Raw genomic sequence first — 448,686 nt, forward strand, 5'->3', positions numbered from 1 at the left:
CAACCCACCGGCGCCGATATCCTTGCCCGCCTCGATGCGCTCTACAACAGCGTCGGTGCATGTGCCAACAATCGTGCGGCGTTCTACTGCAATGGCGTAATAGTACGTTCAGTGGATAACGGCAATTTCGATCCGTGGGATCCGAGCAGCAGCCAGATCGAAATTGGCGGCACGTCATTCTCCTATATGCGCAAGGATGCCGTGGTTCGCGATACCTATCGTGCAGCGGGCTTCATTTTTGCCCCCCTGGACGAGGCCGAAAAGCTGGGCAAGTCGGTGCAGCCGCTGTGCATCTATCCTTTTGATGCCGGAACGGGCAGGGATCAGGCCCTCACCAAAGGTTGCGGCTCGCGCGGCATTCCCAGCACAAGCCCTACCGACTTGAGTACCTGCGCCATGACGGCGCCTCCAGCGACCACGCTCGCGACGTGGCAGGCGTTTACCCTCAACATCCCCAATCAGTCCCGCCAGTGCTCCTTGAGCGTGCAGGTCCCACAGCAGTTCGAACTCACCCAGGAGGCCAGGCGCAATCCTACGACCAATCTCAACAATGCCTGGAACGAACTGATGATCCAGACGTGGTCAGCCGGCTCAGGATTAAAGCTCCCTATCGTGGCGTTCTTCTACAAGGCTGGTCAGGCGGCCAGCCTGGCTGATGCCAAGGTCTTCCAGCAGAAGTTCCGAAACCAAACCCAACGTTGGGTTCCGCTGATCTCAGTCAACTTCCAGGATCAGGCCGCCCCGTTCACCTATAACCCAGCGGATCAAGGCGTGATGCCATGAAAGTCACTCTGTGGATAGCCATGCTCAGCTCAGTACTGCTCATGGCAGCGGGATGCACGGATAAGGGGCAGGACGTAGGCGTGCGCGAGAACGCGGACCTCGCGCGTTTCGAGGTGCCGGCGCCGATCCTGGTCGAAAGTCGCGATCGGGTGATCGGTCTTGACAGTTTCGGTGATCAGGTCAGCGTGCATGTGAACTATGCGTCGATGGTTGCAGGCCATACCGTTGGCTTGCGCTGGCGCGGTCAGCAGTCCCATGACCTGCCGGTGCAGAAGGTCGAAGAGGTCGGTACGCTGGTGTTCAAGGTGCCCAGAAGTGTGGTCCAGAGCGATGTCGGCACCACCGTACGAGTGACCGCCAGCGTCGGTGTAACGGGCTTGCCGTTGATCATCTCTAAACCGCTCGACGTACAAGTCGTGCAGTCGTTGCCTTTCGACATTCCTGCACCGAAGTTGGTCGGGATTGGCCCGGGGGGCGACTATCTTCCAGGTAACGGTGACGCGACGGTCGAAGTCGACTATCCCGCCATGAAACTGGGGGATACCGTCGGCCTTAAATGGATGGGCCGCGTGACCAGTACGCTGCCCGTGCAGAAGATTGGGACCATCGGACCTGTACTGTTCAAAGTACCGCCGAGCATCGTCGACCAGAATGTCGGTAGCGCAGTGATGATCACGGCGAGCGTGGGAGGCGATGGTAATCCACTGCGTATTTCCCAGGCGGTCAGTGCACGGATACTGGCGCCGTCGCCGATAGCCGCGCCCATCGCCGAGCAGGGGGTGCAGGGCGAGCTTGATCTCAATCGGATCGGTGTCAGCACTCCGATCAAGGTAGACGGTTCAGCGCTGCGCCGCGATGACATCGTCGGACTGCGTTGGCAGGGGGTAGACCGCCTGGAGCCGCCCACGCAACGCTATGACGGCACCGGGGATATCCGCTTCCAGATCAACAAGGACGACGTCGCCAAAAACGTGGACAAGACCGTGCGCATCACCGCGAGCCTAGGGCGAGAGGGTAAACCTTTGGTGATATCCGCACCTTTGGATCTGAAGATCGTCAAATCCGCCTTGCCCCCTGGTGAGCTCGTCGCTGCGCGGTTGAACGAACGTTATCGGGCGCTACCTGCGGCTTGCGCCGGCAATACCCCGGCCTATTACTGCAGTGGCGTGATAACGCGGGGCACGAACAACGACGCCTTCGATCCCTGGAATCCAAGTCCGGGTTCGCAAAGGCTGGGATCGGTGTCGTTCTCATTCAGCCGCATGGATTCCCATACCCCCGGTCTGTTCGGACGCAGCGGTTTCATCTTCACGGACCAGGAAACCGCCATCGCTCAAGGAAAGGCCCAGACCTTGCGCTGTATCTACCCTTACAACGCAAGTACTGCGAGCAACGCGATCAATAACGGCTGTGGGTTGCGCACCTTCAGCGTCGTCGACCAGAGCTCCTGCGCCGCAATCAACGTCACCACCGCCGCGCAGTGGGTCAGTCACGCGCGTAGCGTGCGTGACTCAGGCTACCAATGTTCGCTCAGCACCCAGGTGCCCTCTCAGTTCCTGGCCGCCTTGCAAGCCAGGGCCACCTCGTTGCCCAACATGCATTCTGGCTGGAACGAGATACTCATCCAGACCTGGCCTCAGAACATCGGCGAGAAACTGCCTATCGAAGCCTTCTATTACATTGCCGGCAAGGCCGGAGGCGGGGCGGACGCCAAGGTGTACCAGACAAAGTACAAGGCCCGTACCCATCTCTGGGTGCCAGTGATTCGGTTGGATGAGAGCCAGTATGGCAAGGGCGATCCGTTCACCTATCACGCTGCAGACCAGGCTGAGCAACCGTAAAGGGCGTTGCAGACCCATGGATTCATTAAAAGGCCAGGAAAATTCCTACATAAATGATCTCAAAGGATCTGGATAATCCGCGGCCATCCAATTTTCGCCATGATGTTTCCGGGGCCGGCAGTAAGTAGGCCAGAAGTTGGGGACATGATCTGCCGCCATTCGAATGCGCTGAGCAGAATCAGGAAGGCGATTCAACGCAGGAGACTCAGCATGGCCCTTTCTACGCACACCTCACGCCTCACCTTTGTCGCCACCCTGGTAGCGATGACTGTCAACGGCTTCGCCCAAGCCAAGACCCTGGACGGGGAGAGCGCACGTGTCGATGCGCCTGAATCCGATTTCTACACCTTGCTCAACGGCTCCAGCCTCGAGGTGGTTTCGGGCGGCAGTGTCCTGGATGTGGAGGCGCGCAGTGGCTCCAGTGTGGTCGTCGATGGCGGTACGATTCAAGCGCGAGGCTTGGCTTCCGGCTTGTCTCTGACCGATGGCAGCTCGGCGCGCCTGAGCAATGCGACGGTAACCGGCGGCAGCTTTGGCGCCACCGGCGCCTTGGCTTCGACCATGAGTGCCACTGGCGGCAGCATCACTGGCCAAAGCGGCGTGAGCTTTGCGAGTGGGAGTACGCTGGATCTGGCGGGTACCTCCGTCACTGGGACCAGCGGCGTGGGGGCGTTCATATTGGGTTCGACACTCAATGCCTCGCAAGGTACAACCATCACTGGCGCAACTTCGGGTATCGAAATGCGCCAGGATCGAAACACTGCGGCGCCCGAGGCGCGTGTCAACCTCGATGGTTCCACTGTGGTGGGCCAGAACGGCGCTGCCATCGTTGTCAGGGACAGTGGTAACGGCAACAAGGGCACAGCGCATATTCTGGTGGGAAACAAGAGCCAGCTCTCTGGGAGCAACGGCAACATTCTGGAAGTCAATCGGGGCATGACGGCAGACTTTGTTGTCGACGACAGCGCGCTTCAAGGCGATATCGTGGTCGATGCCAGCAGTAATGCAGATGTTACCTTGCGCAATCAGGCGACCCTGACCGGCAATATGAGCAATGTGCGAAGCCTGGGAATCGACAACGCCACCTGGGTGCTGAGTCAATTGCAGAGCGATGGAGTGAAGGACCTTTCGCTCAATGGCGGCAGGGTAGTGCTCAATACCGATGGCACGGTATCCGGAGGGTTCAAGACCCTGACCGTCGATAGCTTGTCGGGCAATGGCGTATTCGTGATGAAGGTCGATCTGGCCGAATCCGAAGGCGACAAATTGGTGGTCAGGAATGAGGCCAATGGCAATCACCAGTTGAGCGTCAGCAGCACCGGCAGCGAACCCAAGGACGGTGCCAAGCCGCAACTGCTCGTGCAGACCGGGGGCGGTAGTGCTCAGTTCGGTCTGCAGAACGATGTCGATCGGGGAGCGTTCGTCTATACCCTGGAAAAGGGCGAGAACGACGACAACTGGTATCTGGTGCAAAAGGTCGATGACGGGGGCGGCCCGATCGTCACCCCTGGCGCTCGCGTAGTCCTCGGATTGTTCAGTGCAGCGCCCACCGTCTGGTATGGCGAGCTGTCGTCGCTGCGGACCCGCATGGGCGAGTTGCGCCTGGGGCAGGGGCAGGGCGTCTGGATGCGCAGCTATGGCAATCGGTTCAATACGTCCGCCGGTAGCGGTGTCGCCTACCAGCAGAGTCAGAGCGGACTGAGCGTCGGTGCCGACGGCGCTGTGCCTGGCTACGATGGGCGCTGGCTGGTTGGGGTCATGGGCGGCTACAGCGAATCTGACCTGAGCTTCAGCCTGGGGTCGTCCGGCGAGGTCAAGAGCTACTATGTGGGTGCCTATACCACGTGGATGTCCGACGCCGGCTATTACGTTGACGGCGTGATCAAGTACAGCCGCTTCGACAATCGCGGCGATGTGATCATGAGTGATGGCGTGCGCAGCAAAGGCAGCTATGACAACAGCGGCCTGGGCGCCTCGATCGAAGTCGGCAAACACATCAAACTCGACGGTGGCTGGTACGTGGAACCCTTCACTCAACTGTCGACTCTGTGGGTCGGCTCTGACAGCTACTCGCTGGACAACGGTTTGCGAGCGCGCAGTGACGGTGCCGATTCGGTGCTGGGCAAGATGGGGGCTCAGTTCGGGCGCAATGTTCAGCTCGAGGGGGGCGCAACTGTGCAGTCCTATGTCAAGGCGGCTGCGGCTCATGAGTTCATAAAGGGCAACAAGGTCAGGGTCAATGACAACCGCTTCAGCAACGACCTGTCCGGCACCCGCGGAGAATTCGCCGTCGGCCTGGCGGCTCAGGTGTCCGAGGTATTGCAGTTGCATGGCGAGTTCCAATACAGCAACGGCGAAAACATCGAGCAGCCCTATGGTGTGAATCTCGGCTTGCGTTACAACTTCTGAAAACGCTCGAGCCCGCTCACTCACCTTGGTGATTGCGCGGGCTCGAGTCTTTGCCTGCGCAGTTAGAGGCGGATCGTGACCTTCGAGGCCGGGAAGGCCAATGCGCGTGACTTTCGGTCGTTGCCTTCGAAATTCACCCAGGTTTCGAAGTGAAGTTCGCTGCCCGATTCGAGCGATGCCAGATCGCTTCTCTCCAACGTATAGACCAAGGCCAGCCCCGCCTGTTGGGCGGTGATGAGCTGTGCTTCGGCAAGCTTGCGACTGAAAGGCCTGCCGCTGGCGAGCGTGCCGCTGACGGTGAGCCATAGCCGTTGCCCAGCGGCCATCCAGAACCAATCTTCTAGCACCAGTGCTGCATCCGTGGCGAAGCGTTTAAGATCCAGTACGCCGTTGACGGCTTGCTCAGGCATGGGCGCGCGCAGCAGCTCTGGCGAAAAAGGCTGGATGTCCAGCGTGAGCTCCTCGCTGCTGGCGTCGGGAAGATTGACGTCGGCCCGAGTCAATCGGTATTGCATGACCAGAGAGCGTCCGATGTGCAATGCCACTATTGCGTGTGGGACGTTCATGTATTGGGTCTGGGTGACACTGCCTGACACATAGCCGTCTACGGGGACGTATGTGCCAGAATCGTTTCGGTAATAGAGCACCAGTGTGTCGCTCGGGAGCATATCGGGATAACGGATCCTGGCGATGGCCGAGCCAAGGGCATTCAGAGGGTCAAGTTTGCCCCCCACTGCCTGGATGATGACCGGAGCAGGTAGCGCTGCTGCAGGTTGCACCACCACCCGCAGGTTCGTCGGAGTAAATGGCTGAGCCGAGGCAGCATCATTGGCCCCGTCGAAAGTGACCCGTAACGAAAGTGTCAGCGTGCTGTTGTTGCGCAAGCCTTCCAGATCTCTGCGCGCCAGTGGCAAGCGCAGTCCGTCGTTGAGATGTGAGGATGTAACGAGTTGGGCGGTGGCAACAGCCTTGGAGTAACGCGAGCCGTCGCTGTTCTCACCTTCAGCCTGCATCCAAAAACGTTGTCCGATGGCAATCAGCGGCCAGGGTACGGTCGTGAGGTGGGCATCCGATGCGAAGGTGCTGAGGTCCAGCGTTGCATTGCGGCTTTCCTCAGCGTCTGGGCTGGGTAGGTCGGTCGCGGCGAAGGGCGATACCGTAAGTATCGTGCGCTCTGACGCTATCGGCTCAGCATTTTGCGAGGTCACGCGGTAGTAAAGCGTCACGCTTTTACCGACATTGGCGCCGACGACTGCGGCAGGAATGTCGAAAGACTGGCTTCCCGACGCACTGCCCCGTTTGGATTGTGGATCGGGGGTCCCTGCACCCGGCGTGCCCTGCCAGTGCAGCGTGATGTTCTGGCTTGTGCTCATGGTGGGATAGGTGACCACGACCTCGACTCCGTTGCGCGCCGTCATGGGATCAAGCGTGTCGGCAGGGGCTTGTACCACTTTAGGCCGGGGGTATTGGCCTTGCGCACCGCCGATTGTCAGGCGCAGTACCTCTGAGGGGAGTCGTTGTCGTTCACGTTCGATTTGGTAACCGACTGTAATTTGTTGCCCCTCGTTGGCAGACACCAATCGTTTGGCGACAGGAAAAGGAATCTCGCGCCCCGCATTTTGTGCGTTGATCGGCATGTAGTCGGTAAGCGAGTCGTTCTCGTCGTTTTCCGGCCCTGTCCAGTAGACATGGAGAATGTCACCGACCTGAGTGTTGGCGGTTGTCAGTACCCGGATGCGGGTACCACTGGCAGGTACCTTGTCGGGGTCCAATGCCCCTCTTTCGGCATAGTCCACCGTGGGACTGGGCAGTAGCTCCCTTGGCGCATGGAGGTGCGGTGTTGTCGACATCATCGGCTCCCGGTGAAGCGGCGGGGGGTGTGATGTTCTATTGAGCGGTGTGGGCCTTTGTTTGGAAACTGACAAAAATATCAGGTCGGTCACGAACCAGGCTTGCGCGCGATAGCCAACGTCAAGCGGCCTGCCTAACGCGTCAGGTGATCGACTGAAGGCAGAGAATGAGCCGGGCCGGCTCATTCTCTGCTGCGCGATCACAAACGCGGATAGTCGATATAGCCCACCGGGCCTTTGCCGTAGAAGGTTTCAGGGTGCGGCTCGTTCAGCGCAGCATCGGCCGCCAGACGTGCTGGCAGATCCGGGTTGGCGATGAAGGGTACGCCGAACGCCACGGCATCGGCCTTGCCGCTGGCCAGGGCGGCATTGGCGCTGGCTTTGGTGAAGCGCTCGTTGACGATGTAAGGACCGCCGAACGCTGCCTTGATCTGCGGGCCGAGGCTGTCGTCGGCTTCCTTCTCGCGCGAGCAGATGAAGGCGATGCCGCGCTTGCCCAACTCCCGCGCAACGTAGGTGAAGGTCTCGCTGCGGTTGGCATCGCCCATGTCATGGGCATCGGCCCGTGGCGCCAGGTGCATGCCGACGCGCGCAGCGCCCCACACCTCGATCACCGCATCGGTGACTTCCAGCATCAACCGCGCACGGTTTTCCAGCGAGCCGCCGTACTGGTCGGTGCGCTGGTTGGTGCTGCTCTGCAGGAACTGGTCGAGCAGGTAGCCGTTGGCGCCGTGGATCTCCACGCCGTCGAAGCCGGCGGCCTTGGCGTTCTCTGCACCCACCCGGTAGGCCTCGACGATGTCGGCGATTTCTTCGGTGTCCAGCGCGCGCGGCGTGGGGTAGTCGCTCAGCGGACGCACCAGGCTCACATGGCCTTCAGGCTTGATCGCGCTGGGCGCCACCGGCAGTTCGCCGTTGAGGTAGGACGGGTGGGAGATGCGCCCGACATGCCACAGTTGCAGGAAGATTCGCCCGCCGGCAGCGTGCACCGCCTGGGTCACATTGAGCCAGCCGCGCACCTGCTCAGTGGACCAGATGCCGGGGGTGTCCGGGTAGCCGACGCCCATCGGCGTCACCGAGGTGGCTTCGCTGAGAATCAGCCCAGCGCTGGCACGCTGCACGTAGTACTCGGCCATCAGCGCATTGGGCACGCGGCCTTCGTCGGCGCGGCAGCGGGTCAGCGGGGCCATGATGATGCGGTTGGGCAGGGTCAGGTCGCCCAGGGTGATCGGATCGAAAAGCGTGGTCATGTCAGAAGCCTCGCAAGGGTAGGGTGGACGGTGAAGGCAGCGCCCGAGGGCGCCGCACAAGTGGGGTAACGGTCAAAGCTCCTGGCTCATCTGCTCGAGGAAGGCCTGGATGGTCGACTCGTTGCGTTTGAAGAAATGCCATTGCCCGACCTTCTGGCTGCTGATCAGGCCAGCGCGCTGCAAGGTGGCCAGATGCGCCGACACGGTCGATTGGGACAGGCCGCAGCGCTGGTCGATCTGACCGGCGCACACGCCGAACTCGGTGCTGTGATGCTGTTCGGGGAAATGCGCGGCGGGGTCCTTGAGCCAATTGAGAATGTCTCGGCGGACCGGATGGGCCAGGGCTTTGATGATGTCGTCGAGGTCGAGGGGCATGGCTGGGCTCGTGGTCTGTAGCGGTATATCGCGATAGAGCGAAATATAGATCGTCTGCTCACGATATACAAAGACCGAGCCGTTCTGAGTTGGTTCGAAATCGTTATATCGCGTTATAACGATATGTGCGGCGGCGGTGCTAGACTGCCGCCATGAATTATCTGGCACACCTCCACTTGGGCGGCCCTGCGCCCCAGCAACTGCTCGGCAGCCTGTATGGCGATTTCGTCAAAGGCTCGCTGCAAGGCCGCTTCGCTCCCGAACTCGAAGCGGCGATCAGGCTGCACCGTCACATCGATACCTATACCGACAGCCATCCCTTGGTGCTGGCTGCGCTGGCGCGCTTTCCCAAAGAGCGGCGGCGCTTTGCCGGCATCGTGCTCGACGTGTTCTTCGACCATTGCCTGGCCCTGCATTGGCAGGATTACGCCCAGCAGCCGCTGGCGCTGTTCACCGAGCGCTTCTACCAGGTGCTGCTAGCCGAGCCCGAGTTGCCAGGACGCCTGGCGCGGATTGCGCCGTTAATGGCCGCAGATGACTGGTTGGGGGCCTATGCCGATTTCGCGACGCTGGAGGCGGTGTTTCGAGGCATTGGGCGACGGCTGTCGCGGCCCGAAGCGCTGCTCGGCGTGATGGCTGAACTGGAAGCGTTGTACGAGCCACTGACGGCTGATTTCCGCGCCTTCTACCCACAGTTGCAGGCATTCGCGGCAACGCGACGCTGAGCGCGCCGCGCCCGCGATGCCTCACGCCGCCTTGGCCTGGCGTTGCGGCAGCGGCTCGCTGTCATGCTCGGCATACAGCGCCAGGTGGATCGCCTGCTGAGCCTGCAATGCCAGCACCGCGCGTTCCTTGCCTTGGCTGTGCAAGGGCGGCAGCAGGTGGATCAGCACCTGACCAGGCGCCTGGCCGAACAGCCGCAGCAGGTGCGACAGCAAGTCGTCGTCGCCGACGAACGGCGCAATCGGGTCCGGCTCGCCCTCACGCAGGTATTGAATAGCCACCGGCTGGACCGGTGTGCCGTGATCGATGGCGCCCGCCAGCAGGCGCCCGTGGAAGGTACGCAGGGCGCGGCCATCGGTGGTGGTGCCTTCGGGGAAGATCAGCAGCGGGCAGGCCTGGCCCAGGCGCGCGCCGATCTGCTCGCGCAGGCGCTGGCTGTCGCCGCCGCCGCGACGGATGAACAGGGTGTCGGCCTTCTCCGCCAACCAGCCGGCCAGCGGCCATTGGCGCACTTCGGCCTTGGACAGGAACGACAGCGGCGTGAGCATGCCCAGCAATGGGATGTCGGTCCACGAAATGTGATTGCTGACCCACAGCATCGGCTGCTGCGGCAAGGTGCCGACCACCCGCACTTCGAAGGGCAGGGCGCCGACCAGGTGTTTCATGAAGCGGCAGCTCCAGCGCTGGCGGCGTTCGCTGCCGGCGCGCAGGCCAAGACGTTCGCCGACGGCGATGAGCGTGGCCATGGCCACGCCCAGCAGCAGCACCAGCATCAGGCGCACCAGGCGGGCACTGGCCCGCACGCTCGGCATCAGACCGCCGCCTTGAAGTGACGGGCGTAGCGCGGGCAGAGGTCGTCGCGCTTGAGCAGGATGAACACGTCGGCCACCTGGAAGTCTTCGTCCCAGCACGGTTCGCCGCAGATCTTCGCCCCCAGGCGCATGTAGGCCTTGAGCAGCGGCGGCATCTCGGTGATGACGTTGTTCGGCAAAGCCAGCGACGGCAGCGGCTTCTTCGGTTCGGCGCGCAGGTGTTCGTTACACAGGTAGCGTTCGCGCAGGCGCTGCATGATCGCATGGGCCTGAACGCCGCCATCCTGCATGGGGATGCTGGCGCAGCCCATCAGGTAGCTGTAGCCGCCTTCGTTGAGCACCTCGGCCAACTCGCCCCAGAGCACGGCGATGGTGCCGCCATTGCGGTAACCCGGATCGACGCAGGTGCGGCCCAGCTCGAGGATCGGGCCTTGCAGTTGCAGCAGCCCGTGCAGGCTGAATTCTTCTTCGCTGTAGAAACGCCCCAAGCTGCTGGCGGCCTGGTGGTCGAGCAGGCGGGTGGTGGCGACCAACCGTCCGGTGGCCAGGTCGCGCACGCCGATGTGGCGGCAATGGATGTCGTAGTCGTCCATGTCCAGGCCGTGTTCGGCGCCCTTGAGCTTGGCCTTGAATTCGGCGCTGAACACCTTGTAGCGCAGGGCCTGGGCTTCCTGCAGGGCCGCGGCGCCGACCAGGCGTTCGGCTTGCAGACGGCGTTCAGTGCTGTTGTCGCCAGAGCGAGCGATCCGAGTCATTGCGAGTCTCCATAAGCCAGCCAAGGGCGGCCGGTCGGCTTTGTTGTGCAACGTCAGCCTAGGTAGAGGCAGTGTCACCTCCATGACTCTTTGGTGATGCTTGCGTGACAGGCTGGGCGGTGCGCCGCCGCCGGATTGTCATGCGCAGATGGGAGGCTGCACGCAGTGCCTGCGGCGGGAGATGCTGATGTTCTGGAACAGAGGGTTGTGGTGCTGTTTGCAGCTGTTCGCCTTGCCGGCGCTGGCCACGGCGTGGCCCGACAGCCAATGGCTGGAAGATCCCGCACACTATGATTGGCAAGCGGTGGATCGTTACGCCTTCGCCCCGCGCGATGACGTCGAGCGCCGTGGCGTGCGCAGCGACGCCCTGTTGATCGTGCGCGATGGCCGCATCCTGCATGAACGCTACGCAGCGCCCACCACCGCCGACACGCCACACCTGACCTGGTCGATCAGCAAGAGTGTGCTGGCCACGCTGCTGGGCATCGCCCAGGGGGAAGGACGCTTCCAGCTTGGTGATCCGGCTGCGCGCTACTACCCGGCACTCGCGGCGCACCCGCAGGTGCGTCTGCAGGATCTGCTGCACTGGGCCAGTGGTCTTGCCTGGCAGGAAGACTACGAGTACGCGCCGCTCAACTCTTCGGTGGTGGCCATGCTCTATACCCGCGGCCGCCACGACATGGCCGCCTATGCGGCTGGCAAGGCGCAGGCCGAGACGCCCGGGCGGCGCTTCGTCTATTCCAGCGGCGACAGCAACCTGCTGGCCGCCGCGCTGCGCGGCATGCTGGCGCCGGAGCGCTACGCCGACTATCCCTGGCAGGCACTGTTCGAGCCCCTCGGCATTGCCCATGCGGTGTGGGAACGTGACGGCGCTGGCACCTACGTGGGCTCCTCCTACCTCTACCTCAGCGCCCGCGACCTGGCGCGCATCGGCCTGCTGATGCTGCGCGAGGGGCGGTGGCGCGACCGGCAGTTGCTGCCCGCCGACTGGGTGACGTTCAACCGTACGCTGTTCCCCCAGGCCGAGCCGGTGCCAGGCGAGGCCAACCCGGGTGGTCACTGGTGGCTGAATCAGCCGCTGCCCGCCAAGCCGCCTCCTTGGCCTCACGCCCCCACCGACACCTTCGCCGCGCTCGGCCACTGGGGGCAGGCGTTGTATATCCTGCCGACGCAGAAACTGGTGATCGTTCGCTACGCGGACGACCGCGATGGCAGCTACCGCCATGACGAGTTGCTCAAGCGGGTGCTGGCCGCACTGGGGGAGGAGGTTCGATGAAGCGTCGGTACGGGGTGCTGTCGATAGCCCTGCTGGGCATGGCGATCTGGGCCTGGTTCGAGCGCCAGGCACTGACGGATTTCCCCGGCATTCTGTCGGCCTATTCGGCCAAGGAGTACTGTTCATGCCGCTTCGTCATGGGCCTGGACGAGGGCTATTGCCGGGGCTATGTGAAGCAGTACCTGCCGCTCACGCGCCTGGAGGAGCACACCGACACCCGCCGCGTGCTCGCCCAAGGGCTGGGCCGTCAGAGCCAGGCGGCGTGGCAGGGGCCGCGCGAGGGTTGTCGCTTGCTGCCGTGAATGGCCACGCGGTAAGGTTGGCGGTCTCGCTTTCCGAGGTATCTCCATGCTGCTGCGTCTGCTGCCCGCGCTGTTCCTGGCCCTGTGCCTGCCTGCCCACGCCAACTGGCACCTGGACGGTGAGTCCTCGCGCCTGTCGTTCATCACCGGTAACAACGGCGACACCGCCGACGTGCACCGCTTTCTGGTGTTGCACGGCACCATCGACCGAAAGGGCGCGGCGGGGCTGAGCATCGAGATGGATTCGGTCAGCAGCGGCATCCCGCTGCGCGACGAACGCATGCGTGACGGTCTGTTCGAGGTGGCGCGCTTTCCCGAGGCGACGGTGAGCGCCCAGTTGGACCTGCGCCCGGTCAGCGACTTGGCCAATGGCGCCCAATTGGAGCTGCGCCTGCCGGTGACAGTGACGTTGCGCGGCCAATCCCACACCTACAATGCCCTGCTGCTGGTCACGCGTCTGGACGAGCGCCGCTTTCAGGTGGTGACCCTGGAACCGCTGGTGGTGCAGGCCCAGGATTTCGACCTGCTGCCGAGTCTGGAAACGCTGCGCAGTTTCGCCGGGCTCAAGTCGATCAACCCGTCGGTACCGGTCAATGCGGTGCTGATCTTCACCGCCCGCTGACATGCCAGGGCCGGTCTTCCCCTGGCGGGATGGCAACCAGTTCGAACTGCTGGTCGACGGCCCCGAGTTCTTTCCTGTCATGCTCGCGGCGATCGAGCACGCCGAGCGTCAGGTCGACCTTGAACTCTACCTGGTCGAAGCGGGCGCCTGCGCCCAGGCGGTGGTGGAGGCACTGGAGCATGCAGCCTCACGCGGCGTGCGCGTGCGCTGCCTGTTCGACGCCTACGGTGCCCTGGCCTTTGCGACGGCCCTGCGCCAGCGGTTGCACGCCGCGGGCGTCGAACTGCGGCTGTATAACCCTCTGCACTGGCGCCGCGGCCTGCGCAACCTGTACCGCGATCACCGCAAGTTGCTGTTGGTGGACGAGCAGTGGGCGGCTGTCGGGGGAACTGGGGTCACCGATGAATTCTGGACGCCGGGTCATGCCACCAGCGAGTGGCACGAGGTGATGGTGCGCATGCAAGGTCCGGTGGTGCTCGACTGGCAACTGCTGTTCGACCGCCAGTGGCATGCCAACCACCGCCGCACAGCCTGGCGTCCGCCCCAAGGCTTCGGTCTGTCGCGCCTGCCGAGGATGCCTGCGCAGGGTCAGGGCCTGGGCCGGGTGGCCTACGCCGATGCCCGCCAGCACCGCGACATCCTGCGCGCGCTGGTGCGCGCCGTGAGTGGTGGCCAGCAGCGCATCTGGCTGGCCACACCGTACTTCCTGCCGACCTGGAGCGTGCGTCGCTCGTTGCGCCGCGCCGCACAACGCGGCGTCGACGTGCGCCTGCTGCTCACCGGCCCGCGCACCGATCACCCGTCGGTACGCTATGCCGGCCATCGTTACTATCCACGCCTGCTGCGCGCCGGCGTGCGCATCTTCGAGTACCAGCCGTGCTTCCTGCACCTGAAGATGGCGGTGGTGGACGACTGGGTCAGCATCGGCTCATGCAACTTCGATCACTGGAACTTGCGCTTCAACCTGGAAGCCAACCTGGAAGCACTGGATCGGCCGTTCACCGAAACGGTGGTGGCCAGCTTCCAGCGCGACTTCGCGCTGAGCGAAGAGGTCGACCTGGATCACTGGAAAGCCCGGCCACTGTGGCGGCGGGTGCAGCAGCGGCTCTGGGGCTGGCTCGATCGACTGGTGGTGATTCTGCTCGACCGGCGCAGCTGACGCGGCGCGCAGTATCGGTCATCGACGAAGCCGACTATGGTGCAGGGAATGTTCCCTGCACACGAAGGAGTGGATGCGATGACGGCCAAGAAGATTCTCATGCTGGTGGGTGATTACGTCGAGGACTACGAGGCGATGGTGCCGTTCCAGGCCCTGCAGATGGTGGGCCACACCGTGCATGCGGTCTGCCCGGAAAAGATCGCCGGGCAGACGGTGCGCACGGCCATCCACGACTTCGAAGGCGACCAGACCTACAGCGAGAAGCCGGGTCACCAGTTCGCCCTGAACTTCGATTTCGTCCAGGTGCGTGCCGAACGCTATGACGCCCTGGTGATCCCTGGCGGACGCGCCCCGGAATATCTGCGCCTGGACGAACGCGTGCTGGCCTTGGTACGGGCGTTCGACCAGGCCGGCAAACCCATTGCCGCGGTGTGCCATGGCGCGCAACTGCTGGCCGCTGCCGGCGTGCTGCAGGGACGGCACTGCAGTGCTTACCCGGCCTGTGCGCCGGACGTGAAGCTGGCCGGTGGACAGTTCGTGGATATTGCCGTGGACCAGGCCCATGTCGATGGCAACCTCATCACCGCGCCCGCCTGGCCCGCCCATCCGGCCTGGCTGGCAGCGTTTCTCAAGGTGCTGGGTACGCGCATTTCGTGAGTGAGGGTGACCGGCTTCAGTTCACCTGCTCGAGCCAATCGTTGAGGTTGTAGTAGTTGCTCACCCGAGCGATCTTGCCGCAGTGAATATAGAAGAACGCCCCGGCCGGCAACACGTAGGTCTGACCGTTGGCGGCGGGCAGGCCTTCGTCGTCGGCCAGGTACTCGCCGTGCACGGTGAACTCGGCGGCGGCGCGGCTGCCGTCGGCGTTCTGCATCACCACGATGTCGGCCAGGCGCTCGCGGTAGCAGCGGTTCATCTTGTCCATGAAGGCGGCGAAGCGGGCTTTGCCCATCTGCCGCTCGCCCTGGTTGATGTCGTGGATCACGTCTTCGCTGAGCAGGGCGAGGAAGGCCGGCATGTCACCGGCGTTGAAGGCAGCGTAATAGGCGGTGACGAGTTCGGTAGCGGTCATGGAGAAATACCTGTCGCGGAGGGGAAAGGGCCGAGCGTGCCGCCGATGATAGGGTTTCCCTTCAGGCCCGGCTTAGCCGAGCGCGTCATCCCTATCGACAAAACGACCGTCCCGCATGGAAATACGCCTGCTGCACGGCGCTGCCATCGCGCCTTACCTCGATGACCTCGCTCGCCTGCGCCTGACGGTGTTTCGCGAGTTTCCCTACCTCTATGACGGCACGCCGGAGTACGAATCCGACTACCTCGCCACCTACATGGCCTCCGAGCGCAGCCTGGTGGTGCTGGCGGTGGACGACGGCCAGGTGGTGGGCGCCTCCACCGGCCTGCCCCTGGGCGACGAAACCGATGCCTTTCGCCAGCCTTTTCTGGATCAAGGCCGCGACCCGGATACCGTCTACTACTTCGGTGAGTCCGTGCTGTTGCCGGCCTATCGGGGGCGCGGGCTGGGCGTGCGCTTCTTCATCGAGCGCGAATCCTATGCGCACAAGCTCGGCGGTTTTCACTACTGCACGTTCTGCACCGTGGAGCGTCCCAACGGACACCCGCTGCGGCCCGATGACTACAAGCCATTGCATGGTTTCTGGCGCAACCGCGGCTTTCTTCATCAGCCATCGTTGCGCACCACTTATGCCTGGCGCGACCTGGATCAGGACGATGCATCGGACAAGACCCTGTCGTTCTGGCTCAAGGACCTGTTGCCATGATTCGGCTCGCAGCATGCCAGTACGCCATCGAACTGCATGAAACCTGGGATGCCTACGCCGATCATCTGCGCGACCTGTGCGTCGAAGCGGCGCGCAGCGGTGCCCAACTGTTGCTGCTGCCCGAGTACGCAGGGCTGGTGCTCAGTGGCCATTTACCGCCCGACCAGCGCAGTGACCTGCACGGTTCGATCGCCGGTATCCAGCCTTTGGTCGCGCCTTGGTGGGCGTTGTGCGAGGGCCTCGCCAAAGACTTGGGTGTGTATCTGCAACCTGGCACGCTGCCGGTGCTCGACGCCGATGGCCGCTATCGCAACCGTGCCTGGCTGTTCGGTCCAAGCGGTGCGCTGGGTTTTCAGGACAAGCTGATGATGACCCGCTTCGAGCGCGAGCACTGGAACATTGCCGCCGGGCAGGGCCTGAAGGTGTTCGATACGGCGCTGGGGCGCCTGGGCATCTTGATCTGCTACGACACTGAATTTCCCCTGTTGGCACGGCGTCTGGCCGAGCAGGGTGCCGACTTGCTCCTGGCGCCGAGTTGCACCGACACCGAGGCCGGTTATCACCGCGTGCGCATCGGCGCCCAGGCGCGGGCGCTGGAGAACCAGGTGGCGGTGTTGCAGAGCCCGACGGTGGGGCTGGCGCCCTGGTCGCCAGCGTTGGACGAGAACATCGGCCGCGCCGGTTTGTATGTGCCGCCGGACCATGGCATGCCCAGCGATGGGGTGTTGGCCCAGAGCGTCATGCTGTGTCCTGAGCAGAGCCAGTGGTTGGTGTGCGATGTGGATGTGGACGAGGTGAGGCGGGTGCGGCGAGAGGGGCAGGTCTTTACCAGGCGGGATTGGCCGGAGCAGGTCGAGCGGCTGGGGTGAGCGTGAAGCGATAGCCACTGCGGATTGATCCGCAATGGCTACGCCGCTGTTACCGCTGTATCACTTCACTTCCACCGCCAGGCTCTGGGCGATCTTGCTCTGCCACAAGGCGGGACCGGTGATGTGCACCGACTCGCCGTTGCTGTCCACCGCCACGGTGACCGGCATGTCCTTGACCTCGAACTCGTAGATCGCTTCCATGCCCAGTTCGGCGAATGCCAGGACCTTCGACTTGCGGATCGCCTGGGCCACCAGGTAGGCCGCGCCGCCGACGGCCATCAGGTACACGGCCTTGTTGTCCTTGATCGCCTCGATGGCGGTCGGGCCACGCTCGGACTTGCCGATCATGCCCAGCAGACCGGTCTGTTCGAGGATCTGGCGGGTGAACTTGTCCATGCGCGTGGCAGTGGTCGGGCCGGCTGGGCCGACCACTTCGTCACCGACCGGATCGACCGGACCCACGTAGTAGATGAAGCGGCCTTTCAGGTCCACCGGCAGTTCTTCGCCACGGTTGAGCATCTCGACCATGCGCTTGTGCGCGGCGTCGCGGCCGGTGAGCATCTTGCCGTTGAGCAGGACGGTCTCGCCTGGCTTCCAGCTGGCGACTTCTTCCGGGGTGATGTCGTCGAGGTTGACCCGGCGCGCGCTCGGACCCGCTTCCCAGACGATTTCCGGGTAGGCGTCCAGCGACGGCGCTTCGAGTTCCGCAGGGCCGGAGCCATCGAGCACGAAGTGGGCGTGACGGGTGGCCGCGCAGTTGGGGATCATGCACACCGGCAGGGAGGCGGCGTGGGTCGGGTAGTCCATGATCTTGACGTCGAGCACGGTGGTCAGACCGCCCAGGCCCTGGGCGCCGATGCCCAGTTGGTTGACCTTCTCGAACAGCTCCAGGCGGATCTCTTCGATGCGGTTCTGCGGGCCACGGGCTTTCAATTCGTGGATGTCGATGGATTCCATCAACACTTCCTTGGCCATCACCGCGGCCTTCTCGGCGGTGCCGCCGATGCCGATGCCGAGCATGCCGGGCGGGCACCAGCCAGCGCCCATGGTCGGCACGGTCTTGAGCACCCAGTCGACGATCGAGTCGGACGGGTTGAGCATGGCCATCTTCGACTTGTTCTCCGAGCCGCCGCCTTTGGCGGCCACGTCCACTTCGACTTTGTCGCCGGGCACGATGGAGTAGTGGATCACTGCCGGGGTGTTGTCCTTGGTGTTCTTGCGCGCGCCGGCCGGGTCGGCCAGGATCGAGGCGCGCAGGACGTTCTCCGGCAGGTTGTAGGCGCGGCGCACGCCTTCGTTGATCATGTCGTCCAGGCTCAGGGTCGCGCCGTCCCAGCGTACGTCCATGCCCACGCGCACGAACACGGTGACGATGCCGGTGTCCTGGCAGATCGGCCGGTGGCCGGTGGCGCACATGCGCGAGTTGATCAGAATCTGGGCGATCGAGTCGCGGGCTGCTGGCGACTCTTCGCGCAGGTAGGCCTCGTGCATCGCCTGGATGAAATCGACGGGGTGGTAGTACGAGATGAATTGCAGGGCGTCGGCCACGCTCTGAATCAGGTCGTCTTGCTTGATCACGGTCATGCTGCGCGCTCCTCTTGAAGACGGGAACATTCGTAAAGGCCTCGACACCGCCGACCAGCGCGTCGAATCACCTTGCAAGGCGCGCCGGCAGGTCAGGCCGGCGCAAAAAGGGCGCGGCAGTATAGCGCGCATCCTGGCGCGGTACACCTGCACGCGCGCTGGACCAAGGTCGGTCGGATGCTGGCCGCAGTTTTGCAGCGCCAAGCAGGCGAGGGGCTTAGAATCGTTGCCGCGGTGTCGCGATACCAGGCCGCTCTTACACGAACAGCGTCATCCGGGCGCTCCTATGGCGCGACGATGACCACTCAATCGGCGGAGAAACCCCGAATGCCCGAACTCTGCGTGGGCCACCGCTGCTGGGCGGTGCCCTCCGGCAGCAACCTGCTCGACGCCCTCAACGGCGCCGGCTTGAACGTGCCCTATAGCTGCCGCGCCGGCAGTTGCCAGGCGTGCCTGGTGCGCTGCCTGGACGGGCTGCCCGACGATGCGCGGCCCGAGGCGCTGAGCACGGACGCCCGTGAACAGGGCTGGCGCCTGGCCTGTCAGTGTCAGGTGACGGGCGACCTTCGAGTGGCGGTGTTCGACCCGCAGACCGATGGCGTGCCGGCTGAGGTGAGCGCGGTGCACTGGCTGGGTGATGTGCTGCGCCTGCACCTGCGTCCGGCGCGGGCGCTGCGTTACCGCGCCGGCCAGCATCTGCTGCTGTGGTTGGGCCCGGTGGCGCGGCCCTATTCGCTGGCGAGCCTGCCAGGCGAAGACGCCTTGCTCGAGTTCCACATCGACTGCCGCCGACCCGGTGCGTTCTGCGATCAGGCGCGGGGCCTGAAGGTGGGGGATGCATTGGCATTGGGCGCATTGAGCGGTGGCGCGCTGCAGTACGATCCAGACTGGCAGACGCGACCGTTGTGGCTGCTGGCGGCGGGAACGGGACTGGCGCCGTTGTGGAGCATCCTGCGCGAAGCGCTGCGTCAGGGGCATGAGGGGCCGATCAGGATCCTGCATGTGGCGTGCACACCTTACCTGGCCGAGGCATTGCAGGCATTGGCTGGGGAGCGGGTGCACGTCGAGCAGGTGAGCCGAGAAGGCGCGGAGCAGGCGCTGGCGGGGTTTCAGGTGTCGTCGCGCCAGACGGTGGCGCTGGTGTGTGGTTCGCCGCAGTGGGTGGAGCAGGTGGCGCGTCGGCTGTTCCTGGCCGGGGTGCCGAGGAACCAGGTGCTGGCCGAAGTGTTCAGCGAGAGGGCTTGAGGGGACGGGGTGCCTTACGGCCCATCGCGGCGTTACTCGCGATGGGCCGTAAGAGCGCCTCGGGCTGAGGGTCAGCCGACCAGCGGATCACCGACATGCAGGATCTTCATGCCATTGGTGCCACCGATGGTGTGGTAGCTGTCGCCTTTGGTCAGGATCACCCAGTCACCTTGCTCGACCAGCCCACGCTTGAGCAACTCGTCGACCGCTGCCTGGCTGACCTTGTCGGCCGGCTGCGAAGCCGGATCGAAGGCGATCGGGTAGACGCCGCGGAACATCGAGACGCGAGCCTGGGTGGCGCGGTGCGGCGACATGGCGAACACCGGCACGTGCGAGCGCAGGCGCGACATGATCAGCGGGGTGTAGCCGCTTTCGGTGAGGGCGATGATCGCCTTCACGCCCGGGAAGTGGTTGGCGGTGTACATGGCCGCCAGGGCGATGCTCTCGTCACAGCGCTCGAACGTGGTGTGCAGGCGATGGCTGGAGCGCTGGTTGGTCGGGTGCTTTTCGGCGCCCAGGCAAATGCGCGCCATGGCTTGCACGGCTTCGATCGGGTAGGCACCGGCGGCGCTCTCGGCCGACAGCATCACCGCATCGGTGTTGTCCAGCACGGCGTTGGCCACGTCGGACACTTCGGCACGGGTCGGCATCGGGTTCTGGATCATCGACTCCATCATCTGGGTCGCGACGATCACCGCTTTGTTGTTGCGGCGGGCGTGCTGGATGATCTTTTTCTGGATACCGATCAGCTCGGCGTCGCCGATTTCCACGCCCAGGTCGCCACGGGCGACCATCACCGCGTCGGAGGCGGCGATCAGGCCGTCGAGGGTTTCGTCGTTGGCCACGGCTTCGGCGCGTTCGATCTTGGCCACCAGCCAAGCGCTGCCGCCGGATTCATCACGCAGCTTGCGGGCGTATTCCATGTCCTTGGCATCGCGCGGGAAGGACACGGCCAGATAGTCCAGGTCCATTTCGGCGGCCAGCTTGATGTCGGCCTTGTCTTTCTCGGTCAGCGCCGGAGCGGTCAGGCCGCCACCTTTGCGGTTGATGCCTTTGTGGTCGGACAGCGGACCGCCGACGATCACCACGCAATGCAGGGCATCGGCAGTGGCGGTTTCGACGCGCATGACCACACGGCCGTCGTCGAGCAGCAGCTCGTCACCCACGCCGCAGTCCTTGACCAGGTCAGGGTAGTCGATGCCGACGATATCCTGGTTGCCTTCGGTGAGCGGGTGAGCGGTGGAGAAGGTGAAGGTGTCACCGATCTTCAGTTCGATGCGCTTGTTGCTGAACTTGGCGATACGGATCTTCGGGCCTTGCAGGTCACCGAGCAGCGCGACATGGCGGCCATTCTTGGCGGCGATGTCACGGATCAGCCGGGCGCGGGCCTTGTGCTCGTCCGGAGTGCCATGGGAAAAGTTCAGACGTGCCACGTCCAGGCCAGCGAGGATCAGTTGTTCGATCACTTCGGGCGAGTTGCTGGCGGGGCCCAGGGTGGCGACGATTTTGGTACGGCGGATGGTCATGCACAGACTCCTATAGTGAAGCGCAGCGAAAGGCTACTCCTGAATTTGGCTGTAGTCACTCAGGAGGCGGGGGGAAAAGCTGCAAGCTACAAGTGGCAAGCTTCAAGAAAAAGCGCGGGTGGCGGCGGGGGCTGGTTTTGTTTGCAGCTTGCAGCTTGCAGCTTGTCGCTTGCGGCTGAAGAATCCTTGGACGCGGCCGATAGGCTGTGCAGCAAAGGAGATTCCCATGCGAGCCCTGATCGTTTTAGTCATGGCGGCCAGTGTCGTTGGCTGCACCCGTTGGTCCATGGACCACCATCTGAACAATGCCTACCGGGCCTATGACCGCGGCGACTGCCAACGTGTGATGCTGGAGCTGTCGCAGGTCGACCGCACCAGCCGGGCGCGGCCGTTCATTCACCCCGAAGTGGCGATGCTGCGTGGGCAGTGTCTGGAGCGGCAGAAACTCTACGTCGATGCGGCGCAGACCTATCAGTTCCTGATCCAGCGCTACCCGCAGAACGAGTACGCCTATCGCGCCCAGGCGCGTCTGCAGACGTTGCAGCAGCTTGGCCATCTGCGTGGCGAAGCGGCTGTCACACAGGCAGCACCCGCCGCGCCCTGGCGCTGATTGCCTCGACCGATGATTTCAACGTGCCTGCGCCGCAGGCTGAGCTAGGCTCTACAGTACCTTCAACGCGCCGACGGTACCTGCTCATTTGGCAAAGGTACGGAGAATCATGTTCACCGAACGACAGATCGATCGACACCAACTGCCTTACGTGCTCAGAGTGTTCAACCGGTTCACCGATCAGGAGATCGGTTTTCTGGGTAATGCCTCCGAGCATGGCGTCATGGTGATCAGCCAACTGCCCATCATGGTCGGCCCGGATTTCGAGCTGCAATTGCGCGTGCCGCTTGCAGGGGGCGGTCACCAGTTCATCAACCTGACCGCCAGTTGCCTGTGGAGCCGCGAGGATCAGACCCCCGGCTATTACGATGCAGGCTTCATGCTGCTGCAGGCACCGCGCGAGTACGACGAGTTCGTGCGCTCGCTGCGCGAGTTCTTCAGCTTCAGGCCGCTCAACGAGTCGGCCTGAGGTTGTTCGTCCGGTAGACTCGTCCGCGAACTTTGTACAGGACGACACCGTGAGCTCCAGCATCTTCTGGCACGATTACGAAACCACCGGCATCAACCCGCGCTGCGATCGACCGCTGCAGGTCGCCGGCGTGCGCACCGACTTCGACCTGAACGAGATCGAGGAACCGGTCAACCTGTATTGCCGTCCCTCCGACGACATCCTGCCGCATCCGGCGGCCTGCCTGGTCACGGGCATCACTCCGCGACAGTTGGCCGACAAAGGCCTGTGCGAAGCGGATTTCATGACCCGCGTGCACGCCCAGTTGGCGCGCCCGGGCACCTGTGGCGCCGGTTACAACACCTTGCGCTTCGACGACGAAGTGACGCGTTACAGCCTGTACCGCAATTTCTTCGATCCTTATGCGCGCGAGTGGCAGGGCGGCAACAGCCGCTGGGACCTGATCGACGTGCTGCGCACCGCGTATGCCTTGCGCCCGGAGGGCATCGTCTGGCCACAGCAGGACGGCCGCACCAGCTTGCGCCTGGAGTTGCTCAGCCAGGCCAATGGCATCGAACATGGTCACGCCCATGAGGCGCTGTCCGATGTGCGGGCTACCATCGCCTTGGCGCGAAGAGTACGTGAACGACAGCCCAGGCTTTACGACTGGCTGTTCCAGTTGCGTAGCAAGCACAAGGTGATGGAGCAGATTCAACTGCTGCAACCCTTGGTGCATATTTCGGGTCGCTTCTCCAGCGAGCGCAGTTATTTGGGCGTGGTATTACCGTTGGCTTGGCATCCGCGCAACCGTAATGCCCTGATAGTGTGCGACCTGCACATGGAAACCCTGCCTTTGATAGGGGAAAGTGCCGAAGCATTGCGTCGCCGTTTGTACCGGCGTCGCGACGAAATGGCTGACGGAGAACTACCCGTTCCGCTGAAGTTGGTGCACATCAATAAATGCCCAGTGGTGGCACCTTTGAGTGTGTTACGCCCGGTCGATCAACAACGATTAGGCCTGGATATGTCGCACGTGAACGAGCGCGCCGAACGATTGATTCAGCAGCAGGGGGCGTGGCAAGACAAGCTTGTGGAGATCTACGGCGCCGAGGAATTTGCCCCGAGCGAAGATCCCGAACAACAACTGTATGACGGATTTATTGGCGACCGTGATCGACGCCTGTGCGAGCAAGTTCGACTCAGTGATCCGCGACACTTGGCCGACGGGCAGTGGATGTTCGACGATCAGCGCCTGCCTGAATTGCTGTTCCGTTATCGGGCGCGCAACTTCAACGAGACACTGAATGCGCAGGAGCAGCAGCGCTGGCAACATTTCTGTCAGCAACGCCTGATGGATCCCGGATTGGGTGCACCCAACACGTTGAAGGCTTTCGAGCAGGCGGCAGGTGCGCACATGGAGGGGGCTGGCGAGGGTGGACGCGCGGTGCTCGAGGCGTGGCTGGTGCATGCGCGGCAATTGCGTTCGGACTACAGCCTGACAGAGTGATAGACAATAAAAAACGCCAGCACTGCGCTGGCGTTTTTTGTACGGGATCAGCAACTGCAGGATCAGTCCAGCAACGTGGACCAACCTTCGACCACATCACCGCCCCATTTGGCTTTCCACTCTTTCAGGGTCTTGTGGTTGCCACCTTTGGTTTCGATGACTTCGCCATTGTGCGGGTTCTTGTACTGCTTGACCTTGCGTGCACGCTTGGTGCCGGTGGTCTTGACCGCGCCGCGTGGGGCTTTGCTCAGTTTGGACTCTGGGTCGAGCAGGGCAATGACGTCACGCAGCGACTTGGAGTATTCGCCCATCAGCGTGCGCAGTTTGCCTTCGAATTCCAGCTCTTTTTTCAGCTTGTCATCTTGCGACAGGTTGGCCAGACGAGCTTGAAGTTCCTTGATGGCTTCTTCAGTGGCGCGGTATTCGTTGATCAGGGACATGGGGTGTTCCTTGGTAAATGTACAGGGAGACAGTGCGCCAATAATAGACAGGCGATACTCGCAAGTAAACAAGTAATAATCAGTGGGCATGTTGAAATGTGTTGAAGCAACAATTAACACGGTGAAGATTAAGAAAATTTAACCGGGTAATGCTGCGCCTTTTTCTATGCGCAGGGTCGCGCGTCGACACTGCATCAAGCGCTACCCAGCGGCGACCGCCCCGTCGATGACTACTGCGTTTTTCTCGGCAGGTGGCTAGAATATGCGCCTTTGCGAAGTATTCGGAGTTTTCATTGATGCGCACCTATCGCCTGACGATTGCCTGCCCCGACCGTGTCGGCATCGTGGCAAAGGTCAGTAACTTCCTGGCCCTGTACAACGGCTGGATCACCGAAGCCAGCCACCATTCCGACGAGCAGAGCGGCTGGTTCTTCATGCGCCATGAAATCCGCGCCGAATCCTTGCCGTTCGGCCTGGAAGCCTTCCGCGAAGCCTTCGCGCCGATTGCCGACGAATTCTCCATGGCGTGGCACATCACCGATTCGGCGCAGAAGAAGCGCGTGGTGCTGATGGCCAGCCGCGAGTCCCACTGCCTGGCTGATTTGCTGCACCGCTGGCACACCGATGAGCTGGACTGCGACATTCCCTGCGTGATTTCCAACCACGACGACCTGCGTAGCATGGTCGAGTGGCATGGCATTCCATTCCATCACGTGCCGGTCGATCCGAAGGACAAGGCACCGGCCTTCGCCGAAGTGTCGCGTCTGGTCGCCGAGTACGGTGCCGACGTGGTGGTGCTGGCGCGCTACATGCAGATCCTGCCGCCGCAACTTTGCCAGGACTACGCGCAGCGGGTCATCAACATCCACCACAGCTTCCTGCCATCGTTCGTCGGCGCCAAGCCTTACCATCAGGCGGCCTTGCGCGGGGTCAAGCTGATCGGCGCCACGTGCCATTACGTGACCGAAGAGCTGGACGCCGGTCCCATCATCGAGCAGGACGTGGTGCGGGTGAATCACGCCGACAGCATCGAGGACATGGTTCGCTTCGGCCGTGACGTGGAGAAAATGGTGCTGGCCCGTGGCCTGCGCTACCACCTGGAAGACCGCGTGTTGGTCCATGGCAACAAGACCGTGGTGTTCGACTGACTTAGGCGCAGGGGCGTCGATGGCCGATCCGCGTGACAAAGCCGCTGCCCAGCCCCCGCCAACCCTTGGCGAAGGCTGTCTGGCCCGCTATGACCCCGATGCGCTGAGCCATGAGCTCGGCACGGCGTTCGAGGGCGCCGCCCAGCTCTGGGCGCAGCTCAACCGGCCTGACGACGCCAGCGCTCCAGCAGCGGACGCGCCAGCAGGCAGACGAACACCGGCCCCCCGGCCAGCAGGTAGAAGTAGTAGGTGATGGCGCGCCAGATCAGGATCGCCGCCGCCGCAGTCGAGCTGCCCACCAGCGGTGACAGCAGGGTGGCCGAGGTCAGCTCGGCGGCCCCCGCACCGCCTGGCAGCAGGCTGAATTGACCGGCGCTGAGCGAGAGCATCTGCACCAGAAAGCTCGGAATCCACGCCAGGTCCACCCCCAGCCCCTTGAGCACCAGATACAGCACGCTGTAGCGCAGGCTCCAGTGCACGCAGGTGAGCGCGAAGACCAGCACCAGGATGCGCTTGGGCAGGCGCCAGGTGTCGATCAGCGCGTGGACGAAATGCAACAGTTTGCGCGCCCAGCGCCGCCGCCGCGCTGCCGAAACGCCCAGACGCCGCAGCAGACGCCCGTTAACGCGCATCATCGCGCGGCGGTAGCGCGACAGCAGCACGATCGCCGCCAACGCCACGCACAGCAAGGCTGCACTGCCCAGCAACATGCCTTCCTGGCTACGCCCAAGGCTGTGGAACAGGGCATAGCCGGCGATGGCCAGCATGGCGCAGAAGAAGAACAGCAGGTCATTCAATTGGTCCATGGCGAACACCGCGCCACTGCGCGCCGCACCGATGCGCTCGCGCGCCAGTAGGGTCATCAAGGTCAGCGGGCCACCGCTGCCGCCGGGGGTGGTGCAGATGGCAAATTCCGTGGCCATCACCACGCCCAGGCTGCGCAGTCGGCCCAGTTGCGCGCCTTGCTGGCCGAGCAGCAGGCGCAGGCGCGCCGCGTTGATGATCCAGCACAGCACGATCATGCCCAGCAGGGTCATCATCAGTCCAGGATCGAATCGCTGCAGACGCGGCAACAGCTCGCCGCCGCCAAGCCAGGCGGGCACCAGCACAGCCACCAGCAACGCCAGGCCTAGCCAAAGCAGGCGGTTCATGCAGACAACCTGCGCTCCAGCCAGGCGGACTTGGTCAAAGGTTGGCGCCCTTGCTCGACCAGCTCGCGCACGGTGCGCAGCCAGTAGTCGCGCGAACTGGCGTGGCGCATGTCCACTGGATGCAGGCCCAGGCGCAGTGTCTCGGCCTTGTGCCAACGCCGCACCTGCCAGTCGCAAAGCACTCGCGACAGACCCCGGCGCCAGGCACTGCGCGCACTCCAGACCAGGCCCGGTGCTTCGATCGCGGTGAAATCCGGCAGGCTGTACAGATGCTGCGGGGTACTGGTGTAGCGCAGGGGCAACTGGCGCAGGGCCTGGCGCGTGCCTTCGCTCATCAGCCAGGCCGGGGCGACGAAGCCGGACACCGGCCAGCCCAAGGCCGTGAACAACTCCAGGCCTGCCTCCAGGCGCTGCATCGCCTCTTGCTGCTCCAGCGCATAGAACTCACCTTCATGGGTGTAGATCCTGCGCATGAAGAATTCGCCTGGCCCGCGCGGTGCGGGGCCGTCATCGGCGTGGTAGAAACCGTGCAGCGCCAGCTCGTCACCGCGTGCCAAGCGACGGTCGAGCAAGCGACAGAAGGTCGGTGAGCGGTGCAGGGCATTGCGGTGATGGAAGTCCGGCACCACCAACCAGGTCATGGGCACCTCGCCCAGGGCGTCGATGGTCTCGACGAAGGGCTGGTAGTCCGGCCAGGTTTCCGGGGCGACGTCGTGCAGTACCAGCATGAGGCTGCGCGCAGAGGTGTGGGCGTCACGCATGGGCACGCACCTGAGGTTGGTGACCGAGCACCGCCTGGTAGTGCTGCAACAGGCCATCGACCACGCAGTCCCACGCATAATGCTGCTCCACATGGCGCCGGGCCTGCGCGCCCAGGGCGCGCACGTCCCCCTCGAAGATTTCACGCACGGCATCGGCCATGGCGCGGGCATCGTTTGGGCGGCATAGGCGGCCGCACTGGTCGGTGACGATTTCGCCGAACGCACCTGCGCGCACCGCGACCACGGGTATGGCGCTGGCCATGGCCTCGAGAATCACCAGGCCGAAGGTTTCCTGATCGCCGGCATGCACCAGCACGTCGGCGCTGGCGAGCAGGCGCGCGACTTCATCGGCCGGGCAGAAGTGGTCGATCACACTGACATTCTCCGGCACGCTGGCCGGCATGCCCGAGCCCACCAGTAACAGATGATAGGGGCTGCCGAGTTGGCGCATGCACTCGAGCAGCACCGGCAGGTTTTTTTCCCGCGAACCGCGACCCGCGAACACCAGCAAGCGCGTGGTATCGGGTAAGCCCAATTCGGCGCGAACCTGATCGTCGCGTTTGCTCGGATGGAACATCTGCAGATCGACACCCAGTGGCTGCACATGCACTTCGCGTACGCCAAGACGGCGCAGCTTGTCGGCCATCACCTGACTGGGCGCCAACACCCGATCAAAGTTGCCATACAGCTTGCTGACATAGGCCTCGACGTTGGGGGTGAACCAGTTGCCCATGCGATTGCTGACCAACAGTGGCAGGTCGGAATGGTAGAAGCCGATCACCGGCACATCCAACTGCCGCCGCGCCTCCAGCGCCGCCCAGGCGGTGAGGTAGGGATCGCCGACTTCGATCAGGTCTGGCTGCAAGCGCCGCAGCACATTGCACCAGGGCGCCAGGCGCACGGGGAAACGGTAGCCCTTGCCGAACGGCAGCGGCGGCGCCGGCACGTGATAGATGCCGTCGGCATGGCGGGCGTGGGCCCCGGGAATGAGGAGGCTGTGACGCACGCCGGCCATGGCATCGAGACGGTGGTGTTTGGCATCAAGATAGGTCCGTACGCCGCCGCTGGCGGGGGCATAGAACATGGTGATGTCAGCGATGTGCACGATCAGCATCCCTCCGGGATCGTCTTCGGGTCTGTCATCCGGCGGTAACAGGCCGGGGGTGACGCGCCTAACGATTGACCTTGGCTGGGACGGGTTCGTTCGATCGGGGTGGGGCACGCTGCGCTGCCTGCGACGGGTGTCGCAGACAGCGCGGCGAGTGGCGGATCAGATGCGGAAGCTGCCGACCAGCTGCTTGAGGCGGACGGTCTGCTGCTCAAGGTCGGAGCACGCACGCAAGGTAGCCTGCAGGTTTTCCACGCCTTCCTGATTGAGCATGTTGATTTCGCTGATATCCATGTTGATCGACTCCACCACGGAAGTTTGTTCCTCGGTGGCGGTGGCGACCGACTGGTTCATGCCGTCGATCTCGCCGATGCGCTGGGTCACGCTGCCCAGGCGCTCACCGGCCTGGTTGGCGATCTGCATGCTGTCCTGGCTGTGGCGCTGGCTCTGGTCCATGGTCTCCACTGAAGTGCGGGCGCCGACTTGCAGCTCTTCGATCATCGACTGCACCTGCTGCGCCGACTCCTGGGTGCGGTGGGCGAGGTTGCGCACTTCGTCGGCGACCACGGCGAACCCTCGTCCCGCTTCGCCCGCACGTGCCGCTTCGATCGCGGCGTTCAGTGCCAGGAGGTTGGTCTGCTGGGAGATGCTGGTGATGACTTCGAGGATCTGACCGATGTTCACGGTCTTGTCGTTGAGGGTTTCGATGTTGGCGCTGGAACTGACGATCAGGTCCGACAGGCGATTCATCGCCTGGATGTTGCGCTCCACCACCTGCTGACCTTCTTCGGCCAGCAGCCGTGCCGAGCTGGCATGCTGCGAGGCCTGGGCGGCGTTGCCGGCGATTTCCTGGGCCGCGGCGCCCAGTTCATTGATGGCGGCGGCCACGCTGTTGGTGCGGTTGGCCTGCTCGTCGCTGTTGTGCATCGACGAGTTGGAGGCGCTGATCACCCGCATGGCCACCTCGTTGACCTGCTCTGTGGCCGACGACACTTCGCGGATCGAGCCATGCACGCGTTCGACGAAGCGGTTGAAGGCACTGCCCAGCACGCCGAATTCGTCGTGATTATGGATCGTCAGGCGTTTGGTCAGATCGCCCTCACCCTCGGCGATGTCTTCCATGGCGCGGGTCATGGTCATCAGCGGCTGCATGAGGACGCGGATCAGCAGGCCGAGCAGGGCGATGATGATCACCACCGCCACCACGGTGGCGATCACCGCAGAAGTGCGGAAGGTGCTGAGCATGCTGAAGGCTTTGTCTTTATCCACCGACAGGCCGATGTACCAGTTGGCCGACGGCAGACCCTGGATCGGGGTGAAGGTAATGAGGCGCTGGTGGCCGTCGACCTCGACTTGCGTGAGTTTGCCGGTCAGTTTCGGGGTGTTTTGCGGGAACGCTTCGGTCAGCGGCTTCATCACCAGGGCGTTGTCAGGGTGCACCAGGATCTTGCCCTGGTCGTTGACCAGGAAGGCATAGCCCAGGCCGCCGAAGTTCAGCGAGTTGATGATCTGCACCAGACCATCGAGCGCCAGGTCGCCGCCGACCACGCCGACGCTGGTGGAGACTTTGTCGATCACGCCGATCACCATCTTGCCGGTGGTGGCGTCGATGTAGGGTTCGGTGAGGATCGGGCCGCCGGCATTCATGCCGTCCTTGTACCAGCCGCGCACGCGCGGATCGTATCCGTCCGGCATCTTGCTGTCTGGGCGCACGCTGAAACCGCCGTCGACCTTGCCCAGGTAGACCGTGAGGAAGCTGGAGATCAGGGCTTTTTGACCCATCAGGGTTTCGGCGTCGCTGGGGCTCTGGGCAATGTTCTGCGCCAGGTTCTCTACCAGGCGGATACGCCCTTCGAACAGGCTGCGGATGTTGGTCGAGGTGGACTGACCCATTTCCACCAGGTAGTTCTCCAGGTCTTCGCGAATGGCATTACGCTGGAGGTAATCGTTGTACAGAGTGAACAGCGCGAAGGCCAGTATCACGATAAGGGACGCCGCCAAGAGAATCTTGTGGCTGAAACGAAGGCTTTTGTTCATGACGTAATCCGGTCCGCTAAGGTTTATCGGGTCGCTCGCACAACGCACAGCAGCAGAAAGAACAGCGCAACAATTTTGCGGGCCTGGTGGGTTGCTTCCTGCAGTTGGGCCATTAACGCCTCTGGCTATCGGCCGCCTTGGGGCAAAGCTTGAGAAGAGGAAGAAAGAAGATGTCAGATTCTTCGCAAATCGTTGTAGGTGCTGGTCTTGACGGCCTGCCCATTGGCCAGGCCATGCGTCTGGCCAACCGTCACGGCCTGGTCGCCGGGGCCACCGGCACGGGCAAGACGGTCACGCTGCAGCGCCTGGCCGAGGTGTTCAGCGATGCCGGGGTGGCGGTGTTCGCCGCCGACATCAAAGGTGATCTGTGCGGGCTGGGCGCTGCCGGGGCGCCTGTGGGCAAGGTGGCCGAGCGTATCGCCGACATGCCATGGCTGCAGCACCAACCGCGGGCTTATCCGGTGACGCTGTGGGACATCGCCGGGCAAAGCGGTCATCCACTGCGCACTACCTTGAGCGAAATGGGGCCGTTGCTGCTGGGTAACCTGCTGGAGCTCACCGACAGCCAGCAAGCGGCGCTGTATGCCGCGTTCAAGGTCGCCGATCGAGAAGGCTTGCTGCTGCTCGACCTCAAGGACCTCAAGGCGCTGCTCGCGCACCTGAGGGACAACCCGCAACTGCTTGGCGATGACCGGGCGTTGATGACCACAGGCTCCACCCAGGCGTTGCTGCGGCGCCTGGCAACCCTGGAGCAGCAGGGCGCCGAGGCCTTGTTCGGCGAACCGGCTCTGCAGTTGGAGGACCTGTTGCGGGTCGATGCCGACGGTCGCGGGCGCATTCACCTGCTCGACGCCAGTCGCCTGGTGCACGAAGCGCCCAAGGTCTATGCGACGTTTCTTCTCTGGTTGCTGGCGGAACTGTTCGAGCAACTGCCAGAGCGCGGCGACGCGGACAAGCCGGTGCTGGCGCTGTTCTTCGACGAAGCGCACCTGCTGTTCAACGGCACGCCCAAGGCCTTGCAGGACCGGCTTGAGCAAGTGGTGCGGCTGATCCGCTCGAAAGGCGTCGGGGTGTACTTCGTTACCCAGTCACCGAGCGATCTGCCGGATGCGGTGCTCGCCCAGCTGGGCTTGCGTATCCAGCACGGGCTGCGGGCCTTCACCGTTCGCGAGCAGAAGGCGCTGCGCGCCGTGGCCGAGGGTTTTCGCCCGAACCCGGCGTTCGACACCTTGGGGGTGTTGACCGAGTTGGGCATTGGCGAGGCCTTGGTGGGCACGCTGCAGGACAAGGGCACGCCCGAGGTGGTGCAGCGTGTGCGGGTGGCCCCGCCGCAATCGCGCATCGGGCCGCTGACGGCGGCCGAACGCAGCGCGCTGATCGCCGCTTCGCCCTTGGCCGGGCGCTATGACCAGCCGATCGATCGCGAGTCGGCCTATGAACGGCTCACCCAGCGCAAGGGTGAGCCGGTCGAGCCGGCACCACAGCCCCAGGCCGAGCAGGAGAGCTTCGCCGACAAGGCCGGGGAGTTTCTGCAGGGCGCAGCGGGGCAGGCGATCAAATCGGCGGTACGCCAAGCCGCCAACCAGTTGGGTCGGCAGTTGGTGCGGGGGTTGATGGGGTCGTTGCTGGGCGGCAAGAAGCGTTGAGCAGACGATAGGAACGGCCGAGCGCCGTTCCTATCGCAATACGCTTCAGCCGATGGCCTTGGACGCCAGCCAGAACAGGCCGGCGGCCAGTCCCATGGAGGCGGGCAGAGTGAGCACCCAGGCCATCAGGATGGTCTTCACCGTGCTGCTCTGCAGGCCGCTCTTGTTGGCGACCATGGTGCCGGCGACACCCGAGGACAACACATGGGTGGTCGACACCGGCAGGCTGAACACGTTGGCCATGCCGATGGCGCAGGCCGCCGTGATCTGCGCCGACATGCCCTGGGCATAGGTCATGCCTTGCTTGCCGATCTTCTCGCCGACGGTGAGCACCACGCGGCGCCAGCCGACCATGGTGCCCAGGCCCAGCGCCAGTGCCACTGCGACGATCACCCAGAACGGCGCGTACTCGGTGGTGGCGGTGAGGTCCTTGCGCAGCTTGTCCAGATCGGACTTCTCGCGGCTGTCCAGGCCCGGCAGCTTGCCGACCTTCTTCGCGGTGTCGTCCAGGCACAGCAGGTAACGGCGCACCTCGACCCGGCGCTCGGCGCTCAGGTCGCGGTAGTCGGTCACGCCTTGCAGCGAAGTCTGCAGCGCCGCGATGGTCGGCTCGGTCTGCTGCGGGTTGCAACTGAATTGCTCCGGCAGATCGGTCGACTTGGCCTTGCCCAACGCCAGGAACTCACCGAGGGTGGCGGCATTGCGCTGGTAGAACTGGCTCATGTGCAGGGTCGCGTCGCGGGTGCGTTCGATCTGGTAGGTGGTGCTGTTGAGGTCGAGGACGAACTTGGCCGGCACGATGCCGATCAGTACCAGCATGATCAGGCCGATGCCTTTCTGGCCATCATTCGAGCCGTGCACGAAGCTCACGCCCATGGCCGAGATCACCAGCACCAGGCGATTCCAGAAAGGCGGGTGCTTCTTGTCGTCGAGCTTGCGGCGCTGGTCCGGGGTCTTGTGCATCTTCGACAGCGGGCGCCACCACTTCAGGCCGATCAGCACCAGGGCGGCGATGGCGAAGCCAGCGATCGGCGAAACCACCAGCGACAGGCCGATGTCGATCGCCTTCTGCCAATTGACGCCATCGCCCAGCGCGATGTCGTTGAGCAGCGCGTTGGCCAGGCCCACACCGAGGATTGAGCCGATCAAGGTATGGGAACTGGAAGCCGGGATACCGAAGTACCAGGTGCCCAGGTTCCAGGTGATGGCGGCTGCGAGCAACGAGAACACCATCGCCAGCCCGTGCCCGGTATTGACGTTGATCAGCAGTTCGACCGGCAGCAGGTGGACGATGGCATAGGCCACCCCGACACCGCCGAGCAAAACGCCGAGAAAGTTGAAGACACCCGAGAAGAACACGGCCAGGTGCGGCGGCATGGCTTTGGTGTAGATGACGGTGGCCACCGCGTTGGCGGTGTCATGAAAGCCATTGATGAACTCGAAGGCAAGCACGAAGGTAAGGGCGAGCACCAGGCTCACGGCTACCCAGGCATCCAGTCCGCTGAATAAATCGATCATGAAGGTTGTCTGGCGGTCGTAGGGGGGGCGGATTATGCCAGAAAACCATGGCAATCGATGCACCCCTGACGCGTTGGCGGAACGATTTCACCCTGGAATCCAGAAAAGCGTTGATGCGTATCAATCCCTGCCGACTGCGCTAAAAAGCGCAAAATCCAGCGAATCGGAGGGTAACGCTCAATCACCGGAGGGTAACTATCGTTTAAAACGGTCGTATGAAATTTATGTGCTCGTATTTCTGAGCCATTTGAATTGCCTCACCGGACGTCAGTTTCCGTAAAAAACAGACGTCCGGTGAGCGCAGGATCAACGCTCCGGTTCAACTGGACGCAGTTCCTTTTCCATCTTTTCCAGTTCTTCGGAAAATGCCTGGTCCAGCAAGCTGGCACGTTTGCGCCAAGGTTTGCGTTCCGGTTCCGGTTGGGCAGCATAGGTGGTGACTTCGCCACCATAAACATCCTTGTAACGTTCTGCCTGGCGCTCGAGTTCGGCGCGCAGTTCATCTTTCGTCACAGTATCGACCTGAATTAAGTTGAAATAGCCCGGGGCGAGCGCTGCGGCTGCGAAAGGCTTTGGGTTCCATGTTCAACACCGAGCAGGGCCGGGCGCCGCGGAGTATAACCAGTGCTCCACGCCCGCACACGCAGTTCCTGGTGAACTTGCCGGAGGCTGTGAAGTACGTCGAACTAACGCATCGGCCAAGGCACACGTGTGTTGGAAAGTTTGAGGAGGACGTCTTGGAAAAGTTCGGGCGCTGAGTCGTCCAAATAAAAACGGCCTCGCCGTGGGGCAAGGCCGCTGCCTCGAGTCTTCAACGGTGGGTACCTGACCAGTCTCTCCAAAGAAGCCACAAGGGCACTGGAAAGGTATAAGCAAACGTGTCGGCGGTCAATTGCGATTATCGGCCGTTTGTTCGATAATCGCACAAAGCGCCGTTTTTTTGAGGTCTGCCGATGAACGATGAAACCCCGTCTTTCCCGCCCAGCGATCCACTGCGGCCAGTGGCTCCCGCGCTGGCTCCGCCCATCGTGGCGTCCCCGGCCAAACGTATCCAGGCATTCACGGGCGATCCCGACTTCATGACCTCGCTGGCGCGCGGTCTGGCGGTCATCCAGGCGTTTCAGGAGCGCAAGCGCCACCTGACCATCGCGCAGATCAGCCACCGCACAGAAATTCCCCGCGCCGCCGTGCGCCGTTGCCTGCATACCCTGATGAAACTGGGCTACGCCACCTCCGACGGGCGCACGTATTCGCTGCTGCCCAAGGTGCTGACACTCGGCCACGCCTATTTGTCCTCCACGCCCCTGGCCGTTTCTGCCCAACCCTATCTGGACCGCATCAGCGAGCAGCTTCACGAAGCGGCGAACATGGCCACGCTGGAAGGCGACGATATTCTCTATATCGCCCGCTCGGCGACCGTGGAGCGTCTGATATCGGTCGACCTCTCGGTCGGTGGTCGTCTACCGGCCTACTGCACCTCGATGGGTCGTATCCTCCTCGCCGCGTTGGACGACACCAGCCTTCGCGAGTACTTCGAGCGCGCCGACCTCAAGGCCCGTACCACCCGTACGCTGAACGACCCGGAGTCGCTGTTCGCCTGCATCCAGCAGGTCCGCGCCCAAGGCTGGTGCGTGGTCGATCAGGAACTGGAGCAGGGCCTGCGTTCGATCGCCGTGCCCATCTACGACGCGTCCGGGCAGGTGCTGGCGGCGCTGAACGTCAGCACCCATGTCGGCCGGGTTACTCGTAACGAGCTGGAGCAGCGCTTTCTGCCGATCCTGCTGGCGGCCAGTCGCGACCTCTGCCATCAGTTGTTCGGTTGAATGACCAACGCAGCAGTTCCTGTTCGATAAACGCACAATGTCGCTGTGCAGCGATTGCGCCCCCGTCTGGCGCTGATTACTGTTTCTCGCAACGGTCGGCAGCGCCGACCGCACAATAACAACACGAGAGACCTCCATGACCATTGTCCCCTCGCTGCCTGGCGCAGTTGCCCGCCGACCCAGTTGATCGCAACGCCCGTACCCGGTCCCACCAGCCCTGTGCCTTGCCTGGCGCAGCGGTGTACTTGCGCCCCTCTTCTGGATAACCACTATGAACACACCGCAATCCGCCGTCGGCCAGTGCCTCGACGTCCAGTCCTTCATCAATGCCCAGCCGCTGTCGCGTTATCAATGGCGGGTGGTGATCCTGTGTTTCCTCATCGTCTTCCTCGACGGACTGGATACCGCTGCCATGGGCTTCATCGCCCCGGCGCTGTCCCAGGAGTGGGGTATCGACCGGGCCAGTCTGGGTCCGGTGATGAGCGCGGCACTGATCGGTATGGTCTTCGGTGCGCTGGGCTCGGGACCGCTGGCTGATCGTTTCGGCCGCAAGGGCGTGCTGGTAGGCGCTGTTTTGGTCTTTGGCGGCTTCAGCTTGGCCTCGGCCTATGCCACCAACGTCGACCAGTTGCTGGTGCTGCGCTTTCTCACCGGCTTGGGCCTGGGCGCCGGCATGCCCAATGCCACCACGCTGTTGTCCGAGTACACCCCTGAGCGCCTGAAGTCGTTGCTGGTCACCAGCATGTTCTGCGGCTTCAACCTGGGCATGGCTGGCGGTGGCTTCGTCTCTGCCAAGCTGATCCCGGCCTACGGCTGGCACAGCCTGCTGGTGCTCGGCGGCGTGCTGCCGCTGTTGCTTGCCGTGGTATTGCTAGTGTGGCTGCCAGAGTCGGCGCGCTTTCTGATGGTGCGCAATCGTGGCACCGACAAGGTACGCCGCACCCTGGCGCCGATTGCCCCGGCCGTGGTGGCCCAAGCGGCGAGCTTCAGCGTACCGGAGCAAAAGGCCGTGGCCACGCGCAACGTCTTCGCGGTGATTTTCTCCGGCACCTATGGGCTGGGCACGGTGCTGCTGTGGCTGACCTACTTCATGGGCCTGGTGATCGTCTACCTGCTGACCAGTTGGCTGCCGACGCTGATGCGCGACAGCGGCGCGAGCATGGAGCAGGCCGCGTTCATCGGCGCGTTATTCCAGTTCGGTGGTGTGCTCAGCGCGGTCGCCGTGGGCTGGGCGATGGACCGCTTCAATCCGCACAAGGTGATCGGCTTGTTCTACCTGCTGGCCGGGATCTTCGCCTACGCAGTCGGCCAGAGCCTGGGCAACATCACCCTGCTGGCCGTGCTGGTGCTGGTCGCGGGGATGTGCGTGAACGGTGCACAGTCGGCCATGCCGTCGCTGGCGGCGCGCTTCTATCCGACCCAGGGGCGCGCCACGGGCGTGTCGTGGATGCTGGGTATCGGTCGCTTCGGTGCGATTCTCGGGGCCTGGAGCGGCGCGACCTTGCTGGGGCTCGGCTGGACCTTCGAGCAGGTGCTCACCGCCTTGCTGGTGCCTGCTGCGTTGGCGGCCGTGGGCGTGATCGTGAAAGGACTGGTGAGTCACGCCGACGCGACGTGATCGAGGGCGCCGGTCGAGGGTGAGCGCGCCGTCTCACCCTCGACACGGGCCTGCATCGATAGCACGGACTCACCACTCAAAGCGTTCGATAACCGCCCAAAAGGTCGATTATCGGATTGTAGCGCTCCACCAGCCTCCTTACTCTGAACCCATCGCAGCCCCGCTGCACCCGTACTCGACTCAGCCTGACCAGGAGTCTGCAATGGCAGCAATCCTCTCGCTTCACGACGCCGTGAAGCAGTTCGTCAACGACGGCGACTGTGTTGCCCTCGAAGGTTTCACCCACCTGATTCCCACCGCCGCCGGCCACGAGATCATTCGCCAGGGCAAGCGTGACCTGACCCTGGTGCGCATGACCCCAGACCTGATCTACGACCAACTGATCGGCGCTGGCTGCGCCCGCAAGTTGATCTTCTCCTGGGGCGGTAACCCCGGTGTCGGCTCGCTCCACCGCCTGCGCGACGCGGTCGAGAAGCAATGGCCGCACGCCCTGGAAATCGAAGAGCACAGCCACGCTGACCTGGCCAATGCCTACGTCGCCGGGGCCTCCGGCCTGCCGTTCGCGGTGCTGCGCGCCTACGCCGGCTCCGACCTGCCGAAGGTCAACCCGCTGATCCAGTCAGTCACTTGCCCGTTCACCGGCGAAGTACTGGCGGCCGTGCCCTCGGTGCGCCCGGACGTCACTGTGATCCATGCGCAAAAAGCCGACCGCAAGGGCAACGTCTTGCTGTGGGGCATCCTCGGCGTGCAGAAGGAAGCCGCGCTGGCGGCCAAGCGCTGCATCGTCACCGTCGAGGAGATCGTCGACGACCTGCAGGCACCGATGAACGCCTGCGTGCTGCCGACCTGGGCCCTGAGCGCCGTGTGCCTGGTGCCGGGCGGTGCGCATCCCTCCTACGCCCACGGCTACTACGAGCGTGACAATCGCTTCTACCAGGCCTGGGATCCGATCGCGCGCGACCGCGAAGCCTTCACCGCCTGGATCGACACCTACATCCGCGGCACCGCCGATTTCACCGAATTCAAGCGCACGCTGGAGGCCGCACAATGAGCTACTCCACCTCGGAAATGATGACCGTGGCTGCCGCCCGACGCCTGCGCAACGGCGCGGTCTGCTTCGTCGGCATCGGCCTGCCGTCCAAGGCCGCCAACCTCGCACGGTTGACCTCTTCGCCCGACGTCGTGCTGATCTACGAGTCCGGCCCCATCGGCGCCAAGCCCAGCGTGTTGCCGCTGTCGATCGGCGACGGTGAGTTGGCCGAGACCGCCGACACCGTGGTGCCGACTGGCGAGATCTTCCGTTACTGGCTGCAGGGCGGACGCATCGACGTCGGCTTCCTCGGCGCCGCGCAGGTCGACCGCTTCGGCAACATCAACACCACCGTGGTCGGCGACTACCATGCGCCCAAGACCCGCCTGCCGGGCGCGGGCGGCGCGCCGGAGATCGCCGGCTCCGCCAAGCAGGTCCTGATCATCCTCAAGCAGTCGAAGCGCGCCTTCGTCGACAAGCTCGACTTCATGACGTCGGTCGGCCATGGCGAAGGCGGCGACTCGCGCAAGCGCCTGGGCCTGCCGGGCGAGGGCCCGGTAGGGATCATTACCGACCTGTGCATCATGGAGCCGGAAGCCGGCAGCCATGAGTTCGTGGTGACCTCGATTCATCCAGGCGTGACGCGTGAGCAGATCGTCGCCGCCACTGGCTGGGCCATCCGTTTTGCCGACAGCGTGCAGACCACGCAAGCGCCGAGTGATCACGAACTGACCGCGCTGCGCGACCTGGAAGCGCGTACCGCCGCCGCCCACGGCCAAACCGCAGGAGAAGCCTGATGCGTGAGGTATTCATCTGCGACGCCATCCGCACGCCCATCGGCCGCTTCGGCGGCGCCCTGGCCAGCGTTCGCGCCGACGACCTGGCGGCCGTCCCGCTCAAGGCGCTGATCGAGCGCAATCCACAGGTGCAGTGGGCGCAGCTCGACGAAGTGTTCCTCGGCTGTGCCAATCAGGCCGGCGAAGACAACCGCAACGTCGCACGCATGGCGCTGCTGCTGGCCGGGCTGCCGGAGAACGTTCCCGGGGTCACCCTCAACCGCCTGTGTGCCTCGGGCATGGACGCGGTCGGCACGGCGTTCCGTGCCATCGCCAGTGGTGAGATGGAGCTGGCCATTGCCGGTGGCGTGGAGTCGATGTCGCGCGCGCCGTTCGTCATGGGCAAGGCCGAAAGCGGCTATTCGCGTGCCATGAAGCTGGAAGACACGACCATCGGCTGGCGTTTCGTCAATCCTTTGATGAAAAGCCAGTACGGCGTCGATGCCATGCCCGAGACCGCCGATAACGTGGCCGACGACTATCAGGTGTCGCGCGCCGACCAGGATGCCTTCGCTGTGCGCAGCCAGCAGAAAGCGGCCGCCGCCCAAGCCGCCGGCTTCTTCGCTGAGGAGATCGTGCCAGTGCGCATCGCCCACAAGAAGGGTGAGACCTGGGTCGAGCAGGACGAGCACGTGCGTCCTGACACCACCCTGGAAGCGCTGGCCCGGCTCAAACCGGTCAACGGGCCCGACAAGACCGTCACGGCCGGCAATGCCTCGGGGGTCAACGATGGTGCAGCGGCATTGATTCTGGCCTCCGCCGAGGCGGTGAAAAAACATGGCCTCACCCCGCGCGCCCGGGTACTGGGCATGGCCAGTGCGGGTGTCGCGCCCCGTGTGATGGGCATCGGCCCGGTGCCGGCGGTGCGCAAGCTGTGCGAGCGCCTGGGCATCGCCGTGGCCGACTTCGATGTCATCGAGCTCAACGAAGCGTTCGCCAGCCAAGGACTGGCGGTGCTGCGCGAGCTTGGTGTGGCCGACGATGCGCCGCAGGTCAATCCCAACGGCGGCGCCATCGCCCTCGGTCATCCGCTGGGCATGAGCGGCGCGCGTCTGGTGCTGACGGCGCTGCATCAATTGGAGAAGAGCGACGGGCGCAAGGGCCTGGCGACCATGTGCGTAGGCGTGGGGCAAGGCCTGGCGTTGGCGATCGAGCGGGTCTGATGCGCGTCGGCCTCATCGCGGATTCAACCGTGATGGGGCCGGTCAATACGACGCATGGCCACTGGTCAGACCCGAGGCGGAACGAGACTGTTACCGGGTATGTCTAGACTTCACGGTATCCCTCCAGGAGCAAGCAACCCATGACCTCAGTTCATTACACGGGCGAAGAGCGCAAAAGCCGCATCTTCGCCATCGTCGGTGCCTCCTCGGGCAATCTGGTGGAATGGTTCGACTTCTACGTCTACGCCTTCTGCGCCATCTACTTCGCCCCCGCTTTCTTCCCCTCGGACGATCCCACCGTACAACTGCTCAACACCGCCGGCGTGTTCGCGGCGGGCTTTCTGATGCGACCGATCGGCGGCTGGATCTTCGGTCGCCTGGCCGACCGTCACGGACGCAAGCATTCGTTGATGATCTCGGTGCTGATGATGTGCGCCGGTTCCCTGCTGATCGCCTGTTTGCCGACCTACGCCAGCATCGGCGCCTGGGCCCCGGCGCTGCTGCTGTTCGCCCGCTTGGTACAGGGCCTGTCGGTGGGCGGCGAGTACGGCACCACCGCGACCTACATGAGCGAGGTGGCGCTGCGCGGCCAACGCGGCTTCTTCGCCTCGTTCCAGTACGTCACCCTGATCGGCGGCCAATTGCTGGCGGTGCTGGTGGTGGTGATCCTGCAGCAACTGCTCAGCGATGAAGAGCTGCGCGCCTGGGGCTGGCGCATTCCGTTCGTGGTCGGCGCCGTCGCTGCGCTGATTTCGCTGATGCTGCGCCGTTCGCTCAAGGAAACCAGCAGCGCCGAGACCCGTCAGGACAAGGACGCCGGCAGCATCGCCGGGCTGTTCCGCAACCATACCGCCGCGTTCATCACGGTGCTGGGCTACACCGCGGGTGGCTCGCTGATTTTCTACACCTTCACCACCTACATGCAGAAGTACCTGGTCAACACGGCCGGCATGAACGCCAAGAGCGCGAGCTTCGTGATGACCGGCGCGCTGTTTCTGTTCATGATCCTGCAGCCACTGTTCGGCATGCTCTCCGACCGCATCGGTCGACGTAACTCGATGCTCTGGTTCGGTGCGTTGGGTACGCTGTTCACCGTGCCGCTGCTGATGGCGCTCAAAACCGTAAGCAGTCCGTTCATGGCGTTCGTGCTGGTGACCTTGGCACTGTGCATCGTCAGTTTCTACACCTCCATCAGCGGCCTGGTGAAGGCCGAGATGTTCCCGCCGCAGGTGCGTGCCCTTGGCGTCGGCCTGGCCTACGCGGTGGCCAATGCGGTGTTCGGCGGTTCCGCCGAGTACGTGGCCTTGGGCTTGAAGAGCCTGGGCATGGAGAACACTTTCTACTGGTACGTGACGGCAATGATGGCCATCGCCTTCCTGTTCAGCCTGCGCCTGCCCAAGCAGGCGGCGTACCTGCACCACGATCACTGAGGCGTTTCGATGAGTCAGGCGGATAACCAGCTGTTCGATCTTTACTTCACCACCCCGGCGATGCGCGCGATTTTCTCCGACCGTGGCCGGCTACAGGGCATGCTCGATTTCGAGGCGGCCCTGGCCCGCGCCGAGGCGAGTGTCGGGCTGGTACCGCACACGGCGGTGCCGGCCATCGAAGCCGCGTGCAAGGCCGAGCGCTACGATGTCCAGGCCCTGGCCCAGGCCATCGCGGTGGCTGGCAATTCGGCCATTCCGTTGGTCAAGGCGCTGGGCAAAGTGGTCGCCAGCGGTGTGCCCGAGGCCGAGCGTTACGTCCACTTAGGCGCCACCAGCCAGGACGCCATGGACACTGGCCTGGTACTGCAATTGCGTGACGCGCTGGACCTGATCGAAGTCGAGCTGGCTGGGTTGGCCGAGGCCCTGGCCCGGCAGGCCCTGCAGCATGCCGATACGCCGCTGGTGGGGCGCACCTGGCTGCAGCATGCAACGCCTGTGACCCTGGGCATGAAACTGGCCGGTGTCCTGGGTGCGCTGACGCGTCATCGCCAGCGCCTGCGCGAACTGCGCCCGCGCCTGACCTGCCTGCAGTTTGGTGGCGCCTCGGGCAGCCTGGCCGCGCTGGGCAGCAAGGCGCTGCCGGTGGCCGAAGCGCTGGCCGCGCAACTTCGCCTGAATTTGCCCGAACAGCCTTGGCACACCCAGCGCGATCGGCTGGTGGAGTTCGCCTCGGTGCTGGGCCTGATCGCCGGCAGCCTGGGTAAGTTCGGCCGCGACGTCAGCCTGCTGATGCAGACCGAGGCCGGTGAACTGTTCGAGCCTTCGGCGCCCGGCAAAGGCGGCTCCTCGACCATGCCGCACAAGCGCAATCCAGTAGGCGCGGCGGTGTTGATCGGCGCCGCGACCCGCGTGCCCGGCCTGCTCTCGACGCTGTTCGCCGCCATGCCCCAGGAGCACGAGCGTAGCCTTGGCTTGTGGCATGCCGAGTGGGAAACCCTGCCGGAGATCTGCTGCCTGGTGTCTGGCGCGCTGCAGCAGGCACGGCTGATCGCCGAGGGTATGGAGGTGGACGCCGAGCGTATGGGCCGCAACCTGGAACTGACCCAAGGTCTGGTGCTGGCCGAGGCGGTGAGCATCGTGCTGGCGCAACGCCTGGGGCGCGATACCGCCCACCATCTGCTGGAACAGTGCTGCCAGCGCGCCGTGGCCGAGGGGCGCCACCTGCGCGCCGTGCTCGGCGATGAGCGCCAGGTGACCGAGCAGCTCAGCGACGAAGAACTCGATCGTTTGCTCGATCCCGCCCACTACCTCGGTCAGGCCCGCGTCTGGGTGGCGCGCGCGGTGGCTGAACATCAACGTTTGACTGTCTGAAGGAGACCGCTGTGGCGCATTTGCAACTGCCCGATGGCGTACTGAACTACCGACTCGACGGCCCCGAGCATGCCCCGGTGCTGGTGTTGTCCAACTCGCTGGGCACCGACCTGCACATGTGGGACACCCAGATGCCGTTGTGGACTCAGCATTTTCGCGTGCTGCGCTACGACACCCGCGGCCACGGCGACTCGCAGGTCACCGAAGGCCCGTACAGCATCGAACAACTGGGCCATGATGTGCTGGCCTTGCTCGATGGCCTGAACATCCAGCGCGCGCACTTTTGCGGCCTGTCGATGGGCGGGTTGATCGGCCAGTGGCTGGGCATTCATGCCGGTGAGCGCCTGCTGCGCCTGGTGGTGTGCAATACGGCGGCGAAGATCGGCTCGCCGGACACCTGGAACCCGCGCATCAAAACGGTGCTGCGAGACGGCGCGGCGGCCATGCGTGGCCTGCGCGATGCCTCCATCGAGCGGTGGTTCACGCCGGCGTGGTCGGCGGCCCATGCCGAGCAGGTTTCACGCATCACCGAGATGCTGGCCAGCACTTCGCCGCAAGGCTATGCGGCCAATTGCGCGGCTGTGCGCGATGCCGATTTCCGTGACCAGTTGGGCGCCATCGCGGTGCCGCTGCTGGTGATTTCCGGCGAAGCCGATGCGGTCACGCCACCGTCGGGCGGGCAGTTCATCCAGGCGCATGTCGCGGGGGCGCAGTACGCTGGCTTCCAGGCCGCGCACCTGTCCAACGTCGAGGTCGGCGAGCCGTTCAGCCGGCGCGTGCTCGACTTTCTGCTGGCCCGCTGAGGAGCGCCCCATGGACGAAAAACAACGCTACGACGCCGGCATGCACGTGCGCCGCGCGGTGCTGGGCGACGCCCACGTGGACCGCAGTCTGGAGAAGCTCAACGACTTCAACGGCGAGTTCCAGGAAATGATCACCCGGCACGCCTGGGGCGACATCTGGACCCGCCCAGGGCTGCCGCGCCACACCCGCAGCCTGATCACCATCGCCATGCTCATCGGCATGAACCGCAATGACGAACTCAAGCTGCACCTGCGCGCGGCCGCTAACAATGGCGTGACCCGTGAGGAAATCAAGGAAGTGCTGATGCAGAGCGCAATCTACTGCGGCATTCCGGCGGCCAATGCCACGTTCCACCTGGCCGAGTCGGTGTGGGACGAGCTGGGCGTCGAATCGCGCGAGTAGGGCGCAACGTCGGCCATGCGTGCTTGCCAGCCGACGCCAGTGAACGGTTACGCCGCTGCGGGTTTGCGGCGTATCGCCACCGGCCCGGCATTGGCCTCCACGGCGCGTTTCAGGTCGGGGCACAGGCCAAGCATGAAGGCCAATTCCGCCACCACGAACAGCGGCCCGATGATCAGGCCGCTCAGGTCGTCGACGAAGGCCGGTTTGCGTCCTTCGTAGGCGTGGCCGATGAACTGGATCATCCAGCCCACCACGAACAGGCCCAGGCCAATGCTCAGCCACAGGCCGGTTTGCTGTTGCGCCAGCCATTGCCCTGCCCACAGGCACAGCCCCAGCAACGCGCCCATGAGCAGCCCCCAGCGCAGGTCCAGGCGCAAGTAGAACCACACCGAAGCCGCCGCGACCAGCAATGCCGGAGACAACCAGAGGCCCGCCACGCTCCAGCCGGGCCTGGACAATAGGATGCTGACCGCCAGCACGATCAGCGGAATGCCGACGAAGTGGGTGGTGATGTTGCGCGGGTCACGGTGGTAGGCCGCGTACTGACTCAGGTGTTCGACGAGGGTCTTCATGGTTGTGCCTCCATCAGGGCAGGATCCCTTGTCGCCTTTCGGACAAGTGAGTGCTGCCCATCAGAATAGCCTGCTTGCGCCTCGCTGTAGCGATTTCACGCCTGTCAGAGCAAGCTCAACGGATAGTTGAGGATCAGACGGTTCTCGTCGAACGAGTTGGTGTTGAAGTCACGCCGCATGCTGGAGTTACGCCAGCGCAGCGAGAGGTCCTTGAAAGTGCCGGACTGGATGACGTAGGCCAACTCGGTTTCCCGCGCCCATTCCTTGCCATCGGTGACCGTGCCGGTCTGTACGTTGTCGCCTTTGATGTAGCGGTTCATCAGGGTCAGCCCAGGGATCCCGACGGTGGCGAAGTTGAAGTCGTGACGGACCTGCCAGGAGCGCTCCTTGGCATTGTCGAAGCTGGCGTTGTAACTGTCGTTGGCCAGGGTGCCCCCGCTGGTGCCGTTGACCCGCATCCACTCGGTGTCGCCGCTGACCTTCTGCAGGCCGACATAGAACGTATGGCCCTGGTAGCGCGCCGAGAGCATCGCCGACGCCGTGCGGTTGTCCAGACTGCCGGCGCGGGCGGCGCCGTCGTCCTTGCCGATGAAGTAGCCCAGGTTGGCGCCCAGGGTCCAGTCGCCCAGGGGTTGGCTGTGGATCAGGTTGAGGTACTGCTGCTGGTAGATGTCCTTGAGCTGGGCATGCCACAGCCCGACTTGGGTGCGCTTGTCGTTGAAGCTGTACTCGCCGCCGGCGAAGTTGAAGCGGTCGGAGGTGAAGCCTGGGCGGCTGAACAGCGCCATATCCTCCATGCTGGCATCATTGCGCGGGCTGTTGCCGCGGAACTGGCCGCCGTAGAGGGTCAGGCCGGCGATCTCCTTGGAGGTGATCTGACCGCCGCGGAACGTCTGCGGCAGCGAGCGGCCGTCGTCCGAACGCAGGATCGGCAATACCGGCATCCACTCACCGACTTTGAGTTCGGTTTGCGAAACCCGCGCCTTCAGCGCTACGCCCAGGCGACCGAAGTCATCCGCCGGGCGGCCATCGTCGTGCACCGGCAGCAACTGCGTGCCGGCCGTGCCCTTGCCGCCATCGAGTTTGAGCGAGTACAGCCCCAGCACATCGACACCGAAGCCCACGGTTCCTTGGGTGAAGCCCGAGCGGGCATCGAGGATGAAGCTTTGCGTCCATTCCTCGGCCTTGCCCTGAGCTCTGGCCGGATCGACGAAATTGCGGTTGATGTAGAAGTTGCGCAGGTTGAGAGTGGCCTTGGCATCCTCTGCGAAACCGCCGTCGTCAGCGAAGGCGGGCAGGGTGCAGGACAGGGCCAGAAGGCCCGGCAGCAACGGGCGTGCAGGTTGCAGAATGCTCATCTATCTTGGATCTCTTGTTTTTATTGGGCGAGCCGAGGCCCTACGGGAGTGCCCATAGGTCGACGCTTTTCTTGATGAACTTGTGCAACGTTGCGTAGCCGATGGTGCGTGATGGGCTTGGCGCCAGGCAATTCGTGTCGAGCGGAATGGGGCGGTAATCGAACGTATTGTTGCGCTCCAGCGCGTCAGGGCGTCGACGTGCAGACATCGCTGCGGCGAACTGCGGTCACAGGCGGCAGGCGGTCGCTGACAACCGGACAACAAAAAGCCCACCGCAAGGGTGGGCTCTGTGTCGAGGGCTGATCACTCAGCCCTTGGGCGCCTGCATCGAAGCCTGTTGATTGGCCTGACCGGTGCGCTCATACCAGCCACCGCCCAAGGCCTTGTACAGGTTGACCTCGCTGGTCAACTGCGACAGACGATCGCTGATCAGCGACTGCTGGGCACTGAACAGGTTGCGCTGGGCGTCGAGGAAGGTCAGGTTGCTGTCGATACCGATGCGGTAGCGGCGCTCGGCCAGGCGGTAGTAGTCCTGGTTGGCGGCCACCAGATCGCGCTGGGCCTGCAACTGTTCCTCGAAGGTCTTGCGTGCCGCCAGGCCATCGGAGACTTCCTGGAAGGCCGTCTGAATGGTCTTTTCGTACTTGGCGACGTTGATGTCCTTCTGGATCTTCGAGTAGTCCAGGCTGGCGCGCAGGCTGCCGGCGTTGAAGATTGGCAGGTTGATCTGCGGCTGGAACAGCCAGGTGCCCGAGCCGCCCTTGAATAGGCCGCCCATGTCTGGGCTCAGGGTGCCAGCATTGGCGGTCAGGCTGATGCTCGGGAAGAACGCCGCGCGCGCCGCGCCGATGTTGGCGTTGGCGGCCTTGAGCTGGTGCTCGGCTTCCTGGATGTCAGGCCGGCGTTGCAACAGGTCCGACGGCAGGCCGGCCGGGACTTGGGCGAGCTGGTCGGCATCGAGCTTGAGCGGAGCAGGCAGATCGCTCGGCACGCCGGTACCCAGCAGCACGGTCAGGCTGTTGAGGTCCTGCGCCACCAGGCGTTGGTACTGCGACAGCTTGACCCGTGCACCTTCGACGGCGGTGCGCGCCTGGCTCAGGTCGAGCGCTGACGCCACCCCCACCTCGTTGCTGCGACGGGTCAGGTTGAAGCTTTCTTCGTAGTTCTTCAGCGTGTCCTGGGTCAGCACCAGCAGCGCCTTATCGGCCTGCCAGGTGTAGTAGGCATTGGCCACGCTGGCCACCAGGCTGATTTGCGTGGAGCGCCGTGCCTGTTCGCTGGACAGGTAGATTTCCAGGGCCTGCTCGCTGAGGCTGCGTACGCGGCCGAACAGGTCCAGCTCGTAAGCGCTGACCCCGAGGGTCGCCGAGTACTGGCTGTTGATGTTCGAGCTGCCAGTCTGCGACATGTCCGCTGGCACCCGCTGGCGACTGCCGCTGCCGGTGGCCGACACCGCCGGGAACAGGTCGGCGCGCTGGATGCGGTACTGCGCACGGTAGGCGTCGATGTTCAACGCCGCCACGCGCAGGTCGCGGTTGTTGACCAGCGCGGTCTGGATCAGCTTCTGCAGCGCCGGGTCGTTGAAGAACTGGCGCCAGCCCTGCTCGGCGGCGGCCACGTCGGCCGACTCGGTCGGCGAGTAGGCCGGGCCTTGTGGCCACTGCGCGGGCACCGGAGCGTCCGGGGTCTTGTAATCGGGAATCAGCGAGCAGCCGCCGAGAATGAACGCGGTGACTGTCAGGGACAGCAAAGACTTGGTCATTGCCCAGCCTCATTACGTGGAGTTTCAGGGGTGAAGTCGTGTTCCGGCTCTTTGCTGCCGAACAGCGACGACACTGCGACGAAGAATAGCGGTACCCAGAAGATCGCCAGCACGGTTGCGCTGATCATGCCGCCGATCACGCCGGTACCGATGGCATGCTGGCTGCCCGCACCGGCGCCGCTGGCGATGGTCAACGGTACCACGCCGAGGATGAACGCCAGCGAGGTCATGATGATCGGGCGCAGACGCATGCGGCACGCCTCGATTGCCGCGTCGTACAGGCTCTTGCCCTGTTCGTGCAGCTCCTTGGCGAACTCGACGATCAGGATGGCGTTCTTTGCCGCCAGGCCGATCGTGGTCAGCAGTCCAACCAGGAAATAGACGTCGTTGGAGAGGCCGCGCAAGCTGGTGGCGATCAGCGCACCGATGATGCCCAGGGGCACGACCAGGACCACGGCGATCGGAATCGACCAGCTTTCGTACAGCGCTGCCAGGCAGAGGAACACGAACAGCAGCGACAGGGCGAACAGCGCGGGCATCTGCGAGCCAGAGAGTTTTTCCTCGTAGGACATGCCGGTCCAGGAGAAGCCCACACCGCTTGGCAACTCGCCAATGATGCGTTCGACCTCGGCCATCGCCTCACCGGTGCTGTAGCCGGGCGCCGGTGCACCGAGCACCTCGACCGCTTCCACACCGTTATAGCGCGAGAGTTTCGGCGAGCCGTAGGTCCATTCACCCTTGGCGAAGGAGGAGAACGGCACCATTTCGCCCTTGCCGTTGCGCACGTACCACTTCTGCAGGTCTTCCGGGCTCATGCGGGCATTGGCTTCACCCTGGATGTACACCTTCTTGACCCGACCGCGATCGATGAAGTCGTTGACGTAGCTGCCGCCGAGGGCGATCGACAGGGTGTTGTTGATGTCGGCGATGGTCACGCCCAAAGCGCTGGCGCGTTCGTCGTCGACGATCAGTTGGTACTGCGGTTCATCGTTCAGGCCATTCGGGCGTACCCCGGCCAGGATCTTGCTCTGCGAGGCCTTGGCGAGGAACTGGTTGCGCGCTTCCATGAGTTTCTCGTGGCCGACACCAGCACGGTCCTGAAGGAAGACGTCGAAGCCGGTTGCGTTACCCAGCTCCAGTACCGCAGGCGGGGCGAAGGCGAATACCATGGCATCGCGGAAGCCGAAGAAGTGCTGCTGCGCACGGGTCGACAGGTTGAAGACGCTGTTCTCCGACGAGCGCTCGCCCCAGGGCTTGAGCATGATGAAGGCCATGCCCGAGCTCTGGCCGCGGCCGGCGAAGTTGAAGCCGGTCACGGTGAACACCGATGACACGGTGTCGGCTTCGTCCTTGAGCAGGTACTCGCGCATCTGGTCGACCACCGCCTGGGTGCGCTCGGCACTGGAGCCGGCCGGCGTCTGCACCTGGGCGAACAGCACGCCCTGGTCTTCTTCGGGCAGGAATGCGGTGGGGATACGCATGAACAGCCAGATCATGCCCACCACGATCAGCACGTAGGCCAGCAGGAACGGGATCTTGTTGCGCAGGATGCCGCCGACGCTGCGTTCATAGCCTTGTACGCTGCGATCGAAGTTGCGGTTGAACCAACCGAAGAATCCACCCTTGGCGGTATGGTGCTCGCCTTTTTTCAGGGGCTTGAGCATGGTTGCGCACAGCGCCGGGGTGAAGACCAGTGCCACCAGCACCGACAGGCCCATGGCCGAGACGATGGTGATGGAGAACTGCCGGTAGATCACGCCAGTGGAACCGCCGAAGAAGGCCATGGGCAGCAATACCGCCGACAGCACCAGGGCGATACCCACCAAGGCGCCCTGGATCTGCTCCATCGACCGTTTGGTCGCCTCCTTGGGCGGCAACCCTTCCTCGGACATCACCCGCTCGACGTTTTCCACCACGACGATGGCGTCGTCCACCAGCAAGCCGATGGCCAGCACCATGGCGAACATGGTCAGGGTGTTGATGCTGAAACCCGCTGCGGCAAGGATGCCGAAGGTGCCCAGCAGGACCACCGGTACGGTCATCGTGGTGATGATGGTGGCGCGGAAGTTCTGCAGGAACAGGTACATCACCAGGAACACCAGCACCACCGCTTCGATCAGGGTGTGGATCACGCCGCTGATCGATTCGGTGACCACCGGGGTGGTGTCATACGGGAACACCGCCTTGACCCCTGGCGGGAAGAAAGGCTCCAGGTCCTGCACGGTCTTGCGCAGCGCTTTGGCGGTATCCAGGGCGTTTGCGCCAGTAGCCAGCTTGACTGCCAATCCGGAGGCCGGCTTGCCATTGAACTGGGCGCTGACGGCATAGTTTTCGCCGCCCAGGCCAACCTTGGCCACGTCACCCAGGCGCACCTGCGAACCGTCGTTGTTGACCTTCAGCAGGATCTTCTCGAACTGCTCGGCGGTCTGCAGGCGGGTCTTGCCGATGATGGTCGCGTTGAGCTGGGTGCCAGGCATGGCAGGCAGGCCGCCCAGTTGCCCTGAGGACACCTGGACGTTCTGCGCGGTCACGGCCGTGCGCACGTCCACCGGGGTCATCTGGTATTTGTTGAGCTTGGCGGGGTCGAGCCAGATACGCATGGCGTACTGTGCACCGAACACCTGGAAGTCACCGACACCGGCGGTACGCGAGATCGGGTCCTGCATGTTGGAGACGATGTAGTTGGCCAGGTCGTCCTTGGTCATGCTGCCGTCTTCGGACACCAGGCCGATCACCAGCAGGAAGTTCTTCACCGCCTTGGTGACGCGGATACCTTGCTGTTGTACTTCCTGTGGCAGCAGGGGCGTGGCCAGGTTGAGCTTGTTCTGCACCTGGACCTGCGCCGTGTCGGCGTTGGTGCCCTGCTCGAACGTCGCGGTGATGGTCATGCTGCCGTCGGAGTTGCTCTCCGAGGACACGTAACGCAGGTTGTCGATGCCGTTGAGCTGCTGCTCGATGACCTGCACCACGGTGTCCTGCACGGTCTGCGCGGAGGCGCCCGGGTAGGTCACGGCGATGGCGATGGCCGGCGGCGCGATGCTGGGATACTGGTTGATCGGCAGCTTGAGGATTGCCAGGGCCCCGACCAGCATGATCACCAAGGCGATCACCCAGGCGAAGATCGGGCGATCGATAAAGAACTTCGACATGGTTTACTCCGCTTTGGCGTCTGCTTTCGCCGAGTTGGGCTGGTCAGGGCTGCCCGGCTTCTTGACGTTGGTGGCCTCGCTGACCTTGACCTCGGCACCTGGACGCACGTACTGCAGACCTTCGGTGATCAGGCGGTCGCCTGCCTTCAGGCCGTCCTCGACCAACCACTCGTTGCCCAAGGTGCGGGTCGCCTTGAGCTGGCGCAGTTCGACCTTGTTGTCCTGGTTCACCACCAGCGCGGTGGCCGCGCCCTTGAGGTCGCGGGTCACCCCTTGCTGGGGCGCCAGGATCGCGTTGGCGTTGACCCCAGCCTGCAGGCGCGCATGCACGAACATGCCTGGCAGCAGCGTGTGGTCCGGGTTGGGGAAGACGGCGCGCAGGGTCACGGAACCGGTGGACTCGTCGACCGAGACCTCGGAAAACTCCAGGCGACCTTCGCGCGCGAACGTGCTGCCATCTTCGAGAATCAGCTGGACCTTGGCGGCGTTCTCGCCGGCTTTCTGCAACTGCCCGCTCTCCAGGTCGCGGCGCAGCTTGAGCAGTTCGGCGGTGGACTGGGTAACGTCGACGTAGATCGGGTCGAGTTGCTGGATAGTGGCCAGGGCGTTGCTCTGGCCATTGCTCACCAGCGCGCCTTCAGTGACCGCCGAGCGACCGATGCGGCCGCTGATCGGTGCCAGTACCTTGGTGTAGCGCAGGTCGATCTGCGCGCTCTTGAGTGTGGCCTCGGCCTGCAGACGCTTGGCATTGGCGTCGTCGTATTCCTGCTTGGACACCGCCTGCTCATCGATCAACTGCTTGTAGCGCCCGGCCAGCGAGCGTGTGGCCTGCAGGTTGGCCTGGGCATTGCCCAGGTTGGCTTCGTACACCGCAGGGTCGATCTGGTAGAGCTGCTGCCCTTCCTTGACGTCGCTGCCTTCCTTGAACAGGCGCTTGAGAATGATGCCGTTGACCTGTGGCCGAACTTCGGCCACGCGGTAGGCGCTGGTACGCCCCGGCAGTTCCGATGTCAGGGTGAAGGCTTGGGGCTGCAAGGTGACGACGCCGACCTGAGGCGTCTGCGCGGCAGGCGGGGCCTCTTCTTTCTTGCAGCCACTGAGCAGGGTGGCCAAGGCGACGGCGGATACCAGGGCGGTAACGGCTGGCTTGAAGTGCATGAGGATCCTCGGGTCGCAGGAGCAGGGGGAGCTCAAGAATAGTGGAAGAGTATTGTCAGAAAAAACGCTATTCGGTGGATAAGTAGCTTACTAACGAATATACTTACATTCATGGTTGTTTGTAAATAGCGCGGTGGTGGTATCAGGCTACTACCGCAATACGTGATCAATGCATTCGGGACCCGCCCTGCAGAGGCGCGCCCGGTACAACCCGCGCGCCCATCGCGTGGGGTTCTGATGAGGTTGAGCTGCCATGGTTCGTCGTACCAAAGAGGAAGCACAGGAGACTCGCGCGCAGATCATCGACGCGGCCGAGCGCGCCTTCTACAAGCGTGGCGTCGCTCGTACCACACTGGCCGATATCGCCGAGATCGCCGGCGTGACCCGCGGTGCGATCTACTGGCACTTCAGCAACAAAGCCGACCTGGTGCAGGCGCTGCTCGACAGCCTGCACGAAACCCATGACCACCTGGCACGCGCTGGCGAGAGCGAGGACGAACCCGACCCGCTCGGCTGCATGCGCAAACTGCTGGTGCAAGTGTTCAGCGAGCTGGTGCTCGACGCCCGGACCCGGCGCATCAATGAGATCTTGCATCACAAGTGCGAGTTCACCGATGAAATGTGTGAAATCCGCCAGCAACGGCAGCAGGCTGTCGCCGAATGCCACGATGGCATCAGCAGAACCTTGGCCAATGCCGCTCGGCGCGGCCAGTTACCCGTCGATCTGGATACCGAGCGGGCGGCCATCGCCATGTTTGCCTACATCGACGGTCTGATCGGGCGCTGGCTGCTACTGCCGGACAGCTTCGAGCTGTTGCGCGATGCGGACAAATGGGTCGATGCAGGGCTGGATATGCTGCGCTTGAGCCCCGCGCTGCGCAAATAAGACTTTGTGAAGGTTTGTGAGGAAGTCTTTCCCCGCAGGATTAACGGGGGATTATCGAGCCTGATGCGCTCTCAGTCATGACCGCGCAGCTGTCGATCCGGCAATACCAGCGCCGCGACCAGCCCCAGCACCGCGACCCCTGCACTGGCCAGCAGCAGATAGCTGAATGTCTGCGTCAGGTGCGCCTGATTCGACGCATCGGCCACGCTACCTTGGAGGCTGCCGAGCAAAGGATTACCGACGCTGTGCAATCCGCCGACCTCCAACAGCGCCAGCAACAGGCTGGACATGCAGGCTACGCCCATTGCACCGCCTAACGAGCGGAACAGATTGGTGGTGCTGGTGGCCACGCCGATGTCCTTGATGTCCACCGCGCTCTGCGTGCCCACCAGCGAAGTGGGAAACTGCAATCCGCAGGCGATGCCGGTCAGCAGCATGAACGCCCCGCTCAGCCAGACGGACTGCGGCGCGGTCAGGGCCATGCCGACGATGGCCAACGGCATCAGCACCGCACCAGCCAGAATCTGCGGTTTATAGCGCCCGGTGAGGCTGGTCAGGCGGCCGCCGGTGAACGCCCCCAGCGGCAGTCCCATGGCCAGAGGCAATAGATGCAGTGCTGCGCTGTCGGCCCCGGCCCCCGTAATGCTCTGCAAGCGCAGCGGCATGAGCATGGTTAAAGAAATCGACTGGAAGCTGGCGAAGAAAATCACGCACCAGCACAACACCGCCACCCGATTGCCGAACAGTTTCAAGGGCAACAGCGGCTCTGGGCAGCGCCGTTCATGGGCGATGAACAGTGACACGCCCAGCGCTGCGCAGCCGAACAGGACCAGCACCGCCGGCGCGGTCCAGGCTGCGCCCTGGCCGACCAGGGTAATGCCCAGCAGCAGGCTGCCCAGCCCGACGGTCAGCAACAGCGCGCCGAGATAGTCGACCTGCGCCTGCCGCCGTCTGACCGGCATTCCCTGCAACGCGCGGCGGATCACCCACCACGCGCACACGCCCAGCGGCAGGTTGATCCAGAACACCCAGCGCCACGACAGATACGCGGTGAGCCAGCCGCCCAGCACCGGGCCGGCAACGCTGGCCAGCGCATACATGCTGCTGAAGTAGCCTTGATAGCGCCCGCGTTCACGCGGCGGCACGAAGTCGCCAATGATCGCCTGGCTCACCGAGACCATGCCGCCTGCGCCGATGCCTTGCAGCACGCGCGCCAGCACCAGTTGCTCCATATTCTGCGCCAGGGCACAGCCGATCGAGGCCAGGGTGAACACGGCGGTACCGGTGAGGATCATCCGGCGCCGACCATACAGGTCGCCGAGCTTGCCGTAGATGGGCACCGCCACGGTCATGGCCACCATGTAGCCGGAAATCACCCAGGCCAGCAGGCCCACGTCGTTGAACTGCGCGGAAATGGCGGGCAGGGAAACAGCGACGATGGTCTGGTCCAGGGCGCCGAGAAGAATCGCCAGCATCAGCGCGCTGAGCACGCTGCGCAAGACGGCGGGGGGCAGGGCGGCGGTCACGGTTCACACCTTCTGGTCGGGTGATGAAGAAAAGCGCGTCGCCAGCCCTCATGAAAAGTGCGGGGCCGTGGCGAGCGTGTCGCAAAGTGTAACCTGAGTTAGGTAGCTTCCTATGTACTACCTGCATCGCCTATGCGCGATCGGCATACCTGCTTTCACCCGGAGTATCAGGGCAGCGTGATATCGTGGGCGATCAAAGCAGCCGAAATACACTGGATTGCACCCATTTGGTGCACATTGCTCCAGGTTTCCGCATCGCCGTATTCCCACGCCGTCTATTCCACTCTCTGCATGGTGCCTGTGATCATCACCACACCCGGCAACGTGTTTCCCGGCAGGAGTCGGTAGTCAGCCAGTTCGAATTCCATCTTCATGCGGAGTGACCATGCCCAAAGCGTCCCACCAAGATCTGCGTTTTGCCTTTCGCGAACTCCTCGCCTCAGGTTCGTGCTATCACACAGCGTCCGTGTTCGATCCCATGTCTGCGCGCATCGCCGCCGACCTGGGCTTCGAGGTCGGCATCCTCGGTGGTTCCGTCGCCTCGTTGCAGGTACTGGCCGCGCCTGACTTCGCCCTCATCACCCTCAGCGAATTCGTCGAGCAGGCCACCCGCATCGGCCGCGTCGCTCAACTGCCAGTACTGGCCGACGCCGACCACGGCTACGGCAATGCGTTGAATGTGATGCGCACGGTCACTGAGCTAGAGCGTGCCGGTGTCGCTGCGCTGACCATCGAAGACACCCTGCTGCCGGCCCAATTCGGCCGCAAGTCCACCGACCTGATTTCCGTGGAAGAGGGCGTTGGCAAAATTCGTGCGGCGCTCGAAGCGCGGGTCGACACCTCGCTGTCGATCATCGCCCGTACCAATGCCGGGGTACTGAGCACCGAAGAAATCATCTTCCGCACCCAGAGCTACCAGAAGGCGGGTGCCGATGGCATCTGCATGGTTGGCGTGAAGGATTTCGAGCAACTGGAGCAGATCAGCCAGCACCTGAGCGTGCCGCTGATGCTGGTCAGCTACGGCAACCCCAATCTGCGCGACGACGAGCGCCTGGCGCGCCTGGGCGTGCGCATCGTGGTGGACGGTCACGCGGCGTACTTCGCTGCCATCAAGGCGACCTACGACTGCCTGCGCCTGCAGCGCGGTCAGCAGAACAAGTCCGAGAACCTCAGCGCCACCGAGCTTTCGCACACCTATACGCAGCCCGAGGATTACATCCGCTGGGCCAAGGAGTACATGAGCGTCGAGGAGTGAGCGGCAACTGCCGCGCTACCTGAGAGCGCTCAAGGTCGCGGTGTGCGGTATGCAGTGTGCGTGGCTGCAACTGGCTGCGCTAGCGGGCTGGCTGCGCAGCAGTTCGACGCGCCAACAGGCCGAGGCGTAAAGCCCGGCCACGGCCACCAGGGCCAGGACGATGACGCAGCGTCTGGATTTGATGCCCATCTTGCCGACCTCCTGCAATGCTTACAGGGATATCTGCAAGCATAGGTCAGATGAGCCCTACCACTCCTGCTGAATGATCCTGTATTCGGCTCAGTCGCAGTCCCATTCCGAGTCGTCGCCGAAGCGTTGCGCAAGAAAGTCCAGCATGCTGCGCAAGGTCGCAGGCATGTGCTTGCGCGAGGTGTACACCGCATGCAGGTTCAGCTCACGTGGACGCGCCTGGGGCAGCACGTTGACCAGTTCGCCGCTGCGTAAGGCCGAGGCGGCCTGATAGGTCGGCAACATGGCGATGCCCGCACCCGCCTGCGCCGCCCGCTGCAAGGTCAGTGCCTCGTTGGCGCTGATATTGCCTTGCACGGGCACTGCCACCGACTCCCCGTTCACCTCGAAATGCCACACACCATGGCCGAAGTAGGCATGGGTCAGGCAATTGTGCGCGGCCAGATCCTCGACCTGCTGGGGTACGCCGTGGGCGCTGAGATAGGCAGGGCTGGCGCAGACCACCGAGCGGCAGACGGTCAGGCGTCGTGCGATCAGGTTGGGGTCCAGGTCATTGCTGGTGCGGATGGCCAGGTCGATGCGCTCTTCGATCAGATTGACCGTACGGTCGAGCATCTGCAGTTCCACCTTCACTCCGGGATAACGCTGCACATAGTCGGCGACTGCGTCGGCCAGTTGCGCGTAGCCGAACGAGGTACTGACGCTGATGCGAAGCTCGCCACGGGGGGCTTCGTCGGGCTGACGCACGGCACTTTGCAGATCCCCCGCCAACTCCAGCATTTGCCGACAGCGCGGCAGGGTTTCCTGGCCCGCCGCCGTCAGGCTCAGCTTGCGCGTGGTGCGTTGCATCAGGCGGGCGCCGACCCAGGTCTCCAGTTCGGCCAGGTAGCGCGAGACGACCGGCCTGGACAGTTGCAAATACTCCGCAGCCGCCGATTGGCTGCCGAGATCGACGACATTGACGAACACCCGCATGGCGGTAAGACGATCCATGATTCGCTCGATTTCAGAAACAAACTATGTCCAAGCATCGCATTTTTTGTAACGAATTGGGCAACTAAGCTGTGCGCAATCCTTCTCATTCACAGGATCTTCGCATGTCCGTTCTTTCCTCCCTCCGCGCCCTGCTGTTGGCCTGCGCCGCCTTGACTGGGTACGCCCAGGCCGGACCAGCCCTGCAACTGGACGTCTACAACCCCGGCCACGATGGACTGTTTCCGGTCAGCTCGGTGATCGTCAGCGGTGCACACGACGCGGTGCTGATCGACGCCCAATTCGGCAAGTCGCAGGCCGAGCAGGTGGTGCAGCGACTGCGCGCCAGCGGTAAGCGCCTGACCAGCATCTACATCAGCCATGGCGATCCGGACTACTACTTCGGTCTCGACACCCTGACGCGCGCCTTCCCCAAGGCCAAGGTGGTAGCCTCCGCCGCTACCGTTGCGCACATCCGCCAGACCCGAGAAGCCAAGCTCGCTTACTGGGGTCCGCAGATGGGCAACGACAAGCCTGCGAAGCTGATCGTGCCGCACGTGCTGCAGGGCGATCGCCTGGAACTGGAAGGTCAGACCTTGCAAGTGATGGGCCTGGATGGGCCGCAGCCGGACCGTAGTTTCGTGTGGATTCCTTCGATCAAAGCGGTGGTCGGCGGTGTGGTGGTGTCCGAGGGCATCCATGTATGGATGGCCGACACCCAGTCAGCCCAATCCCACACCGACTGGCTGGCGACCCTGGCGCACATCGAGCACCTGGCGCCGCGTACGGTGATTCCTGGCCATTACCTGGGACAGGGCAGTCGCTCGCTGGAGGCCGTGCGCTTCACGGCCGATTACATCCGCGCCTTCGACAGCGAAACCGCCAAGGCTGCCGATGCGGCGACGCTGATCACAGCCATGAAGCAGCGCTATCCGAACCTGGCCGATGAAAGCTCGCTCGAGCTCAGCGCGAAGGTCGCGAAAGGTGAAATGAAGTGGTAACCCCTTACAACCTTGATGGAGTGTTTCCCATGAGCAAGATCGCAATCATCGGTGCCACCGGCCGCGCCGGCAGCCAGTTGCTGGAAGAGGCCGTGCGCCGGGGCCATCAGGTGGTCGCCATCGCTCGCGACCCGTCGTCGCTGCAAGGACGTCCAGGCGTCACGGTCAAGGCGCTGGACGCCAAAGACGGTGACGCACTGCAAGCGGCCGTCAGCGGCGTCGATGCGGTGTTGAGTGCCGCGCATTTCTCCACCCTCGAACCCCAGGCAATCATCGGCCCGGTCAAGCGCGCCGGGGTCAAGCGCCTGCTGGTGGTCGGCGGTGCCGGTAGTTTGCTGCTGCCGTCCGGGCAACGGGTGATCGACAGCCCTGACTTTCCGGACGCCTACAAGGCCGAAGCGAGTGCCGGGGTACGCTTTCTCGACGCACTGCGCCAAGCGTCGGAGCTGGACTGGACCTTCCTCTCGCCCTCGGCCGAATTCGTCGAAGGCGAGCGCAGCGGGCGCTACACCTTGGGCCTGGACCATCTGCTGATCGGCGCCGACGGCAGGAGCTGGATCACCTTCGCCGACTATGCCATCGCCCTGATCGACGAGCTGGAGAAGCCGGCCCATTCGCGTCAGCGTTTCACCGTCGGTTACTGATTCGCCGCTAGCTGGCACCCGAGCGCAAGCGCGCCATGTCGCGGATCGGCGGTGCGCCGTAGAGCCGGCTGTACTCACGGCTGAACTGCGAAGGGCTTTCATAGCCCACTCGGTAACCTGCCACCGCGGCCTCCAGGCCATCGTTGATCATCAGCCGCCGCGCCTCCTGCAGGCGCAGTTGCTTTTGATACTGCAGCGGGCTCATGGAGGTCACGGCCTTGAACCGATGGTGCAAGGTCGAGGTACTCAGGTTCACTTCCCGGGCCAACTCCTCGATGCGCAGCGGTAAGTGAAAATGCTGGTTGAGCCAGGTGATCGCCTGGCTCACCCGGTGCGTCTGGCTGTTGGCCAGGGCGATTTCGTACAGCCGATGCCCCTGCGGGCCGCGTAGCAGACGATAAAGGATCTCGCGGCGAAACAACGGAGCAAGCATCGGGATATCACGCGGGGTGTCGAGCAGGCGTACCAAGCGCAGCAGGGCATCGAGCAGCGACGGGTCGGTGCGCTCCACGTACAGCCCGAGCCCGGACTGCACGTTGGGCACCAGCATCGGGCCGCTTTCGGCGATCAACTGGCTGATCTCGGCGGCGTCCAGGTCAATGCGCAGGCCCAGCACCGGCTGTTGCGGGCTGGCGTCCAGGCGCACCCGACTGATCGGCATGGCCACCGACACCACCATGTAGTGCAGGGGGTCGTAGGCATACTGCTGATCACCCAGGAACAGGCTCTTGCTGCCCTGGGCCATCACGCACAGCGCGGGCAGCGCCAGTCCGGGCTTGGAGCGGATGTTGTCGGTGTAGCGTGACAGGTACAACTGCTCGATGGCCGAGGGCGGTCCATGAGGATCGCCGGCGTGCCGCAGGATCAGGTCAGCGAGTTCCTGACGCTGGCGCTCCAGGGTCGGATCGAGGGCGGCGAGGGCTGTGGTCATGGTCGAATTCCTTCAGGGACGGGGCCAGCATAGGTTTGGGCAACGCCAAGCGCTAGCCGGATACTGCCGGTCGATTGCCTGATCCTGCACGCTGACAGGATCAGGCAATCGACCGGCAGTTTTGGCCTAACGCCCCGCATCGGGCGGATCCTAATCTTGGCAGCCTGGCTTTCCCGTCTCGCCGGCTTTCAAGGAGATCGATCATGACCCTGCAGCAACCGGTCACCCACTTGGCTTTCATCCGTGCCAGCCGCGGCCGCTCGGCAGAACTCGGCATGCGCCTGCGCGATCTGCTCGAGCCTTCGCAGCGCAGTCCCGGCTGCCTGGCCTTCAGCGTGCAGCGCTCGCAGGCCGATGCCGACCTCTGGCTGCTCACCGGCAGTTGGCAGGACCAGCAGGCCATGAGTCGCTACTTCGCCTCGCCCACACTCACGCTGTTCGGCGACCTGGTGCAGGAGCGGGTGGTGGCAAGCATGGACCTGCACACCTTCGACTGACCACATCGGTCTTCCGCTTGCAGTAGAATCGCGCCCTTCGATCGACTGCTGGAGGGCAGTAATGGCACGCAGAGAATTCCCAGGTTTCGAAGCCGTTTCGGCGATGGTTCCAGCCGAAGGCGGTGGCTATCACCCGGCAATCGCGGTGAAAGCCCTGAACGGCGGCGGTGCACCGCGTTTTCACAAGATCCTCGAGGGCCAGGTACTGGCCTCGGCAGTGGCGACCGATGCGGCCGCCAGCGCTGAACTGGAGCGCCTGCAGGGCGTCGATGACGCGGGTGAACTGATCTGGTGATCAGGCCTGTGGGCGACGCATCTGGAACAGGTTGCCCAGTTCGAAGTAGTCCGCCGGGCCGCCGCCACGCAGGATAGGCTCGGCGGCGGCGGTGTCATAGAGACCGTCCTTGAGCAGGTGCTCGGCGATGTGCACGGCGACCACTTCGCCCAGGATCAACCAACTAGGCACCAGCGCTTGGTCGGCGCGCTTGAGCTGCACGATCTGCGTGACCTTGCACTCGAAGTTCACCGGGCTTTCGCCCACACGCGGCACGCTCACCACCTTCGAGGCGGCGGGTGTCAGGCCGCTCAGGTCGAACTCATCGACGTCGGCCGCGACCGCTGCACAGCTCTGGTTCATCTGCTCGGCCAAAGGGCGGGTGGCCAGGTTCCAGACGAACTCGCCCGTCTGTTCGATGTTGTTCAGGCTGTCTTTGCGACCGACGCTGCAGAAGCCGATGATCGGTGGGATGTAGTTGAAGGCGTTGAAGAAACTGTAAGGCGCCAGGTTCAGGCGGCCGTCGCGGTCATGGGAGGAGATCCAGCCGATGGGGCGGGGACCGACGATGGCGTTGAAGGGGTCATGGGGTAGGCCGTGGCCTAGGGCGGGTTCGTAGTAGTACATCGGTACAGGGCCGCGGCCCTTCCTCTGGGATGAACGAAGCGCCTAGTGTGCCAAGCCTTGGCTGGGGTGGGAATGGTCTGAAACGCAGGCCGGAATCGCGAGTGCGACCCCGGCCCCGAGCACTGTCACTCAGTCAGTGGTGATGCGCGAGTGCTGCTTGGTGTCCTTCATGGTCGCGTAGACCAGCAGCGAGCACGCGATGCAGCCGGTGACGTACCAGTAGAAGCCGGTCTCCATGCCGATGCTCTTGAACCACAGCGCCACGTACTCGGCCGTGCCGCCGAAGATCGACACGGTCAATGCATATGGCAGGCCCACGCCCAGGGCGCGAATCTCGGTGGGGAACAGCTCGGCCTTGACCACCGCGTTGATCGAGGTATAGCCGCTGACGATGATCAGTGCCGCCATGATCAGAGAGAACGCGCCCCACCAGCTCTGGATGGTGTGCAGGGTGCTGAGGATCGGCACGGTGAACAGCGTACCGAGCACGCCGAAGGCGATCAGGATCGGACGTCGACCAATCTTGTCGGACAACCCGCCGATGATCGGTTGCAGGCACATGAACAGGAACAGCGTCGCGGCCGAGATCGTCGTCGAGTCGCTGATGCTCATGCCCACCGTGTTGACCAGGTACTTTTGCATGTAGGTGGTGTAGGTGTAGAAGGCCAGGGTGCCGCCCATGGTCAGGCCGACCACGGTCAGCAGTTCCTTGGGATGGCGCATCAGGGTGCGCATCAGGCTTTCCTTGGATTTCTCCTTCTTGGTGAAGGAGGCGGTCTCTTCCATGCCGCGGCGCAGGTACAGCGCCACCACTGCACACAGCGCGCCGATCACGAACGGTACGCGCCAGCCCCAGGCGTACAGCTGCTCGGTGGTCAGGGTGTTCTGCAGGATGATCAGCACCGCCAGGGCGATCAGCTGGCCGGAAATCAAGGTCACGTACTGGAAGCTGGAGAAGAAGCCGCGACGCTCCTTGCTGGCCATCTCGCTGAGGTAGGTGGCGGAAGTGCCGTATTCGCCGCCGACCGACAACCCCTGCATCAGGCGCGCGATGACCAGCAGCACGGGCGCTGCGACGCCGATGGTTTCATAGCCGGGAGTCAAGGCGATGACCAGCGAGCCGGCGCACATCAGCAGGACCGAGGCCATCAGCGCCGCCTTGCGGCCCTTGCGGTCGGCGTACAGGCCCATCAGCCAACCGCCGATCGGACGCATGAGGAAGCCCACGGCGAAGATGGCGGCGGTATTGAGCAATTGTGCGGTGGTGTCGCCAGCCGGGAAGAAGGCCTTGGCGAAGTACAGCGAGAAGGCGGCGTAGACGTACCAGTCGTACCATTCGACCATGTTGCCGATCGATCCGCTGAAGATCGATTTCAGTCGACTGGCGGTGGTCTTTTCGGCAGCGGGCGCAGTGGCCGCCCCAGTGGGCAGGGTGGTGGCGTTATCCATCAGGGGATACCTTTTTCGTTGTTTTTGTGAGACGCGCAGGGTCGCGCTTGAAAAAGGGATTGCAGAAGCTGTGCCAAATAGGAGCATGCTGCGCCGTTTCAGGGCGCTAGGCCTCGTGGCTGAGGCCTTGGCAGGATTTCCCGCTGCAATTTTACATGGCACGTATGGCCCGTCATGAGCGGATTTCCGCTTATCTAAGCGCGGTCGTGGGCAATAATCCGCTCATTGAGGATCGAGAAAATCCTCACGGGTCAGGCCATGACGCTGCATTTTCTCGTTGAGCGTGCGTCGCGGTAGCTGCAATGCCTCCATCACCGCCTTGATTTCCCCCCCATGCTGACGCAGCGCCGCGCGCAGGCACTGTGCCTCGAAGGCCTCCATTTGCTCGCTGAGCGAGTGCGCGCCCGGCGCAGGTTCGACCGGTGTCGAGTCCAGACCCAGGGCATGGCGTTCGGCGGCATTGGCCAGTTCCCGCACGTTGCCCGGCCATTCGCGCGCCAGCAACTGCGCCAGCATCGCGCCAGACAGCGGCGGGGCACTGCGGCCCAGACGCTCGGCGGCGGTGCGCACGAAGTGCTCGAACAGCAGGGGGATGTCCTCGCGCCGTTCGCGCAGGGGCGCCAGCCGCAGCTCGGCGACGTTCAGACGATAGGCCAGGTCTTCGCGAAAGCGCCCGGCGCGGGCCTCTTCGAGCAGATCGGGTTTGGTCGCGGCAATGATCCGCAGGTCGACGCGGATGCTCTGATTGCCACCCAGGCGTTCCAGTGTGTGCTCCTGAATCACTCGCAGCAGCTTGGCCTGCTGGGCCAGCGGCATGCTTTCGATTTCATCGAGAAACAGCGTGCCGCCATTGGCATATTCCAGCTTGCCGATGCGCTTGCCCTGGGCGCCGGTGAACGCACCGCTCTCGTGGCCGAACAGTTCGGCTTCGAACAGCGCTTCGGGGATGGCGGCGCAGTTCAGTGCCACGAAGGGTTTTTCTGACCGTGGACCGAAGTCATGCAGGCAGCGCGCCACGCGTTCCTTGCCGCTGCCGGTGTCGCCGCGAATCAGCACGTTGACCGGCAGTGCGGCCAACTCCAGCACCTGGCGGCGCAACTGCTGCAAGCCTTGCGACATGCCGAGCAAGGTGCCTTGCAGGCGTTCCTTCAAATCGGCCTGTTGGTGCAATGCGCGGTTGGCCAGCACCAATTGGCGTTTCTCCAGCGCCCGGCGCAAGCTGCCCAGCAGGTGCTGCGGTGTGAAGGGCTTTTCCAGGAAGTCGTAGGCGCCGTTGCGCATGGCGTCCACCGCCATGGGCACGTCGCCGTGGCCGGTGAGCAGGATCACCGGCAGTTCGGCGTCCAGTGTGTGCAAGCGTTCGAGCAACTGCAGGCCATCCATGCCCGGCATGCGCACATCGCTGATGACCACCCCGGGAAAGTGAGGGGGCAGTTGCGCCAGGCACTCTTCGGCTCGGGCGAACAGTTGCACGCTGAAGCCGGACAAGCTCAGCCACTGCTCGACCGCCGTGCGGATGCTCGCTTCGTCGTCGACGACGATCACTGAATTCAACATGCAGGCTCCAGGTCGCGGGGCAGGGTCAGGGTGAAGCGGGCGCCGCCAGGCAGATTGTCGACCTGCAACTGACCGCCCGCCTCATGGACGATGCCATAGGAAATCGCCAGGCCCAAGCCCAGGCCTTCGCCCACGGGCTTGGTGGTGAAGAACGGGTCGAAAACCTTGGCCAGATCGGCCTGGGCGATGCCGCCGCCGGAGTCGAGTACGCTCAGATGCCACTGCCCGTCGCCGGCTTCGATGCGGATTTCCAGACGCTTGTAAGGCTTGTCGAGCATGGCGTCGAGGGCGTTGCGCAGCAGGTTGATCAGCACCTGCTCCAGACGGATCGCATCGCCGCGCACCCAGGCCGGGCGCGCCAGATACAGCGCCACCTCGACCTGCTCACTGCGTAGACGTGTGTCCATGAGTTCCAGCGCCTGGTCGACCACACCGGCCAGGTCCAGCCGTTCGCGCAGCCCGCCGGGGCTGTTGCGGGCGAAGGTCTTCAAGTGGCCGGTGAGCGCGGCCATGCGCGTGAGCATGTGTTCCAGCGGCTCCAGTGCCTCGCGCGCCTGTTCGATACGACCGTGGTCGAGCAGCAGGCGCAGGGTCTCCAGTTGCATGCGCTGGGTGGTCAGTGGCTGGTTGATTTCATGGGCCAGGGCCGCCGACATCTGCCCCAGCGCGGCCAGTTTGGCCGACTGCACCAGACCTTCCTGGGCGGTGCGCAGCTCGCGGGTGCGGGCTTCCACCAGACGCGTCAGCTCCTCGCGACTGCGTTGGCGCAGGCGGGCGATGCGCAGGCGCTGGCTGACGAACAGCACGGCAAAGGCCAGGCTCAACCACACCGCCGCGCCGAGCAAGGCGGCGTTGCGGGCGTCCTCGCTCACCTGGGGTTTGCGCAGCAGGTGCAGGGTCCAGCCCTCGGTGGTCAGCGGCAGGCTTTCCCAGAGGTAGTCGGCGCTGCCCTCCGGCCCCTTCACCCGGCGCAGCGTGCTGCGCTCGTCGAAGCGGCTGAGCAACTGATGCTGCAGCGGTATCAGCGGTTGCTTGTCGTACTGGCGGGTCTGGGCCAGTTCGGCGCGGTCGTCGTCGCTCAACGGCAGCAGCTCACGGTAGCGCCAGCCATTCTGGTTGGCGATGAAAGTGATCCCGCGCGCGTCGCTGACCAGCAACACGTCGTCGTTGCCTTGCCGCCATTCCCGTTCGAGCTCGGGAAATTCGAGCTTGACCACCATCGCACCGAGGAAGCGTCCCTGTTCGTCGGTCACGGCGCTGGAGAGGAAGTAGCCGGGCACGCCACTGGTCACGCCGACGGCATAGAAGCTGCCGCGCCCCTGCACGCGGGTCTGCTTGAAGTAAGGGCGAAAGCCGTAGTTGGAGCCGACGTAGGTGGTCGGCAGGCGCCAGTTGCTGGCGGCCACCGCCAGTCCGGTATGGTCCAGCAGCTCCAGGGTGGAGGAATTGGCCGCGCCGTTGATGCGTTCGAGCTTGTGGTTGAGCACGCGCTGCAGGGGTTCGCCGACCGGGCCGCGCAGCGCGTCGATCAACTGCGGGTCGAGCGCCAGTACCGCGGGCAGGGCGCGGTAGCGTTCGATCAGCGTGTGCAGGCCATTGGCGTAGAGCGTCAATTGTTCGCTGGCCCGACGTGCATCGGCCTGCATCGCCTGGCGCTTGGCGTGCTGCATGGCCCAACTGGCGCTCAGGGCGGTGCCGATCAGGATCAGCAGGATGATCAGGCCCAGACGTAGGGCGCGCAGGGGTGAGGGCATGGGTGGATCCTGGGGGGGCTGTTGGCCGTGTCGAACCTAGGCCGCTCCTGCAGATCCCTTGCAGGAGCGGTACCTGCGCGCTACAGCAGCTCGAAGCTCTGCTGCTGCACCGCTTGCGAGTCCAGTCCGACCTGGACGTTGAACTGTCCCGGCTCGGCGACATGCTGCAACTGGCCGTTGTAGAACTTCAGGTCGTCCTCGCTGATGGCGAAGGTCAGGGTGCGCGCTTCGCCGGCCTTGAGCAGCACCTTCTGGAAGTGCTTCAACTCCTTGACTGGGCGGCTCATGGACGCGCTGACGTCCTGGACATAGAGCTGCACCACGGTCTCGCCGTCGAACTTGCCGGTGTTCTTCACCGTCACCTCCGCCTGCAGGGTGTCGCCGCGCTTGAGGGCCGTCTTGGACAGGGCCAGGTCCGACAGTTCGAACTGGCTGTAGCTCAAGCCGTAGCCGAACGGATACAGCGGCCCGTTGGGCTCCTCGAAATACTGCGAGGTGTAGTTGCCGGGTTTGCCTGGGGTGTAGGGGCGACCGATGCTCAGGTGGTTGTAGTACATCGGGATCTGCCCGACCGAGCGCGGGAAGGTGATCGCCAGCTTGCCCGACGGGTTGTAGTCGCCGAACAGCACATCGGCGATGGCATTGCCGCCCTCGGTGCCGCTGAACCAGGTCTCCAGGATGGCGTCGGCCTGCTCGCGCTCCCAGGCGATGGACAGCGGACGGCCGTTCATCAGCACCAGCACCAGCGGCTTGCCGGTGGCTTTCAGGGCCTTGATCAGCTCGCGCTGCACGGCTGGGATTTCCAGGGTGGTGCGGCTGGAGGACTCGTGGGACATGCCACGCGACTCGCCGACCACGGCCACCACCACATCGGACTGACGCGCGGCCTTGACCGCTTCGTCGATCAGCACGGCGGCCGGACGCGGATCGTCGACGATTTCCGGGGCGGCGAAGTTGAGGAAGTTCAGGTAGTCGACGATGGCCTTGTCGCCGCTGATGTTCGAACCGCGGGTATACACCAGCTTGGCCTTGCCCTCGGTGGCACGGCGCAGGCCTTCGCGCACGGTCACCGAGTGTTCGGGCCGGCCGTCGGCGGCCCAACTGCCCATCATGTCGATGGGGGCGTCGGCCAGCGGGCCGACCAGGGCGATGGTGCCCGCCTTCTTCAGCGGCAGGGTCTGATCGCGGTTCTCCAGCAGCACCAGGCTGCGTCGAGCCACGTCGCGGGCGGCCTCGCGGTGCAGACGGTCTTCGCCGTAGTAGTCCTTGAGGTCGGTGTCGGGTTTGCCGATACGCACGTAGGGATCCTTGAACAGACCCATGTCGTACTTGGCGCCGAGCACCTCGCGCACGGCCTGGTCGAGCTCGGCCTGGGTGACTTCGCCGGACTTCAACAGACCCGGCAATTCCTGGCCGTAGAGCGTGTCGTTCATGCTCATGTCGATGCCGGCCTTGATCGCCAGCTTGGCGGCCTCTCGGCCGTCACGGGCCACGCCGTGGCGGATCAATTCCTGGATCGCGCCATGGTCGCTGATGGTCACGCCCTTGAAGCCCCACTGCTTGCGCAGCAGGTCGTTCATCAGCCAAGTGTCGGCAGTGGCCGGCACGCCGTTGATCGAGTTCAGCGCCACCATCACCCCGCCTGCACCGGCGTCGAGGCTGGCGCGGTACGGCGGCAGGTAGTCGTTGTACATTTTCGGCAGGCTCATATCGACCGTGTTGTAGTCGCGCCCGCCTTCCACGGCGCCATACAGGGCGAAGTGCTTGACGATGGCCATGATGCTGTCCGGCTCGGCCGGGCTCTTGCCCTGCAGGGCGCGGACCAGGGTCTGACCGATCTTCGAGGTCAGGTAGGTGTCTTCACCGAAGCCTTCGCTGGTGCGGCCCCAGCGCGGATCGCGGGCAATGTCGACCATCGGCGCGAAGGTCATGTCCAAGGCGTCGGCCGACGCTTCGATGGCCGAGGTGCGGCCGACCTTGGCGATGGCGTCCATGTCCCAGGTCGCGGCCAGGCCCAGGCTGATCGGGAAGATCGTGCGTTCGCCGTGAATGGTGTCGTAGGCGAAGAACATCGGGATCTTCAGCCGGCTGCGCAGCGCCGCGTCCTGCATCGGGCGGTTTTCCGGGGCGGTGCGCGAATTGAAGGTGCCGCCGATGCGCCCGGCGGCGATTTCCTCGCGGATTTTCTCGCGCGGCATTTCCGGACTGATGCTGATCAGGCGCAACTGGCCGATTTTTTCTTCGACGCTCATCTGGCCGATCAGGTGGTCGATGAAGGCCGCCTTGTCTTCCAGGGGCGGGGCGGAGGGGGCGGCCAGGGCCACGTAACTGACCAGGCCCATGGCCAGGCCCAGCAACGGCAATTTGATCATCAATTCCATCATCCATCGATTCGCTCGCCGCTGTGGCTTCGCGGCGACTGTTGTTGTGGTGCGCTGGCCGTACTGCGCCCTGCGGCTGCGGCGGATTATGCCCTATAAGCGCGTGCCGATGAGATACACTGCCGGCGTCCCGTCGCCGGGACCACGACAATAAGAACGAGCGAGTACTTCCGGGCATGATTCCCATCGACGAATATCAACGCCGCCAGGTGGCCGAAGCCATCGCCCGCGCCGAACAGCGCACCGATGCCGAACTGGTGGCCGTGCTGGCCCGCCGCGCCGACGACTATCCTTACCTGCCCCTGCTGTGGGCCGCGCTGTTGGCCGTACTGCTACCGGCGCTGCTGCAGTGGCTGCTTGGCTGGCCGGGCCTGCGCGGCTTGCTGGTGACCCAAGTGCTGCTGTTCGTCGCCTTCTGCCTGTTGCTGCGCACGCCCTGGCTGGCCGCCCGCCTGGCACCGCGCTTGCTGCGCCGCCGCCGCGCCGCCGCTTTCGCCCAGCAGCAGTTTCACGAGCAGCACCTGCAGCGCACCGCCGGCACCAGTGGCGTGCTGATCTTCGTCTGCGAGGCCGAGCGCTTCGTCACCATCCTTACCGATCAAGGCACCGCCCGACACCTCGACGATGCCGTCCGTGCGGCACTGGTGGCGCGTTTGAGCGAGCGGGTGAACCAAGGCAGCACCCTGCAAGGTTTCGTCGAGTGCATCGATGCCTGTGGCGAACTGCTGGGGCGCACGCTGCCTTCGATTGGGCGGCGCAATCAACTGACTAATCAACTGGTGGTCCTGGACTGAGCCTCGGGCGCCGGCCGGTAAACCCTGTAGAATGCCGGCCATCACGCATTTTCGAGGCTGCTCCTTTCATGTCTTCCGCCACACCTGCGCCGGACGCCCGCGACCAATTTCTCAGCCTGCTGAGCGACGCCCTGCACCGCCAGCACCTGCTCAAACTGGTGCTGGCGCGCCCTGTCGGGGCCGACGGCAGCCTGCAGCGCATCATTGCCAAACCGGTGCAGCTCAAGGGCCAGGCCTGCCTGTCGCTGGTGTATCGCCACCAGACCCGCGACATCACCCGCAACCTGCCCGTGGACGCGGCGCTGACGCTGGTGGCCGAGCTGCTGCCCGAGCAGTTTCGCAATGCTCACCTGTTCACCGCTGAGGGCGAAGTGCAACTGGGCTTCAGCAAGAAAGGCAAGGCGCTGCTGCAGCGCCACGCTGCCCAGGCGCCGAGCCAGCAGGCCAGCAGCGGCCACGACCGGGAGAAGAAACGTTACCTGGAGCTGTCGCGGCCGTTCCTGCGCGACCTGGGCGTGACCGACGGGCAAGGCGCCCTGATTCCGTCGATGTCGCGCAAGTGGAAGCAGATCAACAAGTTCATCGAAGTCTTCGACCATGCCCTGACCAGTGCGCCGCTGACCCAGACGCAACCGCTGCGGGTGGCCGACTTCGGGTCGGGCAAGGGCTACCTGACCTTCGCCATGCACGACTACCTGTGCCACACCCTGGGCCGCGAAGCGCAGGTGACCGGCGTGGAGCTGCGTGCGGACATGGTCGAACTGTGCAACGCCGCCGCGGCGCGTCTGCAGCATCCGGGCCTGGTATTCGAGTGCGGCGACGTGCGCAGCGTGGTGCCCGAGGCCATCGAGGTGATGATCGCCCTGCATGCCTGCGACATCGCCACTGACTACGCCATCCACACCGGCATCCGCTGCGGCGCGTCGATCATCATGTGCTCACCGTGCTGCCACAAGCAGATCCGCCCGCAGTTGCACAGCCCGGGTTTGCTGCAACCGATGCTGCAGTACGGCCTGCACCTGGGCCAGCAAGCCGAAATGCTCACCGATAGCCTGCGTGCGCTGTACCTGGAGGCCTGCGGCTACGAGACCAAGGTGTTCGAGTTCATCTCCCTGGAGCACACCAACAAGAACAAGATGATCTTGGCGGTCAAGCGCCGCCAGGCCGGCGATAACGCAACGCTGCTGGAGAAGATCGCCCAGCTCAAGGCGTTCTACGGCGTGCAGGAGCACTGCCTGGAAACCCTGCTGCGAGCCGACGGCCTGATCCCCGGCTGAGCGTATCGTCACTCAGAAGAACCGCGTCACGCTGACCTTGGCATTGCGCCCCTGCATCAGCGCATTCTCCCCTGACAGCTCAGGCCGGGCCGACTCGTTGAACAGGTTGTCCACCGTGAGGTTCACCTCGGTGCCCTTGAGGTAGGCCTGCTGCGGTTTCCAGTTGGCGAACAGACCGTGGATCTGATAGCGGTCATTGGCGTACTGGTCGTAGTAGCGGTCGCCCAGCACACTGCCGGGTCCGCTGTAGTAGCGGTCGCTGGGCAGGCGGTCGGTCTTGCGCACGAACTGCGCGGTCCAGCCGACCCGCGCGTCCCAGGCCGGAATTTTCACGCCCAGGGTGGTGATCCACTTGGGCGCAGGGATGTCCTTGGCCCACACGTCCGGTCCCCAGGGGTTGGTGTAGGCGCCCTGGTGCCGACCCGTGATCCAGGAAAACGACGCCGAGCCGAACAGGTAGGTGGCGTCGTAGAAACTCTCGATCTCGAAGCCCTTGATTACCACATCGCCGATGTTGCGGTAGTTGGACATCAGGCCGCCGCCGCAGGTGTTGGCGATGGAGCCGCCCGTGAGCAACTGCTGCGGGCAGCCGATGCCGGTGGCTTTGAAGATTTCGTCCTCGATATGGTTGCGAAACAGGGTGGTGCGCACCTGGGCGCTGTCGTTGGCCGACAGCAGGTTGTCGAAGTCGAACACGCTGCCCACGCGCAATGCGGTGATGCGTTCAGGATCCAGGTTGCGGCTGGTGGCGGTCCGGCTGCCGCTGCCCTGCACTTCGTACTGCTCGTCGAGCACCGGCGCGCGCCAGGTCTTGCTGTAGTCGGCGAACAGTGCGGCATTGGGCGTCACCTTCCAGAACAGTGCCAGGCGCGGCGACCAGCCGCGGTAGGTCTTGGCGCTGTAGTCGTGGCCGGCGGCGGGGTTGTCGTACAGCGGCGCATCGTTGGGCTTGCCGTCGTTGGTCACCTGGTCGTAGCGCAGCGATGGGGTGAGGGTGACATCGCCCAGGGTGATGGCGTCTTGCAGGTAATAGCCCTGGCTGCGCACCGTGCCGCTGGGCATGAAGTAGGGCTGATAGTGGCCGTAGTTGTAGCGTGCAGTTTCGTAGAGGCTGCCAGGCATCCACATCTGCGTGTCGCGGTTGTGCCGGCGGATCTGCGCGCCAACCGTCAGCGCGTGCTCCAGCGCTGCCGTCTCGAACAGGCTGGTGTTGGTGACCGCAAGCATGCGGTCGCGGTACTCGGTATCCATCTTGCGCCCGCCGGTGGCCGGCTGGAAGAACGCGGTCGCAGGTCGCTCGTCGGTCTGCTGAGTGTCGGAGTCGGAGTATTTGACCTCCAGATCGACCCAACGGTTATCCAACGGCTGATAAGTGTAGGTGCTCGACCATGTGGTGTCGGTGGTGGTGCGGTTGGCCAGGAAGCGGGTCAGTGCGGCGGCGTAGCCGTAGCGGCTGATATTGGCGGCGCTCGGCGGTGTCGGATAGGCCGTGGAGGAGAACGGCGCCCAGCGTTCGCTCTGCGAACGCGACCAGGAAAAGCCCAGGCTGTGTTCGTCGCTCAAGTGCAGGTTGCCCTTGAACAGTGCGCCTTCCAGGTCCAGCGCGCTGTTGGGCAGGCGGGTAGGATTGATCGGGTAAGCGCCGTCGGGATCGGGCAGGTTGCTGGCCAGCTTCATGTCGCCGCCGTCACGCTTGGTGAGGTAGGCCAGGCCGTCGATACGGCCGTCGTCGCTGCGCCCGAACAGCGCGGAGCTGTACACCTGCTGGTGATCGTTGCTGGCATAGCCGTACTTGAGCATGGCACCGCTGTTGCGGCCGTCCTGAAGCAGATCGCCGGCATCCTTGGTGGTCATGTTGACGCTGCCGCCGAAGCCGCCGTTGCCGGTCTTGACCGAGTGCGGACCTTTCTCCACCTCGATGTGCTTGATCAGCTCGGGTTCGATGAATACGGTGCCTTGCTGGTAGCGCTCGAAGCCGCTCTTGGTCGCGCCATCGACGGTCATCGGCACGTCTTCGGCATCGCCCAGGCCCCAGATATTGATGGTCTGACCGCCCGGCTTGGCCGAGCCGCCCATGTTCACGCCGGGCAGGGTGGCGATCACGCTGGGGATGTTGCTGGGCTGGTAGCGGTCGATCTGCTCCTGGTCCAGGGTCGAACGCCCGACGTTCTGCGGCCCGATCTGCTGTCCGTCGCCGACGATGCTCAGGGCGCCGAGCTGAATGCTGTTATCCGCCTGTGCGGCTTCGCCAGGTGCGACAGGCTCGTGCTGACGCACCACGAAGGTCTCGCCCACGCGCACCAGGGCGAAGCGGCTGCCGGCCAGCAAGCGGGCGATGGCGTCCTGTGGCTCGAAGGCGCCGCGCAGGGCCGGGGCACGCGCTCCGTTGAGCAGCGCTTCATCGAACAGCAACTGAACCTGCGCCTGCTGCGCCAGTTGGCTCAGCGACTGGGCCAGCGGTTGCGCTGGCAGGTCCAATTGCACGGGCGCGGCCTGGGCGGCCAGGCTCAGGCTCAGGCACAAGGCCAGCAGGGTAGGACGGACGGGCAAGGCTTGCAGCGGACGCAACGCAGACGACATGGATTCCCCCAAACGGCAAATGGCCGGAAAAAAGCCCACCGTTCATCCGGCAGGCGGGGAAGGAGACGCGGCGTTGGGAAAAGTCCTCACCTGCGAATGATAAAAATTCTCAAATTAATGCGCGCGGTGCTCGATGCGCAAACGGCCATCGCCCAGGCGCACGGTTTTCACCGGTAGCAAGGCAGGCAGCGCGTTGAGCAGCGCGTCGGGGTCGTGTACGTCGAGATTGCCCGAAACCTTGTAGCGAGCCAGGTTCGGATCGGCCAGCAGCACCGGCTGCTGGCGGTACAGGCTCAGTTCATCGATCAGGCTGGCCAGTTCGCGGTTCCTGAAGCTGACATGACCGTCGCGCCAGTCGGCCACGCGCTGCTCGCCCAGGTTCTGGCGCAGCAGGCTGCCACGAGACGGCTCGTAGGTGACGCGCTGGCCGGCCTCGACCAGCATGGGCGCCTGGTTCTCGCCGGAGGTTTCGAAGGCGACTTGGCCATGGGCGACACTCAGGGTCAACTCGCGTGCGCCACGGCGCAGGTCGAAGCCGGTGCCGACCACGCGCACCAGCGCGCTGCCGGCATCGACGAACAGCGGCCGCTCCTTGTCTGGCGCCACGTCGATGTACAACTGGCCCTGTTCCAGCGTGATCAGCCGTCGCTGCGCGGTGAAGTCCAGTTGCACACGGGTGCGGGCATTGACGTACAGCTGGCTGCCGTCGGGCAAGTGCAGGCTGCGCATCGTGGTGCTGGCGACCAGGGTTTCGCGTATCGGCGTGCTGCCGCTGCCCAGGTTACCCGCCAGCAGCGCGCACAGCAGCGCCGCCGCCGTGGCGATCAGTGGACGCCAACGCGGCGATCGGCACTGCACCCGCGCGACGGGGTGGTTGACCTGCTTGAGCGCGGCCATGTCTGCCCACAGTTGCTCGAACTGACGGTAGGCGCGGGCGTGCTCGGGATGGCGAATCCACTGGGCGAAGGCCTTGCGTTGCTCGCGCGTTGTCGCGTTGCGGTTACGCGTGAACCAACTGGCGGCTTGGGCGTCGAGCGGGCGTGGATCGGTCTCGTCGGTGAGGCTCATTACGGCTGCTCCCTGCCATCTTCACTGTCCAGCCGTTGCTTGCAGTGCAGCAGGGCCGCAGCGATGTGCTTTTCGACCATGCTTACGGAAATATTCATGCGTTCGGCGATCTGCGCCTGGGTCAGGCCTTCAAAGCGGTGCAGCATAAGGGCTTCTCGTCGCCGCGGCGAGAGCTCGGCGAGTACTTGGCGCAATTGTTCCAAGCGCTGACGGCGCTGGGCGTGATCGAAGGGGTCGTTGGCGCTGGTGGCGGGGTCGATGGTCGTCTCCTCCAGCATGCTCTGACGCACCTGTTGCCGGCGCCAGTGATCGCTCAGCAGGTTGCGTGCCATGCGAAACAGGAAGGCACGCGGTTGCTCGACCTTGGTCCGGTCACGGTAGCCGAGCCATTGGGCGAACACGTCCTGGGTCATGTCTGCGGCATCGCTGGCGTTGTCCATGCGCTTGCGCAGGAAATGCAGGATTTCGGCGTAGAAACCGCGGCAGGTGTCGGCGGTGGCGGGATCGGGCTTGAGGCGCTGCATGCACGCTTTCCGGGCTGGCCTGGAGAAAGGGTGCGGATCTTATCGAGAATTATTTACATTTGCTAGCCAGGCGTGACGCCTCGCTCAGAGGCGCCGGGCGTGGGTCAGGGGCACGGGCAGGGCCAGTTCGGCGGCGCCGAGCGGATGGCTGCTGGCGTCGAAGAAGTGCAGGGCGCCATCGACCGCACCGGCCAGGCGCTCGGTGAAATGCTGCTTCTGGTTGAGGATCGAGGCGTCGTTCAAAGGGCGGATGGCGATGCACAGGTGTTTCGGCCTGGCCTGGCGAATGGCCAGCAGCAGGTGCTCGTCGCTGCTGTCCAAGTGCTGGCCGAACAGGCACAGGCCACCCTGTTCGCCCGCAAGCTGGGCCAGGCTCCAGGACAGGTAGTCCGACTGGCGGATGGCCCGCAGCTTGTGCTCGCTGCGGTCTTCATTGACGAACAGCGGCACCTCGCCGGGAATGTTCACGGCAACGCCTTCGAGCAGTTCGGCGCCGATAGCGCTGCGCTGGCGCGTGCTGCCGTCGGGCAGCTTGAGCAGGTGCAGGCCGCCATGCAGGTGCAGGACACGGGTGCCGGGGCTGGCGGTGCGGCGCACATCGAAGAAGCCTTCGTCATCGAACAGCCGGGCAAAACCCTGCGGTGCCTGTTCCATCGCCCACGGCAGAATCAGGTCGTAGTTGCTGGTGTAGACGCTGCGGTACTGACGCAGGGCCGCGTTGATCGTGGCCATTGTGGCGCTGGACAACAACGCATGCGGCGGGTGCACGGCGCGCAGGGCGTGGATCAGCGCTTCCTTGATCGAGTAGTAGCGGTTCAGCGGCGCGGTGGAGTTGATCGCCAGGGCGGCATTGGTGCGCACCGTGGTATTGAGCATGCTCAGCACCGGCTCGAACAGCTCGGTGCCCAGCGACTTGAACAGAGCCTGGTCGCTGATCGCCAGGCCGCTCTTGCGCCCGGCCTTCTGCGCTTGCTCGTACAGCGAGAAATAGCCGAACGGCTTCCACAACACGCGGCTGGCGCCGTTGCCCAGCAGCAGGGCGGTGCAGGGGTGGCGGGCATCGAGATCGGACCATTGGGCGAGCTGAGAATCGAGAGAGGGCATCGAGCATCCGTGGGGCAGCGGTGAGCGGGGACTTTAGCATGTCATCGAAGCTGTGAGAGGCTTGCCCTTCCAAGGAATCCGCTGCGCCGCGCGTGCGGGGCGCGGCCCGAGAGGATCTGAACATGCGTATACGCGTTGCGCCCCTGTTGGGCTTGCTGTTGTCGACGATGGATGTCCGAGCCGATGACGGTGCGGCCCTGGCCAAGGCCCAGTCCATCCCCTATCCAGCGGTGATCGCTCACCGTGGCGCGTCCTTCGACGCGCCTGAATCCACCGCTGCGGCCTATCTGCTGGCGCGCGAGCTGGGCGCCGATTACCTGGAACTGGACCTGCAACGCAGCCGCGACAATGTGCTGGTGGTGGTGCATGACGACGTGCTGGCGCGCACCAGCGATGTAGCCTCGCGCTTCCCTGGGCGTGCCGGGCGTCCGGTCAGCGACTTCACCCTGGCCGAGTTGAAAGCGCTGGACGCTGGCAGTTGGTTCAACCAGGCCTACCCGCAGCGCGCCAGGGCGAGCTTCGCCGGGCAGCAGATCCTGACCCTCGATGAAGTGATCGACATCGCCGAGGGCAATCCCGAGCGTCAGCCGGGGCTGTACATCGAAACCAAGGTGCCCAAGCAGTTTCCCGGCATCGAACGACAGCTCAAGGCACGGCTTCAGGCCCGTGGCTGGCTCGACAGACCTGGGCGGGTGATCCTGCAGACCTTCGACCGCGACAGCCTGGCCCTGCTGCACCAGGAGATGCCGCAGGTGCCGAAGATTCTGCTGCTGTGGGTAGGCAAGGGCAGCATCGAACCCAAGTCGGGCCAGGACTTCGCCGACTCGGGCGAGCAGGACAAGGCACGTTTCTATGCGCGTCAGGCGCCCAAAGACCGCGAGGAGCTGCTGCGCTGGCTGGATGCCGCCAAGGCCGGCGGCGCCATCGGCACCGGTCCCTCCGCGCAGCGTAGCCGCCTGGGCGAGCAGAGTTACACCGACCTGATCCAGCCGTGGATGAACCAGGCCAGCCACGCGCGTGGCCTGCTGGTGCATGCCTACACCCTGGACGATCGCGAAGACTTCGCCAAGGCGATGGACGCCGGGGTGGATGGCATTTTCACCAACCGGGCCGGGGCGTTGCTGCGCTTTTACCAGCGACCGGCGGTGGCGGATGAAGGGCAGGTGTTGCAGGCGTTAGGGTTTTGATTGCCTGAATGAATCGCGGGTGCGCGCGATCGTGATCAGCGGTCGCGTCGCTCACGATTGCGCCAAACCCGATACGCCCGAATCCCGGCGCGCACCGAGCCGAACAGCAAGCGGTCCTCCATCTCGCGGGCCATGCCCGAGCGCACCAGCATGCGCAGGAAGGTGCCGCGGGCGCGGGCGATGGCGAAGTGCACGCCTTGTGCCTGGAGCGTATCGCGCACCTCCCGCAAGGCAGCAATGCCACTGACGTCGATGCTGGTCACCGCTTCGGCGTCGAACAGTACCGCCTGTGGATCCGGCTCGCGTTGCACGGCTTCGAGCAGGCGCATCTTGAAGTAGTCGGCATTGAAGAACAGCACGGCATCGTCGAAGCGGTACACCACCAAGCCGGGCACAGTGCGGGCCTGCGGGTGCTGGCGCACATCGACCTGACCTTCGATGCCGGGCATCCAGCCCAGCACGGCGTCGGTGGGCTGGTAGATGGTGTAGAGCAGCCGCAGGATGGCCAGGGTCACGGCGAAGACGATGCCCGGCAGTACGCCGAGGCCGAGCACGCCGAGCGTGGTCAGCAGGCACAACCAGAACTCGAAGCGACTCAGGCGTCGGATCTTGCCCAGGGACTTCACGTCGATCAGCCCCCAGCCCGCCATCAGCAGTACCGCGCCGAGTGCCGCCTGAGGAATCCAGGCCATGGGCGCGGTGAACAGTAGCAGGATCAACGCGATGACCAAGGCGGCGATGATGCCCACCAGTTGGCTCTTGCCGCCGACCATGTCGTTGACCGCGGTGCGCGAGTCGGCGCCACTGATGGCAAAGCCCTGGGAGAGCCCTGCCGCCAGGTTGCTTACGCCCAGGGCGACGAATTCGTGATTGGCATTGATCGCATAGCCGTGCCGGGCCGCGAAGCTGCGCGCCGTGAGCATGGCGCTGCAGAAGCTCACCGTCGCGATCCCCAGCGCGTCGCGCAGCAGGCTCTTGGTCTCGGCCAAGGTACTTTGCGGCCAGGCCAGTTCGGGCATGCCGGCCGGCACCGGGCCGAGGATGGCCACGCCGAAGCGGTCCAGCCCGAACAGCCCCGCCAGCAGGGTGAACACGGCGACGGTGACCAGCGCTGCGGGCAGTTTCGGATAGCGGCACGGCAGCCAGATCAGCAGCGCCAGTGCGCCCAGGCCGACGACCAGGGTCAGCCAGTGGATCTCGCCCAGGCGCTCGACGAAATTGATCAGGCTGAGAATGAAACCGTCACCCTCGATGCTGAAGCCCACCACTTTGGACAGTTGCCCGGCGATCAGGCTGAGGCCGATGCCATTGAGGTAGCCGATCAGGATCGGCCGCGAGAAGAAACTGGCAATGAAGCCGGCGCGGGCCACACCGGCAGCGATCAGCATCACCCCGACCAGCAGCGTGACGATCACCGACAACTCGGCGATCCGCTGCGGATCGCCCATCGCCAAGGGCGCCACGGCGCCAGCGATCATCGCACAGGTGGCCGCATCGGGGCCGACCATCAGCTGCCGCGAGCTGCCGATCAAGGCGTAGACCATCATCGGCAGCACACAGGCATATAAACCGTACTGCGGCGGCAAACCGACGATCTGGGCATAGGCGATGGCGATCGGGATCTGGATCGCCGCCACCGACAGGCCGGCTTGCAGATCAGCGCGGAACCATTCGCGGCGGTAGTGCAGGAGGTTGGCCAGGCCCGGCAGCCAGCGGGAAAGAAACATGGGCAGTCCTTTGATGATTTCTGGGTGCGCAGTCGCGATATGCACCTGAAGCCGCTTCGCTTGCAAGTGTCATGCAGTGTGTCGTGGGGGCTGCATTCAAGCCGATTGCGGCGAGCAAAGCGATGGGGCAGGTCAACGAAGGGCGTAGAAATGAAAAAAGAGCCGAGGGCTCTTTGGGGGGCTGCAATCAGATGCGCAGGGCGAAGAATGTGGAGCGGGTAGAGGGAATCGAACCCTCAACTAAAGCTTGGGAAGCTTTCGTTTTGCCACTAAACTATACCCGCTTCGCAGCCCGACTTTTTACCAGAATCCTGGTGTCCTGGAAAGTCCAAGCAGCAAAAAAGCCTTGCAGCAGCGCTTGTCTACGGCTGCCAGGCTTTGTTCCACGCTGTACTCACCCCGCCAACGCCTGCTGACCCGCCTCATAGCCATAGCGCTGCCGAGGTGTCCAGGCCGGTTGCAGAAAACCCAGCATCGCGCTGCGGGTGTCTTCGCAGGCTGCCTTGTGCTCCATGTCCAGGAAGTGCCCGGCGTCGCGAATCACGCTGAACGCGCTCCTGTCCACATGCCGGGCGAACTGCCTGGCGTCCTCGACCGTGGTGTATTCGTCACGCTCGCCGTTGATGAACAACACCGGAATATCGATGTTGCGCGCCCCGTGCAGTGCCCGCTGCAGGTCATGGTCCAACACTTGGTGGATGTGGAAGTGCATCTGCGCGTACTCGTGGCTGTCCAGGCTGCTGACGTGGCGATAGTTGAAACGCTTGAACAGCGAGGGCAGGTGCTTGCCGATGGTGTCGTTGACCAGATTGCCCACTCTAGGGCGGTCGCAGGCCGACAGGTATTGGCTGCCCCGCTCCAGGTAGTCGCGCATGGGGCCGTTGATCACTGGCGAGAACGAACTGATGATCGCCTTGTTCACCCGTTGCGGCTGATGCGCCAGAGCCAGCAGCGTGCAAGCGCCGCCCCAGGAAAAGGATATGACGTGGTCGGCGCGGAAGTGCTCGACCAACTCCAGCAGGATATGCGCTTCGGTCTCCTTGCTCAGCAGCCGCTCATGGCAGTTGTGCGGCTTGGACTTGCCGGCGTAGGGCTGGTCGTACAGCACCACGTTGAAGTGCGGATGCAGGCTGCGCACGGTCTGGGCGAAGGAGGCGGTGGTGGCCAGCGAGCCATTGACCAGAACGATGGTCCGCTCTGCGGTTTGCGCGCGATAGAACTCCGTGTACACCCGGTACTGACCTTGGATATCAAGTACAGCGATTTCTGGCCTCATGTCATCGACTCCTGGCGCAAAAAGGGCACTCGCGTCATGTAGCGGCGGTCGGCTCGAACGCGCGAACACGCTGCACAGAGCCCTAGGGTGCAGGTCGCATGTGACAGGTAGGCATTCGCCTGGAAAGGAAGTGGGCGTCCGCGGTCGATCGTTTGCGATCAGCCTCAGCGCCAGTCGGCCGGGCGGTGACTGGCGGTGTTTCGCGGGCAGGGCGCCCGCGAAGGGGATGCGGAGAGGCTCAGAGCGCGCCGAAGACCTTCTTGGCCAGGCTGGTGGCCGCTTGCGCAGGGTTCTGGCGGATGCTCTGCTCCTGCTTGCCGATCATCTCGAACAGACCGTCCAAGGCTTTTTCGGTCACGTAGTTCTCGAGGTTGGCGTCGTCCTTGATCAGGCCCAGGCCTTTGGCCTGGCCGGCGAAGCTGTTGTACTGCTGGGCCAGGCCGACCTTGTCGGTGGCCTGCTTGACGATCGGCAGGAACTTGGCGCGGATCTGCTCGCGGCTGCTCTTGTCCAGATACTTCGTCGCCGCTTCGTCGCCGCCGCTGAGGATGCCCTTGGCATCGGTCACGCTCATCTTCTTCACCGCGTCCACCAGAATTGCCTGGGCCTGCGGCACAGCGGCTTCGGCCGCCTTGTTCATGCTGGTTTCCAGAGCCTGGACCTGGTCGCCCTTGCCGAACATTTTCATGGCCTGGGCCGCCTTGCCGAGCTTGCCGGGCAACTCGATGCGCACATCGGGATTGTCACTGAAACCGCCGGGCGTGCTCAGTTGCTTGACGGCGATCTGCGCGCCTTGGGTCAGGGCGTCCTTAAGGCCGCCGGCAGCATCTTGCTGGGACAGGTTGCCCAGCGACAGGGCGAGGGCGCTGGCCGACAACAGCAGACCGGCGCACAGGGTGGTCAAGCGCAGGGAGGAACGAATCATGAAGGCGTCCTTGAGGGCAGAAAGTGAATCGAACTCGGTGCAGCGGATCGGCTCCGATCCGCGCAACCGATGGGCATCAGACATGCACCCTATCACGCGACGGGGGTATCGTCCCGATGCAGCGCCACCTGGCGGATCGACAGGCGCAGCTCCGCCGACAGCACGCGCTTGGCCACCCCTTCGGACAGTTCGCCGAGCTTGTCGTGGTAGCCCAGCTTGCCGCTGTCGTCCGGTTGCAGTACGCCTTCGCTGACCAGGGTCTGGATGAAGTGACGGAACAGCGTCTTGTCGAAGAACTCCGGTGCATTGAGGCCATGCAGGATCGACAAGCGCTGGGCCATCATCACGCACAGCGCTTCCAGTTCCTCGGCGTCCAGGCTGTGTTGGCCGCTGTTGAGCAGCAGCGAGGTGGCCATGTAGAAGCGTTGCAGGGTCTGGGTGATGGCGCGGGCCAGCAGGGTGAGCATCACGAACTGCCGTGAGCTCGGCGCCGGACGCAGGTACACCCCGTTCTCTTCGCGCAGCAGCCCCTGCTCCACCAGCGCAGCCAGCCATTGATCGATGGCTTCGTCGAGCGCTTCGGGTGTCCAGCGCAGGAACAGTTCGGCCTGCAGGTACGGATACAGCGCGTGCACGTACTGCCCGAGCAACTCACGGCTCATCCGTGCACTGCTGGTGAAGAAGCTCGCCAACAGCGCCGGCAGGGCGAAGATGTGCAGGATGTTGTTGCGGTAGTAGGTCATCAGCACCGCGTTGGCTTCGTCCAGGTACAGGATGCGGCCCAGCGCATCTTTCTGTTCGGACAGCAGCTCCATGCCTCTGACGTGCTCGATCAGCGCGCGACCGTCGCCCTCCGGCAGGGTGATGTGCGCGGAGTAGGGCACTTGACGCAGCAACGCCAGGTACAGGTCGAGCACGCGGATCAGCGCCCGCTCGTCCAGGGCCAGGCGGCTGGTCGACAGCAGCGCCAAGGCCACCAGGTTGACCGGATTGATCGCCGCCGCGCCGTTCAGGTGCTGGGCCACCTTCGCGCCCAAGTGCGTGGTGGTGTCGTTGAGCCAGGCCGGGCGGAACTGCGGCGCCAGGTCCTGTTCGCGCCAACCCGGCTGTTGTTGGTCGAGGAAGCCATTCAGGTGAATGGGTTCGCCAAAATTGACGTAGACCTCGCCGAAGCGCTGCCGGAGCGCGCCGATGACCTTGAAGATGTCGAAGATCGACTCCTTCTTCTTGCTTGCCCCGCGCAACTCACCCAGGTAGGTGCGGCCTTCGAGCACGCGCTCGTAGCCGATGTACACCGGTACGAAGACGATCGGCGTGCGCGAGGAGCGCAGGAAGCTGCGCAGGGTGATCGCCAGCATGCCGGGGCGCGGCTGCAGCATGCGCCCGGTGCGCGAGCGTCCGCCCTCGACGAAGTACTCCACCGGGAAGCCCTTGGTGAACAGGGTGTGCAGGTACTCGTTGAAGACGGCGGTGTACAGCGGATTGCCCTTGAAGGTGCGGCGCATGAAGAAGGCGCCGCCACGGCGCAGCAGGCTGCCGATCACCGGCATGTTGAGGTTGATGCCCGCGGCGATGTGCGGGGGCGTCAGGCCGTTGCGGAACAGCAGGTAGGACAACAGCAGATAATCGATATGGCTGCGGTGACAGGGGACATAGATCACCTCATGGCCGGGGGCAAGTTCCTGCACCTGCTCGATGTGGTTGACCTTGATGCCGTCGTAGATCTTGTTCCAGAACCAGCTCAGCACCACTTCAAGGAAGCGAATCGCGGTGTAGGTATAGTCCGAGGCGATTTCGTTGCCATAGTGCAGGGCCTTGGCTTCGGCCTTGGCGTAGGGGATCTTCTCGCGCTCGGCTTCGTCGCTGATGGCTTGGCGAACCAGCGGGTCGTGGACCAGGCCCTTGACCAGATTGCGCCGGTGGGAAATATCCGGGCCGATGACCGCCGTGCGCAGATTGCGAAAATGCACCCGCATCACGCGCTGGGCCATGCGCACCGTGCGTTCATGGCCTTTGTTGTGCTGCACCAGTTCGCGCAGGTGGATGGGTGCGGAGAACTGCACGCGGGTCTTGCGTCCAAGGATGAGCACGGTCAGCAGCCGGCGCAAACGCCCAGTAACCGCCCAACTGTCGGCGAACAGCAGTTTCCACGGGCTGTTCTCGCTGGCGGGCGTCTGCCCCCAGAACACGCTGACCGGGATGATCTGTGCATCTTCCTCGGCGTGTTCGCTGAGGGTGGTCACCAGCCGTTGCAAGGTCGGCGGTGCGCCGCGCTTGTCCTGGCGACCGAGCCAGTCCGGGTCGGGGGTCAGGTAGAAGAACGCCGCAGGCTCGTGCAGCGGGCCGACGGCCACGGGCAGTACCGGGCGGGGCAGCCCCGCCTTGGTGCACTCGCGATCGATCACCGCCAGGTCGGTGAGCGAGGGTGAAGGCAGGGCGTAGAACACCGGTCGGCTGCGGTCGAGGTTGAGCGTCAGCGAGGACTGGTTGATGGTCTCGGAACGCACCCACAGGTACAGGACGCGACGCAGGGCACCGAAAATCAGGCGGCGCAGGGGAGAACGGGTCATGGGGTGATTGCCCTGGGAAAATGTTTCAGGAGATATACCAGCAAGTTAGGCTGCCGTATCGGCATAAGTTCAGCAAAAATCGGCCATTTGAAGCCATGTCATAAAAATTTTTGTTATCCGACAGATACTCGGTCCGCACCTTGCAGGAAATTTCCGCAAGCTGCGTAGCCAGAGGAAGAAAATCCTCTGTCTGCACGGCGATCTTGAAAATAAAAATCCGGAGTGTTGCAGATGTCGTCTCGTGAGACTGGGAACGTGAAGTGGTTCAACGATGCCAAGGGCTTTGGCTTCATTCAGCGCGAGGGTGGAGCCGATGTTTTCGTCCACTACCGCGCCATCCGCGGTGAGGGTCACCGCACCCTGGTCGAGGGACAGCAGGTGGAATACTCCTTGGTGCAGGGCCAGAAAGGCCTGCAGGCCGAGGACGTCGTCGGTCTCTAAGACCGCTACGAGTGGCGAGCGACGAGCTGCAAGCGATGCCAATACCGACGTGAGTTCACCGGTCTTGCCGCTTGCAGCTTGAAGCTCGCCGCTGCTTTCCTGAAGCGTGCCGCTGCTTTCACGTGCGCCAGGTGATTTCTTCTTCGCCGTCAGTGCTGATGCGGATCCAGCGGTCGGCGTCTTCTTCGCCGTCTTCTTCGGCCCAACTGCCCGGCGCGCAGCGCACTTCCACGTTGAGCGCGGCGAAGGCGGCGCGGGCGCAGGCGATGTCATCGACCCATGGGGTCTGGTCGCTTTCCAGGTAGAGGCTGTTCCATTTCCCTACAGCCTTGGGTAACCAAGTGACCGGAATGTTACCGGCCATGCACTTGAAGGTCTGGCCTTTCTGCTTCCACTCGCTGCACGGGCCCAGGGCCTCGGTCAGCCAGGCGGCAATCTGCTTGTGATCGACGTCTGCGTCCTTGAGGTAGATTTCGATATCGGGTTGGCGCATTTCAGGGCTCCTGGTGTGCTCAGTCTTGGCGCACAAAATAGTCATAACGCATGGATACCGTGACCTCGAGTGGCGCGGGCTGCTCGATCACGCGAGTGCGCTTTTCGGCGCTGGCACGCCAGCCGTGCGGGGTCATGGCCAGCAGGTCGGCACGGGCCTGGGCTTCGGGCAAGGTCAGGGTGAATTCCAGGACCTCGCCGTGGGCGTGCTGCATGCCTGCTGGCACCAGAGCCAGGTGCTTGTCGTCGGCGTAAGGGCGCACTTCATCGTAGAGCAGGCGACGCAGTTCCATCAGGTGGCCGTTGGTCGGCCCCACGCGCATCAGTCCGCCGCCCGGCGCCAGCAGGCGTTTCGCTTCCCGCCAGTCCAAGGGGCTGAAGACGCTGGCGATGAAGTCGCAGCTGGCATCGGCCATGGGCACACGGGCCATGCTGGCGACCATCCAGGTGAGCTGCGGGGCGCGCCGGCACGCACGCTTGACCGCCTCTCGGGAAATGTCCAGGGCATAGCCGTCGGCGGCAGGGAGCGCCTCGGCGATTCGTGCGGTGTAGTAGCCTTCGCCACAGCCGATGTCGAGCCACGCGCCGGGTGTGCGTTCGGCAGCCAGTTGCGCCAGTCGCGCGGCCACCGGCGCGTAGTGGCCGGCGTCGAGGAAATCGCGGCGGGCCTGGACCATGGCCTGGTTGTCGCCCGGGTCACGGCTGTTCTTGTGCTGCACCGGCAGCAGGTTCAGGTAGCCCTGGCGAGCGCGGTCGAAACGGTGGCCGGCCGCACAGGCCACGCCGTTGTCGAGCTGCGCCAGTGGCGCCTGGCAGAGGGGGCAGGCCAGCATCAGGCGAGCAACCGCACCAGGGTCTGGTAGTAGATTTCCGTCAACAGGTCCAGGTCACTGGCCAGGATGCGCTCGTCCACTTGGTGGATGGTGGCGTTGACCGGCCCCAGCTCGACCACCTGGGTGCCCAGGGTGGCGATGAAACGGCCATCGGAGGTGCCGCCGCTGGTCGAAGGCTGGGTGTCACGGCCGGTGACGGCCTTGATGCTCGACGACACCGCATCGAGCAAGTCGCCCGGCTCGGTGAGAAACGGCAGGCCCGAGAGTGCCCAGTCGATCGACCAGTCCAACTGGTGCTTGTCGAGGATCGCCGCCACGCGCTGCTGCAGGCCTTCTACGGTCGACTCGGTGGAGAAGCGGAAGTTGAACAGCGCGGTCAGTTCGCCCGGCACCACATTGGTAGCGCCGGTGCCGGCATTGAGGTTGGAGATCTGGAAGCTGGTCGGCGGGAAAAAGGCATTGCCCTGGTCCCAATGCTCGGCCGCCAGCTCGGCCAGCGCGGGCGCCGCCAGGTGGATCGGGTTGCGCGCCAGATGTGGATAGGCAACGTGGCCCTGTTTGCCGCGCACGGTGAGGTGCGCACCGAGCGAGCCGCGCCGGCCGTTCTTCACCACATCGCCAAGCAGGGACGTGCTCGAGGGTTCGCCGACGATGCACCAGTCCAAACGCTGCTGGCGTGCCTTGAGGCGCTCGACCACAGCCTTGGTGCCATGATGCGCGGGCCCTTCTTCGTCGCTGGTGATCAGGAACGTGACCTGGCCGCGGTGGTCGGGATAGTCGCGCACGAAGCGTTCGCTGGCGACCACCATCGAGGCCAGGCTGCCCTTCATGTCGGCGGCGCCGCGGCCGCAGAGCATGCCGTCGGCATCGATCAGCGCGTCGAAGGGCTCATGCTGCCATTGCTGCACGGGGCCTGTGGGCACCACGTCGGTGTGACCGGCGAAGCACAGCACCGGACCGTCCTGCTGGCCGTGACTGGCCCAGAAGTTGTCGACATCTTCGATGCGCATCGGCTCGAGCTGGAAGCCGACCGCGCCTAGGCGATTCATCATCTGGGTCTGACAGTCGGCATCGACCGGCGTCACCGAGGGGCGGCGGATCAGGTCGCAGGCCAGTTGAAGGGTAGGCGAGAGCTCGGCTGGGGCCGTCATGGAGAACTCCGGGGGCAAGGCAAGGCGAAAAATCTGGGGGCGTTATCTTATATCAAACGGGCCGGCGCAGGGGACGCGATGCACCCCTGCGCTGCACAGGGCCTCAAGCCTGCTGCGGCTCGACCGCGGTGTGCGCCGGTTTGGGCAGCGAGGACAGGAAGGCCATTATCAAGGCCGCCAGGTACGGCAGCGACTGCACCACCAGCATCGCCACCCAGAAGCGCATGTCGGAACTGGGCAGGCCTTGCACCAGGCAGATGCCGGCCGCCGCACTCCACAGCAAGAGCATGATGAACAGCTCTTCGCGGGCTTCGGAGATGGCCACCAGCAGACCATGGCTGTCGGCATTCTTTGGTGTGCGGAAGAACGGCATGCTGCTGGTGAAGAAGCCGTAGAGTACCGCCTTGGCGATGGTGTGCGACAGCGCCAGGCCTGCCAGGGCGGCAGCGAAGGCATCGCGCAGGTCCACCCCCACCGCGCGGCGGTAGAGGAAGATGATCTTGCCGACCTTGAAGAAGAACAGCGCCAGCGGCGGGATGGCGAAAATCATCAGCGGCGGATCGACGCGGTGCGGCACGATGATCATCGCCGCCGACCACAGCAGCGCCCCGACGGTGAAGAAGATGTTCATGCCATCGGCCACCCAGGGCAGCCAGCCAGCGAGGAAATGGTAGCGCTGGCCACGGGTCAGTTCGCTGCCCTTGCCGCGCAGCAGGGCGCCGGCATGATGCTTGATGATCTGGATGGCGCCATAGGCCCAGCGGAAGCGTTGTTTCTTGAAATCGATGAAGGTGTCGGGCATCAAGCCCTTGCCGTAGCTGTTGTGGGCATAGGCGGCCGACAAGCCTTTCTCGAACACCCGCAGGCCGAGTTCGGCGTCTTCGCAGATGCACCATTCGGCCCAGCCCAGTTCCTCCAGCACACTACGCCGGGTCATGGTCATGGTGCCGTGCTGGATGATCGCGTCACGGTCGTTGCGAGTGACCATGCCGATGTGGAAGAAGCCCTTGTATTCGCTGTAGCACAGCTTCTTGAAAGCGCTTTCGTGTTGGTCGCGGTAGTCCTGGGGGGATTGCACCACGGCGATCTTCGGATCGGCGAAGTGCGGCACCATGTGCTTGAGCCAGTTGCGATCCACGCAGTAGTCCGAGTCGATCACCGCGATCACTTCCGCATCCTTGGCCGTGTGCGGGATCAGGTAGTTCAGTGCACCGCCCTTGAAGCCGGCCAGCGGCGCGACGTGGAAGAAGCGGAAGCGCTCACCGAGCTTTTCGCAGTGGGCCTTGAGCGGCTCCCACACCGCAGGGTCCTTGGTGTTGTTGTCGATCACCAGCACTTCGTAGTCTGGGTAGTCGAGGGCGGCGAGGGCGTCGAGGGTCTGCTTGACCATCTCCGGTGGCTCGTTGTAGCAGGGCACGTGCACCGACACCTTGGGGCGGTAGGCGGTGTCGCCCTGTACTGGCAGGAATTCTCTTCGTCGTTTGTGAGTCCAGACCGCTTCGGCCAGCTCATGGGCCTCGGTGAGCAGCACGATGAACACGCCGATGGCGCCCAGGGCCAGTAACACGCCGACTGTCAGGCTGAACCAGGTGCTGTATTGCTGGCTGTAGTCATAGGCGATCCACACCAGCACCGAGCCGCACAGGAAGGTGATGAAGGTGAGGAACGTGCGACCGCGCTGACGCAACGCCGAGCCGTCGATCAGCAGCACGGCCAGGGCGATCATCGCCAGCACCACCGAGGCTACCGCCAAGGCGCGCCATTGCGGGATGGCCACCACCGGCCCCTCGAAGTTGAATTTCTGCTGGCGCTCGGCGTTGAACACGCCCCAGTAGGCGCCGACCGAGCCTTCGTCGCTGGCTTTCCAGGGCTGGTCGTAGGCTTCGATCACGAAGTAGTTGAAGCCGCGGCGGTTCAGGGTGTTGACCAAGGTTCGCAGGTAGATCGCCTGATCCGCCTGGGTGGCATCGGCGCCGCCACGCATGCGGCCGTTGCTCGGCCAGCCCACTTCCGACAGCAGCAGGGGCTTGCGGGGGAACTGATGACGCAGGTCGCGGGCGCGGTCCAGGACGAACTGCACCGAGTCGCTCATCGGCACGAACTCCCAGTACGGCAGGATGTGCGCGGCGATCAGGTCGACATGCTTGGCCAGCTCAGGGTGCGCCTTCCAGATATGCCACTGTTCGCTGGTCGTCACGGGCACCTTCACCGCCGCGCGCACGCGGTCCAGGTACTGGATCAGCGCCTCGGGGGTGATCTCTTCGCGGAACAGCGCTTCGTTGCCTACCACCACCCGCACCACGCTGCGCGAGCTGTTGGCCAAGCCGATGGCTTTCTCGATCTCGCGTTCGTTGCGCTCCAGGTCGGTGCTGATCCAGATGCCCAGGGTCACGCGCAGGCCCAGTTCTTCGGCCAGGTGCGGAATCTCGGCCTGGGTACCCTCGACGGTATAGATACGGATGTTGTCGGTGAACTTGCTCAGTTGCTCCAGGTCCTGGCGCATCTCGTCTTCACTGGGGTATTGGCCCTTCTGCGGGCTCTCCCCGAGGCGGAAGGGTGAATAGGAGAAACCAGAGATCTGTTCCGGCCAGGCCGGCGCCGATACCGGGCGATTGATCAGCGCCCAGAAGCCGGTGAACAGCGCGGCGATGGCCAGGACGATCACCAGGTTGAGACCGAATTTGCGTGATGACATAAGTGCGTGAGCTTCCAGGCAAGGTGCAGGCAAGAGCCAGGGCGAATCCAGGTTCGAGTGTGGGCGGTGCAGAAACAGCCCCGAGCCGGCCACAGCCGACTTACGATTGGACATTAAAGCAGGATTGACAGGCTCTTTCCTAATGCTGGGCTGTCGGGGACGCATCGCGTCGACAAGACCTGGCTGACGGGCGCGCATGGCCTATAATGCGCCCCGGTTTTTTCGGGGTAGCAGCATGAGCACAGAAGATCCACGCTTCGCCGGCGTCGCCCGGCTGTATGGCGACGAAGGGCTGCAGCGCCTGCGCCAGGCCCACGTGGCCGTGGTCGGCATAGGCGGCGTCGGCTCCTGGGCGGCGGAGGCGCTGGCGCGCAGTGGCGTCGGCGAAATCAGCCTGTTCGACCTGGACGACGTCTGCGTCAGCAACACCAACCGTCAGGCCCATGCCCTGGAGGGCCAGGTGGGTCGGCCGAAGGTCGAGGTCATGGCCGAGCGTCTGCGCGCCATCGATCCGGCTTGTACGGTGCATGCGGTGGCTGACTTCGTCACCCGAGAGACCCTGCTCGAACACATCACCGAAGACCTGGACTGCGTGATCGACTGCATCGACAGCGTGCAGGCCAAGGCGGCGCTGATCGCCTGGTGCCGGCGGCGCAAGATTGCCATCGTCACCACCGGTGGTGCAGGCGGGCAGATCGATCCGACGCAGATCCAGATCGGCGACCTCAACAAGACCTTCAACGACCCCCTGGCTTCGCGGGTGCGTTCCACCCTGCGCCGCGACTACAACTTTTCGCGCAATGTCAGCCGCAACTATGGCGTGCCCTGCGTGTTCTCCAGCGAGCAACTGCGTTACCCCAAGGGCGATGGCAGCGTGTGCCTGCAAAAGAGCTTCGTCGGCGACGGCGTGCGCCTGAACTGTGCCGGCGGCTTCGGCGCGGTGATGATGGTGACCGCAACCTTCGCCATGGTGGCGGTCAGCAAGGCCGTGGAAAAGCTGGTGGCCGGTGCTCGACGGCCGTCGGAGCGGACCAAGCCCGACTGACCGTTGCGGTGCGCGTAGTGCGCCTCAGGCGTGGGCGCTCAGTTCGGCCATGCGCTGCAACACGGCATGCAGCCCGTTGCTGCGCGAGGGCGACAGTTGGCGTTCCAGGCCCAGTTGGGTGAACCACGCGCGCAGGTCCACGTCGGCCAGCGCGTGGTTGCCAAGGCCTTGTACGCGCGCCAGCAGCAAGGCCAGCAGGCCGCGCAACAGGCGGGCGTCGCTGCTGGCCTTGAATTGCCAGCGGTCGTCGACGCGCTCGGCCACCAGCCACACCCGGCTTTCGCAGCCATGCACGCGGTTGGCCTCGACCTTGTGCTCATCGTCCAAGGGTTGCAGCCGATCGCCCCACTGCATCAGCAGCCTGGCACGCTGCTCCCAGCCTTGGCTGCGGGTGAACGTTTCGAGTGCCTCATGGGCCTGTTGCGGCAGACTCATCGCAGCAACTCCAGGCCTTGATCGAGGGCGTCGAAGAAGCGCTGCAGGTCGTCGCTGTCGTTGTACAGCGCCAGTGACACCCGAATCGCCCCTTCCAGTCCCATGCTTTTCAACAGCGGCATGGCGCAGTGATGCCCGGCACGCACGGCGATACCTTGTTCGGTGAGCAGGTGGGCGATATCGGCGTTATGCACGCCCTCCACGACGAAACTCGCCAGGGCGACCTGCGGGCTGGCCAGCAGGCGGACACCGTCGCGTTCGGTCAGGCCGCGCAGCAGGTGCCGGTGCAGCAGGCCTTCATGGGCGGCCACTGCGGCGGGGTCGAGAGCGCAAAGGTAATCGAGGGACGCGCCCAGCCCGATCACCCCGGCGATCGGTGGGGTGCCGGCTTCGAAGCCCAGTGGCGCCGGGCGGAAACTGGCCTGGTCGTAGTCGGCCACCTGAACCATCTCACCGCCGAATTGCCAATGACGTACTTGGCGCAAGGCCTCGGTGCGGCCGTAGAGCACGCCGACGCCATCGGGGCCATAGAGCTTGTGGCTCGAGAATACGTAGAAATCGCAGCCCAGTTGCTGGACGTCGTGACGGCCGTGGACCACCCCTTGAGCGCCGTCGACCACGCTCAACGCACCTTGGGCGCGGGCATGGGCCAGCAGGGCCGGCAGCGGTTGCCAGGTACCGAGTACGTTGGACAACTGGCTGACCGCGAGCAGGCGGGTGCGCGGGCCGATCAGTTGCAGTGCCTGGTTCAGGTCGATCTGGCCTTGGGCGTCCAGCGGCAGGACCACCAAACGCAGGTTGCGACGCTGCGCCAGTTGCTGCCAGGGCAGCAGGTTGGCGTGGTGTTCCAGTGCACTGACGGCGATTTCGTCACCCGGCTGCAGGCCATGCTCCAGACCGTAGGCCAGCAGATTGAGCGCGGAGGTGGCGCCGTGGGTGAAGATGATCTGCCCGGCATCGCCCGTATTGAGCCAGGCAGCGACCTTGGCCCGACTGGACTCGAACGCCTGGGTCGCCAGGGCGCCGGGCAGGTGTTGGGCACGATGAACGTTGGCGGCGCCCTGGCTGTAGTAGTGGCTCATGGCGTCGAGCAGCGCCTGGGGCTTTTGCGTGGTGGCAGCGCTGTCCAGGTAGGTCTGGTGCTGGCGTTGCAGGGCGGCGATGGCGGGAAAATCGGCACGCCAGGGGGAGGGCTGGAACATGAGTGCGGGGCCTGGAATGAAAATCGGGTCTGACAGCAATTGCCAGACCCGATCTTAGCACTTCGAACCGCTGGGGGTGGGCGCGCGGCCTGCCACTCAGTTGTGTGCGTGCAGTGCCTCGTTCAGCTCGATCGCCGATTTGTGGGTTTTGCACTCCACGGCGCCGTTGAGCGAGTTGCGGCGGAACAGCAGGTCGGTTTGCCCAGCCAGGTCACGGGCCTTGACCACCTTGACCAGCTCGTTGTGTTCATCCAGCAGGTTCACTTTGGTGCCTGCGGTGATGTACAGACCGGCTTCGACGGTGTTGCGGTCGCCCAGCGGGATACCGATGCCGGCGTTGGCGCCGATCAGGCAGCCTTCGCCGACCTTGATGACGATGTTGCCGCCGCCGGAGAGGGTGCCCATGGTCGAGCAGCCGCCGCCCAGGTCCGAGCCCTTGCCGACGAACACACCGGCCGACACGCGGCCTTCGATCATGCCTGGGCCTTCGGTGCCGGCGTTAAAGTTGACGAAGCCTTCGTGCATGATGGTGGTGCCTTCGCCAATGTAGGCGCCCAGGCGCACGCGGGCGGTGTCGGCGATGCGCACGCCGCTCGGCACCACGTAGTCGGTCATCTTCGGGAACTTGTCTACCGAGATGACTTCCAGCAGTTCGCCTTTCAGGCGTGCTTCGAGTTGCTGCTCGGCCAGTTCGCTCAGGTCGATGGCGCCCAGGTTGGTCCAGGCGACGTTCGGCAGCAGCGGGAAGATGCCGGCCAGGGAAACGCCATGCGGCTTGACCAGGCGATGCGACAGCAGGTGCAGCTTGAGGTACGCCTCGGGGGTGGAGGTGAGCGCGGCGTCTTCGGCGATCAGCGTCGCCACCAGCGGCTTGTGGCTTTCGGCCAGGCGGGTCAGCAGTGCATGCTGGTTGGCGTCCACGCTTTTTACGGCGTCAGCCAGTTGCGCGGCCTGGGCCGGGCTGAAGGCGATGGCCTGGTTGCCACCCTCGTAGCCGAGGATCGGGCTGATGGCGGCGACCAGTTCGGCGCTCGGTGCGACCAATGGCTGTGCGTAGAAGACTTCCAGCCAGGTGCCCTGGCGGTTCTGGGTGCCGACACCGAAGGCCAGGCTGAACAAAGTGGTGGACATGCAATTACCTCGTACGAAAAGGGTATGGAGCGAATTCAGGTGAGGGCTGCTGCGTACTGGTCCGGCTTGAAGCCGACCAGCGTGCGCTCGCCCAGATCGAACACCGGACGCTTGATCATCGACGGTTGCGCCAGCATCAGCTGGACGGCCTTGGCCTGATCCAGATCGGCCTTGCTGGCGTCGTCGAGTTTGCGGAAGGTGGTGCCAGCGCGGTTGAGCACGACCTGCCAGCCATGCTCGTCGCACCAGCGCTCGAGGCTGTCACGGTCGATGCCTTGGGTCTTGTAGTCGTGGAAGGCGTAGTCGATGGCCTGTTCGTCAAGCCAGGTACGGGCCTTCTTCATGGTGTCGCAGGCTTTGATGCCGTAGAGAGTGTATGCCATTGAATGCCTGGGCCGTCGGCGCTGGCCGAGCCGACCCTATACTCCTCGAAGAATGGGTGGGGGCGATTATGCGGGATCGATGCCGAGGGCGCCACGGCTGGCTGCCCTGTGCTTTGGAACCCTTTATGTCATGTCCGGTCGAGTAGCAGGGTCCAGAGCGCGCCATGCGCCTGCGACCATCGTTCAGCGGCAGCGCTGGCCACGAGCCGGTAACATCGGCCATGGCCGATCCGTTGGTCAGTTCTTCACCCCGCAGTCAGGAAACCTTGCGATGCAGTCAGCCTATACCGTCCTCATCCTGCTGATGCTGGTGAGCGTTTCCAAGTTGCTCGGGCGCCTGTTGCCGCTGCCGCTGCCGTTGGTGCAGATCGGCGCCGGAGCGCTGCTGGCCTGGCCGACCCTGGGCCTGCATGTGGCCCTCGATCCCGAGCTGTTCCTGTTTCTGTTCCTGCCCCCGCTGCTGTTCGCCGACGGCTGGCGCATGCCCAAGCGCGAGCTGTGGCGCCTGCGCGGGCCGGTGGTGGGGCTGGCGGTCGGGCTGGTGCTGTTCACCGTAGTGGGCGCGGGCTACTTCATTCACTGGATCCTGCCGAGCATTCCCTTGCCTGTGGCCTTCGCCCTGGCCGCCGTGCTGTCGCCCACCGACGCCGTGGCCGTCTCGGCGATCACCCAGGACCGTCTGCCCAAGCCGCTGATGCACATGCTCCAGGGCGAGGCCTTGATGAACGACGCTTCGGGCCTGGTGACCTTCAAGTTCGCCCTGGCGGCGGCCATCACCGGCGTGTTCTCCCTGGCTGACGCCAGCCTGAGCTTCGTCCTGGTGGCCATCGGCGGGCTGGCGGCGGGCGTTGCGCTGAGCTGGCTGGTGGGGCGCTTGCGCGCCTGGATGATCGCCCGTGGCTGGGACGATCCGGCGACCCACGTGGTGTTCATGCTGCTGTTGCCCTTCGCGGCCTATGTGCTGGCCGAGCGCCTGGGCGTGTCGGGTATTCTGTCGGCGGTGGCGGCGGGCATGATGCAGAGCTGGCTCGACCTGCTGCCGCGCCAGACCAGTACACGCCTGCTCAACCGCAGTGTCTGGTCGCTGCTGGAATTCGCCTTCAATGGCTTGATCTTCCTGCTGCTGGGCTTGCAACTGCCGGACATCATCAAGGCGGTCGTCAGCCACGAAACGTCGCTGTGGCCAACCTTGGCCTGGCGTTGCCTGGACGTGGTGGCGATCTTCGTGGCGCTGGTGCTGCTGCGTTACATCTGGGTGCAGAGCGTCTGGCGCGCCATCGGCGCGGTGCGGCGCTGGCGTGGCAAGCCGGCCTTGGTGATGGTGCCCAGTGCACGCTCCTGCTGGCTGTTGACCCTCGGCGGCGTGCGCGGTGCGGTGACCCTGGCCGGTGTCATGTCGGTGCCGCTGCTGATCAGTGCCGGCCAGCCTTTCCCCGAGCGCGACCTGCTGATCTTCATTGCCGCCGGCGTGATCTTGCTGTCGCTGGTCAGTGCCTGCATCGCGCTGCCGCTGCTGTTGCGCGGTGTCACGCTGAGCCCCGACGAGCGCCTGCATGAGGAGGTGAAGGAGGCGTGGCGACGCACCGCCGAGGCCGCGGTGCATGCGCTGGAGGCCGAGGATGTGGTGGACGCCGGTGCCGAGCAGGACGCGGCCCTGGCCACCCAGGCCGTCGAGCTCAAGGCACGGCTGATGGCCGAGTACCGCGACCAGTTGAAAAGCTACAGTGACACGGCCGAAGCCCGCGCCCTGGCCGAGCAGATGGACCTGCTGGAGCGCCGCCTGCGCCTGCGCGCGTTGCGCGCTCAGCGCCTGGAGCTTTACAGCCTGCATCGCCAGCACCTGGTCGGCGATGAAGTGGTGCGTCAGGTGCTGGGCGAGCTGGACATGAGTGAGGCGAATCTGGGAACGGTGCGCTAGCGCAGCATTTCAGCCGCGAGCCTGGAGAAACGCGCGGATCCGCTGCGCCGCCTCGATGCACTCGGCCAGCGGTGCCACCAGCGCCATGCGCACGCGCCCGGCTCCAGGATTGACGCCGTCCACGTCACGGGACAGATAGGAGCCCGGCACTACGGTCACGTGCTCGGCCTGGAACAGGTCGCGGGTGAAGTCGGCATCGCAGCCCGGCACCTTGGCCCACAGGTAGAAGCTGCCATCGGGGCGCTGCACATCCATCACCGGCTGCAGAATCTGCAGCACCGCTTCGTACTTGGCGCGGTACTGGTCGCGGTTGGCACGCACATGGGCTTCGTCCTGCCAGGCGGCGATGCTGGCCAGTTGGGTCTGCACCGGCATGGCGCAGCCATGGTAGGTCCGGTACAGCAGGAAGGGCTTGATGATCTCGGCGTCGCCCGCCACGAAGCCTGAGCGCAGCCCTGGCAGGTTGGAGCGCTTGGACAGGCTGTGGAACACCACGCAACGCTTGAAATCGTTGCGACCCAACTCCGCGCAGGCGCTGAGCAGACCCGGTGGCGGCGCCTCTTCGTCGAAGTACAGCTCGCTGTAGCATTCGTCGGCGGCGATCACGAAGTCATGCTCGTCGGCCAGCGCGATCAACTGCTTGAGGGTGTCCATCGGCACCAGTGCGCCGGTCGGGTTGCCCGGCGAGCACAGGAACAGGATCTGGCAACGCTGCCACACCTCGGCTGGCACGGCGCCGAAGTCCGGGTTGAACCCGTTGCTTTCCAGGCACGGCAAGTAGTGCGGGGTGGCTCCGGCCAGCAACGCTGCGCCTTCGTAGATCTGATAGAAGGGGTTGGGGCTGACCACCAGGCCGTCGTCAGCCCGGTTCACCACCGCCTGGGTGAAGGCGAACAGTGCTTCGCGGGTGCCGTTGACCGGCAGGATGTGCCGCTCGGCGTCGAGCCAGCCAGCCGGTACGCCGAAGCGCCGCTCGCACCATTGGCCGATGGCCTGGCGTAGGGCGGGCAGGCCCAGGGTGCTGGGGTAGACCGCGAGCTTGTCAAGGTTGTCGGCCAGGGCCTTGGCGACGAACGCCGGGGATTCGTGCTTCGGCTCACCGATCGACAGGGCGATGGCGCGTTTGTCCGCCGCAGGCTTCACGCTGCCCAGCAGGGCGCGCAGCTTTTCGAAGGGGTAGGGCTGAAGCTGGGTCAAGGCATGGTTCATCGGCGCAAGGTCTCGTAATCGTCAGAAGGTCACGCGGGTGGCGCTGCTATCGTGGGTCTGGCCGGCCTGCAACTGCTGGACGATGGCTTCCTGCAGGCGGCTGCACAGGTGCGGGTCGGACAAAGGCTGGTTGTCGGCGTCGGTGATGAAGAACACGTCTTCCACGCGCTCGCCGAGTGTGGCGATCTTGGCGTTCTGCAGCGACAGGTCGAACTCCAGGAAGATTCGCCCCAGGCGCGCCAGCAGACCGGGGCGGTCCGGGGCGATGATCTCGAGGATGGTCACCGGCCGCTGGGCGTCGTTGTGGATGGTCACCTGCGGAGCGAAGTTGAAGTGCTTGAGCTGGCGCGGCACGCGACGCTGGATGATGGTCGGATAGTCCTCGGGGTTGCGCAGGGCTTCGGTCAGCCCTTCGCGGATCTGCTTGACCCGCTGCGGGTTGTCGCCGATCGAGCCGCCGTCATTGTCGAGCACGATGTAGGTATCGAGGGTGAACTGGCTGCTGGAGGTGATGATGCGCGCATCGTGGATGTTCAGGTTGAGCTGGGCCATCGCTGCCACGGTCACGGCGAAGAAATCATGCTGGTCGGGGGCGTAGATGAAGATCTGCGTGCCCCCTTCGAATTCGCGCTGGGTGGTTTCCTTGATCAGCACCAACGGGCCACCGTCGGCCGGCTGCTGCAGGATCGCATCGCTGTGCCAGGCCACATCGGCGGCGGTGTGCTTGAGGAAGTAGTCATCGCCCAGTTGCGACCAGAGCTGTTCCACGTCATCCGGGTCGGTGCCCTCGCGAATCAGGATGTCCAGCGCGGCGCTCTGGGTTTGCCGGATCTGCTCTTCGCGGTCCAGCGGGTTTTCCAGGCCTCGGCGCAGCGCCCGCTTGGTCTCGGTGTAGAGCTGGCGCAGCAGGCTGGCGCGCCAGGAGTTCCACAGGCTCGGGTTGGTGGCGTTGATGTCGGCCACGGTGAGCACGTAGAGGTAGTCCAGGCGCGTTTCGTCGCCCACGTGCAAGGCGAAATCGTGGATGACCTGAGGGTCGGAGAGGTCCTTGCGCTGGGCGGTGGTGGACATCACCAGGTGGTTCTGCACCAGCCAGACGATCAGTCTGGAGTCCCACGCCGGCAACTGGTGGCGTTCGCAGAAGGCTTGGGCGTCGACGGCGCCAAGCTCGGAGTGATCGCCCTGACGGCCCTTGCCGATGTCGTGGTAGAGGCCTGCCAGGTAGATCAGCTCAGGCTTGGGCAGGCGCCCCATGAGCTTGCTGGCCAGCGGGAATTTCTCCGACACCGGGGTGTACTGCAGCTTGCGCAGATGCTTGATCAGGTTGAGCGTGTGCGCATCGACCGTATAGATGTGGAACAGGTCGTGCTGCATCTGCCCGACGATCAGGCCGAACTCCGGCAGGTAGCGGCCAAGGATGCCGTAGCGGTTCATGCGGCGCAGGTTGCGGTGGATGCCGATCTCGCACTTGAACAGCTCGATGAACAGGCTGGTGTTGCGGATGTCGTGGCGGAACTTGTCGTCGATCAGATGACGATGCTCGCGCAGCAAGCGCACGGTATCGGCGCGAACGCCTTTTATTTCCGGGTGCTGGGCCATCAGCACGAACACTTCGAGCATGGCGAAGGGCGTGCGCTTGAACACGTTGGGGCTGACCGCTTCTATATAGCCATCGTGCACGCGAAAGCGCGCATTGAGCGGCTGAGTGCTACCGCTGTCATCGGCCAGGATCACTTCCTCGAAGTGCTGGATGATCAGGTCGCACAGCTGGCTGATGCTCATCACCACCCGGTAGTACTGCTGCATGAACTGCTCGATGGCGCGCTTGGGGTTGTCGTCGCCATAGCCGAGCAGCGTGGCGATGCTGCGCTGGTGGTCGAACAGCAGGCGATCCTCGGCGCGCCCGGCGAGCATGTGCAAGGCATAGCGCACGCGCCAGAGAAAGGCCTGGGAGGAGGCCAGCAGTTCGTTCTCGCTTTCCAGCAGGAAGCCTTCGCCGGCCAGGGCGTTGAGGTTGAGCGTGCCGTATTGACGGCGCGCGACCCAGAGCACGGTCTGGATATCGCGCAGACCGCCGGGCGAGCCTTTGACGTTGGGCTCGAGGTTGTATTCGGTGTCGTTGTACTTGTGGTGCCGGGCCTGAAGTTCGGCGCGCTTGGCCAGGAAGAACGCCTTGCTCGGCCACATGTGCGCTGTACTGGTGACTTCCAGCATGCGCTGACGGAGGGATTCAGGGCCGGCCACGGTGCGACTTTCCATCAGGTTGGTGATCACCGTCAGGTCCGCTTGCGCCTGTTCGGCGCATTCCTCGACCGTGCGAACGCTCTGTCCGACTTCCAGGCCGATGTCCCACAGCAGAGTCAGGAAGCGCTCGATAGCATCGCGGTACTGTTCGTGCTCGGCACAGTCGAGCAGGATCAGCAGGTCGATGTCCGACCAGGGGTGCAGTTCGCCGCGGCCATAGCCGCCCACCGCCACCAGGGCGATGCCGTTCAGGTTGCCCCAGTCGAACTGATTCCAGGCCTGCTGCAGGATGTTGTCGACGAACCAGGCGCGATCCTCGATCAGTTGGCGAATCTCGGCGCCTTCGCGAAAGCGCCTGTCGAACACCTCGCCGGCCTGGCGCAAGGCTTTCTTGAAGGCGGGGATGGGGCTTGCCTTGAGCGCCAGCTCCGCCTGGAACTGGCCGCGATCGAACAACTCGGGATCCACCTGGGGCATCGGGTCGCCTTCCTGAATTGAATTTACGCCGAGGTTCGGGCGATGGTGTCGTCTTTGCGCAGGGTGAAGATTTCGTAGCCTGTGGCGGTCACCACGAGGGTGTGCTCCCACTGTGCCGAGAGCTTGTGGTCCTTGGTCACCGCCGTCCAGCCGTCGCCCAGCACCTTGGTGTCGGCTTTGCCCTGGTTGATCATCGGCTCGATGGTGAAGGTCATGCCTTCCTTGAGTTCCATGCCCGTGCCGGCCTTGCCGTAGTGCACGATCTGCGGCTCTTCATGGAACACTCGGCCAATGCCGTGACCGCAGAACTCGCGCACCACGGAGAAGCCGTTCTTTTCCGCATGCTTCTGGATCACTTCGCCGATGTCGCCCAGGCGGCAGCCTGGCTTGACCAGTTCAATGGCTTTGTACAGGCATTCCTGGGTGACCTTGGACAGCCGCTCGGCCCATGGCGCGACGCTGCCGACATGGAACATGCGGCTGGTGTCGCCGTGGAAGCCGTCTTTGATCACGGTCACGTCGATGTTCAGCGTATCGCCGTTCTTAAGCGGCTTGTCGTTGGGAATGCCGTGGCAGACGACATGGTTGATCGAGGTGCAGATCGACTTGGGAAAGCCCTTGTAGTCGAGCGGAGCGGGGATCGCTTGCTGGACATCGACGATGTAGTCGTGGCAGAGGCGATTGAGTTCCTCGGTGGTCACACCGGGCTTGACGTGCTCTTCGATCATCTCCAGAACTTCGGCGGCCAGGCGGCCGGCGATGCGCATCTTCTCGATGTCTTCTGCGGTTTTGATGGTAACGGTCATGACAGGCTCTCTACGGCGCCGAGCGGCGCCCAACAAAACGGGAAAACCGGCATTCTATCAGAGCCGCCAGCGCCACGCGGCAGCGATAAGCTGCAAGCCGCAAGCAGGTGAGTCATCCTCCGCCGCTTCGTCTTGCAGCTTGCAGCTTGTAGCTCGCGGCTCTTTCTACCCGTGGGAGTCTGTGGTATAACATGCGCCGCTTTCGGGGGTGTCCCCGTCAGCTCTAACCCACACACGTGTCGACACGATGGCCTGGGTGCCCGGGATCTTAGGAACCGTGGGTTGGTCATTGGGATACGTGGAGGCCCAACCCGACTTATCAAGGAACTATCATGTCCCAAGTCAACATGCGCGATATGCTGAAGGCCGGTGTGCACTTCGGCCACCAGACCCGTTACTGGAATCCGAAAATGGGCAAGTACATTTTCGGCGCGCGCAACAAGATCCACATCATCAACCTGGAAAAAACCCTGCCGATGTTCAACGACGCACTGTCGTTCGTCGAGCGCCTGGCCCAGGGCAAGAACAAAATCCTGTTCGTCGGCACCAAGCGTTCGGCCGGCAAACTGGTCGCCGAGCAAGCAGCACGCTGCGGTTCGCCGTATGTCGACCACCGCTGGTTGGGCGGCATGCTGACCAACTACAAAACCATCCGTGCTTCGATCAAGCGTCTGCGCGACCTGGAAACCCAGGCCGACGATGGCACCTTCGCCAAGCTGACCAAGAAAGAAGCCCTGATGCGTTCGCGTGATCTGGAAAAACTGGATCGCAGCCTGGGCGGCATCAAGGACATGGGCGGTCTGCCTGACGCACTGTTCGTCATCGACGTTGATCACGAGCGCATCGCGATCACCGAAGCCAACAAGCTGGGCATCCCGGTCATCGGCGTCGTCGATACCAACAGCAGCCCGGAAGGCGTCGACTACATCATTCCAGGTAACGATGACGCCATTCGCGCTATCGAGCTGTACATGACTTCGATGGCTGACGCTGTCATCCGCGGCCGCAACAACGTTGCTGGCGGCACCGAAGTCTACGCTGAAGAAGCGGCGGCACCAGCGGCCGAGTAATTGACGCCCAGCGTCTACTTGGTACGCGAAAAGGGGGCTTGGCCCCCTTTTTGCCACCTGAAATCCTCCTGTCAGCCGACGGGCGCATCATGTGCCGGGCAGGTGTGAAGACAGTGGATTTGCAGATTTAGAACGCCCGTGATGCACGGGTGGAATGGTTGAAAAACTTTCCAAGAGGATTTTGAAATGGCAGCAATTACTGCAGCGCTGGTCAAAGAACTGCGCGAGCGTACCGGCGAAGGCATGATGGATTGCAAGAAGGCCCTGGAAAAGGCCGGCGGCGACATCGAAAAAGCCATTGACGACATGCGTGCCTCGGGCGCCATCAAGGCCGCCAAGAAAGCCGGCAACGTCGCCGCTGAAGGCGCCATCGCAGTCAAGACCGACGGTAAATCCGCCGTTCTGCTGGAAGTGAACTCGCAGACCGACTTCCTGGCCCTGCAAGACGACTTCAAGCACTTCGTCGCCGAAAGCCTGGAAGAGGCCTTCGCTCAAAAGCTGACCGACGCTGCTCCGCTGATCGCTTCGCGTGAGGCTGCTCGTGAGGCCCTGGTTGCCAAGTGTGGCGAAAACGTCAACATCCGTCGCCTGGTGCGCGTTGAAGGTGACGTTGTCGGTGCTTACCTGCACGGCAACAAGATCGGCGCTGTCGTCGTTCTGAAAGGCGGTGACGTTGAGCTGGCGAAGAACATTGCCATGCACGTTGCAGCCTCGAACCCCGAGTTCCTGGATTCGTCGGAAATCTCCGCCGAGGCCATCGAGCGCGAGAAGGGTGTCTTCCTGCAACTCAACGCCGACAAGATCGCCGGCAAGCCGGAAAACATCGTCGAGAACATGATCAACGGCCGTATCACCAAGTTCAAGGCAGAAGCCTCGCTGAAAGAGCAGGCGTTCGTCATGAACCCGGAAGTCAAGGTCGGTGATCTGGCCAAGAAAGCCGGCGCCGAAATCGTTTCCTTCACCTACTTCAAAGTCGGCGAAGGCATCGAGAAGCCGGTCGACAACTTCGCTGAAGAAGTTGCCGCCCAGGTCGCTGCCGCCAAGCAGTAAGACAGCCCCGTCTGTCGCCCCGAAGAGGCTGCCCGCTCACGCGCGCAGCCTCTTTGTCAAAGCGGCCGCGGTTTATCAGGCCGCTGTTCGCTGACGCATACGCTGCGTCACGTTAGAGTTACGCGTAGGCTGATACAGCCCGCCAGATTTTTTACAAACGCCGCAGGAGAGATTCGCAATGGCTCAGCAGGGTAGTGGTCATCAGGCTCGCTATAAACGCATTCTACTCAAACTTAGCGGCGAGGCCCTGATGGGCTCGGAAGAGTTCGGGATCGACCCCAAGGTCCTGGATCGCATGGCGCTGGAAGTCGGCCAGCTGGTCGGCATCGGCGTTCAAGTCGGCCTGGTGATCGGTGGCGGCAACCTGTTCCGTGGTGCAGCCCTCAGTGCTGCCGGCATGGACCGAGTGACTGGCGACCATATGGGCATGCTGGCTACCGTGATGAACGCTCTGGCCATGCGCGATGCCTTGGAGCGGGCGAACATCACCGCCGTCGTCATGTCGGCGATTTCCATGGTGGGCGTGACCGATCATTATGATCGTCGCAAGGCCATGCGCCACTTGAACGCCAAGGAAGTGGTGATCTTCGCCGCCGGCACCGGCAACCCCTTCTTCACCACCGACTCCGCCGCTTGCCTGCGCGCCATCGAAATCGATGCCGACGTGGTATTGAAGGCAACCAAGGTGGATGGCGTATACACTGCAGACCCATTCAAAGACCCGCATGCCGAGAAGTTCGATCATCTGTCTTACGATGAAGTGCTGGATCGCAAGCTGGGCGTGATGGACCTGACGGCAATCTGCCTTTGCCGTGATCACAAGATGCCGCTGCGTGTCTTCAATATGAACAAGCCCGGCGCCCTGCTGAATATCGTGCATGGTGGTGCTGAAGGAACTCTGATCGAGGAAGTTCAAAAATGATCAACGAAATCAAGAAAGACGCTCAGGAGCGGATGAAGAAGTCGCTGGAGTCGCTGGCCCATGCCTTTGGCCAGATCCGTACTGGCAAGGCGCATCCAAGCGTACTCGGTAGCGTGATGGTGCCCTACTATGGCACCGACACCCCGCTGACCGGCGTGGCGAACGTGACCGTCAAGGACAACCAGACGCTGCAAGTGGTGCCTTTCGAGCGCAACATGCTGGCCGCAATCGACAAGGCTATCGGCAGTGCCGGTCTGAACCTCAACCCGACCAACCTGGGCGAGCTGCTGCTGGTCAAGATGGCGCCACTGACCGAAGAGACCCGCAAGGGCTTCACCAAGCAGGCCCGAGCGGCCGCTGAAGATGCCCGTGTGGCAGTGCGTAACATTCGCCGTGACGCGCTAGGCGACCTGAAGAAGCTGTCCAAGGACAAGGCAATCAGCGAGGACGAAGAGCGTCGCGCCAGCGCCGACATCGACAAGCTGATCAAGGATTTCGAGGCGCAGATCGCCAAGGCTACGGAAGACAAGGAAAAGGACCTGATGGCCGTCTGAGGCCGGGGTTTTTTCATGGATAAGACCAAGCTGGCGGCACCGTCTGTGGTGCCGCGTCATGTCGCGATCATCATGGACGGCAATAACCGCTGGGCGAAGAAGCGCCTGTTGCCCGGTGTTGCCGGGCACAAGGCGGGCGTCGATGCGGTACGTGCGGTGATCGAGGTCTGTGCCGAGGCGAAGGTCGAAGTGCTTACGCTCTTCGCCTTCTCCAGCGAGAACTGGCAACGTCCGGCCGATGAAGTGGGTGCGTTGATGGAGCTGTTCTTTTCGGCCTTGCGCCGCGAAGCCAAGCGCCTGAACGACAACAACATCAGCCTGCGCATCATCGGCGATCGTTCGCGTTTTCATCCGGAATTGCAGGCGGCAATGCGCGAAGCCGAGGCGCTGACAGCCGGCAATGACCGCTTCATTCTTCAGGTCGCGGCCAACTATGGCGGGCAGTGGGATATCGCCCAGGCGGCTCAACGTCTCGCACGCGAAGTGCAGGCTGGCCACCTGAGGGCCGATGACATTACCCCTGAGTTGTTGCAGACCTGCCTGGCGACCGGCGATTTGCCGCTGCCCGACCTGTGCATCCGCACCGGTGGCGAGCACCGCATCAGCAATTTCCTCCTTTGGCAGTTGGCGTACGCCGAACTGTATTTCTCCGACCTCTACTGGCCGGACTTCAAACACGAGGCCATGCGCACTGCGCTGGCCGATTTCGCTTCGCGCCAGCGCCGCTTCGGTAAGACCAGCGAGCAGGTCGAAGCTGGAGCCCGTGCTTAATGCTTAAACAACGCATCATTACCGCGCTGATCCTGTTGCCGGTCGCGCTGGGCGGATTCTTCCTGCTCGGCGGCGCCGACTTCGCGCTGTTCATCGGTTTCGTGGTCACCGTCGGCGCCTGGGAATGGGCACGTTTGGCCGGGCTGAACGCCCAGCCGCTGCGCCTGGCCTACGCTGCCGTGGTCGCCGGAGCGCTGATGCTGCTCTACCTCATGCCCGACCTGGCGCCCTGGGTGCTGGGCGCTTCGGTGATCTGGTGGGGGTTGGCGACCTGGCTGGTGCTGACCTATCCACGCAGCAGCGAACTGTGGGGCAGTGCCGCCTGCCGGCTGCTGATCGGCCTGCTGGTGCTGCTGCCGGCCTGGCAAGGCTTGGTGCTGCTCAAGCACTGGCCGCTGGGTAACGGCTTGATCCTGTCGGTGATGGTGCTGGTCTGGGCGGCGGATATTGGCGCTTATTTCTCCGGGCGTGCCTTCGGCAAGCGCAAGCTGGCGCCGCAGGTGAGTCCTGGCAAGAGCTGGGAAGGTGTCTACGGCGGCATGGCGGTGAGCCTGCTGATTACGCTGGTGGTCGGTCTGGTGCGCGACTGGGGCATAGGACAGATTCTGCTCGGCCTGGTCGGCGCGCTGATCGTGGTCATGTCGTCGGTGGTTGGGGATCTGACTGAAAGCATGTTCAAGCGCCGCGAAGGCATCAAGGACAGCAGTAATCTACTGCCTGGGCATGGCGGCGTGCTCGACCGTATCGACAGCCTGACAGCGGCGATTCCCATGTTCGCCGTGCTGCTCTGGGCGGCCGAATGGGGTGTGATGTGAGCCAAGTGCAGCGCATCACCGTGCTCGGGGCGACCGGTTCGATCGGCCTGAGCACCCTGGACGTGATCGCCCGTCATCCCGAGCGCTATCAAGTGTTCGCCTTGACTGGCTACTCGCGTCTGGACGAGTTGCTGGCGCTCTGCCTGAGACACCGTCCAGCCTATGCGGTCGTGCCCGATGCCCGTTCAGCGTCTCGCCTGCGTGACGGGCTGGCGGCGGCAGGTTGCGACTGCGAAGTGCTGGAAGGGGAGGCTGGGCTCTGTCAGGTCGCCTGCGCCAGCGAAGTGGACGCGGTAATGGCCGCCATCGTCGGTGCAGCGGGATTGCGTCCCACCCTGGCAGCCGTGCGCGCCGGCAAGAAGGTGTTACTGGCCAACAAGGAAGCGCTGGTGATGTCCGGCGCGCTGTTCATGCAAGCGGTGCGCGACAGCGGCGCCGTGCTGCTACCCATCGACAGCGAGCACAACGCAATTTTTCAGTGCCTGCCTGGGGATTACTCCCGAGGTCTGGCGCAGGTGGGGGTGCGTCGCATCCTGCTGACGGCGTCCGGCGGGCCCTTCCGCGAAACCTCGGCGGCCGCGTTGATGGATGTCACGCCCGAGCAGGCTTGTGCTCATCCCAATTGGTCGATGGGGCGCAAGATTTCCGTCGATTCGGCCAGCATGATGAACAAGGGACTCGAGCTGATCGAGGCGTGCTGGCTGTTCGATGCCGCCCCTTCGATTGTGGAAGTGGTGGTGCATCCGCAAAGCGTCATTCATTCGCTGGTCGACTACGTCGACGGCTCGGTACTGGCGCAGTTGGGCAATCCTGACATGCGTACCCCGATCGCCAATGCGCTGGCTTGGCCGCAGCGAATCGATTCGGGTGTCGCGCCGCTGGACCTGTTCGCGATAGCGCGCCTGGATTTCCAGGCGCCCGACGAGCAGCGCTTCCCGTGTTTGCGACTGGCGCGTGCGGCAGCCGAAGCCGGCAATAGCGCTCCGGCCGTGCTCAATGCGGCCAACGAAGTGGCGGTGGAGGCATTCCTCCAGGGGCGTATCCGCTTCCCGGAAATCGCGAGTATGATCGAGCAGGTCCTCGAGCAGGAGCCGGTCGTCGCGCTGGCTTCGCTGGAGGCTGTGTTCGCCGCCGACCAGCGTGCCCGGGAGCATGCCCAGGCATGGTTGAGGCGCCACGGTCGCTGACCCCTGTCGGCCAAAAGCCCGGCTGAACAGCATTCGGAGATGGATATGACAGCGCTCTACATGATCATCGGCACCTTGGTGGCGTTGGGTGTACTGGTCACGTTTCATGAGTTCGGCCACTTCTGGGTGGCGCGCAAATGCGGGGTCAAAGTGCTGCGTTTTTCGGTGGGCTTCGGCACGCCGCTGCTGCGCTGGCATGATCGCCACGGCACTGAGTTCGTCGTCGCGGCGATTCCGCTGGGTGGCTACGTCAAGATGCTCGACGAACGCGAAGGCGACGTTCCACCTGCACTGCTCGGGCAGTCGTTCAATCGCAAGCCGGTGGGGCAGCGTATCGCGATCGTCGCTGCCGGTCCGATCGCCAATTTCCTGCTGGCGATCCTGTTCTTTTCGCTGGTCGCCATGCTCGGCAGTCAACAGGTGCGTCCGGTCATCGGTGCGGTGGAGTCGGGCAGCCTGGCGGCGTCAGCGGGTCTGATGCCTGGGCAGGAAATCGTTTCCATCGATGGCAAGCCGACCAACGGTTGGTCTGCAGTCAACTTGCAGTTGGTTCGGCGCCTCGGCGAGAGCGGAAGCTTGCGCGTCGGTGTGCGCGACGAGGGCGCCACGCTCGAGCGTCAGCATGAGATCAGCCTGGACAATTGGCTCAAAGGGGCCGACGAGCCTGATCCGATCCAGTCACTGGGTTTGCGCCCATGGCGTCCGGTATTGCCGCCGGTGCTGGCCGAGATCGATCCGAAAGGCCCGGCAGCCGCGGCGGGCATGAAGACCGGCGATCGGCTGCTGGCGCTGGACGGGACGGCCGTGAGTGACTGGCAGCAAGTCGTCGACCGGGTCCGTGCCCATCCCAAGACCCAGGTTCAGGTGCGCCTCGAGCGAGACGGCGCGCAGTTGGAGCTGCCGGTGACCCTTGCCAGCAAGGGCGAGGGCCAGGCGGCAGCAGGCTACCTCGGTGCGGGCGTCAAGGGTGGCGAGTGGCCGGCGAACATGCTCCGGGAGGTCAGCTATGGACCGCTCGAAGCGGTCGGCGAGGGCTTGTCGCGGACCTGGAACATGAGTGTCCTGACCCTCGAATCGCTGAAGAAAATGCTCTTCGGCGAGCTCTCGGTAAAAAACTTGAGCGGACCGATAACCATTGCTAAAGTGGCGGGCGCTTCAGCCCAGTCGGGCGTTGGGGATTTCCTGAATTTCCTGGCCTACCTGAGCATAAGCCTGGGGGTTCTGAACCTGCTGCCCATCCCGGTACTGGATGGGGGGCATTTGCTGTTTTACCTGATTGAGTGGGCGCGCGGTCGTCCGCTTTCCGATCGGGTGCAAGGTTGGGGGGTCCAGATCGGTATCAGTTTGGTCATAGGGGTGATGTTGCTCGCCCTGATCAACGATCTGGGTCGACTTTAACGCTTCGCTCTATTGCGAACCTGCCGCCGTACTGCGGTGGCGGGTTGTTTATTGCCAGTTGGAATAAAAGGACTTCATGAAACGTCTGCTGCTAACTGCGGTGCTCTCCGCACTGATGATCGCTGAAGTTCACGCCGAGTCCTTCACCATCTCCGATATTCGTGTCAACGGCCTGCAGCGGGTTTCCGCCGGCAGCGTGTTCGGCGCGTTGCCGTTGAATGTGGGCGACCAGGTCGATGACCGGCGCCTGGTGGAATCCACCCGTTCCCTGTTCAAGACCGGGTTCTTCCAGGACATTCAACTGGATCGCGATGGCAATGTCCTGATCATCAACGTGGTCGAGCGCCCATCGGTGTCGAGCATCGAGATCGAAGGCAACAAGGCGATCAGCACCGACGACCTGATGAAAGGCCTCAAGCAGTCCGGTCTGTCCGAAGGCGAGATCTTCCAGCGCGCGACCCTCGAAGGCGTTCGTAACGAACTGCAGCGCCAGTACGTGGCCCAAGGTCGCTACTCGGCTGAGGTGGACGCCGAAGTGGTGCCGCAGCCACGCAATCGCGTCAGCCTGAAGATCAAGATCAACGAAGGTACGGTTGCTGCCATCCAGCACATCAACGTGGTGGGCAACACCGTATTCGGCGATGAAGAGCTGTCTCAACTGTTCGAGCTGAAGACCACCAACTGGCTGTCGTTCTTCAAGAACGATGACAAGTATGCACGCGAGAAATTGTCCGGTGACCTGGAACGCCTGCGTTCCTACTACCTGGACCGCGGCTACATCAACATGGACATCGCCTCCACTCAGGTGTCCATCACGCCGGACAAGAAGCACGTCTACATCACCGTCAACGTCAACGAAGGTGAAAAGTACACCGTTCGTGACGTGAAGCTGTCCGGCGACCTCAAGGTGCCGGAAGACCAGGTCAAGTCGCTGATGCTGGTCCAGCCCGGTCAGGTGTTCTCGCGCAAGGTCATGACCACCACGTCCGACCTGATTACCCGACGCCTGGGTAACGAAGGCTACACCTTCGCCAACGTCAATGGCGTTCCGCAGCCCAACGATCAGGATCACACCGTCGACATCATGTTCGTCGTCGATCCGGGCAAGCGTGCCTACGTCAACCGCATCAACTACCGCGGCAACACCAAGACCGAAGACGAAGTATTGCGTCGTGAGATGCGTCAGATGGAGGGCGGCTGGGCCTCCACCTACCTCATCGACCAGTCCAAGACTCGTCTCGAGCGTTTGGGCTTCTTCAAGGAAGTCAACGTCGAGACTCCGCCTGTGCCGGGCACCGATGACCAGGTCGACGTCAACTATGCGGTCGAGGAGCAGGCATCCGGCTCGATCACCGCCAGCGTTGGTTTCGCCCAGAGCGCCGGCCTGATTCTCGGTGGCTCGATCAGCCAGAGCAACTTCCTCGGTACCGGTAACAAGGTCTCCATCGGTTTGACCCGCAGCCAGTACCAGACCCGCTACAACTTCGGTTTCGTCGATCCCTACTTCACGCCAGACGGCGTGAGCCTGGGCTACAACGCCTTCTATCGCAAGACCGACTATGACGACCTCGACGTCGACGTGGCCAGCTATGCGGTGGACAGCCTGGGTGCCGGTGTCAGCCTGGGGTATCCGATCAGCGAAACCTCGCGCCTGACCTACGGCCTGACCGTGCAGCAGGACAAGATCAAAACCGGTCGCTATACCGTGGATGAGATCTTCGACTTCCTCAACAAGGAGGGCGATAGCTTCCTGAACTTCAAGGCGTCGATCGGCTGGTCCGAATCCACCCTGAACAAAGGTGTCCTGGCGACCCGTGGTCACTCTCAAAGCCTGACGTTGGAAACCACCGTTCCGGGCAGCGACCTGTCGTTCTACAAGCTCGACTACCGCGGCCAGGTGTTCAAGCCTCTGAGCAATGACTACACCCTGCGTCTGCACACCGAGCTGGGTTATGGCGATGGATTTGGTGGCACTTCGGGTCTACCGTTCTACGAGAACTACTATGCGGGTGGTTTCAACTCCGTGCGTGGATTCAAGGACAACACTCTTGGGCCGCGAAGCACGCCTAGCTCGGGTCGAAACCCAGGCACCATTCGTGATCCCGATCAGGATCCGTTGGCCTTCGGTGGTAACGTCCTGGTGCAGGGTGGTGTCGAGTTGCTGTTCCCGCTGCCATTCGTCAAGGATCAGCGCTCGCTGCGTACTTCGGTATTCTGGGATGTCGGTAACGTGTTCGACACCAACTGTGGCTCCAAACCAGACTGCGCCAAGGTCGGTTTCTCGGACATGGCGAGCTCCGTCGGTCTGGGTGTAACTTGGATCACCGCGCTGGGTCCGTTGAGCTTTAGTTTGGCAACGCCGATCAAGAAGCCGGACAACGCCGAAACCCAGGTATTCCAATTCTCTCTGGGCCAGACTTTCTAAGCAGGCCCTTGCTTAACGACAACGGTTTATCCAGGAGTGCATCGTGCGTAAGTTGACTCAACTGGCCGTAGTGGCCGCGGCGCTGGTCGCCACCCCGGCTTTCGCCGAAATGAAGGTTGCCGTTCTGAACTACCAGATGGCGCTGCTCGAATCCGATGCGGCTAAGAAGTACGCCGTTGACGCCGAGAAAAAGTTTGGTCCACAGCTCAACCAGCTCAAGACCCTCGAAAGCAGCGCCAAAGGCATTCAAGACCGCTTGATCAAGGGCGGCGACAAGATGCAGCAGCCTGAGCGTGAGCGCCTGGAGCTTGAATTCAAGCAGAAGGCTCGCGACTTCCAGTTCCAGTCCAAGGAACTGAACGAAGCCAAGGCCGTTGCTGACCGCGACATGCTCAAGCAGCTCAAGCCCAAGCTCGATGGCGCTGTGGAAGAAGTCATCAAGAAAGGCGGTTTCGACCTGGTGCTCGAGCGTGGCGCGGTAATCGATGTCAAACCTCAGTACGACATCACCCGCCAGGTTATCGAGCGCATGAATCAAGCGCGTTGATATGACCCTGACCATCACGCTCGGCCAGTTGGCCGACACCCTCGGGGCCACACTCAGTGGCCCCGAGTCGCTTGCGATCACCGGTCTGGCGACCTTGCAGGAAGCCGGGCCCGGGCAGTTGAGCTTTTTGGCCAATCGTCAGTACCGCAAATTCCTCGACGAGAGTCAGGCGGCGGCGGTGTTGATCACGGCCGAGGATGCCGAGGGCTTCACCGGCAACGCAGTGATCGTGCCTGATCCGTATCTGGCTTACGCGCGCATCTCCCACCTGTTCGATCCGAAGCCCAAGGCTGTGGCAGGTATACATCCTAGCGCCGTTGTTGCAGAGGATGCACAGGTGGATGAAAGTGCCAGCGTCGGCGCGTTCGCGGTGATCGAGAGTGGCGCACGCATCGCGGCGAACGTCACCATCGGTGCCCACTGTTTTGTAGGTGCTCGTTGCGTTATCGGTGAGGGCGGCTGGTTGGCGCCGCGGGTCACGCTGTACCACGATGTGACCATCGGCAAGCGCGTTGTGATTCAGTCCGGCGCAGTGATTGGCGGTGAGGGCTTCGGTTTCGCCACTGAGAAAGGCATCTGGCAAAAGATCGCGCAGATTGGTGGTGTCACGCTCGGCGACGATGTAGAAATCGGTGTCAATACTGCGGTGGACCGAGGGGCGCTTTCCGATACGCGCATCGGTAATGGGGTCAAGCTCGACAACCAGATCCAGATTGCTCACAACGTGCAGGTCGGTGACCACACCGCGATGGCTGCCTGTGTCGGTATTTCAGGCAGCACCCGGATCGGCAAGCACTGCATGATCGCAGGTGGCGTCGGTATGGTCGGTCACATCGATGTCTGCGACAACGTCTTCGTCTCCGGCATGACCATGGTGACCCGCTCGATTACCGAGCCCGGTGGCTATTCTTCCGGCACCGCCATGCAGCCGTTGGCCGAATGGCGCAAGAGCGCTGCGCGGATTCGGCAGCTTGACGACATGTCCAAACGGTTGCAGCAACTGGAAAAACGTGTCGACACCGTGACCTCAGGTGGCCAGCCGGCATCAGAAGGCTGATACCATTTCCTGAGCAAGAGTGAACAGTCGCTCGCTGGCTCCTCTTTGGACTGCAAAAGGAGCGTGTGGTCAGCACCTGCGCTCCCTATTCTTATTACAGGCTTCCCCCCGAAATGATGGACATCAACGAGATTCGCGAATACCTGCCTCACCGTTATCCGTTCCTCCTGGTGGACCGGGTCACGGACCTGGACTTCGAGGCCCAGAGCATTCGTGCCTACAAGAATGTCAGCATCAATGAACCGTTCTTCAACGGTCACTTCCCGGCACATCCGATCATGCCTGGCGTGCTGATCATCGAAGCGATGGCCCAGGCAGCCGGGATTCTCGGGTTCAAGATGCTCGATGCGAAGCCTGCCGATGGCACGCTCTACTACTTCGTCGGCTCCGACAAACTGCGCTTCCGCCAGCCGGTGCTGCCCGGCGATCAGTTGGTACTCGAAGCCACGTTCCTCAGCCGCAAAAGCATGATCTGGAAGTTCGAGTGCCGTGCTCTGGTCGACGGCAAGCCGGTATGCTCGGCCCAGATCACCTGTGCGGAACGCTCCCTATGAGTTCGATTGATCCGCGGGCGATCATCGATCCGTCGGCCAAGGTGGCTGACGGTGTCGAGATTGGCCCCTGGTCGATCGTAGGCCCCGATGTCGAAATCGGGGAGGGCAGTGTTATCGGCCCGCACGTAGTGCTCAAAGGGCCGACCCGAATCGGCCGGCACAACCGCATCTACCAGTTCAGTTCTATCGGTGAAGACACCCCGGACCTCAAGTACAAGGGCGAGCCTACCCGTTTGGTGATCGGTGATCACAATGTGATCCGCGAAGGCGTCACCATTCACCGTGGCACCGTTCAGGACCGCTTCGAGACCACGCTGGGTGACCACAACCTGATCATGGCCTATGCCCATATCGGCCACGACAGCGTGATCGGCAATCACTGCATCCTGGTCAATAACACGGCGCTGGCCGGCCATGTCCATGTGGGTGACTGGGCGATCCTGTCTGGCTATACCCTGGTGCATCAGTATTGCCACATCGGCGCCCACGCCTTTTCTGGCATGGGCACGGCCATTGGCAAGGATGTGCCGGCATTCGTCACGGTATTCGGCAGCCCGGCCGAAGCGCGCAGCATGAACTTCGAAGGCATGCGCCGTCGTGGTTTCAGCGATGACGTGATCCAGAACCTGCGACGCGCCTACAAGATCGTTTACCGTCAGGGCTTGACGGTGGAGGACGCGGTCAAGGAACTGGATGAGTTGGCGGCTCTGAATCCTGAAGTCGAGTTGTTCCGTCAGTCGATCCTCGGCTCCGCCCGCGGCATCACGCGCTGACATGGCCTCACTTTGCGTAGCGCTGGTCGCCGGTGAGGCCAGCGGCGACATCCTAGGCTCGGGTCTGATGCGTGCGCTCAAGGCACGTCACCCCGATGTACGTTTCATTGGCGTCGGTGGTCCACTGATGGAGGCCGAGGGGCTGCAGTCTTACTTCCCCATGGAACGCCTGTCGGTGATGGGTCTGGTCGAGGTGCTGGGACGTTTGCGCGAACTGCTCAAGCGCCGCAAGGACCTGATCCAGGCGCTGATCGGCGAGAGGCCCGACGTGTTCATCGGCATCGATGCACCGGACTTCACCCTGACCATCGAATTGAAGCTGCGTCAGGCCGGGATCAAGACCGTGCATTACGTCAGCCCCTCCGTCTGGGCTTGGCGGCAGAAGCGGGTGCTCAAGATCCGCGAAGGCTGCGACCTGATGCTCACCCTGCTGCCCTTCGAGGCGAAGTTCTACGAAGAGCAAGGCGTGCCTGTACGCTTCGTGGGTCATCCGCTGGCCGACACTATTCCCCTGCAAGCCGATCGCGGTGCTGCTCGCGCGTCTCTGGGGTTTGGCGATGGACCGCTGGTGGCACTGATGCCGGGCAGTCGCGGTGGTGAGGTCGGACGCTTGGGTGAGGTGTTCCTGGACACGGCCAAGCGCTTGCAGCACTTGATTCCTGAAGTGCGCTTCGTCTCTCCCTGTGCCAACCCGGCACGCCGTGCACAGCTCGAGCAGATGCTGCAAGGCCGCGATCTGCCACTGACGCTGCTCGACGGTCAGTCTCACCTGGCGCTGGCGGCGTGTGATGCGGTGCTGATCGCTTCCGGCACGGCCACCCTTGAAGCCTTGTTGTACAAGCGTCCGATGGTGGTGGCCTATCGCTTGGCACCGTTGACGTTCTGGATTCTCAAGCGAATGGTTCGCAGCCCCTACGTGTCCTTGCCCAACCTGCTCGCCCAGCGCCTGTTGGTGCCTGAGTTGTTGCAGGACGCCGCCACGCCTGAGGCCCTTGCCACGACCTTGGCACCGCTGGTGCGCGATGGTGGCGAGCAGACCGACAGTTTTGACCGGATCCACCGCACCTTACGCCGCGACGCCTCCAACCAGGCTGCCGAGGCCGTGCTGGCCTTGCTCGGGAAGCACTGACATGCAGATGGGACTGGATTTCAAGCTGGTCGACGAACTCGTTGCCGGTGTCGACGAAGTGGGTCGGGGTCCGCTGTGCGGTGACGTGGTCACTGCCGCGGTGATCCTCGATCCGAATCGGCCGATTCTCGGCTTGAACGACTCCAAGAAACTGACCGAAGCACGCCGCGAGGTGCTGTTCGAGGAAATCTGCGAAAAGGCGCTGGCCTTCTGCATCGCTCGCGCCAGTGTCGAAGAAATCGATCGACTGAACATCCTGCATGCCACGATGCTGGCCATGCAGCGTGCCGTCGAAGGACTGAGCATTCAGCCGAAACTGGCGTTGATCGACGGCAACCGCTGTCCGCAATTGGCCGTGCCTGCCTCGCCGGTGGTCAAGGGCGACTCGCAAGTGCCGGCCATCGCCGCCGCGTCGATCCTGGCCAAGGTTACCCGTGATCGCGAAATGAGCGCGTTCGAGCTGATCTATCCGGGATACGGCATCGGCGGACACAAGGGTTACCCAACGCCAGTGCATCTCGAAGCCTTGGCGCGGCTGGGGCCTACGCCGATTCATCGGCGTTCCTTCGCGCCGGTTCGTGCCGCCTATGAGGCGCGGGTCGGGCACATCTCTTCGTTGATCTAAGCGCTCCCGCCGCGCGAGCAGCGGTCGCAATCCTTGCGGCCAATTACGCTACAATCGCGCCTTTGTCGTTCATCGCTGTCACAGGATCCTCCATGCCGGTCTCCTTCGTTCACCTTCGCGTGCATTCCGAATTCTCCCTGGTCGATGGCCTGGTGCGGATCAAGCCGCTGGCCAAGGCCCTGGCCGGAATGAACATGCCGGCGGTGGCGATCACCGATCAAAGCAACATGTGCTCGCTGGTCAAGTTCTACAAGTCTGCCATGGGGGCTGGCATCAAGCCGATCTGTGGTGCCGACCTGTGGTTGGCCGGTGCCGAGCCGGAAGCGCCGCTGTCGCGCATCTGCTTCCTGGCCATGAGCCCGGAAGGCTATCGCAACCTCACCGAGCTGATTTCTCGCGGATGGACCGATGGGCAGCGCAACGGTCTGGTCATCATCCAGCGCGAGTGGATCGCCCCGGCCAGCGAAGGGCTGATCGGTTTGTCCGCCGCGCGTGAAGGCGATATCGGCATGGCGCTGTTGGCCGGCCGTCAGGATGAGGCCGAGGCGTTGCTGCGCGACTGGATGCAGATGCTGCCCGAGCGCTTCTATGTTGAGGTGCAGCGCACCAATCGCGCGCGTGACGAAGAATATGTCCACGCCGCCGTGGCCCTGGCAGACAAGCTCGGCGCGCCGCTGGTGGCAACCAATGATGTGCGCTTCATCAAGCAGTCCGACTTCGACGCCCATGAAACCCGTGTCTGCATCGGCGAAGGCTGGACCCTGGACGATCCGCGCCGTCCACGCCTGTACAGCGATCAGCAATACCTCAAGTCGGCCGAGGAAATGGCCGAGCTGTTCAGCGACTTGCCAGACGCGATCGCCAACACCGTGGAGATCGCCAAGCGCTGCAACATCACCGTGCAGTTGGGCAAATACTTCCTGCCCGATTTTCCGACGCCCAATGGCATGGGCATCGACGACTACCTGCGCCACGTGTCCCACGAAGGCCTGGAAGAGCGTCTGGCGGTACTCTGGCCGAAGGAAACCACGCCTGACTACGATGAGAAACGCCAGGTCTACCTGGACCGGCTGAAGTTCGAGCTGGACATCATCATCCAGATGGGTTTCCCGGGTTACTTCCTCATCGTCATGGACTTCATCAAGTGGGCCAAGAACAACGGCGTCCCGGTGGGGCCTGGCCGTGGTTCGGGTGCCGGCTCGCTGGTGGCCTATGTCCTGAAGATCACCGACCTCGACCCGCTGGCCTATGACCTGCTGTTCGAACGTTTCCTCAACCCTGAACGTGTTTCCATGCCCGACTTCGACGTCGACTTCTGCATGGACGGCCGCGACCGGGTGATCGACTACGTGGCCGAAGCCTATGGGCGCAATGCGGTCAGCCAGATCATCACCTTCGGCACCATGGCTGCCAAGGCGGTGGTGCGTGACGTAGCGCGGGTGCAGGGCAAGTCCTATGGCCTGGCCGATCGTCTGTCGAAGATGATTCCGTTCGAAGTGGGCATGACCTTGGAGAAGGCGTACGAGCAGGAAGAAATCCTGCGCGACTTCCTCAAGGGCGATGAGGACGCCCGAGAAATCTGGGACATGGCGCTCAAGCTCGAAGGGGTCACCCGCGGCACCGGCAAGCACGCCGGGGGTGTGGTGATCGCGCCGACCAAGCTCACCGATTTCTCGCCGATCGCCTGTGATGAAGAAGGCGGCGGCCTGATTACCCAGTTCGACAAGGATGACGTCGAGGCCGCCGGCCTGGTGAAGTTCGACTTCCTTGGCCTGCGTACCCTGACCATCATCAAATGGGCGATGGAGATCATCAACCGCGAGCAGGTCAAGAAGGACCTGCCCGAGGTCAACATCGACTTCATCCCGCTCGATGACCGCAAGACCTACGAGCTGTTGCAAAAGGCTGAAACCACGGCCGTATTCCAGCTCGAATCGCGCGGCATGAAGGAGCTGATCAAGAAGCTCAAGCCCGACTGCCTGGAAGACTTGATCGCACTGGTGGCGCTGTTCCGCCCTGGCCCGCTGCAATCGGGCATGGTCGACGACTTCATCAACCGCAAGCACGGTCGCGCCGAGCTGGCTTATCCGCACCCTGACTATCAGTACGACGGTCTGCAACCGGTGCTGGCGCCGACCTACGGCATCATCCTGTATCAAGAGCAGGTGATGCAGATTGCACAGGTGATGGCCGGCTACACCCTGGGGGGCGCCGACATGCTGCGTCGGGCCATGGGCAAGAAGAAGCCCGAGGAGATGGCCAAGCAGCGTGGCGGCTTCATCGAAGGCTGTGCCAATAACGGCATCGATGCGAACCTCGCAGGAAACATCTTTGACCTGGTAGAGAAGTTCGCCGGCTACGGTTTCAACAAGTCTCACTCCGCTGCCTATGGCCTGGTTTCTTACCAGACCGCCTGGCTCAAGACCCACTACCCGGCGCCGTTCATGGCGGCGGTGCTGTCGGCGGATATGCACAACACCGACAAGGTGGTGGTGCTGGTCGAGGAAGTACGCAGCATGAAGCTGCGCCTCGACGCCCCGGACGTGAATTTTTCCGACTTCAAATTCACCGTTAACGAGGACGGGCGCATCGTCTATGGCCTGGGTGCGATCAAAGGCGTGGGCGAGGGGCCGGTGGAAGCCATCGTCGAGGCGCGCGCCGAGGGCGGGCCGTTCAAGGACTTGTTCGATTTCTGCGCCCGCGTGGACCTCAAGCGCATCAACAAGCGCACCCTCGACGCCTTGATCCGCAGCGGTGCGCTCGACCGTCTCGGTCCGCACTTCCATGACGAGATCAAGGCCTACCACGCCAACATCGACCGCAACCGCGCCGTATTGCTCTCGGCGCTCGAAGAGGCGATCAAGGCGGCCGAGCAGACCGCACGCACCGCAGACAGCGGTCACATCGACCTGTTTGGCGGGCTGTTCGTCGAAGAAGACTCCGACGTTTATGGCAACCACCACAGGGTGCGCGACCTGACGCTCAAGGAGCGTCTGAAAGGCGAAAAGGACACCCTTGGGCTTTACCTCACCGGTCACCCGATCGATGAGTACGAAGCCGAGATCCGCCGCTTCGCCCGCCAGCGCATCGTCGATCTCAAGCCGTCGCGCGAGACCCAGACCATCGCTGGGATGATCATTGCCCTGCGAGTCATGAAGAACAAGAAAGGCGACAAGATGGGCTTCGTCACCCTCGACGACCGTTCCGGGCGCATCGAAGCCTCGCTGTTCGCCGACGCCTTCATGGCCGCCCAGGCGCTGCTGCAAAACGACGCAATGGTGGTGGTCGAGGGCGAGGTCAGCAACGATGACTTCTCCGGTGGCCTGCGGCTGCGGGTCAAGCAGGTGATGACGCTCGAAGACGCGCGCACCAAGCTGGCCGAGAGCCTGCGCCTGAAAATTGCCCATGAGGCACTCAAGGGCGATCGCCTGACGTGGTTGGGTGAGCTGATCACGCGTCATCGCGGTGGCTGCCCGATCACCCTCGAGTACACCGGCAGCGACGCCAAGGCCATGCTGCAGTTTGGCGACGAATGGTCGATCGACCCCGCTGATGGCTTGATTCAGACACTGCGTGACCAGTTCGGGCGTGAGAACGTCTTCCTGCAATACCGTTGAAACGACGTATTTTAATCTCGACCTCAAGGCGCCAGATCCCGTAAGGTATGGCGCCAAAACGGATCAACCGGCCGGCCGCCTGGCCGTAGACCCAAGACGGATGCCTATGAACCCGAATTTTCTCGATTTCGAACAGCCGATTGCCGACCTGCAAGCCAAGATCGAAGGCCTGCGCCTGGTTGGCAACGACAACTCGCTGAACATCAGCGATGAAATTGCCCGTCTGCAAGACAAGAGCAGCACCCTGACCGAAAGTATCTTCGGCAACCTGACCAGTTGGCAGATCGCGCGCCTGGCGCGTCACCCGCGTCGTCCTTACACCCTCGACTACATCGAGCACATCTTCACCGAGTTCGAGGAATTGCACGGCGACCGTCATTTCTCCGACGACGCTGCCATCGTTGGCGGCACCGCGCGCCTGGACGGCAAACCGGTGATGGTCATCGGTCACCAGAAAGGTCGTGAGGTGCGGGAAAAGGTGCGGCGCAACTTCGGCATGCCGCGTCCGGAGGGCTACCGCAAGGCGTGCCGTCTGATGGAGATGGCCGAACGCTTCAAGATGCCGATCCTGACCTTCATCGACACCCCGGGCGCTTATCCCGGCATCGACGCCGAAGAGCGCAACCAGAGCGAAGCGATTGCCTGGAACCTGCGGGTCATGGCGCGTCTGAAAACGCCGATCATCGCCACCGTGATCGGTGAGGGTGGTTCGGGCGGCGCGCTGGCCATCGGCGTGTGCGACCAACTCAACATGCTGCAGTACTCCACCTACTCGGTCATTTCGCCGGAAGGCTGTGCCTCGATCCTGTGGAAGACCGCCGACAAAGCCGCAGACGCTGCTGAAGCGATGGGCATCACTGCAGAGCGCCTGAAGAGCCTGAACATCGTCGACAAAGTGATCGGCGAACCGCTGGGCGGCGCCCACCGTGACCCGGCTGCCATGGCTGCCAGCATCCGTGCCGACCTGCTCGAGCAATTGGGCATGCTGGGCAAGCTTGATCAGGACGCCCTGCTCAAGCGCCGCTACGACCGCCTGATGAGCTACGGTCTCTGATAGGATCCCGGGGGCGCCATGCGCCCCTTGTGAGGCTGTGATGCTCGACCTCACCCCCTGGCTCAACGCCCCCACCTGGTTCGTCGCTTTCTCTGGCGGACTCGACTCGACCGTTCTGCTTCATCGCCTGGCGGCTCACTGTCGTCGTCATCCTGCGCCGCCCTTGCGCGCCCTCCACATTCACCATGGTCTGCAGACTGCCGCCAATGCCTGGCCCGAGCACTGTCGCGCTGTGTGCGATGCCCTGGGCGTCGAATTGGAGGTCATCCCAGTGGTGGTCGCAGCGGGTGCCAGCCTGGAACAGGCTGCACGCGACGCGCGCTACGCCGCGTTGGCCAGTCGCCTTGGCCCGGGCGATGTCCTGTTCACTGGCCAGCACCTCGACGATCAGGCCGAGACCCTGCTGTTCAGGCTCCTGCGTGGGGCGGGTTTGCGTGGGATGACGGCCATGCCGTCGTCGCGGACGTTGGGGCAGGGGAGGTTGGTCAGGCCGCTGCTGGCCGACTCATGCGAGCACTTGCAGCGTTACGCCGAGGCGCAGGGGTTGAGCTGGATCGACGACCCCTCGAATCAGGACGTCGGATTTTCGCGCAACTACCTGCGGGCTCAGGTGATGCCGCAACTGCGCCAGCGTTGGCCGCAAGCCAGTCAGCAGATGGCCCGCAGTGCCGAGCACCTGGGCGAGGCGCTGGGGCTGCTCGATGAACTGGCTGCCGAGGATTTGCGTTCGGCCGAGCAGGGCGCGCCCTTCGCTTGGCTGGGGCTCGCGTCTCTGGATCTGGACGCCGTGCGTGCGTTGTCGCCGGCGCGTCAGCGCAATGCGTTGCAGTACTGGCTCAGTCGCCGTACCCGGCTGCCTGACGCCAGGCACTGGGCCGGTTGGAACGCGCTGCGCGACTCTGCGCCTGATGCCCAGCCGATCTGGCGCCTGACCGATGGCGAGTTGCAGCGCAGCCACGGGCGGCTCTGGTGGCTGGCCGATGATTGGCGCCAGTGGGAGGCTGGCCAATGGTATTGGCCTGATCCCGATCAGCCGTTGATCCTGCCTGGCAATGGCGTGGTTTGGCTGCAGGGGGCAAAACCGCCCGAAGGGCTGCGCATTGCCTATCGCCAGGGCGGCGAGCGGCTGAATGTGCCCGGGCGTGGCGAGCGCGATCTCAAGCGTCTGCTCAATGAGCGCCAGCTTCCGCACTTCGTCCGCCAACGCCTGCCGCTACTCTATCAAGGCTCGCGCCTGCTGGCCGTGGCCAACCTGCCAGAGCTTGTGCAGAGCGACTGGCAACTGCAGTGGCAGCCGCCGGGCCGCGTGCAAGGTTTGAGCTGATGCCGACATTCCGGTAGACTACCCTCCCTTCTTGATACAACTTCTGTGGCTTCCTCGAAATCACAGCGGTTGCCGATTACCAAGCAGTTTTTTGCTGGGCTGATTCTTAAAATGACGAGCGAACTCCACACTGGGGATACCCCCGGTCTGTACAGACGCGGCAGTTGTTCGAGATGCACTGTGATTGACGCAGGTGATCGGGGGCTTCGGCCTTCCTTCGCTTTCTCCGGCGGCGCTGACCGCCTTAACGCAGACTTCTAGGGTTTTTCATGACGCGCTACATATTCGTCACGGGCGGTGTTGTTTCTTCATTGGGGAAAGGCATTGCCTCGGCTTCCCTGGCGGCCATCCTGGAAGCGCGGGGGCTCAAGGTCACCATGCTCAAGCTGGACCCGTACATCAACGTCGATCCGGGGACCATGAGCCCGTTCCAGCACGGTGAAGTATTCGTCACCCAGGATGGCGCCGAGACCGACCTCGACCTGGGCCACTACGAGCGGTTCATCCGCACCACCATGACCCAGAACAACAACTTCACCACCGGCCGTATCTACGAGCACGTGCTGCGCAAGGAGCGCCGTGGTGATTACCTGGGCGCCACCATCCAGGTCATTCCGCACATCACCGACGAGATCAAGCGCCGCATCATCAAGGGTGCCGGCGATGCCGACGTGGCCCTGGTGGAAATCGGCGGTACCGTGGGCGACATCGAGTCGCAACCGTTCCTCGAAGCGATTCGCCAGTTGCGCGTCGAAGTGGGCTCCAAGCGCGCCATGCTGATGCACCTGACCCTGGTGCCATACATCGCCACGGCCGGCGAGACCAAGACCAAGCCGACCCAGCACTCGGTGAAGGAGCTGCGCTCCATTGGCCTGCAGCCTGACGTCCTTATCTGCCGCTCCGACCATCCGGTCGATGCGTCTTCGCGTCGCAAGATCGCCCTGTTCACCAACGTTGAAGAGCGCGCGGTGATCTCCCTGGAAGACGTCGACACCATCTACAAGATCCCAGGCGTGCTGCATGCCCAGGGGCTGGACGATTTCGTCGTCGAGCGCTTCGGTCTGCAGTGCAACGGTGCCGATCTGTCCGAGTGGGACAAGGTGGTAGATGCCAAGCTCAACCCTGAGCACGAAGTCACCATCGCCATGGTCGGCAAGTACATGGAACTGCTGGATGCTTACAAGTCGCTGATCGAAGCGATGAGCCACGCCGGAATTACCAATCGCACCAAGGTCAACCTGCGCTACATCGATTCCGAAGACATCGAGAACCAGGGCACCCGCCTGCTCGAAGGCGCCGATGCCATTCTGGTACCGGGCGGTTTTGGCCTGCGCGGCGTGGAAGGCAAGATCACTGCGGTGCAGTACGCCCGTGAGAACAAGGTGCCGTACCTGGGTATCTGCCTGGGGATGCAGGTGGCTGTGATCGAGTTCGCCCGTAACGTGATGGGCTGGAAGGATGCCAACTCCACCGAGTTCGATCGCAACAGCGGCCACCCGGTCGTGGGCTTGATCACCGAGTGGGCCGATGCCACCGGTGCAGTCGAAACCCGCAGCGAAGCCTCCGACCTGGGCGGCACCATGCGCCTGGGCGCGCAGGACTGCCAGCTGGCGGCCGGCTCCAACGTGCACGATTGCTACGGTAAGGACGTGATCACCGAGCGTCACCGCCACCGCTACGAAGTGAACAACAACCTGCTGCCGCAATTGGTTGATGCGGGTCTGGTGGTTTCCGGTCGTTCCGAAGATGGCGCACTGGTCGAAGTGGTCGAATCCAAGGATCACCCATGGTTCGTCGCTTGTCAGTTCCACCCGGAGTTCACCTCGACCCCGCGCGACGGCCACCCGCTGTTCAGTGGTTTCGTCAAGGCTGCTCTGAAGCAGAAGAACAAGGCCTGATCCATGACCCAGAAGATCATTCGCGTCGGCAACATCGAGATCGCCAACGACAAGCCGTTCGTCCTGTTCGGCGGCATGAACGTTCTGGAGTCCCGTGACCTGGCTCTGAAGGTCTGCGAAGCATATGTACGGGTGACCGAGAAACTCGGTATCCCGTATGTGTTCAAGGCCAGCTTCGACAAGGCCAACCGATCCTCGGTCACGTCCTATCGAGGCCCGGGCATGGAAGAAGGGCTGAAGATCTTCGAAGAGATCAAGCGCACCTTCGACGTGCCGGTGATCACCGATGTGCACGAGCCCTACCAGTGCGAACCGGTAGCCAAGGTCTGCGACATCATTCAGTTGCCGGCGTTTCTCTCGCGCCAGACCGACCTGGTGGTGGCCATGGCCAAGACCGGCGCGGTGATCAACATCAAGAAGGCGCAGTTCCTGGCGCCGCACGAGATGAAGCACATCCTCGCCAAGTGCGTGGAGGCCGGCAACGATCAGCTCATTCTGTGCGAGCGTGGTTCGAGCTTCGGCTACAACAACCTGGTGGTCGACATGCTCGGCTTCGGCATCATGAAGCAGTTCGAGTACCCGGTGTTCTTCGACGTCACCCATTCGCTGCAGACCCCGGGCGGTCGCGCCGACTCGGCCGGTGGCCGTCGTGCCCAGGTCACCGACCTGGCCAAGGCGGGCATGAGCCAGGGCCTGGCCGGACTGTTCCTCGAGGCGCACCCGGATCCTGACAACGCCAAGTGCGATGGTCCTTGCGCGCTTCGTCTGGACAAACTGGAGCCGTTCCTGGCGCAGCTCAAGCAACTGGACGACCTGGTGAAGAGTTTTCCGACGGTAGAAACCGCGTAAAACCCATTTCTCGGGTAAAGTACCGCCCGTTCCGCCTCCGACCTGCCGGTCGGAGGCGTCCTTGGCCCGGCCTGCCGATCGCATGTCCGCCTGGCGCAAGGCAAGAATTCCTCAAGCTGCGTTGTTTTCGTCAATTCTGGAGTGCTTACAACAATGGCAAAGATCGTCGACATCAAAGGTCGTGAAGTTCTCGACTCGCGTGGCAACCCCACCGTGGAAGCCGATGTACTGCTCGACAACGGCATCATCGGCAGCGCCTGTGCGCCGTCCGGTGCTTCCACCGGCTCGCGCGAAGCGCTCGAGCTGCGTGATGGCGACAAGAGCCGTTACCTGGGCAAAGGCGTGCTCAAAGCCGTCGGCAACATCAACGGTCCGATCCGTGATCTGTTGCTGGGCAAGGACCCTTGCGACCAGAAAGCACTCGACCGTGCGATGATCGAACTCGACGGCACCGAGAACAAAGCAAAACTCGGCGCCAATGCCATCCTCGCCGTGTCGCTGGCGGCCGCCAAGGCCGCTGCACAGGACCAGGACCTGCCGCTGTACGCGCACATCGCCAACCTCAATGGCACCCCAGGCCAGTACTCCATGCCGGTGCCGATGATGAACATCATCAATGGCGGCGAGCACGCCGACAACAACGTCGACATTCAGGAGTTCATGGTCCAGCCGGTCGGCGCCAAGACCTTCTCCGACGGTCTGCGCATGGGTACCGAGATCTTCCACCACCTCAAGGCCGTGCTCAAAGCCCGTGGGCTGAGCACCGCCGTGGGTGACGAAGGTGGCTTCGCCCCGAACCTGGCCTCGAACGAAGATGCATTGGCCGCCATCGCCGAAGCAGTCGAGAAAGCGGGCTACACCCTCGGCACCGATGTGACCCTGGCCCTGGACTGCGCCGCTTCCGAGTTCTACGAAGACGGCAAGTACAACCTGTCCGGTGAAGGCAAGTCGTTCGACGCCGAAGGCTTCGCCGACTACCTCAAAGGTCTCACCGAGCGCTTCCCGATCATCTCGATCGAAGACGGCCTGGACGAGTCCGATTGGGCGGGCTGGAAAATCCTCACCGACAAGATCGGCGCCAAGGTGCAACTGGTCGGCGACGACCTGTTCGTGACCAACACCAAGATCCTCAAGGAAGGCATCGAGAAAGGCATCGGTAACTCGATCCTGATCAAGTTCAACCAGATCGGCTCGCTGACCGAAACCCTGGAAGCTATCCAGATGGCCAAGGCGGCTGGGTACACTGCAGTCATTTCGCACCGTTCCGGTGAGACCGAAGACTCCACCATCGCCGACCTGGCTGTGGGCACTGCAGCTGGCCAGATCAAGACCGGCTCGCTGTGCCGCTCCGACCGCGTCTCGAAGTACAACCAGCTGCTGCGTATCGAGGAACAATTGGGTGCCAAGGCCGTCTACCGTGGCCGCGCCGAGTTTCGCGGCTGAGCGAGAGATGGTAAAAAGGCAGCAGCCGTGGCTGTCTGAACGCTCTTACTGAGCTTTCAGCGCTTTCAGACTGGTTTCTGTCATCGAAGCCTGGCCTCGGCCAGGCTTCGTGCTATCGGAAGCTCGCTGCGGCCTGCGGCGGCCTTTTATCCTGGATACCTTCATGCGCAGTCCCTATTGGTTGTTCCTCGTTCTGCTGTTGTTGCTTGCAGGCTTGCAGTATCGCCTGTGGGTAGGCAATGGCAGTCTGGCGCAAGTGGCCGAGTTGCAGCAGCAGATCGCCGACCAGCATGCTGAAAATGAGCGGCTGCTGGAGCGCAATCGCGTGCTCGACGCTGAAGTGCTGGAGTTGAAGAAAGGTATGGAAACCGTGGAAGAACGGGCTCGCCACGAATTGGGAATGGTGAAGGAGGGCGAAACCCTCTACCAGTTGCCACAGAAATGACCCAACAGACGCCAGCCTTCTGGGCCGTGATTCCTGCCGCGGGCGTTGGCGCCCGCATGGCTGCCGACCGTCCCAAGCAGTATCTGCAACTGGGTCGGCAGACACTCCTCGAGCATAGCCTCGACTGTTTTCTCGGCCACCCGCTGCTCAAGGGCGTGGTGGTCAGCGTTGCCGAAGACGACCCCTTCTGGCCAGGCTTGCCCTGCGCTCGCGACACGCGCATCCGCCGCGCGACAGGCGGGCGCGAGCGTGCCGATTCGGTGCTCAATGCGTTGCTGCTGTTGCATGCGCAAGGCGCTGCCGATGATGACTGGGTGTTGGTACATGATGCGGCCAGGCCGAACTTGGCTCGCAGTGACTTGGACAAACTGCTGTCGGAACTGGCTGACGATCCTGTCGGCGGGCTGCTGGCTGTACCGGCTCGCGACACCCTCAAGCGTGCTGACGCCCAAGGCCGCGTCAGTGCCACGATCGATCGCAGTACCGTGTGGCAAGCCTACACACCGCAAATGTTCAGGCTCGGTCTGTTGCATCGTGCACTGGCCGAGTGTCTGGTCGCGGATGTGGCGGTGACCGACGAAGCGTCCGCCGTCGAGTGGGCCGGGCTGGCTCCACGCCTGGTCGAAGGGCGCAGTGACAATATCAAGGTCACTCGCCCGGAGGATCTGGAATGGTTGCGCCAGCGCTGGGCTGGTCGGCGCTGAGGCGCCTGCGCTCCAAACGCCGTGCGTCAGTCTTGTCGATACTCCGGTAATCCCGCCAACGCCTCTTTCAAGTAATCCACCAATCGTCGAACCTTCGGCGAGAGATGCCGCTGCTGCGGGTACAGCGCCCACACGGCAGTATTGGGTGGCTGGTGCGCCTGCAACAGTGACACCAGCGCGCCGCTGTGCAGATGTTCGAGCACATAATAGTCCGGCAGTTGGCACAGCCCCATGCCCTGTAGCGCAGCGTCCAGCACTGCCTGACCGCTGTTGCAGCGCCAGTTGCCTTGCACGCGCTGGCTGATTTCTCGTCCATCCTGCTGCAGCACCCACAGGTCCGAACTGCCGACCAGGCAGTTGTGTCGGGCCAGTTCCGACAGGCTGTGGGGACGGCCATAGCGCTCCAGATAGGCCGGCGAGGCACACAGGTACATGCGCCGCGGTGCCAACCGTGTGGCGATCAGCCTGGAGTCCTGCAGGCGACCCAGGCGGATGGCCAGGTCCATGCCTTCGTGTAGCAGGTCGAGGGTACGGTTGCTCAATTCCACGTCCACCCGCAGCTGTGGGTAGCGCGCCATGAAGCGTGTCACCAGCGGCACGATGAAGCGTTCGCCATAGGCCACGGCGCACGTCATGCGCAGCAAGCCCTTGGGTTCGCTGGCCAGATCGCCCATCGCCCGCAGCGCCTCCTCGCGTCCGTCCTGCAGGCGCTGACAGTGCTGTAGAAAGGTTTGCCCGGCTTCGCTCAGGGTCACTCGACGCGTGCTGCGATACAGCAGGCGGGTCTGTAGACGCTCTTCCAGTCGGACGATCTGTCGACTGATATGTGAAGAAGACACACCCAAGCGCTCGGCCGCTGCGGTGAATTGCCCGGCCTCTGCAACGGCTACGAATTCATCGATCCCTTCCCAGCGGCTGCTCATTGATTATCCCTGCATGGCAATAATGTTTTGCTAGTGCTGGGATTATTTATCAAAAGTTGGTGAATTACACTGCCTCTCTCAATAGAACCCTGCTGGAGAGCCTGATGATCAAGTCCCGCGCTGCCGTTGCCTTCGAAGCGAAGAAACCCCTGGAAATCGTCGAAGTCGACGTGGCCATGCCCAAGGCGGGCGAAGTGCTGCTGCGCGTGGTGGCCAGTGGCGTTTGCCACACCGACGCCTATACCCTCTCCGGCGCGGATCCGGAAGGTATTTTCCCCTCGATCCTTGGCCACGAAGGCGGCGCCATCGTCGAGGCGGTAGGTGAGGGTGTCACTTCCGTTGCCGTGGGCGATCATGTCATTCCGCTGTACACGCCTGAGTGCGGCAAATGCAAATTCTGTCTCTCCGGCAAGACCAACTTGTGTCAGGCCATCCGTGCCACGCAAGGCAAGGGCCTGATGCCGGACGGCACCACTCGCTTCAGCTACAAAGGCCAGCAACTGTTCCACTACATGGGCACCTCGACCTTCTCCGAGTACACCGTGCTGCCGGAGATTTCGGTGGCCAAGATCCAGAAGGAGGCTCCGCTGGAGAAGGTCTGCCTGCTGGGCTGCGGCGTAACCACGGGTATCGGCGCGGTACTGAACACCGCCAAGGTCAAACCGGGTGATACCGTGGCCGTCTTCGGTCTGGGCGGCATTGGTCTGTCGGCAATCATCGGTGCGGTGAAGGCCAAGGCCTCGCGCATCATCGCGATCGACATCAACCCGGCCAAGTTCGAGATCGCTCGCCAGTTGGGCGCCACCGATTGCATCAACCCCAAGGAATATGATCGTCCGATCCAGGAAGTGATCGTCGATCTCACCGATGGTGGTGTCGACTTCTCCTTCGAGTGCATCGGCAATGTCCAGTTGATGCGTGCGGCGCTGGAATGCTGCCACAAAGGGTGGGGCGAGTCGGTGATCATCGGTGTCGCTGGCGCTGGCCAGGAAATCGCCACCCGGCCATTCCAGTTGGTCACCGGGCGCGTCTGGCGCGGCTCGGCGTTCGGCGGCGTGCGCGGCCGCAGCGAGCTGCCGAGCTACGTGGAAATGTCCGAAAAGGGCGAAATTCCGCTGGACACCTTCATCACCCACACCATGGGTCTGGAAGACATCAACAAAGCCTTCGACCTGATGCATGAAGGCAAGAGCATTCGCAGCGTGATCCACTTCTGAGGTCAGCCATGAGCCTGGAAAACATCTCCTGTCAAAAAAGCTTCGGCGGCTGGCACAAGCGCTATCGGCACACGTCCAAAGTGCTGGGCTGCGACATGGTATTCGCCGTCTATCTGCCTCCTCAGGCTGAGCTGGGCGGGAAACTGCCGGTGCTGTACTGGCTCAGTGGCCTGACCTGCACCGACGAGAACTTCATGCAGAAGGCCGGCGCCCAGCGCCTGGCCGCCGAGCTGGGGTTGATCATCGTCGCGCCGGATACCAGCCCGCGTGGCGAGCAGGTGCCGGGCGACCCTGATGGGGCCTGGGACTTCGGCCTCGGTGCCGGTTTCTACCTTAATGCCACCCAGCAGCCATGGGCTCAGCATTACCGGATGCACGACTACGTGGTGCATGAGTTGCCGGCCTTGATCGAGGCGCATTTCCCGGCCTCCGAGCAGCGCAGCATCAGTGGTCATTCCATGGGCGGGCACGGCGCGTTGGTGTGCGCGCTGCGCAATCCGGGGCGCTATCGCTCGATTTCGGCGTTCTCGCCGATCAGTAATCCCATGGACTGCCCCTGGGGCGAGAAGGCCTTCTCCCGCTACCTGGGCGAAGACCGCTCGCGCTGGCGCGAGTGGGACGCCAGCGTCTTGCTGGCAGAGTCGAGCGACTGCCCGCCGCTGCTGGTCGATCAGGGCGATCGTGACGATTTCCTCGACAAACAGCTCAAGCCCCAGGCGCTCGAGCAGGCCGCTCGCAAGGCCGGGCATGCCCTGACCCTGCGCCTGCAACCGGGCTATGACCACAGCTACTACTTCATCGCCAGCTTCATCGATGACCACCTGCGCCATCACGCCCGTGCCTTGCACGGTTGAAAAACAGCGGCAAGCGGCAAGCGGCAAGCTGCAAGCTGCAAGAGAGAAGCAGCAAGCTGCAAGAGAGAAGCAGCCCGCGCTAGGCTTGGCTTCTTGTAGCTTGTAGCTTGTAGCTTGTAGCTTGTAGCTTGTAGCTTGTAGCTTGTAGCTTGCTCCGTGCCGTTTCCGAGCAGCCTGCGGCTGCAAATACAGGTAGAATCCCGCCCTGACTCAATCAGGGCGTTTTTCTATGCGTATTGGCCACGGCTACGATGTGCACCGTTTTGCCGACGGTGATTTCATTACCTTGGGTGGGGTGCGTATTGCCCATAAATACGGCCTGCTGGCCCATTCCGATGGCGACGTGCTGCTGCATGCCCTGAGCGATGCCTTGCTCGGCGCGGCTGCGTTGGGCGACATCGGCAAACACTTTCCCGATACCGACCCGCAATTCAAAGGGGCGGACAGCCGCGTGCTGTTGCGTCACGTCCTGGCCGTCGTGCAGGCCAAGGGCTGGAAGGTCGGTAACGTCGACGCCACCATCGTCGCCCAGGCGCCGAAGATGGCGCCGCACATCGAAACCATGCGCCAGTTGATCGCCGAAGACCTGCAGGTCGAACTCGACCAGGTCAACGTCAAGGCCACCACCACCGAGAAGCTGGGCTTCACCGGGCGGGAGGAGGGGATCGCCGTGCATGCGGTCGCCCTGCTGCTGGCCTCATGACCGAATTGGAACTGCTCGGCCCGCGCGCCAGCGGCGAGGCCCTGGGCTGCGCGGTGCTCAAGGCGACCGCCGAAGACTTTCAAGTCGACGAAGTCTTGGACATTCCCCTGTCTGGCCAGGGCGAGCACCTGTGGCTGTGGGTGGAAAAGCGTGAGCTCAATACCGAGGAGGCGGCTCGCCGCCTGGCTCGTGCCGCAGGCGTGCCGTTGCGTGCCATCAGCTATGCCGGGCTGAAAGACCGCCAGGCATTGACCCGCCAGTGGTTCAGTCTTCACCTGCCGGGCAAGGCCGACCCGGACCTGTCTCGGGCCGAGGATGAGAGCCTGCGGGTGCTCAAGCGGGTTCGCCATCAGCGCAAGCTGCAGCGTGGCGCGCATTCGGCCAATGGTTTCAGGTTGCGGCTCACGGCGCTCAATGCCGATCATTCGGCGCTGGATGCGCGTCTGGAACGGATCAAGACGCACGGCGTGCCGAATTATTTCGGTAGCCAGCGCTTTGGTCATGCCGGTGGCAATGTCCACGACGCCCTGAGCTGGGCCGCTCGCGAAGCGTTGCCGGAACAGCGCAACGTGCGTTCGCGGTTGCTCTCCACGGCGCGCAGTTATCTGTTCAATCAGGTGCTGGCTGCGCGAGTGACCGAGGGGACTTGGAACCTCGCTCAGGTCGGTGACCTGCTGGCATTCACCGATAGCCGTAGTTTCTTTCCGGCGAGCGAAGCGGAATGTTCTGATCCAAGGCTGGCCATTCTGGATCTGCATCCCACTGGACCGATGTGGGGCGCAGGGCTGCCACCCACTCGTGACGCCGTGGCGGCGCTGGAAAGCGCCGTCGGTGCACGGCAACCGGCGCTGTGTCAGTGGCTGGGCAAGGCGGGACTGGATCACGAACGGCGCATACTGCGGCTCCCTATTGCGCGCCTGACGTGGCATTATCCCGAGCCTGATATCCTGCAACTGGAATTCGTCCTTCCGGCCGGATGCTTCGCCACCGTCGTGGTGCGCGAGCTTGTGGATCTGGTGCCGGCAGGGCAGACGGACAGCCCATGCGTATTCTGATTTCCAACGACGACGGTGTCACCGCTCCCGGCCTCGCTGCGCTCTACGATGCGCTCAAGGATCATGCCGAATGCACGGTGATCGCCCCGGACCAAGACAAGAGCGGTGCTGGCAGTTCGCTGACGCTCGACCGCCCGCTGCACCCCACGCGGCTGGGCAACGGCTTCATCAGCCTCAACGGCACGCCGACCGATTGCGTTCACTTGGGGATCAATGGCCTGTTGCCAGAAACCCCCGATATGGTGGTGTCCGGCATTAACCTGGGCGCGAACCTGGGGGACGACGTGCTGTATTCCGGTACGGTCGGCGCTGCGCTGGAGGGACGCTTTCTCGGCGGTACGTCGCTGGCGTTCTCCCTGTTGTCGCGCCAGCCAGACAACTTGCCGACGGCAGCCCATGTGGCTCGACGGGTCGTGGCGGCGCAGTCGCGTCTGCAACTGCCGCCACGCACCGTGCTCAACGTCAACATTCCCAATCTGCCGCTGGAGCATATCCGTGGTGTGCGCCTGACCCGCCTGGGTCATCGTGCGCGTGCGGCAGTCCCGACCCAGGTTATCAACCCACGGGGCAAGGAGGGCTATTGGATCGCAGCGGTCGGTGACGCCGAGGATGGTGGCCCCGGCACCGATTTTCACGCGGTGATGCAGGGCTACGTCTCCATTACCCCGTTGCAGTTGGATCGAACCTTCAAGGAGGCTTTCGAAGGCCTGGAGAGCTGGCTGGAGGGCTTGCTCTGATGCGCGATCAGGACGATCTGCAACGCCGCGGCGGTATCGGCATGACCTCGCAGCGTACCCGCGAGCGGCTGATTCAGCGCCTGTACGAAGAGGGCGTGTCCAACACGCAAGTGCTCGAGACGATCCGCCGCACACCGCGCCATCTGTTCGTCGACGAAGCCCTGGCGCACCGGGCCTACGAAGACACCGCGCTGCCTATCGGCCATAACCAGACGATCTCTCAGCCATTCATGGTTGCGCACATGAGCGAATTGCTGCTCGAGGCCGGCCCGCTGGACAAGGTGCTGGAGATTGGCACCGGTTCGGGCTATCAGACCGCCATTCTGGCGCAGTTGGTGGAGCGGGTGTTTTCGGTCGAGCGCATCAAGGTACTGCAGGATCGCGCCAAGGAGCGACTGGTCGAGTTGAACCTGCGCAACGTGGTGTTCCGTTGGGGGGATGGGTGCGAGGGCTGGCCTGCTTTGGCGCCCTATAACGGCATCATCGTCACCGCAGTGGCAGCGGAAGTGCCGCAGGCGCTGCTCGATCAGTTGGCACCGGGTGGCCGTCTGGTGATTCCGGTCGGTCCAGCGGGGGAGGCTCAGCAACTGCTGCTCATCGTGCGTGAGGAGCACGGTTTCTCTCGACGGGCGCTGGGCGCTGTGCGTTTCGTGCCTTTGCTCAATGGACCGCTGGCCTGAGGGCCAGCGTCGAATCGTCAATATTTGCATCCGTAACGAATTCTTGCGGCGCCTGCCTGTCTATCAGGCGGTATGAGGCAATCCCACTTACAATTGCCGCACGCGTGAGCGCAGCAGCCAATCACGCTGGCCTCGGTTATAATTGCAACAATATTGCATATCGTCTTATCCAGATTTCGGCACCATGAGGGGAGCGCGGGTGGGTCACACAATCATTCGGCAGCGCAAGGATTGGTCGGGTTTCAAGCTACTGGTGATTGCGCTGGCCATGGGAACCCTGCTGGCGGGATGCTCCAGCACCGGTTCCAGTGGCGCCCGGGTGGTCGATCGCAATAGCGCGGCGCCCAAGCGTCCCACCGTGACGTCCGGCCAGTATGTGGTCAAGCCGGGTGACACCTTGTTCTCCATCGCTTTCCGTTATGGCTGGGATTACAAAGAGCTGGCCGCGCGCAACGGTATCGCACCGCCTTACACCATTCGTCCTGGTCAGCCGATTCGCTTCAGCAGCGGCTCCGGTGGCAGCACCACGGTAGTCACTTCAGGCCCATCCTCGTCGAGCCGTACCACGGTCACTCGGCGCCCAGTCGGCGCATCCTCTTCTCCAGCAACAAATCGTGACAAGTCGGCAACTGCCCCCTCTGTTGCCACTGCCCCAGTCGTGACCCAGGTGCCAGCGGCTGAACGTGCTGTCGGTGGCTGGACCTGGCCGGCCAATGGCGTGTTGATTGGAAAATTTGCTTCAAACGGTAGTTTGAATAAAGGCATTGATATCGCCGGGGATTTGGGACAGCCTGTTTTTGCTGCATCTGACGGTGCTGTGGTTTACGCCGGGAGCGGTTTGAGGGGCTACGGCGAGCTCATCATCATCAAGCACAACGATACCTACGTCAGTGCCTACGGCCATAACCGCAGGCTGGTGGTTCGGGAGGGGCAGCAGGTCAAGGCAGGGCAGACGATCGCGGAAATGGGGTCCACAGGCACTGATCGGGTAAAGCTGCATTTCGAAATTCGCCGCCAGGGCAAACCCGTCGACCCTCTACAATTTCTGCCACGCCGTTGATTGTTGCACCAGCCTGTTCCTGAGGACGTAACGGGGACAGGCTTTAGCGCTGCCAGGGAATCAGGTGACGCTAGAGTCTGAGGTTCGAACTCAGCAAAGGACTATAACAATGGCTCTCAGCAAAGAAGCGCCGGAGTTTGACATCGACGATGACCTCCTAGTGATGGAGACAGGCATCGTTTTGGAAACGGATGTGGTGTCAGACGAACCTGTAGTACCTCCGGTTCGGACCAGGGCCAAGTCCGGCTCATCGCTCAAACAGCACAAGTACATCGATTACAGCCGTGCGCTCGACGCTACGCAGCTGTACCTCAACGAAATCGGTTTTTCACCGCTGCTCTCTCCTGAAGAAGAGGTGCACTTCGCGCGTCTTTCCCAGAAGGGTGATCCTGCAGGTCGCAAGCGCATGATCGAGAGCAACCTGCGTTTGGTGGTGAAGATCGCTCGGCGTTACGTCAATCGTGGCCTTTCGCTCCTGGATCTCATCGAAGAGGGTAATCTGGGCCTTATCCGCGCGGTCGAGAAGTTCGACCCTGAGCGTGGGTTCCGTTTCTCAACCTATGCCACTTGGTGGATTCGCCAGACCATCGAGCGGGCGATTATGAACCAGACCCGCACCATTCGTCTTCCGATCCATGTGGTCAAAGAGCTCAACGTCTATCTTCGGGCAGCGCGCGAGCTTACCCAGAAGCTCGATCACGAGCCATCCCCAGAGGAAATCGCCGGGTTGTTGGAAAAGCCGGTGGCCGAGGTCAAGCGCATGCTGGGCCTCAACGAGCGAGTCTCCTCTGTGGACGTGTCACTGGGTCCTGATTCGGACAAAACCCTGCTCGATACGCTTACCGATGACCGCCCCACCGATCCTTGCGAACTGCTGCAAGATGATGACCTCTCCCAGAGCATCGACCAATGGCTGGGCGAACTCACCGACAAACAGCGTGAAGTCGTGATCCGCCGCTTCGGCCTGCGTGGCCACGAGAGCAGTACGCTGGAGGATGTTGGCTTGGAAATTGGTCTGACCCGGGAGCGGGTTCGCCAGATCCAGGTCGAAGGTCTCAAGCGTCTGCGTGAAATTCTTGAGAAGAATGGGCTCTCCAGCGAATCCTTGTTCCAGTAACCGCCTGCAGGCCAGTCGACAATGCCCCGCTGATTCCGGGGCATTTTTGTGGGCGATGGAAATGTTTCACGCTGGTCGCTTTGCAGTTTGGGCTGTAGGAGATCGCTTACCAAAGCTGTAAGCCTTAATGCGTAGTGTAAGTAAAGTATTGTCGTTTGCAGCTTGGGTATTTTTATAACTATATGATTTATAAGTACTTTATAGGTATGTAAATGTGTTGCTGTCGTAGCATCTTGTAAGGTGCGCTGGTTGCTCCCCTCAGGGAAAACAGTAGTATCTGAACTGCGCCGACGGACTGGCGCAGGCTTTCAAGGATGATTGCCAAGGACATCGCAGGATGCGATTCATCAGGATGATGAAAGGGACAAGCAGGGACTACGGAAAAAATGTGGGCGGGTCAAACCGCCCCTTTTTTTGTCTGCGATTCAGCCTCCGGTCCGGTGTAATCCCGAATCCGAGACATCAAAAAAAGGCCCTGACGGGCCTTTTTTCGTTCTGCAACGCTGAGTGGATCAACGTTCCAGATCAGCGATCTTGCCAGTCTTGCCATCCCACTCTTCGGCATCCGGCAGCGGATCCTTACGCTCGGTAATGTTCGGCCAGATTTCGGCCAGCTCGGCGTTGAGCTCGAGGAAGTTCTCCATACCCGATGGCACTTCATCTTCGGAGAAGATTGCCTGGGCCGGGCACTCGGGTTCGCACAGTGCGCAGTCGATGCACTCGTCCGGGTGGATGACCAGGAAATTCGGGCCTTCGTAGAAGCAGTCCACCGGACAGACTTCCACGCAGTCGGTGTACTTGCATTTGATGCAGTTGTCGGTGACGACGAAGGTCATTTCTAATTCTCTCCTCAGGCGACGGCGGCGCACCCTTCCTTTGAGGGCGGCGCGGTTCACGGTGACTGCTGGCCAGGCTAATAACCTGCAGCTCCGGCAAACCGCGGCGGATTCTACCAGCTTGCGCGGATCGCCGTTATAACAGGTTTTTCAGTTGATATAGCATTTCGATAGCTTGACGCGGCGTCATGTCGTCCAGATCCAGCTTGCCCAGCTTATCGATGGCGGGGTGCGGGAGGCTGGCGAACAGATCGCTCTGATGCGGTACCTGCGGCTCGCGCGTGCTCCGAGTCATCGGCGGTTCGTGGGGCAGGCTCGCGGTTTCCAAGCGACCCAGATGTTCGCGGGCGCGCTGGATGACCGGCGTCGGCACGCCTGCCAACTGCGCCACTGCCAGGCCGTAGCTCTGGCTGGCTGGACCTGGCAGGACATGGTGCAGGAAGACGATGCGCTCGTTGTGCTCAGTGGCATTGAGGTGCACGTTGGCCACCAGCGGCTCACTGTCCGGCAATACGGTGAGCTCGAAGTAATGGGTCGCGAACAGCGTGTAGGCGCGTAATTGCGCCAAGCGCTCGGCGGCAGCCCATGCCAGGGAGAGGCCATCGAAGGTGCTGGTACCGCGGCCCACCTCGTCCATCAGTACCAGGCTGCGCTCGGTCGCGTTATGCAGAATGTTCGCGGTTTCGCTCATCTCCACCATGAAGGTCGAACGCCCGCCGGCGAGGTCGTCGCTCGAGCCGATGCGGGTAAAGATGCGGTCCACTGGCGACAGCTCGCAGCGCGCTGCTGGGACAAAGCTGCCGATGTGGGCCATCAGCACGATGAGTGCGGTCTGGCGCATATAGGTGGATTTACCACCCATGTTCGGTCCGGTGATGATCAGCATCCGGGTGCGATCATCCAACCCCAGGTCATTGGCCACGAAGGGCGTGGTCAGCACTTGCTCGACCACCAGGTGGCGACCCTGCTCGATGCGCATGCACGGCTCGTCGACAAAGCGTGGGCAGTTCAAGTCAAGGTTCAGCGCACGCTCGGCGAGGTTGCTCAGCACGTCCAGCTCGGCCAACGCGGCCGCGCTGTCCTGCAGCGGAGCAAGGTGGCTGATCAAGGTTTCAAGCAGCCCGTCGTAGAGCATCTTCTCGCGTGCCAGGGCGCGACTCTTGGCCGACAGCGCTTTGTCTTCGAAGGTCTTGAGTTCAGGCGTGATGAAGCGTTCGGCACCCTTGAGCGTCTGGCGACGGATGTAGTCGGCTGGAGCCTGTTCGGCCTGCTTGGTTGGCAGCTCGATGAAGTAACCGTGTACGCGGTTGTAACCCACCTTTAGGTTGGCAAGGCCGGTGCGGGCTTTCTCGCGGGTTTCAAGGTCGATCAGGAATTGCCCGGCGTTTTCGCTGATGGCCAGCAGTTCGTCGAGCTCGCTGTCATAGCCGGTCTTGAGTACGCCGCCATCACGGATCACTGCGGGAGGATTGTCGATGATCGCCCGTTCGAGCAGGCTCGCCAGCTCGGGGTAGGTGCCGGTGATCGCCGCCAGACGCGCCAGGTGCGGCGCCTCCAGTTCGGCCATGGCGTTCTGCAATTCTGGTAGGGCGCCGAGGGCGTCACGCAGTCGCGCCAGGTCGCGCGGACGCGCATTACGCAGGCCGATCCGCGCGAGGATGCGCTCGATGTCACCGATTTCCTTGAGCTGCGGTTGCAGCTTTTCGAAACGGTAGCCATCGAGGAAGCAGCGAATCGAGTCCTGGCGCGCCTGTAGCACCTTGAGGTCGCGCAGAGGACGGTTCAGCCAGCGGCTGAGCAGGCGACTGGCCATGGCCGTCTGACAGCGGTCGATGACCGACTGCAAGGTGTTGTCGCGACCGCCAGCCAGGTTGATGTCCAGCTCCAGGTTACGGCGACTGGCGCCGTCGAGGATCACGGTGTCGTCCATGCGCTCATGGCGCAGGCTGCGCAAGTGAGGCAGGCTGGTGCGCTGGGTTTCCTTGGCGTAGGCCAGCAGGCAACCGGCAGCGCCGATGGCCAAGGTCAGTTTGTCGCAGCCGAAGCCTTTCAGGTCCTGGGTCGCGAACTGCTGGCACAGGCTTTTGCGCGCCGAATCGCGATCGAAGTCCCAGGGGGCGCGACGCCGCGCGCCTGGACGCTTCTCCGCCGGCAGGCCTTGCGGCCAATCGTCGGGAATCAGCAGCTCGACCGGATTCAGACGCTCCAGTTCGGCCAGTAAATTCTCCCAGCCTTTGATTTCCTGAACGCCGAAGTTGCCGCTGGTGATGTCCAGTACGGCCAGCCCGAACAGGCGTTCATCGCCCAGAACGGCGGCGATCAGGTTGTCGCGGCGCTCGTCCAGCAAAGCCTCGTCGCTGACGGTGCCAGGCGTGATGATGCGCACCACCTGACGCTCGACCGGCCCTTTGCTGGTGGCCGGGTCACCGATCTGCTCGCAGATCACCACCGACTCGCCGAGTTTGACCAACTTGGCCAGATAACCCTCGAGCGAGTGGAAGGGAATCCCGCACATGGGAATCGACTGACCTGCCGACTGGCCCCGAGCGGTCAGGGTGATATCCAGCAGTTTCGCGGCTTTTTTCGCATCTTCGTAGAAGATTTCGTAGAAGTCGCCCATGCGGTAGAACATCAGCTGGTCTGGATGCTGGTTTTTCAGCTTCCAATACTGCTGCATCATCGGGGTGTGTGCGGAGAGATCAGACATTCAGGGCCTTGGAGCAGTGGTCTGGTGGCTATTTCGAAACCCGCAATGGTACAGGCTTTTATCGGTCACTGCAGGGCAGCAGGCTGAACATGCATTTGCATTTCTGGAAAAACCCGAGCACTATGCATTTTATGCAAAAGCGCAACGTAGCCTCAGTACTCAGAGCATTGCTCGATCGCCACGGCCTGTCCCCGACGGAGCTGCATCGGCGCACGGGCGTCCCTCAATCCACCTTGTCGCGGATTCTCAGCGAGAAAATAGTCGATCCGTCGGACAAGCACGTCTCGAGGATCGCCGAGTATTTCGGCGTGAGCACCGATCAATTGCGCGGTCGCCTCGAGCTGGGCGACTCCCGTGCTGCTGAGCCCCTCCAAGGCCATGCGGAATTGAGCGATATCAGCTTGTGGGACGATGAAACACCCGTCGAGGACGACGAGGTGTCCGTGCCCTTCCTTCGAGAGGTCGAATTGGCAGCAGGATCAGGAAGATTCGTGATAGAGGAAAGCGAGCGTGCCCGCTTGCGTTTCGGCAAGCGCAGTTTGCGCCACAACGGTGTGCAGTTCGACCAGGCCAAGTGTGTCACGGTGCGTGGTAACAGCATGCTACCGGTGCTGCGTGACGGCGCCACCGTCGGCGTCAACACGGGTAAATGCGCCATCGGGGATATCATCGATGGTGACTTGTATGCCATCAATCACAATGGCCAATTGCGGGTCAAACAAGTGTATCGCCTGCCGACCGGCATTCGCCTGCGCAGCTTCAACCGGGACGAGCATCCCGACGAGGATTACAGCTTCCAACAGATGCAGGATGAGCAGATCAGCTTGCTCGGCCACGTTTTCTGGTGGGGCATGTACGCACGCTGACTGTGTATGACTTCACTAAAACCCGCCTAGGCGGGTTTTTTCATGCCTGTTGAATGCCCATCTCGACCGGCTGCGATGTCCTCACGCCCCCTCCGCTGCACCAGCCCCGCTTCCCACCTAGCGAAAACCCCTACAAGCCACAGCTCCCAAAGCTTTCATGCATATAAGCATTTCCTGGTGCAAAAATATTTTCAAAAATGCATTGACTGCATATGCATCGATGCATAACCTGTGTCCCAAGCCGGTCAGTAACCGGTTGATACACAGGCAGCGATGAACAGGCCTTGACTGTTCAGAGGGTTGGCAACTGGCCCAGGTGTGCAGCGTAAAGCACCACGATCAGTTATCCGGCGGGCAGGCGGCCGCGGTCGGAGTCACCAATTTGAAGCGGAACCGCCCGGCGTCACCAGCTGTGGCCGGCGGTTCGACAACGCATTACTGAAGGGCCTGTGCCAACGGACCCTTTGGAATGCCGCGTGATACGGCAAGGGATCTGTCGGCAGTCGCCGACGGCCATTACACAGGAGACAGGACAGTGACGAGCGAGCAACAGACGTTACTGGAAATGCCGCTCTGGCTGGTAATCGTCCTGGCACTGCTGGGCGGTTTGTCCGGCGAGATGTGGCGGGCCGACAAAGCCGGTGCTCGCGGGTGGTCGCTGCTGCGGCGTCTGGCGTTGCGATCGGGGGCCTGCATGGTGTGCGGGGTCTCGACGGTGATGCTGCTGTACGCCAGCGGCATGTCGATCTGGAGCGCGAGCGCCTTCGGTTGCCTCACCGCCATGGCCGGTGCCGATGTCGCCATCGGCCTTTACGAGCGCTGGGCAGCCAAGCGCCTTGGCTTGAGGGAAGAGCAATAGGAGCGATGTTCATGAGCGAATTGGCCACGTTGCACGCGGCTTTGACTGCAACCATTCGAGAGGCGATTCCGGAACTGGCGTCGGTCGATACCTATACCGAAGCGGAAAAGGCACCGGCGTTGCCGTCACTGCGCCACGGCATCGTGCGCATGGTCGCCGACTCAGCGCCCAGGGATGGTCGGTCGGTGCTGGTCACCACCTTCGAGGCGGACATCACCCCGGCTGCCTCGAACCCTCAGGCGCGTCTGCAGGGCAGCGTCCTGGCGGCGCAAGTGATGGACCTGTTGCGCCAGCAACTCTGGGGCCTGGAATTCGTCGAGCCGAGTCGCAACGTGCGGGCTTTCTTCGCAGGCTCAGGCTGGCGAGTACGATGGGACCAACCCGTGCTGCTCGGCGAGCTGCAATGGGATTGGCCCGATGAGCCGGCCGGTAGCCTCAAGCTGGGCTTCAGCCCTGACACCGGTAAAGGCAACGAACCGCACTATTTCGCCCCGGAGGACCTGGCATGAGCTATGTGAGTGCCTTGCATGATCGCATGCTCGCCAGCCTGGTCATCCCGTGTCGAGTGGTGGCGGTTGACCTGGCCGCGGCCAGGGTCCGGGTGTCCGACGGCAGCGGTTGGACCAGCGCTTGGGTGCGCTGGCATGCCCAGGCCGCCGGTCAGGCCCGTCACTGGCGAGCGCCAAGCCTGGGCGAGCAGGGGGTTCTGCTCAGTCCCAGCGGCGAACCCGCCCAAGGAACGTTTTTCGCGGGTCTCTACGGCAACGCTGGCAATGCGCCGGACACCCGCGAGCATGCCGAAGTCTGGCGCTTCGCCGACGGTGGCTCGCTGATCTACGACTGGCAGGCCAAGCGCTACGACATCGACCTGCCCACCGGCACCGCCCGCATCAAGGTGGGCGCCAGCACCCTGGTACTGACGGACGGCGCCGTCACCCTCGACGCCGCCAACATCACTCTCACCGGCAAGGTCGCCATCAACGGCCCGCTGACCGTCAGTGCCGACATCCTCGGCGGCGCACGCATCATCGATACCGCCGGCAACACACCCAATCACAAACACTGAAACCCGCCCGCAACGCGGGCATTTCTACGCCAGGAGAATGCCATGGATGCCTATCAACGCGCCCAGGCTTTACCGGGAGGCGCCCCATGATCGGCCTGGGCCGCCGCACCGGTCAGCCGCTGGCCGGTATCGCCCATCTGCGCCAGTCCATCGAGGACATCCTCACCACGCCCCTGGGCAGTCGGCGCATGCGCCCCGAATACGGCAGTCAGCTGCGTCGCTATGTCGACTTGCCGGTCAATGAAGGTTGGAAAAGTGCCGTTCAGGCCGAGGTCGCCCGCGCTTTGGGGCGCTGGGAGCCGCGCCTCAAGCTGGAGCGGGTCAAGGTCGTGGCGGTGCTCGATGGCCAGGTCAGCCTAGCGCTGAGCGGCCGCTACCTGGGCGATGAAGCCCTGGTGGAGGTGAGCGTATGAGTCAGGTCGACCTGTCGAAATTGCCGGCGCCGCAACTGCTCGAAGACCTGGACTTCGAGGCGCTCTACCAGGCGGACCTCGACACCTTCCGTGCACACATGGCCGATGACTGGACCGCGCAACTGGAGAGCGATCCGGTGACCAAGCTGCTCGAAGTCGGGGCCTACCGCAAACTGCTCAACCGCGCCCGTGTCAACGACGCCGCCAAGGCCTTGCTGTTGGCGTACGCCCAAGGCAGCGACCTCGATCAACTGGCCGCCAACGTCGCCCTGCAGCGCCTGGTGGTCCAGCCCGCCGACTCGACCAGTCTGCCACCCACCGAGGCCATTCTCGAGTCCGACGACGCCCTGCGCGAGCGGGTGCAACTGGTCTATGAAGGCCTCACCACCGCCGGTCCGCGCAACAGCTACATCCTCCACGCCCGTAACGCTTCGGGGCGGGTCGCTGACGCGACCGCCGAAAGTCCGTCGCCGGCGGTGGTCGATGTCACGGTGTTGAGCATCGATGACCAGGGCGTGGCTTCCCAGGCACTGCTCGACGAAGTCAGCGCCTACCTCAACGATGACGACATTCGCCCGGTCGCTGACCGGGTCAATGTGCGCAGCGCCCAGGTGCTGCCGTATCGGATCAACGCGGTGCTGCACATGGCCGACAGCGGTCCGGAATACGAGGCCATCCTCAGCGAGTGCCAGCGCCGCTTGCAGGCCTGGGTCAACCCTCGCCGTCGGCTGGGCGTCGAGGTAGCCCGCTCGGGCATCGATGCGCAATTGCACATCGACGGCGTCAGCCGGGTCGAGCTGATCGACTGGACCGACATTCGCCCCAGCAAGGCTCAGGCAGCGTGGTGCACCGGTTTCGATCTCAAGCGCGGAGGCTGATATGAACAGCCTCCTGCCCCTGAATCGCACACCGCTGGAGCGGGCTCTGGAACGCGCGAGCGACGAGGACCTGAAAGTCACCCTGCGCCAGTTGTACAACCCCGACACTTGCCCGGCGCATCTGCTTTACCAATTGGCCTGGGCCTGGTCGGTGGACCGCTGGGACGACAGTTGGAGCGAGGCGATCAAGCGTTCGGTGATCCGCTCCACCTTCTTCGTACACGCCCACAAGGGAACCCTCGGCGCCCTCAGGCGAGTGGTCGAGCCATTCGGTTACCTCATCGAGGTGCAGGAATGGTGGCAGGCCAAGCCTGCCGGCGTGCCGGGCACCTTCGCGCTGAAGGTCGGCGTTGCCGACGCCGGTATCAGCGAACGGACCTACAACGAGCTGTCGGCGCTGATCGACGACGCGCGCCCGGTCAGTCGGCACATGACGGGGCTTGTAATCAGCCTGGAAAGCAAGGGAGGTCTGTACTTCGGCTGCGCGCTACAGGATGGCGACGAGCTCGACATCTATCCATTGGCAGCCCGCGACATCGCCGTCAACGGCGTCATTGGTCGCGGCGGCCGCGAACACACAATCGATACCTTGGACATTGCACATGGTTGATCAGAATTCCCAGTTCTACGCCATCCTCACCAACGTGGGTGCGGCGAAGCAGGCCAACGCGGATGCCTTGGGCATCCCATGGACCATCACTCACATGGGCGTGGGCGATGCCAACGGCACCGACCCCACGCCCAATGCCACCCAGGTCAGTCTGCTCAATGAATGGCGCCGTGCGCCGCTGAACCAACTCAAGGTGGACGACAGGAACAGCGCAATCATCGTCGCCGAACAGGTCATTCCGGCAGACGTCGGCGGTAAGTGGATCCGTGAAATTGCGCTGTACGACGCCGATGGCGACATGATCGCTGTGGCCAACTGCGCACCCACTTATAAACCGCTGCTCAGTCAAGGCTCTGGCCGTACCCAGGTGGTGCGCATGAACCTGGTGGTCAGCAGCGCCAGCAATGTGCAATTGAAGATCGACCCAGCGGTAGTGCTGGCTACCCGAGAGTGGGTCAGCGAGGAGTTGGCCAAGCAGGATTTCAAGCATTCGGTGTTGGTGGCAACCACCACCAACATCGCCTTGAGCGGTATACAGTCCGTGGATGGGGTGGCCTTGTCTGCGGGCGCGCGGGTGCTGGTGAAGAATCAGACCAATGCCAAGGACAATGGTCTCTACTTGGTTGCGGCGGGCAGTTGGACCCGCAGTCGCGATGCAGATACCGACGCCAAGCTCACCCCCGGCCTGCTGGTGCTGGTCGAGCGCGGCACGGTTAACGGCGACAGTGGCTGGCAGTTGGTCAGCGATGGGCCGATCACGGTCGGCGTCAGTGCGCAGGATTATGAGATGGCGTTCGGTCGTACCGGTGTGCCTGCTGGTACCTATCGCAGTGTAGTGGTCGACAAGTACGGGCGCGTAGTCTCGGCGACGAATCCAACCACTGTTGACGGCTATGGTTTGACCGACGTTTACACGACTGCTCAGGTGGACAGCGCGCTTGCCCTCAAGGCGCCTCTGGCCAGTCCGATGTTCACCGGTAATCCCACGGCTCCGACGCAGCCGCGTTTCACCGTCAATACAGCCGTGGCCAACACAGACTTCGTAAATGCGCGAGGCCAGCAATTCAATAGTGTGTCGGTTTACAACGGCAGCGATGTAGTTGTAGGTACGGTCGCTCATGTGGGGGGGGTCGTGCATTTTTGGGGGGGTGGGGCCCAGGGCTATGTCGTGCCCAACTCCGCACTGTTCGCAAGTCGCCCAGGCATTACGATCAGAATTCACAACTGGGGTTCTCAACAGTTGGCAATTTCACCTCAAGGCTCCGACGAAATACAGGCAAGCCTAGCAAGCCCATCGTCGAAACTGGCGCGACAGCTTCCACCTGATACCTACGTGGACTTGACATGCATTGAGGTGGGAAGGTGGTTGATGCTGGGGACTGGAGTTGACCATCTCCGGCAGCCTTGGGCCAAATACTTGGGGGCTTCGGGTTATTACCGGTTACCGAATGGGCTGATTGAGCAGTGGGGCACGCGTCGTTCCCTCCTAGCCGCTTCTAGTCTAGCCATCGATACAGTGTTTCCGGTTGCCTTCTCAACTGCCTGTTTGAGTCTCGTCGTTACCGTAGGCATAGAAATTCAAGATTACGACTATGACGCTTCTTATCGCCTGTCACGACAAGAAGTTAGCCACAGCCTTCCCAGTCTGACAGGCTTTGAAGGCCAGGTATTCAATGATAACTACTCGAATAACGCTCGTGCTATCCACTGGCGTGCGCTGGGTTATTGAGCACGCCCGTGAAGTTTGAGATTTCTTTCATGGAACCGAAATGACCATTTATGCAAGCAGCGAAAACAAAGCGTTTTACAGCGACGAAGTGTCGCTATCGTTACCTGCGGATGCTCAAGCGATTACTGATGAGCTCCACGGGCAATTATTGAAGGGGCAAAGCGAAGGAAAAGTAATCGATTTTTCCCAACCACTTCCTCGGCTTGTCGAGTCTGCACTTACCTGGCCGAGCGTTGACGAACTGTTTCATCGTATCGATGACTATGTGGCTTTCGCCTACGCGGCTTGGGTTCGTTTCGAACCCGAGTATGCAGCCCGTGAAAAGGCTGCTACTGCTTATCGCGAAGCGGGATATGAGGGCGATGGAGGAGGCTGGATCACCCATTACGCTGCTGTCACTGGCCTTCAACTAAAAGGGGCAGCAGATCTGATTCTAGATAAGGCTGTACAACGTCGTGATGCACTCGAAGCATTGGCTGGTATTCGATTGCGCAAACAAGAACTACTGAGTTTGGACGGCGAAGTCAGACAGGCCCGCTACCAAGAGTTCGTCGATAAAATCCAGAGCATCACAGCGCTTCTAGATTCTTTCGAACGCCTGCTCACTCCAGATAAGAGCATTGAGCAGCTGTCCTAATGCCTCGCCGATAAGAGGTTTCAAACGCTCACTTTAGTCAGCTGATTACACGGCCTGCGGCTATGCCAAAGCGCCATCCCATTGGACCCCGCATTCTGCGGGGTTTTTCATATCTGAATCGGAGTAACCCTACATGAGTGGATTCTTCCACGGCGTCACCGTCACCAACGTCGACACCGGCGCCCGCAACATTGCCTTGCCGTCGTCCTCGATCATCGGCCTGGTCGACACCTTCACCGAAGGGGCCGGCGTCTCGGCCAAGGCCAACGACCTGGTGCTCATCACCAGCGAACGCGAAGCGGTCGCCGCCTTCGGCGCCGATGCGGCGATCACCAAGGCATGCCGCGCCATCTACAGCCGCGCCAAGGCGGTGATCGTCGCCTGTGGCGTGGCCAAGCTCGACGACTCGGCCGAACAGACCGCCGCCGTCATCGGCAGCGTGCTGGCCGATGGCAAGCGTACTGGCCTGCAGGCCCTGCTCGACGGCAAGAGCCGGTTCAACGCCCAGCCCCGTTTGCTGGTCGCCCCCAAGCACAGCGCCACCCAGGCGGTCGGTACCGCGCTGGTGGCCTTGGCCGACAAGCTGCGTGGCATTGCCATCATCGACGGTCCGGCGACCACCGATGAAGCGGCCGTGGCCTACGCCAAGAACTTCGGTGCCAAGCGTGCCTTCCTGGTCGATCCAGGCGTGCGCTACTTCGACACCGCCGCCGAGGCCACGGTCGATGCGCCGAGCTCGGCCTGGGTCGCGGGTCTGTTCGCCTGGACCGACCGCGAGTACGGCTTCTGGGCCTCGCCGTCGAACAAGGAGCTGGTGGGCATCACCGGCACCACCCGTCCGGTGGAGTTCCTCGATGGCGATGACAGCTGCCGCGCCAATCTGCTGAACAACGCCAACATCGCCACCATCATCCGCGACGACGGCTTCCGTCTGTGGGGCAACCGCACCCTGTCCAGTGATCCGAAATGGGCCTTCGTCACCCGCGTGCGCACCCTGGACATCGTCATGGACGCGATCCTCTACGGCCACAAATGGGCCGTCGACCGCTCCATCACCGCCACCTACGTCAAGGACGTCACCGAGGGCCTGCAGGCCTTCATGCGCGACCTGAAGAACCAGGGCGCGATCATCAACTTCGAGGTCTTCGCCGACCCGGAGCTGAACACCGCCGGCCAACTGGAGCAGGGCAAGGTGTACTGGAACATCCGCTTCACCGACGTCCCGCCTGCCGAAAACCCCAATTTCCGCGTCGAAGTCACCAACCAGTGGCTGACCGAAGTCCTCGATACCGCCGCTTAAGGAGCGCATCTACATGGCAATGATTCCCGAAACCCTGGCCAACCTGAACCTGTTCGTCGACGGTGTGAGCTTCCAGGGCGATGTCCCCAGCCTGACCCTGCCCAAGCTCACCTTGAAGATGGAAGAGCACCGTCCCGGTGGCATGGACATGCCGGTCCACATGGACCAGGGCATGGAAAAGCAAGAGGCGGCCTTCACCACCACCGGCGTGCGCCGCGAGTCGCTGAAGTTCTTCGGCCTGGCCGACGGCACCGCTTTCAACGGTACGTTCCGCGGTGCCTTCAAGGGCCTGAAAGGCCAGATCAATCCGGTCATCGTCACCCTGCGCGGTTCGCTCAAGGAAATCGACATGGGCGACTGGAAGTCCGGCGACAAGGCCGAGATCAAGCACAGCGTCGCGCTGACCTACTACAAGCTGGAGGTCGACGGTCGCCTGGTCTACGAGATCGATGCCCTGGGCATGAAGCGGGTCATCGACGGCGTCGATCAACTGGCGGCGCAGCGTGCTGCGCTGGGCCTGTAAGGAGCGCCGCATGACTGAGCAGACTACGCAGCCGACCTGGCTGCACCTGACCGCCGAGCGCGTCACCGTGCGCCTGTCGCGTCCCAGCGAAGCCAACGGCGTGCAGGTCGACAGCCTGTCGCTGCGCGCCCCGACGGTGCGTGACATGCGCAACGCCCAGGCTGGCGGTGCCAAGGATGACGAGCAGCGCGAACTGAACCTGTTCGCGTCGTTGGCCGAAGTCGGTATCAAGGACCTCGAAGGCCTCACGCTGAAGGACTACGGCCGCTTGCAGGCCGGGTACTTTCGCCTGGTGCAGGACGACGCGGTTTGACCCTGCCCGGCAGAAGGCCGCCGCCAGGCGGCTGGCCAAGGAGCTGAACTTTTCCGCAAGCGAAATCATGGCCATGTCGTTCAGCGACATGGCTTGGTGGCTGTCGGATTGAGAGGAATACTGCATGGCGAAACAACCAGAGATTGTTCTGGGGGAGGCCTACGCATCCCGTTCGGCCTCTCTGAATGCGTTCGAGGCCTACCGCGCCAGGTTTGCTGATCACTGGGCGTCTTACGATTATGCGCCTGTGCAGGCATCCCCGGTTGCGGGGCAGTGGCATCCCTCTTGGAGCGCGATGGGGGACACCCACGCGTCTGGACCCGCATCAACCGCTGCGCAGGGGGGCTACAGGCTGGCGTTTGCCGACCTCGGTGCACCCTATACCGCTGCGTCCCTCCCTGTCGGCAAATGGCAACCCAATGTCCCCGGAGTGCAAGGAGCCGCACCCAGCCGGCCGCCTGCCTCGATTGCCCACGTCAACTCCGTTCTCACGGCAACGGTGCCTGAAGGAGACATCGTTCCGCCGTCAATCGAGACCACCGATAAAACTAAGCCAAGAGTCCGGCCGTTCAGAGCGCGAAAGAGGATCAAGTGGGCCAAACGAAGCGCACCGCGTCCGGTGAAATCCGCAGCCGCAGTTGCGCAGTCACCCCGGACTGCCGCAGTCGAGCCCTCCCGTGTACACAGGGCGCTTGAGGAAGCCCGGGGTGCACGATCCGGTACGGCTCTGGACATCGCGTTGAAGGGTACTTTCACTACCTTGAATGCCAAGACGCCCGAGCAACAGGTTGCCGGCTATATCAGTGCGTTCGGAGCGCCTTTGGCAGGGCTGCTAGGCAAGGCGGCAGGCGCGTTCCTGTTCAACCGGACTGCTGGCAAGGTAGCGTCGGAGGTAGGCGGTATCGGTCTCAGCATGGCCGCCGACAAAGCAGGGCCGGTCATCGGCAAAGCACTGATGGCTACGCCCGCCGTGGGAGCAAGCAACACCGATTCCTCGCCACAAGCCGTGGCGGCGCCGCCGCAGGTCGATCCGTATTCGAAGATGATGCACACCATCAAGGATGCGGTCGCGACGACTGGCATTGTCGCCAGCGGCGCAGCGCTCTGGGAGTCGGCCAAGCAACGTCTCTGGCGTGGGCCGCTGCCCTCACTCACTTCCGCACTGAGCAAGGGGCTGGCTTACAATCCTGTGACTTGGCTGGCCGTTGAAGGGGCTGCCAAGTGGGCGTACACCGCCGCGACTGCCAAAACGGCCGAGGAGCGCGGTGCCGGTTATGGTGGCGCAGTGGGCGGTGTGTTGTTGGGCGCCGGAGCAGGGGCGGCGCTCACCTCGATGGGCTTGCCTCAAGCCGCACCGATGGGCGTGATGATTGGTAATTTCCTAGGCGACCAACTCGGTTCGGCCATCGGTGGCTACATTGGCGCGACGTTCTTTTCATCCGAGGCAGAAGCTGCAAAAGGCGCTGACGAGCCAGCCGCGTCACCGCCGCAAGCGATTTCGCTACAACCGCAGGACGCCTCAGCGCTTGTGACCGAGGGTCCTGAACCCGTGATGGCCAGCACCACCGAACAGCGCGCCCAGTCGATCGTCACGCCTGACAAACCGCTCTGGCCGCCCAGGATCCCCAGCCCTTCGCTCGTATCGGGCCTCGCACCCTTGCCACCACTCGACATTCAGATTCCCGGTCACGCGGCGGCAGGCACCAAGCCCCGGCCCGTCCAACCCCGTCAGAAACCGTCAAGGCCGGCTTCTACGGTGGGGCTACCGAAGATTGAGGCGCAGGCCTCGGAGGCGGCAGCAAGGGGTGAATTGGACAAAGCCGGCGGGTCGCCAGAGCCAACGCCGGTCCAGGTAAAACCTGTCGTTTCGCTGGAACGTGTCGTCGACAAGCCGTCTTCCCATGCGCCCCGCCAGGCGCCGAATGTCACGCGCGATCAGCGACCTGCCGAATCGTCTTCCAGCGCAGTGGGCAACCCGACATGGCCACCGACCATGCCCGGCATGTCGACCATGCCAGGCATCGCGCCAATACCGATTCGCTTCCCGCTGTCGGTGAGTCTGCAACGACCGGCGGCGCAGGTCACGGTGCCCGCAACGAGCAGCATGCTGCCCGAAGACGTGTCGCCGCCGCCCGTCGCCGTCAATGCGACTGCGCAGGCCGTGGTCAGTCAGCCACTCAATTTCACCACCCACATCCCCATCACGGTGCAAGGCCCGGCCTTTGACCACGACCAGTTGACGTTGGACCTGGAAGCGGCCGTGCGCAGCGTGCTGGAGAAACGGCAAAGGGCCGAGGAGGCCCGCCTGGCGGATCCTCTGCGAGGCTTTTGAACGGGAGCGACATTCATGACCTACCTGGAGCAGTTGCAAGGTGCACTGCACGCCCTGGTCAAGGCGGGCGAGGAGGGTCGCCGGCGTGCCGGTGCCATGCTCGATCCGATGGATCAGGCGGTGGACCACGTCAAGCAGGCGGCAAGCGAACTCGAAGCCTTGCCTTGGGTTGGGCCGGCTATCGGCAAGCGCCTGCAGCGCACGATGCGCGCCCTCGACTCGGCGCAGGGGCGAGTGAACAAAGTGATCGCCCGCTATGACAAGACGGTCGATGAGGTGCGCAAGGTCCAGGCACGCATCGATACCTTCTCAGAGCACTTGGGCAAGGCGGGGGCGGCGATCCGCAAAGTGTTCGGCGACGTTCGCGCCGTCGGCCGCGGGGTACTGGCCGCGTTCGGTTTCGCGCCGCTTACCACCCCGGCCGCCGAAGCGGTCAAACCCTTTCCTCATCTATTGGTGCTGCAGCCACTCAAACCCAATGCAGCGCCTTACTACTTCAACCTCGACACCGCCGCGTTCGACCAACTGCGCCGGCAGACCCGTTTCCGCTGGGCTGCGCAGGAGCGTTTGAGTCGTGACAGCGCCCAGCAGGCCGTCGCCCAAGGCGAGGAAACCATCAGCATTCGGGGGGCGATTTATCCCTCCTTCAAAGGTGGCCTGGGCCAGTTGCAGACCCTGCGCAGCATCGGTCGGCAGTTGCTGCCGTTGAGCCTGACCACCGGTTACGGCGAGGTGCTCGGCAACTGGTGCCTGACCAGCATCGACGAAGACCAGAGCAACCTGCTGGCCGGTGGCATTCCACGCAAACAGGGTTTCTCACTGGAGTTCACACGCTATGGCGAAGATCTGCAAAACGTCTGACGGCGATCTGCTCGACACCCTCTGCCAGCACTATTACGGCCATCTGCAGGGCACGGTGGAAGCCGTGCTGCAGGCCAATCAAGGACTGGCGGACGTCCCCCAACCGCTGCCTGCCGAGGTGGTCATCCTGCTGCCGGACCTACCGACCTCCATGGCCAGCGCCGTGCAGCTTTGGGACTGAGTGCCCCTGTTTTTTCGCAATGGAGACCTGAATCATGAGACCCGTCTTCAGCATCCGCGCCGACGGCCAGGACATCACCGCGCTGATCAACGACCGTCTACTGTCGCTGCGTACCACCGACAAGCCGGGGCTGGACTCCGACGACTTCGAATTGCGCATCGACGCCCGTGACGGCGCCTTGGCCCTGCCGTCACGTGGCGCGGTGCTGGAGGTGCACCTGGGTTATGCCGGTCAGCCGCTAACCTTGCTCGGCCGCTTCACGGTCGATGAGGTGGAGCTGTCCGGTCCACCGGACACCCTCGTCATTCGCGGCAAGGCCAGCGACCTGTGCGGCAGTGGCAGGACCATTCGCAGTGGCAGTTGGGAGAACGTCTCGTTGCAGCGCATCGTGGCCGAGATCGGTGCGCGCAACGGCTGGCAGGCCATCTGCCCAGTCACGCGGGTGGTGCCGCGGGTCGACCAGTTTCGCGAGTCGGACTTCAACTTCATCACCCGGCTGGCCCGCCTGTATGACAGCACCGCCAAGCTTGCCAACGGCCAGTTGCTGGTGCTGCCGCGCCAAGGCGGCCAGAGCGCCAGCGGCCAGGCGTTGGGGGTAGTGACGCTCAAGCGCAGCGAGGTCAGCCAGTGGCAGTTTCGCCTGGACGACAAGGCCTCGCGCAAGGCGGTGCGCACCTGCCATCAGAGTCCGGCCAGCGGCGCCCGCGAGGTGGTCGAGTTGGTTAACGACAACACTTCGGGCAGCGCCCGGCCGGTGCACATGGACCGTCATCTGTACCCCAACCGCGCCGCTGCCGAGCAGGCCGCGCGTGCGCACTTGGCCAGCTTCAACCGCGACACGGCCCATGTGCGTCTGGACATGCCAGGGCGCACCGACCTGTTCGTCGAGCGCAGCCTCGATATCAGCGGTTTCGTCGACGGCCTCGATGGCCAGTACCTGATCGATTCGGTCGAGCAGGTGTTCACCCCGTCGGGCTGGCGCACCACCGTGCAGTGCAATGGTGGCAAGACCGGCAAGGCTGCAAGCAAAGGCCATCGACCCCGCAAGACCGGCTCGCTCAAGGCGTGAACCGGTCCAATCCATCCGCAAAGGAGCTGCCGATGTTCGTCGACTTTCGCTGCGGCCAGTGCAAGAAGCTGCTGGCGCGCATCACCCCCGCTTCCGAGCTCCAGATCAAATGCGGTCGCTGCCGCACCTTGAATCATGTGAAAGCCTCGTGCTTCGAGCCTTCGCCTTCGAGCGATCACTTGGCGGAGATGTCCGCCGATCCCACTGATAGCAATGGAGAATGTCATCATGTCGCTCACCGCACAGGAAATTCAGGACTGCAAGGCGCTGGTCACCAGCATTTGGGGGGCCAGCGTGGCCAATAACCTCGACTACAACGAGGAGGTGGTGGAAGTGGTGCGTACCACCGTCGAGCAGATCAGCCTTTGTTCGCAACGGCTGGCCGAGCTCTTCTCCAACTTGATCGTCGTTGTCGGCGGCGTCGCCGCCGCCGTGTACTCACGGATGTGGATGCTCAAGGAAGCGCAACGGATTGCCGATCTCATCGATGATCTGAGCCAGGCCAACCTCCAGGCCCGCGCCTGCATCGCGCAGGCAGCGGCGACCTATCGCTCGCCGTTGGAAATGGCCTCGCTAGGCATCTGACCCGACGCCTTCAATCACTCTCTGAAACCGCCCAGGCATTGCCTGGGCTTTTTTCGTGATACGGAGGTGGCGCATGCTCACCGAAACGCAACTCACTCAGATTTTTCCCCTGGCCGGCCAACGTGCCGGCCTGTTCATCGATCCGCTCAACGCCGCCATGGCGCACTGGCAGATCGATCATCCCAAGCGTATGGCCGCCTTCCTGGCTCAGATCGGCCATGAGTCAGGGCAACTGCGCTACGTCAGGGAGTTGGGCAGTGATGCCTATCTGGCGCGTTACGACACCGGTGCGCTGGCGCTGCGCCTGGGTAATACGCCACAGGCCGATGGCGACGGTCAGCTGTACCGTGGCCGAGGTCTGATCCAGGTGACCGGGCGCAACAACTACCAGGCCTGCAGTCGTGCGCTGTTCGGCGACGAGCGCCTGCTGGCGCAGCCGCAACTGCTCGAGCAACCACGCTGGGCCTGCGAATCAGCGGCGTGGTTCTGGCAGTCGCGAGGGCTCAATGCCCTGGCTGACCAGGGTGAGTTCAACCGCATTACCCGACATATCAACGGCGGCCTGAATGGCCTAGACGAGCGCCTCAAGCTCTGGGCCCGTGCCCGGGAGGTGCTGTGCTGAGCCGCTGGCAGGTTGCCGTGTGCGCCGTGCTGATGCTGACGGCGGCCACCTTGGCCTGGCAGGTGCAGGGCTGGCGCTGCGAGCGATTGCTGGCCGAGTCCGAGCAGTTGCAGGCGCAGCAGCGGGTCGAGCAGGCCGAGGTGCTGCATGCCCAACTGCGTCGCGAGCAGGAACAGCGACTGGGGCTCGAGGCCCGCCTGAGCGACAGTGAATCCAGACATTTCCAGGAATTGACCGATGCCCAACGCAATCAAGCTCGCCTGCGTGACCGCCTTGCTACTGCCGATCTGCGCCTGTCGGTCCTGGTCGAGCGCGACACCGCCTGCGCCCCAGTGCCCGCCGCCACCGGCGCCGGCGGCGTGGATCATGGCGCCGTACGCGCCCGACTTGACCCGGCGCATGCTCGACGAATTATCGCCATCACCGACGACGGCGACCGCGGACTGATCGCCCTGCGTGCCTGTCAGGCCTACATTCGCGCACTGGCACCTTGAACACTTGCCTGGGCGGGCGAGGGTGGTAGGGTAGTGCGCTGTCACCCAGGAGCCTGTCATGGACCCCATCACCGTTCTTTCTGCACGCCTGGGCGAGCACCTGAGCCGTCTTCAGGCACAGGTGAGCACCGCCGAATCCTGCACCGGCGGTGGCATCGCCGAGGCCATTACCCGCGTGTCCGGCAGTTCGGCCTGGTTCGAAGCCGGATATGTGACCTACTCCAATGCTCAGAAAACGCGCCAGCTTGGCGTGCCGCCGCCGCTGTTCGAGCAGGTCGGTGCGGTCAGCCAGGAAGTGGTCGAGGCCATGGTCCGTGGCGCGCAGGCCGCTAGCGGTGCACGTTTCGCCGTGGCCGTCAGTGGTATTGCAGGGCCGGGCGGAGGCTCGCCGCTCAAGCCTGTGGGTACCGTATGGCTGGCTTGGGCCGATGGCGCTCGCGTCGTCAGCGAGCGCCGCCAGTTCGACGGCGACCGCGAAGCGGTGCGGCGGCAAACGGTGCTGGCCGCGTTAGACGGCTTGTTACAGCTTGGCGGGGAGTAAATCGCTGGACGGGGGTAGGCGGAAAGAATTCCCTGTGGAATAATACTGGCTACTTATACAGGTATTCCCGGCCATCAGGGCCAAGTCGAACACGTGAGGATTTCAATGGACGACAACAAGAAGCGCGCCTTGGCTGCGGCCCTGGGTCAAATCGAACGCCAATTCGGCAAGGGCGCGGTCATGCGCATGGGGGACCACGAGCGCCAAGCGATTCCCGCCATTTCCACCGGCTCCCTGGGGCTGGACATCGCCCTCGGCATTGGCGGTCTGCCAAAGGGCCGGATCGTCGAGATCTACGGTCCGGAGTCCTCGGGTAAGACCACACTGACGCTGTCGGTCATTGCCGAAGCTCAGAGAAGTGGTGCCACCTGCGCCTTCGTCGATGCCGAGCACGCGCTTGATCCCGAGTACGCTGGCAAGCTGGGCGTTAACGTCGACGATCTGCTGGTCTCCCAGCCAGACACTGGCGAGCAGGCCCTGGAAATCACCGACATGCTGGTGCGCTCCAACGCCGTTGACGTGATTATCGTCGACTCCGTGGCGGCCCTGGTGCCCAAGGCTGAAATCGAAGGTGAGATGGGTGACATGCACGTCGGCCTGCAGGCCCGCTTGATGTCCCAGGCGCTGCGCAAGATCACCGGTAACATCAAGAACGCCAACTGCCTAGTCATCTTCATCAACCAGATCCGTATGAAGATCGGCGTGATGTTCGGTAGCCCGGAGACCACCACCGGTGGTAACGCGCTGAAGTTCTACGCCTCCGTACGTCTCGACATCCGCCGCACCGGCGCGGTGAAGGAAGGCGACGAAGTGGTCGGTAGCGAGACCCGCGTCAAAGTGGTCAAGAACAAGGTCTCGCCACCGTTCCGTCAGGCCGAGTTCCAGATTCTGTACGGCAAGGGTATCTACCGTAATGGTGAGATCATCGACCTGGGCGTTTCTCAAGGCTTGGTCGAAAAATCCGGTGCCTGGTACAGCTACCAAGGCAACAAGATCGGTCAGGGCAAGGCCAATGCCGCCAAGTACTTGCAGGAAAACCCAGCCATCGGTGCTGAAATCGAGAAGCAGATTCGCGACAAGCTGCTCAATGCTGGCGCGGTAGCTGCTGCGGGCAAGACTGCAGCAGCCCAGGCAGATGCCAGTGACGTAGCCGATGCAGACGCCGGTTACTGATCCACACGGTTGAGCGCCAATGTCCGTCGTACTCGACACGCCCGTCGCCGTTCGGCGCACTGCCATGGATCTACTCGCCCGCCGCGAACATGGTCGGGTTGAGTTGACACGTAAGCTGCGACAGCGTGGCGCTACAGATGAGTTGATCGAGCCTGCCCTTGATCGACTCGCTGAAGAAGGGCTCTTGAGTGAGGCCCGCTATCTGGAAAGCTTCATCAATTATCGGTCCAATGCTGGCTACGGTCCCTCGCGAATTCGTGAGGAACTGGGCCAGCGCGGGTTGGACCGGGGTGATGTGGAGCAAGCGCTGCGTGATAGCGGCGTCGATTGGGCAGCTCGATTGCGTGACGTTTGGCAACGGAAATTCAGCGGCGAGCGCCCTCAAGACCCACGCAGCCGGGCGCAGCAAACACGTTTTTTGGCGTACCGAGGTTTTTCTCTCGACATGATCGGTCGACTGCTTAGCGGGCGCGATCTTGATGACTGACGGCCGTAGGGCTGACCTGACAGGTGCTTGTCAGGTCAGCCCTACGGCCGTTTTTGGTTGCGCCTATCTCCTAGGCTCGCCGGCAGGCTCAGTGCTTTGCCTCGACAGGGCTTAAGACCAATTTTCCGGCAGGTTAATGAAGTCCACCAGTTCTCGTAAGCGGCCTTGATCTCGTCCTGTGAAGGCGAAGGTCAGGCGGGCCAAGTGACTGTAACGATCATCCTCATGTTCCGCACTGCTAGCGGGCATTTGCTCGAAGCTTGCGCTCAGACACAAGTCAGCAAATGTATCCCGAACCTCGTTTAGTGCTGCCTCGCTCAAGGGATGCTGTATGCGCAGCACGAACTGGCTCTTCAGCCAGCGGCTTGAGTGGTAGTTGCTGTAGAACTGATTGATCTCCTGCACGGCCTCTTCGGCGCTGTGTACCAGGCGTACCAGTTTCAGGTCTCGCGGCAGAATGTAGCGGTTCTCTTCCAACTGACGGCTGATGAAGCCCAGCGCTTCCTGCCAGAAGCTGCCATCGTGCGAGTCCAGCAAGACCACCGGCACCAAAGGACTTTTACCGGTCTGGATCAACGTCAGTACTTCGAGTGCTTCATCGAGGGTGCCGAATCCGCCAGGGCAGAGCACCAAGGCATCGGCCTCTTTGACGAAGAACAGTTTGCGGATGAAGAAGAAGTGAAAGGGTAGCAGCTTGTCCGTGCCGTCCACTGTCGCATTGGCATGTTGCTCGAACGGCAACCTGATATTGAAACCCAGACTGTTTTCAGCCCCTGCGCCTTCATGGGCCGCAGCCATGATGCCGCCCCCGGCGCCTGTGATGACCATGAGCTCCGAACGCGCCAGCGTGGCACCGAGCTCACGCGCGAGGGAATACATAGGATGTTCCTGGGGCGTGCGCGCGGAGCCGAATACGGTGACTTTGCGTCGCCCTTTGTAGCGCTCCAGTATTCGGAATGAATGCTCCAGTTCACGCAGCGCCTGTAGCGTGATCTTGGCGTTCCAGCGGTCGGCATCATCACAGGCCATGCGCAGGATGGTCAGCATCATGTCGCGATAGAGTGGCAGGTTGGGGCTGTCCGGCGCCGCTTGCTGGAGCAGCCCGTCGACGGCGCTCAGGTCGAGGCCTTGTCCGCTGAAGTACTCGGATAACTGCTCATTGGATGAATAGGGCATTCAACGTCTCCTTGTGCAGCAAAACCTTCGACCGGATGACCTCATGTCCCGATCACAACGCTGCATGTGTCAATAATGGCTGACGCTGGAGTGTACAGGCGGAGTATTGCATTGGGTTTGTACCCCGAGCGCGAACCGTGGCGCACCCGCTCAGTGAGCAAGTTTGCGGCCGGCGTTGATTGTCAATCTAGACGCTAGGCGGCAGTCTCGCCGATTGAGGGACTCAGCGCGAACGGATGGAGTGATGGGAGGCCAAGATGGGGAGGGCATGAATTTGCGCGCCGATGAACCTCAACGGCGCGCGGGGAACCGACGAGTGTCGAGTTACTTCTTCTTGTTGCCGGCCTGGCAGCTGGCTGAATCGAATGCCTGGTCCATGATCGGCTGATTGGTCTTGTACACCGTGAAGCGGTACACCATTACTGCGCCCTTGGCCATCAACTGGCGATAACCAGTGTTGTGGCACACACTTAGGCCCAACTGGTCGCGAACTGTTTCCGGGTTTCGTTGCATGTCCGCAGCCTGCCCGGCCCTCACACTCAGATGATTGACCAGCGCCTTGCCCTTCTCCACGGTGTAGCCCTGGTCGAGGATGTCCTCGTTGATGGCGCGAGGTGTGCCGACACTGCTCTCCTTGGCAACCTTCTGCAGCATCTGCTCCAGCTCGTAGTCCTGCTTGGACGCCGCCTGGGCTGCCAGTGGCAGGGCGAGCATCAGGCTCAGGGTCGGGACGATAAGACGCAGCATGAATCTCTCCTGGTTCGGTGACTGGCGCTTGGACAGGTGCAGAGGGGCGGCGTTCCATGAACTGACCGGGTCTGAGCGTCGGGCGCCGCGAGGGGTCGATTATAGGCGCGGGCGACAGGGGTCTGCACGCCAATCCTGTATGCGCTCTGGTAAACTGCGGCCTTTGTTCCCGTCGAGTCGCCTCCGTGTTCGTCCCGATCTCCGCTGCAGGCTTGCAGCCATGAGTCACGCAGTCGCGCGTCTGCGCGCCGAGCGTCTGGCTCGCAGCAATAAACCCTTTATCGCCCGTGGTTCACGCGCCGAGCGCTGTCCGGACTGTCGAGTAATTGCCAGCCATTGCCTGTGCGCCTGGAAGCCCCGTGTCGATGCGCGTGCGGGTATGTGCCTGGTGATGCATGATACCGAACCGCTGAAACCGACCAACACAGGTTGGCTGATCGCCGACCTGATCCAGGACACCTGGGCCTTTGGCTGGCAGCGCACAGACGTGGATCCGCGTCTGCTGGCGCTGCTCGAGCATCCCCATTGGCAGCCCTATATCGTATTTCCCGGCGAGTTCGTCGAGCCGCAGCGCGTGGTCAACGAGGTGGCATGCCATCCCGGCAAACGGCCGCTGTTCATCCTGCTCGACGCCACTTGGACCGAGGCGCGCAAGATGTTTCGCAAGAGCCCTTACCTCGACCGCTTTCCGGTCTTGAGTCTGGAGGCCGAGCAGATGTCGCGCTATCGCCTGCGCCGTTCCAAGCGCGATGATCATTTCTGTACTGCCGAAGTGGCCGCCATGTGCCTGGATCTGGCCGGCGATCAACGCGCCTCTCAAGCGCTGGACGCCTACCTCGATGTCTTCAGCCTTCATTACCTGAGTGGCAAACGGCACTTGGCACTGGACCCCGAGGATGAGGCGCATCGGCGCTTGCATACCTTCCTATAGTCCAAGGTGCAGGCCGGCCGGACAGGTTCATACTGTCAGGACGGCCTGTGAGGACGGCCTGTCAGGACGGCCTGTCAGGACGGCCGCAGGCGCCAAACCGCTCGGTAATTGGCTTGACCCTCTGCACGGTGCTCGGCATCCTTGGCGCCGATTCGGCCACGAAGTCGCCGTTGCCGTGCTCGACACAGAACAGGACCCCTGGATCGATGGCTACATACGAAATCCTGATTGCCGATGACCACCCGCTGTTTCGCAGCGCGTTGCGCCAGGCCGTGACCCTCGGCCTCGGACCACAGGTGCGCTTGGTGGAAGTCGCCAGCATCGCCGAGCTGGAAACCCGCCTCACCGAAAAAGCCGACTGGGACCTGGTCTTGCTCGATTTGAACATGCCGGGCGCCTACGGTTTTTCCGGGCTTGTCCTGCTGCGTGGGCAGTATCCGCAGATTCCGGTGGTGATGGTGTCCGCACAGGAAGAAGCGGCGGTGGTGGTCAAGTCCCGCGAATTCGGTGCCAGCGGCTTCATTCCCAAGTCCAGTCCCTTGGAAACCATTCAAGATGCGGTGCAGAAGGTACTGGACGGCGAGGTGTGGTGGCCGCCCCAGGCGTTCGACAAAGTCGATGTTTCGGCCGAGGCCAAGGCTGCCAGCGAGGGGCTCGCGAGCCTTACGCCGCAGCAGTTCCGGGTGCTGACCATGGTCTGCGAAGGCTTGCTGAACAAGCAGATCGCCTATGAACTGAACGTTTCCGAGGCCACCATCAAGGCCCACGTCACGGCCATCTTCCGCAAGTTGGGTGTGCGTACCCGGACGCAGGCTGCGCTGCTGCTGCAACAACTTGAATCGGTATCGACGCACTGACGCGAACGGCTTCACGCTTTTTTGACCCGGCCTGCACTAGCCTGCCGGCTTTTCCCAGGTGGACCTTCATGTCGCCATTCAAGGGCCAGACCGGCCTGAAACGTATCTTCAATGCTGCTGGCTACTCCCTTGACGGCCTGCGCGCTGCTTTCAAGGGCGAGGCGGCCTTTCGCCAACTGGTACTGCTCAATGGGCTGTTGATTCCCGCGGCCTTCTGGTTGCCGGTCAGCCGGGGCGAGCGCGCCATTCTCATTGCCGTCTGCTTGTTGGGGCTGATCGTCGAATTGCTCAACTCGGCAGTCGAGGCTGCCATCGATCGCATCTCGCTGGAGCGCCATCCCTTGTCGAAGAACGCCAAGGACATGGGCAGCGCGGCGCAGTTGGTGGCGCTGAGCATGGTTGCGCTGGTCTGGGGTGTGATCCTGCTCGGCTAGTGCTCAGGCAATGGCCGGCAGCACGATCTCATCGCTACGTCGCACACCGGCCGTGAAGTTGCGGCACAGTTCGAGAAACTCGCGCATGGCCGAGGTCTGGTACTTCTGTTTGTGCCAGATGAAATAGAACTGCCGCAGTAGATCCAGTTCCGGGGTTTCTACCGCCACCAGGCTGCCGCGCCGGAAGGCATCGCGCAGGGCCAGGCGGGAAATGCAGCCGATGCCAAGGCCCGATTCCACGGCGCGCTTGATCGCCTCGGTGTGTTCGAGTTCCAGGCGAATGTTCAGGTTGGCACGGTGATGGCGCATGGCCTGATCGAAGGTCAGACGCGTGCCCGAGCCTTGCTCGCGCAAGATCCAGGCTTCCTGGGAGAGCGCCGCGATGTCGGCCCGGCCGGTTTTCGCCATTGGATGCTGGGGCGCGCAGAACACCACCAATTCGTCTTCGACCCAGGGCTGCACTTCAAGATCAGGATGGCTACAGTCGCCTTCGATCAGACCCAGGTCAATTTCGTAGTGCGCCACCTGGTGCACAATGTGCGCGGTATTTTGCACGTGCAGCTTAACCTGGCTTTCCGGGTGCACCTGCATGAAGCTGCCAATCAGCAGGGTCGCCAGGTAGTTGCCGATGGTGAGGGTTGCGCCGACCGCCAGCGAGCCGAAGCCAGACTTGCCATTGAGCAGGTCTTCGATCTCCTTGGCCTGGTCGAGCAACGCCACGGCTTGCGGCAGCAGTTGGTGTCCCAGGGCATTGAGGCTCAGGCGCTTGCCGGCGCGATCGAACAACTGGCAACTGGATTGGCGTTCCAACTCAGTGATCGAGGTACTCGCGGCCGACTGCGACAGCGCTAGCAGATGAGCAGCCCGGGACACGCTCTGATGCTGGGCGACGGCGACGAAGACCTGAAGTTGACGAAGCGTGAATCGCATATCTATATAACCGATAACACTTATCTTGATAATTAAGTTAACAGATATTCCCGCTGCCCCTAAACTATCGCGCAATTGTGCGCCCGTGCGCGCTGCGTTTTTCTTCAGGAGCCCCACTCGATGAGCAACATGAACCACGAACGTGTCCTCAGTGTGCACCACTGGAACGACACCCTGTTCAGCTTCAAGTGCACCCGCGACCCGGGCCTGCGCTTCGAGAACGGTCAGTTCGTGATGATCGGCCTACAGCAGGAAGGCGGCCGTCCGCTCATGCGTGCCTACTCGATCGCCTCGCCCAACTGGGAAGAACATCTCGAGTTCTTCAGCATCAAGGTGCCTGATGGTCCACTGACCTCCCAACTGCAGCATTTGAAGGAAGGCGACGAGATCATCATCAGCAAGAAGCCCACCGGCACCTTGGTGCTGGATGACCTGAATCCGGGCAAGCACCTCTATCTGCTGAGCACCGGCACCGGCCTGGCGCCGTTCATGAGCGTGATTCAGGATCCTGAAACCTATGAGCGCTTCGAGAAGGTCATCCTGGTTCACGGCGTACGCTACGTGAATGAAGTCGCGTACCGCGAGTTCATCACCGAGCACCTGCCGCAGAACGAGTTCTTTGGTGAGGCGGTTCGCGAAAAGCTGATTTACTACCCCACTGTGACCCGTGAACCGTTTGAGAATCAGGGCCGACTGACCGACCTGATGCGCAGCGGCAAGCTGTTCACCGACATCGGTCTGCCGCCGATCAACCCGCAGGATGACCGTGCGATGATCTGCGGTAGCCCGAGCATGCTCGATGAAACCAGCGAAGTGCTGGATAGCTTCGGCCTGAAGATCTCCCCGCGCATGCGCGAGCCAGGTGATTACCTGATCGAGCGGGCCTTCGTCGAGAAGTAAGGCGAGTCCAGCATAAAAAACGCAGACCCAGTCTGCGTTTTTTTATGCCTGCAAGTCTCTATCGCACTGGTTTCACCTGCGGCAGGGCCGGTGGCGAAAGCAGCATTCAGCCTTCGCTTGCAACTTCCAGCACCTCAATCAGCGCTGGGTGCGGATAATGCCACCGCACCTGTACATCCCAGAACTTCACGCCATACACGCGCTCCGGCGATGGCACCTGATAAGCCGGACGCGGATCCTGTGCAAGGCATTGCTCGATGAGCTCAACCAACGGTTCTGCCAAACGCAGAGCGTGCTTGCGCGCCTGGGACAAAGCACTTTCGCTCCACTGAACAGCGATCGCCTGTGGCGCATCGCTGGCCATCTGGTTGCGTGCATCCTCGATACAGTCGGCATAAGGCACATAGGGCTTGATGTCGAGTACCGGCGTGCCGTCCAGCAAATCGATCCCTGACAGCAGCAGCCGCCCGGGCGCTATGCCGTCCAGACGCACGACTGACTGACCGATGCCGTTGGGTCGGTGGGTTGCGCGGGTGGCAAACACCCCCATGCTTTTGTTACCGCCCAGGCGCGGAGGACGCACCTTCAAGCGTGGCGTGTCTTCCAGGGCCTGGTGGAACAGGAACAGCAGCCAGACATGGCTGACCTGCTCCAGGCCCTGCACCGCTTCGCCTTGATCGAACGGTGGCAGCAGTTCCAGCACGCCGCGAGCCGCAGGCGCCAGGCGCGGCTGACGGGGAATGGCGAACTTTTCCTTGAAGCAGGAGCGAACGATGCCAACTGGCGAGACGCTGTGTTGCATGGTCGTCTCAGCCACGCACGCGAAGGGTCAGACCCTTGAGGAAGTTACGCAGCAACTGGTCGCCGCAGGCACGGTAGTTGTCGTGGCCGACTTTACGGAACAGGGCGCTGAGCTCGGGCTTGGATACGGGGAAATCGACCGATTTGAGAATGACGTGCAGATCGTCTTCCTTCAGTTCGAAGGCCACTCGCAGTTTTTTCAGGACGGTGTTGTTGGTCACCGGCAACTCCACCGGCTGCGGCGCACGGGTGTCGTCCTTGCCGCGACGGTGGATCACCAGGCCGTCGAGAAAATACGCCATGACCCGCTCCGGGCAGCGCACGAAACCGGCCTCGTCTTCTTTCTTGATATAGCCGGCCAGCACCACCGGGTTCGCTTCGAGGCCGGACAGGGCGATGATCTCGGCCATCTTGGCGTCGTTCAGCTTGAGCATGTAGCGCAGGCTGCGCAGGACATCGTTGTGGATCATGTGAGTCGAATCCTTTTCAAGGCCACCCAGAAGGGCGGCGGTATCGCTTAGAAACGTTCGCTGCCGGCCAGGTAGCGCCATTGCCCAAGTGCCAGCTTGCCCATCGACACACCGCCGAGCCGGATGCGACGCAGGCTGAGCATTTCCAGGCGCAGGTAGGCACATAGTTCGGAAATCTGCCCGGGTTGTGGGTGCTTGATGGCCAGGCGCAAGTGGGTTTCGTTCTGCCAACTGGCCTTGGCCCGAGGCAGCTCACGGTCGTTGCGTGTAGCGCCTCGCGCCAGCCGCTCCAGGGCCTGTGGGGTCGCCTGACCGCGCACCTCGATGATGTATTCCTGCTCGAGGCGACGCAGGTCGGCTTCCACCTTGCGGGTCACCCGCCAGTCCTGGGTGAAAACCTGCAGGCCGCTGGCGCCGCGCTCCAGCGGGGCCAGGCAGTTGAGGCGGGCGAAATGACCATGCAGGGGCCGCACACCCTCGCGATGGGCTTCGCTGAGTGTGGCCATATTCAGGCTGCTGCGCGCCGTTTCACTGTCCATCCCAGCGGGTTGGTTGAGCAGCAGTGTCACCGGTTCCAGGCTCTCGGCACGTGCGCCAGGCAGCAACGCCACCTGTTGCGACTCGACCTTGAACTGCGTTTGCTCGATGACCACGCCGTCGACGGTGACCCAGCCTCCCTCGATATACAGTTCGGCCTCGCGGCGGGAGCAGCCGAGCTGTTCGATCAGGCGTTTTGACAGGCGGACGGGTTCGGACATGAGCAGGTATTCGCAGGGCAGGGAAAGGTGCTCATTGTACCCGTCCCTGCTGGACTGCGGCGGGCAATCTGCGCGAGCCGGGCCCTTTCATGCGATGTTCAAGGCCCGGTCCTACCCGGCGATCGCCCGCAGTTGCATGTGCAGCAGCGGATACGGTTGACCCAGCCCGTCGGTGTCTGAGCGTCCCCTCACCTCGAAGCCTTCGTGCAGGTAGAAAGCCAAAGCTTGCGTATTCTGCTCGTTGACATCCAGACGCTCGGCGCCGAGCACCTCGATGGCGTGGCGCAGTAATTTCTTGCCGACGCCTTGACCACGGGACTCCGGTGCGACGAACAGCATGTCGACATGGCCCTTGGACACGCCGGCGAAACCGAGGATGCGGCCTGCGCCATCACGGCAGCACGTCAGCATCACAGCGTCCAGGTAGCGGTTCAGGACCTGCTCGCGCAACAGCACGATGTAGTGCTCCGGCAGGAAATCGTGGGTGGCTCGGACGGAGGCCTCCCAGACGCGTACCAGCTCCGGATAGTCCGTGTAGTGCGGCGTATGGAGCGTCAGCGTCGAGGTCATGGTCAGCGCCTGGGATTATCGTTGAGGCCACAGCAGCGGGCGAGGCGGTTGGGAAACCGTCACGCCGCCGCCACCGAGGATGCCGCTCAGAGGGGGGCGGCCCACATGTCGTACTCGTCGGCATCGACGATGCGGCAGCGCACCTTGTCGCCGGGCTTGAAGCCGTGATCGCCGTCGATGAACACGCTGCCGTCGATCTCCGGCGCATCGAAGAAGCTGCGGCCGACCGAACCCTGCTCCTCGACTTCATCGATCAATACCTCGATCTCCTTGCCGATACGCAGTTGCAGGCGTGCGCTGCTGATGGCTTGCTGGTGAGCCATGAAGCGGTCCCAGCGATCCTGCTTGACGTCGTCGGGTACCTCGTCGAGGCCCAGGTCATTGGCCGGGGCGCCTTCGACCGGCGAATACTGGAAGCAGCCGACGCGGTCGAGCTGGGCTTCGGTGAGCCAGTCGAGCAGGTACTGGAAGTCTTCCTCGGTCTCGCCGGGGAAGCCGACGATGAAGGTCGAGCGGATGACCAGTTCCGGGCACTGCTCACGCCACTGCTTGATGCGCGCCAAGGTGCGGTCCTCGAAGGCCGGGCGCTTCATGGCCTTGAGCACTTTCGGGCTGGCGTGCTGGAAGGGGATGTCCAGGTACGGCAGGATCTTGCCGGCGGCCATCAGCGGGATCACGTCGTCGACATTGGGGTAGGGGTACACGTAGTGCAGGCGCACCCAGGCACCCAGGCTGCTCAAGGCTTCGCACAGTTCGAGCATGCGCGTCTTGACCGGGCGGCCGTTCCAGAAGTCGGTCTTGTACTTGACGTCCACGCCGTAGGCGCTGGTGTCCTGGGAGATCACCAGGATCTCCTTGACGCCCGCCTTGACCAGCCGCTCGGCTTCACTCAGCACTTCACCGACCGGGCGGCTGACCAGCTTGCCGCGCATCGAGGGAATGATGCAGAAACTGCAGCTGTGGTTGCAGCCTTCGGAAATCTTCAGGTACGCATAGTGACGCGGGGTCAGCTTGACGCCCTGAGGCGGTACCAGGTCGATCAGCGGGTTGTGGTCCTGGCGCGGCGGGACCACTTCGTGAACGGCGTTGACCACCTGCTCGTACTGCTGAGGGCCGGTGACCGACAGCACACTGGGGTGCACGTCGCGGATAGTGCCTTCCTCGACGCCCATGCAGCCGGTGACGATGACCTTGCCGTTCTCCTTGATCGCTTCGCCGATCACTTCCAGCGATTCGGCCTTGGCGCTGTCGATGAAGCCGCAGGTATTGACCACCACCACGTCGGCGTCTTCGTAGGTCGGCACGACTTCGTAGCCTTCCATGCGCAGTTGGGTGAGGATGCGCTCGGAGTCGACCAGGGCTTTCGGGCAACCCAGGGAGACGAAGCCGACCTTCGGCGTGGCGGGAGTGGTGGACATGGCTAACCTCGGTATTGAAACAGGTCGCCCCGGCCGTTGGCGGAGCGATCCAGGCGGGCGTTTTCAGCGCCTCTGATCAAAAAGTGCGCAATTCTAGCGAGCACGGGGTCGCTTGACCAGCACAAAAGCGACGAGCGCTGCGCTATGCTTCGCGCCGTCGACTCTGGCTGTCGCCAATGGCTGGAGCACGACGGCGGTTCGGACGTCTCAGGCTGTGCTTTGAAGTCTGCGCAGTGCGTCCGGTGCGAATACTATCGGCCCGGTGGGGCCGTCTGCGGGAGTGGTCGATGGTTCAGGCAAGCAGTCACGCCGAGGGCGGGCACGGGGCGGCACGGCCGTTGGGCCTGCTGGTGGCAGCTGTGGGGGTGGTCTATGGCGATATCGGCACCAGCCCGTTGTATACGCTCAAGGAAGTCTTCACTGGGGGTTACGGCGTACAGGTCGACCATGACGGGGTGCTGGGCATTTTGTCGCTGATTCTCTGGTCGCTGCTGTGGGTCGTGTCGTTCAAGTACGTCATGTTCATCCTGCGCGCGGATAACCAGGGCGAGGGCGGCACCATGGCACTCACCGCGCTGGCGCGACGCGCCACGGCCGAATATCCGCGCTTGCGCATGCTGATGGTCGGCTGCGGGCTGGTCGGCGCTTCGCTGTTCTATGGCGACAGCATGATCACGCCGGCGGTTTCCGTGCTGTCGGCGGTTGAGGGCATGGGGCTGGCATTCGAAGGTATCGACCATTGGGTGGTGCCGATCTCGCTGGTGGTGCTGGTGGCGTTGTTCCTGGTACAGAAGCACGGTACCGAGAAGATCGGCAAGGCATTCGGACCGATCATGGTGGTGTGGTTCCTGGTGCTCGCGGTGCTCGGCGTGCACGGCATCCAGCAGAGCCCGGAGGTACTCAAGGCGTTCAATCCGGGATGGGCGCTGAACTTCTTCATCGTCCATCCGGGCATGGGCGTGGCCATTCTTGGGGCCGTGGTGCTGGCCCTGACCGGCGCCGAAGCCCTCTACGCCGACATGGGCCATTTCGGCCGCAAGCCCATTGCCCGGGCCTGGTTCGCCTTGGTGCTGCCAGCACTGGTGCTCAACTACTTCGGCCAGGGGGCGATGCTGTTGCAGAACCCGGAGGCGGCGCGCAACCCCTTCTACCTGCTGGCCCCGAACTGGGCCTTGCTGCCGCTGGTGGCGCTGTCGACCCTGGCCACGGTGATTGCTTCGCAGGCGGTGATTTCCGGGGCCTTCTCCCTGACTCGCCAAGCCATCCAGCTCGGTTATGTGCCGCGCATGCAGATCCAGCACACCTCCAGCGATGAGCAGGGCCAGATTTACATCGGCGCGGTGAATTGGACGCTGATGGTGGGCGTGGTGTTGCTGGTCATCGGTTTCGAGTCGTCTGGCGCCTTGGCTGCGGCCTACGGCGTCGCGGTGACGGGCACCATGCTGATGACCACCATTCTGGTCGCTGCGGTGATGCTGCTGCTGTGGAAGTGGCCGCCGCTGCTGGCCGTCCCCTTGTTGGTGGGCTTCCTGCTGGTAGACGGGCTGTTCTTCGCTGCCAACGTGCCGAAGATCGTCCAGGGCGGTGCCTTCCCGGTGTTGGCGGGGATCGTGCTGTTCGTGTTGATGAGTACCTGGAAGCGTGGCAAGCAGATCCTGGTGGAGCGTATCGACGAGGGCGCGCTGCCGTTGCCCGTGTTCATCGGCAGTATCCGTGTCCAGCCACCGCACCGGGTCGAAGGCACCGCAGTGTTCCTGACTGCGCGGGCGGACGCTGTGCCCCACGCGCTGTTGCACAACATGCTGCACAACCAGGTGCTGCACAGCCAGGTGGTGCTGTTGACGGTGGTCAGCGAGGACCGTCCACGGGTGCCGGAGGCCGAGCGCTTCGAGGTGGAAGCTTATGGCGACGGCTTCTTCCGGGTGCTGCTGCATTTCGGTTTCATGGATGAGCCGGACGTGCCGGCAGCGCTGCGCCTGTGCCATCTCGATGCGCTGGATTTCAGCCCCATGCGTACCACCTACTTCCTCAGCCGCGAGACGGTGATCGCCTCACGTCTGGTAGGCATGTCGCGCTGGCGCAGTAACCTGTTCGCCTTCTTGCTGAAGAATGCCAACGGCAATCTGCGCTTCTTCAACCTGCCGCTGAACCGGGTGATCGAGCTGGGCACCCAGGTCGAGATCTGACTGAAACCACAAGGGCCGCGATGCGGCCCTTGTGCTGTTACTGCTCGGCGACGTTCGATTTGCCCTGGCGGGTCTCGATCTCACCGATCAGGCGTTTGGCCAACGCCGGGTAGTTCTCGTCGAAATGGTGGCCGCCTGGCAGTTTCAGACGCTCGCCCACCGCGGTCTTGTCGGTGCAGCCGCTTTCGTCGGTCTCTTCCTCGCCGTAGATGCACACCACCTTGGCGGCCGGCAACTTGGCCATGTCCGGGCCAGTCGGCGCCTCCTGACCTTCCTTGCCGAGCCAGCCTTCGACTTCGATCTCGAAGCTGCCGCTGCGGGCGAAGGCCAGCAGGATGACGGCGTCGATGCGTTTTTGATCGGCCTCAGGCAGGCGATTGTAGATGGCCGGCAGCACGTCGGCGCCGAACGAGTAGCCGGTCAGCACGAAGCGCTTGGTGCCCCATTTCTGGCGGTAGTGCTGCATCAGTTCCGACAGGTCGGCGGCGCTCTGCTCAGGGGTTTTGTGCTGCCAGTAGTAACGCAGCGTATCGATACCAACCACCGGATAGCCCAGCTTGGCCATCTCGCCGGCGACATCGCGGTCCAGGTCGCGCCAGCCGCCGTCGCCGGAGAGGAACAGGGTGACGGTGTCCGTGGTTTGTCCGGCCGGCACCTCGACCACGGGAATGGCCAGTGCATTGCCGTCGCGGCCTACCAAGGCCTGCGTCAGTTGGGCCTTGAGCACTTGCGGCAAGTGAATGTCGTAGTCGCTGATGCTGGTCTCGGCATTGGGCTGATCACGCACGAAGGCGGCGCTGGCGTCATCCGGATTGTCGTTCCAGGCCACGTTCCAGTGACCGTGCGCAGCCGTCTTGGGCATCGCCACCTGGCAGCCAGGCTGTTCGAGATTGAAGTCCACCGAGATGGCGCGCGCCTTGTCGTCGCGTTGCGCGGCGAGCCAGCGCCACGCTTGGGAGGCGCCTGGACCGATGCCGGCGACGAGGGTCGGTTTACCGGACAGCTTGGCCATGGCCTGGTCCAGCGCCACTTGCTGTTTGCCGCAGTCGCCAGTCGGCAGGATCACCTGCACCAGCTGCGCTTCGCCGGCTTGGCTGAGGTCGAGCAGTTGCTTGTCGGTCAGTGCCTGATCGTGCGGCACGCCGACGGCCACCAGGCTCTTGGCCCGCACGCCGGGCGTGACGCGGGTCAGGTTGCTGCCATCGTCCAGGGTGAGGTGTTCGATTCGGGCTTCGGGCGCAGGGCGAGTCCACATCCAGAAGGCCACGCCGCCGGCCAATGCGGCCAGCAGCACGGGGATCAGCAGGTACAGCCAGTAACGTCGGATCATCAGCGTTTCACCAATCCAGTCAGGCCGCCAGCAATCAGGGCGGCGGTATCGGCCAGTGCGACCAGGGGATCAAGCCCGGCAGGCACTGCCATGTAACGAGGTTCCCAGTCCGGCTGGAACTTGTCCTTGAAGCGCCGTAGCCCCTGGAAGTTGTACAACTGCTCGCCGCGCTGGAACACCATCGAGCCCAGGCGTTGGGTCAGGGGGGCGCCGCGGCGTGGTTGCAGACCGGACAGTGGCACCATGCCCAGGCTGAAGCGGGCGTAGTCGTGGCTTTTGTAATGCAGGATCAGGCCGAGCATCATGAATTCCATGGTCAGCTTCGGCGCTTCAGGATGGGCGCGCATCAGGTCCAGGCTGGCCAACTCGTTGCTGTGGGTTTCCAGCAGGTTGGCGAACGCCACCGGGCGGCCTTGGAAGCGGATCAGGGCGATACGGAAGTGCTTGAGGTACTCCGGGCTGAAGCGGCCGAGGGAGAAGCCTTTTTCGCGTACGTTCTTGCCGGCCAGCCAGGCATTGGAGATTTCCCGCAGTTCCTCGAGGGGGGCCAGGCCCGGCTCGTGGACTTCCAGAGTGAGGCCGTCGCGTCCGCCTCGGTTCCAGGTGTAGCGCAGGTCCTTCATCTCCTTGCCCTTGGCTTCCAGGTCGAAGCGGCGCAGGTCGACCCGCGCCTCCTCGCCGAGCTTGATCGCGGTCAGGCCGATGTCCATGTAGAACGGCAGGTTCTCGGCGCGGACCTGGTAGAACACGGGGCGAGCGTGATGCAGGTCGCACAGGTCGCGGAACTGCCAGATCATCTCGGCGCGCTCCTGGGCCGGACCGATCGGATCGTACAGCGCGACCAGGCTGCGGCCGCGACGGGCATACATGAGGAACGCATTGTCGTTGGGGTGGAACAGCAGCGCTTTGTCGCCGGTCAGCGCCAGACCACCGTCGGGCTGGTCGGAGGCCAGCAGGACGCGGTTGGCGCGCTGCAGTTCTTCTTCAGTGGGCAGGTGGATGACCGGACGCGCAGTGCGCAACAGCCAGGTCAGCGCGACGATCACCAGCAGTACCGCACTGCCCAGCGCGGCGCGCAGGCCACGCGGGGCATCGGCGTCGAGGGTGAACTGCCACCAGAGCCTGTGGCTGTAAGGCACGTCTTGGTAGGCGAACAGCAGCAGCCAGACCGAGGCGCCGACCACGCAGGCACTGGCCACCAGGTAGATGGGCGAGAAGGGCAGTTCGAGCAGGCGGCTGGGTCGGTAGAACGAGCGGCGGAACAGCGCAAGGAGGGCGGTGGTGAAGATCATCATCGACGCCTCTTCCCAGTCGAAGCCCTTGAGCAGCGAAAGCAAGGCGCCGGCCAGCAGCAGGATGGTAGTCAGCAGCCAGGCTGCCGACAGGCGTCGCCGCAGCCCCTGGGCCAGCAGCAGGCACAGTACGCCGATCAGGCTGGCACCGAAGTGCGAAGCGTCGATCAGTCGATGCGGAATGAGAAAGCCCATGTGCTCCAGGCGGCTGTCGATCTCAGGGGTCACGCCGGAGAACAGCAGCACCACACCGGAGAGAAAGACCAGGATGGCCAGTACCGGAGCGGCCAGCCCCGAGGCGGCCTTGATCGCTTGCTGCGTGAACAGTAGGCGACGGGCCTCGTTGACCAGCAACAGCACGCAGGCGACCAGCAGCGGCAGTACCACGTAGATCAGCCGATACAGCAGCAGCGCGGCAGCCAAGGGCGCAGCACCCAACTGATTGGCGAAGGCTGCCAGCAGGATGGCTTCGAACACGCCGACACCGCCAGGAACGTGACTGAGTACCCCGGCCGCCAGGGCCAACAGGTACACCAGGACGAACGCACCGAAGGGCGGCGCCTCGGGCAGCAGCAGGTAGAGCACTGTGGCAGCCGCGGCCACGTCGAGTGCGGTGATCAGCAGTTGCAGGCCGGTCAGGCGCGCGCTGGGCAAGCGCAGCGTGCGACGGCCCAGCTTGACCAGCAGGTTGTCGGCCAGCGGCTGCTCTTCGGCACGGCGACGATACAGGCCGATGGCCAGGACCACGCTCGCCAGCAGCACCGCAGTGGCAATACTGCCTAGCAGCGGTGGCGACAGCCGCAGCGCAGTAGAGGCCGATTGCAGATCGCTCAGCGTTGCCAGCGCAGCCAAGGGTGGCAGAGCACAACCCAACGACAAGCTGGCGAAAACGGTCATCCGCGCCACTTCGGCAGCGCCGATGCCCTGCCTTGCGTAAAGCCGATAGCGCACCGACCCGCCTGACAGCATGGACAGGCCGATGGCGTTGCCGATGGCGAACGCGCTGAAGCCGCCCAGCACCATGATCCTGGGCGGCAGCTTGACGCCAGCATAGCGGGCCGCCGACCACTCGTAGCCCAGCAGAATGACGAAACCTGCCGCTGTGGCGACGAACGCACCGAGCAATGCCTGGCGCGGTACGCTGAGCATGGCGTCGTGCAGCGCATAGATGTCCAGCTCGCTGAGCAGGTGGCGGCAGGCGATCAAGGCCATGGCGAACAGCAGCAGCGTGATTGCCAGCCCTATAGGTTGGCGATATTTGCTCAGTCGCTCCAGCCACGGCAGGCGCTGTGCGGCAGTGGGCAGCGCGGCGGTGATGGGGGCCTGGGAATCGGGAGAGCTGGAAGTCATGAGATACCTCGGACAACGGGCGCGAGGCAGGGGAGACGTGCGGCCAAGTGAAAGTCCCTTTGGAAAACGTGTCCAGATAGTACTCCGGGTGGAGCAGCTTTATCCGTTTCAGGTTAGTTAAAGTTAGTTCATTGAGGTGGCAGACGGCTACAGCGTGCGCAGGCGAAACTTTTTAAGCGCCGAACGCAACAAGCCCCGCGCTATCCTGGGATAGGCGGGGCCTGTTCTGACGAATATGGTTGCGGGAGCCGGATTTGAACCGACGACCTTCGGGTTATGAGCCCGACGAGCTACCAGGCTGCTCCATCCCGCGTCAGTGGTGCGCATTCTACGCAATGTAGCTGGGGTGTCAAGCGTTAATCTTTGATTTTAAGGAATATTTTTCCAGGGCAAAGAAAAAGGCCACTGTGTGAACAGTGGCCTTCTCTCGAATCTGGTTGCGGGAGCCGGATTTGAACCGACGACCTTCGGGTTATGAGCCCGACGAGCTACCAGGCTGCTCCATCCCGCGCCTGTGGAAACGAATTCTACGCAGATCCTTGAGGGAGTCAAGCTTTATTTCAAAAAAACCTTTTTTGTTCAATCTCTTAGCGTTGTGCCGGTGAGCATCGCCCGATGTTGCCTCTTGGGCAATGCTGTTTCAGCGGTGTCGCTAGGTGCGCACGGATGCGTTTGACAGTGCATGTCGGGGGCTGACGGCACATGGAAGCCATGCTGTAATATCTGTATGAATTTACAGTGGTGACTGTCATCCATGTCTCTGCGCAAGATCATCCACATTGATTGCGACTGCTTTTATGCGGCCATCGAGATGCGTGACGACCCGCGTCTGGCAGGTCGGCCCATGGCCGTGGGCGGGCAGCCGGGTCAGCGCGGGGTGATCGCCACCTGCAACTATGAGGCGCGGGCCTACGGGGTGCGTTCGGCGATGTCCTCCGGGCACGCCGTGAAGCTGTGCCCCGACTTGTTGATCGTCAAGCCGCGCTTCGAGGCCTATCGTGAAGCCTCCAGAGAGATTCACACGATCTTTCGCGACTACACCGACCAGATCGAGCCTTTGTCGCTCGATGAGGCGTATCTGGATGTCACCGACAGCCAGTGGTTTTCCGGCAGCGCCACGCGCATTGCCGAAGATATCCGCCGGCGTGTCGCGAAAACCCTGCACATCACCGTGTCTGCCGGAGTGGCGCCCAACAAATTCCTCGCCAAGATCGCCAGCGACTGGCGCAAGCCCAACGGGCTGTTCGTGATCAGGCCGGAGCAGGTCGAAGCGTTCGTCGCCGAATTGCCCGTTGCCCGCTTGCATGGCGTCGGCAAGGTCACTGCCGACAAGTTGTCGCGGCTTGGCATCGATACGTGCCAGGCGTTGCGAGCGTGGTCACGTCTGAGCCTGGTGCGCGAATTCGGCAGCTTCGGCGAACGGCTGTGGGGCCTGGCCCATGGGATCGACGAGCGTGCCGTGCAGACCGACAGCCGGCGTCAGTCGGTCAGCGTCGAGAACACCTACGATAATGACCTGCCGGATCTGGGCAGTTGTCTGGAGAAATTGCCAGACCTGCTCGAGACCTTGAATCAGCGGATCGCGCGGATGGACGCGAGCTACCGGCCGGACAAGCCCTTCGTCAAGGTCAAGTTCCATGATTTCAGCCAGACCACCTTGGAGCAGGCAGGGGCGGGCAGAGATCTGGAGAGCTACCGGCAACTGCTCAGTCAGGCGTTCGCTCGCGGCGGCAAGCCGGTGAGATTGCTGGGGGTCGGGGTGCGGCTTCGTGACTTGCGCGGAGCCCATGAGCAGCTGGAGTTATTTTCCACGCTATAAAGGAAGGGCCGCATTGCGGCCCTCTCAGGGTGCTGGCGGCTATCGCTCGCCTGGATCGGCAACCAGTCGGCCCGTTTCCTTGGTCAGGGTCTTGAGGAGTTCCTGCTGCAGCTCCGGATCGTTACGAGTCAGTTCGATCAGGCTCTGCTCCAGCTCGCTGGCTTCCTCTTCCAGGCCCAGCTCCGAAAGGCGCTTGACCCGGTGTACCCACTGACCCACGTCATCGTCCTCGAGGTCGTCGAAGATCAGCTCGCGCGCCTCCACCAGCTTGCTGCGCAGGCCGGCGCTCACCAGCAGGCTGGCGTCGCCGCGAATACCGCTGTCCTCGTCGACGACCGCCAGGTGCAGCGTGCCGACACGATTGAGGTTCTGCTCGGCAAACGGGCTGTCGAGCAGGTTCAGGCGCAGTACGCCATTCTTGTCAGTGGTCAGTTCATGGGTTTTGCTGCCGGCCTTGACCTCGACCAGGCGCTCGTTCCATGGCAGGCGAGTGAATTCCTCGCGTTGATCCTTCTGCACTTCGCTGATGCCCGCCAGGTTCTGCTGGGCACGCCCGTTGGACTGCACGTTCATGAACGGATTGAGCCCAGCAAGGCCATAGCTCAGCCAATCGTGGGTGACGCTTTCGGGCAAGCTATCGAAGGTGAGCACGTTGACCACATTGGCACCGATGCCGGCCACCACGGCCACCGCGCCCAGCGGAATCTCGTAGATCTCCCGCCAGGGTTGGTAGGGCGTGTAGCGGTCGTAGCGGCGAGTGACCTCGAACTCGGTGACTTCGAAGCGCCGCTGCTCGTTGACGCGCACGCGTCGTTGCGGCAGCTCCATGACCTTGGGCTCGCCGACATCGATCTGCAGACTGTGTTCGAGCAGTTTGCGCTCGACACGCTCCTCGTGTTCGCTGCGCTGGGACATCGGGTTGGCGCAGCCGCTGAGGAGCAGGGCGCCGCAGAGTGCGGCGCCCCCCAGGGTAAAGGTACTTCGCTTGGACATGGTCACTCGTGCGGTATGGGTCAGCGGCGGATGCGGGCCTGCAGGAAGGTCAGCACTTCGTTCAGTGGCAGCGGTTGTGCGTCCTGCTCGGTACGGTGCTTGTACTCCAGGTTGCCGTCGGCCAGGCCTCGGTCGCTGACGACGATGCGATGTGGGATGCCGATCAGTTCCATGTCGGCGAACTTGATGCCGGGGCTGGTCTTCTTGTCGCGGTCGTCCAACAGCACCTCGAAGCCGGCCGCCGTCAGCTCGGCATACAGTTTGTCGGTGGCTTCGCGTACGGCGTCGGTTTCGTAGCGCAGGGGTACCAGGGCAATCTGGAACGGCGCCAGGGCGTCATTCCAGATGATGCCCTTGTCGTCGTGGCTCTGCTCGATGGCGGCGGCGACCACGCGGGAAACACCGATGCCATAGCAGCCCATGGAAAGCACTACAGGCTTGCCGTTTTCGCCCAGTACCTGGCACTTCAGCGCTTCGCTGTACTTGGTGCCGAGCTGGAAGATGTGCCCCACCTCGATACCGCGCTTGATCACCAGCGTGCCTTGGCCATCCGGACTCGGGTCGCCTTCGACCACATTACGCAGGTCGGCCACCTGTGGCACCGGCAGATCGCGCTCCCAGTTCACGCCAAAGTAGTGTTTATCGTCGATGTTGGCGCCGATGCCGAAGTCGCTCATCAACGCGACCGACCGGTCGATGACGCATTCCAGTGGCAGGTTCAGCGGGCCCAGCGAGCCGGCGCCGGCGCCGATGGCGTCGCGCAGTTCCGCGTCGCTGGCCATGACCAGTGGGTCGGCGACCTGTTCGAGCTTGGCAGCCTTGATTTCGTTGAGCTCATGATCGCCGCGTACCACCAGGGCAACCAGCTTGCCTTCCTCGCTGCCGCGCACGATCAAGGTCTTGACCGTCCTCTCGATCGGCAGGCCAAAGCTCTCCACCAATTGGGCGATGGTCTTGGCGTTGGGCGTATCGACCAGGCGCAGTTCTTCGGTGGGCGCCGGGCGCACGGTTTCGCGCGGAATCGCTTCGGCTTTCTCGATGTTGGCGGCATAGTCGGAGCTGTCGCTGAAGATCACATCGTCCTCGCCGGAAGAGGCCAGGACGTGGAATTCGTGGGAGTAGCTACCGCCAATGGAGCCGGTGTCGGCTTGCACGGGCCGGAAGTCCAGGCCCAGGCGGGTGAACACGTTGGTGTAGGCCTGGTGCATGCGGTCGTAGGTTTCCTGCAGCGAAGCCTGGTCGGCATGGAAGGAGTAGGCGTCCTTCATGATGAACTCGCGGCCACGCATCAGCCCGAAGCGCGGACGGATTTCGTCGCGGAACTTGGTCTGGATCTGATACATGTTCAGCGGCAATTGCTTGTAGCTGGACAGCTCGTTGCGCGCCAGGTCGGTGATCACTTCCTCGTGGGTCGGGCCCACGCAGAACTCACGGTCATGACGGTCTTTCACGCGCAGCAACTCAGGGCCGTACTGCTCCCAGCGCCCTGACTCCTGCCACAGTTCAGCGGGCTGGATGCTGGGCATGAGCACTTCGAGGGCGCCGGCAGCGTTCATTTCTTCGCGCACGACCTGCTCGACCTTGCGCATTACCCGCAGGCCCATCGGCAGCCAGGTGTACAGGCCGGAGGCCAGCTTGCGGATCATGCCGGCGCGCAGCATGAGCTGGTGGCTGGTGACGACGGCGTCTGCCGGAGTTTCTTTCTGGGTGGCGAGCAAATATTGACTGGTGCGCATGGGAAGCCGTGTCGATTGCCTGAGTATTTGAAAAGACCCCGCATTGTACGGGCGTCAGAGGAAGGCGTACAGGATGCCCCAGGGCGCCTGCCTTTGTCAGCCATGAAAAAGCCCGGCGAATGCCGGGCTTCTTCGTGGCGCAACGATGCAAGCCGGGGCTTACAGGATGCTCAGCGGGTATTCGACGATCAGGCGCAGTTCGTCGAGCGAGCCCGAACCGTAGTAGACGTGGTCGCTGGAGCGGTAGGTGGCCTGGCGGACGCGGAAGCTCAGATCCTTGGCAGGGCCTTCCTGCAGGACGTACTTCACGTCGATGTCACGCTCCCACTCTTTGCCGTTGCTTATAGAAGCAGTGGGGTCGTTTGGAGAAGCAACGTTGGCGCCGGTCCCGCGCACGTACCGGGTCATGAAGCTCAGGCCGGGCACGCCGAATTCGGCGAAGTTCAGGTCATAGCGCGCCTGCCAGGATTTTTCACCTTCGGCGTTGAAGTCGGATCGGGCCACGGAGTTGCCCAGGAACACGGTGCCGCCGCCATCGACGCCGTAACCATAGTCGCCGTCGCCGGTGACTTTCTGGTAAACCACTGTAAAGGTGTGCGCGCCGAGATTGTAGGCGGCCGAGAGGCTGAAAGCACGGTTGTCCAGCTTGTCACCATCGTAGGCTTTGTACTCGGCGCTGCCAACGCTCTTGGTGTCGTAGATGTTGAAGTCGAACGTCAGGCTCTGTTTGTCGGAGAGCGGCACCGCCCAGTTCACGTTGCCATAGTATTTGCGCCAGTAGTCCTCGACCTTGGAGTAGTAGAGGCTGGTGCTCAGGCCGTCGGTGATGAGGTAAGTGCCGCCCAGGACATTGGCCGACGTCAGGTGCATGCTGTCGTGATTGGTTTCAGCCTGGGCATTCAGTGCGGTGAAGCGACCGGCATGCAGGGTCAGCCCTTTGATTTCGTTGCTGGTGATCAACGCGCCTTCAGCGGTTTCCGGCAGCAGGCGGCTGTCGTCGGTGGCGAAGACGGGCAGTGCAGTGAATTGCTGGCCGACTTTCAGCACGGTGTCGGAGATGCGGAATTTGACTGCGGCTCCACCCTTAGAGTAATCATCTTGGGAGCGACGATCCGAGCCAGTAGGGAACAGGCCGGTGCCCGAATAGCCGCGACCGCTGTCGAGCTTGAGGCCCAGCAGGCCGATGGCGTCGACACCCACGCCGATGGTGCCCTGGGTAAAGCCCGATTCGAAAGTGCCGATGAAGCCTTGGCCCCATTCGCGCTGGTCATGACGAACGCGGTTGGCGCGATTGGCTCCGGTTTCGGCGTTTCGGTAGTCACGGCTGAAATACAGGTTCCGCATCTTGACGTTCAGCTTGCTGTCTTCGACGAAGCCCTTGGATTCGTCCTGCGAAGAGGCCACAGCCATCTGCGAAGTCCCTGCTGCAACAGCCAGGGTGATCATGCTCCACTTCATCACGCGCATCGTGATTTGCTCCTTTGGTTTAGGAAGAGTACCGCTACGCCCAACTGTTTTTGGTTATACGGGGCAGCGCTTTCTTTTTATGTCCGCGAAAAATGTATATCACGCTGGGTAATCTTGGCGACACCCAAAACGGAACCTTTCGGTAAGTTTATGGTCGTGTCGCTGGTAGCTGTTTCCATGTCGCAAATCACGCCCCCTTGATCAGGGTTATACAGACTCGGCGCTGCTTGTTCCTCGTAACGCAGCCGTAATGGCAGGGAAGCAAGTCTCGTGGCAAATCCTGCCGCTGTTGTCATTTACCGCGCCTGTGCTGCCTGCGCGGATGACCTGTCGACCTGGCTTTTGCTGAATGCAACAAGCATGCACAAAAACTGTTCCGGTTGATGAATTTTCACAAATGGCGGGTGGGCATCTCAGATCGCCCGGAAACATGGGGTGTCGAGTGTCTGATGGTATGCCGTGCGGTGAGTGCTGGCCGCGTTTGAATGCTGGCTTTCAGGTCAAGGTGTTACCGTCGACTGTTCATGCTGAGTAGTTTGTGCTGTGTCGCTGTTGAATGGGTGTTTTGTTCGCCTCATTTTGGTGCGAAAAGTAGCGCAGTGTTACCGCTTGCGGTGCATTGGGTTCCGGCGGCTTCATCATGTGGAGCCCATGGCCTGCCTGGGGCGCCGTCGCCAAGGTATGCTTGCGCTTTTCCGGCGCCCAAGCCGGATCGTGACGAGTGGGGAGGTTTGTGGTGTTTGTTCTGGATACGCGTCTACAGCAAGATTCAATGGTGCTGGGGGATTTGCCGTTGTGCCGTCTGTTGGTCAGTCGTGATGCCAACTACCCCTGGTTCATTCTCGTGCCCCGGCGCCCCGATGTATGCGAGCTATTCGAGCTGAACGAAGTTGATCGCCAGCAATTGTGGACCGAGGTGACGGCGTTGGCCGAGGCGCTGAAGGTTGACTTTGCGGCCGACAAGATGAACGTCGCCACGCTGGGCAATGTCGTGAGCCAGTTGCACGTGCACGTCGTCGTCCGCCACCGCACGGATCCAGCATGGCCTGCGCCGGTATGGGGGAAGGTGCCTGCACGCGATTATATGCCAGGTCAGGTGGACGCCCTGCGTCAACGCATCAAGGCGCTGGCGCTCGATGGTTTCGTGGAGATTTGAAAATGTCGCTGGAGTCACGCGTCATAGAGCTGGAAACGCGCCAAGCCTTTCAGGACGACACTATTCAGGCGCTCAACGATGAATTGGCGGGACAGAGTCGAGTGATCGAGCGCCTGCAATTGCAGATGGCTGAACTGCTCAAGCGCTATGAGGAAATGGTTGGCCAGTACGAAGCCGGAGAGGATGAGCCTCCACCACCTCATTACTGAGGGCGGCGGAGGCGGCTGGGGTCAGCGGCGTGACACCGCGACCACGTCTTCGGCCTGCAGGCCTTTGTCGCGATGCATCACCGAGAACTCCACGCGCTGGCCTTCGACCAGGACGCGGTGGCCTTCGCCACGGATGGCGCGAAAGTGCACGAAGATGTCATCGCCGCTATCACGCGAGATGAATCCGAAGCCTTTCGAGGTGTTGAACCACTTCACGGTTCCGGTATCGCGCTTGCTGGTCTGCGCCGCGTCGGCAGGGCTGCTGCGTGCGAGGCGTGGGCTGCGGGCGAAACCGGCGAACAGGTGCAGAAGCACCGCCAGGGCTGCGCACAGTAACGCCCACAGGCTGCCGAGTTCGGGGCGGGCAAGCAAGGTAATGGTCTGAAGGATGACCGCGGCCACTAGCAAAGCGCTGGTCAAATTCTGTAGCCGTTGACGCAGGGTGCGGTAGTAAAGCGGTACCACGGGCGCCAATACCAGGTTGATTAGCCCAAGCAGGGCCAGGTAAAGGGCTTCGGGTTGTTGCAGTAGAGGTGCAGCGTCGGTTCTGAGGCTGGGTATGAGCGAGAGCAGCAAAGCTGCGACGCCCGTCACCAGATGGACGATCTTGAACATTAGGTGGGCTCACATGGTGGATAAGGCCGATCACAGGAAGAGCTGATGGCACGGTGCGCGAAAACTGAGGGCGCGATCACGTGACAGTCAGCCTATGCACCCGGCAATAACGGTCCGCACGGGTGGCACGGTGCCTATTTAACAGTAAAGCCAGGGGCTTCTCAAACCGGCTACCGTAAAGGGGTCGATTGAATCGTTTCATGGGAAGCGTCCCACGCGTGTTGGTACAGTCGTTTGGTCTGCTTGATCGTCAAGCCTTATGGAAAGGGGGGATTCATGGCTATTGATATCGGTATCAGTGAAGAAGACCGTAAGTCCATTGTCGAAGGGCTGTCGCGCCTGTTGTCGGACACCTATGTGCTGTATCTGAAGACCCACAACTTCCATTGGAACGTCACCGGGCCTTCATTTCGTACGCTGCACCTGATGTTCGAGGAGCAGTACAACGAACTGGCTCTGGCCGTCGACTCGATTGCCGAGCGTATTCGTGCGCTGGGCTTTCCGGCACCGGGTTCCTACGCGTTCTATGCACGTCATTCTTCGATCGAAGAGGAGGCCGGGGTGCCGCCCGCCGACGAAATGATCCGTCAGTTGGTGCAGGGGCAGGAAGCTGTGGTGCGTACTGCGCGTAGCATCTTCCCGGTGGTGGACAAGGTCAGCGATGAGCCTACCGCCGATCTGCTCACCCAGCGCATGCAGGTCCATGAGAAAACTGCCTGGATGCTGCGGGTGCTGCTGGACGGCCAGTAACGCTGTACTGCCTGTGTGATTGTGCGCCAGATGGCCCGGGTTCGCGTGTGGACTCCGGGCCTTTTCGTTGATGGGAAATGCTTGCTGCTGCTCTGCAACGCCTCAACGGCGCTTCATTGCGCCATCCTGGCGCTGTTGCTCCAGGGGCGATCGATCAGCGACGAGGGGCGCATCTATGGGGCAGGGGAGCAGGAGTGGTGGTTGGCCGAGCAAGGATTGCAAGGACCCTTTCAGGGCAGACTTCGACATGATGCTGGTCGTGCCGGTTTCGCGTTCGGTCAGGCTCAATGGTTTCGCCACCTGCCTACGTCTGGAGGCCGTCTACTGGCGAATTCTCGAGGGTATCGCTCAGGCCAACGGTTGCTCGGTCAGCGCTGTGCTGTCCTATGTCGACCGCGAAGTGCACCTGCGCCAAGGTGGTGTGCGCAACTTCAGTGGGTTGATCCGGGTCATCTGCGTCGCATGGCTGCTGGATCCGCCGCGGACGCACTGATCGCTGGGCGGGCTGCGCTGTACGGCACAACCATATATAATCGCGCTTTTTGCTGCCATGGCAGCCTGCGTTGTGGTTGACGAGAGACCTCCATGCCCCTTTATGACTATCAATGCGCGTCCTGCGACCATCGCCTGGAGGCGTTGCAGAAGATCAGCGCAGCGCCGTTGACCGAGTGTCCCGCCTGCCAGGCACCCGCCTTGAAGAAATTGCTCTCGGTTCCCGGCTTCCGCCTGAGCGGCAGTGGCTGGTATGAAACCGACTTCAAGACCGGCGCGAAAAAGAACCTGGCCGGCGACAAGGCCGACTGAGTTGAATTGCAGCGACAGGGTCTTGCACTATTAGCCTTTAGGGCATGCAAGACCGCCACCGATTACACGAATCACGAGAAGCGAAACCACGATCATGATGCGCAGCCATTATTGCGGCCAACTGAACGAGAGCCTGGACGGCCAGGAAGTCACCCTTTGCGGCTGGGTCCACCGTCGTCGCGACCACGGCGGGGTGATCTTCCTCGATATCCGTGATCGCGAAGGCATGGCCCAGGTCGTGTTCGATCCGGATCGCGCCGACACCTTCGCCGCCGCCGACCGCGTGCGCAGCGAGTACGTGGTGCAGATCACCGGCAAGGTGCGCAAGCGTCCTGACGGCGCAGTGAATGCGAACATGGCCTCCGGCGCCATCGAAGTGCTGGGCTATCAGTTGAACGTGCTCAACGAAGCCGAAACGCCGCCGTTCCCGCTGAACGAGTATTCCGATGTCGGCGAGGAAACCCGCCTGCGGTACCGCTTCATCGACCTGCGCCGTCCGGAAATGGCCGACAAGCTGCGTCTGCGTTCACGCATCACCAGCAGCATCCGCCGCTTCCTCGACGAAAACGGCTTCCTGGACGTCGAAACGCCGATCCTGACTCGCGCCACGCCAGAAGGCGCCCGCGACTATCTGGTGCCCAGCCGCACCCACCCCGGCAGCTTCTTCGCACTGCCGCAGTCGCCCCAGCTGTTCAAGCAGTTGCTGATGGTGGCGGGTTTCGACCGTTACTACCAGATTGCCAAGTGCTTCCGCGACGAAGACCTGCGCGCTGACCGCCAGCCAGAGTTTACCCAGATCGACATCGAGACCAGCTTCCTCGACGAGTCCGAGATCATGGGCCTGACCGAGGGCATGATCCGCAAGCTGTTCAAGGAAGTGCTGGATCTGGAGTTCGGCGACTTCCCGCACATGACCTTCGAAGAAGCCATGCGCCGTTACGGCTCCGACAAGCCTGACCTGCGTAACCCGCTGGAACTGGTGGATGTCGCCGACCAGTTGAAGGATGTCGACTTCAAGGTCTTCGCCGGTCCTGCCAACGATCCCAAATGCCGCGTCACCGCCCTGCGCGTACCGGGCGGCGCTGCCATGCCGCGCAGCAAGATCGACGAGTACACCAAGTTCGTCGGCATCTATGGTGCCAAGGGCCTGGCGTACATCAAGGTCAACGAACGTGCCAAGGGTGTCGAAGGCCTGCAGTCGCCCATCGTCAAGAACATTCCTGAGGCCAACCTCGAGGTGATCCTCGATCGCGTCGGCGCGGTCGATGGCGATATCGTGTTCTTCGGTGCCGACAAGTTCAAGGTCGTCAGTGAAGCTCTGGGCGCGCTGCGCATCCGTCTGGGTCACGATTTCGATCTGCTGACCTGCGAGTGGGCGCCGATGTGGGTCGTCGACTTCCCGATGTTCGAAGAGAACGATGACGGCAGCTTCAGCGCACTTCACCACCCGTTCACCGCGCCCAAGTGCACCCCTGAAGAGCTCGAAGCCAATCCGGCCGGTGCCCTGTCGCGCGCTTACGACATGGTGCTCAACGGCACTGAGCTGGGCGGTGGTTCGATCCGTATCCACCGCAAGGAAATGCAGCAGGCCGTGTTCCGCTTGTTGGGCATCGATGCCGCGGAGCAGGAAGAGAAGTTCGGCTTCCTGCTCGATGCCCTGAAGTTCGGTGCGCCGCCCCATGGTGGTCTGGCCTTCGGTCTGGATCGCCTGGTCATGCTGATGACCGGCGCTCAGTCGATCCGAGAAGTGATCGCCTTCCCGAAAACCCAGAGCGCCGCCGATGTCATGACCCAGGCTCCAGGCCAGGTCGATGCCAAGGCGCTGCGTGAGTTGCACATCCGCTTGCGCGAGCAGACCAAGGTCGAGTGATCGATCTGTGCGCCCCTTGAGCGGGGCGCCTCGCGCTGCCGCGCAGGATTTTCGCGTTCCGCCCTTCGGGGCGGAACCTGTTTCTGTTTCACGAATTTGGAGTCGTTATGGCCGGTCATTCCAAGTGGGCGAACATCAAGCACCGCAAAGAACGCCAGGATGCCAAGAGAGGCAAGATTTTCACCAAGTGGATCCGCGAACTGACCGTCGCGGCCAAGCAGGGCGGCGGCGATCCGGCCTCCAACCCGCGTTTGCGCCTGGCGCTGGACAAGGCCCTGGGTGCCAACATGAGTCGCGACATCATCGATCGCGCAGTGGCGCGCGGCGCCGGCACCAACGAAAGCGACAACGTCGAAGAGCTCAGCTACGAGGGCTATGGTCCGGGTGGCGTGGCGATCATGGTCGAGGCCATGACCGACAACCGCAACCGCACCGCTGCCGCCGTGCGCCACGCGTTCGCCAAGTGCGGCGGTAACCTGGGCACCGATGGTTCGGTGGCCTACCTGTTCGAGCGCAAAGGCCAGATCAGCTTCGCGCCGGGTATCGAGGAAGACGCTTTGATGGAAGCGGCCATGGAGGCCGATGCCGATGATGTGGTCGGCAATGACGACGGCTCCTTCGATGTCTTCACCTCCTTCGGCGCTTTCTACGCCGTGCGGAGCGCTTTGGAGGAGGCCGGCTTCAAGGCTGCGGATGCGGAAATCGTCATGCAGCCGACCACCAGTGCGGAGCTCGATGAAGACGCTGCACAGAAGGTGCTCAAGTTGATCGATATGCTCGAGGACTTGGACGATGTCCAGAACGTCTATTCCAACGCGCAGATCAGCGACGAGATCATGGACAAACTCGGCTAAGGTTTCCTTGGCCTTCAGGGCTGCTTCGCGGGCAAGTCGCCGCAGCGAAGCAGCCGACGCAACGTGTTGACAACTGCAGGCCTTATGACGCTGATTTTAGGTATCGACCCCGGTTCGCGCATCACCGGGTACGGCGTTGTACGCCATACGCCGCGTGGCTGCGAGTACGTGGCTTCCGGATGTATCCGCACTGGCGGCGGTGAGCTGCATGAACGGCTGCAGATCGTCTTTCGCGGTGTCAGCGAGGTCATCCGCTTGCACGGTCCCGTCACCATGGGCATCGAGCGGGTGTTCATGGCGCGCAACGCCGACTCGGCGCTCAAACTGGGCCAGGCCCGTGGTGCCGCCATCGTCGCTGCCGCCGAGGCGGGACTCGAGATCGCCGAATACACCGCCAGTCAGGTCAAGCAATCGGTGGCCGGAAGCGGCGGGGCCAACAAGGAGCAGGTGATGCTGATGGTGATGCACCTGCTCAAGCTGACTCAGAAACCTCAGATCGATGCCTCCGATGCGCTGGCGATCGCCCTGTGCCACGCCCATACACGCTCCAGTCTGGTGCCGCACGGCCTGACGACTGCGCGTCGACGCGCAGGCCGCTTGCGCCTGTAACCACTTCATGCGCTGATACACATTTTGTCCGGGTGGCGCGTTCACCCGCCGTATTTGCTGATAGGGTTGACCGGTCACTGGCCGGGCAGTCTAGAGAAAGGATCGGAACGTGATTGGACGTTTGCGTGGCACCCTGGCGGAGAAACAGCCGCCGCACCTGATTATCGATGTCAATGGCCTGGGCTACGAGCTGGAGGTGCCGATGACGACGCTGTACCGCCTGCCCAAGGTCGGTGAAACGGTGACCTTGCATACCCATCTGGTGGTTCGCGAGGACGCTCACCTGCTCTATGGCTTCTTCGAAAAACGCGAGCGCGAGCTGTTCCGCGAGCTGATCCGGCTCAATGGTGTCGGTCCAAAATTGGCACTGGCACTGATGTCGGGCCTGGAAGTAGACGAGCTGGTGCGCTGCGTGCAGGCTCAGGACGCCTCTGCCCTGGTGCGTGTGCCCGGTGTTGGCAAGAAGACCGCCGAGCGCCTGCTGGTGGAACTCAAAGACCGCTTCAAGGCCTGGGAATCGTCGCCTGCCATGTTCACCCTGGTGTCTGATGGACCGCTGCCGGTGGCCAGCACCTCCAGCGCCGAAGCCGATGCGGTCAGTGCTCTCATCTCGCTGGGATACAAGCCGCAGGAAGCGAGCAAGGCGGTGTCGGCGATCAAGGACAAGGCGAGCATGAGCAGTGAAGAGCTCATCCGTCACAGCCTCAAGGGGATGATCGTCAAGTGATCGAAGCCGACCGTCTCATCGCCGCCAGCGGGCGGGATCGCGAAGAGGTCCAGGACCGCGCCATCCGTCCTTTGAGCCTGGACGACTATATCGGCCAGCCAGTCGTGCGCGAGCAGATGGGGTTGTTCATCCAGGCCGCGCGCGGCCGCCACGAATCGCTCGACCATACCCTCATCTTCGGTCCGCCAGGTTTGGGCAAGACCACGCTGGCCAATATCATCGCCCATGAAATGGGCGTTTCGGTCAAGAGCACATCCGGCCCCATTCTTGAGCGCCCTGGCGACCTGGCGGCGATGCTGACCAACCTGGAACCGCACGATGTGTTGTTCATCGACGAAATCCATCGCCTGTCTCCGGTGGTCGAGGAAGTGCTCTATCCCGCCATGGAGGATTTCCAGCTCGACATCATGATCGGTGAAGGGCCGGCGGCGCGCTCGATCAAGCTCGACTTGCCGCCCTTCACGCTTGTCGGCGCCACCACGCGCGCTGGCATGCTCACCAATCCACTGCGCGATCGCTTCGGTATCGTCCAGCGCCTCGAGTTCTACAGCAATCAAGACCTGGCAACCATCGTCAGCCGCTCCGCGCACATTCTCGGTCTGGTCATCGAAGACAAGGGCGCCTTCGAGATCGCCCGTCGTGCCCGTGGTACGCCACGTATCGCCAATCGGCTACTGCGCCGTGTACGTGACTATGCCGAGGTTCGCGGCAAAGGCCAGATCAGCAAAGACATCGCTGACATGGCGCTCAACCTGCTTGACGTGGACGAGCGCGGTTTCGATCACTCCGACCGACGCCTGCTGCTGACCATGATCGAGAAGTTCGACGGCGGTCCGGTGGGCGTCGACAACCTGGCTGCGGCCATCAGCGAGGAGCGCCATACCATCGAGGATGTGCTGGAGCCTTATCTGATTCAGCAGGGCTATATCATGCGCACGCCACGCGGTCGTGTGGTCACCCGCCATGCCTACCTGCATTTTGGTCTGAACATTCCTGGACGCTTTGCCGAGGGAGGAGAATTTTCCGATCCTGACGATCTGTAATCGATCAAATCGGGCATTTCGTGGTCATAGCGCCAGCACCTTGAGGCAGAGCGAACATCATCCCATTTCCAGGCAAAAAAACAGTTGCCGGAGCGGATTGGCAAGCTGAGGAGTAAGCACTAGAGTATGCGCGCGCAAAATCGGCCAGAGCCGTTCGCACATCGCTGTCGGGTTTATTACGAAGATACCGATGCGGGTGGGGTGGTGTACTACGTCAACTATCTGAAATTCATGGAGCGTGCTCGCACAGAGTGCCTGCGCCATCTGGGGTTTTCCCAGTTTGAGCTGGCAGAGCAGGGCCTGTTGTTCGTCGTCCACTCCAGTGAGGCCCGCTATCATGCGCCTGCGCGACTGGACGATGCGCTTCGAGTGACTGCGCAAGTGCTTGAACTCAATCGCGCCAGCCTGCGCTTCGTGCAGCAGGTGTGGCGGGAAAAGGATGAAACGCTGCTCTGCGAAGGGCAGTTCCTGGTGGCCGCCGTGCGCGCCGACACTTTCAAACCCCGGGCCATTCCCGTCGAACTGCGCGACGCGTTCATCGCGCACGGCTCGGGTACTCAATCGAACGCAGGAGAATAAGCGTGGAAGCAAACGTCGTCGACCATACCTCCATGTGGAGCCTGGTCGCCAATGCCAGTGTGGTGGTTCAGCTGGTGATGCTGACTCTTGTGGCAGCCTCGGTGACCTCTTGGATCATGATCTTCCAGCGCAGCACCATGCTGCGCGCCGGTCGTCGTGCGCTGGACGCTTTCGAGGAGCGCTTCTGGTCGGGTATCGACCTGTCCAAACTGTATCGTCAGGCAGGCAGCAATCCAGATCCGGATTCCGGTGTGGAGCAGGTTTTCCGTGCCGGTTTCAAAGAGTTCTCGCGCCTGCGTCAGCAGCCGGGGGTCGACCCTGATGCGGTCATGGAGGGCGTAGGGCGCGCTATGCGCGTGGCCATCTCGCGCGAGGAAGAAAAGCTCGAGCAGAGCCTGCCGTTCCTGGCGACTGTCGGCTCCACCAGTCCGTACATCGGTCTGTTCGGTACCGTCTGGGGCATCATGAACTCCTTCCGCGGACTGGCCAGCGCCCAGCAGGCGACCCTGGCCACTGTGGCTCCGGGTATCGCCGAGGCGCTGGTCGCCACTGCGATCGGCCTGTTCGCCGCGATTCCGGCGGTCATCGCCTACAACCGCTTCGCCGCGCGCAGCGAGACCTTGATCGGTCGCTATTACACGTTCGCCGACGAGTTCCAGGCGATTCTGCACCGCAAAGTGCACACCAGCGAAGAGTAATCAGGTAGACATCCATGGCCCGAGTTCGCCACAAACGCAAGCCGGTCGCCGAGATGAACGTGGTGCCCTACATCGACGTGATGCTGGTGCTGCTGGTCATCTTCATGGTGACTGCACCCATGCTCAACCAGGGCGTGAAGGTCGACCTGCCCAAGGTTTCCAGCGAAGCCTTGCCGCAGGACAACAACGTCCAGATCCTCACCATCTCGATCAAGGCCGACAAGACCTACTACTGGAACCTGGGCAGCGAAGTCGATACCGACAAGCAGATGGCCAAGGCCATGACCCTGCCAGAGATGACCGGCGCGGTGACCAAGATCATCGCTGCTGGTCGTGACCAGGGTAAGCAGACCCAGGTGTTCATCCGCGGTGACAAGGCCGTCGACTACGGCGCAGTGATGGGCGCCATGGGCGGTTTGCAGAAGGCCGGTGTCGGTAACGTTGGCCTGATTACCGAGGCGCCCTGATGCAACAGCGAGAGCCATCCGCCTCGGAAAGCTACTTCTGGCCCAGTGTCTGGGCCATCGGCCTGCATGTCCTGGTCTTCGCCCTGCTGTTCGTCAGCTTTGCCATGACGCCTGAGCTGCCGCCGTCCAAACCGATCGTCCAGGCTACGCTCTATCAGCTTAAGTCCAAGAGTCAGGCAACCACCCAGACCAATCAGAAGATTGCCGGGGAGGCGAAGAAAACCGCCTCGCGCCAGACTGAAGTCGAGCAGATGGAGCAGAAGAAGGTCGAGCAGGAAGCGGTGAAGGCGGCGGAACAAAAGAAAGCCGACGCTGCTCAAAAGGCCGAAGAAGCTCGTGAGGCCGCTGAGGCCAAGAAAGCCGAAGAGGCTGCCAAGGCCGCCGACGCGAAGAAAGCCGCCGAGCAGAAGAAGGCAGAAGAGGCCAAGAAACAGCAGGCCGACATCGCCAAGAAGAAGGCCGAGGACGAAGCCAAGACGCAGGCTGAGGAAGAGGCCAAGAAAGCGGCTGCCGAAGAGGCGAAGAAGAAAGCCGCTGAAGACGCCAAGAAAAAAGCGGCCGAGGACGCCAAGAAGAAAGCGGCGGCAGCCGAGGACGCGAAAAAGAAAGCAGCCGAGGAAGCCAAGAAAAAGGCCGCTGCGGATGCGCAGAAGAAAAAGGCTCAGGAAGCGGCTCGCAAGGCGGCTGAGGACAAGAAGGCGCAGGCGCTGGCCGAATTGTTGTCCGACACCACCGAGCGACAGCAGGCGCTGGCCGACGAGCAGGGCGACCAAGTGGCGGGTGATTTCGATGACCTGATCCGTATGCGCGCTGCCGAAGGTTGGGCAAGGCCGCCCTCGGCTCGCAAAGGCATGACGGTAGTGCTGCAGATCAACATGCTCCCGGACGGCACCATCACCAACGTGGGTGTGGCCAAGTCCAGTGGCGACGGGCCGTTCGACAGTTCGGCGGTAGCGGCGGTGAAGAATATCGGCCGATTGACCGAAATGCAGGGCTTGAAGCCGAACGAATTCAATCCGTATCGTTCGTTCAAGATGACATTTACACCTGAGGATCTTGCGTTGTGATTAAACGTCTGAGAGGACTGCTGGTCGTGCTCTGCTGCGTGGCAGGCATGGCGGTGGCAGAGGAAAAGAACATCCTGGTCACCAGCGGTAGCGACCGGGCAACGCCTATCGCAGTGGTGCCATTCGGCCTGCAGGGCGGCAGCGTGCTACCCGAGGACATGGCCGACATCATTGGCAATGACCTGCGTAACTCGGGTTACTACGCGCCTATTCCACGGCAGAACATGATCAGCCAGCCGACCCAGGCCAGCGAAGTCATCTTCCGTGACTGGAAGGCGCTGGGCGCGCAGTATGTGATGGTCGGCAACGTGGTGCCCTCAGGCGGTCGCCTGCAGGTGAGCTACGCGCTGTTCAACGTCGCTACCGAGCAGCAGGTGCTGACCGGCAGCGTCGGCGGCAGCGTCGATCAGTTGCGTGACATGGCGCACTACATCGCCGACCAGTCGTTCGAGAAACTCACCGGTATCAAGGGCGCGTTCTCCACACGCATGCTCTACGTGACCGCCGAGCGCTTCTCGACCAACAACACCCGCTACACCCTGCAGCGGTCCGACTATGACGGTGCGCGTGCGGTGACCTTGCTGCAGTCTCGCGAACCGATCCTGTCGCCACGTTTCGCACCCGATGGCAAGCGCATCGCCTATGTCTCGTTCGAGCAGCGACGTCCGCGCATCTTCGTGCAGAACATCGACACCGGTCGTCGTGAGCAGATCACCAACTTCGAAGGCCTCAACGGCGCGCCGGCCTGGTCGCCGGATGGCAATCGCCTGGCGTTCGTACTGTCCAAGGACGGTAACCCCGACATCTACGTGATGAACATGGGCTCGCGTCAGATCAGCCGTGTCACTGCTGGCCCGGGTATCAACACCGAGCCGTTCTGGGGCAAAGATGGCAACACCCTCTACTTCACCTCCGACCGTGGCGGCAAGCCGCAGATCTACAAAACGTCGGTCAGCGGTGGTGGTGCCGAGCGTGTCACCTTCGTCGGTAACTACAACGCCAACCCGAAACTCTCGGCAGATGAAAAAACGCTGGTGATGATCCATCGTCAGGACGGTTTCACCAACTTCAAGGTGGCGGCACAGGACTTGCAGCGCGGAAGTGTAAAGATTCTCTCCGAAACCAGTCTTGATGAGTCTCCCACTGTTGCGCCCAACGGCACCATGCTAATCTACGCCACCCGCCAGCAGGGCCGGGGAGTCTTGATGCTCGTGTCGCTTAACGGCCGTGTGAGGCTCCCACTTCCTACCGCTCAAGGCGAAGTCAGAGAACCGTCCTGGTCCCCCTACCTGAACTGATTGCGGCGTAACAATATTGCTTAACACACTGGGGTTTCATTAGGAGTTTCACGATGGAAATGCTGAAGTTTGGTAAATTCGCTGCGCTGGCTCTGGCCATGGCTGTGGCCGTAGGTTGCTCCTCCAAGGGCGGTGACAATGCTGGCGAAGGCGCAGCAGTTGATCCTAACGCTGGCTACGGTGCAAACACCGGCGCTGTCGACGGTTCCCTGAGCGAAGAAGCCGCTCTGCGCGCTATCACCACCTTCTACTTCGAATACGACAGCTCGGACCTGAAGCCAGAAGCCATGCGCGCTCTGGACGTTCACGCCAAGGACCTGAAAGCCAACGGCAATCGCGTTGTTCTGGAAGGCAACACCGACGAGCGTGGTACCCGCGAGTACAACATGGCTCTGGGTGAGCGTCGTGCCAAGGCCGTTCAGCGCTACCTGGTTCTGCAGGGCGTTTCCCCTGCTCAGCTGGAACTGGTTTCCTACGGTGAAGAGCGTCCGGTTGCCACCGGCCACGACGAGCAGTCCTGGGCTCAGAACCGTCGCGTAGAACTGCGTAAGTAAGTTCTCATGCGTATGGGCCGCCGTGTAGTAACCGTCCTCGCCCTCAGCCTGCCGCTCTCGGCACTGGCTGCGGTTCCTGTAGTAGATGACAACGGGGGCAGCTATCCGCCCTCGGGTTATGGCACGAGCGGCGCCTATGCCGGCGCAGGGGCTTCGGCTCCTGCGTCCGCGCAGGGCCAGCTGTTCCTGCAGCTGCAACAGATGCAGGACCAGATCTCCCGCCAGCAAGGCATCATCGAAGAGCTGCAGAACGATGTGTCGCGCATGAAGCAGGAAAACCTGGAGCGTTACCAGGATCTGGACAAGCGCATCAACAGCGGCGCAGCCGCTGCACCCGCCGCAACACCCGATAATTCCTCCACCGGTGGTGCCTCCGGCGCCGCAGGTGCTGCTGCCGGTGCAAGCGCCGCGCAGCAACCGGCAGCCAATGCCGAGCCAGCCGATCCGGCGAAAGAAAAGCTGTTCTATGACGCCGCTTTCGATCTGATCAAGCAGAAAGACTTCGACAAGGCCAGCCAGGCTTTCGCGGCCTTCCTGCGCAAGTACCCCAACAGCCAGTACGCCGGAAACGCACAGTATTGGCTGGGTGAGGTGAATCTGGCCAAAGGCGACTTACAAGGTGCCAGCCAGGCTTTCGCCAAGGTCAGTCAGCTGTACCCCAAGCACAGCAAGGTTCCTGATTCCCTGTACAAACTGGCTGACGTCGAGCGACGCCTGGGCCATACGGACAAGGTCAAGGGTATCCTGCAGCAGGTTATCAACCAGTATCCTGGCACCTCAGCCGCACAACTGGCACAGCGCGATCTGCAGAAGCTCTGAGCGTTACCGTTCGAAAGAAACCCGCGCCCGTCGCGGGTTTTTTCGTTAGACTCTGTGCCCTTTTTTCGTAAACACGCTGTCGCGGATAACGCCATGTCGAGTCCGGGACAGTGCCTGACGGAGGCGGTCAGCCTGTATAGCTGTCACGCCCGTGGCGATCATGCAAGACACATTACGCATCACCGAAGTCTTTTACTCTTTGCAGGGTGAAACACGCACGGCTGGGTTGCCCACCGTATTCGTGCGTCTCACCGGCTGCCCATTGCGGTGTCAGTACTGCGACAGCGCCTACGCATTCAGTGGCGGTACCGTACGCGCTCTGGACGATATCCTGGAGCAAGTTGCCGGCTATCGTCCGCGCTATGTCTGCGTCACCGGCGGCGAACCTTTGGCTCAGCCCAATGCCCTGCCTCTGCTCAAGCGCCTGTGCGATGCCGGTTTCGAAGTTTCGCTGGAAACCAGCGGAGCGCTGGATATCTCGCAGGTAGATACCCGTGTCAGCCGCGTGGTCGACCTCAAGACTCCAGGCTCGCAGGAGGCTCATCGCAATCTCTATGCGAACATCGATCACCTCAGGGCCAACGATCAGGTCAAGTTCGTGATCTGCTCGCGCGAGGACTATGACTGGGCCGTATCCAAGTTGATCCAGTACAACCTCGACCAACGCGTCAGTGAGGTGCTCTTTTCTCCAAGCCATCACCAAGTGAGCGCGACCGATCTGGCCGACTGGATCATCGCAGACAACCTGCCGGTTCGTTTCCAACTGCAATTGCACAAGTTGCTGTGGAATGACGAACCTGGACGCTGATCAAGAGAGTAAACGACATGACTGATAAACGCGCAGTGATCCTGCTGTCGGGCGGGCTGGACTCGGCCACGGTGGTCGCGATGGCCAAGGCTGACGGCTACAGCTGTTACACCATGAGCTTCGATTACGGCCAGCGCCACCGAGCCGAGCTCAACGCAGCGGCGCGCGTCGCCCGCGACCAAGGGGTGGTCGAGCACAAGGTGATTGGCTTGAATCTCGATGGCATCGGCGGCTCGGCGCTCACCGACAGCAGTATCGATGTGCCCGAGGCGCCCACAGAAGGGATCCCGGTCACCTATGTGCCGGCGCGCAATACCGTCTTCCTCTCGCTGGCGTTGGGCTGGGCCGAAGTGTTGCAAGCGCGGGACATCTTCATTGGCGTCAATGCGGTGGACTATTCGGGTTACCCGGACTGTCGCCCCGAATTCGTCGAAGCGTTCGAGCGCATGGCCAATCTGGCCACCAAGGCTGGCGTTGAAGGGCAGGGGTTCCGGATCCAGGCACCGCTGCAAAATTTGAGCAAGGCCCAGATCGTCCAGGCGGGTGTGGCGCGTGGTGTGGATTACAGCCTTACCGTGTCTTGCTATCAGGCTGACGACGACGGCCGCGCGTGCGGCAAGTGCGACAGTTGCCGCTTGCGCGCCGAGGGATTCAAGGCCGCAGGGGTCGCGGATCCGACACGTTATTTTTGAAAAAAGTACGATGGGGTGTTGATTTCATGTGAGAAATCAGTAATATACGCGCCATCCAGCGGGTCGTTAGCTCAGTTGGTAGAGCAGTTGGCTTTTAACCAATTGGTCGTAGGTTCGAATCCTACACGACCCACCATATTCACAGCGGTTCGTGAGTACTAGAGAGGGGGGCTTGCCACAGCCATTGTCTAGTCTTGCAGCCGTCTGGAGCGAACCTTAGGCTCGCTTCACAGTGATGTCAATATGGAATAGCCCGCCGCTTTCGGTGGGCTTTTTCGCGTCTGGGTCAAAAAACTCAATGAGTTAGCGGGTTTGCGGGCTATTCCAGCTCTCAGATCTTGTTCTTTGAGTTGGGCTTGAATCGCGGGCAGCCGAAAGCATGGCGCCAGTTTCCTAGCACCATGACCTGGGACAGCATTTCCCTTTTTCAGCCTGCTTCAGGTATCAACGAATGGTCAGTTAGCCGCTCGTCGCCCTCCGTCAAGGGGAGGCACGCGCGCTGTAGACCGAGCCTGATTCAACTGAGGATGCTCGGGTAAACGGTGTGCTTCTGACGCTTGAGGCCATCAAGCTGAACAGCAATGTGGGCGAAAAGAGCTCTTCGGGCGGTAGCAGATCGCTGGAACAGCTCTCCCCAAGATATTGAATACCTGGAGCAGGTCCTCCACCTCCATGGTGGTTTTGCTCTATGGTCCTCCGGTGTCCTGTGTCGATGCGCGCCTGGCTTGCACCAGTCCTCAAGCTTGGTGCACCGCTGTCGTCGACCCGGCGTACCAGGTGCAACGCTCCCTGCTGCAAGCTACGTTCATGCAGCACGTCACGCATGTGGTCGTAGTCGGCCTCGATGTAGCTCATCGTCGTAGCGATGTTTGAGTGATTCAGCAGGTTCTTGGTTAGGTGGATGTTTCTCTCCGGCTGTTTCATCAGATCGGTCGCCAGGGTGTGCCTGAACCGGTGAGGTGTCATTCGGACGCCGAGCTTGTCGATCAGCTTCTTGTACATCGCCTCGACTTGATCGGAGTTCATTTCCTCCCGTTTGTAGTGGCGGGAGAAGCGATTGACGTTGAACAGCTGGTCTTCGGCGGCGAAGCCAGCTCGGCCAGCTTCGTCCAACAGCCTGCGCATGTGAGGTGCAAGGCCGTCCATGATGGGGATGCGGAATTCGCGGTGGGTCTTCTCTGTCTCGCCTCGGACCAGGATTAGCTGCTGATCCCAATCAACATCCTGCAGTCGGATGCACAGCAGTGCATTCAGCCTGATCCCGGTGTAATAGAAGATCTCGAATGTCGCCAACCAGAACCAGGCAGGCGTGATCCTGGCTCGTTCACCTGTTGAGAGCTCCTGATCCGCCAAGCTTTTGAGCCAGCGCCGGGCACGATGGATCGCCTCGCCGGCAATGATCTTGCTCGGCCGCTTGGGGGCGATGACCGTGGTCTTTTTGAAGGGGTTCAAGAGCGTCGTCGGGATGATTCCGTACTCGATCCCATAGCCCCAAATGGTCCGCAGGTGGTTGGAGTAGGTATTCCAGCTGCGTTTAGATAGCCCACCATCGATCACGCTGGTCCTCCATGCGAGGATCCCGCGCCGATCGATCGTTTCAATGTCGACGGATTTGCCGAAGTGCTTTTCCAAGGACTTCATCGCGGCGCCGTAGATCTTGGCGCTTGCCTTGCGTAAGTCGTGGTCTACCAGGTATTCCTGCAGCAATTGCTCGGGCTTCATTCTGCAGCCCCATCCACGACCCGGCTTATGCTCGGATTATTGAACGGTTGCTCGCTGAAAAAGAGCTTTGGGTCGCTGAGAAGGTAACCCTTCAGTTGCTTGGTTTTTCTCGGGCCTGTGACATTGAAGGTCCAGATGTTCAGCTGTTTGCTGGTCTTTTGGTGGAGTTTCTCTTTCTCGAATGCACGCTGGACTTGTTGCCAGGCTGCTGTGCCAGGCTTGTCGGAACTACGCTCCAGTTCGGGATGTTCCTGCACATATCGTTTGAAGATACCTGGTGTCACGAGCATCGCCGTGTCTTCGACGGTGTGAACCAGGGCTTTGGCGTCGTTGATGATCAATTTGTGAGAGGTGATACCTGCTTTCAGCCAGGCTACGAAAGCCCCTCCCAACGTACTACTGGTAGGCATTGTATTGATGTCTTTTTGTACTGCATTCCGTGCTGTGGCTACTGAATCTTCCTCAGCCGGCTCTACCTCATCGAGTCCTTGAGGAGGGGGAGGGGCGGCTACTGAGGCTTGGCTAGCGTTTAGCTCTTCTGATGGCGTAGTGATATTACTATAGAGTGCCAATAATTCGTCGCGCTCAGATGGTCGAATTCCGTCGGTGGGCGCGGGCTGCTTCAGTGCTCGGGCGTTCTGCAGCTGTGGTTGAGCGTCGGAAGTGTAGTCCGCCGGATCATCAGGTACCTGGCAGATGGTTTCGGCATGTGTTGACGCAGTCGTTGTCGGCTGGGCTGTGGACGAGTCCAGGTCTGCGGTCAACGTGCCTGTGTAAGCGGCCGGACGCTCATCTGGGTTCTGCCATATCAGCGCTGGTGACACCTTCAAAAAGGTAAAGCTGTTCTTCCAGCCGCGGCCATTGTCGATGGTCGCTTTCCAGATGGCCTTGTCCTGGGCGTTCGTCTGGATGATCGCTTGATCCTGCAGCATGTTGAAAAACGGGGCGTTGGAGCTTGGTACTCCTTCGATACCCTGGGTGAGTAGATAGGCGCGCAGTTGGTCAGCGATCGGCTTGCTGACCAACCACAAAGCGTCCTGGGTCAGCCAGCCGTCTGCCGGCCCGTCGGGATGGTTTAACTTCAACTTCTCGCGAACCAGGAAGCGAAGGCCATCGGCCAGTTGTCGCTGCAGCGTTTGTTTGGGGGCCGCGATTGCGCGCTCAGGGTTTCCTCCCAGTTGCTGAGCGACGGACGCTTTATCCGCCTGAACGACAATCTCAGCAAGTATCCCGGCGTGCTCGTGCTGCCCGGCCAGGAGGTAGATGAGTTGCTTCCACAGTTCAGGGAACCTGCTGAGCCAGTCCAATATTCCGCTGTCCAGGACCTGGGTGTACACGAGGGCTGAGGCAGCTCCATGAAGCTGGTATTCGCGGCCTTTCACATATTGGAACCGGTAAGGCCGAGTGATCGGCCCATGCCACGGATGCCAGAGCTGACCACTCTCCAGCTCTACTCGCACGTCAACAGCAATCTTCCCGAGGTCGTGCAGCAGGGCGCCATAAGCCGCAGCAGCCGTCCAGGCTTCAGCCTGGGCTGACTGTGACTCTGGAGGCGCGCCTATAGGTAGCAGGTGTGTCTGCCGGATCTTGAGGGCGTAAGCCATGATCTCCAGGCCATGGTCCAGCAGTCCACCAAGATGAGCGTGGTGGTGGTTCTCAGAGGCAGGGAGCAACTGCACCAGCTCAGCGTAGCGCTCGAGCGGCTTGAGGTAGAGGGTGTTGAACTGGGCTCGCGAGAGCGAAGCCCGACGCCAAATGTTCTCCAGGAGCTGCTGACGGAGGGGGCTCTGCAGGAGGGCTGCAGCCTTCTTCGGCAGGTGGAAGCCTTGCGGTGAGGCTTCTGTCGATGGTTTGGCCGTCCGCCGGCCTAACCAGGATAGGAGGTGCATAAAGTGCTCCATGGGGGTGTGCATGGAGCGGGCTTTTCTACTATCCATTCTCTGATATCAATGTGAAATCGATTCTTGAATCAACCTGAATTTTGAGGCAATGTGCCACTATATGCATTGTTTTAGGGCGTTTCAGATGATAAGGCTACCAATACTAAACATCTTCCCATTCACGTTTGAGGAATACGTTGCTCCAGTTAATCCATTTTTACTGGCTACTTTGGGACAAGAGTCTCCGCCGAGGCCGCAGATTACTGTCAATAATGCATTGGATTTTGCTCGTTACTCTGCTAGAAAAAGAGGGGCGTGCAATCACCTTGATGACTTTGTTGTCGCAGCACTCGATAATAATGGAGGTTCAAAATTCGCTTGGCTGCAAAACATGCCAGACAATAGCCAAGTTCCTGCGATTTTGCGGTATCAAACCAATCATGATAATACTTACGAAATGATGGGGGAGCTAGAACGTTTGCAAACTACACTAAGCCCAGGCCAGGTTCTGTTTCACGGAGGCCATTGGAAATGGGAGTTGCAGCGTGGCACGATTGTCCGTCAAGATGTACCTCTGTCTACAAGTCTAACGGCGGTGACATCGGCATGTCATTCAAGAGATAGTGGGAAGCAAGAGAATGGACCGTTTTATTTGTGGGTCATTAAGATAGGTGGCTCATTCAAGGCCCCGGTTTATTTTTATAACTACTATGAAGGCTCAGATCACAGGCATGAATTTGAGGTGCTGATTGCTCCAGGTAGTCTTATGCGGGTGGAGTCTGTTGAGCCAGTTGAAGACTACTACTTGGTGTGTGTGGTTCTGGAGTAAGTCTATCCCTTTGATTAGGCCCTTTTGGATAAGGCTTTTACCCTTCTGATCCATTCCATTATCCATTCAAGCCCGTTCGTTCTGAGCCATTTATCCTTTACGGCTGATGGAGGTGCTTCAGAAATTGAGATACTTCCATCGCGTCATGCAGGACTCGGAGAATCTCAACGGTCTGGTCTTGCCCCGTCCGGAAGAACACGATGTGACGGGGCCTGATGATACGGCCGTCACTGGTCTGCAGAGGTTTGTAAGCCAGATGCAGGCTGCGAAGGCCAGACGAAATCTCATCTCGTGAAGTGCTACCGATGGTTGCTGGATCATACGTCAGTTCCTGGAACGTCGCCTGCAGCTGGTCCTGATACTGACTTCTCACGAACTCACCATGCCTCACTTGGGTGAAGCGAAGGGTATCTGCAATGTCGATCTGTGCCTGAGCTGCAATGCGTACCACGGACCTATTCATGCTTGTTTGCCCGCGGGTCGTCCTAGGGTGTGGAGATAGGCTGCAAGATTAGCCGGGTCGACCTCCTCATACTGACCTGCCTCGATCTGCATCATGGCCACGGATGTTGCGTTCCGTAGTGCTTCAAGCCTGGCTGACTCAGCTGCTTCATGCTCGAGCAGCATCCGAATCCCCGCGCGGACGACCTCGCTGAAATTCTGGTAGCGACCAGTGCTGACGAGATCATCAATCAACTGCTCCATCGGCTTAGGAACGACGATATTATGGGTTGCCATGGATGCGAACCTCATGAGTGATGATGGCGTTTTATGCCATGCCTCTTGCGAAAATGCCAACGGTGTCGTATATCTGATGGCAAGGTGCTCTCGTAGAGCAAGGGGATGGACCATGACCATAGCCGCCAAACATTCGATTGCCTTCCGTCTAGGACGGGTTATGGGGGCAATGGCTCGCTTCGGTATGCATGACCGGAACCCGACTTTGCGTTGGGTCAAGCGAGTGTTCTTTGCGACTTTTATCGTGTTGGTTTTAGCCACCTCGATAAGTTGGATTCTGTCGGCGCTGCTGACAGCTATTTTCTTGGTTCTCGTTCTGTATGCTTTTTCCAGAGTTAAGCCTGATAATGCCGAGCTGTTTGCTGAGGATAAAGAGGCGCCTTTCGGTCGAGACGGAGTTATGGGCTGCCCTCTGACTATTTGGGGGGAGCGCACTGATGGGCTTGATCGGGATTTGCCATAAGAAAGCTTGGTCCGAGTGATGGACCAAGCTCCCGTTGTTACTGTCCGCTAACTGTCTTTACTGCCTTCTGGGCCATCTGCCCACCTTCGCTTCCAGCCTTTCCAACTGCATCGGTTCCTTTGGTTAGACCATTGAGAATTGTCCCTGTTTGCACTCCTGCCCAGCCGAGTGCAACTACCCAGAACGTTGGGAGAATGATGAACATCGAACCCATGACGAAGTTAAGAATCGCGTCTTGAGTTGTGGTGTTTAAGCCCATCACTGGATCAAAGGATAAGTGCGGCGAACCTGAGCCATACAAAACGTCGATGATAGTGCTGTCGACCCATCTTGCCAGTTGAAACCAGAAGTCTACAAATATCAAGGCGAACATTGTTACTGACATGGTCATGGCAACCTTCAGTTGATACGCTCCGATTATCAGTACCAGGGGAATGCAGATGACCATAGCCATCTTGAGGAAAGCCACTACCATCGGTAATGCTTGACGCACCATGTCCATTGCCGGGAAGAAGGCCAGTGAGCCAACAGCCACCCCCAGTGTTCCCCCTGCACGAGCAAGGCCATTCCAGACGGTTCCATCGATCTGACCGCCATAGTCGGTGTAGACGTCGCCGTTGACCTGGCTGGATGGCGACACGAGTTGGCGAATCATCGAGTCGGTTACTTCTTCCTGGGACAGCCACTTTGCCCATCCCAGAAACTGGTTCAGCAGACTTGGGTCGACCTGGGCTTTCAGTCGGTCCCGTAGGCCGATGCTCCCATCTGACCACCACTGCTTGCAGCTGGGGTACCCACCACCTCCGGTCACCTGGGGCATGCCATCATCACGTTTGGCGTCATACGGCCAGGATGTACGGGGTGTTCTGGAGTAGTCCGTGTCGTAATAACCTGTTGTACTCAGCAGATAGTGGGAGCCGATCCAGTTCAGGTCCTGCAGGGCCTTCTGGTCTTTGGCGATCGACCCAATGTCGGGCTGACGCATGAACAGGCGCGCGCGGGAAGGACCGAAGCAATCATGGGTGAAGTCTGCCACCTCCTGCGCGAGTAGGGGATTGCCGATCCTCATCGCGTCGACTTCCATGCGCATTTGCCTGAGATCCGTACCGCAAGGGATTGCTGCAACAGCGCCGCTATTCAATCCCTTGGACAGCGCATGTACGAGCGCCCACCACACCGGCACCTTCGCGCTCTTGCCGGCCAACGAGCTGAAGGTCGTGTTCCACCCTGTCTCAGAGGGGGCTGGTGTCAGCACCTGGCACTGCCTCCCTCGCGATTGGTCGAATTGCAAAGTGTCAAAGCCAACGGGTATGAATGGCACTGCGCACAGAGATACCACTACATAACCGACGTAGATCCGGGTCTCAATTCGAGCCAGGGACAGCACTCCCTTGTTGCCCTCGTCGGCGCCTTCACCTCGGACTTTGAGCCACTCCTGGGCCACGATGATGATGAAGGGCAGTGCGAACAGGCCCGTGTCCGAAATCATGTCCCAGATCCCGTTGTTGATGATCCATCCTACAAGGGTGAGGTAATACTCCAGATAGTCGTTCGTATAGAGTGTCATAGCACCTCCGACCAGATGATTGGTGCTTTAGAGATCTCAATGACTACGAACAGCAGGAGCACCAGGAACTCGATCCTCTGCGTTCCCTTTGATGGTTGTCCCGCCTCAGGTTCGGGTAGGCGCGCTTTGAGTTTTAACCAGCCAAAGACGATGATGCCGTAGAGGGCAATTCGCCATAACAGCAGTGATAGGTAATTTCCTTCACGCCACCTTAACCAGGCGTCGAACACGCCCAGGTGATTGATCGCGATGATGCCGAGCAACACGCTCAGCAGCAGCATCACCACGCTGAGAACCACGCCTCCCAGCAGAACTTTTAGGGGGTGGGCTTTTTTCTCGACATCCTCGGACATATTCACTCCTTGCCTGCTGGCTTCTGAAGCTGTAGCAGACGATCCTGTTCAGGGGCCGCGTCATAGATCGAGCGGGAGCTTTCAGAGCGCGCCTTGCCTCGTTCGATGATCTTCATCGGGGAGTTGTTGGCGAGCTGCTGCCGCATGTCGAGTTCGGTCTTGAGGTTGGTGATGAGTTGCTGAAGCGAGTCGACCTGTCCAAGAGTGGCCTCAACGGCCAACTTGTTAGCATTGACATTGGGTTCTTTGCTGCCTGTAATCAGCATGCGTTGCAGTAGCAGCCCTTTCTCCAGGACATCTGCCAGGGCCACCTCGGAAGCCAAGCGTGAGGCCAGCACCGCCTGATCCCGCTCGTCACGAAGGGCTGTAACGACTCCACGAGTGATAGGGAGGGAGTCGCTGCTTGCTTCCCGCAGCTTTTGTGAGGTGATCTGCGTGCCGGGCTTCAACAGCTCCTGCAGGGCTGCGAGCTTCTTGTCGTATGTCTCCTGGATCAGCGGGGTTAGGCCCACACCCGGAGTTGAGGTCGTGGTGCAGCCCTCACAGGTCCGGATCTGCTGTTCACCCAGGACACGGTTTGCGAACTTGGCTGCCTCGGCAGGTGATTCCCAGCTACCGCACACCAGTCCATTCGAGCAACTGGACTGCGGAATGCTCGAGGTGTCCTGCGCTGAGCGGTTGTTGAGAAGGTTAAAGCCTGCCTTCGCGACGTCCCCTACCACCTTGATGGGCTGCTGCCCATTCCCCCCCGCCTGTTTGCCACCTACCCAGGTCACGCCATTGGTGCCGGGCGCTTTCTCGACCTTGTCGATCACTGCTACGGCGTCGTTGCTGGACCCCAAGGCTTGCCCCATTTTCTGGCCCTCTGCAACCTTGCCCCATCCCATCTGGCCACCTGCGATGTCGGCCATCCGTTCGGCCATTGCCCGGCAGGTTCCCTTTGATCGGTCGTAGTCAAGGCGCGCCTGCAGTATCCCGTTTGTGAGCAGATTGTAGAGGGCAGGGTTGGCCCGCTGCAGGATCAGTGCCGGCAGTGAAGTGACAGCGCTGGTCGCGTTCTGGATAACGCTGCCCATGATCTGTTGGAAACCCTGCGTTGCGCCGTTGAGCTGGTTCTGCAGCGTGTTGCTGAGGTCCATGTTTCCGCAGACCAGGTTGTTCTGCCAGCCGACACCGACGCTGATGCTCTCCATCTGGCCAGCACTGCCCATCTGTACAGCGCTGCCACCACCGATGCTGTAGAGCACGTCGTCTCCGATCACGCTGCCTTGGGATTCCACCTTGATCGGGTCGGCGGCCTCGGCCATGCACCAGGTGTTGGTCATGCCAACTGCGAGAATGATCGCGATGGTTAATTTGTTCATTGAGCTCTCCAGTTGTCTCTCATTGGAAGTCAGTGCTTCCCAGGAAAATTTGGCCCTTACGCTGGCAGCATGAGTAGGGTCGCCACAGGGCCCACGCGTAGGCTTCGTCGATAGCGTCGGCATTGAAGCCGGGGGAGGGGAATACCGCGCAGGTGGGGCTCATGGTTGGCGTGAGTTGCTGCCATTTTCCGGTGCTGGCATCGCCTTCTTTCAGCTCGCCGGCAGGCCAGTAGCCTGGCTCTGCAAGACTGCGCATTGGCAGGTACACGTGGGGTTGACCTACACGGGTGGTGACGTCGCCGGCGCGCTGGGCGATGACAGCACCGGCCTTGAAATCGTCGACCTGATGGATGAAGCCGCTGCGTGGGTAAACGCTTCCCCACATGTCTGCCGATAAAAGGCCGCCGACTTCACGCATGCCCGGAATCAGGGCTTCTGGGTAAACGGACTCGGGTACTCCGTACCGCCATGCAAGGGTGTCCAGCGTGCTGAGCATGTATGGAACGAAGGGCGTGGTCGCGCCGTGGCAGGAATAGCCGAAAGAACTGGCGAACCGGCTGAACACCGCAGCTCCAGGATGGCCAATAACGTCTGCCTCCTTGAACTTGGCGATGTTGTTCTCGGCGTTGTGGTTGCTTGTTCCATCATTACCGGCTTGCGCTACTGCATTCGGCGCTCCCATGGGGCTCATTTCTGTCCAAGGGTTTTCCCCGGTATTGGCGTAGACAGATACCACCGCGTCCGGGATGTAATGCCGGACTTTGGCGGAGGTTCTGACCTTGCAGCCACCAGGAGTGCAGAGCAGCCAGTAGCAGATGCCGACCACTTTGTACTCAAGGCAGGTCGGCGAGCTGGTGGAGGCGATAATTGCCGCCGAGCTGATGGCCGCTGATGCTGAGAAAGGGAGTGCTGCTGAAAAAATACCGGTCAGGGTGAGTTTGGAGATTCGCCTCATCATTGCCTCCTTGCACGGTTGATGGTCAGCATCGCTGCTGCCACGTCGGGTTGGCCGTACACCACATACCGGCGGTCGACTACCACCGCCGGTACCTTCGTAACACCGACGCTCCAGGCATCAGCATTTCCCTGCTGGGCGGTGGCCAACTGTTGCATCAGTGCGGCCCCTGCCGGAGTGCTCATCAGCCGTCGTGCGGTGAGAGCGGCCTGGTGAGGGTTAGGTGGCAGCTCCCGGGACAACTGCTCCTCAATGCGCTGTTGGTCATCGAGCTTTATGACACGCACATCTGCAGGTACGGAGGTCAGTGGGTGCGCTGAGTCTGTTATGGCCCAAATCTCGGCATGGGCGGTGCTGGTGGTCAACGCGACAACGAGCAAGGGGGCTGCTCGCCATAACGGTTGGGGGGGATTGAACATGGGACTGCACCTGAAGTGGGGACCGATACAGGAAAACGGATCGGCCCAACAGGCGCAGTAGGAAATAGATATCTGAGGGTGCTTGGATTTATCGCGGAGTCAGGTCGGGTGGAACAGACTCAGCGTCTTTGCGCTGGCAGGCTTGTGGATATGGCTCATATCGCCTGGAATGTGAATTAGTAGAACCATTCCGCGTCGTCTGGATCCTGCTCCTCCAAAGTCATTTCGCGCTGCAGGTTCAGCTCGAGCACGGTCCCCGGCGCCGGCGCATACCAGTCGACGATCACGAAGCGTCCTTTGCCTGTGGCAGCTTCATACTCCATGAGGACGCAGTCGTCATTCCACTCCTGGAGAGCCCAGCTTAGCTCAGAGTGTGAGGGTGACTCCTCCCCAACTGGCTCAAGCTGAAACCATCCATGGCCAGAGCCTGCGCTGGGAAAGAACCTGCTTGGCAGGTTGCTTTCTTCTTCATTGTTGTCGTTGCGTAATACCGTGAGTTTGATCATTACCTGGCCTAGTCCTCGCGCACTGGGGCCCGGGCAGCGAGGGCATCGATAACCGACAACAGCGCGGCGCTGTCCACGGGGCCCTCCAGGCGCATACTGTGCCCAGTCAAACTGTCGGTGATCTCGACCGTAGGGGTAGCGGCAATGCCGCGGCTCTTAGCCACAGCAATCTGTCCCTCAACAACTCTGCGGATGTCCATGTTTGCTCTAGCGCATTTGGAAAGAGCCTCGGTGGACACACCGGGCACCTCCAGTTTCTCAGCCAGTCCTTGTCCGTCCCCCCCTGTACGCTGCAGAATCAGCTCGATCGCCTGCCAGAATACCGCCGCCCCCCCTAAGTATCCTGCGCATTGAACGATACGCGCCTCAGATTGTGCGGCAACTCCATGAATATCGAGGGGGAAATGGTGCCAGGCGAGCTTCACGTTCTCTTGCCCGCTCACCCAGTGCTTCAGTTGCGGGGTGTAAGCCCTGGAATAAGGGCATTCGAGGTCTGCATATTCAGTGATTATCCACCTGGCATTAGTGGGGCCAAAATACCAGGTCTCATCGGGGCTTCTTGTATTCGAGCTCGTTGCGAGCTGCCAGCAGGCACCTACGCCTGCGATCACCATGACGATAGACAAGATGAAGTTGAGCCTCAGATTAGGCATGCTTCCCCCCTAAATCACCAGGATGGCCTCCAGGCTGGCCGAGATTCTGCAACGCAACTTGCAGATCCTGGATTGCACCGTCCGGTTGAGGATGCTGCTTCAGCCACTCATCCAACACGGACTGAACCAGGGGAATGATGTCGCGACGGTCAAGGGCGTTAGTTTTGATCTGTTGCAGCTCGTCAATGAGCACTGGTGCGCAAACCGACAGCGACTGGAGTGTGTCGTGCCCGGGGTCTTTGAGCAGTTGGGTCAGGTTATCAATGATGTTCTGGGTCAGGGTATTCATAACTCTCATGCCACGCGCTCCACGGCCTTCTTTTGTTCGGGAAAGGTGATAGGGAAGGGGGTGATGCCGCGTTTGCGGTCCAGGTCCGCAGCCACCTGCAGCGCGGCGTGGAGTTCGTCGCAGCCGAGCGCTTGCATAGTTTCATAACGTTGCCGCTTTTCTTCTGGCTCGGTCATGGCCAAGGCGAGGCACAAGCTGGGCGGCACTACTCGGAACAGCATCTCGATCCGCTTGGCCAGGATGATGCCCTCGGTGAACTTGCCGTTCTCCTTCCTTGCCGAGAGCATCATCGTCTTCTGTGCCGGCGTGAGCTCACGGAAGCGCGCGATCTTTTCCACCTCGTCGGGCGGCATGTTCAAGCAGATCCACCACTCGATCATATTGAGCAGCGCGGATGCTTCTGGGGGGATGTCGTCGACGTTCTGGGTTGCCATCCAGTACCAGGCACCCAATTTTCGCCACATTTTGGTGATCTTCACCGAGTACGGGGAGAGCAGTGGAACTTTCAATGGGATGTGGCCTTCGTCGGTGAAGGCAATCAGTGGTCGACCTTTGAACTGGTCCCGCTCCGCGATGTTGTTGATGGTGTTCAGCAATGAGATGTAAGCAATAGCCATCTGGGCCTGATAGCCCTCACGCGCGTAGGTAGCCAGGTCAACGATCGTGATGTCCGCTTCCGGCCATGCGGTACCAGGACGGTTGAACATTTCGGCTTCTGTACCCATGGTGAACATCCCCATGGCCTCGGCCATCTCCATGAATCGGTTGCGCCGGCTTTCAGGGAGTTTGTCGTCGCTGGCCATCGCTTGCAGCGCTGCGCTGATGTCTTCAGTGAGCACTGGACGGCTCTCGCTGACGCACAGTTCAGCAGCGTTGAGGATGCACTGGCGGATGGCACTGCGGTCAGCCCGAGTCAGTCGAGCGTCTTCCTTGGACTCGCCGCCTGTGATCATCAATCGGGCAGTGATCTCCAGTTCGCCCAAGATATCCCGCTGCTCGTCCTCCATCCCCGCCAGGGCATCGGCCAAGTGTTGGTCCGAAGCATCCACGTCCGCCGCATTCAGGACCTTGACCTGGTCCTTGTTTTTCACGAGTTGCACCGCGTCGACGAACGGGGCGAGGCTCACGCCACTACCGGGGGCGAGCCGCACTCGGTTTACGGTTAGACCGAGCCGTTTGGCAAAATCACCTAGCAGGCCGAAACTGTTGCCAGCCTCAATGATGAAGAACCTTGGGCGGTAGAGGGCAATGGCTTGCATGATCAGGTAGTTGGCTGTTGCAGACTTCCCCGCGCCGGTGGGCCCAAACAAGAACAAGTGAGCATTCATCTGGCGATCAAGCTTGTTCAGCGGGTCGAAAGTCAGCGTTGCGCCTCCCCTGTTGGACAGCGTAAAACCGGGGTTACCTGTTCCAGTGGAGCGGCCCCATACAGGGGCGAGGTTCGCGATGTGCTGGGTGAACATCAATTGGGTGTACCAGTCCAAGGCACGGTTTTCATTTGGATCGAAATTGCACGGTAACCACCGCAGGTAGCTGTTCAGTGGAGCTACCTCGTCCTGTGGCTGGACAGGTTGCATGCCGGCACCGAGGAGGACGTTGCACAAGCTGGTCGTGCGCTCCTCGAGCACGGAGTTATTCTGACCTCGGAGGAAGAAAGCAACACTGCCCCTGTAGAGCTTGTGCTTGCGACCGAGGATTGAGCGTGCCGTTTGAACGTCATCCCGTGTATGGCTTGACGCTTGGGTGTCGCCGATTGCCTTCCTGTGGAGTTGTTCAAGATGCCCTTCGAGCAGATCCTGTGGCGTTGGGACCATGGTGATGCAAAGTACGGTGTCCTCAGGCAGGCGATCGAATAGCGAGTTCAAGGAATCTGCCTGCTTGGTCTCACCGGTAAGGTGCCCGGTGAGTGGAGCATTTTTCAGGCGATCAAGTATCACAACTCGGTGCGGCATGCCGTCGAACGACCACAGCCCGCTGTCGACATCCGAACGCGGCTCTCGGTAGAACAAGTTCTCCGAAAAGTCGGTACCGCTGGCCACTGGAAGCTCACCCTCATCAAGCTCGCGGGGTGGTTGGCAAACTGTTTCATAAAATCGACGGATATCGCGATCACTCGAGCCCAGGTGATCAGGGTAGGGGTTGAACCAGCCCACCAGCCAGCGCTTGATTGCTTGGCCATCCATACGCTTGGTTGTAACGCCGGCGTTGGCCAGGGATCCTTTAAGACGATCGCAGATTGACTTCAGGTAGGCGGCAGGGTCCTGTCCGCGAACCATGAGGTCCTGTTTCTTTACCCGGCGGTAGACCACCAGACGAACTTTTCGGGTCTGTCCACGCCACGGGAGATTGCTGACTGCAGTGTCGACGAACAACCCACCCGGTTTGGAGATGGACTCGAGGTGGTGGCGGAACAGCGCGAGGTACAGTTTGGTGAAATCCGTATTCTCAGCCCGCGGCTGCACGTAGGCCTGGAGTCTTTGCAGGTAGTCACCCCAGTCTGTTTCGTCCTGGGCGTAGAGCTGGACGACCCAGTGGGAGCTTTCCAGCTCGTCGAAGCTATCCTGGAGGACACCCTGCAACGCATCTCGGGCCTGTTGAAGCCAGTTGTCTGACCGCCCCTCAGTGCCGATTGGTACCAGCTCGAAGAACGCGGCTCTTGAGGTGCCATCCTCAAGGAGCATGGCTTCCTCCTCGGGCAGGTATTCTGCCCATGGCAGCATGTCCACGAACGAGGGGTTGACCTCGTACATTCTCGAAACGTCCGCTCTTGTCGCCGGGCGACGTTTGGGATTCTGCCAGTCGATGGGGGACGGGATGCCCATGGACTCCAAGCGGGTGATGTATCGGTCAGTCGCAGCTTGGCGGTCCTCCTCGCTGAAGGTCGTATTCGCCGTTGTGAGATCATCGACTGGCTCGCGCCCAGCAGTGGTCTTATCAAATACGGGCTGGGTCGGCATTTGAGGGGCTTTGCCCAACCATTTTTTGATCATGTGCATCAGTATTCCTCCGTCCGCTCGCCTGGCATGGCGTACTGCACCCGTTGATACATTGGGAACACCGTGGTGTAGCCAGGGACGGGTACCGGGTCCGTTCCAGCTAGGTGCGGGAAGACGTACATCACCAGGTCAGGATTCGGCAGGCGCTTGAACTGGCTATAAATCTCGTTCTGGGGCGTGCGAGTGAAGGCGTCAGCCCCTTCCTGTTGGCGAACCACCTGCGCCTGATCGAGCGGCCGACGAAGCTCTTGGCGAGCATCCAGCAGCATTCTGCTGTTGGAGCTGCCAGAGCTCCCGCCAGATGTGCCGTGTTGCCAGACGTCCATCATGCTGGCTTCCCCGTGGGGCAGCAGTTCGTCTTTGTCAGTCGTGCATCCGCCGAGAATGAGGGCGAGCACGAGCCAGGCCCCGGCCTGCAGGTGGGGCTTAGTCCAGGTTTGCGGATACATGGTTGGCTCCGGCGTTGTAATCGACCTTGCGGCCTTTGATCTCGTAGTCGATGGCGAGCTGCTGGTCCAGATGCACGGCGACTTTAGCCCCGGGCTGGACGTACACGGCGGCGAATGCTTCGCCATAGAGTTTGTTCATCCAGGAGCGGATGTCGCTGATCCCGCCGGTGAGGATGGCGCCCATGGCGGAGTTCCCCGAGGAGCCCGTGGTCCCGAAGGATGTTCCGCCGCTGCTGAAGGTCGTCGAGCTGTTTTGCTCATCAGCCTTCAACACTTTGGCCAAGCCGGCGCCTGCGGCCGTCACCAGGGATTGATTGGTCAAGTACTCCTTGGCGTTTGATCGGCGCTCGCCGGAGATGCAAGGGATCCCGTATGAGTCGCTGATCCAGCCAAGGCCGCCCTGGATCGCAGGTTGCCCGTTCCCGTTACTGCTGTTCTGGTTGTTGCTCTGGCTGTCGTTGGTCTCCTCTGCTGGGGCAGGGAACGAACGAACAGTGCCGTCGGTGAACACGAAGGTCAGGCTCCGGACTTGCCCGCGCACGCAAGACAACGTCCAGTCGCCCGAGGCGGTACCGCTGGCGACTGCGCCGACGACGTTAGGAAGCTCTATGCCGTTTGCGGTTAGGTTGTCCGGGCCGATCATCACCTTGAAGGGGAAGGGATCATTGACCGTCCCATCAATCGGTACCCGACCAATGAGCGCCGACATGGCCACGGACCCCATCAAAGTCGAGTTCTGAGGCAAGGTATAGACTTTGCGCACTTGCTTGCGGGTTTCCTGGGGCGATATTTCCGCACCGACGTTCCGCGCCGTCGCGCTGAGAACGGTCTGACCTTTGTCCAGCGTGTTGCCAAAGCTGGTGGGAAAATTGAAACCGCTAGCCGCCTGGGCCGACCCGGGCTGAAGTGGTTTACCGCTAGCGTCCACGGCAGTAGCGTCGGTCGGCTCCACCCACAAGAGGCCATCGGACTTCACTCCCTTGTCGAAACCTGCGCCGTCACCAGGTTGTACGCCAAGCCCGATAGGCAGGTCTTGCCCTGCGGCGTTGGGGTTCTGCGAAAGGTTATCCAACTGACGCTGGACTTGCTCCAGTAGGCCCAGGCTCTGGTTTTTAACCTGCTCCTGCAGCTCGCCCTTCGCATTATTCAGCTTGCTGTCGACATTTTGATCTATGCGCGAGAGCCGGAGCTGGAGCTCTGCGTTCTGGTCCTTGAGTTCTTTGTTGTCGGTCAACACCTTCGCGATCTGGTCTTTCACCTCCCGGCTTTCAGCGACCACTGTGCGGAGAGTGTCGGCCGGGGTATCACCGTCCACCCCTAGCTTGCGGGCGCTGTCGCCGCCGATGGTGATCGGCTCATCTCCTGGAACCTTCACCTCTTCTTTTTTACTCCCGTCCTTGAACAGGATGATGAGCACGACGATCAGCACCGGAATGAGCAGGTACTTGAGGAGTGGATTACTTTTCAGACTGCCCACGACGCCCTCCTGCTTTCGGATCAATTTGGCTGACCGAAGAGGGCAGCAGAGCTCCTTTCAGCCCTTTGCCTTGGGTGACCAAGTAAAGCGTGGTGGTATCGCTGGCGTTTCCGCGACTCCCAAGGTACGGGTGCTGGAATGTCGCTGTGGTGAAATTACCCATCAGCTCTGTGGCATTCATTGTCAGCTGCTGGGCGCTCAGATTCCTCAGCTTGACCGCAGTGACGTAACTGTTTTCGAGGCGCCAAGCCCCCAAGATTGATGCCTCCACCGGCAACATCGGCAACAAAGTGCTCAGGTCGATGGCCCGGTCTACACGCACCTGGCTGATGCCGGCGACAGGCTCAACGGTCCGAAGTGGGGCGTACAGCATTTGTGCCGCATAGCGGGTCAGGGCCACAGGCGCTGGAGTCTCATGGCGGGGTGCCGGCGGAACATCCTCATCGTCCTCCGACGTCGCGGCTCGCTTCGTCGAAGTTCGTGTGGAGGTGGTATCGCCGTAATGGGTCGAAGGGGCCGCACCGGCGACGATCTTAGCGGGCTCAAGCTTGGCTTGGCCCTCTGTCGCCGATGTCGCCGCGATATCCACCAGCATGATCTCGCCGGTGGCCACGTTCTGCAGTTGAAGCCGGGTCGGTGGGATTTCTTGGTTGGCCAAGAGGTAGACCGCGCCACCGGTGCTTTGGATACGCAGCGTGCCTACAAGCTGGGGAGGCATCCCAACGCGCACATTTTGGTCGACGAACAAAATGCGCTCCTGCCCGACAATCAGCGGGATTGCCATGGGGATACGGTCCCATTGCAGCAGCTCTACTGCTTTCGCATCGGCAACTGCGAAAAGGCCCATCGCAAGAAGCCAGGCACGCAGATTCATGGCTTCACCCCAGCGGCTTGCAGATCAACCTCGATGCGTTGCGGATTGGAGGCGTAGCAGTTCCACATCAAACCGAACGGATTTTTCTCAGGGTTAACATCAGCACGGACAATGGAAAGTGGGTAGCGGGTCATGGCGCGCTTGACCCGCTCCCCGTTCACCGACTCGTCAGCGAGCAGATCCAGGTTGACTGTCCAATCGTTGATCCCGATTTCTTCTACACGCAGTACTCCAGGATCGGTCAGCCCATGGCCCGGGATTTCCGAAACGTTCCGCTCACGGCGACGCAATTCACCGGCGTTACGACGCATCTCGAAGTCTTTCTTCAAGTATTCCTTGCAACTAGGGGTAACGTAGGAGGCCAAGCGTTCGATGTTGTCTTGGTAGTCGTCGTCTCCATTCTTTTCCCATCGCTGCATCTGCTGGAAGATATAGAACCCGAAGGCGTACACGTTCTCTGGCGGCACTTCCCACCATTTGCGAGTGCTACCGGATCGGAGGTCCGGCGGCACATGTACGGTCAGGTCCTCGGGAGCTTTGTGCCAGCCGTAGAACGCAAACAGACTGACTGCGCCCAGCACAATGACCGCGATTCGCAGGCTGAGGATATGGGCTTGTTGAGCATCCACTCGTTTTCGAAAACTCATGATGATCCCTACTTTCTTGTACGACGACATGTCCACGCGCCCTTCCGGATAACGAGTCCGGGGTCACCGAAGAAGGAAAGGTGTTGAGCGTTGTAGAGCTGGAGTCGGCGGTAAAACCACGTATCTGGGCGGCCACGCTTCATCTTCCGGAGAATTCGGCTCGCCACGGTCAAGCCCAAAGCTCCTCCTACCAGAGCACAAGCAACAAAGAGAGCTGGGTTGCCGAACAAGAACGACACGGGGATGCCTAGAATCAATCCGGCTCCCCCACAGACACCGATCGTTCCCCACATCTCATCCGCAGTGAGACCGCCCATAACGACGGGCTGCCTGTTTAGATTGTGGGGAAGGAAGTCAAGCGTCCCATCCTTCAGGTGAGTGATCTCAGCCATCTCACATCACCAGTTAGAGGACGCCAGTAGCTTTGGTAACCATGAAGATGCCAACGCCGATCAGACAGATCCCGACCACTGCCGTGAGCCCCAGATCTCGCCACTTTTTCTTGCCCTCATGGATATCGTGGTAAACACCGTATGCATGGGAGGCGACCCCCACCATCATTCCCCCAAGCAACAGAAGGCCGAGGAGCATGAATGCGTCGTACCCATAGTTCTGTATGGTCTGCATCCAGTTACCGCCCTCACCGCGGCTGGGTGCCTGGTTGGCAGGCAGGGCGGCGGCCGCTAGGCCTGGAAGAAGGATTGCTGCCAACGAAGTTGCGAGGTTCATTGCTTTGATGCGTTTACGGATTGGCATTCCGAAGCTCCTTGATAGTCAACTAAGAACAAGCGCAGAAAGGATCAACAGCAGGACCATAAGTCGAACCGTTGACGACGCTGCGATGTGTTTATCGATGTTCTGGGTAGCCCAGCCGCGATAGATGCTGTACAGCGCCCAAGCTCCCCAAAGCGTTGATAGGGTGATGACGGTGCCGACAAACAGCAGCGTGGCGGCTTGCGGGGTGATACCGCTGGCTGCGTTGAAGGCAGCCACTTGAGCCCCGCTCATGCTCATTGTGTCTGCCTGCTATGGATGTACTTGCCGGACAGTTCAGCTGGATCACGTGGCTGAGCGCGGCTCGGCGTCAGATACTCCTGCAGACCATGGCGGATGCGCTGGATGTCGCCGGCCAGGCGTTCATAATCGAAGTAGTAGCGCTGGCCAGGTTCGCTGGCGATCGTGGCGCTGCGGCGCGCTGAGTCTTCCAGCGCATTCAGTTGGCGGATCATTACCTCGATGTTGGCCTGTTCTGATGCACCGGCCGCCTGAGCGCTGGGTATTAGTGAAAAGCCGCCGCTGATGCTGATCAGCGCGCCAAGCAGGATTCGGCGAGGAGATACAAGGAGGAGGGATGGCTTGTTCACGGCTGTGCTCTGGGACGACTGACTGTGGGTGTCAGAGTGCCGAGACCAGATGGGGAGCGCCTCAAGAAATACTTATCTGGGGGACGTAGATTTTTCTTGAGGTCAATCAGGCTTTGGTGAAGTGGATTGATCCATCTAGGTACTGTCTGAAAAATAACGTCGCATGCACCGCATGACGTAGGCCAGCGAAACCATTGCGGCGTAAATTTTGCGAGCTTGGCGAAGCGCGTGGAGATTTGGCGGTTCTCTTTTAGCCAGCCGAACATGCGCGCGATGATGTTGCGCTGTCGATATCGGTCGCAGTAACGGCGCAATGCCTCGCCGTCGTAGCCCTTGTCGGCCATCAACCATCCGCATCAAGTGCGTAGTCGGGTACGCTGGCTTGTCGGAATGTTGACACTATCAAGCAAGGGGTGGGTGTAAAGATGTCACTGTTTTGGCCGCTTGAGTTTAGGAAGCGCAACGGTACCCCGTTGGCGTCGTATAGCACATGGATTTTTTTGTCAGGCCGCCGCAACTGCGGCCTAGAGCGTGACCGGTGGACTCGTCAAGCCTCTTTTTTCCGTGCTTCAGATGAAGCACGGGTTGCTCGAACAGCTGTGAAGTCGATTATCCAGGTGTGGGGCTCAATCAAGCCTGTGTCGTTAATATCGTGCTTGAGCCGATTCCAGTCGGTCACGAGGTTGCTGATCGCCTTGTCTAATGCGTCCTTACTGGCCATTTTTTGCGTGCAGTACTTGCTCTTGCCGCCGCTGGCGCGCGGCTTCGAACGCTTGCCCAGTGGGGCCAGCGTTCGGCATAGTGCGGCTCGTGTGATGACAAGGTGATGTTGGTTCAAATATTTGATGGTTCAGTTTTTTGAGGTTCATAAAAATGGCCGTCGGCATTCGGCTGAAGGAAGAAAGGTTGCGCTTGGGTCTTAATCAGACCGCTATGGCTGCAGTCGGCGGCGTGGGTAAAACCACTCAGATCAATTATGAGAAAGGATCGGGAGCGCCTGACGCCTTTTATTTGTCAGCTGTGGGGGACTTGGGTGTTGACGTGCTGTACGTCGTAACCGGAGCACGGAAACCGCTCCTGGCAAATAGCCTCAGCGCCGTTGAGGCCGATCTGCTGCAACACTTTCGCCGGTTGCCAGATGGTGAGCAAGGCTACGTCGGGAGGATGATTGCAGCGCTAGCCAGCGATCTATCCAGTCCTACAGGGAAATAAAAATGCGGTGATTGGTCGAGTTTCAATTAGCCAACTGAGGGGGCTTCAGTGAGCGACGGGCAAGCTTATATGTGTTTATTGATGCGTTCATTGGCTTTCTTTTCCTCTCTTTGGTCCCAGTTCGTTAAGTGCAGAGTGCAGCAATGTCCGGATAAGAAAATCATTGCTGAGGTTTGCGAAAATTAAAGTTGTACTGGTTGAGCAGTTGAGCGTGGTGGCCAGTGCTGTAGAAATCAATGCTTTCAAGGATGAATATGTCGAACCTTTCTCCCCTGAAAATCAAAATCGACTCGAACGTTCTCAATCACTTGGGAATCGGTCTGTACAGCAACACTCCAGCAGTTTTGACCGAGATAGTTGCGAATGCTTGGGATGCTGATGCAGAAAATGTCTTCATAGAATTGGGTAGTGGTGAAATTACCATAACCGATGATGGTCATGGCATGGACTATAGTTCTCTGCAAGATAAATTCCTGACAGTGGGCTATGCGCGCCGTAACAATGGGGAAAGCATTACGCCGAAAGGCCGACAATGTATGGGGCGTAAGGGGATTGGTAAGTTGGCCATGTTCTCGTTGGCTAACGATGTAACACTTTACAGCCGAATGGTCGGCCACACGCAGCATGGGTTCAAAGTTTTGGTTGATGAGCTTGCGACTACCATTGAGCGAAACGGAGAATACTTTCCTGAGCCCAAGGTCGCGCCGCATGAGATTGAGATAGAGCATTCGGGCACCATCATCAAGCTTGAGGCGCTCAACAAGAATTTGACCTCAGCTACCGAGTCCTTTCTGCGTAGGCGAATAGCCAGGCGTTTCAGTGTGATCGGTGAGGCACATGATTTCAAAATTCATGTCAATGGTACCCCCATCACTCTAGCCGATAGAGGGTTCTATCCTGATATCCAATTCGTGTGGACTTTTGGGAACGCGGAGGCTTCAACGCTAGCGCTTTGTGCCAATCATGTGAAACATCACCATTTTGATGGGGTTACAGTTGCGGGGGCTGTAGTCAATGGGTTTATAGGCAGCGTTGTGGTGCCCGAACAGTTGAAAAAAGATGAAGATAATAATAATGCCATCACCTTGCTGGCCAATGGCCGTATCTTTGAAGAAGACATCCAGAAAAGAATTGATGATTCCAAGGTTTTCAATAGTTACCTTGTTGGTGAGCTTCAATATGACATTTTGGACGCTAACGGACATAAGGATATAGCCGTAAGTAGTCGCCAAGGGGTGCAGGAAAATGATCCTCGCTTTCAAGAGTTTATGGGGTACATAAGAACTAGGCTCAAGGATATCGCCTCCGATTGGGATGAGTGGCGCAGAGAATTAGGTTCTGCAGAACTGGTGGATGAGTTTCCTAAATTGCAGGAGTGGATTGAAAGTCTTAAGCCGAGTTTTAAGAAGAAGGCCAAGCAGCTGATAAATAAGATATATACTATGCGTTTCAATGGTACTGCTGCCGAACAGAAAAGCCAGAAGCGTGAGATTTTGAAGGCGCAGATATTAGCGTTCGAAAAACTGAAGGTTCAGGATAATATTGAGGCAATTGAGTCAATAGACATCGAAAAAAATATCAGCGGTTTTCGGGAGGTCATGGTTACCGTTGAGGATATTGAGGCCGCTATGCAAATGGAGGTGATCGAACAAAGGTTAAGTGTCATTAGGAAGCTTGACCAGCATAAGGAACAAAAGGTTAAGGAGCGCGTTGTTCAAGATCACATCTATAAGCATCTATGGTTGGTTGATCCTTCATGGGGGTATAAAGAAAAACCGACAGAGTATGAAATGACGCTTACCAGCTATCTAAAAAGGATCTGTCCGGAGGCAGAGGCAGGTGCGAGGTTAGATATTGCATATACGAGTACTGCTAATAGGTTCATCGTTCTGGAGTTAAAAAAGCCTGGGCTCACAGTTGGTATGGATACGCTTATTGAGCAAGGTACTAAGTACTCGCGTGCGCTCAAGCAATATTTTCATGAAAATCCAGCATCAAGCCCATTTCCCGGCGGCCCCCCAATGATTGATATTGTTTTTGTCGTTGAGAAGCAGCCGGTGTATTCGAACTTTCTGGCTGACGAATATGACTCTCGAATGAAAATAATGAATGGCAGCATTCGCACTTACAGTGATCTCGTTAACCAGGCTACGCGTATCTATGAGGACTACATTGCTGCCTCTCACCATGCAGGCCGAATTAAGGGCATTGTCGATGGCCTCTGAGGGGCAGTTTAAGCAAAGTGGCATCATGCGCGCTGTACGACGCGCTCATACAAAGCCCGAGTTGCTCGTTCGCAAGGCGATGCACGCGCTCGGGCTTCGCTTCAGGCTTCACTCCAAGTCTCTACCAGGCTCGCCAGACATTGTTCTGGCGAAGCATCACACCGTAGTTTTCGTGCATGGTTGTTTTTGGCATCGCCATCCTGGTTGTAAATACGCGACTACGCCCAAGACTCGTCAGGAATTTTGGATTCCCAAGTTCGAAGGAAACGTAGCCCGAGATGCTCGAAAGGAAGCCCAGCTGCATGAGCTGGGCTGGCGTGTGCTGGTCGTGTGGGAATGTGAAACGAAAGACTTAGCAGCCTTGAGCGTTCGGCTCAGGCTCGAATTCGGCCTCCCTACTGCTGCGCCTCGTACTCTCTTACATGGTTCATCAGGCTTTCACCGATAACTTCACCTAAACGAACGGGCACCGCGTTGCCAATCATGCGTCCCACGGCTTTGAAGGTGATGTTTTCTGGTTCCATAAAGACATAGTGGTCTGGAAAGGACTGCAGGATTGCTGCCTCGCGAAGGGAAATCGCACGGTTCTGAATGGGATGGCCGAAGCGGCCATTGCCAAAACCGTAGCAGAGGGTGGTCATGGTAGGGCTCGGTTCATCCGGTCGCATACGTCCATAAACGCTGGCATAAGTTTTGCCACTTTCCTTGCGATGACACTCGGCGACCAGTTCCTTCGGCCAGTCTCGCCAAGTACCACCAGGTCTCGAATGGATTATTCGCCGGAGGTTAAGCGGAGTTAGGGTAGCTGCTCGATGGAGAGGATCATTCGGGTCACACTGGCCGGCTGCGATACGCGGCAAATGCCTTATCACGTTCTCTACCGATACGTGATTATCTTTATGGGTCGGTGGAATAATACTGATGGACTGGCCCAATTTTGATGCCAAAAGCACGTGCCTGCGGCGCTTTTGAGGGAGGCCATAATCAATGCACGAAACACGCCCGTCCCAAATCTTGTACCCCTTACTTTCGATGCTTTTAACGAAGTCGCGGTAGACCTGGTGCTTTGTTACGTCGGGTACGTTTTCCATCGTCACAAGGTGAGGTTCGGTTTCCTCTATTAGGCGCGCGAAGTGATACAGCAGCGGCCATTTACGATCGGTACGTGTGTCCCTGCCTTGGTTATATGTTGAGAAGGGTTGGCAGGGAGCGCAGCCTGCGAGGAGGCGGTAGCGTTCGGGGCGATACCAGCCGAGAAGCTCCTCGGCAGTCACATCCTTTACGTCGCAAGCGACGAAAGCCGCACGGTTGTTTTCGTGATAGGCATATTCGCATTGGGCTTCTATATCGTAGCCCGCCCGTACTGCAATCCCGGCATTGAGCATGCCAGCCGTCAGTCCGCCGGCACCACAGAAAAGGTCAACTGCATCAATCATGGGGAGATGTCTTCTTTCGAGCGTGGCGCATTTTACTCATCGCTGACGTCATGTCGAGGGCTTCAGTCGAGCCAACCATCTTGGAGGCGGAGCTCCAACTCGTCTTTGAGTCGAACCCCGATAGGGAAATCGGTGATTTCGAAACCGACGAAGCTGGCTGCGTTTTGCTCAACGTACTCAATGATGACGAAATGCCACTTGAACCGTCCGTGTTCGGTTTGCAACTCGAATGGGTAAACGATCCTAGCCCCTTCCTTTCCAGCGTTGTCGATCTCGTAAGCGTCGAGCTGCTCAATGGCTTCCGCCGCTAGGGGGTATTCGACGCCTTGGTGCAGATAACTACCATCGGCGCATCGCTCGATCCAGAACATGATGTCCGTCCTTGTGATTTCGTTACTGCGTGATGATCGAGCACGTCCGCCGCGGCGTCAACCTCCTCGACGGACTATAGCTGCGGTCTATCGGCCATGACGGTCGAGCTGTGAAAGGACTAGGCTACTTGGTTGCTCATGCTAATGACTCACGCTTGAAGAAGAGCAGATATCCGACCGGCATGGGAAATCCGTAGGACCAGGCCTGCGCATTTTGGTTGCCCACCTGGATCTCCCCTCGGCACACTGGCTCCGTGCTGACGAGTTCCCAGCCATCGGCGCCGAGCTCGAGCATCTTCGTCAGCAGCGGCTCGTCTTTGGACAGGAGAGTCCCAACATCGGGTTCTAACGTCTGCTCCGTGCTCTTGAAGATCCATGCGCCGCTAGTCGTGTTCTTGAATGGGATAGCGACAAACTCAGCGCGGTGTTCGAATTTCTTGCTCATGGTTCCTCCTTAATTCAATCAGCCGCGCGCTTGACGTGCCCCGGGGGCGAGCGAGTCGACGTAGCGTTCCATAATGGACAGCACCAGACTGTTGATCGCCAAGATCTTCATCGCTCGGGTGACGGCCACATATAGAAGGTTCAGCTCATCATCTCGTCGGCCTGGATCAATATCGGGTGAGAGCGGGTCTGACGTAAAGTCGTCGAAAAGACCGACAAAATCCCACTCCAGGCCTTTCGACTTGTGGGCAGAGGTCAGCGTGATAGTTGCGTCAAGCTCCTTATCCACCGTGCATGAGCGTAGAGCCAAGATTCGCTGGGGCAGATCCGGATACATGTTGATGATCTTGATCGAGCGGATCATCTCGCTGTCCTGGCTCACCTCGGCGATTTCTACGTATTGGGCATAGTCGCGGTAGTCACGGAGCAGTTTTTTGTTCTGGACCAGGTCGCGCTGCTGTCGACTGAAATAGAACAGGTCCTCGAGGTCGCGCACGGAGTAGCTGTCGATGCCGCCAACCCAGTAGATCTTGGGGTTCTCGGTGACCAAGCACAGAGCGTTTTCAATCACCCCAATGACTGTCCGATGAATGTACGTCCTGTGCGGCAGACCGGCCGGCAGCGCTTTCTTCACCAATGTCTTCTCGCCCAGTCCCTGCAGCTTCCTGGTTTCTCCCTTGTAGGACAGGATGATGTTGGCGACATGGGCGACTGCCGGCCCAAACCTGAAGCTCTGGGTCAGGTAGTGCTTCTCAGCCCCGGCCATCCAGCTGGCATTGAGAGCATCTTCTGCCCCTCGAAAGCGATAGATCTGCTGATGACGATCACCCACTGCCACCTTGCGAATGCTCTGTATGCGCACGATGTCTGCGATCACAGGGTTTACGTCCTGCCCCTCATCAAGCAGAACACAGTCGAAGCGCTGGCTCAGATCGGGTTTGCTCAACTGGTACAGCTTCAGGTAACCGTCATGCGTGATCTGCACCGCTGTGTCCTGCAGGTCAGTCATTCGCTTCCAGATGCCCATCGCTGCTGCGAGCGCTTGGTTCAGGTAGCGCTCCTGGGCGGAGGTAAGCATCGGCCGGTCACGGAACCGCGGAAAGTGGCAGCGTTCGATAAGATCGTCGGCGCTGGCCATGTAGTTGTTGAGGGTGGTGAGCACGTCTCTGACCAACTCCCAGTCCTGCGTGTCGATCGCACGGGCGATATCGGTCAGCCGCAAGTTGTTGGTCTGCTTATTGCTGAACTGTGTGCCATAGACGGCGTACGCCAGGCCGTGTGCAGTTTTGTTCACCACGTTGCGCGGGAAGCGTCCCCGTGCGGCGATCTCCACCGACTTGTTGTAGCAGAGATAGAGAATCCGCAGTCGGGAGTGATGTTGAGCGTATCCTACCAGTGTGGTGGTCTTTCCACTGCCGGCGCCGGCCTGGATGAGGAGTTTCGGAGCCTCCGACTGGATGATCGGCGACTGTTCGTGGGTCCATTGCATCGTGCTCTTCCTCACAAATACTTCTTGAAGCTCGCGGCCGTGATGCTCACGGACACACCGAGCAGGGCGGCGCAGGGGAGCAGCACCAGCATGGGACTGATGCTGATTGGGAGTGCCAGGTAGAAGGTCCAGGGGAAAATAGCCAACGGCATGATCGTTGCGCGGGCCTTGTGATAGAGGTAGCTGGATTCGCGACCTGCGCCGAATTTGCGCAGGTCTCGGCGCACCAAGCCGTCGACCAGACCCGTCAGTGCCGCCATGGCGAATAGCGGTATGGTCATCAGCAGCACGACCAAGCGGACGCAAAACACCAGAACGGTGAAGAGAGCCGCCAGCACATAGTTCTGGACCGTTGTGACGCTTTGCGCGGCCCAGTAGTGCATGTCCAGCTCGTTGCGGGGCCCGGCGTGGGCGATCGACTCCATCCCCTGGACCCAGCTGAGCATCCCGGTCTTCACGATCAGCCAATCATAAGTTTCGGTGACCAGCCATGTTGCAGTGCGCCCCGGCTCTTGGACGATGGCACTGTGGACCAGGCCTTTGGATAGCCAACTGACCTCGCTGACCAGCATTTGCTGACCGTGTCGCCATCCGGCTTCTGGCCAGAAGAAGTACAGGCATACCCAGTCGACCAAGATGGCGACGAGCAGCGAGCCGAACATCACTCCGAGAAAGTTGAAAGGGAACCAGAAGATCTTGCTGAACAGCGATTCCTGTCGCTCCTGCTGCTGTTCGGCCTTCTTTGAAACGTCGTCTGCCATGGCCTACACCTCAAGCCGCGTCATCGGTGGCCACCTGACGGAAATCCTCAACCAAGTCTTCGGGCAACGCAGATTTCAGTTCTTGATAGCCCGGTGATTCCCACCAGTCGCTCGAGGATGCCGCCGAGCGTCGCATGCCTGCGGCCAGGTCCTGCAGATTGCCGGGCATGACCTCGTCGGGGTCGTTCGCGGGAAGCGGCATGCGGACCTTCCAGAGGTTCCCACCCTCAATGAGCGCGAAGGCCTGCCCCTTGGGAAGCCCGACCACGTGGGCGGGCTCAATCATCGGCACGCTCGCCAGCTGCACCTGGTCATGTGAGCTCGAGGTGAATGCTGTTTTCCCGTTGACCGAGTCGTTCGCACTGCTCGCCGGGGTGCTGTTGTAGATCTGCACCTTGGGCAGCTGGTTGGTCAGCAGCTCGGCGGTTGCAGTTTCACGAACGCGCAGCATGAACAGGTTGTTGAAGTTACCGATCACTTGGCCGGCCTTGGCTTTCGAGCCAATCTTCGCCTCGATGTCGCTCATGGTCTGGGTGTAGGCGGTGACCTGCATGCCTGCGCCGCCGGCCTTGTTCACCATGGGGATGAACTCGTCCCCGATCAGTTCGTTGAACTCGTCAGCGTGAAGGTTGATGCGAACCTTGCCACCGGCCATATGGCCCGGCAGACCATCATCGATGCCATGCTTGTAAATGTGGCCGGCGACGGAGACCAGGTCGCTGAACATCGAGTTGCCCACCGCCGCAGCGACCTCAGTGTCGGACAGCGCATCGAGGCCGATGTATACGACCGCGCGCTTCCTAATCACTTGCATCCAGTCGAAGATCGGTCGTTGGTCAGCGAGATCCAGGTAGTCGGGCGCGAGTAGCTCAGCGATACGACCAGTGGTGAGTTTCTCCAGTAGCGGCAGCAGGGATGCGACGATCTTGTCGAAGTAGGTCTTGTCGTAGCGCACGGCACTGCGTAGACCATCCATGACGGAGTCGTTGATGCGTTTCTGGGTCAAGTACATGTCGATCGCCACGACGCGCAGCGGACGGTCCTTCATGGCGAATGACAGGTTCTTCCGATCGATCTTGCCTTCAACCTCAACGATGGCTTGCCAGGCCTTCGGATCATGTTCTGCGAAGTACTTCTGGGCGTATTCGATGAATAGTTCGTCGATGTTGATGACGTGGCGGCGGATCTGTTCGTAGTCAGGGCGGCGGCCGAGGGCGACCAACGACTGCGCGATGATGTTGACGAATCGCCAGGCGAACTCCCGGAACGCAGCAGAGTTGCCCTCGCCGGAGAGCTGGCCAGCGATACGAGTGGCGACCTCGCTGATCCGACCAAAGCGGCCGATGGCGTTGTAGCGCGCGGAAATGTCCGGCCAGCCCAGGTGGAATACATAAAACTCGTCGAGGCGTCCGGCGCGCTTGCATTCGATGTACATGCGCTTGAGCAGATCCGCATCACCTTTCGGGTCGAAGACGATCACAACCTCGTGGTCAGCCTGTGCCTCTGCACGCCGGCGCCGGCTCCAGCGATGGGAAGTTTGGCTCCGGCGCCCCATACGGACTCGCGGCCCGCGTCGATGCGTTCGTCGAATGTCCTGCGTGATGAAGACCTCAGCCAGACGAGTCTTGCCTACCCGTGTGGTTCCCAGCACCAATGTGTGGCCCACGCGCTCACCGAGAGGCAGGCTAACGTTCTGCTCATCAGGCTCGATTCCATGCAGTCTGGGCAGGCCTCCCACGGGTGGCAGCGGCCTGGCGGGGTTCCAGTTGGAGTCCCAGCCAGTGACCTTGGTGATTAGCTTCAGTGGGAAGGGAGCGAACTCCAGACGTTCTTCCAGCCAGCGCGCACGCACATAGAGGTTGGTCGGCTCGACGTAGGTCGCGAACTGGGGAAGGTAGGTGTCGGCCAGGCGTTGCGTGTGCTTCTGTGTCCACCGGAATCCACGACCGATGAACAGACGCTCGTTGCTGATCGGCATTTCAGCGCTGGTCATGGTGTAGTGAGGAAGCCGCCGCAGATTGGCGTGGTAGCGTAGGACCCTCCACGCCTGCAGGAGCCGAATTGTGCCCAGATAAATAAAGGCCAGGGCGGCGACAATCCCGAACAGCGGTGTCAGGGCGAAAGCCCAGGGTGCGCCAATGCAGAGTGCCGCCGCTACATAGCAGACGGCCGTGGTGAATAGTTCTACCGGGGGGCGGAGCAGAGATTCAAGGGTGTAGGTCGCCATCTCATGTCCTCGAGGTGTAGGTCAGGGCGTCGACTTCAGCGCGTGCTGCCTCGACCTGGTCCGGAGTCAGCCGTTCGGCTAGGCGCTGGGCGAATGCGTGTTCGTTGAACTCGGAGATCCCAGTTAAGCGTGCACCGTAGAGCTCGCTCACGTGGCGGACCTGCTCGATCATCTGCTCCCGGCCGGGTCGGTGCAGGGGATGGCTGATGATCAGCGTGAACACCGGCGATACAGGTCGTTTTGGGCGCATACCGGGTCTCACTGCTGAAGGGTTGTGGCTGTGATCAGCACCGGGTAGTGCTGCAGCCCCAAGCGACCAGCAATATCGCTGGCAGGAACGGGCATCACTTGCAACCCGGGAGCCCAGCGGCGGATCTCTTGCAGTCGTGCTGCGTTGCTGACATTCACGGCGAGTCCCACTGCCTGCAGGCCTTTAAGTACCGGCAGTTTCTGCTTGAGCCAGGCCTGCGACATTGGATCATCCCCGATGATGAACATCGGCTGCAGACCAACTGCATTGATGACCCGTCCCTGTACTGCGCCCGGGCTCAGTTCTGGAGTCAAAACCGGGAACGCCCCACCAGCCCGGACACCCGTCACAACCAGAGGCGCGTGCGCAGGCTCGGGCTCAATGTCCTGGTAGTAGGGCAATGCGGATGCTCCGCCGCGGTCCTCTACTACTGTGAGCACCGCTTGCTGGTCAGCACTGGTGGGTAGGGCCAGGCTGGTCACTATCGCGACGGCCAGGGCTTGAAAGACGTGTGACCGCCAGGCGTGGGGATATGTCATGGGGTCCGTACCTCGAAATTGATGCCGGTGACCCGGCTGAGATGTTTCGCGAAGTAGCCACGGTACTTTGCCGCCGGCGCGCCGCCGGCCGGGCGGTGATACCGCCCGGCAGCATCGATCCAGGTTCCGCCCTTGGCCTTTTGCTCAGCCAGGATCTGGGCGGTCACCGCCAAGTTCTTGTAGGGGTCCAGGCCTTCGCAGGGAAAGCTGTAGCGATGCCCGTTTGAGCGAATATTGGTTTGCCCCAGTCCCACGTCGACTCGAGCGGGCCCAGCGGTCGCAATTGCGACCAACAGCGCTCGGCAAGCATTTGCGCGGGTGGCGAAGCGATAGCCGGTGCCCGCGACATTCAACGTCCACGGCCAGGGCACAAGCTGACCCCGAAGGCGGGTGCCGCTCTCCTGCAGCGCCACTGAATAGAGCACGACCGGTGGAACCCCGTGCCTGATGGCGATCGCCTTGTAAGCTGGTGGCGGATCTTCCACGCCCCACGCATTGCCGGCGAACAGTAGCACCGGCAGCAGGCAGAGCTGCCACCAACTCATTGACGGCGCCATGATCCGTTCACCTGCGTCACGGCCGCTGGCAGTGAGCCGCCGAGACCGAGGCGAATCCAACGGCCCTGGTCATGATTGAGTGTGATCAGTCGGCTTTTAACACTGGACGGGTCAACACCCGCGAGGATTGCCCAGCGGCGAATTCGTTCATCGTCGTTCTGGCTGCCGACGAAATAGAGGTCAAACGGTGTCTGGGACGCCTGCAGGCGTTTGACCTGGTCGATGCAGGGCAGGCAGTCGTCTTTGACGAAGAGTGCCATTCGCCCGTTACCTTCCAGAGCTGGGCCGCTCCCGGACCCGGACCGGGTCGAAGGGGAGGCCGAAATCTCAATGGCATTGATGCCCGGGAACAGACGCTGGTACGCCTCATCGTAGGCTCGCTGGTAGGCGAGCTCCCTGTCGACTCGTTGACGCTCTGCCTGAACCTGGAGCTCGGCAAACCGGCGCCGCTCACTATCCGATCGAGCTTCGATTCCGAGTGCAGTGAGCGGGTCAAGCCCCGGCGAATACACCCCCCGAGGCCCTTGCATCACCTCTTGATATCGCTCGTATTCCTTGGAGGTCAGGCCCCACTCCTGCGCTGCTTTATCATGAAGCTTGTCCTGCGACAGGATGCTTTCGCTGGTGAGCTGTTGAACACTGGGGGCGCCTCCTCTTACAGCGGAAGGAAGCGGCGCGGCCTCAATGCCCGCAGCAGTAAATGCGCAGGCGCAGGCGATGGCTCGAACGATTGGTAGATTCATGATGCTTTTCTCATGGCTGGATGCTCAGGGTTCGGGTTGTGCCGCCGGCGTCGAAGGTTGCAGTTCGTTCATCTACAGCCTTGAGTCGCCAGGTGCTGCCACTGACCACTTCGCCTGGCCGAAGCAGGTAGATCTGGCTCAGTCGCGTGCTACCGGTGGGGGCAACAGATAGAAAGCGCTCGCCGCCCCGGTATTCGAGACCGACCATCTGAAATGGCGGAGGCTCTTGCGGGATGGGCGTGGCTTTAACCGGTGCGGGCTTCGCCTTCGGTTTGGAAGTGGAGGCTTTAGGAGCTGGTGCAGTTGCCTGGGCCTGTGGCCTGCTCATTTTCTGCACTTTGCCGTCAAGTGACTCAAGGTCGGCTTTCAGTACCAGGAGATCGCCCGCAGTCGCGGATGAGCGAGTGGCTTCAACTGCAGCTTCGTGGGCCTGCTTTGCCGTGGCTTGCACAGCATCGATCCGGCTCGAGAGTGTTTGCTGGCTAACACGGAAGTCTTCCATCGTGACCAGGGGTTTGCCTGACACAGTGTCGAGACGATCGTCGATCGCGCTCACCCTGCTCTGGAGTGCGTCGATGGAAATTTTCTCTGCTGCTCCGTTCACAGCGCGAGACAGGGTCGACAGCTGGTATTGCTGGAACGCGATGATGCCGCCCAGGATGAGCAGTCCTGCGGCGATGGGCAGATATTTTCGGATCGGCAGTTTCATGGGTGTCCTCTCGAAGCCGAGTACACCCTCGCGCATCCATGATGCTGTTTCAGCAGAAAATACTTAGCCTGACCGTGTGGAATTTATTGACCGATGCCAAAGGGCCCGCCATCTGCTGGCGAGCGTCGTGACTGCAAACCCACCTTTGCAGCCCAGGTCGCTCAGGACGAGCGTGCTGGACAAACGGTTTTCTCGGCTGACGGCCAGTGAACGATTGCCACGAATGTTTAGAACCAGCCATCTGGGGGTTACACTGGATTCACTTTCCAGCAGGCAAAAAAAACCGCCTTTAGGGAAGGCGGTTTTTGTGCAATCCAGATTAGGGGGCTGAATTGCGAGTCCTCACAGGGACCATCAACGTGCGTTCAGTTTACGTTCGTAAATTACGATTTGCAAATGGTGGTGGTCCGATTGGGATTGCGTTTTGGCATGCGACGAACGTACCGACCGTTTTGGGTGGCCTGAAAACCGATCCGCTTTTCGGCCTGGCTGAAAGCTGACTGCTTCCGCCCATGATCGCACAATGCCAGATTTGCAGCTATTATGGCGCTGCCTGCACTCACGTTGCCCGAAGCAGGTGGCCAGTTACGCAACAGTTTCATCCCCCAGACGCGGCGTAGGAACCCGCGCCAGATGACCATCCGGGGGTTCTCAACCGGCCACCTCACAGGGACCATCAACGGTAACTCGAAGGCGCTATGTGTTCTGGAAAAAGCGCTGGAGGTTCGGCCTTGCCTACTTAGGAGGCCGAAATGTCTAAATTTGGACGTTTGTGGGACCTCGTTTGGAATGGTTACAGAGCTTTCAAGCTGTACGAGTTCCTGCGGGACCATTATGAAGACTGGTTCTAATTAATGGGGAAGCCCCGTTCTGGTTCGCCAGGGCGGGGCTTTTTGCTTTGAGGTGCCAACGGCTGTTTGTGGAGGATGAGATGGAAGACAATTACGAAGGCTGGCTCGCGTCCCGACCAACGCTCGTAGAGGACAGGAGCCACCCCAATCACTGGCTGAACCGAGCCTCAGACTTGCTAGCCTCTGCAGGTGCGCTATGGCACGCAATGGGAGCGGAGGATACAGCAATTGCTCAGGCGCTTGGCTACGGAAGGGGTTTTAGCATGAAGGTGGCCTGTTGGCCGGTTTATCACATGCTGTGCGGGCTCTCACTGGAACTCATCATGAAGGCGGTGCTGGTCCAGCGTGCCAGACCACAGAAGGATGTGGAGACTCACGTTCTGTACAGGCTTCATCAAATGCTTGACCTCGACCTGGACGAGGAGCGAAAGCAGATCCTGGACTTCTACGAGGCGTCAGTGATGTGGGCTGGCCGCTATCCTACCCCCCGCAACCCCACAGATGAGAAATTACTGAGTCACTATGATCTCGAGAGCAGGGTTCTTACGAAGCCGGCGCCGATTGATTCACCCGGCACACTGAAATTCAGGGTGTCCAGCAACACTACCGATCTGGATCAGTTTTCGAGCCTTTGGCGCGAATATGCAAACCTATTCATCCACACCTGAGGTTGTGCTCTGTTCACCTACAATAGACCCGCCACAGTTGATCCAAGCGGGTCGTAAACGACTGACTCAGTAGTTCCCGACGCATACCCCACTCAGGGCTTCTTGGAACGTTGGCGGACCTCAGTGTGCCTTTGCCGTACCGCTGGTTTATGCCATCCATTACCGACATCAGGCGATCGCAGGCAACTGGCTGCGTGGCCGCGAACATATCGTCGGTGAACTCGCCCGGTTGCCGTAGATCGAGCAGTAGCACCTCTGCTTTGCTGTAGCGGTAACCCTCCTGGTAGACCTTCTCCACAGCTTCAGTCGCCGCCCGCGTTAGCAATAGGGTGTCGTTTGTGGGGTAAGGCAGATCAACCAGCGCTCCTTTCGCCAAATGCAGCTCGTTGGGGTTCAACATACCGGTGCGGATCGACACTCGCATGCGTTTGCACACCGACCCCTGGGCGCGCAGCTTCTCGGCTGCTCGTGCTGCATAGATGGCCACCGCCTGCTTGATTGGTGTCAGCTCTGTAATTCTCTTGCCGAACATCCGGCTGCAACAGATTTCCTGCTTCGGCGGGTCAGCCTCATCCAGTTCGAGGCATGGCGTGCCGGCGAGTTCACGCGCGGTTTTCTCCACTAGCACACTGAACTTCTCGCGCAACATTCGCGGGTCTGCCTTGGCCAGTTCCATCGCCGTACGGATACCCAAGGCCTCCAAGTGCACGGTCATCTTCCTGCCGATGCCCCAAACCTCCTTCACCTCGGTGTTACGGAGTACCCAATTGCGCTTGAAGTCATCAGTGATGTCGACCACCCCGCCGGTATGCGCCTGCAGGCGCTTCGCCGTGTGGTTGGCGAGCTTTGCCAGGGTCTTTGTGTGGGCGATCCCCACCCCAACAGGGATGCCGGTGCAACGCAGTACCTTGGCGCGCACATCCCGGCCGAACTGGGTCAGGCTCCCCTGAACGCCCGTGAGGTCAGCGAAGCATTCATCAATTGAGTAGACCTCACTGGCGGGCACCATCGACTCGATCAGCGACATGACCCGCTCGCTCATGTCTCCATACAACGCATAGTTAGACGAGAACGCCACGATGCCATGCCGCCGCAGCTTCTCTTTGGCCTGGAAATAGGGCTCGCCCATCTTCACATACGGCTTGGCATCGTATGACCTGGCGATCACACAGCCATCGTTGTTGCTCAGCACCACGATGGGGGTCTTGGCCAGATCCGGCCGGAACACTCGCTCACAGCTCGCGTAGAACGAGTTGCAGTCAATCAGCGCGAACACCTGGCCCACCTGGTCACTGGGCATGGTCGCGCACGCTGTAGCGAACAACACCCCAGATGACCAGGTCGTCGCCTTCCATGACGTGCCGCGGTGGGTAGGCTGGATTCTCCGATTGCAGGATCAGCACGCCGGCGCGCCGATACAGGCGCTTGCAAACGGGCTCAGTGTTGATCGCGGCGATCACGATGTCGCCGTGCTCTGCCTCTGTGCTGCGGTCTACGATGAGAAGATCGCCTGAGAAAATACCGGCGCCCTGCATGCTGTCGCCCTCCACCTGCACCAAGTACATGTGAGGGGCACGCAGGTCAAACAGTTCGTCGAGGGAGATATGGCGCTCCAGGTGATCGGCCGCCGGCGAAGGGAATCCGGCCGGTACACGGAACGAGTACACCGGTAGCTGCGTAGGACCGCCCGTGGGCGCGCCCAGGAAGGTGATAGTCATGGCAGATCAACTCAAATGAATAGCTGTATACTTATACAGTAAACTGTCAGGGCGCTCCTACGTCAATGCGTGGGCGCGAGGCAGCCGACAAACGAGCGAGGTGGTGTATGTGTGGAAGGTACTCGATCGTAACCGCTCCATGAACCCCACATTCAAAGCGCGAAGCTGATCCCCAATGCTGTGCTCCCGATCTCTTTCTGGAGCCAGCCCCGTCATGATGCGACCCGACGCCAAAGTCGAAAAAGTCTATCTCTACCCCAAGCCTGTCGACTTCCGAAAGTCGATTGACGGCCTGGCCGCTCTGGTCGAACTGGATATCAAAGTGGCGGTGTTTGACCCCGTACTTTTCGTGTTTATCAACAAGCCGCGCAACCGCGTGAAGATCCTCTACTGGGAACGAAACGGCTTCTGCCTTTGGCTCAAGCGCCTCGAATCCGAGCGTTTCAAAACATCGCCAGACGCCACCGACGAGGCGATCATTCTGACCGTCCAGGAACTCAACTGGCTGCTCGACGGTTTTGACCTCTGGCGTAATCGTCCTCATCAGGTTTTGACGCCGCGCTACGTGGCATGACCCGGTATAATCCGGGCCATGATTTCTCTGCCCGATGACCTTCCTGATGATCCTGTTTTGCTCAAGCAACTGTTGCTTGAGGCCCTCAATCGTCAGGAGGAAACCGCTCAGGCTTATCAGACTCACATCGTCGACCTGAAAGAACAGATCAAGCTGTTGCGTGACCGTCTGTTTGGACGCAAGTCCGAGCAATCCGTAGAACCCAACACGCCACAGTTGGCCTTGTTCAATGAGCCTGAAAGCGAGCCAATGCCGTTGGTTGGCGACGCCGATGAGGAAGTCGTTGCACCCACAGTGCGTCGTGGCAAACGCAAGCCGTTGTCAGCCAATCTGCCGCGTATCGAAGTCATCCACGAACTGCCCGAACACGAACTGACCTGTGCTTGCGGTTGCCGCAAACATGCCATCGGGGAAGAAACCAGTGAGCAACTGGATATCGTGCCGATGCAGATCCGGGTCATCACACATATCCGCAAGATCTACGCTTGCCGTGGCTGTGAAGCCGCACCGGTCACCGCCGACAAGCCCGCCCAGTTGATCGAGAAAAGCATGGCCAGTCCCAGCGTGCTGGCCATGCTACTGACCGCCAAGTATGTCGACGGTTTACCGTTGCATCGGTTTGAAACGGTACTCAGCCGGCACGGTATCGATATCCCTCGGCAAACGCTGGCACGCTGGGTGATCCAGTGCAGCGAGCATTTCCAGCCACTGCTTAATTTGATGCGTGATCGGTTGCTGGAAAGCCCAGTGATTCACTGCGATGAAACCCGTGTCCAGGTGTTGAAAGAACCGGATCGAGATCCGGCCAGTCAATCCTGGATGTGGGTGCAAGCCAGTGGCCCACCGGATCGAAAAGTTGTGCTGTTTGATTACACGTCCAGCCGTGCGCAGGAGGTGCCGTTGCGCTTGCTGGAAAGTTACCGTGGCTATGTCATGACTGATGATTACGCCGGCTATAACGCGTTGGCGTTGCAGCCGGGCGTGGAGCGACTGGCGTGCATGGCCCATGCGCGACGCAAGTTCGTGGACGCGCAAAAAGTGCAGCCCAAAGGTAAAACCGGACGGGCTGATATCGCGCTGGCGATGATCAACAAGCTGTACGGCATCGAGCGCGAGCTCAAGGACGTCAGTGATGAACAGCGGTTTACTGGTCGACAGGAGAAAAGTCTGCCGATCCTGACACAACTGAAAATCTGGCTAGATAAAACCCAGTCGCAGGTGACCGCACAAAGTGCGTTGGGCAAGGCAGTGCATTACCTGGCGAATAACTGGAGTCGACTGGAGCGCTATGTCGAAGCGGGTTACTTGCCCATCGATAACAATACGGCCGAAAGAGCGATCAAGCCGTTTGTCATAGGGCGCAAGGCCTGGCTGTTCAGGGACACCGTCAACGGCGCCAGTGCCAGCGCGAAGATCTACAGCCTGGTCGAGACCGCCAAGGTCAACGGCCAAGAGCCTTATACGTGGCTGCGCCACGTACTTGAACGGCTACCGCACGCCTCGTCCGTAGCAGACTACGAAGCGCTGTTACCGTGGAACTGCTCGCCAGAGATGCTACGGTAGCCCGTTACCCCACTGTTGGGCAGGTGGGGTTTATGGATCGCGTGCAAGTCTCCGGTGCGGGGTATGAGGTACTACAAGGAGGAGGCAACCGCGTGATCCAGGTGTTGACCCTGTGTGCACGACAGCGGAGCTGCCTCTACCTCGAGTCATAGACGACTGGCTGGCGCTGGGACTGAAATTGAGGTGACGTCGAATGGTATTTAGCGAGCAGCGCATCTGGCGAGCGATGGCCCAAATAGACAGGCCACGCTGATGAAGGAGTTGGCGTGCTGCGCAAAATCCAGGACGAACAGGGCCATCGCGGCGGAGCCGGAAGAACAAACGGGCGATGGCTGATGGTCATTGCCCGCAGGACCGAAAGCGCAGCGGCCAGTCTGATTGAATCGCATCAAGGCGTATTTGACGCGCGACGCCTGAGGCTTAACAGTCGTCAGTCGAAATGGTCGTCATCTTCGCCTTCGCCATCGTGATTGTCATCGTCGTAGAAGTCGTTCACGAATGGATAGTCAGCCTCTATCAACAACTCAAGATAGGCTTCAAAGCTCGGCGCGATCACCCTGTATTCGTCTGGGTCGTGGATAAAGCGAACTACTTGGCCCACGGTACCGCCAGGCGCTGGATTGAAATCGAGGAAAAGGGCCGAGGTACCGCCATTGTTGGCGCATTCGGCGAAACACAGGTAGTCGCAAATTGGCACATGAGGGTGGATGCCTGGCCCGATGGGGTTGGGCGAAATGTGTGGCGCTCCGTCATAGACCTGATGCAGCGTATCGCGCAGGTGTGGGGCGTTTGCGTACTCAAGTATCTGTTTGACCGAGCGCAAATAATACGGGCAGCCACCGAGATCTGAGCCGAGTACCAACAGGACCACCGTGCCGCCGGGGTACAGGCGGTAATGGGTGCCATCCATCTTACCCAACAGCTCAAGCAAAGCCTCAGGGCACGCGGGAAAACGCGCCAGCAGACGCTCCAGATTAGCCACCCTCGCGCCTTTGGTGATTGCCAGCTTGGTGCGCTGCACCGGAGTCGCTACCGCTGCGAAGCCGGCGAGGTAGCGTTGAACGATGGACATTTTGATTCCTTGATAAGCGTATGCTGGGCAGCGCTTACTGACCTTGCAGAGCAGTGCTGAAGGGGACTCAAGCACTCGTACGCTGGCTCCAGAAAGAAATCGGGAGCATAGCATTGGCGACCAGCTTCGCGCTTTGAATGTGGGGTTCATGGAGCGGTTACACTCGATCTACGAGAGCATGGACGACTACCTGAGGCAGTTGGCCCTCGATCTAGTAGTCATCCATGGGTATGACCATGATCGGATCAACCGGTACAACGTGGCGCCCTCTACTCGTGTGGAGTTGATAAGGCCAGTGCCGGGAGGGTTGAGCGTAGATCTAGTGAAATGGGGATGGTCGCCTTTGTGGGCGAAGGGGAAAAGGCCCGACCCGATCAATGCGCGGGCCGAAACGGTGATGACGGGAAAATTCTTCAAATCGCTTTGGCCGAATGGCCGAGCCTTGGCGCCGGCGAATGGCTGGTTCGAGTGGGTGCCTGATCCTGCGGACCCAAAGCGTAAGCAGCCCTACTACATCAAGCCAGTGGACCACTCCCCGTTGTTCTTCGCAGCCCTGGCTGAAGTCCACCCCGGTATCGAGCCAGACAAGCGCGACGGTTTCGTGATCATCACCGCAGCAGCTGACCAAGGCCTCGTCGATATACACGACCGAAAGCCCCTGGTGCTGAACCCCGAACAGGCTCGGGAGTGGATCAGTCTAGCGACCTCAAGCGAGCGCGCAGCAGAAATCGTGGAGAGCGGTTGCCGGCCGTCCACCGACTTCAAGTGGCACCCTGTCAGTAAGAAGGTGGGAGGCGCCCGTAATGAGGGGCAAGATCTGATCTTGCCAATATAACAGCCTGAAGTCGCTCTTCAAGTGTCTGACGTACTTGCGTTGTGATGACGTGTAAGACTTGTTGATATGCTATGGATGTTCTGCATTAGTTTTAGTAACGAGTATGTTTCTGAACGTCCGGATTTTTGAGAGAGAAGTGTTTGTATCGCAGGAGAATTTTCGGTCAGGATTTTGGCTATTGCCTCAGCGGGGTGCGCTTTGCTCAGTGAGTGATGGATTTTCTCTAGGTTACCGAATGTTTGAGGAGACTCAAGCTGATGTAGTAAGTCGCCGAGAGTGTATTCACTGTCTTGAATAGAGCTGCATACTTTCTCAAGAGTGCTGATTCTTACGAATAGAATTCGCGAAAATGGTATTGGTGAAGGGTACGATACCGGAGTTTTAGCCTTGGCTAAGGCGGAGGCTCCAATAAGCTTCTCAAGCGATTCAGCATCCGAGAACCCATAGTCGTCATTGACAATAATACATGAGTAGAAGGTGTAGCCTGCAAAGTCAGGGCTTTTTTCAAGTATGCCAATACATTGCTGTGATTGAGCTATACCTTTAATGTGGTTGTCTTCTAATCGCTTGGCGAGTGTTGTGGAGTCAAGAATGACTTTGACGAAATCGGTTTGCTCAACACCTTTTGATTCGACCAATAGTACGGTCTTGGTTTCGGGTGAAATTAGCATGTGGTCAACGACATTGTTGGTTTTTCCAGAGTGTCCTAGCGATCTGTATAAATCTTTTATCTGTTCCTCGGTTTTGTGCGTCACATTGGTCTGTGCTAATAACTCTCCAATGTAATCTTCAAATTTCTTGGTAAATATTTTTTTAAAGGTTGGGGATATTTCTTTTGAATCTTTAAATAGCTGAGGTAGCAAAAAGCTTGCTGATGAGAATGCGAGATTATTGGAGATGGTTCTGATGGTCATTCCTGTGTGGATGAATGGTCTTCGCTTCAGGGGTGAATCATAAAAGTAGCTTTCGAAGTCAGGGTCGTAAGTAGTGTAATTTGCAAAAAAAGCTGGCATTTCACGAGGAGAGATAGAGAATGCCTTGAAAAAATTGTAGATTTCTCTGGTTTTGATGTAGGCGTGGCAGTCAAGGATCAGGCGCCCTAGATTAATTTCAGTTGAGCCGAATTCTGAATTTGTTATCTGAGTAAGTATTAGAAACCAAATGAAGCAGTAGGTTGTGATGGAGAACCCATATTTTGCTTTCAAATAATTATTTAGGGGGTCGCAGGCAGAAAGGAGGTGAGATTGGCGCATTATATCTGCGTATGACTTAACTATGTGATGCTGTAGGGTTGATTGCTGATTGAACATCGCGCGCATAGCGATCATAGGGTTAAGATTCGACTCTAGATAGGGTATCAAGCAGTTATGCAGCCGCCATAGGCTATTTATGATTCCTACTACTTCATTGTTGTCTGGCTTTCGGTTTCCGGTCGAGTATGTGGCAGAAATTTTTATTGCTAGTATCCAAACGTGTTCAAAGTCAAAGCTAACGTCGTTATTTTTTTTAATTTTAGATATTTTTGTTAAACATGTTTTTATGAAGAATTCTCGATCAACTCCTCGGATTTTTTTTATGATTTTAGTCGACCGTTTGGTATAAAGCGCTTGAGCTGTTTCTTTTGCTGTGGGTTTGTGCTTTTTTTTGGGGGTACTCATTAGACACGTCCTGTTGTGATGCGTAATCCCGGGGTAAGGCCAGCGTGAATGATACTAAAATGCCGCCCGAAGGCGGCAATGAATCATGCGGCTATGAGTTGACGTGCCAGTGCCATCTCGACGGAGTCCCCATCTTGGTTGAGAGAGTCGAGTCCAGATTCCGGTACATCTCCCGAAGTACTCTGCGCCACTGCGATCTTCCTGGCCATCAACTGCAGGCAGGTGATCTGCGAGCTTCCGGCGTAGCCGAAGAACACTACTCGGACCGGGTGTTTCTGTCCGATCCGCCACGACCGCCGCGCGGCCTGCTGTAGGGTGTACACGTTGTACCCGGTCTGCAGGAACGCGATGGTTGGGAAGTCCAGCAGGTCCAGCCCGGTCTTAACCAGCTCCGGGTTGGTGAGCAGCACGTCGACACCACGGTCGACCTGGTCGAGGATCCAGTCCTCGCGCCGAGCCGTTTCAACCGTGGCCCGCAGTACCGCAACGCGAAGGCCTGCCTGCTCGAGGACCTTCTTCAGCCTGGATGTGGTGTCGCGCGTCCCGCTGTAGACGGTATATGCAAGGACCTTGCGGCTTTTCGCTTTCTCCTCGAGGCAAAGGTTCAGCAGCGCCTGCTCCTTGGGCATCAGTTCATGGTCGCCGAAGAGCGCCGGCACAAAGGCCAGCGTGTCTCGAGTACGCGGATGTTTGACCATCTCCGATCGGAAGCAGCAGTCCGGCCAGGCCAGTAGCACGTTGAGCACCACTCCCAGAAGAGTGGTGTCTCTCCGGGCCAGGGCCTGGCGGAGCTCAGCGGTCAACGTGGCCGCCAAGCGCTGGTAGGCCGAGGCCTGCTCCGGTGCCATGGGCACGTCGATGAACTCCTCCTGGTAGCTGGGCAGCACGTTGCCACCGATATCCTTGAGCTTCAGGAATACGGTAAATGGCAGCACGAACCGGTGGATGCCTTTAGGGCCGAAGCCTGGGGCCTTCACGGTGCGTACCGACAGCTTCTTGCCCTTGGCAGTCTTGTGCGAATCGCCATCGCGCTCGGTGTAGATGTCCTTGAGGACTCCGTGATCGCGCATGAACGACATGGCTGCAGGAGCCATACTGCCGCGTGCGTTGGGTCGGTAGCCGTCTTCGATCATGCGCTGGGTGAGAATGCGGAACAGGAGGTAGAACAGGTCGTCGGCGTAGCCGCCCATCAAGGTCCCGGTGAGAAGCACGGTTTTACGCGCCTTCGCGGCCAACACCCCCATGGCCTGGCCCTGGGCCGAACCGCTGTTCTTGTATTCATGCCCTTCGTCGACAACCAGCAGGTCGAAGAAACCATCGGGTAGGTAGCGCTTGATGAACTCTGTCGGCTGGTAGCCGCCTTCGCCGAATCCAAACTCGATGTTGGCCATCGCCCGCTCCATGCGCTTGGCCTGACGGTCGCTGAAGACGAAGTTGCCTTTCGCGTCCATCAAGTTGATGAACTCTGAGACGTTGTCGACCAGCATCGAGGCCAGGAAGTCCTCGCCGAAGTCGTTCAGCAGCCGTTCCGCCCGGACCGGGCCGATCGTTGGTATCCGGCACATCGACTTCAGGATTGTCGAGCGTCGGTCCCCACCATCAGCTTTGCCTGGGCGCATAAGCGTCCAGAGGGCAGCGTTGCAGGCACTGCAGTTGCGACGGCGATCACCGCGCTCGAACTCTTCCACGGTGACCAGGTTGCCTTCCAGGTCCTCGATGACCTGGCCACAATCTGGACATGCCGCCAGCCGCTGGCCACCTGCAGTACGCCGCTTCCAGCAGGCGAGTCGCCAGTGGAAACCCATCCGCATCCTGACGCGGCCGAGGATGAAGAACTCCGGCCGGCCGTCATAGGTTTGCTCTGCCTGGTCACGCAGCTTAAGCAGCTTGACCAACGTGTCCGGGCCGTTGAGCACCCAGACGCGGGCGCCTGGTGTGGTCTCCAGGATCTCGCGCCGCCACTTGTAGACCAGGTGGGGTGGTGAGATGACGAGGGTTCGACGGTAGCCTGCCGCGTGGAGCACGGCAGCGACTGCGATGGCCATCATCGTCTTCCCGGTACCCATCTCGGCGTTGATGATCGCAGCTTGCTCGCTGCGATCGAGCAGAAGCGCCGTTATGGCTTGGACAACCTCAGCTTGCGCCACGAATGGAGTGCGCTTGAGACTTCCCATCACGGCCTGGCGCTGTTCGTTAATGCTGCCGGTATAAACCGGAGGGTTGGAGCGGTTGAGCGACTCCAGTAGCTCATCGCCGAATTCGTCGATGAAATCCGTCAGGTTGATATTCAGTGGGGAGTTGGCCGAGGCGGCTGCTTGGGTCAGTGCGTTCATGTGCATCTCCTGGGATAGCAGGGCATGCACAAACCCCAGCGGGTATGGGCATACCCTATGGGTCGGTGTGGGGTTGTCGCCGTTGCGGCGTGGGTCAGTAGTCGCTGGGAAGCAGCAGGGTGGTGGAGCTGCGGTCGGCTTCGGTGATGATCCAGAGCGTAGACTCGTCGCCGGCGTCGATGTCATAGCCTGAGAACAAACGGTCTCCGTGGGTGAGCGCAAGCTGATTGGAGGCCCGATCATCATCGCACAGCTCACCCCAGTCGCCAGCAAGATGGCGTTTCAGCGAGGTAGTAGGGTTGAGCTGCCCGGTTTCGACCAGATGGCTGACAGCGGCGGTCATCATGATCTGCCCCGGGTTGAACAGCGGCGTTGCAACTGACTGATCGGTTGCAGGCGCTTCGTCGTTGCTCGCCGGTGAGGAACTGATGATCAGCACCTTGCCGTAGTTCACCGAGGAAGGTGTCATTTCCCAGGCGCGGATGATCGGAATGAACCGGTCGGTGAGGATCCTGACTTCTGAGACGTTGCCTTTCTCGTCCTCGGTGAATTCGGTCTTGCGCACCTTGTCCTTGTAGGTATCACCCTTCACGACCAAGACGCGCCCCGACTTCGAACGTACAACACCGGAGATTGCGCCGGCGGCCAGGGCCAGGGCGAGGTGCCAGCGAGAAAGCTCGCGGACAGGGGCTCGGGGTTGAAGGCCGGCCTGACCGAAATGCAAGTTGAAGTCGGGCCAGAGGCCTCGCAGCCGCAGAATCTCGGAGGCGAATTGCTCCGGCTCCAGGGTAATGCGGTAGAAGTGCTCCAGCTCGCTGGCAACTGACGGAATGAGGTACGGCTCCCATGGCCAGGTGGCAGGGATCTCCTCGGCCAGTTGCTGCCCAGCGCCGATCGCCTGCAGGCGGGATCTCACCTGGTTGGTGGTGGCCCGAGCCAGGTCTTGCCGGCGTACGCGAATGCCGAAGATCACCACCTGTTTGAAGGTGGGGTCTGCAGCACCGTATACACGCAGTTCGGCGAAGTGGTTGCTCAGCCATCCTGTGAACTCGTCGTCCAGCACGTAGTGAGGAACGATGAGCGCCATGACGCCGCCGTACTGCAGAAGCGGGAGGCAGCGTTGATAAAAGGCTTTCTCCAAGCGCCGGCGGCCGCTGCCTTGGTACTGGGACGCACCGGAGTGATCCGCGACCAGGTCACCGTAGGGTGGGTTGAGCCAGAGCAAGCCGAACGACTGGCGGCTGATCAAGGTGTCGAAGAGGTCGCTGTGCAGCACCCGGTCGAGCAGGCCACGCGCGTGATCCGCGCGTTCGAGATCGTACTCGACGGCGAACGCTTGGACCTGGTCGCGGCCTAAGAGATGAGCCGCTTCAGCAAGGGCAACACCCTCGCCGGCACAGGGGTCGCAGATCCTCATCCTGCCCGAAGTGGCGGGAGTGAGTGCCTGCAGCGTGCGTTCAAGAGTTATTTCATCGGTGGGGTAGTAGCCGTTGCGGGCAAAGTTGCGCGCCAGGCGCGGAAACATGAGGGCCATAGAGTGTCCTTTGAGTTGGTGGATGAGCTCAGGCAGGCACCTGAGCTTCAGTGGTGAGTACGCCCTGGCGGATCAGCTCTCCGAGAGTAGGCTCGAGCACCTCGAGCTTCATGGCGAGTCGCCAGGCGCAGACATTGCCGATCGCTCCAGGGAGGGCGATCAGCATCTGGTGCTGGGTGAGTACCTCAATCACGGGCTCGCGCCAGTGGGAGAGAAGGGGGAGTGGGCAGGTCTCGATCACCAGCGGCCAGAGTCGATGGTGTGGAGCTTCATTGCGCTCCAGGAGGGCGAAAGCGAAGTGATTGGCTTGGTCGGGAACAGAGGCGCGTCGATCGAACAGCCAGAGGTGCAACATGCTGCCGAACAACGTCCCGCGGAATTGCCGTGTGGTGCGCTTTTCCAGCAGGTCCAGGTTCGGGAAGACGGGAATGCTCCGCCCGTCGACGAGAATGTGAAACTGCTCAAGGCCATTCTCTTCCCGGCCAAGTGTGAGCCTGGCCAGAAACTCCTGCAGTGCGGTGTCACGACCCCAGGCCGAGATGAACACCAGGTTGCGCTGTTCGTCGCACACACAGGCGTCGACGTACAGGTCCGGGCATTCCTCGATCTTAAACAAGGGGGATGGGTGCATGATGGCCTCCATTGTGGAGGCGTCCGTCCCAAAGGGCGGAAACGCCCCCGGGGTGGTCTGGTGGTTAATTGAAGGTCCTGGTGAGCGGATCGAAAGCCACACTGTCGTGTTGGTGCAGCGGGCCGTGACCCTCGAGGAATATTTGGATCCGGTACTGGTCTCTGAGACGTATAGCAGCCTCAGCCTGGTCCAGTGTGAGGTCCAACTCTTCGATGAAGAAGTCGACGAGCTCCTCGTCAGTCGACACCTCGTTGTTGGACAGCTGGTCCTCAATGTTGGCGAGGGTTTGTTTGCTCAAGTGGCTGAACATGGCGTTCATGGTGGTGCTCCAGGTAGATAAATGGAGCCCCCGAGGAGGCCCCTCAGGGTGTGTGGTTCAGGTTGACTGCGTCAGTGCTCTGGCAGGGCGCTTTAAGGCGAAGCCCTGGTCCAGGTTTGAGTTTTGAAGTCCATGGTAAAACCGAGCTGGTCCAGCCGCGTGCACTGGGCGCGCAGCCGTTGTCGGTCTACGGTGGTGTCGAGCCTCACGGTTTCGCTCAATGGCCAAACCGTGCCAAATAGCTCGGCATCGATGTCGTTCGTGCTCGGTGGCTCCGATGGACTCATCCCGAAGGGCTCATCCGAGGCGAAGGCATCAGTTTGGGGTTGTCGCGCCGGCGTAATTGGAGTCCGACGTGGCGGTATCGGTGTGGGTGGTGGCCCGTCCTCCTCAAGAGGGTCAGGGACGTTGGTTGGCAGGTGTTCTTCGTCTTCGCGACTGAGACCTGTGACATCCTCCAGGGTCATGCCCTCGAGTTCAGCCCTGATCTCAACAACGAGTCGACCGCCGTGTGAGTAATACGATGGGCGAATCTGCTTGATCGCGAAATCACCTCGGTATTTACCCTCCTGGTACTGATCCAGAAGAGCATCCTTGATGGTGAACTCACCGATCGAGGTACTGAGGCGGCCGACGTTGAATAGCCCGAGTCGGCCGGAGATGGTGCGGATGGCCAACTGGCCGGTAGTTGAGATCATGTGCGCTCCCCGTAAAGCATGGGGAACACCCAGCGGGCGTTCCCCGCGAGAGTGGAAGGTGGCCAGCAGTCGAACAGCGGCAGACCGTCGAGAACGTTGCTGTTGGGGTCGATGACCAGGAACCTCACTTCAGCCTGAGCGGCAAGAGTGAGCACTCGGATGGTCTCCTCACTGAAGCCCTCGGTGGCTTGCAGAGCTTGAAGTGTCGACAGTTCGTACCTCCAGTACTGTCCAAGATGTTGGTCGGTCCAGGGCGTACTGAGAAGTTTGAAGCCGATGGCGTCACTGTCGGGCAGGGTGAAGCACTCGAACTGAAGCAGAGCTGTATCAGCAGTTTCAACGAGTGCCTGCAGCTCCTCCCAGTCCTCCTCGGGCAAGTGTGCAGATGCGATCTCGAACGCTTGGCTGCAGCAGGGATGAGGTACAGGGTGATCGCCGGTAGCGATGTTGAAGGGGTTGGGTGATTGTGCCATGTGGCGTGCTCCTGGTTGAGAGGAACCCACCCCAGAGGGTGACCCCTCTGGGTGATTAACTGGCTGTTTCAGGCGGAGTCTGCAGTGGGCTGCAGCTGGATCTGGATGTAGGCAGGCTCGTTCTCGGGGGTGACGACTCGCAAAGCGAGGGCAACCCACTCACGATGGCGGCCAGTATGGCGCTTTGTATACACGCCGAAGGTAATAGCCTTGGCCAGAGGTTGCTGCTTGAGTTCTTGCCACGCCGTTTGTACGACGGTGGCGAGGCGTTGGCTCATTTCGGCTACCCGGTCAGGGTTTTCGAGATAGACCGCACGCATCCACGCAGCGTTGTCCAGGACAACCGGAAGGGTGAGGTATGCCTCGGACGAGGCGGATGGTATGGACATCAGAGGTCTCCAGAATGAGCGAGGCCTCAGTCCGCGAGGGATGAGATCCCCGCGGGTAGGTAAAGTAGAAGGCACTCCATCACTGAGTGATGTGATCGCGCTGCCGAGTGCTAGGCGATCTTGGGTGGGTTGGCGCAGCGCGCTGGAGCCTTAAACCCTGGCTCCGGGAGGCACTGTCAACGACAGTGAACCAAAACAGAATTCGTTGGATGGGCTGTCGGCAGAGGCCACGGGGCGCCCGTTTTTGTACTTAAAGTCCACCCGAAGGAATACCCTTCGGGGTGGAGGACAGGTGGAACATAATGGGTCAGAATAAACCTTCGTTGATCTCTTTCCGGAGGGCAGCAGCAGTTTCCTGTGCTGCAAGGTAGTTCTCCATATTGAGCTGGAAGCCTTGTCGTGCTGCTTCACGCTCGAACAACTTGTTGTGAGGAAAGGTCAGTGCTGCGTATGCATTGCGTAGCGTACAGAGCAGGTTCATCTCGTAAAGTACGTGGAGTTGGCCAAATCGTTCCAGAGCAAGGTCCGAACTCGCCTTGATTAAATCAGCGAATCGCCGCTCGAGTACGTCTACGCGGATGAAGGCTCCGGTAACTCGTTTCTCGAAAGGATTGGTGATGAACATGACGCCGTTGAAGGCTTGAGTGGCTTGGGACATGGTGATTCTCCGATGAGGGGCCACCAGCCCGCTCGGGTGATGTACCCGATTAGGTTTGAAGTGCTAGGCCGCCCTAAGGGCGGCATTAGAGGTAGGTTACTGTGTGAAAACTCGAATGTTAAATTCGTGGGCCATATACTGTTGATTCATCAGTTCGAATGAAACAGTGCGCTGGCTTACGAAAATGGTCTGGAGCAGGTTTTACGCAAGCTTGAGCAAGTGCTTGCTCGTCAGCTTTGTGTTGTTCAGTAGCTCTGAATGTTTGTACAACAATCGTTATGAAAACAGCGAGAACGACGATAGTTAGGAGAAGGGGCTTGTGCTGGGTCATGGATGGTTCCAAAAGTAAAGGCGCCTTTTGGGCGCCTTGAAATGGATTATGCAGCTTCGTTGGCTGGCTTTTGGGACTCCGGTCCGAAGTCAGGCAGCTGTTCATTGGCAAACTGTTCGGCTACAGGAAGTTCCTGTTCAACAGGTAGCTTTGCCGCAGGGTGACCAAGGTCGTCTGCTGTGGTGTCAGTAGTCTTCGGTTTAGCCTCGTAAACCAGCTTGCCGTCGACCTTGATCCAGCCGATGAAGAGCAGTCTAGCTTTGAGGCTTGCGCCGGCTTGACCTTTCTTCTCGCCTTTCTCATAGGTGAATGCATCAGCCCACATGTCGCCGATACGGAAGGAGACCAGCACCTTCTTACCGGCTTCAACAGCCGGCTGGCAGCGCTTGATAAGCGTCTCAGCATCGGCGCCGACCGCGTTGCAGTCAATGTAGGTGTATTCGGCGTTATCTGTCGAACCACGAAGGGCTGCAACAGTTACCGCCCAGAAGGGTTTGCCTTTACCACGAGGCTTCACTTCGCGGATGCGGTTAAGATAACCGATACCAGTGGCGTGAAAATCGAAGAATTTGGCTTCGTTAGATTGATTGCTCATTGTATTTCTCCAGTTTCAATAGCGAAAGCGGAGAAACACTTCGCCCAGGTGGGGAAAGTATTCCCCGCGTGGGTTGGATGGTATTGCAAGTTAGGAGGGCTTCCATCAATCCGAAGATTGACCAATCGCTCTACCGGAAGCTTGGCGATTTTGGGTTGATCAACACCTGGAGGGGTGTGGCAGTCTCTCAGATCATGACTACTCGGGCTTGGGGTGCTGACGACGTCAGCAGCTCACAGGCTCAAGAATGGAAACGGCGGAATACTTTGTCAAGCTCTTGAACAAAAAACCCTCCAAAAGGAGGGTTTGAATGGGAATAAACGCTCAATGCACTCGCAGAAGCTTTTGGCATTGGCGTTTGACATTGGGCCAATCTGCCCAAACCGTCATACCCAAGCAGAGTATGAGCAGGGATGTCAGCATAACAATACCGAATGTGGTCTGGCTCATGTCAGTCCTCCGGTGTGAGGTAAATACCTGCTAACCAGATTACAGCACCTACGGCCAAGGCGAAAGTGGTAAGCAATCGATTGCTGCTCAGAAAAATGCCCACGAGGGCGGCGGCAACGGCTGTGGTGCCGATCTTGCGAAGGTCGTCCGCTACGGCGGCGCGCTTTTGGGATGCCATGGCTTTCCTTAGATCGCCAGGCCCTCACCCTGCCAGGTGGGGTGCCTGGCACAGGGTGGGAGGGGAGAAGGGTTAGATCACCGCGACTGGGACTATTAGATCGTCCAAGGAGCCCATACGCAGCTCTGGTGCTTTGCGCTGGGCCGACTTGCGCTTACGGACGCGCCGCTTAGTCGGTGGTACAGGTTTGGTGTTGGCATCGAACCACTGGTTCAGATCAACGCCGCGGCGTGCGAGGGTGGGAATGCGGCAAAGCTCATCCCAGTCGTTTCGGGTAGGCGATATGTTCGCGAAACGAGCAACAGGCTGGGTCTGGGCTGGGACAGGCGGAGTTGTTCGTTTCATGGAGCGCAGGAACTCTCTGGTGAGGGTGCCGAGCGCGTAGCCCAAACGGAAGCCGGTCGTTGGTGCGGACATTGCGGTCATGGTGTTTCTCCTGCGGTTTGAAATGCGGAGAAACACTGATCCCAGGGGAAGTGATTCCCCACTGGGTTTGCGGAAGGAGCTTCTATCGACGGTTTGTCGATCGGTCGTGCTACCAGAAGCTGAACGACCTTGGGGGGATCACACATCGAATGATGTGCTGCCGCATTACAGATCCGGGCGGCATAGGGCATGTTGCTGACGACGTCAGCAGATCACACACCAATAATCGAAGCAGAGGAGGCTTGTGTCAAGCTGGCAGTACGAAACAACGAGCCCAGGGCTGGCCTGGAAAAGTAGTCGTCTCGGCCGCCAATCCTCGGTGCCGATACTTTAGTCGAGCAGATCCAGCAAGTCGGCTGGGGAATTGCAGTCAGGAGAAAGCAATGCTTGCCGCACTTTCTCGTAAGCGCGCGCAGCCTCTTCGTAAGGCGTGTGACTATCGTTATAAGTCCAGCCTGCCTTGTGCAGAGCGGCACGTTTAAGTTTGTCGCCCGCTCCCCAGCCCTCCCAGCCTTCCCAAGCGGGTTGGGATCTCAGTACACCTAGGTCGCGGCCAAGCTTTTCGAAAAAGCCTTGGTTCTTCTGCATTTCGTTTTTGGCGAGTGACGCAACCTCTCCGTTAATCAAGATGTGAGTTGGGATCGCTCCCTCAATGCGAACAAAGTCATACGGTTCAACTTCGTCGCGGAGTCGGAGCTTTTCAATCGAATTCATGTTGTGGTCCTTTTTTGAGAGGGCAGACACGCTGCGCTTTATAGTTGGATACATGCTAGAGAACAAGCCTGGAAGCCTGGCTCTTATATAAATCTACCCCATGCCTGTCAGAGTTGGAAATAGTTTTTGTTCGGGATCAATAGCGGTGAGTTGACGCTGTTCACGAGTTTGTTATATTTCCCTGGATTTACAGGGTATGGCATTCGTTTTGCGAGGGGATTTAAAGGCTAATGAAGGATATTTTGGATTGGTTTTCCAAGGTTAATAGCAGGTCATTGCTTATGGCTTTTGGTGCGCTGACGCTGTTGAGCATTTTCCCTGATTCATCGCCGTTGGCCGACCCATTCTCTGTTGCTGCACTCGCGTTGCCGGCCGCAGTGGGGGTGTCGCATCTGATGGTGTTATTTTGGATAGTCTTTATAGGTCGCCTGAATCTAGGGTTGCGCGATGGTGATTGGGCTAACATGGGGGTTCTGATCGGAGGATCAGGTTTGGCTTATTGCCTATGCATTTTACTTTGGTATGTCTCGCACACCCCTGACCCTCTCGATATCAAAATCCTTGGTACGGCTGATTTCGTTCGTTTCGTTACGCTATATCTCTTGTCAGTCGTGACAATGAGGGTGCCTCGATATCCCGCTGCAGCGAGGTGCCATGAATTCGATTAGGGATTTAGGGTCGGGGAAAGTATTCCGGCTGGAGATCACCTCCAGCCGTGATGAGAAAAGGATGTAGAAGGAGCCACCTGTGGGGAGATCGTCGATCCCTGGGCATTGATCGTCTCGATTCTCATCACCTGGCCATTCTCGTGGCTTTGGCCAGCAAACGTGAGGCACGCATCCGCGCACAAAAGGAGCCCGGCTTATCGCCGGCGGGCCACCGGCAGGGGGAGAAGTACCCATTGGGTAGCCTGATGGACCTCGCTTGAAGTCCATCAGGCTACCCAAAGGGAAAGAAAAGAGTGGGGCCACATCACCAGTGTGGCCCTTGGAGCTAAGAAGCACCGAATCTTCTGAGACTCTGTATGCCTTTGAACTCGATCATCACGAGTTAGACGGCTGCGCGACTAGAGAGAGCAGGGAGGCAAAGGGAGAATCACAACCAGATCCGCACGCCCTTCCCGGAGCTATAGCGTGCTTACGGTTTGGTGTTGAGGCGAACCGCAACACCTGGGCGCTACTGATGACCGTCAGTAGCCAGCGGGGTTGAACCAAAACTGATGTCATTATGGGTTGTACCATGGCCGAGATGCAAGGCTCGTAGGTACGTTCCCAAGGTGTCAACGGTCAATGCACCGCAACGACTGCCCCCTCCGGGACTGGCGCTGGAACAGCTATCGCCATGTTCCCCCCCTTAGGCGAGAACAGCTGACCAGACCTCTTCACACCAACAGTTGTCGACTCAGTCCGTTCGGTCAGTGCGGAAAGGAGCCCGGCAGGAACCGTTCCGGCGATGTAGGTGTAGGACACTCCACCGACGACGTAGGTGGCGATCCCGCTCTGCTTAATGAACCAGTGAGGAAGATTCAACAATGCGTCGGACGGTGCTCCCGTGAACCCAGGATTGGCCCGGGCATACTCAGCGGCGGCTGAGCGATAGATCATCATACCTCGGCTGAGAGCATCGACTGCAGCCTGGTCGGAAGTGACGTCGTCGGTGTGATGCACCTGGGTGAAGATGCCTCCTGCTACGATCAGCAGGGTCATGGCGATCCAGTAGATGTACATGACGATATCCTAATTAAAGATTATCATCGGGCTACAGTTCACTAGGGGTTGTTACTGTGCCCTACGATTCGCAATACGTAGTCTTGAGTATCGCCCTAAGGGTAGTGAGGGGCTGCCATCAATTGCCTTGAGAAACTGCTCTGCATTGTTGAGAGGAAGGCTTCTGAGGTATTCAATATCGAAATTCCACCATTTGCTTTGGAGCAGTCGCTCAATTACTTCAGAGCTGTGGCGGTATTTTATTATTTTAGCTGGATTTCCACCGACAATTGCGTAGGGAGGCACATTTTTGGTCACAACGGCCCGCGTCGCAATAATTGCCCCCGTGCCTATCTCAACACCTTCTAACACAGTAGCGCCATGTCCGATCCAGACGTCATGTCCTACCGTTGCCCAGGAAAGATTTGGGGAGTAGGACAAGTCCCCTGTCTCATACTGGAATGGATGCGTGCTCACCCAGTCAGTGGGATGCGTGTGCTTTTCCTGGCCTAAAGTGCATTCAGATCCAATAGAGCAAAAACGGCCAATCTCAGAAATCACAGATAGTTTGGTCCCGCTCCTAATGTACGAGTGAGCACCAATTGTGATTGCAGGGGACTCGACTCTGATATGCCCGAGACTGACTCCCTCTTCAATGGTTGCGCAGGCACGAGAACTGAAGGAATTAGAGCCTCCGGCAGCTTTTCCCCCCATTTTTCGGAACGCGTTCTTGAATTTTTTTTCTTTGAGTATCTTGAGCATATCTCTGATCGCATCACGACTGTTGAAGGTGATTTTAGCAAGTCTACTTGACGCCAGAAAGCTTTTTCCCTGCGCCCTAATGATGAGGGTTCGGACAGGTCGCATTAATTTTGCTAATCCTGCCATCCTGTTTATTTCACCTAGTGCAGACTCCAACCCCGTAGTAACGGTCCGCAAAATAGCTACTGTTTTGTCCATAAACGCCTGAAGATGATTGGAGAGTGTAACCGCTGGGGCATACGGGGACGCAACTAAGCCAGTTGTTCATAACACAGTTGACGACGAGAAAATCTGCAGCGCCGGCAGATTTCCAGACGAAGGATTGGCAAGAAGGCGTTAGGCATTGGCAAGTGAGCGGCGCCCCGAGGGCGGTTTTGGACTGGACACCGATCTTTGGACATGCTTGGCCATCGACCGCCGTGCTCTCAATATCGAGGTATTCCCCAACTGTCACACGTCCGTCTGCCTGCAGCGTGCCGCCGCGGATTTTCCCGCCGCTCAACAGGCCCTTGTCGTTTAGAACCCTGATCCAGTCTGCATCGGACTGGTAGATGCCTCCGCCCCACTTCTCGTTCACCCAGCCGGTGTCGTTCTGACTTCTGAACCAACCGTCCTTACTGGTGATGTCGTTCGTCGCAGTGATCGCCCTGGCATTATTAATGTCGTTGCCACCCATATCGATGGCAGTGTTCATGCGGTTGTACTCAGGATGACCTGGCACAGCGTTGCGATAGAGGTAGTCGTTGGCCAGGTCTCCGTCCATCAGGAACAGAGCGCTCGCGGTGTGGCCCTGTCCTGGGTTGATGCCGTAGTTACTGAGGGCGACTTCCCAGCCGCCGCGCACGCCCTGGATCACCCCGGGCTTGAGCACTGAAATGAAGCCGCCTGGTCCACCCAGGTGTTCAGCGATCGTACGAATGCCCAGCTCCGGAATGACTTGGCCACCGGTGGTGATCACGATCGCCTCGAGCTGGTTAGCGTTCAGGCGCCTGGCCAAGCCAACAACGGTCTGGCCGAAGCCATTAGTCGAGCTGAAGCCCGCCGGCAGATATTTCGTGTTCTGCATCATGTCCACGGTGACCTGGACTGGCGTGGTCGGCCCAGCGTTGGTCAGTACCACGGAGTAGTTGTCTTTCAGATACTTCGCAAAAGCGTCGGCGACGGTCCGCTGGTGTTCGGCGGCGATGCGATAGTCCTGCTGGTTACTGAAGCTGAACATCCACCAGCCCGCGAGAGAGAGCATGATAGCCAGCACCATCAGACCGAACAGTGCGTCGATGGTGAAAAAGCCGGCCTGGCTGCGTTTACTGACCATGCCAGAGACTCCTGTTTGATTGGGCGACGATGTCCTGCTCGATCATCTGGAGGTGTCCGTTGCGGATCTTCTCCCGGATGGACGGGGCGTCATCCTGGGACAGAGACAGGCATTGGAGAGTGAGTCGTGGCTGACCGTGGTCGGGACGGTAGAGTGCCTGGTGGATCACTGCCGTAAGCCCCTGTGAGAGAACCTCGAGGGCGTTCGGCATAACCGGTTCTGCCAGGACTGCTAGGCGCTTTATTCCGTTGGAGACGTCGCGGCCATGCCCCGTCGAAAAAATCAGATGCCCGTTGATTGAGGCTTTAATCACCTCCACTGCAGTGGGTGTATCTCGGACTTCGCCGACCAGGATGAGGTCGGCTCTAGTACGCAGGGCTCGTATCAGCGTTTCTGAGTAACCTCCCTGGGCCCGGGAGACTGGTAGCTGAATGCAGCGTCCCGGCCCGTGCTCCCCCTGCAGGAGCGTTTCTGGCGGATCCTCAACCGTGAGTCCGAGCCCCCCCAGAGAGGTCAGGCGGGCCTTGACTGCCGAAGCGGCAGTGCTGGTCTTTCCGGCGCCCATCTCTCCGACGACGTACATCAGCCCTCTGGTGTGTTCATTCAAGAGGCAATCGTGGATATGGTCCGGTAGCCCAAGATCGTCGAGCGAAAGGATGGTTGCCCGAGAGCGGTTCAGTACAAAAAAGGGCTTCGCAAAGACGTCGAGTATGTACGTCACCCGTAAGAGCACTCGCTCTTTCAGAACTAGAGCAAACTCGGGCTCGCGGGTTGTCTCGAACTGACGCAAGCACTGGGCCTTGAGGTCCAGGATCTCGGATGCCCACTCAGCAGGAACAGGTATCTTGCGGGGCTGGCCTGCCAGCCCCTTTACGTCTGCGAAATCGTGCCCGAGGTAGAGATCCACGAAATCAGCATCTGCAATCAAGCTCACTCTGGCCGCCTCTAGTAAGTGGTCCAGGAAATCGAGTTCGAATCGTTGGAGCAGCTTGTCGTCGCAGAAGCGGGCAGAACTTCACCGCTCGACGCCGTGCCCCCGTTGATGCTGGTGGTGGTCTGTTTGTCTTTACTGATCTTGGTTGCCAGCGTGATACAGGCGGCCTTCGGCACATTGTTCTCCGTGATGGTGAAGCTCATACCGGCGCTCACCAACGTCACCGCGCCGTTCCACTGGTTCGTCAGAGTACTTCCGGAAACGCCCATCGAGCCGGTCCCGTCGATGGCAATCAGCGACGGTACGAGGTTGGTGCCAGAGGCGCCGTAGCCGGACGATCCTTTCAGCTTTTTGGTGTTGGCAATGATCGAAGTGATGTTGCTCTGCTCGATCGCCGCGTCGGAGTTGCCGAGCATCTTGTAGCCCATCCAGGCAATGAAACCCAAGGCGATCGTGACTAGCATGATCCACATCACGCCGTCGACGGACAGGAAACCGCGTTGTTTGTGGGGGGTAGAAAGTGCCATGTTATGCCTCTGTGGTGTGTGCTTAGCGTTGAATTGAATCCATCAGGCCCACGGCCAGTTGGAAAATACCGACCATCACGAAAATCATGAGCAACCCCATGAAAACTGCGGAGAGCGCAGTGAGGGACTTGGAGATGGCCTCCACTCGCTTGAGCATTTGCTCAAGCCAGCGGTTGGCGAATCGCTCCATCGACTTCGCGAAGCCTTGGCGCGTGGCCAGGACCTGCAGAAAGTGGATGGCCATCTCATCTGGGAACTGGTGCCCAGCAAGCTTGAGAGCGGTACCGAAATCTTTACCCGAGCTGACGCCGTAATGGATGGCGTCAATCCGCTCTCGGAGCCAGGGAGAGGCGCTCCGACTCAGGATGTTTAAGGCGCTCAATTGGCCTACGCCGGCGCGGAGCATGACCGACATGTTCAGCAGGAAGATCGAACCGTGCAGGACCTTGTAGATCGACCAAGGGGGGATGCTTTCGAGTCGTAATCTCGCCGTTTGCAAGAAGAGGCTCAGTTGTGTTTTCCAGACTGGGCTGTTGGGTTTAACTTGCAACCCACAGAAGTAGGGAAGGGTCACGAATGACGCGATGATCAGCGTCAGCATGACCGTCACGAACAGTAGCCCATAGTTCGTGACCAGGTTGGAAAGGCCATACAAGACCCCAGGAATCCCGGTCCAAGTTTCGGGATTTTGTCGCTGAGCCATCGACGGCACCATCCAGGTGGCGATGACATACAGGAGCGCACCCATGAGGGTCCAGGTGATTGCGGGAAGTGCTACCACCGAGATGACCAGGCGGGCGATGCGCTGACGGGCCTCGATCAGCCGTACGCAATCGTGGAAAGCTTCCACCAGGTTGCCGGTTTTCTCCCCAGTGTCCACCAAGGAGGCTTCGTCATAGGGGAGATGGCTTCTGCAAGCTTCTGCCAGAGATTTGCCTCCGCGCACGAGCATGGCCACCTGACCACAAACGATCGACACGGGGTGCAGCTCTTTGCCGTCGTTGCTGAATGCCTTGGCGACAGTTTCCAGCGCTTCTTCGATCGGGATCCCGTCCTCAAGAACCCCCATGAGACTCTCATAGAACTGCACCCGCTCGTTCTTGCCAAACTGCTTGGCGTAGAAGGTCACGACCCAGCCTTGAGCTGCCTCGCGTAAACCTGTCCAGAACCCTTGGAGCAGCTCAAGCATGGGAGAGCTCCAGCAACTGTCGATCAAAGTCGAGTGGCCCCGCAATGGTCTCTGCATGGCGCGGATCGATCGAGCCTGCAGCAATCTTCATGATCGCGTGGCTGATCTTCGTAATACCGCCCATCTCTGTGACCCAGTACCTACGCGCGGCGCTTGCGCCACGCTGGCTGAAAACATCCATGAATTGGAGGTTGGTCAGCAGCGTTTCGGCGATGACGGTGCGATCAACCACGCCCAGCCCCCTGCACTGGCTGCAGCCTTCACCGAGGAGATTGACTTGCTCGAGAATCTGCAGGTCTTTCACGCGGGCCAGCAGGCCATCGTCGATGAGATGCGTATGCTCCTTCAGCGGTACACGGCAAGCGGGGCAAAGCACCGGCAACAACGATTGATTGATGAAGCCGGTCGTCAGCGCGGGGTCGGTGACCAGGTACTGTGGTACGCCCATGTCGATGAGGCGTTGGAGCGAGGCGATCGCATTGTTGGTGTGCAAGGTCGACCAGGTCGGATGTCCCGTCATCGCGCCGCTATAGGCTGCTTTCGCAGATTCGACGTCACGGAGCTCCCCATACATCAGCACATCGGGATCCAGACGCACCGAGTTCGTAATTGCCTCGTTCCAGGTTTCACCTGGATAGATAGGGGACTGATTGGCCTTCAGTGGATATTCGGGCGGATCCTCAAGCGTGAGAATATGCCGAGTGCCACCGGTCTCGTCGTACAGCTCGTTGAGGTTTACCTGCAGCGACTTCGACTTGCCGGAGCCAGTCGGGCCGGTGATCAGGTTCAGACCGAAGGGCAGGCTACGCAGTCTTTTGAAGTCCTGAATCTGTACCGGCAGGAAGCCCAGAGCTTCGAAGGTCGTTTTGGACGTGTCGTCGTAGAGCAGCCGCATGATCATCATCGGGCCTTCGACGAGCGGCCGAGTGGCTACACGAGCCCCGTATAGTCCCAGCTCATTCACGAACTTTCGGCTGACTCGGGCGTCTTGGGAGATGTGAGGCTTGTAGTAGTCGCCCGAAACGTCGCACATGCTGTTGTACAGCGCCGCGCAGAATTCTCGCCCGACGTTGCTTTTCTCCTGACGTACTTCCTTGAGCACGCCATACAGTCGGTACTTGATCCTGGTTATGTCATGCGAAACCACGATGTGGATATCGCTTGCGCCACGTCGATGGGCATCCCCCATAAACTCAACAACCTGGGCTTGTCGCTGTGTCTCGGCCAGCTTTTTGAGATCCGTCGAGGCGGAGGTTTGATAAAGCGCTTTGATCTCTGACATCGAGGCATGCACGACCTCAAATTCGATCTCTTTGTGGTCAAGTTGGTCCATGAAGGACATGACAAATGGATCGGAGAGGTGCTGTGGGGAAATGAACAACTTCCCATCGGCAGTCAAAGCCAAGATCTGTCGAAGATCGTCTTTAATCGGGTGGGAGCCGCCTGGCGCGGTCAGCATAACGACTGGCAATGGGGCGACTGGGGAGTCAGCGGGATGGAGATCCACGGCTTCAGTGGAAAGGTTGCTCATGGCCAATAGCCTCATTGTTGCCCAGGAATCAGACCAGGAAGGCCCATCTGTGGTTGGGTCGTGCTCGCTCGGTTACCGAAAACCAGTGGGAACCGCTTCCCTTCGCGGACCAGGACAACGCCATCAAGCGTGACGTACAGAACACGAAATCCTTCCGGCAACTCACTGCCGGGCTGCGCATCGATCTCGGAGCCGCCGCTATAGAGCAACGTGGCCCGGAGCTTCTGGCCGGAGCCGCTAATCTGCTTCACCACTGGCAACGCCAGCAGGCGGATGCCGGGGGTAGTGGGTATCGAAGGTGTCGGGAATCCACCAACCTGCGGCAGCACCTGCTGCACTTGCTGCGTCTGCTGGAGGTCCGACTCGCCGGAAGCTGTGCGCTCTGCTTTGTTGCGCTCGGTTTGAGCCTTGAACAAGATGGTTTCGCTCTGCACCCTGCCCAGCTCACCGACGTCGATACCAGCAAGACCAGGCTCAGCTGCTTGTACGACGGTGATCGGCAGCCAGAGCGACAGCAGGACCAGGCTGAGCTTATTTTGCATACAGGACTCCTATGACTGACCAGATCAAGTGGTCGGCCTTGTATTCGGTCTTGATCTCCTGCAGGCGTAGCCCCTGAGTAGGGGCGCCATTGAAGGAGTCGTAAGGCAGAACGCCGGTGGTGTAGGACAGTTGATACTGTTTCCACTGAGGCGGCGGCGGTGGTGGAGGCGCGGGTTGCCCCGGTAGAGCGGGTTCCTGAGGTACTACCACCTGCATCGGTTGTAACTGCGGTTCCTGAGAGAAACTGTGGAACCAGGTGGTCAAAGCTTCGAGAGCATCACTGGCTTCGAGCAACGGATCATCACCTGCGGCGCCGACGGAAATTTCGAACCTCAGGGTGGCGGTGTTGCCTTGCTCGGCAAACTCTGGACGCATGGAGAAGTGGTTGGCGGTAGCTTTCGCCAGGCCGAGCGCGTTGCTGTTGCCATCCCGGTGATAAGTCGCCACGACCTGGGACCCGTTGCACTCGGCCTTGTCAAATGACCACCCCTGAATATTCAGGGGCAGTTGGTAGATCACCTGACTGCAAGTCTCCACGAAGTCGGTGACCGAGGGTTGCTTCGCCCAGGGGTGTTCCAGCGCTTCTATGGGTTGGTCAGTGCCCGTTTTCTTCTGCAACTCGGCCAGTTGCTCAAGGCGCTTTTTCTCAGCCGCTATGGCCGCTTGCCGCGCGACTTCAGCTTGATGGTCTTTCCACTGCGACCATGCCAGCAGCCCCCCTCCTACCAACAGAACAACCAGAAGCAGCTGAGCCAGTTCCGCTTTGGACATGCCGAACACAAGAGGGCGCAGCCGGTACTCGCGCTTGAGTCGGGACGGCTGGAGCAGCTCATCGATGTCGAGAGCTTCACCGCCCATGGAGAACTCAGGGGGGAGGAACTCTCGCTCGAATTGAATACCGCGACTGCGCTGTTGTTGCACTCGCTTGCGGACTTCAGCAGCAGTACCGATCAGGTCGCAACCGGGGATGATCCGGCCTTCGTGAACGGCAACGATGGCATAACGGTGTTGATCGGCGTCGACCGCCCAGGCGGCAATCCACGAATCTCCTAACTGGCCGGCCATCGTCGCGGCCAGTGAGTACATCCCCTTGTTGACATCCGAGGTTCGGGACACAAAGCCCGCCTGGATCATGAGAGAAGTTCTTCGGATCGCGACGATATCCAGGCTATGTTCCTGGCCGTATTGCCGCGCCTCCTTCATGTAACTCGTCATGTTGCCCAGGGGAATCCAGAGCATCCCTGTAACGAAGACGCGCCCACGGTGCTGGATGGTCTGCACCCGGCTCGACGGTTTAGGAGTGTCGGTGTTCAAGAGCGCCACCACTTACAGGTTGTCCGGGAGGACAATTGGTGTCACCAACACCACCATGGCGCTGTGGGACGTTGAGCGAGTTCGCCCGCCGCCTAAGCCAAAAAAGCTGGGACTGCCAACGCCAGATTTACGCGCGTCATCCCCGTTCTCGTCGAACCCAGTGAGAACCAGCGTCTCACCGCTGCGCAGACGGACCTTTGGTGCCACGTTCTTGGTGTCATAGTCCGTGGTCTGGACCTTGGAGTCGTTGCTCTCGAAGTCCTTGAAGATCGGCTTGCTACTGATGCTGAGGGTGATCATCAGCAGCATGTTTTCTTTGTCCAGAAGCTTGGGCAGCAACATCATGTTGAAGCCACTGGTGATTGTCGCCGGCTTCAGTGCAGTGCTGGAGCCGACCGATGCGGTGGTGGTGGTCGAGCTGGAGGCGACATAGCTTTGGACGTTTCCGATCTGGATCGGTGCCGGCTGCAGGTTCAGCGTGGTCACCGATGGCGATCGCACTTCGGAGACACGCCCCTGTTCTGACAGGGCTTGTACGACGGCTTTGGAACCTGCCCACGGAGAGCTGGACGTATCGAGAATGCTGCCGCTGGCCGAGATCGCCTCAGAGCTGATGCCGGCGACGGTGTTGCTCAGACCGAAACCCCAGTTTCCAGAGACGGACTTGTAGACAGCGCTCCAGTTAACCCCCGTCTGGTCGCTGTCGCTGAAGTTCACCTCGTAGACCTTGACATTGAACAGCACCTGGCGAGTGATGCTTCGGTTGGTCTCTTTCAGGTAGGCCGAGATTCGATTCAGCACCTCTGGCCGGTCGTTAACGGTGAGAGTGCCAGTGGAGCGAGAGAGATACAGCCGCCCTGGAGGCTGCATGCTGAGCATGGCCTTGACGTTGCTCTCGATGTCGCTCATCAGCGAGGTCTTGTACGTGGATTTGGTGCTCTGGTTGCTGCCTGATTCACCCGTGGCTCCCCCCGAAGAGTTCGAAGAGCCAGAGTCGCCGTTGCCGGTGGAGGTCAGCAGGCCTGACTTGACGGTACTTTCGATCTCCAGCTCGTCACCGAATGTCCACACGTCGAAGGTGCGGGTGTCGAAGTAAGTGATGCGCACGCCCTGCAGCTCTGGGTCGAAGTGCCACGACAGTCCCAGGCGGGATGTGGCCTGGTTCAGCAACCCCGAAACGTTGCCGTTATAGTTCAGGCCGGAGATTTGACCACCAGCGCTGAAACCGAGGTCGAACGAACTGGCGCTTCCTGGCATCGCTCCTGCGATGCCGGTTGGCATGAGACCAGCCAAACTGTCTGCATCAGGTACAGCCTGTGCGGCGCCCCGTGCTGCAGTGCCGGCAGGCTTCGAGGAGAGGATCCCGGGGTTCAAAGCGTCAGGCGCTACAATGACCTGGAGACCAGTTTCCTTGGTGATCAGCTGAGCCACATCGGTGATCGATACAGAGCCAGCAGGCCGATAGGCAATGTTACGGTCCAGGCTGAACGGAAGCCCGCGCCTGGTCACCAGCGGCTGCGTCGACACCCACGGCTTGTTGCTGAACACCACGGTTTCACGCGCCTGTTGAGGCTGCTGATTCTGGAGGTACTTGCTGTATTGCCCTGCAGTTCGCCCTTCATATTCCGAGCGGTCAAATGACTCGTTCACGCGCTGCAGCGCGCAGCTGGTCAACATTGCCATGGCGATCGGCGTCAGGGCCCAGCGTGCCCAAGCGGACTTGGTCATTTCTTTTTCCTCTCAGCTACGTGCAGAACGCTCTGCGCCCCCTCGCTGCCGTCGACCACGAAGGGACGAGGGGCGTTGTCGTAAAGTGGGAACAGCTGCTTGATGGCTTCCTGGAAAGACCCTTCGAAACGCAGCGGGGCCTCAATCGAGTAGTTGAGGTCCTCCTGTGCCCAGATCACTCGCCAGTTGGCTTTCTTGGCCCATTCCTCAACGGTCTCGCGCAACGTTGATCCAACAGCGGCCGTCCATACCAGGGGCAGCGGCCGCGGTGCAGCGATGGCTTTGACTTCGGCCACCGGTGCCGGCACTGCTGGAGAGCTGGGTGACGGGGTATGAGGCTTCGATTTGTCGAGCTGAGTAGGGGTGCTTGGCGCAGAGGCCGGAAGCGGTTTTGCTGCAGTACTGGGTGCTGCAGCCGGAAGAGAGCCATCCTTGGCAGGTGCCACTGGGGGGAGCACGGGGGTTGCTGCTGCAGGAGCTGCGACAGCGGGTGAAGATGTGGAGATTGGGGCCGGGGTAGGGACTGCCGCGACGACTACGCCTGTTGTGGAGGGGCGAGCGGTTACGAGCGGTTCAGCATGATCAGGGCCCTTGTCCGCATAGAGCTGGCTCGTCGGCGCCGGTTGGGATGGTAGTTGGTAGCCCTGGCGGAGGACGAAGCACACCTGACGGTTCACTTCATCCACTTTGACTTGCCAAGCCGGACCGGCGAGGACCTGAAGGGTGTTGCGCAGCGTCATCGGGCCGAGCTTGTACTGTGCAGCTGGCAACGGGCGGGTGTAGAGGATGTTGACGTGCTGAGCGCTCGGTGGGCAGAGGGCGTAACCAGACCGGTCCACGACGTAGAGCATGGCATCACGCACGCTCGGGTTCATGCTTGAGGGGATGGTCACGTCGATGATCTGCGCCATCAGATCGCGCTGGCTTGCATCGGGCTGGGTGCTCACCATCGTGTAGCGACCATACCGAACAACCGGTTCTTTCTCCGGGCTTGCGCCATTCGGGTAGATGTCCGGAGACAGCCATTCGGGATTGCGGCTGCTATCGAATGCCGGCTTCGGCGGCTGCTCAGCCTTCTGGGTCGCACAACCCGCAATGAATGCGGCGAGCGAGAGAGTGGTCAACTGCCTGATCATGAGGCCCCCTGTAGTCATTGAGGGCACGTTGACAGCCGAGCGTTTTCTGCGCAGTAGGAAATCAATATCACACAGAGTTTGAATTTTCGGCGCGCAGGATCGCCGACTCTAGCTTCACAGCTTGGGGTATACTGTCGTCCGGGTCTTGAGCATTAAGTCACGAGTGGCTGCTATGGACTCATAGCGGCCACTCGTGGAAGACTGTAATCGCCCAGGAGCTCGCGATTACGCCGGCCGAGCATAGCCCGGCGGCAGTAGGCTTGAGTTCAGACGAAAGGGCACGACGTCGTCTGATAATTAATCACACCTGAAATGGGCCGGCGTTTCAGCCTAGGAGGGGTGACCTACTCTGCCCGCTATAAACTCAGGTGTGGCGTATCCTCGCCCGCTCAATGCTATTGACCATTTACTGTCGGCGGAGTGTGGCTAATCAATTTCTTCAACTCCTCAATCGAGTGCTCGGACGATTCCCATTCAACGTCCTCATTCTTAAGAGTGTTGATTAAGCTGTTCACTGAGCGGACCTTGTAATACAAGTCTCTAAGCGCTCGAGCCATTTGCAATTCATTTCGATCCGGAACGCGATAGCGAGCCACTAATTCTATATAATTGTCGTTGCGATCCCGTGTGTCATTGTGTTGGCCGCGGTGCAGCAAGTCTAGGCGCAGATCTTTATTGCGATCAAAGTTTGGTAGTAGCTGGCTATAACTGTCAATGACGCTCCCGTCGGTCATTGCCAGGTGGAAAAGTAATGAGTCGCTTTCCAGCTCAAATCGTTCGTTCCAGGTGTCGTATTGAAGTACTTGGATTAATAAGCCCTCCAGTACTTTAAGTAGTCGGTTGCAATAGTCGCCGAGCACCCAGTCCTTTTTGAAGGAGGAGATTTCCAAGGACGCCTTGGAGTGTATAAAGCAGAGTAGTGTATCAATTGCAATGTTTACTTCTTTTTCTAGTGTCAGGATTGTTTGAAGGTTCTTACTGGAGCTGCCCGTTCTGCGGTGCTCATAGGCCAAGCTGTGACTGTTTATCCTGTCTTCGAGAATTCCCAGTAAATCGTTAGCAGTTTCGCATAGAGATTCACATTTAGGTTTTCTGATATCAAGTTTGCTGTATGAAATGGAGTCATGCCAGTATCTGTACATGGCCTTATATTTGGTGATGACTGCTTCGTCACCGGCTTTATTGTGCAATGAGTGGAGCGTTTCAATGACCGGTGCAAAGTCGACTAGAACTCGCTCCGAGTTATGCGAGGGCTGCACCAACTCGAAAAACTCAGGAATTGAGAGGCTTTCTGATAGGTATCCTATCTGGCCATTGGTTTTTCGAAATCCTACAAACAGCTGAGTTTTTTTTCCTTTTTCGCTTTCCATTTCGCACCCATAGGTTAAGAAAAAATACGCAATCCGTGCACAATAACAGATCGTTGGTCTGTTCCGGACTGAGAAAATAGGATAAGAAGGTTTGGCCGATGTGGCTAGTAGATTTCGAGGGAGAAGCGCAACTAATTTTCGCGCTGACCTCGCATTCGGTTACAGGAGCAATGGCCGGATCCGAAGTAAAGGCATCAGCCTTAGGATCGAAAGAGGTCTGTCGCCAGGTAGATATCAGCCTGAACCAAACGCTGGAGGGCACCGGATTTCTTTCGTGTGACGTGCATGCTGTGGGAGCAGGCGCTATCCTAAATTTTGTATCTGCAAGTGTCATTCAATAATCTTAAGGGGTAGCTGCAATGCCTATCACTGTTCCGAATTTATCGTGGTATCAAAACAAGAGTTCTGAAAAAGGAGTTTCGGCGTCATGCCCCTATGCGAACGTAAATAAGTGTCCAAGGTACTATGCAAGCATTTATATGCTTGGTAAGGTCAGGATAACTACCTCCATTGGCGCTGATCAAGTGAAGGTTTTGGATTCTTTGTGGGAAGAGTCCGGGTTGTTGCCAGTCATAGGGGAGGAGGATACAAGCATAAGTGGGGATAATGGGAGGAATAGCTCGTTTAGTAATTTTTGTCCTGAGGTGTCTTATAGGTATTTTAATTATTATGCAAGTTATCTGGGTAAGTATGTCGATGGTATTGATAGAGACGTTGGGCATAGGGTTGCAGAAAGAGATGGTATTCCAGGTGACTGGAGATATGAGTGGTGGTCTCTGACGGCGTGCCACTATTTAGATTGTGATGTCTACGGTCAGGTCCATGAGTTTAACTCTAAAAAAGTAGGTAGATTTGACGGGCTTGCCCACCCTAATGTTGTCGTTCTCATAGGGAGGATGGAGCAGTGTCTTGAAAAAAATGATCCCGCAGGGGTTCTGCATGCCGCAGCCAGCATACTCGAAACAACAGCAAAAGATATCTTAAAAAGTGACAGTATAAAAAACGAGTCGCTGGGAGGCTTTATCAATAAGTATAAGAAGGAGTCGTCGCTGCCTGAAGATATCAAAAGTGTTGTGGGTGCAATATACGTGCTTAGAAATAAGATGCCCTTGTCTGGTCATGGCAGCACCCAAGCTCCAAGCATCACTATGCAAGATGCAGTTGTTATTGCTGCTGCTACAAAATTCGTTGTTGAAGTCGAGTATCGCATGACCAGAATTTAACGTGCTAAGCCTAGGGCGTTGTGCCGTGTGGCTCTCAGCGGGTTGGGGATTTTCATCGACTGGGCTAGGAGGTTCAGATACTCAGCAGGCGACCTTTAAGCGAATCTACGGGTTGATAACAGTGGCGAGCATAGCTTTAGCCAGCGCATCTTGCTGTTCTTCTGGCTCTATGAGTTCCAAGCTGACCTGACGCTTCGCTAATAGCATCTGCCACAGCTGCTGATCGATGCTGTTCTCCACAAGGGGTATTTTGACGATCACCGTCCTGAGCTGGCCATTCCGGTACGCCCGGTCTTCGGCCTGATCCTGTTGCCCTGGTGTCCAAGGCAAGCCAAGGAAGAACACATAGTTGGCAGCCGTGAGGTTGTTTCCGGTGCCAGCGGCTTGGGTGGTGCAGATGAAGACCCTGCACTCGGGATCGCCCTGGAACTTGTCGATCGCCTTCTGGCGTTTGGAGAGCGAGTCGCTGCCGATCAGGGTGACGTTCCCAACAGTGGCTGCATCGCACAGTTCCTTGAGGCGCGCCACGGTGGGCTTGAACTCGCAGAACAAGATGACCTTGTCTTCGGTGTCCAGCTCGCCGAGCAGGTCCATGGCGACCCTCACCTTCACTTGCTCGAGGTAATGGCGAAGCGCGCCTAGTCTCGCGAAGATTGGCCTGTCCTCGAGGCCGATCGTGTCGTACTTGCGCCGTTCTTCCGCACCCATTGCCACGGGCAGCAGCTGCCGGTGTTTACCTTTGAGCCCGGGCAGGACGTCTTTCCGCCGACGGAGCATCCAGTCTCCCAGTTCCACCCGTAGGTCCTGCCGGAACTCCGGGCTGCCGGCGAAGCGCTCGCAGAAATCGCTGAGGGACAATTGTCCGATAGGGTGCCCAGAAAGGCGCAGCAGGGTGTGCAGCTCTGTCTCGCGGTTGAGCACAGGAGTGCCAGTCAGCAGATAGCGATTGGGTACCTTGGCAGCGATATCGAAACCATGGCGTGTTCGTTCGGCGGTCGGCTCCTTGAGATGGTGCGCTTCATCTACCACGAGGACGTGATAGTGCTCAGCCAACAGCACGTAGTCGCCGAGGCGCTCGTAGTTGATCAGCATCCATTGCGCCTGCGGATCATGCTTCTGCAGGGCGATCGTCGCTTCAGGGTAGACAGCCAAAACCTCCCGTTGCCAGTTGATCAGCAATGAAGAAAGGGTCACGACCAGGATAGGGCGGCCAGCCGCACTGATGTGGGCAGCGATGACGGCCTGGCGTGTCTTGCCGAGGCCCATGTCGTCAGCCAGCAGCGCGCTTGTGCGCTGGAGTAGGTGAGCGATACCTGCTGGCTGGTGATCGAGCAGGGAGTAGCCGACCAGGGCCTGGGCGATCATGGCATCAGAGAACTCGGTGCGCTCGATCGGCGAGACGGCAGCGAGGTAGATGTCGTTGGAGGTCTCCTCGCCACTCGCGGTTGCTGTGGGTTCTTGCGGGGTGCCGCCCAGGCTGATGCGGGGAATATCTGCTGCCGGCACGACAGAACCATCGCCCAGGAGCTCCTGCACGACGTCCAGGATCTCGAACTGCTCCTCGACCAGGCCAAGCTCCAGGATCAAGTTGCTGCGCAGGATCTCTGCAGTCGCATTGATGCGCCAGGAGCTTGATCTGCCAAGGAACACGCCGCGCATTCGCCGTGCGACGGCGACCACGCCGGGATGGTAGTCACCTGACAGAAGGACACCGCCCTCGGCCAGCGGTGCGATGCGCAGCAGCAATCCCCAGGTGAAGGCGTCTCGGCGAGGAGCACTCAACGCGGACTCGATTTTCCGGCGGAATGCCTCCCATGACTCCGTCACCTTGCCACCGGCCAGTTCGATCAGCTGGTGGTAAACCAGGTCCAGCTCGTCGATGAACTTGGCCTTAGGCATACGCCAGTAGCGGCAGAGCGGGTGGTCGCCGCGGCGGATAAAGAACCCGCTGCGGGCGAACATGACCTTGTTCGCACCTTCAATGTAGGGCATGAGGATGCCCATGTCGTAGCCGTCAAACACGGCGGCTTCGAGCAGCACTGGCTGGCTGTTTAGGAGGCGCGGGCGTTTCAATTGGTGCCTGCGCTCTTGGGCTTCATCGGCACAGTCTGGTCGAGGTGGTAGGCCGGCATCCATCTGGTTAAGAGCACTGAGCCGTGAAGCGATCCGCCCTGGCCACTGATTACGTAGGCCGTTGGCTCTGTGCCCTTTGATACACGTCTGCGCTCCTGTTTCCAGTACCCGGCGGTCTTGATGTCGCCAGGTTGTAACGGCCAGCATGAATCGCCTGGGCGTGACTCATAGTGGGGGATGTTCGGGTTTTCTGCCTGCTCGGCCTTCAGCCGATCAATGACTTTCTGGGAACGGGCCACAAGCACCTCTAAGGGGATGAGTAGTCAACACGTCATCATTCAAGGTGCGCCTGCCCGCACCCTTAGGAACGAGCAGATTGTCAGTTGCAGGGGAGCGGCTACAGGAGAAATGGAATACCGCCCTTGACGCATTTCGGCTACATGCCCCTGGGCTTGGACAGATCAGGTTTGCCATTCACGGAGGGGTAGCTCACGCGGCAGTTGTTGACCTTGTAGCCGGTGCATCCCCAGAAGTCGTAACCCCCTTCACCGTGCTTTTGCCGGCGCGCCAATGGCATCCCGCATTTCCCGCAGGAGTGTCCGCCCTCGGTGCCTGGCGTGGCCTCCGGCGATCGCGATTTCATCGCTACTGTGGGCGACTGTCGGAGGCCTGCAAGCTCCGTCTGCAGATGCTGATAGAACTTGGCGACTACTGAGCCGTACTCTTCCTCGCCCCGGGCGATTCTGTCCAAGTCCTTCTCCAGCGTGCTGGTGAACGCCAGCTTGACGAAGCTGAAGCGACCCTCCAACTGGTCGATGGTACTCACACCTAAGGGACCAGGGACCAATTTGCGCTTTTCTTCCACCACCAGGCCTTTACTGGTGATGTTCTTGATGATGGATGAAAACGTGCTGGGGCGTCCGATCCCGAGCCGCTCTAGCTCTTTGATCAGGCTGGCTTTGGTAAACCGTGGCGGTGCCTTCGTCTTCTGGTTCAGCACCTCGCCCTGGAGGACACTGAGGATCTGTTTGGGCTCGAGCACCGGTACCGGGTTCTTGGGAATGTCGGTGGACTCTTCATCGGTGTCGTCTTGCTGCAGAAGCTTCATCCAGCCGAGATAGGCTACTGTGCTGCCAGTTGCGGCGAAGCGTAACGGCCGCTGATCCGGCCCTCTGGCCAGCAATTTGGCCGTGCGCACATCGTAGATGGCGTCCGAGAGTTGGCTGGCCAGCGCCCTGATCCGTATGAGTTTGTACAGCGCTTGCTCATCAGCGGACTCGCCTGCGGCTTCATCCTCCCATGCTGTTGGCGCAATCGCGGGGTGACCTTCCTGGGCGCTCTCCGCAGCCTTGAACGTCCGGCGCTCGTCAACCACGTCCAGGCCTTGTCTGCGAGCCACAGCCTGGATATCTGGCATGGCCTCATCGGCCAAGTTGGGGTTATCCGTCCGGTGATAGGTGATGACACCCTGCTCGTACAGGCGCTGCGCAACCTGCATGGTTTTATCCGGATCCCATTTCAACGCCACGCTGGCTGCCTGCTGCAAGGTAGACGAAATGAAGGGTGGAGGGGGCGGGCGTCGCTTTTTGCCGTCTTCGCATGACTCGACAATTACCGCACGGGTCTCGGCAACCCTTGCCGCGAGCGTACCGTCCTGGATGTAGGGGTTCTCTTTACTGGCGAAGTCGGGGATCGGCTGCCAAACAGCCGTCCAGGCCATGCCAGTGGTGTCGTCCTTGAAGGTCAACTCTACCCCGAAGTGGTGGACCACCTTGAAGTTCCTGATCTCGCGCTCGCGCAGCACCACCAGGTACAGGGCAGGCGATTGGACTCGGCCAGCGGAGGTTGGTTGGCCAAGGACTCGGCGAAGCTCCTGCGTGACCAGATAGCCCACCAGGCGGTCCAGCACCCGGCGGCACTCTTGTGAGGCAACGAGCTGCCCGTTGATCCTCCGAGCATTAGCCAAGCCTTCACGCACCCTGGCCTGGGTGATCTCGTTGAACGTGACCCGCTTGTATTCGCGGATGCCCAGTGTTTGCTGGATATGCCACGCGATGCTTTCCCCCTCCCGATCAGGGTCGGTGGCGATGTAGACCTCAGTGGCTTCCTTGAGTGCTTTGCGTATGGTGCTGACGTTGCGGGCGCTCTTGGGCAGGATCTCGTACACCGGACGAAGGGTCTTCAACACGCCGGTAGTGATCATCGTGGCATCCTGGCCCGACTGGGGGAGGTCACGGATGTGGCCACCAGAAGCCACTACCACCCAGTGCTCGCCAGGGCGGATCTTCTTCATCATGGGCCCAAGCTTCTTCAGCTTGCCCGGTGCCTCGATGATCATGAGTTTCATAGGGTGCCCCTGAACAGTTAAATCAGGGGGCACTCTTGCCGCCGACCGGGGACGGCACAACGCGAAATGGTCAACAGCAATGGAGGGAATTCGGAAGCCAGGCTTACGGAGGAAGGGTCAAAAATTGAGGGTGAGCTGCTGCGCACGCTTGTACCCTTTCAGCCAGGAGGCCAGCATGGCGGGGTGCTTGTACGGGCAGGCGTACACGGGAAGCCCTTTCTCGGCGGCCTCTACCCCTGCTGCCTCCACCGTAGGGTGAGGGTTGTTGAAATGGCGCCTATCCGCTTTTCGCCCCTGGGCAATTTCGCTCTGCATCGAATGGTCCTCATCAGCGCCCCTGTTTCTGCCGGGCAAGTCACGCCTCAAACGATCCTGATTCCGGTAATCCCACGATGAGGCGCTTTTTTTCGCCGTGGCAGCTCAGTTCGGTACAAGTTAGCAGTCGTAAGGCGGAGATGCCGTCAGTAAATGGTAATTTGCCAATGCGACGATTTCATCGTTGCCCCTGACCTGGGCAAGCGCTGCTTGCAGCGCCCCTTCGGAAACGACTTCCCGACCTGGCTGTAGGAGCTTCCCGAGGTACGCCTCTCCTGCAGAAGCTAGCTGTCGACCGAAGCGCCTCGACATCAGACCGCAACGGCAAGAGTGGGCGGTTGCGATGACCTGTCCTTGTTCCCCGAAACTTCACGAGTGGCGCGGGGAAAATTGCCTGTAGGTCTGAGATCGAATGCTTCAACTAGTGGGGAATCATCATGGAACGGTATAGCGCCGACCAGGCCAGCAGCGTCGCGCTGGGGGCTTCTGCAGCAACACGCACCATCATCTCAGCATCCTGACCGGTGCTTTCGTAAACTGCGTGACCAAGTCGAACAAGCGCAGACGGTACGCCTGCATTCCGTGCCTTAGTAGCAAACTCATACTCCTCGGCCTGCCCATACTCAAGGGTGGCACTAAACCGGGAGCGGAGCATCTCGATAGCATCCACTTCTGCCTCAGGCAACAGGATCGACTCCCCGTTGAAAAAGACCTGGCGGACGCCGTTGAGCGCCTGAACGGCCTCCATGTAGCGCGAGGCGTCTACTGTCGCTTTGACGGATGGATATTCCGGGTAGTCGTGCTGCATGCTGCGTTACCTCGAAGGAGAATGAGGTGGCGAGAGTCCGTTCTTGTCACCAGAGGCTTCACGATCGGCGCCTGAAAAAACGCCTACCGGGCTGTGGTGAGATGACATGGAGAGGCTTCATCAGAGGGCGGGGAAGCTCGAAGCAACATCCTTGTCACCAGGAGCTTCACGATGTGGCGCGCGAAATTAAGGGGGGGTCACAGGGGGATGTCGTCGTCAAAACTGTCGTAGTGACGCATGTCTTCGGGGGTCGGCTGAGGCACGTTTTGAGCCTGAGCGCCGCTGGTCTGACTGCGTTGCTGCCCCTGTGGTTGATTGGCTGGGCGCTGACCTCCACCATTCCCAGACAGCGATACATGTTCGATCCGGTGCGGAAGAATCGCGACCCGGCTGGCTTCGACCTTGAGCGCTGACACTTCCTGACCACTCTGCTTGTCTGTCCAGCTGTCCATGACCGCACGGCCAATCACCAGTACGCGCATGCCCTTCTGGAAGAGAGCTGCGAAACGCTCGGCATCCTGATGCCACCATTCGACGTTGGCCCAGAAACCACCACGGTCCTTGTAGCCACCCTGGCCGTCAGGGATCGAGTTGTCGAACATCACGTTGAGTCGCAGCATGTGCCGCGGATCTTTGTTGCCGTTGGCGAACGACCGGTGTTCAGCAGCGTTGCCGACGTTGCCTTCCCAAACTACTGGTGTACCCATGGTGTATCTCCGTTCAGTGTTGAGGTGGGTTCATGACCTGCTGCAGTCGAGCCTGATATTCGGCCTCGGCCTGCCCCATCTTTTCTGCGCACTCGGCGGCCTGTTTGCCGATGGAGTGGATGAGGCTGATCTGCATGTTCAGGGTGATTCGGTGTTGCTCCAGGGCGAACAGGTCCTGCAGCAGGCTGACGGGTGTTTTGGGGGCGTGGACCAGCTGCGTCCAGACACCGAAACCCATGCGCCGACCTTGCACGCTTTGCCAGCGCAGAAAGGTTGTGCCAGCGGCTGTGTTTTGCTCGATGAGCCTGACGGGCAACAGGGCGAATGGATGTTGGCGAACCTGGGCCAGTACTTCCTGGCTAAGGGTGCGCAGCCCGGTCTCCAGCGACACACAATGTTCGGCCAACTGGATCAGCTCCCCCTTACCTTTAAAGGGCTTTAAAAGGCCTTTTAGTGAGGCACTCTGTTGCAGCCCCTGATAGGCACCCTGTTGCAGCGGTTTGAAGGCACCCTGTTGCAGTGTGTCTTGTGGTCGGGTGTCCGGATGCATGATGGTCATCCTTCAACGTCGAGATCGTCATCCATCTCTTGGGCTGGATCTGCCGAGACCCTGCGGATGGGAGGTGCGAAGTTCGAGCGGCGAGTACCTTCCAGGATGTCCTGGGGAATTTCGCCGTGTCGCTGATACATCTCACGTGCGTTTTCCGCTCGTGCATTGTTGGCAGCGAAGTCATCACGCGATGCACCCGAGAAACGGTGGAGCTGGGCCAGGCCAAAAAGACTGCGCAGCAGGTGGGCACCTTCATCAATCCAGATCTCGCCATCGCGGCGGCCGATCATGGCGACGTGCTGAGCCAGCAGGATACGGCGCACGACTTCGTCGTACTGGGTCAGCAAATGGACACCCTTGAAACCCAATGGGTTGGAAATGAAGAGCGGCAGTTTCAGTGGTTGAACCGAGAGGTTCTCGCCGATCTCCAGCGCCTTGGGCAGCTGTGCCATGACTTCATCAAGGCGGCTGTCGATGGACTTGAGAGCATCGTCGACCTCCCGGATCTTTTCTTCGATCTTGATCATCCACCAGTCAGAGTAAGGGTCGTCCTGAGCGGCACCGCGATCAATCTGATTGATCTTGGAGCAGAAGCCGGCCAGGCCGAGGATGCTGTGCTTGTCATCGCTCTTCTGGCGGCCAAGCCAGATTCGGGCAGCATGGTGAGTATGGAGAGTCAGCTGGACCTGGCTCCGGAGGGAGCCGATGTTGAGCTGATAGTTGTCAGCCATGGACATGGTTTCCTTATATAAGGTGGGTGAGCGATGTCCATGCTCCTTTCAGGCTGTCTGGGCCGCAGTATTAAATGAAGAACCCGCACTGCTGGATTTGTCGGCTGAGTTGAGCCAGTTGAGGCGGGAAAGACCCCGAGGTGTTGCGGGCCGCAACAGTGGATGGCGTTCGCGGTGGTTGAGTCGGCTGGGACAGCAGTTGTCCAGGCGCGAGGAGTGTTGCGGGCCGCAACACTGAATGCAGATGGCGGTGTCGGGTCTTAGTCGGCAACCACTTCGCCTATAGAGTGTTGCGGGCCGCAACACCGGAAAACGATGCAGGTGCCAGCAACAGCCTCTGATAGTGCCCCCATTTCGCATCAAGTGTTGCGGGCCACAACAGTGGATGGATATGTCGATGCCGCCGTCCGGGCCAGAGCGACATCAATTTCCGGCTTTTTGAATGTTGCGGCCCGCAACACTGAAGACCTTGTGTCAGCTCTCAAGGAGTGAGGAAGAGGATTGATCCCCAGCCTGCGGCGGAGAGGAAAGGGCCAAATGGAAGTTTTGTGGTGATCGTAACCTTGCCCTGGAGTTTGAGGTACAAGGCGGTTAGAGCTGCGGCTAGTAGGGATAGCACTAGAGTCCAGCCCAAGACATGCAAGCCACCCCAGGCACCAATCATGGCGAGCAGCTTGAAGTCGCCTCGTCCCATGCTGTCCCGTCCAGTAATCAGCCTGACAAGTTGGTGCATGGACCAAAGGCCCATATAGCCAGCGACGGCCCCCCAGAATGCTGTTTCTAGTGACGTGAAAACCCCAAAGGCGTTTACGACCAAACCAGCCCAGATACCTGGCAGCACCAGCGCATCTGGCAAGATGTGGTGCTCCTTGTCGATCAGACTCAGTACCAGCAAGCACCAGGTCAACAGCAGGGCGAACAATCCTTGCGCAGTGGGACCAAAGTGCATCGTCCCCACAAGTGTTAACACGGCACAACCGATCTGAACTCTCCAGACTTCTGACCTGGAAGGCGCGGTCAAACGAAGCTCCTGCCGCTTGGCAGACTCCAGCCCGAGCAGTTCCCGAGCATCCTCCTGGCACTGATGTTCCAGGATTGCCGGCAGCCGTGAGGCGCCCCAGGCGCATAGACGTCCGGCCATCATGCCCAGCACGACGCCGCCAAACAGCAAGGTGAGTTCAACAGTCATTCGATCACTCATCGGCCGCCTCTACGTGGCGTCGGGGGTTCAGCAGGTTTTGGATCGAGCTGAGCGTCGAGTTGGCGGTGCGCATGGTGGTCGCCGTCGGTGCTGGCCTCTGGACTGCGGGCGGTGTTGGACGGGCAATCGCTTTCGCCACCGGAGGAGGCGTGGACGGAGCTGGATCAGACGATGCAGGGCGCCACTCCGCGTTGAAATCACCGCGAATAGCCTTGCCTGCGAGGGTCGTCAGGTAGGCCAGGGGTTTGGCAACGTTCCCGGTGGTGCAGCGGTGCCTCCACTGGTTGATCACCGCTTCTCGGACGTTCTCCGGCACTGGCCCCATGATCTCGCGAGCCTTCACACGGTCCTCGGGCTTGAGGGCTTCCAGGGCAAGTAACCAATTCGCACCTGTGCTCTCGCGAGGTTGTACAGAGCTTTTAGATACAGACTTGTCTGTATTTGTATACGTACTGTCAGAGTTCGGACTCCGAACTGAGGGTGTACTCAGGGGTTTTGGGCTGAGTTCGGATGCCGAACTGAGGGGGAGATCCCCTTGTTTTACGGCGTTCGCGCTGAGTTCGGAATCCGAACTCGGGTTAGCCGTGGGCAGATCTGGCTGAGTTCGGATTCCGAACTCAGGGGCGGGCAGTGCATTCTGCTGACTTTCCACCGCCCACGTCTGGGCATTTAGTCGATCGCTGAACGTGTCCATGCGCGAAGGTAGCCGGCGACCCACGTCAGGATCGCTGGTGAACTCTCGCCAGGTGATCGCGGCGATGTCCTTGATCGCTTTGTTCTGGTGCTCCATGGACTGCATGAGCAACGTCATGTAGTCCTTGTCGAACTCAAGCGCCTCGGCGGGCGTTACCGGCTCATCATGGAGCAGGTAAACGTTGCCCTGTACTTGACCGTTGATCTCATTGCGCACGGTCCGGCCCAGGCTCAACCAGCGCGTCAGGCGAAGCACGGTTAAGGCTTTGGCCACGGTTTCTCTAGATGCATGCTTGCCCGGGTTCATGCCCAGGTATGGCCGCAGCTGATCGTAGGTGGGGAATGCTGTGATGCCATCTTCATTCACAAGCAACCGGAAGACTTGCCAGCAGTTGCGTTCCAATGGTGTAAGCCGATTGTCGAGCAGGAGCTTACGCGGGACCGTTTCATGCGGATTGCCGCTGAAAATGATCCCGGAATAAGGTGTGGCAGGCCTGGCAGTAGGGGCGGTGTCCTCAGCTCTCTTTTTCTGAACATGGGCCTCGAGTTGCCCCGAGGCCGAATCCAGGAGCGTGGAAATCGGGAACCGTGCGAGCTTCATCGTCTGTGATCGCCTTCCCCAGAGTGGGCAGAGGCGATACAGCTGTCATCGGTACGGCGTGTCCCGCTCTCTTCCTGCAGCGTGAGCTGCCGACGCTCGGCGGTCTGGGGCTTTTCCTTGTTGCCGGGATACAAATCCTGCTCAATCCACAGGGTTATCCGTGACCAGATTTGCGCAAGCGTCAAACCGTCGGTACTCAGTTCTTCTGCCACCAGCATGGCCACGTCAAGCATGGCCAAGCTGTCCTCGAGCTCTACTCGGTTCTCATCCATCAACTTGGTCCAGCGGTGCCAAATATGATGGTCCTGGTCTTCTGAAAGCTCGGGCCATCGGCCACGCGGGGCCTTGACCCCGATGACCGTGCGCTGCAGAGCGATTTCTTGGGGGGTAAGCCCGAAAAATTTGTTGAGCAAGCTCGTGGTTGCCCCCAAGCGAATTGCTCGCTCGATAAGCCGCGACTCCTCTTCTGTTCGCGCAGCCCCGGTCAGCAGCTTGAGGATCATTGAGCTGTTGATGGAAACGTGGACCCAGCTGACAGGCGTATTGCGCAGCAGGCTGAGGACGGTGGGATGCTGGATCTGGCCCAGCACCTCAGGTTCCACCCCCATCTCCACGCACCGTTGCAGTTGGCCATTCCTCATGAGGTCAAGAAGTTGCGACAGTACCGCTTCGTTAAGTGTTGACTTGGACATTGAGACTCCCTCCCATTCATCTCATCTAGGGTTCAGCTGTCCTGGTCTTGCGAGGACCGCTTGAACGCTTCGATTTCCAAGTCGATCAGTCGACGAGCCAGTCGAATGATGCGGAACAACTTGACCAGGGCGCCGTCACTCAGACGGCCTTCGTCATCTGGTGCTTGCGCGGCACCTTGTGGTTGGCCCAGCAGCAGCTGGCCAAGGCCGGCCGCAAACTCGAACTCACCCAATGCGCCGGCGGGGTCTGGTTGTTCATTCAACATCTTCAGGGCGATGGCCATGGCACCGCTCAAAGACTGGAGCAGCGTCAGGGTATGTTGGGCTGTCGCAGATACCTCAACATCGGTTTCCGGCTGTTTGTACTTGAACCCAATGCCACCATCGATGGCCTGGATATCGCCCGGGCCGTTCACGGACTCGAGGATCTCCACGGCGAGCTGCGCAACCTGGTTACGCAGCTCGGTAGGCTCATCGATCTGGCGCTCGATGTACCAGAGGTCTGTGATGGGGTTGAGTCCCCCCGCCTGCACGGGGATAGCGACCAGGCAGTTAGAGTTGAAGTCGGGTAGCGACTCCCCGTTGAGGGCGGCAACCTTTGCCTTGGTATCAAGTACGCGCTGGCTGAGGTTCGCAGGGGACGCAATGTGTCCCGTAATGCGCTGCTGCTGTTCCTCAGGTGTGAGAGAGGGAGTGTTCGCTGGCCCATCAGGCTGAAGCGGTGTGCGCTCTTGCTGCGGCGAGCTACCCGCGTCTCCATTACCTTGTGGCGATGGAGGAGGTGTGGTGCTCCCTCCAGTACCTGGACCAGTAGCGGGAGAGGAGGGAGTGTTCGACGGGTTGTTCGTCGGCAACTCAACCACGGGGGTCGAGCGCCGGAGCTTGTCTTGCTGCTGGGTGATCTCGAGCAGGATTTCCTCGTAGCCAAGCGGCAGGGACTTTTTCATCGTTCCGATGAGCTCGTCCTGGAACCGCTCGAACAGGAACTCTCCTGCGTCGCCTTCGAACTGAGCCAGCACATCCTGGAACAGCATCTCGAAGTCGACGGCCTCGCTTTTGTAGTGTTTCTCCCAGCAGGCCAAGCTGGTCTTGCGAAGGGCGATGATTTTGGTGATCCGATCGACACCAAGGCCCGAGTACAGCAGGCCAGGCACTGCTGGCAGCACATACTGGAGGGTATCCAGCATCCGGCTGATATGGGACGGAGAAACTGGATAACCGTCCTTCGTCAGGCGCCGTGATAGCTCTCGAACACCCACATCCTCGCCGCTTTCAGCCTCATAGAGCGTTTTTGCATTACCAACACCCACGGCACGCTCGATGAATTTGAGCTCACCTTTGAGGTCTTCAGCCAAGTGGCCGGTAAGCATGATGATTTCGCCGCGGACATGGTCCCAGGGGCGGAATAGGAAGTTGACCCGTTTGAATTTGGGATCACCTGTCTCTTGGAACAGCTCCTTCAGGATCGTGATGCGCGTGTTGCCACCGTTACGGATCCGGTACTTCTCCTCACCGGGTCGACGGGTAATCGGTGGAGGTGTGTCCAGGCCTCGGTTTCGGATCGACTCTTTGATTTCGTCGTACCGTGGGTTGCGCGTGGTACGAGGGTTGTCTTCCCATGGCAGGACAACGTCAATGTCCAGTGCCATTGGCGTATCAGCGATCGGATCGCTCATGACCGTGGTCGATGCTGTAGGGGTGAAGCCTGGGGCCAACAGCTTGGCCTTGAGGTCTGCGGCCATATCAAGCGCCTACTGCAGCAGCGTGGTGCTGGGCCAGTGGTGCCTGCTGGCGGAACAGGTGCAACACTTCCTGGATGTCGTCCTGTGTTGGTACGGCGTTTTGCAGCAGGCGATCGATGACCCGGTATGCCCGGCTCAGCTCGGCCTTCAACTCTTCTGTATTGATGGCGCCATCCAATAATTGCTGGGTCGGCTCAAACTGGGCGTTGAGAAGCGACTGCTCGAGGCGATCAATAATCTCGCTGTTCATGGAGCGGTGATTCTTACGGGCTACGTCCGCCACTTGCTCTCGCATGCCCTCGGGCAGGCGAACCACGAATTTGTCAGCGGTACGGGAATTGGTCGTTTTCATAGGGTTCTCCTTACTGGCGGCGCTTGAGTTGGTCGGTGAGCTGAGTGGGCAGGTTCTTGATCGTCAGGGCGCCGGAGTCGGCGTCGTAAGTGACGTTCGAACCAAGCAGGTGCGCCTCAAAGCTGATCGAGAGACCTTCGGCGCGGCCGGTGAATCGGCGGAATTGGTTGAGCACGCGTTTGTTGGCCGGGATCTCGGGCGAGAGGCCGTAGTCGCTGTTGCGAATGTGTTCGTAGAACGCTTGAGGACGGTCGTCGTCGAGGACCACGGACAACTCTTGCAGGGAGAGAGGCTGCCCCATCTTGATCTGGGTGGAGGCGTAGTCGAGCAGCGTGTGGGTTTTCTCCCGGGCGCTGTCTTCTGGGAGATCCTCCTTCTCGACATATTCGGTGAACGCCTTGAGCAGCGTACGGGTTTCACCTGGGCCGTCGACGCCTTCCATGCAGCCAATGAAGTCCCGGAAGTGGTCCGAGTTCTTTCTGCCCGTCTTGCCTTTGATGAAGGAGATGTACTGCTTCGACTTTGGATTGTTGCGCCACTCGCTCAGGTTGATCCGCGCAGCGCAAGAGATGCTGCCGGTATCCAGGTAGCGTGAGAGCACGACATTGAGATCTCCATCAAGGCACACGGTCTCGACCTGCTGCAGCACGGCGATCATCAGGTAATCGGTCATGCCTTGCTGGTAATGGCTGAAGAGCACATGCCCGCCGGTGGCCAAGTTGACTTCCTCCAACAGCTTCTGCAGGTGCTCCACGGCCAGGCGGCTGAAGCTGGTGAAGTCGTGCTTCTCTTCCAGGTATTGCTTCAACCAGCCGCTGAATGGGTATGCACCTGACTCCCCTTGGAAGAAACCCCACGCCTTGCCTTGCTTGGCGTTGTAGCTGTCGTTCAGATCGGCCTGCAGATTCTCGATGACATCGGTAGGCGGTAGCTCAGTGTCTCGGGCATGCAGAACCGCTGGGCTGCCATCCGGTTGCTTGTCGAGCAGGTGAACAATTGCGTGGCGAATGGGCATTATTGAATCCCCCGAGAAGAGCTGTTGTGGGCTTCTGCACGGCGAAATAGAGCCCGAGCATTACGCTCAGTGCGATGGTCGCTCGGTGTGCAGGAAGTGAAGATTGGTGTGAAGCCAGCCTTGGTGAACTTCAGGTGGCCGCTATTGCAGCGGGTAAGGCTCCAGCCCTCGGCCAAGGCGAACTCGGCGAGTCGGCGAACGCTGGCATGTGCTCCGCGCAGGAGGTTACGCATTGCTGACCCCCTGGCCGGGGCAAAGGGCATTGCCAGCTTGAATGGCCACAATCTCCGGATTGCAACCTGGGTACTGGGTGGCCAGATCGGTCAGGAACTCACGAGCTGCCTCCCGCGAGCCAGGGATACGGAACACGACGGTGCAGTGATGGGCATCGCCCTCTGCCATGCTCAAGCTTGGCGCCACGGCGACTTTCAACCGGCTGCTCAGCAGGTGATGAGGAACCCAAACAGACCAGAAGTAACTCGTCAGCTGGGCCGACTGGGAGAGGAGGGTGACAGCCAGCGTACCGTTACTGCAGGCCTCGACCTCGAGGTACTGCAGCCGCGCGAGCTCACGCAGAGGCGTTTCCAGCTGCTGGCTGACCACTGTCTGGCCAAACTGAGCGAGTCGGGTTATCACCTGGCTTACCGCATCGAGCCAGACTGGGTTGAGACCCGATTGGTGCGCGAACGCCAGGGCTGAATGCTCAGCGCCGGCAATTGCCGGGACCGATGGATAGGTGCGCTCAGTCTCCACTGGCCACCTCCTTGAGCAACTCAATGTCGTCGCTGTTGCATACCGGGCACACCAGCACCTCGGCTTCACCCTCCGGAGTGTGCTCCGCAGGGTGCACCTGGCGAACTAGGTGCAGCGGGAAGTGACGGTCACAGCCGCGACAGGTATGAGTAACCAGCTGGGATTGCATGGGCGTCATGCGGCAACTCCTTGCCAATGGTCAGCAGTGAGGTTTGCGAAGCGCGTCTGGTTGGCGATGAAGGCCGCACGGACAAAGCCCGTGGGCCCTTGTCGCTGCTTGCCGATGATCAGTTCGGCCACGCCTTTCTGCTCGGTGTCCTGGTTGTAAACTTCGTCCCGGTAGACAAAGAGGATCACGTCCGCGTCTTGCTCGATTGCGCCGCTATCACGCAAGTCGGCGTTTACAGGCCGCTTGTTCTGCCGTTGCTCCAGCGCACGATTCAGCTGGGAAAGCGCGACGAGCGGGCAGTTGAACTCCTTCGCAATACCCTTGAGGGAACGGGAGATCTCGCTGATCTCATTGGCCCGGTTCTCTTGGCCAGGGCAGCGCATCAGCTGCAGATAATCCGCCATGATCAAGCACGGTTTACCGAAGCGGCGGGTAGCCCGGCGCACCTTCGCGCGCATCGCTGCAGGCGTCAGGTTGGCGCTGTCGTCAATCACCAGCCTGTCGCCATAGGCATTCAGTCGGTGGACTGCGGCGCTGAGCTTTGGCCAGTCTTCCTCCTGGAGTTGGCCAGTGAGCAGCCTGCCAAGATCGATGTGACCCAGAATGGCAAGCATGCGATACAGCAATGCCTCGGCCGGCATCTCCATACTGAAAACGATGACCGATTCGTCCGGGGCCTTGGCCAGTGCGGCATCCACAATGCTCAAGCAGAACGATGTCTTGCCCATGGATGGCCGGGCGCCGACGATGATCAGGTCTGCTGGCTGCAGGCCACGAGTCATCTCATCCAGGTCGGTGATACCTGTCGGTACGCCGGTCACGGTCACGTGGCCGTTGAAGTTAGCATCGATCTTGTCGACGACGGACAGGAGTGCCGCGTTCATGTCGGTAAATTCGCTGACAACTCGGCCTTCGCCCAGTTTGAACAATTGCTGCTCAAGTGAGTCCTGCACCACGGCCGCATCAGCAGCCAGGTCGGCGGCCTCCCGCGTGCCCTGGAAGCACAGGGACATGATGCGACGAAGGTGCGCGCGGTTGCGCACGATCGAGGCATACGACTGGATGTTGGCTACCGAGGGCGTGTTCTTCGCCAATTCCACCAGGTAGGGCAAACCACCGACTTCCTCAGGAACAGCCATCGCTTCGGAAATCGTCACGACGTCGAATGGGCTGTTTTTCTCGGACAGTTGCTGGATGACATGGAAGATCAGCTTGTGCTCAGCCCGGAAGAAGTCATCCGCCTGCAGCTGATCTCCGACCAGGTCCCATGCTTCGTTGTCCAGCATCAGGCCGCCGAGAACACCTTGCTCGGCTTCGATGGAGTGAGGGGGGGAAAGATCCAAGCTCATTTCCTAGGCCCCTCCACTGATACGGTGAAGCGGGTCGCGATTTACGCCGCGATGCAACTGAGCCCGCTGACCAAGCCTGTAGCCAGCCGCCAACGAGCCTCGGTCGTGCCCCCTGGCTTCCGTAGGGGTAATGTCGAAGCGCTTCAGCTCAGGGTGATGCACCGTCAGGTATGCGGTGATATCAGCCTGGGTTTCAGCGTCCAAATCTCCGGCAAATTCGCGAACCTTGGACGCGATTGCCTGGATCCAGCCCTCGGCGAACAGCTGGCCACGACGTCTCTTGGTCTTCAGTTGGCAGCGCTTCTGCTGTGCCACGTGGTCTCGACGTGCCTTCTGCAGCTGCAGGATGAGGCTGCTGTAGGTATACGAAGCCAGATCCGGGCCGATGCCCTTACCCAGGAACTTGAAGCAGTAACCCTTCAATGGGTGGTAGTAGGAGAGGTGGCTGCAGTCGAAGGCGCCGGCGCAGGTGGCTGCAAGTGAATGCTGCCAGTCCGCCGGTGAGCGTCGGGTCTGCGTGGGTACGCTGGCTTCCTCGACCTGGTTCGCTCGCAACTCTTCGGTTTCGATGGCGTACTCAGACATGAGCCAACGGGCTTGGCGCATGGCAGTCGCCGCCTCGTTTGGATTTGCGCCCGGGTTGTTAGCCAAGGCCATCAGCTTGGTGACCTTATCGAGGATCTTCTGCTTGTCCACGGTCATACCAGGTCCCCCTCTGGCTTGAAGAGAGGGTCGGCGCCGATGAACACCTCGGCGGGAACGGCCGGCCACTCTGCGCGGAGAGCGTCAAAATTGCCCTCATTCCAGCAGCGCAGAAACTCCATTGGAGAATCACATGGGTGTTCTAAGACATACGCGATAGCAGCTATAGCGGCGTTGGAATTGCGTTGTTCCGCGTAGGGTGCGACACCAGCCTCGCTGGGTGCACGCATCACCCCGACTGGCTTCTGATCGTGCGTGCTCATGCCTGACCCTCCAGCTTATTCGCTGCAGGCACCAGGGCCTCTTGCCAGAGGCGCAGTGTCTCGCGTTCTTCTGCGGTCAATGCAGTCATGGCAACAGCTTCGGCAACCTTCTCCTGCAGGAGTCGCAGGCGTTCCTCAACCGACGAACCATCGTCATACGCAAGGTGCCTGGTCATTTCGTCGATCAGGAAGTAGCGGAGTGATCGAACATTCCCGGCGCGATGTTGCTCTGCAGCGATCCCATAGAGTCGATCAGGAAGCTTCAGATCGTTTCTGATGTAGATGTTGAACTCGGCGGAGTTGTACGAGGTATGGAACTGCCGTGCACGATTCAGGATGAGTGCAGCCTTGATCGTCTCCAGCAGGTCCTCAGGAGTCTCGCTCGGCAGTGGGAATGTACGGGCCACAAGCTGTTTCGACAGTGCATCCCGCGCATCCTGGCGGCGTTTCGTTTCTCTTTCGGATCGAATGCGCTTTTCCTTCGCATGGGTGACAGCGTTACCGACCGATTCGACGATCTTCGCTGCTTCGAGGAGTTGATAACGCTCATCAGGACTCAGCAGCGCACCGAGGTTTGCAACCAGGCCGCCTCCTCGCTGGCTACCGTTGGCAACATTCCTAAGCTCAGTGGCAGTGGAGGTGAGTTTGGTCTGGATGCCACGCAGATCTTTCGAACTGTACAAGCGAGCCAGTCTAATTACCTCGTCTACTGTGACGCCCACGGCATGGGCTGAGGTGGGTTTAGTCACGGCGGGCCTCCTTCACGATCTCGGCGACACGCTCTTCTGTCATAGCCTCGAAGCGGTCTCTCCACTCAGGGAACGCTTCGATGGCCAGGCTACGGATAACGCTTAGGGCTGACGGAGACTTACGGTTCGATGGTTGGCGGTATTCAAGCCGATGGGCCGGCACACCTTGGCTGGCGGCTTTCTTGAAGATCACGGCGTCTGGAATGATCGACTGCAGGACGGTGTAGTCCGGATTTCCATCGAAGATTTCGCGCACGGTTCGATGGATCTCGCGCGCGTCAGCGGTTTCATCCAGGCCGTTGATGATGATGTTGATGTGGGGAATGGTGAGGCCGAGACGCGCGTAACTGCGCAGCCCATCCATCATGTGGATGGTTCCACGGCTGAATTCGCGCGCGGCCAACATGTTCGGGGGGAGAGGGGAGAGGATGACGTCGGAGGCGAGAACGACCATCTCCAGCATCGCAGAGCGGGCGCCCTGGGTGTCAAAGAGGATCAGGTCGTAATCGTTATCGAAAGCCGACATCAGGTTGGCTAGCCGCAGCCGGCCGTCTGGTGCCTGCAGTATGAGGTTGTTGAGCTGGTTGTTGGCGTCGTTGGAGATGATGACGTCGAGATTCTTGATGGACGTCCGGGAGATGATCTTGGACCGATCGGTCTCGTTGTAGGAGAGCAGCTCGAAGATACCGCCCGGGGCCGTATATTCCAGGGGGTAGTAGGAGGATGTCGAGGGTTGAACTGGGTCCAGGTCGATCAGAAGGGTGCGCAGCCCTGAGTCAGCGGCGAATGCCCCCAGGTTGGTGGATCCAGTGGATTTACCGGTGCCGCCTTTGGTCGAAACCTTACCAGCTCGTTTTGCTTTCTTCAGGTGTGTCATTGCAATGCCTCTAATGTGGTTTTCATTAGAGGCTGCGTGCCTAGTCGCTTGGATGGTGCTAAAACCCCTCCCTAGGTGATGATCCAGGCCCTCGAATCCAATTGTCTTTTAACCAATTGGTCGTAGGTTCGAATCCTACACGACCCACCATTTTCAAAGCGGTTGGTGAGAGACAGCGGCAAGGCGCACCCGTGCTGATGCCCATCTCGCAGCCGGTGAGATTCATACGAGGAGCCCGCCCATTGGCGGGCTTTTTCGTGTCCGGGTATCCGTATTTCCCTCGGAGCGCTTCAAAACGGCATGGCCACCACCAACTGGCTATAGAGGTTGGTACCGCTGCCGCCCACCTGATTGCCGCCATCGTGCTCATCCTTGCGCGGCTGATACAGACCCACCAGCGGGGTGACGATCAAGTGATCGTTGATCGCCCATTCGACATACAGGTCCAGTTCCCTGGCTGCGAGGTTTGGTCGGTCGCGGGTGCGCAACGTATCGAACTCGAAGTACAGCGCGCCAACCGTCAGGTTACTCCTGGGCGTTGCCTTGAGCCCCAGATGATGCACGCCAGCGTTGCTGTTGAAGGGGCCGGCATAGTTTCCGGCGACTTCGCCTTGCAGCCAAGTGCCATAGCCGCTGGCCAGCCCGCTGAACAGCGAATCCCAGCCGGCTGAATAGCGGCTGTAGCGATAGGTGATCTGTGGCGTCCAGGGCAACTGCTCGAAGCTGTAGCCAGCCTGCAGATACCACGCCTGCTCAGCACCGCCGCGTGTGTTCTGGTGGGCGTATTCAAACGCGAAGTGGGCGTTGTCGATGCCCGCATTGTCTTCACCTCGAAGGCTGTACACGTCCATGTCCTTGCGAGCACTCTGTGAGGCGCTGGCCCAGCGGTCGTCCACGCCGATGCCGTGAATCCAGGTGAGCCCCAGGGTGCCCAGTGCGTGGGTGTAGTCCAAGGTGCCGGCGGCCAATTCGGTATTGGCCTGGGCGCGATTGTCCGACTGCAGCCACAGCAGGCTGCCATGCACGCCGTCATCACCGCCGATCCTGAGCCGAGCGGTGCGATCAAACGCGTGGCGTGCCGCCAGGTAGTAAGCGCCACCACGGTTCAATGCCCCCTCGGCTGGGCCTTTGCCCAGGTTCGGACCATCGTCGTTGATCAGAAAGCCGCTGCCCACGCGCAGGGTCTGGCGGCCTGCGGAGAAGTCGATGCCGTCCTTGCCCAGCGCAGAGAACAGGTCGCCCGAGCGCCAGCCCAGAAAAGCGTCCTCGATCTTGGTGGTGCGTTCGGACCCGTTCGTGTTCCCGGCAGCATCGCCATCACCCCAGGTGCCGGAGCTTACCCAGTTCAGGCTGCCATACAGCGCGCTCGTTGCGCTCAGGCGTTGGTCCGCGCTCAGGCCGTACTTGATGAACCCTTCACGCCATGTGGAGCCGCCCGAGGTGCCGTCGTAGTTCTTGCGGCTGTTGAACGTGCCCCACACGGCCGTGATGTCAGCGTTCACGTGACGATCTTCGTCGGCGTACAACTCAAGCGCCTGCACAGGGTGATTGGCGAGCAACACGGCGATGGCCACCGGCAGCATGCGTTGTGATCGGTTCATCTCTATTCCTGGGCGCGTCGGGCGCTTTTAGGGTCTGAACTGGGGCAGCATGCGTTTGAGGACGTCATCGCGGCGTCCCCAATGGTGGAAGGCCGCAGCGGCGATGTGCAGCGCCACCACGACCCAGGCCACCCATTTACCGAGGAAATGGTGGACGACATCTAAGGGCGCTTCGAACGCTTCGTAGCTCAGATCGAAGGTTTTGCTGATCCAGGCGAACAGTGCCGTGCTGTCGAAGCCGGTTACGCTGAACAGGCCGAAGTCTGTGGGCGCCCCTGTGCCGAGATAGCCGGTCAGCGGCAGTACGATCATCAGGCTGTAAAGGCCGCAATGCGCCACGTGGGCAAGCCGATGCTCGAGTTTGGAGCCGAGTGGCTCATGGGGTTGGATTTCCAGTAGCCGCCAGAGCAACCGCGGGAGTACGAGAAATCCGATCAGTAGGCCCAGCGCCCAATGGATGTTGAGGACCGGCAAGGATTCTTCGGACGTGTCGTCCATGAACCAGATCACGTAGTACACGACGATGTAGGCTGCGATGAAGGCCGCAGCGGTCGTCCAGTGGAAGAATTTGGCCAGCACGCCAAAGCCCGTTGCGGTGTTACGCCATTGCATCGTAGGTACCTCGTGAGTCGACAGGACTAGGCAGTCTTCAGTGGGCCTTGAGCCCAGTGAGCAGACGCTCCAGTTCCTGAAGGGCCTGGGTCAGGCGCGGCTGTTGATCATCCTCGACCTCGGCGATCCAGAAGGATGCCTCCGTGACGGCGCCATAGAGCATGCGCGCAGTGACCTCCGTATGCAGCGCAGCGACGGTGCCGTCAGCTACCAGCACATCCAGCGAGGCCCGCAACGCTGCAATGCCGACTGACTGCGCCGCCTGCGGGACATCGCCGAACACGGCACGCGCATCCTGCAGGATGATGCGGCGAATCTCCGGCTCCACCGACAACTCCAGGTAGGTGCAGCAGCGCCGGCGAAAGCTTTCCCAGGGGGTGGGCGCCGCGTCCGCAACGGCCTGCAAGCGCTCGGCGACCTCGGCCTCGATTTGCTCGATGACGGCCAGCAGGAGGCCTTCCTTGTTGCCGAAGTGGTGGTAGAGCGCGCCGCGGGTCAGCCCGACTTCAGCAGTGAAGTCATCCATGGAGGTGTGGGCGAAACCCTTGGTGGCGAACGCCAGGCGCGCCGTTTCCAGCAGCTTGGCGCGAGTTTGCTCGATCATCGTGGCGCGAGTGCGCCGTGTCTGTGGCGGCATGGAGCGTGCCTCGGTCATTGACATACGCAGCGTATGCTATTTTGCATGCGCTGCGTATGTCAATGCTGGCACTGGGGATTGGCAACAGCGTCGCGGCACTAGGGCCTGTTCAAAAGCCCGCTGAACACTTGGCGCATTTGCTGATTGCCAGCATCCACCAAGTGATTGTCATCGAAATAAAGGGGCACGCCGTCCTTCGAGCCGAGGCATTCGCCGTCAGGGCACAGGTAAGGCACGGGGTCGAGGGCGATGACATTGCAGTGCGCCGTGGCTGTCTCGATAGCCTTGAGTGCCAGCCGATTACGCTCGAAGTAGTCCTCCAAGGACGCCGAGATATCCGTGCTGTCGCCAAAGATGCGCTTGTGCAGGTTCAGGCCCTTGAACACGTTGAACGGCATTTCTGGAACCGGTTTGAGCACATACACCGGGCGCTGTTTGGCCAGGCTGCAGACGGTATCGGTGTAGGCCTGGATGAACGATCGTTCGTACGCCGGCGCTTTCTGATGTGTGTTCCCAGCGAAGTACAGGCTGTAGCCGCTGGGGCGGCGTTGGTCCGAGTACAGCCCGGCGCGACTGAACAGAAAGAGCGGCACGCCTGGGTAAGCCTGTTCAAGTTGAGAGAACTTGTCGGCATTGAAGCGTTTGCATGGGTCTTCGACCTCTTTGTTGCCCATCTGGAAGTCGAGCAGGGTCGGACAGCCTGCACGCGCCCAGCCGAGCGCAGCACCTGGGTTTTCCAGCATCAATGCGGCAGCGGTGGACTGGGCATGACTGTCGCCGAGGATGATGGCGTTGATCGTTCCTTCGCCCAGCACGCACTCATCGGCGCCGAAGGCGTTGCTGTTGCAGTGCTGGGTGTAGAGCACGCTTTTATAGTGCGGTTGCTCTTCGTCTTGCACCCAGCGCAGAGCAGGCTGGTGTTTGATGACCGAGCCTGTGATCACCGCGATCGCGGTGACCAGCACGCCGATGCCTGCGTACCTCAGCAGCCCCAGTGCGGGACGGGTAAGTGTGCGGGTCCTGGCCTCGACGGCGTGATAGGACAGTGCGCCGAGCGCAAGCGTCAGCAGGATCGCACAACCGACGGCCGTCGTGCTGTCGAGCAGGCCGCAGGTGTAGAGCACTACCACCAGCGGCCAGTGCCACAGGTAAACGGAATAGGAAATCTTGCCGAGATACTGCAGAGGGGGCGTAACGGCGAAGGCGCTGTTGGCGTTGGCCTGGATAACCAATGCTGCGCCGATCACGGGCAATAGCGCCATGTAACCCGGCCACGCCATGTCTGCCGATAGCCCAATCATCGACCCGGCAATGACGAAGAGCCCTGCACTTTCGCAGACGCTTTTGCCGCGGGGCGAAAGGCTCAGTGGAAACAGGAACACCAGGCCGCCGGCGATCATTTCCCAGGCCCGCGTGGGCAGATAGAAGAATGAGGCCACGGGATGGCTGAAGCTGTAGACAGAAGACAGGGCTAGCGAACAGACGCCCAGCACCGCGACCAGCCACTTCAATGTGTGCATCGCGCAGCATTTGGCCAGCGCCATCAGAATCAGCGGGTAGAGCAGGTAGAACTGCCATTCCACCGATAATGACCAGGTATGCAGCAACCAGTTTTCATGCAAGGGCGCATCGAAGTAGCTGCCGTCCCGGGCGAAATAATGGTTTGAAGAGAACAGCAGACTTTCCTTGATGGTGCGCAGCAGTTCTCGATAGTCGTCGGTGGCGAGGAAAAAGTACCCGAGAAGGGTCAGCGTCAGACACAGCAGTGCCAGCGCGGGAATGATCCTTCGGGCTCTGGCCGCATAGAAGGCGATCAGGGAAAAGCGTTCGGCCTGCAATCCGCCGATGATCAAGCGGGTCATGAGGAAGCCGGAAATCACGAAGAACAGGTCGACGCCGATGAAGCCAGCGTGGAAACCGGGAATCTTGAAGTGATAAAGAACGACGAACACTACGGCAAGGGCGCGTAGCGAGCTGATGCTCTTGTAGAACGGCATGAGTGGGGAGTCCTGATCTGACCTGGGCCTTGAGGCCCCGCTTCCTTCGAGCTGACAGCCGATTTCACACCGGCGCGCGCGGCGCAGAGTAGCACATTGCCAAAGCCTGCCCGTGGAGGAAGGACGCTCGCTCGGCGCTACAGATCAGCGGCGCTGGCCGCCATTGAGCTCACCTCTGCTCAGGCTGTTCACGCTGTTGCCCAGTGCGTCCTGGGTGTGAAGGTCAGCGCCGTGCTCGGTCAGTGCCTGCAGCAGATCGTGGCGGTTGAACAAGGCGGCATACATGGCCGCGGTCTGGCCGGCGCCGTTGCGTTGGTCCGTGCTGCACGGCGCTTCGATCAGGCGCCGAGCGATGCGGACTTCGCCCTTGAAGATCGCGCCCATCAATGCCGTATTGCCGCGCGTATCCTGCTTGCACGGGTTGGCGCCGGCGTCGATCAGTTGCTCGACCGCCGCCAGGTGTCCATGGTAGGCGGCAAGAATCAGCGCGGTGTAGCCGGTGCTGTCCTGCACATCGAGGTCATAGTGCGCCTTGACGAACGCTTCGAGCATGGCCTGGTCGCCGCGCCGGGCAGCGTCCAGGAAATAGTCGCGCAGTTGATCCTGTACCGGCGGCTGATCGCCGGCCTGAGCGCACAGCGCGCACAGGGACAGGCACAGTGCAGTGGTCCATTTGAGCATGATGGGGCTCCTGCAAGCGGTGGAGGCCAGCCCGGCTAGTCGCCAGGGCTGGCGCCTGAGGTCAGTCCTTCAACTGCGCTGCCAGGTCGCGCACGCGCTGCACGTCAGCTTTGGCCACTTTGGCCAGGCCCGTGCCATAGTCGCTGTCGGCTTTGTAGAAGTAAGAAAGCATGATGTAGCGGCTTTGCTCATCGGTGATCGCCAAGGCCTCGCCGAGGCTCTGGATCAGGTCCTCGCGGTCTTTCTTGCTGTAGGAGCGGAACAATTCACCGGTCTGCTTGAAGTTCTGCTCGCGCTGGATCTTCGCCTGCTGGGTGCTACCGTTCAGGGGCGTCTGCACGGCGCGGGCGCTGGCTTGTTCGTCCCGGGGTTGCAGACGGCTGGGTTGGTAGTTGACGCCGCTCTGGGTGTGGCCGGCATTCATCGCACCGTCCTGGTTGACGGTATTGACGTCGCTACGCGGGCGGTTGACCGGCAGGCTCAGGCCGTTGGCGCCGATGCGGTACATCTGGGTATCGGCATAGGCGAACAGGCGCCCCTGCAGCAGACGGTCTTCGGAGGGCTCGATGCCAGGCACCAGGTTCGACGGCGCCATGGCCACCTGTTCGGTTTCCTGGAAGAAGTTTTCGACATTGCGGTTGAGCACCATCTGGCCCACCTTGCGCTCGGGCACGTCAGGCCAGATCTTGGTGGCGTCCAGCGGGTCGAAGTCGAACTTGGCCAGGTCCTCGGGCTTGAGCACCTGGATGTACAAGTCCCACTTGGGGTAGTTGCCCTTGCTGATCGCCGTCACCAGATCGTGGGTCATGTGGCTGTAGTCGCGGGCCTGGATTTCGGCCACCTGCCGTGGGTCGAGGTTCTTCTGGCCTTGCAGGCTCTTCCAGTGGAACTTCACGTAATGCACGTCGCCCTTGGCGTTGACCAGTTTATAGGCGTGCACGCTGTTGCCATCCATCTCACGGTAGCTGGCCGGCGTGCCCTCATTGGAGTACAGCAGGGTCAGCGTACGCGTGGCCTCTGGTACGTGGGAGAAGAAGTCGAAGCGACGCGAGTCGTCGTCCAGGTTGGTGCGAGGATCGGGCTTGAAGGCGTGGACCATGTCGGGAAACTTGATCGCATCGCGAATGAAGAAGGTCGGGAAGTTGTTGCCGACCAAGTCCCAGTTGCCGTCAGCGGTATAGAACTTGGTGGCGAAACCGCGTGGGTCGCGCAGCGTTTCCGGCGAGTGGTTGCCATGCACAACACTTGAGAAACGCACGAATACCGGGGTGTGTTCACCTTGACGGAAGACTTTCGCCAAGGTCAGGTCGCTGATGTCGGCGCTGGCTGTGAACTCGCCGTGGGCGCCAGTGCCGCGGGCGTGCACCACGCGTTCTGGAATGCGCTCGCGGTCGAAGCGTTGCAGTTTTTGCAACAGCTGTACGTCCTGCAGCAGCACCGGGCCATTGGCGCCAGCGGTTTGTGAGTTCTGGTTGTCACCGACCGGCGCGCCGTTATCGCGGGTCAGCGGGGTGGCCTGGGCAGCGCTGCAGAACAGGCTAGCGCAGAAACTGGCCGTCAACAGCAAGCGGCTGGCGGGGTAGGGGGACGTTACGGGCTTCATGGCTGGAACTCCTGATAGTCATCGTCGTTGTTGTGCAACGGCAACGATAAGCAGGCGCGGTCGCGAAACTAAATTAATTAAGCCAACTCTACCGATAGGGAATTTTTATGAGCTTAATTTTTGGGGTTCGGACTTCACCAGGATGGGTATACTTTTGATTTTTTGTAGCTTGACCCATGCCGATGGTCGTACGACGCTCGGCGCCAAGAGGCTGGAATTATAATGACTCAAGGATCTTCACCCGGTCACATCGCCTCACGCCCGCTGATATCGGTAATTGCGCCCTGTTACAACGCTGAACGTTTCCTTCATGCGGCGCTTGAAAGCATCTTCGCGCAGGACTATCCGAACTTCGAGGTCATCATCGTTGATGATGGTTCCTCAGATCAGAGCCTGGCAATGCTGCAGGCCCTGCAGTCAACCTACTCGTTCACGCTGCTGACCCAAGCCAACCAGGGGGTCAGCAGTGCGCTCAATACGGGGCTCAGGCATGCACGCGGGGTGTATGTGGCGACGCCTGATCTGGATGATTTGATGCTGCCCCAGTCCTTGAGTGTGCGTGCAGCCTACCTGGACGCGCACCCGGAAGTTGGCTGTGTTGCAGCGCTCATCAGCTACATGGATAGCGAAGGCCGTGATATCAAGGCGCAGCGCCGCAGTGCCATCAGAACCTATGATTTTGCCCAGATACTGTATGACGCAGTCGTCACAGGCGCGCCGACGTCGCTGTATCGCATGCAGGCGCTACGTGATGCGGGTTTCTACGACCCGTCGATCAAGGTTCAGGACTTTCAGATGACGCTGCGTATTGCCGCGCAGGGCTACCAGGTTCATGAGTTGCCGGTGTGCGTTACACGCTATCGGCGCCATCCTGGCAACCTGTCGCGCAAGTACCGAGTGATGCTCGAGGCTGACTTGCAGGCCATTGCGCCTTACAAGGAACGTCCCGGCTACGACCATGCACGTACGGTGCTGGTACACAAAGCGTTGAAATATGCAGTGGTCGACGATAAGCCCTATGCATGGAGCCTTCTGCGCAGCATCCCTCTACGTCACTACAACAAGACCACATTCAGACGCATCAAGCGCCTTATTTTCCATCGTTGATGCCGATCTAGGAGCACCTGGCATGAAGTTTTTCACACTCCTGGCTCACCGTCGGGAGCGCAAGCGGCTTCGCGCAATGGATAAACTCGAGCGCGCTGCCGAGAAAATTCGCCTTCGCTATCCACGCAGCACCGTGGGCGTAGGGAGCTATGGCATACCTGAGGTCGCCGATTTCGGGGATGACGCGGTATTGCGTATCGGCAACTACACCTCTATCGCTGCGGGCGTTCAGATTCTGCTAGGCGGCGAGCACCGTACCGATTGGCTGACCACTTACCCGTTCCCAGCCATGATCGACGGCCTGGAAGACATCAAGGACTACGCACCCAGTAAAGGTGATGTGGTTATCGGTAGCGATTGCTGGATCTGTACCAATGCCGTGATCCTCTCCGGAGTGACGATAGGCCACGGCGCGATCGTCGCGGCAGGTGCGTTAGTGTCGCGGGACGTACCGCCTTATGCGGTCGTCGGTGGCAATCCCTGCAAGTTCATTCGATGGCGTTTCGATGAGCCGGTGCGTGAGGCCTTGCTCGACGCGGCCTGGTGGAACTGGCCAGTAGAAGAAGTGAAGGAGGTCGCCCGCATGCTCAGCAGTGCCGACCTCGACGACTTCCTAGGCTATGTCAGCAGGCGAGAGGTGCGCTGAGCCTTCCTGGGCGATGGGTGTCGACGGGTCGGCGACAGGCAACTGCAGCAAAAACTCACGAACGCGTGATCGCCTGAACCGCCGACAGTGCTACCCTTCGTACCCGGCGCAAGCGCTGCGTCCCCTCAGCCATATGGACAGCAAACGGTTCTATTCATGAAGAAATCAGTAGGCATTCTCTCCGGCCTGGCCGTCGCCATCGCCGTCGTCACCACCGCCGGCGCCTGGTATACCGGCAAGCAACTGCCCGCCGAGCTGGAGCAATCCATCACGCGCGGCAACGCGGAGTTGCAGAAAGCCCTGGTAGGCACCGGTGGGACCATGACCATCGAGTTGGTCTCGCTGGACCAGCACTTATTCACCAGTGACGCCCAATATCGTCTGAAGGCCAATGATCTGCGCCTGAACGATGGTGAGCCGGTGAGTTTCGAGGTGGGCGTCAACGACCACATCGAGCATGGCCCTTTCCCTTGGTCGCGGGTCAAAGTGCTCAAGCTGTTGCCGGTGATGGCGGTCAGCAATAGCCAACTGCAGAAGGACGACACCACAGCGTCCTGGTTCGCCGCCGCAGGCGACAAATCGCCCGTCGTCGGTCATGTCGCCCTGGGTTACGGCGGTGGTGTGCAGAGCGATATCCAGCTGGCACCGGTCAAACTCGATGAAGGCGACGGTAATGTCCTGGACTTCGGTGGCATGCAACTGCTGCTCAAGGGCGACAAGGAAGGCAAGGACCTCGAGATCCATGGCGAGTCCCAGCGCCTCGACATGATCCTGGTGGGTGATGACCATCCGCCGGTGAAGGTGCAGATGAGTGGCTTCAAAATGGGCGGCGAGCTCAGCAAGTCGGGTCACGACATGCTCTATCTTGGCCATCTCGACCTGTATCTGGCCAATCTGCAGGCCACTCTCGGGCCCAAGCAAGAGGTCCTGGTAGTCAAAGGGCTGGAGCAGAACAGCTTGTCCACTGCCGAGGGTAAGGATCGGGTAGGCGGGCGCGTGGAGTACAAGGTGTCCGATATCACTTATGCCGGTCGCCAGGTGGGCAGTGGCCAGATGGTCATGAGCATGAAGTCGGTGAATATGGCAGCGGCGCAGGCACTGCTCGAGTGGTACCAAAGCAAGCTGCCCGAACTGCAGGCAGCCTCTGCTCAGGGCGAAGGGCAAATAGCGCCGCAGATGACCCCCGAAGAAGAGGCCAAGGTGAAGGCCGATCTGCAGAAGCTGCTGGCCGACAAGCCCCAGTTCGCGCTGGAGGAACTGTCGTTCAAGACCGCCAATGGTCAGAGTCGCTTCAATCTGAGCCTGGACTTCGCTAATCCCACCTCCTTCGACCTGCCGCCTGATCAACTGATCAAGCAACTGGTCTCGCGCCTGCAGAGCAAGTTGACGGTGTCGAAGGCGATGGTCAGCGACCTCACCACCCTACAGGCGCTGCTCGACGGTCAGACCGACGCCCAGGCGATCGCCATGCAGTCCAGCCAGGCCGGCGAGATGCTTGGCGTAATGGCGTTGCAGAGCGGCATGGCCACTGTCGAGGGCAATGACGTGGTGTCGAGCCTGAACTACGCCGACGGCATGGTCGACTTCAACGGCAAGAAGATGCCGGTCGAGGAATTCGTCATGATGATGAGCGCGCAACTGGCAGTACTGTCGCCTCAAGGCTGATCGCTCAGGCGTCGTCTGGCGAGTCGCCTGTCCCCTACGGTGCAATGCCGCAGGGGGTGGGCGATTCAGCTGTCTGAAAAAGCGCTTTTGCATTGCCCCGATTGCCTGTAGCCTTCGCCGTCCGAATAACAATCCGTGCCCGCAGGTGGGCCGCGATGACCCGCCATCTGGGGTCTGCGGCACCTTTAGCCGATCTGCCAGGGCCGGGTGATACACTCGATCGACGCGCATGCAGGTCCAGCGATCATGACCCAGATTTCCGAACGTCTCCTGGTTCAAGCCCATCTTGACGCCAAGCAGCCCCATCCGCTAACGCCCGAGCAAGAGGCCGATTACCGTGCGGCCATCGCTGCCGAACTCAAGGCGCAGAACGCAGTGCTGGTCGCCCATTTCTATTGCGATCCCGTGATTCAGGCGCTGGCCGAAGAAACCGGTGGTTGCGTTTCCGACTCCCTTGAAATGGCCCGCTTCGGCAACAACCATCCGGCCGACACCGTGGTGGTGGCTGGGGTACGTTTCATGGGCGAGACGGCGAAAATCCTCACCCCGGAAAAGCGCATCCTGATGCCCACCCTCGAGGCGACCTGCTCGCTGGACCTGGGTTGCCCCGTGGAAGAGTTCTCGGCGTTCTGCGATCAGCATCCCGAGCGTACCGTGGTGGTCTACGCCAACACCTCGGCGGCGGTGAAAGCGCGTGCGGACTGGGTGGTGACGTCCAGTTGCGCCCTGGAAATCGTCGAGAGCCTGATGGACAACGGCGAGACGCTGATCTGGGGGCCGGACCAGCACCTGGGGCGCTACATCCAGAAGCAGACGGGCGCCGACATGCTGCTGTGGGACGGTGCCTGCATCGTCCACGAAGAGTTCAAGTCGCGGCAACTGGCCGACATGAAAGCGCTGTATCCGGACGCAGCGGTGCTGGTGCACCCGGAGTCGCCAGAGTCGGTGATCGAGCTGGCCGATGCGGTGGGCTCCACCAGCCAGTTGATCAAGGCTGCGCAGACCTTGCCCAATACCACCTTCATCGTCGCCACCGATCGCGGCATCTTCTACAAGATGCAGCAGTTGTGTCCGGACAAGGTCTTCATCGAAGCGCCGACCGCGGGTAACGGCGCAGCCTGCCGCAGTTGCGCGCACTGTCCGTGGATGGCGATGAACACCCTGGAGCGCACGCTGGACTGCCTGCGTCAGGGCAGCAACGAAATCTTCGTGGAGCCGGCGCTGATTCCCCGGGCTATCAAGCCGCTCAAGCGCATGCTGGACTTTACCCAGGCGGCGCGGATGAAGCTTTCCGGCAACGCCTGAGCAGACGTGCAAAGGGCCGCTGAGCGGCCTTTTTCGTTGATCAGCGCATCATCTCCTTGACCATGCGCTGCTGCTCCATGATCTCCCGCTGCCGCTGGTCGATCTGCGAGGCCAGTGGGAAGTTGGTGCCCGCCCGGCGCTTGGCGAAGTCCAGTTGCTGAATCGCCTGGTCGAAATCTCCGACCAAGGTGAAGTATTCGGCCCGGGCCCGGTGCAGGCCAATGGTATTGCCCGACAGGCCACGTACCTCGGCCACGTCGTACCAGACGTCCGGATCGTCCGGACGATTCTTCACCAGATCGTCCAGCACCTTTTCCGCTTCGGCCGGTTTGTTCTGCTTGACCAGCAGGTCGGCGCGTACCTGTTTGAGCGGGTAGTTCCCCGGATACAGGCCCTGCATGCGTTCGGCGCGCTGCTGGGCGTCGGCCAGGCGGTTGTTGGTGATGTCCAGGTCGATCTGCGCCAGGTTGTAGGTAATGTCGTTGGGTGCCTTGGCCAGCAGCGGCTTGAGGTTCTCGCGCGCTTCGTTGAGCTGACCGCCCTTGATTTGCGCCAGCGCCAGGCCATAGCGGGCGGCATCGAGGTTGGGGTTTTCATCGAGCTGGGCGCGGAAACGCTTGGCTGCAAGCCCTGGGGTGCCTTCGTAGGTCAGGGCGACGCGGGCGCGAATCAGTTGATAGCGCATGCTGTCTTCGACGCCGCCCTTGGGCGCCTGTTCGGCGCGGTTGCGGGTGTCGGCGATGCGCGATTCGGTGACCGGGTGGGTCAGCAGGAATTCCGGGGGCTTGGCATCGTAGCGGTATTGCCGGGCCAGGCGCTCGAACATGCTCGGCATGTTGCGTGGGTCGTAACCGGCCTTTTCCAGGTTGAGGATGCCGATGCGGTCGGCTTCTTGCTCGTTCTGCCGGGAGAAGCGTCGTTGTTCCTGCATGGCGGCCGCCTGGGTGCCGGCGATCACGCCGATGCCGGCATCGCCGCCACCGCCTGCGGCCAGCACGATACCGGCCAGGAGCGCGGCCATCATCGGCAACTGCATGCGCTGCTGGGCCTCCACGCCGCGGGCGAAGTGGCGTTGCGACAGGTGCGCCAATTCATGGGCCAGCACCGAGGCATACTCGCCCTCGGTCTGGGCGTTGAGGAACAAGCCGCCGTTGACTCCGACGATGCCGCCGGGCGCGGCGAAGGCGTTGAGCTCGCGGCTGTCGATGAGGATGAATTCCAGGCGGCGGTCCTGCAACTGGCTGGTTTCGGCCAGCTTGTACACGCTGGTCTCGACGTAGTCCTTGAGTTGTGGATCGTTGAGCTGATTGACCTGGCCACGCAGCAGACTCAACCAAGCGCGACCGAGCTGGTGTTCCTGCTGCGGCGAAACGATGGCGGAGCTGGCATCACCCAGCGACGGCAGGTCGTCGGCGTGGCCAGGAAGGGCCATCAGGCAGGCCAGCGTCAGCAGGGTGGGGCGCAGTAGGTTCATGCACGAAGCTCGCGTCGATCAAAGCGCTTACTGTAGCCCGCTCGCACCGCGCAGACCAGTGCAGGTATCCTAGCGGCCCTGCCTGCCGTCACACCCTGGAGCCCGCGCGATGACCGATACCCCGACCTGCGACGCCGAACTCGATGCCTGTGGGCTGAACTGCCCGCTGCCGCTGCTCAAGGCCAAGATGGCGCTCAATCGACTGGACAGTGGCGCAGTGCTCAAGGTGGTGGCGACCGACGCCGGTTCGCAGCGCGATTTCCGCACCTTTGCCCAGCTCTCCGGTCATAGCTTGCTGGCCGAGGCTGCCGAGTCCGGTGTCTACACCTATTGGCTGCGCAAGGCCTGAGTCTTTTTCTGCAAGGATCGTCAATGTTCAAGGTGCTTCGCGACTGGATGCAGCGCTACTTCTCCGATGAGGAAGCGGTGGTGTTGGCGGTCTTGCTGTTTCTCGCTTTCACGGTGGTCCTCACCCTCGGCGGCATGCTCGCGCCTGTGCTGGCGGGCATGGTGTTGGCGTTCCTGATGCAGGGGCTGGTCAACGCCCTGGAGCGCTTCAGGGTGCCCACGCGTGCTGCGGTGTGGCTGGTGTTTGCGCTGTTCCTCGGGGCGCTGGCGGTGGTTCTGCTGGTACTGGTGCCGTTGCTGTGGCATCAGTTGATCACCTTGTTCAACGAACTGCCGGGCATGCTCGGCAAATGGCAGTCATTGTTGCTGCTGCTGCCCGAGCGCTACCCGCATCTGGTCTCTGACGAGCAGGTGCTGCGGGCCATCGAGTCGGTGCGTGGCGAAATCGGCAAGTTCGGTCAGTGGGCGTTGACCTTCTCGTTGTCGAGCCTGCCGCTGTTGGTCAATGCCATGATCTACCTGGTGCTGGTGCCGATCCTGGTGTTCTTCTTCCTCAAGGACCGCGAGCTGATCGCTCGCTGGGTCAGCGGCTACCTGCCCCGCGAGCGGCGATTGCTGACCCGGGTGGGTGATGAGATGAACCGGCAGATCGCCAACTACATCCGTGGCAAGGGCATCGAGATCCTGATCTGCGGCAGCGCCACCTACATCGCCTTCATTACCTTGGGGCTCAACTATGCCGCGCTGTTGGCGTTGTTGGTGGGGTTGTCGGTGGTGGTGCCCTATGTGGGGGCGGTGGTGGTGACCGTGCCGGTCACGCTGATCGCACTGTTCCAGTGGGGCTGGGGCGATCAGTTCATCTACCTGATGGCGGTTTACGCGATCATCCAGGCGCTGGACGGCAACGTGCTGGTGCCGCTGCTGTTTTCCGAAGCGGTGAGCCTGCATCCGGTAGCGATCATCTGCGCGGTACTGCTGTTTGGCGGGCTATGGGGTTTCTGGGGGATCTTCTTCGCCATTCCGCTGGCGACCCTGTTCAAGGCGGTACTCGACGCCTGGCCGCGGCAGGAGCCTACGGTGGCGCCGATGCTCTAGGGTCGGGGCGGCCGGGTGACGGGCTCACCCACCACCCGTGCGGGCTGCTCTTACGCCTCGCTCAGCGCCTGGGCGGCGGCCAGCACCGCATCCACATGCCCGGGCACCTTGACCCCGCGCCATTCCTGCCGCAGCACGCCGTGCTGGTCGATCAGGAAGGTGCTGCGATCGACGCCCAGGTATTCCTTGCCGTAGAGCTTCTTCAGTTTGATCACGTCGAAGAGCTGGCACAGCGTTTCGTCCTTGTCACTGATCAGCTCGAAGGTGAAGCCCTGCTTGGCCTTGAAGTTCTCGTGCGATTTGATGCCATCGCGCGAGACGCCGAAGATCACCGTGTTGGCGGCCTCGAATGCCGGCTGCTGGTCGCGGAAACCCTGGCCTTCGGTCGTGCAGCCCGGCGTGCTGTCCTTGGGGTAGAAATACAGCACCACCTGTTTGCCTTGAAGTTCGGACAACGTGACGGTGCGACCGCCTGTGGCCTGGGCCTGGAAGTCGGTGACGGGTTGATCGAGGGCTACGGCCATGGGCATGACTCCTTAGACAGGGTTCTGTGGGCGCCAGGGTTCGATCAGCGCATCCAGGTTCAAGGCGTCGGCAAAGTCCAGGAACTGGTCGCGCAGCCAGCTGATCTGCGTGCCGGCTGGCAGGATCACGGTGAACTGGGCATTGAGCATGCTGCTGCCCGTCTGCGGCGCCAGGTAGGTGTCGCAGGTCATGGCGTCGAGTTCGACGCGGTGATCGAGGAAGAACTGGCACAGTTCGTTGACGATGTCCGGGCGGTAGGCGGCGCTGACGTAGGCGACGTAGGGCAGGGCTTGAGGGCGGACCTCCTGCTCGGCGCTGCGCACCACATCGAGGGTCAGGCCATGCTTCTTGCCCAGACCTGGCAAGGTGGTTTCAAGGCGAGCCAGGGCATCCCAGCTGCCGCCGACCTGCAGCACCAGGGCGCTGGTTTCGCCGTGGCGCGACAGGCGCGAGGTGACCACCGCGCAACGGTTTTCAAAAGCCGCGCGGCTGAGGACATTGGCAAGCTCCATGGGATTGGGGCCCAGGGCACTGATGACGAGGAACTGTTCGCGGGGAGCGGTGGACATGCAGCATTCCTAAAGCGATGAGCGGTCGGCGCAGGACGACGGCAAGCCTGCTCGTGGCCGGTGTGGGTAGCGCTCGAGAACGCTGAAGCACCGACTGAAGGCACCGTCGACAGCCCGGCGGGCTGCACTGCGCCGATCAAAGGGTCAAGGGTAGCGAAAAGCGGCGCCGAGGGGAATGCTCCGCCCGCCAGCTTCGCTTGTGCAAGGTCGATGGCGCCAGTACCATTACCGCTCTCTTTTTCCGGCAGGAGCAGGTTCATGATCGCGGGCAGTATGGTGGCACTCGTCACACCCATGGATGCACAAGGGCGTCTGGATTGGGAAAGCCTCGATAAACTGGTCGACTTCCACCTGGAAAAAGGCACTCACGCGATCGTTGCCGTCGGCACCACCGGCGAATCCGCCACCCTCGACGTCGAAGAACACATCCTGGTCATCAAGCACGTGGTCGAGCGCGTCAAGCGCAGCCCGCGCCGCATCCCGGTGATCGCCGGCACCGGCGCCAACTCGACGGCCGAGGCCGTGCACCTCACGCAGAATGCCAAAAGCGCCGGAGCCGATGCCTGCCTGCTGGTCGTGCCGTACTACAACAAGCCGACCCAGGAAGGCCTGTACCAGCACTTCAAGCACATCGCCGAAGCCGTCGACATCCCGCAGATTCTGTACAACGTGCCCGGCCGCACCTCCTGCGACATGCAGGCCGAGACCGTGATCCGCCTGTCGAGCGTCAAGAACATCATCGGCATCAAGGAAGCCACGGGCGACCTGGCCCGTGCCAAGGCGATCATCGAAGGCGTCGACAAAGAGTTCCTGGTTCTGTCCGGCGATGATCCGACCGCTGCCGAACTGATCCTGCTGGGCGGCAAGGGCAATATTTCCGTCACCGCCAACGTCGCTCCGCGCGAAATGGCCGATCTGTGCGAGGCCGCCCTTGCGGGCAATGCCGAGAAGGCCCGCGAGATCAACGATCGACTCATGCCGCTGCACAAGAACCTGTTCTGCGAAGCCAACCCGATCCCGGTGAAATGGGCGATGGTTGAAATGGGTTTGATGCACAAAGGTATTCGCCTGCCGCTCACCTGGCTGAGCCAGGGTTGTCACGAACAAGTCCGTACTGCCTTGCGCCAGTCCGGCGTACTGGTTTAATCGAGGAAGTACACCGCATGAAGCGACTGGCTGGTCTTTCCGCTCTCGCCCTGATCATCTCCAGCACCAGTGGGTGCGGCTGGCTCTGGGGCGAAGATGGCTATTTCCGCGACCGCGGCAGCGATTACCTGCAGGCGCACTCCACTGCGCCCATGCAGCTGCCGCCGGACGCCACGCATGTCAAACGCATGGATCCGCTGCTGCCGATCCCGCGCAACGTGGCCGACGACACCGCCACCGGCGAGTTCGAGGTGCCTCGTCCGCAGCCGCTGTCGGCCAGCGCCGACGTCAGCGAGTTCACCCTGCAGCGCAGTGGCGCCAATCGTTGGGTGCTGGCTCAACGCTCGCCCGCCGAGGTCTGGCCGGTTACCCGCCAGTATTTCGAGGACAACGGCTTCCGCATTGCCGAAGAGCGCCCGCAGACTGGCGAATTCAACACCACCTGGCAGCGTTTCGATGAGCTGTCCGCCTCGCTCGGCCAGCGTCTGGCCAGCACCTCCAGCAGCCCGAACAGCGAAGTACGTGTACGGGTGCGCATGGAGCCGGGTGTGCAGCGCAACACCTCGGAAGTCTACGTAGTCAGCGTCGAGCGTCCGGCCGGCAGCAGTGCCGAGCCCGATTTCCCGAGCACGTCGAGCAACACGGGCGTCGATGCGCTGCTGGTCGACGAACTGCTGGCCAGCATGAACCGCAGCGCCGAGAAGGGTGGTTCGGTGTCGTTGCTCGCCGAGCGCGACTTCGACGTGCCTAGCCAGGTCAGCCTGACCGAAGACGGCAGTGGCAACCCAGTGCTGTTCCTCGGTTCCGACCTGGACCGCGCCTGGTCGGGCGTAGGTCGTGCGCTGGAGCAGGGCGAGTGGCGCGTCGAGGACATCAACCGCAGCCTGGGCCTGTACTACATCAACCTGTCCGAGAAACCCGAAGACAAGAACGATCAGCCCGGCTTCTTCAGTCGCCTGTTCGGCAGTGCGCCGAGCAAGGAAGAACGTGAAGCTCGCGCCGAGCGTTATCAGGTCCGCCTGAGCAAGGTGGGTGAGAACGTTCAGGTCACCGTCGAGAAGAACATCAACACCGTGGCACCGGCCGATGTGGCCCGTCGCGTGCTGAGCGCCATCCAGGACCGACTGGGCTAAGTGCGCTTCGCGGTACTGGGAAGCGGCAGCCAGGGAAATGGCACGCTGATCGCCAGCGACGACACGTTCGTCCTGGTCGACTGCGGCTTCTCCCTGCGCGAAACCGAGCGGCGCCTGGCGCTGCTCGGGGTGTCGGCCGCACAGCTGAGCGCTGTGCTGGTGACCCACGAACATGCCGACCACGTGCATGGCGTTGGGTTGCTGGCGCGGCGCTACAATGTACCGGTGTACCTCAGCCAAGGCACGTTGCGCGGCATGCGCAAGCCGGTGGAGGTCGCCGGTTTTCTCGGTTGTGGCGATGTGCTGGAGGTCGGCAGCCTGCAGGTCAGCGCGGCGCGGGTCGAGCATGACGCGCAGGAGCCACTGCAGTACGTGGTCAGCGACGGCCGCCGCCGTTTCGGCATGCTCACCGACCTGGGAAGCTACGACACGCGCCTGTTGCAACGCTATGAAGGCCTCGACGCCTTGCTGATCGAAGCCAACCACTGCCGTGATCTGCTGGCGCGCGGGCACTATCCGTACTTTCTCAAGCAGCGGGTCGGCGGCAATCAGGGCCATCTGAACAACCATCAGGCCGCCAACCTGGTGGCCGAGCTGGGCTGGCGACACCTGCAGCATCTGGTGTTGGCCCACCTGAGCAGCAAGAACAACCTGCCACAACTGGCGCGTCAGTGCTTCGTCGACACCTTGGGGTGCGATCCGGACTGGCTCCAGGTGGCGAATCAGGAACACGGGCTCGACTGGCGCGAAATCGCCTAGCCCAACCATTCAAGCAAGCGGAGCCCATCATGGAAAAACGCGACGAACTTTACCGCGGCAAGGCCAAATCGGTGTACAAGACCGACGACGCCGACCGCCTGATCCTGCTGTTCCGTAACGATACCTCGGCGTTCGACGGCAAGCGCATCGAGCAGCTCGATCGTAAAGGCATGGTCAACAACAAGTTCAACGCCTTCATCATGCAGAAGCTCGAAGAAGCGGGCGTGCCGACCCAGTTCGACAAGCTGCTGGGCGACAACGAGTGCCTGGTCAAGAAGCTGGACATGATCCCGGTCGAGTGTGTGGTGCGCAACTATGCTGCCGGCAGCCTGGTCAAGCGCCTGGGCGTGGAGGAGGGCATCAAGCTCGAGCCTTCCACCTTCGAGCTGTTCCTGAAGAACGATGAGAAGGGCGATCCCTTCATCAACGAATCTCACGTGGTGGCATTCGGCTGGGGCACCGCCGAGCAACTGGTGGAGATGAAGAAGCTGTCGCTGAAGGTCAACGACGTGCTGAGCAAGCTGTTCGACGACGCTGGCCTGCTGTTGGTCGACTTCAAGCTGGAATTCGGCGTCTTCCACGGCCAGATCGTACTGGGCGACGAGTTCAGCCCTGATGGCTGCCGTCTGTGGGACAAGGAAACCCGCAAGAAGATGGACAAGGACCGCTTCCGCCAGGGTCTGGGTGATGTCATTGAGGCGTACGAAGAAGTCGCCAAGCGTCTGGGCGTGCCGTTGTAATCGGCGCCTTCACGCAAGCGCCTGATACCACGCGAATTTTTTCAAAAAAAGTTTGCCAGAAACGAAAACGCTGGTATGATGCGCGCCACTGGAGAGATGCCGGAGTGGTCGAACGGGACGGATTCGAAATCCGTTGTACTGGCAACAGTACCTAGGGTTCAAATCCCTATCTCTCCGCCATACACATAAAGCTCAAAACCCCTGATTTCAGCTATGAAGTCAGGGGTTTTGTGTTTTTGGGCTTGTAAGCGCCTCGTCGATGGTAACGGCTACGATCCACGCAGTGCATGACCCTCCCTGCTGGCGGCCTCCACCGCTCAGAAAGAGACCTCAACTGAAACGAATGTCCAACGAGCGCAGGTAGGTTTGCAGGCCGGCGTCCTGAATCGGGATCAGGTAGGCATCCTGATCCTTGGATTCGTTGTAGTGGGCGTGCCAATAGCCCGGCGGGGTGACGAAGGCCAGGCCCGGCTGCCACTGCACGCGGGTCGGGTTGACGATCTGGCCACTGTCGTCCAGCGCGGTGCCGACCAGGGTGTAGCAGCCTTCGGGGCAGTCGATGATGAAGTCCAGTGCCACCGACTGATGCCGGTGGGGCTTTTGCACGGCGCCGGCCGGAACGATACCGTACATGGCCCAGAGTACGTGGGTGACGGTGCGCGTCTGCGGGAAATGCTTGTTGCCCAGCAGAATGCTGACCCGGCTGCGATCGGCGGCGCGGGGGTCGTTGGCGGCCTCTTGAAGCTTGGCGTTGGCCACCTCGGCCGGGTAGAGCGTCGGTGCGAAGCGCTCGCTGCACGCTTTGACGCCGAGGTAGCGCAGTAGCGGCTCGTCGTGAACGTAGTACAGGCGCGCATCCTGGCTCGCTGTAAGCACCGTGTTGCGCAGGCCTGGCATGGTCATGAAGCTGCCGCGATTCCACTCGAATGACGCTTCGCCATAGGTGAAGCTGCCGGCGCCGTCGATCACATAGAGCACCTGCGACGTGGCGTTGGGCTTGAGGGTGAGGCTGTCGCCGGCATTGAGGCGGATGAAGTTGGCGCTCAGACCTGGGCTGGTCGCCGGGCCTTCGGTGCCCAAGCGATCGCTCAGGTCCAGGGCAACGATACGGCTGGCACCGTCGCTGTAGAGCGAGCTGGGAAAAGTCTGGAAAGGTATCTGGGAAATCAGCTTGGCGGCGATGGGGTTGGCGGCCTTGCTGTATTCGAAGTATTCGGCATCCTCTACGGGAGCTTGCGACGGCGACAAGCGATGGATCGAGCTCATGGGCCTCTCCTCACGGTACTAGGGTGGCGGTTGGTTTGAGTAGCGTAGAACAGATGCTCGCAAACCTGCGTTGGACGGGCTGAACGGCATGCCCGGAGTGCCTGATAACCGGCGCAAACCGTTGATTTAGCTTGGGGTATCGGGTTGCCCGATTGTGCCGCCCGTCCGCCAGGTATAGACTTTGCACACTTTCACCAAAGGTCCCCTTTGGTCCTCGCGACCGCCAGCCAGCATGAAACCGATCCAGTTGCCCCTGGGTGTGCGCCTGCGCGATGACGCCACCTTCATCAACTATTATCCGGGCGCCAATGCCGCAGCATTGGGCTATGTCGAGCGGCTGTGCGAAGCGGACGCCGGCTGGACCGAGAGTCTCATCTATTTGTGGGGCAAGCAGGGGGCAGGGCGCACGCACCTTTTGCAGGCTGCCACTCACCGCTTCCAGCAACTCGGCGAGCCGGCGGTGTACCTGCCGCTGGCGCAATTGCTCGAGCGTGGCGTGGAGTTGCTCGATCACCTGGAACAGTACGAGTTGGTGTGCATCGACGACCTGCATGTGATCGCCGGCAAGGCCGATTGGGAAGAGGCGATGTTCCACCTGTTCAATCGCCTGCGCGACAGCGGCAGGCGCCTGTTGCTGGCGGCCTCCAGTTCGCCGCGCGAGCTGCCGATCAAACTGCCCGATCTCAAATCGAGACTCACCTTGGCGCTGGTGTTCCAGATGCGCGCCTTGTCCGACGAAGACAAGCTGCGCGCTTTGCAATTGCGTGCCTCGCGCCGCGGTCTGCACCTGACCGACGAAGTCGGACACTTCATTCTGACCCGTGGCACGCGCAGCATGAGTGCGTTGTTCGATCTGCTCGAACGTCTCGATCAGGCCTCCTTGCAGGCCCAGCGCAAGCTGACCATCCCCTTCCTTAAAGAGACGCTTGGCTGGTAGTTCTGGAGGTCGCCGACGCCTTAGAACACAGAAGTCACATATTCTTCGATAAAATTTGCAAATGATTCCGATAGAAGGCATAGTTTCCCCCTTCCAACGGATCCCAGACACGGTCGTGCCCATGCTGAAGCGCTTCGCACCCCTCGTGCCCCTCGCACTCGTGACCCTGCTTTTTGGCTGCGCGGCCCAAGGGCCAGTTTCCCAGCCCCAGGATCGCCCCTCGGTGACCGCGCAGAGCGCGGCCAAAGCCAAGGCTTCGCACTCGTCGGTGTTCGACGAGGAAGACCTGGCCACCGAAGAAGACCTCCAGGCCTTTTCCCGCAATAGCAAACCCTACGAGCTCCCGGTGCTGGCTGACAGCATTCTCGAGCGTGGCATGGCGCTGATCGGCACCCGCTATCGCTTCGGTGGCACTTCGGAGCAGTCCGGTTTCGACTGCAGCGGCTTCATCGGCTACCTGTTCCGCGAAGAGGCGGGCATGAACCTGCCGCGCTCCACCCGCGAGATGATCAACGTTGACGCCCCCAAAGTGGCGCGCAACAAGCTCAAGCCAGGCGACCTGCTGTTCTTCAGCACCAATGGCCGTGGCCGTGTCAGCCACGCCGGCATCTACCTGGGCGACAACCAGTTCATCCACTCCAGCAGCCGCCGCAGCGGTGGCGTGCGCATCGACAGCCTCGGTGATCGCTACTGGAGCAAGACCTTCCTCGAAGCCAAGCGCGCCTTGGCCATGGCACCGACCACCACGTTGTCACGAAACTAATAGCACTTTGCTGTACTCTCAACACGGCGACTGGCTGAAAAGCGAGTCGCCGTGCGCATTTACGAATAGCGTCTAATCTAAATTCTCAACTCTTTCATCGGCTGCGGCCGATCGGTTTCAGACAGGTTCTGACCCATGGCGATCATGACGCGCTTCGCATTTCTCTCGATGGTGGCTCTGCTCGCCGCCTGTTCCAGCCGTGCTCCCACTCCGCCACCCGCCGTCAAGCCGCCGGTGGTCTTCGTCGATCAACCGTCCTCTTCGCCTGTGGCCGACGATGTGCTGATCCGTGCCATCGGCCTGGTGGGCACACCCTACCGCTGGGGCGGCAATACCCCGGACTCGGGCTTCGATTGCAGTGGTCTGATCGGCTATGTGTATCGCGATGCGGCAAACATCAGCCTGCCGCGTTCGACCCGCGAGATGATCGTCATGCGCGCGCCGACGGTGAACATCAACGCGCTGCAGTCGGGAGATCTGGTGTTCTTCGCCACCGCGGGCGGTTCCCGGGTGAGCCATGCCGGCATCTATGTGGGCGAGGGGCGGTTCGTGCATGCGCCGTCCAGCGGTGGCACCGTGCGCCTGGACTACCTGTCCAACAGCTACTGGTCCAGGGCCTACCTGCAGGCCAAACGAGTGCTCAATCCCTCGGGCCATCTGGCACAGAATCCCTAGCGGGCGGACGTGGGGCCGCTGACCGGCCCCTAATGCTTCACGCCTGCTTGATCAACACCGCCACACCTGGGTGATACTGCCCTGCCTCGTTGTGCAGCTTGCGATAAGCGTAAGGGAAGTACCAGGCGATGGCGCAGGCCGTGTGCTTGCTCAGGTCGTCGACCATGTCCTGCAACTCTTCCGGGCTGGCATGCTGGCCGGCCTTCCACGGACTGACGAACAGCGCCCCCGCCTTGAACTGGCTGGGGTAGACCGACAGGCGCGCCAGTGCGGCGGTTTCTTGCAAGGCGGTGGCGAGGTCCAGTCGGGCGATCTTTGGCCAACGCTGCGCGGTAATCAAATGCAGGGATTGTTCGGCATCGGCGATGCACAGGTCGCAACGTCCCTCGCGGTCACCTTCGTCACGTTGTTTCTTGCCCTGATACTGCTGCAGCGCGACACGCTCGGCCTGCCAGGCGGCAGCGGCCAGCAGTCCGGCATTGGCCTGGGCGCCATGCCAGTAGGGGGCGTCGCTTTCACCGTGGATCTGATTGAAGCGGTCGATGCATTCGACCCAGCGCTCGAATACCGGTCGCAGGAACTCCAGGTGTGGGTTGTGGATGATCAAGCCTTGCATGACGCGTTCTCCTTTTATTTATGATCGCGTTCAGCTGATTGATGGCTATGTGATATCACTGTCTTATCCTTGAGACAAGCGCCCTGAAGACTCGTTCGTCATCCGTGTTCAATTGACGCTCCCGGTGCAACCCTCTAACCTTCGCCGCGTGTTTCAGGTGCTCTGCGGACAGCCTCCGGCAGAGTGAAACTGGGAAGCCGGTGGGCGCCGCAGGGCGCGAATCCGGCGCTGCCCCCGCAACGGTAGGTGAGTCAAGGCCGCGCATGGCCACTGGGCAGAGTCCGGGAAGGCGCGCGGTTTCGGGCCAGAGCCCAACTCACGAGCCCGGAGACCGGCCTGTCACTGCCAACGGCATCACGGAGGGTGATGCGCGCGGTCCCGTGGTCTGTCCGCGGCCATTGCGTGCTCCCGTCTGCGCCTGCCTGCCTTGATTACCTGTCGCTGCCTGGTGCCCACCCGCGAGTGCCCGACCGGCGCGTCGACAGCTTGCGGAGTACCCACATGAGCGAATCCCCCGAACGCGACGAACGCCACCTGGCGCGCATGCAGCGCAAGAAGGCGGTGATCGACGAACGCATCGCCAACTCCCCCAACGAATGCGGCTTGCTGTTGGTGCTCACCGGCAACGGCAAGGGCAAGAGCAGCTCGGCGTTCGGTATGCTCGCCCGCGCCATGGGCCACGGCATGCAGTGCGGTGTGGTGCAGTTCATCAAGGGCCGTAACAGCACCGGCGAAGAGCTGTTCTTCCGGCGGTTCCCCGAGCAGGTGCGTTATCACGTGATGGGTGAGGGCTTCACTTGGGAAACCCAGGACCGTCAGCGTGACATCGCTGCCGCCGAAGCCGCTTGGGAGGTGTCACGCGCGCTGCTGCAAGACCCTGGCGTGCAGTTCGTGGTGCTCGATGAACTCAACATCGCCCTCAAGCACGGCTATCTGGAGCTGGATCAGGTCCTGTCCGATATTCAGGCACGGCCACCGATGCAGCATGTCATCGTCACCGGCCGCGGCGCCAAGCCGGAAATGATCGAACTGGCCGATACCGTCACCGAGATGGGTATGCTCAAGCACGCCTTCCAGGCAGGAATTCGCGCGCAAAAGGGCGTCGAGCTGTGACCTCAGGCACTCGGCAATGCCCGGCGGTGCTGATCGCAGCCCCTGCCTCCGGCCAGGGCAAGACCACCGTCACCGCCGCCCTGGCGCGTCTGCATCGCAACCTTGGACGCCGGGTGCGAGTGTTCAAGTGCGGGCCTGACTTTCTTGATCCTATGATCCACGAGCGGGCCAGCGGCGCGCCGGTGTACCAGTTGGACATGTGGATGATCGGCGAGGCCGAAAGCCGTCGCCTGTTGTGGGAGGCGGCTGCCGATGCCGACCTGATCCTGATCGAAGGTGTGATGGGCCTGTTCGACGGCACGCCCTCGAGCGCCGATCTGGCGCGGCATTTCGGCGTGCCGGTGCTGGCGGTGATCGACGGCACTGCCATGGCCCAGACCTTTGGCGCCCTGGCCTTGGGTCTGGCGCGCTATCAGCCCGACCTGCCGTTTGCCGGCGTGTTGGCCAACCGCGTAGGCAGCCTGCGCCACGCGCAACTGCTCGAAGGCAGCCTGACCGAAGGCCTTCGTTGGTACGGTGGGCTTTCCCGCGAGCGCGGCATCGAGCTGCCCAGCCGTCATCTGGGGCTGGTCCAGGCCAGCGAGCTGAACGACCTGGACGCACGCCTGGATGCCGCTGCCGAGGCGCTGGGCGCCAGTTGCGATGCAGCTCTGCCGCCACCGGTGAGTTTCGTCGAACCGCCGGCCCAGCGGCGGCAGGCCAGCCTGGCCGGCGTGCGCATCGGCGTGGCCCGCGACGAGGCTTTCGCCTTCCTCTATGGCGCCAACCTCGATTTACTGCGCGACCAGGGCGCCGAACTGGTGTTCTTTTCGCCGCTGCATGATAGCCAGTTGCCGATGGTCGACAGTCTGTATCTGCCGGGTGGTTACCCCGAGCTCCATCACCTTGCCCTGGCGGCCAACACGCCGATGTGCCAGGCGATCCGTGCCCATCATGCGCAGGGCAAGCCGTTGCTCGCCGAATGTGGTGGCATGCTTTATCTACTCGAGACCTTGACCGACGTGTCCGGCGAGCGCGCCGAGCTGCTCGGTCTGCTGCCCGGCGAAGCGGTCATGCAGAAGCGTCTGGCCGCACTGGCGCTGCAGACGGTCGAGTTGCCCGAGGGTGCGCTGCGTGGCCACACCTACCATCACTCGCTGACCAGCACCGACCTGGTTCCCATCGCCCGGGGCCAGAGTCCCAACGGCGGACGCGGTAACGAAGCAGTCTATCGACAGGGCCGGCTGACGGCCTCTTACGTGCACTTCTATTTCCCTTCCAATCCAGAGGCGGCGGCGGCGCTGTTGCGACCATGAACCCACATGCCTTCAGTGCGGCCGAGCGCGCGGCGGTCTATCGCGTCATTGGCGAGCGTCGCGACATGCGTCACTTCATCGGCGGCGAGGTGGCGCCGACGCTGCTCGCCCGGCTGCTGGCGGCCGCGCATCAGGCACCCAGTGTCGGTCTGATGCAGCCGTGGCGTTTCATCCGCATTAGCCAGCCCACGCTGCGTGCGCGCATCCAGGCACTGGTGGAGCAGGAGCGAGTGCTCACCGCAGAGGCGCTGGGTGAGCGCTCCGACGACTTCATGAAACTCAAGGTCGAGGGTATCGGCGAGTGCGCTGAAGTGCTGGTCGCGGCCTTGATGGATCAGCGTGAGCCGCACATCTTTGGCCGTCGCACGCTGCCGGAAATGGACTTGGCCTCGATCGCCTGCGCCATCCAGAACCTGTGGCTGGCTGCCCGCGCCGAGGGGCTGGGCATGGGCTGGGTGTCGCTGTTCGACCCGCAGGCGCTGGCCGAACTGCTGGGCATGCCGGCCGGTGCCCAGCCGGTGGCCGTGCTGTGCCTGGGCCCGGTGGCGCAGTTCTACGAGGCGCCGATGCTGGTGCTGAAGGACTGGGCCCGCGAACGCCCCTTGAGCGAGATGCTCTACGAGAACCAGTGGGGGACGCCGGCATGAGCATCGCCTTGCTGACCGTGGCGGGCGTCGCGCTGGACGCGCTGCTGGGCGAGCCGCAGCGACGCCATCCATTGGTGGCCTTCGGCAACTTCGCCGCCCGTTTGGAGCAGCGCCTGAACGCCGGCGGACGGGGGTGGCGCAGCCACGGCGTCAGCGCCTGGTTCCTGGCGGTGGTGCCGCTGACCCTGGTGGCGCTGATCCTGTCCTGGCTGCCGTTTATCGGCTGGCTGGTGGAAGCCTTGGCATTGTACTGCGCGCTGGGCATGCGCAGCCTGGGCGAGCACGTGCTGCCAGTGGCCCAGGCCCTGCGCCAGGGTGACCTGGACGAAGCGCGGCGGCGCGTGGGCTACCTGGTCAGCCGGGAAACCGCCGAGCTGGATGCTCCCGCCGTGGCCCGGGCCGCCACCGAATCGGTGCTGGAGAATGGCAGTGACGCGGTGTTCGCCGCGCTGTTCTGGTTCGTCGTGGCCGGTGCGCCCGGTGTGGTGCTGTATCGCCTGAGCAATACCCTGGATGCCATGTGGGGCTACCGCACGGCGCGCTTCGAGCGCTTCGGCTGGGCGGCGGCGCGCATCGACGATGCCCTGAACTATGTGCCCGCTCGTTTGGTGGCGCTGACCTACGTGCTGCTGGGCAAGACCCGTCTGGCGCTGGGCTGCTGGCGCAACCAGGCGCCGCACTGGGACAGCCCCAATGCTGGCCCGGTGATGGCCGCCGGCGCCGGCGCCCTGGGTGTCGAGCTGGGTGGCCCGGCGGTGTATCACGGCGAGCTGCACGACCGTGCGCGGCTGGGTGAAGGGCTGGCGGCCGACGCCGACGCCATCGAGCGTGGCTGGAGCTTGGTGCAGCGCGGTGTCTGGCTGTGGTTGCTGGTGATCTGCCTGGGAGCCTGGCTGTATGCTTGAACACGGTGGACGTTTGTTGCGCGCGGTGCGCGAATACGGCATTGCGCGTCAGGACTGGCTCGACCTGTCCAGCGGCATCGCGCCATGGTCATTCCCCGTTCCTGACGTACCGGCGCAGGCCTGGGCGCGGCTGCCCGAAGTCGAGGACGGCTTGGAGCAGGCGGCGCGCAGCTACTACGGCGTGGCGCAACTGCTTGCCGTGGCCGGTTCGCAGGCAGCGATCCAGGCGCTGCCGCAACTGCGCCCGCGAGGTCGGGTCGGCGTGCTCTGGCCCTGTTACGCCGAGCATCCACAGGCTTGGCGCCAGGCCGGACATCGCCTGCTGGAGCTCGACGAAACCCAGGTCGAGGACGCCCTGGACAGCCTCGATGTGCTGGTGCTGGTCAACCCCAACAACCCCACCGGACGCTGTGTGTCGCGCGAGCAGTTGCTCGACTGGCATGCGCGTCTGGCCCGGCGCGGCGGTTGGCTGGTGGTGGACGAAGCGTTCATGGACAACACACCGACCCACAGCGTGGTCGATCAGGCCGGGCGCGCCGGGCTGATCGTGTTGCGCTCGTTCGGCAAATTCTTCGGCCTGGCCGGTGTACGGCTGGGTTTCGTGATGGCCGAAGCACCGCTGCTGCAAGCACTGGCCCACGCGTTGGGGCCTTGGACGGTCAGTGGCCCGGCCCGTATCGTCGGCCAGGCCTGCCTGGACGACGTCGAGCAGCAGCGGGCGCAGATCGAGCGCTGTGCTCAGGCCAGCGCGCGACTCGCCACGCTGCTCGAGGGCTGCGCGTTGCCGGTCAGCGGCGGTTGCGACCTGTTCCAGTACCTGCGCCATCCATGCGCCGCGCAGTTGCAGGACTTTCTCGCCCGTCGCGGTATTCTCGTGCGCCTGTTCGAGACGCCCTCGGCGCTGCGCTTCGGCTTGCCTGGCGATGCGGCGGACGAACAGCGCCTGCGTCAGGCCTTGCAGGCTTATCACAAGGAATCGGCATGACGACCCTCATGGTGCAAGGCACCACTTCCGATGCTGGCAAGAGCACCTTGGTCACCGCGCTGTGCCGCTGGCTGCTGCGCCAGGGCGTCGCCGTGGTGCCCTTCAAGCCACAGAACATGGCTCTCAACAGCGCCGTGACCGCCGACGGTGGTGAGATCGGCCGGGCCCAGGCCGTGCAAGCCCAGGCCTGCAACCTGGCGCCGCACACCGACATGAACCCGGTGCTGCTCAAGCCCAACAGCGATACCGGCGCGCAGGTGATCGTCCATGGCCGCGCGGTGACCAGCATGAACGCGGTCGCCTACCACGACTACAAAGCCATCGCCCTGCAAGCGGTACTGGCTTCGCACCAACGCCTGAGTGCGGCCTATCCCGTGGTAATGGTCGAAGGTGCCGGCTCGCCGGCCGAGATCAACCTGCGGGCCGGCGACATCGCCAACATGGGCTTCGCCGAGGCGGTGGACTGCCCGGTGATTCTGGTCGCCGACATCAACCGCGGCGGGGTCTTCGCCCATTTGGTCGGCACCTTGGAACTGCTTTCTCCGAGCGAGCAGGCGCGGGTGAAGGGGTTCGTCATCAACCGCTTTCGCGGTGACATCGCCTTGTTGCAGCCGGGGCTGGACTGGTTGGAGCAGCGCACCGGCAAGCCGGTACTGGGGGTGTTGCCCTACGTCACCGACCTGCACTTGGAAGCCGAGGACGGCATCGATCGACGCCAGTCGACCAAGGGCGATCGGCTGCTCAAGGTGATCGTGCCGGTGCTGCCGCGCATCAGCAATCACACCGACTTCGACCCGTTGCGCCTGCACCCGCAGGTGGACGTGCAGTTCATCGGTCCCGGCCAACCGATTCCGCCGGCCGACCTGATCATCCTGCCCGGCTCCAAGAGCGTACGTGGCGACCTCGCCCAGTTGCGTGCGCGTGGTTGGGAGCGCGCCATCGCCCGTCATCTGCGCTACGGCGGCAAGCTGATCGGCATCTGTGGCGGCTTGCAGATGCTCGGCCGGCACGTGCACGATCCGCTGGGCCTGGAAGGTCCGGCCGGGAGCAGCGAGGGCCTGGGGCTGTTCGACTACGCGACGGTGCTGGAAGCCGACAAGCAGTTGCGCAACGTCAGCGGCGTGCTGAGCCTGGAACAGGCGGCGGTGAGCGGCTACGAGATCCATGCTGGCGTCACCCAGGGCCCGGCGCTGGAGCGGCCTGCACTACGGCTGGCCGATGGTCGCGCCGACGGTGCCCTGAGTGCCGACGGGCAGATCCTGGCCACCTACCTGCATGGCTTGTTCGAGGGCAGCGATTCGTGCGCGGCGTTGCTGCGCTGGGCCGGGCTCGAGGCGGTCGAGCGCGTCGACTACCACGCCCTGCGCGAGCGCGACATCGAGCGTTTGGCCGACCTGGTCGAACAGCATTTGGATACTGCGCATCTGCGTGCACTGTGTGGAGTCGCCTGACATGCGTAACCTGATTCTCGGCGGTGCCCGCTCGGGCAAGAGTCGCCTGGCCGAACAACTGGCCGTGGCCAGCGGCCTGCCGGTCACCTACATCGCCACCAGCGAGCCGCTGGACGGCGAGATGAACGAGCGCGTGCGCCTGCACCGCGAGCGTCGCCCGGCCGACTGGGGGCTGATCGAGGAGCCTCTGGCGCTGGCGCAGGTGTTGCGCGCCGAGGCCGCCGAAGGGCGCTGTCTGCTGGTGGACTGCCTGACCCTGTGGCTAACCAATCTGCTGATGCTCGACGATGCCCAGCGCCTGGCTCAGGAGCGTGACGCCCTGCTCGATGGCCTTGCCAGTCTGCCGGGCACGTTGATTCTGGTCAGCAACGAAAGCGGCCTGGGCGTAGTGCCCATGGGCGAGCTGACTCGTCGTTACGTCGACCTGGCCGGCTGGCTGCACCAGGCCGTGGCCGAGCGCTGCGAGCGTGTCGTGCTCACGGTCGCTGGCCTTCCTCTCACGCTTAAAGGACCTGCTCTATGACTTCCTCCTGGTGGCTCGATGCCTGCCATCTCCTCGACTCTGACGCCATGGAGCAGGCGCGCGCCCGTCAGCAGCAATTGACCAAGCCGGCCGGCTCGCTGGGCCAACTGGAAACCTTGGCGGTCACCCTGGCCGGTCTGCAAGGCTGCGAGCGGCCGAGCCTGGAACACGTGGCAATCAGCCTCTTCGCCGGTGACCATGGTGTGGTGGAGGAGGGCATCTCCGCCTATCCCCAGGCCGTGACCGGGCAGATGCTGCGAAACTTCGTCGGTGGAGGCGCGGCGATCAGCGTACTGGCGCGCGAACTGCGCGCGACGTTGGAGGTGATCGACCTGGGCACTGTCGATCCCACCCTGCACCTACCGGGCGTGCATCACCTGCGCTTGGGCGCTGGCACGGCCAACTTCGCCCGCCAGCCGGCGATGAGCGAGGCGCAATTGCAGGCGGCATTAGGCGCTGGCCACGACAGCGCCCTGCGCGCTGCCAAGCAGGGCGCTCAGTTGTTCATCGGTGGCGAGATGGGCATCGGCAACACCACGGCCGCGGCAGCCGTGGCCAGCGCCTTGCTGGGCTGCGCGGCCAACCTGTTGAGCGGGCCGGGTACAGGCTTGGACAGCGCAGGCGTGCAACACAAAGCCGAGGTGATCCAGCGCGCGCTGGCGCTGCATGCGCTGTCTGGTGATGAGCCGTTGCGTGTCTTGGCCTGCGTCGGCGGCTTCGAGATCGCGGCATTGACTGGGGCCTATCTGGCCTGTGCCCAGCAGGGCGTGGCGGTGCTGGTGGACGGCTTCATCTGCAGTGTCGCCGCGCTGCTGGCCGTGCGCCTCAACCCGCAATGCCAGCCATGGCTGCTGTTCGCCCACCAGGGCGCGGAGCCAGGCCACCGCGCCGTGCTCGAAGCACTGCAGGCCCAGCCGCTGCTGGCCCTGGGTCTGCGCTTGGGTGAAGGCAGCGGTGCGGCGCTGGCGGTGCCGCTGATGCGCCTGGCATGCGCGCTGCACGGGCAGATGGCGACTTTCGCCGAAGCGGCCGTAGCGGATCGCCCGGCATGATCCTCGACCTGCTGCGCCATGGCGAAACCGAATGCGGTGGTGGGCTGCGTGGCAGCCTGGACGATGCCCTGACCGCCCAGGGCTGGGCGCAGATGCGCGCAGCGGTGAGCGAGGGTGGTCCCTGGGATGTGCTGGTCAGCTCGCCCTTGCAGCGCTGCGCACGCTTCGCCGAGGAACTGGGCGAGCGCCTGGCGCTGCCGGTGCAGGTGGAGGCGGGGGTGCGCGAATTGCATTTCGGCGAGTGGGAGGGGCGCAGCGCGGCGCAGATCATGCAGACCGAAGCCGATCTGCTCGGGCGTTTCTGGGCCGATCCCTACGGCTGCACCCCGCCCGGCGGTGAGCCGGTCAGCCATTTCGCCGAGCGCGTGCAGCGCAGCGTCGAGCAGTTGGTGCGTCGATATGCGGGTCAGCGTGTGCTGCTGGTGACCCATGGCGGCGTCATGCGCCTGTTGTTGGCGCGCGCGCGTGGCTTGCCACGCGAGCAGCTGCTGCAGGTCGAGGTGGGGCACGGAGCGTTGCGGCGTCTGGACGTGGCGGCCGACGGCCAGTGGACGGAGCGGGCGTGATGCTGCCGTTCTGGATTGCCTTGCAGTTTTTGAGCAGCCTGCCGGTGACGCTGGCGGGCATGCCTGAGCCGCGGCAGATGGGACGTTCGCTGCTGTTCTACCCTGCAGTCGGGGCGTTGTTCGGCGTGTTGCTGTGGGCGGCCAGCGCGTTGTTGCACAGCACGCCGGCGCCGCTGCAGGCTGCCTTGCTGCTAGCGCTCTGGGTGCTGCTCAGTGGCGCGCTGCACCTCGATGGTCTGGCCGACAGCGCCGACGCCTGGCTGGGCGGCTTCGGCGATCGCGAGCGCACCTTGCAGATCATGAAGGATCCGCGCAGCGGGCCGATCGCTGTGGTCACGCTGATGCTGGTGCTGCTGCTCAAGTTCTGTGCCCTGTGGGTGCTGGTCGAGCGGGGAGCGGGTGCCTGGCTGATGCTGGCGCCGATCCTGGGGCGCACGGCCTTGCTCGGGCTGTTCCTGTGCACGCCTTATGTGCGGGCCGGCGGTCTGGGGGCGGCCTTGGCGGAACACCTGCCTAGGCGCGCGGCGCGCGGAGTACTAGCGGGAAGCGTGGCCGTCTGTGTAGTGCTCGGTGGCTGGACGGCGATAGGGGTGGCCCTGCTGGCGCTGTTGGTGTTCCTCGGGCTGCGTCGGCAGATGTGCCGGCGTCTGGGCGGCACCACGGGCGATACCGCTGGGGCTCTGCTGGAGTTGATCGAGGTGGTCGTCGTAGTCGGTTTGGCGCTGGCGGGCTGATCGGTCTGGAGGCATCAGTTCGGAATCGCCCTTCATGCATAGCAGATACTTCCCATGATTAGCGAGGCTAGGCTCGGTGCTCTTCGACTCATCAGGACACCCGCCATGCGTGACCGACTGTTCGCCAGCTTGCTGGCCCTGACCCCGCTTCCGGCGTTGGCCGCCGACCTGATTGCGTTCTGGGACGAACCGCGCCACGGCGCCAACAGCTTCAATCGACTGCCGCCGGATCAAGCCTATTTCGACGCCCTGAAAGGCTACGGTGCGTCCTGGGTGCGATTGTCCTATGACAAGTGGCAGCCCGCAGGAAGGGATTTCCTGCTGGGAGATGCCGATGAGTACGCGGGTTTGGCTCAGGCCGATCTGCAGACTTTGGTGGCGGTGCTGGATCGTGCGCATCGCTCGGGCCTGAAAGTGGTCATCGCGCCCTTGTCGTTGCCGGGCATGCGTTGGGCGCAGAACAACCAGAACCAATTTGACGATCGTCTATGGCAGGACAAGCGCTACTGGGAGCAATCCGCCGCTTTTTGGCGCGATCTGGCCAAGGCGCTGAAGGATCATCCAGCGGTGGCTGCATTCAATCTGGTCAATGAACCAGCCCCTGAAAAGCGCGGCGGTCTGGCCGAGCATGCCGCGCTGGCTGACATGCAGCGCTGGTATGACCAAGTCCAAGGCAGTGCCAGGGATCTGCCCGCGTTGTCGGCCACGCTCTTGGAGGCTATCCGCACCGTGGACGACAAGACCCCGGTGATGGTCGACGCCGGCTGGTACGCGGCGGCCGACGCTTTTGGCTACTGGCCCACGCCGTTGGCAGATAGCCGGGTGCTGTACAGCGTGCACATGTACGAACCTTACGTGGCCACGTACGCGCCGAGTATCACAGGCGATCGTGCGTACGCGTATCCCGGCACCGTACCCTTCGCTGCGGGGACCGAGCGCTGGGACAAGCACCGCGTAGCCGACTACCTTCAGCAGCCCGTACGCTGGGCGCAGCAGCATGAGTTGCCGGTATCACGACTGGTGGTGGGCGAGTTTGGCTGCATGCGCCGCTTGGCGGGCTGTGGCGCTTACCTGGAGGACGTGCTGGCGGCGCTCGATCGCTATCGCCTGCATTGGGCGTTTTATGCCTTTCGCGAAGATGCCTGGGATGGAATGGACTACGAGCTGGGAACGGACAAAGTTTCGTGGCGTTACTGGCAGGCAGTCGAGGAGGGTAAGCCGGACCCGTTATCGCGACACCCTGGGCCATTGTTCCAGCCGATCCTGCAGCGCCTGGGCCCAGGGCCTCAATAGAAAACGCTTGCACACCCCGATCCGTCGGTATAAACGCTTGAGGCTGATACAGGGCGCTCACGTTGTATCGTTGGGCTGCACAGCGCGGCGCACGACGACCTCGACGAATCGGCACTAGACCTGGGCGCCCGCCTTTCGTGATGCCTGGAGATAACAACAATGACTTCCCTCTGGCGAACCAGTGGCTGGGTGCTGCTTGGCGCTGCGTTGATCCTGGCGCTGTCGCTTGGCGTGCGCCACGGTTTCGGTTTGTTCCTGGCGCCGATGAGCACCGACTTCGGCTGGGGCCGTGAAGTCTTCGCCTTCGCCATTGCCTTGCAGAACCTGATCTGGGGCTTGGCCCAGCCTTTCGCCGGTGCCTTGGCCGACCGCCTGGGCGCGGCCCGCGTGGTGATCATCGGTGGCATTCTCTATGCCCTGGGGCTGGTGCTGATGGGTATGGCCGACTCGCTGTGGTCGTTGTCGCTCAGCGCTGGGCTGCTGATCGGTATCGGTCTTTCGGGCACCTCGTTCTCGGTGATCCTGGGCGTGGTGGGCCGCGCGGTAGCCCCTCAGCAGCGCAGTCTGGCCATGGGCATCGCCAGCGCGGCGGGATCGTTCGGTCAGTTCGTCATGCTGCCCGGCACGCTTGGCCTGATCCAATGGTTGGGCTGGTCGGCGGCGCTGCTGGTGCTGGGTTTGCTGGTGGCGTTGATCGTCCCCTTGGTCAGTATGCTGCGTGACCGTCCGCTGCCTCGCCTGGATGGCGAACAGACCTTGGGTCAGGCACTGCGCGAGGCCTGCTCGCATTCGGGCTTCTGGCTACTGGCGCTGGGCTTCTTCGTCTGCGGGTTCCAGGTGGTGTTCATCGGCGTTCATCTGCCGGCCTATCTCGTCGACCAGCATCTGCCGGCAAGTACCGGGACTACGGTGCTGGCGCTGGTCGGGCTGTTCAATATCGTGGGCACCTACACGGCCGGTTGGCTCGGCGGGCGGCTGTCCAAGCCGCGTCTGCTGACCAGTCTTTATCTGCTCAGGGCCGTGGTCATCGGGTTGTTCCTGTTGGCGCCGGTGACTACGTTCAGCGCTTACCTGTTCGGTATTGCCATGGGATTGCTGTGGCTGTCGACGGTGCCGCTGACCAATGGCACCGTGGCGACTGTGTTTGGGGTGCGCAACTTGTCCATGCTCGGTGGCATCGTGTTCCTGTTCCATCAACTAGGGGCATTCCTGGGAGGCTGGATGGGGGGTGTGGTGTACGACCGCATGGGCAGCTACGACGTGGTCTGGCAGATTTCCATCCTGCTCAGTGTGCTGGCGGCGGCGCTCAATTGGCCGGTGCGCGAGCGGCCGGTCGCGCGTCTGCAGGAGGCTGTGGCGTGAGGCGCTGTGGCTTGCGTGGCTGGCTAGCAGCGGGAGCCCTGTTGTTACTGGCGTTGGCGTGGTGGGGCTGGCAGCGCGGGGGACTGGCGCTCATGCAATTGGGCATGGGAGTCTGTTAGGCGCTAACCTGCTAGGTTAACGAAACGTCTTGCAGGAGTATCAGACTATGCGCCTTCGCTGGCTTGCAGTGCCCTTGGTCTTTACGGCTGTCGCCTCCAGTTGGGCGGCCGACTGTCCAGCGTTGTTGCAGGGTAGCCTGCCGGAATTGCGGGGCAAGGGGCAGGTGGATCTTTGCCAGCGCTATGCGGGCAAACCGCTGGTGGTGATCAATACGGCCAGCTATTGCGGGTTTGCTCCGCAGTTCGAAGGATTGGAGGCGACCTATAAGGCCTATCATGACCAGGGTTTGGAAATGCTGGGAGTGCCCTCCAATGATTTCAAACAGGAAGACGCTGATAGCGAGAAAACGGCCAAGGTGTGTTATGCCAACTATGGCGTGACCTTTACCATGACCAAGACTCAGGCGGTGCGGGGGGATGATGCCATTCCGTTATTTGCTGAGTTGGCCAGGCAGAGTAGTGCGCCGAAGTGGAATTTCTATAAGTATGTGGTGGATCGTCGGGGGAAGGTGATTGGGCAGTTTTCCAGTCTGACTAAACCGGATGATCCGGCGTTTGTTGGGGCTATTGAGAGGGCGATTGGGTCTAGGCCTTAGTTTGGGTTTTGGGTTTTGGTTTTGGGTGAATATCCGTTGGCTTTGGTGAGGCTTAGTCACCTTTTCGCCTTTACGGCGACCCCCTTTTTTTCTTGGAAAAAAGGGGGCAAAAACCGCTTGCTCCCGCATACGGCCCCTTCGGGGTTCCCTCGCGCCGGTGGCACTCCGGGGGTACCGCGCTTAGGGGCCATCCATGGCCCCAAGCGCTTGACGGGCATCCATGCCCGTCAACCCCCTCCATGCCACCTCTGCTCGGCCTCCTGAGGTCGCGATGGGCGGCGTCTGAACTGGCGCGCGCTTAGAAGCACGACGGTGGGGGCAGATGTTCTGGAGCGCTGCGCGATCAAATCGGCGTTGCCGTTGCCGTTGCCGTAGCTTTTGATCTTAGTGCGCGGTAGCCCAATCACCGCCAACCGCGACCTCAGGAGGCCGAGCATAGGCGTTGCGCAGGGAGGTGACGGGCATGGATGCCCGTCAAGCGCTTGGGACCAGGAGGGTCCCTAAGCGCGGTCCTCCCGGAGCGACGCCGGCGCGAGGGAACCCCTGCGCGCAGCGCAGGGGCCGTATGCGGGAGCAAGCGGTTTTTGCCCCTCTTTTTTCCAAGAAAAAAAAGAGGGTCGCCGTAAGGGCGAAAAGGTGAATCAGCCTCACCAAAACTAACGGATCTTCACCCCAAGACAAGCAGCCCCCAAAAGCCCCAATGAAAAAACCGCCACAAGGGCGGTCTTCTCACAACCTCAAACCCCAATCAGAACCGATAAGTCAGCGAAGCACCAATCCCGTGAGCGCTGTTCTCATACTTGGCCTGATAGCTCCCTTTGGTCCGGCTGGCCAGGTTCACCTTGGTGTCTTCCTCCCACAGGTAGGAATACGCCACATCGATGGTCACGTCGTCGGTTGGGCTGTAACCCGCCCCCAGGCTGAAGATCTTGCGATCGCCGGTAGGGATGCGCGGCGAACGATCCTGATTGTTGGTCGGCGACTGGTCGACGGTAAAGCCAGTACGCAAGGTCCATTCCTTGTTGACCTTGTACGAAGCACCCACAGCATGCGCCCAGGTGTCGTGCCAGTTCTGCTCTTCGCTGATGGTGCCGAATTGAGCTGCCAGCGGAGCAGGCACTTCGTTGTTGACGGTGATGTCTTTCAGACGGCTCCAACGGGTCCAAGTGCTGCCCGCGTAGAGAGTCCACTGGTCGTCAAGCTCGTGAGTAACCGAGAAGTCCACCGACTCAGGCGTTTTGATCTTGAGCTCGGCGTCGAACTTGCTTCCGCTGAATGGCCCGATTAACGCGTTGTTGACCTTGGTCTTGCCTTCGAGCTTGTAGTCGACCATCGAGTGGTAGGTCAGGCCCAGGCGGGTGCGGTCAGTGGCTTGTACCATCACACCGATGTTGTAGCCGACCGCCGTGTCGTCACCTTTGATCTTGACTTCGCCATCGTTGCGGCCAGGCGTGAAGGGGTTGATGGTGTTGGACCCCAATTCACCCTTGATCCGGTTGATGGTCGGACCGAAGCCGATGGACACCTTGTCGTTGAAGGCATAGCTGATGGTCGGCTGGAAGGTCACCACTTCGACGTGGCTCTTCTTACCCCAATAGCGCGCAGCGTCGTCGCTGCCGTAGTCGGTCACCAGGCCGAAGGGTACGTAGACACCGAAGCCCACGCTCCAGTGATCGTCGAGCGGCTTAACGTAGTAACCCATCGGTACACCGACCACCGGCACCATGTCGCCGTCGGTTTCCCCGCCCAGGTTGCTGCCAGGACCGGAAATATCGGATTTAGCGATGACTGCCGCGCCGCCTACGGTAACCTGTTCGCGCTTGAGGCGAGACATACCGGCAGGGTTACCGTAGAGGGTGCTGGCGTCGTCAGCAGCCGAAGAACGACCCGCGAAACCTGTCCCCATACCACTGACGCTTTGCTCGTTGAGCGCGAAACCGCTGGCGAAGAGTTGGCTAGAGGCGACCGCGATTGCGACGCCGAGGGAGGTTTTGAGCATGACTGTTTTCATTATTAGAACTCCTTGGGATCTCCGGGGCCAAAAGCTACCAACAAATCGCGAAGTACGCCATAGGCTGTATACGCGGAGATAGAGCGGTTTTGTAGGACAATCCGACCAAAATAAGCCGCAGTTCTGAATCTTTCGTAAGAGGATTCCTATGATGGCTCCGCAACCCTAGGGTTTACCCAGCAATCCCACGCCTGGGTGAAGTCACGTAGGCGCCCTTGCGGATGAAAGGTCTGTCGCCAGATCTTGGCCAGGCCGAGCACATCGTCGGCGGCCGGGAGCGGCGTGGCCTGTTCCTCGATGAGCATCCAGGCGATGGCGGTGGCGTAGCGCAGATTGACGGTCAGTTCCAAATGTGGACCGCCAAGGAAGGCATGCTGACTGGCCAGCCCACGCACCAGGCTGGCCAATTCCGGATCACGGGCGAGGTAACAATCCCACAGCGCTTGATGACGCGTCTCACCGATGCGGTACAGCCCGTGGCCACGGCGATCATGCAAGGCCTGGCCAAGGCAAGACTGGCTGGCAGCGACGCCCAGGAGCAAGGCTTCTGCGCTCGCGTTGTGGCGCCCCAGATAGACCAGCGTGGGGCGGATGACATAACGGCTCAATTCGTTCGCAGCGATACCCATGATGCCCTCGAACTGTCAGGGACCGATGGGTGCGGGGAGCTTGGCAGCTGGCTGAAGGATCACACCCATCGGAAGCGGCTCGCACCGCTCGAGTTGAAGTCTAGTGTGATATTCATGGTGTAAAGGGCTGTTTTTAAATCGATTGCTGCCGCTGCGATCAGGCTATATGCCTTGTGGCAATTACACCGGTGCAGCGCTAGCAGCAATCAGAGTGGCACATTCACGGGGCGAATCTTCGCCCATTCGTTCATGCGACCAGCGACTGGCGCGTGCGGTCGATCACCGCCTGCAGCGGCTCTGCGCCAGTGTACTGCTCTGGGTAAAGACGTTCGGTGTGGCATGCCACGCCGTGTTCGTCTACCAGGGTGAAGCTGAAGCTGCCCTTGCGGGGAGCAACGATCAGGCACTGCAGTGGTGCGAAGGCCTGAGAAAGCGTGCCGAATGCGCGCTGAATGTGATGATGATTGGTCATTTTTTTAGAGTTTCCTGCTCAAGACACGGGTTCGATCCGTGCACAATAGAAACGTTCCGGTGACGCCTTTATTAAGGGAGGCGAAAAACCTGACCGGAACAGAGCAGCCAGAGAAAGCGCAAGCACAATGTAGGCGCCGGGCTGACTGGTAGGTACTTAGGAAGGCGGGCAGCATCCCACGGGCCAGGTTCGAGGCCATGGGTGAAGATCCCGATCAATCGTTCGTTGGCTGATTCGGACTGGAGTGGCGTATGCCATTCAGTGAATCATCGCGTAGGCCGTCCTGGTTTCAGCGAGGCTACCCGGGGTGGGAGCAGTCGCAAGGACATAATGGCCAGAATTGATTTCAGCTTGGTACTAACGGTGGCCACACTACCTAAGCATTGGCAGCGATGCAAGCTTTTTTTAAATCGTTCAGCGAAGCCGACCATTATCGCTGCTGAAAGCGCTCCTGTGAAGTGGGCGACCGGGTGAGTAGTGGGGTGACGCGTGGCAACGATCCCCGCTCGGCCTAGGGCCAGTACCCAGTTGTACACACGCGTGGCGCGACTTGTAACCGTATTGCAACACGCCCTCAAGAAGCCGCCAATGACTTGACTGCGACCTTAAGTCAATGAAAAAAAACACTTATTTCGGCTGGTGAAAAAATCGTCAGTTTGACTGAAGCCCCCATTCCATAAGGGTTTGCGGGCACGCAAGGGGGGTTGTCCACCGAGTTATCCACAGTATCTGTGGATTGTGTTGCAGGGTTGCTCTAGGACGGGCATGTCAAGTCGTGCTGAGAAATATCTGACGTGTAAGTCAACACCTTCTCGCACTCGAGTGCTGGATTGAAAAACGTCAAGAAAAGAACCATGAAATATTTTTTTCCGCGCTGTCAGGCGCGTATCGAGCCATCACGCAAAAAAAACGGTAGAGTGGCGCGCTTTTCGAATTGCCTTCGCTGTCTGTCATGAAGTTTCGTGTCTCCTCCCAAGCCGATTGCCCTAATACGGGACCGAGCGTCTTTTCCAAACGCTTTTCGCTGAAAGTCGCTCTCTGGCTACTCGACAGCCCCCGCCTGGGCGTCAAGCCCAGCGTCAAGCACTTGGCCGGACGCCTGCTCAAACAGCCGGCGCGTCGGGGCGTGGTGGTTGCCCAGAGTCGCTTGGGACAGTTGCTGTGCCGCGATTGCGGCAATGCACGCGACCGGCGCATCGGTCACGAGCTGTTGCGTCAGGCGGCTCGGGCTGGGGATGGACTTGCCCAACTCGAATACGCCCGTCTGTGCCTGCCGCAGGATGCCGAGCAAGCGCGGCATTGGCTGGAACTGGCGGCCGGGCAGGGTTCGCAGGATGCGCAGCGATTGCTCGAGCGCCTGCATCCCTAGCGTCATGAGTGGGCAAACCCCTGTAAGCTGCAGCCTGCATTGGAACAACGATCGGGGTGAGCATGGCAGTGGATCTGGCCAGTATTTTGATGGGCATCGTCGCCGCTGCGGTGCCTTGCCTGGGCTGGGCGTTGCAGCTTCAGCGACGACTCGCCGTCCGTCAGGGCGAAGGCAGTCTATGGCAGGAGCGCCTCAACGCGTCGCAACTGGCGCAGGCCGGTCTGCAAGCCCAGCTTGATGCCAGCCGTGACGAAATCAGCGATCTGAGCGAGGCCAACAGCCATAAGCAGGCACAGCTGGCGGCGCAACACCGTGAGCTGGAGCTGCTGCAGATCGAGCGCGACAACGCCCGCGACGCTGCTCATGCCTGGAGCCTGGAGCGCGCCAATCGCGAAGCCGAACTGCGCCGCCTGGAGGCACAGGCGGCACGTCTGGATGCCGAGCTTCGCGAACAGCAGGACAGCCATGCCCAACGTCTGGAAGACCTGCAGCAAGCCCGCGACACCCTGCGTGCGCAGTTCGCCGAAATGGCCACGCGCATCTTCGACGAGCGTGAACAGCGCTTCGCCCAGACTAGCCAGCAGCACCTGGGGCAATTGCTCGATCCGCTCAAGGAACGCATCCAGGCGTTCGAAAAACGCGTGGAGGAGAGCTACCAGCACGAAGCCCGCGAGCGCTTCTCGCTGGCCAAGGAACTGGAGCGTTTGCAGCAGCTCAACTTGCGCTTGTCCGATGAAGCCACCAACCTCACCCAGGCCCTCAAAGGGCAGAAGACCCAGGGCAACTGGGGCGAATTGATTCTGGAGCGGGTGCTGGAGCACGCGGGCCTGGAGAAGGGCCGCGAGTACCAGACCCAGGTCAGTCTCAGAAGCGCCGATGGCGAGCGCTTCCAGCCCGATGTGCTGATCATGCTGCCCGGCGACAAACAGGTGGTGGTCGACGCCAAGGTCAGCCTCACCGCCTACCAGCAGTTCGTCGCCGGCAACGACGAGGCGGCGCTCAAGCAGCATGTGCAGTCGCTGCGCAGCCATGTGAAGGGGTTGTCGAGCAAGGACTACAGCCGTCTGGACGGCCTGCACAGCCTGGACTTCGTGCTGCTGTTCGTGCCCATCGAAGCGGCCTTTTCTGCGGCGCTGCAAGCCGAGCCGGGGCTGTTCCAAGAGGCGTTCGACCGGCAGATCGTGATCGTCAGCCCCACCACCTTGCTGGCCACCCTGCGGGTCATCGACAGCCTGTGGAAACAGGAGCGCCAGGGGCAAAACGCCCGAGAAATCGCCGAGCGCGCCGGTTGGCTGTACGACAAATTCGTCTTGTTCATCCAGGATCTGGACGAGTTGGGCGCGCGCTTGCAGCAGGTCGACAAAGCCTACGCGGCGGCGCGCAATAAACTGTGCGAGGGTCGCGGTAATCTGATCAGCCGTAGCGAACAGCTCAAGCTGCTCGGCGCCCGCGCCAGCAAGAGCCTGCCGGCCGACCTGCTGGAGCGCGCGATGGCCGACGAAGGCCTTACTGCACCAGGCTCAGATGCCGATTGAGCAGGGCGCGCAGGGCTGCCGGCTTGACCGGCTTGGCCAGGTAGTCCAGGCCAGCCGCATGCACTTGGGCGATGGTCTCGTTGCGCCCGTCGGCGCTGATCACCACGCCGGGAATCGGCTCGCCCAACTGCGTGCGTAGCCACGCCATCAGGCCGGTGCCGGTCTCGCCGTGGTCCAGGTGATAGTCCACCAGCGCCAGGTGCGGGCGCATGCCCTTGACCAGCAGCGCTTCGCACTCGGCCTGGTCGCGAGCGGTCCAGACCTGGCAGCCCCAGCGTCCGAGCAGACTGTTCATGCCGATCAGGATGCTGTCTTCATTGTCCACGCACAGCACCTGCAGTCCCGCCAGCGGTTGTCCCATCTGCTCGGCAGGGGCTGCCGGGGTGGCCAGCGGCTGGCGGGCGATCGGCACGCTCACCCTGAATACGCTGCCTTTACCCGGCCATGAGCGCACCTGCAAGGTGTGACCCAGCACCCGGCACAAGCCATCGGCGATCGCCAGGCCCAAGCCCAGGCCTTTTTCAGCGCGCGTCTGGTGGCTGTCCAGGCGCTTGAACTCCTGGAAGATCACCTGCAACTTGTCGTCGGCAATGCCAGGGCCGCGATCCCACACCTCCAGCCACAGCCGCTCACCCTCACGCCGCGTGCCCAGCAGGATCGGGCTGCTGCCGTAGCGCAGCGCGTTGGTCAGGAAATTCTGCAGCACCCGGCGCAGCAGCTTGATGTCGCTGCTGACCTGCAGGCGACTGCCGCGCAGGCGGAACGCCAGGTCTTTTTCGGCGGCCAGCACCTTGAACTCGGCACCGAGGGTGTCGAACAGCGTATTGAGTGCGAAGGGTTTGATGTCCGGGGTGATCTTGCCGTTCTCCAGGCGTGAGATGTCCAGCAGATCGCTGATCAATTCTTCGGCCGAGCGCAGCGAGCTGTCCAGGTGCCGCACCAGTTGCCGGGCTTCGTCGTTCAAGGTCTCGGCCTGTTGCGACAGTGCAGCGGAGAACAGCCGTGCGGCGTTCAGCGGCTGCATCAGGTCGTGGCTGACCGCCGCGAGGAAGCGCGTCTTGGACTGGCTGACCGCTTCGGCGTGGCTCTTGGCGTCGGACAGTGCCTGGTTCAATTGCGAGAGTTCGTGGGTGCGCTCGGCCACCCGTTGCTCCAGGCCCTCGTTGGCATCCTTGAGCGCCTGCTCGGCTTCGCGGAACGGCGTGATGTCGGTGAAGCTCATGACGAAGCCGCCACCGGGCATCGGATTGCCGATCAACTCGATGACCCGGCCATTGGGGAACAGGCGCTCGGAGGTATGCGCCCGTCCCTGGCGCATCCAGTGCAGGCGCCGCGCCACATGGACCTGCGCTTCGCCGGGACCGCACAGACCCCGCTCGGCGTTGTAGCGAATGATGTCGGCGATCGGCCGGCCGACGGCGATCAACCCGTCCGGGTAGTTGAACAGCTCCAGGTAGCGGCGGTTCCAGGCGACCAAATGCAGGTTTTGGTCGACCACGCTGATGCCTTGGTTGATATTCTCGATCGCCCCCTGCAGCAGAGCGCGGTTGAACTGCAGCACCTCGCTGGCTTCGTCGGCGATGCGTACCACGTCCTCGAGCTGCATGTCGCGGCCCTCGATGGCCGCCTTGACCACCGCTCTTGTCGAAGAACTGCCCAGCACCCCGGCCAGCAGCCGCTCGGTGTGCTCGATCCAGTCGCCATCGGCGTTCTGGTTGGGGTTGAAGCCCTTGCCCTGGCGGTAGGCGAAGCGAATGAAGCTCTGGCGTGCGCGCTCCTCGCCCACGAAGCGTGCGGCGAGGTTGAGCAGGTCGTCGATCTGCACCGCCAGCAGTGTGCGCCCACTGGGGCTGGCGCTGGTCTGTTGACCGATGAAGCGACCGGCCTGCCAGTGCTCGGACACCCGTGTGCGCGAGAGGATCGACACCCAGGCGAACAGGGTGAAGTTGCCCGCCAGCGACAGCACCACGCCTTGCGTCAGCGGGCTGATGGGCAGGTTCAGCGGGTTGCCGTGCAACCACGCCAGGCCCGGAAACAGCTGCAGCGACCAGTCCAGGCTGTGCGCGGCGATGGGCAGTACCAAGGTGTAGAACCACAGGAAAATCCCGGCGGCCAGTCCTGCGAACACGCCGCGCCGGTTGGCCTGCTTCCAGTACAAGGCGCCGAGCATCGCTGGGGTCAGTTGGGTAACGGCGGCGAAGGCGATCTGGCCGATAGTCGCCAGGCTTGCAGTGGAACCCAGCAGTCGGTAACTGACATACGCCAGCAGCAGGATGACCACGATGGTGACCCGGCGTACCGAGAGCATCCAATGGCGGAACGCTTCGAACGGCCGCTCGGCGTTGTTGCGGCGCAGCAGCCAGGGCAGCAGCATGTCGTTGGAGACCATGGTCGACAGCGCCACGGCCTCGACGATGACCATGCCGGTGGCGGCCGAGGCGCCGCCGATGAACGCCAGCAATGCCAGGCTGGGATGGGCTTCGGCCAGCGGCAGGCTGATGACGAAGGAGTCGGACATCACCGTGCCCGGCAACAGCATTTGTCCGGCCAAGGCGATCGGCACCACGAACAGCGCGGCCAGCACCAGATACAGTGGGAACACCCAGCGCGCCAAGCGCATGTCCTGCGGCTCTATGTTCTCCACCACGGTGACGTGAAACTGCCGCGGCAGGCAGATGATCGCCATCATCGCCACGGCGGTCTGCACCACCATCGACGGCCAGTTGATGGTTTCCTGCCAGTAGCGCTCCAGGTGCATTGACTGTCGCGCCTGGCTGAACAGGTCGTCGACACCGTCGTACAGGTTGAACACCACGAAGGCGCCGACGGCGAGGAAGGCCAGCAGCTTGATCATCGACTCGAAGGCGATGGCCAGCACCATGCCGCGGTGGTGTTCGGTGACGTCCAGGCTGCGCGTGCCGAAGACGATGGCGAACAGCGCGAGCACCAGCGATACCACCAGTGCGGTGTCCTGAACGCGTGTGCCGGTGGCATCGGCATTGGCGCCGATCAACAGGTTGACGCCCAGCACGATGCCCTTGAGCTGCAGGGCGATGTAGGGCAGCACGCCAACCAGGCAGATCAGGGCAACCACCACAGCAAGGGTCTGCGACTTGCCGTAGCGCGCGGCAATGAAGTCGGCGATGGAGGTGATGTTCTGCTGTTTGCTGATCAGCACCATCTTCTGCAGCACCCAGGGCGCGAAAATCAGCAGCAGCACCGGGCCCAGGTAGATGGGCAGGAAGGCCCAGAGCTGCTCGGCGGCCTGGCCGACCGCGCCGAAGAAGGTCCAGCTGGTGCAGTACACCGCCAGGGACAGGCTGTATACCCAGGCGCGCAGGCGCGGCGGCAGCGGGGTGCTGCGACGGTCGCCGTAGAAGGCGATGGCGAACATGATGGCCATATAGGCCAGGGCGACCACGGCGATCAGCCCACTGGACAACGACATGCAAACTCCGCAGCAAGAGGGAAACGCGGTCCCGAGCAGTCTGGCACGAGCAGGGCGGTTTCGTCAGCGCAGACGATGGTCGCAGTGGCAGGGAGTCGCACGCTCCGCCGGGTTGTATATCTGTAAAGCAGATAACAGATAGAGAAAATACCCGTTATATAGATATTCCTGGCAAGCATAAGATGATTTCACCTTATCCGAGGAATCGCTCATGTCTTGCCCTCACACCCGTGCTCGGTCCTTGCGACCCTTCCAGCGCCTCGCCCACCCCCTTGAAGTGATTCGCCAGTTCACCCCCAACTGGTTTGCCGCGACCATGGGCACCGGCGTGCTGGCTCTGGCCCTGCGGCAGGTGCAGGTATCGGCGTTGCTGGGCCTCGCCGAGGCGCTGTGGTGGTTGACGGTCGCGCTGTTCATCGTGTTCTGCGTGCTGTACAGCGCCCGCTGGCTGCTGTTCTTCGACGAAGCGCGGCGGATATTCGGCCATTCCACGGTCTCGATGTTCTTCGGCACCATCCCCATGGGGCTGGCGACCATCCTCAACGGCGGCCTGGTGTTCGGCCTGGCGCGTTGGGGCGAAGGCCTGCTGCCGTGGATCGAGGCGCTATGGTGGCTGGATGTGGCCCTCGCGCTGCTGTGTGGCGTGGCCATTCCCTACCTGATGTTCACCCGTCAGGAACACAGCATCGACCAAATGACCGCCGTCTGGCTGCTGCCGGTGGTGGCGGCCGAGGTGGCCGCAGCCAGCGGCGGCCTGCTGGTGCCGCACTTGGCCGACCCTCAGGCCCAGTTTCTGGTGCTGGTCACCAGTTACGTCATGTGGGCGGTGTCGCTGCCAGTCGCGTTCAGCATCCTGACAATCCTGATGTTGCGCATGGCGCTGCACAAGCTGCCGCCGGCGAACATGGCGGCGTCCAGTTGGCTGGCCTTGGGCCCCATCGGTACCGGCGCGTTGGGCATGCTGCTGCTTGGCGGTGATGCGCCGGGTGTATTCGCCGCCAATGACCTTGGGGCAATGGGCGAGGTGGCGCGGGGTCTGGGACTGGTGGCCGGGATGGTGCTGTGGGGGGCAGGCCTGTGGTGGTTGCTGACGGCCGTGCTGATTACCGTGCGTTACCTGCGCCACGGAATGCCGTTCAACTTGGGCTGGTGGGGGTTCACCTTTCCGTTGGGTGTCTACAGCCTGGCCACGTTGAAATTGGCTGAGTGGTTGGGACTGGGCTTTTTCATGGCCGCCGGGCAGGTGTTGGTGGGCATGCTGGCAATGTTGTGGCTAGTGGTGGCAGGCAAAACGCTCACAGGCGCTTGGCGGGGTGAGTTGTTCGTGTCGCCGTGCATCGCTGCGGCCAGCGCCGTCCGATAGGCGGAGGATTGACAGCGTTCAGGGCAGGAGGAATACTCTCTAGCAATTCATATGTATGTCTATATAACAACACGAGAGACAGAGCCCATGAACACGCTGCCCGGTGATGCGCGTCTGCCCCGCTACCAACAGTTGCGCGACCACATGGTCGAGCAGATCGCCAACAACCGCTGGCGCCCAGGTGAGGCCATTCCTACCGAAGCGGCGCTGGCCAGCGAGTTCCAGATGTCGGTCGGCACCGTGCGCAAGGCTGTCGATGTACTGGTCGCCGAAGGCGTCCTGGAGCGCCAACAGGGTCGTGGCACCTTCATTCGTCGGCCGCAGTTCCAGTCCTCGCTGTTCCGCTTTTTCCGTTTCGAATCAGCCAATGGCGCGCGGGTCGTACCCGAGAGCCGCATCCTCTCCATCGAGCCACTGCCGGCGGCCTCGGCGGTGGCGGCGGCGTTGGGGCTGACGGCGCAGGCCGAGGTCATCCGCATCGTGCGTCTGCGTTTGCTGGGCGCCCAGCCGGTGCTGGCCGAGGAAATCTGGCTGGCGCGCCAGATCTTCCAGCCCTTGCTGGAAGTCGAGCTGGACCGCAAAGGGCCGTTGCTCTACCCAATCTACGAAACGCTGTGTGGCCAAGTGGTGGCCTACGCGGAGGAAACCCTTACCGCCGAGTCGGTCGATGCGGTTCAGGGGCGTTTGTTGCAACTGCCGGAGGGGAGTCCGGTGGTGGTGATCGAGCGTCTGGCCCGTGACTACGCCGGCAAGCCACTGGAGTGGCGCCGCTCGCGCGGCCATGCCCAGCACTTCCGCTACCGCATCGACATTCGCTGAACCGCCGCTGCCGTCCATAGCCCCGCCTGCTGCGCCGTGCTCGCACGGTGCCGGGGTGTTGCCTGCCTGGCCGGTGCGAGTCCGGCCACCCTTACACGACCTAGAAGGATAAGAAACATGTTCAGTTGGTACCGCGAAATCACCTCGCGCGAGCGCAAGACATTCTGGGCCTGCTTCGGCGGCTGGTCGCTCGACGCCCTGGAAGTCCAGATGTTCGGCCTGGCCATTCCGGCGCTGATCGCCGCGTTTTCCCTGAGCAAAGGCGATGCCGGTCTGATCAGTGGACTGACCCTGGTCACCTCGGCCATCGGCGGCTGGCTCGGCGGTACCCTGTCGGACCGCTATGGCCGTGTGCGCACCTTGCAGTGGATGATTCTCTGGTTCTCCTTCTTCACCTTCCTGTCGGCCTTCGTCACCGGCTTCTATCCGCTGCTGTTCGTCAAGGCCATGCAAGGCTTCGGCATCGGTGGCGAATGGGCGGCCGGCGCGGTGTTGATGGCCGAAACCATCAACCCGAAGTACCGCGGCAAGGTCATGGGCACGGTGCAAAGTGCCTGGGCAGTGGGCTGGGGCCTGGCAGTGGCGCTGTTCGCGCTGATCTATTCGCTGGTGCCGCAGGAGTTCGCCTGGAGGGTCATGTTCTTCGTCGGCTTGTTGCCGTCTCTGCTGATCATTTGGGTGCGCCGTAACGTGCAGGAGCCAGACAGCTTCCAGCGCCTGCAGAAAGACCAGGTTGCGCCGCGCAGCTTCGTCAAGTCGATGGCCGGAATCTTCCGCCCGGAACTGCTGCGCGTCACCTTGCTGGGCGGACTGCTGGGCTTGGGTGCCCACGGTGGCTATCACGCGGTGATGACCTGGTTGCCGACCTTCCTCAAGACCGAGCGCAACCTGTCGGTGCTCAACTCTGGCGGTTACCTGGCGGTGATCATTTTCGCCTTCTGGTGCGGCTGCGTGGTCAGCGGTCTGTTGATCGACCGCATCGGCCGCCGCAAGAACATCCTGCTGTTCGCCCTGTGCTGCGTTCTGACCGTCCAGGCCTATGTGTTCTTCCCCCTCAGCAACACGCAGATGCTGTTCCTCGGGTTCCCATTGGGCTTCTTTGCCGCCGGCATCCCGGCCAGCCTCGGGGCGTTCTTCAATGAGCTCTATCCAGCCGACGTGCGCGGCGCCGGGGTGGGCTTCTGCTACAACTTCGGCCGCGTGCTGTCGGCGGTGTTCCCATTCCTGGTCGGTCACATGAGCGAGTCCATGTCGCTGGGCGCGGCGATCGGCATCGATGCCGGTATCGCCTACGGTGTGGCGGTGATCGCCGCGCTGTGCCTGCCGGAAACCCGCGGGCGCACACTGGAGCCCGAGGCGGCTGCCTCGACCGCTCCGGCCATGGCCAAGTAACGATCCACATTCTTCAACCTTTTCGATGAGCGCCATGCCCCACGCTACCGTTTCTCCTTTCACGGCCATCGACAGCCATGCCCACGTCTTCAGCCGTGGGCTGAGCCTGGCGGCCGAGCGTCGCTATGCACCCACCTACGACGCCCCGTTGGACGATTACCTGGCCATGCTCGCTGGGCATGGTTTCAGCCACGGCGTACTGGTTCAGCCGAGCTTTCTCGGCGCCGACAACCGCTACCTGCTGGCTGCCCTGAACAGCGCGCCCCGGCAATTACGCGGGGTGGTGATGCTTGAGCGCGATGCGGACCGCGCCAGCCTGGAACAGATGCACCAGGCGGGCGTGCGCGGCGTGCGGCTGAATCTGATGGGGCAAGCGCTGCCTGATTTACGCGATGCCGCCTGGCGACCGCTGCTGGAGCACATCGCGGCACTGGGCTGGCATGTCGAGCTGCATCGTCAGGTAGCCGACATCCCGGCGTTGGTGAACGCCTTGCACCCCTATGGCGTGAAGATCGTCATCGATCACTTCGGTCGGCCCGATGCTCGCCTGGGTCTGGGTCAGCCAGGCTTTGCCGAGATGCTGACGCTGGGGGGACAGGGTAGGGTGTGGGTCAAGGTGTCGGGGATCTATCGCTTGGGCGGCTCGGCGACGCAGAACCTGCTGTTCGCCCGCCAGGCGCTGGGAATGCTGGAGGCGCATTATGGCGCCGACCGCCTTCTGTGGGGCAGCGACTGGCCACACACCCAGCATGAATCGGCGGTGAACTTTACGGGCGTGGTCGAACAGTTCGAGGCGCTGGGCTGCTCGATTGCCCTGCGCCAAGCGCTGTTGGTGGATACCGCGCGGGCCCTGTTCGACTTCCAGTAACCCGCCTTGCTTGACGGTGTCGGGGCGGGCGGGCCGCCCCCTGCATTTTAGACGCGGAAGCGGCTGATCATCTGCTGCAACTGCCCGCCCAGGCGCGCCAGCTCGACGCTGGACACCGAGGTCTGCTCACTGGCCCCTGCCGTCTGTTCCGAGATGTCCCTGACCGTCACCACGCTGCGGCTGATTTCTTCGGCCACTGCGCTCTGCTGTTCGGAGGCGGCGGCAATCTGCTGGTTCATCAGTTGGATGCCGGAGACCTGCTGAGTGATGCCTTCCAGCGCCGCGCCCGCCTCGCGCACCAGGGCCACGCTGCTTTCGGTCAGGCTCTGGCTCTCTTCCATCAAGTCGCTGACCGAACGAGTGCCCTGTTCCAGGCTGTTGATCGCCGACTCGATTTCCGCCGTCGAGGCCTGGGTGCGTTGCGCCAGGCTGCGCACTTCATCGGCCACCACGGCAAACCCACGGCCGGCTTCACCGGCTCGCGCCGCTTCGATGGCCGCGTTGAGCGCCAGCAGGTTGGTCTGCTCGGCCACGGCCTTGATCACGTCCATCACCTTGCCGATGCGCTGGCTTTCGTTGCGTAGCGCGTCCATCGCTTCATTGGTGGCGTCCACCTGGCTGGCCAGCCGGTCGATCTGCGCCACCGCACGGGTGACCACGCTTTCGCCCTCGCGGGCTTCCAGATCGGTGGCGCTGGCGGCCACCGAGGCGTCGCCGGCGTTGCGCGCAACTTCCTGCACCGTGGCGGCCATTTCCTGCATGGCGGTGGCGACCTGGTCGGTCTCCTGGCGCTGGCTGCTGGCACCGGCGCTGGTCTGTGCGGTGATGGCCGAGAGTTCCTCGGTGGCGCTGGCGATCTGCGAGATGCCATCGCGCACGCCGCCGATCAGTTGGCGCAGGTTGGCGGTCATGCCTTGCAGGCTGTTCTGCAACTGACCCAGTTCGTCGCGACGACGGCTGCTTGGCTGCTCGCTCAGGTCACCGGCGGCAACCTGTTCCATGGCCAACAGTGCCCGGCGCAGTGGCGGACTGATCTGGCGCGCGATCAACACGGCCAGCACGATGCCCAGCACCAGCGCCAGTAGGGTCGTAACCAACTGCAGGTTCTTGGCGAACTGGCTATCCGAATTCACCAGTGTGCCTTGGCCGTCGAGCAGCAGGCCGATGGCTTCGGTCAGGTTGGCGATGTCCTTGGCCATGCTGACGCGGTAGTCGGCCAGTTTGCCGATCTCGCTGCGATAGGTTTCGACCTTGCCGGCATAGGCGCGGACCTGTTCGCTCAACTGTGCGGTGGCGTCGGCGGCCTGGCCGTTCAAGGCCGCGATCAGCCCGGGCAGGGTGTTCACCGTGGTAGCGATCTGATCGTTCATGGTCTTTTCGCTGTCGGCATTGGTGTTGCTGGTGTAGCCGCGCACCTGGTAACGCAGCAGGATCAGGTTCTCGCGAATCTGATTGACCGCCTCGCTGCGTGCGTCGCGTTGCTCGGCATCGGTCAGGGCGCGTACTTGCTGGCGAATGCTCTTGAGGGCCGCGAACGACTGATTGGCGAGGGTGCCCATGTCCTTCTGCGCCGAGCGCATGGTCTGGTAGGCCTGCAGGCTGAGGGTCTGGGTCTGCACGTAGCTGGCCAGGGACTGTTCGGCTTTACCTACCAGTTCGACATTGCGCGGAGTGCGGATCACTTCACGCAGGCGCTTGAGCGGTGGCTGCAATGCATCGCTGGCGGTGAGCAAGGCCTGGGTCTGCTCGTCGTCGCCGTTTGCTAGCGTATGGCGCAGACGCGCTTCGCGCAGATCGCCCAGGGCATCATTGAGGATCGACACATCGCGCACCACTTCGCTGCGACGAACGATCTTGCCAAGGGCGTCCCAGCTGATCAGCGACTGGATCAGGGTCAACGTCAGGACGAGGCCGAAGCCGAGCGCCAGTTTATGGGCGATTTTCAGGTCGCCGAACCAGGTAAACATCTGCGGTGGTGCTCCTTAGTGATGCATCGAAGAAGGGCGAGGGGGGAATTGCCGTTGCCGGATCCAGGTCATGTATATGAATATCGGCAGAACTGTAACAATCTGAAAATTATTTGACGACAAATTAATGGCGTAGTGCCAGCAACTTGCTGCGTGGTTAACGGATTCGCCCTGGGGCGGTTGCCAGAGGTGTGCATTCACGTGCAGATTTGTCGCCTCTCACGATGAGCACCCTTCAAATGACAAAGCCCTCTCAGGAACAAGGACGATGAGTCATTCCTCGCAATTCACCTTGCTCGGCAAGCGTCGCTTCCTGCCGTTCTTCATCACCCAATCGCTGGGCGCCTTCAACGACAACCTGTTCAAGCAGTCGCTGATCCTGGCCATCCTCTACAAACTCAGCCTGGAAGGTGATCGCTCGATCTGGGTCAATCTGTGCGCGCTGCTGTTCATCCTGCCGTTCTTCCTGTTCTCTGCGCTGGCGGGGCAGTTTGGTGAGAAGTTCGCCAAGGACGCGCTGATTCGGGCGATCAAACTGGCCGAGGTGGCGATCATGGCGATCGGTGCCGTGGGCTTTCTCAGCGGTCACCTTGAGCTGATGCTGCTCACCCTGTTCGCCATGGGCACGCATTCGGCGCTGTTCGGTCCGGTGAAATACTCGATCCTGCCGCAGGCGCTGCACGAGCAAGAGTTGGTCGGCGGCAACGGGCTGGTGGAGATGGGCACCTTCCTGGCGATCCTGGCAGGTACCATCGGCGCCGGGGTGATGATGTCGTCAAGCGATTACGCCAGCGTGGTGGCGGGCGGCATCGTCGGCACCGCTGTGCTGGGTTATCTGGCCAGCCGCTGGATCCCTCGGGCGGCGGCGGTGGCGCCGCAGATGCCGCTGGACTGGAACATCTTCAAACAGTCCTGGGCCACCTTGCGCCTGGGCCTGGGGCAGACGCCTGCGGTGTCGCGTTCGATCGTCGGCAACTCATGGTTCTGGTTCGTCGGTGCGATCTACCTGACGCAGATTCCCGCCTATTCCAAGGACTGGCTGCACGGCGACGAGACGGTGGTCACCTTGGTGTTGACCCTGTTCTCGGTCGGTATTGCTGTCGGCTCGCTGCTGTGCGAGCGCTTGAGCGGACGCAAGGTTGAAATCGGTCTGGTGCCCTTCGGCTCGTTCGGCCTGACCCTGTTCGGTCTGCTCTGGTGGTGGCATTCGGGTGATGTTCCGGTGGCTGACGCACCTCACGACTGGTTGAGTCTGCTGGGGCTGCACCAGGCCTGGTGGATCATGGCGTCGATCATCGGCCTGGGCGTGTTCGGCGGTTTCTATATCGTGCCGCTGTATGCGCTGATCCAGGCACGCACCCCTGAGCAGGAGCGCGCGCGGGTGATCGCCGCCAACAACATCCTCAATGCCCTGTTCATGGTGGTGTCGGCGCTGGTCACCATCGGCTTGCTGAGCGTGGCGAAGCTGAGCATCCCGCAATTGTTCCTGGTGGTGTCGCTGCTCAACATCGCGGTCAATGCCTACATTTTCAGCATCGTGCCCGAATTCACCATGCGCTTCCTGATCTGGCTGCTCAGTCACTCCATGTACCGCGTCGAGCACCGCGACCTGGACCGCATTCCCGACGAAGGGGCGGCATTGCTGGTGTGCAACCATGTCTCGTTCGTCGACGCGCTGCTGATTGGCGGTGCGATCCGTCGGCCTATACGTTTCGTCATGTACTACAAGATCTACAACCTGCCGGTGCTGAATTTCGTGTTTCGCACGGCAGGTGCGATCCCCATCGCTGGGCACAGCGAAGACGCGGCGACGTACGAGCGCGCGTTCGCGCGCATCGCCGAGTATCTGCAGGCAGGCGAGTTGGTGTGTATTTTCCCGGAGGGCAAGCTGACTGCCGATGGCGAGATCGACGTGTTCAAGGGCGGGGTCAAGCGGATTCTGCAGGAAACCCCGGTGCCGGTGATTCCGCTGGCGTTGCAGGGCTTGTGGGGCAGCTTCTTCAGTCGCGATCCGGCCAAAGGCTTCCTACGCCGCTTGTGGTCACGGGTGACGCTGGTGGCTGGGGCCGCCATCTCCGTGGAGGCGGCCCAGCCCGAGGCGCTGCGCGAACAGGTCAGCGCCCTTCGCGGCGCGCGCCGTTGAAGGGTGCGCTGAGGGTCAGCTAGCGCTGACCTTCAGGCCGATCAGGCCGGCGACGATCAGCGCGACGCTGACCAAGCGCACCAGCGCCATGGATTCGCCGAACAGGATGATGCCAGCGATGACCGTGCCCACTGCGCCGACGCCGGTCCAGATGGCGTAGGCAGTGCCCAGCGGCAGTTCTTTCATGGCCAGTCCCAGCAGGCCAAGGCTGACCGCCATGGCCGCAACGGTCAGGGCAGTGGGCAGGGGGCGGGTGAAGCCGTCGGTGTACTTCAGGCCGACGGCCCAGCCGACCTCGAACAGGCCGGCGAAGAACAGAATGATCCAGGACATGATGGGTCTCCATCGTTGCGAGATGGGGCCGTCCCCGGAATGGTCACGCAGTGCGTCGTGAGGTCGTCCTCACCGTGCGCACTATGGTGCACATCTGGCCGTTGCCGGGCAAGAGGCCTGCCCGGTCACCGCTGGACAGAGGTTTGATCGGGCGCTTCCATGCGCCTGAACCAGGTCGAAAGCAACGCCCCGGAAATGTTGTGCCACACGCTGAACAGTGCGCTGGGCACCGCCGCCAGGGGCGAGAAGTGTGCAGCCGCCAGTGCTGCGCCCAGCCCCGAATTCTGCATGCCCACCTCCAACGCCAGTGATTTGCGCTGGGCCAACGGCAGTTTGCACAACTTGCCGGTCAGGTAACCGAGCAGGAAGCCGAAGCTGTTATGCAAGATCACCACCGCCATGATCAGCAGGCCGGACTCGGCGATCTTCGCCTGGCTAGCGGCCACCACTGCGCAGACGATCATCACGATGCTCACCACCGACACCAGCGGCAGCACCTGAACGGCCAACTGGACCCGCGCGCCGAGCAGCTTCTGCGCCAGCACGCCGAGCACGATGGGCAGCATCACCAATTGCAGAATCGACCAGAACATGTCCATGAACGAGACCGGCAACCACGCCGAGGCCAGCAGCCAGATCAACGCTGGCGTCAGCAGCGGGGCGAGCAGTGTGGTAACCGCCGCGATCGCGACCGCCAGCGCCAGATCGCCCTTGGACAGCCAGACCATCACGTTCGACGCGGTCCCGCTCGGGCAGCAGCCGACCAGAATCACGCCCACCGCGATCTCCGCTGGCAAATGGAACAGCTGGCACAGCAACCAGGCCATGCCCGGCATGATCACGAAATGCGCCACCACCCCGAGCGCCACCCGCCAGGGCTGGCGGGCGAGGGCGGCGAAGTCGTCCAGCTTGAGGGTCAGCCCCATGCCGAACATCACCAGCCCCAACAGCGGCACGATGGCCACCTTGAGTGCGATGAACCACTGCGGTTGCAGGAACGCCAACCAGGCGAACAACAGCACCCACAGCGCAAAAGTGTTGCCGACGAAGCGGCTGAGAGCGGCGAGCGCACGCATGGGGGGGGAACCTCCGGTTCAGTTGCAAGCTTCGAGCTACAAGCTGCAAGAGGAGCAGCGGCAAGTTTTTAGCTGCAAGCTGCAAGTAAAAGCGGTGCCCGTGAGAGCACCGCCGTATCGCTTTTGATCTTTCTTGCAGCTTGTAGCTCGAAGCTTGCAGCTGCTTTTAGACTCCCTGGGGAATCTCTTCGCCGCCGAGGGCTTCGAACAGCAGCGGGAGGAATTCGTTGAGGGTCATCATCATCAGCAGGAAGCTGGCATCGAACTGCTGTTGGGCTTCGTCGCCGCCGTCCTGTTCGGCCTGCTCCTGCAGCAACTCCTCGAACTTCAGGCGCTTGATCACCAGCTTGTCGTCGAGCACGAACGACAGCTTGTCCTGCCAGGCCAGAGCCAGTTGCGTCACCAGCTTGCCGGTGCTCAGGTGCAGCTGGATTTCCTCGCTGGCCAGGTCCTGGCGCTTGCAGCGCACGATGCCGCCGTCTTCGGCGGTGTCGCGCAGTTCGCATTCGTCCAGCGGATAGAAGCCTTCGGCCGGTTGCTGCGACTTGACCCAGTCGGTCATGGTCGCGCTTGGGGCGATCTTCACCGTGGCCGGGCGCACAGGCAGCGAGCCCATCACTTCGCGCAGGGTCGACAGCAGGTCTTCGGCGCGTTTGGCGCTGGCCGAGTTGACCAGAATCAGGCCCTGACGCGGGGCGATGGCAGCGAAGATCATCGAGCGGCGGATGAAGGCACGCGGCAGGAAGGCCTGGATGATCTCGTCCTTTATCTGGTCGCGTTCCTTCTTGTAGACCTTGCGCATCTGCTCGGTCTCGATTTCCTCGACCTTTTCCTTCACGGCATCGTTGACCACGCTGCTGGGCAGGATGCGTTCTTCCTTGCGCGCGGCGATCAGCAGGAACTCACCGCTGACATGCACCAGGGGCGCGTCTTCGCCTTTGCCGAAGGGGGCGACGAAGCCGTAGGTGGTCAGCTCCTGGCTGGCGCATGGGCGGGCCGGTTTGCTGGACAGTGCCGCTTCCAGTGCCTCGGCCTCGAAGGGAACATCCTGGGTGAGGCGGTAGGTCAGCAGGTTCTTGAACCACATGGGGGGAAAGCTCTCCTTAATGCATAAGGCGGGCATTATTCTCCGAGCGGTGCTCGCAGGCCAACCCTGTCACAGGGCCAGTAGTCACTTATTCCTAGGTCATTGAAAGATCAGAAAAAAAATTTGAAAAAAGTGCTTGCCAGGGTGAAAGGTCGTCCGTAGAATGCGCGCCACACCGAGACGAAGGGTGATTAGCTCAGCCGGGAGAGCATCTGCCTTACAAGCAGAGGGTCGGCGGTTCGATCCCGTCATCACCCACCACTCGATGTATAGCGCAGCGGTAGTTCAGTCGGTTAGAATACCGGCCTGTCACGCCGGGGGTCGCGGGTTCGAGTCCCGTCCGCTGCGCCATATTCCAGCTTCCAGGGCCCACTGAACACCCGGAAGCAGCAAAGAAAGCGACCTTAGGGTCGCTTTTTTTGTGCCCGTCGTTTTTCCAAGTCGGTTTCGCGCGGGTTTCAGCCCGGCGCGCCCCCTTGCCTGAAGTCCGATTGCATCTTCGCCTTCAACTCGCGGTCCCATTAGGTCAGAATCTCCCGCTACGCCGGATGCCGCCAGCAGGCCGCGCGCCCGGCTCTCCTTTGCCAGCAGAGACCGACCATGCAGGATGCCAGCTCCTCTCCAACGCCCGTCGAATCCGCCCCCTTGCTGGGTATCGACCTGGGTACCACCAACAGCCTCATTGCCGTCTGGCAGGACGGTAAAGCACAGCTCATCGCCAACGCCGTGGGCGAGGTGCTGACGCCCTCGGTGGTCAGTGTCGATGAAGACGGCAGCATCTTGGTGGGCAGTGCCGCCCGTGCCCGCCTCACCACCCATCCCCATCGCACCGCCGCAGCGTTCAAGCGGTTCATGGGCAGTGACAAGCGTTTCGAACTGGGCGAGCACCGCTTCACGCCGGAAGAGTTGTCGGCCCTGGTGCTCGGCTCGCTCAAGCAGGATGCCGAGGCCTATCTCGGCTGCCCGGTGAGCGAGGCCGTGATTTCCGTGCCGGCCTACTTTAGCGACGAGCAGCGCAAGCGCACTGTGTTCGCGGCCGAGCTGGCGGGGCTGAAGGTGCAGCGCCTGATCAACGAGCCGACGGCTGCCGCCATGGCCTATGGTCTGCACGAACAGAAGTTCGAGCGCACGCTGGTGTTCGACCTGGGGGGCGGCACCTTCGATGTCACGGTGCTGGAGTACGCCTTGCCGCTGATCGAAGTGCATGCCTCCACTGGCGACAACTATTTGGGCGGCGAAGATTTTACCGATGCGCTGCTCAAGGCGTGCCTGAGCGATTGGCAACTGACCCTGGAGAGCCTGGAGCCTCAAGCGCTGGCGAGCCTGCACGATGCGATCGAGCAACTGAAGCGTGACATTGGCGAGGGTAGCCTGACCCTGACCTGGAATGGCGACGGTCAAGCCCGCGAGTGGCTGCTCGACCAGGCGCGCTTGCAGTCGATCTGGGCGCCGTTGCTGGCGCGCGTGCGCACCCCCATCGAACAGGCGCTGCGCGACGCGCGGCTCAGCCCGCGCGAACTGGACAGCCTGGTGCTGGTGGGGGGCGCCACGCGCATGCCGCAGATCCAGCAACTGGTGGCCAAGCTGTTCGGTCGGCTGCCTTATCGCCACCTCGACCCCGACACCATCGTCGCCCTGGGCGCTGCCAGCCAAGCGGCCTGCAAGGCCCGCGACGCGGCGATCGACGAACTGATCCTGACCGACGTGTGCCCCTATACCCTGGGTGTCGCCTCGTCCCGTGGCGAAGAAGTGTCCGGCGCCTTCACCCCGATCATCGAACGCAATACCGTGATCCCCACCTCGCGCGTGCAGCGCTTCTACAGTACCCATCCGGAGCAAAAGGTGGTGCGCATCGCGGTGTATCAGGGCGAGCGTCCCTGGGTGCGTGACAACATCCTGGTCGACAGTTTCGAAATTCCGCTGCAGCCCACCGGACAGGTGCAGTCGCTGGACGTGCGCTTCAGCTACGACATCAACGGCCTGCTCGAAGTCGACGTGACCTTCCTCGAAACCGGGCACAAGCACAGCCACAGCATCGACCGCAGTCCCACGGGCCTGGACAGCGAGGCGCGCCAGGCCAGCCACGAGCGCCTGGCACGCCTGAAGATCCACCCGCGCGATGCCTTGCCCAATCGCACCTTGCTCGCGCGGCTGGAGCGGGCCTGGATGCAGAGCCTGGGCGATGAGCGCGACCTGATCGGCAGTTGGCTGGACGCGTTCAATGCGGTGCTGGCCGGCCAGCAGGCGGCAGAGATCAGTCGTCAACGCCTGCAGTTGAGCCAGGCGCTGGACGAGTTGCGTTACTGAGCGTTGAGATGGCGAAGGGCGACTTGCAGCCCTTCGCTGAGCTGCGCGGGATCGTCCGGCGGCGGGCCGTAGCGGTTGGCGAGCTTGTCGCCCGGCACCACCATCAGTGCGGCAGGCGCGAAGGGCGCGAATCGGCAGATCGCCAGGACACCGATCAACATCGGCACGCCTTGGCCCAGGTCACGCAGGCGCCGTAGCACCGACGTCAGCATCAGCAAGACCGCGACGACCCAAAGCTCTGGCAGTTTGGCCACCGCGGTCAGCACCGCACCGCCCATCAAGGCGACGAAGCAGTGCGCGACGAAGTCGCTGCGGCTGATACGGCTGTTCAGTCGCCAGAAGGCCCAGGAGGGTGCCTGAGGCTCGCGCGCCGCCGCGGCAAGGTGGCCTTCGGTACGCGCCAGCAACGCCATGGCGGCGCAGCGCAGGCCGGTGTCCTGATCGGCATCGTCCTTGGCTTTCTGCAGCCGCATCAAATCGACGGTGCGCGGCGGTTTGGCGGATTTCACCAAGGTGTTGAAGGCACTCACCAATGTCTTGAGCAGTTTGCCGTCCAGTTTTTCCTCCCGCTCGATCACCTTATAGGGCAGGCGCGGGACGTTGCCGGCGATCAGGCCTGTGCGCAGTGTGCCGACCCAGGCAGCGCTGCCGCCCAGCGTGTCCAGGCGTGCACGTAACCAGGCCCGTTGCTCGCTGTCCAGCGCGGCGCTGTGATAGAGGGTTGCGCACAGCAGCAGCTCCCCCAGCGGGTGTTCTTCCAGTACGTCGGTACTGCCTTGGTAGCACTCGAACAGATTGACCGCGCCCGGCAATCGAGTGCTGGCGAAGGCGTAGGCCAGGTAATGCAGGGGGGGCGCCATCAGCGCCTGAACAGGATCGCGTTCGTCCAGGCAGCGCAGCAAGGCGTTGTTTTCCTGGAACAGCGCCGGGGTGGACAGCAGCAGGCGATGGGTGCGGTAGAACGGATGCTCGGTCGCGTACTGCAGTTGGCCTGGCAACTTGGGCGTGATCATGTCCAGCCAGCGCTGGGGCTGAGCGATGGTGGCCAGCATGAACAACTGCTGGCGATGCCAGTCCCACTGTGCAGCGCCCTCGGCCATCGGCGGCAGTTCGATGCCGTGGCGCGCCATGTCGTTCATTACCCGCATGCCGAATGGCACCGTGAACATGCGGCGCATGTCGAACGCCTCGTTCAAGCGCTCCAGCGCTTGCGGCGAATACACCCGCATGCGTCGCAGCCATTCACGGCAGACCGGGTGCAGTGCCGGCTGCTTGAGCGTCTCTGGGAATACCGAACCTAGTCGTGCTGATGCGCAAAACGCCACCAGTGCACGTACCACCGGGGAATGCTCGAGCCAGTGCAACTGCTGCGCAGCCTGGCGCTGGAACCCTTCGAGGATGAGGTCATCGAGCGGATCGCCGCTGGCGGGCTCATCGAGCAGGCTGCGCAGCAGCCCGGCTTCGCCACGTTGCAGTGTCCAGGCCTGCCAGTAGCGGCGCTGCAACAGGCGATCTTCCTGGTCGGCCAGCAGCCAGGCCAGCGGCGGCAATTCATCGTCACCGTCCAGACGCCAGTCGATGAACGTGGCGGCGAAACCCTCCAGCTTCAGGCGCGAGGCCTCGGACCAGCGGGCCAGGGTTTGTGGTGACTGCGCGGGACAGCCGCAGGCCTGGGCGGGATCGGTCAAATCCTCGGGCCAGCTGTGCGGCAGGCTCTGCTGATCCAGCGCCTGGATCAGCAACGGCAGGCGTTGCGGTTGATAGCCTGCGCACAGGTCGAGCAACCACCGCTCGGCCTCTGGATGCCGGTGTTCACGCCACAGCCGCAGCCAGCCATTGAGTGCCTGTTCCTCGGCGCCCAAGGCGCTGGCTTGGCGAGTGAGCAGATACAGCACATCGACGTCGTCTGGCGCCATTTCGTGCTGCTGCTGCAAGCGCGCATGCAGCGTTCGGCTGCCAATCCCGGCCTGACTGAACTGCAGGGTCAGGCGACTCACCAGGTCTTCGTCGGCCGGGAAACCGACGCAGGTGTGGCAGTCGGCGAACTGGGTGTACTCGAACAGCGGGCGTTCCTGGTGGTAGTAGCCAAGGCTGCGGAAATACCAGAGCGTTTCCAATTGCGCCGCGGGCGACCAGTCGCGGATCAGCCGAGTGTCGAAGGGGTCGGGCTCCTCGATACGCTGCAAGAAGGCGGCGACGTCCTGGGCCTCTTCCGGCGGCAGACGCAACAGTTGCTCGGCCCAGCCCAGCCGCGTGGCCAGCAGACGTACGCACTGGTAGGCGATCGGGCCGCAATGGCGCAGCCGGTGCAGCAACTGCCAGTTGAGGTCGTCGAGTTGCTCCAGCGGCAGTTCGTCGAGCTGGCCGATGTAGTCCAGCCAAGCTTGCGGTTCGTAGCGACGGGTCGAGTCTTCGAGCAGCGCCTGGAAGGCGTCGAGGGCCTCGTTGGCCGGCGCGACCTCGTCATTGGACTGCGCGGCTTGCGCGTTTTCGACGTGCTCGCGGGCCAGGCGCTGGGCCTCTTCATAGGCCGCGCGTAGGGCCTGGAAGCCTTCCGGATCGGTCTCCGGATGGTGCGTGGGCAGGCGGCTGCGGTAGGCCAGGCGGATGGTGTCCAGGTCCTGGGTCGGTTCGATACCCAGGCGAATCCAGCAGCTCATGACCAGCAATCCTCTTCCAGCGTCGTGGGGCGTTCAGGCTCGTCGATCGGCAATTCCCAGGGCAGGTCGGCGAGCAATTCGTGGGCGCCGATGCGCAGGTTCAGGACGATGCAGCGGTTCCAGTGCTCGCTGCCCTGGCGCTCCAGGTCGGCGGCGAAGGTGGTATCGCTGCTGTCGGACGCATTCCACAACGCTTTGCCGAACAGATAACCGGCGATGTAGGTGTTCCAGCGGTTGTAGTAGTGGCGGGCGCGCAGAGCCAGGCGATAGTGCAGGTAGAGGCTTTCTTCGCGGCTGATATGCCCCTTCTTGACCCCGGCGCGCAGCAGAAAGCTCATGCGTCCGAGGTCCCAGGCCCGCGTACCGCCAGGGCCGCAGTCGGGGAAGGTGCGTGCCGCATATTCGTACTTGACCCGGTCGCGAGCCGGCAGTGTCTCCAGCAGCGCCTGCCACTGGCTGGGCAGGCACCGCTGGAACTGCCAGTAGGCATTGCTCAATTCACAGGCATGGCCGTTGTCGGCCATGCTGAGTACGTCCAGCAACTGGGCACGGGTAGTGATACCCCAGCCGCTTTCCAGGTCGGTCTGATCGTCGCCCTCGAAATAGTCGGGGGCGGTGAAGCTGGCGCCGTTGAGCGCGGCCATGGGAGCGGAGAGGGCGTGCAGCCAGTGCTGGGCGGATTCGTCCATGAGCGGGTCCGAAGCTAAAATGTTGCGGGAATTGTAGGGAGGTTGAGTCCAGCTGAGCAATGCGCCGGGCGTCTCAGCGCCCCGCTTCCTCGGTGCGCAGTGTCAGCACCTCGTAGCCTTGGTCCGTCACGGCCACGGTATGTTCCCACTGCGCCGATAATCCGCCATCGCGGGTGATCACTGTCCAGCCATCCTTGAGGGTTCGGGTACCGCGTGCGCCTTGGTTGATCATCGGCTCGATGGTGAACACCATCCCCGGTTGCAATCTCATGCCCATACCGCGCTGACCGTAATGCAGCACTTGCGGCGCTTCATGCATCTGTGTGCCGATGCCGTGGCCGCAGTACTCGCGTACCACGCTGTAGCCGGCGGCTTCGGCGAACTGTTGGATGGCATGGCCAACATCGCCCAAGGTGGCGCCGGGTTTGACTTGCTCGATACCCTTCCACAGGGCCTGATACGTGGTGTCGACCAGGCGCCGGGCGTCGTCGCTGATCGCGCCGATGCAGTACATTTTCGAGGAGTCGGCGATGTAGCCACCTTGTTCGAGGGTGATGTCGACGTTGATGATCGAGCCCTCCTGCAGCACTTCATCCTTGTTCGGCATGCCATGGCAGACCACCTGGTCGACCGAGGTGTTCAGCGCATAGGGAAAGCCATACTGGCCTTTGCTGGCCGGGCGCGCCTTGAGGGTGTCGACGATGAAGGCTTCGGCGCGATCGTTGATCTGCAGGGTGGTGACGCCCGCGCGGATAAAGCCGTCGAGGTCAGCGAAGACGCGTGCCAGCAACTCGCCTGCACGGCGCATCAGCGCCAACTGGTCGGCGTTCTTGAGGATCGGTTTGCTCATTGCAACAGTTCCTTGAGCGTGGCGTGTTCCTGGCGCAGCAATTGGCGCACGAGTTCGGGATAGGTCGCCTCGGGATGCAGCTCGGCCAGCATGCCGATGCGAATCCAGTGCTCGGCCTGGGCGTTGATCGAACGTGACATCGCGCCGCTGGCGATGCGCAGGTCTTCGTGGAGGTGGTCGCAGATCTTGACGATGCCCATGGGGAGTGCTCGGTATGAAACGTATATGGATCATATAGCGAGGGATGGGGGTGTGTCACGCTTCCTTGTCCACAGCCCTATACCTTGACGATAGGCTCTGAAACTCATTTTTAGAGACCTGCGGCTTCGCGAAGTTTTAAAAATTTAAAAGTACGGGTCTGAGCCTGACTTCGAGCTTTCGCTTGAATACCTGTCGCGGTCTATCGATAAACTCGAGAGGTGGTGTATTTACGTCGAAAAGGAATAGCGATAGCGGCTGGCAAGTAGTTCTACGTAGCTATCATATCCCGCCACCAAATAGTGCTTGAGCTCAAGGAGATTTGCTGGATCATAGATTGCACGTTTTTCCATGAGCCAATCTGAGTTGGTGACTTGGTAAAATTTCGGGTCAGGATGTGTGCCTGTTTTTTTTCAGTATTCTAAATCGTCATCTTTGATGCCTAGTATTTGATATTTTAAATGATTTGACTCGTAAAAGTTGAGGGTGATGCAGCGTAGCTCAGCGACATTTTCGAACGCTAAAGTAGTAATTGAATGTGTTCCATTTTTATGGTCATGGAGACGCTGGGCTTCGATTTCTAGACGTACATCGCCCGCTTCATTGTAGATGGCTGTTAAAAAAGTAGTATCGATAGTGAATTCTATTTTCTCAGGGGTAAGCTTTATCATTTTGTAGGCGCTATTTTTATTCGCAAACAAGGGGTGTGTAACGATTACTACGCCATCCTTGTCACGGGTCAAGTCTGCGGATCTGGAGTTTTTAATTCTTAAAGCCCTCGGCAAGAGGTCGTGATACGTATTGGTAAAGAGCAAAAAATCCATATCAATAATATTTTGTGAATCACTGCGAGTTTGCTTGATCGTTTGTTGTTTCAGTGAGGTATAGAAAATCCTCAAACACTATTTTAATTGTGGCGTCCTCGAATCTTATTTCGTGCTGAAATGTATTGGTGGGCTCTAGAGCAATGACTTCATCAATTATGAGATCTCCGTGCGTGGAATGATTGGCCGGCCATGCTGTGGTATTCTTCTCAATTGAGTAACTAGAAGTGTTGTAGTAGTGAAGCTTAAGGGTGTTTCCGTAGGCGCCGGCGAGAATAATAGTAATATTGCTGAGGGTGCGCTCCTCTTTTTCATACTCTTCCACAGTGAGAGTATGTAACCGTGCATCATGCAGGCATCTGCGATCAGAAGGGTCATAATGCCACGGCTCACTCATGAACTCGTATAGGGCAGGAGGGAGCAGTTGCTTCACGCTTTCGACGTACGCGCCATAGGCGCTACTGTCTAAGCTGTAGCCAGAGCGGGTTTCACGGAGTTTGATTATCTTCATAGCTAAAGTTCGCATCCAGATAGCCCAGAGGCCCTGATTGATTGGGTATTCCTGTACGGCTTTTTTACTGCCGAGAGTACCTTCAGGTAGCTAACCGTTAGTCTTGCGTAGCTGATCCACTGCTAGCCCGTTGAACGTGGTGAAACAGTGATGCCGACGATCTTCGCCGCCTCGGTCAGGGCGCTGGTGAGCTCTGCCATCAGGGGGGATGCAGTATCCGGTCATCCTTGCGGACAGCGTGCAGGTTGCCAATTGAAACAGCACCCTACAAAGCTACCCCCTTCGCAGCAAGTCGAAGTGTCCGAAAATGCGATCGGATCAATGAGCGCGGGCGGTAGCTTGCAGCCGAGCACCGCGTGGTTAAACTGCCGTGCATGAACCTCGATACCCGCATCAAATATCGCCACCTGCTGTGCTTCCTCGAAATCGCCCGCCAGGGCAGCCTGGCCCGTGCTGCCGATGTGCTGGCGATCAGTCAGCCGGCAACGTCCAAGACCCTCAAGGAGCTCGAGGATTTGCTCGAGGCCCGACTGTTCGAGCGCAATCGCCAGGGTGTGGAACTGACAGCGGCCGGGGTACGCTTCATGCGTCATGCCGGGCCAAGTGTGCAGGCGCTGCGCGAAGGCATCGGCAGCGTCCGTGGCCAGGCACGCATGCCTTCTCGGTTGCGCATCGGCGTGCTGTCGACGGTCGAGGGGTTGTTGATGCCGGAGGTGTTGTGCCGTCTGCACCGGCGACACGAGGCGCTGGTGATTGATGTGGTCACCGGTGCCAGTGCCCAGTTGCTGGGGCAATTGCACCTGGGCGAACTGGAACTGGTGGTGGGGCGCATGACGGACAGCCCGCAGATTCAGGGGCTGTCGTTCGAGCACCTGTACAGCGAGTCCATGAGCCTGGTGGTGCGTCCCGGCCACCCCTTGCTGGCGCGCCAGATGCTGGACAGGGCAGGGGTGGGCAATTGTCCGCTGGTGCTGCCGCCCACCGGCACGACGATCCGCCAGCATGCCGACAGCCTGTTCGTGCAGTGCGCTATCGACCTGCCGCCGCAGCGTCTGGAAACCCTGTCGCTGGCCTTGAGCCGGCGCTATGTGCTGGGCAGCGATGCGGTCTGGGTGGCGCCGCGCGATGCGGTACTGATCGATCTGCGCCGTGGCGAACTGGTGGAGCTCGACCTTGGCCTGCGCGAACCGGGCGGTTCGGTGGGTATCTGCCGCAACGCCGCCATGACGCAGAGCTCGCTGGCGCAATCATTATGCGAAGCGTTGCGTGAAGTAGCGGGTGAGTATCGCGAGGGTCGCTATCCCTGAAGCGTGGGTTTCCCAACCTGCTCGAGGCTGCATCTGGCCGATGCAGATGAAGATCCTGACATCCAGGAACTTCCCGCCGCAAACCCGCTCCTATGCCGGTAGCCATTGGTCATGGCCGCCTGCTAAGCTCGCGGCCTTTACCCCGATTGCCCTTATGGCGCATGAACAAGGAAATAGCATGAAACAGCATCGTTTGGCGGCTGCGGTTGCCCTGGTAGGCCTGGTCCTGGCTGGCTGCGACGCTCAGACCAGCAACGTCGAGCTGAAGACCCCAGCGCAGAAAGCCTCTTACGGCATCGGCCTGAACATGGGCAAGAGCCTGGCGCAGGAAGGCATGGATGACCTGGACTCCAAAGCCGTGGCCCTGGGTATCGAAGATGCGGTTGCCAAGAAAGACCCTCGCCTGAAGGACGAAGAACTGGTCGAAGCCTTCACTGCCCTGCAGAAGCGCGCTGAAGATCGCCTGGCCAAGGCCAGCGAGGAAGCGGTTGCCAATGGCAAGAAGTTCCTCGAGGAAAATGCCAAGAAGCCAGGCGTGGTCACTACCGCCTCGGGCTTGCAGTACGAAGTGATCAAGAAGGCCGATGGCCCTCAACCCAAGCCGACCGATGTGGTCACCGTCCACTACGAAGGCAAGCTGATCGACGGCAAGGTCTTCGACAGCTCCGTCGAGCGTGGCAGCCCTATCGATCTGCCGGTCAGCGGCGTCATTCCTGGCTGGGTCGAAGGCCTGCAACTGATGCACGTCGGCGAGAAGTACAAGCTGTACATTCCGGCTGACCTGGCCTACGGCGCGCAGAGCCCAAGCCCGCTGATCCCGGCGAACTCGGTACTGGTCTTCGACCTCGAACTGCTGGGTATCAAGGACCCGAGCAAACTCGACGCCGAGCCGGCTGCACCGGCCGAGGCACCTGCCAAGTAAACTGGCACCGGTTGTCTCTGGACGCCCCGTTTCGACGGGGCGTCTTCGTTTTCGGCGCCTGCCCGAAGCGAACACCCTGGCGGAGACACTGTCTGAGCTAGCATGTGCCTTGCCATGGCAGGCTGACGTGAAAACGCCACTCACCTGAAACAGTTGTGTAAAAAACGCCCGATCCAAGCGCGACCCTTGCCCCGTGGGCGTGCGACGCGCTTGAGAGGCGCCCTGTTCACAAGGTTATCCACAATAAATGTGGATAACCTTTCTGCCCCAGCATTGGAGGCTTCATGCGCGCACCTTGGAATTTCGCCCGGTTCATGCCACTGGCCGAGCGCCTGCTCAGCCGCGGCCGTCTGCCCGCATTGTTGTTTGCCGTGGCGCGCAAAGGACCGAAGCTGAGCCATTTGCGCGAGGATCTGCGGCTGATGCAAGGGCTGTGTCTGGCGTGGTGGCGGGGCGAGTACCGTGCGGTGAGCCCCAAGGCACTGGTGACCATCGTCGCTGGCCTGCTGTATTTCGTCAGCCCTCTGGATGCGATTCCCGATTGGATCGTGGGGGTGGGGTTTCTCGATGACATCGCCGTGCTGGGCTGGGTGATGAAGACGGTGGCCGATGAACTCGCCCGCTTCAAGGCCTGGCGCGACAGCCAGTCGCCTGAGCGTCTGCGTGTGGTCGAGCGCCTGCCTGATACCCCTGAAGCCCTGCGCCTGGAGCGTACGCGCAACTGAATCGGTGCGAAATGCACAGATCTCAGCGCTTAGGTCATATAATTGACAGATTGGCATAAGGGTTATGCCGAGCAATTACATGCCTAAGGGGGTTGTATGGGTATTCAGGTCATCAGTCGAGACGGTCAGCCCGAGTATGCGGTCATTCCCTGGGCTGACTATCAAGCGCTGCGCGAGGCGGCTGGCCAGGCCCCCATTGCAGCCGATGAGCCCGCCCGTGCAGCCTGCCCACCTCCTGATACCGCGCAAAGTGCCAGCCTGCCCAGTCTGGGTGAGCTGGCGCAGTTGCGTCAGGCCAAGGACCTTGCGCCTGAACAACTGGCGCGCAGTGTCGGTATCAGTCCGTCTTATCTGGCCATGATCGAATCGGGTGAGCGCGTGCCGGACGCGGCGATTCAGCGCAGCCTGGCCTGGCACCTGGGCATCGCTGGCTGGAGCGAGCCGTCATGAGTCAGGTCAGGATCAGCCGCCAGCAGTGGCAGAACCTGCTGGCCGAGCTCGACCTGGCCCGACGACAACGTCACCTGCTCACCTACCGGGCGCTGCTCGAACGCTTGCAGTTGCCCAGCCCAGCCATGCAGACCCTGACCGCCGCGCTTGAGTACCTGGCGCTGCTCGATGCTCGTGCCGAGCAACCGCTGCGCAGCTCGTTGGTCATCAGTCAGGGGGCCAGTCGCCTACCGCGCACCGGTTTCTTCGAATGTGTAGAGCGTCTGGGACGGTTTTCCGGACCGGTCGACGGCATGGAAGCCGCGTCCTGGCATGCGTCTGAAGTGGTGCGAGTGTTCGAGTTCAGCTATCCCGAAACAACCGCCACGCAGCGGGGTTGATCGTCCTGCGGACTGCTGCTATCCGCCGGTGTCGATCAAGCTGAGGCTGGGGCCAGCCGTATCCTTGGCTTGCCGCTTGGCCTGAGAGGCAAGATCAGCCAACTGCGCCGCATCCAGCCCGTCGCAACGCTCCGGGCGCAGCCACACCACGCCGATCGACAGCGACAGCAAGGCGAAGGTCTCACGTTGCCCCTGGCGGTTATGGGCGATGAAGCAGCCCGCCTGCAGATGCTCATTGCGGTAGAAGCGCTTGCATTCGCCTAGAAAACGCTCGATCAGGTGCTCCAGGCGGGGGCGCCAATCGGGGGTGCCGAGCACCAGCATGAAATCGTCGCCGCCAATGTGGCCGACGAAATCCTGATTTGGGTCGACGCAGTCGCTCAGGCACTGTGCCAGGCACAACAGCACCTCATCCCCGCGTGCGTAGCCATAGATGTCGTTGAAGGGCTTGAAGCTGTCGATGTCCACGTAGCACACCGCCGCCGCTCGTTGTTGCTCCAGCAAGCGTGCAAGGCACTGCTGGATCGGCACGTTGCCCGGTAGCAGGGTGAGTGGATTGGCATAACGCGCCTGCTGGATTTTCTGTTCAGTGATCAACTTGAGCACATCGATGACCCGGCCCAGGCCCTGATACCGACCGCCCTGGGTAATGATGAAGTCTTCTTCGATGCGCTGGCGGGCGCGGCTGGTCAGCAGGCGACTGACCTGTTGCAACGATTGGCTGCGCTCGACGGCGAGGAAGTCCTCGCTCATCAGCCGGCTGATCGGCTTGCGCGCGAACAAGTCGGTCGCGAAAGGCTTGAGCAGTACATCGGCCAGCGAGTGACGGTGCACGATCCCGCGTGGCTGACCGTGAGCATCCAGCACTGCCAGGGAGTTGAGGTTGGCCTGGCGGCGGAAGGCTTCAAGCACCTGTTGGGTCGGTGTATCGAGGGCCACAGCGGGCTGAGCGATCAGCAATGCCACCAGGTCGGTGCTTTCCTCGCCTACCACCAGCGCGTCTTGCTGACGTTGCGGCAACAGGCCCTGCGCATCGCGAGGAGGAAATTCCTGTGGACGGCCCAGCAGGTAACCTTGCAGCAAATCGACGCCCATTTCGGCGAGTACCGTCAGCTCTTCTGCCAACTCGATGCCCTCGGCGATCACCTGGGCGCGCGACGCCCGGGCAATCTGCAGAATGGAGCCGACGAACTCGCGCTTGAGCGGGTCCTGGTGGATGCCATCGATGAAGTGACGGTCGATCTTCACGTAGTCCGGTCGTAATTCCGACCACAGACGCAGGCTGGAATAGCCAGCGCCCAGGTCGTCCAAGGCGATGGAAAAGCCCATGTCGCGATAGTGGTGCAGGGCGTTGAACAGCAATTGGAAGTCTTCAGTGGGCGTTTGCTCGGTCAGCTCGATCACCACTTGGCTCGGATGCAGGCCAACCTGTTCGAGCATTTCCAAAGTGCGCCCGGAGGGGTGATGCGGTTCGAGCAGCGATTCGGGAGAGACGTTCAGAAACAGCTTGCCTTCCAGGCCCAGCTCGCTGAACCGGCGGCAGGCGTTCTTCCGGCACAACACCTCCAGCTCGCTCAGGCGCCCGGCCTGGCGGGCGATGGCGAATAGATTCAGGGGCGAGTGCAGCGGGCTGTTGGACGGGCCGCGACTGAGCGCCTCATAGCCGAGCACGCGTCGCTCCGAGAGGCAGATGATCGGCTGGAACAGGCTGTGGATACTGCGTTGAGCCAGAATGGCGCTCAAGGCACTGAGCTGTTCGGTGACGGTCATGGAGGGCTTCCTGAAAATGAAAGGGCCGGACGTCTGTGACGTCCGGCCCTACCATTTCACGACAGCGCGATGACTGTTTGATGACAGATCAGGTCAATCTGCCATCAGTGCCATCATTCATTTTTTCGCCACTTGAGCGCTCAGCCGCAGATAGTCGAGCAGGATGCGTCCGGTTTCTGCCAGGTAGGCGTCGTCTTCTGGCTTGGAGTCGTCCTTCTCCTCGGGAAGGGCGTCTTCATCAACCTTCTTCAGTTCTTTGAGCGGCTCTTCGCCCTTGGCCTTGCGCCGGGCGTTTTCCAACGCCAGTTGCTTGGCTTCGATGGCATCGTGCTGAGCACGGCGGTCCTGCTCATTGAGGCTGACGGTCTTCTCGTTCATCAACTGCTGTGTCAGCGCCAGGCGATCGCGGATGTAGGTGAACTCGGCGTCCTTGACGCTACGCGCATCATGCTGAGCCTTGAGCTGGGCCAGGAACGGTTTGAACGGATCGGCCGCCGGCTTGACCACAGGGCGGATGGTGTCCCACGGCATGGCCTCGGGCAGGGCGCTCTCGCCGATTTCCTTGGTGTCGATGATCGACGGGTAATCGATGTCCGGCAAGACGCCCTGGTGTTGGGTGCTCTGGCCGGAAACCCGATAGAACTTGGCCAGGGTCAGCTTGAGCTCGCCATGATTGAGCGGCTGGATAGTCTGCACGGTGCCCTTGCCGAAGGTCTGACCACCGATGATCAGCGCCCGGTGGTAGTCCTGCATGGCACCGGCGAAAATCTCCGAAGCCGAGGCCGAGAGACGGTTGACCAGCAGCGCCAGCGGGCCTTTGTAGAAGGCACCGGGATTTTCGTCCTCGAGAACGTCGACTCGGCCATCGCTATTGCGCACCAGCACGGTCGGACCTTTGTCGATGAACAGACTGGTCAGTTCGGTGGCCTCCTGCAACGAGCCGCCGCCGTTGTTGCGCAGGTCGATGACCACACCGTCGACCTTTTCCTTCTGCAATTCGGTCAACAGCTTCTTCACGTCGCGCGTGGTGCTCTTGTAGTTCGGATCACCGGCGCGATAGGCCTTGAAGTCGAGGTAGAACGCCGGGATCTCGATGATGCCGAGCTTGTAGTCGCGGCCATCCTGCTTGAGCTTGAGCACCGACTTCTTCGCGGCCTGCTCTTCGAGCTTGACCGCTTCGCGGGTGATCGAGACGATCTTGGTGGTCTGGTCGTTCGGCGCGTTGCTCGCCGGAATGATCTCCAGGCGCACCACCGAGCCTTTCGGTCCACGGATCAGCTTGACCACTTCGTCCAGGCGCCAGCCGACCACATCGACCATTTCCTTGTTGCCCTGGGCCACGCCGATGATCTTGTCGGCAGGGGCAACCTGCTTGGTCTTGGCAGCGGGGCCGGCCGGCACCAGGCGCACGATCTTGACCTGGTCGTTGTCGCTCTGCAGCACTGCGCCGATGCCTTCGAGCGACAGGCTCATGTTGATGTCGAAGTTCTCGGCGCTGTCGGGCGACAGGTAATTGGTGTGCGGGTCGTAGGACTGGGCGAAGGTGTTGATGTAGGCCTGGAAGATATCCTCGGCGCGGGTCTGGTCCAGACGCGCGAGCTGATTCTTGTAGCGCTTGATCAGGGTTTCCTGGATCTGCTTCAGGTCCTTGCCCGCCAGTTTCTGACGCAGCACTTCGTCTTTGACGCGTTTGCGCCACAGGTCGTCCAGCTCGGCCTCGGACTTGGGCCACGGGGCGTCCTTGCGGTCGACCAGCAGGTCTTCCTTGACGGTGAAGTCGATCTTGTCGACGCCCTTGTCCAGCATGGCCAGGGCGTAGTCCAGTCGCGCCTTCACCCGGTCAAGGTAGCGCTTGTAGATGGTGAAGCCAGGGTCCAGGTTGCCGTTCTTGAGGAAGTCGTCGAACTGCGTCTTCCACTTGTCGAACTCGGCGATGTCACTGGCCATGAAGTAGCTGCGCGAGGGATCGAGCAGCTTGATGTAACTGTCGTAGATGATGACCGAACGGGCATCGTCCAGCGGTGGCTTGCTGTAGTGGTGGCGCTTGAGCAGCTCGACCACGTTGAGACTGGCGACGACTTCGTCACGGTCCGGCTGCAGGCTGTCCCATTTGTTGGCGGCGGCCGCATTGCCACCGAGCGTGAGGCTGCCCAGGCCGATGACCAGGGCGAGTGCGGAGCTGGGGAGGAAATGCTTCATGCTGATTCGACGTGGGGGCAATTGATCACGCATAGTAGGCCGTCTTTTCCTTTCACCGGTTCCATGAAACCGGCTCAATACTGCAAAAAACCCGGGACGCGATGAGCCCGGGTTCAGTCATGACTCAACTATGGAGGCACTGTGAAGGCATTGCAAGGCGTTGACGGGCATGTAGCCTGGGTCCAGGCGCAGCGTCCCGTGTGTGATGCGGGGCAGGTACGCATTCGTGTTGCGGCGGCAGGGTTGAATCGCGCCGATGTGCTGCAAAAGGCCGGGCACTACCCGCCGCCCCCAGGTGCGAGTCCGTATATGGGGCTTGAGTGCGCTGGGGTGATCGAGGAGATCGGTGCCGGTGCTGGCGCTGACTGGCGTGTGGGCGACCGCGTGTGTGCGCTGCTTGCCAGTGGCGCCATGGCCGAGGAAGTGGTGGTCGACGCACGCCATGTCCTGCCGGTGCCCGAGGGCCTGAGCCTGCACGAAGCGGCGGCAATCCCCGAAGTGTATGCCACGGCCTGGCTGAACATCTTCCAGCTCGGCGCGTTGAAGGCGGGCGAGAAAGTGCTGGTGCATGCTGGCGCCAGCGGCGTCGGCTCGGCGGCGATCCAATTGTGCAAGGCGTTCGGCAGCCCCGTGTGGGTTAGCGTAGGGTCGCAGGACCGTCTGGATTACTGCCAGGCGCTGGGTGCTGCGGGCGGTGTGGTGCGTAATCAGAACCTGGATGCGCTCGAAGCCCTGGGGCCTTTCGATGTGGTGCTCGATCCGGTCGGTGCCAGCTACGGCGCGCTCAATCTCAAGGTGTTGGCGCGCGACGGGCGCTGGGTGATCATCGGCCTGATGGGCGGACGTCAAGTAGAAATGGACCTGGCGCAGGTGCTGGGCAAACGCCTGCAGATCACCGGTTCGACCCTGCGCAATCGCGACGATGCGTTCAAGGGCGAGTTGTTGCGCGAGTTGCGTCAGCAGGTCTGGCCACTGTTCAGCGAAGGGCGACTGTCGCCGCAATTGGTCGATACCTATCCGGTCGAGTTCGCCGAGGCGGCCTACCAGGCGCTAGAAGGCAATCAGGTGTCGGGCAAATTGGTGATGGTGATCGATCCGACGCTGGTCTGAGACTCACGCTTGCCCAGGCTTGGGTCTGCACCGCAGCCCCAAGTCCAGGCACCCGCTCATGCCCAGTTCAGCACCGGCCAGCCCTTGGCCTCGGCCTGCTTGCGCAGTTCCGTATCGGGGTTCACCGCATACGGGTGATCGACTTTCAGCAGCAGCGGTAGATCGTTCCTGGAGTCGGAATAGAAGCTGGCGCCTTCCAGATTCTCCTGTTCCTGGTCCAGCCACTCCAGCAAGCGTGTGATCTTGCCTTCACGGTAGGTCAGCACCCCATGGGTGCGCCCGGTATACACGCCGTTGACGGCCTCCAGCTCGATGGCCAGAAACTCATCGACGCCCAATCGCGCGGCGATCGGCCCAACCAGATGGGTGCCAGACGCAGAAATGATCAGGATGCGATCGCCATTGTGGCGGTGTTCGGCGATGCAGCGGCAGGCGTCGCCATAAACGATCGGTTCGATCACGTCCTCGACCCACGGCTCCACCAAGTGTTCGACTTCCTCCAGCGTGCGCCCGGCGATCGGCTCCAGGCTGAACGCCATGTAGTCCTCCATCTGCAACTGACCCTTGCCATAGGCGTCCATCAACTCACGGTCGCGGCGCAGGAAGGCCTCGCCATCGACCCAGCCCAGCCTGGCCATCTGCGCGCTCCATAACGACGCGCAATCGCCATGGATCAGGGTCTCGTCCAGATCGAAAATTGCCAATGCCATGCCTGAATCTCCTTAAGCCACTTCACGTAGTGCGGCGGGATCGAACGACAGCGTCACCCGCTGGCCGTCGGCATAGAGGTCGGCGGATGAGCGATTGAGTACGTCCACCACGACCTCCACGCCGCGTGCCTCGACACGATAACGGATCACGTTGCCCAATAGGCTGTGACTGCGGATCTGGCCGTCCAGTTCGCCCTCCAGCCCCAGGCTGATCGATTCTGGGCGAATGGCCAGGCGCGAGCCGATTGGACGTTGCAGCAGACGGCTGGCGCTGTCGGCATCGAGCAGGTTGTAGTTGCCGATGAAGCCGGCAGCGAACAGGTCCACCGGGGCCGTGTACAGGGTTTCGGCGTCGCCGCTCTGGACGATGCGCCCCTGGTTCATCAGGACGATGCGATCCGACAAGGTCAGCGCTTCTTCCTGGTCGTGAGTGACGAACAGCGTGGTCAGGCCCAGCTCGCGCTGGATGGCCCGGATCTGCTCACGCAGGTGCTTGCGGATGCGTGCGTCCAGCGCCGACAGCGGCTCATCGAGCAGCAACAGACGTGGACGGGTGACCAGTGAGCGGGCCAGCGCCACGCGCTGGCACTGGCCGCCGGAGAGCTGGTGCGGATAACGACCGGCGAAGGTGGTCAGTTCCACCAGCTCGAGGGCCTCGCGCACACGCACCTGGCGCTCCTCGGCCTTGACCTTCTGCATGCGTAGCCCGAAGGCCACGTTCTGTTCGACGGTCATGTTGGGGAACAGCGCGTAGCTCTGAAACACCATGCCGATACCACGCTTCTGCGGACTCAGCGGCACGATGTCCTGGCCGTCGAGCAGGATGCGTCCGCCATCGACCGGGGTCAGCCCGGCGATGCAGCGCAGCAGGGTGGATTTACCACAGCCCGAAGGACCGAGCAGGGTGACGAACTCGCCACGCTCGACCGTGCAATCGATGTTCTCGAACACTGTGCTGCCGGCATAGCGCTTGTGCAGTTGCTGGACGCTGACGAAGCTCATCGGGCTTTATCCTTGTTCAAACGGTTGGCGACCCAGGTCAGGACTAGGACGAAGGCAAAGTAGGAGATCACCAGGGCGCTGTTGTAGTGACCGCTGCTGTTGCGCATGTTGTTCAGGTACACCTGCAGGGTTTCGTAGCGAGTGCCGACCAGCAGGTTGGCGAACACGAACTCACCGAACAGGAAGGAGAACGACAGCAGCAGGGCTACCAACAGGCCTTTGCGCAGGTTTGGCAGCACCACCGTCAGGGCCGCGCGCAGTGGGCTGGCACCGAGCAGTTGTGCGGCGTCCATCAAGTCGCGCAGGTTGATCGCCTGCAGGTTGTTGGTGATGGCCCGGTACATGAAGGGCAGCGCGATGGTGAAATAGCAGCCGATGAGAATCCACGGGGTGCCGACCATGGCCATCGGCCCGCTGCCGTACAGTTGCAGCAGCCCGACCGAAGACACCACCGGCGGAACTGCGAAGGGCAGCAGGATCAGGATGTTCATCAGCGCGTCGAGCCTGGGAAAGTGGTAATGCACCACGAACAGCAGGGGCAGGATCAGCACGACCGACAGCACCAGCGCACCGATACAGACCAGCAGCGATTGGCCGAACGCGGCGAGAAAGCGCGGCTCACTCCACAGTTGCACATACCACTTCAAGGTCAGCCCGCTGGGCAGTAGCGTGGCCGACCAACTGGTGGCCAGCGAGTAGAGCAGGGTGCCGGCCAGCGGCAGCAGCAGGATCAGGAACAGCAGGTAGACCACCGTGCGGTGGTACCAGCCGCCATGGGGGGTATCAACGCGCATGGTAGCTCCTTTTCAGCAGCCATTGATGGACCATCGTGACCAGGGTCATGAGCCCCACCAGCACCATGGCCAGGGCGCTGCCCAAGTTGGGATCGAGGGTGATGTCGCCAGCGACCAGCGCGGCGATGCGAATCGGCAGCACATTGAAGTTGCCGGTGGTCAAGGCGTAGACCGTGGCGTAGGCGCCCAGCGCATTGGCCAGCAGGATCACGAACGTGCCCAGCAGCGCCGGGGTGAGAACCGGCAGGCCGATGTGCCGCCAGAACTGCCAGTGGCTGGCACCCAGCAGGGCGGCCGACTCGCGCCAGTCTTCACGCAAGGCGTCGAAGGCTGGGTAGAGCAACAGCACCCCCAGCGGGATCTGGAAGTAGGTATAGACGATGATCAGGCCGGTGCTGGAGTAGATGCTGAAATCGTCCAGCAGGCCGATCTCCTTGAGCGCCAGGGTCAAGGCGCCGTTGAAGCCGAGCAGGATGATGAAGGCGAAGGCCAGGGGCACGCCGGCGAAGTTGCTGGTCATGTTGGCGAAGGCGCTGACGAAATCGCGCAGGCGCGAATCGACCTGGCGCAGGGAGTAGGCGCCGAGGGTGGCGATGACGATACCGAACAGGCTCGACCAGAAGCTGATCTGCAGGCTGCGCTCGATGGCCTGGAGGTAGAACTTGGAAGTGAAGATCTTGCTGAAATTCTCCAGGCCCCATCCGCCTTCGCCTTGCAGGCTGGCAATGGCCACCCAGACCAGCGGGGCGATCTGGAAGACGATGAAGAACACGGCGAAGGGTAACAGGCAGAGCAGGGCCAGGTAGCGGCCGCGGTGGTTGGCATTCACTTGAGCAACTCCCGACACAGCGGTTTGTCATGGGCCGCGCCGAGCAGCTCGCAGAGCGTGCCACACAGTTCGGTCTGCAGGGGCTGGGCGGCGGGATCGAGGCTGAAGGCGTCACCGAAGACGAACAGCGGCACCTCGCGCTCCTCGGGCAGCAGGCCATTGTGCGAGCGGTCGTTGTTCATGCCGTGATCGGCGGTGACCAACACCTGGTAGCCTTCGGCGAGCCATTGCGGCAGGTAGTCGGCCAGCAGCACATCGGCGCTTCTCGCCGCATTGCGGTAGTGGCTGCTGTCCAGACCATGTCGGTGACCGGCGTCGTCGATGTTCATCGGATGCACCAGCAGGAAATTCGGTGCGTGCCGGCGGCGCAGGTATTCGGCATCGGTCAGCAGATGAGAGTCGGGGTAATGGTCGGCGTAATAGAACAGCCCGTGCTGGATCGGCAGTTCCGGCGCCTCGGTGTGACGGTCTCGCACGGGCTCGAAGGGAGAACGGTTGTACAGTTCGCTGACCCAGTGGTAGGCCGCCGCTGCGGTCCTGAGGCCCGCTTGGCGCGCGTAATGAAACACGCTGAGCTGGTTGGACAGACGGCTCACCTGGTTGTGCACGATACCGCTGTCGATCGGCGCAACACCGGTGAGAATGCACTCGTACAGTGGTCGGGACAGTGAAGGCAGCTCGCATTTCAAGCGATACAGCGCGGCGCGGTCGGCTTCGACGTAGGCATGCAGATGGCCCATGGCATGGTGCGCGACGTGGTAATTGAGGCCGTCGAGCAGGACCAGGATGACGTTGTGGCTCACTTCAGTACTCCGCACAGGAACGGGGAGGGCGATGCCCTCCCTGTCGGGCTCAGCCTCACTTCATCTCGATGATGACCTGCTCCTGCCACTTCTGCGGCAGGGCCTTGGAGGTCTTCTCCCAGGCTTCGGCGTTCTCGATGGGTTTGGCAGCCTTGTACTGCTCGTTGGGCAGCAGCTTGGCCTGCACGTCCTCCGGGAGCTTCAAATGCTCGGCACGGATCGGGCGGGCATTGCCCTTGGCGAGGTTGATCTGGCCGGCGTCGCTGAAGATGTACTCACGCGCCAGTTTGGCGGCGTTGGGGTGCTTGGCGTACTTGTTGATGATCGTGGTGTAGCCGGAGATCACCGAGCCGTCCTGCGGAATCAGCACCTCGAAGCGCTTGGGGTCGATCTGCTCGCGGTAGCTCAGGCCGTTGAAGTCCCACACCACACCGACTTCGACTTCGCCCTTCTCCAGGGTCTGGATGGTCGGGTTGGCCAGCGACAGGCGCCCTTGCTGGGCGAGCTTGGTAAACAGTTGCAAGCCTGGCTCGATGTTGGATTCGTTACCTTTGAAGGCGATGGCTGCCGCCAGCACGCCATTGGCGGCCTGTGCAGCCGTGCCGACGTCACCGATGGCGACCTTGTACTTGCCCTTCTCAAGATCTTTCCAGGTCTTGGGACGTTCCTCTTCCTTGACCAGATCCTTGTTGATGATGAAGGCGATGGTGCCGGTATAGGCCAGGGCCCAGTGACCGTCCTTGTCCTTGGCCCATTCCGGCACCTGATCCCACGTGCTCGGTTTGTAGGGTTGGGTCACGCCCTTGGCCGCAGCGATGGGGCCGAAGGCGGCGCCGACGTCGCCGATATCGGCGCTGGCGTTGTCTTTCTCGGCGTCGAACTTGGCGATTTCCTGCGCTGAGCTCATGTCGGTGTCGCTGTGCTTGAGGCCGTACTTGCTGGCTAGATCATCCCAGGTGCCTTTCCAGTTGGCCCAGGCATCGGGCATGCCCACGCTGTTGACCGTGCCTTCCTTGCGGGCGGCCTCTTCCAGGCTGTTGAGGTCGGTATCGGCGGCCATGGCCGTGGTGCACAGGGCGATGGCCGAGCCCAGCAGTGACGCCATGAAGAACTTTTTCATCCGAAGCTCCTAGGGTGGGGTGCCTTGCAATCGTGGTGATGGACCTTGTTGTGTCTGCGGTTGATGCAGGCCTTGCTGCACAGGGTTGGTCTAGGTCAGCAAACCTTGCGCCAAGGTAGGCGGCGTGCATGACAGTTTGATGTAGGCGGGATCGGCTTTCCCTGGGTAACAAGGCCTGAATGCCAAGCGTAGACCACAACCCGGCCCTGGATTGACGGGCCCCTGACAGGTTCAGGAGGCGCTGGGCAACGGGCTTGTCACAGGATGTTCACGCGCGCTGCCTACGCTGACAGCCAACGCCCACCTGCCCTTTGTTGGGGCTGGTCTAGTCCAGATAGGTAACTTTCGATGCAGTCGACCCCCGCGCGGGCGGTAACAGCTATCTGCCATGCCTTGCAGGAGCAAATCGAGCATGGCCTGCTTGTGCCGGGTGGCAAGCTGCCGGCCGAGCGCAAGCTCAGCGATGTATTCGCCACCACCCGCATCACCTTGCGCGAGGCGCTGGTGCAACTCGAAGCCCAGGGATTGATTTATCGCGAGGAGCGCCGCGGCTGGTTCGTCGCGCCCGAGCGCCTGACCTACGACCTGATCGAGCGCAGCCATTTCCATGCCATGGTGTTGCAGCAGGGACGGGCTCCGGGCACCGAGCTGCTCTCGGCGCGTCTGCAGCCGGCGTCGGCCAGCATCTGCGCGCGCTTGCGTCTGCCAGCGCTGTCAAGCGTGGTGCGCATCTGTCGCTTGCGGCGCATCGACGGTCGGGGCGTGCTCTACGCCGAGCACTACCTGGATCCGCATCACTTCCCCGGAATACTCGAACGTGACCTGGGGCAGTCGCTCACCGAGATCTACGCCCGCGACTACGGCATTCGTTACGGCCAGGTGTGCTTCGAAATACTGCCGACCGCACTGCCGCCGGAGGCCGCCACGGCGCTGCGGGTATCCACGGGAAGTCCTGGTTTGCATATCACCCGGGTCAACAGCGATCAGCATGGGCACCTGATCGACTGTGACCTGGAGTACTGGCGGCATGACGCGATCCGTATTCGCGCCGAGGCCGGCTGATCCGGTCTCACGCCAGCCTAGCTGGAGGCCCCGGCACCCACCTCAGTCATCGCCCCGCCGCCCGCCGTCACCACCTGCACCGACAGCCGCGGCGTTGCCAGGTCCAGTCCGGCCTCGTCGAGTTGGCGCTTGAGCGCCAGGTTGAACGCCCGCGACACCTCCCACTGTTTGATCGGCGCGGTCTTGAAGCGTGCACGCAGGATCGCCGAGCCGGACTCGAAGCTCTCCACGCCTTGCAGCTCCAGCGGCGACCAGATGTTACGGCGCATCAGCGGATCGCTGCGCAGCTTCTGGCCAACTTCGCGGATCAGGGTGATGGCCTGGTCGATGTTCATGCTGTGCGGAATGGCCACGCGGAAGATCGCGTAGCCGAACTCGCGCGAGTAGTTCTTGATGCTCTTGATTTCACTGAACGGGATGGTATGCACGATGCCGTCGATGTCGCGCAGGCGCACGGTGCGGATGGTCAGGCCTTCGACGGTGCCCAGGTGACCCCCGACATCCACGTAGTCGTCGATGGCCAGGCTGTCTTCGATGATGATGAACAAGCCGGTGATCAAGTCCGCCACCAGCGACTGGGCACCGAAACCGATGGCCAGGCCGATGACACCGGCACCGGCCAGCAGTGGCGTGACGTTCATGCCCATGTTGGCCAGCGCGACGATCAGCGCGATGATGAAAATGGCCACGAACAGCACGTTGCGAATCAGCGGCATCATGGTTTGCGCGCGGGCGTTGGCCAAGCCGCGGCGCGAGCGGATGAGGGCGTGGTGCACCGCGGTATCGGCCAGGATCCATACCAGCCAGGCGGCGATCAAGGTACCGGCCAGGCCCATCAGGCGCACGCTGACGTCATGGCCGTCACCCTCGGCGAAGCTGATCATCGACAAGCCCCACACGCGCAAGCCCAGCTCGATGAACAGCAGCCAGATGAACAGGTGCGCCAACGCGTAGCCGAAGTTCTTCAGGCGCTCGGCATACACCGCCTGGCGCTTGTGGACGTTCTGCGGTTTGGCGGCATGGCGGCGCACCAGGCCGTTGAGCACCATGCACACCACCACCAGCACCGTGCACATCAGCGACTGGCGCAGGGCGGTGCTGGTGTCGCCGGCGGAGACGAAGGTGGCGAACAACGAAATGGCCACCAGAATCAGCGCCGGAACGAACCAGAAACTGCCCAGCAGCTCGATGGTGTCGCTCAGGGTACGGCGGGTCAGGCGCCGCGATAGCGGCTGGTTGCGGATCAGGTGGGCGATGGGGCGGCGGAAGCGCAGGATGAACAACCCGGTGCACAGCGCGGCCAGGACGTTGGTCACCGTGGCAATGGCGTGAGCCAGGTGAGTGCCCAGGGCGGCGGTCAGGCGCGGATCGCTCATGGCCTCGCCGAAGGCGGCGAAGCTGCCGATCAGCCACAGTGGGCGGAACGCCTGGTGACGTAGGATATGCAGGGCGCGGTGGCGATGCGGGCCGTCGAGCAGCGAGAAGGCGATCACACAGATGGCCGAGAAACAGGTGCCGATCACCAGCGCGTAGGCCAGTACCATGGCCAGGGATTTGCCCAGCGAAGGCGGCAGGGCGAAGCTCAGGTACACCGTAAAGATCAGCGCCACCAGCCAGGGGCCGAGTTTGCGCAGGGCAAAGCGCACCAGGTCCCAGGTGCGCGGATGCTGGGGCAGTTCTTCGGTCAGGCCGAAACGGATGCGCACGCGGTGGCCGATCCAGTTGAACGCATAGGCCAGCAGGCTCCACACGGCGATGACCGCCGCGAAGCCGAAGAGAATGGCGGGCCACTGGTGCACCGGCACCACCAGATCGGCCAGTTCGACCTTGGCTTGCTCCAGTTCCTGCGACCAGCGCACGAAGGGACTGGCGTCGCCGCTGAACTGCTGCTCGAAGTCGTGCAGCGCCCCGCCGATCAGGCCCAGCACGCCCTGCTCGACGCTCGGTTGCGTCTGTTTGCTGGCGTCGCGCAGCTTTTTCAGATCGGCCAGCAGCTTGGTGCGCTGCTGGTCGTTTTCGAGGTTCTTGATCACCTCGTCGAGCGACTTGCTCAACGGCTCGGTGGCTTGGGGCTGCGCGGGCGTGCTGGAGCTCAGCAGGCCGGGCAGGCCTGCGGCCTGTACCGGGACGACGACGATCAACAGCAGCAGGGCAAGGCAACGCAGAAAGGCTGGCACCGGGAAATCTACCTCAGGTCAAACGATGGGCCGAGTGTAGAGGTTTATGCCGGGAGTTTCTCCAGGATCGTCCAGCAGGTGACGGCAAAGATGCCCAGCGTGCCGATCCACATCATCACCACGCCGATGTTGCGCTGGCGCAGGCTGAAACCCACGGTCAGCAGCAACAGGAACAGGAAGACGGGCAGGAACAAAGAAAGGAAAGGCGACATGAACAGAATCCTTCTGTCTGGAAGTGTCGGTAATCGAGCCGGGAGCGGCGTTTGCCTTCACCGGCATGCCTGCTCCCAGAGCCCGATACTACACCCTGCCTGGCCGCGTGTCGGCGATCAGGGCAGTTCCCGGCTGCGGTAGAACGCCGTCAGCACTTTGACCAGATGCGCCAGGTCCTGGCTACCGCACAGTTCGCGGATCGAATGCATGGCGAAGGTCGGCAGGCCGATGTCGACGGTGCGCACGCCCAAATGGCTGGCGGTGATGGGACCGATGGTCGAGCCGCAGCCCATGTCGCTGCGCACCACGAAGCTCTGTACGGGCACTTCCTCGGCCATGCACAGGTGGCGGAAGAAACCGGCGGTCTCGCTGTTGGTGGCGTAGCGCTGGTTGCTGTTGACCTTGATCACCGGGCCGGCGTTGAGCTTGGGGCCATGGTTGCCGTCGTGCTTGTCGGCGTAGTTCGGGTGCACGCCATGGGCGTTGTCGGCCGACACCAGCAGCGAGCGCTGGATGCTGCGCACATATTCGTCGCCATCCGGCAGCAGGCGCTGCAGGGTCTGCTCGAGCATCGGACCGTCGGCACCGCAGGCCGAGCAGGAACCGATTTCCTCGTGGTCGGTGCACACCAGCACGCAGGTTTCGTCGCTGTCGGCTTCGAGCAGCGCCTGCAGGCCGGCGTAGCACGACAGCAGGTTATCCAGGCGGGCGCCGGCGATGAAGTCGCCGTGCAGCCCGATGACCGCCGCGTCTTGGGTGTCGTAGAAGCTCAGCTCGTAATCGAGCACCACATCGGCGATCAGGCCATGCTCACGGGCCAGTTGTTCGGTAAGCAGTGCGCGGAAATCGACGCGCTCGTCGCCGGCCACCTGGGCCAGGATCGGCGGGAGTTCGTTCTGCGCATTGATCGCCCAGCCGTCATTGGCCCCCCGGTTGAGGTGGATGGCCAGGTTGGGAATGATGGCGATCGGCAGCTTGAAGTCCACCAGTTGGCTCTCCACCCGGCCGTCGCGGCGGAAGGTGACCCGGCCGGCCAGCGACAGGTCGCGGTCGAACCAGGGCGCGAGCAGGGCGCCGCCATAGACTTCCACGCCCAATTGCAGGAATCCGTGGCGCTGCAGCTCCGGCTGCGGCTTGACCCGCAGGCACGGGCTGTCGGTGTGCGCGCCGACCAGGCGCATGCCGCCGATCAGCGGTGAGTGCTTGCCCCGGCGCACGGCGATGATCGAGGAGTCGTTGCGGGTCACGTAATAGCGCCCGCCCGGCACCGTGTCCCAACTGTCACGCTCGTCCAGGCGCTGATAGCCCGCGGCGTCAAGGCGCTTGGCCAGGCTGGCGGTGGCGTGGAAGGGCGTAGGGGAGGCCTTGAGAAAGTCGATCAGGCCGGTGTTCAGTGCTTCACGCATAACTCACTCCAAATTCGAGCTTCAAGCGGCAAGCTGCAAGCTTCAAGCAAAGACGGTTGGCGGGGCAAGCGGTCTGCCGAGGTGCCGGCATTTTTTCTTGACGCTTGCCGCCCGCCACTGGCCGCTCAGAACGGCGCGGGGCACTCGAACTTCAACCGCTGGCCAGACACCGGATGGGTGAAGCTGAGCATCGAGGCGTGCAAGCACAGCCGGTCGTGAGCGGCCAGGGCCTCGGGATTGGCGTACAGCCGATCGCCCAGCAACGGGTGGCCGATGGAAAGCATGTGCACCCGCAATTGGTGCGAGCGGCCCGTGATCGGCGTCAGCTCCACGCGGCAGTGGTCGGCGTGGCGTTCCAGCACGCGCCAGAACGTCAGGGCATGCTTGCCCTGTTCATGATCGACCACGTGACGTGGCTTGGTCGGCGGATCGTAACGCAGCGGCAGGTCGATGCTGCCGCTGTCCAAGGCCGGTTGACCCCAGCACAGTGCGGTGTAGGCTTTTTCGGTTTCGCGGTCATGGAACTGGCGCGACAGCTCGCGGTGGCTGTCCGCATCACGGGCCAGCAGGATGATGCCGGAGGTTTCCCAGTCCAGGCGATGGACGATCAGCGCCTCGGGATAGCCGTTTTCCTGGAGGCGAGTGATTAGGCAGTCCTTGTTGTCTTCGGCGCGGCCTGGCACCGACAGCAGCAGGGTCGGTTTGTTGATCACCAGAATGGAAGCATCCTGATGCAGGATGTGGATGTTCGACAGCGGCATTGCGGGGTCTCTGTACAAAGCAGCGGGGCTGCGTGCGGCCCATCGCGCAATGCCTTCGCCCCTGCCGATGCTCTGGCCAAAGGCGCGGACCCCTCCCGCGATGGGCTGCAACGCAGCCCCGATGTGCTAGACCGGATCAGCGATCCGGCAGGGTGATGTTCAGCTCGAGGATCGAGCAACTGCCCTGGTTCTCCAACTCGATGTGCACGTCGTCGTTGCCGATGTTCACATACTTGCGGATCACTTCCAGCAGTTCCTTCTGCAGCGCCGGCAGGTAGTCCGGTTCACTGCGTTGGCCGCGCTCATGCGCCACGATGATCTGTAGACGCTCTTTCGCTACCGACGCGCTGCTCTGTTTCTGTCTGCCACGAAAGAAGTCAAAAAGGTTCATGGTTTATTTGCTCCCGAAAATGCGCTCGAAGAATCCCTTCTTCTGTACGTCGATGAAGCGCATCGGCTTCTCTTTGCCCAGCAGGCGGTCGACGGCGTCGCTGTAGGCCTGACCGGCATCGCTCTGGTCGTCGAGGATGACCGGGATGCCCTGGTTGGAGGCCTTGAGCACCGCCTGGGATTCGGGAATCACGCCCTTGAGCTTGATCGACAGGATCTCTTCGACGTCGGCCACGCTCAGCATCTCGCCCTTGACCACGCGCTCGGGGTGGTAGCGGGTGATCAGCAGGTGTTCCTTGATCGGCTCTTCACCGTTCTCGGAACGGCGCGACTTGCTCGACAGGATGCCCAGCATGCGGTCCGAGTCACGGACCGAGGAAACCTCGGGGTTGGTCACGACGATGGCCTCGTCGGCGAAGTACATCGCCAGGTGTGCGCCTTTCTCGATACCGGCCGGGGAGTCGCAGATCACGTACTCGAACTGCTCCTTGAGCTCCATCAGGACTTTTTCCACGCCTTCCTGGGTGAGCGCGTCCTTGTCACGGGTCTGGCTGGCGGCCAGCACGTACAGGTTCTCCAGGCGTTTGTCCTTGATCAGGGCCTGCTGCAGGTTGGCTTCGCCGTTGACCACGTTGACGAAGTCATACACCACGCGGCGCTCACAGCCCATGATCAGGTCGAGGTTACGCAGACCGACGTCGAAGTCGACGATCACCGTCTTGTGACCACGCAGTGCGAGGCCGGTACCGATGGCGGCGCTGGTGGTGGTCTTGCCCACACCCCCTTTGCCGGAAGTAACCACGAGAATCTTGGCCAAGGTGTTTCACCCCTAAATAAATGGGACCCTAAGTCCCAGCAAATGCAAAAAAGGCAACGGGAAAAGTTGCGCTTAAAATGGCGGCAGTATCCGTTAAAGACGGGTGATGTTCAACACGTCGCCGACCAGGCTCACCTGCACGCCCGAACCCCACAGCGGATCGCGGCGCAGGTCCTCGCAGACCTTGTACTGACCGGCGATGGAGACCATTTCGGCGGTCATCTGCTGACAGAAGATCCTGGCGCGGGTATTACCTTTGATACCGGCCAATGCGCGGCCACGCATGGCGCCGTAGACATGGATGTTGCCATCGGCGAGAAGTTCCGCACCCGGGCTGACCGAAGCGGTCACCACCAGATCGCCGCCCTGTGCGTAGATCTGCTGTCCACCGCGCACGGGGCTGGTGATGATGCGCGTGGGGCGCACCTCCGGTTCGGCAGGCGGCGCGGGAGCGGGCTCTGGCTTCTTCACTTCCGGTTCCGGCTCCAATGGCCGTTCACGGGCCCCGGAGGGCGGCAGCACCGGCAGGTCGATGGCAATCGCGGCGGCGATATCCTCGATGCGGCTGGCACGAATGGCCAAGGTGCGCAGGCCGTGGTGACGGCAGATGCGCATCAGTCCGGGCAGATCGATCGCGCCTTCGTCGGCTGGCAGCTTGTCCAGCGCCAGGACCAGCGGTGTGTTGCTGAAGAAATTGGGGGCCTGCGCGACCTTCGCCGCCAATTGGCGGTCGAGGGCCTGGAGGTCGTTGCGCGCCAGTTCCAGCACTGTGATGGCGAGCATGCTGCCCTTGAGCTGGAACACGTTGGCGGAGTCGGGTGTCTGGTTGAGGCTCATGGTCTGCATAGACGACTTGTAACGGAAAAAGTGCCCTGACTTATAGCGATAAGACCGATTGGCCGCAACCTGCGGCCAAAGGTTGTAGAATGCCGGGCCTTTGTCTTACCGGAAGCTTCAATGGATCGTCCGCGGTTTCGTCCCTATTTCCTTCACCCACGTTTCTGGGCCCTGTGGTTGGGCCTTGGCCTGCTGTGGCTGGTGGTGCAGTTGCCGTATCGAGCCCTACTGGCGCTGGGCAGCCTGTTGGGCGCGGTGATGTATCGCGTGGCCGGCGAGCGCCGGCGCATCGCGGCGCGCAATTTGGAGCTGTGCTTTCCAGAGCTGTCCAGCGACGAACGGCGACAGCTTTTGAAAGACAATTTCGCTTCCACGGGCATCGCCTTCTTCGAGATGGCCATGAGCTGGTGGTGGCCCAAAGAAAGACTGGCGCGGCTGGCCCATATCGAAGGGCTCGAGCATCTGCAGGCGGCCCAGCAGGACGGGCAGGGCGCCATCCTCATGGCGGTGCACTTCACCACGCTGGAGATCGGCGCGGCGCTGCTGGGCCAGGCCCATACCATCGATGGCATGTACCGCGAGCACGGCAACCCGGTGTTCGACTTCATCCAGCGCAGCGGTCGCGAGCGGCACAACCTCGATTCCCTGGCGGTCGAGCGCGAAGACGTTCGCGGCATGCTCAAGCTGCTGCGCAGTGGGCGGGCGATCTGGTATGCGCCGGACCAGGACTACGGCACCAAGCAAAGCCTGTTCGTGCCGCTGTTCGGCATCCCCGCTGCCACCGTTACCGCCACCACCAAGTTCGCCCGGCTGGGCAAGGCACGGGTGATCCCCTTCACTCAGAAACGCCTGGAAGATGGCAGCGGCTATCGATTGGTGGTGCATCCGCCGCTGGAGGACTTCCCTGGCGAGACCGAAGAGGCCGACTGCCTGCGCATCAACCAGTGGGTCGAGTCCGTGCTACGTGAATGCCCGCAGCAGTACTTGTGGGCCCATCGGCGCTTCAAGTCGCGTCCCGAAGGCGCCCCGCGCTTGTACGAGAAAAAGAAACGCTGACTCTCGATAACCAGGAAGGTATCCATGGCCGCACCTCCCATCACCGGGCTGATCCTTTCAGGCGGCGGTGCCCGCGCCGCTTATCAGGTCGGCGTGCTGGCCGGTATCGCCGAATTGCTGCCGGTGGGTGCGGCCAATCCCTTCCCGGTCATCGTCGGCACCTCGGCCGGGGCTATCAACGCCGTGACCTTGGCCAGCGGGGCCACGCATTTCGGCGATTCGGTGCAGCGCCTGACCCGCTTCTGGCAACACTTTCGCAGTCATCTGGTGCTGCGCAGCGACTGGCCCGGGGTCATCCGCCAGGCCAGTCGCTTCATTGGCCACGGCCTGCTCGGCCTCGGCCGGCAAAGCCCCGTGGCGCTGCTCGACAGCAGTCCCCTGCGTGCGCTGCTGCGCGCGCATCTGGATCTGGACGGTATCGGTCGCGCCCTCGACAGCGAGCAATTGCGTGCAGTAGCGATTACCGCCTTCGGTTACCAGTCGGGCCAGGCGGTGACCTTCTACCAGGGTCGTGGCGCCATCGAGCCGTGGCTGCGGCATCGGCGCATTGGCGTGCCCACGGCCCTGAGCGTCGAGCACCTGCTGGCCAGTTCGGCGATCCCGTTACTGTTCGCGCCGGTGCGCCTGGGCGACGAGTACTACGGGGATGGCGCTGTGCGTCAGTCGGCGCCGATCAGCCCGGCGCTGCATCTGGGGGCCAGCCGCGTCCTGGTGGTGGGCGTCAGCGGTAACCCTCAGCGCCCGGCCTCGCCGGTGCAGCGCGCGCGGGTGTTCAGTGGTCGACAGCCGAGCCTGGCGCAAATTGGCGCGCACCTGCTCAACAGCACCTTCATCGATAGCCTGGAAGACGACATCGAGCTGCTGCAGCGACTCAATCACCTGAGCCATCTGATACCGAGCCATGTGGAGGGCCGGCGTCTGGGGCTGGCGCCCATCGAGGTATTGGTGGTGGCGCCCAGCCAACCGCTGGACGAGATAGCCGCACGTCACCGACGGGAACTGCCTGCCGCATTGCGCCTGTTCCTACGCGGACCTGGGGCGACCAAAACCAGTGGCGCCGGGGTGCTCAGCTACCTGTTGTTCGAGGCCAGCTACTGCAGTGAATTGATCGAGCTTGGACGCAGCGATGCCTTGGCCAAGCGGCGCGAGCTGTCGCAGTTTCTGGGTTTGCCGGGCTGAGGAGGTAGCGGGTCGAATCTTGGAGAGCGACCCACCCCTGTGGTGAGCGGGGTGGGTCGCTGGGAGGCGGCAGCCGATCTACTCGGCAATTTGCAGCTTGCGTGCCTGGGTATAGACGTAGCGGACCTTCTCGTACTCGAACGGCGAGTTGGTCTGTCCATAACGGAAGTTGGTGGAGTAGCGTCGGTCGATCGCTTTGAGCAAAGTGATTTCCGGGTGATCGCTGCTGGTTTCGGCCACGTCGAGGAAATTCGCCTCACGCTCTCCCACGTAATCCACCACCAGGCCCGTGGTATCGCGCAGGTTCGAAGGCCCGAAGATCGGCAGCATGAGGTACGGTCCTTCCGGGACGCCGTAGAAGCCCAGGGTCTGGCCGAAGTCCTCGCTCTGGCGCGGCAGCCCCATCTTGGTCGCCGGATCCCACAGCCCGCCCACACCGATCAAGGTGTTGAACATCAGCCGCGCAGTGATTTCCGCCGAGCGCTTGCCCTTGAGTTGCAGCAGGCTGTTGAACAGGTTCGGTACATCGCCCAGGTTGTTGAAGAAGTTGCTTACGCCGGTACGTACGAACTGCGGCGTCACGTAGCGGTAGCCGTCGACGGCTGGAATGAACACCCATTGGTCGAAGCGGTAGTTGAAGTGATAGATGCGCCGGTTCATCGACTCCAGTGGGTCGTAGACGTTGAGCGCGGCCAAGGTGGAGCGCTCGAATTCGCGCTGGTCGAGGCCAGGGTTGAATTTCAGCTCGCGCATCGGGTCGAGGAAACCGTCCGACTCCACGGTCGGCGCGGCCGTGACGTCAGCCTCGATGACGCTGGTGCGCGGGGCGGTTTCAGCCGCCAGGGCGCTGGTGCTGATGAGCAGGGCGAGGGCAAGTACGAGTCTGTCAGCCACGGAAGAACTCCAGCATGTCTTTGGCGTTGACACGGTAGTTGAGGTTGCCGCAATGGCCGCCGTGTGGGTAGAGGGTCAGGCGATCGCCGAACACCTTGCGCAGGAAACCGATGTCGCCGGGGCCGAGAATGACGTCGTCGGCGTTGTGCATCACGGCGATCTTGGGGCTATCGCGCAGATAGTCGGTCAGGGCGTAGAGGCTCACCTGGTCGATCAATTGCAGCAGGTTGTTGCCGTCAGTGCGCGCTCGCCACATGGGAATGACCTGTTCGGTCAGGTAGCAATCGAAGTCGCATTGCAAGGCGCGCTTGAAGAACGGCGTCAGGCTAGTGCTTTCGGTGATTGGAAACTTCGGAGGAATGATCAGGCCGCGGCGGTTGATCAGGTCTGAGGTGAAGGCGATGTCGGCGGCGGAAAAGCGGAACGAGGTGCCGATCAGCATGGCCATCTGTTCGTTGGACAGGTGCTCGCGCGACTGCTGGAAGTCGTACAGCAGGGCGTCATTGAGGTCGACGAAGCCCTTGTCCTGGAAGTAGCGGGTGAGCTTTTCCAGCATCAGTTCATAGAAGGTGGTGCTGCGGTCGATGCCTTTGACCTGGGTCTGCACCATCTTGTCGAGGTTGTTGATCGAGGTATACAGGTTCACCGGCGGGTTGAGCAGCAGCACGCGCTTGAAATTGAAGCTGCGACGGGTCTCGTCCAGGTGGCTGACGAACGCAGCGTCCAGCGCACCGAGGCTGTAGCCGGTGAGATAGAAGTCGCTGATCGGCAGGCGCGGATGTTGGGCGCGCACGGCCTGCATGACCCGGTACAAGTCTTCGGCGTCCTCGCGGCTGACGCCGGGGGTGGCGAAGCGCGAGGCGGCGCTCATGAAGTCCCAGCTGGTCGGCGAGGACAACTGCACCACGTGGTAGCCGTCCTGGTAGAACAGTTTCTTGAGGTATTCGTTGATGGTGCTGCTGTAAGGCGCGCCGGTGCCAGCGATGATGAACACCAGCGGCGCCTTGTGATCCTGACGCGCCAGGCGGTAGCGCAGCTTCTTCACCGGCCAGAAGTTGTCCGGCAGCGTGAATTCGCGCTCAGGGCGCAGCGTCAGGCTGTAGTCGGATTGGTCGATGTCGTCATCGCTGGGCAGCGTCGGACGTTGGTCCGGCGGTGTCGTGGCGATGGTCGCTTCGAACGGGTTGGTCAGCGGATAGCCGTAGGTGGCCGGATCTATGTCCCGCGCGGAAGCAGCCGCAGCCAGGAGCAGGCCGCACAGCAGGGCGACGAGGCGCAACGGTCGAAGCATGGAGAGTCCCCCAGGAGACGGCAAAGGCAGTGTGGAGCTAGGACCATCAGGATGATGGCAAAGTTGCTTGGCGCGCGATCGTTTATGGTGGCTGATGTTGCCGTGAAAGTGGCTGGCGCGGCAATGGTCGTCATTGTGATCCTGAGCAGGTGAGAGTGTTGCATCTTGCGCCGTGGTTCTGGGGGATTATCCTGAGCGCCGATGACATTTTTCCCGGAGCCTTGCATGAGTCGTTCGCTGCCTGTGATTGCCCTGTTGCTGCTGCTGCCGTTATGGCTGGCGGCCAGCTACGGCGTGCGCTACGGCTTGATGGAGGACAGCCAGTGGGTGGGCCTGTGCAGCGTGCCGGCCGCGCACTGGCAATGCCAGGTGCGCTCGATGCTGGGGTTGTGGATTCACTTCCAGTGGATCGGCTGGCTGGGGCTGGGGCTGGCGCTGCTCAGCCAGGTATTGCGCGGGTGCGCAGGTTGGTGGTTAGCCGTGCTGGCGCTGCTGGCCGGGCTGTCGGCCTTGGTGCTGTACACGGCCAGCCTGGCCGTGTTCGCCGTGGTGCTGGCTGGGCTGCGCCTGGTGCGCGATGCCGGCACGCGAAATCGCGCCGGCTGAGGGAGCAGCTTGCGCCGCCTCAGGCAACGGCAGGCGCGAGCACGCTGCGCCGACGTGTCAGTGCCCCTACACAGAGGAACGACGTCAGCGCCAGCGCCGAGTAGAACACCGCCAGGGGCCACCATTGGCCTGCCGCCTGCCCGGCAATCAGGGTGCCGACCATCGGCGTGGTCCCGCCGATCAGCGCGCCGCAGGCTTGGTAGGCCAACGAAATGCCCGAATAGCGCTGGGCGACTGGGAACACATCGGTGATGTAGCCGGCGATCACGGCATAGAACGCCGAGGAGAACACCTTGGCCAGCGCGATGCCGAGGATGATCATCGTTCCTTGCCCGGTGGAAACGAGGCTGAACATGACGTACGGCACCAGTATGCTGATGCCCGAGGTCACCAGCAGGAAGCGACCTGCACCCACTTTGTCCGCGAGCCAGGCGGCGATTGGCTGGTTGATCAACTGCACGAGCGCGACCACCGACAGGCATTCGAGGATCACCGAGCTCTTGATGCCCATGTACTGGGTGGCGTAGGCGATCATGAAGGTATTGGTGAAGTAGGCCGACGAGATACCGATGGTGCAGGCACCCATTACCAGCAGGATCAATGGCCAGGCATCACGGACCACGGTCTTGACCGGCGATTTCGCCGGTTGACCCTGCTGGGCCAGCGCCTCGAACTCAGGTGACTCATGCACGCCGCGGCGAATCACGAACGCCAGCAACAGCAGCACGATGCTGCCGATGAACGGCAGTCGCCAGCCCCAGGCGTACATGTCGGCCTCAGGCATCTCGGTGATGAAACGGAACACCATCAGCGACAGGACCAGCCCCGCCGGGCTGCCCAACTGGGCGAACGAGGCGTAGAAGCTCTTCTTGCCCTCCGGTGCATGCTCGCTGGCCAGCAGCACCGCGCCTCCCCATTCGCCGCCCACGGCAATGCCCTGCAGGATACGCAGGCCCACCAGCAGCACCGGTGCCCAGAAGCCTGCCTGCGCATAGGAGGGCAACAGGCCGATGCCCACCGTCGAGACGCCCATCAGCACCAGCGTCAGGATCAGCGAGTACTTGCGTCCGAAGCGATCGCCCAGGTGACCGAAAATGATGCCGCCCAACGGTCGAGCGACGAAACCTACCGCCAGCGTGGCGAAGGACGACAAGGTACCGACCAGTTGGCTGCTGCCTGGAAAGAACACGTGGCTGAAGATCAGCGCCGAGGCCGTTGCATAGATATAGAAGTCGAACCACTCGATGAGGGTGCCGAGGAATGAGCCGGCGGCAGCCCTTATGGGTTGCCGGGCACGGGGCTGCGCTTGGGCGCGCGGGGTACTGGAACTGGACATCGTGGCTACCTTTGATTTGTTGTTGGCATTGTCAAAAGGAATCAAGCCGGTGTTGGTTTCTGCGTCTGTCGCGCTGTACCGGCGTTGCGGGTTAACGCGCCAGCGGGCGAGTGGTGTAGGGACGGTTGATCGACTCCAGCGCGTGCGCGAACGCCAGCAATCGCTGCTCGTCGCGGTAGCGGCCGACGATCTGCAACCCCACCGGCAGGCCCTGCTCACTGAAGCCGCAGGGCAGCGACAGGGCCGGGTGGCCGGTCAGGGTGATCAGCGAACAGCTGTTCATCCAGTCGATGTAGGTCTGCATCGGCTGCTCGCCGATCTGTGTCACGTAAGGCTGTTCGACCGGGAAGGGCAGCACCTGACTGACCGGAGCGACCAGGAAGTCGAAGCGCTCCAGCAGCGCTTGCAGCTCTCGGAACAGCCGTGCACGGACTGCTTCGGCGTCCATCACATCCTGGGCCGTGAAGGTGCTGGCCTGCTCGATGTTCCAGATCACGGTGTCCTTGAGCAGGTGGCGATTGCCCTGCAGAAGGTCGGCATAGCCGCCGGCATAGGTGAGCGCGCGCAAGACCTGGAAGGCCCGTGCGCCGCCTGTGAAGTCGGGCTCTGCCAGTTCGACCGTGCAGCCCAGCTCGTCCAGGCGTCGCACGCCAGCCTCGGTGACGGCACGTACCTGTGGATCGACTGGCAGCCCGCCCAGGTCGGGGCTGTAGGCGATGCGCGCGCCTTTGAAATCGTGCTCTGCCAGCGTCGTCAGTGGATGGGTGTGCGACTGCAGCGACAGGGGGTCGCGCGGGTGTTGGCCTGCGATCACGCTGAGCAGCAGCGCGACATCGGCCACGCAGCGCCCCATGGGTCCGGCCACGGTCAGTTGGCCGAAGCTGTTGGCGTTGGGCACATTCGGCACCCGACCGATGGACGGGCGCAAACCGACGATGTTGCAGAAGCTCGCCGGATTTCTCAGAGAACCGCCCATGTCGGTGCCGTCTGCCAGTGCCACCATGCCGGTGGCCAAGGCCACGGCCGATCCGCCGCTGCTGCCGCCACAGGTCAGCTCCGGTGCGTAAGGGTTTCGCGTGGCGCCGAACACTTCGTTGAAGGTCTGCGAACCTGCGCCGAATTCCGGCAGGTTGCTCTTGCCCAGCAGGATCGAGCCGGCGGCGGCCTGGCGCTGCACGATCAGCGAGTCCTGATCGGGGACATGCTCGGCGTAGACCTTCGAGCCCCAGGTGGTGCGCATGCCTGCGGTGAGGAACGAGTCTTTGTGCGCCACCGGCAAGCCATGCAGCGCGCCGAGCGCTTCGCCCTTGGCCTGGCGCTGATCGGCGGCCTCGGCGCGCTCGAGTGCGCCTTGCGCATCCACTGTGACCAATGCATTGAGCGTTGGGTTGTAGCGCGCCAGTTGTGCCAGGCACGCCTGCGTCAGTTCACGTGCGGACAGATGCCCGGCGCGGATTTCGGCCGCCAGCTCCCAGGCCGGTCGGGTGGCTAGGCCGGTATCAGTGAGGTCATCCATACTAAGCTCCATGCATCGCTATGCAATACTTATTATCGTTTATTGATACTAGGTATACCCCTTGCTCGAGAGCGGGTCAATATGGGGTAAGCTGCTCCTCCTTTTACGGAACCCGCCAGATATGAATGACCGCGCTACCCGCCAGCAGCATCCGCAGTTCATCGAGACCTTGGACAAAGGTATCCGTGTGTTGGAAGTGTTCCGGGCAGGGCAGTCATCGCTGGGGCTGACAGAGCTGGCCCAGGCTTGCGACATGACCAAGAGCGCCGCGCAGCGCTTCACCCATACCTGGTGCGAGCTGGGCTATCTGGCCAAGGATGAGTCTTCGCGCCGCTACAGCCTCACTCACAAGGCGCTGGAGCTGGGCTTTCTTTACCTGAACGCCTCGCCGTTGGTCAGCCGCGCGCTGCCCGCGTTGAAGTTGATTCGCGAGCGCTGCAACCTCACGGTCAATCTCAGCGTGCTGTCGGGGCACGACATCGTCTATGTGCTGCGAGTGCCGGGGCCGAACCAGACCTTCGCCGAAATGCTGCCGGGCCGGCGCATGCCGGCCTGGTGCACCTCGGCCGGCCGGGTGCTGCTCGCCGATCTACCGCCTGAGCGCGTGCAGGCCAGCCTGGAACAGGTGGTGCCGACGGCGTTCACCGGGCAGACGGAAACGGACAAGGCGACGTTGCTGCAGTGCATCCGCCAGGCCGCCGAGCAGGGTTACTCGCTGACCCAGGAACAGGTGCTGGTCGGTCAGGTGGGCATCGCGGCGCCGATTCGCAACGTGCACTTCCAGGTGGTGGCGGCCATCAATATCACCGCGCAGTTGAGTGTCTGGCCGGTGGAGCGGGTGCGGCAGGAGTTGCTGCCCTTGCTCATGGACGTCAGCCAATCAGTGATCGTTGGCTGAGTCCTTCCAGGTCGCGCGTCGTTCATCGCGTGCGCAGGCTGCGCCACAGCGCTGCGGTCATCAGCAGGCTGACGGCTGCCCAGCCCCACGCCTGAGGGTTGTACAGGCCCTCCTGATAGAGCTGCGGCGCAATACCGGCGCCGACGATGAAGGCCAGCAGCGCCGCTTCGGCCCGTCTCGTCGGCACCGGGCGTAGCAAGTACACCAGAGCTGGCACCAGCAGGGCCGCACTGGGAAAACTGCGATAGCGCGCGTCGAAGACCATTGCCAGCATGCTCACCGCGGCGGCAAATCCGGCCGCCAGCAGCCAGCCACCGGCACGCGCCTCGAGCCAGACGAACAGACGCTGACGCCAGCCGTCGCGCTGCGCCAGGGCCAGCGCGCCGTGGCAGAGCACCAGCCCATTCAACCCCGCCAGCAGCAGCACCCAGAGCCACTCGCCGGCAAAGCGCGCGTTGGTCCGCGCCAGCTCGCCCCACAGGCCCAGGCAACCGGCACCGGTGGCGGCCAGCAGCGGTAGCAGCCATGCTGCACGGGCCTGTGCCGGGCGACCGGCCAGGGTCAGGATCAGCAGCGTGAGTGCGGTACTGGCCAACCACCACTGCGGCCACAGCGGCAGGTTGCTGACCGGTCCTTCGAGCACGCCCTTGTCCTGCCGGTCGGCGTCGTACAGCCCCCAATAGCCGCCCACGGCGCCCTCGCTGGCACGCTTCCACGGTTGATCGAAGGCTTCGATCAGGTTGTAGTGCCAGCCGTTGGCCTCGGCCAGCGCGACGAAGCCGCGAACGAAGCGTGCCTCGTTGACCCGACTGGGCTCGGCCGTTTCCCGCTGACGTCCCTCGCTGGGCCAGCCGGTCTCGCCGATGAAGATGTCCTTGGGCGCGAAACGCGCGCCGAACGTGCGTCGTACCTCGGCGACGTGGGCCAGGGCGTCGTCGATGCCGCGTGGGTCGTCCTCCCAGTACGGCAGCAGGTGGATGGTCAGAAAGTCCACGACTGGCGCCACCCGCGGATGCTGTAACCAGAATTCCCACACGTCGGCGTAGGTGACCGGCACCTTGACCTGACTTTTCACCCGCGTAATCAACTCGGCCAGACGCTGGCCGGTGACCTCCTTGCGCAGCAGCGTCTCGTTGCCGACGATCACCGCGCTGACCACGTCCGGGTTGGCGTTGGCCGCTTCGACCAGCAGCGCCAGCTCCTTGTCGGTGTCCACCGGGTTGGCGTTGACCCAGGCGCCGAGCATCACCTTCAAGCCATGCTTGCGCGCCAGGGCCGGTATGGCTTCCAAACCGCTCATGGAATAGGTGCGGATGCACTGAAATCGCTCGGCCAGCAGCGCCAGGTCGGCGTCCATGCGCGCCGGTCGCAATCGGAAGGGTTGGTCGAAGGGTGACTGATCCTTGTCGAACGGGGTGTAGGAGGCGCATTGCAGTTTGTGCGTGGGACTGGCCGCATCTGGCAGGTGGATCGGCCTGCCAAGCCCGTACCAGAGGACGCCGAGGCCGAGCACGGCGATCAGGCAGGCGAGGCAGTAGGAGAGGGGGATGCGGGGTGGGCTGGGCATCGAGCGGTCCATCGTCTGGCGCGAGTGATCGGGGTAAGCGGTGGATAGTAGCCCGGCGCCAAGCATTTGGCATGCAAGGATCGCGCAGAGGACTTCGGCCCGATGACGTTAATGGCCAAGTGCTGTCGCTGATCGCTCGGTGAAGGTCGTTGATGGAGCAGGTCGCGCGGTCCGGCAGGTCGATGATGGAATCTCCAAGACCTGACGAGGGGATGCTTTCGATGGCGACAATTAAAAGAACGCGACGTTTCGTGGGTGTGGCCGGTGCTTTGGTGCTCGCCATGGGCGCAGGGCAAGCCATGGCCAAGGAAATCAGCATCGGTTACGTGGATGGCTGGTCCGACAGTGTGGCAACCAGCAACGTCGCCGCCCAAGTAATCGAGCAGAAACTCGGTTACGACGTGAAGTTGCAGGCGGTAGCCACCGGCATCATGTGGCAGGGCGTGGCCACCGGTAAACTCGACGCCATGCTCTCGGCCTGGCTGCCGGTCACCCATGGCGAGTACTGGACCAAGAACAAGGACAACGTCGTCGACTACGGCCCCAATTTCAAAGACGCCAAGATTGGTCTGATCGTGCCGGAGTACGTCAAAGCCAACAGTATCGCCGACCTCAAGACCGACACCGGCTTCAAGCAGAAAATCGTCGGGATCGACGCCGGTTCTGGTGTGATGATCAAGACCGAGCAAGCTATCAAGGATTATGACCTGACCGGTTACAAGCTGACGGCCAGTTCTGGCGCGGCGATGACCTCCGAATTGGGGCGTGCCGAGGCCAAGCAGCAGCCGATCGTGGTGACCGGTTGGGTGCCGCACTGGATGTTCGCCAGGTGGAAACTCAAGTTCCTGGAAGATCCGAAGGGCGTGTTTGGCGCTGCGGAAACCGTGAACAGCATCGGTAGCAAGGAGTTGGCGACCAAAGCGCCGGAAGTGGCCGAGTTCCTCAAGAAGTTCCAGTGGCAGTCCAAGGATGAGATCGGCGAGGTCATGCTCGCGATCCAGGAGGGCGCCAAGCCTGAAGCGGCAGCCAAAGACTGGGTGGCCAAGCACCCAGATCGCGTCAAGGAGTGGACGGGCAAGTAACCGTCAGGGCCGGCGCGCCTGGGCCGTGGGCAACCCGCGATCCAGGCGCGCCGGCCTTTATTTATTGCAGTCCATGTAAAACACTGTTGCATCTAAGACTAAGGTCGTCTGGTTGACGTCCACCGGCAGCATAAAGTTAAGGCGGGTTCTCCCCCTTACTGTGTTGCTGCTAGGACAAAAACAATGAACGACAGCATCTACCGATCGATACAAGAAAGTCCGCGCTTCAAGGAGCTGGTCAGCAAGCGCGAGCGCTTCGCCTGGATCCTCTCGGCGATCATGCTCGGCCTCTACTGTGCTTTCATCCTGCTCATCGCCTATGGCCCGCAGATTCTCGGCGCCAAGATCAGCGCCGGTTCGTCCATCACCTGGGGCATCCCCCTGGGCGTGGGCTTGATCCTCTCGGCCTTCATCCTCACCGCCATCTACGTACGGCGCGCCAACGGCGAATTCGATGAGCTGAACAAGGCGATCCTGAAGGAGGCGCAGCAATGATCCGTCACGCCAAAACCCTGGCTGTACTTGCCTGCGGTGCCTTCGCACCCGCCGTGTGGGCTGCCGATGCGATCACCGGCGAGGTGCACAAGCAACCGCTGAACGTCTCGGCGATCGTCATGTTCCTGGCCTTCGTCTGCTTCACCCTCGGCATCACCTACTGGGCCTCCAAGCGCAACAAATCGGCCTCGGACTACTACGCTGCTGGTGGGCGCATCACCGGCTTTCAGAATGGCCTGGCGATTGCCGGCGACTACATGTCCGCCGCCTCGTTCCTGGGGATTTCCGCGCTGGTCTTCACCTCCGGCTACGACGGCCTGATCTACTCCATCGGCTTCCTCGTGGGCTGGCCGATCATCCTGTTCCTGATCGCCGAACGCCTGCGTAACCTGGGCAAGTACACCTTCGCCGATGTCGCTTCCTACCGCCTCGGACAGAAAGCGATCCGCACCCTGTCGGCCTCCGGCTCGCTGGTGGTGGTGGCCTTCTACCTGATCGCGCAGATGGTCGGCGCGGGCAAGCTGATCGAGTTGCTGTTCGGCTTGGACTACCACGTCGCAGTGGTGCTGGTCGGCATCCTCATGTGCCTGTACGTGCTGTTCGGTGGCATGCTCGCCACCACCTGGGTGCAGATCATCAAGGCGGTGCTACTGCTCTCCGGTGCCAGCTTCATGGCACTGATGGTGATGAAGCATGTGGGCTTCGACTTCAACACGCTGTTCTCCGAAGCGATCAAGGTGCACGCCAAGGGCGAGGCGATCATGAGTCCGGGTGGTCTGGTCAAGGATCCGATCTCGGCCTTCTCGCTGGGCCTTGCGCTGATGTTCGGCACCGCCGGCCTGCCGCATATCCTGATGCGCTTCTTCACCGTCAGCGACGCCAAGGAAGCGCGCAAGAGCGTGCTGTATGCCACCGGCTTCATCGGCTATTTCTACATCCTCACCTTCATCATCGGCTTCGGCGCAATCCTGCTGGTCAGCACCAACCCGGACTTCAAGGACGCCACCGGCGCGCTGTTGGGCGGTAACAACATGGCGGCGGTGCACCTGGCCAACGCGGTGGGCGGCAGCGTGTTCCTGGGCTTCATCTCGGCGGTGGCCTTCGCCACCATCCTGGCGGTGGTCGCCGGCCTGACCCTGGCCGGCGCCTCGGCGGTGTCCCACGACCTGTACGCCAGCGTCTGGCGCAAAGGCAAAGCCAACGACAAGGACGAAATCCGCGTGTCGAAGATCACCACCGTCGCCTTGGGCGTGCTGGCGATCGGTCTGGGCATCCTGTTCGAGAAGCAGAACATCGCCTTCATGGTAGGCCTGGCGTTCTCCATCGCCGCCAGCTGCAACTTCCCGGTACTGCTGCTCTCGATGTACTGGAAGAAGCTGACCACCCGCGGCGCGATGATCGGCGGCTGGCTGGGCCTGATCAGCGCGGTGGGCCTGATGGTGCTCGGCCCGACCATCTGGGTACAGATTCTCGGTCACGAGAAGGCCATCTACCCGTATGAGTATCCAGCGCTGTTCTCGATGCTGATCGCCTTCGCCGGTATCTGGTTCTTCTCGATCACCGACAAGTCCAAGGCGGCCGATGAGGAGCGTGCGCTGTTCTACCCGCAGTTCGTTCGCTCGCAGACCGGCCTGGGTGCTTCAGGCGCTGTCTCGCACTGATTCCTCTTTGGTGATGCATCCATGAAAACGCCCCGCATTGCGGGGCGTCTTCATTTATGGGCCTGCGGGTGGGTCATATTCTGCCGAGCAACAACAGTACCAGCAGCACGACCAGCACCACGCCGACGATACCGGACGGGCCATAGCCCCAGCTGCGCGAGTGGGGGAAGACCGGTAGGCCACCGATCAGCAGCAGAATGAGGATGATGATGAGGATCGTGGTCATGACAGAGTCCTTGCATGGTTGGGGGTCAAGGGCCACGAATTGCTGGCCTCTTGTAAGCTCCGACTGGCGCCGCTTGCGAAAGATTCCATCGGGTGTCGTGGACACTGTCACAGGGCACTGACTGCCGGGTCATGCCGCTGCATTCACTGGCCTGATGAACCCTGCCCGACGGCTGCGCGTTGATTAGACTCGGCGCTACTTCAGTCAGCACAAGGCCAGCCACCATGCAAGACCGCATCATGATCACCGGCGCAGGATCAGGCCTGGGCCGCGAGATTGCCCTGCGCTGGGCGCGCGAGGGCTGGCGCATGGCGCTGGCCGATGTCAACGAGGTGGGTTTGCGCGAAACCCTCGAACAGGTGCGTGCCGCCGGTGGCGAGGGCTTCGTGCAGCGCTGCGATGTGCGCGACTACAGCCAGCTCACTGCGCTGGCCCAGGCCTGCGAGGGGCAGTTCGGCGGAATCGACGTGATCGTCAACAACGCCGGGGTCGCCTCCGGGGGCTTTTTCGCCGAATTGTCGCTGGAGGACTGGGACTGGCAGATCGCGGTCAACCTCATGGGTGTGGTCAAGGGCTGCAAGGCGTTTCTGCCGCTGCTCGAGCGCAGCAAGGGGCGCATCGTCAACATCGCGTCCATGGCCGCGCTCATGCAAGGACCGGGCATGAGCAACTACAACGTGGCCAAGGCTGGCGTGCTGGCGCTGTCGGAAAGCCTGTTGGTGGAGTTGCGGCAGGTGGACGTGGGCGTGCATGTGGTATGCCCGTCATTCTTTCAGACCAACCTGCTCGATTCCTTCCGGGGGCCGAACCCGGCCATGAAGGCGCAGGTCGGCAAGCTGCTGGAAGGCTCGCCCATCAGCGCCGCGCAGATCGCCGAGCATATCCATGCGCAGGTGGCGGCGGGCGAGTTCCTGATCCTGCCCCACGAAGCGGGGCGTGAGGCTTGGCGCCTCAAATGCGCAGCGCCCGAGAAGCTCTACGATGAAATGGCGAGCATGGCGGTGAAGATGCGCGCCAAGGGGCGCTCGTCTCAATAGGGCTGGATTGAGGAGCCGTCTGTAAGGCTTTTTACCTTGCGGTGTAGGGTCGGTCTATTTAAGACGGGTCTGATTGATAAGCGCCAAGGCCCGGAGCAGGCTCGGATTTTCCGTCGGTCTGGAGGATCGGAGCATGCTTGTAATGGGACGCGAAGTCGGCGAGGTGATCACCATCGGCGACAACATCCGTATCAAGGTGATGGCCGTCGAAGGCGGGGTGGTGCGCTTTGGCATCAGCGCACCGCGCCAGGTGGCGGTGCACCGGGCGGAAATCCACAAGCGCATCAAGGATCAGGCGCTCGAACAGGAGCCGGCGTCCGGTCACTCGGCCTGATCGAGCAGCTCGGCGGGCACGTCGTGGCGTGCGAGCAACTGGCACTGCTGGCTTTCCATATCGAAGAGGATGAACGCCTGGCCTTTGGCCAAGGCCTGGCGCACCCGTAGTACCCGGGTTTCCAGTGGCGTGTCGTCGCCATTGTCGGTGCCGTCACGGGTGACGAAATCTTCGATCAAGCGGGTGAGGGTGTCGGCTTCGAGTTGATCGTAGGGAATGAGCATGGTCGCTGTCGGCTGAAAAGGGGATGGCTGCATGCTACTGGAAAGTTGCATGTCGCAGTAATCGGCGGGTGATGCGAACAGGGCCGGCCGAGGCCGCCCCCGCAGGAGCGGCCCGGTTCGCCTGGGATCAGAGTTTGTTGCCGAGCAAGCTGTCCACAGCGGGTACTGGAGTGTCGCTGCCCATCTGCGTGTCGTGCTCCAGTTGATGACTGAAACGCTCGAGCGAGGCATTGGCCGGCTGCGAGTCGCTGGCGAACACCGGTGGGCTCAGCAGGTAGGCCGACAGCAGCCGGGTCAGCGCCGCCAGGCTGTCGATGTGGGTGCGTTCGTAGCCATGGGTGGCATCGCAGCCGAAGGCGACCAGCGCGGTGCGGATGTCGTGCCCGGCGGTCACGGCCGAATGGGCATCGCTGAAATAGTAGCGGAACAGGTCGCGGCGCACGGGCAACTCGTTGTCCCCGGCCAGCTTCAACAGGTGGCGCGACAGGTGGTAGTCGTAGGGCCCGGACGAATCCTGCATGGCCACGCTCACCGCATGCTCGCTGGACGCTTGCCCCGGCGCTACCGGTGCGATATCGATACCGACGAACTCGCTCACATCCCAAGGCAATGCGCCCGCGGCGCCCGAGCCGGTCTCTTCGGTGATGGTGAACAGCGGGTGGCAGTCGATCAGTGGCTGCTGGCCGCTTTCCACCACCGCTTTGAGTGCCGCCAGCAATGCTGCGACGCCGGCCTTGTCGTCCAGATGACGGGCGCTGATATGGCCACTGTCGGTGAACTCCGGCAGCGGATCGAACGCGACGAAGTCGCCGATACCGATACCCAACGCCTCGCAATCGGCGCGAGTGGTGCAGTAGGCGTCGAGGCGCACTTCGACGTGCTCCCAACTGACAGGCATCTGGTCGATCGCGGTATTGAAGGCGTGCCCGCTGGCCATCAAGGGCAGCACGCTGCCGCGAAACACGCCGGTGTCGGTGAATACGCTGACTCGGCTGCCTTCGGCGAAGCGGCTGGACCAGTGGCCGACTGCCGAGAGTGCCAGGCGGCCGTTGTCCTGCACTTGGCGCACGCTGGCGCCGATGGTGTCCAGGTGCGCGGACACGGCGCGGTCGGGCGAGCTCTGGCGACCTTTGAGGGTGGCGCGGATGGTGCCGCGGCGGGTCAGCTCGAACGGAATGCCCAGTTCGTCCAGGCGTTCGGCGACGTAGCGCACGATGGTGTCGGTGAACCCGGTGGGGCTGGGAATGGCGAGCATCTCCAGCAGGACTTTCTTCAGGTAGTCCAGGTCAGGTTCGGGGAGGCGTTCGGACATGGGTACTCCTTGGTGTGTGCGATCGGTTCAGCGCGGCTGAGGCGCAGCGGCCCGATGCCGCTGCTACACGTTGTGGTGTATCCGCGATGAACCGCCATTGATTCAGGTCAGGGCCTGACTGTGCGGGAACAGCAGATCCACGAATCGCTCCGCAGTGGGCTGTGGTTCGTGGTTGGCGAGCCCGGCGCGTTCGTTGGCCTCGATGATGACGTAGTCCGGCTGCTGTGCATCGCGGACCATGAAGTCCAGGCCCACGACCGGAATTTCCAGGGCTCGGGCGGCACGCACGGCCGCGTCTGCCAGCACCGGGTGCAGACGCTCGGTGACGTCCTCCAGCGTGCCACCGGTGTGCAGGTTGGCGGTACGGCGCACTGCCAGGCGCTGTCCGGCCGGCAGCACATCGGCCAGGCCCAGGCCTGCCGCACGCACCGTGCGTTCGGTTTCCTCGTCCATTGGAATGCGGCTCTCGCCGCCGGTGGCGGCCTGACGCCTGCGGCTCTGCGCCTCGATCAGCGCCTGGATGCTTTGCGTCCCGTCGCCGATGATCTCGGCGGGATGGCGAATGGCTGCGGCCACCACCTCGAAACCGATCACCAGGATGCGCAGATCGAGTCCGGCGTGGAAGCTCTCCAACAGCACTCGGCTGTCGAACTGACGCGCCTGTTCGACAGCCTGGGAAACCTCGTCGAACGCGCGCAAGTCGACGGCCACGCCCTGGCCCTGCTCACCGTCCACCGGCTTGACCACGAGTGAGCCGTGCTCTTCGAGAAACGCCAGGTTGTCGTCGGCACTGCCCGCCAGTTGCTGGGCGGGCACTTGCAGGCCCGCCGCGTGCAACACCTGGCGGGTCAGGCGTTTGTCCTGGCACAAAGTCATGGTCACCGCGCTGGTGAGGTCGCTCAGGGACTCGCGACAGCGCACCCGACGTCCACCCAGGCTCAGGGTGAACAGACCGGCGTTGGCGTCGTCTACTTGCACCTCGATGCCCCGGCGCAGTGCTTCGTTGACGATGATCTTGGCGTAGGGATTGAGCCCCACTTCAGGGCCTGGGCCGAGGAACAGCGCCTGGTTGATGCCGTTCTTGCGCTTGACGGCGAAGGTCGGCAGGTTGCGAAAGCCAAGCTTGTCGTAAAGCCGTTTGGCCTGGCGGTTGTCGTGCATCACCGACAAGTCCAGGTAGGCCAGGCCACGGCTCATGAAGTGCTCCACCAAGTGTCGCACCAGCACTTCGCCGACACCTGGGCGGCTGCACTGCGGTGAGACCGCCAGGCACCAGAGGCTGCTGCCATGTTCAGGGTCATCGAACGCCTTGCTGTGGTTCAGGCCCATGACGCTGCCGATCACCGCACCGGAGTCTTCGTCCTCGGCGATCCAGTACACCGGGCCGCCGAGATGACGTGGGGTGAGCAGTTCGGGCACCACCGGCATCATGCCGCGCGCTTGATACAGCGCATTGATCGCTTGCCAGTCCGCGTCGTTCTGCGCCCGACGGATACGAAAGCCGCGAAACACACGCTGGGCCGGGCGGTAGTCGCTGAACCACAGGCGCAAGGTGTCGGACGGGTCGAGAAACAACTGCTGCGGTGCTTGGGCCAACAACTGGTGAGGCGCCGCAACGTACAGGGCGATGTCGCGCTCGCCGGCTTGCTCTTCCAGCAGCGCCCGGGCCAGTTGCGCCGGGTCCGGGTAGGTGTGGCCGATCAGCAGCCTGCCCCAACCGCAGTGCACGGCGCGTGGCTGATCGTGCGGTTCGCTGCCATCTCCAGCCAGACGCGCCTGCAGGCGCTCGTAGGAGGGCGCCTGACCGCGCAGCAAGCGCTGTTCATAGGCACTTTGGGGTTTCATCGGATCAGATTCCTTGTTCGCTGAGCCACAGGTTCAGGGCTGCCAACTGCCACAGCTTCGAGCCGCGCAGTGGCGTGAGCTGACCCTGGGGATTGCTCAGCAGGCGATCGAGCATCGCGGGGTTGAACAGGCCGCGATCCTGGCTCGAGTCGGTGAGCAGTTCGCGCACCCAGTTCAATGTGGCGCCTTCCAGGTGCTTGAGGCCCGGGACCGGGAAATAGCCCTTCTTGCGGTCGATCACTTCGTGGGGAATGACCCGCCGCGCGGCCTGCTTGAGCACCTGCTTACCGCCGTCCGGCAGCTTGAAGCGCGCTGGCACGCGCGCAGAGAGTTCCACCAGGCGGTAGTCGAGGAACGGCGTGCGCGCCTCCAGGCCCCAGGCCATGGTCATGTTGTCGACGCGCTTGACCGGGTCGTCGACCAGCATCACCGTGCTGTCCAGGCGCAAGGCCTTGTCCACGGCATCCGGCGCGCCCGGGCGGGCGAAATGCTCACGGACGAAATCGCCGGCCGCGTCGTTGTCCAGCAGCCAGGGCGCCTGCACCGTTTCGCGGTACTCGTCATGACTGCGGTCGAAGAAGGCATTGCGGTAGGCGCCGAAGGCGTCGCTGGCGCCATCGACCTGGGGATACCAGTGATAGCCGGCGAACAGCTCGTCGGCGCCCTGGCCGCTCTGTACCACCTTGCAGTGCTTGGCCACTTCCCGCGAGAGCAGGTAGAAGGCGATGCAGTCGTGGCTGACCATGGGCTCGCTCATGGCGCGGAAGGCGGCTGGCAGTTGATCGATGATCTCGTGCTCGGCAATGCGCAACTGGTGGTGGCGGGTGCCGTAGTGGCGGGCGATCAGGTCCGAATACTGGAATTCGTCGCCGCGCTCGCCGCCGGCGTCTTCGAAACCGATGGAGAAGGTCGACAGATCCTCCACGCCCACTTCGCGCAGCAGGCCGACCAGCAAGCTCGAATCGACACCGCCGGAGAGCAGCACGCCGACATCGACTGCGGCGCGCTGGCGAATGGCGACCGCTTCGCGGGTGGCATCCAGTACGCGGGTGGTCCAGCCTTCCAGGTCGAGTTCGCGTTCATCGGGCTTGGGGCCGTACTGCAGTTGCCACCAGGTCTGGCGCTCTACCTCGCCGTGCCGGTCGACGCGCATCCAAGTGCCCGGTTCGAGCTTCTGCACGTTGGCCAGAAGGGTGCGCGGTGCTGGGACCACGGCGTGGAAATTCAGGTAGTGGTTGAGGGCCACTGGATCGAGCATCGGATCGATGTCGCCACCTTTGAGCAGCGCGGGCAGCGTCGAGGCGAAGCGCAGGCGCTCGCCGTTGCGCGACAGGTACAGCGGTTTGACGCCCAGGCGATCGCGGGCCAGGAACAGGCGCTGGTTGTCGCGCTCCCAGATGGCCAGGGCGAACATGCCGTTGAGCTTGGGCAGCAGCGCCGCGCCCCAGGCGTGGTAACCCTTGAGCAGCACCTCGGTGTCGCCGTCGGACCAGAAGCTGTAACCCAGGTCCTGCAGTTCCTGGCGCAGTTCAGGGAAATTGTAGATGGCGCCGTTGAACGCCAGTGAAAGCCCCAGGGTGTTGTCGACCATCGGCTGTGCCGAGCCGTCGGACAGGTCCATGATCTTCAGTCGTCGGTGACCGAGGGCGATAGGCCCCTGACTGTGGAAGCCCCAGGCATCGGGGCCACGGGGCGCCAGATGGTGGGTGATGCGCTCCACCGCGGCGAGGTCCGCCGGGCGAGGGGCTTGGTCGAGGGGGGTGAAACGCAACTCTCCTGCTAATCCGCACATAAGTCCTTACCGGTTTTGCCGTTGGGGAAAAGTGCCCTCCCATGGGGCACCTTAAGGAACTGACCCAGGTGAATTAGCAGAGTTTTAGATCGATCCGTTATAAGCGACGAGTGGCGTTCGGCACTGAGGGCGGTTACTTCCCGCGAATGAGCTTGCGCAAGGCGAAGCGGTTCGGGTGGCACGCTTCGGCCACGGCGCGCGGTAGCGGCAGGGGTTCACCGCTGGCCCAGGCGGCGATCAGCTCGCCGCTGAGGGGCGCGGTAATCAAGCCGCGAGAGCCATGGCCGGTGTTGACGTACAGGCCATCCAGCCAGGGGCAGTCGATGGCGGGGACCTGGCGAGCGTCCTTGGCCAGCACGGCATAGGTGTCGGCGAACGCGCCGGGATCGGCCAGGGGGCCGACGATCGGCAAGTAGTCGGGGCTGGTACAACGGAAGGCGGCACGCCCTTGCAAGCGGGTCGGATCCAGCTCGGCGGCGCCCAGGCGTTGCGCCAGGTCTGGGGAAATCGCCTGCAGCAGTGCCAGGTTGCTGGCGTGTTCGGCGGCCGTGGGGGCGAGGTCCTGGCTGTGGAAGTCGAAACTGGCGCCGAGGGTATGTTCGCCGTGACGCGCCGGGGCCACGTAGCCATCGGCACAGACCACGGTACTCAAGGATTGGCTGCGCGTGGTGAGCGGCACCCGGGTGATCTGTCCGCGAATGCGCTTGAGTGGCAGTTCGGCGCAGGCTGGGAACTGACGCACCTCGGCGGCACCGGCCAAGACCACCAGCGGTGCGCTGGCCAGCAACTGCTCGCCGTCCCAGGCCTGCCACAGGCCCGCGTCCCGGCGCAGTTCCAGCACGCTGCGGTGGGTCAGCAGGCGGATGCGTGGGTGCTGCAATTGCGCCTGGCACAACGCCGGCGGGTGCACCCAGCCGCCCTCGGGATAGAACAGGCCGCCACTGGCCAGGTCGATGCCCGCGATGGCCTGGGCCTGTTCGCGCTCGACCCCATGCAGCAAGCGGCTGTCGAAGGCGGCTGCAAGCTTGCCCTGACGCGCGCGCTCCTTGGCATCGAAGGCCAGTTGCAGCACGCCACAGTCGTCCCAGTCGCGACCGCGTTGCAGCCGCTCGAGCCAGCGTCGGGTGTAGCCGAAACCGGAAAGGATCATCTGCGACAGGGCCGTGCCATGGGCCGAGAGCTTGAGGTACAGCACGCCCTGCGGATTGCCGGACGCCTCGCGGGCCGGGGCGTCATGGCGCTCCAGCACCTCGACCTGCCAACCCCGCGCCGCCAGGCTGGCGGCACTGGCGCAGCCCGCCAGCCCGGCGCCGATCACCAGGGCTTGCCGAGGTCCTCGGACCGCAGCAGGACGGGCATACCAGGGCGCAGAGGGGGGCGCGGCGTGCGGATCGTCGGGCGTCCCGACGAACTCGCCGCCCATCACCTCCCATTTCTTGCCCAGCCCCGGCACCTTGCGCATGGCGAACCCGGCCGCCAGCAGACTGCGGCGTACCCACCCCGTGGTGGTGAAGGTGCCCAGGGTGGTACCTGGGTGTGAGAGGCGGGCCAGTTGAGCGAACAGCTCGGGCGTCCACATGTCCGGGTTCTTCGCCGGGGCGAAGCCATCGAGGAACCAGGCATCGATGCGCGCATCGAGCAGCGGTAGCTGCTGCAGGGCATCGCCGACCATCAAGGTCAGGGTGACGCGACCCTGATCGAAGCTGAACTGCTGAAAGCCCGGATGAATGGCCACGTACTGTGCCAGCAATGCGTCGCTGTAGGCCGACAGCTGCGGCCATAGCGCGGCGGCGCGGGCCAGGTCGGCGCGGGTCAGCGGATATTTTTCGACGCTGACGAAATGCAGGCGTGCTTCGGCCTGGGCAGTCTGATCGAACAACTGCCAGGCACAGAAGAAATTCATGCCGGTGCCAAAACCGGTCTCGCCGATCACCAGGCAGTCGTGCGCGCCCAATGCGCCAAAGCGCTGAGCCAAGTGGTTGCGTTCCAGGAACACGTACACCGTTTCATGCACGCCTTCGTTCTTGGAAAAGTAGACGTCGTCGTACTGCCGCGAATGGGGGCGGCCTTGCGCATCCCAGTCGATCTGGGCGTGCTGGAGAGGGGCGTTATCGGACATGGCCTCTGAGCGCTGCAAGCAGCGCGCTTCAAACTGCGGGAAAGCGCCAATAGTGGCACGCCGCGCTTTTTCTTGCAGCTTGCCGCTCGCAGCTTGTAGCTTAGGCCGGTCCAGTGAAGGAGCCCTCCATGTTCGAATCCGCGGAAATCGGTCACAGCATCGACAAGCACACCTATGACGCCGAGGTGCCCGCACTGCGCGAGGCCCTGCTCGAGGCGCAGTTCGAGCTCAAGCAGCAGGCGCGGCTGTCGGTCATCGTGTTGATTAATGGCATCGAGGGCGCTGGCAAGGGCGAGACGGTCAAGCTGCTCAACGAGTGGATGGACCCGCGGATGATCGAGGTGCGCACCTTCGACCAGCAGACCGACGAGGAGCTGGCCCGGCCCCCGGCCTGGCGCTACTGGCGTGCGCTGCCGCCCAAGGGGCGGATGGGCGTGTTCTTCGGCAACTGGTATAGCCAGATGATCCAGGGCCGGGTCCACGGTCAGTTCAAGGATGCGGTGCTCGACCAGGCCATCAATGGTGCCGAGCGTCTGGAGCAGATGCTCTGCGACGAAGGCACGGTGATCATCAAGTTCTGGTTCCATCTGTCCAAGAAACAGATGAAGGCCCGACTCAAGACCCTGCGCGACGATCCGCTGCACAGTTGGCGCATCAGCCCGCTGGATTGGCAGCAGTCGCAGACCTACGACCGCTTCGTGCGCTTCGGCGAGCGTGTGTTGCGCCGCACCAGCCGCGACTATGCGCCCTGGCATGTGATCGAAGGTGTCGACCCCAATTACCGTGCACTGGCCGTCGGGCGCATCCTGCTGGAGAGCCTGCAGGCGGCGCTGGCCAACGCCAAGAACACGCGTCAGGCCAACGTCGCGCCGCTGGGCCGCAGCATCGACCACATGAGCCTGCTGGGTGCGCTGGACCTGACTCGACGCCTGGACAAGCAGGACTACCAGGAGCAACTGGTGGCCGAGCAGGCGCGTCTGGCCGGCCTGCTACGCCACAAGCGCATGCGCGAACACGCCTTGGTGGCCGTGTTCGAGGGCAATGACGCGGCAGGCAAGGGCGGTGCCATCCGCCGCGTCGCCGCCGCCCTGGATCCGCGCCAGTACCGCATCGTGCCGATCGCCGCACCCACCGAAGAAGAGCGCGCCCAGCCCTATCTGTGGCGCTTCTGGCGACACGTGCCGGCGCGCGGCAAGTTCACCGTTTTCGACCGTTCCTGGTATGGACGGGTGCTGGTGGAGCGCGTCGAAGGCTTCTGCAGCCCGGCCGACTGGATGCGCGCGTACGGCGAGATCAACGATTTCGAAGAGCAGTTGAGCAACGCCGGCGTGGTGGTGGTGAAGTTCTGGCTGGCAATCGACCAGCAGACGCAACTGGAGCGCTTCGAGGAACGCGAGCAGATACCGTTCAAGCGCTACAAGATCACCGAAGAGGACTGGCGCAACCGCGACAAGTGGGATGTGTATGCCGAGGCGGTGGGTGACATGGTCGACCGCACCAGCACCGAGATCGCGCCCTGGACGTTGGTGGAAGCCAACGACAAGCGCTGGGCCCGGGTCAAAGTGCTGCGCACACTCAACGCAGCCCTGGAGGCTGCGTTCGCCAAGCACAAGAAATAGCAGCGAGCTTCAAGTTTCAAGCTTCAAGCGGCAAGTTTCAAGCTTCAAGCTATTGCCTGGCGTTGAGTGGCGGTGCACGCTGTGCCGCTTGCCGCTTGCCGCTTGCCGCTTGCCGCTTGCCGCTGCTCCCTTATCGAGGACGCTATGCACACTTCTTCCGGACGCTGGGTCCGCGGTTTTTCGCTGGCGCTGCTGACCGCGCTGCTCTGGGGCATTCTGCCGATCAAACTCAAGCAGGTACTGCTGGTCATGGACCCGGTCACGGTCACCTGGTATCGCTTGCTGGTGTCTGGCGGGCTGTTGTTCGCCTGGCTGGCGGCCAGCCGGCGTTTGCCGGTGTTTCGGGGGCTGGGGCGCAAGCGGCTTGGGCTGGTGGTGGTGGCCGTTTGTGGGCTGATGGGCAATTACGTGTTGTACCTGGTCGGGCTCAAGCTGCTCAGTCCCGGCACGGCGCAACTGGTGGTGCAGTTGGGGCCGGTGCTGCTGCTGGTGGCCAGCGTTTTCGTCTTCAAAGAGCGTTTCAGTGTCGGCCAAGGGCTCGGTCTGCTAGTGCTGCTGGTCGGGTTCGGGCTGTTCTTCAACCAACGCCTGGAAGAGTTGCTGACATCGCTGGGTGCCTACACCACGGGGGTACTGACCATCCTCCTGGCCACCAGCATCTGGGTGTTCTATGCCCTGAGCCAGAAGCAACTGCTGACGGTCTGGCATTCGCAACAGGTGATGATGGTCATCTACCTGAGCTGCGCGGCGTTGCTGACGCCTTGGGTACAGCCTCTTGAAGCCTTGCAGTTGACGCCGGTGCAGGGCTGGCTGCTGCTGGCCTGCTGCTTGAACACCCTGGTGGCCTACGGCGCCTTCGCCGAGGCCCTGGCGCACTGGGAGGCTTCGCGGGTCAGTGCGACCTTGGCGCTGACGCCGCTGGTGACCTTCGTGGCGGTGGCCGGAGCGGCCTGGGTATGGCCTGACTACGTGCATGCCGAGGACATCAATGCGCTGGGTTACTTCGGCGCAGTGACCGTGGTCGTGGGGTCCGCGCTGGTGGCGTTGGGGCCGTCGTTGGTGGCAGGGTGGCGGGCCCGAGGGCGACGCCGACTGTCGTCCTGATCGCAGGCAACCGCGCGATCGGGACGACGTCGACAGCGGGTCAGCCCTTGCCGCCCGGTGCCAGCATGTTCTCCGGCCGTACCCACTGGTCGAACTCTTCATTGCTCAGGTACTGCAACTCCAGCGCCGCTTCGCGCAAGGTCTTGCCTTCGCTGTAGGCCTTCTTGGCGATTTCCGCCGACTTGTCATAGCCGATGTGCGGATTGAGCGCGGTCACCAGCATCAATCCACGTTCCAGGTGCGCCGCCATCTGCTCGGCGTCCGGCTCGATACCGGCCACGCAGTGCTGCTGGAAGTTGCGGCAGCCGTCGGCCAGCAGTTCGATCGACTGCAGCAGGTTGTGAATGATCACCGGCTTGAACACGTTCAACTGCAGGTGCCCCTGGCTGGCGGCGAAGCCGATGGTGGCGTCGTTGCCCAGCACTTGGCAGGCGAGCATCGACAGCGCTTCGCACTGAGTCGGATTGACCTTGCCTGGCATGATCGAGCTGCCTGGCTCGTTGGCCGGCAGACGGACCTCGGCCAGCCCCGCGCGTGGTCCGGAGCCGAGCAGGCGCAGGTCATTGGCGATCTTCATCAATGCCACGGCCAGCGTCTTCAGGGCGCCCGCCAGGCTGGTCAGCGGCTCGTGGCCGGCGAGGGCGGCGAATTTGTTCGGCGCGGTGACGAAGGGCAGGCCGGACAGCGCCGCCAGCTCGGCGGCGATGGCTTCTGCAAAGCCTTGGGGGGCATTCAGGCCGGTGCCCACGGCGGTGCCGCCCTGGGCCAGCTCGCAGACCGCCGGCAGGGTGGCGCGGATTGCGCGCTGGGCGTAGTCAAGCTGGGCGACGAAGGCCGACACTTCCTGGCCGAAGGTGATCGGCGTGGCGTCCATCATGTGCGTACGGCCGGTCTTGACCAGCTGCGAATGGCGCGCCGAGAGCTCCGCCAGTCCCGACGACAGTTCGGCGATGGCCGGCAGCAGTTGCGTCTGCACGGCCTGGGCGGCAGCGATGCTCATGGCGGTGGGGAAACAGTCGTTGGAGCTCTGCGAGCGGTTGACGTGGTCGTTCGGGTGCACCGGCAGCTTGCCGCCGCGGCCCTTGCCCGCCAGCTCGTTGGCCCGCCCGGCGATCACTTCGTTGACGTTCATGTTGCTCTGGGTGCCGCTGCCGGTCTGCCACACGACCAAGGGAAACTGGTCGTCATGCTTGCCCGCCAGCACTTCGTCGGCCGCCTGCTCGATCAGCCGCGCGAGGTCGGCTGGCAGGTCGCCGTTGCGGTCATTGACCCGCGCCGCCGCTTTCTTGATCAGTGCCAGGGCATGCAGCACGGGCAAGGGCATGCGCTGCTGGCCGATGGCGAAGTTCACCAGCGAGCGCTGGGTCTGCGCGCCCCAGTAGGCCTGTTCAGGAACTTCGACCGGGCCCAGGCTGTCTGTCTCGATACGGCTCATGCTGCGTTCACTCCTTTGTAGAACGAAATCGCAGTTTAGGTCCTGTTTCGTCCGAGCGGTTCAATCGCTCGTCCTGCCACTTGAGCACAACGCCCGCTGCGGCGCAGAATGCTCGACTCCGAGGTATCCGCCTCACCCTTTCATGAAGGAATTGCAATGACCCGTCTTCGTGTCCTCTTTGCCGCCGTCGCCCTGGCCTGTGCCAGTGGCCAGGTCCTCGCCGCCACTCCAAGCCACAACGCCGCCGCCGAGAAGTTCCTGAGCCTGGCCAGTGCCGACAAGCTGGGCACTCCGGTCTACATGCAGGTTCAGCAGATGTTCGCCCAGCGCTTCGCCCAGACCAAAGCGCCGGACTCCAAGAAGCCGGTGCTGGCCAGCTACCAGGCCAAGGCCAATGCTGCGCTGGACAGCGCCATCGGCTGGAAGAAGCTCAAGCCGCAGATGGTCAATCTGTACACCGCGACCTTCACCGAGCAAGAGCTCAAGGACCTGGTCAAGTTCTACGAGTCGCCGCTGGGCAAGAAAGTCCTGCAGGAAATGCCGAAAGTCACCCAGCAATCGGCCCAGCTGACCCAGCAGAGCCTCGAGCCTGCCGTGCCGGTGGTCAACAAGCTGCTGGACGACATGACCAAGGAGCTGGACCCGAACGCCGGCAAGGCCGCCGCGCCAGCGAAGAAGTGAGCCTGACGCGATGAGCATGCAGCAACGCATCGAACGCCAGTTGGCCGAGCTCGGCGACCTGCACTTGCAGGTGCTGAACGAGAGTCACATGCACAGTCGTGGGCAGGAGACGCATTACAAGGCGGTGCTGGTCAGCGAGCAGTTCGCTGGCTTGAACAGCGTCAAGCGTCACCAGAAGGTCTACGCCACCATGGGTGAGCTGATGGGTGAAATCCATGCCCTGGCCATTCACACCTACACGCCGCAAGAGTGGGCGCAAGTGGGTGTGGCGCCGGCCTCGCCGGTGTGTGCAGGCGGCGGGCACTGAAACCTGCTTGTCGTTCTGGTAGAATCCGCGTCATCCGAGGGCCGCTTTGCGGCCCTCTGCTTTTTGTCAAACCCGGTCCGCCCCTTACGAGGGTGACCACCAGGAGAACATGAGTCATGTCCCAACCGATCGTCGTGGCGGCGCTGTACAAGTTCGTCACCCTGAATGACTTTGTCGAACTGCGTGAGCCCCTGCTCAAGGCCATGCTCGACAACGGCGTCAAAGGCACCTTGCTGCTGGCCCACGAAGGCATCAACGGCACCGTTTCGGCTACCCGCGAAGGCATCGATGGCCTGCTGGCCTGGCTGCGCAGCGATGCGCGCCTGGTGGATGTCGACCACAAGGAGTCCTACTGCGACGAGCAGCCGTTCTACCGCACCAAGGTCAAGCTCAAGAAAGAGATCGTCACCTTGGGCGTACCGGGTGTTGACCCGAACCGCCAGGTCGGCACTTACGTCGAGCCCAAGGACTGGAACGCGCTGATCAGCGACCCTGAAGTGCTGCTGATCGACACCCGCAACGACTATGAAGTGGCCATCGGCACGTTCAAGGGCGCCATCGACCCGAAGACCGAGACCTTCCGCGAGTTTCCCGAGTACATCAAAGCCAACTTCGACCCGAGCAAGCACAAGAAAGTGGCGATGTTCTGCACCGGTGGCATCCGTTGCGAGAAAGCCTCCAGCTATATGCTCGGCGAGGGTTTTGAAGAGGTCTATCATTTGAAAGGCGGCGTCCTGAAGTACTTCGAAGAAGTGCCTCAGGAGCAGAGCCTGTGGGATGGCGACTGCTTCGTCTTCGACAATCGGGTCACCGTGCGCCACGACCTGTCCGAGGGCGAGTACGACCAGTGCCACGCCTGCCGCCACCCGATCGACGCCAAGGATCGTGAGTCCGAACATTATTCGCCAGGGGTGAGCTGCCCGCACTGCTGGGACAGCCTCAGCGAGAAGACTCGGCGCAGTGCCATCGACCGGCAGAAGCAGATCGAGCTGGCCAAGGCGCGCAACTTGCCGCATCCGATCGGGCACAACTACAAAGCCGAGGTTTGAGGCATGACGGCACGCCTGCTCTACGTGATGGACCCGATGTGTTCCTGGTGCTGGGGCTTCGCGCCCGTGGCCCAGGCGCTGATCGCCCAGGCGCAGGACGCTGGGGTGCAGACGCAGTTGGTGGTCGGGGGGCTACGCAGTGGCAGTAACGCCTTGGATAGCGCCACCCGCCAGTACATCCTCGAGCATTGGCAAGCGGTGGCCGAGGCGACCGGTCAGCCGTTCCGCTTCGATGGCGCCATGCCCGACGGGTTCGTCTACGACACCGAGCCGGCCTGCCGTGCGCTGGTCGCCGCGCGTGGAGTGCAGTGTGCGGATGTCTGGACGCTGCTCGAACTGATTCAGCGCGCATTCTACGAACAGGCGCTGGATGTGACCCGTGCCCCGCAATTGGTGGATTTGGCCGAGCAGGCCGGCTACGCGCGCGAGGCCTTCGCGGCAGCGTTCTCCAGTGCCGATACCCGTGCCCAGACGGCGGCCGACTTTTCCTGGGTGCAGGACCTGGGCATCGCCGGCTTTCCGACGCTGCTGGCCGAACGCAAGGGACAACTGGCGCTGCTGACCAACGGCTACCAGCCGCTGGACAAGCTCGAACCGTTGCTGGGCCGCTGGCTGCAGCAGGCCGCCTGTGCTTGATCTTCCAGGGTCGCCAGACCCTGTGCCCGGGAAGCCCGGCGGTGCGCCGGATCGACTGAGCTGGGCGGAAATCCGTCGCCTGGCGCTGCATCACCGCAAGGCGCTGTGGACTGCCAACCTGGTGGCCGTCCTCGCCGCCGCCTGCAGCGTGCCGATTCCGCTGCTGTTGCCGCTGCTGGTCGACGAAGTGCTCCTGGGCCATGGCGATACCGCGCTGAAGTGGATGAACCAATGGCTACCGACTTCCTGGCAGGTCGCAGGCGGCTACATCGGTCTGATGCTGCTGGCCACGTTCAGCTTGCGCCTGGCCTCGCTGGCGTTTGGCGTGATCCAGGCGCGGCAGTTCGCGCGGTTGGCCAAGGACATCGTCTACCGGCTGCGCGTGCGCCTGATCGAGCGCCTCAAGCGCATCTCGCTCAAGGAATACGAGAGCCTGGGCAGCGGCACGGTCACCACGCACCTGGTCACGGACTTGGACACGCTGGACAAGTTCGTCGGCGAAACCCTGAGCCGCTTCCTCGTGGCCATGCTGACTTTGACGGGAACCGCCGCCATCCTGCTGTGGATGCACTGGAAGCTGGCGCTGCTGATTCTGCTATTCAACCCGCTGGTGATCTATTTCACCGTGCAATTGGGCAAGCGGGTCAAGCACCTGAAGAAGCTGGAGAACGACAGCACGGGGCGTTTCACCCAGGCCTTGAGCGAGACCCTCGACGCCATCCAGGAAATCCGCGCCAGCAACCGCCAGGGCTATTTTCTAGGCCGCCTCGGCCTGCGCGCGCGGGAAGTGCGTGACTATGCGGTGGCCTCGCAGTGGAAGAGCGATGCCAGCGGCCGCGCCAGCGGCTTGCTGTTTCAGTTCGGTATCGACATCTTCCGCGCGGCCGCCATGCTCACGGTGCTGTTCTCGGATCTGTCCATCGGGCAGATGCTGGCGGTGTTCAGCTACCTGTGGTTCATGATCGGTCCGGTGGAGCAGTTGCTCAACCTGCAATATGCCTACTACGCCGCCGGTGGCGCGCTGAGCCGGCTGAACGAGCTATTGGCGCGTGAGGACGAGCCGGATTATCCCAGTGCCTGCGATCCGTTCAGCGGTCAGCAGACCGTGGGGATCGAGGTGCGCGACCTGCAGTTTTCCTATGCCGACGAGCCCGTGCTCGAGCACTTGAACCTGTCGATCGCGCCAGGCGAGAAGGTCGCCATCGTCGGTGCCAGCGGTGGCGGCAAGAGCACCCTGGTGCAGTTGTTGCTCGGGCTCTACAGCGCCCAGGCCGGGACCATCCGCTTCGGTGGCGCCAGTCTGCAGGAGATCGGCCTGGAAACCCTGCGCGAGCAGGTGGCTGTGGTGCTGCAGCATCCCTCTCTGTTCAACGACAGCGTGCGCGCCAACCTGACCATGGGGCGCGAATGCAGTGACGAGGCCTGTTGGCAGGCGCTGCGCATTGCGCAGCTCGACGCCACCATCGCCGCTTTGCCGCAAGGGCTGGACGCCGTGGTCGGTCGTTCCGGGGTGCGCCTTTCCGGCGGTCAGCGCCAGCGTCTGGCGATTGCGCGCATGGTGCTGGCAGAGCCGAAGGTGGTGATTCTCGACGAAGCCACCTCCGCCCTCGATGCGGCGACCGAGTACAACCTGCATCAGGCCCTGGCACGCTTCCTCAGTGGTCGCACTACCCTGATCATTGCCCACCGCCTGTCGGCGGTGAAGCAGGCCGATCGCGTGCTGGTGTTCGACGGCGGTCGCGTGGCCGAGGACGGCGACCACCAGCAACTGATCGCCGAAGGCGGCCTGTACGCCAAGTTGTACGGCCACCTGCAGCAGACCTGAACGGCACCGAACCTACCCCTGTGATCGTGCGCGGTGCGTGTCTTGTGGCTTGTGGCTGGCCAATGGCCTACGCTGTGCTGGTCTGGGGCAATTAGTGCCATCTGTGCGGTGGGCAGGGACTACATGAAGGGAAATCGGACGCTCGAAGCGCCAAGGCTGCTGGGGATCATCTGGCCCTTCGTCGCTGTAGTGGTTTTCCAAGTGCTCTTGGGCAGCCTCAGTTTGTATTCACTCTCGGCCATGCGTGCTTACGTGGCGGGCGAGAGCCTGTGGTCCAAGGCGCAGAAGGACGCCATCTACTTTCTCAGCCTGTACGCGCAAAACCGTGACGAGCAGGTGTTCCAGCGTTATCACCAGGCCATCGCCATCCCTCAGGGTGACCGTCAGTTGCGAGTCGCCCTCGATCAGCCCGTGCCGGATATAGAGGCTGCCCGTACCGGCATTCTGCAGGGCGGCAATCATCCCGATGACGTCAACCGGATCATCTGGTTCTACAAGAACTTCCGCCACATCAGCTACATGGAACGGGCCATCGACTACTGGAACACCGGTGACGACTACCTGCGACAGTTGGATGGGGTCGCGCGCGAGATGCACGCCGGTTTCACCCAAGGCAGCGCCAGTGAGGCCGAAGTGGCGCAATGGAAAGCACGCATCGTGACCATCAACGAGGGCGTCACGCCTGCTGCCAAGGCGTTCAGCAACGCGTTGGGGGAGGGGTCGCGGATGCTGCTGCGGGTGTTGATGGTCACCAACCTGCTCACCGCACTGTTTCTCATTACCCTGGCCTGGCGTCGTTCGGCACGCTTACTGTCGCAACGCCAGGCTTTCGCCAGTGCTCTGCAGATCGAGCGCGAGCGGGCGCAGACCACGCTCGAATCGATCGGCGATGCCGTGATTACCACCGATGTGGACGGCTGCATCCTCTACATGAACCCGGCCGCCGAGCAACTGACCCACTGGCAAGCCAGTCAAGGCCAGGGCTTGCCGCTGGCGGCACTGTTCAGCTTGCTCGACGAAAGCGCGGAGCAGGACAGTCGCACCTTGGTCGAGCAGGTGCTCAGCGGCAGTTTGAAGGGCGGCGCCGAACATGCACGGCTGATCCAGCGCCTGGATGGCAGTACGGTTTCGGTCAACCTGGTCGGCTCGCCCATCCACACCGATGGGCAAATAAGCGGCATCGTGCTCGCCTTGCACGACATGACGCAGGAGCGGCAGTACATCGCCAATCTCTCGTGGCAGGCGACCCACGACGCCCTGACCGGGCTGGCCAACCGCCGCGAGTTCGAGTATCGCCTGGAACAGGCGCTCAACGCTCTGGCCCGCCAGTCCGGGCGCCACTCGTTGATGTTCCTCGACCTGGATCAATTCAAGCTGGTCAACGATACCTGCGGCCATGCGGCGGGCGACGAATTGCTGCGGCACATCTGCGCGGTCCTGCAGTCGGGGCTGCGTGAAGGCGACACCTTGGCCCGGCTGGGCGGCGATGAGTTCGGGGTGCTGCTGGAGAATTGCCGTCCTGAGCAGGCCGAGCGCATCGCCGAGCACCTGCGTCAGACTGTGCAGAGCCTGCATTTCGTCTGGAAAGAGCGGCCCTTCGTCACCACCGTGAGCATCGGCCTGGTGCACTTGGGCCAGTTGGCTGGCACGCTCGAGGCCTCGTTGCGCGCTGCCGACATGGCCTGCTACATGGCCAAGGAAAAGGGGCGAAACCGGGTTCAGGTGTACCACGCCGACGACAGCGAGCTGTCCCTGCGCTTTGGCGAGATGGCCTGGATCCAGCGCCTGCATGTGGCCTTGGAGGAAAACCGCTTCTGCCTGTATGCCCAGGAGATCGTTCCCCTCAAATCTGGCGAGGACGCCGGACATCTAGAGATTCTGCTACGTCTGCACGACGAAAGCGGTCGGACTATTCTGCCCGACAGCTTCATTCCCGCCGCGGAGCGCTACGGTCTGATGCCGGCACTCGATCGCTGGGTGGTGCGCAATGTATTCCAGGTGATTCGTCAGGCGCTGGACGCCGGCAGCGACCAACCGTTGGCCATGTGCGCGATCAACCTCTCGGGTATCAGTATCGGCGACGACAAGTTTCTGGAGTGTCTGCAACGGCTGTTCGACGAGTTCCGCATTCCACCCCAGATGATTTGTTTCGAAATAACGGAAACCAGCGCTATCGCCAATTTGGGAAGCGCCATTCGCTTCATCAATGAATTGAAAGGTTTGGGCTGCAAGTTCTCTCTGGACGACTTCTGCGCCGGAATGTCGTCATTCGCCTATTTGAAACATTTGCCGGTAGACTTCCTCAAGATCGACGGAAGTTTCGTCAAGGACATGCTGGACGACCCCATCAATCGGGCCATGGTCGAGGTGATCAATCACATCGGTCATGTGATGGGCAAGAAAACCATCGCCGAGTTCGTCGAAACGCCACAGATCGAGCAGGCGCTGCAGGAGATTGGCGTCGACTACGCCCAGGGTTATCTGATCGAACGGCCACAGGTGTTCACCTGTGGCTGTCTGCAGCGGCAACGGATTGCAGCAAGGCCCCCAGTTCAGCGGGCGCCGGGGGCCTTCCGCTGACCACGCCAGTGCCCCGCATCATCACAAGGAATCAAGGAGCTGAGAGTGATAGACGCATTCGTAAGGATCGGACCACTGATGGACCCCAGGAGCTATCCTGCCTGGGCCCAGCGGATGATCGAGCAATGTTTCGAGAGCAAGCGTCGTGTGGTGGAGCACGAAATCTACCAGCGCTTGAGCGAAGGCACCTTGAGCAAGCAGACGATTCGTCAGTACCTGATCGGTGGCTGGCCAGTGGTCGAGCAGTTTTCCCTCTACATGGCGCACAACCTCACCAAGACCCGCTATGGCCGCCATCAAGGCGAAGACATGGCGCGTCGCTGGCTGATGCGCAACATTCGCGTCGAGCTCAATCATGCCGACCATTGGGTGAAATGGTGCAAGGCTCACGATGTCAGTCTCCACGACCTGCAGGGGCAGGACGTTCCGCCCGAGCTGAGCTTCCTGAACGACTGGTGCTGGCGCGTGTGCAGCACCGAGTCGCTGGCGATCGCCATGGCGGCGACCAACTACGCCATCGAGGGCGCCACCGGCGAATGGTCAGCGCTGGTCTATCCCGACACGCCCTATGCCCGCGGATTCATCGAGCGCGGTGACAAGGCGGCGATGCGCTGGCTCAAGCTGCATGCCCAGTACGACGACGAGCATCCTTGGGAAGCGTTGGAAATCATCTGCACGTTGGTGGGGGAACGTCCTTCGCAGGCGTTGCAGGACGAGCTGCGCAAGGCGATCTGCAAGAGTTACGACTGCATGTACCTGTTCCTGGAGCGTTGCCTGGCGATGGAGCCAGCCCAGCGCCAGGCCGTGCACAAACCGGCGTTGGCGTCGGGGGTGTAGATCGAGGGGCGCGCTGTGCACGGCGCCCCATCCTGGGCTCACTGGGCGTTGAAGGCCTGCCCGTTGACGCCCGTGCTGTCCGGCCCCATGAGGTACAGATAGACCGGCATGATCTGCTCGGGCAACGGGTTGTCCTGCGGATTCTCGCTCGGATAAGCCAGCGCACGCATCGCCGTGCGCGTGGCGCCGGGGTTGATGCTATTGGCGCGCACCGGCGCCACGCCTTCCAGTTCATCGGCCAGCGTCTGCATCAATCCTTCGGTGGCGAACTTCGACACGCCATAGGCGCCCCAATAGGCCCGGCCCTTGCGACCCACGCTCGAGGACGTGAACACCACCGATGCGTCCTCGGAGAGCTTGAGCAGCGGCAGCAAGGTGCTGGTGAGCATGAACGTGGCATTGACGTTGATGTGCATGACGCGCATGAAGTTGTCGCCGGACAATTGCTCCAGCGGGGTGCGCGGCCCGATGATCGAGGCGTTGTTGAGCAGCCCGTCGAGGCGCCCGAACTGCTCTTCCACCATCACGGCCAGCTCGTCGTATTGGTGGGGCAGGGCGGTTTCCAGGTTGAACGGAATGACCACCGGTTGCGGATGGCCAGCAGCCTCGATCTGGTCGTAGACCTCGTTGAGGTTGGCCTCGGTCTTGCCCAGCAACAGTACCGTGGCACCCAGCGCGGCATAGGCCTTGGCCGCTGCGGCGCCGATGCCGCGACCGGCACCGGTGACCAGAATGACACGGCCCTTGAGCAGGTCGGCACGTGGGGTGTAGTCGAACATGATGTGATCCCTGTCTGTGCCCCGGTAGTAGGGGCGTTGTCCGTCTTCTCAGCAGCCGCACAGGGCGCTGTCGATCACCTTGCGCAGGTCCAGCGGATGGTCCACGACCACGTCCGCGCCCCAGTTGTTGGGGTTGTCCTCGGGGTGGATATAGCCATAGCGCACGGCGGCGGTACGTGTGCCTGCATCGCGGCCAGATTCGATGTCGCGCAAATCGTCACCGACGAACAGCACGCTGGCCGGGTCCAGGCCAAGGGTCTTGCATGCCAGGATCAGCGGCTCTGGGTCAGGCTTGCTGCGGGTGACATGGTCGGGGCAGATCAACAGGGCCGAACGTTCGGCCAAGCCGAGTTGCTGCATGATCGGCTCGGCGAAGCGCACCGGTTTGTTGGTGACCACGCCCCACAGCAAGTTGCCTTTCTCGATGTCGCCCAGCAGCGTGTCCATGCCGTCGAACAGCTTGCTGTGTACCGCGCAGTCACGCTGATAGCGCTCGAGAAACTCCAGGCGCAGGGCCTCGAAACCTTCTGCTTCGGGGTCCATGGCAAAGGTGGCGGCGACCATGGCCCGGGCGCCGCCGGAGATCACGCCTCGGATCAGTTCGTCGTCCACTGCCGGCAGGCCGCGCTCGGCGAGCATGGCCTGGCAGATGGCGATGAAGTCCGGTGCAGTGTCCAGCAAGGTGCCGTCCATGTCGAAGAGAACTGCTCGCAGGCGCATGTTCATTCCTCGCGCAGGGTCTGGATCATGTAGTTGACGTCGACGTCGCTGGCCAGTTTGTAGTGTTTGGTCAGCGGGTTATAGGTCAGGCCGATGATGTCCTTGACCTCCAGCCCGACCACACGGCACCAGGCGCCGAGCTCGGAAGGGCGGATGAACTTCTTGAAGTCATGGGTGCCGCGCGGCAGCATCTTGAGGATGTACTCGGCGCCGACGATCGCCAGCAGATAGGCCTTCGGGTTGCGGTTGATGGTCGAAAAGAACACCTGGCCGCCGGGTTTGACCAAACGCTGGCAGGCGCGGATCACCGACGAAGGGTCTGGCACGTGCTCGAGCATTTCAAGGCAGGTGACCACATCGAACTGACCGGGCATCTCTTCGGCCAGCGCTTCGGCGGTGATCTGCCGGTAGTCCACTTCGACGCCGGACTCGAGCTGGTGCAGGCGCGCCACCGCCAGCGGTGCTTCGCCCATGTCGATCCCGGTGACCGTCGCGCCGCGCTGGGCCATGGCTTCGCTGAGAATGCCGCCGCCGCAGCCGACATCCAGTACGGTTTTTCCGGCGAGGCTGGCGCGCTCGTCGATCCAGTTGACCCGCAGCGGGTTGATTTCGTGCAGGGGCTTGAACTCGCTCTCGCGGTCCCACCAGCGGTGGGCCAGGGCCTCGAACTTGGCGATTTCGGCGCGGTCGACGTTGCTCATTGAACAGATCCTCTGAAAGCTTCGATAAAAGGTGTCTCAGGCGAGCAGCCTTGGCTGCCCGCCAGTCATGCTTGGCCGTCGCGAATACGCGCGCCCCACTCGCGGGCGCTGGCGATCAGCGCGGCCTCGTCCATCTGAGTCAGTCGGTGGTTCTCGACCAGGCGCTGGCCCGCCACCCAGACATCGCGCACGCAGTCGCGGCCCGTGGCGTAGATCAACTGTGAAACAGGATCATGCACCGGTTGCTGAGCCAGGCCCGAGAGGTCGAACACCGTGATGTCCGCTGCCTTGCCGACTTCCAGCGAGCCGATGCAGGCCTCCAGCCCCAGCGCCCGGGCGCCGTTGAGTGTGGCCATGCGCAAGGCGCGGTGGGCATCCAGGGCAGTGGCCGAACCGGCAACGGCTTTGGCCAGCAGGGCGGCGGTGCGGGCTTCGCCAAGCAGGTCGAGGGCATTGTTGCTGGCGGCGCCATCGGTACCCAGCGCGACGTTGACGCCGGCCTGCCACAGGCGCTCGACCGGACAGAAACCGCTGGCCAGTTTGAGATTGGAATGTGGGCAATGCACCACGCTGGTGTTGCTTTCTACCAGCAGGGCCAGGTCGTCTTCGCTGACCTGGGTCATGTGCACGGCCTGCAGGCGCGGGCCAAGCAGGCCCAGACGGGCCAGGCGCGTCAGCGGGCGCTCGCCGTGTTCGGCTTCGCCACGTTGCACTTCATCGGCTGTTTCGTGGATGTGCATGTGCAGCGGCGCATCCAGTTGGTCAGCGATGACGCGAATGTTTTCCAGGTTTTCGTCGTTGAGCGTATAAGGCGCGTGAGGGCCGAGGGCGAGGGTGATGCGCGGGTGATGGCGCACGTCGCCGAACAGCGCGATGGCCTGATGCAGGGCTTCGTCGGGGCTGCGCGCGCCGGGAACGGCGAAGTCCATCAAGGGCACGGCCACTTGCGCGCGCATACCGCTGCGATGCACGCGGTCACAGGCTTCGCGCGGGAAAAAATACATGTCGGCGAAGCAGGTGATGCCGCCCTTGAGCTGTTCGGCAATGGCCAGGTCGGTGCCGTCTCGCACGAAAGCCTCATCGACCCAGCGCGCTTCAGCGGGCCAGATATGCGCGTGCAGCCAGGTCATCAGCGGCAGGTCGTCGGCCAGGCCGCGAAACAGGCTCATGGCAGCATGGCCGTGGGCATTGATCCACCCAGGGGTCAGCACGCAGTCGGGCAGTTCGAGCACCTCCCGTGCCTGCGGTGCCCGCTCGCGCGGCCCCAACCAGGCGATCAGACCATCGCGAATGCCAAGCGCGTGCCCCTCCAGCACCACCCCGGCCGGTTCCACAGGCACCAGCCAGGTGGGAACGAGCAGCAGGTCAACGGGCAAAGAGGCTGGCGGCATGCGCAGGGTCCGGGGTTTCTGACGATTTAACGCGCAGTATACCCGAGCGCTCGCGGCCTGGGCTCGCTATAATCGTCCGCTTTTGATCAGTCAACGGCGGGGAGAGGCGATGCGCGAGCGACTTATGGCGGCAGAGAAGGTGACCGGCATCCAGTGGCGTGATGGCACCTTGCACCTGCTCGACCAGCGTCTGCTGCCTGCCCGCGAGCAATGGCTGGAGTGTGCCGACGTCGCCTCCGTCGTGCAGGCGATCCGCGCCATGGCCGTGCGTGGGGCGGCGGCCATTGGTATCGCTGCAGCCTATGGGCTGGTTCTTGCCCTGCGCGAGCGCTTGGGCGAGGACGATTGGGAGCAGGCGCTGGAGGAGGATTTTCTCGAGCTGGCTGAAGCGCGTCCTACGGCTGCCAATCTCTTCTGGGCGCTGAACCGCATGCGTGAGCGCCTGCAGCGCCTGAGCCCCGAAGATGATCTGTTAGGGCTGATGGAGGCCGAGGCGGTGGCCATCCACGAAAGCGATCGTGAAGCCAACCTGACCATGGCCCAGCACGGCATCGAGCAGATCCGCCGCCATCAGGGTAGCGAGCAGACCTTGCTCACCTACGGCAACGCCGGCGCCCTGGCCAGTGGTGGCTTCGGTACGGCCCTGGGGGTGATCCACGCCGCCTACCTGGAAGGCATGGTCGAGCGGGTGTATGCCGGCGAAACCCGGCCGTGGCTGCAAGGCTCGCGGCTCACGGCCTGGGAGTTGGCGCATGAGGGCATCCCGGTCACCGTATGTGCCGACTCGGCGCTAGCACATCTGATGAAGACCAAAGGCATCACCTGGGTCGTGGTCGGCGCCGATTGCATCGCCGCCAATGGCGATGTGGCGAGCAAGATCGGTACCTATCAGATGGCGGTCGCGGCCATGCATCACGGCGTGCGCTTCATGGTCGTGGCATCGAGCACCAGCATCGACCTGAATTTGCCCAGTGGCGAAGACATTCCTCTGGAAGAGCGCGAGGCGGACGAACTGCTTGAAGTGGCCGGCAAGCGGGTGGCGGCCGAGGTCGAAGTGTTCAATACCGTCTTTGATGTGACGCCCGCAGACCTGATCGACGTGATCGTGACCGAAAAGGGCATTGTCGAGCGTCCTGATACGGCCAAGATCGCCCAACTGATGTGTCGCAAACGCCTGCATTGAGTGCTGGAACGCCTGGCAGATCGGCACAGAATTACGCCCCAGTGGCATCCTGCCCTCTCTCCCACCGCGCAGCCGTTTGTGATACCATCCGGCAGTTTCCAAGGGTGCTGTTTGCGGTGCCCTTCATTGCGCAGATCCTGGGCTCAACTCATTGATTTGTCGTATGTCGCCCCTGCGTCGAACGCGGTGGCGGCGAGCTTCGTTCGTCCACCGATGGACATCACGAAGTTTCACCAGAAAAAGGAATCAGGCTTCTCATGGGCGAACTGGCCAAAGAAATCCTCCCGGTCAATATCGAAGACGAACTGAGACAGTCCTACCTCGACTACGCGATGAGCGTGATTGTCGGGCGAGCGCTGCCCGATGCGCGTGATGGCTTGAAGCCCGTGCATCGCCGCGTCCTGTTCGCAATGAGCGAACTGGGCAACGACTGGAACAAGCCGTACAAGAAGTCCGCCCGTGTGGTCGGTGACGTCATCGGTAAGTACCACCCGCACGGCGACACCGCCGTGTACGACACCATTGTGCGCATGGCGCAGCCGTTCTCGCTGCGCTACCTGCTGGTCGACGGTCAAGGCAACTTCGGCTCGGTGGACGGCGACAACGCCGCCGCCATGCGTTACACCGAAGTGCGCATGACCAAGTTGGCCCACGAGCTGCTGGCCGACCTGCACAAGGAAACCGTCGACTGGGTCCCCAACTACGACGGCACCGAGCAGATCCCGGCGGTCATGCCGACCAAGATCCCCAACCTGCTGGTCAACGGTTCCAGCGGCATCGCCGTGGGCATGGCGACCAACATCCCGCCTCACAACCTGGGTGAGGTGATCGATGGCTGCCTGGCGCTGATCGACAATCCCGAGGTCACGGTCGACGAACTCATGCAGTTCATCCCGGGCCCGGACTTCCCGACCGCTGGCCTGATCAACGGCCGCCAGGGCATCATCGAGGCCTATCGCACCGGTCGTGGCCGCATCTACATGCGCGCCCGCTCGCAGATCGAAGACATCGACAAGGTCGGTGGCCGCCAGCAGATCGTCATCACCGAGCTGCCGTACCAGCTGAACAAGGCGCGTCTGATCGAGAAGATTGCCGAGCTGGTCAAGGAGAAGAAGCTCGAAGGCATCACCGAGCTGCGTGACGAGTCCGACAAGGACGGCATGCGTGTCGTCATCGAGCTGCGTCGCGGCGAGGTGCCGGAGGTGGTGCTCAACAACCTCTACCAGCAGACCCAGCTGCAGAGCGTGTTCGGCATCAACATCGTCGCCCTGATCGACGGCCGTCCGCGCCTGCTCAATCTCAAGGACCTGCTCGAAGCCTTCGTGCGTCACCGCCGTGAAGTGGTGACCCGGCGCACCGTGTTCGAATTGCGCAAGGCACGCGAGCGTGGGCACATCCTCGAAGGTCAGGCGGTCGCGCTGTCCAACATCGACCCGGTCATCGCGCTGATCAAGGCCTCGCCAACACCGTCCGAGGCCAAGGAAGCGCTGATCAGTACGCCCTGGGAGTCCAGCGCCGTGCAGGTCATGGTCGAGCGTGCTGGCGCCGACTCCTGCCGTCCAGAGGACCTTCCGGAGCAGTATGGTCTGCGTGATGGCAAATACTGGCTGTCGCCCGAGCAGGCCCAGGCCATCCTCGAGCTGCGCCTGCACCGCCTGACCGGCCTGGAGCACGAGAAGCTGCTGGCCGAGTACCAGGAGATCCTCGAGCAGATCGGCGAGTTGATCCGCATCCTCAATAGCGCCCAGCGCCTGATGGAAGTGATCCGCGAAGAGCTGGAGGCGATTCGCGCCGAGTATGGCGATGTGCGTCGCACCGAGATTCTCGATGCCCGCCACGACCTCAACTACGGCGACATGATCCCCGAAGAAGAGCGTGTGGTGACCATTTCCCACGGCGGCTATGCCAAGACCCAGCCGCTGTCTGCCTACCAGGCGCAGCGCCGTGGTGGCAAGGGCAAGTCGGCGACCGGCGTGAAGGACGAGGACTACATCGAGCATCTGCTGGTTGCCAACAGTCACGCCACCCTCCTGCTGTTCTCCAGCAAGGGCAAGGTGTATTGGCTCAAGACCTACGATATTCCTGAAGCGTCCCGCGCGGCGCGTGGCCGTCCGATGGTCAACCTGCTGCCCCTGGAAGAGGGCGAGCGTATCACCGCCATGCTGCAGATCGACCTCGAAGCGTTGCAGCAAAGCGATGAGCTCGACGAAGAGCTCGATGAGGCCGATGACGCCGTGCTCGAGGGCGAGGTGGTCGAGCCCGAAGAAGTCGACGAGGAAGAAGGTGACACGCCAGAGCTGGTCGCCGAGCCGACCGGCGCCTACATTTTCATGGCGACCGCCCTGGGGACCGTGAAGAAGACCCCGCTGGTGCAGTTCGCTCGTCCTCGCTCCAACGGTCTGATCGCCGTCAAGCTCAAGGAAGGCGACACCCTGATCGCCGCCGCGATCACCGACGGTGCCAAGGAAGTGATGATGTTCTCCAGCGCCGGCAAGGTGATCCGCTTCGCCGAAGGCGTGGTTCGCCAGATGGGCCGTACCGCTCGCGGTGTGCGCGGTATGCGTCTGGGCAAGGGCCAAGAGGTGATCTCCATGCTGATCCCCGAGTCTGGCGCGCAGATCCTCACCGCTTCCGAGCGCGGCTATGGCAAGCGCACCCCGCTGTCCAAGTTCCCGCGTCGCGGTCGCGGTGGTCAGGGCGTCATCGCCATGGGGACCAAGGGGCGCAACGGTCTGCTGATCGGGGCCATCCAGGTCCATGAGGGCGAGGAAATCATGCTGATTTCCGACCAGGGTACCTTGGTTCGTACGCGCGTCGGCGAGGTCTCCAGCCTGAGCCGCAACACGCAGGGTGTGACGCTGATCAAGCTGGCCAGCGACGAGACGCTGGTAGGTCTGGAGCGTATCCAGGAGCCTTCCGAAGACGAGCTCGACGACAGCGTCGAGTTGGGCGAGGAGGGTGCCGAGCTCGAAGGCACAGAGGATGATGCTGCGGGTGCTGAAGAGGCTCCGCAGGAGTAAGTAGACGCAAGACCCGAACGGGGCGACCAAGGTCGCCCCGTTCGACTGATTGCCCTTGGCAATGCCCGGTATTCCGGGGTCGCTTCTTGTGGGAGCGGCCTTGCGCCGCGCTAAGACCACAAGGCGGCCTCAGCGTCGCCCATGCGAGCAACAGCGCGGCCCGCCAGTAACGATTTTGTTCTATTTGTCAGAGCGAGAGTGGATGTGAGCAAACGAGCCTTCAACTTCTGCGCAGGCCCTGCCGCGCTTCCCGACGCTGTCCTGCAGCGCGCCCAGGCCGAGATGCTGGATTGGCATGGCAAAGGCTTGTCGGTGATGGAGATGAGCCATCGCAGCGACGAATACGTCGCGATCGCCGAAAAGGCCGAGCAGGATCTGCGCGAACTGTTGTCCATCCCCTCGAACTACAAAGTGCTGTTCCTGCAGGGCGGTGCCAGCCAGCAGTTCGCCGAGATCCCGTTGAACCTGCTGCCGGAGAACGGCACCGCCGACTACATCGAGACCGGTATCTGGTCGAAGAAAGCCATCGAGGAAGGTCGCCGCTTTGGCACCATCAACGTGGCGGCCAGCGCCAAGCCTTACGATTACCTGGCCATTCCCGGGCAAAACGAGTGGCAACTGACCGCTAATGCTGCCTACGTCCACTACGCGTCCAATGAAACCATCGGCGGACTGCAGTTCGACTGGGTGCCGCAGACGGGCGACGTACCGCTGGTGGTGGACATGTCTTCCGACATTCTCTCCCGGCCTATCGACGTGTCCCAGTTCGGACTCATCTATGCGGGCGCACAGAAGAACATCGGCCCGAGTGGTCTGGTGGTGGTGATCGTGCGAGAGGACCTGCTGGGTCGCGCTCGCAGCAGTTGCCCGACCATGCTCGACTACAAGATTTCGGCCGATAACGGTTCGATGTACAACACGCCGGCTACTTATTCCTGGTACCTGTCGGGCCTGGTCTTCGAGTGGCTCAAGGAGCAGGGCGGTGTCGAAGCCATGGAACAGCGCAATCGGGCCAAGAAAGACCGCTTGTATGGCTTCATCGATGCCAGCGAGTTCTACACCAACCCCATCAGCCACAATGCCCGCTCGTGGATGAACGTGCCGTTCCGCCTGGCTGACGAGCGCCTGGACAAAGCCTTCCTGGCCGGCGCCGATGCACGCGGTCTGCTCAACCTCAAAGGGCACCGTTCGGTTGGCGGCATGCGCGCTTCCATCTACAACGCCTTGGGTCTGGAGGCTGTCGAGGCCCTGGTGCAGTACATGGCTGAATTCGAGAAGGAGCACGCCTGATGGTCGAGCAGGAACTCAAGGCTCTGCGCGTACGCATCGACAGCCTCGACGAGAAGATCCTCGAGCTGATCAGCGAGCGCGCCCGCTGCGCCCAGGAAGTGGCCAAGGTCAAGACCGCCTCGCTCGCCGAAGGCGAGAAGCCGGTGTTTTACCGTCCCGAGCGTGAGGCTGCGGTGCTCAAGCGCGTGATGGAGCGCAACAGAGGACCACTGGGCAACGAGGAGATGGCGCGACTGTTCCGCGAAATCATGTCCTCCTGCCTGGCCTTGGAAGAGCCGCTGAAAGTGGCTTACCTCGGCCCTGAAGGTACTTTTACGCAAGCGGCGGCCATGAAGCATTTCGGCCACGCGGTCGTGAGTCGCCCCATGGCGGCCATCGACGAGGTGTTCCGAGAGGTGGCGGCCGGTGCCGTCAACTTCGGCGTGGTGCCCGTGGAAAACTCGACGGAGGGTGCGGTCAGCCATACCCTGGACAGTTTCCTCGAGCATGACATGGTGATCTGCGGTGAGGTGGAGCTGCGTATCCACCATCACCTGCTAGTGGGGGAGAACACCAAGACCGGCAGCATCACGCGCATCTACTCCCATGCGCAGTCGCTCGCTCAATGCCGCAAATGGTTGGACGCCCACTACCCGAACGTCGAGCGCGTGGCGGTCTCCAGCAATGCTGAGGCGGCCAAGCGCGTGAAGGGCGAATGGAATTCGGCGGCGATCGCCGGTGACATGGCAGCCAATCTCTACGGGCTGACCCGACTGGCTGAGAAAATCGAAGACCGTCCGGACAACTCCACGCGTTTTCTGATGATCGGCAGCCAGGAAGTGCCGCCGACTGGGGACGACAAGACCTCGATCATCGTCTCCATGAGCAACAAACCCGGTGCGCTGCACGAGTTGTTGGTGCCGTTCCACGATAACGGGATCGACCTGACCCGCATTGAGACGCGGCCTTCGCGCAGTGGCAAGTGGACCTACGTGTTCTTCATCGACTTCGTCGGCCACCATCGTGACCCATTGATCAAGGCCGTGCTGGAGCAGATCAGCCAGGAGGCTGTAGCCCTCAAGGTGCTTGGGTCTTATCCGAAGGCGGTGCTTTGACTCGAGGCTGTAGGGGGGTAGAGCGGCCCGCCACCCCCTCACAGTTCGTCCCGATTTCCAAACAAGGTTCGCACCCGTGGTAAATGCAGCAGAAAGCAAATCCGCGCCCATCGTCGATCGTCTGGTCGTCGTCGGTCTCGGCCTGATCGGTGGTTCGTTCGCCAAGGGCTTGCGTGAAAGCGGCCTGTGCCGCGAAGTGGTCGGCGTCGATCTGGATGCCGAATCGTGCAGGCAGGCGGTGGCGCTCGGCGTGGTCGATCGTTGCGAAGACGATCTGGCCACCGCGTGCGTCGGTGCCGATGTGATCCAGCTTGCTGTCCCGATTCTCGCCATGGAGAAGCTTCTAGCACGCCTGGCTGTGCTGGAGCTTGGGGGGGCTTTAATTACCGATGTCGGCAGCGCCAAGGGCAATGTGGTGCGCGCTGCGCGGGCTGTGCTCGGCGAGCGTCTTCCTCGGTTCGTACCGGGCCACCCGATCGCGGGTTCCGAGCAGAGCGGTGTGGAGGCATCCAACGCGATGCTGTTCCGTCGGCACAAGGTCATCCTCACGCCGCTTGGCGAAACCGATGGCGCCGCCTTGGCATTGGTCGATCGGTTGTGGCGTGCGCTGGACGCTGACGTGGAACACATGCCGGTCGAGCGCCACGACGAAGTGCTGGCCGCCACCAGTCACTTGCCGCACCTGCTGGCCTTCGGTCTGGTGGACTCGCTGGCCAAACGCAATGAAAACCTCGATATCTTCCGGTACGCTGCCGGGGGCTTCCGCGATTTCACGAGAATCGCCGGCAGCGACCCGATCATGTGGCACGACATCTTCCTCGCCAACCGCGAGGCTGTCCTGCGCACGCTGGATACATTTCGCAGCGACCTCGACGCCTTGCGCGACGCGGTCGATGCAGGAGACGGGCACCAACTGCTGGGTGTGTTCACCCGTGCTCGGGTCGCCCGTGAGCATTTCAGTAAAATCCTGGCCCGCCGGGCCTATGTGGACGCTATGAACGCCAACGACCTGATTTTCCTGGCCCAACCTGGTGGCCGCCTGTCCGGACGGATTCGCGTACCGGGCGACAAATCCATCTCCCATCGCTCGATCATGCTGGGCTCCCTGGCCGAAGGCACCACTGAGGTCGAGGGTTTCCTCGAGGGCGAGGATGCTCTGGCAACCCTCCAGGCCTTCCGTGACATGGGTGTGGTCATCGAAGGTCCGCACCACGGCCGCGTCACCATTCACGGTGTCGGCCTGCAGGGTCTCAAGCCGCCGCCCGGTCCGATCTACTTGGGTAACTCGGGCACGTCGATGCGCCTGCTCTCCGGTCTGTTGGCTGGACAGCCATTCGACGTGACCATGACCGGCGATGCCTCGCTGTCCAAGCGCCCCATGAACCGCGTCGCCAATCCGCTGCGGGAAATGGGGGCGGTGGTCGAGACGGGGCCTGAGGGACGTCCACCGCTGACCATTCGCGGCGGCCAGAAACTGAAGGCGCTGAACTACACGTTGCCGATGGCCAGCGCCCAAGTGAAGTCGTGCCTGTTGCTGGCCGGCCTGTACGCCGAAGGCACCACCACCGTCACCGAGCCCGCGCCAACCCGTGACCATACCGAGCGGATGCTGCGGGGCTTCGGTTATTCGGTGCACAGCGATGGTCCGGTAGCTTCGCTGCAAGCAGGTGGCACGCTGAAAGCCACTCGCATCGAAGTGCCCGGCGATATTTCCTCATCGGCCTTCTTCCTGGTGGCGGCATCCATTGCCGAAGGTTCTGAGTTGGTGCTGGAGCATGTCGGCATCAACCCGACCCGAACCGGCGTGATCGATATCCTGCGCCTGATGGGCGGCGACATCACCCTGGAAAACCAGCGTGAAGTCGGTGGCGAGCCGGTCGCTGACCTGCGCGTGCGCGGCGCGAAGCTCAAGGGCATCGACATTCCAGAGGCGCTGGTGCCGCTGGCCATCGACGAGTTCCCGGTGCTGTTCGTCGCCGCGGCCTGTGCCGAAGGGCGTACCGTGCTGCGCGGCGCCGAAGAACTGCGGGTCAAGGAGTCCGACCGTATCCAGGTCATGGCCGATGGCTTGCAGGCGCTGGGCGTCACGTGCGAGCCCACGCCGGATGGCATCATCATCGATGGCGGACCGATCGGTGGCGGCGAGGTCCATGGTCACGGTGATCACCGTATCGCCATGGCCTTCAGCGTCGCTTCGCTGCGGGCCAGCGCGCCAATCCGCATTCATGACTGCGCCAACGTCGCCACGTCGTTCCCGAACTTCCTGGCGCTGTGTGCCGAAGTGGGTATCCGCGTGGCACAAGAGGCGCAGTCGTGAACTCGCTGGCGCCGGTCATCACCATTGATGGACCTAGTGGCTCCGGCAAGGGTACTGTGGCCGGGCTGCTGGCGCGTGAGCTGAGCTGGCGACTGCTCGATTCCGGGGCGCTGTATCGGTTGCTGGCATTCAACGCGACCAACCATGGCGTCGACCTGACCAACGAAGAACTGCTCAAGGCCTTGGCGGCTCACCTGGACGTGCAGTTCATCGCGGCGGAGCCCGGCAAGCTGCAGCAAATCATTCTCGAAGGCGAGGATGTCAGCCATGTCATCCGTACCGAGACGGTCGGGGCGGGTGCCTCCATGGTTGCCTCACTGCCGGCCGTTCGCGATGCGCTACTGCAGCGCCAACGTGCCTTCCGCGAAGCGCCGGGGCTGATTGCCGACGGTCGCGACATGGGCACCGTGGTATTTCCAGACGCACCGCTGAAAGTCTTCCTTACGGCCAGTGCCGAGGAACGAGCGCGTCGCCGTTACCTGCAGTTGAAGGGCAAGGGTGAAGATGTTAGTCTGTCAAGTCTGCTAGATGAGATTCGTGCGCGCGATGAGCGCGACACCCAACGCGCAGTGGCCCCGCTCAAGCCGGCGGCTGATGCCATCCAGTTGGACTCCACCGAATTGTCCATCGAGCAGGTGCTGCAACGGATCAGAAGCGAGATCGCCCTGCGCGATCTGCTCTGATCATCAGGAAAGCAGGCAGGGGCACCAGTCATCGTCCTGCCTGCTTTCCTTTACTTAAACGAAACCCACATTGTCTGGAATGTGGCGATGGGCGTCTGTTTCGCCCGAATCTACAGGAATTAAAATGAGCGAAAGCTTTGCAGAACTCTTTGAAGAAAGCCTGAAAACCCTCAATCTTCAGCCGGGTGCCATCATCACCGGTATCGTTGTCGACATCGACGGCGACTGGGTTACCGTACATGCCGGTCTGAAATCCGAGGGCGTCATCCCGCTCGAGCAGTTCTACAACGAAGCTGGCGAGCTGACCATCAAGGTCGGTGACGAAGTGCACGTTGCGCTGGACGCGGTCGAAGACGGCTTTGGCGAAACCAAGCTGTCCCGTGAAAAAGCCAAGCGCGCTGAGTGCTGGATTGTTCTGGAAGCAGCTTTCGCCGCCGAAGAAGTGGTCAAGGGCGTTATCAACGGTAAGGTTAAAGGCGGCTTCACTGTCGACGTTAACGGCATCCGTGCGTTCCTGCCGGGCTCCCTGGTTGATGTCCGCCCAGTGCGCGACACCACCCACCTGGAAGGCAAAGAGCTGGAATTCAAGGTCATCAAGCTGGACCAGAAGCGCAACAACGTTGTCGTTTCGCGTCGCAGCGTGCTGGAAGCCGAGAACTCCGCCGAGCGCGAAGCCCTGCTGGAAACCCTGCAGGAAGGCCAGCAAGTCAAAGGTATCGTCAAGAACCTCACCGACTACGGCGCATTCGTGGACCTGGGTGGCATCGACGGCCTGCTGCACATCACCGACATGGCGTGGAAGCGCATCAAGCACCCATCGGAAATCGTTAACGTTGGCGACGAAGTCGACGTGCGCGTTCTGAAGTTCGACCGTGAGCGTAACCGCGTTTCGCTGGGTCTGAAGCAAATGGGCGAAGATCCGTGGGTCGCTATCACTGCCCGTTACCCAGAAGGTACTCGCGTACAAGCGCGCGTTACCAACCTGACCGACTACGGCTGCTTCGCTGAGCTGGAAGAAGGCGTTGAAGGTCTGGTACACGTTTCCGAAATGGACTGGACCAACAAGAACATCCACCCGTCGAAAGTCGTTCAGGTTGGCGACGAAGTGGAAGTCATGGTGCTGGACATCGACGAAGAGCGTCGTCGTATTTCCCTGGGTATCAAGCAGTGCAAATCCAACCCATGGGAAGACTTCTCCGGTCAGTTCAACAAGGGTGACAAGATCACCGGTACCATCAAGTCGATCACCGACTTCGGTATCTTCATTGGTCTGGACGGCGGCATCGACGGCCTGGTTCACCTGTCCGACATCTCCTGGAACGAAACCGGCGAAGAAGCCGTACGTCGCTTCAAGAAGGGCGACGAGCTGGAAACCGTCATCCTGTCGGTTGACCCAGAGCGCGAGCGCATCTCCCTGGGTATCAAGCAGCTGGAAGACGATCCGTTCTCCAACTTCGTTGCTGTCAACGACAAGGGTGCAATCGTCAAGGGCGTCGTGAAGGAAGTTGACGCCAAAGGCGCCATCGTCACCCTGGCCGATGACATCGAAGCTACTCTGAAGGCTTCCGAAATCAGCCGTGACCGCGTTGAAGATGCGCGTAACGTGCTGAAGGAAGGCGAAGAGATCGAAGCCAAGATCATCAGCGTTGACCGCAAGTCCCGCGTCATCAGCCTGTCCATCAAATCGAAGGACGATGCTGAAGAGCGCGAAGCTATCCAGAGCCTGAAAAACACCGCTCCGGAAGCTGCTGCCGATACCACCATGGCTGCGCTGCTGCGCGAAGCAATGGCCAAGCAGAACTGAGTTCTGTTTGATCGACAAGAAAAAGGGCGACCCTCGGGTCGCCCTTTTTTGTGTGCGCCAGGCATGGCGCGTTGCGCGTGAGCGCAACCCGCTTGGTTGTGGTGGCCAGGCGGATGGTTTGGAAGTGAAAGTCCTCTACACACCCGGCAAGGGGAAGTGTTAGCCAGAGGCAAGGGCGTCGCAGGTGACTGCGAATCTGAAGCAAGCCTGAGGCAAATGCTGGCCTGACGAACAGGGAGCGGATAGAGGCGGCACAGCGGGGTGAGGTGGCGCAAATCGCCAAAGCCCGATACTTGCACAGAGCGCTGTGGCGTAGATCCGACAGGAATAAGCAGGAAGGTCGCGCGAATTACCCTGGGAGATCTGCACGTTTGTCACTGTGCTACCGAGCGCAGAGAGGCGGCGGGATGAGCGTGCAGAAGTCAGCCGAAGCCGTAGTAAGTGGCGGTTAACGCGCCACCAAGGGCCGAACAGGTTATGCCGCCAGGAGGCATCGCTGTCTCGTTGGTAGCCGTAATGCAGAAATGTCCTAAGGAAGATCCGGTCACCCGGGGTTCCGGCCAGAAGCCGAGAATGACTGCTGGTCGTGCAAAGGTACCAACCGCGTCAGTGGCGTGGACGAGCGCGGAGCTGGACGCGCTGATGGAGCGGGCACCGGCAGCCGAGGTCGCGCGTGGTAGCGATGAGCCCAGGTCGCGTGCGCGATCGGCTAAGCGAACTGCTACATGGCGCGCGGGGCGCAAGATGGCGAGCGTCATTGGGTTGATAAACCCCGTGTTATGAGGTTGGGCTGACTATTTCAAGCCTTATCAGAGCAAATGGCCGCTTGAGGTGCTGGATGGTTGGGTCAGGCGCAAACTTCGCTGTGCCATCTGGCACAAATGGAAGCAACCCTTCACGAGGGCGTGCAACCTGATGTGTCTAGGGTTAGACGTACAAATCAGCCTTCAATGGCCGAGGCCCATGGTGGAACTCCGGAGCACCACGCATGAGTCAGGCGCTGCCGAAGAAACTATGGGGTCGACTTGGGCTTGTCTCGATACCGGATACGATCAATCGGCTTAGTCGCACAACCTGAACCGCCGTGTACGGAGCTGTACGCACGGTGGTGTGAGAGGGTGGTCAGTGCGAACTCGCCTCCTGCTCCATCGTCTACCCCGGACTACAGGCCTGGTTCTTCTTTGCATCAAATTTGCTGGCATTCGTACATGCGGCGAGCTTGCCGCGTGTGTTAATAGGCATTAGCGATATTCGCGGGGTCGCTGAGGTCCCCGGCTGTATGCTTGTGCGCGGGCATGCGAAAGCAGTCGGGTCTTTTGCTTGAAGGGGGGGCGGATCAATGTGTCGAATTGAGTGTCGCGCAGACTTGACAGCAAAGCGCTCGACGTCTGGCATCGGGCGCTTCTAGGGTGTGTAGATCAGGATCGTCCGGGCGGTTTGATTCATCGCACGCGCTTTGTGTAAAGCGGGTAGCCCGTCGGTACCTATCCGGCCGCTGCTGCTCTAGCTGCTAGGATCTGACAGGGGTTTTGCCCTCGCTGCTGTGAAGATAACAGCGTAGCGACTGAGGTCGTTTTCGTTGCGCTGGAAGTGCACCGCCACCTGCTTACCTTCCCATGAAATGGTTTTGATCTCATAAGAAGCTCCGGAGCTGAGCTGAATGCGACGACTCAAGCTTGAGCCCGGCTGTCCGAGCGTATCGGAAAGGAAGTCATCGACCAGTTCCAGGCTGCTGGCATCGCCAGTGAGCATAAGCTGATCGACCTCCTTCCCTTTGACGGTGGCGAATAGCTGATACCCTGAGCTGATGGGAATATAGGGGAGCCCGCGAATTTCGAACTTTTCCGAATCAGCAGTAGCCAGGCGGCACAGTGACGTCGGGCGGAGCGGCTTGGCCGGACACTCCGGTATCTGGGCTTTGAAATCACCCTGGAATGGTACGCCAAGAAACTGTGTCGGTTCCTGAGTCCAAGAGTTAGCCGAGTCCGCAGGCTGAGCGAACGATGTGGGAGCGATGAAGAGGGTCGCTAAGACGAGCGAAAAATGAGATGTCCGCATAAACGATCCTTGTGGATTGACTCGACGATCAAGGTTTGGGCCACGCGATTCGCCCGACATTTACTTAGCCGGAATCGCCTTGCGACAGATTATGACAAATCCTACAGTTTTTAGGTCCAATGAGTCGGCTATTTTCTTCTATAGAGCTTAGATTTGGGCATGATTGTTACAATCTTTGGAGTGGCGAGCGCATCAGGGCGCAGTCTGGTGTGGGGTCGAGTGGTTTATTTCCAGGCAGAGGTTGAATTTTTTTCGTGGAACGGGATGAGCCCTGTTCAAAATGCGTAGAGCGTGCTAAAACCTGATCAAGCAATGATCTAGCTGCTTGATAACGAAGGGAAAAACATGACGAAGTCGGAGCTGATCGAACGTATTGTCACACATCAGGGGCTGCTCTCTTCTAAGGATGTAGAGCTAGCCATCAAGACGATGCTTGAACAGATGTCTCAGTGCTTGGCCACGGGAGATCGCATCGAGATTCGTGGCTTTGGTAGTTTTTCCCTCCATTATCGCTCTCCCAGGGTGGGGCGTAATCCCAAGACAGGTCAGTCGGTCGAGCTCGAAGGAAAGTTTGTCCCTCATTTCAAGCCCGGCAAAGAGCTGCGTGACCGGGTCAATGAAGAAGATCACGTCGATCATTGAGTGGAGGTGCGGATGCATCACGTCAAACGCGGTCTTGTGGCGATGATTCTGCTGATTCTGGTCGCGATAGTCCTGTGCTTTGTATTGGGAAATCAGCAGATCGTCACTGTGAGGATGCTGTGGTGGAGCGCGCCGCCAATGCCCGTGGCTGTGCCGATGCTGGTGGCCTTACTAATAGGCTTGGCGTTCGGGCCGGTGTTGGGATTTCAAGCCGCGCGTAGGATTGGTTCTCCGAAGATGCCTGGTAAGCGGGATGAAGTCTAAGGAAAAGACTACGCAGCTAGGGTTACTTACTGACATCAATTCGGGGCAGAAGATGTTCCACTGCGCCACGTCGCACATAAACTCCGTCTGGTCAGGAGAGGTGTGTGGCGTCAGTGTGTGCGGCTCAAGCGGTGAGCGGTCGGTATCGACTGAGGCTCCAGTCGCTTCGCATCAAAGATGATCGACACGGAAAAGCACGCATTCCAAGGTTGATGCGTAGGCTAGATCGCGTCTACAGGTTCTGTATCACATCATAGCCAGGTGGCCTGATGCGGTATGCCGACCGCTTGCGGAACTTCCTTGTATTCCTTGACTCTATTTCCGATTAAAGCGGAAGGCGTAACAGCTATGTAATGGCGGCGGCGCTTGATTTGGGGGGGCTAAGGCTCCATTTCTCAAGTCTGGGGATGTTGTTGATGTCAACGCCAGCAGACGTATGTAAGGAAAAGAACTAAATGCGCAATGAACGCAAGCGCCTGAATGGTAGTGATGAGGTTGACCTGATTGAGCTTCTGCAAGGGGTGTGGCGCCAAAAGCTTTGCGTGCTAATGGTTGCGGTGTCGGTGTCTGCAATGGCGTTAGTCTATGCGCTATTGGCTTCGCCTCTATATCAAGCGAAACTCTACGTCAGACCTCCCACTCAGAATGAAATTGCCCAGTTGAATTTTGGGCGGGGCGAGGGTACCGGCCTGGCTCCGCTGAGTGTCCAGGATGTATACGGACTTTATTTGAAAGCGCTCCAGTCAGAGGCTGTGCGTGATAAGTTCTTCCGCACAACTTATCTCCCCACCTTGAACGAGGCGCAAAGAGCTGGGTCTAGGGACGCGCTCTTTGGTCAGTTCAGTACGATGCTGTCGATCGAGCAGGCGAGCAAGGAGAGTCCCGATCGCTATGTGATCACCGCCAGTGTCGAGGATCCACGCGTCGCTGCGATGTGGGTGTCAAGCTATGCCGAAATGGCAGCCAAGCGGGCCAAGGATGAGTTGCTGGGAGGCATGCGCAGCGACATATCCATAATGGCAGACAACCTTGAGCAGCAGATTCGCGCCTCACGCGCCAGTGCCGGTAATCAGCGCGCCGACCAGATTGAACAGCTGAGTGAAGCCTTGGCTATCGCAAAGTCCATAGGTCTGGAAAAGCCGCCCATCATTTCGAACACGCTCACAGGTGAGGTCTCTGCGGGGATGGGTGGGTCGCTGACCTATATGAGGGGTACCAAGGCGCTGGAGGCGGAAATTGCAAACCTGCAATCGCGCTCCTCCAATGATCCTTATATTCCGGGGCTGCGCGAGCGCCAGGAGAAGCTCAGTTTTTTGAGGGGGCTGAAGATCGAGCCCTCCGTAATTGCGATGTATCAGCAGGATGGGGCTGTGTTTCAGCCGGACAAGCCGATCAAACCACGACGTACCCTTATCGTGGCGCTGGGGATAATTGCAGGGCTGGTACTGGGCTGTTGCGTCGCGGTGGCTCGTGAGGTGTGGGCTCAGCGTTCCGAGCGATTCAGTGAGCTGTAACGTCATCGGCGGCTCGACTGTTTGCTCAGGTGCGACGATGCATGTCCTTGACTGATTCAGGTGCGTGCATTCAACCGATTTTGATATGTCGGTTTGAATACCCTGGATCGCGGCCTTGAGTGTGATGGTGGCTGGGGGCTCATAGCTATCGGCGTCTAGAATTGACGACGTTAGGTTCGTCAGGCGTTGTTGTGCCGTGTGGAAGGTGCAACAATGCGCCCCCGCCGATGACACGGATAGCTCGAAGAGGGCGCACGATGCACCTCCCGTCTCACTTGTCTAGGTGCCCAACCGTCAAAATGCAGGCATCGCTCAGTGAATAATGATCCCCGCGGCATCTATGCTGCTCCAGGCCAAGTCGATCTGTTCGGTCTTTTTCGTACCGTCTGGCGTAGACGTGTCTTTGTCTTATCGATAGGGTTGCTGGCCGCGGGCGCCGGCCTCGGCATTTCATTTTTGATCCCGCCTTCCTATGAAGCTTCCACGAGTCTGCGACCTGTCCAACTTAATCAACTGGACGCATTGAATCGAACTAAAATTTATTCGCTGCCGCCCTCTGAAGCGCTCAAAAGAGTTGGGGCGACTCTAGACTCTTATACCACTAGGCTTGAGTTCTTCAGGTCCAGGCCCGATCTCGTAAGCCTCTATCAACGTCAAGATCAAAGTGTTGAACAGGCGTTTCAAGAGTTCAACAGTACTGCTTTGAGCGTTACACTTTCCGATCCCAAGAAGACCGACTTGCTCAGTGACTTTATCACTATAAAGTTGACTTATGGCAAGGACGTCCAGGGGGCATCCGTCCTCAATGATTTCGTCGATTACGCTCTCGAGCGTGAGCGTGTTCGCGTCTCCAAGGATTTGCAGGTTATCCTAAACAACCGCCTGGCCGAGGTGGATGCCGAGCTCAACTCTGCGCAGTCCGAGTATCAGGTAAGAAACGAGGGACGAATCGCCCGCCTCGAAGAAGACGACTCCATCAAGCGTGCGCAACTCGAGGACGAGCTCAAGGCCCTGCGTATCCAGCTTAAGCTTCAGAGGCAATCGCGGCTGGCCGAGCTCGATGAAGCTATCGGCATCGCCGCAAGTTTGGGGTTGCGCAAGCCTTCGACTCCCTCACTGATGGCTGATGAAGTCGCCGTAAAGGGTAACGTCGTGCGTACCGAGGTGAACGACCGGCCCGTTCCGTTGTATTTCATGGGCACAGAAGTGCTCGAGGCTGAGCGAGCCGCATTGCGCAAGCGTGGTTCCGACGACTTCATGGAGCCGCGCATAGGTCAGATCCGCAAAGAGCTCAGCCTGCTTTCGGTCAACCGAAGTGTCGAGGCGATTCAGGCTCGGCAGAATGATCAGGCGTTTCTTGAGGGCATCGAGTCCTTGAGGGTCGAGCGTGGTCGCTTGCAATCGATCGATACTCAATTAAGTGGTCTTCAATTGGTGGCAGTCGACCAGCGCGCTGTGCCGTCGGTGAAGCCCGTGAAGCCGCGCAAGTCATTGATTGTGGTTCTGGCCTTCATTGGTGGGCTAATGATAGGCATCATGATTGCGTTGATTCGCGCGGCCTACAAAAGTCACACGAGGCGCCTGCGTGATTTGGGCGTTGCCAAGGCCCACATATTGGCTGGTGAGCGCACGGGTCAGCTGAATGTCCTGCTGCCTGAAGTCCCTGTCAGCTCGCTTAAATAATATGGTCGAGCGGGGATTTTGGCTCACCTGCTGAGGGCAAAACTTCGATGGAACTGCCGAGCTCAAGCGCCTATGATTGACGCCTTTATCTGCGCGCCAGTGAAACGCGCGCAGTAGCGAAATGAAAGCGCGTCGTGAGTGTGGTGGCTTGGAGTTTCGGTGGTCGATTTCCACCGCTGCCATGATGGCTGTCACTTGACGCGTCGTATTGTGTGGGTCGGATATTTTCATCCCGTTGAACGGGCGCGAGTTGGATGTATGCCGCAGTTTCCAGGCATGCATGTACATGGATTCATGGTCGGTGACGGCCAAGCCAACTGACGAAATTCACTAAAATTTGAATGGTAGTTGCATGACGCTCAAAGTTTTAAGCGTATTTGGTACTCGACCAGAAGCGATCAAGATGGCATCCCTTGCGTTGGGTCTGCACGCGGACGGGCGCTTTGACGCCCGGATCTGCGTGACTGGCCAGCACCGTCAGATGCTGGATCAGGTTCTGGACCTCTTCGAACTCACGCCTGACTATGATCTGCAGATCATGAAGCCTGGGCAGGACCTGACCGACGTTACCGTCGCCATCCTGCAGAAGCTCAAGGTGGTGCTGGGTGAGTTCAAGCCGGACATCGTTCTGGTCCACGGCGATACGGCGACCACGTTCGCGGCCTCTCTTGCCGCGTACTATCAACAAATTCCCGTGGGGCACGTGGAGGCTGGGCTACGCACTGGCAATCTCTACTCGCCCTGGCCGGAGGAGGCCAACCGCAAGCTGACCGGCGCCCTGGCGCGCCTGCACTTTGCTCCTACTGCCCAATCCGAGAAGAACCTCCTGGCCGAAGGCGTGCCTGCAACGCATGTGCATGTCACTGGAAACACTGTCATCGACGCGTTGCTTGAGGTCGTACGTAAACTGCAGCGTTCCGAGTTTGCCGCTTCGCTGGACGAGCAATTCGCCTTCCTCAACGCGTCACGTCGGCTGCTACTGGTCACTGGTCATCGTCGCGAAAGCTTCGGCGACGGATTCGAACGAATCTGCCAAGCGCTGGTCAGGTTGGCTCAGGATCATCCCGATATCGAGATCGTCTATCCGGTCCACCTGAATCCCAATGTCAGAGAGCCGGTCAACCGTCTACTCAAGGATGTCGACAATATCCACCTGATCGAGCCTCTGGATTACCTGCCGTTCGTCTACTTGATGAACCGATCCCATCTGATTCTGACCGACTCAGGGGGTGTGCAGGAGGAGGCTCCGTCGTTGGGCAAACCCGTGTTGGTTATGCGCGAGACCACCGAGCGGCCGGAAGCCGTTCAGGCTGGTACGGTTCGACTGGTGGGTACGGACCTGCAAGCCATCATCGACAATGTCGAGCAACTGCTTGAGGATGATGAGGCCTATCGTACGATGAGCGTAGCCCACAATCCTTACGGGGATGGGCTGGCTTGTGCCCGTATCATCGATGTTCTTGCCAATTTCAAAACAAGGTAGTGCTATGAGTATTTCCAAGGTTTCCGTCATTGGCCTGGGTTACATCGGTCTCCCGACCGCGGCCGTATTCGCCTCGCGCAAAATTCAGGTGATTGGCGTCGATGTCAATCAGCACTGCGTCGACACGATCAATCGCGGGCAGATTCACATCGTTGAGCCAGACCTGGATATGGTAGTTCACGCTGCGGTTACCGAAGGTTATCTGCGTGCCAGTACCACAGCACAAGCAGCTGACGCCTTCCTCATCGCAGTGCCAACGCCTTTCACGGAAGGATTCAAACCCGACCTTAGCTACATCGAGTCGGCGAGCAAGGCTATTGCCCCGGTCCTGAAGAAAGGGGACTTGGTTATCCTCGAGTCCACTTCCCCAGTAGGTGCGACCGAGCAGATGGCGGCTTGGCTCGCTGAGGCACGGCCTGATCTGAGCTTCCCTCAACAGAAGGGCGATGCTTCCGACATTCGTGTAGCGCATTGCCCCGAACGCGTCTTGCCTGGCCATGTTCTGCGCGAGCTGGTACAGAACGATCGCGTGATCGGCGGGATGACCGAGAAGTGTTCGCTGGCAGCCCGTGCGCTGTACAAGACTTTTGTCGAGGGCGAGTGCGTGCTGACCAACGCCCGTACCGCCGAAATGTGCAAGTTGACGGAAAACAGCTTCCGCGACGTGAACATCGCCTTTGCCAACGAATTGTCCATCATCTGCGAGGAGCTCAAGGTCGACGTGTGGGAGCTCATCAGGCTGGCCAACCGACACCCACGGGTCAATATCCTTCAGCCTGGTCCAGGCGTGGGCGGTCACTGCATTGCAGTCGACCCATGGTTCATCGTCGACTCTGCGCCAGAGCAGGCCAGACTCATCCGCACCGCCCGTCAGGTCAACGACTCCAAACCCGCATGGGTGATCGAAAAGCTGCATGCAGCCATTGGTGAGCACCTTAGCAAACACCCGGGTAAGACTGCCCAGGAGGTTGTGGTGGCGTGCTTCGGTCTGGCGTTCAAGCCCGATATCGACGATCTCCGGGAAAGCCCGGCTTTGGAAATCACCAAGGAAGTCAGCAAGCGTCATGCGGGCAAGGTAGTTGTCGTCGAGCCGAACATCCACACGCTGCCCGCCTCCTTGGAAGCTACCGTGCTGTGCACGGTGGAGGAGGCGATCAAGCAAGCAGATGTTCTACTGCTGCTGGTCGATCACAAGCCGTTTAAGGCCATTGCGCCACAGTCGCTCGAAGGTCTGCAGATTGTCGACACGCGCGGGATCTGGCCGGTATGAAGGTCCTCCCGGTAATCATGTCCGGTGGGTCGGGTACCCGCCTCTGGCCGTTGAGCAGAACGCTGTATCCGAAGCAGTTTCTCGCATTGTATGGGCGCGAGACCCTGTTCCAGCAGGCTATCGAGCGCCTGATGAAGATTGCACCGAAGGATTGCGAACTGCTGCCTCCCTGCATCGTGGCCAATGACGAGCATCGGTTTCTGTGTCTGGACCAACTGCGCGAGATAAAGGTCGAACAGGGGGCATTGATTCTCGAGCCAGTAGGGCGCAACACTGCCCCAGCCCTGACGCTGGCGGCTCTTCAGGCCCGCGACGGCTGCGCAGTCGATGCCGATCCGGTGCTAGTGGTCATTCCTGCAGACCAGACTATCCATGACGTCGCTGTGTTTACACGTGTTGTGGAAAAGGCCGTGGAAGTTGCTGCACAGGGTGCGATCGTTACCCTCGGTATTCAGCCTGACCGTCCTGAGACTGGGTATGGCTATATTCACTCGGCCGATGTCGCCGAGGTCAAGGATGTCGATTCCTTTGTCGAAAAGCCCGATCTGGAAACGGCTCAACGCTATCTCGAGTCCGGTAGTTACTACTGGAATAGTGGCATCTTCATCTTGCGCGCTTCGGTGTGGCTGCGGGCGTTGAAACACTACCGAGCCGATATCCTGGAGGCGACCGAAAAAGCCTGGGCCGCCCGTGGCTCCGACAACGGCTTCGTCAGGCCAGAGGTCGGCTGTTTCCAAGCCATTCCGGCGGAGTCCATCGACTACGCCGTGATTGAGCACTGCACGCAATCCCCAGTTCCAGGGCTGGAGCTCAAGATGCTGGCCATGGACGCCGGCTGGTCCGACCTTGGCGCCTGGGATGCCGTATGGCGCTCCGGCGAAAAGGATGCTCAACACAACAGCGTTCATGGCGATGTGATCCTTGATTCAAGCACCGATACCTTGGTGTATGCCTCCCATCGCCTGGTGACCGCTGTCGGTTTGGACAACATGGTTATCGTCGAAACGCCAGACGCCGTTCTGGTCGCTGATAAAAGCCGTTGTCAGGGCGTCAAGGCCATCGTCGAGGCGCTGGGCCGCGACACGCGTAGCGAATCCAAGTTGCACCGGCGTGTTCATCGGCCTTGGGGCTGGTACGACAGCATCGACAGCGGTTCCCGTTTCCAGGTCAAGCGCATACTGGTCAAGCCCAAGGCGACTTTGAGCCTGCAGAAGCATTATCACCGTGCCGAGCATTGGATCGTCGTCTCCGGCACAGCCGAAGTCACCTGCGAGCAGCAGGTATTCCAGCTCAACGAGAACCAAAGTACCTATATTCCTGTCGGTCATGTCCATCGGCTTTCCAACCCCGGCACCATCCCGTTGGAAATCATCGAGGTGCAATCGGGAAGCTACCTTGGCGAAGACGATATCGTCCGGTTCGATGATACTTATGGCCGTATTTAAGGCTTGAATTTTAGTGGAGTGGCAAATGCAAAAGAGTGCGCTGATTACGGGTATCACTGGGCAGGACGGGGCTTATCTTGTCGAGTTGCTGCTGGGTAAAGGCTATAAGGTCTATGGCACCTACCGTCGGACCAGCTCGGTCAATTTCTGGCGGTTGCAGGAACTGGGCTTACTTGGGCATGAGAACCTGCACCTGGTCGAATTTGACCTGACTGATCTGGCAGGTACTGTGCGTTTGCTGCAGAAAGCTCAGCCTGACGAGGTCTACAATCTCGCTGCGCAGAGTTTCGTCGGTGTTTCCTTCGATCAGCCTATCGCTACAGCACAGATCACCGGCGTTGGAGCGCTGAATCTGCTGGAAGCTATCCGTATCGTCAATCCGGGCATCCGCTTCTACCAGGCTTCGACTTCGGAAATGTTCGGGTTGGTGCAGGCCGTTCCGCAATCGGAGTCGACGCCGTTCTATCCGCGCAGCCCTTATGGCGTCGCGAAACTGTTCGCGCACTGGACAACGATCAACTACCGCGAGTCGTACAATATATTCGCCACCAGCGGCATTCTGTTCAACCACGAGTCCCCGCTGCGCGGCAAGGAGTTCGTGACACGCAAGATTACCGACGCCGTCGCGAATATCGAAGTGGGCACTCAGCAGGTGCTGGAGCTGGGCAACATGGACGCCAAGCGCGATTGGGGCTTTGCTCGCGAATACGTCGATGGCATGCATCGCATGTTGCAGGTTGACCAGCCCGATACTTTCGTCCTGGCCACCAATCGAACCGAAACCGTGCGTGACTTCGTCAGCATGAGTTTCAAAGCAGTCGGCGTGGATATCGAGTGGCGCGAGAGCGGCGAAAAGGAGTTCGGCGTAGACCGCCGTACTGGCGTCACTCGCGTCAAGGTCAATCCGCAGTTCTACCGTCCAGCCGAAGTCGAGCTGCTGATCGGTGATGCCTCCCTGGCCAAGGAACGCCTTGGCTGGCAGCCCACGACCAGTCTTGAGCAGCTTTGCCAACTGATGGTCGAAGCAGACCTGAAGAGGGCCAAGCATGGCACTTCGTTCTGACAAGACCGTCCTAATCACTGGGTTGTCCGGCTTCACCGGTGCGCATCTTGCGCACCGCCTGAGCGAAGAAGGTTGGCGTATCGTCGGACTGGGTGCACGTCGCCTGGCGTGTGAGGCGGAGCATCTGGAGGCGGATCTGAATGATACCGCACGCCTGACCGAGTGGATCGGTCAGGTCAAGCCTACTCACGTCATTCATCTTGCTGCTCTGGCACACGTGACCGGTAGTGACGCGTTGTCCTACTACCGAGTCAACGTGCTGGGTACCGAAAGCTTGCTTACGGCTCTCCAGGACAGTGGCGTGGCCCTGGAAAAGGTCATCATTGCCAGTAGCGCCAACATCTATGGCAATGCGTTGAAATCGCCGATTACCGAAGGCAGCGAGCCGCGGCCGATGAATCACTACGCGCTGAGCAAGCTGACCATGGAGGCACTGGTCGGCAAGTGGTTCAGTCGTTTTCCGATACTGGTCACCCGGCCGTTCAACTACACCGGGCCAGGGCAGTCCGAAGCTTTCGTCTTCGCCAAGATCGTCGCCGCTTTCGCACGTCGTCAAACTGAACTCCGTCTAGGCAATCTCGATGTGTCCCGCGATCTGTCGGACGTTCGCTACATCGCTGAAGCCTATGCGCGATTATTGGGATGCCAGGCACAAGGGCAGTTCGTGAATCTCTGCTCAGGACGCAGCGTCTCCCTGATGCAGGTCATCGATACGATGGCGGAGCTTGCAGGCTATCGTCCACAGGTGCAGGTCGACTCGGCTTTCGTCCGAGCAGACGAAGTCAAGGAGTTGTACGGCAGTCCACAACGGCTATACGACCTAGTCGGTACCATCGAAGTACCTGAGCTGTCCGAAACGCTGCGATCGATGTACGAATGTAACCTCCAGGCTTCAGCCACGTGAATCACAACGGATTGGTGTAACTGTGCGCATCTGTTTCTTTGCCAATATGTCTGCTCACGCCAACTGGCGTGAAATGTTCGAAAAAGTCGAGTTCTACCGCGTTGACATTAGAATTCTCAAAGAGCTGGGGCACGAGGTCGTATTGGCCGGCTCGCCCACGAGTCTCGATTGGAAGGCCGATCTTTATTACTGCTGGTGGTGGGGACACTCGCCGTTCCCACTGTTAGCCGGAAAGCTGCGCAGAAAGCCGGTCGTGGTGACAGGGGCATTCGATTACTCGACCTGTCGCAATGAAATTCCTGGCCTCTGCTACCTAGACCGTCCGCTGTGGCAAAAACTGGTGTTGAAGACGTCGTTGCGCTTGGCTGATCGCAACCTGTTCATCTCCATGTCTGAGTACGACGAAGTGACCAGTAACCTCGCCGTGCGTAATCCGGTCTATGCCACGCTGGCAGTGGATACGGCGTATTACTCGCCTGCGTCGCAGGTCAGCGAACCTTCCGACTACTTCTTCACGGTGACCTGGACAAGCCGCACTAACGCTATCCGCAAAGGCTTGGTGCCCAGTATCGAGGCGTTCGCTCGAATCGCCAAGGATCACCCGCAGATCCGCTTCGTCATTGCTGGCAAGCATGGTGACTATCTACCGCAGTTGCAGGCGTTGGCACAGCGTCTGGGTGTGGCCGAGCAGGTACAGTTCATCGGCATGATCTCCGATGAGGAAAAACGGGACCATTACCGTCGTTGCCTGGCTTATGTGCAGCCAACCCTCTACGAGGGTTTCGGCCATGCCATCGGTGAGGCGCTGGCATGCGGTGCTCGGGTTATCACTTCACCGCGGGGGGCTGTACCAGAAGTGGCTGGCGAATTCGCACACTGGGTGCAACCGGATAGCCCGCAGGAAATAGCCGCTGCGATGGAGCAGGTGTTGACCACACCGGTTGATGAGAAAGAGGGTATGGCTCGCCATCGCTGGATCTCCGAAAAATACTCAATCGACGCACGCCGCCAAGCGCTGAAGGCTATCCTCGACTCATTCGCCTGAAAGTGATGAGTGAGTCCCATAATTAGACAAGGTGAAACCGTGTGTTAGCTCGCCTCATCAGAATTTTCGAGAATTCGAGCTTGTTCCAGCTATTCATCGTCACTGGGTGCATCCAGGGCGGCGTCATCATCAGTCAGTTCCTGATTGCACCGTTTGTCGACCCGGCGGTGGTGGGGGTCGTGCGTTCGCTTGAGACGGTTCTCGCACTTGTGGTGTTGGCGGGCAGTCTTGGCATGCAGAGCATTGCTGTACGAGACACCGCCGCGTGTAAGGATGTCGCCCTCCAGCAGGCAGTGCTGCGTCAGGTGTTCGTACTGGTGGGTCTGACTTCTATGCTGGTCATGTTCGGTATCTTCGTGGCTCATGCCTTCGTACTCACCACGGCGATCAGCACTTATGTTTTTTTCGCCTGTGGATTGGTTCTGGTCACCAACCTCCTGCGCACCAGCACGGGCTTTGCCCAGGGTGCCAAAGCGATTCACGAAATCTATCTGGTACTGATGGTTGCCACCGCTGTTGGCGTAGTCCTGCACGTGACACTGACTTGGCGATACGGTATTCAGGGCTGGATCAGTGCACGCTATGTCACTGAACTTCTGTGTCTGACCTTAGTCTGGTGGCGCATGCGTGCTCACGTGGTTCCATCGTTGAACCTCTTCAAGGTCAATGGGCGAGAGTTGATGGCGTTGGCCAGCTCCGGGGTCACCGTAAATGCGAGCTTGTTCGTGCGCTTGTTGGTCGACAGTCTTCCGGTACTCATGCTGACAGCGCTTCACGTGAGAACCGAAGAAATTGGTTTTTTTGGGCTCGCCAACCTCAGCTTGGTTCTAGGCCTTCTGCCACTGGCGATTATCGCTCAACGGGCAATTCCCGACCTGGTTGAAGTACTTGGAGACCCTCCCAAGCTGGCTGCCAGATTCAAGGCGTTTCTGAGGTCTATCGTTCTGGTGTCGCTGACCATGGCGGCTGCACTCATCATCGCCGCTGCTGGTTGGCTGCTGTTGGTGGGTGGGCAATATCATGTGGCTGCTCAATATGTACTCGTACTTGCATTGAGCTTGCCCCTGAAGGCAGCAGCCCTGGGATGTGGCACGATGCTGGTCGCGCTTCGGGTATTCGGATTGAGCCTGAAGGTGAATATCATCGAGGGAATGCTGGTGCTGTTGATCCTGTATCTGGGTATTCCCCAGTTTGGTGCTTGGGCAGGGGCTGCGGCTTATCTAGCGGGTGGCCTGTTGTCGGTGGTGTTGCTGCTGTCTGCTGTAAAAGTCCGCTTGGCCAGTGTCCAGGGGGAAGGTGATCGTGTACAGGATTGAAGCCAACGAGACACCGCAGCAGAGCCGTCGACCGTTTTTCGACTGTTTCTCTGCAGGATTTTTCTTCTTCGTAATCTGGTGCGCGGGGGTATTGGTGCCCCTGTATCCGTTTCTTCATTCTACGGATGGCTTCAGCCAGATCTGGGGCTTCAATTTCGTCGACAAGAATGCCGCAATCATCAAGGCATTGCTGCTTTATAGCGCAGCGTTGCTTTCTGTGCTTGGCGGGATATACCTTGGGCGCAAGTCTGCGGTGATGCACCCTACTATCCCCAGAGCTATTGTGTCTCACCGAACGCTGCTCTGGCGATCGTCGATTTTCACCCTCATTGGCGTGTTGGCGTTCGTCACGTTGCTGGTGGTATTAGGCATGTCGGGGTTGTTACAGGGTGCAAGTGACAGGATTAGGGCATTTGCCGGGCTCAACGGCCTGTTCCTGCTGCAGAATCTGCTGCTTTCGGTCTCGCTAGCTTGGTATCTGCGCATTACTGGCACCTGCAATGCCACGCGCGCGGAACAGTCAGCTTTCTGGACTTATTTTGTCGGCGCGGTGCTGATATGTGCGTTGCAAGGCCAGAAGTCAACGATCTTTATTGCTGTCCTGTCATTGCTAGTGATCCGCCATTACCGCGTCAAGCCAATCAGTCTGGTCAAGGGAGCGGTACTTGGCGCCGTCATGTTCGTCCTACTAATCGCTTATCACGTGTTCAAGCAAGAGTTTCTGGTTACTGGCTCTTTCTCTTTTTTCAATAAAGACCAGGGCATCTTCCTGTCGATCATTCATCTGTTGATGATTCAGTTCACCGGCAATCTCATGCAACTTCAGACGATGTCGGTGCTGGTGGATGCCATGCCCGAAGCCCTGCCTTGGCAATATGGCTCGACTTTGCTCATGATCGTGCTGATTCTGATACCTTCAGCCATCTTCCCAGGCAAGCCATTGACCGCCGCAGGCATTTTCACTGGGGCATTCTGGCCCAACATGTGGCTGCTGCAAGGAACAACCATGCCGCCGGGAGTATTCGGCGAGTTCTACATGAATTTCGGTGCGGTTGGCATCGTAGTGGGCGGCATAATGCTCGGTTGTGTGTGGGGGCGTTTATATGGGGCGATCACTACCCATGTGCAGAGCGATCGGGCTCTGGGCAACTACGCCCTGGCCATCGCCTCGATGCTCCATCTTTTCCGCGGCGAGCTCTCCTCGGTCTTGCTGCTGCTGGCCTCCATCTGGTTGCCGTTCCTCCTTTTGAGCTCCAGGCGCGAGACGCCTGCCACTTACCCGAACTAGAGATACAGGCATGTGCGGAATTCTGGGTTATCTACACAATGGCACCAAGACGTCGATTGATTTCTCATCGGCGCTTTCATTCATTCGCCGTCGCGGGCCTGACGATCAGGGGATATGGTCCGATACCGAAGTTGGCGTTTGGCTGGGTCAGGTTCGACTGTCCATCCTCGATACCACCTCGGCCGGCCACCAGCCGATGGTTTCGCCTGATGGCCGTGTAGTGATGGTGTTCAACGGCGAAATCTATAACTTTCGTGAATTGCGAGCCGAACTGGAACGTGACGGTGTGACGTTCACCAGCCAGTCCGACTCCGAAGTACTGTTGGCCTTGTTCTGCCGTGACGGTATCGACTGTCTCAAAAGGCTCAATGGCATCTTCGCCGTGGTGTTCTGGGAGCGTGACAGTCAGACGCTTTGGGTCGCGCGGGATCAATTGGGCGTAAAGCCGCTCTACGTCTTCAACGACGGCGGTTGTTTTGCATTCTCCAGCGAGATGAAAGGTTTGCTCAGAGGCGGTTTTAGCACCCCTCAAATCGATCCTCGAGCAGTGCTCGCTCATCTGGGCTATCTCTGGTCTCCAGGCGAGCGCACCATCGTGCGCGACATCACCAAGGTGCTACCTGGGCAGGTTTTGCGGGTGCGCAATGGTCAGGTTGAAGAGAAGTGGTTTTATTACCAGTTGCCGATTCAGGAGCAACCTCTGACCGAAAGCGTCGAGCAAACCGCCGCTGCAGTCGCCGAGGCTGTTCGCACCGCGGTCAATCGCCAGCTGGTTTCCGATGTCCCCTTGGGATCTTTCCTGTCCGGAGGTCTGGACTCCAGCGCGATCGTCGCGTTCGCCGCCGAGCAGATGCGTGACAAGGAGCGTCTGCAGTGCTTCAGCATCCGAGTTGACAACGGATCGACGGCGAACGAAGGATTTGCCGACGACCTGCCTTACGCTGAACGAGTCGCCAAGCATCTAGGTGTCGACTTGCATGTGGTCGGTGTCGGTGACGAAATGATGGATCGTCTGCCTGAGATGGTCTACCTGCTGGACGAGCCAACTCCTGACCCTGCCGCGCTCAATGCGTTGTTCATTTCGGAACTGGCCAGCCAAAATGGCATAAAGGTGTTGCTGTCCGGAGCTGGCGGAGACGACATCTTCACCGGCTATCGTCGCCATTTCGCGTTGAGCCAGGAACGTTGGTGGGGCGGCCTCCCTGGCCCCTTGCGCGGCGCATTGGCTGCCAGTGCCAACTTGCTGCCAGCATCCTCGCCCCTTTCGCGCCGTCTGGGCAAGGCCTTCCGCTACGCCGACCTGCCAAGTGACGACCGCTTGATCAGCTATTTCTTCTGGCTCGAGCCCGAGCAGGCTCACGGCCTGCTGGCCCCCGAACTTCGGCGACAGTTGGCGGCCGATGAACTGTTTGCACCGCTTCGCGAGACCTTGTCTCGAGTACCTGCTGGTGCAACGCCGCTGGACAAGATGCTCACTCTGGAGTGCAAGCATTTCCTCACCGATCACAATCTCAACTACACCGACAAGATGGGTATGGCCGCCGGTGTGGAAGTTCGCGTGCCATTGCTCGACATGGACCTGGTGAGGCTCGCCGGTGGCCTGCCTTCTTCGATCAAGCAAAAAGGGCGCGAGGGCAAGTGGATCTTCAAGAAAGCCATGGAGCCCTACCTGCCGCACGACATCATCTATCGACCCAAGACCGGCTTTGGCGTGCCTCTGCGCAACTGGCTGCAAGTACGTCTCAAGCCATTGGTGGACGAGGTGCTGTCGCCTGCTTCCCTGCGTAATCGCGGCATCTTCGATCCTGATGCCGTAGCGCGACTGATCGCGGCCGACCGGGCAGGGCGCATAGATGCAGCCTACACGTTGTTCGGCATAGTCTGCATGGAGTTGTGGTGCAAGCAGTATCTGGATGGCAACTTTGCTCTCGACCGCTGAGAGCGTTGTACTGGCCGAGGGTCGGTCGAGGCGTGTGACGCTCCCGACCTGAGGTGATGAAAGCACGCACGGTTTTTTCAATCTTATTGGTGGCAATTCATGAAACAAGTTGTTCAGAACATGGCGAGCGGCGAAACCTCCCTGGTGCAGGCGCCGGTGCCGGCGGTGCGGGGTGGCGCCCTGCAGATCAATACCAGCCGGACGCTGATCTCGGCGGGTACCGAACGTATGCTGGTTGGATTCGGCAAGGCCAACTGGATCGAGAAAGCCCGTCAACAGCCCGACAAAGTTCGTATGGTGCTGCAGAAGGTCCAGACCGATGGGCTGGCAACGACGGTCGAAGCCGTGCGCTCCAAGCTCGCTCAGCCGCTGCCGCTGGGTTACTGCAACGTAGGCGTGGTGGCCGCTGCTGGAGCTGGTGTGTCGGACTTCAAACCGGGAGATCGGGTCGTATCCAATGGCCCGCACGCCGACGTCGTGGTGGTACCGAAGAACCTGTGCGCACGAATTCCCGACGCGGTCAGTGACGAGGCGGCCTCGTTTACCGTGCTCGCCAGCATCGGTCTGCAAGGTATCCGTCTGGCCCAGCCTACACTTGGAGAGGCTTTTGTCGTAACCGGTGTGGGCCTGATCGGCCTGGTCACCGTGCAGCTGCTACGCGCACAAGGTTGCCGAGTGCTGGCCATCGACTTCGATGAGCAGAAGCTGGCACTAGCCCGCAGCTACGGGGCCGAGACCTGCAACCCTGGTCGAGGCGAGGATCCGGTCGCCGCTGGTATGGCCTTCAGCCGGGGGCGCGGTGTCGATGGTGTGATCATCACCGCCTCCACGAAGTCTTCGGATCCGGTTACCCAGGCAGCAAACATGTGCCGCAAGCGGGGTCGCATAGTGCTGGTAGGGGTCACCGGCCTCGAGCTTAACCGGGCCGATTTCTATGAGAAGGAGCTGACCTTCCAGGTTTCTTGCTCCTACGGTCCAGGTCGGTATGACCCGAACTATGAAGAGAGAGGTAACGATTTCCCCATCGGATTTGTGCGCTGGACCGAGCAACGCAACTTCGAGGCCATTCTCGACATGCTTGCCAGTGGCCAACTGAACGTCGACAAGCTCATTTCCCATCGTTTTGCCTTCGAGGAGGCGGGGAGCGCCTACCAGACCCTGACCGGCGAGAGCTCGGCGCTCGGTATCCTCCTTGAGTACCGTTCGGCGCCGGAAGAGCGCCACATCAAAGCCGTGACGCTTTCGCCCCAGTCGACGCCCGTGTTCGACCCGGTCAAGCCGGTGGTGGGCTTCATAGGCGCAGGCAACTATGCATCGCGCATGTTGATTCCAGCGTTCAAGTCCGCCGGTGCGCAGTTCCATACCATCGTCACCGCCGGCGGACTCAACGGCGTGATTCATGGCAGCAAGGCGGGCTTCGCACAGGCCTCCACCGATGTCGCCGCGATGTTGGACGATCAAGCGATCAATACCGTGGCCATCGTCACTCGGCACGACAGCCATGCGCGTTTCGTGTCACAAGTGCTTGAAGCTGGCAAGCACGTATTCGTCGAAAAGCCGCTGGCAATCGACGAGCAAGGCCTGGCTCAGGTGCAGAGCGCCTATGCCGGCGCGGTCGAGCATGGCAGCAAGCCGCACTTGATGGTGGGCTTCAACCGCCGCTTCTCGCCGCAGGTGCAGAAGATGAAGGCACTGCTGAGTACCGTCCGAGAGCCGAAGTCGTTGATCATGACCATGAACGCCGGAGCCATTCCCGCGGAACACTGGACCCAGGACGAGGCTGTGGGCGGCGGTCGTATCATCGGTGAAGCCTGTCATTTCATCGACTTGATGCGCTTCCTGGTCGCTAGCCCGATCGTTTCCATTCAGGCTCGTAGAATGGGCGATTCCGGTGCGGTGGCTGTCACCGAGGACAAAGCCTCGATCACTCTGGGCTTCGAGGATGGCTCTTTCGGCACCATCCTTTACTTGGCCAATGGCGCCGCGAGCTTCCCCAAGGAACGCGTCGAAGTATTCGCGGCGGGCCGCGTCCTTCAGCTGGACAACTTCCGCAAGCTCAAGGGTTTCGGCTGGCCAGGCTTCGATAAGCTCAACCTGTGGAAACAGAACAAGGGGCAGTCCGAATGCGCAGCCGCGTTCCTTGAGGCGGTCGCGCAAGGTAAGTCTACGCCGATCCCCAGTGATGAAATCTTTGAGGTGGCACGGGTCAGTATCGAAGTGGCTCGGATGCTGCGAGCGCAATGAGTCTCTTCCTCGTGAAGGCTCGGACCGCGCTGGCACTGGGGCCTGGCAATCTTTGCCGGGCGCTGGGCTACAGGCTGGGGGTGAAGACCGGCCTGAACCCCGTACGCCGGCTCCAAGCGCAGACGCCCAAAGGGCCATTCTTCGTCGCGCCTCAACCACCACTTCGGCAATTGCCGGTGACCAGCCAGTGGTACGAGTCGGTGCTGTACTATGGTTACTGGCCGGTCGCCCAGCAGGACAATCCGCCCGATTGGCATCTGAACCCGCTGTCCGGCGTACGCGTGCCTTTCCCTGACCGACCCTGGTGGCTGATCGCCGATTTCGATCCGTCGGTGGGCGATATCAAGAGTATCTGGGAGGCTTCGAGATTCGACTGGGTACTCGCCTTCGCCCAAGGTGCCCATCAGGGAGATTCGACGGCTCTGACACGCTTGAATCTCTGGCTTGCCGATTGGTGCCAACACAATAGGCCCTATCATGGGCCTAATTGGAAGTGCGGGCAGGAGGCGTCGATACGCGTCCTGCACCTGGCCATGAGTGCTGTGCTCCTTGGCCAGCATGACGCCATCCAGCCGGGCCTGGCCGCATTGATCGAGGTGCACCTCAAGCGCATCGCACCCACCGTCAGCTATGCCATGGCTCAGGACAATAACCATGGTACTTCCGAAGCCGCCGCGCTCTATGTCGGCGGCAGCTGGCTGATGAGCAGCGGCCATCCTGCTGCCAGGGGCTGGTTCGAGGCAGGGCGGCGCTGGCTGGAAAACCGGGCGGCACGGCTGATCGAACGCGACGGCAGCTTCAGCCAGTACTCGGTCAATTATCATCGGGTGATGCTCGACACGTTCTCGATGGTGGAGGTGTGGCGGCGCAAGTGCGAGCTGGCTCCCTTCAGCCTCACGTGGTACACCCGGGCGAAGGCTGCGGCCCAGTGGCTATTCGCTATGACCGATGGGACCACGGGTGACGCTCCCAACCTGGGTGCAAACGACGGCGCGCGCTTGCTTGCCCTGAGCGATACCGATTACCGCGACTATCGTCCGTCGGTGCAGTTGGCGATGGCCCTGTTCAATGAGCAGTGTGCCTACGCCGATTCCGGGCCGTGGGATCTCCCCTTGCAGTGGCTGGAACTGACGAAACCAGCGGCCTTGGCCGAACGGCCCAACAGCCGGTTGTTCGATCACGGCGGCTATGCAATCCTGCATCAGCCGGCTTGCAAGGCCGTGCTCCGTTATCCGCGTTTTCGATTCCGACCAGGCCAGGCCGATGCCCTGCATGTGGATCTCTGGCTCGAGGGTAGAAATCTACTGCGAGATGCAGGCAGTTTTAGTTACAACTGCGAGCCGCAGTGGTTACGCTACTTCCCTGGTACGGCCAGTCATAACACTGTGCAGTTCGACGGCCGCGACCAGATGCCGCGCCTGAGCCGATTCCTGTTCGGCGATTGGTTGCGTGCGGTGGATGTTCAGCCTCCAGGCAATGTGGGCGATGTGACCAGCTGTGGCGCGACCTACATAGACGGCAAAGGCGCCCAGCATGGGCGCAGCCTGAGCCTGGGACCGCGCAGCCTGCAGGTGCGCGACCAAGTCAGCGGCTTTTCCAGCAAAGCAGTGCTGCGCTGGCGCTTGGAGCCCGGGGACTGGGTCCTGCAGGGCAATGGCGTAAGCAACGGTTCGCACCGGCTTTCGGTCACCGGCGATGTGCCGATCGTACGCTGCGAGCTGGTCACTGGCTGGGAATCGCGTTACTACCTTGAAAAAACACCGGTACCAGTGCTGGAAGTCGAAGTGGCGACCGCTGGGGTCTTGATTACGGAGTATCACTGGTAACCATGAGAGTTCTCTATTTCCATCAACATTTCTCGACTCCCAATGGTGCTACTGGAATCCGTTCCTACGAAATGGCGCGCCGACTGGTTGCCGAAGGCCATCAGGTGACGATGGTGTGTGGCAGTTACGGCGGTGGCAATACCGGCCTTGGCGGGCCATTCGAGTCCGGCAAGCGTACGGGGCAGGTGGCAGGGATCGACGTCATCGAATTCGATTTGGCCTATGCGAACAGCGACGGTTTCCTCAAGCGGGCGATCAGCTTCCTGAAATTTGCGGTTCGCAGCATCGGTGTCGCCCTGACGCACCGCTATGATCTGGTTTTCGCCACGACCACCCCGCTGACTGCGGGTATCCCAGGTATCTTCGCGCGCTGGCTGCGCCGCAAACCCTTCGTCTTCGAAGTGCGCGACTTGTGGCCGGAGCTGCCAAAGGCCATGGGGGTTATCAAGAATCCCGCGGTGCTTTGGGCTATGTCGGTGCTCGAATGGGTCAGCTATCGTTCGGCGCATCGGCTGATCGGCCTATCGCCGGGCATCGTTGAGGGCATTGTCTCGCGGGGAGTCGACCCTGCGAAGGTTGCCATGATTCCCAACGGCTGCGATCTGGATATCTTCGATGCGCCGGTACCGCCTTGGCGGCCGGCAGGCGTAGAAGCCGAGCACCTGATGGCCGTGTTCACCGGCACCCATGGCATCGCTAACAAGCTCGATGCCGTACTGGATGCCGCCGCCCGTCTAAAGGCACGTGGTCGTGACGACATTCGCCTGGTGCTGATCGGGCAGGGTAAGCTCAAGCCCGGTCTTGTGGCCCGCGCCAAGGCCGAAGGGTTGGATAATGTGGTGTTCCACGATCCGGTCAACAAGGAGCGATTGGCGGGGCTGATGGCCAGCGCCGATCTGGGCTTGCAGGTTCTGGCGAATGTTCGCGCGTTTTATTTCGGAACGTCGCCAAACAAGTTCTTCGACTACATCGCCTCGGGTTTGCCAGTGCTGAACAACTATCCGGGCTGGCTGGCCGAGATGATCACTAAGGAGGACTGCGGGTTCGCCGTCGTACCCGAGAATCCCGACGCATTCGCCGACGCCTTGGAGCGAGCGGCGTCGGACCGTGACGAGCTTAAGGCCAAAGGCCTGCGCGGGCGTCAATTGGCGATGCGCAGCTTCGATCGCAAGATGCTGTCCGGACAATTCGTGCGTTGGCTGGAGGGCACCCCAAAATGATCAAGCGATTATTCGATGTGGTAGCGTCCGCCTGCGCCTTGTTGCTGCTGTCACCGGTGATTGGGATCGTGGCATGGAAGGTGCGCAAGAATCTGGGTGCCCCTGTGCTGTTTCGTCAACAACGCCCGGGGCTGCATGGCAAACCCTTCGAGATGGTCAAGTTCAGGACCATGCGCGACGCCGTGGATGCGCAGGGTAATGTTCTGCCTGACGCCGAGCGCATGACGCCCTTCGGCAGTTTCCTGCGCGCTTCCAGTCTGGACGAGCTGCCGGAACTGTGGAATGTGCTGCTCGGTCACATGAGCCTGGTCGGGCCACGTCCGCTGTTGATGGAGTACCTCCCTCTCTACTCGCAGCAGCAGTACCGTCGCCATGATGTGCGTCCCGGAGTGACTGGCTGGGCGCAGATAAACGGCAGGAACGCGTTGAGCTGGGATGAAAAATTCAAGCTCGACATCTGGTACGTCGACAACCGTAGTTTTTGGCTGGACATCAAGATCTTGCTGCTGACCGTCAAGAAAGTGGTGAAGAAAGACGACATCACCGGTAGCGGCGAAGCGACAATGAGCAAGTTCACTGGAAACGAACCATGAGACGCCTGGCAATTCTGGGTGCGAGCGGACATGGCAAGGTACTGGCCGAAATCGGCGAACTGTTCTTCGACGAAATCATGTTCTACGACGACGCCTGGCCATCGCGACGATCCAACGGCGTATGGCCGATCGTCGGCGATAGCGCGGCCCTCATCGAACAGCTGGGTACCGTTGCTGGTGTGATCGTCGGCATCGGCAACAATGAGATACGCCAGAACAAACAGCGTTACTTGGCGAGCGTCGGTGCGCCTATCGTCTCGTTGATTCATCCACAGGCGGTCGTAAGTCCGCGATGCAGTATCGCTAAGGGCAGCGTCGTCATGGCTGGTGCAATCGTGAACATCGATGTTCGAATAGGCGAGGGCGCTATCCTCAATACGGGTTGTAGCGTCGATCATGATAGTCTGCTGGGCGATTTCGTACACATCAGTCCCGGTGCTCGCCTGGCAGGTGGCGTTAGCGTCGGCAGCCTCAGTTGGATAGGCATCGGCGCCTGCATTCGCCAGTTGATCCAAGTTGGATCGAGGGCGGTGATCGGTGCCGGGGCCGTGGTGGTAAAACCCGTGGCAGACGGCGTCACTGCCGTAGGCGTACCTGCTCGCACACTGGCCGACCCCCACTGAATCAACGGATTTCGTTTCGCATCGAATTATGGACCTATCGATATGTTGAATACTGCTTTCGCCCCATGGCCCTCCTTCACAGAGCAAGAAGCCAATGCCGTCCGTGACGTCATTCTTTCCAACAAGGTGAATTACTGGACGGGCCAGCAATGCCGTGAGTTCGAGCGCGAGTTCGCCAGTTGGGCGCAGACCGACTACGCCGTCGCCGTGGCCAATGGCACCGTCGCTCTGGACCTGGCCCTCGAAGCGCTGGGGATCGGTGATGGCGACGAAGTCGTCGTCACCTCGCGCACCTTCCTTGCCTCCGTGTCGTCGATCGTCAATGCAGGCGCAGTGCCTGTCTTCGCCGACATCGACCGCGACTCGCAGAACATCACCGCCCAGACCATCGGTGCGGTCTTGACTGACCGAACCCGGGCCATCATCTGCGTACACCTTGCTGGCTGGCCGTGCGACATGGACCCCATCATGGCACTGGCCGAGAAGCATGGATTGAAGGTCATAGAGGACTGTGCCCAGGCGCACGGCGCACTCTACAAGGGGCGTGCCGTAGGATCGATTGGGCACGTCGGAGCCTGGTCGTTCTGCCAGGACAAGATCATGACCACCGGTGGCGAAGGTGGCATGGTTACCACCAACGACAAGGCGCTGTGGTCGGCCATGTGGTCGTACAAGGATCATGGCAAGAGCTGGGAGGCTGTCTACGAGCGGCAGCATCCGCCGGGTTTCCGCTGGTTGCATGAGAGCTTCGGGACCAACTGGCGGATGCTTGAAGTCCAGGGGGTGATCGGCCGCCTGCAATTGCAGCAGATGCCGCAATGGCAGGCGCAGCGAAGCGAAAATGCCCAGCGCATTCAGGCTACGGCGGCGCGACTGCCGGGTCTGCGTGTACCGCAGGTTCCAGGCGACGTTCGCCACGCCGCCTACAAGTACTACGTGTTCGTCGAGTCAGCGGCGCTGGCCGAGGGCTGGGATCGCGATCGTATCGCCCGGGAAATCAACGAGGCCGGCGTGCCGTGCTTCTCCGGTTCCTGCTCCGAGGTCTACCTGGAAAAAGCCTTCGACGGTACGGGCTGGCGCCCCGCGCAGCCGTTGCCGGTGGCCCATGAGCTGGGTGAGACCAGCCTGATGTTCCTGGTGCATCCAACATTGCGTGCAGAAGAGGTTCAGTTGACTTGTGATGTCTTGGCGTCGGTCATGGAACGTGCAGTAGCACGGTGAGTTGCCCAATGCCTGGGTGTGAAATGTTACTGAGGGATGTATGGACAGACTACGCTTAGGGTTGCTGAACCTGAACCGCAGGCAGAAGCGGCTTATCCAAGTCACCACAGATGTGGTCCTGGTGTGGGTCGCGCTATGGCTGGCATTTGCGGTTCGCCTGGGTGTCAGCGAAATGGATAACCCGATCACTGAGCATCCCTGGTTGTTCCTGAGTGCACCATTCACCGCCATACCGCTGTTCATACGCTTCGGCATGTACCGCGCCGTGATGCGCTACCTGGGCAATGACGCGCTGATTGCCATCGTCAAGGCGGTGACGCTGTCGTCGTTGATCCTGGGTCTGGTCATTTTCTGGTACAGCAATCATCTTCCGCTGGTGCCACGCTCGATCGTGTTCAACTACTGGTGGCTCAGCCTGATCATGGTCGGTGGCCTGCGTCTGGTCATGCGCCAGTACTTTCTGGGCGACTGGTTTGGTGCTCCGCCCAGTGCTCCGTTCGGTACGCGCGACAACGGCTTGCCGCGAGTGGCGATCTACGGCGCGGGCGCAGCGGGCAACCAACTGGTGGCGGCGTTGCGAATGGGCAAGATGATGAGGCCCGTCGCGTTCATCGACGATGACCCCAGCATCACCGACAGGGTCATTTCGGGTCTGCATGTCTACGGGTCCAACAAGATTCAACGAATGATCGATAACACCGGTGCAGAAGAATTGCTTCTGGCATTGCCTTCGGTCAGCCGTGCACGCAGGCGAGAGATTCTCGGCTATCTGGAAGGCTTCCCTTTGCACGTGCGCAGTGTCCCGGGCTTCATGGACCTGGCGAGCGGTCGGGTTAAGGTCGACGACATTCAGGAAGTCGACATTGCCGATCTGCTTGGCCGCGATGCCGTTCCCGCTCGGGCGGATCTGCTGGCGCACTGCGTGCAGGGACAGGCAGTATTGGTAACGGGGGCTGGGGGCTCTATCGGGTCAGAGCTGTGCAGGCAGATACTGAGCCTGCGACCGCGAGTGCTACTGCTGCTGGAACACAGCGAGTTTAACTTGTACAGCATCTTGTCGGAGCTGGAGCAGCGTATTGCGCGTGAGTCCTTCTCCATCAAGGTACTACCGATTCTTGGGTCGGTACGCAACGCGCATCAGTTGGTCGATGTTATGCGTACCTGGCGGGTTGACACCGTTTACCACGCTGCCGCCTACAAACACGTACCGATGGTCGAACACAATATCGCCGAGGGCATCCACAACAACGTTATGGGGACGCTTAACACGGCGCAAGCCGCTGTGCAGGCGGGCGTGCCGAACTTCGTGCTGATCTCCACCGACAAGGCGGTGCGCCCGACCAATGTAATGGGCAGTACCAAGCGCTTGTCGGAAATGTTGCTTCAGGCGCTGAGTAAAGAGGTAGCACCGGTGTTGTATAGCGACCATTCCAACGTTGCCCAGGTCAATAAGACGCGTTTTACCATGGTGCGTTTCGGCAACGTGCTGGGCTCTTCGGGGTCGGTCATCCCACTTTTCCATCGGCAGATCAAGGAAGGGGGGCCCGTCACGGTCACCCATCCCAAGATTACCCGGTACTTCATGACAATCCCCGAAGCGGCGCAGTTGGTCATCCAGGCTGGCTCCATGGGGCAGGGCGGAGACGTCTTCGTGCTAGACATGGGCGAGCCGGTGACGATTGTCGAGCTGGCCGAAAAAATGATCCACCTTTCCGGCTTCAGCGTGCGCTCGGAGAATAACCCGCACGGCGATATCGCTATCGAATTCACGGGTCTGCGGCCTGGCGAGAAACTTTATGAGGAGTTGCTGATCGGCGACAACGTGATCCCCACCGGACATCCGATGATCATGAGCGCTGTGGAGGATTTCCTCCCATGGGAGGCCCTCAAGGGTGCCTTGCAGGAGCTCATGCAGGCGGTTCAGCAAGACGACTTCGTGCAAGTGCGCAAGCTGCTGCGTGAGACGGTCGTCGGTTATACCCCTGAAGGAGAAATCGTCGACTGGATCCACCAGCAGCGTCGTCTGGAGGGGTGATGTCTCCGGCTGTCTGGGACGTGTCGCAACGGCCCAGACAGCCGGCGAGTCATTGTCGAGACCAGGTCAGTGCAGGCGTTGGAGGTCGATACTCATTAATTTCAGCGATGCTGTGGGCGGTACCGGCTCGTTGTGATCTGTGGCTCATCAATTACCTGACGACCTAGGGGCATCATGCTGAGCCACAAGGGAGTTGGACCGACTTCCATCCTCTCTGTTCCAATCCTACCGACCCCCTCCTCCCACGCGTTCGTGCCGTCTAGAATGACACTGCTCTGGCGTGTTGGTGCTCTGCCCGCATCAACATCTGCCTTGAATCTGTCTGCGCGAAGGCCAGGCAAAACGAAACGGGGCACGCAAGCGCGCACTACTGCAGCACATAATCTTTCCGAATTACTTTTGAGCGCCGTATGGGCGGGCGCACATGGATCTTAGATCGAGCACGGTCCCTCTACCACGTCTCAGGCGATATCCAGGCTCTGTCTGAAAAGCCTTGACACTCGGTGATGCTGAACTGAAACCGCCTGGATCGCCAGCCCGGTCGGAATGCTCATTTACAACCTGTAAAGTCGAGCGCGACTCCGACCGTTCCTCGGCGGGGCATCTAGTTCGGGCTGGTACCCCAAGCGGTTCACTCAGCAGTCTCACCGGACCATTTCTTCAAGTACTTAGGCTACTAAGCCTCAGCCTCGGCCCAGTGCGTAAGTACGGGTCAGCAACACTATTCTTGGCAGGCGAGACTCATCAGCGTCAGTGATTCTCTCCCACCGAGACTGTCTCTGATCGGGGCGTAGCGCGTACCTGATCGATCCAGACACTGTAGTAACCCAGCAGATACAGCATGAACGGCCCTGTCGACGGTGATGACAGGCCGTCCTGAAAGACATTGAATACCGTGAAGAATGGAATGATCATCGACGCCATCGCGATGTACATGCGACGTTGCATGGGCGTGACTTGCGGCGCCCTGAGATGGGGGTAGGTGATGCTCCAGAGAAACGCCAGATAGAAGATGCCTGGTAGTATGCCCATCTTCCAGAGAGCGCCCAGGTACTGATTGTGGGGGGTATAGCCCGAGGTACTTACATCATGAGTGAAGTAGTCCATGTGAGAATCAAACAGACCATAACCACTGAAACCTGTGCCGAAGATAGGGCTGTCCATCAAGTCATCGAACAGGATGAAGTAGAGTCCCAGGCGGCCAGATGACACGCCGTCCCAGTTACCACTTGTGATATTGTCGAGCATGATGGCCGACTTGGCAGTGAGTTCGATGAAGTAGTCAGAGAAGTTCACGAGAATGACGGTCGAGCCGACCGCGCCAAACAGTATCGCAAGCCACAGCCAGACAATGCGATTGACCGTCATTTTGCCTGCAGTTAAATAGCAGAGGAAGCTCAGCAGCATCCCGAAGACGGCCTGCCGAGAGCCGCTACCGAGTACCAGAATAACGCAGCAGAGCATACCGATACCCGCAACGATCACCAGCTTTTTCGGCGGCTTGAGGACGATGCCCAGTGCCAGCAACACCATGAATGAAAACGCAAAGAATACGGCGATTCCGTTGATGCCATTGCTGCCATGGAATTTCAGGCCAAGGAACGTTGGGGCGAACACGCCACCGTATATAAACTCTCCAGGAACCCGCTCGAACTCTTCAAAGGTGGCGATTGTACCTTTGAATATGAAGGCATCCAGTGTCGCCACACAGGCGGTGAATGTCAGCAGTACGATTAGCAGTGCGTTCAGTTTCTCAGGCTTGAAGCTCGTCAGGCCCTGTTGTCTGCCCAGCATGAAGACGAGGTAGGGCTTGAAGAAAAATGCGATTGAAAAAAGTGCCCGATCCAAGTTGCCTGGTTGATAGACCGTCTGAATCACCAGGAGTGATAGGATCGACAGGAGGATACAACTGAGGAGCCAAGTATTTATATACTTTGCAAAGAAGATCAAGTAAGGAACGGCGAGTAAGCACAGAATGTCCGCAGGCGCGATTTCCACACCCAGGCTGGGCACGAAGATGCGTAATGGAATGCATAGGAGGAGGGCGGCAATCAGCGAGGTCATCAAACGGCATTCCTTGAGTCGTGCGTTCTTCGATCAGACGGGGCGCAGGTACGCGGCAGTATTCGACGTAGGCCATCAGGTCGACCCGACATTGTTGCTGATTTCGACCGGCATGAACAAGCGCTTAGGCCTCCGTGGTGTGTAATTTAACTCGGCGTGACACCCCGATGCTCAACTGTTTCTGAGCGCCGTCATTCGCAAAGGGCACCGCCAGATCGCTCCCCGTAGACCGCAGCTCCGGCGCGCGGTCAGGGAGGCTTCACCAACTCGTCATCGAACTGCTCCTGCCTGGCCGGGCCCTGTACTACGCCTGCAAGGCGATTCAGAGTGGGTGCTGTGTAAAAGGTACTTACGTCTGATTTGGTAAATAGTCACTGAGTCGGCATCCACTCCGTATTCAGGCTACGAAACAACCGCTCCATGGGCGAATAGTCGTGACAATTTAATTTCCCCCTTCGGCTCATGCTCTGGGCCATCCGATAGCACCAGAGCCGCTGGCGGATATTACGGCTGGCATAATGGCTGCCCTGGTCGCTATGAAACAGCACTGCTTGTGGTCTGCCACGCATCTCGTAAGCCCGTCGAGCGCCTTGACTACCAGCTCGGCATCAGGCCTGGCGGACATCGCCCAACCACCACTGTGCGGCCGTTCAACTTCAAGACCACAGCCAGATAGCTCCATCGACCGTAGTCTTCTTATACGCATGAGCACCGGGCTGTTTGCTGATCACTCTTTGTTCCTTCATCAATCTTCTGGCTGTGAAAAGTCCGAAGCTAGGCTCTATTTGAAAAGCTTGAGAAGAAGGTTAGGCAAGGCGAAAACTGCCGAGGAACGGTCGGAGTCGCGCTCAACTTTACGGGTTGTAAATGAGCATTCCGACCGCGCGGGCGCTCCAGGCGGTTTTCAACGCAGCATCACCGAGTATCAAGTCTTTCAGACAGAGCCTAACGCCTTCGTCCCGGAGCATGGCAACCAGACTGCGGCTACCCGCTGAGCCACGGCTTTGGCTGTACAGCTCGTTAACACCGCTGCGTAAGTTCACTTGGCGGACATTGACATGACGCCGCCGGGCCATGCACCTCTTGCTCACGTCATATCCGAACACAAAATTTCTGACAACCCGCCGATGACGTCTGCGAGATGGCGTTATTAGCGGCCATGACTCGGCTCGGTCGTGCGCAGGATCTCGCAACGCTAAGTTACGTCTGATCCAGTAAACATTTTTCGCCACGACGCTATGGCGGGACTGAATTAAGGCGGGTAGCTTAGAAAAGCAGCTCAGGAAATGGCTGCATCACGGAAACCATTCACAGGAGTGATATTTTCATGCGTAAGACACTACTCAATGCTTTGCTTCTGCCGCTGTTCACAGGAGTGGCGTTCACTGTCCATGCGATCCCACCCAGCAAAGCGACGACTCCGCCCTCATTCAGTAGCCCAAGCCATGAGCAGACTATAAATTTGAATACCGCTAGCGCAGAAATTCTGCAAAGAGAGTTGAGCGGGATAGGAAAAGCGAAAGCTGAGGCTATTATCGCGTACCGCGATGCCAACGGAGGTTTTCAGACGGTGGACGAGTTGCTGGAGGTCAAGGGGGTGGGGAGCGCACTGGTAGAGCGCAATAAAAATAGACTGACAGCTCCATAACTCCAGTTGGAAGGCCAAGGCCGCAGTAAGTGCCTTGGCCCCGCTCTGAAACTCTTATCGATCGCGCGCATCCTTGGCGTCCGCCTCGGCATTGCGTTCATGCACTTTCCTCAACTGCTCGTCCGTCAGCGGCAATTTCTTCGCGGTATCGCGCAGCATCATCAGCCCACCCACGATGGAGCCGATGGCTACGACGAGTATCAGCCAGGCGTACCAGGGCATCGTCGTTCTCCTGATCTTCAAAATACTGCGTGTCATGACATTCGACCGACAGCGCCAGTCGTACGTTCCCCGACATACGCTCAGGCACGTGTGAACAGTATCATTGCGTATCCCCAATCGACTCGCCACTTCGTTTACAATGCGCGCCGTTCACGACTTGCCACAGAGATCCGACCATGTCCGCCTGCCAGACGCCCCTGATCGTCGCCCTCGATTTCCCGACCCGTGAGGCCGCCTTGAAGCTGGCTGACCAGCTCGATCCTGCACTGTGCCGGGTCAAGGTGGGTAAGGAGCTGTTCACCAGTAGCGCATCCGGTATCGTCGAGACCCTTTGTGCCAAGGGCTTCGAGGTGTTCCTCGACCTGAAATTCCATGACATCCCCAACACCACGGCCATGGCGGTCAAAGCGGCTGCCGAGATGGGTGTATGGATGGTCAACGTGCACTGCTCTGGCGGCCTGCGCATGATGTCTGCATGCCGTGAAGAATTGGCCAAGCGCAGCGGTCCGCAGCCACTGTTGATCGGGGTGACCGTGCTGACCAGCATGGAGCGCGAGGACCTGGCCGGTATCGGCCTGGATGTCGTTCCACAGGAGCAGGTGCTGCGCCTCGCTGCGCTGGCGCAAAAGGCTGGAATGGACGGCTTGGTGTGCTCGGCCTTGGAAGCTCCGGCGCTCAAGGCAGCCCATCCGTCGCTGCAACTGGTGACTCCGGGCATTCGCCCGGCAGGCAGTGCACAGGACGATCAGCGTCGCATTCTCACGCCGCGCCAGGCACTTGAAGCGGGCTCCGACTACCTGGTTATCGGTCGCCCGATCAGCCAGGCCGCGGATCCGGCGCAGGCGCTGGCTGCCGTGGTGGCCGAGATTCGTGCCTGATTGAGGCCAGTGGGGGCCGCATTGCGGCCCCCAGCACGGTCAAACCTTCAACACCAGCTTGCCGAAGTTTTCCCCGCTGAACAGCTTGAGCAGCGTTTCCGGGAAGGTCTCCAGGCCTTCGACCACATCCTCCTTGCTCTTGACCTCGCCACTGGCCAACCAGCCAGCTATTTCCTGCGCAGCCTTGCCGTACTCCTTGACGTGGTCCATCACCACGAAGCCTTCCATGCGTGCACGATTGACCAGCAGCGACAGGTAATTGGCCGGTCCTTTTACCGCTTCCTTGTTGTTGTACTGACTGATGGCCCCGCAGATGACCACGCGCGCCTTGAAATTAAGACGGCTGAGTACCGCGTCGAGGATATCGCCGCCGACGTTGTCGAAGTACACATCAACGCCCTTGGGGCACTCGCGCTTGAGGCCCGCCAGCACGTCCTCGGCCTTGTAGTCGATGACGCCGTCGAAGCCCAGTTCGTCCTTGAGGTACTGGCACTTCTGGGCACCACCGGCGATACCCACCACGTGACAACCTTTGATCTTGGCGATCTGTCCGGCGATGCTGCCCACAGCGCCTGCCGCACCGGAAATGACCACGGTATCGCCGGCCTTGGGTTGTCCTACTTCGAGCAGGGCGAAGTAGGCGGTCATGCCGGTCATCCCCAGCGCAGACAGATAGCGGGGCAGGGGGGCCAGGTTCGGGTCGATCTTGTGCATGCCCTGCGGGGTGCCAGTGAAATAGTCCTGTATGCCAAGCGCACCGCTGACATGGTCACCAGGCTTGTAGTCCGGATGGTTGGACGCGACGACCTCACCTACACCCAAAGCACGCATCACGTCGCCCAGCCCGACCGGCGGAATATAGGATTTGCCTTCGTTCATCCAGCCGCGCATGGCCGGGTCCAGCGAAAGGTAGAGGTTGCGCACCTGGATCTGGCCGTCCGCCGGTTCGCTCGCCGGAACCTGTTGATAGTCGAAGTCTTCCCGCCGGACGGCGCCGGTCGGTCGCTTGGCCAGCAAGAAGCGGCGGTTGGTCTGGGTCATGGAACGTCTCCGGGTAGATGGCAAAGTCTGTTGATAAACCGTCGAGTCTTACTGTTCAAGCCTGACCTGAATGGCGAATGCTCGTCGATCCAGCAGAGTGATTGAGTGCCATGCATAAAATCACCACCGACGATGTTACTGCAACGGTAGCTCTGATGATGCTGCCCTGTGTCCGGTTGTGCTGGGTAGACTCACCCGCCATGAGCCTTCATGAAAAACGGAGTGTGCGATGAGCATGACATTTTCTGGCCAAGTCGCTTTGGTTACCGGTGGTGCGGCGGGCATAGGGCGGGCGACGGCACTGGCGTTCGCTGCACAGGGGCTGAAGGTGGTGGTGGCCGACGTGGATGCGGTCGGTGGCGAAGCGACGCTGGGGTTGATCCGTGAAAGCGGCGGCGATGGTCTGTTCGTCGCCTGCGATGTTACCCATGACAGCGATGTGCGCCAGCTCCACGAGCGCATCGTCGCGGCGTACGGTCGACTGGACTACGCCTACAACAATGCCGGAATCGAGATCGAGAAGGGCCGCCTCGCCGAAGGCAGCGAAGCCGAGTTCGACGCGATCATGGCGGTCAACGTCAAGGGCGTGTGGCTGTGCATGAAGTACCAGTTGCCGCTAATGATGGCCCAAGGCGGCGGCGCTATCGTCAATACCGCGTCGGTCGCAGGCCTTTGCGCGGCGCCCAAGATGAGCATTTATGCAGCGTCAAAGCATGCCGTGATCGGCCTGACCAAGTCGGCGGC

Annotated in this window: 419 protein-coding genes, 7 tRNA genes, 8 pseudogenes and 1 riboswitch (2 of these 435 only partly in view); of the genes and pseudogenes, 222 read left to right on the forward strand and 212 right to left on the reverse strand. The window is 61.5% G+C overall.

Translation table 11 applies throughout. From position 1 onward, the window contains the following. From ACK2SD_RS06000 to ACK2SD_RS06010, 3 genes are all read left to right on the forward strand, one after another. On the forward strand, nt 1-783 hold the 3' portion of the coding sequence (locus ACK2SD_RS06000; protein ID WP_412461619.1) for a hypothetical protein. The gene continues 996 nt to the left of window position 1, outside the view; 783 of the gene's 1,779 nt are visible here — the last part of the coding sequence; the start codon falls outside the window, past its left edge; its stop codon occupies nt 781-783. Further along, complete coding sequence (locus tag ACK2SD_RS06005; protein WP_412461620.1) at nt 780-2,624, forward strand: hypothetical protein; 1,845 nt, start codon at nt 780-782, stop codon at nt 2,622-2,624. Before ACK2SD_RS06000 ends, ACK2SD_RS06005 begins: the two co-directional genes overlap by 4 nt. A 210-nt stretch (nt 2,625-2,834) precedes the next feature. Beyond that, nucleotides 2,835-5,033 carry an autotransporter outer membrane beta-barrel domain-containing protein gene (locus ACK2SD_RS06010; protein WP_412461621.1) on the forward strand — a complete coding sequence of 733 codons (2,199 nt, stop codon included), beginning with the start codon at nt 2,835-2,837 and terminating at the stop codon, nt 5,031-5,033. A 62-nt stretch (nt 5,034-5,095) separates the two neighbouring features. On the opposite strand, the gene ACK2SD_RS06015 is transcribed toward ACK2SD_RS06010, so the two are convergent. The 3 genes from ACK2SD_RS06015 to ACK2SD_RS06025 all read right to left on the reverse strand — a co-directional run bounded on the left by ACK2SD_RS06015 (nt 5,096) and on the right by ACK2SD_RS06025 (nt 8,508). Then, nucleotides 5,096-6,805: a hypothetical protein gene (locus tag ACK2SD_RS06015; RefSeq protein ID WP_412461622.1), complete on the reverse strand. Its 1,710-nt coding sequence runs from the start codon at nt 6,803-6,805 to the stop codon at nt 5,096-5,098. A 278-nt stretch (nt 6,806-7,083) separates the two neighbouring features. After that, a complete protein-coding gene (locus ACK2SD_RS06020) occupies nt 7,084-8,133 on the reverse strand; it encodes an alkene reductase (RefSeq protein ID WP_029613790.1) in 1,050 nt (349 codons plus the stop codon). 72 nt (nt 8,134-8,205) lie between these two features. Further along, complete coding sequence (locus ACK2SD_RS06025) at nt 8,206-8,508, reverse strand: ArsR/SmtB family transcription factor (RefSeq protein WP_029613789.1); 303 nt, start codon at nt 8,506-8,508, stop codon at nt 8,206-8,208. Nucleotides 8,509-8,660: 152 nt separating this feature from the next. Between ACK2SD_RS06025 and ACK2SD_RS06030 the strand changes: the two genes are divergently transcribed. Next, on the forward strand, nt 8,661-9,233 hold the full coding sequence (locus tag ACK2SD_RS06030; RefSeq protein ID WP_342650684.1) for an ACP phosphodiesterase: 573 nt from the start codon (nt 8,661-8,663) through the stop codon (nt 9,231-9,233). A 21-nt stretch (nt 9,234-9,254) separates the two neighbouring features. On the opposite strand, the gene ACK2SD_RS06035 is transcribed toward ACK2SD_RS06030, so the two are convergent. Both ACK2SD_RS06035 and olsB read right to left on the reverse strand, forming a co-directional pair. Beyond that, nucleotides 9,255-10,043 carry a lysophospholipid acyltransferase family protein gene (locus ACK2SD_RS06035; protein WP_412461623.1) on the reverse strand — a complete coding sequence of 263 codons (789 nt, stop codon included), beginning with the start codon at nt 10,041-10,043 and terminating at the stop codon, nt 9,255-9,257. Beyond that, complete coding sequence (gene olsB, locus ACK2SD_RS06040; RefSeq protein ID WP_412461624.1) at nt 10,043-10,798, reverse strand: L-ornithine N(alpha)-acyltransferase; 756 nt, start codon at nt 10,796-10,798, stop codon at nt 10,043-10,045. Before olsB ends, ACK2SD_RS06035 begins: the two co-directional genes overlap by 1 nt. A 187-nt stretch (nt 10,799-10,985) precedes the next feature. Here olsB and ACK2SD_RS06045 point away from each other — a divergent pair, with 187 nt between their 5' ends. The 5 genes from ACK2SD_RS06045 to ACK2SD_RS06065 all read left to right on the forward strand — a co-directional run bounded on the left by ACK2SD_RS06045 (nt 10,986) and on the right by ACK2SD_RS06065 (nt 14,814). Further along, nucleotides 10,986-12,074 carry a serine hydrolase domain-containing protein gene (locus ACK2SD_RS06045; RefSeq protein ID WP_412461625.1) on the forward strand — a complete coding sequence of 363 codons (1,089 nt, stop codon included), beginning with the start codon at nt 10,986-10,988 and terminating at the stop codon, nt 12,072-12,074. Then, nucleotides 12,071-12,376, forward strand: coding sequence for an amidase (locus ACK2SD_RS06050; protein ID WP_412461626.1), 306 nt, complete (start codon nt 12,071-12,073; stop codon nt 12,374-12,376). Before ACK2SD_RS06045 ends, ACK2SD_RS06050 begins: the two co-directional genes overlap by 4 nt. A 40-nt stretch (nt 12,377-12,416) precedes the next feature. Beyond that, a complete protein-coding gene (locus ACK2SD_RS06055) occupies nt 12,417-12,998 on the forward strand; it encodes a YceI family protein (RefSeq protein ID WP_412462274.1) in 582 nt (193 codons plus the stop codon). Nucleotide 12,999: 1 nt separating this feature from the next. Next, complete coding sequence (locus ACK2SD_RS06060) at nt 13,000-14,157, forward strand: phospholipase D-like domain-containing protein (protein ID WP_412461627.1); 1,158 nt, start codon at nt 13,000-13,002, stop codon at nt 14,155-14,157. A gap of 78 nt (nt 14,158-14,235) precedes the next feature. Then, on the forward strand, nt 14,236-14,814 hold the full coding sequence (locus tag ACK2SD_RS06065; protein WP_412461628.1) for a DJ-1/PfpI family protein: 579 nt from the start codon (nt 14,236-14,238) through the stop codon (nt 14,812-14,814). Nucleotides 14,815-14,830: 16 nt separating this feature from the next. Here the strand turns inward: ACK2SD_RS06065 and ACK2SD_RS06070 are convergent, their stop codons facing one another. Next, entirely contained in the window at nt 14,831-15,229 is a 399-nt protein-coding gene (locus ACK2SD_RS06070; protein ID WP_412461629.1) for a nuclear transport factor 2 family protein, read from the reverse strand. Nucleotides 15,230-15,344: 115 nt separating this feature from the next. Between ACK2SD_RS06070 and ACK2SD_RS06075 the strand changes: the two genes are divergently transcribed. Further along, nucleotides 15,345-15,935 (forward strand): GNAT family N-acetyltransferase, encoded by a 591-nt coding sequence (locus ACK2SD_RS06075; RefSeq protein ID WP_029613781.1) that lies wholly within the window; start codon nt 15,345-15,347, stop codon nt 15,933-15,935. Beyond that, nucleotides 15,932-16,804: a carbon-nitrogen hydrolase family protein gene (locus ACK2SD_RS06080; RefSeq protein WP_412461630.1), complete on the forward strand. Its 873-nt coding sequence runs from the start codon at nt 15,932-15,934 to the stop codon at nt 16,802-16,804. The genes ACK2SD_RS06075 and ACK2SD_RS06080 overlap by 4 nt, the downstream gene beginning before the upstream one ends. 60 nt (nt 16,805-16,864) lie before the next feature. On the opposite strand, the gene ACK2SD_RS06085 is transcribed toward ACK2SD_RS06080, so the two are convergent. Continuing rightward, nucleotides 16,865-18,388, reverse strand: coding sequence for a fumarate hydratase (locus ACK2SD_RS06085; protein WP_039579712.1), 1,524 nt, complete (start codon nt 18,386-18,388; stop codon nt 16,865-16,867). A 327-nt stretch (nt 18,389-18,715) separates the two neighbouring features. On the opposite strand from ACK2SD_RS06085, the gene ACK2SD_RS06090 reads away from it, so the two are divergent. Continuing rightward, nucleotides 18,716-19,633, forward strand: a complete 918-nt coding sequence (locus ACK2SD_RS06090) for an iron-sulfur-binding ferredoxin reductase (RefSeq protein ID WP_412461631.1) — start codon at nt 18,716-18,718, stop codon at nt 19,631-19,633. Between the two features lie 71 nt (nt 19,634-19,704). Here the strand turns inward: ACK2SD_RS06090 and pyk are convergent, their stop codons facing one another. Then, the gene (gene pyk, locus ACK2SD_RS06095) at nt 19,705-21,159 is read right to left on the reverse strand and encodes a pyruvate kinase (protein ID WP_039579708.1); all 1,455 of its coding nucleotides are present in this window, start codon (nt 21,157-21,159) and stop codon (nt 19,705-19,707) included. A 226-nt stretch (nt 21,160-21,385) separates the two neighbouring features. Between pyk and ACK2SD_RS06100 the strand changes: the two genes are divergently transcribed. From ACK2SD_RS06100 to sbcB, 3 genes are all read left to right on the forward strand, one after another. Beyond that, nucleotides 21,386-21,769 (forward strand): hypothetical protein, encoded by a 384-nt coding sequence (locus ACK2SD_RS06100; RefSeq protein ID WP_029613777.1) that lies wholly within the window; start codon nt 21,386-21,388, stop codon nt 21,767-21,769. A 109-nt stretch (nt 21,770-21,878) separates the two neighbouring features. Further along, nucleotides 21,879-22,238, forward strand: a complete 360-nt coding sequence (locus tag ACK2SD_RS06105) for a PilZ domain-containing protein (RefSeq protein ID WP_029613776.1) — start codon at nt 21,879-21,881, stop codon at nt 22,236-22,238. A gap of 49 nt (nt 22,239-22,287) precedes the next feature. Continuing rightward, entirely contained in the window at nt 22,288-23,724 is a 1,437-nt protein-coding gene (gene sbcB, locus ACK2SD_RS06110; protein WP_412461632.1) for an exodeoxyribonuclease I, read from the forward strand. 62 nt (nt 23,725-23,786) lie between these two features. Here sbcB and mvaT read toward each other — a convergent pair whose 3' ends face one another. Beyond that, nucleotides 23,787-24,164 (reverse strand): histone-like nucleoid-structuring protein MvaT, encoded by a 378-nt coding sequence (mvaT, locus tag ACK2SD_RS06115; RefSeq protein ID WP_029613774.1) that lies wholly within the window; start codon nt 24,162-24,164, stop codon nt 23,787-23,789. Nucleotides 24,165-24,460: 296 nt separating this feature from the next. Between mvaT and purU the strand changes: the two genes are divergently transcribed. Then, nucleotides 24,461-25,312 (forward strand): formyltetrahydrofolate deformylase, encoded by an 852-nt coding sequence (gene purU / locus ACK2SD_RS06120; RefSeq protein WP_039579703.1) that lies wholly within the window; start codon nt 24,461-24,463, stop codon nt 25,310-25,312. A 158-nt stretch (nt 25,313-25,470) separates the two neighbouring features. Here purU and ACK2SD_RS06125 read toward each other — a convergent pair whose 3' ends face one another. From ACK2SD_RS06125 to ACK2SD_RS06145, 5 genes and pseudogenes are all read right to left on the reverse strand, one after another. Beyond that, the gene (locus ACK2SD_RS06125; protein ID WP_412461633.1) at nt 25,471-26,463 is read right to left on the reverse strand and encodes a lysylphosphatidylglycerol synthase transmembrane domain-containing protein; all 993 of its coding nucleotides are present in this window, start codon (nt 26,461-26,463) and stop codon (nt 25,471-25,473) included. After that, entirely contained in the window at nt 26,460-27,224 is a 765-nt protein-coding gene (locus tag ACK2SD_RS06130; protein ID WP_412461634.1) for a DUF2334 domain-containing protein, read from the reverse strand. The genes ACK2SD_RS06125 and ACK2SD_RS06130 overlap by 4 nt, the downstream gene beginning before the upstream one ends. After that, nucleotides 27,217-28,338: a glycosyltransferase family 4 protein gene (locus ACK2SD_RS06135; protein WP_412461635.1), complete on the reverse strand. Its 1,122-nt coding sequence runs from the start codon at nt 28,336-28,338 to the stop codon at nt 27,217-27,219. Before ACK2SD_RS06135 ends, ACK2SD_RS06130 begins: the two co-directional genes overlap by 8 nt. Nucleotides 28,339-28,494: 156 nt before the next feature. After that, a complete protein-coding gene (locus ACK2SD_RS06140; protein ID WP_412462275.1) occupies nt 28,495-29,289 on the reverse strand; it encodes a methyl-accepting chemotaxis protein in 795 nt (264 codons plus the stop codon). A gap of 111 nt (nt 29,290-29,400) precedes the next feature. Next, nucleotides 29,401-30,369, reverse strand: a pseudogene (locus tag ACK2SD_RS06145) (cache domain-containing protein); the annotation flags it as partial. 170 nt (nt 30,370-30,539) lie between these two features. On the opposite strand from ACK2SD_RS06145, the gene ACK2SD_RS06150 reads away from it, so the two are divergent. After that, nucleotides 30,540-32,015 carry a helicase HerA-like domain-containing protein gene (locus tag ACK2SD_RS06150; protein WP_412461636.1) on the forward strand — a complete coding sequence of 492 codons (1,476 nt, stop codon included), beginning with the start codon at nt 30,540-30,542 and terminating at the stop codon, nt 32,013-32,015. A gap of 45 nt (nt 32,016-32,060) precedes the next feature. On the opposite strand, the gene ACK2SD_RS06155 is transcribed toward ACK2SD_RS06150, so the two are convergent. Both ACK2SD_RS06155 and ACK2SD_RS06160 read right to left on the reverse strand, forming a co-directional pair. Beyond that, entirely contained in the window at nt 32,061-33,533 is a 1,473-nt protein-coding gene (locus ACK2SD_RS06155) for an inorganic phosphate transporter (protein ID WP_029613953.1), read from the reverse strand. A gap of 306 nt (nt 33,534-33,839) precedes the next feature. Further along, the gene (locus ACK2SD_RS06160) at nt 33,840-34,046 is read right to left on the reverse strand and encodes a hypothetical protein (RefSeq protein ID WP_029613952.1); all 207 of its coding nucleotides are present in this window, start codon (nt 34,044-34,046) and stop codon (nt 33,840-33,842) included. A 440-nt stretch (nt 34,047-34,486) separates the two neighbouring features. On the opposite strand from ACK2SD_RS06160, the gene pcaR reads away from it, so the two are divergent. The 9 genes from pcaR to pcaC all read left to right on the forward strand — a co-directional run bounded on the left by pcaR (nt 34,487) and on the right by pcaC (nt 44,010). Beyond that, nucleotides 34,487-35,356 (forward strand): pca regulon transcriptional regulator PcaR, encoded by an 870-nt coding sequence (pcaR, locus tag ACK2SD_RS06165; protein WP_029613951.1) that lies wholly within the window; start codon nt 34,487-34,489, stop codon nt 35,354-35,356. A 271-nt stretch (nt 35,357-35,627) separates the two neighbouring features. Further along, nucleotides 35,628-36,974: an MFS transporter gene (locus ACK2SD_RS06170; protein ID WP_412461637.1), complete on the forward strand. Its 1,347-nt coding sequence runs from the start codon at nt 35,628-35,630 to the stop codon at nt 36,972-36,974. 202 nt (nt 36,975-37,176) lie between these two features. After that, complete coding sequence (locus tag ACK2SD_RS06175; RefSeq protein ID WP_039579687.1) at nt 37,177-38,025, forward strand: CoA transferase subunit A; 849 nt, start codon at nt 37,177-37,179, stop codon at nt 38,023-38,025. Beyond that, nucleotides 38,022-38,801, forward strand: a complete 780-nt coding sequence (locus ACK2SD_RS06180) for a CoA-transferase subunit beta (protein ID WP_039579685.1) — start codon at nt 38,022-38,024, stop codon at nt 38,799-38,801. Before ACK2SD_RS06175 ends, ACK2SD_RS06180 begins: the two co-directional genes overlap by 4 nt. Then, nucleotides 38,798-40,003 carry a 3-oxoadipyl-CoA thiolase gene (gene pcaF, locus ACK2SD_RS06185; RefSeq protein WP_317871727.1) on the forward strand — a complete coding sequence of 402 codons (1,206 nt, stop codon included), beginning with the start codon at nt 38,798-38,800 and terminating at the stop codon, nt 40,001-40,003. Before ACK2SD_RS06180 ends, pcaF begins: the two co-directional genes overlap by 4 nt. A 140-nt stretch (nt 40,004-40,143) precedes the next feature. Continuing rightward, a complete protein-coding gene (locus ACK2SD_RS06190) occupies nt 40,144-41,433 on the forward strand; it encodes an MFS family transporter (RefSeq protein ID WP_039579681.1) in 1,290 nt (429 codons plus the stop codon). A gap of 9 nt (nt 41,434-41,442) precedes the next feature. Continuing rightward, nucleotides 41,443-42,804 (forward strand): 3-carboxy-cis,cis-muconate cycloisomerase, encoded by a 1,362-nt coding sequence (locus tag ACK2SD_RS06195; RefSeq protein ID WP_317871610.1) that lies wholly within the window; start codon nt 41,443-41,445, stop codon nt 42,802-42,804. Nucleotides 42,805-42,815: 11 nt separating this feature from the next. Further along, nucleotides 42,816-43,607 carry a 3-oxoadipate enol-lactonase gene (gene pcaD, locus ACK2SD_RS06200; RefSeq protein ID WP_412461638.1) on the forward strand — a complete coding sequence of 264 codons (792 nt, stop codon included), beginning with the start codon at nt 42,816-42,818 and terminating at the stop codon, nt 43,605-43,607. 10 nt (nt 43,608-43,617) lie between these two features. Then, a complete protein-coding gene (pcaC, locus tag ACK2SD_RS06205) occupies nt 43,618-44,010 on the forward strand; it encodes a 4-carboxymuconolactone decarboxylase (protein ID WP_116888925.1) in 393 nt (130 codons plus the stop codon). A gap of 47 nt (nt 44,011-44,057) precedes the next feature. Here the strand turns inward: pcaC and ACK2SD_RS06210 are convergent, their stop codons facing one another. The 5 genes from ACK2SD_RS06210 to ACK2SD_RS06230 all read right to left on the reverse strand — a co-directional run bounded on the left by ACK2SD_RS06210 (nt 44,058) and on the right by ACK2SD_RS06230 (nt 52,009). Next, complete coding sequence (locus ACK2SD_RS06210) at nt 44,058-44,582, reverse strand: DUF962 domain-containing protein (RefSeq protein ID WP_039579671.1); 525 nt, start codon at nt 44,580-44,582, stop codon at nt 44,058-44,060. A 104-nt stretch (nt 44,583-44,686) separates the two neighbouring features. Then, nucleotides 44,687-45,940, reverse strand: a complete 1,254-nt coding sequence (locus ACK2SD_RS06215) for an OprD family porin (RefSeq protein WP_304483702.1) — start codon at nt 45,938-45,940, stop codon at nt 44,687-44,689. A gap of 307 nt (nt 45,941-46,247) precedes the next feature. Next, entirely contained in the window at nt 46,248-47,702 is a 1,455-nt protein-coding gene (locus ACK2SD_RS06220) for an AdeC/AdeK/OprM family multidrug efflux complex outer membrane factor (RefSeq protein WP_039579666.1), read from the reverse strand. Next, nucleotides 47,699-50,851, reverse strand: a complete 3,153-nt coding sequence (ttgB, locus tag ACK2SD_RS06225) for a multidrug efflux RND transporter permease subunit TtgB (RefSeq protein WP_295485646.1) — start codon at nt 50,849-50,851, stop codon at nt 47,699-47,701. Before ttgB ends, ACK2SD_RS06220 begins: the two co-directional genes overlap by 4 nt. Nucleotides 50,852-50,854: 3 nt before the next feature. After that, nucleotides 50,855-52,009 carry an efflux RND transporter periplasmic adaptor subunit gene (locus tag ACK2SD_RS06230; protein WP_039579661.1) on the reverse strand — a complete coding sequence of 385 codons (1,155 nt, stop codon included), beginning with the start codon at nt 52,007-52,009 and terminating at the stop codon, nt 50,855-50,857. A 253-nt stretch (nt 52,010-52,262) separates the two neighbouring features. Here ACK2SD_RS06230 and ACK2SD_RS06235 point away from each other — a divergent pair, with 253 nt between their 5' ends. Next, nucleotides 52,263-52,895, forward strand: a complete 633-nt coding sequence (locus ACK2SD_RS06235; protein ID WP_029612890.1) for a TetR family transcriptional regulator — start codon at nt 52,263-52,265, stop codon at nt 52,893-52,895. A 71-nt stretch (nt 52,896-52,966) separates the two neighbouring features. Here the strand turns inward: ACK2SD_RS06235 and ACK2SD_RS06240 are convergent, their stop codons facing one another. Further along, nucleotides 52,967-54,421, reverse strand: coding sequence for an MDR family MFS transporter (locus ACK2SD_RS06240; protein WP_412461639.1), 1,455 nt, complete (start codon nt 54,419-54,421; stop codon nt 52,967-52,969). Between the two features lie 385 nt (nt 54,422-54,806). Here ACK2SD_RS06240 and ACK2SD_RS06245 point away from each other — a divergent pair, with 385 nt between their 5' ends. Beyond that, entirely contained in the window at nt 54,807-55,676 is an 870-nt protein-coding gene (locus ACK2SD_RS06245) for an isocitrate lyase/PEP mutase family protein (RefSeq protein WP_039579656.1), read from the forward strand. Nucleotides 55,677-55,691: 15 nt separating this feature from the next. Here ACK2SD_RS06245 and ACK2SD_RS06250 read toward each other — a convergent pair whose 3' ends face one another. Then, nucleotides 55,692-55,865 (reverse strand): hypothetical protein, encoded by a 174-nt coding sequence (locus tag ACK2SD_RS06250; RefSeq protein ID WP_162889558.1) that lies wholly within the window; start codon nt 55,863-55,865, stop codon nt 55,692-55,694. A 90-nt stretch (nt 55,866-55,955) separates the two neighbouring features. Next, entirely contained in the window at nt 55,956-56,858 is a 903-nt protein-coding gene (locus tag ACK2SD_RS06255; RefSeq protein ID WP_116888911.1) for a LysR family transcriptional regulator, read from the reverse strand. A gap of 104 nt (nt 56,859-56,962) precedes the next feature. Between ACK2SD_RS06255 and ACK2SD_RS06260 the strand changes: the two genes are divergently transcribed. Beyond that, nucleotides 56,963-57,838, forward strand: coding sequence for an MBL fold metallo-hydrolase (locus ACK2SD_RS06260; protein WP_412461640.1), 876 nt, complete (start codon nt 56,963-56,965; stop codon nt 57,836-57,838). 29 nt (nt 57,839-57,867) lie between these two features. Continuing rightward, the gene (locus ACK2SD_RS06265; RefSeq protein WP_029612883.1) at nt 57,868-58,482 is read left to right on the forward strand and encodes an NAD(P)-dependent oxidoreductase; all 615 of its coding nucleotides are present in this window, start codon (nt 57,868-57,870) and stop codon (nt 58,480-58,482) included. A 7-nt stretch (nt 58,483-58,489) separates the two neighbouring features. Here ACK2SD_RS06265 and ACK2SD_RS06270 read toward each other — a convergent pair whose 3' ends face one another. After that, nucleotides 58,490-59,413 carry an AraC family transcriptional regulator gene (locus ACK2SD_RS06270; RefSeq protein ID WP_039579648.1) on the reverse strand — a complete coding sequence of 308 codons (924 nt, stop codon included), beginning with the start codon at nt 59,411-59,413 and terminating at the stop codon, nt 58,490-58,492. Nucleotides 59,414-59,616: 203 nt separating this feature from the next. On the opposite strand from ACK2SD_RS06270, the gene ACK2SD_RS06275 reads away from it, so the two are divergent. Both ACK2SD_RS06275 and ACK2SD_RS06280 read left to right on the forward strand, forming a co-directional pair. Beyond that, on the forward strand, nt 59,617-59,910 hold the full coding sequence (locus ACK2SD_RS06275; protein ID WP_029615039.1) for a putative quinol monooxygenase: 294 nt from the start codon (nt 59,617-59,619) through the stop codon (nt 59,908-59,910). A 61-nt stretch (nt 59,911-59,971) separates the two neighbouring features. After that, nucleotides 59,972-60,205, forward strand: coding sequence for a hypothetical protein (locus tag ACK2SD_RS06280; RefSeq protein WP_039579645.1), 234 nt, complete (start codon nt 59,972-59,974; stop codon nt 60,203-60,205). Here ACK2SD_RS06280 and ACK2SD_RS06285 read toward each other — a convergent pair whose 3' ends face one another. From ACK2SD_RS06285 to bglX, 5 genes are all read right to left on the reverse strand, one after another. Beyond that, nucleotides 60,206-60,811: a flavin reductase family protein gene (locus tag ACK2SD_RS06285; protein WP_342650721.1), complete on the reverse strand. Its 606-nt coding sequence runs from the start codon at nt 60,809-60,811 to the stop codon at nt 60,206-60,208. 129 nt (nt 60,812-60,940) lie between these two features. After that, nucleotides 60,941-62,260: an MFS transporter gene (locus ACK2SD_RS06290; protein WP_412461641.1), complete on the reverse strand. Its 1,320-nt coding sequence runs from the start codon at nt 62,258-62,260 to the stop codon at nt 60,941-60,943. Between the two features lie 222 nt (nt 62,261-62,482). Next, complete coding sequence (locus ACK2SD_RS06295) at nt 62,483-63,817, reverse strand: sigma-54-dependent transcriptional regulator (protein ID WP_412461642.1); 1,335 nt, start codon at nt 63,815-63,817, stop codon at nt 62,483-62,485. After that, complete coding sequence (locus tag ACK2SD_RS06300) at nt 63,811-65,571, reverse strand: sensor histidine kinase (protein WP_412461643.1); 1,761 nt, start codon at nt 65,569-65,571, stop codon at nt 63,811-63,813. Before ACK2SD_RS06300 ends, ACK2SD_RS06295 begins: the two co-directional genes overlap by 7 nt. An 80-nt stretch (nt 65,572-65,651) precedes the next feature. After that, complete coding sequence (bglX, locus tag ACK2SD_RS06305) at nt 65,652-67,943, reverse strand: beta-glucosidase BglX (protein WP_412461644.1); 2,292 nt, start codon at nt 67,941-67,943, stop codon at nt 65,652-65,654. Nucleotides 67,944-68,128: 185 nt separating this feature from the next. On the opposite strand from bglX, the gene ACK2SD_RS06310 reads away from it, so the two are divergent. Beyond that, a complete protein-coding gene (locus ACK2SD_RS06310; RefSeq protein ID WP_342650725.1) occupies nt 68,129-68,746 on the forward strand; it encodes a hypothetical protein in 618 nt (205 codons plus the stop codon). Nucleotides 68,747-68,814: 68 nt separating this feature from the next. Continuing rightward, entirely contained in the window at nt 68,815-70,023 is a 1,209-nt protein-coding gene (locus tag ACK2SD_RS06315) for a class I SAM-dependent methyltransferase (protein WP_412461645.1), read from the forward strand. 12 nt (nt 70,024-70,035) lie between these two features. Here the strand turns inward: ACK2SD_RS06315 and ACK2SD_RS06320 are convergent, their stop codons facing one another. From ACK2SD_RS06320 to ACK2SD_RS06335, 4 genes are all read right to left on the reverse strand, one after another. After that, nucleotides 70,036-72,603, reverse strand: coding sequence for a TonB-dependent hemoglobin/transferrin/lactoferrin family receptor (locus ACK2SD_RS06320; RefSeq protein WP_412461646.1), 2,568 nt, complete (start codon nt 72,601-72,603; stop codon nt 70,036-70,038). 114 nt (nt 72,604-72,717) lie between these two features. Further along, the gene (locus ACK2SD_RS06325) at nt 72,718-73,671 is read right to left on the reverse strand and encodes a FecR family protein (protein WP_295485686.1); all 954 of its coding nucleotides are present in this window, start codon (nt 73,669-73,671) and stop codon (nt 72,718-72,720) included. Next, nucleotides 73,671-74,195 (reverse strand): RNA polymerase sigma factor, encoded by a 525-nt coding sequence (locus ACK2SD_RS06330; protein ID WP_412461647.1) that lies wholly within the window; start codon nt 74,193-74,195, stop codon nt 73,671-73,673. The genes ACK2SD_RS06325 and ACK2SD_RS06330 overlap by 1 nt, the downstream gene beginning before the upstream one ends. Nucleotides 74,196-74,279: 84 nt before the next feature. Then, entirely contained in the window at nt 74,280-75,299 is a 1,020-nt protein-coding gene (locus tag ACK2SD_RS06335) for a DUF4917 family protein (protein ID WP_412461648.1), read from the reverse strand. Between the two features lie 122 nt (nt 75,300-75,421). On the opposite strand from ACK2SD_RS06335, the gene ACK2SD_RS06340 reads away from it, so the two are divergent. Next, nucleotides 75,422-76,486 carry a glycerophosphodiester phosphodiesterase family protein gene (locus ACK2SD_RS06340; protein WP_412461649.1) on the forward strand — a complete coding sequence of 355 codons (1,065 nt, stop codon included), beginning with the start codon at nt 75,422-75,424 and terminating at the stop codon, nt 76,484-76,486. 35 nt (nt 76,487-76,521) lie between these two features. Here the strand turns inward: ACK2SD_RS06340 and ACK2SD_RS06345 are convergent, their stop codons facing one another. The 5 genes from ACK2SD_RS06345 to plsB all read right to left on the reverse strand — a co-directional run bounded on the left by ACK2SD_RS06345 (nt 76,522) and on the right by plsB (nt 82,984). Beyond that, the gene (locus ACK2SD_RS06345) at nt 76,522-78,213 is read right to left on the reverse strand and encodes a SulP family inorganic anion transporter (RefSeq protein WP_116888893.1); all 1,692 of its coding nucleotides are present in this window, start codon (nt 78,211-78,213) and stop codon (nt 76,522-76,524) included. Nucleotides 78,214-78,423: 210 nt separating this feature from the next. Beyond that, nucleotides 78,424-78,497, reverse strand: a tRNA-Gly gene (locus ACK2SD_RS06350). A gap of 110 nt (nt 78,498-78,607) precedes the next feature. Continuing rightward, nucleotides 78,608-79,489 carry an alpha/beta fold hydrolase gene (locus ACK2SD_RS06355; protein WP_412461650.1) on the reverse strand — a complete coding sequence of 294 codons (882 nt, stop codon included), beginning with the start codon at nt 79,487-79,489 and terminating at the stop codon, nt 78,608-78,610. Between the two features lie 238 nt (nt 79,490-79,727). After that, nucleotides 79,728-80,414, reverse strand: a complete 687-nt coding sequence (locus ACK2SD_RS06360; RefSeq protein WP_412461651.1) for a DUF4197 domain-containing protein — start codon at nt 80,412-80,414, stop codon at nt 79,728-79,730. Between the two features lie 92 nt (nt 80,415-80,506). After that, on the reverse strand, nt 80,507-82,984 hold the full coding sequence (gene plsB / locus ACK2SD_RS06365; protein ID WP_412461652.1) for a glycerol-3-phosphate 1-O-acyltransferase PlsB: 2,478 nt from the start codon (nt 82,982-82,984) through the stop codon (nt 80,507-80,509). A gap of 231 nt (nt 82,985-83,215) precedes the next feature. On the opposite strand from plsB, the gene ACK2SD_RS06370 reads away from it, so the two are divergent. Beyond that, nucleotides 83,216-83,425 carry a cold-shock protein gene (locus ACK2SD_RS06370; protein ID WP_029614930.1) on the forward strand — a complete coding sequence of 70 codons (210 nt, stop codon included), beginning with the start codon at nt 83,216-83,218 and terminating at the stop codon, nt 83,423-83,425. Nucleotides 83,426-83,543: 118 nt separating this feature from the next. Here the strand turns inward: ACK2SD_RS06370 and ACK2SD_RS06375 are convergent, their stop codons facing one another. From ACK2SD_RS06375 to ACK2SD_RS06390, 4 genes are all read right to left on the reverse strand, one after another. After that, the gene (locus tag ACK2SD_RS06375) at nt 83,544-83,918 is read right to left on the reverse strand and encodes a hypothetical protein (RefSeq protein ID WP_029614931.1); all 375 of its coding nucleotides are present in this window, start codon (nt 83,916-83,918) and stop codon (nt 83,544-83,546) included. A gap of 19 nt (nt 83,919-83,937) precedes the next feature. Further along, nucleotides 83,938-84,750, reverse strand: a complete 813-nt coding sequence (locus ACK2SD_RS06380) for a putative RNA methyltransferase (RefSeq protein WP_039579619.1) — start codon at nt 84,748-84,750, stop codon at nt 83,938-83,940. Next, a complete protein-coding gene (gene dapE / locus ACK2SD_RS06385; RefSeq protein ID WP_412461653.1) occupies nt 84,750-85,901 on the reverse strand; it encodes a succinyl-diaminopimelate desuccinylase in 1,152 nt (383 codons plus the stop codon). The genes ACK2SD_RS06380 and dapE overlap by 1 nt, the downstream gene beginning before the upstream one ends. A gap of 103 nt (nt 85,902-86,004) precedes the next feature. Then, nucleotides 86,005-88,596 (reverse strand): glycosyltransferase, encoded by a 2,592-nt coding sequence (locus ACK2SD_RS06390; RefSeq protein ID WP_412461654.1) that lies wholly within the window; start codon nt 88,594-88,596, stop codon nt 86,005-86,007. 235 nt (nt 88,597-88,831) lie between these two features. Between ACK2SD_RS06390 and tcdA the strand changes: the two genes are divergently transcribed. Next, nucleotides 88,832-89,641 carry a tRNA cyclic N6-threonylcarbamoyladenosine(37) synthase TcdA gene (gene tcdA, locus ACK2SD_RS06395; protein ID WP_029614932.1) on the forward strand — a complete coding sequence of 270 codons (810 nt, stop codon included), beginning with the start codon at nt 88,832-88,834 and terminating at the stop codon, nt 89,639-89,641. Nucleotides 89,642-89,665: 24 nt separating this feature from the next. Here tcdA and ACK2SD_RS06400 read toward each other — a convergent pair whose 3' ends face one another. The 4 genes from ACK2SD_RS06400 to ACK2SD_RS06415 form a co-directional block, all read right to left on the reverse strand. Beyond that, nucleotides 89,666-90,076 carry a SufE family protein gene (locus ACK2SD_RS06400; RefSeq protein ID WP_412461655.1) on the reverse strand — a complete coding sequence of 137 codons (411 nt, stop codon included), beginning with the start codon at nt 90,074-90,076 and terminating at the stop codon, nt 89,666-89,668. Beyond that, nucleotides 90,073-91,278 (reverse strand): aminotransferase class V-fold PLP-dependent enzyme, encoded by a 1,206-nt coding sequence (locus ACK2SD_RS06405; RefSeq protein WP_412461656.1) that lies wholly within the window; start codon nt 91,276-91,278, stop codon nt 90,073-90,075. The genes ACK2SD_RS06400 and ACK2SD_RS06405 overlap by 4 nt, the downstream gene beginning before the upstream one ends. Nucleotides 91,279-91,374: 96 nt before the next feature. Further along, nucleotides 91,375-92,409, reverse strand: a complete 1,035-nt coding sequence (gene dapD / locus ACK2SD_RS06410; RefSeq protein ID WP_039579608.1) for a 2,3,4,5-tetrahydropyridine-2,6-dicarboxylate N-succinyltransferase — start codon at nt 92,407-92,409, stop codon at nt 91,375-91,377. 35 nt (nt 92,410-92,444) lie between these two features. Continuing rightward, on the reverse strand, nt 92,445-92,792 hold the full coding sequence (locus tag ACK2SD_RS06415; protein ID WP_412461657.1) for an ArsC family reductase: 348 nt from the start codon (nt 92,790-92,792) through the stop codon (nt 92,445-92,447). A 271-nt stretch (nt 92,793-93,063) separates the two neighbouring features. Between ACK2SD_RS06415 and ACK2SD_RS06420 the strand changes: the two genes are divergently transcribed. Then, complete coding sequence (locus ACK2SD_RS06420) at nt 93,064-94,710, forward strand: Na+/H+ antiporter (protein WP_039579603.1); 1,647 nt, start codon at nt 93,064-93,066, stop codon at nt 94,708-94,710. 9 nt (nt 94,711-94,719) lie between these two features. On the opposite strand, the gene dapC is transcribed toward ACK2SD_RS06420, so the two are convergent. Genes dapC through map (ACK2SD_RS06435) form a run of 3 tightly spaced genes read right to left on the reverse strand, consistent with a single transcriptional unit; the run spans nt 94,720 to nt 99,446 of the window. Beyond that, nucleotides 94,720-95,919, reverse strand: coding sequence for a succinyldiaminopimelate transaminase (dapC, locus tag ACK2SD_RS06425; protein ID WP_039579601.1), 1,200 nt, complete (start codon nt 95,917-95,919; stop codon nt 94,720-94,722). A gap of 21 nt (nt 95,920-95,940) precedes the next feature. Next, entirely contained in the window at nt 95,941-98,640 is a 2,700-nt protein-coding gene (locus tag ACK2SD_RS06430) for a [protein-PII] uridylyltransferase (protein WP_039579599.1), read from the reverse strand. A gap of 23 nt (nt 98,641-98,663) precedes the next feature. Next, on the reverse strand, nt 98,664-99,446 hold the full coding sequence (map, locus tag ACK2SD_RS06435; protein WP_029613416.1) for a type I methionyl aminopeptidase: 783 nt from the start codon (nt 99,444-99,446) through the stop codon (nt 98,664-98,666). 332 nt (nt 99,447-99,778) lie between these two features. On the opposite strand from map (ACK2SD_RS06435), the gene rpsB reads away from it, so the two are divergent. The 23 genes from rpsB to ispD all read left to right on the forward strand — a co-directional run bounded on the left by rpsB (nt 99,779) and on the right by ispD (nt 125,657). Further along, nucleotides 99,779-100,516 carry a 30S ribosomal protein S2 gene (gene rpsB / locus ACK2SD_RS06440; RefSeq protein WP_039579597.1) on the forward strand — a complete coding sequence of 246 codons (738 nt, stop codon included), beginning with the start codon at nt 99,779-99,781 and terminating at the stop codon, nt 100,514-100,516. A 186-nt stretch (nt 100,517-100,702) separates the two neighbouring features. Continuing rightward, nucleotides 100,703-101,566, forward strand: a complete 864-nt coding sequence (gene tsf, locus ACK2SD_RS06445; RefSeq protein ID WP_029613418.1) for a translation elongation factor Ts — start codon at nt 100,703-100,705, stop codon at nt 101,564-101,566. Nucleotides 101,567-101,744: 178 nt separating this feature from the next. After that, nucleotides 101,745-102,488, forward strand: coding sequence for a UMP kinase (pyrH, locus tag ACK2SD_RS06450; protein ID WP_029613419.1), 744 nt, complete (start codon nt 101,745-101,747; stop codon nt 102,486-102,488). Then, a complete protein-coding gene (gene frr / locus ACK2SD_RS06455; protein ID WP_029613420.1) occupies nt 102,485-103,042 on the forward strand; it encodes a ribosome recycling factor in 558 nt (185 codons plus the stop codon). The genes pyrH and frr overlap by 4 nt, the downstream gene beginning before the upstream one ends. Before the next feature lie 15 nt (nt 103,043-103,057). Then, nucleotides 103,058-103,813: a polyprenyl diphosphate synthase gene (gene uppS, locus ACK2SD_RS06460; RefSeq protein ID WP_029613421.1), complete on the forward strand. Its 756-nt coding sequence runs from the start codon at nt 103,058-103,060 to the stop codon at nt 103,811-103,813. After that, nucleotides 103,813-104,628, forward strand: coding sequence for a phosphatidate cytidylyltransferase (locus ACK2SD_RS06465; protein ID WP_412461658.1), 816 nt, complete (start codon nt 103,813-103,815; stop codon nt 104,626-104,628). The genes uppS and ACK2SD_RS06465 overlap by 1 nt, the downstream gene beginning before the upstream one ends. Further along, nucleotides 104,625-105,815 (forward strand): 1-deoxy-D-xylulose-5-phosphate reductoisomerase, encoded by a 1,191-nt coding sequence (gene ispC / locus ACK2SD_RS06470; RefSeq protein WP_412461659.1) that lies wholly within the window; start codon nt 104,625-104,627, stop codon nt 105,813-105,815. The genes ACK2SD_RS06465 and ispC overlap by 4 nt, the downstream gene beginning before the upstream one ends. A gap of 45 nt (nt 105,816-105,860) precedes the next feature. Then, nucleotides 105,861-107,213: an RIP metalloprotease RseP gene (gene rseP, locus ACK2SD_RS06475; RefSeq protein WP_412461660.1), complete on the forward strand. Its 1,353-nt coding sequence runs from the start codon at nt 105,861-105,863 to the stop codon at nt 107,211-107,213. A gap of 76 nt (nt 107,214-107,289) precedes the next feature. Further along, a complete protein-coding gene (gene bamA / locus ACK2SD_RS06480) occupies nt 107,290-109,638 on the forward strand; it encodes an outer membrane protein assembly factor BamA (protein ID WP_412461661.1) in 2,349 nt (782 codons plus the stop codon). A gap of 43 nt (nt 109,639-109,681) precedes the next feature. Further along, nucleotides 109,682-110,185, forward strand: a complete 504-nt coding sequence (locus tag ACK2SD_RS06485) for an OmpH family outer membrane protein (protein ID WP_029613426.1) — start codon at nt 109,682-109,684, stop codon at nt 110,183-110,185. Between the two features lies 1 nt (nt 110,186). Then, a complete protein-coding gene (gene lpxD, locus ACK2SD_RS06490; protein WP_039579583.1) occupies nt 110,187-111,242 on the forward strand; it encodes a UDP-3-O-(3-hydroxymyristoyl)glucosamine N-acyltransferase in 1,056 nt (351 codons plus the stop codon). Nucleotides 111,243-111,355: 113 nt separating this feature from the next. Then, nucleotides 111,356-111,796: a 3-hydroxyacyl-ACP dehydratase FabZ gene (fabZ, locus tag ACK2SD_RS06495; protein WP_029613427.1), complete on the forward strand. Its 441-nt coding sequence runs from the start codon at nt 111,356-111,358 to the stop codon at nt 111,794-111,796. Then, complete coding sequence (gene lpxA / locus ACK2SD_RS06500; RefSeq protein ID WP_412461662.1) at nt 111,793-112,569, forward strand: acyl-ACP--UDP-N-acetylglucosamine O-acyltransferase; 777 nt, start codon at nt 111,793-111,795, stop codon at nt 112,567-112,569. Before fabZ ends, lpxA begins: the two co-directional genes overlap by 4 nt. Nucleotide 112,570: 1 nt before the next feature. Further along, the gene (lpxB, locus tag ACK2SD_RS06505; protein WP_412461663.1) at nt 112,571-113,698 is read left to right on the forward strand and encodes a lipid-A-disaccharide synthase; all 1,128 of its coding nucleotides are present in this window, start codon (nt 112,571-112,573) and stop codon (nt 113,696-113,698) included. Nucleotide 113,699: 1 nt separating this feature from the next. Then, nucleotides 113,700-114,323, forward strand: a complete 624-nt coding sequence (gene rnhB / locus ACK2SD_RS06510) for a ribonuclease HII (RefSeq protein ID WP_412461664.1) — start codon at nt 113,700-113,702, stop codon at nt 114,321-114,323. A 92-nt stretch (nt 114,324-114,415) separates the two neighbouring features. Beyond that, nucleotides 114,416-117,940, forward strand: a complete 3,525-nt coding sequence (gene dnaE, locus ACK2SD_RS06515) for a DNA polymerase III subunit alpha (RefSeq protein WP_412461665.1) — start codon at nt 114,416-114,418, stop codon at nt 117,938-117,940. A gap of 106 nt (nt 117,941-118,046) precedes the next feature. Next, nucleotides 118,047-118,994, forward strand: coding sequence for an acetyl-CoA carboxylase carboxyl transferase subunit alpha (gene accA / locus ACK2SD_RS06520; RefSeq protein WP_039579571.1), 948 nt, complete (start codon nt 118,047-118,049; stop codon nt 118,992-118,994). A 40-nt stretch (nt 118,995-119,034) separates the two neighbouring features. Continuing rightward, entirely contained in the window at nt 119,035-120,318 is a 1,284-nt protein-coding gene (tilS, locus tag ACK2SD_RS06525; protein WP_412461666.1) for a tRNA lysidine(34) synthetase TilS, read from the forward strand. A gap of 269 nt (nt 120,319-120,587) precedes the next feature. Beyond that, on the forward strand, nt 120,588-122,216 hold the full coding sequence (locus ACK2SD_RS06530; protein ID WP_295485757.1) for a CTP synthase: 1,629 nt from the start codon (nt 120,588-120,590) through the stop codon (nt 122,214-122,216). A 3-nt stretch (nt 122,217-122,219) separates the two neighbouring features. Beyond that, entirely contained in the window at nt 122,220-123,065 is an 846-nt protein-coding gene (gene kdsA / locus ACK2SD_RS06535; RefSeq protein WP_039579563.1) for a 3-deoxy-8-phosphooctulonate synthase, read from the forward strand. A gap of 153 nt (nt 123,066-123,218) precedes the next feature. Beyond that, complete coding sequence (eno, locus tag ACK2SD_RS06540) at nt 123,219-124,508, forward strand: phosphopyruvate hydratase (RefSeq protein WP_039579560.1); 1,290 nt, start codon at nt 123,219-123,221, stop codon at nt 124,506-124,508. 163 nt (nt 124,509-124,671) lie between these two features. Continuing rightward, entirely contained in the window at nt 124,672-124,953 is a 282-nt protein-coding gene (gene ftsB, locus ACK2SD_RS06545) for a cell division protein FtsB (protein WP_029613437.1), read from the forward strand. Next, complete coding sequence (gene ispD, locus ACK2SD_RS06550) at nt 124,950-125,657, forward strand: 2-C-methyl-D-erythritol 4-phosphate cytidylyltransferase (protein ID WP_412461667.1); 708 nt, start codon at nt 124,950-124,952, stop codon at nt 125,655-125,657. Before ftsB ends, ispD begins: the two co-directional genes overlap by 4 nt. 26 nt (nt 125,658-125,683) lie before the next feature. Here ispD and ACK2SD_RS06555 read toward each other — a convergent pair whose 3' ends face one another. Continuing rightward, nucleotides 125,684-126,580 carry a LysR substrate-binding domain-containing protein gene (locus ACK2SD_RS06555; RefSeq protein WP_029613439.1) on the reverse strand — a complete coding sequence of 299 codons (897 nt, stop codon included), beginning with the start codon at nt 126,578-126,580 and terminating at the stop codon, nt 125,684-125,686. A gap of 104 nt (nt 126,581-126,684) precedes the next feature. Here ACK2SD_RS06555 and ACK2SD_RS06560 point away from each other — a divergent pair, with 104 nt between their 5' ends. The 8 genes from ACK2SD_RS06560 to rpoS all read left to right on the forward strand — a co-directional run bounded on the left by ACK2SD_RS06560 (nt 126,685) and on the right by rpoS (nt 134,003). Beyond that, a complete protein-coding gene (locus ACK2SD_RS06560) occupies nt 126,685-127,797 on the forward strand; it encodes an S-(hydroxymethyl)glutathione dehydrogenase/class III alcohol dehydrogenase (RefSeq protein WP_039579556.1) in 1,113 nt (370 codons plus the stop codon). A gap of 8 nt (nt 127,798-127,805) precedes the next feature. Next, nucleotides 127,806-128,651, forward strand: coding sequence for an S-formylglutathione hydrolase (gene fghA / locus ACK2SD_RS06565; protein ID WP_039579554.1), 846 nt, complete (start codon nt 127,806-127,808; stop codon nt 128,649-128,651). A 229-nt stretch (nt 128,652-128,880) separates the two neighbouring features. After that, entirely contained in the window at nt 128,881-129,354 is a 474-nt protein-coding gene (ispF, locus tag ACK2SD_RS06570; RefSeq protein WP_039579552.1) for a 2-C-methyl-D-erythritol 2,4-cyclodiphosphate synthase, read from the forward strand. Next, nucleotides 129,351-130,409: a tRNA pseudouridine(13) synthase TruD gene (truD, locus tag ACK2SD_RS06575; protein WP_412461668.1), complete on the forward strand. Its 1,059-nt coding sequence runs from the start codon at nt 129,351-129,353 to the stop codon at nt 130,407-130,409. Before ispF ends, truD begins: the two co-directional genes overlap by 4 nt. Beyond that, complete coding sequence (gene surE, locus ACK2SD_RS06580; protein ID WP_412461669.1) at nt 130,397-131,146, forward strand: 5'/3'-nucleotidase SurE; 750 nt, start codon at nt 130,397-130,399, stop codon at nt 131,144-131,146. The genes truD and surE overlap by 13 nt, the downstream gene beginning before the upstream one ends. A 41-nt stretch (nt 131,147-131,187) precedes the next feature. Continuing rightward, nucleotides 131,188-131,826, forward strand: a complete 639-nt coding sequence (locus ACK2SD_RS06585) for a protein-L-isoaspartate(D-aspartate) O-methyltransferase (protein WP_162889596.1) — start codon at nt 131,188-131,190, stop codon at nt 131,824-131,826. Between the two features lie 199 nt (nt 131,827-132,025). Continuing rightward, nucleotides 132,026-132,886, forward strand: coding sequence for a peptidoglycan DD-metalloendopeptidase family protein (locus ACK2SD_RS06590; RefSeq protein WP_029613444.1), 861 nt, complete (start codon nt 132,026-132,028; stop codon nt 132,884-132,886). Between the two features lie 109 nt (nt 132,887-132,995). After that, nucleotides 132,996-134,003: an RNA polymerase sigma factor RpoS gene (gene rpoS / locus ACK2SD_RS06595; protein ID WP_029613445.1), complete on the forward strand. Its 1,008-nt coding sequence runs from the start codon at nt 132,996-132,998 to the stop codon at nt 134,001-134,003. 512 nt (nt 134,004-134,515) lie between these two features. On the opposite strand, the gene fdxA is transcribed toward rpoS, so the two are convergent. Together fdxA and mutS are read right to left on the reverse strand one after the other, a co-directional pair. Beyond that, nucleotides 134,516-134,839 carry a ferredoxin FdxA gene (gene fdxA, locus ACK2SD_RS06600; RefSeq protein ID WP_029613446.1) on the reverse strand — a complete coding sequence of 108 codons (324 nt, stop codon included), beginning with the start codon at nt 134,837-134,839 and terminating at the stop codon, nt 134,516-134,518. A gap of 136 nt (nt 134,840-134,975) precedes the next feature. Then, nucleotides 134,976-137,546 carry a DNA mismatch repair protein MutS gene (gene mutS / locus ACK2SD_RS06605; RefSeq protein ID WP_412461670.1) on the reverse strand — a complete coding sequence of 857 codons (2,571 nt, stop codon included), beginning with the start codon at nt 137,544-137,546 and terminating at the stop codon, nt 134,976-134,978. Between the two features lie 122 nt (nt 137,547-137,668). On the opposite strand from mutS, the gene ACK2SD_RS06610 reads away from it, so the two are divergent. The 23 genes and pseudogenes from ACK2SD_RS06610 (at nt 137,669) to recX (ending at nt 155,085) form a co-directional block, all read left to right on the forward strand. Then, nucleotides 137,669-138,412, forward strand: coding sequence for a helix-turn-helix transcriptional regulator (locus ACK2SD_RS06610; protein WP_080754755.1), 744 nt, complete (start codon nt 137,669-137,671; stop codon nt 138,410-138,412). Nucleotides 138,413-138,947: 535 nt separating this feature from the next. Then, nucleotides 138,948-139,271 (forward strand): phage holin family protein, encoded by a 324-nt coding sequence (locus ACK2SD_RS06615; RefSeq protein ID WP_039579545.1) that lies wholly within the window; start codon nt 138,948-138,950, stop codon nt 139,269-139,271. 11 nt (nt 139,272-139,282) lie between these two features. Continuing rightward, nucleotides 139,283-139,780, forward strand: coding sequence for a hypothetical protein (locus tag ACK2SD_RS06620; protein ID WP_029613449.1), 498 nt, complete (start codon nt 139,283-139,285; stop codon nt 139,778-139,780). Further along, nucleotides 139,777-140,337, forward strand: a complete 561-nt coding sequence (locus ACK2SD_RS06625) for a phage baseplate assembly protein V (protein ID WP_342650762.1) — start codon at nt 139,777-139,779, stop codon at nt 140,335-140,337. Before ACK2SD_RS06620 ends, ACK2SD_RS06625 begins: the two co-directional genes overlap by 4 nt. An 86-nt stretch (nt 140,338-140,423) precedes the next feature. Beyond that, complete coding sequence (locus tag ACK2SD_RS06630; protein ID WP_412461671.1) at nt 140,424-140,750, forward strand: GPW/gp25 family protein; 327 nt, start codon at nt 140,424-140,426, stop codon at nt 140,748-140,750. Next, nucleotides 140,747-141,628, forward strand: a complete 882-nt coding sequence (locus tag ACK2SD_RS06635) for a baseplate J/gp47 family protein (RefSeq protein ID WP_412461672.1) — start codon at nt 140,747-140,749, stop codon at nt 141,626-141,628. Before ACK2SD_RS06630 ends, ACK2SD_RS06635 begins: the two co-directional genes overlap by 4 nt. Before the next feature lies 1 nt (nt 141,629). After that, on the forward strand, nt 141,630-142,238 hold the full coding sequence (locus tag ACK2SD_RS06640) for a phage tail protein I (protein ID WP_342650764.1): 609 nt from the start codon (nt 141,630-141,632) through the stop codon (nt 142,236-142,238). After that, nucleotides 142,231-143,967 (forward strand): phage tail protein, encoded by a 1,737-nt coding sequence (locus ACK2SD_RS06645; RefSeq protein WP_412461673.1) that lies wholly within the window; start codon nt 142,231-142,233, stop codon nt 143,965-143,967. Before ACK2SD_RS06640 ends, ACK2SD_RS06645 begins: the two co-directional genes overlap by 8 nt. A 40-nt stretch (nt 143,968-144,007) precedes the next feature. After that, on the forward strand, nt 144,008-144,604 hold the full coding sequence (locus tag ACK2SD_RS06650; protein WP_412461674.1) for a hypothetical protein: 597 nt from the start codon (nt 144,008-144,010) through the stop codon (nt 144,602-144,604). 133 nt (nt 144,605-144,737) lie between these two features. Next, on the forward strand, nt 144,738-145,904 hold the full coding sequence (locus tag ACK2SD_RS06655; protein ID WP_039579537.1) for a phage tail sheath family protein: 1,167 nt from the start codon (nt 144,738-144,740) through the stop codon (nt 145,902-145,904). Nucleotides 145,905-145,917: 13 nt separating this feature from the next. Further along, nucleotides 145,918-146,427 (forward strand): phage major tail tube protein, encoded by a 510-nt coding sequence (locus ACK2SD_RS06660; protein WP_029613455.1) that lies wholly within the window; start codon nt 145,918-145,920, stop codon nt 146,425-146,427. A 10-nt stretch (nt 146,428-146,437) separates the two neighbouring features. After that, nucleotides 146,438-146,740 (forward strand): phage tail assembly protein, encoded by a 303-nt coding sequence (locus ACK2SD_RS06665; protein WP_342650769.1) that lies wholly within the window; start codon nt 146,438-146,440, stop codon nt 146,738-146,740. A 739-nt stretch (nt 146,741-147,479) separates the two neighbouring features. Continuing rightward, nucleotides 147,480-149,072, forward strand: coding sequence for a hypothetical protein (locus tag ACK2SD_RS06670; RefSeq protein WP_412461675.1), 1,593 nt, complete (start codon nt 147,480-147,482; stop codon nt 149,070-149,072). Between the two features lie 15 nt (nt 149,073-149,087). Then, entirely contained in the window at nt 149,088-149,933 is an 846-nt protein-coding gene (locus ACK2SD_RS06675) for a phage tail protein (protein ID WP_412461676.1), read from the forward strand. Then, the gene (locus ACK2SD_RS06680; RefSeq protein WP_029613458.1) at nt 149,908-150,114 is read left to right on the forward strand and encodes a tail protein X; all 207 of its coding nucleotides are present in this window, start codon (nt 149,908-149,910) and stop codon (nt 150,112-150,114) included. Before ACK2SD_RS06675 ends, ACK2SD_RS06680 begins: the two co-directional genes overlap by 26 nt. A 34-nt stretch (nt 150,115-150,148) precedes the next feature. Next, a complete protein-coding gene (locus tag ACK2SD_RS06685) occupies nt 150,149-151,183 on the forward strand; it encodes a phage late control D family protein (RefSeq protein ID WP_412461677.1) in 1,035 nt (344 codons plus the stop codon). Nucleotides 151,184-151,215: 32 nt separating this feature from the next. Beyond that, nucleotides 151,216-151,380 (forward strand): annotated as a pseudogene (locus ACK2SD_RS06690) (Com family DNA-binding transcriptional regulator); the annotation flags it as partial. Between the two features lie 31 nt (nt 151,381-151,411). Continuing rightward, nucleotides 151,412-151,768: a hypothetical protein gene (locus tag ACK2SD_RS06695; RefSeq protein ID WP_029613460.1), complete on the forward strand. Its 357-nt coding sequence runs from the start codon at nt 151,412-151,414 to the stop codon at nt 151,766-151,768. Between the two features lie 73 nt (nt 151,769-151,841). Beyond that, nucleotides 151,842-152,390, forward strand: a complete 549-nt coding sequence (locus tag ACK2SD_RS06700) for a glycoside hydrolase family 19 protein (RefSeq protein ID WP_412461678.1) — start codon at nt 151,842-151,844, stop codon at nt 152,388-152,390. Nucleotides 152,391-152,422: 32 nt separating this feature from the next. Continuing rightward, nucleotides 152,423-152,884 carry a lysis system i-spanin subunit Rz gene (locus ACK2SD_RS06705; RefSeq protein WP_412462276.1) on the forward strand — a complete coding sequence of 154 codons (462 nt, stop codon included), beginning with the start codon at nt 152,423-152,425 and terminating at the stop codon, nt 152,882-152,884. Nucleotides 152,885-152,942: 58 nt separating this feature from the next. Then, complete coding sequence (locus ACK2SD_RS06710; protein ID WP_412461679.1) at nt 152,943-153,425, forward strand: CinA family protein; 483 nt, start codon at nt 152,943-152,945, stop codon at nt 153,423-153,425. Between the two features lie 105 nt (nt 153,426-153,530). Beyond that, a complete protein-coding gene (gene recA / locus ACK2SD_RS06715; protein ID WP_039579520.1) occupies nt 153,531-154,598 on the forward strand; it encodes a recombinase RecA in 1,068 nt (355 codons plus the stop codon). 19 nt (nt 154,599-154,617) lie between these two features. Further along, the gene (gene recX / locus ACK2SD_RS06720; RefSeq protein WP_412461680.1) at nt 154,618-155,085 is read left to right on the forward strand and encodes a recombination regulator RecX; all 468 of its coding nucleotides are present in this window, start codon (nt 154,618-154,620) and stop codon (nt 155,083-155,085) included. A gap of 111 nt (nt 155,086-155,196) precedes the next feature. Here recX and ACK2SD_RS06725 read toward each other — a convergent pair whose 3' ends face one another. Beyond that, a complete protein-coding gene (locus tag ACK2SD_RS06725; RefSeq protein ID WP_412461681.1) occupies nt 155,197-156,261 on the reverse strand; it encodes an LOG family protein in 1,065 nt (354 codons plus the stop codon). A 324-nt stretch (nt 156,262-156,585) separates the two neighbouring features. Then, nucleotides 156,586-157,008: a quorum-sensing-regulated virulence factor family protein gene (locus tag ACK2SD_RS06730; RefSeq protein ID WP_412461682.1), complete on the reverse strand. Its 423-nt coding sequence runs from the start codon at nt 157,006-157,008 to the stop codon at nt 156,586-156,588. Nucleotides 157,009-157,228: 220 nt separating this feature from the next. On the opposite strand from ACK2SD_RS06730, the gene ACK2SD_RS06735 reads away from it, so the two are divergent. From ACK2SD_RS06735 to ACK2SD_RS06745, 3 genes are all read left to right on the forward strand, one after another. Then, nucleotides 157,229-157,939 carry a tRNA-uridine aminocarboxypropyltransferase gene (locus ACK2SD_RS06735; protein ID WP_412461683.1) on the forward strand — a complete coding sequence of 237 codons (711 nt, stop codon included), beginning with the start codon at nt 157,229-157,231 and terminating at the stop codon, nt 157,937-157,939. Between the two features lie 206 nt (nt 157,940-158,145). Beyond that, complete coding sequence (gene erdR, locus ACK2SD_RS06740; RefSeq protein ID WP_029613468.1) at nt 158,146-158,796, forward strand: response regulator transcription factor ErdR; 651 nt, start codon at nt 158,146-158,148, stop codon at nt 158,794-158,796. Nucleotides 158,797-158,864: 68 nt separating this feature from the next. Further along, on the forward strand, nt 158,865-159,230 hold the full coding sequence (locus tag ACK2SD_RS06745) for a diacylglycerol kinase (RefSeq protein WP_412461684.1): 366 nt from the start codon (nt 158,865-158,867) through the stop codon (nt 159,228-159,230). Between the two features lie 3 nt (nt 159,231-159,233). Here the strand turns inward: ACK2SD_RS06745 and finR are convergent, their stop codons facing one another. Then, nucleotides 159,234-160,160, reverse strand: a complete 927-nt coding sequence (finR, locus tag ACK2SD_RS06750) for a LysR family transcriptional regulator FinR (protein ID WP_029613470.1) — start codon at nt 160,158-160,160, stop codon at nt 159,234-159,236. A gap of 120 nt (nt 160,161-160,280) precedes the next feature. On the opposite strand from finR, the gene fpr reads away from it, so the two are divergent. Further along, nucleotides 160,281-161,060 carry a ferredoxin-NADP reductase gene (fpr, locus tag ACK2SD_RS06755; RefSeq protein WP_029613471.1) on the forward strand — a complete coding sequence of 260 codons (780 nt, stop codon included), beginning with the start codon at nt 160,281-160,283 and terminating at the stop codon, nt 161,058-161,060. Nucleotides 161,061-161,166: 106 nt separating this feature from the next. On the opposite strand, the gene tsaA is transcribed toward fpr, so the two are convergent. The 5 genes from tsaA to rimO all read right to left on the reverse strand — a co-directional run bounded on the left by tsaA (nt 161,167) and on the right by rimO (nt 165,077). Next, nucleotides 161,167-161,862, reverse strand: coding sequence for a tRNA (N6-threonylcarbamoyladenosine(37)-N6)-methyltransferase TrmO (gene tsaA / locus ACK2SD_RS06760; protein ID WP_412461685.1), 696 nt, complete (start codon nt 161,860-161,862; stop codon nt 161,167-161,169). 7 nt (nt 161,863-161,869) lie between these two features. After that, nucleotides 161,870-162,331, reverse strand: coding sequence for a DUF1456 family protein (locus ACK2SD_RS06765; RefSeq protein WP_412461686.1), 462 nt, complete (start codon nt 162,329-162,331; stop codon nt 161,870-161,872). A 47-nt stretch (nt 162,332-162,378) separates the two neighbouring features. Then, on the reverse strand, nt 162,379-163,089 hold the full coding sequence (locus ACK2SD_RS06770; protein WP_412461687.1) for an rRNA pseudouridine synthase: 711 nt from the start codon (nt 163,087-163,089) through the stop codon (nt 162,379-162,381). Nucleotides 163,090-163,200: 111 nt separating this feature from the next. After that, nucleotides 163,201-163,659, reverse strand: a complete 459-nt coding sequence (locus ACK2SD_RS06775; protein WP_412461688.1) for a GNAT family N-acetyltransferase — start codon at nt 163,657-163,659, stop codon at nt 163,201-163,203. An 86-nt stretch (nt 163,660-163,745) separates the two neighbouring features. Continuing rightward, a complete protein-coding gene (gene rimO / locus ACK2SD_RS06780; protein WP_412461689.1) occupies nt 163,746-165,077 on the reverse strand; it encodes a 30S ribosomal protein S12 methylthiotransferase RimO in 1,332 nt (443 codons plus the stop codon). 287 nt (nt 165,078-165,364) lie between these two features. Between rimO and ACK2SD_RS06785 the strand changes: the two genes are divergently transcribed. Continuing rightward, nucleotides 165,365-167,263 (forward strand): potassium transporter Kup, encoded by a 1,899-nt coding sequence (locus ACK2SD_RS06785; RefSeq protein WP_304483590.1) that lies wholly within the window; start codon nt 165,365-165,367, stop codon nt 167,261-167,263. Between the two features lie 37 nt (nt 167,264-167,300). On the opposite strand, the gene ACK2SD_RS06790 is transcribed toward ACK2SD_RS06785, so the two are convergent. From ACK2SD_RS06790 to ACK2SD_RS06805, 4 genes and pseudogenes are all read right to left on the reverse strand, one after another. After that, entirely contained in the window at nt 167,301-168,593 is a 1,293-nt protein-coding gene (locus ACK2SD_RS06790) for a virulence factor family protein (protein WP_029611908.1), read from the reverse strand. Then, nucleotides 168,593-171,216, reverse strand: a pseudogene (mprF, locus tag ACK2SD_RS06795) (bifunctional lysylphosphatidylglycerol flippase/synthetase MprF). Before mprF ends, ACK2SD_RS06790 begins: the two are co-directional and overlap by 1 nt. Nucleotides 171,217-171,471: 255 nt before the next feature. Then, nucleotides 171,472-171,548, reverse strand: a tRNA-Met gene (locus ACK2SD_RS06800). Between the two features lie 121 nt (nt 171,549-171,669). After that, nucleotides 171,670-171,746, reverse strand: a tRNA-Met gene (locus ACK2SD_RS06805). Between the two features lie 249 nt (nt 171,747-171,995). Between ACK2SD_RS06805 and dinB the strand changes: the two genes are divergently transcribed. After that, nucleotides 171,996-173,054, forward strand: coding sequence for a DNA polymerase IV (gene dinB / locus ACK2SD_RS06810; RefSeq protein ID WP_162889595.1), 1,059 nt, complete (start codon nt 171,996-171,998; stop codon nt 173,052-173,054). 39 nt (nt 173,055-173,093) lie between these two features. On the opposite strand, the gene ACK2SD_RS06815 is transcribed toward dinB, so the two are convergent. From ACK2SD_RS06815 to ACK2SD_RS06825, 3 genes are all read right to left on the reverse strand, one after another. Further along, nucleotides 173,094-174,047 carry a hypothetical protein gene (locus ACK2SD_RS06815; RefSeq protein WP_412461690.1) on the reverse strand — a complete coding sequence of 318 codons (954 nt, stop codon included), beginning with the start codon at nt 174,045-174,047 and terminating at the stop codon, nt 173,094-173,096. A gap of 20 nt (nt 174,048-174,067) precedes the next feature. Then, the gene (locus tag ACK2SD_RS06820; protein WP_412461691.1) at nt 174,068-175,783 is read right to left on the reverse strand and encodes a proline--tRNA ligase; all 1,716 of its coding nucleotides are present in this window, start codon (nt 175,781-175,783) and stop codon (nt 174,068-174,070) included. A gap of 159 nt (nt 175,784-175,942) precedes the next feature. Continuing rightward, nucleotides 175,943-177,250: an OprD family porin gene (locus ACK2SD_RS06825; RefSeq protein ID WP_412461692.1), complete on the reverse strand. Its 1,308-nt coding sequence runs from the start codon at nt 177,248-177,250 to the stop codon at nt 175,943-175,945. Between the two features lie 736 nt (nt 177,251-177,986). On the opposite strand from ACK2SD_RS06825, the gene ACK2SD_RS06830 reads away from it, so the two are divergent. Both ACK2SD_RS06830 and ACK2SD_RS06835 read left to right on the forward strand, forming a co-directional pair. Beyond that, on the forward strand, nt 177,987-178,406 hold the full coding sequence (locus ACK2SD_RS06830; RefSeq protein ID WP_412461693.1) for an HIT domain-containing protein: 420 nt from the start codon (nt 177,987-177,989) through the stop codon (nt 178,404-178,406). A gap of 2 nt (nt 178,407-178,408) precedes the next feature. Continuing rightward, complete coding sequence (locus ACK2SD_RS06835; protein ID WP_029611904.1) at nt 178,409-178,615, forward strand: SlyX family protein; 207 nt, start codon at nt 178,409-178,411, stop codon at nt 178,613-178,615. Between the two features lie 21 nt (nt 178,616-178,636). Here the strand turns inward: ACK2SD_RS06835 and ACK2SD_RS06840 are convergent, their stop codons facing one another. Beyond that, nucleotides 178,637-179,230 carry a cold-shock protein gene (locus tag ACK2SD_RS06840; RefSeq protein ID WP_342650787.1) on the reverse strand — a complete coding sequence of 198 codons (594 nt, stop codon included), beginning with the start codon at nt 179,228-179,230 and terminating at the stop codon, nt 178,637-178,639. Between the two features lie 276 nt (nt 179,231-179,506). On the opposite strand from ACK2SD_RS06840, the gene ACK2SD_RS06845 reads away from it, so the two are divergent. The 18 genes from ACK2SD_RS06845 to ACK2SD_RS06930 all read left to right on the forward strand — a co-directional run bounded on the left by ACK2SD_RS06845 (nt 179,507) and on the right by ACK2SD_RS06930 (nt 193,005). After that, nucleotides 179,507-179,980 carry a Dps family protein gene (locus ACK2SD_RS06845; RefSeq protein ID WP_029611902.1) on the forward strand — a complete coding sequence of 158 codons (474 nt, stop codon included), beginning with the start codon at nt 179,507-179,509 and terminating at the stop codon, nt 179,978-179,980. A 175-nt stretch (nt 179,981-180,155) separates the two neighbouring features. Further along, nucleotides 180,156-180,473 carry a ribbon-helix-helix domain-containing protein gene (locus ACK2SD_RS06850; protein WP_412461694.1) on the forward strand — a complete coding sequence of 106 codons (318 nt, stop codon included), beginning with the start codon at nt 180,156-180,158 and terminating at the stop codon, nt 180,471-180,473. A gap of 92 nt (nt 180,474-180,565) precedes the next feature. Then, the gene (locus tag ACK2SD_RS06855; protein ID WP_039579487.1) at nt 180,566-180,784 is read left to right on the forward strand and encodes an FmdB family zinc ribbon protein; all 219 of its coding nucleotides are present in this window, start codon (nt 180,566-180,568) and stop codon (nt 180,782-180,784) included. A gap of 94 nt (nt 180,785-180,878) precedes the next feature. Next, nucleotides 180,879-182,654: an aspartate--tRNA ligase gene (gene aspS, locus ACK2SD_RS06860; protein ID WP_412461695.1), complete on the forward strand. Its 1,776-nt coding sequence runs from the start codon at nt 180,879-180,881 to the stop codon at nt 182,652-182,654. Between the two features lie 107 nt (nt 182,655-182,761). Then, entirely contained in the window at nt 182,762-183,508 is a 747-nt protein-coding gene (locus ACK2SD_RS06865; RefSeq protein WP_029611899.1) for a YebC/PmpR family DNA-binding transcriptional regulator, read from the forward strand. An 84-nt stretch (nt 183,509-183,592) separates the two neighbouring features. Then, a complete protein-coding gene (ruvC, locus tag ACK2SD_RS06870; RefSeq protein WP_029611898.1) occupies nt 183,593-184,117 on the forward strand; it encodes a crossover junction endodeoxyribonuclease RuvC in 525 nt (174 codons plus the stop codon). Nucleotides 184,118-184,226: 109 nt separating this feature from the next. Then, on the forward strand, nt 184,227-184,844 hold the full coding sequence (gene ruvA, locus ACK2SD_RS06875) for a Holliday junction branch migration protein RuvA (RefSeq protein WP_029611897.1): 618 nt from the start codon (nt 184,227-184,229) through the stop codon (nt 184,842-184,844). Then, the gene (gene ruvB / locus ACK2SD_RS06880; protein WP_029611896.1) at nt 184,841-185,887 is read left to right on the forward strand and encodes a Holliday junction branch migration DNA helicase RuvB; all 1,047 of its coding nucleotides are present in this window, start codon (nt 184,841-184,843) and stop codon (nt 185,885-185,887) included. Before ruvA ends, ruvB begins: the two co-directional genes overlap by 4 nt. A gap of 126 nt (nt 185,888-186,013) precedes the next feature. Then, nucleotides 186,014-186,466, forward strand: a complete 453-nt coding sequence (ybgC, locus tag ACK2SD_RS06885) for a tol-pal system-associated acyl-CoA thioesterase (RefSeq protein WP_029611895.1) — start codon at nt 186,014-186,016, stop codon at nt 186,464-186,466. Nucleotides 186,467-186,468: 2 nt separating this feature from the next. Continuing rightward, nucleotides 186,469-187,164: a protein TolQ gene (tolQ, locus tag ACK2SD_RS06890; RefSeq protein WP_039579479.1), complete on the forward strand. Its 696-nt coding sequence runs from the start codon at nt 186,469-186,471 to the stop codon at nt 187,162-187,164. Between the two features lie 14 nt (nt 187,165-187,178). Beyond that, nucleotides 187,179-187,631: a protein TolR gene (gene tolR / locus ACK2SD_RS06895; protein ID WP_029611894.1), complete on the forward strand. Its 453-nt coding sequence runs from the start codon at nt 187,179-187,181 to the stop codon at nt 187,629-187,631. Further along, nucleotides 187,631-188,698, forward strand: coding sequence for a cell envelope integrity protein TolA (gene tolA / locus ACK2SD_RS06900; protein ID WP_412461696.1), 1,068 nt, complete (start codon nt 187,631-187,633; stop codon nt 188,696-188,698). Before tolR ends, tolA begins: the two co-directional genes overlap by 1 nt. 47 nt (nt 188,699-188,745) lie before the next feature. Then, nucleotides 188,746-189,996 carry a Tol-Pal system beta propeller repeat protein TolB gene (tolB, locus tag ACK2SD_RS06905; RefSeq protein ID WP_240327016.1) on the forward strand — a complete coding sequence of 417 codons (1,251 nt, stop codon included), beginning with the start codon at nt 188,746-188,748 and terminating at the stop codon, nt 189,994-189,996. A 53-nt stretch (nt 189,997-190,049) separates the two neighbouring features. Further along, nucleotides 190,050-190,550 (forward strand): peptidoglycan-associated lipoprotein Pal, encoded by a 501-nt coding sequence (gene pal / locus ACK2SD_RS06910; RefSeq protein ID WP_029611891.1) that lies wholly within the window; start codon nt 190,050-190,052, stop codon nt 190,548-190,550. Nucleotides 190,551-190,556: 6 nt separating this feature from the next. Then, nucleotides 190,557-191,369 (forward strand): tol-pal system protein YbgF, encoded by an 813-nt coding sequence (gene ybgF / locus ACK2SD_RS06915; protein WP_039579477.1) that lies wholly within the window; start codon nt 190,557-190,559, stop codon nt 191,367-191,369. A 160-nt stretch (nt 191,370-191,529) separates the two neighbouring features. Continuing rightward, the gene (gene queE, locus ACK2SD_RS06920; protein WP_412461697.1) at nt 191,530-192,177 is read left to right on the forward strand and encodes a 7-carboxy-7-deazaguanine synthase QueE; all 648 of its coding nucleotides are present in this window, start codon (nt 191,530-191,532) and stop codon (nt 192,175-192,177) included. Between the two features lie 17 nt (nt 192,178-192,194). After that, on the forward strand, nt 192,195-192,869 hold the full coding sequence (gene queC / locus ACK2SD_RS06925) for a 7-cyano-7-deazaguanine synthase QueC (RefSeq protein WP_029611888.1): 675 nt from the start codon (nt 192,195-192,197) through the stop codon (nt 192,867-192,869). Nucleotides 192,870-192,929: 60 nt separating this feature from the next. After that, a tRNA-Lys gene (locus ACK2SD_RS06930) sits at nt 192,930-193,005 on the forward strand. 344 nt (nt 193,006-193,349) lie between these two features. Here the strand turns inward: ACK2SD_RS06930 and xerC are convergent. Then, entirely contained in the window at nt 193,350-194,591 is a 1,242-nt protein-coding gene (gene xerC, locus ACK2SD_RS06935; protein ID WP_412461698.1) for a tyrosine recombinase XerC, read from the reverse strand. Beyond that, nucleotides 194,588-196,480: a MobH family relaxase gene (gene mobH, locus ACK2SD_RS06940; RefSeq protein ID WP_412462277.1), complete on the reverse strand. Its 1,893-nt coding sequence runs from the start codon at nt 196,478-196,480 to the stop codon at nt 194,588-194,590. The genes xerC and mobH overlap by 4 nt, the downstream gene beginning before the upstream one ends. 136 nt (nt 196,481-196,616) lie before the next feature. Here mobH and ACK2SD_RS06945 point away from each other — a divergent pair, with 136 nt between their 5' ends. Next, a complete protein-coding gene (locus ACK2SD_RS06945) occupies nt 196,617-197,300 on the forward strand; it encodes a hypothetical protein (protein WP_412461699.1) in 684 nt (227 codons plus the stop codon). A gap of 97 nt (nt 197,301-197,397) precedes the next feature. On the opposite strand, the gene ACK2SD_RS06950 is transcribed toward ACK2SD_RS06945, so the two are convergent. Together ACK2SD_RS06950 and ACK2SD_RS06955 are read right to left on the reverse strand one after the other, a co-directional pair. Beyond that, nucleotides 197,398-197,751 carry a type II toxin-antitoxin system RelE/ParE family toxin gene (locus ACK2SD_RS06950; RefSeq protein WP_412461700.1) on the reverse strand — a complete coding sequence of 118 codons (354 nt, stop codon included), beginning with the start codon at nt 197,749-197,751 and terminating at the stop codon, nt 197,398-197,400. Nucleotides 197,752-197,759: 8 nt separating this feature from the next. After that, nucleotides 197,760-198,038, reverse strand: a complete 279-nt coding sequence (locus ACK2SD_RS06955) for a type II toxin-antitoxin system ParD family antitoxin (RefSeq protein ID WP_412461701.1) — start codon at nt 198,036-198,038, stop codon at nt 197,760-197,762. A 112-nt stretch (nt 198,039-198,150) separates the two neighbouring features. On the opposite strand from ACK2SD_RS06955, the gene ACK2SD_RS06960 reads away from it, so the two are divergent. Then, nucleotides 198,151-198,501, forward strand: a complete 351-nt coding sequence (locus tag ACK2SD_RS06960; RefSeq protein ID WP_412461702.1) for a hypothetical protein — start codon at nt 198,151-198,153, stop codon at nt 198,499-198,501. Between the two features lie 37 nt (nt 198,502-198,538). Here ACK2SD_RS06960 and ACK2SD_RS06965 read toward each other — a convergent pair whose 3' ends face one another. From ACK2SD_RS06965 to ACK2SD_RS07050, 18 genes and pseudogenes are all read right to left on the reverse strand, one after another. Then, a complete protein-coding gene (locus ACK2SD_RS06965; protein ID WP_412461703.1) occupies nt 198,539-200,068 on the reverse strand; it encodes a conjugal transfer protein TraG N-terminal domain-containing protein in 1,530 nt (509 codons plus the stop codon). Beyond that, entirely contained in the window at nt 200,065-200,421 is a 357-nt protein-coding gene (locus tag ACK2SD_RS06970) for a hypothetical protein (protein WP_412461704.1), read from the reverse strand. Before ACK2SD_RS06970 ends, ACK2SD_RS06965 begins: the two co-directional genes overlap by 4 nt. A gap of 2 nt (nt 200,422-200,423) precedes the next feature. Further along, nucleotides 200,424-201,785 carry an integrating conjugative element protein gene (locus tag ACK2SD_RS06975; RefSeq protein ID WP_412461705.1) on the reverse strand — a complete coding sequence of 454 codons (1,362 nt, stop codon included), beginning with the start codon at nt 201,783-201,785 and terminating at the stop codon, nt 200,424-200,426. Nucleotides 201,786-201,804: 19 nt separating this feature from the next. Further along, nucleotides 201,805-202,740: a TIGR03756 family integrating conjugative element protein gene (locus ACK2SD_RS06980; protein ID WP_412461706.1), complete on the reverse strand. Its 936-nt coding sequence runs from the start codon at nt 202,738-202,740 to the stop codon at nt 201,805-201,807. Then, a complete protein-coding gene (locus ACK2SD_RS06985) occupies nt 202,740-203,159 on the reverse strand; it encodes a TIGR03757 family integrating conjugative element protein (RefSeq protein ID WP_412461707.1) in 420 nt (139 codons plus the stop codon). Before ACK2SD_RS06985 ends, ACK2SD_RS06980 begins: the two co-directional genes overlap by 1 nt. Before the next feature lie 176 nt (nt 203,160-203,335). Beyond that, a complete protein-coding gene (locus ACK2SD_RS06990; protein ID WP_412461708.1) occupies nt 203,336-203,665 on the reverse strand; it encodes a hypothetical protein in 330 nt (109 codons plus the stop codon). Between the two features lie 8 nt (nt 203,666-203,673). After that, nucleotides 203,674-204,318, reverse strand: a complete 645-nt coding sequence (locus ACK2SD_RS06995) for a DsbA family protein (protein ID WP_412461709.1) — start codon at nt 204,316-204,318, stop codon at nt 203,674-203,676. Beyond that, entirely contained in the window at nt 204,311-204,616 is a 306-nt protein-coding gene (locus ACK2SD_RS07000) for a hypothetical protein (RefSeq protein WP_412461710.1), read from the reverse strand. The genes ACK2SD_RS06995 and ACK2SD_RS07000 overlap by 8 nt, the downstream gene beginning before the upstream one ends. Further along, nucleotides 204,613-207,564, reverse strand: coding sequence for a conjugative transfer ATPase (locus ACK2SD_RS07005; RefSeq protein ID WP_412462278.1), 2,952 nt, complete (start codon nt 207,562-207,564; stop codon nt 204,613-204,615). The genes ACK2SD_RS07000 and ACK2SD_RS07005 overlap by 4 nt, the downstream gene beginning before the upstream one ends. 38 nt (nt 207,565-207,602) lie before the next feature. Continuing rightward, nucleotides 207,603-208,052: a TIGR03751 family conjugal transfer lipoprotein gene (locus ACK2SD_RS07010; protein WP_412461711.1), complete on the reverse strand. Its 450-nt coding sequence runs from the start codon at nt 208,050-208,052 to the stop codon at nt 207,603-207,605. Then, nucleotides 208,030-209,529, reverse strand: a complete 1,500-nt coding sequence (locus ACK2SD_RS07015; RefSeq protein ID WP_412461712.1) for a TIGR03752 family integrating conjugative element protein — start codon at nt 209,527-209,529, stop codon at nt 208,030-208,032. Before ACK2SD_RS07015 ends, ACK2SD_RS07010 begins: the two co-directional genes overlap by 23 nt. After that, complete coding sequence (locus ACK2SD_RS07020) at nt 209,510-210,403, reverse strand: TIGR03749 family integrating conjugative element protein (protein ID WP_412461713.1); 894 nt, start codon at nt 210,401-210,403, stop codon at nt 209,510-209,512. Before ACK2SD_RS07020 ends, ACK2SD_RS07015 begins: the two co-directional genes overlap by 20 nt. Next, entirely contained in the window at nt 210,400-211,050 is a 651-nt protein-coding gene (locus ACK2SD_RS07025) for a PFL_4703 family integrating conjugative element protein (RefSeq protein WP_412462279.1), read from the reverse strand. Before ACK2SD_RS07025 ends, ACK2SD_RS07020 begins: the two co-directional genes overlap by 4 nt. An 8-nt stretch (nt 211,051-211,058) precedes the next feature. Beyond that, nucleotides 211,059-211,442, reverse strand: a complete 384-nt coding sequence (locus tag ACK2SD_RS07030) for a TIGR03750 family conjugal transfer protein (protein ID WP_412461714.1) — start codon at nt 211,440-211,442, stop codon at nt 211,059-211,061. A 13-nt stretch (nt 211,443-211,455) separates the two neighbouring features. Further along, nucleotides 211,456-211,806 (reverse strand): TIGR03745 family integrating conjugative element membrane protein, encoded by a 351-nt coding sequence (locus ACK2SD_RS07035; RefSeq protein ID WP_412461715.1) that lies wholly within the window; start codon nt 211,804-211,806, stop codon nt 211,456-211,458. 18 nt (nt 211,807-211,824) lie between these two features. Beyond that, complete coding sequence (locus tag ACK2SD_RS07040) at nt 211,825-212,043, reverse strand: TIGR03758 family integrating conjugative element protein (RefSeq protein ID WP_412461716.1); 219 nt, start codon at nt 212,041-212,043, stop codon at nt 211,825-211,827. 17 nt (nt 212,044-212,060) lie between these two features. After that, the gene (locus ACK2SD_RS07045) at nt 212,061-212,375 is read right to left on the reverse strand and encodes an RAQPRD family integrative conjugative element protein (protein ID WP_412462280.1); all 315 of its coding nucleotides are present in this window, start codon (nt 212,373-212,375) and stop codon (nt 212,061-212,063) included. A 174-nt stretch (nt 212,376-212,549) separates the two neighbouring features. Further along, a pseudogene (locus tag ACK2SD_RS07050) lies at nt 212,550-213,078 on the reverse strand (transposase); the annotation flags it as partial. A 209-nt stretch (nt 213,079-213,287) separates the two neighbouring features. On the opposite strand from ACK2SD_RS07050, the gene ACK2SD_RS07055 reads away from it, so the two are divergent. The 3 genes from ACK2SD_RS07055 (at nt 213,288) to ACK2SD_RS07065 (ending at nt 216,299) form a co-directional block, all read left to right on the forward strand. After that, the gene (locus tag ACK2SD_RS07055; protein ID WP_412461717.1) at nt 213,288-213,626 is read left to right on the forward strand and encodes a helix-turn-helix domain-containing protein; all 339 of its coding nucleotides are present in this window, start codon (nt 213,288-213,290) and stop codon (nt 213,624-213,626) included. Between the two features lie 254 nt (nt 213,627-213,880). Further along, the gene (locus tag ACK2SD_RS07060) at nt 213,881-215,851 is read left to right on the forward strand and encodes an ATP-binding protein (protein WP_412461718.1); all 1,971 of its coding nucleotides are present in this window, start codon (nt 213,881-213,883) and stop codon (nt 215,849-215,851) included. Nucleotides 215,852-215,876: 25 nt separating this feature from the next. Beyond that, nucleotides 215,877-216,299, forward strand: coding sequence for a very short patch repair endonuclease (locus tag ACK2SD_RS07065; RefSeq protein ID WP_412462281.1), 423 nt, complete (start codon nt 215,877-215,879; stop codon nt 216,297-216,299). On the opposite strand, the gene ACK2SD_RS07070 is transcribed toward ACK2SD_RS07065, so the two are convergent. The 11 genes from ACK2SD_RS07070 to ACK2SD_RS07120 form a co-directional block, all read right to left on the reverse strand. Beyond that, a complete protein-coding gene (locus ACK2SD_RS07070; RefSeq protein WP_412461719.1) occupies nt 216,247-217,287 on the reverse strand; it encodes a DNA cytosine methyltransferase in 1,041 nt (346 codons plus the stop codon). The two genes, ACK2SD_RS07065 and ACK2SD_RS07070, sit on opposite strands and share 53 nt — an antisense overlap. A gap of 62 nt (nt 217,288-217,349) precedes the next feature. Beyond that, nucleotides 217,350-217,658, reverse strand: coding sequence for a hypothetical protein (locus ACK2SD_RS07075; RefSeq protein WP_412461720.1), 309 nt, complete (start codon nt 217,656-217,658; stop codon nt 217,350-217,352). 136 nt (nt 217,659-217,794) lie between these two features. Next, on the reverse strand, nt 217,795-218,103 hold the full coding sequence (locus ACK2SD_RS07080; RefSeq protein ID WP_412461721.1) for a hypothetical protein: 309 nt from the start codon (nt 218,101-218,103) through the stop codon (nt 217,795-217,797). Between the two features lie 18 nt (nt 218,104-218,121). Further along, nucleotides 218,122-219,591, reverse strand: coding sequence for a UvrD-helicase domain-containing protein (locus ACK2SD_RS07085; protein WP_412461722.1), 1,470 nt, complete (start codon nt 219,589-219,591; stop codon nt 218,122-218,124). Nucleotides 219,592-219,602: 11 nt separating this feature from the next. After that, on the reverse strand, nt 219,603-220,352 hold the full coding sequence (locus ACK2SD_RS07090; RefSeq protein WP_412461723.1) for a TIGR03747 family integrating conjugative element membrane protein: 750 nt from the start codon (nt 220,350-220,352) through the stop codon (nt 219,603-219,605). Nucleotides 220,353-220,362: 10 nt separating this feature from the next. After that, complete coding sequence (gene traD, locus ACK2SD_RS07095) at nt 220,363-222,579, reverse strand: type IV conjugative transfer system coupling protein TraD (protein WP_412461724.1); 2,217 nt, start codon at nt 222,577-222,579, stop codon at nt 220,363-220,365. A gap of 1 nt (nt 222,580) precedes the next feature. Next, nucleotides 222,581-222,829, reverse strand: coding sequence for a hypothetical protein (locus ACK2SD_RS07100; RefSeq protein ID WP_412461725.1), 249 nt, complete (start codon nt 222,827-222,829; stop codon nt 222,581-222,583). 8 nt (nt 222,830-222,837) lie between these two features. After that, a complete protein-coding gene (locus tag ACK2SD_RS07105; RefSeq protein ID WP_412461726.1) occupies nt 222,838-223,368 on the reverse strand; it encodes an integrating conjugative element protein in 531 nt (176 codons plus the stop codon). Then, entirely contained in the window at nt 223,365-223,925 is a 561-nt protein-coding gene (locus ACK2SD_RS07110; RefSeq protein ID WP_412461727.1) for a lytic transglycosylase domain-containing protein, read from the reverse strand. Before ACK2SD_RS07110 ends, ACK2SD_RS07105 begins: the two co-directional genes overlap by 4 nt. Then, a complete protein-coding gene (locus tag ACK2SD_RS07115; RefSeq protein ID WP_412461728.1) occupies nt 223,910-224,668 on the reverse strand; it encodes a TIGR03759 family integrating conjugative element protein in 759 nt (252 codons plus the stop codon). The genes ACK2SD_RS07110 and ACK2SD_RS07115 overlap by 16 nt, the downstream gene beginning before the upstream one ends. A 10-nt stretch (nt 224,669-224,678) precedes the next feature. After that, complete coding sequence (locus ACK2SD_RS07120; RefSeq protein ID WP_031324277.1) at nt 224,679-225,377, reverse strand: hypothetical protein; 699 nt, start codon at nt 225,375-225,377, stop codon at nt 224,679-224,681. Nucleotides 225,378-226,308: 931 nt separating this feature from the next. Here ACK2SD_RS07120 and ACK2SD_RS07125 point away from each other — a divergent pair. Beyond that, the gene (locus tag ACK2SD_RS07125) at nt 226,309-226,896 is read left to right on the forward strand and encodes a hypothetical protein (RefSeq protein WP_412461729.1); all 588 of its coding nucleotides are present in this window, start codon (nt 226,309-226,311) and stop codon (nt 226,894-226,896) included. Between the two features lie 13 nt (nt 226,897-226,909). Here ACK2SD_RS07125 and umuC read toward each other — a convergent pair whose 3' ends face one another. Both umuC and ACK2SD_RS07135 read right to left on the reverse strand, forming a co-directional pair. Next, on the reverse strand, nt 226,910-228,196 hold the full coding sequence (gene umuC, locus ACK2SD_RS07130; RefSeq protein WP_412461730.1) for a translesion error-prone DNA polymerase V subunit UmuC: 1,287 nt from the start codon (nt 228,194-228,196) through the stop codon (nt 226,910-226,912). Further along, entirely contained in the window at nt 228,186-228,614 is a 429-nt protein-coding gene (locus tag ACK2SD_RS07135; protein WP_412461731.1) for a LexA family protein, read from the reverse strand. Before ACK2SD_RS07135 ends, umuC begins: the two co-directional genes overlap by 11 nt. 214 nt (nt 228,615-228,828) lie before the next feature. On the opposite strand from ACK2SD_RS07135, the gene tnpB reads away from it, so the two are divergent. Then, nucleotides 228,829-229,188 (forward strand): IS66 family insertion sequence element accessory protein TnpB, encoded by a 360-nt coding sequence (gene tnpB, locus ACK2SD_RS07140; protein ID WP_412460369.1) that lies wholly within the window; start codon nt 228,829-228,831, stop codon nt 229,186-229,188. Nucleotides 229,189-229,206: 18 nt separating this feature from the next. After that, nucleotides 229,207-230,751 carry an IS66 family transposase gene (gene tnpC, locus ACK2SD_RS07145; RefSeq protein ID WP_412461732.1) on the forward strand — a complete coding sequence of 515 codons (1,545 nt, stop codon included), beginning with the start codon at nt 229,207-229,209 and terminating at the stop codon, nt 230,749-230,751. Between the two features lie 430 nt (nt 230,752-231,181). Here tnpC and ACK2SD_RS07150 read toward each other — a convergent pair whose 3' ends face one another. Next, on the reverse strand, nt 231,182-231,823 hold the full coding sequence (locus ACK2SD_RS07150) for an SMI1/KNR4 family protein (RefSeq protein ID WP_412460371.1): 642 nt from the start codon (nt 231,821-231,823) through the stop codon (nt 231,182-231,184). Nucleotides 231,824-232,001: 178 nt separating this feature from the next. On the opposite strand from ACK2SD_RS07150, the gene ACK2SD_RS07155 reads away from it, so the two are divergent. Next, on the forward strand, nt 232,002-232,658 hold the full coding sequence (locus ACK2SD_RS07155) for an SOS response-associated peptidase family protein (RefSeq protein WP_412461733.1): 657 nt from the start codon (nt 232,002-232,004) through the stop codon (nt 232,656-232,658). Between the two features lie 17 nt (nt 232,659-232,675). Here the strand turns inward: ACK2SD_RS07155 and ACK2SD_RS07160 are convergent, their stop codons facing one another. The 13 genes from ACK2SD_RS07160 to ACK2SD_RS07220 all read right to left on the reverse strand — a co-directional run bounded on the left by ACK2SD_RS07160 (nt 232,676) and on the right by ACK2SD_RS07220 (nt 244,045). Continuing rightward, nucleotides 232,676-234,316, reverse strand: coding sequence for a hypothetical protein (locus tag ACK2SD_RS07160; protein WP_412461734.1), 1,641 nt, complete (start codon nt 234,314-234,316; stop codon nt 232,676-232,678). An 83-nt stretch (nt 234,317-234,399) separates the two neighbouring features. Then, a complete protein-coding gene (locus ACK2SD_RS07165) occupies nt 234,400-236,649 on the reverse strand; it encodes an SNF2-related protein (protein WP_412461735.1) in 2,250 nt (749 codons plus the stop codon). A 94-nt stretch (nt 236,650-236,743) separates the two neighbouring features. After that, entirely contained in the window at nt 236,744-238,183 is a 1,440-nt protein-coding gene (locus tag ACK2SD_RS07170; RefSeq protein WP_412461736.1) for a DUF6094 domain-containing protein, read from the reverse strand. Nucleotides 238,184-238,211: 28 nt separating this feature from the next. Beyond that, on the reverse strand, nt 238,212-238,814 hold the full coding sequence (locus ACK2SD_RS07175) for a hypothetical protein (RefSeq protein ID WP_412461737.1): 603 nt from the start codon (nt 238,812-238,814) through the stop codon (nt 238,212-238,214). Nucleotides 238,815-238,878: 64 nt separating this feature from the next. Continuing rightward, on the reverse strand, nt 238,879-239,133 hold the full coding sequence (locus tag ACK2SD_RS07180; RefSeq protein WP_412461738.1) for a hypothetical protein: 255 nt from the start codon (nt 239,131-239,133) through the stop codon (nt 238,879-238,881). Nucleotides 239,134-239,225: 92 nt separating this feature from the next. After that, nucleotides 239,226-239,831 (reverse strand): DUF3275 family protein, encoded by a 606-nt coding sequence (locus ACK2SD_RS07185; protein WP_412461739.1) that lies wholly within the window; start codon nt 239,829-239,831, stop codon nt 239,226-239,228. After that, nucleotides 239,828-240,304 carry a hypothetical protein gene (locus ACK2SD_RS07190; RefSeq protein WP_412461740.1) on the reverse strand — a complete coding sequence of 159 codons (477 nt, stop codon included), beginning with the start codon at nt 240,302-240,304 and terminating at the stop codon, nt 239,828-239,830. Before ACK2SD_RS07190 ends, ACK2SD_RS07185 begins: the two co-directional genes overlap by 4 nt. 68 nt (nt 240,305-240,372) lie before the next feature. After that, nucleotides 240,373-240,693: a hypothetical protein gene (locus tag ACK2SD_RS07195; protein WP_412461741.1), complete on the reverse strand. Its 321-nt coding sequence runs from the start codon at nt 240,691-240,693 to the stop codon at nt 240,373-240,375. Between the two features lie 307 nt (nt 240,694-241,000). After that, nucleotides 241,001-241,351, reverse strand: a complete 351-nt coding sequence (locus tag ACK2SD_RS07200; protein ID WP_412461742.1) for a hypothetical protein — start codon at nt 241,349-241,351, stop codon at nt 241,001-241,003. Between the two features lie 377 nt (nt 241,352-241,728). Further along, nucleotides 241,729-242,277, reverse strand: a complete 549-nt coding sequence (locus ACK2SD_RS07205; RefSeq protein WP_412461743.1) for an STY4534 family ICE replication protein — start codon at nt 242,275-242,277, stop codon at nt 241,729-241,731. Between the two features lie 451 nt (nt 242,278-242,728). Beyond that, nucleotides 242,729-242,905: a hypothetical protein gene (locus tag ACK2SD_RS07210; RefSeq protein WP_412461744.1), complete on the reverse strand. Its 177-nt coding sequence runs from the start codon at nt 242,903-242,905 to the stop codon at nt 242,729-242,731. Nucleotides 242,906-242,977: 72 nt separating this feature from the next. Continuing rightward, nucleotides 242,978-243,331, reverse strand: coding sequence for a hypothetical protein (locus tag ACK2SD_RS07215; protein WP_412461745.1), 354 nt, complete (start codon nt 243,329-243,331; stop codon nt 242,978-242,980). A 330-nt stretch (nt 243,332-243,661) separates the two neighbouring features. Beyond that, the gene (locus tag ACK2SD_RS07220; protein WP_412461746.1) at nt 243,662-244,045 is read right to left on the reverse strand and encodes a hypothetical protein; all 384 of its coding nucleotides are present in this window, start codon (nt 244,043-244,045) and stop codon (nt 243,662-243,664) included. Nucleotides 244,046-244,275: 230 nt separating this feature from the next. Here ACK2SD_RS07220 and ACK2SD_RS07225 point away from each other — a divergent pair, with 230 nt between their 5' ends. After that, nucleotides 244,276-244,713: a hypothetical protein gene (locus ACK2SD_RS07225; RefSeq protein ID WP_412461747.1), complete on the forward strand. Its 438-nt coding sequence runs from the start codon at nt 244,276-244,278 to the stop codon at nt 244,711-244,713. Between the two features lie 618 nt (nt 244,714-245,331). Here ACK2SD_RS07225 and pilM read toward each other — a convergent pair. The 12 genes from pilM to ACK2SD_RS07285 all read right to left on the reverse strand — a co-directional run bounded on the left by pilM (nt 245,332) and on the right by ACK2SD_RS07285 (nt 258,100). Further along, entirely contained in the window at nt 245,332-245,772 is a 441-nt protein-coding gene (pilM, locus tag ACK2SD_RS07230) for a type IV pilus biogenesis protein PilM (RefSeq protein ID WP_412461748.1), read from the reverse strand. Between the two features lie 51 nt (nt 245,773-245,823). Continuing rightward, entirely contained in the window at nt 245,824-246,513 is a 690-nt protein-coding gene (locus ACK2SD_RS07235; RefSeq protein WP_412462282.1) for a CatB-related O-acetyltransferase, read from the reverse strand. 136 nt (nt 246,514-246,649) lie between these two features. Further along, on the reverse strand, nt 246,650-247,828 hold the full coding sequence (gene pilV / locus ACK2SD_RS07240; protein ID WP_412461749.1) for a shufflon system plasmid conjugative transfer pilus tip adhesin PilV: 1,179 nt from the start codon (nt 247,826-247,828) through the stop codon (nt 246,650-246,652). Beyond that, nucleotides 247,818-248,762 (reverse strand): ATPase, T2SS/T4P/T4SS family, encoded by a 945-nt coding sequence (locus tag ACK2SD_RS07245; RefSeq protein ID WP_412461750.1) that lies wholly within the window; start codon nt 248,760-248,762, stop codon nt 247,818-247,820. The genes pilV and ACK2SD_RS07245 overlap by 11 nt, the downstream gene beginning before the upstream one ends. Nucleotides 248,763-248,773: 11 nt before the next feature. After that, on the reverse strand, nt 248,774-249,289 hold the full coding sequence (locus tag ACK2SD_RS07250; protein ID WP_225231628.1) for a type 4 pilus major pilin: 516 nt from the start codon (nt 249,287-249,289) through the stop codon (nt 248,774-248,776). Nucleotides 249,290-249,311: 22 nt separating this feature from the next. Further along, nucleotides 249,312-250,478, reverse strand: coding sequence for a type II secretion system F family protein (locus tag ACK2SD_RS07255; protein ID WP_412461751.1), 1,167 nt, complete (start codon nt 250,476-250,478; stop codon nt 249,312-249,314). After that, entirely contained in the window at nt 250,471-252,009 is a 1,539-nt protein-coding gene (locus ACK2SD_RS07260) for a GspE/PulE family protein (RefSeq protein ID WP_412461752.1), read from the reverse strand. The genes ACK2SD_RS07255 and ACK2SD_RS07260 overlap by 8 nt, the downstream gene beginning before the upstream one ends. An 11-nt stretch (nt 252,010-252,020) precedes the next feature. Next, nucleotides 252,021-252,551, reverse strand: coding sequence for a type IV pilus biogenesis protein PilP (gene pilP / locus ACK2SD_RS07265; protein WP_412461753.1), 531 nt, complete (start codon nt 252,549-252,551; stop codon nt 252,021-252,023). Continuing rightward, nucleotides 252,541-253,866, reverse strand: a complete 1,326-nt coding sequence (gene pilO2, locus ACK2SD_RS07270) for a type 4b pilus protein PilO2 (RefSeq protein WP_412461754.1) — start codon at nt 253,864-253,866, stop codon at nt 252,541-252,543. Before pilO2 ends, pilP begins: the two co-directional genes overlap by 11 nt. Before the next feature lie 12 nt (nt 253,867-253,878). Next, the gene (locus ACK2SD_RS07275) at nt 253,879-255,594 is read right to left on the reverse strand and encodes a PilN family type IVB pilus formation outer membrane protein (protein WP_412461755.1); all 1,716 of its coding nucleotides are present in this window, start codon (nt 255,592-255,594) and stop codon (nt 253,879-253,881) included. After that, complete coding sequence (locus ACK2SD_RS07280; RefSeq protein ID WP_412461756.1) at nt 255,591-256,730, reverse strand: TcpQ domain-containing protein; 1,140 nt, start codon at nt 256,728-256,730, stop codon at nt 255,591-255,593. Before ACK2SD_RS07280 ends, ACK2SD_RS07275 begins: the two co-directional genes overlap by 4 nt. 395 nt (nt 256,731-257,125) lie before the next feature. Beyond that, the gene (locus ACK2SD_RS07285; protein WP_412461757.1) at nt 257,126-258,100 is read right to left on the reverse strand and encodes a hypothetical protein; all 975 of its coding nucleotides are present in this window, start codon (nt 258,098-258,100) and stop codon (nt 257,126-257,128) included. Between the two features lie 359 nt (nt 258,101-258,459). Between ACK2SD_RS07285 and ACK2SD_RS07290 the strand changes: the two genes are divergently transcribed. Next, complete coding sequence (locus tag ACK2SD_RS07290; RefSeq protein ID WP_412461758.1) at nt 258,460-259,323, forward strand: hypothetical protein; 864 nt, start codon at nt 258,460-258,462, stop codon at nt 259,321-259,323. A gap of 105 nt (nt 259,324-259,428) precedes the next feature. Here ACK2SD_RS07290 and ACK2SD_RS07295 read toward each other — a convergent pair whose 3' ends face one another. The 25 genes from ACK2SD_RS07295 to katB form a co-directional block, all read right to left on the reverse strand. Then, entirely contained in the window at nt 259,429-261,396 is a 1,968-nt protein-coding gene (locus ACK2SD_RS07295; RefSeq protein WP_412461759.1) for a DEAD/DEAH box helicase, read from the reverse strand. A gap of 436 nt (nt 261,397-261,832) precedes the next feature. Next, a complete protein-coding gene (locus ACK2SD_RS07300; RefSeq protein ID WP_412461760.1) occupies nt 261,833-263,743 on the reverse strand; it encodes a DNA topoisomerase in 1,911 nt (636 codons plus the stop codon). A 117-nt stretch (nt 263,744-263,860) separates the two neighbouring features. After that, nucleotides 263,861-264,058 (reverse strand): CrpP family ICE-associated protein, encoded by a 198-nt coding sequence (locus tag ACK2SD_RS07305; protein WP_412461761.1) that lies wholly within the window; start codon nt 264,056-264,058, stop codon nt 263,861-263,863. 421 nt (nt 264,059-264,479) lie between these two features. After that, nucleotides 264,480-264,866: a hypothetical protein gene (locus ACK2SD_RS07310; RefSeq protein WP_412461762.1), complete on the reverse strand. Its 387-nt coding sequence runs from the start codon at nt 264,864-264,866 to the stop codon at nt 264,480-264,482. 197 nt (nt 264,867-265,063) lie between these two features. Beyond that, on the reverse strand, nt 265,064-265,573 hold the full coding sequence (locus ACK2SD_RS07315; RefSeq protein ID WP_412461763.1) for a single-stranded DNA-binding protein: 510 nt from the start codon (nt 265,571-265,573) through the stop codon (nt 265,064-265,066). Nucleotides 265,574-265,586: 13 nt separating this feature from the next. Beyond that, nucleotides 265,587-266,132, reverse strand: coding sequence for a DUF3158 family protein (locus ACK2SD_RS07320; RefSeq protein WP_412461764.1), 546 nt, complete (start codon nt 266,130-266,132; stop codon nt 265,587-265,589). Beyond that, on the reverse strand, nt 266,129-266,854 hold the full coding sequence (locus ACK2SD_RS07325) for a PFL_4669 family integrating conjugative element protein (RefSeq protein WP_412461765.1): 726 nt from the start codon (nt 266,852-266,854) through the stop codon (nt 266,129-266,131). Before ACK2SD_RS07325 ends, ACK2SD_RS07320 begins: the two co-directional genes overlap by 4 nt. A gap of 481 nt (nt 266,855-267,335) precedes the next feature. Further along, nucleotides 267,336-268,043 carry a prepilin peptidase gene (locus ACK2SD_RS07330; RefSeq protein WP_412461766.1) on the reverse strand — a complete coding sequence of 236 codons (708 nt, stop codon included), beginning with the start codon at nt 268,041-268,043 and terminating at the stop codon, nt 267,336-267,338. A 4-nt stretch (nt 268,044-268,047) separates the two neighbouring features. Next, nucleotides 268,048-269,349, reverse strand: coding sequence for an STY4528 family pathogenicity island replication protein (locus ACK2SD_RS07335; protein WP_412461767.1), 1,302 nt, complete (start codon nt 269,347-269,349; stop codon nt 268,048-268,050). Continuing rightward, nucleotides 269,346-270,041 carry a DUF2857 domain-containing protein gene (locus tag ACK2SD_RS07340; protein WP_412461768.1) on the reverse strand — a complete coding sequence of 232 codons (696 nt, stop codon included), beginning with the start codon at nt 270,039-270,041 and terminating at the stop codon, nt 269,346-269,348. The genes ACK2SD_RS07335 and ACK2SD_RS07340 overlap by 4 nt, the downstream gene beginning before the upstream one ends. A gap of 32 nt (nt 270,042-270,073) precedes the next feature. Then, on the reverse strand, nt 270,074-271,783 hold the full coding sequence (locus tag ACK2SD_RS07345) for a ParB family protein (protein ID WP_412461769.1): 1,710 nt from the start codon (nt 271,781-271,783) through the stop codon (nt 270,074-270,076). Between the two features lies 1 nt (nt 271,784). Further along, a complete protein-coding gene (locus ACK2SD_RS07350) occupies nt 271,785-272,135 on the reverse strand; it encodes an Arc family DNA-binding protein (RefSeq protein WP_412461770.1) in 351 nt (116 codons plus the stop codon). A 10-nt stretch (nt 272,136-272,145) separates the two neighbouring features. After that, nucleotides 272,146-273,150 carry a nucleoid-associated protein YejK gene (yejK, locus tag ACK2SD_RS07355; RefSeq protein WP_412461771.1) on the reverse strand — a complete coding sequence of 335 codons (1,005 nt, stop codon included), beginning with the start codon at nt 273,148-273,150 and terminating at the stop codon, nt 272,146-272,148. A 225-nt stretch (nt 273,151-273,375) separates the two neighbouring features. Next, nucleotides 273,376-273,903 carry a hypothetical protein gene (locus ACK2SD_RS07360; RefSeq protein ID WP_412461772.1) on the reverse strand — a complete coding sequence of 176 codons (528 nt, stop codon included), beginning with the start codon at nt 273,901-273,903 and terminating at the stop codon, nt 273,376-273,378. Further along, on the reverse strand, nt 273,893-274,081 hold the full coding sequence (locus ACK2SD_RS07365) for a hypothetical protein (RefSeq protein ID WP_412461773.1): 189 nt from the start codon (nt 274,079-274,081) through the stop codon (nt 273,893-273,895). The genes ACK2SD_RS07360 and ACK2SD_RS07365 overlap by 11 nt, the downstream gene beginning before the upstream one ends. Continuing rightward, entirely contained in the window at nt 274,078-275,421 is a 1,344-nt protein-coding gene (gene dnaB, locus ACK2SD_RS07370) for a replicative DNA helicase (RefSeq protein WP_412461774.1), read from the reverse strand. The genes ACK2SD_RS07365 and dnaB overlap by 4 nt, the downstream gene beginning before the upstream one ends. Nucleotides 275,422-275,424: 3 nt before the next feature. Continuing rightward, a complete protein-coding gene (locus ACK2SD_RS07375) occupies nt 275,425-276,123 on the reverse strand; it encodes a DUF2786 domain-containing protein (RefSeq protein ID WP_412461775.1) in 699 nt (232 codons plus the stop codon). A 259-nt stretch (nt 276,124-276,382) separates the two neighbouring features. After that, complete coding sequence (locus ACK2SD_RS07380; protein WP_412461776.1) at nt 276,383-277,135, reverse strand: hypothetical protein; 753 nt, start codon at nt 277,133-277,135, stop codon at nt 276,383-276,385. Beyond that, nucleotides 277,128-278,012 (reverse strand): ParA family protein, encoded by an 885-nt coding sequence (locus ACK2SD_RS07385; RefSeq protein ID WP_412461777.1) that lies wholly within the window; start codon nt 278,010-278,012, stop codon nt 277,128-277,130. Before ACK2SD_RS07385 ends, ACK2SD_RS07380 begins: the two co-directional genes overlap by 8 nt. Before the next feature lie 290 nt (nt 278,013-278,302). Beyond that, nucleotides 278,303-279,595: a hypothetical protein gene (locus ACK2SD_RS07390; RefSeq protein ID WP_412462283.1), complete on the reverse strand. Its 1,293-nt coding sequence runs from the start codon at nt 279,593-279,595 to the stop codon at nt 278,303-278,305. A 45-nt stretch (nt 279,596-279,640) separates the two neighbouring features. Beyond that, nucleotides 279,641-280,225, reverse strand: coding sequence for a cytochrome b (locus ACK2SD_RS07395; protein ID WP_412461778.1), 585 nt, complete (start codon nt 280,223-280,225; stop codon nt 279,641-279,643). Nucleotides 280,226-280,262: 37 nt separating this feature from the next. After that, complete coding sequence (locus ACK2SD_RS07400) at nt 280,263-280,862, reverse strand: TetR/AcrR family transcriptional regulator (RefSeq protein WP_295485884.1); 600 nt, start codon at nt 280,860-280,862, stop codon at nt 280,263-280,265. Nucleotides 280,863-280,960: 98 nt separating this feature from the next. Further along, entirely contained in the window at nt 280,961-282,859 is a 1,899-nt protein-coding gene (locus ACK2SD_RS07405; protein ID WP_412461779.1) for an acyltransferase family protein, read from the reverse strand. A 144-nt stretch (nt 282,860-283,003) separates the two neighbouring features. After that, nucleotides 283,004-283,540 carry an ankyrin repeat domain-containing protein gene (locus tag ACK2SD_RS07410; RefSeq protein ID WP_412461780.1) on the reverse strand — a complete coding sequence of 179 codons (537 nt, stop codon included), beginning with the start codon at nt 283,538-283,540 and terminating at the stop codon, nt 283,004-283,006. 61 nt (nt 283,541-283,601) lie between these two features. Next, nucleotides 283,602-285,143 (reverse strand): catalase KatB, encoded by a 1,542-nt coding sequence (gene katB / locus ACK2SD_RS07415; protein WP_412461781.1) that lies wholly within the window; start codon nt 285,141-285,143, stop codon nt 283,602-283,604. Between the two features lie 219 nt (nt 285,144-285,362). Between katB and ACK2SD_RS07420 the strand changes: the two genes are divergently transcribed. The 4 genes from ACK2SD_RS07420 (at nt 285,363) to nadA (ending at nt 289,866) form a co-directional block, all read left to right on the forward strand. Next, nucleotides 285,363-286,250 carry a glycosyltransferase family 2 protein gene (locus ACK2SD_RS07420; RefSeq protein ID WP_412462284.1) on the forward strand — a complete coding sequence of 296 codons (888 nt, stop codon included), beginning with the start codon at nt 285,363-285,365 and terminating at the stop codon, nt 286,248-286,250. Nucleotides 286,251-286,272: 22 nt separating this feature from the next. Further along, complete coding sequence (locus ACK2SD_RS07425; RefSeq protein WP_342650799.1) at nt 286,273-286,896, forward strand: CatB-related O-acetyltransferase; 624 nt, start codon at nt 286,273-286,275, stop codon at nt 286,894-286,896. Nucleotides 286,897-287,052: 156 nt separating this feature from the next. After that, the gene (locus tag ACK2SD_RS07430; RefSeq protein ID WP_412461782.1) at nt 287,053-288,561 is read left to right on the forward strand and encodes a YdgA family protein; all 1,509 of its coding nucleotides are present in this window, start codon (nt 287,053-287,055) and stop codon (nt 288,559-288,561) included. 246 nt (nt 288,562-288,807) lie between these two features. Next, on the forward strand, nt 288,808-289,866 hold the full coding sequence (gene nadA / locus ACK2SD_RS07435) for a quinolinate synthase NadA (RefSeq protein ID WP_029611882.1): 1,059 nt from the start codon (nt 288,808-288,810) through the stop codon (nt 289,864-289,866). Nucleotides 289,867-289,906: 40 nt separating this feature from the next. Here the strand turns inward: nadA and ACK2SD_RS07440 are convergent, their stop codons facing one another. After that, nucleotides 289,907-291,340 carry a M48 family metalloprotease gene (locus ACK2SD_RS07440; protein ID WP_295485898.1) on the reverse strand — a complete coding sequence of 478 codons (1,434 nt, stop codon included), beginning with the start codon at nt 291,338-291,340 and terminating at the stop codon, nt 289,907-289,909. A 109-nt stretch (nt 291,341-291,449) separates the two neighbouring features. Between ACK2SD_RS07440 and ACK2SD_RS07445 the strand changes: the two genes are divergently transcribed. Together ACK2SD_RS07445 and ACK2SD_RS07450 are read left to right on the forward strand one after the other, a co-directional pair. Beyond that, the gene (locus ACK2SD_RS07445) at nt 291,450-291,689 is read left to right on the forward strand and encodes a sulfurtransferase TusA family protein (RefSeq protein ID WP_029611879.1); all 240 of its coding nucleotides are present in this window, start codon (nt 291,450-291,452) and stop codon (nt 291,687-291,689) included. Nucleotides 291,690-291,712: 23 nt separating this feature from the next. Beyond that, a complete protein-coding gene (locus ACK2SD_RS07450; protein WP_039579457.1) occupies nt 291,713-292,783 on the forward strand; it encodes an AI-2E family transporter in 1,071 nt (356 codons plus the stop codon). 50 nt (nt 292,784-292,833) lie between these two features. Here ACK2SD_RS07450 and ACK2SD_RS07455 read toward each other — a convergent pair whose 3' ends face one another. Then, a complete protein-coding gene (locus ACK2SD_RS07455; RefSeq protein ID WP_412461783.1) occupies nt 292,834-293,307 on the reverse strand; it encodes a peroxiredoxin in 474 nt (157 codons plus the stop codon). A gap of 12 nt (nt 293,308-293,319) precedes the next feature. Further along, entirely contained in the window at nt 293,320-293,877 is a 558-nt protein-coding gene (locus tag ACK2SD_RS07460; protein WP_029611876.1) for a glycine cleavage system protein R, read from the reverse strand. A gap of 258 nt (nt 293,878-294,135) precedes the next feature. Between ACK2SD_RS07460 and dapA the strand changes: the two genes are divergently transcribed. The 5 genes from dapA to ACK2SD_RS07485 all read left to right on the forward strand — a co-directional run bounded on the left by dapA (nt 294,136) and on the right by ACK2SD_RS07485 (nt 297,835). Next, complete coding sequence (gene dapA / locus ACK2SD_RS07465) at nt 294,136-295,023, forward strand: 4-hydroxy-tetrahydrodipicolinate synthase (RefSeq protein ID WP_039579451.1); 888 nt, start codon at nt 294,136-294,138, stop codon at nt 295,021-295,023. A 17-nt stretch (nt 295,024-295,040) separates the two neighbouring features. After that, nucleotides 295,041-296,156: an outer membrane protein assembly factor BamC gene (gene bamC / locus ACK2SD_RS07470; RefSeq protein ID WP_029611874.1), complete on the forward strand. Its 1,116-nt coding sequence runs from the start codon at nt 295,041-295,043 to the stop codon at nt 296,154-296,156. Beyond that, nucleotides 296,157-296,915, forward strand: coding sequence for an MBL fold metallo-hydrolase (locus ACK2SD_RS07475; protein ID WP_029611873.1), 759 nt, complete (start codon nt 296,157-296,159; stop codon nt 296,913-296,915). A gap of 29 nt (nt 296,916-296,944) precedes the next feature. Continuing rightward, entirely contained in the window at nt 296,945-297,655 is a 711-nt protein-coding gene (gene purC / locus ACK2SD_RS07480) for a phosphoribosylaminoimidazolesuccinocarboxamide synthase (RefSeq protein WP_039579444.1), read from the forward strand. 90 nt (nt 297,656-297,745) lie between these two features. Further along, nucleotides 297,746-297,835, forward strand: a tRNA-Ser gene (locus ACK2SD_RS07485). Between the two features lie 150 nt (nt 297,836-297,985). Here ACK2SD_RS07485 and ACK2SD_RS07490 read toward each other — a convergent pair. Beyond that, nucleotides 297,986-298,921, reverse strand: coding sequence for a cupin (locus ACK2SD_RS07490; RefSeq protein WP_317871063.1), 936 nt, complete (start codon nt 298,919-298,921; stop codon nt 297,986-297,988). 232 nt (nt 298,922-299,153) lie between these two features. Between ACK2SD_RS07490 and hda the strand changes: the two genes are divergently transcribed. From hda to ACK2SD_RS07505, 3 genes are all read left to right on the forward strand, one after another. Continuing rightward, nucleotides 299,154-299,858: a DnaA regulatory inactivator Hda gene (gene hda / locus ACK2SD_RS07495; protein ID WP_029611863.1), complete on the forward strand. Its 705-nt coding sequence runs from the start codon at nt 299,154-299,156 to the stop codon at nt 299,856-299,858. A gap of 121 nt (nt 299,859-299,979) precedes the next feature. After that, the gene (locus tag ACK2SD_RS07500) at nt 299,980-300,621 is read left to right on the forward strand and encodes a C40 family peptidase (RefSeq protein ID WP_039579442.1); all 642 of its coding nucleotides are present in this window, start codon (nt 299,980-299,982) and stop codon (nt 300,619-300,621) included. Nucleotides 300,622-300,756: 135 nt separating this feature from the next. Then, a complete protein-coding gene (locus ACK2SD_RS07505) occupies nt 300,757-301,296 on the forward strand; it encodes a C40 family peptidase (RefSeq protein ID WP_304483537.1) in 540 nt (179 codons plus the stop codon). Nucleotides 301,297-301,333: 37 nt separating this feature from the next. Here the strand turns inward: ACK2SD_RS07505 and ACK2SD_RS07510 are convergent, their stop codons facing one another. Beyond that, nucleotides 301,334-301,912: a hypothetical protein gene (locus ACK2SD_RS07510; protein ID WP_029611861.1), complete on the reverse strand. Its 579-nt coding sequence runs from the start codon at nt 301,910-301,912 to the stop codon at nt 301,334-301,336. Between the two features lie 138 nt (nt 301,913-302,050). Continuing rightward, a riboswitch (cobalamin riboswitch) is annotated at nt 302,051-302,267 on the forward strand. A gap of 146 nt (nt 302,268-302,413) precedes the next feature. Between ACK2SD_RS07510 and cobO the strand changes: the two genes are divergently transcribed. The 13 genes from cobO to ACK2SD_RS07575 all read left to right on the forward strand — a co-directional run bounded on the left by cobO (nt 302,414) and on the right by ACK2SD_RS07575 (nt 314,553). Beyond that, on the forward strand, nt 302,414-303,025 hold the full coding sequence (gene cobO / locus ACK2SD_RS07515) for a cob(I)yrinic acid a,c-diamide adenosyltransferase (RefSeq protein ID WP_029611860.1): 612 nt from the start codon (nt 302,414-302,416) through the stop codon (nt 303,023-303,025). Beyond that, the gene (locus ACK2SD_RS07520; RefSeq protein ID WP_240326870.1) at nt 303,022-304,320 is read left to right on the forward strand and encodes a cobyrinate a,c-diamide synthase; all 1,299 of its coding nucleotides are present in this window, start codon (nt 303,022-303,024) and stop codon (nt 304,318-304,320) included. Before cobO ends, ACK2SD_RS07520 begins: the two co-directional genes overlap by 4 nt. Continuing rightward, nucleotides 304,317-304,967: a 5,6-dimethylbenzimidazole synthase gene (gene bluB, locus ACK2SD_RS07525; protein WP_412461784.1), complete on the forward strand. Its 651-nt coding sequence runs from the start codon at nt 304,317-304,319 to the stop codon at nt 304,965-304,967. Before ACK2SD_RS07520 ends, bluB begins: the two co-directional genes overlap by 4 nt. Continuing rightward, entirely contained in the window at nt 304,964-305,872 is a 909-nt protein-coding gene (gene cbiB / locus ACK2SD_RS07530; RefSeq protein ID WP_412461785.1) for an adenosylcobinamide-phosphate synthase CbiB, read from the forward strand. The genes bluB and cbiB overlap by 4 nt, the downstream gene beginning before the upstream one ends. Continuing rightward, nucleotides 305,865-306,857 (forward strand): threonine-phosphate decarboxylase CobD, encoded by a 993-nt coding sequence (cobD, locus tag ACK2SD_RS07535; RefSeq protein WP_412461786.1) that lies wholly within the window; start codon nt 305,865-305,867, stop codon nt 306,855-306,857. The genes cbiB and cobD overlap by 8 nt, the downstream gene beginning before the upstream one ends. After that, nucleotides 306,854-308,308 (forward strand): cobyric acid synthase, encoded by a 1,455-nt coding sequence (locus ACK2SD_RS07540; RefSeq protein WP_412461787.1) that lies wholly within the window; start codon nt 306,854-306,856, stop codon nt 308,306-308,308. The genes cobD and ACK2SD_RS07540 overlap by 4 nt, the downstream gene beginning before the upstream one ends. Before the next feature lies 1 nt (nt 308,309). Then, nucleotides 308,310-308,831, forward strand: coding sequence for a bifunctional adenosylcobinamide kinase/adenosylcobinamide-phosphate guanylyltransferase (gene cobU / locus ACK2SD_RS07545; RefSeq protein ID WP_029611855.1), 522 nt, complete (start codon nt 308,310-308,312; stop codon nt 308,829-308,831). Continuing rightward, nucleotides 308,828-309,883 carry a nicotinate-nucleotide--dimethylbenzimidazole phosphoribosyltransferase gene (cobT, locus tag ACK2SD_RS07550; protein ID WP_412461788.1) on the forward strand — a complete coding sequence of 352 codons (1,056 nt, stop codon included), beginning with the start codon at nt 308,828-308,830 and terminating at the stop codon, nt 309,881-309,883. Before cobU ends, cobT begins: the two co-directional genes overlap by 4 nt. Next, nucleotides 309,880-310,449 carry an alpha-ribazole phosphatase family protein gene (gene cobC, locus ACK2SD_RS07555; RefSeq protein WP_412461789.1) on the forward strand — a complete coding sequence of 190 codons (570 nt, stop codon included), beginning with the start codon at nt 309,880-309,882 and terminating at the stop codon, nt 310,447-310,449. The genes cobT and cobC overlap by 4 nt, the downstream gene beginning before the upstream one ends. Further along, nucleotides 310,449-311,183, forward strand: coding sequence for an adenosylcobinamide-GDP ribazoletransferase (locus ACK2SD_RS07560; protein ID WP_412461790.1), 735 nt, complete (start codon nt 310,449-310,451; stop codon nt 311,181-311,183). Before cobC ends, ACK2SD_RS07560 begins: the two co-directional genes overlap by 1 nt. 105 nt (nt 311,184-311,288) lie before the next feature. Further along, on the forward strand, nt 311,289-312,476 hold the full coding sequence (locus ACK2SD_RS07565) for a glycoside hydrolase family 5 protein (protein WP_412461791.1): 1,188 nt from the start codon (nt 311,289-311,291) through the stop codon (nt 312,474-312,476). Nucleotides 312,477-312,635: 159 nt separating this feature from the next. After that, a complete protein-coding gene (locus ACK2SD_RS07570; protein WP_412461792.1) occupies nt 312,636-313,838 on the forward strand; it encodes an MFS transporter in 1,203 nt (400 codons plus the stop codon). A 166-nt stretch (nt 313,839-314,004) separates the two neighbouring features. Beyond that, nucleotides 314,005-314,553 carry a glutathione peroxidase gene (locus tag ACK2SD_RS07575; protein WP_412461793.1) on the forward strand — a complete coding sequence of 183 codons (549 nt, stop codon included), beginning with the start codon at nt 314,005-314,007 and terminating at the stop codon, nt 314,551-314,553. 748 nt (nt 314,554-315,301) lie between these two features. On the opposite strand, the gene ACK2SD_RS07580 is transcribed toward ACK2SD_RS07575, so the two are convergent. The 3 genes from ACK2SD_RS07580 to ACK2SD_RS07590 form a co-directional block, all read right to left on the reverse strand. Further along, nucleotides 315,302-316,564, reverse strand: coding sequence for an OmpP1/FadL family transporter (locus ACK2SD_RS07580; RefSeq protein WP_412461794.1), 1,263 nt, complete (start codon nt 316,562-316,564; stop codon nt 315,302-315,304). Nucleotides 316,565-316,710: 146 nt separating this feature from the next. Beyond that, complete coding sequence (locus ACK2SD_RS07585; RefSeq protein WP_412461795.1) at nt 316,711-317,193, reverse strand: hypothetical protein; 483 nt, start codon at nt 317,191-317,193, stop codon at nt 316,711-316,713. Nucleotides 317,194-317,440: 247 nt separating this feature from the next. Further along, a complete protein-coding gene (locus ACK2SD_RS07590; protein ID WP_039579408.1) occupies nt 317,441-317,665 on the reverse strand; it encodes a hypothetical protein in 225 nt (74 codons plus the stop codon). A gap of 952 nt (nt 317,666-318,617) precedes the next feature. Here ACK2SD_RS07590 and ACK2SD_RS07595 point away from each other — a divergent pair. Both ACK2SD_RS07595 and rmuC read left to right on the forward strand, forming a co-directional pair. Then, nucleotides 318,618-319,034: a tetratricopeptide repeat protein gene (locus tag ACK2SD_RS07595; RefSeq protein ID WP_080754750.1), complete on the forward strand. Its 417-nt coding sequence runs from the start codon at nt 318,618-318,620 to the stop codon at nt 319,032-319,034. 62 nt (nt 319,035-319,096) lie between these two features. Beyond that, nucleotides 319,097-320,569: a DNA recombination protein RmuC gene (gene rmuC / locus ACK2SD_RS07600; RefSeq protein WP_412461796.1), complete on the forward strand. Its 1,473-nt coding sequence runs from the start codon at nt 319,097-319,099 to the stop codon at nt 320,567-320,569. Here rmuC and ACK2SD_RS07605 read toward each other — a convergent pair. Then, the gene (locus tag ACK2SD_RS07605; protein WP_412461797.1) at nt 320,541-324,017 is read right to left on the reverse strand and encodes a NahK/ErcS family hybrid sensor histidine kinase/response regulator; all 3,477 of its coding nucleotides are present in this window, start codon (nt 324,015-324,017) and stop codon (nt 320,541-320,543) included. The genes rmuC and ACK2SD_RS07605 overlap by 29 nt on opposite strands. Before the next feature lie 211 nt (nt 324,018-324,228). Between ACK2SD_RS07605 and ACK2SD_RS07610 the strand changes: the two genes are divergently transcribed. The 4 genes from ACK2SD_RS07610 to ACK2SD_RS07625 all read left to right on the forward strand — a co-directional run bounded on the left by ACK2SD_RS07610 (nt 324,229) and on the right by ACK2SD_RS07625 (nt 328,459). Then, nucleotides 324,229-325,380, forward strand: coding sequence for a TDT family transporter (locus tag ACK2SD_RS07610; protein WP_412461798.1), 1,152 nt, complete (start codon nt 324,229-324,231; stop codon nt 325,378-325,380). Nucleotides 325,381-325,467: 87 nt separating this feature from the next. Continuing rightward, a complete protein-coding gene (locus ACK2SD_RS07615) occupies nt 325,468-326,199 on the forward strand; it encodes a GntR family transcriptional regulator (RefSeq protein WP_412461799.1) in 732 nt (243 codons plus the stop codon). Nucleotides 326,200-326,316: 117 nt separating this feature from the next. Next, complete coding sequence (locus ACK2SD_RS07620; RefSeq protein WP_039579392.1) at nt 326,317-327,591, forward strand: MFS transporter; 1,275 nt, start codon at nt 326,317-326,319, stop codon at nt 327,589-327,591. Between the two features lie 25 nt (nt 327,592-327,616). Beyond that, a complete protein-coding gene (locus tag ACK2SD_RS07625) occupies nt 327,617-328,459 on the forward strand; it encodes an amidohydrolase family protein (RefSeq protein ID WP_412461800.1) in 843 nt (280 codons plus the stop codon). Between the two features lie 47 nt (nt 328,460-328,506). On the opposite strand, the gene ACK2SD_RS07630 is transcribed toward ACK2SD_RS07625, so the two are convergent. Together ACK2SD_RS07630 and ACK2SD_RS07635 are read right to left on the reverse strand one after the other, a co-directional pair. Next, nucleotides 328,507-329,370 (reverse strand): methyl-accepting chemotaxis protein, encoded by an 864-nt coding sequence (locus tag ACK2SD_RS07630; RefSeq protein WP_412462285.1) that lies wholly within the window; start codon nt 329,368-329,370, stop codon nt 328,507-328,509. Between the two features lie 39 nt (nt 329,371-329,409). Further along, nucleotides 329,410-330,426, reverse strand: a pseudogene (locus ACK2SD_RS07635) (methyl-accepting chemotaxis protein); the annotation flags it as partial. 268 nt (nt 330,427-330,694) lie between these two features. On the opposite strand from ACK2SD_RS07635, the gene ACK2SD_RS07640 reads away from it, so the two are divergent. Beyond that, entirely contained in the window at nt 330,695-332,569 is a 1,875-nt protein-coding gene (locus tag ACK2SD_RS07640; RefSeq protein ID WP_412461801.1) for an MFS transporter, read from the forward strand. A 15-nt stretch (nt 332,570-332,584) separates the two neighbouring features. Here the strand turns inward: ACK2SD_RS07640 and sugE are convergent, their stop codons facing one another. The 3 genes from sugE to rdgC all read right to left on the reverse strand — a co-directional run bounded on the left by sugE (nt 332,585) and on the right by rdgC (nt 335,065). Next, entirely contained in the window at nt 332,585-332,902 is a 318-nt protein-coding gene (sugE, locus tag ACK2SD_RS07645; protein WP_039579384.1) for a quaternary ammonium compound efflux SMR transporter SugE, read from the reverse strand. 125 nt (nt 332,903-333,027) lie between these two features. Continuing rightward, complete coding sequence (locus tag ACK2SD_RS07650) at nt 333,028-333,978, reverse strand: bile acid:sodium symporter family protein (RefSeq protein WP_412461802.1); 951 nt, start codon at nt 333,976-333,978, stop codon at nt 333,028-333,030. Between the two features lie 166 nt (nt 333,979-334,144). Then, entirely contained in the window at nt 334,145-335,065 is a 921-nt protein-coding gene (gene rdgC / locus ACK2SD_RS07655; protein ID WP_200138536.1) for a recombination-associated protein RdgC, read from the reverse strand. A gap of 185 nt (nt 335,066-335,250) precedes the next feature. On the opposite strand from rdgC, the gene ACK2SD_RS07660 reads away from it, so the two are divergent. The 3 genes from ACK2SD_RS07660 (at nt 335,251) to ACK2SD_RS07670 (ending at nt 337,372) form a co-directional block, all read left to right on the forward strand. Continuing rightward, a tRNA-Val gene (locus ACK2SD_RS07660) sits at nt 335,251-335,326 on the forward strand. A 13-nt stretch (nt 335,327-335,339) separates the two neighbouring features. Next, a tRNA-Asp gene (locus tag ACK2SD_RS07665) sits at nt 335,340-335,416 on the forward strand. A gap of 249 nt (nt 335,417-335,665) precedes the next feature. Continuing rightward, on the forward strand, nt 335,666-337,372 hold the full coding sequence (locus ACK2SD_RS07670; RefSeq protein ID WP_116888738.1) for a molecular chaperone HscC: 1,707 nt from the start codon (nt 335,666-335,668) through the stop codon (nt 337,370-337,372). Here ACK2SD_RS07670 and ACK2SD_RS07675 read toward each other — a convergent pair. From ACK2SD_RS07675 to ACK2SD_RS07700, 6 genes are all read right to left on the reverse strand, one after another. Then, a complete protein-coding gene (locus tag ACK2SD_RS07675; RefSeq protein WP_412461803.1) occupies nt 337,366-340,032 on the reverse strand; it encodes a molecular chaperone DnaJ in 2,667 nt (888 codons plus the stop codon). The genes ACK2SD_RS07670 and ACK2SD_RS07675 overlap by 7 nt on opposite strands. Beyond that, the gene (locus ACK2SD_RS07680; protein WP_412461804.1) at nt 340,029-340,721 is read right to left on the reverse strand and encodes a DUF1266 domain-containing protein; all 693 of its coding nucleotides are present in this window, start codon (nt 340,719-340,721) and stop codon (nt 340,029-340,031) included. Before ACK2SD_RS07680 ends, ACK2SD_RS07675 begins: the two co-directional genes overlap by 4 nt. 73 nt (nt 340,722-340,794) lie before the next feature. Beyond that, entirely contained in the window at nt 340,795-341,571 is a 777-nt protein-coding gene (map, locus tag ACK2SD_RS07685) for a type I methionyl aminopeptidase (RefSeq protein ID WP_412461805.1), read from the reverse strand. Next, entirely contained in the window at nt 341,568-341,771 is a 204-nt protein-coding gene (locus ACK2SD_RS07690) for a ParD-like family protein (RefSeq protein WP_029611984.1), read from the reverse strand. Before ACK2SD_RS07690 ends, map (ACK2SD_RS07685) begins: the two co-directional genes overlap by 4 nt. Before the next feature lie 411 nt (nt 341,772-342,182). Next, complete coding sequence (locus ACK2SD_RS07695; protein ID WP_412461806.1) at nt 342,183-342,512, reverse strand: hypothetical protein; 330 nt, start codon at nt 342,510-342,512, stop codon at nt 342,183-342,185. Nucleotides 342,513-342,612: 100 nt separating this feature from the next. Beyond that, nucleotides 342,613-343,104, reverse strand: coding sequence for a hypothetical protein (locus ACK2SD_RS07700; RefSeq protein WP_412461807.1), 492 nt, complete (start codon nt 343,102-343,104; stop codon nt 342,613-342,615). Between the two features lie 374 nt (nt 343,105-343,478). On the opposite strand from ACK2SD_RS07700, the gene pcaQ reads away from it, so the two are divergent. The 5 genes from pcaQ to ACK2SD_RS07725 all read left to right on the forward strand — a co-directional run bounded on the left by pcaQ (nt 343,479) and on the right by ACK2SD_RS07725 (nt 346,888). After that, nucleotides 343,479-344,411, forward strand: a complete 933-nt coding sequence (gene pcaQ, locus ACK2SD_RS07705; RefSeq protein ID WP_039579362.1) for a pca operon transcription factor PcaQ — start codon at nt 343,479-343,481, stop codon at nt 344,409-344,411. A 178-nt stretch (nt 344,412-344,589) separates the two neighbouring features. Further along, complete coding sequence (locus ACK2SD_RS07710; RefSeq protein ID WP_029611980.1) at nt 344,590-345,333, forward strand: FKBP-type peptidyl-prolyl cis-trans isomerase; 744 nt, start codon at nt 344,590-344,592, stop codon at nt 345,331-345,333. A gap of 284 nt (nt 345,334-345,617) precedes the next feature. After that, nucleotides 345,618-346,058 carry a YkvA family protein gene (locus ACK2SD_RS07715; protein WP_412461808.1) on the forward strand — a complete coding sequence of 147 codons (441 nt, stop codon included), beginning with the start codon at nt 345,618-345,620 and terminating at the stop codon, nt 346,056-346,058. A gap of 96 nt (nt 346,059-346,154) precedes the next feature. Then, the gene (locus ACK2SD_RS07720; RefSeq protein WP_039579359.1) at nt 346,155-346,508 is read left to right on the forward strand and encodes a helix-turn-helix domain-containing protein; all 354 of its coding nucleotides are present in this window, start codon (nt 346,155-346,157) and stop codon (nt 346,506-346,508) included. After that, nucleotides 346,505-346,888 carry a hypothetical protein gene (locus ACK2SD_RS07725; protein WP_116888735.1) on the forward strand — a complete coding sequence of 128 codons (384 nt, stop codon included), beginning with the start codon at nt 346,505-346,507 and terminating at the stop codon, nt 346,886-346,888. Before ACK2SD_RS07720 ends, ACK2SD_RS07725 begins: the two co-directional genes overlap by 4 nt. A gap of 18 nt (nt 346,889-346,906) precedes the next feature. On the opposite strand, the gene ACK2SD_RS07730 is transcribed toward ACK2SD_RS07725, so the two are convergent. Both ACK2SD_RS07730 and ACK2SD_RS07735 read right to left on the reverse strand, forming a co-directional pair. Then, entirely contained in the window at nt 346,907-348,658 is a 1,752-nt protein-coding gene (locus ACK2SD_RS07730) for a bifunctional diguanylate cyclase/phosphodiesterase (protein ID WP_412461809.1), read from the reverse strand. A 117-nt stretch (nt 348,659-348,775) separates the two neighbouring features. Beyond that, nucleotides 348,776-350,857, reverse strand: a complete 2,082-nt coding sequence (locus ACK2SD_RS07735; protein ID WP_162889553.1) for a carboxy terminal-processing peptidase — start codon at nt 350,855-350,857, stop codon at nt 348,776-348,778. A gap of 141 nt (nt 350,858-350,998) precedes the next feature. Between ACK2SD_RS07735 and ACK2SD_RS07740 the strand changes: the two genes are divergently transcribed. Further along, nucleotides 350,999-351,967 (forward strand): NAD(P)H-quinone oxidoreductase, encoded by a 969-nt coding sequence (locus ACK2SD_RS07740; RefSeq protein ID WP_039579347.1) that lies wholly within the window; start codon nt 350,999-351,001, stop codon nt 351,965-351,967. Between the two features lie 56 nt (nt 351,968-352,023). On the opposite strand, the gene ACK2SD_RS07745 is transcribed toward ACK2SD_RS07740, so the two are convergent. From ACK2SD_RS07745 to ACK2SD_RS07770, 6 genes are read right to left on the reverse strand one after another with little or no spacing between them, the layout of a single operon-like run. Then, nucleotides 352,024-352,677: an HAD family hydrolase gene (locus ACK2SD_RS07745; RefSeq protein WP_412461810.1), complete on the reverse strand. Its 654-nt coding sequence runs from the start codon at nt 352,675-352,677 to the stop codon at nt 352,024-352,026. A 12-nt stretch (nt 352,678-352,689) separates the two neighbouring features. After that, nucleotides 352,690-353,679, reverse strand: coding sequence for an ABC transporter ATP-binding protein (locus tag ACK2SD_RS07750; protein WP_039579344.1), 990 nt, complete (start codon nt 353,677-353,679; stop codon nt 352,690-352,692). Beyond that, complete coding sequence (locus ACK2SD_RS07755) at nt 353,676-354,473, reverse strand: ABC transporter permease (protein ID WP_317872237.1); 798 nt, start codon at nt 354,471-354,473, stop codon at nt 353,676-353,678. The genes ACK2SD_RS07750 and ACK2SD_RS07755 overlap by 4 nt, the downstream gene beginning before the upstream one ends. Next, complete coding sequence (locus tag ACK2SD_RS07760) at nt 354,463-355,302, reverse strand: ABC transporter permease subunit (protein ID WP_342650856.1); 840 nt, start codon at nt 355,300-355,302, stop codon at nt 354,463-354,465. Before ACK2SD_RS07760 ends, ACK2SD_RS07755 begins: the two co-directional genes overlap by 11 nt. Beyond that, a complete protein-coding gene (locus ACK2SD_RS07765; protein WP_029611973.1) occupies nt 355,299-356,105 on the reverse strand; it encodes an alkaline phosphatase family protein in 807 nt (268 codons plus the stop codon). Before ACK2SD_RS07765 ends, ACK2SD_RS07760 begins: the two co-directional genes overlap by 4 nt. 55 nt (nt 356,106-356,160) lie before the next feature. Further along, nucleotides 356,161-357,225 carry an ABC transporter substrate-binding protein gene (locus ACK2SD_RS07770; protein ID WP_029611972.1) on the reverse strand — a complete coding sequence of 355 codons (1,065 nt, stop codon included), beginning with the start codon at nt 357,223-357,225 and terminating at the stop codon, nt 356,161-356,163. Between the two features lie 348 nt (nt 357,226-357,573). Here ACK2SD_RS07770 and ACK2SD_RS07775 point away from each other — a divergent pair, with 348 nt between their 5' ends. Next, on the forward strand, nt 357,574-358,287 hold the full coding sequence (locus tag ACK2SD_RS07775) for a UTRA domain-containing protein (RefSeq protein WP_412461811.1): 714 nt from the start codon (nt 357,574-357,576) through the stop codon (nt 358,285-358,287). A gap of 17 nt (nt 358,288-358,304) precedes the next feature. Here ACK2SD_RS07775 and ACK2SD_RS07780 read toward each other — a convergent pair whose 3' ends face one another. From ACK2SD_RS07780 to minC, 7 genes are all read right to left on the reverse strand, one after another. Beyond that, entirely contained in the window at nt 358,305-360,464 is a 2,160-nt protein-coding gene (locus tag ACK2SD_RS07780; protein ID WP_412461812.1) for a mechanosensitive ion channel family protein, read from the reverse strand. Nucleotides 360,465-360,508: 44 nt separating this feature from the next. Then, a complete protein-coding gene (locus ACK2SD_RS07785; RefSeq protein WP_162889552.1) occupies nt 360,509-360,676 on the reverse strand; it encodes a hypothetical protein in 168 nt (55 codons plus the stop codon). Nucleotides 360,677-360,793: 117 nt separating this feature from the next. After that, on the reverse strand, nt 360,794-362,083 hold the full coding sequence (locus ACK2SD_RS07790; protein WP_039579334.1) for a M18 family aminopeptidase: 1,290 nt from the start codon (nt 362,081-362,083) through the stop codon (nt 360,794-360,796). Between the two features lie 125 nt (nt 362,084-362,208). Continuing rightward, nucleotides 362,209-362,844, reverse strand: coding sequence for an RluA family pseudouridine synthase (locus ACK2SD_RS07795; RefSeq protein WP_039579331.1), 636 nt, complete (start codon nt 362,842-362,844; stop codon nt 362,209-362,211). Between the two features lie 136 nt (nt 362,845-362,980). Beyond that, nucleotides 362,981-363,235, reverse strand: a complete 255-nt coding sequence (gene minE, locus ACK2SD_RS07800; protein ID WP_021782476.1) for a cell division topological specificity factor MinE — start codon at nt 363,233-363,235, stop codon at nt 362,981-362,983. A 3-nt stretch (nt 363,236-363,238) separates the two neighbouring features. Continuing rightward, nucleotides 363,239-364,051, reverse strand: coding sequence for a septum site-determining protein MinD (gene minD, locus ACK2SD_RS07805; protein ID WP_028634667.1), 813 nt, complete (start codon nt 364,049-364,051; stop codon nt 363,239-363,241). A 93-nt stretch (nt 364,052-364,144) separates the two neighbouring features. Then, entirely contained in the window at nt 364,145-364,897 is a 753-nt protein-coding gene (gene minC / locus ACK2SD_RS07810; protein ID WP_317872241.1) for a septum site-determining protein MinC, read from the reverse strand. A 111-nt stretch (nt 364,898-365,008) separates the two neighbouring features. Here minC and ACK2SD_RS07815 point away from each other — a divergent pair, with 111 nt between their 5' ends. Next, a complete protein-coding gene (locus ACK2SD_RS07815) occupies nt 365,009-365,944 on the forward strand; it encodes a lipid A biosynthesis lauroyl acyltransferase (RefSeq protein WP_412461813.1) in 936 nt (311 codons plus the stop codon). Nucleotides 365,945-365,968: 24 nt separating this feature from the next. After that, the gene (locus ACK2SD_RS07820) at nt 365,969-367,123 is read left to right on the forward strand and encodes a patatin-like phospholipase family protein (protein ID WP_412461814.1); all 1,155 of its coding nucleotides are present in this window, start codon (nt 365,969-365,971) and stop codon (nt 367,121-367,123) included. Between the two features lie 78 nt (nt 367,124-367,201). Here ACK2SD_RS07820 and ACK2SD_RS07825 read toward each other — a convergent pair whose 3' ends face one another. Together ACK2SD_RS07825 and ACK2SD_RS07830 are read right to left on the reverse strand one after the other, a co-directional pair. Next, complete coding sequence (locus ACK2SD_RS07825; protein WP_029611966.1) at nt 367,202-368,017, reverse strand: VacJ family lipoprotein; 816 nt, start codon at nt 368,015-368,017, stop codon at nt 367,202-367,204. Next, nucleotides 368,010-369,308, reverse strand: a complete 1,299-nt coding sequence (locus ACK2SD_RS07830) for a serine/threonine protein kinase (protein ID WP_029611965.1) — start codon at nt 369,306-369,308, stop codon at nt 368,010-368,012. The genes ACK2SD_RS07825 and ACK2SD_RS07830 overlap by 8 nt, the downstream gene beginning before the upstream one ends. A gap of 225 nt (nt 369,309-369,533) precedes the next feature. Here ACK2SD_RS07830 and ACK2SD_RS07835 point away from each other — a divergent pair, with 225 nt between their 5' ends. Further along, nucleotides 369,534-369,914 carry a hypothetical protein gene (locus ACK2SD_RS07835; RefSeq protein ID WP_412461815.1) on the forward strand — a complete coding sequence of 127 codons (381 nt, stop codon included), beginning with the start codon at nt 369,534-369,536 and terminating at the stop codon, nt 369,912-369,914. A gap of 19 nt (nt 369,915-369,933) precedes the next feature. Here the strand turns inward: ACK2SD_RS07835 and ACK2SD_RS07840 are convergent, their stop codons facing one another. Both ACK2SD_RS07840 and ACK2SD_RS07845 read right to left on the reverse strand, forming a co-directional pair. Continuing rightward, a complete protein-coding gene (locus ACK2SD_RS07840) occupies nt 369,934-371,250 on the reverse strand; it encodes an MFS transporter (RefSeq protein WP_412461816.1) in 1,317 nt (438 codons plus the stop codon). A 91-nt stretch (nt 371,251-371,341) separates the two neighbouring features. Further along, a complete protein-coding gene (locus ACK2SD_RS07845) occupies nt 371,342-372,766 on the reverse strand; it encodes an amidase (protein ID WP_412461817.1) in 1,425 nt (474 codons plus the stop codon). A 121-nt stretch (nt 372,767-372,887) separates the two neighbouring features. On the opposite strand from ACK2SD_RS07845, the gene ACK2SD_RS07850 reads away from it, so the two are divergent. Next, a complete protein-coding gene (locus tag ACK2SD_RS07850) occupies nt 372,888-373,664 on the forward strand; it encodes an IclR family transcriptional regulator (protein WP_317872245.1) in 777 nt (258 codons plus the stop codon). A gap of 22 nt (nt 373,665-373,686) precedes the next feature. Here the strand turns inward: ACK2SD_RS07850 and ACK2SD_RS07855 are convergent, their stop codons facing one another. Then, entirely contained in the window at nt 373,687-375,243 is a 1,557-nt protein-coding gene (locus tag ACK2SD_RS07855; protein ID WP_412461818.1) for a beta (1-6) glucans synthase, read from the reverse strand. Between the two features lie 209 nt (nt 375,244-375,452). On the opposite strand from ACK2SD_RS07855, the gene ACK2SD_RS07860 reads away from it, so the two are divergent. The 3 genes from ACK2SD_RS07860 (at nt 375,453) to ACK2SD_RS07870 (ending at nt 378,469) form a co-directional block, all read left to right on the forward strand. Continuing rightward, on the forward strand, nt 375,453-376,313 hold the full coding sequence (locus tag ACK2SD_RS07860) for a glycine betaine ABC transporter substrate-binding protein (RefSeq protein WP_412461819.1): 861 nt from the start codon (nt 375,453-375,455) through the stop codon (nt 376,311-376,313). A gap of 183 nt (nt 376,314-376,496) precedes the next feature. Continuing rightward, nucleotides 376,497-376,808 carry a DUF485 domain-containing protein gene (locus tag ACK2SD_RS07865; RefSeq protein WP_029611961.1) on the forward strand — a complete coding sequence of 104 codons (312 nt, stop codon included), beginning with the start codon at nt 376,497-376,499 and terminating at the stop codon, nt 376,806-376,808. Further along, nucleotides 376,805-378,469: a cation acetate symporter gene (locus ACK2SD_RS07870; protein ID WP_412461820.1), complete on the forward strand. Its 1,665-nt coding sequence runs from the start codon at nt 376,805-376,807 to the stop codon at nt 378,467-378,469. The genes ACK2SD_RS07865 and ACK2SD_RS07870 overlap by 4 nt, the downstream gene beginning before the upstream one ends. Before the next feature lie 73 nt (nt 378,470-378,542). Here ACK2SD_RS07870 and ACK2SD_RS07875 read toward each other — a convergent pair whose 3' ends face one another. Further along, a complete protein-coding gene (locus tag ACK2SD_RS07875) occupies nt 378,543-378,695 on the reverse strand; it encodes a DUF3309 family protein (RefSeq protein ID WP_009682861.1) in 153 nt (50 codons plus the stop codon). Nucleotides 378,696-378,919: 224 nt separating this feature from the next. Here ACK2SD_RS07875 and ACK2SD_RS07880 point away from each other — a divergent pair, with 224 nt between their 5' ends. Further along, nucleotides 378,920-379,732 (forward strand): SDR family oxidoreductase, encoded by an 813-nt coding sequence (locus tag ACK2SD_RS07880; RefSeq protein WP_412461821.1) that lies wholly within the window; start codon nt 378,920-378,922, stop codon nt 379,730-379,732. A 133-nt stretch (nt 379,733-379,865) separates the two neighbouring features. Further along, nucleotides 379,866-380,066 carry a carbon storage regulator CsrA gene (gene csrA, locus ACK2SD_RS07885; protein WP_029611960.1) on the forward strand — a complete coding sequence of 67 codons (201 nt, stop codon included), beginning with the start codon at nt 379,866-379,868 and terminating at the stop codon, nt 380,064-380,066. Here the strand turns inward: csrA and ACK2SD_RS07890 are convergent. The 5 genes from ACK2SD_RS07890 to mnmC all read right to left on the reverse strand — a co-directional run bounded on the left by ACK2SD_RS07890 (nt 380,054) and on the right by mnmC (nt 387,358). Next, entirely contained in the window at nt 380,054-380,290 is a 237-nt protein-coding gene (locus tag ACK2SD_RS07890; protein WP_029611959.1) for a YheU family protein, read from the reverse strand. The genes csrA and ACK2SD_RS07890 overlap by 13 nt on opposite strands. 127 nt (nt 380,291-380,417) lie before the next feature. Next, nucleotides 380,418-381,602: an osmoprotectant NAGGN system M42 family peptidase gene (locus tag ACK2SD_RS07895; RefSeq protein WP_029611958.1), complete on the reverse strand. Its 1,185-nt coding sequence runs from the start codon at nt 381,600-381,602 to the stop codon at nt 380,418-380,420. 102 nt (nt 381,603-381,704) lie between these two features. Next, the gene (gene ngg / locus ACK2SD_RS07900; RefSeq protein ID WP_412461822.1) at nt 381,705-383,447 is read right to left on the reverse strand and encodes an N-acetylglutaminylglutamine synthetase; all 1,743 of its coding nucleotides are present in this window, start codon (nt 383,445-383,447) and stop codon (nt 381,705-381,707) included. A 4-nt stretch (nt 383,448-383,451) separates the two neighbouring features. Next, on the reverse strand, nt 383,452-385,239 hold the full coding sequence (locus ACK2SD_RS07905) for an N-acetylglutaminylglutamine amidotransferase (RefSeq protein ID WP_304483363.1): 1,788 nt from the start codon (nt 385,237-385,239) through the stop codon (nt 383,452-383,454). A gap of 133 nt (nt 385,240-385,372) precedes the next feature. Then, complete coding sequence (mnmC, locus tag ACK2SD_RS07910; RefSeq protein WP_412461823.1) at nt 385,373-387,358, reverse strand: bifunctional tRNA (5-methylaminomethyl-2-thiouridine)(34)-methyltransferase MnmD/FAD-dependent 5-carboxymethylaminomethyl-2-thiouridine(34) oxidoreductase MnmC; 1,986 nt, start codon at nt 387,356-387,358, stop codon at nt 385,373-385,375. 128 nt (nt 387,359-387,486) lie between these two features. Here mnmC and pap point away from each other — a divergent pair, with 128 nt between their 5' ends. Together pap and ACK2SD_RS07920 are read left to right on the forward strand one after the other, a co-directional pair. Further along, the gene (pap, locus tag ACK2SD_RS07915; RefSeq protein ID WP_412461824.1) at nt 387,487-388,977 is read left to right on the forward strand and encodes a polyphosphate:AMP phosphotransferase; all 1,491 of its coding nucleotides are present in this window, start codon (nt 387,487-387,489) and stop codon (nt 388,975-388,977) included. Nucleotides 388,978-389,121: 144 nt separating this feature from the next. Then, nucleotides 389,122-390,081, forward strand: a complete 960-nt coding sequence (locus ACK2SD_RS07920; protein WP_412461825.1) for a DMT family transporter — start codon at nt 389,122-389,124, stop codon at nt 390,079-390,081. Between the two features lie 40 nt (nt 390,082-390,121). Here the strand turns inward: ACK2SD_RS07920 and ACK2SD_RS07925 are convergent, their stop codons facing one another. After that, nucleotides 390,122-391,516 carry a class II fumarate hydratase gene (locus tag ACK2SD_RS07925; RefSeq protein WP_412461826.1) on the reverse strand — a complete coding sequence of 465 codons (1,395 nt, stop codon included), beginning with the start codon at nt 391,514-391,516 and terminating at the stop codon, nt 390,122-390,124. 156 nt (nt 391,517-391,672) lie between these two features. Between ACK2SD_RS07925 and ACK2SD_RS07930 the strand changes: the two genes are divergently transcribed. The 7 genes from ACK2SD_RS07930 to ACK2SD_RS07960 all read left to right on the forward strand — a co-directional run bounded on the left by ACK2SD_RS07930 (nt 391,673) and on the right by ACK2SD_RS07960 (nt 399,431). Beyond that, nucleotides 391,673-392,197, forward strand: coding sequence for a DUF2059 domain-containing protein (locus ACK2SD_RS07930; RefSeq protein WP_039579296.1), 525 nt, complete (start codon nt 391,673-391,675; stop codon nt 392,195-392,197). 10 nt (nt 392,198-392,207) lie between these two features. After that, nucleotides 392,208-392,504 carry a BolA family protein gene (locus ACK2SD_RS07935; RefSeq protein ID WP_029611955.1) on the forward strand — a complete coding sequence of 99 codons (297 nt, stop codon included), beginning with the start codon at nt 392,208-392,210 and terminating at the stop codon, nt 392,502-392,504. Nucleotides 392,505-392,620: 116 nt separating this feature from the next. After that, the gene (locus ACK2SD_RS07940; RefSeq protein WP_029611954.1) at nt 392,621-393,553 is read left to right on the forward strand and encodes a rhodanese-related sulfurtransferase; all 933 of its coding nucleotides are present in this window, start codon (nt 392,621-392,623) and stop codon (nt 393,551-393,553) included. Between the two features lie 3 nt (nt 393,554-393,556). Continuing rightward, nucleotides 393,557-394,189: a DsbA family protein gene (locus tag ACK2SD_RS07945; protein ID WP_412461827.1), complete on the forward strand. Its 633-nt coding sequence runs from the start codon at nt 393,557-393,559 to the stop codon at nt 394,187-394,189. Beyond that, entirely contained in the window at nt 394,182-396,014 is a 1,833-nt protein-coding gene (locus ACK2SD_RS07950; protein WP_317872255.1) for an ABC transporter ATP-binding protein, read from the forward strand. Before ACK2SD_RS07945 ends, ACK2SD_RS07950 begins: the two co-directional genes overlap by 8 nt. Nucleotides 396,015-396,137: 123 nt before the next feature. Further along, nucleotides 396,138-398,594, forward strand: a complete 2,457-nt coding sequence (locus tag ACK2SD_RS07955) for an EAL domain-containing protein (RefSeq protein ID WP_039579287.1) — start codon at nt 396,138-396,140, stop codon at nt 398,592-398,594. 45 nt (nt 398,595-398,639) lie between these two features. After that, nucleotides 398,640-399,431, forward strand: a complete 792-nt coding sequence (locus tag ACK2SD_RS07960; RefSeq protein WP_317872256.1) for a TenA family transcriptional regulator — start codon at nt 398,640-398,642, stop codon at nt 399,429-399,431. 38 nt (nt 399,432-399,469) lie between these two features. Here ACK2SD_RS07960 and ACK2SD_RS07965 read toward each other — a convergent pair whose 3' ends face one another. The 4 genes from ACK2SD_RS07965 to ACK2SD_RS07980 form a co-directional block, all read right to left on the reverse strand. After that, nucleotides 399,470-400,210, reverse strand: coding sequence for a YciK family oxidoreductase (locus ACK2SD_RS07965; RefSeq protein ID WP_116888721.1), 741 nt, complete (start codon nt 400,208-400,210; stop codon nt 399,470-399,472). A gap of 48 nt (nt 400,211-400,258) precedes the next feature. Next, nucleotides 400,259-400,930: an N-acetylmuramic acid 6-phosphate phosphatase MupP gene (mupP, locus tag ACK2SD_RS07970; protein WP_039579279.1), complete on the reverse strand. Its 672-nt coding sequence runs from the start codon at nt 400,928-400,930 to the stop codon at nt 400,259-400,261. 2 nt (nt 400,931-400,932) lie between these two features. Beyond that, nucleotides 400,933-401,631 (reverse strand): bifunctional 2-polyprenyl-6-hydroxyphenol methylase/3-demethylubiquinol 3-O-methyltransferase UbiG, encoded by a 699-nt coding sequence (gene ubiG, locus ACK2SD_RS07975; RefSeq protein ID WP_039579277.1) that lies wholly within the window; start codon nt 401,629-401,631, stop codon nt 400,933-400,935. A 65-nt stretch (nt 401,632-401,696) separates the two neighbouring features. Continuing rightward, a complete protein-coding gene (locus ACK2SD_RS07980) occupies nt 401,697-403,022 on the reverse strand; it encodes a TRZ/ATZ family hydrolase (protein WP_412461828.1) in 1,326 nt (441 codons plus the stop codon). A 109-nt stretch (nt 403,023-403,131) separates the two neighbouring features. Between ACK2SD_RS07980 and mtnA the strand changes: the two genes are divergently transcribed. The 8 genes and pseudogenes from mtnA to ACK2SD_RS08020 all read left to right on the forward strand — a co-directional run. Then, on the forward strand, nt 403,132-404,205 hold the full coding sequence (gene mtnA, locus ACK2SD_RS07985; RefSeq protein ID WP_304483345.1) for an S-methyl-5-thioribose-1-phosphate isomerase: 1,074 nt from the start codon (nt 403,132-403,134) through the stop codon (nt 404,203-404,205). 257 nt (nt 404,206-404,462) lie between these two features. Further along, nucleotides 404,463-407,225 carry a DNA gyrase subunit A gene (gene gyrA / locus ACK2SD_RS07990; protein ID WP_342650946.1) on the forward strand — a complete coding sequence of 921 codons (2,763 nt, stop codon included), beginning with the start codon at nt 404,463-404,465 and terminating at the stop codon, nt 407,223-407,225. 204 nt (nt 407,226-407,429) lie between these two features. Further along, complete coding sequence (gene serC / locus ACK2SD_RS07995) at nt 407,430-408,515, forward strand: 3-phosphoserine/phosphohydroxythreonine transaminase (RefSeq protein WP_039579268.1); 1,086 nt, start codon at nt 407,430-407,432, stop codon at nt 408,513-408,515. Continuing rightward, complete coding sequence (pheA, locus tag ACK2SD_RS08000) at nt 408,515-409,609, forward strand: prephenate dehydratase (protein WP_029613713.1); 1,095 nt, start codon at nt 408,515-408,517, stop codon at nt 409,607-409,609. Before serC ends, pheA begins: the two co-directional genes overlap by 1 nt. Nucleotides 409,610-409,718: 109 nt before the next feature. Then, on the forward strand, nt 409,719-411,926 hold the full coding sequence (locus ACK2SD_RS08005; RefSeq protein ID WP_412462286.1) for a bifunctional prephenate dehydrogenase/3-phosphoshikimate 1-carboxyvinyltransferase: 2,208 nt from the start codon (nt 409,719-409,721) through the stop codon (nt 411,924-411,926). Beyond that, nucleotides 411,923-412,609 carry a (d)CMP kinase gene (gene cmk / locus ACK2SD_RS08010; RefSeq protein WP_412461829.1) on the forward strand — a complete coding sequence of 229 codons (687 nt, stop codon included), beginning with the start codon at nt 411,923-411,925 and terminating at the stop codon, nt 412,607-412,609. Before ACK2SD_RS08005 ends, cmk begins: the two co-directional genes overlap by 4 nt. A 124-nt stretch (nt 412,610-412,733) precedes the next feature. Next, entirely contained in the window at nt 412,734-414,413 is a 1,680-nt protein-coding gene (gene rpsA / locus ACK2SD_RS08015; protein ID WP_029613715.1) for a 30S ribosomal protein S1, read from the forward strand. Between the two features lie 646 nt (nt 414,414-415,059). Then, nucleotides 415,060-415,491: pseudogene (locus tag ACK2SD_RS08020) on the forward strand (group II intron maturase-specific domain-containing protein); the annotation flags it as partial. Nucleotides 415,492-415,916: 425 nt separating this feature from the next. On the opposite strand, the gene ACK2SD_RS08025 reads toward ACK2SD_RS08020, so the two are convergent. Then, a complete protein-coding gene (locus ACK2SD_RS08025) occupies nt 415,917-416,471 on the reverse strand; it encodes a hypothetical protein (RefSeq protein WP_412461830.1) in 555 nt (184 codons plus the stop codon). A gap of 345 nt (nt 416,472-416,816) precedes the next feature. Between ACK2SD_RS08025 and ihfB the strand changes: the two genes are divergently transcribed. From ihfB to ACK2SD_RS08125, 20 genes are all read left to right on the forward strand, one after another. Continuing rightward, on the forward strand, nt 416,817-417,113 hold the full coding sequence (ihfB, locus tag ACK2SD_RS08030) for an integration host factor subunit beta (RefSeq protein ID WP_412461831.1): 297 nt from the start codon (nt 416,817-416,819) through the stop codon (nt 417,111-417,113). Between the two features lie 12 nt (nt 417,114-417,125). Then, nucleotides 417,126-417,377: a DUF1049 domain-containing protein gene (locus ACK2SD_RS08035; protein ID WP_412461832.1), complete on the forward strand. Its 252-nt coding sequence runs from the start codon at nt 417,126-417,128 to the stop codon at nt 417,375-417,377. Between the two features lie 455 nt (nt 417,378-417,832). Continuing rightward, nucleotides 417,833-418,891 carry an LPS O-antigen chain length determinant protein WzzB gene (locus tag ACK2SD_RS08040; RefSeq protein WP_412461833.1) on the forward strand — a complete coding sequence of 353 codons (1,059 nt, stop codon included), beginning with the start codon at nt 417,833-417,835 and terminating at the stop codon, nt 418,889-418,891. Between the two features lie 315 nt (nt 418,892-419,206). Continuing rightward, nucleotides 419,207-420,574 (forward strand): Wzz/FepE/Etk N-terminal domain-containing protein, encoded by a 1,368-nt coding sequence (locus ACK2SD_RS08045; RefSeq protein ID WP_412461834.1) that lies wholly within the window; start codon nt 419,207-419,209, stop codon nt 420,572-420,574. A 352-nt stretch (nt 420,575-420,926) separates the two neighbouring features. Next, the gene (gene wecB / locus ACK2SD_RS08050; protein WP_412461835.1) at nt 420,927-422,057 is read left to right on the forward strand and encodes a non-hydrolyzing UDP-N-acetylglucosamine 2-epimerase; all 1,131 of its coding nucleotides are present in this window, start codon (nt 420,927-420,929) and stop codon (nt 422,055-422,057) included. Nucleotides 422,058-422,061: 4 nt separating this feature from the next. Then, nucleotides 422,062-423,327 carry a UDP-N-acetyl-D-mannosamine dehydrogenase gene (gene wecC, locus ACK2SD_RS08055; RefSeq protein ID WP_412461836.1) on the forward strand — a complete coding sequence of 422 codons (1,266 nt, stop codon included), beginning with the start codon at nt 422,062-422,064 and terminating at the stop codon, nt 423,325-423,327. After that, complete coding sequence (locus tag ACK2SD_RS08060) at nt 423,324-424,772, forward strand: mannose-1-phosphate guanylyltransferase/mannose-6-phosphate isomerase (RefSeq protein WP_412461837.1); 1,449 nt, start codon at nt 423,324-423,326, stop codon at nt 424,770-424,772. The genes wecC and ACK2SD_RS08060 overlap by 4 nt, the downstream gene beginning before the upstream one ends. A 25-nt stretch (nt 424,773-424,797) precedes the next feature. Next, nucleotides 424,798-425,835 carry a GDP-mannose 4,6-dehydratase gene (gene gmd, locus ACK2SD_RS08065; RefSeq protein WP_342650955.1) on the forward strand — a complete coding sequence of 346 codons (1,038 nt, stop codon included), beginning with the start codon at nt 424,798-424,800 and terminating at the stop codon, nt 425,833-425,835. Further along, on the forward strand, nt 425,819-426,739 hold the full coding sequence (locus ACK2SD_RS08070; protein ID WP_412461838.1) for a GDP-mannose 4,6-dehydratase: 921 nt from the start codon (nt 425,819-425,821) through the stop codon (nt 426,737-426,739). Before gmd ends, ACK2SD_RS08070 begins: the two co-directional genes overlap by 17 nt. A gap of 22 nt (nt 426,740-426,761) precedes the next feature. Continuing rightward, the gene (locus ACK2SD_RS08075; RefSeq protein WP_412461839.1) at nt 426,762-427,784 is read left to right on the forward strand and encodes a glycosyltransferase; all 1,023 of its coding nucleotides are present in this window, start codon (nt 426,762-426,764) and stop codon (nt 427,782-427,784) included. An 80-nt stretch (nt 427,785-427,864) separates the two neighbouring features. After that, complete coding sequence (locus tag ACK2SD_RS08080; RefSeq protein ID WP_412461840.1) at nt 427,865-429,100, forward strand: lipopolysaccharide biosynthesis protein; 1,236 nt, start codon at nt 427,865-427,867, stop codon at nt 429,098-429,100. Further along, nucleotides 429,087-430,388 (forward strand): O-antigen polymerase, encoded by a 1,302-nt coding sequence (locus tag ACK2SD_RS08085; RefSeq protein ID WP_412461841.1) that lies wholly within the window; start codon nt 429,087-429,089, stop codon nt 430,386-430,388. Before ACK2SD_RS08080 ends, ACK2SD_RS08085 begins: the two co-directional genes overlap by 14 nt. A 10-nt stretch (nt 430,389-430,398) precedes the next feature. Further along, the gene (gene asnB, locus ACK2SD_RS08090) at nt 430,399-432,327 is read left to right on the forward strand and encodes an asparagine synthase (glutamine-hydrolyzing) (protein ID WP_412461842.1); all 1,929 of its coding nucleotides are present in this window, start codon (nt 430,399-430,401) and stop codon (nt 432,325-432,327) included. A gap of 99 nt (nt 432,328-432,426) precedes the next feature. Then, entirely contained in the window at nt 432,427-434,571 is a 2,145-nt protein-coding gene (locus tag ACK2SD_RS08095) for a bi-domain-containing oxidoreductase (protein WP_412461843.1), read from the forward strand. An 11-nt stretch (nt 434,572-434,582) separates the two neighbouring features. Further along, nucleotides 434,583-436,397 (forward strand): heparinase II/III-family protein, encoded by a 1,815-nt coding sequence (locus ACK2SD_RS08100; protein ID WP_412461844.1) that lies wholly within the window; start codon nt 434,583-434,585, stop codon nt 436,395-436,397. Between the two features lie 2 nt (nt 436,398-436,399). Then, on the forward strand, nt 436,400-437,617 hold the full coding sequence (locus tag ACK2SD_RS08105; RefSeq protein ID WP_412461845.1) for a glycosyltransferase family 4 protein: 1,218 nt from the start codon (nt 436,400-436,402) through the stop codon (nt 437,615-437,617). Then, nucleotides 437,614-438,210: a sugar transferase gene (locus ACK2SD_RS08110; RefSeq protein WP_412461846.1), complete on the forward strand. Its 597-nt coding sequence runs from the start codon at nt 437,614-437,616 to the stop codon at nt 438,208-438,210. Before ACK2SD_RS08105 ends, ACK2SD_RS08110 begins: the two co-directional genes overlap by 4 nt. Continuing rightward, on the forward strand, nt 438,207-438,833 hold the full coding sequence (locus tag ACK2SD_RS08115; RefSeq protein WP_342650965.1) for an acetyltransferase: 627 nt from the start codon (nt 438,207-438,209) through the stop codon (nt 438,831-438,833). Before ACK2SD_RS08110 ends, ACK2SD_RS08115 begins: the two co-directional genes overlap by 4 nt. Before the next feature lie 42 nt (nt 438,834-438,875). Next, complete coding sequence (locus tag ACK2SD_RS08120) at nt 438,876-440,054, forward strand: DegT/DnrJ/EryC1/StrS family aminotransferase (protein ID WP_412461847.1); 1,179 nt, start codon at nt 438,876-438,878, stop codon at nt 440,052-440,054. A 40-nt stretch (nt 440,055-440,094) separates the two neighbouring features. Beyond that, the gene (locus ACK2SD_RS08125) at nt 440,095-442,089 is read left to right on the forward strand and encodes a polysaccharide biosynthesis protein (protein ID WP_412461848.1); all 1,995 of its coding nucleotides are present in this window, start codon (nt 440,095-440,097) and stop codon (nt 442,087-442,089) included. Between the two features lie 750 nt (nt 442,090-442,839). Here the strand turns inward: ACK2SD_RS08125 and ACK2SD_RS08130 are convergent. The 3 genes and pseudogenes from ACK2SD_RS08130 to ACK2SD_RS08140 all read right to left on the reverse strand — a co-directional run. After that, nucleotides 442,840-444,153 (reverse strand): O-antigen ligase family protein, encoded by a 1,314-nt coding sequence (locus ACK2SD_RS08130; RefSeq protein WP_412461849.1) that lies wholly within the window; start codon nt 444,151-444,153, stop codon nt 442,840-442,842. Nucleotides 444,154-444,533: 380 nt separating this feature from the next. Next, a pseudogene (locus ACK2SD_RS08135) lies at nt 444,534-444,837 on the reverse strand (DDE-type integrase/transposase/recombinase); the annotation flags it as partial. Nucleotides 444,838-445,100: 263 nt separating this feature from the next. Beyond that, nucleotides 445,101-445,226, reverse strand: a pseudogene (locus ACK2SD_RS08140) (IS3 family transposase); the annotation flags it as partial. A gap of 254 nt (nt 445,227-445,480) precedes the next feature. Here ACK2SD_RS08140 and ACK2SD_RS08145 point away from each other — a divergent pair. Next, a complete protein-coding gene (locus ACK2SD_RS08145; RefSeq protein ID WP_412461850.1) occupies nt 445,481-445,801 on the forward strand; it encodes a ComEA family DNA-binding protein in 321 nt (106 codons plus the stop codon). Nucleotides 445,802-445,855: 54 nt separating this feature from the next. Here ACK2SD_RS08145 and ACK2SD_RS08150 read toward each other — a convergent pair whose 3' ends face one another. Further along, a complete protein-coding gene (locus ACK2SD_RS08150) occupies nt 445,856-446,023 on the reverse strand; it encodes a DUF2897 family protein (RefSeq protein ID WP_342650968.1) in 168 nt (55 codons plus the stop codon). 176 nt (nt 446,024-446,199) lie between these two features. Between ACK2SD_RS08150 and pyrF the strand changes: the two genes are divergently transcribed. Further along, a complete protein-coding gene (pyrF, locus tag ACK2SD_RS08155; protein WP_342650969.1) occupies nt 446,200-446,901 on the forward strand; it encodes an orotidine-5'-phosphate decarboxylase in 702 nt (233 codons plus the stop codon). Between the two features lie 39 nt (nt 446,902-446,940). Here pyrF and ACK2SD_RS08160 read toward each other — a convergent pair whose 3' ends face one another. Next, nucleotides 446,941-447,942 carry an NADP-dependent oxidoreductase gene (locus ACK2SD_RS08160; protein WP_412461851.1) on the reverse strand — a complete coding sequence of 334 codons (1,002 nt, stop codon included), beginning with the start codon at nt 447,940-447,942 and terminating at the stop codon, nt 446,941-446,943. Nucleotides 447,943-448,171: 229 nt separating this feature from the next. Between ACK2SD_RS08160 and ACK2SD_RS08165 the strand changes: the two genes are divergently transcribed. Continuing rightward, a protein-coding gene (locus ACK2SD_RS08165) for an SDR family oxidoreductase (RefSeq protein WP_412461852.1) crosses the window boundary here: on the forward strand, nt 448,172-448,686 show its 5' portion. 247 nt of this gene lie beyond the right edge of the window; the window shows 515 of its 762 coding nt (coding positions 1-515); it begins with the start codon at nt 448,172-448,174; its stop codon lies beyond the right edge, outside the window.

Source organism: Pseudomonas sp. SC11 (assembly GCF_047039205.1).
Classification (GTDB): domain Bacteria; phylum Pseudomonadota; class Gammaproteobacteria; order Pseudomonadales; family Pseudomonadaceae; genus Aquipseudomonas; species Aquipseudomonas boreofloridensis.

What these genes read in the sequence shown, in the direction of transcription:
- ACK2SD_RS06005 (WP_412461620.1), top strand. Translation starts at nt 780, where the DNA reads ATGAAAGTCACTCTGTGGATAGCCATGCTCAGCTCAGTACTGCTCATG.
- ACK2SD_RS06010 (WP_412461621.1), top strand. Translation starts at nt 2,835, where the DNA reads ATGGCCCTTTCTACGCACACCTCACGCCTCACCTTTGTCGCCACCCTG.
- ACK2SD_RS06020 (WP_029613790.1), bottom strand. Translation starts at nt 8,133, where the DNA reads ATGACCACGCTTTTCGATCCGATCACCCTGGGCGACCTGACCCTGCCC.
- ACK2SD_RS06025 (WP_029613789.1), bottom strand. Translation starts at nt 8,508, where the DNA reads ATGCCCCTCGACCTCGACGACATCATCAAAGCCCTGGCCCATCCGGTC.
- ACK2SD_RS06030 (WP_342650684.1), top strand. Translation starts at nt 8,661, where the DNA reads ATGAATTATCTGGCACACCTCCACTTGGGCGGCCCTGCGCCCCAGCAA.
- ACK2SD_RS06035 (WP_412461623.1), bottom strand. Translation starts at nt 10,043, where the DNA reads ATGCCGAGCGTGCGGGCCAGTGCCCGCCTGGTGCGCCTGATGCTGGTG.
- olsB (WP_412461624.1), bottom strand. Translation starts at nt 10,798, where the DNA reads ATGACTCGGATCGCTCGCTCTGGCGACAACAGCACTGAACGCCGTCTG.
- ACK2SD_RS06045 (WP_412461625.1), top strand. Translation starts at nt 10,986, where the DNA reads ATGTTCTGGAACAGAGGGTTGTGGTGCTGTTTGCAGCTGTTCGCCTTG.
- ACK2SD_RS06050 (WP_412461626.1), top strand. Translation starts at nt 12,071, where the DNA reads ATGAAGCGTCGGTACGGGGTGCTGTCGATAGCCCTGCTGGGCATGGCG.
- ACK2SD_RS06060 (WP_412461627.1), top strand. Translation starts at nt 13,000, where the DNA reads ATGCCAGGGCCGGTCTTCCCCTGGCGGGATGGCAACCAGTTCGAACTG.
- ACK2SD_RS06065 (WP_412461628.1), top strand. Translation starts at nt 14,236, where the DNA reads ATGACGGCCAAGAAGATTCTCATGCTGGTGGGTGATTACGTCGAGGAC.
- ACK2SD_RS06070 (WP_412461629.1), bottom strand. Translation starts at nt 15,229, where the DNA reads ATGACCGCTACCGAACTCGTCACCGCCTATTACGCTGCCTTCAACGCC.
- ACK2SD_RS06075 (WP_029613781.1), top strand. Translation starts at nt 15,345, where the DNA reads ATGGAAATACGCCTGCTGCACGGCGCTGCCATCGCGCCTTACCTCGAT.
- ACK2SD_RS06080 (WP_412461630.1), top strand. Translation starts at nt 15,932, where the DNA reads ATGATTCGGCTCGCAGCATGCCAGTACGCCATCGAACTGCATGAAACC.
- ACK2SD_RS06085 (WP_039579712.1), bottom strand. Translation starts at nt 18,388, where the DNA reads ATGACCGTGATCAAGCAAGACGACCTGATTCAGAGCGTGGCCGACGCC.
- ACK2SD_RS06090 (WP_412461631.1), top strand. Translation starts at nt 18,716, where the DNA reads ATGCCCGAACTCTGCGTGGGCCACCGCTGCTGGGCGGTGCCCTCCGGC.
- pyk (WP_039579708.1), bottom strand. Translation starts at nt 21,159, where the DNA reads ATGACCATCCGCCGTACCAAAATCGTCGCCACCCTGGGCCCCGCCAGC.
- ACK2SD_RS06100 (WP_029613777.1), top strand. Translation starts at nt 21,386, where the DNA reads ATGCGAGCCCTGATCGTTTTAGTCATGGCGGCCAGTGTCGTTGGCTGC.
- ACK2SD_RS06105 (WP_029613776.1), top strand. Translation starts at nt 21,879, where the DNA reads ATGTTCACCGAACGACAGATCGATCGACACCAACTGCCTTACGTGCTC.
- mvaT (WP_029613774.1), bottom strand. Translation starts at nt 24,164, where the DNA reads ATGTCCCTGATCAACGAATACCGCGCCACTGAAGAAGCCATCAAGGAA.
- purU (WP_039579703.1), top strand. Translation starts at nt 24,461, where the DNA reads ATGCGCACCTATCGCCTGACGATTGCCTGCCCCGACCGTGTCGGCATC.
- ACK2SD_RS06125 (WP_412461633.1), bottom strand. Translation starts at nt 26,463, where the DNA reads ATGAACCGCCTGCTTTGGCTAGGCCTGGCGTTGCTGGTGGCTGTGCTG.
- ACK2SD_RS06130 (WP_412461634.1), bottom strand. Translation starts at nt 27,224, where the DNA reads ATGCGTGACGCCCACACCTCTGCGCGCAGCCTCATGCTGGTACTGCAC.
- ACK2SD_RS06135 (WP_412461635.1), bottom strand. Translation starts at nt 28,338, where the DNA reads ATGCTGATCGTGCACATCGCTGACATCACCATGTTCTATGCCCCCGCC.
- ACK2SD_RS06140 (WP_412462275.1), bottom strand. Translation starts at nt 29,289, where the DNA reads ATGCGGGTGATCAGCGCCTCCAACTCGTCGATGCACAACAGCGACGAG.
- ACK2SD_RS06150 (WP_412461636.1), top strand. Translation starts at nt 30,540, where the DNA reads ATGTCAGATTCTTCGCAAATCGTTGTAGGTGCTGGTCTTGACGGCCTG.
- ACK2SD_RS06155 (WP_029613953.1), bottom strand. Translation starts at nt 33,533, where the DNA reads ATGATCGATTTATTCAGCGGACTGGATGCCTGGGTAGCCGTGAGCCTG.
- pcaR (WP_029613951.1), top strand. Translation starts at nt 34,487, where the DNA reads ATGAACGATGAAACCCCGTCTTTCCCGCCCAGCGATCCACTGCGGCCA.
- ACK2SD_RS06170 (WP_412461637.1), top strand. Translation starts at nt 35,628, where the DNA reads ATGAACACACCGCAATCCGCCGTCGGCCAGTGCCTCGACGTCCAGTCC.
- ACK2SD_RS06175 (WP_039579687.1), top strand. Translation starts at nt 37,177, where the DNA reads ATGGCAGCAATCCTCTCGCTTCACGACGCCGTGAAGCAGTTCGTCAAC.
- ACK2SD_RS06180 (WP_039579685.1), top strand. Translation starts at nt 38,022, where the DNA reads ATGAGCTACTCCACCTCGGAAATGATGACCGTGGCTGCCGCCCGACGC.
- ACK2SD_RS06190 (WP_039579681.1), top strand. Translation starts at nt 40,144, where the DNA reads ATGACCTCAGTTCATTACACGGGCGAAGAGCGCAAAAGCCGCATCTTC.
- ACK2SD_RS06195 (WP_317871610.1), top strand. Translation starts at nt 41,443, where the DNA reads ATGAGTCAGGCGGATAACCAGCTGTTCGATCTTTACTTCACCACCCCG.
- pcaC (WP_116888925.1), top strand. Translation starts at nt 43,618, where the DNA reads ATGGACGAAAAACAACGCTACGACGCCGGCATGCACGTGCGCCGCGCG.
- ACK2SD_RS06210 (WP_039579671.1), bottom strand. Translation starts at nt 44,582, where the DNA reads ATGAAGACCCTCGTCGAACACCTGAGTCAGTACGCGGCCTACCACCGT.
- ACK2SD_RS06215 (WP_304483702.1), bottom strand. Translation starts at nt 45,940, where the DNA reads ATGAGCATTCTGCAACCTGCACGCCCGTTGCTGCCGGGCCTTCTGGCC.
- ACK2SD_RS06220 (WP_039579666.1), bottom strand. Translation starts at nt 47,702, where the DNA reads ATGACCAAGTCTTTGCTGTCCCTGACAGTCACCGCGTTCATTCTCGGC.
- ttgB (WP_295485646.1), bottom strand. Translation starts at nt 50,851, where the DNA reads ATGTCGAAGTTCTTTATCGATCGCCCGATCTTCGCCTGGGTGATCGCC.
- ACK2SD_RS06230 (WP_039579661.1), bottom strand. Translation starts at nt 52,009, where the DNA reads ATGCACTTCAAGCCAGCCGTTACCGCCCTGGTATCCGCCGTCGCCTTG.
- ACK2SD_RS06235 (WP_029612890.1), top strand. Translation starts at nt 52,263, where the DNA reads ATGGTTCGTCGTACCAAAGAGGAAGCACAGGAGACTCGCGCGCAGATC.
- ACK2SD_RS06245 (WP_039579656.1), top strand. Translation starts at nt 54,807, where the DNA reads ATGCCCAAAGCGTCCCACCAAGATCTGCGTTTTGCCTTTCGCGAACTC.
- ACK2SD_RS06250 (WP_162889558.1), bottom strand. Translation starts at nt 55,865, where the DNA reads ATGGGCATCAAATCCAGACGCTGCGTCATCGTCCTGGCCCTGGTGGCC.
- ACK2SD_RS06255 (WP_116888911.1), bottom strand. Translation starts at nt 56,858, where the DNA reads ATGGATCGTCTTACCGCCATGCGGGTGTTCGTCAATGTCGTCGATCTC.
- ACK2SD_RS06260 (WP_412461640.1), top strand. Translation starts at nt 56,963, where the DNA reads ATGTCCGTTCTTTCCTCCCTCCGCGCCCTGCTGTTGGCCTGCGCCGCC.
- ACK2SD_RS06265 (WP_029612883.1), top strand. Translation starts at nt 57,868, where the DNA reads ATGAGCAAGATCGCAATCATCGGTGCCACCGGCCGCGCCGGCAGCCAG.
- ACK2SD_RS06270 (WP_039579648.1), bottom strand. Translation starts at nt 59,413, where the DNA reads ATGACCACAGCCCTCGCCGCCCTCGATCCGACCCTGGAGCGCCAGCGT.
- ACK2SD_RS06275 (WP_029615039.1), top strand. Translation starts at nt 59,617, where the DNA reads ATGACCCTGCAGCAACCGGTCACCCACTTGGCTTTCATCCGTGCCAGC.
- ACK2SD_RS06280 (WP_039579645.1), top strand. Translation starts at nt 59,972, where the DNA reads ATGGCACGCAGAGAATTCCCAGGTTTCGAAGCCGTTTCGGCGATGGTT.
- ACK2SD_RS06285 (WP_342650721.1), bottom strand. Translation starts at nt 60,811, where the DNA reads ATGTACTACTACGAACCCGCCCTAGGCCACGGCCTACCCCATGACCCC.
- ACK2SD_RS06290 (WP_412461641.1), bottom strand. Translation starts at nt 62,260, where the DNA reads ATGGATAACGCCACCACCCTGCCCACTGGGGCGGCCACTGCGCCCGCT.
- ACK2SD_RS06295 (WP_412461642.1), bottom strand. Translation starts at nt 63,817, where the DNA reads ATGTTGAATTCAGTGATCGTCGTCGACGACGAAGCGAGCATCCGCACG.
- ACK2SD_RS06300 (WP_412461643.1), bottom strand. Translation starts at nt 65,571, where the DNA reads ATGCCCTCACCCCTGCGCGCCCTACGTCTGGGCCTGATCATCCTGCTG.
- bglX (WP_412461644.1), bottom strand. Translation starts at nt 67,943, where the DNA reads ATGATCAAATTGCCGTTGCTGGGCCTGGCCATGGGCCTGGTCAGTTAC.
- ACK2SD_RS06310 (WP_342650725.1), top strand. Translation starts at nt 68,129, where the DNA reads ATGATTCCCATCGACGAATATCAACGCCGCCAGGTGGCCGAAGCCATC.
- ACK2SD_RS06315 (WP_412461645.1), top strand. Translation starts at nt 68,815, where the DNA reads ATGTCTTCCGCCACACCTGCGCCGGACGCCCGCGACCAATTTCTCAGC.
- ACK2SD_RS06320 (WP_412461646.1), bottom strand. Translation starts at nt 72,603, where the DNA reads ATGTCGTCTGCGTTGCGTCCGCTGCAAGCCTTGCCCGTCCGTCCTACC.
- ACK2SD_RS06325 (WP_295485686.1), bottom strand. Translation starts at nt 73,671, where the DNA reads ATGAGCCTCACCGACGAGACCGATCCACGCCCGCTCGACGCCCAAGCC.
- ACK2SD_RS06330 (WP_412461647.1), bottom strand. Translation starts at nt 74,195, where the DNA reads ATGCAGCGCCTCAAGCCCGATCCCGCCACCGCCGACACCTGCCGCGGT.
- ACK2SD_RS06335 (WP_412461648.1), bottom strand. Translation starts at nt 75,299, where the DNA reads ATGCCCTCTCTCGATTCTCAGCTCGCCCAATGGTCCGATCTCGATGCC.
- ACK2SD_RS06340 (WP_412461649.1), top strand. Translation starts at nt 75,422, where the DNA reads ATGCGTATACGCGTTGCGCCCCTGTTGGGCTTGCTGTTGTCGACGATG.
- ACK2SD_RS06345 (WP_116888893.1), bottom strand. Translation starts at nt 78,213, where the DNA reads ATGTTTCTTTCCCGCTGGCTGCCGGGCCTGGCCAACCTCCTGCACTAC.
- ACK2SD_RS06355 (WP_412461650.1), bottom strand. Translation starts at nt 79,489, where the DNA reads ATGAGGCCAGAAATCGCTGTACTTGATATCCAAGGTCAGTACCGGGTG.
- ACK2SD_RS06360 (WP_412461651.1), bottom strand. Translation starts at nt 80,414, where the DNA reads ATGATTCGTTCCTCCCTGCGCTTGACCACCCTGTGCGCCGGTCTGCTG.
- plsB (WP_412461652.1), bottom strand. Translation starts at nt 82,984, where the DNA reads ATGACCCGTTCTCCCCTGCGCCGCCTGATTTTCGGTGCCCTGCGTCGC.
- ACK2SD_RS06370 (WP_029614930.1), top strand. Translation starts at nt 83,216, where the DNA reads ATGTCGTCTCGTGAGACTGGGAACGTGAAGTGGTTCAACGATGCCAAG.
- ACK2SD_RS06375 (WP_029614931.1), bottom strand. Translation starts at nt 83,918, where the DNA reads ATGCGCCAACCCGATATCGAAATCTACCTCAAGGACGCAGACGTCGAT.
- ACK2SD_RS06380 (WP_039579619.1), bottom strand. Translation starts at nt 84,750, where the DNA reads ATGCTGGCCTGCCCCCTCTGCCAGGCGCCACTGGCGCAGCTCGACAAC.
- dapE (WP_412461653.1), bottom strand. Translation starts at nt 85,901, where the DNA reads ATGACGGCCCCAGCCGAGCTCTCGCCTACCCTTCAACTGGCCTGCGAC.
- ACK2SD_RS06390 (WP_412461654.1), bottom strand. Translation starts at nt 88,596, where the DNA reads ATGTCATCACGCAAATTCGGTCTCAACCTGGTGATCGTCCTGGCCATC.
- tcdA (WP_029614932.1), top strand. Translation starts at nt 88,832, where the DNA reads ATGAGCACAGAAGATCCACGCTTCGCCGGCGTCGCCCGGCTGTATGGC.
- ACK2SD_RS06400 (WP_412461655.1), bottom strand. Translation starts at nt 90,076, where the DNA reads ATGAGTCTGCCGCAACAGGCCCATGAGGCACTCGAAACGTTCACCCGC.
- ACK2SD_RS06405 (WP_412461656.1), bottom strand. Translation starts at nt 91,278, where the DNA reads ATGTTCCAGCCCTCCCCCTGGCGTGCCGATTTTCCCGCCATCGCCGCC.
- dapD (WP_039579608.1), bottom strand. Translation starts at nt 92,409, where the DNA reads ATGTCCACCACTTTGTTCAGCCTGGCCTTCGGTGTCGGCACCCAGAAC.
- ACK2SD_RS06415 (WP_412461657.1), bottom strand. Translation starts at nt 92,792, where the DNA reads ATGGCATACACTCTCTACGGCATCAAAGCCTGCGACACCATGAAGAAG.
- ACK2SD_RS06420 (WP_039579603.1), top strand. Translation starts at nt 93,064, where the DNA reads ATGCAGTCAGCCTATACCGTCCTCATCCTGCTGATGCTGGTGAGCGTT.
- dapC (WP_039579601.1), bottom strand. Translation starts at nt 95,919, where the DNA reads ATGAACCATGCCTTGACCCAGCTTCAGCCCTACCCCTTCGAAAAGCTG.
- ACK2SD_RS06430 (WP_039579599.1), bottom strand. Translation starts at nt 98,640, where the DNA reads ATGCCCCAGGTGGATCCCGAGTTGTTCGATCGCGGCCAGTTCCAGGCG.
- map (WP_029613416.1), bottom strand. Translation starts at nt 99,446, where the DNA reads ATGACCGTTACCATCAAAACCGCAGAAGACATCGAGAAGATGCGCATC.
- rpsB (WP_039579597.1), top strand. Translation starts at nt 99,779, where the DNA reads ATGTCCCAAGTCAACATGCGCGATATGCTGAAGGCCGGTGTGCACTTC.
- tsf (WP_029613418.1), top strand. Translation starts at nt 100,703, where the DNA reads ATGGCAGCAATTACTGCAGCGCTGGTCAAAGAACTGCGCGAGCGTACC.
- pyrH (WP_029613419.1), top strand. Translation starts at nt 101,745, where the DNA reads ATGGCTCAGCAGGGTAGTGGTCATCAGGCTCGCTATAAACGCATTCTA.
- frr (WP_029613420.1), top strand. Translation starts at nt 102,485, where the DNA reads ATGATCAACGAAATCAAGAAAGACGCTCAGGAGCGGATGAAGAAGTCG.
- uppS (WP_029613421.1), top strand. Translation starts at nt 103,058, where the DNA reads ATGGATAAGACCAAGCTGGCGGCACCGTCTGTGGTGCCGCGTCATGTC.
- ACK2SD_RS06465 (WP_412461658.1), top strand. Translation starts at nt 103,813, where the DNA reads ATGCTTAAACAACGCATCATTACCGCGCTGATCCTGTTGCCGGTCGCG.
- rseP (WP_412461660.1), top strand. Translation starts at nt 105,861, where the DNA reads ATGACAGCGCTCTACATGATCATCGGCACCTTGGTGGCGTTGGGTGTA.
- bamA (WP_412461661.1), top strand. Translation starts at nt 107,290, where the DNA reads ATGAAACGTCTGCTGCTAACTGCGGTGCTCTCCGCACTGATGATCGCT.
- lpxD (WP_039579583.1), top strand. Translation starts at nt 110,187, where the DNA reads ATGACCCTGACCATCACGCTCGGCCAGTTGGCCGACACCCTCGGGGCC.
- fabZ (WP_029613427.1), top strand. Translation starts at nt 111,356, where the DNA reads ATGATGGACATCAACGAGATTCGCGAATACCTGCCTCACCGTTATCCG.
- lpxA (WP_412461662.1), top strand. Translation starts at nt 111,793, where the DNA reads ATGAGTTCGATTGATCCGCGGGCGATCATCGATCCGTCGGCCAAGGTG.
- lpxB (WP_412461663.1), top strand. Translation starts at nt 112,571, where the DNA reads ATGGCCTCACTTTGCGTAGCGCTGGTCGCCGGTGAGGCCAGCGGCGAC.
- rnhB (WP_412461664.1), top strand. Translation starts at nt 113,700, where the DNA reads ATGCAGATGGGACTGGATTTCAAGCTGGTCGACGAACTCGTTGCCGGT.
- dnaE (WP_412461665.1), top strand. Translation starts at nt 114,416, where the DNA reads ATGCCGGTCTCCTTCGTTCACCTTCGCGTGCATTCCGAATTCTCCCTG.
- accA (WP_039579571.1), top strand. Translation starts at nt 118,047, where the DNA reads ATGAACCCGAATTTTCTCGATTTCGAACAGCCGATTGCCGACCTGCAA.
- tilS (WP_412461666.1), top strand. Translation starts at nt 119,035, where the DNA reads ATGCTCGACCTCACCCCCTGGCTCAACGCCCCCACCTGGTTCGTCGCT.
- ACK2SD_RS06530 (WP_295485757.1), top strand. Translation starts at nt 120,588, where the DNA reads ATGACGCGCTACATATTCGTCACGGGCGGTGTTGTTTCTTCATTGGGG.
- kdsA (WP_039579563.1), top strand. Translation starts at nt 122,220, where the DNA reads ATGACCCAGAAGATCATTCGCGTCGGCAACATCGAGATCGCCAACGAC.
- eno (WP_039579560.1), top strand. Translation starts at nt 123,219, where the DNA reads ATGGCAAAGATCGTCGACATCAAAGGTCGTGAAGTTCTCGACTCGCGT.
- ftsB (WP_029613437.1), top strand. Translation starts at nt 124,672, where the DNA reads ATGCGCAGTCCCTATTGGTTGTTCCTCGTTCTGCTGTTGTTGCTTGCA.
- ispD (WP_412461667.1), top strand. Translation starts at nt 124,950, where the DNA reads ATGACCCAACAGACGCCAGCCTTCTGGGCCGTGATTCCTGCCGCGGGC.
- ACK2SD_RS06555 (WP_029613439.1), bottom strand. Translation starts at nt 126,580, where the DNA reads ATGAGCAGCCGCTGGGAAGGGATCGATGAATTCGTAGCCGTTGCAGAG.
- ACK2SD_RS06560 (WP_039579556.1), top strand. Translation starts at nt 126,685, where the DNA reads ATGATCAAGTCCCGCGCTGCCGTTGCCTTCGAAGCGAAGAAACCCCTG.
- fghA (WP_039579554.1), top strand. Translation starts at nt 127,806, where the DNA reads ATGAGCCTGGAAAACATCTCCTGTCAAAAAAGCTTCGGCGGCTGGCAC.
- ispF (WP_039579552.1), top strand. Translation starts at nt 128,881, where the DNA reads ATGCGTATTGGCCACGGCTACGATGTGCACCGTTTTGCCGACGGTGAT.
- truD (WP_412461668.1), top strand. Translation starts at nt 129,351, where the DNA reads ATGACCGAATTGGAACTGCTCGGCCCGCGCGCCAGCGGCGAGGCCCTG.
- surE (WP_412461669.1), top strand. Translation starts at nt 130,397, where the DNA reads ATGCGTATTCTGATTTCCAACGACGACGGTGTCACCGCTCCCGGCCTC.
- ACK2SD_RS06585 (WP_162889596.1), top strand. Translation starts at nt 131,188, where the DNA reads ATGACCTCGCAGCGTACCCGCGAGCGGCTGATTCAGCGCCTGTACGAA.
- rpoS (WP_029613445.1), top strand. Translation starts at nt 132,996, where the DNA reads ATGGCTCTCAGCAAAGAAGCGCCGGAGTTTGACATCGACGATGACCTC.
- fdxA (WP_029613446.1), bottom strand. Translation starts at nt 134,839, where the DNA reads ATGACCTTCGTCGTCACCGACAACTGCATCAAATGCAAGTACACCGAC.
- mutS (WP_412461670.1), bottom strand. Translation starts at nt 137,546, where the DNA reads ATGTCTGATCTCTCCGCACACACCCCGATGATGCAGCAGTATTGGAAG.
- ACK2SD_RS06610 (WP_080754755.1), top strand. Translation starts at nt 137,669, where the DNA reads ATGCATTTTATGCAAAAGCGCAACGTAGCCTCAGTACTCAGAGCATTG.
- ACK2SD_RS06620 (WP_029613449.1), top strand. Translation starts at nt 139,283, where the DNA reads ATGAGCGAATTGGCCACGTTGCACGCGGCTTTGACTGCAACCATTCGA.
- ACK2SD_RS06625 (WP_342650762.1), top strand. Translation starts at nt 139,777, where the DNA reads ATGAGCTATGTGAGTGCCTTGCATGATCGCATGCTCGCCAGCCTGGTC.
- ACK2SD_RS06630 (WP_412461671.1), top strand. Translation starts at nt 140,424, where the DNA reads ATGATCGGCCTGGGCCGCCGCACCGGTCAGCCGCTGGCCGGTATCGCC.
- ACK2SD_RS06635 (WP_412461672.1), top strand. Translation starts at nt 140,747, where the DNA reads ATGAGTCAGGTCGACCTGTCGAAATTGCCGGCGCCGCAACTGCTCGAA.
- ACK2SD_RS06640 (WP_342650764.1), top strand. Translation starts at nt 141,630, where the DNA reads ATGAACAGCCTCCTGCCCCTGAATCGCACACCGCTGGAGCGGGCTCTG.
- ACK2SD_RS06645 (WP_412461673.1), top strand. Translation starts at nt 142,231, where the DNA reads ATGGTTGATCAGAATTCCCAGTTCTACGCCATCCTCACCAACGTGGGT.
- ACK2SD_RS06650 (WP_412461674.1), top strand. Translation starts at nt 144,008, where the DNA reads ATGACCATTTATGCAAGCAGCGAAAACAAAGCGTTTTACAGCGACGAA.
- ACK2SD_RS06655 (WP_039579537.1), top strand. Translation starts at nt 144,738, where the DNA reads ATGAGTGGATTCTTCCACGGCGTCACCGTCACCAACGTCGACACCGGC.
- ACK2SD_RS06660 (WP_029613455.1), top strand. Translation starts at nt 145,918, where the DNA reads ATGGCAATGATTCCCGAAACCCTGGCCAACCTGAACCTGTTCGTCGAC.
- ACK2SD_RS06665 (WP_342650769.1), top strand. Translation starts at nt 146,438, where the DNA reads ATGACTGAGCAGACTACGCAGCCGACCTGGCTGCACCTGACCGCCGAG.
- ACK2SD_RS06675 (WP_412461676.1), top strand. Translation starts at nt 149,088, where the DNA reads ATGACCTACCTGGAGCAGTTGCAAGGTGCACTGCACGCCCTGGTCAAG.
- ACK2SD_RS06680 (WP_029613458.1), top strand. Translation starts at nt 149,908, where the DNA reads ATGGCGAAGATCTGCAAAACGTCTGACGGCGATCTGCTCGACACCCTC.
- ACK2SD_RS06685 (WP_412461677.1), top strand. Translation starts at nt 150,149, where the DNA reads ATGAGACCCGTCTTCAGCATCCGCGCCGACGGCCAGGACATCACCGCG.
- ACK2SD_RS06695 (WP_029613460.1), top strand. Translation starts at nt 151,412, where the DNA reads ATGTCGCTCACCGCACAGGAAATTCAGGACTGCAAGGCGCTGGTCACC.
- ACK2SD_RS06700 (WP_412461678.1), top strand. Translation starts at nt 151,842, where the DNA reads ATGCTCACCGAAACGCAACTCACTCAGATTTTTCCCCTGGCCGGCCAA.
- ACK2SD_RS06705 (WP_412462276.1), top strand. Translation starts at nt 152,423, where the DNA reads ATGCTGACGGCGGCCACCTTGGCCTGGCAGGTGCAGGGCTGGCGCTGC.
- ACK2SD_RS06710 (WP_412461679.1), top strand. Translation starts at nt 152,943, where the DNA reads ATGGACCCCATCACCGTTCTTTCTGCACGCCTGGGCGAGCACCTGAGC.
- recA (WP_039579520.1), top strand. Translation starts at nt 153,531, where the DNA reads ATGGACGACAACAAGAAGCGCGCCTTGGCTGCGGCCCTGGGTCAAATC.
- recX (WP_412461680.1), top strand. Translation starts at nt 154,618, where the DNA reads ATGTCCGTCGTACTCGACACGCCCGTCGCCGTTCGGCGCACTGCCATG.
- ACK2SD_RS06725 (WP_412461681.1), bottom strand. Translation starts at nt 156,261, where the DNA reads ATGCCCTATTCATCCAATGAGCAGTTATCCGAGTACTTCAGCGGACAA.
- ACK2SD_RS06730 (WP_412461682.1), bottom strand. Translation starts at nt 157,008, where the DNA reads ATGCTGCGTCTTATCGTCCCGACCCTGAGCCTGATGCTCGCCCTGCCA.
- ACK2SD_RS06735 (WP_412461683.1), top strand. Translation starts at nt 157,229, where the DNA reads ATGAGTCACGCAGTCGCGCGTCTGCGCGCCGAGCGTCTGGCTCGCAGC.
- erdR (WP_029613468.1), top strand. Translation starts at nt 158,146, where the DNA reads ATGGCTACATACGAAATCCTGATTGCCGATGACCACCCGCTGTTTCGC.
- ACK2SD_RS06745 (WP_412461684.1), top strand. Translation starts at nt 158,865, where the DNA reads ATGTCGCCATTCAAGGGCCAGACCGGCCTGAAACGTATCTTCAATGCT.
- finR (WP_029613470.1), bottom strand. Translation starts at nt 160,160, where the DNA reads ATGCGATTCACGCTTCGTCAACTTCAGGTCTTCGTCGCCGTCGCCCAG.
- fpr (WP_029613471.1), top strand. Translation starts at nt 160,281, where the DNA reads ATGAGCAACATGAACCACGAACGTGTCCTCAGTGTGCACCACTGGAAC.
- tsaA (WP_412461685.1), bottom strand. Translation starts at nt 161,862, where the DNA reads ATGCAACACAGCGTCTCGCCAGTTGGCATCGTTCGCTCCTGCTTCAAG.
- ACK2SD_RS06765 (WP_412461686.1), bottom strand. Translation starts at nt 162,331, where the DNA reads ATGATCCACAACGATGTCCTGCGCAGCCTGCGCTACATGCTCAAGCTG.
- ACK2SD_RS06770 (WP_412461687.1), bottom strand. Translation starts at nt 163,089, where the DNA reads ATGTCCGAACCCGTCCGCCTGTCAAAACGCCTGATCGAACAGCTCGGC.
- ACK2SD_RS06775 (WP_412461688.1), bottom strand. Translation starts at nt 163,659, where the DNA reads ATGACCTCGACGCTGACGCTCCATACGCCGCACTACACGGACTATCCG.
- rimO (WP_412461689.1), bottom strand. Translation starts at nt 165,077, where the DNA reads ATGTCCACCACTCCCGCCACGCCGAAGGTCGGCTTCGTCTCCCTGGGT.
- ACK2SD_RS06785 (WP_304483590.1), top strand. Translation starts at nt 165,365, where the DNA reads ATGGTTCAGGCAAGCAGTCACGCCGAGGGCGGGCACGGGGCGGCACGG.
- ACK2SD_RS06790 (WP_029611908.1), bottom strand. Translation starts at nt 168,593, where the DNA reads ATGATCCGACGTTACTGGCTGTACCTGCTGATCCCCGTGCTGCTGGCC.
- ACK2SD_RS06815 (WP_412461690.1), bottom strand. Translation starts at nt 174,047, where the DNA reads ATGTCCAAGCGAAGTACCTTTACCCTGGGGGGCGCCGCACTCTGCGGC.
- ACK2SD_RS06820 (WP_412461691.1), bottom strand. Translation starts at nt 175,783, where the DNA reads ATGCGCACCAGTCAATATTTGCTCGCCACCCAGAAAGAAACTCCGGCA.
- ACK2SD_RS06825 (WP_412461692.1), bottom strand. Translation starts at nt 177,250, where the DNA reads ATGCGCGTGATGAAGTGGAGCATGATCACCCTGGCTGTTGCAGCAGGG.
- ACK2SD_RS06835 (WP_029611904.1), top strand. Translation starts at nt 178,409, where the DNA reads ATGTCGCTGGAGTCACGCGTCATAGAGCTGGAAACGCGCCAAGCCTTT.
- ACK2SD_RS06840 (WP_342650787.1), bottom strand. Translation starts at nt 179,230, where the DNA reads ATGTTCAAGATCGTCCATCTGGTGACGGGCGTCGCAGCTTTGCTGCTC.
- ACK2SD_RS06845 (WP_029611902.1), top strand. Translation starts at nt 179,507, where the DNA reads ATGGCTATTGATATCGGTATCAGTGAAGAAGACCGTAAGTCCATTGTC.
- ACK2SD_RS06850 (WP_412461694.1), top strand. Translation starts at nt 180,156, where the DNA reads ATGGGGCAGGGGAGCAGGAGTGGTGGTTGGCCGAGCAAGGATTGCAAG.
- ACK2SD_RS06855 (WP_039579487.1), top strand. Translation starts at nt 180,566, where the DNA reads ATGCCCCTTTATGACTATCAATGCGCGTCCTGCGACCATCGCCTGGAG.
- aspS (WP_412461695.1), top strand. Translation starts at nt 180,879, where the DNA reads ATGATGCGCAGCCATTATTGCGGCCAACTGAACGAGAGCCTGGACGGC.
- ACK2SD_RS06865 (WP_029611899.1), top strand. Translation starts at nt 182,762, where the DNA reads ATGGCCGGTCATTCCAAGTGGGCGAACATCAAGCACCGCAAAGAACGC.
- ruvC (WP_029611898.1), top strand. Translation starts at nt 183,593, where the DNA reads ATGACGCTGATTTTAGGTATCGACCCCGGTTCGCGCATCACCGGGTAC.
- ybgC (WP_029611895.1), top strand. Translation starts at nt 186,014, where the DNA reads ATGCGCGCGCAAAATCGGCCAGAGCCGTTCGCACATCGCTGTCGGGTT.
- tolR (WP_029611894.1), top strand. Translation starts at nt 187,179, where the DNA reads ATGGCCCGAGTTCGCCACAAACGCAAGCCGGTCGCCGAGATGAACGTG.
- tolA (WP_412461696.1), top strand. Translation starts at nt 187,631, where the DNA reads ATGCAACAGCGAGAGCCATCCGCCTCGGAAAGCTACTTCTGGCCCAGT.
- tolB (WP_240327016.1), top strand. Translation starts at nt 188,746, where the DNA reads ATGGCGGTGGCAGAGGAAAAGAACATCCTGGTCACCAGCGGTAGCGAC.
- pal (WP_029611891.1), top strand. Translation starts at nt 190,050, where the DNA reads ATGGAAATGCTGAAGTTTGGTAAATTCGCTGCGCTGGCTCTGGCCATG.
- ybgF (WP_039579477.1), top strand. Translation starts at nt 190,557, where the DNA reads ATGCGTATGGGCCGCCGTGTAGTAACCGTCCTCGCCCTCAGCCTGCCG.
- queE (WP_412461697.1), top strand. Translation starts at nt 191,530, where the DNA reads ATGCAAGACACATTACGCATCACCGAAGTCTTTTACTCTTTGCAGGGT.
- queC (WP_029611888.1), top strand. Translation starts at nt 192,195, where the DNA reads ATGACTGATAAACGCGCAGTGATCCTGCTGTCGGGCGGGCTGGACTCG.
- xerC (WP_412461698.1), bottom strand. Translation starts at nt 194,591, where the DNA reads ATGAAGCCCGAGCAATTGCTGCAGGAATACCTGGTAGACCACGACTTA.
- mobH (WP_412462277.1), bottom strand. Translation starts at nt 196,480, where the DNA reads ATGCACCTCCTATCCTGGTTAGGCCGGCGGACGGCCAAACCATCGACA.
- ACK2SD_RS06945 (WP_412461699.1), top strand. Translation starts at nt 196,617, where the DNA reads ATGATAAGGCTACCAATACTAAACATCTTCCCATTCACGTTTGAGGAA.
- ACK2SD_RS06955 (WP_412461701.1), bottom strand. Translation starts at nt 198,038, where the DNA reads ATGGCAACCCATAATATCGTCGTTCCTAAGCCGATGGAGCAGTTGATT.
- ACK2SD_RS06960 (WP_412461702.1), top strand. Translation starts at nt 198,151, where the DNA reads ATGACCATAGCCGCCAAACATTCGATTGCCTTCCGTCTAGGACGGGTT.
- ACK2SD_RS06965 (WP_412461703.1), bottom strand. Translation starts at nt 200,068, where the DNA reads ATGACACTCTATACGAACGACTATCTGGAGTATTACCTCACCCTTGTA.
- ACK2SD_RS06970 (WP_412461704.1), bottom strand. Translation starts at nt 200,421, where the DNA reads ATGTCCGAGGATGTCGAGAAAAAAGCCCACCCCCTAAAAGTTCTGCTG.
- ACK2SD_RS06975 (WP_412461705.1), bottom strand. Translation starts at nt 201,785, where the DNA reads ATGAACAAATTAACCATCGCGATCATTCTCGCAGTTGGCATGACCAAC.
- ACK2SD_RS06980 (WP_412461706.1), bottom strand. Translation starts at nt 202,740, where the DNA reads ATGAGGCGAATCTCCAAACTCACCCTGACCGGTATTTTTTCAGCAGCA.
- ACK2SD_RS06985 (WP_412461707.1), bottom strand. Translation starts at nt 203,159, where the DNA reads ATGTTCAATCCCCCCCAACCGTTATGGCGAGCAGCCCCCTTGCTCGTT.
- ACK2SD_RS06990 (WP_412461708.1), bottom strand. Translation starts at nt 203,665, where the DNA reads ATGATCAAACTCACGGTATTACGCAACGACAACAATGAAGAAGAAAGC.
- ACK2SD_RS06995 (WP_412461709.1), bottom strand. Translation starts at nt 204,318, where the DNA reads ATGCCTAATCTGAGGCTCAACTTCATCTTGTCTATCGTCATGGTGATC.
- ACK2SD_RS07000 (WP_412461710.1), bottom strand. Translation starts at nt 204,616, where the DNA reads ATGAGAGTTATGAATACCCTGACCCAGAACATCATTGATAACCTGACC.
- ACK2SD_RS07005 (WP_412462278.1), bottom strand. Translation starts at nt 207,564, where the DNA reads ATGCCGACCCAGCCCGTATTTGATAAGACCACTGCTGGGCGCGAGCCA.
- ACK2SD_RS07010 (WP_412461711.1), bottom strand. Translation starts at nt 208,052, where the DNA reads ATGTATCCGCAAACCTGGACTAAGCCCCACCTGCAGGCCGGGGCCTGG.
- ACK2SD_RS07020 (WP_412461713.1), bottom strand. Translation starts at nt 210,403, where the DNA reads ATGAATCTGCGTGCCTGGCTTCTTGCGATGGGCCTTTTCGCAGTTGCC.
- ACK2SD_RS07025 (WP_412462279.1), bottom strand. Translation starts at nt 211,050, where the DNA reads ATGAGTTTTCGAAAACGAGTGGATGCTCAACAAGCCCATATCCTCAGC.
- ACK2SD_RS07030 (WP_412461714.1), bottom strand. Translation starts at nt 211,442, where the DNA reads ATGGCTGAGATCACTCACCTGAAGGATGGGACGCTTGACTTCCTTCCC.
- ACK2SD_RS07035 (WP_412461715.1), bottom strand. Translation starts at nt 211,806, where the DNA reads ATGCCAATCCGTAAACGCATCAAAGCAATGAACCTCGCAACTTCGTTG.
- ACK2SD_RS07055 (WP_412461717.1), top strand. Translation starts at nt 213,288, where the DNA reads ATGGCCGTCGGCATTCGGCTGAAGGAAGAAAGGTTGCGCTTGGGTCTT.
- ACK2SD_RS07060 (WP_412461718.1), top strand. Translation starts at nt 213,881, where the DNA reads ATGTCGAACCTTTCTCCCCTGAAAATCAAAATCGACTCGAACGTTCTC.
- ACK2SD_RS07065 (WP_412462281.1), top strand. Translation starts at nt 215,877, where the DNA reads ATGCGCGCTGTACGACGCGCTCATACAAAGCCCGAGTTGCTCGTTCGC.
- ACK2SD_RS07070 (WP_412461719.1), bottom strand. Translation starts at nt 217,287, where the DNA reads ATGATTGATGCAGTTGACCTTTTCTGTGGTGCCGGCGGACTGACGGCT.
- ACK2SD_RS07075 (WP_412461720.1), bottom strand. Translation starts at nt 217,658, where the DNA reads ATGTTCTGGATCGAGCGATGCGCCGATGGTAGTTATCTGCACCAAGGC.
- ACK2SD_RS07080 (WP_412461721.1), bottom strand. Translation starts at nt 218,103, where the DNA reads ATGAGCAAGAAATTCGAACACCGCGCTGAGTTTGTCGCTATCCCATTC.
- ACK2SD_RS07085 (WP_412461722.1), bottom strand. Translation starts at nt 219,591, where the DNA reads ATGCAATGGACCCACGAACAGTCGCCGATCATCCAGTCGGAGGCTCCG.
- ACK2SD_RS07090 (WP_412461723.1), bottom strand. Translation starts at nt 220,352, where the DNA reads ATGGCAGACGACGTTTCAAAGAAGGCCGAACAGCAGCAGGAGCGACAG.
- traD (WP_412461724.1), bottom strand. Translation starts at nt 222,579, where the DNA reads ATGGCGACCTACACCCTTGAATCTCTGCTCCGCCCCCCGGTAGAACTA.
- ACK2SD_RS07100 (WP_412461725.1), bottom strand. Translation starts at nt 222,829, where the DNA reads ATGCGCCCAAAACGACCTGTATCGCCGGTGTTCACGCTGATCATCAGC.
- ACK2SD_RS07105 (WP_412461726.1), bottom strand. Translation starts at nt 223,368, where the DNA reads ATGACATATCCCCACGCCTGGCGGTCACACGTCTTTCAAGCCCTGGCC.
- ACK2SD_RS07110 (WP_412461727.1), bottom strand. Translation starts at nt 223,925, where the DNA reads ATGGCGCCGTCAATGAGTTGGTGGCAGCTCTGCCTGCTGCCGGTGCTA.
- ACK2SD_RS07115 (WP_412461728.1), bottom strand. Translation starts at nt 224,668, where the DNA reads ATGAATCTACCAATCGTTCGAGCCATCGCCTGCGCCTGCGCATTTACT.
- ACK2SD_RS07120 (WP_031324277.1), bottom strand. Translation starts at nt 225,377, where the DNA reads ATGAAACTGCCGATCCGAAAATATCTGCCCATCGCCGCAGGACTGCTC.
- ACK2SD_RS07125 (WP_412461729.1), top strand. Translation starts at nt 226,309, where the DNA reads ATGGAAGACAATTACGAAGGCTGGCTCGCGTCCCGACCAACGCTCGTA.
- umuC (WP_412461730.1), bottom strand. Translation starts at nt 228,196, where the DNA reads ATGCCCAGTGACCAGGTGGGCCAGGTGTTCGCGCTGATTGACTGCAAC.
- ACK2SD_RS07135 (WP_412461731.1), bottom strand. Translation starts at nt 228,614, where the DNA reads ATGACTATCACCTTCCTGGGCGCGCCCACGGGCGGTCCTACGCAGCTA.
- tnpB (WP_412460369.1), top strand. Translation starts at nt 228,829, where the DNA reads ATGATGCGACCCGACGCCAAAGTCGAAAAAGTCTATCTCTACCCCAAG.
- tnpC (WP_412461732.1), top strand. Translation starts at nt 229,207, where the DNA reads ATGATTTCTCTGCCCGATGACCTTCCTGATGATCCTGTTTTGCTCAAG.
- ACK2SD_RS07150 (WP_412460371.1), bottom strand. Translation starts at nt 231,823, where the DNA reads ATGTCCATCGTTCAACGCTACCTCGCCGGCTTCGCAGCGGTAGCGACT.
- ACK2SD_RS07155 (WP_412461733.1), top strand. Translation starts at nt 232,002, where the DNA reads ATGGACGACTACCTGAGGCAGTTGGCCCTCGATCTAGTAGTCATCCAT.
- ACK2SD_RS07160 (WP_412461734.1), bottom strand. Translation starts at nt 234,316, where the DNA reads ATGAGTACCCCCAAAAAAAAGCACAAACCCACAGCAAAAGAAACAGCT.
- ACK2SD_RS07165 (WP_412461735.1), bottom strand. Translation starts at nt 236,649, where the DNA reads ATGAACGCACTGACCCAAGCAGCCGCCTCGGCCAACTCCCCACTGAAT.
- ACK2SD_RS07170 (WP_412461736.1), bottom strand. Translation starts at nt 238,183, where the DNA reads ATGGCCCTCATGTTTCCGCGCCTGGCGCGCAACTTTGCCCGCAACGGC.
- ACK2SD_RS07175 (WP_412461737.1), bottom strand. Translation starts at nt 238,814, where the DNA reads ATGCACCCATCCCCCTTGTTTAAGATCGAGGAATGCCCGGACCTGTAC.
- ACK2SD_RS07180 (WP_412461738.1), bottom strand. Translation starts at nt 239,133, where the DNA reads ATGAACGCCATGTTCAGCCACTTGAGCAAACAAACCCTCGCCAACATT.
- ACK2SD_RS07185 (WP_412461739.1), bottom strand. Translation starts at nt 239,831, where the DNA reads ATGATCTCAACTACCGGCCAGTTGGCCATCCGCACCATCTCCGGCCGA.
- ACK2SD_RS07190 (WP_412461740.1), bottom strand. Translation starts at nt 240,304, where the DNA reads ATGGCACAATCACCCAACCCCTTCAACATCGCTACCGGCGATCACCCT.
- ACK2SD_RS07195 (WP_412461741.1), bottom strand. Translation starts at nt 240,693, where the DNA reads ATGTCCATACCATCCGCCTCGTCCGAGGCATACCTCACCCTTCCGGTT.
- ACK2SD_RS07200 (WP_412461742.1), bottom strand. Translation starts at nt 241,351, where the DNA reads ATGTCCCAAGCCACTCAAGCCTTCAACGGCGTCATGTTCATCACCAAT.
- ACK2SD_RS07205 (WP_412461743.1), bottom strand. Translation starts at nt 242,277, where the DNA reads ATGAGCAATCAATCTAACGAAGCCAAATTCTTCGATTTTCACGCCACT.
- ACK2SD_RS07210 (WP_412461744.1), bottom strand. Translation starts at nt 242,905, where the DNA reads ATGGCATCCCAAAAGCGCGCCGCCGTAGCGGACGACCTTCGCAAGATC.
- ACK2SD_RS07215 (WP_412461745.1), bottom strand. Translation starts at nt 243,331, where the DNA reads ATGACCGCAATGTCCGCACCAACGACCGGCTTCCGTTTGGGCTACGCG.
- ACK2SD_RS07220 (WP_412461746.1), bottom strand. Translation starts at nt 244,045, where the DNA reads ATGAATTCGATTGAAAAGCTCCGACTCCGCGACGAAGTTGAACCGTAT.
- ACK2SD_RS07225 (WP_412461747.1), top strand. Translation starts at nt 244,276, where the DNA reads ATGAAGGATATTTTGGATTGGTTTTCCAAGGTTAATAGCAGGTCATTG.
- pilM (WP_412461748.1), bottom strand. Translation starts at nt 245,772, where the DNA reads ATGTACATCTACTGGATCGCCATGACCCTGCTGATCGTAGCAGGAGGC.
- ACK2SD_RS07235 (WP_412462282.1), bottom strand. Translation starts at nt 246,513, where the DNA reads ATGCTCAAGATACTCAAAGAAAAAAAATTCAAGAACGCGTTCCGAAAA.
- pilV (WP_412461749.1), bottom strand. Translation starts at nt 247,828, where the DNA reads ATGGTCAGTAAACGCAGCCAGGCCGGCTTTTTCACCATCGACGCACTG.
- ACK2SD_RS07250 (WP_225231628.1), bottom strand. Translation starts at nt 249,289, where the DNA reads ATGGCACTTTCTACCCCCCACAAACAACGCGGTTTCCTGTCCGTCGAC.
- ACK2SD_RS07255 (WP_412461751.1), bottom strand. Translation starts at nt 250,478, where the DNA reads ATGCTTGAGCTGCTCCAAGGGTTCTGGACAGGTTTACGCGAGGCAGCT.
- ACK2SD_RS07260 (WP_412461752.1), bottom strand. Translation starts at nt 252,009, where the DNA reads ATGAGCAACCTTTCCACTGAAGCCGTGGATCTCCATCCCGCTGACTCC.
- pilP (WP_412461753.1), bottom strand. Translation starts at nt 252,551, where the DNA reads ATGCAAAATAAGCTCAGCCTGGTCCTGCTGTCGCTCTGGCTGCCGATC.
- ACK2SD_RS07275 (WP_412461755.1), bottom strand. Translation starts at nt 255,594, where the DNA reads ATGACCAAGTCCGCTTGGGCACGCTGGGCCCTGACGCCGATCGCCATG.
- ACK2SD_RS07280 (WP_412461756.1), bottom strand. Translation starts at nt 256,730, where the DNA reads ATGATCAGGCAGTTGACCACTCTCTCGCTCGCCGCATTCATTGCGGGT.
- ACK2SD_RS07285 (WP_412461757.1), bottom strand. Translation starts at nt 258,100, where the DNA reads ATGGAAAGCGAAAAAGGAAAAAAAACTCAGCTGTTTGTAGGATTTCGA.
- ACK2SD_RS07290 (WP_412461758.1), top strand. Translation starts at nt 258,460, where the DNA reads ATGCCTATCACTGTTCCGAATTTATCGTGGTATCAAAACAAGAGTTCT.
- ACK2SD_RS07300 (WP_412461760.1), bottom strand. Translation starts at nt 263,743, where the DNA reads ATGAAACTCATGATCATCGAGGCACCGGGCAAGCTGAAGAAGCTTGGG.
- ACK2SD_RS07305 (WP_412461761.1), bottom strand. Translation starts at nt 264,058, where the DNA reads ATGCAGAGCGAAATTGCCCAGGGGCGAAAAGCGGATAGGCGCCATTTC.
- ACK2SD_RS07310 (WP_412461762.1), bottom strand. Translation starts at nt 264,866, where the DNA reads ATGCAGCACGACTACCCGGAATATCCATCCGTCAAAGCGACAGTAGAC.
- ACK2SD_RS07315 (WP_412461763.1), bottom strand. Translation starts at nt 265,573, where the DNA reads ATGGGTACACCAGTAGTTTGGGAAGGCAACGTCGGCAACGCTGCTGAA.
- ACK2SD_RS07320 (WP_412461764.1), bottom strand. Translation starts at nt 266,132, where the DNA reads ATGACCATCATGCATCCGGACACCCGACCACAAGACACACTGCAACAG.
- ACK2SD_RS07325 (WP_412461765.1), bottom strand. Translation starts at nt 266,854, where the DNA reads ATGGCTGACAACTATCAGCTCAACATCGGCTCCCTCCGGAGCCAGGTC.
- ACK2SD_RS07330 (WP_412461766.1), bottom strand. Translation starts at nt 268,043, where the DNA reads ATGACTGTTGAACTCACCTTGCTGTTTGGCGGCGTCGTGCTGGGCATG.
- ACK2SD_RS07335 (WP_412461767.1), bottom strand. Translation starts at nt 269,349, where the DNA reads ATGAAGCTCGCACGGTTCCCGATTTCCACGCTCCTGGATTCGGCCTCG.
- ACK2SD_RS07340 (WP_412461768.1), bottom strand. Translation starts at nt 270,041, where the DNA reads ATGTCCAAGTCAACACTTAACGAAGCGGTACTGTCGCAACTTCTTGAC.
- ACK2SD_RS07345 (WP_412461769.1), bottom strand. Translation starts at nt 271,783, where the DNA reads ATGGCCGCAGACCTCAAGGCCAAGCTGTTGGCCCCAGGCTTCACCCCT.
- ACK2SD_RS07350 (WP_412461770.1), bottom strand. Translation starts at nt 272,135, where the DNA reads ATGAAAACGACCAATTCCCGTACCGCTGACAAATTCGTGGTTCGCCTG.
- yejK (WP_412461771.1), bottom strand. Translation starts at nt 273,150, where the DNA reads ATGCCCATTCGCCACGCAATTGTTCACCTGCTCGACAAGCAACCGGAT.
- ACK2SD_RS07365 (WP_412461773.1), bottom strand. Translation starts at nt 274,081, where the DNA reads ATGACGCCCATGCAATCCCAGCTGGTTACTCATACCTGTCGCGGCTGT.
- dnaB (WP_412461774.1), bottom strand. Translation starts at nt 275,421, where the DNA reads ATGAGCTTGGATCTTTCCCCCCCTCACTCCATCGAAGCCGAGCAAGGT.
- ACK2SD_RS07375 (WP_412461775.1), bottom strand. Translation starts at nt 276,123, where the DNA reads ATGACCGTGGACAAGCAGAAGATCCTCGATAAGGTCACCAAGCTGATG.
- ACK2SD_RS07385 (WP_412461777.1), bottom strand. Translation starts at nt 278,012, where the DNA reads ATGACACACCTGAAGAAAGCAAAACGAGCTGGTAAGGTTTCGACCAAA.
- ACK2SD_RS07390 (WP_412462283.1), bottom strand. Translation starts at nt 279,595, where the DNA reads ATGCTGCCGGTGGCCATCGCCGTGTTGCTCGCCAATCACCCTGTGCAG.
- ACK2SD_RS07395 (WP_412461778.1), bottom strand. Translation starts at nt 280,225, where the DNA reads ATGCAATGGCGTAACACCGCAACGGGCTTTGGCGTGCTGGCCAAATTC.
- ACK2SD_RS07400 (WP_295485884.1), bottom strand. Translation starts at nt 280,862, where the DNA reads ATGCCGCCACAGACACGGCGCACTCGCGCCACGATGATCGAGCAAACT.
- ACK2SD_RS07405 (WP_412461779.1), bottom strand. Translation starts at nt 282,859, where the DNA reads ATGCCGTTCTACAAGAGCATCAGCTCGCTACGCGCCCTTGCCGTAGTG.
- ACK2SD_RS07410 (WP_412461780.1), bottom strand. Translation starts at nt 283,540, where the DNA reads ATGCTCAAATGGACCACTGCACTGTGCCTGTCCCTGTGCGCGCTGTGC.
- katB (WP_412461781.1), bottom strand. Translation starts at nt 285,143, where the DNA reads ATGAAGCCCGTAACGTCCCCCTACCCCGCCAGCCGCTTGCTGTTGACG.
- ACK2SD_RS07425 (WP_342650799.1), top strand. Translation starts at nt 286,273, where the DNA reads ATGAAGTTTTTCACACTCCTGGCTCACCGTCGGGAGCGCAAGCGGCTT.
- ACK2SD_RS07430 (WP_412461782.1), top strand. Translation starts at nt 287,053, where the DNA reads ATGAAGAAATCAGTAGGCATTCTCTCCGGCCTGGCCGTCGCCATCGCC.
- nadA (WP_029611882.1), top strand. Translation starts at nt 288,808, where the DNA reads ATGACCCAGATTTCCGAACGTCTCCTGGTTCAAGCCCATCTTGACGCC.
- ACK2SD_RS07440 (WP_295485898.1), bottom strand. Translation starts at nt 291,340, where the DNA reads ATGAACCTACTGCGCCCCACCCTGCTGACGCTGGCCTGCCTGATGGCC.
- ACK2SD_RS07445 (WP_029611879.1), top strand. Translation starts at nt 291,450, where the DNA reads ATGACCGATACCCCGACCTGCGACGCCGAACTCGATGCCTGTGGGCTG.
- ACK2SD_RS07450 (WP_039579457.1), top strand. Translation starts at nt 291,713, where the DNA reads ATGTTCAAGGTGCTTCGCGACTGGATGCAGCGCTACTTCTCCGATGAG.
- ACK2SD_RS07455 (WP_412461783.1), bottom strand. Translation starts at nt 293,307, where the DNA reads ATGGCCGTAGCCCTCGATCAACCCGTCACCGACTTCCAGGCCCAGGCC.
- ACK2SD_RS07460 (WP_029611876.1), bottom strand. Translation starts at nt 293,877, where the DNA reads ATGTCCACCGCTCCCCGCGAACAGTTCCTCGTCATCAGTGCCCTGGGC.
- dapA (WP_039579451.1), top strand. Translation starts at nt 294,136, where the DNA reads ATGATCGCGGGCAGTATGGTGGCACTCGTCACACCCATGGATGCACAA.
- bamC (WP_029611874.1), top strand. Translation starts at nt 295,041, where the DNA reads ATGAAGCGACTGGCTGGTCTTTCCGCTCTCGCCCTGATCATCTCCAGC.
- purC (WP_039579444.1), top strand. Translation starts at nt 296,945, where the DNA reads ATGGAAAAACGCGACGAACTTTACCGCGGCAAGGCCAAATCGGTGTAC.
- ACK2SD_RS07490 (WP_317871063.1), bottom strand. Translation starts at nt 298,921, where the DNA reads ATGAGCTCGATCCATCGCTTGTCGCCGTCGCAAGCTCCCGTAGAGGAT.
- hda (WP_029611863.1), top strand. Translation starts at nt 299,154, where the DNA reads ATGAAACCGATCCAGTTGCCCCTGGGTGTGCGCCTGCGCGATGACGCC.
- ACK2SD_RS07500 (WP_039579442.1), top strand. Translation starts at nt 299,980, where the DNA reads ATGCTGAAGCGCTTCGCACCCCTCGTGCCCCTCGCACTCGTGACCCTG.
- ACK2SD_RS07505 (WP_304483537.1), top strand. Translation starts at nt 300,757, where the DNA reads ATGGCGATCATGACGCGCTTCGCATTTCTCTCGATGGTGGCTCTGCTC.
- ACK2SD_RS07510 (WP_029611861.1), bottom strand. Translation starts at nt 301,912, where the DNA reads ATGCAAGGCTTGATCATCCACAACCCACACCTGGAGTTCCTGCGACCG.
- cobO (WP_029611860.1), top strand. Translation starts at nt 302,414, where the DNA reads ATGAGCGAATCCCCCGAACGCGACGAACGCCACCTGGCGCGCATGCAG.
- bluB (WP_412461784.1), top strand. Translation starts at nt 304,317, where the DNA reads ATGAACCCACATGCCTTCAGTGCGGCCGAGCGCGCGGCGGTCTATCGC.
- cbiB (WP_412461785.1), top strand. Translation starts at nt 304,964, where the DNA reads ATGAGCATCGCCTTGCTGACCGTGGCGGGCGTCGCGCTGGACGCGCTG.
- cobD (WP_412461786.1), top strand. Translation starts at nt 305,865, where the DNA reads ATGCTTGAACACGGTGGACGTTTGTTGCGCGCGGTGCGCGAATACGGC.
- ACK2SD_RS07540 (WP_412461787.1), top strand. Translation starts at nt 306,854, where the DNA reads ATGACGACCCTCATGGTGCAAGGCACCACTTCCGATGCTGGCAAGAGC.
- cobU (WP_029611855.1), top strand. Translation starts at nt 308,310, where the DNA reads ATGCGTAACCTGATTCTCGGCGGTGCCCGCTCGGGCAAGAGTCGCCTG.
- cobT (WP_412461788.1), top strand. Translation starts at nt 308,828, where the DNA reads ATGACTTCCTCCTGGTGGCTCGATGCCTGCCATCTCCTCGACTCTGAC.
- cobC (WP_412461789.1), top strand. Translation starts at nt 309,880, where the DNA reads ATGATCCTCGACCTGCTGCGCCATGGCGAAACCGAATGCGGTGGTGGG.
- ACK2SD_RS07560 (WP_412461790.1), top strand. Translation starts at nt 310,449, where the DNA reads ATGCTGCCGTTCTGGATTGCCTTGCAGTTTTTGAGCAGCCTGCCGGTG.
- ACK2SD_RS07565 (WP_412461791.1), top strand. Translation starts at nt 311,289, where the DNA reads ATGCGTGACCGACTGTTCGCCAGCTTGCTGGCCCTGACCCCGCTTCCG.
- ACK2SD_RS07570 (WP_412461792.1), top strand. Translation starts at nt 312,636, where the DNA reads ATGACTTCCCTCTGGCGAACCAGTGGCTGGGTGCTGCTTGGCGCTGCG.
- ACK2SD_RS07575 (WP_412461793.1), top strand. Translation starts at nt 314,005, where the DNA reads ATGCGCCTTCGCTGGCTTGCAGTGCCCTTGGTCTTTACGGCTGTCGCC.
- ACK2SD_RS07580 (WP_412461794.1), bottom strand. Translation starts at nt 316,564, where the DNA reads ATGAAAACAGTCATGCTCAAAACCTCCCTCGGCGTCGCAATCGCGGTC.
- ACK2SD_RS07585 (WP_412461795.1), bottom strand. Translation starts at nt 317,193, where the DNA reads ATGGGTATCGCTGCGAACGAATTGAGCCGTTATGTCATCCGCCCCACG.
- ACK2SD_RS07590 (WP_039579408.1), bottom strand. Translation starts at nt 317,665, where the DNA reads ATGACCAATCATCATCACATTCAGCGCGCATTCGGCACGCTTTCTCAG.
- ACK2SD_RS07595 (WP_080754750.1), top strand. Translation starts at nt 318,618, where the DNA reads ATGAAGTTTCGTGTCTCCTCCCAAGCCGATTGCCCTAATACGGGACCG.
- rmuC (WP_412461796.1), top strand. Translation starts at nt 319,097, where the DNA reads ATGGCAGTGGATCTGGCCAGTATTTTGATGGGCATCGTCGCCGCTGCG.
- ACK2SD_RS07605 (WP_412461797.1), bottom strand. Translation starts at nt 324,017, where the DNA reads ATGTCGTTGTCCAGTGGGCTGATCGCCGTGGTCGCCCTGGCCTATATG.
- ACK2SD_RS07610 (WP_412461798.1), top strand. Translation starts at nt 324,229, where the DNA reads ATGTCTTGCCCTCACACCCGTGCTCGGTCCTTGCGACCCTTCCAGCGC.
- ACK2SD_RS07615 (WP_412461799.1), top strand. Translation starts at nt 325,468, where the DNA reads ATGAACACGCTGCCCGGTGATGCGCGTCTGCCCCGCTACCAACAGTTG.
- ACK2SD_RS07620 (WP_039579392.1), top strand. Translation starts at nt 326,317, where the DNA reads ATGTTCAGTTGGTACCGCGAAATCACCTCGCGCGAGCGCAAGACATTC.
- ACK2SD_RS07625 (WP_412461800.1), top strand. Translation starts at nt 327,617, where the DNA reads ATGAGCGCCATGCCCCACGCTACCGTTTCTCCTTTCACGGCCATCGAC.
- ACK2SD_RS07630 (WP_412462285.1), bottom strand. Translation starts at nt 329,370, where the DNA reads ATGACCGCCAACCTGCGCCAACTGATCGGCGGCGTGCGCGATGGCATC.
- ACK2SD_RS07640 (WP_412461801.1), top strand. Translation starts at nt 330,695, where the DNA reads ATGAGTCATTCCTCGCAATTCACCTTGCTCGGCAAGCGTCGCTTCCTG.
- sugE (WP_039579384.1), bottom strand. Translation starts at nt 332,902, where the DNA reads ATGTCCTGGATCATTCTGTTCTTCGCCGGCCTGTTCGAGGTCGGCTGG.
- ACK2SD_RS07650 (WP_412461802.1), bottom strand. Translation starts at nt 333,978, where the DNA reads ATGCGTGCGCTCGCCGCTCTCAGCCGCTTCGTCGGCAACACTTTTGCG.
- rdgC (WP_200138536.1), bottom strand. Translation starts at nt 335,065, where the DNA reads ATGTGGTTCAAGAACCTGCTGACCTACCGCCTCACCCAGGATGTTCCC.
- ACK2SD_RS07670 (WP_116888738.1), top strand. Translation starts at nt 335,666, where the DNA reads ATGCAGGATGCCAGCTCCTCTCCAACGCCCGTCGAATCCGCCCCCTTG.
- ACK2SD_RS07675 (WP_412461803.1), bottom strand. Translation starts at nt 340,032, where the DNA reads ATGAGCTGCTGGATTCGCCTGGGTATCGAACCGACCCAGGACCTGGAC.
- ACK2SD_RS07680 (WP_412461804.1), bottom strand. Translation starts at nt 340,721, where the DNA reads ATGGACGAATCCGCCCAGCACTGGCTGCACGCCCTCTCCGCTCCCATG.
- map (WP_412461805.1), bottom strand. Translation starts at nt 341,571, where the DNA reads ATGAGCAAACCGATCCTCAAGAACGCCGACCAGTTGGCGCTGATGCGC.
- ACK2SD_RS07690 (WP_029611984.1), bottom strand. Translation starts at nt 341,771, where the DNA reads ATGGGCATCGTCAAGATCTGCGACCACCTCCACGAAGACCTGCGCATC.
- ACK2SD_RS07700 (WP_412461807.1), bottom strand. Translation starts at nt 343,104, where the DNA reads ATGAAGATAATCAAACTCCGTGAAACCCGCTCTGGCTACAGCTTAGAC.
- pcaQ (WP_039579362.1), top strand. Translation starts at nt 343,479, where the DNA reads ATGAACCTCGATACCCGCATCAAATATCGCCACCTGCTGTGCTTCCTC.
- ACK2SD_RS07710 (WP_029611980.1), top strand. Translation starts at nt 344,590, where the DNA reads ATGAAACAGCATCGTTTGGCGGCTGCGGTTGCCCTGGTAGGCCTGGTC.
- ACK2SD_RS07715 (WP_412461808.1), top strand. Translation starts at nt 345,618, where the DNA reads ATGCGCGCACCTTGGAATTTCGCCCGGTTCATGCCACTGGCCGAGCGC.
- ACK2SD_RS07720 (WP_039579359.1), top strand. Translation starts at nt 346,155, where the DNA reads ATGGGTATTCAGGTCATCAGTCGAGACGGTCAGCCCGAGTATGCGGTC.
- ACK2SD_RS07725 (WP_116888735.1), top strand. Translation starts at nt 346,505, where the DNA reads ATGAGTCAGGTCAGGATCAGCCGCCAGCAGTGGCAGAACCTGCTGGCC.
- ACK2SD_RS07730 (WP_412461809.1), bottom strand. Translation starts at nt 348,658, where the DNA reads ATGACCGTCACCGAACAGCTCAGTGCCTTGAGCGCCATTCTGGCTCAA.
- ACK2SD_RS07735 (WP_162889553.1), bottom strand. Translation starts at nt 350,857, where the DNA reads ATGAAGCATTTCCTCCCCAGCTCCGCACTCGCCCTGGTCATCGGCCTG.
- ACK2SD_RS07745 (WP_412461810.1), bottom strand. Translation starts at nt 352,677, where the DNA reads ATGGCATTGGCAATTTTCGATCTGGACGAGACCCTGATCCATGGCGAT.
- ACK2SD_RS07750 (WP_039579344.1), bottom strand. Translation starts at nt 353,679, where the DNA reads ATGAGCTTCGTCAGCGTCCAGCAACTGCACAAGCGCTATGCCGGCAGC.
- ACK2SD_RS07755 (WP_317872237.1), bottom strand. Translation starts at nt 354,473, where the DNA reads ATGCGCGTTGATACCCCCCATGGCGGCTGGTACCACCGCACGGTGGTC.
- ACK2SD_RS07770 (WP_029611972.1), bottom strand. Translation starts at nt 357,225, where the DNA reads ATGAAAAAGTTCTTCATGGCGTCACTGCTGGGCTCGGCCATCGCCCTG.
- ACK2SD_RS07775 (WP_412461811.1), top strand. Translation starts at nt 357,574, where the DNA reads ATGCAGTCGACCCCCGCGCGGGCGGTAACAGCTATCTGCCATGCCTTG.
- ACK2SD_RS07785 (WP_162889552.1), bottom strand. Translation starts at nt 360,676, where the DNA reads ATGTCGCCTTTCCTTTCTTTGTTCCTGCCCGTCTTCCTGTTCCTGTTG.
- ACK2SD_RS07790 (WP_039579334.1), bottom strand. Translation starts at nt 362,083, where the DNA reads ATGCGTGAAGCACTGAACACCGGCCTGATCGACTTTCTCAAGGCCTCC.
- ACK2SD_RS07795 (WP_039579331.1), bottom strand. Translation starts at nt 362,844, where the DNA reads ATGCCGCTGTCGAACATCCACATCCTGCATCAGGATGCTTCCATTCTG.
- minE (WP_021782476.1), bottom strand. Translation starts at nt 363,235, where the DNA reads ATGAACCTTTTTGACTTCTTTCGTGGCAGACAGAAACAGAGCAGCGCG.
- minC (WP_317872241.1), bottom strand. Translation starts at nt 364,897, where the DNA reads ATGCAGACCATGAGCCTCAACCAGACACCCGACTCCGCCAACGTGTTC.
- ACK2SD_RS07815 (WP_412461813.1), top strand. Translation starts at nt 365,009, where the DNA reads ATGGATCGTCCGCGGTTTCGTCCCTATTTCCTTCACCCACGTTTCTGG.
- ACK2SD_RS07820 (WP_412461814.1), top strand. Translation starts at nt 365,969, where the DNA reads ATGGCCGCACCTCCCATCACCGGGCTGATCCTTTCAGGCGGCGGTGCC.
- ACK2SD_RS07830 (WP_029611965.1), bottom strand. Translation starts at nt 369,308, where the DNA reads ATGCTTCGACCGTTGCGCCTCGTCGCCCTGCTGTGCGGCCTGCTCCTG.
- ACK2SD_RS07835 (WP_412461815.1), top strand. Translation starts at nt 369,534, where the DNA reads ATGAGTCGTTCGCTGCCTGTGATTGCCCTGTTGCTGCTGCTGCCGTTA.
- ACK2SD_RS07840 (WP_412461816.1), bottom strand. Translation starts at nt 371,250, where the DNA reads ATGTCCAGTTCCAGTACCCCGCGCGCCCAAGCGCAGCCCCGTGCCCGG.
- ACK2SD_RS07845 (WP_412461817.1), bottom strand. Translation starts at nt 372,766, where the DNA reads ATGGATGACCTCACTGATACCGGCCTAGCCACCCGACCGGCCTGGGAG.
- ACK2SD_RS07850 (WP_317872245.1), top strand. Translation starts at nt 372,888, where the DNA reads ATGAATGACCGCGCTACCCGCCAGCAGCATCCGCAGTTCATCGAGACC.
- ACK2SD_RS07855 (WP_412461818.1), bottom strand. Translation starts at nt 375,243, where the DNA reads ATGGACCGCTCGATGCCCAGCCCACCCCGCATCCCCCTCTCCTACTGC.
- ACK2SD_RS07860 (WP_412461819.1), top strand. Translation starts at nt 375,453, where the DNA reads ATGGCGACAATTAAAAGAACGCGACGTTTCGTGGGTGTGGCCGGTGCT.
- ACK2SD_RS07865 (WP_029611961.1), top strand. Translation starts at nt 376,497, where the DNA reads ATGAACGACAGCATCTACCGATCGATACAAGAAAGTCCGCGCTTCAAG.
- ACK2SD_RS07870 (WP_412461820.1), top strand. Translation starts at nt 376,805, where the DNA reads ATGATCCGTCACGCCAAAACCCTGGCTGTACTTGCCTGCGGTGCCTTC.
- ACK2SD_RS07875 (WP_009682861.1), bottom strand. Translation starts at nt 378,695, where the DNA reads ATGACCACGATCCTCATCATCATCCTCATTCTGCTGCTGATCGGTGGC.
- ACK2SD_RS07880 (WP_412461821.1), top strand. Translation starts at nt 378,920, where the DNA reads ATGCAAGACCGCATCATGATCACCGGCGCAGGATCAGGCCTGGGCCGC.
- csrA (WP_029611960.1), top strand. Translation starts at nt 379,866, where the DNA reads ATGCTTGTAATGGGACGCGAAGTCGGCGAGGTGATCACCATCGGCGAC.
- ACK2SD_RS07890 (WP_029611959.1), bottom strand. Translation starts at nt 380,290, where the DNA reads ATGCTCATTCCCTACGATCAACTCGAAGCCGACACCCTCACCCGCTTG.
- ACK2SD_RS07895 (WP_029611958.1), bottom strand. Translation starts at nt 381,602, where the DNA reads ATGTCCGAACGCCTCCCCGAACCTGACCTGGACTACCTGAAGAAAGTC.
- ngg (WP_412461822.1), bottom strand. Translation starts at nt 383,447, where the DNA reads ATGAAACCCCAAAGTGCCTATGAACAGCGCTTGCTGCGCGGTCAGGCG.
- ACK2SD_RS07905 (WP_304483363.1), bottom strand. Translation starts at nt 385,239, where the DNA reads ATGTGCGGATTAGCAGGAGAGTTGCGTTTCACCCCCCTCGACCAAGCC.
- mnmC (WP_412461823.1), bottom strand. Translation starts at nt 387,358, where the DNA reads ATGTCCGATAACGCCCCTCTCCAGCACGCCCAGATCGACTGGGATGCG.
- pap (WP_412461824.1), top strand. Translation starts at nt 387,487, where the DNA reads ATGTTCGAATCCGCGGAAATCGGTCACAGCATCGACAAGCACACCTAT.
- ACK2SD_RS07920 (WP_412461825.1), top strand. Translation starts at nt 389,122, where the DNA reads ATGCACACTTCTTCCGGACGCTGGGTCCGCGGTTTTTCGCTGGCGCTG.
- ACK2SD_RS07925 (WP_412461826.1), bottom strand. Translation starts at nt 391,516, where the DNA reads ATGAGCCGTATCGAGACAGACAGCCTGGGCCCGGTCGAAGTTCCTGAA.
- ACK2SD_RS07930 (WP_039579296.1), top strand. Translation starts at nt 391,673, where the DNA reads ATGACCCGTCTTCGTGTCCTCTTTGCCGCCGTCGCCCTGGCCTGTGCC.
- ACK2SD_RS07935 (WP_029611955.1), top strand. Translation starts at nt 392,208, where the DNA reads ATGAGCATGCAGCAACGCATCGAACGCCAGTTGGCCGAGCTCGGCGAC.
- ACK2SD_RS07940 (WP_029611954.1), top strand. Translation starts at nt 392,621, where the DNA reads ATGTCCCAACCGATCGTCGTGGCGGCGCTGTACAAGTTCGTCACCCTG.
- ACK2SD_RS07945 (WP_412461827.1), top strand. Translation starts at nt 393,557, where the DNA reads ATGACGGCACGCCTGCTCTACGTGATGGACCCGATGTGTTCCTGGTGC.
- ACK2SD_RS07955 (WP_039579287.1), top strand. Translation starts at nt 396,138, where the DNA reads ATGAAGGGAAATCGGACGCTCGAAGCGCCAAGGCTGCTGGGGATCATC.
- ACK2SD_RS07965 (WP_116888721.1), bottom strand. Translation starts at nt 400,210, where the DNA reads ATGTTCGACTACACCCCACGTGCCGACCTGCTCAAGGGCCGTGTCATT.
- mupP (WP_039579279.1), bottom strand. Translation starts at nt 400,930, where the DNA reads ATGCGCCTGCGAGCAGTTCTCTTCGACATGGACGGCACCTTGCTGGAC.
- ubiG (WP_039579277.1), bottom strand. Translation starts at nt 401,631, where the DNA reads ATGAGCAACGTCGACCGCGCCGAAATCGCCAAGTTCGAGGCCCTGGCC.
- ACK2SD_RS07980 (WP_412461828.1), bottom strand. Translation starts at nt 403,022, where the DNA reads ATGCCGCCAGCCTCTTTGCCCGTTGACCTGCTGCTCGTTCCCACCTGG.
- mtnA (WP_304483345.1), top strand. Translation starts at nt 403,132, where the DNA reads ATGCGCGAGCGACTTATGGCGGCAGAGAAGGTGACCGGCATCCAGTGG.
- gyrA (WP_342650946.1), top strand. Translation starts at nt 404,463, where the DNA reads ATGGGCGAACTGGCCAAAGAAATCCTCCCGGTCAATATCGAAGACGAA.
- pheA (WP_029613713.1), top strand. Translation starts at nt 408,515, where the DNA reads ATGGTCGAGCAGGAACTCAAGGCTCTGCGCGTACGCATCGACAGCCTC.
- rpsA (WP_029613715.1), top strand. Translation starts at nt 412,734, where the DNA reads ATGAGCGAAAGCTTTGCAGAACTCTTTGAAGAAAGCCTGAAAACCCTC.
- ACK2SD_RS08025 (WP_412461830.1), bottom strand. Translation starts at nt 416,471, where the DNA reads ATGCGGACATCTCATTTTTCGCTCGTCTTAGCGACCCTCTTCATCGCT.
- ihfB (WP_412461831.1), top strand. Translation starts at nt 416,817, where the DNA reads ATGACGAAGTCGGAGCTGATCGAACGTATTGTCACACATCAGGGGCTG.
- ACK2SD_RS08035 (WP_412461832.1), top strand. Translation starts at nt 417,126, where the DNA reads ATGCATCACGTCAAACGCGGTCTTGTGGCGATGATTCTGCTGATTCTG.
- ACK2SD_RS08040 (WP_412461833.1), top strand. Translation starts at nt 417,833, where the DNA reads ATGCGCAATGAACGCAAGCGCCTGAATGGTAGTGATGAGGTTGACCTG.
- wecB (WP_412461835.1), top strand. Translation starts at nt 420,927, where the DNA reads ATGACGCTCAAAGTTTTAAGCGTATTTGGTACTCGACCAGAAGCGATC.
- wecC (WP_412461836.1), top strand. Translation starts at nt 422,062, where the DNA reads ATGAGTATTTCCAAGGTTTCCGTCATTGGCCTGGGTTACATCGGTCTC.
- ACK2SD_RS08060 (WP_412461837.1), top strand. Translation starts at nt 423,324, where the DNA reads ATGAAGGTCCTCCCGGTAATCATGTCCGGTGGGTCGGGTACCCGCCTC.
- gmd (WP_342650955.1), top strand. Translation starts at nt 424,798, where the DNA reads ATGCAAAAGAGTGCGCTGATTACGGGTATCACTGGGCAGGACGGGGCT.
- ACK2SD_RS08070 (WP_412461838.1), top strand. Translation starts at nt 425,819, where the DNA reads ATGGCACTTCGTTCTGACAAGACCGTCCTAATCACTGGGTTGTCCGGC.
- asnB (WP_412461842.1), top strand. Translation starts at nt 430,399, where the DNA reads ATGTGCGGAATTCTGGGTTATCTACACAATGGCACCAAGACGTCGATT.
- ACK2SD_RS08095 (WP_412461843.1), top strand. Translation starts at nt 432,427, where the DNA reads ATGAAACAAGTTGTTCAGAACATGGCGAGCGGCGAAACCTCCCTGGTG.
- ACK2SD_RS08105 (WP_412461845.1), top strand. Translation starts at nt 436,400, where the DNA reads ATGAGAGTTCTCTATTTCCATCAACATTTCTCGACTCCCAATGGTGCT.
- ACK2SD_RS08110 (WP_412461846.1), top strand. Translation starts at nt 437,614, where the DNA reads ATGATCAAGCGATTATTCGATGTGGTAGCGTCCGCCTGCGCCTTGTTG.
- ACK2SD_RS08115 (WP_342650965.1), top strand. Translation starts at nt 438,207, where the DNA reads ATGAGACGCCTGGCAATTCTGGGTGCGAGCGGACATGGCAAGGTACTG.
- ACK2SD_RS08120 (WP_412461847.1), top strand. Translation starts at nt 438,876, where the DNA reads ATGTTGAATACTGCTTTCGCCCCATGGCCCTCCTTCACAGAGCAAGAA.
- ACK2SD_RS08125 (WP_412461848.1), top strand. Translation starts at nt 440,095, where the DNA reads ATGGACAGACTACGCTTAGGGTTGCTGAACCTGAACCGCAGGCAGAAG.
- ACK2SD_RS08130 (WP_412461849.1), bottom strand. Translation starts at nt 444,153, where the DNA reads ATGACCTCGCTGATTGCCGCCCTCCTCCTATGCATTCCATTACGCATC.
- ACK2SD_RS08145 (WP_412461850.1), top strand. Translation starts at nt 445,481, where the DNA reads ATGCGTAAGACACTACTCAATGCTTTGCTTCTGCCGCTGTTCACAGGA.
- ACK2SD_RS08150 (WP_342650968.1), bottom strand. Translation starts at nt 446,023, where the DNA reads ATGCCCTGGTACGCCTGGCTGATACTCGTCGTAGCCATCGGCTCCATC.
- pyrF (WP_342650969.1), top strand. Translation starts at nt 446,200, where the DNA reads ATGTCCGCCTGCCAGACGCCCCTGATCGTCGCCCTCGATTTCCCGACC.
- ACK2SD_RS08160 (WP_412461851.1), bottom strand. Translation starts at nt 447,942, where the DNA reads ATGACCCAGACCAACCGCCGCTTCTTGCTGGCCAAGCGACCGACCGGC.